Below are 455,990 nucleotides of genomic sequence, written 5' to 3'. Positions count from 1 at the left end.
ATGCTGACAGGCAAACACGCGCTGGTGACGGGCGGCGGAACGGGGATCGGGCTGGCCATTGCGCTGGCGCTTGCGGCGCAGGGCGCGCAGGTGACCATCACGGGCCGTCGCGCCGCGCCGCTGAAGGCCGCTGCAGGCGGCAACATCCACGCCCTTGTCATGGACGTGATGGACGAAGCCGCCGTGGTGCAAGGCATCGAAGAGGCCACCCAGGCCCGCGGCCCCATCCAGATCTGCGTGCCCAATGCCGGCATCGCCGAAGGCCGCGCCATCCTGAAAACCGACATGGAGTTCTGGCGCCGCATGATGGCCACCAACCTTGACGGCGCTTTCCTGACCATCCGCGAAAGCCTGAAATCCATGACCCAGACCGATTGGGGCCGCGTCATCGCCGTGTCGTCCATCGCCGGGGTCAAGGGGTTGAAGGGCGCGCCCACCTATACCGCGTCGAAACACGCCCTGCTGGGGCTGATCCGCGCGCTGGCGGCCGACTACGCCACCAAACCCTATACGTTCAACGCGCTTTGCCCTGCCTATGTCGATACCGACATCGTCACCAGCAACATCGACAGCATCATGAAACGCACCGGCATGGACCAGGCCGCCGCCCGCGACCTGATGGTCGGGGTCAATCCGCATGGCCGCCTGATCACCCCGCAAGAGGTCGCCGAGGCGGCCCTGTTCCTGTGCGGCCCCCACTCCGGAAGCGTCAACGGACAGGCCATCCAGATCGCCGGCGGCGAGGTCTAGCGCCCGACCGCGCACCCACCGGACACCTGGCCCAAAGGGCAACAGGCACCCGTTCTGCGGCTGGCACCCCTGCTGGCCGCCCAGGGTATCCGCGCGCCCTCCAAAAGCGTCGGATTTTCTTTAAACGTCACTTATTCACTGGACCTTAATCCGGGCATGACACGGTCTGCCGCGTGCGATCAATCCCGGTTCCAGGTGGAATGTCCCTTCATGATCGCATCCTTCGAACTGGCGCCGTTCCCAGCGGCACCAATGATATCTGAGAGGCATCATGACCAAAACTAGCGACGACACTTTGACCCCCACCCATCCTGGCAATGTCATCTCGGTATTGATTGTCGATGATCTCGAAACCGACCGCATGCGGCTGGCCCGCCAGTGCCGCAAGGCCGGGCTGAAGGCCGAATATTACGAGGCCGCTTCGCTGGCCGAAACCCAGGACGCCATGCAGAGCATGCATTTCGACATGATTTTCCTGGACTATCACCTGGATATGGAAACCGGGCTGGACGTGCTGGAAATCATCCGCGCCGATCCCAACCACGAGGATACCGTCGTTTTGATGGTCACCAGCGTCGGCGAACCCGAGATCATCGTCCAGGCGATGCGGGCCGGGTGTTCAGACTATCTGGTCAAGGATGAAATGACGGTCGAAAGCGTGCGCAAGGCGATCACCTCGGCCTTTGAACGGCAGTTGATCAATGTCGCCATGACCAACGAACGCGCCCTGCGCGAGCGCATGGTCAAATCCATCAACCGCTTTACCTGCTCGACCGCTCCGGACATGCAGCGTCTGCTGTATACCGTTCTGCGACGCCTGCGCACGCTGCGCGGCCTGTCCGCCGAGGCCCAGGAAATCATGCACGAACTGCATCTGGCGGAAAACTCCTGCTATCAGCTGTTCGAGCAGGTCGATGACGCGAAAAAGCACTTCATTCAGGCAGAAATGCTGAAACACCCGCAGGATCAGCCGGTCACCCCGCAATTCGGCGTGCGCCCGGCATGACCGATAAGGCAGCAAGGCCTTCCCTGTTCGCGCGGCTGTTCAGGCCCCGGTCTCTGTCGTCGCGGCTGGTGATGATCACCTTGACGGTCACCTTCTGCACGATGAGCATGATGGCCTTGCTGTCCTACGTGTCCATCCGTGACAGCGCCCATGACGCCGCGATGGCGCGGCTTGCCGCCGTGTCGCAGCGGGCGGCCGACCGAATTTCGTCCAACCTGGCGCAAACCGAACGCGACGCGGCGATCATTTCGCAACTGCCGCAGCTGGCTGGCATCCTGCGTGCCAGCCTTTCCCCCGATGGACTGGATTCCAAGGATGGCTCGACCATGGCGCAATGGAGCCGGCGGCTGGAACGCACCTTTGCCTCCATCATTGGCACCCGGCCGCAATACACCCAGCTGCGCCTGATCAGCCGCGACAACGACTGGCAGGAACTGGTCCGGGTGAACCAACTGGCCGATGGCCGGATCACCATCGTCCCGGGCGATCGCCTGCAGCAGAAAGCCGGCGAACCCTATCTTGCCGATTCCGCCCGCCTTGCCTCGGAAGAGGGGTTCTTCTCGCGGGTCACGAAGAACCGCGAACATGGCGTGGTGGTTGGCCGCCCGACCATCCGCTTTATTCAGCCGGTCAAGCACCCCGATGGCAGCCTGTTCGGCGTCATCGTCATCAATGCCGATTTCGAATCCCTGATTTCGTTGGGCCATGTCCAGGCGACCCCCGACGTGACGGTGGGTATCGTCACCGCTTCGCTGGACCACAAGACGCTGTCAGGCGCACCCTCTGCCACGGGTCTTGCCTTCCATGACGACGCCAATTTCCAGCCGCCCGCCATTGCCCCGCTGCTGCAAGACAGCGCCAATTTCGGAAAGATCGTGTTTCACGGCGAAAATGCAAACCTGATCAAGCAGATCATCACCCCGACAGCGTACCGACCGCTGGGGCTTTATACGGTCACACATATTCCCAAATCGGTGCTTTTGTCCGCTGGCATCAACGTTTTGATCCAGGTCGGTGTCATCGGGGTGATCCTGACCGTTCTGGGCGCCATCGTCGCCGGCGCCGCCGGGAAACAGGCGATCCGCCCGCTTGATCAGTTGCTGGATGCGATCCGATCACGCAAGTCGCTGGATGCCACGATCACCTTTCCCAAGGGCCGACAGGACGAGGTTTCCGAACTCGGGCGTGCTTTTGTTGCCATGGCCAACGAACTGGTGGCGGAATCGCAACGCACCCGCGCCATTCTGGATGGCACCGCTGACGGAATGATCGTCAGTCGCCCTGACGGAACGATCATTGATGTGAACCCGGCGGTCGAAACGCTGTTCGGCTATACCCCTCAAGAATTGTTGGGCCGCAACATCACCTGCCTCATGGAAAGCCACATCGGGCGCAAACACAGTGGTTTCGTCGACGCCTCCCTTGCGGACGCAAGGCCCAAGCCCATGGCCGGGCAACGCGATATCGCGGGCGTGGCAAAGTCGGGGGCGCGCATTCCGCTGGAAATCAGCGTAAGCCGCTTGGGTCAGGGCGCCGACTCGATCATCATCGGCAGTCTGCGCGATGTCAGCGAACGCAAGGCCGCCGACAAACGCGTCAACGATCTGATCGCTTCGCTGGAACGGTCGAACAGTGAACTGGACAAATTCGCCTATGTTGCCTCGCACGATCTGCGCGCGCCGCTGCGCGTGATCGACAATGCCTCGAAATGGCTCGAGGAAGACCTCGAGCCGGTGCTGACCGATGACACCCGCGAAAGCCTTCAGTTGCTGCGCAGCCGTGTTGCGCGCATGGAAAGACTGCTGGACGATCTGTTGCAACATTCGCGGATCGGACGTGTCGATCAGGTCAGTGACGAGGTATCCGGCACAGAGCTGGTCCAGCACATCCGCGATCTGATCAACCTGCCCGACACCATGACCCTGAACTTCAACGATGACTTCGAAGGCATCGAGGTGCGCAAGATGCCCCTCGCGACCGTGCTGTTGAACCTGATCAGCAATGCCATCAAGCACAACGACAAGCCTCATGGCCAGGTCGACGTGTCGGTGGTTCCGCTGCCGGCGGGGCTGGAATTCCGGATTACCGACGATGGGCCGGGCATTGCCAAGGAATACCACAAACGGATCTTCGACATGTTCCAGACGCTGAAACCACGCGATCACGTGGACGGCAGCGGCATGGGGCTGGCGATGGTCAAGAAATACGTCGAGCTCGCAGAAGGCGAGATCGACGTCGAATCCGATGGCCAGAACGGCACGACCTTTGTCCTGTTCTGGCCTCATGACGCCCAGATGCCAGAACCAAGGACTGCCGTCGCATGAACGACCATTTCAATTTTGATGCCCGCAGGATACCCGAGATCATCCTGGTCGAGGATGACGACGGGGATGCCAAGGCCATTCGCAGGGCGTTTCACAAGGCCCGGATCGCCAACCCGATCCGCCGCGTCGTCGATGGTGTCGAGGCGCTGGAATTGCTGCGCGGGCAAAACGGCCCCTGCCCCGAGTGTTTCCTTCTGCTGATCGACATCAACATGCCGCGGATGAACGGATTGGAATTGTTGCGTGAAATCCGCAAGGACAAGTCGCTCAAACCTGCCATCGCCTTCATCCTTTCGACCTCGCGCGATGATGACGACATGGCCGCGGCCTATGATGCCAACGTAGCTGGCTACATCTTCAAGGACACGGTCGCGAAGGATTTCTTTCACCTGATTTCGACCATCGACCATTTCTGGCGTGTTGTCGAAATCCCGGTAATCTTGCCAAGCAGGTAGTAACGATGCCCGATATCAATGTGCTGATCGTGGATGACGACCAAGGAGACCGCAAGGCGCTGCGGCGATTGCTCCGTGACTGGCCTGAAGGCGCGGGCCTGTACGAAGCCAGCTCTGCCAGCGACGCGGTGAGTTTTGACGCGGCGGTGCCCGATGTCGTCTGTCTTGACTATCTTCTTCCCGACAGCACCGGGCTGGAGCTTTTGCCCACGCTCAAGATCCGCTGGCCCCAGGCCGCGTTCATCATGATGACGGGGCAAGGCGGCGAAGACCTGGCAAAGACCGCCATCCTGAACGGCGCCTCGGACTATATCGCCAAGAACAATCTGAACCAAAGCGCCGTGTTCAGGATGATCCGGACCGGCATCGAAACCACGCGGATGCAATTCAAGGCAGAACAGCGCCGGAAAGAACTGCAAACCTTTGCCGATGTGCTTGTCCATGATTTCAAGGCGCCTATCCGGGCGGTGTCCTTTCTGGCCGAACAGATCCGCGAGGATATCGAAGACGGCGACAGCGAAGCCGTGCAACATGATCTAGACCTGCTGGAAAAATCGGCACGTCAGATGTCGAACCTGGTGAACAGCCTGACGATCCATATCCGCGTCGACCGCGAACAGGTAGCCGAACAGGTCGACTGGGATGACATCGTTGATCGTGCGCTCACCCCGCTTCGGCAGGAAATCGAAGACAGCGCCGCCACCGTCGAGGTATCGGGTGGCAAAACAAGCTTTACCTGCGTTGCCCCGCTTTTGGCACAGCTGGTCCAGAACCTGATCGCCAATTCGATAAAATTCGCAGGGGATGCGCCCCCGCATTTGTGGCTGTGTGCGGAAAAATCACAAGACCAGAAAATCTGTTTCGAAGTCCGCGACAACGGCATCGGCGTGGCCGAAAAATATCAAAAGATCATGTTCGAACCGTTTCGCCGCACCCCGGGCGCCGATGGCCGTCCCGGCACCGGGCTGGGCCTTGCGACCTGCAAGAAGATCGCCGAACGCCACGACGGCGAAATCTGGTGCGAATCCGCGCTGGCGGTCGGCACCAGCATCTTTTTCACGCTGAACAACGCGGGCGGCGAACAGCTGGCGGTACGCTAGCCCCCCCCCTGCACCCGCACCCTGCCGGATCGACTGGACACCGACGCGCTGCCCAAAGCGCAGGCCAAACCCGCCATCATCGGCCTTTTCGCAGTGACAGACGGCATCGCGGTGGTTGCCATGCTTGCCCTTGGCGCAGCCTTGTCCCATATCAACGGGCACGGCGGGCCCCGGCCCGCGGACGCGGCAACCGGAAAGGAACCAACATGCCCATATCGCTGACCGTCAACGGCACTCCGCACCAGGTGGACCTGCCCGATGATGTCCCGCTGCTGTGGGTGCTGCGCGATCAGTTGAACCTGACCGGCACGAAATTCGGCTGCGGCGTCGCGGCCTGCGGCGCCTGCACGGTGCAGATCGACGGCCAGGCCGTGCGGTCCTGCCAGGTTGCCCTGGCGGATGTCTGGGGCGAGGTGACCACCATCGAGGGGCTTGGCACGCCGGACAACCTGCACCGGTTGCAGGCCGCCTGGATCGAACACCAGGTGGCGCAATGCGGCTATTGCCAGTCCGGCCAGATCATGCAGGCCGCCGCCCTGCTGGCCGAAAACCCCAGCCCCAGCGATGACGACATTGACGCCGCGATGAACGGCAACCTGTGCCGTTGCGGCACCTACCCGCGCATCCGCGCCGCCATCAAATCCGTCAGCGAAGGGGCATAACGCCATGGCAAGCATCGGAAAAATCGCCCGCCGCACCTTTCTTTTCGGCACCCTTGCGGTGGCCGGCGGCGCCGCCTTTGGCGCCTGGTACGTGACCAAAACTGCCCCCAATCCGTTAAGGCCGGAAGACGGCGCGCTGAACCCCTTTGTCGTGATCAACGGCGATGGCATCACGCTGATCGCGCCGCGCGCCGAGATGGGGCAAGGCACCCATACCACCTGGGCCGCCCTGCTGGCCGAGGAACTGGACGTGACCCTGGACCAGGTCACCGTCATCCACGGCCCGCCCGCGCAGGCCTATTACAACAGCGCCCTGATGTCCGAGGGCCTGCCGAACAAGGGCTATGACGCCACCGGCTTTCAGCATTCGCTGGGCGAGGCGATGGGCCACCTGGGCAAGGTCTTTTCGATGCAGGTCACCGGCGGTTCGACCGCGATGAAGGACGGCTTTGAACGCATGCGCGTCATGGGCGCGGGCGCGCGCGAAATGCTGCGGCAGGCGGCGGCGCGGCGCACCGGGCTGGACAGCGCCAGCCTGACGACCCGCGCCGGCATGGTGATCACCCCCGATGGCACGGAAATTCCCTATGTCGATCTGGCGGGCGATCTGGACGGGATCAAACCTCCGAAAATCCGGCTGCGGCCGCAATCGGACTGGACCCTGCTGGGCAAATCCCAGCCACGCATCGACGTTCCGGCCAAATCCACCGGCACCGCGCAGTTCGGCATCGACACCCGCTTGCCGGGGATGAAATTCGCCGCCGTGCGCATGGCCCCCACCCGCGCCAGCATGAAGGGCTTTGACGGCTTCGAGGCAGGGCGCATGCCCGGTGTCGAAAAGGTCGTCGACCTGGGCAACGGCGTCGCCGTGATCGCCAACAACACCTGGCTGGCGATGCAGGCGGTCAACGCGATCCCGGTGGAATGGGACGAGGCCGAGTATCCCGCCACCACCGAAGCGATGTTCGCCGCCATCGAACAGGCCTTTGACAGCGACCCGGACTCGACCATGCGCGACGATGGCGCGGTGGACGATCTGCCCGCCGCCGCCACCGCGATCGAGGCCGAGTACCGCGTCCCCTTCCTGGCGCATGCAACGATGGAGCCATTGAACGCAACCGCCTGGTTTGACGGACCGAAACTGCGTCTGTGGTGCGGCAACCAGGGCCCGACCTTCCTGCAGACCGCCTGCGCCGACGAAGCCGGGATCGACCCCGAGGATGTCGAAGTCAACGTCACCTTGATGGGCGGCGGCTTTGGCCGTCGCGGCGAATTCGACTATGCGGTGATCGCCACCCGCGTTGCCAAGGCCATGCCCGGCACGCCGGTCAACGTCACCTGGTCGCGCGAAGAGGACATGACCCACGACTTTTACCGCCCCGCCGCCATCGCCCGGATCAAGGGCGCGGTGCAGGACGGCCTGCCGATCGGCCTTGATGCGAGCGTTGCCTCGCCCTCGATTTCGGCGCAGGCGCTGAAACGCTGGATGGGCTTTGCCCCCGGCGGGCCCGACAAGGCCATCGTCGACGGGTTGTTCAACCAGCCCTACGGCATTCCCAACTACCGGGTGCGCGGCCACAAGGCCGAGCTGGCGACGCCGGTCGGCTTTTGGCGGTCGGTCGGGGCCAGCTTTAACGGGTTCTTCCACGAAAGCTTCTTGGACGAGATGGCCCATGCCGCCGGCGCCGATCCGCTCGAGATGCGCCTGGCATTGACGCGCGACGAATGGCTGCCCGCCTATCACTGCCTCGAGGCCGTGCGCGACATGAGCGGCTGGACCGGCAAGACCCCGGAAGGCACCGGCCGCGGCCTGGCCATGGTCTACAGTTTCGGCACCCCATGCGCGATGGTGATCGAGGTGCAGGACCAGGGCGGGCTGATCCGCCTGACCGGCGCCTGGATCGCCGCCGACCCTGGCATCGCCCTGGACCCCGGCATCATCGAGGCGCAGCTGACCGGCGGCATGGCCTATGGCCTTTCCGCTGCCATCGGCGAGGAAATCATCTTTGACGGCGGCGCAGTGCAGCAGCGGAACTTTCCCGATTACGACCCGCTGCGCATGGCCCAGATGCCACCCGTGCAGGTGCAGATCCTGGAAAACCAGGAACGGCTGAACGGCATGGGCGAAATCGCGACGCCCCCCGCCGCCCCGGCGCTGGCCAATGCGATTTTCGATCTGACCGGCAAGCGCCTGCGCGAATTGCCGCTGAACAGGCACGTCGACTTTTACATCTGACCCGGGCCATCGGCCCCCGGATTGACCAACAAACGCCCGGCCCTGGTGGCCGGGCGTATTGTTTCGAAAACCTCGGGTAATTTCCGCAAATTTGCCACAATCTTGATTAATATTTTATCAAGCAAGTGGTTTGGGTTTCGAAATCAAAGGCTTCACGCCAGACTCCTTGAAAAAACAATGAGCAGACGGCCCCGCACACGACGGCGAAAACGCCCGGGCAGGACCGTACAAGGACAAGGCAGGCAAGCACCATGGCCGTGTACAAGGTACAATTTTACGCGTTTGACCCTTCGGGCGTCATCCCCACAGGCACAAACAGCAGCTTTGTCTGGTCCGGCCCCGCCAGCTTTGGCGGCAGCGCGACGATCACCGACAACGAGGCCGGCATCCAGGGTCAGACGCTGGACGACGATTCCGCAGGCGGCGAAACCGCAACCGCGACCGTCACCACCGCAGCGGGCACCTCGACCAACACCACGGTCGATGCCGAGCTGGTCTGGACGCTGCGCGACAACGTCACCGGAGAGGTCTTTCAGGTCGTCCAGTTCGACGTCGAAAACGGCGCCGCCAGCGGCATGTACACGCTGAGCGAAAAGGTTCTGGTGCCGGGGCGCAGCTATACGGTTCAGGGCTACAACTCCAACCCCAACGCCAATGCCGGCGACATCGTCTTTACCTACGGGGATTTCGGCGATGGCGTGATCGACGGCACCGCGGGCAATGATCTGATCACCCCCGATTATGTCGACCCGCAGGGCCAGTCGGTTGACGGCAACTCGACGCTCAGCGGCGATTCCATCGTCGCGGGGGCCGGCAATGACACGGTCAGCGCCGGGCTTGGCAATGACACCGTCAGCGCCGGGGATGGCGCGGACTTGGTCTATGGCGACTATGGCGGCTATTCCCCTGCCGGGATCGCGGAAACCCTGGACTGGACCGATCAGGGCGGCAACGGCACCAACCTTGCGGCCGGCTTTACCCAGGACACGGGCACCGTCAACGTCACCGTCGGCTTTACCAACGACGGCAACAACAGCCCCACCTATCAGGTCAACACCACCGACACGCAATATGCCGTTGGCGGCTTTGATCCCAACTCCTCGCTGTTCCTGTTCGGCAACGGCGACGGCGCCACCTCGACCACCACCATCGATTTTGCCCCCAGTTCCGAAGGCACCGCCGCGGACGAAGTGGAAAACGTCGAATTCCGCATCAACGACATCGACTGGGGAAACGCGAACCACACCGATATCGTCACGGTCAACGCCTATGACGCCGATGGCAACCTGGTCCCGGTCACCCTGACCGTGGGCGGCGGCGATACGGTGTCTGGCAACACGATCACCGCCAATACCGTGGCCGAAAACCCCAACCAGGTTGGCGGTTCGGTGCTGGTCACCATCCCCGGCCCCGTGGCCTCGATCGAGATCATCTATGCCAACGGCCAGGGCGGCACCCAGGGCATCTGGGTCACCGACGTCAACTTTGACGCCGTCCCCGTGGCCAATGGCAACGACAGCATCGACGGCGGCGCGGGCAATGACACCCTCTTTGGCGAAGGCGGCAACGACACCCTGCTGGGCGGCACCGGCGACGACTACCTTGATGGCGGCGCGGGCAATGATTCCCTGTCCGGGCAGGCCGGCAACGACACGCTGATCGGCGGCACCGGCAATGACACGCTGGACGGCGGCGACGACAACGACAGCCTGGACGGCGGCACCGGCAACGATTCCCTGCTAGGTGGCCTAGGCAACGACACGATGTCCGGCGGTTCGGGCAACGACACCCTGCTGGGCGGCGACGGCAACGATTCCCTTTCGGGCGGCACAGGCGCCGACAGCCTGAACGGCGGCAACGGCAACGACACGCTGGAAGGCGGCGGCGGGGCCGATACGCTGGTGGGCGGCGCGGGCATGGACTTTGCCTCCTACGCCACATCGACCGCCGGGGTGACCGTCAACCTGGCCACGAACACCTTCTCGGGCGGTCACGCCACGGGCGACACCAGCGGCGGCGGCATCGAAGGCATCATCGGTTCGAATTTCAACGACAGCCTGACCGGCTATGACAACCTCAGCGGCGATTTCCCCAACGTCTTCTACGGCGGCCTCGGCAACGACACCCTCGACGGTGCGGGCGGCGACGACAGCCTGTACGGCGAGGCAGGCTCGGATTCGCTGATCGGTGGCGCGGGCAACGATTACCTCGACGGCGGCAGCGAGGCCGATACCCTGAGCGGCGGCGACGGCAACGACACGCTGCTGGGCGGCACCGGCAACGACAACCTGTCCGGCGGCGCGGGCACCGACCTGCTGTATGGCGGCGACGGGGCCGATACCCTGGCTGGCGGTGACGACAACGACAGCCTGTTCGGCGAGGCCGGCAATGACCTGCTGAACGGCGATGCCGGCAACGACACGCTGGATGGCGGCGATGGCAACGATACCCTGCTGGGCGGCACCGGTGCGGATTCGCTGATCGGCGGTATCGGCAACGACAGCCTGTCGGGTGGCACCGGCGCCGACACCCTGCTTGGCGGCACCGGCAGTGACACGCTGCTGGGCGGCGACGACAACGACATCCTCTATGGCGGCGATGGCAACGACACGCTGGACGGCGGCAACGGCAATGACACGCTTTACGGCGATCTCGGGGCCGACCTGCTGTCGGGCGGCGCGGGCAATGACGCAATCTTCGCCGGGGTCGGCGATACGGTGTTCGGCGGCGACGGCGACGACACGATCACCCTGATCAACACCGGAGAGGCCCCCGGCACCATCTCGATCGAAGGCAACACCACCAGCCAGTCCGGCGGCGACACGCTGAACCTGAACGGCCTGGCCGACCGCACCACGATCAACATCACCAGCAACGTCGGAGGCGAGCTGACCGGCACCGTGCAATTGCTTGACGGCACCTTGGTGTCCTTCTCGAACATCGACAGCGTGATCTGCTTTACCCCCGGCACCCGCATCCTGACCGACACCGGCCCGCGCCCGATCGAAAGCCTCGCGCCCGGGGATCTGATCGTCACCCGCGATCACGGCCTGCAACCGCTCTTGTGGAAAGGCGCCCGGCGCATGCTGGCCAGCGGCGACAACGCCCCGATCCGCATCGCGGCGCATCTGTTTGGCGGCCAGCGCCCGCTGACCGTCTCGCCGCAGCACCGCATGCTGATCGAAGGCCACCAGGCCGAGTTGCTGTTCGGCACCCCCGAAGTCTTTGCCGCCGCCACCCACCTGGTCGACGGCAAGACCGTGCAGCGCGCCCCGGGCGGCGAGGTAACCTACATCCACCTGCTCTTTGACCGCCACCAGGTCATCTATGCCGAAGGCATGGCCACCGAAAGCTTCTTTGCCGGCGAAACCGGGCTTCAGGCGCTTGACGCGGCCTCGCGCGCAGACCTCTTCTCGGTCCTGCCCGAGTTGCGCAGCGACCCGTCGCGCTATGGCCCCTCGGCCCGTATCTGCCTGCGCAACTTCGAAGCGCGCATGCTGATGGACAACCTCGCGTCCCGCATCGCCCGCGTCGCCTGACGCTGCGGTTTTCCAATTGCTCCAAATATCCTGCGGGGGTCCGGGGGTGCAAAACCCCCGGCGGCCCGCGCCGGGCGCCGCCTCCCGTGGTCAGCCCGCCGCGGACCATTCGTCCAGAACCGTGGCCAGCGCCGTCCAGTCGGTGAACTCCTTGTCCACATGCGGATCAAGCTTTTCACCATGTTGCGACGCGATCCAGCGCATCGCCATCGACTTGAAGAAATCGTATTCACTGAACCGAAAGGCCCCGGCGACATGCTCGGTGCGGGTCGGGTGCCAGCCGAACGCGCGCTCGGTCGCATCGGCGATCTTGCGCAGGTCAGCCCATTCCGCCGGGTCCTTGCCCGCCGCTGCCGCCGACACCTGCAGGTAAAGCGTCCTGATCCGACTTAGCGCCGCGCCGTTTTCATTGGCGAAATCCAGCAGCTCTGGCTGCACCTTTCCCAGGTGCACCGACCCCGCCAGGATCGCCGCCTCGAAACGCCCGACATCCAGCCCCTCGGCATCCGCCGCGCGCAGCAGTTCGACGGTATGAGCCCGGTCGGCAAGCCGATCCGCCGCGAACCGGCAGATCTTGCGGGTCTGCCCTTCGGTGGTGGCATAGGTGATCAGAATGCGCATCTTTCCCTCTCTCCATACGGTTGCGCCCCTGCCTAACCCGCCGGCGCGGCCCCGGCCTTGCGTTTTGTCAAAGGCCGCGCGCCCGGGGGGCCCAGGCGCGCCGGAAATGCATGTTTAACCGCGATCAACGACAGCCCTGCCCGCCCGTGGGACACTTGGCCCGGATGAAATCGAGAGGACGACATGCGACATTGGCGCGCCTTCACCGCCCCGGCGATCATCGCCCTGGCACTGGCAACCACAGCGCAGGCTCAGGGCCTGCATGACGTGCACAAGGACATGGGTCTGCCCTGCACCACCTGCCACACCGACCCCGCCGACCCGACCAAAGCGCCCGAGGACAGCCAGTGCATCGCCTGCCACGGCACGATGATCGAACCGCTGGCCGAAGGCGAAGAGGCCAGCCTGCCAGACCCGCACCGCTCGCCTCATCTCGGGCCGCAAGAGCTGCCCGAATGCACCGCCTGCCACAGCGTTCACGCCGCGTCCGAACCGACCTGCGTGATGTGCCACCGCAGCTTTGACTTTGACATGAACAGTTTCGGCGACGCCGCAGAATAAAGCGGCGCGCCGCCTCAACAGGAAAGGACATCCGACATGACAAAATCCGACAAAACCGGCATGAACCGCCGCACCATGCTGGCCGCCACCGGCGCCGCGGGGCTGGCCGCAACGATCACCCCGGTGCAGGCGGCGCTGCTGCCCGACCCCGATGTCGCCTTTGACTTTGACGTCGTGGTGGTCGGCACCGGCATGACCGGCGTCGCCGCCGCGCTCGAGGCGGCGCAGACCGGCGCCCGCGTGGTGGTTCTGGAAAAGCTGTCCGAAAAGACGATGGGCGGCAATTCGGCGCTGGCGGGGGGCGGCTTTGCCGTTCCGTCCGAAGACAGCGACGCCGCCCGTCAAAGCTATGTCGAGGACTTCATCAAAAAGGGCAAGGGCCGCGGCAACAGCGCGCTGTATGACGTCTTTGCCGCCAATGCCCGGCGCGATGTGGACTGGCTGCGCGAAAACGGCGTCACCTTCCTGCCCGAAGGCCCCCTGCCGCCCTACCGGCTGAACATCGCCGTGGCCGAGCCGGGTTGGTACATGGGCATGCCGAGCCTGCTCAAATCCATGCGCGCCAAGATCGAAGAGGCGGGCGGCGAATACCGGTTCGACACCAAGGCCCGCCAGCTGAAGATGGACAAGACGGGTGCCGTCGTCGGCCTGCGCGCGGTCGGCCCCGACGGGGTGGTCGATTTCAATGCGCCCTCGGTCGTGCTGGCCACCGGCGGCTATGCTGCGAACCGCCAGATGCTGGCCGATTACTCGGACCCCGAAGCCGGCGGGCTGATGGTGCGCGGCCGCGAAACCGCCACCGGTGACGGGCTGCTGATGGCGCAAGAGGCCGGCGCAGGCCTGGCCGGCATGGGCGGTCTGATGGCCCTGCACATCGCCGCCGTCGATCCCAGGGAAACCGCCGCAGGCAACCCCTGGGCGGTGCTGCCATATACCGTCGCGGTCAACCGGCACGGCAAACGCTATGTCGACGAATCCCTTGGCTACGTGGCGCATGGCAAATCCATGCTGCGCCAGCCCGGCCAGCGCGCCGCGCTGATCTTTGGCTCTGGTATTGCGGAATCCGATGCGGCGCAGCCGACGCTGGGCGGCTTCAAACGCCTTGGCATCGCCATCACCGAGGCAGACTCGCTCGATGAACTGGCCGCCGCGATCGACGTGCCCGCCGATGCGCTGAAGGCCACGGTCGAGGAATACAACGCCGCCATCGACGGCGATGCGGCGCCGGGCCTTGTGCCGCCCAAGGCCGCGCTGGCACGCCGCATCGAAGGGCCGCGCTTTTTCGCCATCCAGCCATTGGCCCCCGGCGTCACGCTGACCTTTGGCGGCATCATGATCGACCCCACCGCCAGGGCGCTCGAGGCGGACGGCCGCGTCATTCCCGGCCTGTTTGCCGCCGGCGAAGGCGCCGGCGCGCCGTTCTTTGACGATTACATCGGCGGCGGGTCCTTGATCAACTGTCTGGTGATGGGCCGCGTCGCGGGCAATCAAGCCGCCGCAAGGGCGAAATCATAACGCCCGAACAAACGCCGGTTGCGCCCCGCGCGCGGTCGGCCAGATGCCCGCCGTAACCAGCGCCGAAGCGCCCTGTCAGGCGCTGCGGCGCATCCCGCCGACACCGGCCGCAAAGGCGCGCACAGCCTCGCCAAAGGCGGTGAACAGAGGCCGCGACACAGGGTCATTGGCCGCATCCCATTCCGGATGCCATTGCACCGACAGGGTAAAGCCCTTGGCCCCCTCGACATGGATCGCCTCGGGCGTACCATCGGGCGCATGGCCTTCGATGACGATCCGCTTGCCGGGGGTCTTGATCCCCTGCCCGTGCAGCGAATTGGTCATCACCTCGGTCGATCCGAACAGGCGGTGGAACACCCCGCCCTCGGTCAGCGTGACCAGGTGGCGCAGCTCGAACTTTTCCTCAAGCGTGCCATCGGGGGGCATGCGATGGTTCATCCGCCCCGGCAGGTCGCGGATCTCGGGGTAAAGCGTGCCGCCCATGGCAACGTTGACCTCCTGGAAACCGCGGCAGATGCCCAGGAACGGCTGGCCACGCTCGACGCAGGCCCGCACCAGCGGCAGGGTGATGGCGTCGCGCGCCCGGTCGTGATCGCCATGCGCCTCGGTCCAGGCCTCGCCGTATTCCTCGGGGTGCACATTGGGGCGCCCGCCGGTCAGCAGGAAACCGTCGCAGGTGTCCAGCAACTCCTCGACCGAAACAAGCCGCGGATCGGCCGGCACCAAAAGCGGCAGACAGCCCGCCACATCCGAAATCGCCTCCGAGGTCATCGTCCCGCCCGCATGCGCGGGGTACTGATCGTTGATCAGATACTGGTTGCCGATGATACCGACGATGGGACGAGTCATGCGCAATCTCCGTTAAGGACACCCCTTATTATGACAGCCAAAGCCTTTCCGAAAGGTATTGCGGCGCACAATTCGCTGTGCGCCGCTGCGGGCCTGCGGCTTTGCCCGCCTGTTGGGCAGTCTGCACCCGGCGCGCGTCAGACCTCGGCAACCAGACCCAGCGCTTCGATCCCGGCGCGCCCGGCCGCTGCATCGTTGTCGGATGTATCGCCCGTCACACCCACCGCCCCCAGCACGCGCCCCTTGGCATCGCGCACCAGGATGCCGCCCGGCACCGGCACCATCTGGCCGCCCAGCGCCGCCCCGGCGGCGGCGATGAAATAGGCCTGCGCCTCGGCGCGCTGCATCTGCGCCGTGCCCGCCATGCCCAGCATCACCGCGCCATAGGCCTTGCCCTGCGCGATGGCAAAACGCCCCGGCGACGCCCCGTCCGAACGTTCAAAGGCAATCACATGCCCACCCTCATCCAGAACGATGACGCTCAGCGGCTTCAGCCCCATTTCCTGCCCTTTTTCCAGGGTCTTGCGAATGATCGTGCGCGCGCGGCGCAAACTGATCGCGGCCATGATGAACCTGCCTTTCGTGCTTCTTCTTGGTAAAAATACTCAAAAAGGCGGGCGCCGCAGGCGCCCGCCCACCGCGACGCGCCAAAGGCGCGGCGCAATCCCTCAGCCCCGGGCCGCCTTCAGCTCCAACCGGCGACGGTGCAACACCGGCTCGGTATACCCCGAAGGCTGCACGCGCCCCTCGAACACCAGATCGCAAGCCGCCTTGAAGGCGATCCCGTCAAAACCCGGCGCCATCGGCGCATAGAACGGATCACCCGCGTTCTGGCGATCCACCACCTCGGCCATGCGCTTCAGGATCTCCATGGTATCCTCTTTGGAAATCACCCCGTGATGCAGCCAGTTGGCGATATGCTGCGACGAAATCCGGCAGGTGGCGCGGTCTTCCATCAGGCCCACATCGTGGATGTCCGGCACCTTGGAGCAGCCCACGCCCTGATCGATCCAGCGCACCACGTAGCCCAGGATGCCCTGGGCGTTGTTCTCGACCTCCTGCACGATCTGCGCGTCGGTCCACTTGCGGAACGAGGCCAGCGGAATGTCCAGGATCGTGTCCACATGCGCCCGGCGCCCGCCCTTGCGCAGCGCCGCCTGCACCGCAAAGACATCGACCCGGTGGTAATGCAGCGCGTGCAGCGTGGCGGCGGTGGGCGACGGCACCCAGGCACAGTTCGCCCCCGCCTTGGGGTGTTCGATCTTGGTCTCAAGCATCGCGGCCATGCGGTCGGGCATGGCCCACATGCCCTTGCCGATCTGCGCCCGCCCCGACAGCCCGCATTCCAGACCGATATCGACGTTCAGCGCCTCATAACCGCCGATCCAGGCCTTGCGCTTGATGAAATCCTTGCGCGAAAACGGTCCCGCCTCCATCGAGGTGTGGATCTCGTCGCCGGTGCGGTCCAGAAACCCGGTGTTGATAAAGGCAACGCGGTGGCGCGCGGCGCGGATGCAGGATTTCAGGTTCACGCTGGTGCGGCGCTCTTCGTCCATGATGCCCAGCTTGACGGTGTATTCCGGCAGACCCAGCACCTGTTCGACAAAGCCATAGGTCTCGTTTGCAAAGGCAACCTCTTCGGGGCCGTGCATCTTGGGTTTGACCACATAGACCGACCCGGCGTGCGAATTGCGCAGCCCGGCGTCCTTGTTCAGGTCATGGCGCGCGATCAGCACGGTGATCATCGCGTCCATCAGCCCTTCGTAGATCTCGGTGCCATCGCTCAGCAGCACCGCCGGGTTGGTCATCAGGTGGCCGACATTGCGCACCAGCATCAGCGCCCGGCCCTTGACCGTCACCTCGCCGCCAACGGGGCCGGTATAGATCTGGTCAGGGTGCAGGGCGCGGGTGACCGTCTGGCCGGCCTTTTCGAACCGATCCTCAAGATCGCCCTTCATCAGCCCCAGCCAGTTGGCATAGGCCTGCACCTTTTCCTCGGCATCGACGCAGGCGACGGAATCCTCGCAATCCATGATGGCGGACACGGCGCTTTCCAGCCGCACATCCGCCAGCCCCGCCTGATCGCGCGCGCCGATCATGTGGGTGCGGTCAAAGACCAGTTCGACGTGCAGGCCGTTGTTGCGCAGCAGCACCGCGTCGGGCGCCTTGGGGTGGCCGCGATAGCCGACGAACTTGTCCGGCGAAACCAGCGGCAGGTCATCGACCAAAAGCGCGCCGCCCTGAACGTGATAGCGCCGGGCATCCGCATGGCTGAGGCCCTCGACCGGAAAGGCTTCGTCCAGGAAAACGCGGGCGCGTGCCACGACACGGGCGCCCCGGCCCTTGTCATAGCCGCCCTTGGGCGGGGCGCTGCCCATGGCGTCGGTGCCGTACAGCCCGTCATACAGGCTGCCCCAGCGGGCATTGGCGGCGTTCAGCGCATAGCGCGCGTTGGTGATCGGCACCACCAGCTGCGGCCCCGGCACGCTGGCGATTTCCGGATCGACATTGGCGGTGTCGATCTGGAAATCCTCGCCCTCGGGCAGAAGATAGCCGATCTGCTCCAGAAAGGCGCGGTATTCGATATGGCTGTGCACCTGCCCGCGGCGCGCGATGTGCCAGTCGTCGATCTGCTTTTGCAGGTCTTCGCGTTTCGCCAGCAGCGCCGCGTTGCGCGGGCCAAAGTCATACGCCAGCCGCGAAAACCCGTCCCAGAAGGATTCCGGCGCAACGCCGCTGCCCGGCAGGGCCTGGTTGTCGATGAAATCGGCCAGCTCTTGAGCGACCCGAAGTCCGTTGCGTTCCACCCGTTGCACCATGGCTGTCATTCTCCTGTCCGCTCTCATGAGGATATGTCTCTGAATAGGGTCAAAGTTTCCGATAGGCAACATTCTTGGTAATTTTTTCTTACCAATTCTGCATTTTCCCGGAGGTCCCGCCCTGAATCCCGTCGGCTTTCAGTATACTGCGCATTATCGGCAGGGATTTTCAAAAAGGATGCGAAACTTCTTCAAGCGCTTTGCCGCCCCGCGCCGCTGCGTCTAGAGTGGCGCCATGGCAGAACATCCCATCCCCCTTGCAGATTGGTCCCGGGCGCCGCAGTTCCGGCTGTTTCGCGGCTATGACCGCCCGCATTACGCCCTGACCACCCGTCTGGACGTCACCCATCTGATGGCGCGCCGCGTCGCGGCGGGGCTGTCGCCCTATCGCGCCTGCCTTTTCGCCATCGGTTGCGGGCTGCATGCGGTGCCGGCCCTGTTGATGCGGTTTCGCGGCGACCAGGTGCTGCGCCACGACCGGACCGACCTGTCTATGACCGTACCGCTGCAAAGCGGCGACTTTACCTATGCCTATGTCCCCTTCGCCCCCGATTTCCCGGTTTTCGAGGCCGAGGCAATGCGCCGGATCGAGGCCGCCAGGACCCAGCAGGGCCTTGAGGCCAATTCCGGCGCGCGCGACGATGTCGCCTATCTGTCCTGCCTGCCCTGGCTGGATTTCACCGCGCTGGACAATGCCCTGCCCCATGCGGATGACTGCATTCCGCGGGTGTCCTGGGGCAAGATCGTGCCCGAGGGCGACCGCTATCGGATGGCCATGGCGATCCAGGTGCATCACGCGCTGGTCGATGGCGCGCACCTGGGTCAGTTCTTTGACCAGCTGCAACGCTGTCTTGACGGGCTCTGACGCCGCTCCGGCCTAGGCCTCTTCGGCCTGCTGGCGCGCCCAAAGCGCGGCATAGCGCCCGCCTTTGGCCAACAGCGCATCATGGGTGCCTTCCTCGACGACTTCGCCCTCTTGCAGCACCACGATGCGGTCGGCATCGGCGATGGTCGACAGGCGGTGCGCAATGGTGATCACCGTGCGCCCTTCGCCGGCGCGCTTCAGCGCGGTCTGGATCGAGGCTTCGGTTTCGGTGTCCAGCGCGCTGGTCGCCTCGTCCAGCAGCAGGATCGGCGGGTTCTTCAACAAGGTGCGCGCGATGCCCACCCGCTGCTTTTCACCGCCCGACAGTTTGAGGCCCCGTTCGCCCACGGCAGTGTCATAGCCTTCGGGCAGCGAGACGATGAAATCATGGATCTGCGCCGCGCGGGCCGCCTGTTCGATGTCGTCCTGGGTCGCGCCGTCGCGGCCATAGGCGATGTTGTAGCGGATGGTGTCGTTGAACAGCACCGTGTCCTGCGGCACCACACCGATGGCGCTGTGCAGGCTTTCCTGCGTGACGTCGCGCAGGTCCTGCCCGTCGATGCGGATCGCGCCGCCGCCGACGTCGTAAAACCGGAACAACAGCCGCCCGATGGTGGATTTGCCGGACCCGGAGGGCCCGACAAGCGCCACGTTCTGCCCGGCCCCGACCTGCACCGAGACCCCCTTGAGGATCGGGCGCGCCGGATCGTAGCCAAAGCGCACATCGTCCAGCGTGACCACGCCGCCGTCGACCTTCAGATCGCGCGCGCCGGGTTTGTCGGACACTTCTTGCGGCTGTTCTAGCAGGTCGAACATCTCGCCCATGTCCACAAGGCTTTGCCGGATCTCGCGGTAGACCGTGCCCAGAAAGTTCAGAGGCATGGTGATCTGGATCATGTAGGCGTTGACCATGACGAAATCGCCCACGGTCAGGGTGCCGTTCTGCACCCCAAGCGCCGCCATGACCATGACAGCGACAAGCCCGGTGGTGATCAGGAAGGACTGGCCAAAGTTCAGAAAGGCCAGCGAGGTGGCGGTCTTGACCGCGGCGCCTTCATAGGCCTGCATGGCGACGTCATAGCGCGCGGCCTCGCGCTGCTCGGCGCCGAAATACTTGACGGTTTCAAAGTTCAGCAGGCTGTCGATGGCCTTCTGGTTGGCGTCGGTGTCCTGCTTGTTCATCTCGCGGCGCAGTTTGACGCGCCATTCGGTCACCGCAAATGTGAACCAGACGTAAAGCCCGATGACCACGGTCACGACCAGAAGATACCAGACATCGAAGAGGTAGAACAGAACACCCGCGACCAGCGTCAGTTCCAGCACCAGCGGGCCGACGCTGAACAGCATGAAGCGCAAGAGGAAGTCGACGCCCTTGACGCCGCGTTCGATGATCCGGCTGAGGCCGCCGGTCTTGCGGGTGATGTGATAGCGCAGCGACAGGCGGTGAATATGGGTAAAGGTTTCCAGCGCCAGCGTGCGCAGGGCGCGTTGCCCGACCTTGGCAAAGACGCCGTCGCGCAATTGCTGAAAGCCGACAGTCATCAGGCGGGCCATGCCATAGGCAACCGTCAGGCCGACGGCGCCCAGCAGCAGGTCGGGCACTTCGCCCGACAGGCTGTCGACGGCGCGCTTGTACAGGATCGGCGTGTAGACGGCGATCAGCTTGGCCAGCACCAAAAGCGCCAGCGCCAGAACCACGCGCTGTTTCACCCAAGGCTTGTCGGCGGGCCACAGGTAGGGGCCGACCTTCTGGATCGTGCGCCAGCCCGAGCGGCGTTCTTCGGCGGCGGTTTGTTCGGCGCTCAGCTCTGGTGGCATGGTGTTTCCTTTGATCACATGCCAGCGATGTAGTGGTGCGCGCCCGGAATGACCAGAGGCGGCGCGCGGCCGAGACCGGGTTGGGGGCTCTGCCCCCGCCTCCTATGGAGGCCCCCCCGGAGTATTTCAGCCAAGAAGAAGCACAAAGGGCGCCCTGGTCACTGGTCGGGCAGATCGAAGATCTGGCCGGGGTAGATCAGGTCGGGATTGCGGATGCGGTCCTTGTTGGCCTGATAGACCTTGAGGTAGTCCAGACCTTCGCCATAGCGGTCGCGCGCGATGGCCCAGAGCGTGTTGCCCGGCTGCACGGTGATCGCGGTGATCGGCCCTTGGGTCGTGGCGGCCTGCAGGACTTCGGGGCTTTCGCGCAGGAAGGGGCTTTCGACGCGGGCGGTGACGACGCCGGCCTCGGTCAACTGGTCGACGCGCAGCGTGTAGGTGCCGGTGTCGACCTGCGGCAGGGTGATGCGCCAGCGCCCGTCCTCGCGGATGCGCGATGTGGTGACGGGGCTGTTGTCGAGGTAGACGCGGACAAAGGCGGTTTCCTCGCCGCGTCCCGACAGCAGCACCTCGCCTTCGGCGTCATAGCTGATGGCATCGAGCGCCACGTCTCCGGGGGCCAGCGGCGCGGTTTGCAGGACCTCGATCCCGCGCGGCGAGGACAGCAGAACGGAGGGCGCCTGCGGTGCAGCAGCGGTGGCCAGGGCGGCGGGCGGCGCGGCGATGACGGGCGCGGTCATGGCGCCGGCGGCGTTGGGCGCGGCCTGTTCCTGCGGCGCGGCAGCCGCCAATTGCGTGGTCACATCGGGCGGTGTCTGCGCTGCGCCCGGCGACGGAGTGGTGGCGGTTTCGGGCGGCGCGCCCGGGCCTGCGGGTGTTTGAGGCGCGTCTGCTTGTGGCGCGGGGTTGCCTGCGTCACCAGGCGACGGATCGGCCGCCGGCTGCGGCTGGGGCGCGCTGGCACTGGCGAGTTGGTCGGGCTCGGCTGGGATGGCGGTTGGGGTGATGATCACCTCTTCGTCCGAGGCGCGGATTTGATCGCCCTGCTTTTGCAGCAGCGTCACCACATGCGCATTGGCGCCGGCTGCGATATCGACAAAGGCGACAAAGCGCCCGTCTGCGCCCACTTCGGCATCGGCGGCGGCGGTGCCATCGACCAAGACCTGCACCTGCGCGCCGGGGGTACCGATCCCGGCGACAAGCGTGCTGCCGCCCGGTTCGGCGCGCACAAGGTCAAAGCTGGGGGGCGCGATGTCGTCCGGCTGGGCGGGCTCGGTCTGGGCCTCGGCCTGCGGCTGGGGGGCTGCCTGTTGCGGGGCGGGCGCGGCGGCAGCGGCAGGTTCGGCGGCGGCGGGCGGCGGCGCCGCGGCGGTCAGCGAGGCGCCCCGGGCCGCGGGTGCGGCGGGCTGTACGGGGCTGTCCCCATCGGGTGCCATAAGGGCCGCAGGTTCCGGCGCGGGGTCGCGGCCCAGGGCTTTGCCCAGGTCGATCACGCCGGTGACCACAAGGCCCAGCGCCACGGCCGCTGTCGCCATTCCGCCAATCGCGGCGTTCTGTGCCAGTTTGCTCATTGACGTTCCATGACCTGCGTTCATCCCCTGCCGCGCGCATACGCGCGGTTGAGCGTGTATATCAAGCGGCCTATCAACGGTCAAAAGCCCATTTCGCCCAAGCCCGGAGCCGCCCCATGTCCCAAAAATCCATCTGCGTCTATTGCGGGTCGCGCCTTGGCACCCAGACTGCCTATGCAGGCGAGGCCGCCGCGCTTGGCCAGATCATCGCCGCCGAGGGGTGGCGGCTGGTCTACGGGGCCGGCGATGTCGGGCTGATGGGCACCATCGCGCGCGCCACCCAGCAGGCCGGCGGCGCGACCTTTGGCGTCATCCCCGTGCACCTGCTGCGCGCCGAGGTTGGCAAGACCGATCTGACCACCTTTGTCGTCACCGAAACCATGCATGAACGCAAGAAGGTCATGTTGATGAACGCCGATGCGGTGGTGGTGATGCCGGGCGGGCCGGGATCGCTGGATGAATTCTTTGAGGTGCTGACATGGCGGCAGCTGGGCCTGCATGACAAGCCGATCGTGCTGCTGGATGCGCAGGGCTATTGGGGGCCGCTGCGCGCGCTGCTTCAGCACACGGTGGACCATGGCTTTGCCGAGGACAGCCTGCTGGATTTCGTTCAGTGCGGCGCCACGGCCGAAGAAGTCGCCGGCCTTTTGCGCCGCGCCCTGTCCTGAGCGATGCTGACCCCGGAATAGATCGCCAGCGCCAGCCAGATCATCGCAAAGGCGATCATGTGGTATCCGGTAAAGGTTTCGCCAAAGATCGCCACGGCGCAAAGGAATTGCAGCGTCGGATTGATGTATTGCAGCAGGCCCACCGTGGACAGAGACACCTTTTGCGCGGCCTTTGAAAACAGGACCAACGGCAGCGCGGTCAGCAGTCCGGAAAAGGCCAGCAGACCCGAGGTTTGCAGGTCCTGCCCGAACACGCCTTGGCCGTGGCTGTGCAGCCAGGCCAGCCAGACGATCCCGATTGGCGACAGCAGCGCCACCTCGGCGGTGACCGACACCACAGGACCGGTGTTCAGGCGTTTCTTGATGATCCCGTACAGGCCAAAGGTCGAGGCCAGCGTCAGGGAAATCCACGGCGCGGCCCCCAGCCCCCAGGTCAGCTGCGCCACGCCCAGCGCCGCCAGCGCAACCGAGGCCCATTTCCAGGGGCCCAGCCGTTCCTTCATGACGACGACGCCCAGCACCACCGCAACCAGGGGGAACATGTAGTACCCAAGAGAGGTTTCCGTCACCCGGCCGATCTGGACCGAAAAGATGAACAGGAACCAGTTGGCGGAAATCATCAGCGCCGCAACGCCCAGGATCGCCACGGCGCGCGGACTGCCCAGCGCGGCGCGCAGTGCGCCCAGCCGCCCCTGAACCGCCAGAAGCCCGGCAAAGATCGCCAGCGACCACAGCGTGCGATGCGCCAGCAGTTCAAGCGGCGGCACATGGGTCAGAAGTTTGTAATACAAAGGCGACAGGCCCCAGATCACGCAGGCGCCGATCATGGCCAGAATGCCGGTCTTGCTGTCGCTCATGCCCTGCCCCTGCCCCTGACTGCCCGCGCGACGCTACGCAAGCGGGCCGACAAGGACAAGGGGGCAAGGGGCACGGCGTCAGGCGCTTTCCAGTTCGGCCTTGAGCAGTTTCTCGATCTTGTCGATCGGGTGGTTGGTCAGTGTCTTGTCGACCTCGGCCACGACGCGGGCGCTGACCTCCTTGTGCAGCTTGCCGCGCAATTCGCCCAAGGTTGCAGGGGGCGCGACCAGAACGATGCGGTCAAAGGCGCCGCGATGGGCCAGGCCAAAGAGGATCTCGGCCAGCTCATCGGCAAAACGGTCCTTGGCCAGCTGGTGCCAGTCGGTTTCGGACATGGCCGATTTCGGCGATGGCCCGCCACCAGCCTTGCGCCCGGCGCGGTCGGTGGATTGATCGCGGTCCGCCGGATTATCCTGTTCCTCGATGCGCATGACGTTAAGGTCGGGGTCCTGGGCGTCGACGTCGTTGCGCAGGAAAAGAGCCTTTTCGCCGTCCGCGATCAGAACCCAGGTGCCTTTTGTCAAGATGGCCATGTCAAATCTCCCTTTGTGTCTTGGGGACAGTCGCGCGCCGAGGCGCGCGGCGCTTTATCCCTTGTTAAGGATAAGTGCAAAAACCCCGGGGTGGTTCCCGGTTTGCGGTCAATTCGCCCCAAGGATGCCCCATTGTGTTCCTAGCCAAGGGACAGGCGGCAGGCCCGTCACGGGCCACGGCGTTCCGCCACCTTCTGCCAAACGGAGCCTTGTTTCGAGATGACAGTGACCATCGTCGATCCGGACACGACCGAGCTGCGCCACCTGGCGTCAGTCGACGTGAAATTCTCGGGGCTGCATATTGGCGGCGGCATCTATTTCAGCGCCAACCACTACCCGTCGCCGGGCGGCAGTTCCAAGGCGGTGCCGCAACGATCCCTGACCGGCGAAAGCGAAGAACACCGCACCACCGAATACGACTATACCCTGCCTGCCGACAGCGCGCAGTGGGATTCCTATCGCGACGATCTGAACGGCGACGGCAGCCCCGACGCCATCAAGGCCGGCTATGACATGGCGCTGCATGTGGGCGACCGGCTGTCCAGCGGCGAATTCTATGATGGCGCGGCGGTGCCCATGCTGATCGCCAACGACCCGGTGGATCTGACCGGCACGGTCCATATCACCGGCTACCCGGGCAGCGCGACCTCGCTTGATGGCCAGGAGGGCACGCTGCACGAAACCTCGGGCGCCATCGACGGCTACACGGCGCAGGACGTGGCGGGGGATGCGGGGGGCTATTTCTCGATTGACGGTGCGCAGGTTCTGACCGGCATGTCGGGCGGCGGCACCTATCTGGAATATGACGCGGATGGCGACGGCACGACGGAAACCTATGCCATCGGCACGGTGACGCGCGCCGGCAGCATTGATTATCCCGATCCGATCCCGGACGAATACTTCGCCGATGTCACCGCGTTTTCGCCCCACTACGCCGACCTTGCCGCCTCGATCCAGGGGTTGACCGGCGCCGATGCCCGCACCGCCGATGATTTCGCCCGCAATGTGCTGCTGTCCGGGCAGACGGCCGGATCGACCGCGACCACCGTGCAGGGGCAATTCTTTCACGAGGACATTTATGGCGGCGTCAATGCTGACACCCTGCTGGGCGCGGGCGGTGACGACCTGTTGTCCGGCGCCGGGGGCAATGACCTGCTGGAGGGCGGCGATGGCCGCGACACCCTGATCGGCGGCGCGGGCAGCGACACGCTGACCGGCGGGCTGGAGGCGGATTTTTTCAGGATCGACGCCACCGGCAGCGAAGAGGACGTGATCACCGATTTCGATGAAACCATGGATGACCTCGACCTGTCGCTGTATTTCGACAACCTGCAAGAGGCGATGGATGCCGCTGTCGCGTCGGGTGCGGATACGGTGATCGACCTAAGCCGGGGATCGCTGCCCGCCGCCGCCGGGGCCGGCACGGTGCGGGTGCTGAACTTTGCCCCCGGCCAGATCAGCGGCAGCAACGTGATGGTGGCCTGCTTCACCACCGGGACGCTGGTGCGCACCAAACGCGGCCCGGTGCGCATCGAAACCCTGCGGCGCGGCGATCTGGTCTGGACCCGCGACAACGGGTTTCAGCGGCTGAAACGGCGGGCGGTGCGCCACCTGTCCCCCGATGATCTGCGCAAGGACCCGCATCTGTGCCCGATCCGGATCAAGGCCGGGGCGCTGGCGCTGGGGGTACCGGCGCGCGATCTGACGGTGTCGCCTCAACACCGGATCCTGATCTGCGGCCCCATCGTGCGGCGCATGCTGGGCGAGGACGAGGCGCTGGTGCCCGCGCGCAAGCTGTGCGTCCTGCCCGGGGTCCGGCAGCTGACGCCCGATGTCGGGGTGCGCTATGTGCACCTGGTCTTTGCCCGCCACGAAATCGTCGAGGCCGAAGGCTGCCACAGCGAAAGCTTCTTTCCCGGTGATGCCAGCCTGGCGGCGCTGCCGCAGGGGCGCGCCGACGAATACCTGGCGCTGTTCGCAAGCCTGATCCCGGCCCGGCCGATGCTGCGCGAAGGCCATGCGACGCGGCTGGTGCTGCGCCATCGCCGCAACCGCAAACCCCTGCAAGGCGATCACCTTGCCTGGTTGCCAAAAACAAAACCGGGGCGCATCGCTGCACCCCGGCCTTGAACAAAGCTGTCGCCGAAAATTACATTCAGCGTTGCGGCGCTTAGAGGCGGCCCGCGACGTTTTCCCAGTTCACCAGGTTGTCGAGGAAGTTCGCCAGATAGGCCGGGCGCTTGTTGCGGAAATCGATATAGTAGGAATGTTCCCACACATCGCAGCCCAGCAGCGCGGTCTGGCCAAAGCACAGCGGGTTCACGCCGTTTTCGGTCTTGGTGATCTTCAGGCCGCCATCGGCGTCCTTGACCAGCCAGCACCAGCCCGACCCGAACTGGCCGGCGCCCGCGGCGCTGAACTCTTCCTTGAACTTGTCGACGGTGCCAAAGCTTTCCTTCAGCGCGGCCTCAAGCTCGGACGGCATGTCGCCAGTGCCCGGGCCCATCATTTCCCAGAACTGCATGTGGTTCCAGTGCTGCGAGGCGTTGTTGAAAATGCCCGACTGCGCCACGGCGCCCGCCTGGTAGGTGCCCTTGATAATATCCTCAAGCGACTTGCCGTCCCATTCGGTGCCGGCGATCAGCTTGTTGCCGTTGTCGACATAGGCCTTGTGGTGAATGTCGTGGTGATATTCCAGCGTTTCCTGGCTCATGCCTTTGCTGGCCAGTGCGTCATGCGCATAGGGAAGATCGGGAAGTTCGAATGCCATGGGACACCCCTCCGTGTTGCTGCGTTTTCCTAGGGCTATACCTGTCCCTGAACCGGTGGCGCGTCAAGGCAAAGCCGAGAAAACAGGCCGAAATTACCGGCGCGCCGATGCCCATGCAGGCAGCACAGAGCCTGCGGGCCCACCGCGCCCGGCGCCTATTTCAGCGTCTTGACCTCGCAGCGGCCCTTGCCGTGAAAGATGTTCGCATAGCCCAGCGGCATCGCCTGCATCGTCACCTCGCCGCTGCCCTTCAGGTAGGTTGCGGTATAGGTGATGGTCACGCGCTGGTTGGAATTGGACTTGGCGTCCAGCTTCCAGGCAAAGGTCGTGCGCTTGGCGTTGTCGGTCTTGACCCGGCCCTGGATCGGCTGGCGGTCGTTGTAGTACAGGATGATCGGGTCCGACACCACGACGGCATGCGACGTCGTATCATGGCCGATGAACAGCACCTCGGGCAACCAGCCATTGTTGCCGGGAGCCTTGATCGCGCATTCATAACCGGTGCCTTTGGCCATGGCGGCGGCCGGCAGGCACAGCGATGCAATCATCAGGGACAGGGATACGGATCGGATCATGGGGTAGCCTCTTGGGTGTTGTCCCGGCAGGCTACCGGACCGGTTCACGGGGGCAACCCCAAAACGACGCCAACCCGCGTCAAATTCGACGTGCGGCGCCAGGGCCCTGCCCCGCGCGCCGCTTTGCCCCCGGCTGCGGCGTCAGAAAAATCCGACGCCGCTGGCCGGATGCGCGGCGCTTTTCAGCACGCCAAAGGCATAGTCCGCAACCGACCGGAAACAGATGACCTGCGCCTCGTCCTTGTCGCGCAGCCACAGGGCGGCGGCCACCTGCGCCAGGCGCGTGCGCCTCAGCTCGCCCACGGGCAGGCCTTCGGGCGACATGTCGGCGGGCGTCAGCTTGGCCAGCACCTCGCGGGTCATCGCGCCTTTCAGCGCGAAAACCGCCCGCGCGTCCGACACATCCGCCACCAGCGCATGCTGGCCCTGCAGCGCCGCGCCCAGCGTGGCGACGGCGGTGGCGACCTCGGCGTGGGGGCACAGCACCAGCACTTCGTCCGGGGACATCCACAAGATGCCGTGGTCCCCGTTGCAACTGGCGCCGCGCAGCCCGGGCATCTTGACCCCGGCGACAGCGGTGGCGGCCTTGACCAGCGCCGCGTTGGACAGATCGCCGCGCAGGGTGATCATCCCCAGCGGGCCCAGTTCGGTGACCTGCACCAACCCGTCATAGGACGCGTTCATCAGCGGGCTGACGGCCGGGGGCATGTTCATCGCTTCAGACATTCTGCTTTTCCCCTTCCGGATCATAGAATACCGGGCTGACGATCTTGGCCGGGATCATCGTCACGCCGTCGTCCTTGGCAAATTCGATCACCTCTCCCATGCGGTCAGGCCCGTGCAGCACCAGCCCCATGGCGATGCCCTTGTTCAGGGTCGGCGAATGGTAGGTCGACGTCACGCGCCCTTGGGTGTTGCGCTGGCCGTTGGCGTTCTTGCCTTCGGCCACCGCATAGGCCCCATCGGGCAGCGTGCTGCCGTCCAGCGTTTCAAGACCCACCAGTTTCCAACGGTTCGGGTCCGCCATATGGCTGCGCTGCTGCGCGCGTTTGCCCAGGTAGTCCTCTTTCTTCTTCGAGATGGCCCAGTCCAGCCCCAGATCCTGCGGGATCACGGTGCCGTCGGTTTCGTCCCCGATCATGATAAAGCCCTTTTCGGCCCGCATGATGTGCAGACATTCCGTGCCATAGGGCGTGATGTTCCACTGCGCGCCGACGGACATGCACAGATCCCAGAAGGCCTGTCCATGGCTGGCGGGCACGGCGATTTCATAGCTCAACTCGCCCGAGAAAGAGATCCGGTAAACCCGCACCGGAAAGCCGCCCAATTCGCCATCAGCCCAGCCCATGAAGGGCAGCGCGTCCTTGCTGACGTCCATGCCGCCCAAAGCGTTCAGCAGGTTGCGGGCATTGGGGCCGACCACGGCGATCTGCGCGTATTGTTCGGTGACATTGGCGGTATAAACCTTCCAATCCCACCATTCGCACTGCAGCCAGTCCTCCATATGAGCATGGATGCGATCCGCGCCGCCGGTGGTGGTGTGGCAAAGGAAAGTGTCTTCGTCGATGCGCGCCACGACGCCGTCATCGGACAGGAACCCGTTCTCGCTGCACATCAGGCCATAGCGGCACTTGCCCGGCTGAAGGGTGCTCATCATGTTGGTGTAAAGCATGTCCAGGAACTTGCCCGCGTCCGGCCCCTTGACGATGATCTTGCCAAGGGTCGAGGCATCGAGCAGCCCAAGGCTGGCGCGGGTGGCGTTCACTTCGCGCATCACCGCGTCATGCTTGCTTTCGCCCGCCTTGGGGAAGCAATAGGGGCGGCGCCAATGGCCGACGGGTTCCCATTCCGCGCCATGCGCCTCGTGCCAGGCGTGCATCGGGGTCTTGCGCAGCGGCTGGAAAATCTCGCCGCGCGCTTCACCTGCGATCGCGCCCATGGAAATGGGTGTATAGGGCGGGCGGAAGGTGGTGGTGCCGACCTGCGGGATATCTTCGCCCAATGCCTTGGACAGCGTCGCCAGACCGTTGATATTGCTCAGCTTGCCCTGATCGGTTGCCATGCCCAGCGTGGTGTATCGCTTGGTATGTTCGACTGATTCATAGCCCTCTTGCGCGGCCAGCATGACGTCGGAGACCTTGACGTCGTTCTGATAGTCCAGCCAGGCCTTCATGCGCAGTTCCGGGCCTGCGCCCTGCGGCATCAGCCAGACCGGGGCCATGGGCGATTCCGCCGGGGCCTTGGCGTTGGGGGCACCTGCCTCGCCGGGGCGATGGCCTGCGGCACGGGCGGCCTCGCGGCCCGCCTTGTCGGCGTCTTGCAGGGCGTCATTCAGGGACAGGTAGCCGTTCGCCGTGCCTGCGGCGATGACAAACCCCTTGCCGTCATGGCTGGTGGGCGCGCGGCTGGCGTCGGGGCGGAAAAAGGCATTTTCCGCGTCCCAGCTCAGCTTGCCGCCGCAATGCGACCACAGGTGCACCACCGGCGACCAGCCGCCGGACATGGCGACGCATTCGCAGGAGATTTCTTCGACCATGGCGCCTTCGCCGGCTTGCGAGCTGATGACCACGCCGGTCACGCGCTTGCCGCCTTTGACCTTGGCGATGGCCTGCCCCATGTGCACGGTGATGCCCGCCGCCTTGGCCTGCGCCACCAGCGCGGGATCGGTGGGATGCACGCGCACGTCGATGATCGCGGGGACGGACAGGCCGGTTGCCACGATGGCAAGGGCGGTGCGATAGGCGTCGTCGTTGTTGGTGACAACCACGGTGCGGTCGCCGATCGAGACACCCCAGTTCACCACATAGTCACGCACGGCGCTGGCCAGCATGACGCCGGGAATGTCGTTACCGGCAAAGGAGATGGGGCGCTCGATTGCGCCGGTCGCCGTGACGATCTGCTTGGTGCGGATACGCCAGAGGCGATGGCGCGGGCCTGTCGCCTTGGGGTCGTGATCGGTCAGCCGCTCGTAGCCCAGAACATAGCCGTGGTCATAGACCCCCGCCCCCATGCAGCGCGTGCGCAGGGTGACGTTGGGCATGGCGTTCAGCGCCTGCACGGTTTCGTCGATCCATTCTTCGGCGGGTTTGCCGTCGATCTCGCCGCCGTCAACGGGCGTGCGGCCGCCCCAGTGCGCCGTCTGTTCGATCAACATGACCTTGGCGCCGCTGTCCCCGGCCGCCTTGGCCGCCTGAAGGCCAGCCACACCGCCGCCGATCACCAGAACGTCAATGTGGGCGTAGAAATGTTCGTAATGATCCGGATCGCGGGTTTCCGCATCCGGCGCTTTGCCCAGACCTGCAGATTGCCGGATGAAGGGTTCATAGACGTGCTTCCAGAAGGAGCGCGGATACATGAACATCTTGTAGTAAAAGCCCGCCGGCAGGAAACGCGCGACCAGCTGGTTCAGCGCGCCGACGTCATATTCCAGGCTGGGCCAGTGGTTCTGGCTGGTGGCCTGAAGGCCGTCGAACAGCTCGGTCGTGGTGGCGCGCTGGTTGGGTTCATGGGTATTGCCATGGCCCAGGTTGACCAGGGCGTTGGGTTCTTCGGCACCGCTGGCGACCACGCCGCGCGGGCGGTGGTATTTGAAGCTGCGGCCCACCAGCATCTGGTCATTGGCCAAAAGCGCAGAGGCGAGCGTATCGCCCGCGTGCCCCTTGAGGCGCTTGCCGTTGAAGGTGAATTCGACCTGCTTGGAGCGGTCGATGAGCCGGCCGGATTTGGCGAGACGGGTGCTCATGATCTGGAGCCTTCGCTTTTGGCAGGCACCCGGGGGCTGTCTGCCCCCGGACCCCCGAGGATATTTCGGGCAAATGGAAACATCAGGAGAAATCGCGCCACTGCCAGCCGGGGTGGCGGGCGGTGAGGACGTCCTTGATGGATTGCGGCGGTTCGGTGGTCTGGGCAGGATAGGTGCCGTAGACTTCCATGGTGTTGGTGTTGCGCGCGGCCAGGAACCACTTGCCGCAGCCAAAGGCATGGCGCCAGCGTTCGAAGTGCACCCCCTTGGGGTTTTCGCGCATGAACAGGTAGCCTTCGAAATCGGCATCCGAGGCGCCGGGACCAAAGCGTTTGAGATGCGCCTCTCCGCCCGGGGTCAGTTCGGTTTCGTCGGCTTGTACGCCGCAGCAGGGGCATTTGAAGGTCAGCATGTCAGCGGCTCCTATCGGTCGGGCGGTGTGGTTTCGGCAGGATCAATGTGCCACCCCCGCCGCCACGCTTTCGTCGATGAATTTGCCTTCGCGGAAGCGGTACATCGAGAATTCCTCGGTCAGGGGCGAATGCCCGCGTGCCATCAGTTCGGCCATGCCCCAGCCCGATCCCGGGATCGCCTTGAAGCCGCCGGTGCCCCAGCCGCAGTTGATGAAGATGCCATCGACCGGGGTTTTCGACAGGATCGGCGAGCGATCCCCCGTCATGTCGACGATGCCGCCCCATTGGCGCAGCATTTTCAGGCGCGAAACCATGGGGAAGGTTTCGATCAGCGCCGCGACGGTGTGTTCGATGTGCTGAAAGCTGCCGCGCTGGGTATAGGCGTTGTAGCCGTCGGTGCCGCCGCCGATGACCATCTCGCCCTTGTCGGACTGGCTCATGTAGCCGTGCACGGTATTGGCCATGACGACGCAGTCCATGACCGGTTTGATCGGCTCGGAGACCAGCGCCTGCAAGGGGGCGCTTTCGATCGGCAGGCGAAAGCCGGCCATTTGTGCCAGAACGCCCGAGTGGCCGGCGACGACGATGCCCAGCTTGTCACAGTCGATGTCGCCCTTGGTGGTGGTCACGCCGCGCAGCTTGCCGCCGTCCTGGCGGATGGCGGTGACTTCGCATTGCTGGATGATGTCCATGCCCATGTCGCTGCAGGCGCGGGCATAGCCCCAGGCCACGGCGTCATGGCGCGCGGTGCCGCCGCGGGCCTGCCACAGCCCGCCCAGAACCGGGTAGCGCGGACCGGCCAGGTTGATGATCGGCACGATTTCCTTGACCCTTGCGGGGCTGATGAATTCGGTCTTGACCCCTTGCAGGGCGTTGGCATGGGCGGTGCGCCGATAGCCGCGGACCTCGTGTTCGGTCTGGGCCAGCATGATCACGCCGCGCGGGCTGAACATGACGTTGTAGTTCAGGTCCTGGCTCATGGTTTCGTACAGGCTGCGCGCTTTTTCGTAGATCGCGGCGGACGGGTCCTGAAGGTAGTTCGAGCGGATGATCGTGGTGTTGCGCCCGGTGTTGCCGCCGCCCAGCCATCCCTTTTCGATCACCGCCACATTGGTGATGCCAAAGTTCTTGCCAAGGTAATAGGCGGTGGCCAGCCCGTGGCCCCCTGCCCCGACGATCACCACGTCATAGCGCCGCTTTGGTTCGGGCTTGCGCCAAGCGCGCTGCCAGCCGGTGTGATAGCGCGCGGCCTCTCGGGCGATGGCGAAGACGGAATAGCGTTTTCTGGGGGTCATGACGTCGAATCCGGATGTGGCCTTTGAGGATTGATTAAAGGTGATAGCCCGCCGGACGGCGACTGCAACCGTCACAATGCCATGCAGTTGCGACATGGACGCCCATCGCCGGGGTTCTGCGGCCATTTGCCCTTTTTTCCGGCGGCGTCCTGCCATAGATGCAAGGGATCGAACAAAGGAAAGCCGGCCATGATGTTCTGGATCGTAACCACAGGGATGGCGCTTGCCGTGGCGGCGCTTTTGGCGCGCGCCATCGTGAAAGGCCGCGCCGAAGCCGTGCCGACCGAGGTCTTTGACCTGCAGGTCTATCGCGACCAGCTCAAGGAGATCGAGCGCGAGGCCGCGCGCGGCGTGATCCCCGCAGAAGAGGCCGAGCGCCTGCGCACCGAGGTGTCGCGCCGCATCCTGTCCGCCGATGCCAAGGCGCAAAAGGCGCAGACCGTCGCGGTCAAGGGCGGCGGCGGGCTGGGCCCGGCGCTGGCGGTCACCGCTTTTGTGCTGGTGGGCGGCTTTGGCGTCTATACCCAGCTGGGCGCGCCCGGATATCCCGACCTGCCGCTGAAAGGCCGGATCGAGGCCGCCAAGGAAGCCCGTGAAAACCGCCCCAGCCAGGCCGAGGCCGAGGCCGGCATGCCCCCCGCCCCCACCGCCGAGGCCCCGGGCGAGTACCTTGAGCTGGTCAAGCGGCTGCGCGCCGCGGTCGAGGAACGGCCCGACGACCTGCAAGGCCAGATCCTGCTGGCGCGCTCGGAAGCGGCGCTTGGCAACTATGTCGAGGCGCAGCAGGCGCTGGCGCGTATCGCCGCGCTCAAGGGGGCCGAGGCCACCGCGCAGGACTATGCCGACCTGGCCGACATGATGGTGATCGCGGCGGGCGGCTATGTTTCGCCCGAGGCGCAGCAAGCCATCGAAGACGCGCTGGCCCGCGATCCGCAGAACGGCGTGGCGCGCTATTATGGCGGCTTGATGATGGCCCAGACCGGCCGCCCGGATGTCGGGTTCCGGATGTGGGACAACCTGCTGCGGGAAAGCCCGCCGGATGCGGCCTGGGTCGCGCCGATGCGCGCCCAGATCGAGGACATGGCGTTTCGCGCCGGGGTGTCGGATTACCAGCTGCCCGAAATCGCCGCGCCGCGCGGCCCCAGCCAGGCCGACATGGCCGCCGCCGCCGACATGACCGACGAGGAACGCCAGGACATGATCCGCGGCATGGTCAGCCAGCTGTCCGACCGCCTGGCCAGCGAAGGCGGCCCGCCGCAGGACTGGGCGCGGCTGATTTCGTCGCTGGGCATCCTGGGCGACACCGACCAGGCCCGCGCCATCTGGACCGAGGCGCAGGCCGTCTTTGCCGATCAGCCCGAGGCCCTGCAGGCGCTGCGCGCCGCCGCGCAGCGCGCCGGGGTGGCGGAATGATCCACGACGATATCGCCGATTTCGCGCGGGACATCCCGCCGATGACGGCCATTGCCGGGCTGGACCTTGGCACCAAGACGATCGGCGTTGCGGTGTCGGACGGACTGCGCAGCGTGGCGACGCCGCTGGAAACCATCAAGCGCCAGAAATTCACGCTGGATGCGGAACGCCTGCTGGAGATCCTCAAGCATCGCCAGATCCGCGGCATCGTGCTGGGACTGCCGCGCAACATGGACGGCTCGGAAGGGCCGCGTTGCCAGTCGACCCGCGCCTTTGCCCGCAATTTCGACCGGCTTTGGGACGGGCAGATCACCTATTGGGATGAACGCCTGTCCACCGTCGCCGCCGAACGCGCCCTGCTCGAGGCGGATACGTCCCGAAAGCGTCGCGCCGAGCTGATCGACAACGTCGCCGCCGCCTATATCCTGCAAGGGGCGCTGGACCGTTTGCGCCATCTGGGAAGCTGAAGACATGAGCGACGACATCTGGAAACGTGACGAGGTGGAAAGCCCCTGCACCAAGGTCTGCGTCATCCACCCCGAGGCGCGTCTGTGCACCGGCTGTTTCCGTTCGATCGACGAGATCACCCAGTGGTCGCGCATGACCCCCGAAGACCGCCGCGCCGTCATGGCCGATCTGCCCGCCCGCGCGCCGCAATTGGCGCAGCGCCGCGGTGGGCGCGCCGCGCGGCTCAAGCGGCAGGGCTGAACGCCCGCGCCCGGCGCGGTGCTGCCGCATGCCAAAGGGCCGCCCCCCGGGGGACGGCCCTTGCCTGTTTCGCGGTCAGGTGTCAGGCCGCGCCGGTTGTGACCAGCACGATGTTGTCCGACGAAAACCCGTTGGCGACCCCGCCAACGATGACGGCCACCGTCGACGTCACGCCGTCAGCATCCAGCAAGACAACCACATCGCCTGACGTGCCCAGCGGTTGGACCGAGATATCTGCCGCCACATCGCCACTGCCAAGCGTGATTTCCAGAACGTCCGCTTCGGACCCGGTGGTGATGAAATCCTGGATCTGGACCCCGAAGGCCGGTTCTCCCTGCACGCCGATCCCGCGCTGCGACAGATCAACCTCGAAGACATCGGCCCCCGTCCCTCCCCAGGCCAGGTTCGCCGCCCCGCTGCCTGCGTCGATCGAGTCGTTGCCGGTGCCGCCGATCAGGACATCGTCGCCGCTGCCGCCCAGAAGGCTGTCGTTGCCGCTGTCGCCCCGGATCGTGTCATCGCCATTCTTGCCGACCAGCAGGTCGTCACCGCTGCCGCCGTCCAGCAGATCATCGGAATTCCCGGCATAGATCGAATCGTTGCCCGCGTCGCCGTTCAGGACATCGTCGTTTTCAGGATCGCCTGATCCGTAGGTGTTCATCACCATCAGATCGTCACCGTCCCCGCCGCTCAGGCTGTCCTGGCCCCTTTCATCATAGATCGTGTCGTTGCCATCACCGCCAAAGACCAGGTCGTCGCCGTCCATGGCGTCGATCAGGTCGTTGCCGATGCCGCCCTGCACGGTATCGGATGCGCTGCCGCCCCGGATGGTGTCCGCGCCGCTGCCGCCGTCGAGATAGTTCAGCCCTTCGCCGCCGAACAGCTTGTCGTTGCCATCCATGCCCAAAAGGCTGTCATCGCCACCTTCGCCGCGCAGGTTGTCATTGCCGGTGCCACCGCCAAGCGTGTCGTCACCCTCCCCGCCCTTCAGCAGGTCCGTCCCCGCCTGTCCGTTCAGCACATCCGCCCCGGCGCCGCCGTTCAGCGTATCGTCGCCGTCGCCGCCGAGCAGGTCGTCATCGCCACCACGGGAATAAACCAGATCGTTGCCGCCCAGGCCGCGAAAGACGTTGTCGCCGTCGCCCAGTTCGATCTGGTCGTCGCCTTCCGTGCCTTCGGTGGGATCGGGTTCGGCCACGTCCCGGTCGTCGTCGTCATCGCTGCCGCCCCAATCGACCCCAACCAGACCGGCAAGCAAAAGAACAGGAAGCAAAGACAAAAGTAACAGCATGACGTTTCCCCACATGAACCGGGTTAATAATTCATGAAGAACACATTTTTGCCAATGTTTTTATTATATTAGAGGCATGGATCGCGACAATGACGGCCAAGGACGGGCATTGTTTCCACGGCGGCCCCCGCGCGGCAATCAGTGGTTGCGCAAAGCTGTCGCCGCGCGGATGGCTCAGCCCCAAAGCGCCTTGCGCAGCATGTTGGCGGCAACGATCAGGATAAAGACCGCAAAGGTCCGGCGCAGGGTCAGCGCGGGCAGCGCATGGGCCATCTTCGCACCCCAGGGCGTGGTGATCAGCGTCATCGATACCGCGATCAAAAAGGCCGGGATGTTCACCGCCCCGACGGTATAGGGCGGCGCGCCCGTCACGCCCAGCATCAAAAAGCCGATAACCGAAGGCACCGCGATCAGCAGGCCAAAGCCCGCCGCCGTCGCCACCGCCCGGTGGATGGGCATGTTGTAAAGCGTCATCAGCGGCACGCCAAAGCTGCCGCCGCCAATGCCCATCAGCACCGACAGGAACCCCACAAGCGGCGACAGGATCGCGCGGCTCAGGCCTGTGGGCATCTGCTGCGCCAGCCGCCAATGCGCCTTGCCAAAGGCCATGTACAGCCCGACCAGCCCCGCCAGCACGCCAAAGATCACCGCCAGCACGGCGGACCGAAGCCCCGCCGCCGTCAACATCCCGATCACCGCGCCGATCACGATGCCGGGGGCCCATGTCTTCAGCACCTCCCAGTCCACCGCGCCCTTCTTGTTGTGCGAATGCACCGACCGGATCGAGGTCACGATGATCGACGCCAGCGAGGTCGCAAGGCAAACCTGCATCAGTTGCGGGCCGTCAAAGCCCAGCCCGGCAAAGACAAAGTAAAAGACCGGCACCAGCACGATGCCGCCGCCGACGCCGAACAGCCCCGCCAGCACTCCGGCAAAGGCCGACGAGGCCAAAAGCAGCAACAGCAGCGGCAAAAGCGTGGAAAGGTCCTGGGTCATGCGGTTTGTCCTTGCTCGATCTGGTGCAGCGCCTCATGGACCAGCTCCGGCCCGGCGCCTGGCCGGCTTGCCCCTTCGGACAGGACCCGCCGCCAGTTCCGCGCACCGGGGCGTCCTGCGAAAAGGCCCAGCATATGGCGTGTCACCTGATGCAGTTTGCCGCCCGAGGTCAAGTGCCGCTCGATGTAGGGCAGCATTTGCAGCGCCACGGCCTGCGGGGTCGTCGCCACCGGCGCGGCGCCAAAGACACGGTGATCGGCGGCGCCGAGGATGTCCCAGGGTTGGTGATAGGCGGCGCGCCCGATCATCACCCCGTCCAGCCCGCTGTCCAGCAGCGCCAGCGCCTGGTCAAGGCTGTCGACGCCGCCGTTGATCGAGATGTGCAGGTTGGGAAACAGCTGCTTCATGCGCTGGACTAGGTAATAGTCCAGCGGCGGGATATCCCTGTTTTCCTTGGGCGACAGCCCCTGAAGCCAGGCCTTGCGGGCATGGATGGTCACCCGTTCGCAGCCCGCCGCGACGATGCGCGCCAGGAATTCGGGCAGCACCTCTTCGGGGTCCTGGTCATCGACGCCGATCCGGCATTTGACCGTCACCTCGACATCGACGACGGCCCGCATGGCCGCCACGCAGTCAGCCACCAGTCCGGGATGTTTCATCAGGACAGCGCCAAAGGTGCCCGATTGCACACGGTCGCTGGGACAGCCGCAATTGAGGTTGATTTCGTCATAGCCCGCCTGCTGGCCCAGCCGCGCCGCCATGGCCAGCTCGGCCGGGTCAGAGCCGCCCAGCTGCAGCGCGACGGGGTGTTCTTCGGGGTTGTGGTCCAGCAGATGCAGCGCCCCGCCGCGCACCAGTGCGGGGGCGGTCACCATCTCGGTATACAGCAGCGCGCGCTGACTGATCAGCCGATGAAGATACCGGCAATGGCGATCGGTCCAGTCCATCATCGGTGCGACGGACAGGCGGGCCGCCCGGCGGAGGTCTGCGGCCCCTTGTTTTACTGGCTCAGCGCGATCGGACATCGGCTCGGTTTTCCTCGGTTTTGGGGCCGTTTGCCCCCGTTTTTGGGGTGAGTGCAACAAGATGTTGCACCGACCCGGAATTGTTGCACCGGTTTTTCGCCTCTTGGCAGGGCACCCCGAGGGGCCCTCCGAGTGGTCTCGGCCTGGTCTCCGAACACTCGTCCGAGCCCGAGATATTAAACCCTGATCAATTGTCCGTCCGTGGGCCCGGACCCGGATCGATCTCCTCAACATCGACAACGAATTCTCGAAAAGGCGAACCGATGGGTACCATCATGCAGCGCAAGAAGAAAGACGGCTCACACAGCTACACGGCCGTCATTCGCAAGAAGAAGGCTGGCAAGGTCATTCTCACCAAGACCGAAACGTTTCAGAACGAACAGGCTGCAAAACGTTGGCTGAAAAAGACCGAGCGCGACCCAAAGGCGAAAGGCGCTGTCGAGCGCGCAGTCGCAGCGCGACAGCGCAAGACATGGTCGGATGTCATCCAAGCCTATTGCGACGCATCTCCTGAAGGTTTTGGCAAGACAAAGACTGCGACCCTCGCTTATCTCCAAAGGCTCGACGTCGGCGGCATGGCTGTAGAGGAAACCGACGACCACGCTTTCTTTTGCCTGGCTCGGGACCTTCTGAACGGAGTCCAGGCCCCACCCGCAGATCCCGACGCCGATTGCCCCGAACACTATGAGCTGAAGCCCCGCAAGCCACAGACGGTAAACAGCTACTTGGCAACATTACGCACAGTGTTCCTGTATGGTGGACCCATCTGCAAGCTGGATTTGCCGATTTCAGCCTTCGAAACAGCCATGCGGACGTTGAAACACCAAAACTTGATTGGCCGCTCGGCTAAGCGCGACCGGAGACCGACACTGGAAGAGTTGGACCGGCTGATGAGCCATTTTTATGACAGCTTTCTGGCCGACCGTCGACGCGTACCGATGCATAAAGTCATTGGCGCCGCCATTACTCTGGGTCATCGCCAGGAGGCGCTGTGCTCTATTCCTTGGAGCGATGTGGATGAGAATATGGCGCGCTTAACAATCCGAAACATGAAGCACCCACGGCAGACAGCTGGCAACGACGTAGTCGTGTGGATCACGGATGAAGGCATGAAACTTATCAAGTCAATGCCAAGGAATAACGAGCGAGTCTTTGCTTACAACCCTGATACCGTCAGCCGTCGTTTCACCGACGCATGCAAGCTACTTGGCATTAAGGATCTTCGTTTTCATGACCTCAGGCATGAAGCAATCTCACGCTTCTTCGAAACGGGCCTCGACGGCGGTAGCCGCGACATCATCCTGAAATATACCGGCCACGCCCCCGACGGCAGCCTGTCGCGCTACATTCACGTAAACCAAGTCAGCGACAAATTCGCCGGCTGGAAATGGTGGGATATTTTGTTTGCCCCCCTCTGACACAGGTGCTGGGCGCTCTGAAAACTCCTCCCGGCGCCCCTCACTACCATCGTGTTTTTGGCAAGAATTTCCGTAGTGAATCGCAGGGAACCAGTTTCTTGCAATGGAACACTCAAAACCCTCCGACCGTCGAAATTCGCCAGCCGCCGCCTACCTATAGGCCATGGATAATGTCCGCTTGCTTCACCCCAAAGGAAGCGTCGGCAAGGTCAGCTTCACTATCATCCGCAGCCGAGAGGAGACGATCACGCGTACGTATTCTGTCGAGACTGCATCGATTATTGTGGACTCGTTGCTCGACGAAAGCACCTAACTGTGAGGTGCCCGTAGATTTGTAGACGCTTTGCTTGGTAATTTTGGTAGCCAAGGATAAGCGCGAATGTCATCGCAAAATCGGTTTGCAGACGAGTTCAAAAGGGGCGCCGTCGCGCAGGTTGTTGATCGCGGCTATGCGGTCAGCGAGGTGGCCAAACGGCTCGGGGTCAGCAGCAATTCGCTCTACACCTGGAAGGCGCAATTTGCGGAGCCGGCCAAGGTCCGGGAGGCGGAGGCGGATTTGGCTGCCGAGCTCAGACGGGTGAAGAAGGAACTGGCCCGCGTCACCCAAGAGCGGGCTATCCTGAAAAAGGCCGCAACATACTTCGCGCGAGAGTCCCGTTGAAGTATGGCTTCATCCGGGCTCATCGGTCAGAGTTTTCAGTTCGGACGATGTGCCACGTGTTGATGGTCCACGTCAGCGGCTTCCATGCGTGGCTTAAGGAACCGTTAAGCCAGCGCGCAGGAAGATGCGCGGCAGACCGAATTGATCCGTCAGGCCTGGACGGACAGCGGCAAGGTCTATGGCTATCGCAAGCTGCACGACGATCTGTGTGATCAAGGTGAGGCCTGCTAGAAGAACCGTGTCGCGCGTTTGGCCGGCCTGGCTGGTATTGCCGCGCAGATTGGATACAGGCGTCGTCCTGGTCGATATGGCGGCTCGCCGGCGATCGTTATGGAGAATACGCTGGATCGCCAGGTCGAAGTCGACGCGCCCGACACAGTTTGGGTGACAGATATCACTTGCATCACAACCCATGAAGGCTGGCTTTACCTTTCCGTCGTCATCGATCTGTTCTCAAGGCGTGTCGTTCGGTGGTCGGCCCAGTCGCGGATGACGACGGATTTGGCGTTGCAGGCGCTGCTGGCGGCCGCCTGGCGTCGCAAGCCAAAGCAAAAGGTCATGATCCATTCGGATCAAGGATCGCAGTTCACCAGCCGTGAGTGGCAAACATTTCGCATCCAGCACGGTTTGGATGCAAGCATGAGCCGACGTGGGACCTGCCATGACAATGCGGTCGCCGAGAGCTTCTTTTCAGCTCCTGAAGCGGGAACGGATCAGGCGCCGTACGTACCCCACACGCGAGGCCGCAAGGCAGGACGTGTTCGAATACATCGAGAGGTTCTACAACCCGAAACGCAAGCACACGAACAACAGCATGCTGTCGCCCGTTGACTATGAGATCAGACAGCAGAAGCTGAACAAGGCAGGTGTCTGGGAGACTAGGGGCACCTCAGTGTTTACGATGAGCCCTAAATTCTCCCCAATCAAATCAACCTGAACTGTCCCATTTGCTCTAACGTCAGACACACGCATCGAAACGCTTCACAACACCTTCGCTTACCGGATTGCTCGGGACCTCGCGGCAGTGGATACGCGGGATCAGCGCCGGCGAGCGCTTCGCGTCAAGTCGAACAAGCCGCTGCGGACACGGCCGGCCATCGACGACATGAACCCTTTCACGGCTCCAGGCGCAGAGTCGAGCGCCGCAATGGCGGGAATACTGGGCGCGAACAGGTAAGCGCCGCCGTCGGGAATAATCCATTCGTTGTCGCCGCCTTCGATCCGGATCGAGGTACCGTTGCGGCTAACGTCGATACTGCGGGGGCCAGGCGTCGTACCTACAAGAAGGTCATGGCCCCGCCCCGGGCAGCTTTCACTGTTCATCCAGTTGGCGGTTACAAAATCGACCTGCATCTCGGGATCGGACTGGAACGCCACGAACAGCAGCCCACGGTCATCGGGGCCGTTGTCGAACGGGATACCGCGCCGCAGGAATCGCTGATGGGCCGGAACCGCCTGGTCGGACGGACCCCGGCGAGGGTTCGTCTTGCGGATATGCGCACCTGTTGGACAACCACCGGCTTGCGCGGCAACTGAAAAGTCAAAGGCGTCAAGGCCGTCCAACGCGGCCATCAGACCGTCGTTGTTCGTGTCCACCAGCGTCCCGTCCGGCCAGCGCCCGACGATGATCGCGGCGACCTGTTCTGCGGTCAGCCCCGGCCAGTCCGGCGCCAACTGCGCCGCCGTATCCTGGCAGAACCCGTGGAACGCATCCGGCTTCTGGATCAGACGGCGCAACTGCATGAAGCTTCCCGCATCGGAAAACAGCCGCGTGCCACTGGCCAGGGCCGGTGGCGCCTCTCCCAACGCGTTCTCATAACCTAATATGAATTGCCCCGGCGCCTGGGCATCTTCAGGGTCGTCGCCATGGCCGAGTGCTGGGCGCGGCTGTGCTATCCCGTCGCGAAAGCCGAAATGCTCCTTGTCGCCGGGAATGCGGGCCCCTTCCTCTTGCCACAACCTGGCAAACCCGGCTTCTTGAGCCCTCGCCAGATGGCGGGCGGCGGCCTCTTGGGTGCTGCCCCGGTCGTTGCCGGCAACGATAAAGAGCATGTCGAGCCGCGTCGCGGCCGCGCCCCCGAACCGCCAGCTGTCTGGCTGCGAAAGATCCTGCAGCAAGAACCGGCGCGCCGCGTAACCGTTCCGGAAGGATTTACTGAAGAAGGTGACATCCGGGCGCAGGCGTTTCAGCAACGCCTGCCCCAAGCCAACGCAGAGCCAGCTGCGTCCGATGCACTCAACAGGATCCTTCATGACTTTGCGGTCGCGCCAGACCTCAGCGTGCGATGTTACCTGCCCCGCGAGCAGCGCCATCATCTCGCGGACCGGTGCAAGATCGGCACCTTCGTCAAGGCGCAGCCCGAGAAACACCTGATGGGCTGTGTTGAAACCCGCCAGCACGTTCCCCTGGACCGCCTCCAGATCGACCGGGGTCACCGGCGTGCATCCCGGGCGCCAGGCGCGCCACCCATGGGCGCAACGCTCATCATATTGCCAGGCTCCGCCGGTCCGATCAGGCCGGGGAACTGATCGGTCAGCCCCTGCCCGCACCCGCTGGACGTTGGCAACAGAAAGGCCGATCCCTGTCCGGCGCAACAGGTTCCGATGCATCGGACCCTGGGACCAACCCCGCCGCCGTCGCGCGCCCAGCGTGTCACGTAGAGATGCACCTTTACAAGTTCGGCCAGTTGACCCGGAAAGCGCACGGGGCTGCCCCCGATGGTCAGGTCACTCAGGGTCATGGGCCGCCCTTGATAGGTTTCACCGTCGGGGATGCGCAGCGTAACGCGTAGAATGCGCGAGTCGTCCGTGTTCAGCCGGCCTGCACCGCGCTCTTCATGCCACCACGCGCGCGGCACCGGCTGGGTTTCGTCCGGCAGCCGGAGCTGCGTAAAGGCGACATCCGCAATATAAAGCCCGACCGGATCGGCCAGCGTATAGCGATAGCCATCCAGCACCTGCGTGTAGGCGTCGCGCGCGATCCCGGGGTCGCTGTTGCGGTTCGGATCGCCTCCACTGCTGCAACAGATGATGCGCTCGGCATTGTCCGCAGCGACCAGCTCACCGTCCGAGGCCACGCGTGCCAGGGCCGATACACCGGCAAGGTTGACCTCCGCCCCAAGCGAATTGGCCCGGTGGCTCAGGTGGCAAATGCCGCCGAAGATGTTGAAGCGGTTGCGCGGGTTGAACCCGCCTGGGCGGGCAATCGTATGCTCCCCGCGGGTTGAGCGGAAAAACAGCCCCTGCGGCGCGCGCAGATCGTCGGCAGTGATCGCATCGGTCTTCAGAAATTCCCGGTACAGGGTCACGACGGCGTCTTCGTCGGCGTCAAAAAGCGCGCTGAAATAATCGTAACCTTCGCTGACGAAAGTGATCTCGCGTTGTCCCTCGGAGACCCGCCATTCGAGATATTCATCCTGCCGGTGCCGGACAGGAAGCTCGTAGAGATGTCCCAGACGGTCATAGATGCGGGCGTTTCCGATATCCTCCTGCCCCAGGTCCTCGACCGCGCGGTAAAATCCCTGCGGATCGTCGACAAGCTGCGCCTGAGTGATATCCGACCAATCGCGTCGTTCAACCGATTGCGGAAAGCCAAACCATTGTGCCGTGGCAACCGTCTCGGCCCCTTCGGGTACCGCCTCTTCGGTCGGATCTACATAACCCAGCTGCGGGCGCAGCGCCTCCAGTTCGGCTTGGGTCTGAGGATTGCGTCCCAGCACTTCGGCAGCCAGCTGAAAGACGATTCCGCCCGCCGTTTGTGCCATTTCTTCGTGCCATTTTCCGGGATCGGTGAAATCCGTGACGTATCCCGGCGAGTTGAATGTCCAGGTCATGCGCCTGCTCCTTTCAATTGCGTCATTTCGGTTATGGCGGTTGCGCGGGCGGTCGACGTGCGCATCAGCGCGCGTGTCACCGCATCGACAGCATCGATACGCTTCGAAGCCAGTTCGGATTCGTCGCTCAGGATGTCCCGGGCCGCCTGAAGATCGCTTTCGAGTTCTTCCGTCACGTGCCGCATGGTGGTCGACTCGGCGCTCAATTGCGCGTTCTCGCGTTGCAGTGCGTCAATGGCCCGCGCGCCGGGCAAACCCACAGATCGGCCAAGCAGCAGCCCCGCCGCCGCAAAGCCCAGGGCTTCCAGACTGGAAAAAAGCGAAAACAGCCGGTTCCAGGTCTCGGCATCCGCCGACGCCTGACCGACCAGGTAATAGGCGAACCCGAGAAAGGCGATAACGATTACCAACGCACCCATGGCGCTGTATTCCTTCAACTTTTCCATGTTTCGTCCTCCGTGGGAATGAATGTCGAAGAGGCGCGCGAGCGCGGGAGAATGCCCCGCGCGCCCCGCTTCGGGTCAGCCGTTGTGGCGCGACCACCACGCGTCGAGGTCGGCCCGCGTGCCGCCATTGCCGTCCGCATCCCAGACCAGCACAGCCGCATCGTCCTGATTGCGAGTTCCGCCCGTCCCGACGATCATGATCCGATCGCCGTCGAACGAGGTGAACCGCATCGACACCGGCTCGCGATAGGTCAGCATCTGCTCTTGCAGGATGGACACCGCCAGCCGCTCACCCATGCGCAGCGATTCATAGTAGTCGGTGTAGAAATGCACCCCGGCAAAGTTGCGCCCGATGGAGATATTGGCCGCCAGCTTGTCCAGTTCGTGCTGGATTGTCAGCGTCTCGCTGATCGGCTTCAGCTTTGTGTATTCGCTGTCCGGGTCCGGCACGACCGCCGTGGCAAACGGCACGGCCTTCCTTCCCTCTTTGTCCAGCCCCAGATACTGTTCATGCATGAGCGTCAGAGGGCGCTCGGCGCCGAACAGCCCGGCCGGATAGCGATTGTCATAGAGGTTTTTGTCGTCACCGATGGCTCTGTTGCACAAATCGCGTGAGGGATTCATCTCGTGAATCCAGCGTGGTAGCTGGGATGCATGAGCAGACCCATACCCCCGACCTACAAGACCAGAAACTGGCCAGCCTACAATGAAGCGCTCAAGCGCCGGGGCTCGCTGACGATCTGGTTCGACCCTGAGATGATCTGGGATGCCGTGCCGACAGGCAGGCGTGGCCGCCAGCAGAGCTATAGCGACGCCGCCATACAGACGTGCCTCTCGATGAAAGTGCTGTTCGGCATGGCGCTCCGGCAGACGACCGGGTTCGTCGAGAGCCTGCTGCAGCTGGTCGGTCTGAACTGGACGGTGCCCGACTTCAGCACGCTATCTCGCCGCCAGAAGACCTTGGCCGTCAACATCCCATACCGCGGCTCCAAGGGGCCGTTGCACCTGTTGATAGACAGCACCGGGATCAAGGTCGAGGGCGAAGGCGAGTGGCACGCCCGCAAGCATGGCGGCCCTAAACGCCGCGTCTGGCGCAAGATCCACTTGGGGATTGATGAGGAAACGCTGGAGGTTCGGGCCGTCGAAATCACCGGGAGCCACATCGGTGATGCGCCGATCCTACCCGACCTTCTCGACCAAATCCCGCAGGACCAGGAAATCGGTAGCGTCACGGCTGATGGCGCCTACGACACGCGCAAATGCCACGATGCGATTGCAGATCGCGGCGCCCATGCCGTCATCCCGCCCCGCAAAAACGCGAAGCCCTGGAAGACGATCACCGCCGGAGCCGTGGCGCGAAACGAGGCCTTGCGCGCGGCGAAATACCTGGGCCGCGCACTCTGGCGACGATGGAGCGGATACCACCGCCGAAGCCGCGTCGAGACAAAAATGCATTGTATGAAGTTGCTGGGCCAGCGGCTCATGGCGCGGGACTTCGACCGCCAGGTCGCGGAACTCCAGGTCCGCATTGCCGTCCTGAACGGCTACACCGCGCTCGGCATGCCCGTCACGGAAGTCGTAGGATAAGTCCGCCCGGGGAAAGGGGAAACTCGGCGTTCAGCCGATTTGTGCAACAGAGCCAAGCGCCAATCAGGCAGTGACGTAAAAAAAGTGCAACAATCGGTGCAACAGATTTCGCCCGCAGGCGTTTTGACCAATAAATCAAGGCCCCTCAGGACCTGTGGGAACCATCCATCATCGGTGCAATGGACAAGTGCACAGCCCGGCGGAGGTCTGCGGCCCGGTGTGCTTTTGACGATGCGGCTTGGGCCAACGGTGCGGCTCCCCTTGTTAGCCGAGCTGTTTGCCCCCGTTTCCAAGGTGAGTGCAACACGATGTTGCATGGTGCAGGTCCTTCATGCCTGACCTACGGTGCCCTTGGTCAGGTTCTGGCGAACATCGGTTCCTCCCTTGCCAACCCACGGACCGCGCGGCGCATGAACAGTCTTGCCCCCGGGGCGTCAGCCACGATCGCGCCGACACAGCGCCCGGGCCATCGTCAGAACCGCACCTCGAACAGGACCGAACAGCGGCTGGATCGGCCGTCGTAGGCCGCCATGTTCGACTGGGTCCATCGCAGGTGACAGGCGAATTGCGGAACCGCCGAGAACAGCGTCATGCGCGGGTCCGAATAGGACGCCCCGACCCCGAAAAACCGGTCGTCCCTTGTGTATCCCAGCGCCGCATCCGGTGCCTTGTAACGCCGGTGCCCCAGCTCCATGTCCAGCCATCCCAGCGCGCCATTGCCCGGATCGCCGCCGATGGCCGCCGTCAGGACCTGGCCGAAATAGCGGTTTTCGTCCTTTTGGGGATTGTTGCGATCGCTCAGCCCCAGGCCAAGCCGATAGCGGCCCTCTTCGCCCAGGCGGTCCTGGTAGACCGCGCCGATGCGGAAATCCCCGGCGCGCGGCTGCGGTTCTCCGTCATAGCGCCGCTGCTTGTAGCGAAAGGTAAAGCTGAGCGAGCCCGTCGGCGAGGTGATCAGCGTGCGGTTGGCGTTCAGGCCAAGAGCCCAGAACGCCTTGTCCGGGGCCTGTTCGATGTCATAGGTCGAGCGTTGCAGATAGGGCGCGATTTTCCAGCTGCCGTCGTCCAGCCGGCCTTTCCAGTCCAGACCGGCGCGCCAGACATGGCGGGTTTGCTCAATGCCCCAGAACTGGTCGCGGTTCAGCGCAAAGCTGTAGGCCAGCGTCTGGGTGTCGCCCAGCGCCTGGGTGTATTGCGCCCGTGCCCCAAGGCGGAAAAACCCGCCATCCGTAACCGTGCCGCCACCGCCGCCTGCACCCTTGCCGGAGCCGTTGCCATTGCCGTCCCCGTCGCCGCCATCGCCCCAATCGCCATCGTCCTCATGGCCGCCGCCTTCGTGACCGCCGCCCTCGTGGCCGCCGCCGTCATGGCCGCCTCCGCCGCCCATGCCCGAGGCCGATTGATGCTGGTCGATGTCCGAAGAGTGCAAGGCGCCAAAGACCAGCCGATAGGTCCATTTGTCCGCCTTTTCCGCCAGACGCGTGTCGCCATGGTTGAACTCATGGCTGAAGTCGTGATCCTCGCTTTGCCCGGCGTCGCCGCCACTGCCGGTTTCGGCGCTGTGCGCCCCTTCCCGCTCCTGCTCCAGGTAGCGTTCGATTTCCTGGCCCGGGTTGGCGACGCGCGCGGCGGAATGCGTGCCCAGGGGGTTGGCCCCCGGGTCGCCGCCCAGACGTATCTGGCGGCGGTCCTGATCGCGCTGCTGGTCGCGGTCCTGATCCTGAACCTGTTCGCGGTCCTGCTCGCGCTCCTGCGTTTGCTGGGTGTCGCGGCTTTGGTCCTGGCTCATGGTGGCGACATGGCATGTCTTGCAGGTGGCCGAGCTCATCGCGTCGATGTTCGGATGCGCGGGCGGAAGAAAGCGGTTGTTCGCATGGCAGGCCTTGCAATCATCCCCCAACTGGGGCGTGGCCAGGGCTGCCCCCGCCGTGCCAAGCGCCGCTACCGTGCCGACCAGAATGATGAATTTGCGAAACATGGCGTTCCTTCCTTGTTGTCCAAAGCGGTTCTGGTCCAGGCACCTTGCGCCGCACTCAGGGCATCGTGAAATCGAAATCATGGCACTTGGCGCAGAAATTGACCGCCGGTTCGTGCTGATGATGGCAAAGCGCGCAATTGGCAAAGGGCGCCCCATGCGGCGTTGAATGGGGGTTGGCGCCGACCGTATCCTCAAGATGCCGGGTCAGCGCGCCCAGATCCTCAAGCGATCCATGACAGGATGTGCACAGGGCCGTGTCGGGCGTTTCGGGCGCGGCCGGGTCCTGGTGGCAGGTGGCACAGCCGATGTCCGCAAAGAAATGGCTGTGACTTTGAAACAGCCGATCATCAAGCGAAGCCGCCTGATCGGTGCCGTGGCATATCCGGCATCCGTCCATCGACATGCCTGCCGTGGGCAGATGCGCCTCGGGCAGCAGGTCGGGTTCGTCATGGCAGGCAGTGCATTCATGCCTGGGCGCGGGCTGGCCATCGCGCATGATCACCCCTTCGTCGCCGGCATGGCCCTTGTCGCGGTCGCGCTTCTGGCGCACTCCGTCCGAGGCGGCAGGCCACAGGCACCCGCCTTCGTCCTGCACAAGACAGCCATCCCCGGCGCCCGGCGACGTGCAATCCCCCGCCTGGCAAAGCATCCGCGCAGGCCAAGCCCCCGCCCCCCAGGCCCCAAGGGCCAGGGCGATCAAAGCCACCGCCAGAACTGTCAAAACGCGCGCCAAGGCACCCTCTTTGTCGGAAAACCACGCCCCAAATTATCGCAGCCGTTCCGGGCGCACCTTGACCCTGATTAAGTCAGGGGAAAAATCTGTCCGATCCTGCTGCGGGTCCTTGCGCGGGCTGGACGCGCGCGCAAGGCTGTGATCGAAATGGCCGTGATGACACGGATGTTGCGCCCTGCCCTGCTGTTTCTTGCCGCCGCCGCGCTGATGGCGGGGGTGCTTTTGCTTATGGGGCGCGGGCTGATCTGCCCCTGCGGATACATCAATCTGTGGGCCGGCGCGGATGTTGGCGCCGAACAAAGCAGCCAGCACCTGTTTGACTGGTATGCCCCCAGTCACCTGATCCATGGGTTTGCCTTTTATGCCGGGCTATGGCTGCTGGCGCGCCGCCTGCCGCTGGACGCCCGCTTTGCCATCGCCCTGCTGATCGAAGCGGCCTGGGAGCTGCTGGAAAACTCGGCAATCATCATCGAGCGGTATCGAACCGTGACGGTATCGTCGGATTACAACGGCGACAGCGTCGTCAATTCGCTGGCCGACCTGCTGGCGATGGCGGCGGGCTTTTACCTGGCGCGCATCCTGCCCGTCTGGCTAAGCGTCACCCTGGTGATCGGTTTCGAGCTGCTGACCGCCGCGCTGATCCGCGACGGGCTGGCGCTGAACGTGCTGATGCTGCTTTGGCCGCTCGATGCGGTCCTGGAGTGGCAACAGGGGCTGTAAGCCCCGGTCCCGCCGCCCGCAGGCAACACCAAAGCGCTGCCTGCCGCCCACGGGCCTTTGTGTCAGGCCGCGTCGCCGACCAGGGCGGGCAGCCCTGCGGGCCGCGCCGCCGCTTCGCCCGCCACCAGCGGCGCGATCAACAGCGTTTTCCAACGATCGGCGAAATCGGCCTCGGCCTGTTGGGCGCGGGTCTGGCACAGCGGCGCAGGCGGGCCGTCCAGCACGGCAGACAAAGCCTCGGCCCAGGCCTCGGCCCCCTGCCCGGTCACATGCCGCGCCCCCGGTCCCGCGCTGTCCACCAGCCCGTCGACCCCCGAAGTCAGCACAGGGCGCCCTGCGGCGCGCGCCTCCAGCGCCACCAGGCCAAAGGCCTCCCAGCGCGAGGGGATCAGGACCATGTCGACCGCCTCAAAGGCGTGCTGGGGCGCCGCGACATGAGGCTTGAAAACGATCCGGCGATCATCGCCCGCCAGGGCGCGCAGGGCTTCCAGGTCCGGACCGCTGCCGCAGATGTCCAGCGCGATGTCCTGTTCCGGCAGGCTGCAAAAGGCCTGGATCAGCAGATCGAACCCCTTTTGCGGGTGCAGCCGCCCGATCGCACCAAAGCGCCGCACAGGCCCTGTCGCGGCCGGGATCTGCCGAAACGGCGCAAGGTCCACGACCGGCGGGATGACCACCAGCCGTTGCGACTGCACCAGCCTGCGTCGCGACAGCCAGGCCCCCTGCGGCGCGCTGACCGCCACAACCCGGTCGAACAGCGCATAGGCCGTCCTGAGCAGCGTAAAGAACCGGCCCCGCGCCGCGACGTTCAGCGCCGTGAACCGCTCGGTATAGCTGTGTTCGACATGCACGATGGGCGTGGCCGCATGGCGCGCCCGAAACGAGATCAACCGCGGCAGGCTGCGCCAGCTGATCGCCAGGTGCGACACCACAAGATCGGCCTGGCACGATGGCAGGGGCGCGCGGCGCGATACCGGGCGTATCTCGTGCCGGGCATCGCGGGCCATCTGCGGGCAGCGGCGAATATGGTCCAGAACGCGGGTCACGCCGCCGGGGGTCGTGTCGTCGACAAGATGCAGCACGGTGGGTCGATGGGACATTGTCATGGTCATTGCTTCCTTCAGGATTTGACTTTGGAGGTGGACAGCGCCGCCCGCGCGAACCGGCGCGGTGTTTCGCCAAGGCGGCTGAGCGCCTGCGCCGCGGCCCAGGTGGTCAGGCTGCGCATCGGCTCTTCGATCAGGGGGCGGCGCGACGTGGCAAAGGCCCGCGCCGCATAGTCACGCGCCTTGTCACCGTCACCGCTGCTGCAGGCGCGCCGCGCCAGATAGCGCAGCTGATAGGCCCGGGCCGCGGGTTCGTGGCGGTCGAAAAAGCCGGGGTTGAGCGGGCGCAGCTTGGCCACCATGCGTTCCCACGATGCAAGCTGCGCCTCGGTCCGGGCCGACAGCCCGCCCGCGCTGACCCGGTATTCGGTCAGCAGGCCCGGCACGCCCTGCACCGACCAGTCGGTCGCCAGGCACAGGCGCAGCCAGCATTCAATGTCCTCGGACTGGCGAAAGGTTTCGTCAAAGACCCAGTTGCGCCGGCAATCGAACCGCGGCCGCCAGGCGATGTCCTCCAGCGCCGCGCGCCGCAGCACCGCCGAGGACCCGTTGCCCACCGGGTTGCGTTTGAACACATGCGCGCTGGACACATCGAACAGGCGCGGCCGCTGCGCGTGCCACAGCCGGTTGCCCGCCGTGTCGATCAGCGCCGAGCCGGAGTAGCTCAGGCCGACATCCGCCATGGCCTCCAGGTGATCCACATGCACCGCCATCTTTTGCGGCAGCCAGCGGTCATCGGCATCGCAGAACCCGATCACCGCGCCGCTGGCATGGGCGATGCCGCTGTTGCGCGCCCCCGCAAGGCCCCGGTTGTTCTGCTGAACCAGCCGCAGGCGGCGGTCGGCCCTGGCGTGATCCGCCGCGATCTGCGCGGTCTCATCGGTCGAGCCGTCGTCGACGACGACGATCTCGAGATCCCGAAAGGTCTGGGCCTGCAACGAGGCAAGCGTATCGGCCAGCGTCAGGGCGGCGTTGAAGGCGGGCACGACAATCGTGGCATAGGGCATGGCAGGTTTTCCTTTTCATCGACGGAACAAAGTGTGGCGCAGGCGCTTTGGCAGCACCGGGCGCAGGGCAGCGGCCAAGGCGATCAGGCCGCCGCGCCGCAGGGGCAGCAGGAAGGCCGCCGGATCGCTGCGCAGACCTTGGCCGACCAGCGACCAGAGTTCGCGCGTAGGGGCATCGAGCCGCAGGGCGCGGCGTGCCAGGTAACGCAGGTGAATCGCTTCGTGGGCGGCGGTGGGCGCGTAGCCGAACAGATCGGCGGTGGCCAGCGCCACATCGCGCGCCGCCCGCATCGCACCCAGGTTCGCCGACAGCCCCGCGGGGCTGAGCCGATACAGGACATGATCGCGGTCCAGCCCGATCAGCGCGTGCTGCATGCCGACCAGCCGGATCAGGAACTCCAGGTCTTCGTTGTGGACCATGTCGTCGCGCAGCCCGCCCAGCCCGACATAGACCTCGCGCAACAGCGACAGGTTCGACATGGTGCCGACCGGGTTTTCGCCCAGCAGCATCGGCAGCGTGACCCGCCCCTGCGGCACGCTCGAACGGCTTTGCACGCAGGCGGGATCATGGCTGAAGAACCCGATCCGGCCATAGGCGGCATCGGCGCCCGCGCCAAGGATCGCCTCGGCCACGTCCAGAAGCTTGCCGGGCAGCCAGATGTCATCGGCGTCGCAAAAGGCCAGCACGTCGCCGCGCGCCAGATCAAGCGCGGCAAAGTTGCGCGCCGCGCTGGGGCCCTTGCCGGGGTTGGCGTGCACGCGGATGCGTGGATCCAGCGCGGCCCAGGCCGTGGCCATGTCACGCGTGCCGTCGGTCGACCCGTCATCGATGACAAAGGCCTCCCACTTGTCCCAGGTCTGCGCGCGCAGGGCCGCCAGGGTCTGGTTCAGGGTCGCGGATGCGTTGTGGGCGGGAATCACCACGGAAATCAAAGGCATGGATCAGGCTTTCAGTCGGCTTGGAAAGAAGGTTGCGTTCAGCACGGGCCCCGACAGCGCGGTCATCACCACGCAGGCCGTCGCCAGGTATCCCCAGGCAAAGACGGTCAGGCCGTAGGGCAAGGCCAGGAAGGTGTTCAAAAGCAGGGCGGCGGTCAGGATCGTGGTGCCGCGCAACTCCAGGATCGTGCGGTTTTCCGCGCGCATCCAACCGGCGCTGGCGGTCCACAGCATGGTCGGGATCGCCACAAGGCACAGGATCGAGATCGGGCGCGCCAGCTCTTGCCAGTCGGGGCCCAGCAGCAGCGGCACGTACCAGGGCGCCAGCACCGATTGCAGGCCCACCACCGGGGCGATCAGCAGCAAGGATACGAACACCCCCTGCCGCAGGGCGCTGCCGCGCTGCGTGCTGGCGCAAAGATGCGGGAACAGCACCGCCGCGAAGGCCGTCGAAAACGAGGTGGCAAGGCTGAGGCCGGCGTTGAAGGCCATGAAATACAGGCCCAGCATCTCGGCGCCCATCAGCACTGCGACCAGCAGCTTGTCCGCCTGCATGCGCGCCGCCTTGACGATCTCGGTCGCCAGGACCGGCCAGCCAAAGGCCACAAAACCGGCCAGCGGCGCAAGGCCCGCCTGCGGCGCGCGCTGCCAGGGATGCAGCGCCCGCATCGAGATCAGCCAGAACGGCGCCGTCAGCAGGCGCGGCAACACCAGCGCCAGCGCCGAGGGCCAGACCAGCGCCAGCACCAGCGACAGAAGGTTCGCCAGAACCGCCTGCCCGCCCGCGATGCTGGCGGTGCGCTTCAGCCGTCCGGCGCGCAGCGCCAGGCCGCATTGGACCAGGCCCGCCGGCATGAACAGGTACTCCCCCGCCAGCACCAGGATCAGCAGCGCCAGCGCGGTGTTGCCGGTGGCGACCCACAGCAGCAGGGCCAGCAGCGATTGCACGATGCAAAGCCCGGCGCACCACAGCCAGTTGATCCGGTGCGCCCGGTTGCAGACCGCCGCCAGCTGGTCCGCCGGGGCGGCGATGATGCGCTGCCCGACGCCGTTTTCGGTCAGCGCCTTCAGCAGGTCGCCGGTGGCCAGGGCGGCCGCAGCGAGGCCGATCTCGGCCGCGTCCATGCTGCGCGCGACGGCCACAACGACCCCCAGCCGCGACAGGCGGGTGGCCACCTCGGAGGCGCCATAGGCCAGCAGCTGGCCAAGAAATTCGGATCTGTTTCGCATGACTGCAGTCTGTCCCGTTCAGTTCGGGGCCAGCAATAATCGCAGCCCCCGCAGACTGTCCCGCACGCAGGCGGAGCGCACCGCGCCGCGATCACGCCGCCGCCTACCCACACGGGTAGAACCGCCATCCCGACCCGTCCTTGGGCCGCGCCAGGGCACGGGCTATGACCCCCATGTGTTTGTTTTCATGGAGGTCGCGGAATGCGATTGCGAATTACCCTGTTGGAAAGCTGCCTTGGCCTGACGCTGGTTGCAGGCTGCGGCGCGGCGCCGTCACCGCAGAACATCGACCCCGTCGAAAGCGGTGGCGGCTATCAGGCGCAGTACCGCGATCCGCCCGCGCGGATCCAGCCGGACCCCTTGCTGCATTCGGCCCGCATGAACATGGAACGCTGCACCCCGATGCTGGCCGACCAGGCCGGAGGCGCGGCCAAGGGCGCGGCCCCCGGGCTGCACGCGTTGGCCGGTGAGCGGCTGTCGCGCGGCGATCTGGTCGACCTGCGGATCGGCGACGATGACACCTTCAACGGTGATTACGTGGTCTCGCGCGACGGGATGCTGAAACTGCCCTTTCTGCCCCCCGTCCCCGCCCAGGGCCGCAAACCCGAAGACGTGCAGGACGATCTGGCGCGGCTGGTGGTGCGCGAAGGGCTGTACGACAGCGCGCCGCGGATCTCGGTCCGCATCGACGATTTCGCCAGCGCGTCGCTGGGTGTTTCGGGCGCGGTCTTTGAACCGCACGCGGTCGAGATCGGCCAGGGCGGCCCCGATCGTGACCAGATGAGGCAACAGGCCCTTGGCGCCTCGACCGAGGGGCGCAACCTGTCGGCGGCCATCCGCGCCGCAGGCGGCGTGCGCCCGGACGCGGACCTGTCGGCCGTGCAACTGCACCGCGCAGGAGAGCGCCATGTCCTTGACCTGCGCGGGGTTTTCGAAGGCCGCGACGCGATGGACGTCATGGTGCTCAGCGGGGACGAGATCATCGTTCCGACGCGCCATTGCTTTCAGGATGACCTGATGCGCCCCAGCCCGATCAGCCCGCCGGGGATTTCGCTGTTCCTGTCGAACCTGACGCAGCCAGCCACCGGCAACGCGCCTTCGGCGGTGGGCCGCGACGTGCGCCAGGTGCCCTATGGCACCCGGTTCATGCAGGCGGTGGTCGACACCAACTGCGTCGGCGGCGCGCGGGCGACCAGCGCGCACCGCTCGGCCGTTTTGATGTCCCGCAACCCGCAGACCGGCGTGTCCACCGTGATCGAACGCAATATCGAAGACCAGATCCGCCGCCCCGACCGCGACGATTACGACCCCTACCTGCTGCCCGGCGATGCCATCGCCTGCTATGACAGCAGCGTGACCAACCTGGCCGAAGGTGTGCGGGTGATCGGCGCGGTCGCCGGGCTGGGCATGGCCCTGCCCTGAGCCGATCAGCCCAGGCTGGGCTGCCCAGAGCGCGCGCGCGCCTCGTGCGCGGCTTTGACCGCCTGGCGCAGGGTTGCCGGATCACCGTTTTCGGCCGCCTCTTCGAGGGCGATCAACGCGCCGTGCAACAAGGGCTGGCCAAAGACCCCGGCGCTGCCGGCGACGCGGTGCGCCTCGTCGGCCAGGGCCTTCAGGCCCGCGGCATCGTCCGGCAGGGCGCCGAGCCGCGCAAACAGCGCGTCCAGCTCGCTTTGGTATCCGGCGCACAGCTGGTCCGGCGTCATCGCCTTGCGCGGCTGCGGCGCGTCGCCCGCGATCCCCGGCATGGGCGCTTTGACAAAGGTCGCGATGGCCTGTTGCAGATCCTCAAGGATCAGCGGCTTGGCAAGGAAACCGGACATGCCTTCGTGCATGAAGCGCGAACGCGCCGAGGGCAGCACATTGGCCGAAAGCGCCACCACCGGCACGTCGCGGCACGGTCCGTCGCCTTCGCGGATGGCCCGGGTGGCCCCCAGCCCGTCCAGCACTGGCATGCGGATGTCCATCAAGATCAGGTCAAAGGCGCGCGCGGCGGCGGCCTCGACCGCCTGCTGGCCGTTGCGGGCCACGGTAACCCGGTGCCCCAAAAGTTGCAGCATGTCCTGTGCAAGGGTCAGGTTTATCTCGTTGTCCTCGACCAGCAGCACGTCGCAGGGCGGCATGTCGGGACGCGGACGCGGCGCCGCGCGATTGGCCGCGGCGGGGGCCTTTGCCGGCACCAGCGGCACCCGCACCCAAAAGACGCTGCCTTCGCCCAGGGTGCTTTCGACCCCGATGCGCCCGCCCATCGCCTCGACAAAGCGGCGCGCGATGCCAAGGCCCAGCCCGGTTCCCGCCTCGCGTTCGCCGCCGGTGTCCCCGACCGTCTGGAAATCCTGGAACACCCGGTCAAGATCGGCCTCGGCGATCCCCGGTCCGGTGTCGATCACCCGAAACTCCAGGTGCGGGCCGTCGTCATCGACCTGCTCGGCCTCGATGATGATGCGGCCGTTGCGGGTGAACTTGATCGCATTGCCGACGATGTTCAGCAGCACCTGCGACAGCCGGGTGGCGTCCAGCAGCGCCCAGTGCACCGGATCGCCGCTCCAGCCCCATTGCAGCAGGGTGTTGCGGGCCTCGGCGGCGCCGGTCTGCGAATCCGCGATGTCCTGCACCAGCTTGCCGACATGGACGATTTCCTGGTTCCCCTCGGTCCGCCCGGCCTCGAAACGGGCCACATCCAGCACCGAATCCACATGCCGCATCAGCACCGCGCCCGATATGTCCATGTTGCGCAGATAGCGGCTTTGCTCGGCGGTCAGCGAAGTGCGTGCCAGCAGCGACAGGTTGCCCAGCAGCCCGTTCAGCGGCGTGCGGATTTCATGGGTCATCATGGCGAGGAATTCGGCCTTGGCCTTTTCGCCCTCAAGCGCCTTGTCGCGGGCCTCGACCAGCTCGTTCTCGCTGGCGACCCGGTGCGAGATGTCGCGCAAAAAGCTGACGATGATGTCCTCGTCCCCCGTCCGCGCGCGTTCCAGCGCCATTTCCACCGGAAAGACCTCTCCGGTATTGCGCTGCGCCTCGAGCCGGACGCGGCCCTGGCCGACGACTTTCATCTCGCCATTGCGGCGGAACCGGTCCATCCCGGCGCGATGCGCCTCGCGGTATTTCGGCGGAATGATGATGTCGGCGATGTTGCGGTGATAGACCTCTTCGAAGCAATGCCCAAAGATCCGTTCGGCCGCCGGGTTGAAGCTGAGGATGCGCCCCTCGAGATCCGAGACGATGACCGCATCAAGCGAGGTTTCAAGGATGGTGTGCAGGCGCGAATAGGCGCTGGCCAGTTCCTGCCCGCGCCGTTCGGTCTGGGTGCCGATGCGCCGGGTGTGGCCCAGCAGGAACAGCAGTGCCAGCAAAAGGCCCAGGGTCACGATCGCCAGCCACATCAGCGTGCTGGCCACCGAGCTGCGGCTGAGGTCCGAAACCTGGGCGAAGTATTGCAGCCCGCCGGTCGTGGCCGCGCGCAGGATGGGCCGGATTTCCGCCGCCTCGCCCGCCAGCGATGGCAGCGCCTCGGCCAGAGCGGCAGGCGGGCCGTCGATCACCGGCACCATCGTTTTCAGCCGGTCGCGGATCACCGCCAACGGGCCGCCGAATTCGGGGACCGCGCGCAGCGGCTGGTACAGCGACCCAGTCGAAAAGGTCGCGATCCGGCTGTAGAAGATGTCGAATTCCTCGACCACAAGGGCCTGCGCGGCCGGGTCCTGCGGGGTCAGCGCCGCGCGGTCAAGCGCGCGCTGCAATTCCAGGAATTCGACCTCGGCCTGGGACAGGGACCAGTGGACATTGTCCGAACTGGCGGCCTTGTTATAGCGGAATTCCTGGACGATCTGCAGGATCAGCGCGGCAATCGCCGCGATGCAGGCCAGGCTGGCAAGGACGGCGATGACCTTGCCCCGCCTGCCCCCGCTTGTTTCGGGGGGGGGCATCTGCACCTGCGCGCGGTTCATTTTTCGATGGTCATCCTGTCAAGCTGCCAGATGCTGCGCGAATAGATCACCTCGGTCCGATAGTCACTGGACGCGGCATAGGGGTAGATCACCCAAAGCGGGCCCTTGTCGCGGCGCGACATCGGCGCACCGTCCATCGCATAGGCGATGATCGGGCCATCCTCGGTCGCGTCGCTGACCGGGATATCGACCCGGTAGTCGTTGATCGCGGTGGCGCCGATGAGTGTGCCGCTGGCCTCAAGGTGCCTTAGCAGGGCCGACAGGCGCACCCCGGTAAAGGTGACGGTGCCGGCGGTCCAGATCGTGTCGGTCACGATCTCGCTTTCGCCGATGGCGCGCAGCATTTCGGCGTCCAGCGCGGCGACGCCTTCGGCGTTGGTCACGCCGATCTCGCCGGTCACGGTCAGCAGCACGGGGCCGGTCGGCGCCGCCAGGCCGTCGGCCGCGGCGGGCAGGGCCGCCATGCACGCAACAAATGTCATCCACAAAACTCGGGCCGTCCTGAACATGGCTGGGGTCCTCCTACGCATGAACCCCGGTTCTGCCAGCCTGCCCGTTCAAAAGCATGGGGAATTCGGGATCGGACGCCTATCCGTTCGGATAGGTGCCCTTTGCGCCACTCAATACGCCCCCCGCCCCGAAATCACCGTGCGTGCGGTCATCAGCATCAGCAGCAGGTCCAGAAGCAAGGGCCGCGAGCGTACATAGGCCAGGTCCATGTCGATCATCCGCTCAAAGCCGATGTCGGCCCGCCCCGAAACCTGCCAAAGCCCGGTGATCCCCGGCCGGACCCGCAGCCGTTCAAAGGCATGGTCGGGATAGGCGGCCACTTCGCCGGGCAAGGCCGGGCGCGGGCCGACCATGGACATATGGCCAAACAGCACGTTCAGGACCTGCGGCAGCTCGTCTATCGAAAAGCGGCGCAGGATCCGCCCGATGCGAGTCACCCTTGGATCGTTGCGGGCCTTGAAGCAAATACCTTCGCGGTCGGACAGGCCGCGCATCCGGGCCTGACGGGCCTCGGCGTCCATGTACATGCTGCGGAACTTGTAGATGGTAAAGGGCCGCCCGCCGCGCCCGACCCGCGTCTGCCGAAAGATCACCGGACCCGGGCTTTCCAGCCGGATGATCGCGGCCACCCCCAGCAACAGCGGCGCCAAAAGCATCAGCAGCAGCGCGCTGACGGCAATGTCCAAAGTGCGCTTGATCACCGCCTCGCGCCCCGCCGCCTGCAAAGACCGGCCAAGCGCGCGCGCCAGAAAGCTGGCGTTGCCCAGCAGATAGCGCCCGGCCAGCCGCCGGGGTTCCTGCAACAGCCGCCAGGCCCATTCCATCCGCACCCGGCGCACCGGCGCCGGCGCGCGCTGCACGTTTCCGGCCAGGAAATCGAACAGCGCGCCGACCCCCAGCACCAGCCCGGGGGTCAGCCTGTCCAGATGGCGGTCGATCCACAGCTCTTGCATCGGCACGCCCATCGCCACCAAAAGGATGTCAGCGCCCGAAGCATTGATCGCCGCCAGCGCCCGCGCGCTGTCCCGCACACCGTCATAGCCGTCGCGGGTGCCGGCGATCCGCAAACCGGCAATGTCGCGCGCCAGGCGTGCGGCGGCGCGCTCGGCGGTGCCGGGCCGCCCGCCCAGCAAAAACACCGATTTGCCCTGCTCTGCGGCGCGGCGCAGCAGCGCCGGGGTCAGATCGGTGCCGTTGAGGTTCTCGGCCAGGGGGCCGCCGCCGGCCATCCGCGCGGCCAGCTCGATCCCGATGCCGTCAGGCAGCAGCGCATCGGCCCGCGCCAGCGCGGCGGCATAGGCCCGGTCGCGGGCGGCCACGTTCACGCAATGCGCATTGACGAAACACACGCTGCGGATCTGACCGCTGAGCAGGGCGGAAATCACCTGCGCGCGGCCGCAATCCACCAGCGGCAAGCCAAGAACGGCGCGCCGGGGAAGCGTTGGCAGCGCCCGGGTCGGGGGCGGCGCGGGCTGGAAACGGGATTGGAACTGGGATTGGGTCAAGGCGGTCATGGCAGGGCTCCGTTGTAAAACTGTCGCCCTTCAGATGCCTTTGCCGCACGGCGCAAAGCCAGCGCGCGGCGGGATGCCCACGCGCCGCGTTCGTCCCTGAATGCGCTCCGTTTTCGCGCCGCCGGTCCTGTCCGGCTGGCAGCACGGCCCGGCGGCGCGGCGCCATACCCGTCGGGGTAGAATGGCTAGCCGGTTTCCCCCTTGGGCCTGCCCCCGTTTTGTCCTAGCTTCGGACGCAGCCGCGCGCATGTCCAACCCAGGAGTTCCGTTTCGAATGCGAGTATTGATTGCCGATGACCACGACCTGCTGCGCGACATGCTGATCGCCTACCTGGAGGCCGAAGACGGGTTCGAGGTCGGCAGCGCCGCCTCGTTCGAAGAAGCCTGCACCCGCATCCGCGAGGACGAGGCCTATAACCTGATCCTGCTGGACTACAAGATGCCGGGCATGAACGGTCTGGACAGCCTGTCCGAGGCCATCGCCATGAACGGCGGCCAGCGGGTTGCGCTGATTTCCGGCCAGGCCACGCGCGAGATCGCCGAACAGGCGCTCAGCCTTGGGGCGGCGGGCTTCGTGCCAAAGACGCTTCCGGCCAAATCGCTGGTCAACGCGGTGCGGTTCATGGCCATGGGCGAACAATATGCCCCGATTGATTTCATGACCGCTCCGGCGCAGGACGATACCCACCCGATCGCGCGCAAGCTGACGGCGCGCGAAATGCAGGTGCTTCAGGGGCTGGCCGACGGCAAGTCGAACAAGCAGATCGCCCGCGACCTTGACCTGACCGAACCGACGATCAAGCTGCACCTCAAGACGCTGTTCCGCAAGCTCGAGGTCAACAACCGCACGCAGGCGGCGATCATCGCCCGCGACGCCGACCTGTTCTGACGCGGCCGGTGCGGCCGCCCTGTCCGAACGGGTAGGACGGCACGCGAAAGCCCCGCAGACAAAGCCGGGCGCGTTGCAGCGCCGCCCGGCCAGGGCGCGGTAAGGTTCCGCCAAAGGAGCCTGCCGATGACCCACACGGAATTTCCCCTGACCGGCGCCATGCCGCAAAAGCCGCCGCGCTGGTGCGCGATGATCAAACGCGCGCTGACCGGGGGCGGCCTGACCGACCGGTGCCGCCTGCCGCGTTACCTGGCGATCGGCGCGCTGGGGCTGGGCGGGATCTGGGCGCCGATCACCGGCTACCTGACCTCGGCCCCGCTCAGCTATACCAGCCAGATGTCGCTGATCCTGCCCGGCTCGGGGGCGGCGGCCTCGGTCAATCTTGCGGAAATCGGTCAGGCGTCCAGCCATGCCAGTTCGGCCTTTGCCAGCAACTCGGTCAGCCCCACGGAAACCTACAAACGACTGCTGGCCGCCGACCGCGTGCTGCGCGATGCGGCGGCGCGGCTGGACCTGCACCCGCGGCAGTTCGGCCGACCGCAGGTCACGCTGGTCGATCAGACCGCCTTTATCCATGTCCGGATGACCGGCCCCGACGCCAGCGCCGCACAGGCGCGCAGCCGCGCCCTGCTGGAGGCCTTCTTTGCCGAAATCGACCGGCTGCGCAGCGACGAGATGGACAGCCGCCACGCTGGCGGGCTGGACGCGATCACCGAATACCGCGACTCTGTCGCTGCGACGCGCGACCAGATCACCAACCTGCGCGCCGTCACCGGCCTGCATTCGGTCGGTCAGTACAACCGCCAGATCGACGAACTGGACACCCTGCAGGCCCGCATCGACACCGCCCAGGCCGAATACGAACGCCTTGCCGCCGCCGTGCAGGGGCTGGAACGGCGGTTGGCCACCAGCGCCACCGATGCCGCCCTGATCCTGCGCCTGAACAACGACACGGCCTATGTCGCGCTGATCGACGCCATGGCCGAGGCCAAGGCCGATCTGGCCGTCGCCCGCGCCCGCTTTGGCCAGCGCCATCCCGAAGTGGCGCGCGCCGAGGCCGTTCTGCAAAGCGCCCGTCAGCAGGCCCGCGCGCAGGCCCATGATCTGGCCGGACGGGCGCTGCCGCCATCGCTGGAACGGATTTCCGACGCCGGGCGCGCCGCGCTGCTGTCCGAGCTGGTCCGCGACGAGGCGCGCCGCGCCGGGCTGGCGGCCGAGCTGTCCGACCTGCGCCGCACCCTCAAGGCACAGCGCAGCCATCTTGAAACGCTGGCCCCCATGGCCGCCCGGCTGGAAGACCTGCAACGCGACTTCAACGTCGCCGAGGCGGTCTTTGCTTCGGCCATCGCCCGGTCGCAATCCAGCAAGACCGACATCTATGCCTCTTACCCGCTGGTGCAGGTTCTCGAAGACCCCAGCCTGCCGGACCGCGCTTCGTCTCCGAACCGCAAGATGGCGATTGCCGCGGGGGTGGCGGCCAGTCTGCTGATGATCATTGCCATGGCGCTGGGATGGATCCGCCGGATGTTGATCGAAAAGCTGATCCTGGACAAAAGGCGCGCCCCGTGAGCCCGGCGCGAAACCCGGCCGAGGCCATGGTCTGGAAGGCAATCCTGTGGACCTGGCCGCTGTATGCCCTGGGCGCGCTTTACGTGGTCGGCCCGGTGCTGGCCTGGTTGATGGCGGGGCTCGCGGTGCTGGCGCTGTACCTGGGGCCGGCAATCCGGTCGGACCTGCGGGCCACCGGTCCGGTGCCGGCGGGCGTCGTGGTCTGGGCGCTGGGAATGCTGGTCATGCTGGTTGCGCTTTGGGCGGGGCACCTGAACATGGGGCTGGGGTTGAAACAGACGATCAAATCCTCGATCGGCTGGGCCAAGGGCTGGGCCTTGCTGGCGCTGTTCCCGCTGGCCGGGGCGGTGCTGCCAATAAGCCGCGCGCTGCTGGTGCGGGCGCAATGCCGGTTGGGACTTTGGACGCTGTGCCTTGCCCCGGTGCTGCTGGTCGCGCCCTACCTTGGGTTGCCCGAACGGCTGTGGACCTCGCCGCTTAGGGCGGTGGGTGGACCGGGGCCCGAGTATTTCTCGGTCTATCTGTTCACCTTCGATCCGGCCTCGTGGACGCCGCGCTGGCAGTTCTATGCGCCCTGGTCGCCCTTTGCCGCGCTGATCGGCGTCACCCAGGTGCTGTTCGCGCTGGAGGAACCTGACCGGCGCTGGCGCGCGGCGGGGCTGGCGGCCGGGGTGCTGATGATCCTGGCGTCCAAGTCGCGCATGGGGCTGGTCGGGCTGGTCGCCTGCAGCATCGGGCCGCGCCTGATGCCGCTGGTCTTGCAAAGCTGGGCCTGGGCCGGGCTGGCCGCCCTGACCGCATCGCTGGCGATCACCGGCACATGGCTGGCCAATGCCCTTGGCAGCGGTGTCGCCGCCTTCAAATCGGCCCGCGCCGACAGCACGCGGGTGCGCGAGACCCTGCAACGCATCGCCTGGGAACGGTGGAAGGCCGAAGCCCCCTGGTTCGGCCATGGCACCGTGCAACCGGGGCCGCACCTGGTGGAATACATGCCTATCGGCAGCCATCACACCTGGTACGGGTTGCTGTTCGTCAAGGGCGCGGTGGGTTTTGTCGCCTTTGCCGTGCCACTGGCGCTTCAGACGCTGCAGGCGTTGGTCGATGCCGCAAGGGGGCCACGCGGGCGGCTGCCGCTGGGGCTGTGCATGGTCCTGGTGCTGCTGTCCTTTGGCGAAAACATCGAGATCGAGGCCTACTTGTTGTGGCCCTCACTGCTGATGCTGGGCATCCACGCGCGCGAAACCGCCCTGCCCGGCGGCCCGCCTGCGTTCCCCTGTGCCCCGGCCAGCCCGGCGCCCTGACCGGGGCGCCGCCCCGTCCCCGGGCCTGCCTGGGCCGCAAGGGCGCGCCGGTTCAGGCCAGCGACGGCAACCACAGCACGATTGCCGGAAAGGCCACCAGCAGGGCAATGGTCACCGCGTCGGCCACAAAGAACGGCATCACGCCGCGGAACACGTCCTGCACCGACAGTTCCGGGCGCACGCCCGCGACGACAAAGCAGTTCAGCCCGATGGGCGGCGTGATCAGGCAGAACTCGGCCATCTTGACCACAAGGATGCCGAACCAGACCGCGCACATCGGCCCGCTCATGCCAAAGGTGCTGTCGGCGGCGCTGACCATCTCGCCTCCGTTCAGCGCCATGACTGCCGGATAGACCACCGGCAAGGTCAGCAGCAGCATCCCGATGGCATCCATGAACATCCCCAGGACCGCATAGCCCAGAAGGATGCAGACCAGGATCAGCAGCGGCGGATACTGCAACGCCGTGATCCAGTCGGAAAAGGCGGTCGGCAGGTCGGCAAAGCCGAGGAACCGCACATAGATCAGCACGCCCCAGATGATCGAGAAGATCATGATCGACAGCTTGGCGGTTTCGATCAGCGCATCCTTCAGCTCTGGCAGGCGCATGCCGCGATACAGCGCCATGAGAAAGACGATAAAGGCACCGATGGCCCCGCCCTCGGTCGGGGTGCCCCAGGCGTCGCCGCCAAAGGGGTTGTAGACAAAGAAGATGATGATCACGACCACCGCCACGATGGGCAGCGCCGGTGGCAGGCTGGCAAAGCGCTGTTTCCAGGTGAACCCGCGCACCGGCGGGCCAAAGCCCTTGATCGTCAGGGCAAGCCCGATGATTAGGATGCCATAGATAAAGGCCGAAAAGACCCCGGGAATAAAGCCCGCCAGCAACAGCTTGCCTACGTCCTGTTCGACGATGATGGCATAGATGACCAGAATCGCCGAGGGCGGGATCAGGCTGGCCAGTGTGCCGCCCGCGGCCACGACCCCGGCGGCAAAGCGTTTGTCATAGCCGATCTTCAGCATTTCGGGGATGGCGATGCGGGCAAAGACCGCCGCCGTGGCGACCGAGGCGCCCGAAACGGCGGCAAAGCCGGCGGTGGCAAAGACGGTGGACACCGCCAGCCCGCCCGGCACCCAGGCGATCCAGCGCTTGGCGGCCTCGAACAGGGCGCGGGTCAGGCCGGCGTAATAGGCCAGGTATCCGATCAGGATGAAGGTGGGGATCAGGCTCAGCGCCTGGCTGGCGACCTTGCCATGCGGCACCTGCCCGGCGATCTTGACGCTGATTTCCAGCGCCTTGCCAAAGCGCGCGGGGTCATAGCCGAACTGATCCCAGCGCAGCCAGATCAGCCCGATCAGCCCCGCAAGCGCGGCGGCAAAGGCGACGCGCATCCCCAGCACGACAAGGATGAACATCCCGCCAGTGACCCAAAGGCCGATTTCGATACTGTCCATCAGTCGTCATGCCCCTGAATATGTTCCGCCTCGGCGGCGGCCTGTTCGGCCACGGTCTGCACCAGCGGCACCGCAACGGGCCGCTCTGCCCCGCTCAGAAAGCCGCGCGCATAGCCCCACAGCTGCAGCATCAGCCGCAGGCTGATCACCGAAAAGGCCACCGGCACGACCAGCTTGGCCGGCCAGATCGGCAGGCCGATGTCGATGCTGCTGTCGCGGCTCCAGTTCGGTTTGGAAAAGTCAAAGCTGCGGTCGAAATGCGCCCATGTGCCCCAGACCAGCAGCAGCATCAGGATCAGCACCGCCAGCGTCGTCAGGAATTCCGCCAGCCACAGCGGCCGCCCCTTCAGTCGGCCGACAAGGATGTCCATGCGGATATGGCCGCCCTGGCGCTGCACATAGGATATGCCAAAGATCGCGATCAGCGGCATCGCCGTTTCGATCCAGTCGACATAGCCGCGCAGCGGTTCGTTGAAGAAATTCCGCCCCGTGACCGACACCACCGCCAGCACCATCAGGGCAAAGGCGCCGATTCCCGACACGAAAGCCATGGTATGCTCGACCCGCAAAAGCCGCCTGTCCAGACGGCTGAGCAGAGTGTCGTCGCTCAGCACCGTTGCGCTGCCCGCCATATCGCTTGCCTCTCAAATGATCTGCCCGAATGCACTGCAGCCACGCCCCGGGGGATGCCCGGGACGCGGTACATTTTCCTGGGTGGCCCGCCTCAGTTCGAGGCGCGCTTGGCTTCGAGGGTCGAGAAGACCAGGTCGTACAGCTCTTGCGCGGGCAGGCCCTGGGCGCTCATCTCGGCGATCCAGGCATCGTGGATCGGCTTGCCGCCCACGTCCTTGAACTTGGCCAGTTCCTCGTCCGAGATCATGACCTTGGTCACGCCCTTTTCTTCCAGAACGTCGTCCCACTGCTTGAGCAGCGCGCCGTAGTTCTCGAGGTAATAGGCGATTGCCTCGTCGACCGAGCTGTCCAGCGCCTCGCGCTCGGCATCGCTGAGCGCGTCATAGGCGTCGATGTTCACCACAACCGGGCAGTTCACGGTGCCGGGGTTCAGGTTCGCGGTCCACCAGGCGGCCTGGTTGATCGTGCCAAAGGACAGATGCGCATGCTGGGCAAAGGCCACGGTGTCGACAACGCCGCTTTCCATCGCCTGATAGGCCTCGGACGAGGTGACCGAGGTCGGAACCCCGCCCACAGCGGTAAAGGCCTTGCCCAGACCGCCCGTCGCACGCACCCGCATGCCGTCGAACTCGGCCAGCTCGTCGCGCGGCTCTCCGGTGCCGACAAGGTTGTATTGCGGCATCGGTGAGGTCATCAACATGCGCGCGTTCCACTGGGCCATTTCCTCGGCCACGGCGGGATGGGCATAGACCGCGTGGCTGACCGCCACCTCTTCGTCCAGGTTGGCAACGCCCAGGAAGGGCAGTTCCAGCACGGTGATCGCGCGGTTCTTGTCGGCGTGGTAGCCGGCGCAGAACTGCGCCATCTCGAAGGCGCCGATGCTGATGCCGTCAAGGTTCTCGGTGTTCTTGGACAGGCCACCATAGCTGATGTTCATGGTGAATTCGCCGCCGGTCTTTTCCGACACCAGGTCGGCGATCTTGTGGATGTGCTCGGTAAAGGCGCGGCGCTTGCCCCAGACGGACACGTTCCATTCGGTTGCGGCGGCTTCGGTGGCAAAGGTGAATGCCACGGCGGTGCACAGCAGTTTTCCGGTGATGTTCAAGGTGTTTCCTCCCATTTGGTGGTCTGTGGCGGTCCACGCCGCCTTGCGGGCGAAGTTAGAGCATCCCTCCCTCAGTGCAAGTCATTATGGATTCGCGCCGGGGGCAGCCCAGGGCACCGTTAGCGGTATACATTTGTGCACTGACACGATTTGTCGCACAGTCATGTACGTCGGCATCCGGGCGCAGATCCGGCGCGGAGCCTGAAACCCGGCTTTTATGTTAGCGCCTCAGAAACATGAGTTAACAGTCACTTACCGAGACGAAAGAAAATTAGTTTACCAATTTGGGGGGCGGCGGAAAACGGATTTACAAATTCTGTCTTACATTTTGGTAGCTTATTCCTTTGTTTTCACTCTCTGTTATATTCGCCTCAATCTTGCGACGTCGCGTCACCTGCGGCGCGTGACATTCATGTATCCTAGGGAGGACCGCCATGACCGATCAAACACCCAGCGCCACCACCTACCCCCCCAGCGCGTCGATTTCCGCGTCTGCGAATGTCGATGCGGCGCAGTATGACGCGATGTATGCGCAGTCGGTTGCGGACTCCGAAGGGTTCTGGGCCGAACAGGCGCAGCGGCTGGACTGGATGCACAAGCCGACCCAGATCAAGAACGTCGATTTCACCCTGGGCAATGTCACCATCGAATGGTTCAAGGACGGCAAACTGAACGTCGCCGCCAACTGTATCGACCGCCACCTGGAAACCCGCGGCGACCAGACCGCGATCATCTGGGAACCCGACAGCCCCGACACCCCCGCCAAACACATCAGCTACAAAGAGCTGCACAAGAACACCTGCCGCATGGCCAACGTGCTGGAAAGCCTGGGCGTTCGCAAAGGCGACCGGGTCATCATCTACCTGCCGATGATCCCCGAGGCCGCCTATGCCATGCTGGCCTGCGCGCGCATCGGCGCCATCCATTCCATCGTCTTCGCCGGCTTTTCGCCCGACGCCCTGGCCGCCCGGGTCAACGGCTGCGACGCCAAGGTGGTGATCACCGCCGACGAAGCCCCGCGCGGCGGCCGCAACACCCCGCTCAAGACCAATGCCGACAAGGCCCTGCTGCACTGCAAGGACAGCGTCAAATGCCTGGTGGTCAAGCGCACCGGCGGCCAGACCACATGGACCCAGGGGCGCGATTTCGACTACAACGAAATGGCGCTGGAGGCCGACGACTATTGCCGCCCCGTCGAAATGGACGCCGAGGACCCGCTGTTCATCCTGTACACCTCGGGCAGCACCGGCCAGCCCAAGGGCGTGGTACACACAACTGGTGGATATTTGCTTTACGCCAGCCTGACCCACGAGGTCGTCTTTGATTACAAAGAGGGCGACATCTATTGGTGCACCGCCGACGTGGGCTGGGTCACCGGGCATTCCTATATTGTTTACGGGCCCTTGGCCAATGGCGCCACGACCGTGATGTTCGAAGGCGTGCCGACCTATCCCGACGCCAGCCGGTTCTGGCAGGTCTGCGAAAAGCACAAGGTGAACCAGTTCTACACCGCCCCCACCGCGATTCGCGCGCTGATGGGCCAGGGCAGCGATTTCGTTACCAAGTGCGACCTGAGCAGCCTGCGCATCCTTGGCACCGTCGGCGAGCCGATCAACCCCGAGGCCTGGAACTGGTACAACGACGTGGTCGGCGGCGGCCGCTGCCCGATCGTCGACACCTGGTGGCAGACCGAAACCGGCGGCCACCTGCTGACCCCGCTGCCGGGCGCCCATGCGACCAAGCCGGGCGCGGCGATGAAGCCGTTCTTTGGCGTTCAGCCGGTGGTTCTGGACCCGCAATCGGGCGAGGAAATCCACGCCAGCCCGACCGAGGGCGTGCTGTGCATCAAGGACAGCTGGCCGGGCCAGATGCGCACGGTCTGGGGTGATCACGAGCGGTTCGAAAAGACCTACTTCTCTGATTACAAAGGCTATTACTTCTCGGGCGATGGTTGCCGCCGCGATGCGGACGGCGATTACTGGATCACGGGCCGCGTCGATGACGTGATCAACGTGTCGGGCCACCGCATGGGCACCGCCGAGGTCGAATCGGCCCTGGTGGCGCATGAAAAGGTCGCCGAAGCGGCGGTCGTCGGCTACCCGCACGAGATCAAGGGCCAGGGCATTTACTGCTATGTCACCTTGATGAACGGGGTCGAGCCTTCGGACGATCTGCGCAAGGAGCTGCGGACCTGGGTGCGCACGGAAATCGGCCCGATCGCCTCGCCGGACCTGATCCAGTGGGCCCCCGGCCTGCCGAAAACCCGCTCGGGCAAGATCATGCGCCGCATCCTGCGCAAGATCGCCGAAAACGACTACGGCGCCCTGGGCGACACCAGCACCCTGGCTGACCCCAGCGTCGTAGACGACCTCATCGAAAACCGCATGAACAAGGCGTAAGACCATGGACGGAAGCAAAACCACCGCCGCCGCCGCCGTGCTTATCCTTCTCGGCCCTCCGGGGGCCGGGAAAGGCACGCAGGCCCGCATGCTCGAAGACAAGTTCGGGCTGGTGCAACTGTCCACCGGCGATCTGCTGCGCGCAGCCGTCGCCGCCGGAACCGAGGCCGGCAAGGCCGCCAAGGCCGTGATGGAAGCGGGTGACCTGGTCAGCGACGAGATCGTCATCAACATCCTGCGCGACCGGCTGGCCGAACCCGATTGCGCCAAGGGCGTCATCCTTGACGGGTTCCCGCGCACCACGGTGCAGGCCCAGGCGCTGGATACCCTGCTGGCCGAAAGCGGCGCGCGGATCAACGCCGCGATCAGCCTGGACGTCGAAGATGCCGCCATGGTGACCCGCATCGCGGGCCGCTATACCTGCGCCAAATGCGGCGAGGGCTATCACGACACGTTCAAGCAGCCCAAGGCCGAAGGCACCTGCGACAACTGCGGCGGCACCGAGTTCAAACGCCGCGCCGATGACAATGCGGAAACCGTGGCCAGCCGTCTTGAGGCCTATCACGCCCAGACCGCGCCCCTGATCGACTATTACGCCCGTCAGAACGCGCTGAGCCGCGTCGATGCCATGGGCGCAATCGAAACAATCGCCGCCGAACTGGCCGCGATCGTGAAAACGGCCACCGCGTAACAGGCGCGGTGGCTTCGCGCCCCTCCGGGTGGGGGGTTAACGGAGGAAGAGGAGGACCCGCGACATGGCGGATCAAACAACTTCGAATGCCGCACAGGCAGAGTCAGACCAGAAATACTGGTCGGCCAACGTGCGCATCATCATCATCAGTCTCATCATCTGGGCGCTGGTGTCTTTCGGCTTTGGCGTCCTGCTGCGCCCCATGATTTCGGGGATCGCCGTCGGCGGCACCGACCTGGGTTTCTGGTTCGCCCAGCAAGGCTCGATCATCGTCTTCCTGGCGCTGATCTTCTTCTACGCCTGGCGCATGAACAAGCTGGATAAAGAATTCGGCGTCGAGGAGGAATAAGAGACATGGATCAGTTTACCATCAACCTGCTGTTTGTGGGCGCCTCCTTTGCGCTTTACATCGGCATCGCGATCTGGGCCCGCGCGGGTTCCACATCGGAATTCTACGCCGCGGGCCGCGGCGTGCACCCGGTCACCAACGGTATGGCGACAGCGGCTGACTGGATGTCGGCAGCCTCGTTCATCTCGATGGCGGGCCTGATTGCCTTTGTCGGCTATGACAACTCGACCTACCTGATGGGCTGGACCGGTGGCTATGTGCTGCTGGCGCTGCTGCTTGCGCCCTACCTGCGCAAGTTCGGCAAGTTCACCGTGTCGGAATTCATCGGTGACCGTTTCTACAGCCCGACCGCGCGCCTTGTGGCCGTGATCTGCCTGATCATCGCCTCGGTCACCTACGTGATCGGCCAGATGACCGGTGTGGGCGTGGCCTTTGGCCGCTTCCTCGAGGTGTCGAACACCACCGGCCTTCTGATCGGTGCCGTGGTCGTGTTTGCCTATGCGGTTTTCGGCGGCATGAAGGGCGTGACCTATACCCAGGTTGCCCAGTATGTCGTTCTGATCATGGCCTATACCATCCCGGCCGTGTTCATTTCGCTGCAGCTGACCGGCAACCCGATCCCGGCGCTTGGCCTGTTCGGCGACCACGCCGCATCCGGCGAGCCGCTGCTGGCAAAGCTGGACCAGATCGTTCGCGAACTGGGCTTTGGCGAATACACCGCGCACAATGACGACACCTTCAATATGGTGCTGTTCACCCTGTCGCTGATGATCGGCACCGCCGGTCTGCCGCACGTTATCATGCGGTTCTTCACCGTCCCCAAGGTGTCCGACGCCCGCTGGTCGGCTGGCTGGGCGCTGGTCTTCATCGCGCTGCTGTACCTGACGGCCCCGGCCGTTGGCGCAATGGCCCGCCTGAACATCACCGAACAGTTCTGGCCGAACGGCGCCTCCGGCGAGCCGGTCTCTGTCGAAACCATCGAATCCAATCCCGAGTATGACTGGATGGCAACCTGGCAGAAAACCGGGATGCTGGGCTGGGAAGACAAGAACGGCGACGGCAAGATTGCCTACTTCAACGACGGCAATGCCGACACCAAGGCAGCCATGGAAGCGGCTGGCTGGGGTTCGGAAAACGAGCTGACCAACTTCAACCGTGACATCCTGGTTCTGGCGAACCCGGAAATCGCGAACCTGCCTTCCTGGGTGATCGGCCTTGTGGCTGCTGGCGGTCTTGCCGCTGCGCTGTCCACCGCTGCCGGTCTGCTGCTGGCGATCTCTTCGGCTGTGTCGCATGACCTGCTGAAAGGCCAGTTCACCCCGGACATGAGCGAAAAGAGCGAACTGCTGTCCGCACGGATCGCCATGGCGGTTGCCATCGCTGTTGCCACCTACCTGGGTCTCAACCCTCCGGGCTTTGCGGCGCAGACCGTGGCGCTGGCCTTTGGCCTTGCGGCGGCGTCGATCTTCCCGGTTCTGATGATGGGCATCTTTACCAAGGTGAACAGCAAGGGCGCCGTGGCAGGCATGATCACCGGTCTGGTGGTCACGCTGGTCTACATCTTCCTGCACAAGGGCTGGATGTTCATTCCGGACACCAACTCGTTCACCGATGCCGATCCGCTGCTTGGCACGATCAAGTCGACTTCCTTCGGTGCCGTGGGTGCGGCCATCAACTTCGCGGTGGCCTTCACCGTGTCCAAGATGACCACCCCGATCCCGCGTGAGATCGAAGAGCTGGTGGAATCGGTTCGCGTTCCGCGCGGCGCCGGTGCCGCCGTGGACGGTCACTGACCCATGCGCAGGGCTGAATTCCTTTCAGCCCTGCCCTTCGCTTTTGTCCCGTCCCGGTCTATCCGGGGCGGGACTGTTTTTTTCAAGGAATGACAATGTCCCTCGATCCCGCCGCCATCACCCGGTTCCTGTCCTCGGTCCATCCCTATGACGCCTTGGGAGAGGACGCGATCGCCGCGCTGCTGCCGGCCTTTCGCACGCAAACCATGGCCGCCGGACAGACCGTCTATGCACTGGGCCAGACCCTTGAGGGGCTGTACCTGATCCACTCGGGCGAGGTCGCGGTCAGTGACCAGAACGGGGTTCAGATTTCCATTCTGGGGCCGCGCAATTCCTTTGGCGAACGCGGGCTGTCGCGTGACGGGATCGCCGTTACCTCGGCGCGCACCACGCGCGATACCGTGCTGCTGGTGCTGCCCAAATCCGATTTCCTGCGGCTGGTCGAAACCGAAGCCGCCGCCGCCAAGTTCTTTGACCGCTCGCGCGCGGCCAAGCCCAAGCGCCCCGATCTGGCCACCAGCCCGGTGGAAACCCTGATGGCGCGCAATCCGCTGACCTGCCCGCCCGAGGCCACCGTGCAGCAGGCCGCGCAGGCCATGCAGGACAGGCACGTGTCCTCGATCTGCATCACCGAAGGCCAGGCGCTGAAAGGCATCGCCACGATCCGCGACCTGTCCGGCAAGGTGGTCGGCGGCGCCCTGCCCTATGACACCCCGATTTCCCGCGTGATGACCGCCGATCCGCTGTCGCTCGAAGCTTCGTCGATCGGGTCGGACGTGCTGCACATGATGATGGAACGGCGCATCGGCCATATTCCCGTCACCAGCGGCGGAAAGCTGGTCGGCATCGTCACCCAGACCGACCTGACCCGCTTTCAGGCGATGACCTCGGCCGAGCTGGTTTCCGAAATCGCCCATGCCGATGACGCCCATCAGATGGCCAAGGTCACGGCCCGCATTCCGCAACTGCTGGTGCAGCTGGTCGGCGGCGGCAACCGTCACGAGGTGGTCACCCGCCTGATCACCGACATCGCCGACACCGCCACCCGCCGCCTGCTGGCCCTGGCCGAGGCCAAATTCGGCCCGCCGCCGGTGCCCTATCTCTGGCTGGCCTGCGGCAGCCAGGGACGCCAGGAACAGACCGGCGTGTCGGACCAGGACAACTGCCTGATGATCGACGACGCCGTAACCGAGGCCGACATGCCCTATTTCGCCGACCTCGCGAAATTCGTCTGCGACGGGCTGAACGCCTGCGGCTATGTCTATTGCCCCGGTGACATGATGGCGACCAACCCGCGCTGGTGCCAGCCGGTCGGCGTCTGGCGCACCTATTTCAAGGGCTGGGTGGCAAAACCGTCGCCCGAGGCGCAGATGCTGGCCAGCGTGATGTTCGATTTGCGCCCCATCGGCGGCACCACCGCCCTGTTCCAGGACCTTCAGGAAGAAACGCTGAAACTGGCGGCCAGGAATTCGATCTTCGTGGCGCACATGATTTCCAACTCGCTCAAGCATACGCCGCCGCTGGGGCTGCTGCGCGGCTTTGCCACGATCAAGTCGGGCGATCACAAGAACACCCTGGACATGAAGGCCAATGGCGTCGTGCCGGTGGTCGATCTGGGCCGGGTCTATGCGCTGCAGGCGCAGCTGACGGCCGTCAACACACGCGCCCGGCTGGTCGCGGCGCAGGCGGCCGGTGTGCTCAGCAAATCGGGCGGCCAGGATCTTCTGGACGCCTATGACCTGATTGCCGAAACCCGGCTGGACCATCAGGCCGCGCAGATCAAGGCCGGCAATGCGCCGAACAACTATCTTGCGCCGTCCAGCCTGTCGGATTTTGAGCGAAGTCATTTGCGTGACGCCTTTGTCGTGGTCAAATCGCTGCAATCGGCGGTGGGTCACGGCAAGGGGATGCTGGGCTAAGGCCTGCGCACACGGGGGGAGAGAGAATGTTTCTGGAACTGATAGCGGTTTTCGTGGCGGGCTTTGCCGGGGCGGGCATCATGTTGATGCTGTCCAAGGGGACCGGCGGGCGCCTGCCGCGCTGGATCGTGCCCGTGGCCGCAGGTCTTGCCATGCTGGCGGCCGCCATCTCGAACGAATACAGCTGGTATGGCCGCACCGCCTCGTCGCTGCCCGAGGGGCTGGTGGTGGCGCAGACGGTGGAAAACCGCGCGTTCTGGCGGCCCTGGACCTATGTGGTGCCGATGACCGACCGCTTTGTCGCGGTCGACAAGGTCAACATCCAGACCAATGCCAACGACGACCGCTTGTTCCTGACCAGCCTGTATTTCTTTGGCCGCTGGCGCCCGGTGAAATCGGTCGAGGTGATGATCGACTGCGCCGGTGGCCGCCGCGCCGATCCGACCTTTGGCGATGGATCGCCTCCGGTCTGGCGCGACGTGGGCGCCGATGATCCCATCGTCTTTTCGGTCTGCGGAAAGGTCTGAGCCATGGAACGTCTCAGCCTGCGCCTGCGCATCTTCCTGTTCTTCATCCTGCTGGGGTTGGGTGGCACCGCGCTGGTCATGGCCGCGCTGTGGCTGGGCCACATGCGCATCGAGACCGCCGGGGCGACCGGCGCCTTTGTCTTTTCCGCCATCCTGTCGGCCTTTTTCCTGATCGGGTTGACCGCCGGCATCTGGCTACTGTTCGACGAAAACGTCGCCAAACCGATCGAAAAGCTGGCCGCAGGACTTCGCGCCAAGGCTCATGCCGGTGTGAACACCGATGTCGACACCAAGGCCGCGCGCTATCTTGGCGATCTGGCCCCCGCCGCCAGCGCCGTGGGTCAGGCGCTGTCGGACACCGCCATGAACACCGCGCAACGCATCGCCGCCGAGACCGAGCGCCTGGCCGCCGAAAAGGCCCAGCTGACCGCGCTTTTGACGGAAATTCCCGTGGCGACGATCCTGGTGAATGCCGCCGGGCAGATCGTGCTGTATGACGGTCAGGCCGCCGAGGTGCTGTCGCAGATCCACGTGCCGCGCCTGAATGCGCCGCTGTCGGACTACTTTACCGAGGCCAGCCTGACCCCGGCGGTCAAACGCATCCACAAGACCGGGATGGAAACCAGCTTTACCGCGCAGGGGGTGTTGGGCAACCTCAGCTTCGACGCCCGGATGAAGCCAATGAACGGCGGCGGTTACATGCTGTTGATCGACGCCGAGCACGTCAAGATCGCCCCCGAGGCCGCGCGCCCGCTGGTCTATGATTTCGACCTGCTGCAAGGCGCCGCGCTGACCAGTTTCGAGGACACGCCGCTGATGCGGCTGACCTACACGGTGTTTGACACCGAAACGACCGGGCTGCTTCCGCACAAGGACGAGATCGTGCAGATCGGCGCGGTGCGCGTGGTCAACGGGCGCATCATCAACGGCGAGCGGATCGACCAGCTGGTCGACCCCGGCCGCCCGATCCCGCCTGCCTCGACCAAGGTGCATCACGTCAGCGACGCCATGGTGCGCGGCAAGCCGGGCATCGCCGAGGCCGGGCGCAAGTTCCACGGGTTCGCCCGGGGCAGCGTGATCGTCGCCCATAACGCGCCCTTCGACATGGCCTTTCTGCACCGACACAAGGCCCTGATGGGGGTTGAATGGGATCACCCCATTCTGGATACGGTGCTGTTGTCGGCGGTGCTGTTCGGCGCGTCGCAGACGCATACGCTGGACGCCCTGTGCGAAAGGCTGTCGGTCACCATCCCGCCCGAGCTGCGGCACACGGCGCTGGGGGATGCCCAGGCCACCGCCGAGGTGCTGGTGCGCATGTTGCCGATGCTGGAGGCCAAGGGGCTGCGGACCTTTGGCGCGGTCCTGCAGGAAACCCGCCGACATGGCCGGTTGCTGGAAGACCTCAACTGAGGGCTGCGGGCCTGTCTGGCCGGGGATGGGGGCGCTGCCCCCGCGCCTTTGGCGCCCCCCCGGGATATTTTGGGCAATTGGAAGCGGCCGGGGATCAGACCTGAGCCAGTGTCCTGCCCTTTTCGGCGCAGTCGATCAGTAGCGGGGAGGGTTTCCAGACCACCGGGTCCTCTTGTTCCAGCTTGCGCAGGCGGGCCAGGATTTCCGGCACGCCCCAGGTATCGGCGAAATGCATCAGGCCACCGCGCCAGCGCGGGAAGCCGTAGCCAAACACCGTCACCAGGTCGATGTCGCGGGCCGAGGCGGCGATGCCTTCGTGCAGGATATCGGCGGCTTCGTTGATCATGGCCAGCAACAGGCGGTCGCGGATTTCCGCTTCGCTGTATTCGGTGCGCGTGATCTTGGCGAAATGCGCCTCTTCCAGGGCGAGATCGGCGACGATGGGGTCTTCGACCTTGCCGTTGCCGCCCGGGTAGCGATACCAGCCTGCCCCGGTCTTGCGCCCCAGTTTGCCCAGTTCGACCATGCGGTCGGCGATGGGAATATAGCGGCGGGCGGGATCGCGGGTGGCGTCCTGGCGGCGGCGGTTGGCGTGAGCAATGTCCAGACCGGACAGGTCCTGCGCCTCGTAAGGGCCCATGGCGTAACCGAAATTCACCATCGCCTCGTCGATGTCCCAGGGCGTCGAGGCATCCATGAAGACGGTATCGGCGGCCTCGCGATAGCGCGCGAGGATACGGTTGCCGATGAAGCCGTCGCAGACCCCCGCCAGCACCGGGATTTTCCTCAGCCGCTTGCCCAGGGCAAAACCGGTGGCCAGCGCGCGTTCCGAGCTTTGCGCGCCTTTGACGATTTCCAGCAGCTTCATGATATGGGCGGGGGCAAAGAAATGCAGGCCCAGCACGCGGCTTGGCTCCGCCACGCTGCGCGCGATTTCATCGAGATCGAGGTACGACGTGTTGGTCGCCAGCACCGCCTCCGGGGCCAGGGCGGCCTCGAGCTTGGCAAAGACCTCGCGCTTGACCTCGATGCTTTCGAAGGCGGCTTCGATGGCCAGGCCGCAGCTCGCCGCATCCGCGTAATCGGCGCTGGAGGCAAAGTTGGCGCGGCGGTCTTCGGCCCCGGACTGGTCAATCAGCCCGCGTTTCAGACTTTGCCCGATGATCTTTTCGACGTTGTCGCGGGCGCGCTGCACGCCGCCCGCATCCATTTCCAGCAAGGTCACGCGCAGCCCGGCGTTCAGCAAGGCATAGGCGATGCCCGCGCCCATGGTGCCGCCGCCGACCACGGCGATGTGGTCAAAGGGCTGCGGGTCGGCCTTGATCCAATCCGGGGCCTTGGCCGCGCGTTCGGCAAAGAAGATGTGGCGCAGGGCGCGGGCCTGATCGCCCTTGCGCAGGGTCAGAAAGGTGTCGCGTTCTTCGGCCAGACCTTCGACCATGGGCCGCGTTGCGGTGCCTTCGATCAGGTCGATCGCCCGCTGCGGTGCGATCTGCTGGGCCATCTTGCTCGCGGCCAGCGCCCGCGCCTGGGCCAGTTGATCCGGGCGATGTTCGGGGCGCGGCAGGTCGCGCACCGGCACCGCCAGTTCAAGCGAGCCTTCGTCAAGATGCAGGGCCACCTCGACCGGGTCATCGGCAATCCCGTCGATCAGGCCCAGCTGTTCGGCGCGCTCGGCGCTGACCGGTTTGCCGGTCGGGATCATCTCAAGCGCCGCCGCCATGCCGATCAGCCGCGGCAGACGCTGCGTGCCGCCCGATCCCGGCACCACACCAAGCCCGACCTCGGGCAACCCGATCTGCACCCCCGGCCGGGCGATCCGATAGCGGCAGGCCAGCGCCAGTTCGCAGCCCCCGCCCAGGGCCACGCCGTTGATGGCGGCGATCCAGGGGATGTCGCAAGCCTCGATCTGGTTCACGATGTCATTGAGATGCGGCGCCACGGCCGGCCCGTCGAATTCGCGCGCATCACCCCCGGCGGCAAAGGCGCGCCCTGCCCCGGTCAGGATCACCCGTTGCACCCCGGTTTCCCCCGGCAGCCGGTCCAGCACCGCCTGCAGGCCCTGCCGCATCGCAAGGCCGATGGCATTGACCGGCGGGTTGTCCATTTCCACGATGGCAGCCGCACCGCTGCGACGGAAGGTGACGCTCATGGGTATTCCTCTCTTGCGGGGGTCAGCTCAGAAAACCCTGGCTTTCGATCAGGGCTTTGAGACGGTCAAAGGCCTCGGGGACCGTGGCGCCCGAGGTGTCCAGCTGCGCATGCGCGCGCTCATACAGGGCCTCGCGGCTGTGCAGGATCGAGCGCAGCTGCGCCATGGCCTCGGGGTTGCCCTGCATCGGGCGGGTGTCGCCCTGGGCGCGGACCCGGTCCATGTGTTCCTGCGGCGTCGCCTTCAGCCAGACGGTGTGGAACCGCGCCAGAAGACTGTTGTAAGTCGCAGGCTCGGCCACGATGCCGCCCGCCACCGCCAGGATCATCCGATCATGGGTCGACACGATCCGGTCCAGCGCATCGGCCTCCAGCTTGCGATAGCCCTCCTGGCCATACAGCGCCATGATCTCGTCGACGGGCATGCCGCCGGCCAGCTCGATCTCGCGGTTCAGCTCGACAAAGGGCAGATCCAGCGCCTCGCCGACCAACCGGCCAAGGGTGGACTTTCCCGCCCCGCGCAACCCCACAAGGCAGATACGCCCGGCGCGCTGGCAGCGGCTTGGCTCGGCGCTCAGAACGCGCAGCACCTCGGCCTGGGTGGTACGGTCGGCGCTGCGGAACATCTCGGCCACCTGGGTGACCTCGGAGGAAAACGGATCGTCCTGCCCGACAAGCCATTCGATACGGTAATCAAGCGCAACGGCCACCCGCTTCAACAGCCCGATCGAGATATTGCCCTCGCCGCTTTCCAGCTGCGCCAGATAGCGCGGCGACACGCCGGACATCTCGGACAGCACGCGGCGCGGAATGCCCCTGCGCTCGCGCGCCTTGCGCACGCGGTCCCCGACACGGGCCATCAACTCGGCCACCGCCGTGTCGATCAGCCCCTGACCGTCGGCCGCCACGGTCTTGCCGCTGAATGAAGTGATCTCCGCCATGGCCCGCATCGCTTATGAACTATAATGCACAGTGTAAACGGAACCACGGCCAAGGCAATCATATCCCTTGCAAAAATACCGGCATTCAGGCGTTTTCATGCAAGCCTTGGCAGGTGAGGCGTGACAATCTCGCGGATGTCCTGGGGCGGGGGCGTCTTCGTGAAACGGTCCGCCACGGTGAACACGCAGACAAAGCGCCCCTCGAAACACAAGGCACCATCCTGCTCACCCTCCACCCCAAAGGTGATCGAGGTCTCGCCCAGTGCTTCGGGCCAGGTGTGACAGACCAGGCGGTGGCGCGGCGTGATCGGGCTGCGGAAATCCAGGCTCATGTGCACGAAGGGCGTGCCCAGGTTGCGGTCGATCTCGAACTGATACCAGCCCTGCCCGACATGGGCCTCCCACCAGGCGTTGATCGCATCCAGCGCAAACCAGGGGATGCGCCCGGTATAGACGATCCGGGCAGGGTCGCAGTCGCCCCAGGTCACGCGGATCTCATGGGCAAAACAGCCCTCGGGCCGCGGCATCAGACCCACCCCCTGTTTCTTTGTGCCCCAAATATCCCGGGGAGCGCGAGGGGCTGGCCCCTCGCTCCGCCATCGGTCACTGACGCGCGCTCAGTAGGTCTCCACATGATAGCGCCCCTCGTCCCGCATCGCGTCCCGCAGCGCAGTCCACTGCTGGCCGATGCTTTCGGCGATATTGGTCAGGGCCTTTTCGACACCCTCTTCCATGCCGCGCAACCCGCAGATGTAGATATGGGTCTTGGGATCGGCGATCAACTCGGCCACCCTGTCCTCTTCGGCGCGCATCCGGTCCTGCACGTATTCCTTGACGCCGGGCCCGCGGGAATAGACCAGGTGCTGCTCCAGCAGTCCTTGGGGTATCTTCTTGAGCGGCCCGAAATACGGCAAGGATTCCGGCGTGCGGGCGCCAAAGAACAGGGTCATGCCGCCGGACTTGCCGCCCAGCGTGCGCTGCCGCCGCATCGTAAAGGCGCGCATCGGCGCCGATCCGGTGCCGGTGCAGACCATCAGCAAACGCGCCTCGGGGTCGTCGGGCAGCAGGAAGGTCGATCCAAAGGGGCCGGTCACCCGCACCTCGTCCCCCGGTTTCAGATCACAGACATAGTTCGAACACAAGCCCTGCGCCTCGCGCTTGACCGTCAGCGACACGTTGTTGTAGCCCGGCCGCTCGCCGTCACGCGGCGACGACACCGAGTATAGCCGGGGCAGATGCGGCTTGCCCTCGGCATCCTGACCGGGTGGCAGGATGCCGATGCTCTGGCCTTCCAGAACCGGCATGGGATGACCGCCGAAATCCAGGATGATGTGGCGCACGTCATGGTCCGGATCGTCCGTCAGACGGTAATTGCCCTGAACCTTCGCCGTCACCGGCTTGCCCAGGTTGTACAGGTTGACCGAGGGCTTGGCCGCCGATTGCGGTGCCCTGGATTTGCCGCCCGCACCGGAATGCGCCTCGACCAACAGGGCCGCCATGGCCTCGTCCAGCGCCTCGAGGTTTTCGGCACCGCCGCCATCGGCCAGATCCTCCTGCGCCGGAAGCTCCTCGAAGGCGAATTGCTCCTCCAGCGTGTAGGGGGTGGCCACCACACGCCATTCGTCGATGCTGCCGGTCGGGCAGACGGGAATGCAATCCATGCAGAAATTGCAGGCCTCGGCGTCCACGACCACGTTGTTGTCGTCATGCTGGATCGCCCCGATCGGGCAGGTCATCTCGCAGGTATAGCAGCGGATGCAGATTTCCGGGTCGATCAGGTGCTGTTTGACAGGTGTGTTCATGGCCAGCTTTTCAGGTTCGAGGAAAGACAGTCGCAAAGCGCCAAAGCGGCCCAGCGAAAACATGGCATGTCGGAAAGGTCGGGATCAGCCGTCGCGCCCAAGCACGACGTCGGGAACCGACATGGCCTCGATCAGGGCCTGGCACAGCCCCTGACACCCCTTGCAGCCGATGCAGGGCCCCTGGATCGTGGTCAGTTGCTGGCCCATTGCAGCGGTGCGCGGCGCATGGCCGATCAAGCGGTCACTTTGCATCTGTTGTCTCCCTTGGTCCTGTTCGCATCGGCAAGGGTTAAATCCCCCCGCCGCATTTTCCTTGAGCCGGATCAAGGCCGAGCAAGTTTTTCGTCGAAAATCTTCCCCGGCCTCACCGTGCGCATCATGCCATGTGAAGCTTGACGTATTCGAAATCACCCGGCTTGTTGTCGATCCCCACCTTGGGCGGGGCGATCCAGCTGGCGTATTTCCCCGGCTCATAGACCGGCTTCATCAGCGACTGGATGAAATCGCCGTCCGCATGGGTCGGCAGCCAGTCGTTGATCCGCGCGTCGTATTCTTCGCCCGAAATCATGTTGCCATCGGGGTCGAAATTCTTGCCCGAAAAGACACCGATCTGGCGGTGGAACGCTTCGTGCGGCAGCTTCAGCGCAAAGTCGATCCCGGCCTTTTCGATCACCTTGTTCCAGCGCCCGACCCCGCCCGCCGCATCGCGGGTATAATCGTCGCGCAGGCGCATGTTGATCGCCGTCAGCGCCGGCACCTCTTTCTGCACGGCCTTGCCATCCTCGAAATCCCACACCGTGTAGGTGTCGTGTTTGAGCATGTGATCGTCGTCCAGACGGTTTTCCATGTACCGACCCTTGATGCCCGAGTTGAAGGCGTTGGCGGCGTTGGTCGACACCTCCTGCCCGAACAGGTCCAGCGACAGGGTGTAATGCAGGTTCAGCTTTTTCTGGATGGTCGGCAGGTCGATCACCCCCAGATCGCGGATCTTGCCCACATCATAGGGGTCGGTGATCCCGGCCTTGTTCATCGCCTCGCAGGTCGCCTGAATGGTGCGCGACACGCCGGTTTCGCCGACGAACATGTGGTGCGCCTCTTCGGTCAGCATGAAGCGGCAGGTGCGCGACAGCGGATCGAACCCGGACTGCGCCAGCGATTCCAGCTGCATCTTGCCGTCGCGGTCGGTGAAATAGGTGAACATGAAGAAGGACAGCCAGTCCGGCGTTTCCTCGTTGAAGGCGCCCAGCATACGCGGCGCCTCCTCAGAGCCCGAGGACCGGATCAGCAACTCGTCCGCCTCTTCGCGGCCATCCTTGCCAAAGTACTTTTGCAGCAGATAGACCATCGCCCAAAGGTGACGGCCCTCTTCGACGTTGACCTGGAACAGGTTGCGCATGTCGTACAGCGACGGCGCGGTCAGGCCAAGGAAACGCTGCTGCTCGACCGAACCCGGCTCGGTGTCGCCCTGAATGACGATCAGGCGCTTGAGCATGTTGCGGTATTCACCCGGCACCTCCTGCCAGGCCAGCTCACCCTTGTGCTCGCCCATTGGGATGCGGCGGTCTTCGACCTGCGGCGCCAGCAGCACGCCCCAACGGTATTCCGGCATCTTGACGTAGTCGAACTTGGCCCAGCCCTTGGGGTCGACGCTGACGGCGGTGCGCAGGTAAACCATGGAGTCCTGGAAATTCTGCGGGATCAGCCTGTTCCACCAGTTGATGTATCCGGGGTGCCATTTTTCCAGCGCCTTCAGCACCTTGCGGTCGCTGGACAGGCCCACGTTGTTGGGGATCTGGGTGTCATAGCTGACGTTGATCAGGTCTAGCATCGGGTTATCCTCGTGTTGGCCGGAAACTTGAAAAGTTTCCGGGACGGTTTCTTTTCAAGAAACCGGTGTCAGACTCGTTCCATGTTGTAATCGCCGCGCACGCCGGTGCCGTATCGCTGCAAGGCGCCATCAGCCCCAACCGCGTTCGGGCGGTTGAAAATCCAGTTCTGCCAGGCGGTCAGGCGGCCAAAGATCCGGGTTTCCATCGTTTCCGGGCCAGCAAAGCGCAGGTTCGCCTCCATCCCCGTCATGGCATCGGGGCTGAAGCTGGCCCGTTCTTCCATGAAGATGCGGATCTCGTCCTCCCAATCAATGTCATCGAGGATCATGGTGACAAGACCCAGATCGTCCGCCTCTTCGGCCTCCAGCGCCTCGCCCATGCTTTCCCTGGCCTTTTCCACCGCTTCCGGCGCACCAAGAAAACGGGTTTCCAGACGAGTCAGCCCGTTGCCCATGGGCATGGGGCCAAAGTTCGCCCCGGTCAGGGTGATCGCCGCGATCGGGCGGTTGTCGCCCTCAAACTCGTCTTCCATCATGTAGCTGCGGTCGACGGAAAACAGCAGTTCCGCCAGAATGCCGGTAAAGCACGATCCATGTTCGACCAAGGCCACCATCGAGCGCGAGGTCACATCGACCCGCTTGAGAATACGCTTCCAGTATTTCAGCACTTCGTTGGCCAGCCAGTGATCGGCGTTTTCCAGCAACAAAGCCTCGTGCGCGGCATAGGCTTCGGGGTCGCCCTGGGTCTGGAAGACCAGCAGGCCCAGCTCGGGCTCATTCAGGCGCAGGTGCAGGATTGCGTCGTCCAACTCGCGCGCAAGGCGCAGCATATAGGCCTGATCGCCCTGCGCGGTGAAGGCGTCCATATCGGCGGGCGCGGCGTCCTTGGGGCCATGCAGGGTGATCGTGGCCTTGCGGGCCGCGCGGTCCACGGCCACCTCGACCGTCGAATAGGTCACGCTTCCATCCTCGGCAAAGCTGCGGGTCAGCGGGGTCAATTTGATGCCCTGCGCTACGTCCGCCTTGGGCGAGGTCGCGGCAAACTCTTGGGCGCGCTGCGCCACCACCTCGTCGAATTTCGAATTCGGGATCACCTCATCGACCAGGTTCCATTCCGCCGCGCGCTTGCCGCGCACGCCCTCTTCGGTCGAGCAGAAGACATCGGCACGGTCGCGCCGCACCTTGCGCTTGTCGGTCACACGGGTCAGCCCGCCGGTGCCGGGCAGCACCGCCAGAAGCGGCACTTCGGGCAGTGACACGGCGCTGGTGCTGTCGTCGGTCAGAAAGATGTGGTTGCAGGCGAGGGCCAATTCGTACCCGCCCCCGGCGCAAGCGCCCTTGACCGCGGCCACGTATTTCTGACCCGAGTCCTCCTCGGCGGCCTCAAAGGTGTTGCGCGTCTCGTTGGTGAATTTGCAGAAATTCACCTTGTGACTGTGTGCAGCACCGCCCAGCATCCGGATGTTGGCCCCGGCGCAGAAAATCCGGTCCTTGGCGGATTGCATCACCACGACCTTGACCTCGGGGTGTTCGAACCGCATCCGCTGCACCACGTCGGCCAGCTCGATATCGACACCCAGATCATAGGAGTTCATCTTGAGCTGGTAGCCGTCGAACAGCCCGCCGTTTTCGTCCACATCCATGAAGAGATTGGCGACGGGCCCATCATAGGACACCTTCCAATGCTTGTAGGCGGATGGGTCCACCTGAAAGTCGATGCGCTTGGTCATGGTCTGATTCTCCTGAACCGCTTTAGTGCACCATAATGCATATTCGCCACTTCTTCCAGCCATTTTAGCATTATAATGCCTGCATTCAAGCCCTCATTCTGGGCGATATTCCATTTTACTTCAGATGCTTGCGAAAATATGCATTATAATACACATTCGCGCCGTGATTCTTCATACATTCGGTCCGCATCTTTGCGCGTCAGCCCCATCAGGCATGCCCCGCCCCGGACAAAGGCTTCGTCCAGCAGCCCCCGCGCCTGCAGCAAAAGCCGCGCTGCCGCCCTGGGTCGATCCATCCGCACCTTGAGCCGGGCATTGGCCAGCTGGATCACCCCCTGCACCAGACACTTGGTCCCGGAGTTTTCAGGCGCGGCCATCCAGACCGGCTCCAGCAGCTCGTGCGCCTCCCAGAAATAGCCGTCCTGCAACAGGTTCAGCCCCAGCGACCAGGCCGGGCTGGCCTCGAGCGGGTCGGCGATCTGTTTGAAAGGATCAAACAGCGCCTCGGCGTGGCGCGGCGTCTGCCCCGGGACATAAGCGTGGGGCGGGCGCCAGTCCTGCATGGCCTAGGCGACCTCGACCACGGCGTCTTCGATGCGGGCAAGCCGCTGGGTGAATTCGGCCACGGCGGCCAGCACCTTGTCCGGCTGATCGACCTGCGGCGCATGGCGGCAATCGTCCAGAATTTCCACATCCACCGGGGCATAGGACCGGGTTTCGATCTCGGAGACCTGGGCCAGCGTCCCGTATTGGTCGTCCCGCCCCTGGATCACCAACGACGGGATGCGCAGGTAATCCAGCGCGTCGGTCACCAGTGCGCCGTTGAAATCAGGGTGCAGCCAGCTGTCGTTCCAGCCGCGAAAGGCGCTGTCGACATGCTTGTGATACTTGGCCAGCTTGCCGCGCAGATCGCCCGCCTCATAGGCCTGTTTGGCCTTGGCAATCTCGGCCAGCCCCATGCTTTCGGTAAAGAAATGCGGCGCCATCAGGATCAGGCCGCGAATGCGGAAATCCTCGATCCCGCCGGCGTATTCCGTGGCGATGGTGGCCCCGTCCGAATGCCCCATCAGCACGCCGCGCTGAAACCCGATGGCCTGCAACAGCCTGGGCAGGACATCGGTCGCCTCGTGCACCATGTAATCCAGCGGGCGCGGCAGATCGGCGGCGTCGGACTGGCCATAACCCGCCCGCGAATAGGCAAAGACACCCCAGCCCGTGGCCTGCGCCAAGGCCTGCGGAAAATCCCGCCACAGCGCCAGGCAGCCCAGCCCCTCGTGCAGCAACACGATGGTCGGCGCCTTGTCCGGGGCGGGGCCAAAGCACTGATATTCCAGCGCCTTGCCGCCAGCGGTCACAAATCCCGAAGTCCAGTCCATGGCCCTCACGCCTCCTCTGTCTTGCGCAGTTTGAAGCGCTGGATCTTGCCCGTCGCGGTCTTGGGCAGGTCTTCGACCACCTCGATCCAGCGCGGGTATTTCCACAGCCCCACCCGTTCCTTGACGAAATCCTTCAGCTCGGACAGCACCTGGTCACGGTCGGCGCCATTCTTGAGCACCACAAAGGCCTTGGGCTTTTCCAGATCATCCTTGTCGCGCTGCGGCACGACCGCCGCCTCGAGCACGCCGGGATGTTCGATCAGCGCCTGTTCCACCTCGAAGGGCGACAGCCAGATGCCGGAAACCTTGAACATGTCATCGGTGCGCCCGCAGTAGACATAGCGCCCGTCCTCGGTGATCTCGTATTTGTCGCCCGTGCGGGTCCATTCGCCTTCAAAGGTGGCGCGGCTTTTGCTGCGCTTGTTCCAATAGCCTTCGGCGGCCGATGCCCCGCGCACCAGCAATTCGCCCACGCCGCCGGGCTTGATGTCCTCACCCGTCTCATCGACACAGCGCAGATCATAGCCCGGAACGGGGCGGCCACTGGTGCCATAGACCACGTCGCCCGGCGCGTTGGACAGGAAGATATGCAGCATTTCCGTGCTGCCGACGCCGTCCAGAATATCGACGCCCCAAAGCGCCCGCCACTTGTTGCCAATCTCGGTCGGCAGCGCCTCGCCTGCGGAAATGCACAGGCGCATGCCCGCGTCGGGCACGCCGTTTTGTTCCAGATGGGCCACCGTGGCGGCATAAAGCGTCGGCACCCCGAAAAAGATCGTCGGCCTTTCGCGGGCGATGATATCGACGGCCACATCCGGCGTCGGGCGGCCATTGAACAGCACTGTCGTGGCGCCCACCGACATCGGAAAGGTCATCGCATTCCCAAGACCGTAGGCAAAGAAGATCTTGGCGACCGAAAACACCGTGTCCTCTTCGCGGATGCCCAGAACCTGAGCGCCATAGGTGTCCGAGGTCGCCCTGAGCGCGCCGTGCACATGGCGCACGCCCTTGGGCTGCCCGGTCGAGCCCGAGGAATACAGCCAGAAGGCGCATTCATCTTCGCTGACCTGCGCGGCCGGGCGCGGCTGGGCACCTGCCATGAAATCCTCATAGCTGATGGTACCCTCGGGCAGCGTGCCGCCGATCACCACGATCTTGCGCAGATAGGGCGACTGGTGCGCGGCAGGCAGCACCACGTCCAGAAGTTCGTGGCTGACGATCAGGCAGGTCGCACGGCTGTCTTTCAGGATGAAGTCATAAACCGGCGTGGCCAGCAGCGTGTTCAGCGCGATCGGCACCACATGCGCCTTGAGCGCGCCCCAGAAAATCTCGGGGTATTCGATCTGGTCCAGAACGATGCAGGCGACGCGTTCCTCGGGGCGGATTTCGGCGCGGGCAAAGGCCCCGGCGACCAGGTCGCTGCGCTGCGCCAATTGCCGATAGGTGACCGTGCGTTTCTGCCCCGCCGCCTCGCGAAAGGCCGGCTTGTCGCCACGCCCTTCGGCGACGTGGCGGTCCACGAAAAAGAGCGCCGCGTTCTGGTTGTCCGTCATGCTGTCCTCCCACGGACCGGGCATCGCCCGGAAGTGTCCCGTTGCCCTGTCTGCCCCGGCTTCTCCTGACGTGCGCCCCTCCTCCTGGGCGGCGTCTCCGGGGCCAAGCGCGGCCCGACTGGGGCGACTCGCCTGTATGCTTTATAATGCATGACGCGACGTGCCGATCAAGAAGTCATTCTTGAATGTTGCATTTTCTTGCATAATTGACCGCACCCAATTCGGTCGGCTCGGGGCATGGCCCCGCCCTCCCTTGGTCGGTCTTGTAGCGGCAGTTTCGGGCGTGCCCGGACGCAGGGCGGGGCTTTACCCCGCCTCGCCCGTGATCACCGCCCGGTCGGCATCGTCGTAAAGCCGCCGGTACAGATCGGCCCGCCGCGTCAGGATCTTGCGAAAGTTCAGGTTGCCCTTGGCCGTCGCCTCGCCATCACCGATCGAGGGCTGCTCGGCCAGCACCAGCGCCCGCGCAATCCGGGAGGCCGAGCCATGACCCTGCCGCGCCGCCAGCCGCGCCGAAATCTCCGCCTGCAGCGCCGGGCTGACCAGCGCGCCGCGATCCCCGGCCCCCGGCCCGGCCAACTCCTGCGCCAGCGGTCCGGGAAAGATCAACACACCGATCTCGGACTTGTCCGCCCCGCAGATCACGATGTCTTGCGCCAACGGTCCCAGTTCTGCCAGCACCTCAAGGCGCAGGTTCGCCGCCCGCACCCATGTCCCTGACAGCAGCTTGAAATCCTCGGAAATCCGCCCGTCAAAACGCATGCCCTTGGTCATGTCCTCGGGGTCGACGAATTTCATCGCATCCCCAGTGATGAAAAACCCTTCGTCGTCAAAGGCCTGGGCAGTCTTTTCGGGATCGTTCAGATAACCGGGCATGATGTTCGGCCCGCGCACCCGCACCTCGCAACGCATTTCCGCATCCGGGATCAGCTTGATCTCGACCCCGGTCAGCGGCACGCCCACGATCCCCGACATGGTCGTTGGTTCGTGCTGGATCAGGCAGGCCGGGCCGGTTTCCGTCAGCCCCCAGCTCGAGTTCATCAAGGGCACGTCGCCGCGCACCGCGCGCGCCATGTCCTCCAGATCGCGCCAGACATCCTGCGGCAGCGACGCCCCGGCATAGAACAGCATGTCGAGATCGCGAAAATAGCTTTCGCGCAGCGCCGCATCCTCTTTCATCGCATCGCGCAGCATCGCAAAGCCCACCGGCACGTTGAAGGCCAGCGTGCCGCTTTTCAGGCGGTTGTTCTCGATCGTCTTGCCGACCAGCGCCGGCACCGGTTTGCCGCCGTCGATATACAGGCTGCCGCCATTGGCCAGCGCCATGTTGAAGTTGTGCGAGCCGCCAAAGACATGGTTCCACGGCAGCCAGTCGACGATGACGGGGGGCCTTTCGCGCAGGAACGGCAGGGCATCGGCGATTTGCGTCTGGTTGGCGCACATCATGGCCTGCGTCGTCATCACCGCCTTGGGGTGCGAGGTGCTGCCCGAGGTCATCAGGTACTTCGCCACCGTATCGGGGCCAACGCGGGCCGCCGCCGCATCCACCTGCGGGCCATCCTGTCCGGCCAGCAGGTCGGCAAATTCCACCATGTCTGCGCCGGGATGGGTGCTGACCACTTTTTCGACCCCGTCGAAACAGTCCAGCGCCAGGGCATCGCCAAACCGCGCGCCATCGTCAGCAAAGACCATCGCAGGGCGAACCAACTCGGCGCAATGCCGTAACTGCGCGTTGGCGGCAGGGATCAGGGCATATTGTTCCGCAAGCGGCACAGTGGGAATGCCGACGTATTGCGCCGCCAGCACCAGCAACCCGTGATCGACACCATTGCCGGAAATCATCACGATGGGCGTATCCGCCCCCATGCCGCGCGCCAACAGGCTGGCGGCAATGGCGCGCACATCACGCCGCAAGGCACAATAGGTCACCTCGCGCCAGCCCGCCCCCGCGCGTTCGGCCAGGAACACGGCCTCGGGCGTCCTGGCCGCCCAACCATCCACCCAATCGCCACTCTTCGCGACGACAGGCCCCATGGCATAGCCCGAGCGCAGCAAGATCGTGCCATCCGCCCGATCCTCGCGCTCGACCTTGTGCGGTGCGTATTTCCCCATGCCGTCCTCCTCCCCTTGAACCCTCAGCGCTGCGGCAGGCGAACCGCCGCATCCAGCCGGATCGTGGTGCCGTTCAGATAGGGGTTGGCGATGATCTGGCTGACCAGCTGACCATATTCCTCGGGCATCCCCAGACGATGCGGAAAGGGAATATTCGCGACGATGCCCTGCGTCGTCTCTTCGGGCAGGCCCTCCATCATCGGCGTGTTGAACAGGCCGGGCGCAATCGCCATGACCCGCACACCCATCTTGGCCATCTCACGCGCCACCGGCAGACACATGGCGGCAATCGCCCCTTTTGAGGCCGCATAGGCCGCCTGCCCCACCTGGCCGTCCTGCCAGGCAATGCTGGCGGTGTTGATCACCACGCCGCGCTCGCCACTCTCCAAAGGCTCCAGCGCCATCATCTCGCGCGCCGCATGGGACATGACGTTGTAGGTGCCCATCAGGTTCACCCGGATCGTGCGCTCGAAAACATCGGTCGACAGCTTGCCCTCGCGCCCGACCACGCGGGCCGCAAGCCCCACCCCGGCGCAGGACACCGCCACGCGCGGCGCGCCCAACCTGTCCTTGATTTCGGCCACCGCCGCTGCAACGCTGGCCTCATCGCCGACATCGGTCTTCACCGCATGCCCGCCAATTTCGGCCGCCACGGCCGCGCCGCGCTCGGCGTCGAAATCCAGAATGCCGACCTTGGCGCCCTCTGCCGCCAGACGCCGCGCCGTCGCAGCCCCCAGCCCGCTTGCCCCGCCACTGACAATCGCCACCAGACCCGAAACATCCATGTCTAACCCTCCTCGTTCAAAGACAGCCCTCGTGTCTTCTGCTTGCCAAAAATATCCCGGGGGGCCGCGCCAAAGGCGCGGTGGGGGCAGCGCCCCCTTCCCCAGATCGTCACAACGAAAACGCCGGGCAAAAGCTCCGCCCAGCGCCAAGCCCCGCTACCCCGGCAGCAGGAACAGCGTGATCGCCGGGAACATCACCAGGATCGCCACCCGCACCAGGTCGGAGATCACGTAGTAGATCACCGCCTTGTAGGTCTCGAACATCGGGGTTTCAGGGTCCATGGCGTTGATCACGAACAGGTTCATCCCCACCGGCGGCGTGATCAATCCGACCTCGACCACGATCAGCACAAGGATGCCGAACCAGATCGCCACATGTTCCGTGCTCATCCCGAAATCCAAGGCCGAGATCACCGGAAAGAAGATCGGGATCGTCAGCAGGATCATCGACAGGCTGTCCATGAAGCAGCCGAACACAAGGTACAGCGCCAGGATCAGAACCAGCACCAGCATCGGGCTGAACCCTTGATCCACCACCAGCTGCGACAACTGCTGCGGAACCTGCGTCAGCGCCAAGAACCCGTTGTAGAACGCCGCCCCCAGCACGATGAAAAAGATCATCGCGGTGGATCGTGCGGTATCGGCAAAGCTGTCGACCAGCGTCCGGCGCGTCAGACCGCCGTTGACGAATGCGATGATCCCCGTGCCCAGCGCGCCCACGGCCGCGCCTTCGGTTGGGGTAAAGATGCCGCCATAGATGCCGCCCACCACCGAGACAAAGACCAAAAGCACCGGCCAGACGTCAATCAAAGCGCGGAACCGCTCGGCCATGGGCACAGGCGGGCGCACGCCTGCGCTGCCGGGGTTCATCCGCACATAGATCGACACCGCGATCATATAGCCGATGGCGGCCATGATGCCGGGGATGAAGGCCGCCAGAAACAGCTTGGCGATATTCTGTTCGGTCAGGATGGCATAGATCACCAACACCACCGAGGGCGGGATCAGGATGCCCAGCGTGCCGCCCGCCGCCAGCGTTGCGGTCGAAAACCCGCCTTTGTAGCCATAGGATTTCAACTCGGGCAGGGCCACGCGGCTCATGGTGGCAGCGGTGGCCAGAGACGACCCGCAGATCGAACCAAAGCCCGCGCAGGCACCGATGGCCGCCATGGCCACCCCGCCCTTGCGGTGGCCCAGAAAGTTCTCGGCGGCCTTGAACAGCGCCTGGGACATGCCGCCCAGCGTCGCGAAATAGCCCATCAGCAGGAACATCGGGACAATCGACAGCGAATAGCTGGAAAAGGTCGTGTAGGCCTCGGACTTCAGCCGCGCCAACGCCATGATCATGTTGCCGTTCACCATCCACAGCCCGACAAAGCCGGTGATGAACATGGCCAGCCCGATGGGCACCCGGACAAAGATCAGCAGCAACAGCGCCGGAAAGGAATAGATACCGATTTCAAGGTTGCTCAATGGTCTGCCCCCACGGCATTGGCCACGATCACGCGGCCCGTCAGCAATTCAAGTCCGCGCACCAGCGCCATGTAGGCCCCGGCCGCAGCGGCGGCGACCGCGCCCACCAGGCTGGCCGCATAGGACCACCAGACCGGGAATTGCAGCAGCAAGGTCGTCTCGCCCGAGCGCATCTTGCGATCCATCCCGGCGTCCAGCTGCCAGGCGATGACCACCAGCGCCACGGCAAAAAGCGCCTCGCCCAGGAAGATCAGGAACCGGTTGGCCCCGCGCGGCAGGAAATTCGTGAAGATATCGACCGAAGCATGGCCGCCGGTCACCTGGCACAGCGGCAGGAAGGCAAAGATGCAAAAAGCCATCCCCGCCTCGACCAGTTCGAAATCGCCGCGGATCGCGCCGATGCCAAGATCGATCAGCGATTGCGCCATGCCGGGGGCCGCCCCCATCATGAAGTCCGAGTGCAAGAGGCTGTTGGCCGTGCGGCCAAGGATCGAAATGCAGATGATCAGGATCAGAAGTGTCAGGACACTCCCGCCGATCACTGCCATCATCCGTGCCAGCGCCAGTACCGTGCGATGAACGCGTTGCATGTGGGGATTTCCTTCGAGGCCGGGTTCGGGGCCACGGACCATGCCGCAGCCCCGTTCCAGTGGCTTATTTCGCGGTATAGGTGTCCATGTCCGCGGTGTATTCGGCCATCAGGGCGCGGGCTTCGTCGATCAACGCCTGACCGTCCTTGCCCTTGCCTTTCATGTCCTCGACCCAGGTCGCGTAGATCGGGTTGACCAGGGCATCCCATTCCTTGGCCTGCTCTTCGGTCACGGTGACGATGGTGTTGCCCATGTCCACGGCGATCTGACGGGCGGGGCCATCGGCATCGGCCTGCGTGCCACCGGCAAAGATCGAGAAGGCCAGACCCGAGTTGGCATCCACAACCGCCTTCAGATCGTCGGGCAGACCGTCATAGCGGTCCTTGTTCATCGCCAGAACAAAGGTCAGGTTATACAGCGCCGGGCCTTCGAACTCGGTGTGGTTCTTGACCAGTTCCGGCACCTTCAGCGCGCTGGTGACTTCCCACGGGATGGTGGTGCCGTCCAGAACGCCCTTGGACAGGCCCTCGGGGATGGCGGGCACCGGCATGCCGATGGGCTCGGCGCCGACGCGGGTCAGCAGGTCGTTCACAAGGCGCGAGCCGCCGCGGATCTTCATGCCCTGCAGATCGCCGGGAACGGCAACCGGCTTGTTGGTGTGGAACATGCCGGGGCCGTGAACCCAGGTGCCAAGGATATGCACATCGGCAAATTCGGTGTCCTTCATGTGGGTTTCGAACATCTTCCAATAGGCGTAGCTGGCCGCGCGGGCATCATCCACCATGAAGGGCAGTTCGAACACTTCGGTCGTCGGGAAACGGCCCGGGGTATAGCCGACCACGGTCCAGACCACGTCTGCAACGCCGTCCATCGCCTGATCCATCAGCTCCGGCGGCACGCCGCCCAGCTGCATCGAGGGGTAGCGTTCCACCTTGATGCGGCCTTCGCTGTCCTTTTCGACATTGTCGGCCCAGACGTCCAGGACCTGCTTGGGCACGTTGGCCTGCGCCGGCAGGAATTGGTGCAGCTTGAGCGTCACCTCCTGGGCAAAGGCCGCAGACGACATCAGCGACACGGCCAAAGCCGCACCTGCAACGCCAAGGATCTTTCTACGAGTGGTCATGGTATTCCTCCCTACTGACCTATGATCCCGTTACCGGGATCTTAGTTATTTGCTTGGTATTCCGACATGAGGGCGCGTGCCTGTTCGATCAGGGCCGCGCCATCAATTCCCTTGTTCGCCACGTCCGCGATCCATGCGTCATAGACCGGGCGGGCCATCTCCTCCCACTTCGCGGCGTCCGCTTCGGACACGGTGACGATGGTGTTGCCATTGTCCACGGCGATCTGGCGCGCGGGGCCGTCGGCATCCTCCATGATACCGCCCGCCATCACGCTGAACTCGAGCCCCGAATTGGCGTCCATCACCGCCTTCAGATCGTCGGGCAGCGCGTCGTAGCGGTCCTTGTTCATCGCCAGAACGAAGGTCAGGTTATAGATCGCCGGGCCGTCGAATTCGGTGTGATTGCCCACCAGTTCCGACACCTTCAACGCGGTCGTCACCTCCCAGGGGATGGTGGTGCCGTCGATCACGCCCTTGGACAGCGCCTCGGGGATGGCGGTGACGGGCAGGCCGATGGGTTCTGCGCCGACCCGCTCCAGCAGCTGGTTTACCATGCGCGATCCGCCGCGGATCTTCAGGCCCTGCAGATCCTCGGGCGAGGCCACGGGGGATTTGGTGTGCAACATGCCGGGGCCGTGCACCCAGGTGCCAAGGATCTTGAGATCGGCGAAATCAGTCGTCTCCATATGCTCTTTGAACATCGTCCAATAGGCGTATGAGGCGGCGCGCGCATCCGAGGTCATGAAGGGCAGCTCGAACACTTCGGTATGCGGAAAACGTCCCGGCGTGAATCCGTTCACCGCCCAGACGATATCGGCGACGCCGTCGATGGCCTGATCGATCAGCTCGGGCGGGGTGCCGCCCAGCTGCATCGCGGGAAAGCGTTCAATCTTGATACGGTCCCCCGATTCGGCCTCGACCTTGTCGGCCCAGACATCAAGGATCAGCCTTGGCACGTTGGCCTGCGCGGGCAGGAACTGGTGCAGTTTCAGCGTAACCTCTTGCGCCATTGCGCCGGTAGCGCCAACAGCGGCGATGGCAAGCGCGGCCGCCCCGGCCATCAGGCTTCTGCGTGTGGTCATGTCATTCCCTCCCCCTGTCGCCGCGCCTCCTCTGACGCGGCAAGACTATGCAAGATCATGCAGAATTCGCATTATAATGCAAACTCTTTAACCGACCCATCGGTCACCTTTTGCATCCGACAGCACTGCGCAACGATTGTCCAGTTCTATCACAATTATGTTTACCAGGAAACAAAATGTTGACGTATCACTTGCCTTCCGGCCCCAGGATATCCTTTAGGATAGCGCTGTAGATGGCCGCCCCGCGCGCGATCAGATCGTCCGGGAAATCATAGCGCGGCGTGTGCACCGCCGGGCAGGTTTCCCCCGCGCCCAGCAACATGAAGGCCAGTTTCGCCGAACCGCCGAAACAGCCCACATCCTCGGAGGCGCGGATTGGCAGCCCCTCTTGCCCAAGCGGCACGCCGATGGTTTCAATCGCGCGCCAGGCCAGGTCGGCGGCCTCGGGGTCGTTCACTGTGGCGTCGAAAATGTCCTCGTAGCCGATCTCGAAGGTCAGGCCCGCCGCGCTGGCCTGTTCGGCGACAAGCGCCTCGGCGCGGGCCACCAGCGCGGCCATGGTGTCATCGACAAGGGTGCGCAGGGTGACGAAAAATTCGGCATGTCCCGGCGCAACCCCGAACGACGCCTCGCCCATCCGGGCATGGGTCACTGTGGCCAGGGCGAAATCCATGTCCTCGGGGGTGCCTTGCGACAGGGCGGTCAGGTCCGGCATCAGCCGCGACAGCGCCACCATGGGCGAACGCCCCTCTTCGGGTTCGGCGGCATGGGCGGTCTGCCCCTGAAGCGTGATGCGCATCCCGCGCGACGCGCAGCAGGCCGGACCGGGTCGCAGCGCCACCGCGCCCAGCGGCAGGCCCGGCATGTTGTGGATGGCAAAGACATAGTCGGGGCGCAGCTGCGCATAGGCCGGGTCGGCCACCACGGCGCGCGCCCCCTCGCCGTTTTCCTCGGCGGGCTGGAACATCAGGATGACGCTGCCGCGCAAGGGGCGCTGCCGCCCCAGCATCCGCGCCATGGCGGCCAGCATGGTCATGTGACCGTCATGGCCGCACAGATGCGCCTTGCCGGGGGTTTGCGATTTATGCGCGACCTCGCCCAGCTCCTCGATGGGCAGTGCGTCCAACTCGCAGCGCAGCATGACGCAGGGGCCGGGCAAGGCGCCACGGTACAGCGCGGCAACGCCGTGGCCGCCCAGCCCGGTCACGATCTGGTCGGGGTCGGTCGCCTGCAGCATCTGCACCACATGGCGCGCGGTCTGCTCTTCTTCGCCGGACAATTCCGGAACGCGGTGCAGCATGTGCCGCCAGTCGGTCAGTTCAGTGATGTCGAGGTTGCTCAGCCGCATGATGATCGTCTCCCTGGCGCAAGTGATGCCCGAATTCCGTTGCACATGCAACGAAAAACCCGCTCGCCCTTTGCTTGCAAGCGCCTATATTCAGCGCAGATCAAAAGGGAGGGGAGGACCTTTTGCTGGACTACAGCCACAACCCGGCCTTTGTGCTGGCCTCGCTGGCCATCGCGCTGATCGCTGCCTTTTCGGGTCTGAGCCTGACGCAGGGCCTGTCGAAAATGTCCGAAACGGTGCGCAAGATCGCCGTGTCGGCCTCGGCGGTGATTCTGGGCTGGGGCATCTGGTCGATGCATTTCGTGGCGATGCTGGGGCTGGACCTGCCGATCGCCTTTTTCTTCGATCCGTTGGTCACGCTGATCTCGGCCTTGACGGCAATCCTGTTCATGGGGCTGGCGCTGCTGATCGTGCATTTCGGCCAGCGTACCCGCGCCAAGATCGTCACAGCCGGGGCGGTGGTGGGGATCGGCATTCCGGTGATGCATTATATCGGCATGTCGGGGATGGAGCTGTGCGCGCCGGTCTATTCGGCGGCCGGTGTCGTGGCGGCGCTGGTGCTGTCCATCGGGCTGAGCGTGCTGTCCTTTCTGATCGCCTATGACGGGCGCAGCGCCCGTAACATCGTGCTGGGCACGCTGGGGTTCGGGCTGGCGGTCTTTGCAGTGCATTTCATCGCCATGGCCGGAACCGGTTTTGTGCCGATGCCCGAAGCCAGCGCCATCCTGCCCCCGATGAGCCCCGGCGTGCTGGCCTTTGGTGTCACGATATCCGCCTTTGTGCTGTCGGGGATTTTCCTGCTGAACGGCGCCAGCTTTGCCACGCGGCTGGGGGGCGTCAGTGCGGCGCCCGCCAAGATGGCGCCCGAGGATCCGTCGCGGGCTGCGGTGCCGCCGGCGCCGCCCACGCCCGCCGCCCCTGCCCCTGCCCCGGATACTGCCACGGAAATCGCGCCACCGGGCGCCGTGCCCGCCGGACTGCGCATCCCCTACGAGGCAGAGGCGCGCACGCATTTCATCGCCGCGAACGAAGTTTCGGCGGTGCGCGCCGAGGGGCATTATACCGTACTTTATTCCGGCGCCTCCAAGCTGTTCTGCCCCTGGTCGATCACCGAAGCCGAGGCGCGCATACCCAAAGACCGCTTTATCCGCACCCATCGCAGCTATCTGGTGAACCTGGACCATGTCACCAGCTTCGAGCGCAAGAAGGACAACGGCGTGTGTTTCTTTGAAGGCACCGCTGCATTGCCCAAGGTGCCGGTCAGCCGGTCGCGCCTGGCCGAGGTGCGCGACCGGCTGGGCATGTAATTCGGGGGCGCTGCCCCCGCGCGCCCTGGGCGCGCTCCCCCGGGATATTTTCAGCACAAAGAAACAGGCGGCGCGGATCATGCTGCAACTGCGTACGCATTTCGTGCGCGGGCATCGCATTTCGTGAAAGCGCCGGCGCGGGTCGTTACAGGGGTCTCGCCTGAGGGCGGGTGGCGGGTTTGTCTGGATCAAAAGACCGATCACAGGGAGGACGCCAATGATTCCGGCACCATTCGAATACCACCGGCCCGACAGTGTCGAAGCCGCGCTGGCGCTGATTGCGCAGCACGGGGATGACGCGCGGGTCGTCGCGGGCGGGCACAGCCTGATCCCGATGATGAAACTGCGCATGGCCGAGGTACCGCACCTGGTGGACCTTCAGGCCATCGGTACGCTCAAGGGGATCTGCATTGACGCGGGCCGGGTGCATTTGGGTGCCATGGTCACCCAGCACGAGCTGATCGTCGACGAGGCGCTGGCTTCGGCCGCGCCGATCCTGCGCGAGGCGGCCTTGCAGATCGCCGATCCGCAGGTGCGTTACATGGGTACCGTGGGCGGCAACGTGGCGAACGGCGATCCCGGCAACGACATGCCCGGGCTGATGCAGGCACTGGATGCGGTGTTCACCTTGCAGGGGCCGGATGGCACCCGCGACGTCGCGGCGCGCGATTTTTACGAGGCGGCCTATATGACCGCCCGCGAGGATGACGAGATCCTGACGCAGGTCAGCTTCGAGATCCCAAAGGGCGGGCAGTCCTATGAAAAGCAAAAGCGCAAGATTGGCGATTATGCCACGGCGGCGGCGGCGGTGATCCTGCACAAGCAGGGCGATCAATGCAGCGCCGCCAGCATTGCCATGACCAACCTGTCCGACACACCCGTCTGGTCCGAGGCGGCCGGGGCGGCCTTGGTCGGTACGGGCTGCGACAAGGCGGCGGTGGATGCCGCCGTGGCGGCCATGCTGGGCGACATCGATCCGACCGAGGACAATCGCGGCCCGGTCGAATTCAAGAAACATGCGGCAGCGGTGATCCTGCGCCGGGCGATTGCCCGCGCCTGGGACCGGGCCTGAGGGGGAACACAACATGGCTAAACAGATCGTCACTTTGACAGTCAACGGCGAAAAGCACGAGGTGGCCGCAGAGCCACGCGAACTGCTGGTTTATGTCCTGCGCGAAAAGCTGCGCATCACCGGCCCGCACGTGGGCTGCGAGACCAGCCATTGCGGCGCCTGCACCGTCGACATGAACGGCAAGTCGGTCAAATCCTGCACCGTCTTTGCCGCGCAGGCCGATGGCGCAGAGATCACCACCATCGAAGGCATCGGCAGCCCGGACGCGCTGCATGTGCTGCAGGAGATGTTCCGCGAACATCACGGGCTTCAGTGCGGGTTCTGCACCCCCGGCATGATCACCCGGGCCTATCGCCTGCTGCAGGAAAACCCCAACCCGACAGAAGAAGAGGTGCGGTTCGGCATCGCCGGAAACCTGTGCCGCTGCACCGGGTACCAGAACATCGTGAAATCCATTCTGGCTGCCGCCGCGCAGCTGAATGCCGCGAAGGAGGCCGCAGAATGAAGGATCTTGATGAACGCGAAGAGCGCAAGGACGCGCTCAAAGGTCTGGGCTGTTCGCGCAAGCGGGTCGAGGATGCGCGCTTTACCCAGGGCAAGGGCAATTACATCGACGATGTGAACCTGCCCGGGATGCTGCACGGCGATTTCGTGCGTTCGCCCTATGCGCATGCGCGGGTGGTCAGCATCGACACCTCGGCGGCGATGGCGCTGGACGGGGTTGTGGCGGTTCTGACCGCCAAGGACCTTGAACCGCTGGGCCTGCACTGGATGCCGACCCTTGCGGGCGACAAGCAGATGGTGCTGGCCGATGGCAAGGTGCTGTTCCAAGGGCAAGAGGTGGCCTTTGTCGTCGCCAAGGACCGCTATATCGCCGCCGACGCGGTGGAACTGGTCGAGGTCGAATACGAAGACCTGCCGGTTCTGGTGAACCCCTTCGAGGCGCTGAAATCCGACGTTGTCCTGCGCGAGGATATCAAGGACGAAAAAGAGGGCGCCCATGGCGCGCGCAAGCATCACAACCACATCTTTACCTGGGAAGAGGGCGACAAGGAAGCCACCGAACAGGCCATCGGCGCCGCCGAGGTGGTGGCGGAGGAGATGGTGTATTACCACCGCACCCACCCCTGCCCGCTGGAACCCTGCGGCAGCGTCGCCAGCATGGACAAGGTCAATGGCAAGCTGACACTTTGGGGCACCTTTCAGGCGCCGCATGTGGTGCGCACGGTCGCGAGCCTTTTGTCGGGGATCGAAGAGCACAACATCCGCGTCATCAGCCCCGACATCGGCGGCGGTTTCGGCAACAAGGTCGGCGTCTATCCCGGCTATGTCTGCTCCATCGTCGCGTCGATCGTGACCGGGGTTCCGGTCAAGTGGATCGAGGACCGGATGGACAACCTGATGGCCACCGCCTTTGCCCGCGACTACTGGATGAAGGGGCGCATTTCGGCCACCAAAGAGGGCAAGATCACCGGTCTTGACGTGCATGTCACCGCCGATCACGGCGCCTTTGACGCCTGCGCCGACCCCACCAAGTTCCCGGCAGGGTTCTTCCACATCGTCACCGGGTCTTATGACATCCCCGTTGCCCATGTTGCGGTCGATGGCGTTTATACCAACAAGGCGCCCGGGGGCGTGGCCTATCGCTGTTCCTTCCGCGTAACCGAGGCCGCCTATTGCATCGAACGCATGATCGAGGTTCTGGCGATCGAGCTGGGTATGGACGCGGCCGAGCTGCGCCGCATCAACTTCATCAAGAAGGACCAGTTCCCCTACCAGTCGGCGCTTGGCTGGGAATATGACAGCGGCGATTATCACACCGCCTGGGACAAGGCGCTGAAAGCCGTCGATTACGAGGGGCTGCGCAAGGAACAGGCGCAGATGCTGGAGGATTTCAAGGCCGGCAAATCGCGCAAGCTGCTGGGCATTGGCCTGACCCATTTCACCGAGATCGTCGGCGCGGGTCCGGTCAAGAACTGCGACATCCTTGGCATGGGCATGTTCGACAGCTGCGAAATCCGCATCCACCCGACGGGGTCCGCGATTGCCCGGCTGGGGACGATTTCCCAAGGTCAGGGCCACGCCACGACCTTTGCGCAGATCCTTGCGTCAGAAATCGGCCTGCCCGCCGACAGCATCACGATTGAGGAAGGCGACACCGATACCGCGCCTTACGGGCTGGGCACCTATGGCTCGCGGTCCACACCGGTGGCGGGGGCGGCGACGGCCATGGCGGGGCGCAAGATCAGGGCCAAGGCCCAGATGATCGCGGCCTATCTGCTCGAAGTGCATGACGACGACGTGGAATGGGACGTGGACCGCTTTGCCGTCAAGGGCGCGCCGGAACGGTTCAAGACCATGAAGGACATCGCCTATGCCGCCTACAATCAGGCGATCCCGGGCGTTGAGCCGGGCCTTGAAGCGGTCAGTTACTACGATCCGCCCAACATGACCTATCCCTTTGGCGCCTATATCTGCGTCATGGAGATCGACGTCGATACCGGGGAACACAAGATCCGCCAGTTCTATGCGCTGGACGATTGCGGCACCCGGATCAACCCGATGGTCATCGACGGGCAGGTCCATGGCGGCGTGACCGAGGCGCTGGCCATCGCGATGGGTCAGGAAATCGCCTATGACGAAATGGGCAACTGCAAGACCGGCACCTTGATGGACTTTTTCCTGCCCACGGCGGTCGAAGTGCCGAACTACCAGACCGACCACACCGTCACGCCCAGCCCGCACCACCCCATCGGGGCCAAGGGTGTGGGTGAAAGCCCCAACGTCGGCGGCGTTCCGGCCTTTTCCAACGCGGTGCACGATGCCTTTCGGCCCTTTGGGCTGCGGCAATCGCATATGCCGCATGACCACTGGCGAATCTGGAAGATTGCGCAGACCCTGGGATTGCACGACTGACCTTGCGACAGGAGACAAGCAAGTGACCCAATCCCAAAACCGGCGCCCTGCGGGGCGTCGGAAACCCACCTTGGCGGTGATGGCCGCAATGATCGCGCTTGGAATGACCGGCCTTGCCAGTCGCACCGGCGCCCAGACCGACCATTCCGCCCATGGCACCGCAACCGAAGGCCAGCCGCCCGCGGTCGCGGCCTACATCGCGGCCAACGACAAGATGCACGCCGGCATGGCGCTCGAGTTTACCGGCGATGCCGATGTCGATTTCGCGCGCGGCATGATCGCCCACCACGAAGGGGCGGTCGATATGGCCAGGGTCTTGCTGGAATATGGCTCGGACCCGGAAATGCGGGCCCTGGCACAGGCGATCATCGCGGCGCAAGAGCCCGAAATCGCCTTTATGCGCGGCTGGCTGGCCAGTCGCGGATTGGACTGAAACCGGACTGAAACAAACCCCGCGCGCGGCATAGGTCGCGCCCGGGGCAATCGAAGGGAAACACCCGGCGTGAAGGAATTGCTCGAACAACTGGCCCGCCAGGGCTATGTCGCCTCGGACGATCTGGCCATGGCGCTGCATCTGGCGATCACGCTGGGGCGGCCCCTGCTGCTGGAAGGCGCGGCAGGTGTCGGCAAGACCGAAGTCGCCCGCGCTTTGGCCGCCGCCCGGGACACCCGGCTGATCCGTTTGCAATGCTACGAAGGGCTGGACGCGGCGCAGGCGATCTATGAATGGAACTATCAGCGCCAACTGCTGGCCATCCAGGCGGGCAAGGCTGAGGATGACATATTCTCGGAAACCTACCTGCTGGAGCGTCCCTTGTTGCAGGCGATCCGCCAGCCGGTGCCCCCCGTCCTGCTGATCGACGAAATCGACCGCGCCGACGAGGAGTTCGAGGCCTACCTGCTGGAAATCCTGTCCGACTACCAGATCACCGTCCCCGAACTGGGCACCATCACCGCCACAAGCCGCCCCATGGTGATCCTGACCGCCAATGGCACCCGCGATCTGTCGGACGCGCTGCGCCGCCGCTGCCTGTATGCCCATGTCGATTACCCCGACCGCAAGACTGAACTGGCCATCCTGGCCGCCCGCCAGCCGGGGATCGAGGCAGCGCTGGCAGGCCAGATCGTCAGTTTCGTGCAATCACTGCGCAAGGAAGACTTGGAAAAGACCCCCGGCATCGCCGAAATGCTGGATTTCTCGGCCGCGCTGATCGGCCTTGGCATCAACGATCTGACCGACGATCCGCAGGCCCTGGCGGCCAGCATGGCCACGCTGCTGAAAACCGAAAGCGACCGCGCCTCGATCCCGGCCGAGGTCGCGGCCCGTATCGCGGGGCGCGCCGCATGACACAGGTCACCCGATTTGCCGACCGTGATCCCGGCCCCGCCGCCCGGCTGTCGGGTTTCATGGAACATCTGCGCCAGAACGGCTTTCGACTGGGGGTCGCGGAAACCTCGATCGCGCTGTGCGCGCTCGAAGTGATCGCACCGCAGGACATGGCCCAGACCCGCGCCGCCCTGCGCGCCGTGTGCAGCGGCAGTGGGCAGGACGTGCATCGCTTTGACCTGCTGTTCGACAGCTTCTGGCTGGCCCAGGGCCGCGTGCGCCAAAAGGTCATGCCGACCGACAAGCAGGCGGATGCCCCGATGCGCTCGTCGCGTAAGGACGAGGGCGCGCAAAGCGAAGGCGCGGGGACAATCCAGTCCCCCGATGGGTCGGGCGGCGGCGAGGCAGAGGCCGACGGCACCGGCAAACTTGTCGCCTCGGACCTGCGCAACCTGTTGAAGAAAGACCTGCGCGACCTCGTCGACCCCGAGGATATCCGCGAGGCCGAAAAGATCGCCGCCCGCCTTGGCAAGGCCCTGCGCGACCGCCGCTCGCGCCGCCGCAAGGCCGCGCGGCAGGGCCAAAGCCTCGATTTCCGCCGCACCATCCGCCGCGCGCTTGGCACCGGCGGCGCGCCCCTGCGCCTGAGCCTGCGCAAACGCCCGGACCGGCCGGTGAAACTGGTGGCGCTTTGCGATGTGTCCGGCTCGATGCTGGTCTATGCCCGCCCTTTCCTGGCCTTTCTGGCAGGCCTGATGCGGGCCGAGGATGCCTCGGATGCCTATCTGTTCCACACCCGCCTTGTGCGCATCGCCGAGGCCCTGCGCGACGACGACCCGATGCGCGCGCTGAACCGCGTCACGCTGCTGGCCCAGGGCATCGGCGGCGGCTCGAAAATCGGCAGCGCGCTGGATCATTTCGCGCGCACTTATGCCCGCCGCTTTGTCGATGGCCGCACCGTGGTGATCATCCTGTCCGACGGCTATGACACCGACCCGCCCGACCACATGGCGCAGGCGCTGGAAAAACTGCGCAAACGCGGCTGCAAACTGGTCTGGCTGAACCCGCTCAAGGGCTGGGACGGCTATGAACCGGTGGCGCGCGGCATGGCCGCCGCCCTGCCCCATCTCGATCTCTTTGCGGCGGCCAACACGCTGGAAGACCTCGCAAACCTTGACCGCCAACTAGAGGCGCTGTGACCATGATCATGTCCCCCCAGACCCGCTGTGAAAACGACATCGCCGCCGAATCCGCCCGCCGCCGCGCGCAGGGCCTGCCCTACGTCATGGCCACGGTGGTGCGCACAATGGCCGCCACCTCGGCCAAACCGGGGGCCAAGGCGCTGATCGACGCCGAAGGCCAGATCGTCGTCGGCTTTCTGGGTGGCGGTTGCGTGCGCGGCGCCGTGGGCCGCGCCGCCCGCGAGGCCATCGCCGAAGGCGCGCCGCAACTGCTGTCGATCCGCCCCGAGGAACTGCTGAGCGCCGAAGGCCTGGCGCCGGGCGAAACCCGCGACGGCATCCACTATGCGCGCAACGGCTGCCCCAGCAAAGGCGCGCTGGACATCTTCATCGAACCTGTGCTGCCGCGCAGCCGCCTGGTGATCTGCGGATCGGGGCCCGTCGCCCAGGCGCTGGCCGCCCTGTCCGAACGCTTTGACTTTGACCGCACGCTTTGCCTGCCCTCCGCGCAAGAGGGCGAGCTTCCGGCAGTCGACCGCATCGTCGAACATCTCGACGACGACCCTGCCTGGCACGGCACCCCCTTCGTGGTGATCGCCACGCAAGGGCGCGGAGACGAGGCCGCCTTGCGCCGCGCCCTGGCCTCAAACGCGCGCCACATCGCCTTTGTCGGCAGTTCGCGCAAATTCGCGGCGCTTTCGGCACGCCTGTCCGGCGACATCGCCCCAAAGGCGCTGGCCAAGGTCCAGGCCCCCGCAGGGCTGGACATCAACGCCATCACCCCCGATGAAATTGCCCTGTCGATCCTTGCGGACCTGACGAAACGCCGCCGCGCCAGCCAGCGCAGCGGCTAAGGCTCACTTCGGCGCGCGTTTAACCAGACCCAGCTTTTCGCGCACCTCGGCGGGGCCAATGACCCGCGCGCCCATGCCCTCGACCACACCCACGGCGCGCTCGACCAGTTGCGCGTTGGTGGCCAGAACACCCTTGTCCAGCCACAGGTTATCCTCAAGCCCGACACGCACATTCCCCCCCGCCAAAACGGCGGCAGCGGCATAGGCCATCTGGTTGCGCCCAAGGGCAAAGGCCGAAAAGGTCCAATCCTCCGGCACATTGTTCACCATCGCCATGAAAGTGTTCAGATCGTCCGGCGCCCCCCAGGGCACCCCCATGCACAATTGCACCAAGGCGGGGCTGTCCAGCACCCCCTCCTTCACCAACTCCTTGGCGAACCACAGGTGCCCGGTGTCAAAGGCCTCGATCTCGGGCTTGACCCCCAGCGCCGTCATCATGCTGCCCATCGCCCGCAACATGCCCGGCGTGTTGGTCATCACGTAATCGGCCTCGGCAAAATTCATGGTGCCGCAATCCAGTGTGCAGATCTCGGGCAAACATTGCGCCACATGTTCCACGCGCTCAGCCGCCCCCACCATGTCGGTGCCCGCCTCCTGCAAGGGCAAAGGCCGCTCTGTCGGACCAAAGACCATGTCGCCCCCCATGCCCGCCGTCAGGTTCAGCACCACGTCGACCTCACTTTCACGAATGCGCTCGGTCACTTCGCGGTACAGATCCAGCCGCCGCGACGGCGCGCCGGTCTCGGGGTCACGCACATGGCAATGCACGATGGCCGCCCCGGCCCGCGCCGCCTCGATCGCGCTTTCGGCAATCTGCTTGGGCGATCGCGGCACATGCGGGCTGCGATCCTGCGTGCCGCCCGATCCGGTCACCGCGCAGGTGATGAAAACCTCTTTGTTCATGGTCAACGGCATCTCAAACTCCCTCTCGGGCGAAACCTGCTTCGCCCCCTGCTTCTTCTTGGTTCAAATACTCATTTCCCCCCGCGACACCACCGTGCCACGCCAGAACTGGCGCGGGCGGGACGGTGGGCGGGGCGACGTTCCGCAAGGAACAAGCGCCGAACAGCGTCAACGCCCCTTCCAGACCGGGTCGCGCTTTTCGGCAAAGGCGCGCGCGCCTTCCAGCTGATCTTCCGACCGATACAGCCGCTCGACCGTTTCGAACTGGCTTTTGGTGATGCGGTTCAGGGCATCCTGAAACTTCATGTCCTCGGCCTCGCGCACCACCTCCTTGATTGCGGCAAACACCAGCGGCGGGCCGCTGGCCAGTTCATCCGCCATCCGGCGCGCCTCTATCATCAACTGGTCGGCGGGCAGCACCCGGTTGACCAGCCCCCAGCGCGCCGCCTCGGCGCTGTCCAGCCAGCGCCCGGTGAACAGCATCTCCATGGCGATGTGATAGGGAATGCGCTTGGGCAGCTTGATCGAGGCCGCATCCGCCACCGTCCCCGACCGGATTTCCGGCAGGGCAAAGCTGGCGTGTTCTGCGGCCAGGATTATGTCACCGGACAGCGCCAGCTCCAAACCGCCACCGCAGCAGATGCCGTTCACCGCCATGATCACCGGCTTGTTCAGCCCGCGCAATTCCTGCAATCCGCCAAAGCCGCCGACGCCGTAATCGCCGTCTACCGCGTCGCCCTCGGCCGCCGCCTTCAGATCCCAACCGGGGCAAAAGAACTTTTCCCCCGCCGCCGTCACCAGCGCCACGCGCAGCTCGGGATCGTCGCGGAACTCGGTAAAGACCTGCCCCATGATCCGGCTGGTTTTCAGGTCGATGGCATTGGCCTTGGGCCGGTCCAGCGTCACCTCGAACACATGGCCCCGGCGCTCGGTCCGGATGGGGTGGTCTGTCATGTCGGCTCTCCTCTTCGGATCAGGGCGTCTGCGGCGATGGCATCATCAGGGGTGCAGATCAACGGGTTGACCTCAACCTCGGCCAGCCCGGCGCAATGGGCAAGCACATAGTCCTGCACCGCCGCCACCGCCCGCAGGATCGCCGCGCGGTCCGCCCCCGCCGCACCGCGATACCCCCTCAGCAGGGGCGCGATGCGCAAGCCGTCCAGCGCCTGCGAAATGTCGACCAGACTGGCCGGAACCAGCAATGACGCGCTGTCCTGCAAAATCTCGGTCAGCGTCCCCCCGGCCCCCAGCGTCAGCACAAAGCCATGCGCCGGATCGCGCGTCACGCCGACCAGCAGTTCGGCCACACCGCCGGCGATCATCTCTTCGATCAGGAAACTGTCTGCCGCCATGGCGCGCGCCGCCTCCTCGACCGCCCGCGCGCTGGTCAGGCCCAAAACCACGGCTCCGGCCTCGGTCTTGTGGGCGATCCCCTCGCCTTTCAGCACCACAGGAAAGCCGATGTCCGTCGCAACCCTGCCCGCCTGTTGCGCATCCTTCGCCCGCCCCGCACGCGGCACGCGCAGGCCATGGGCGGCAAGGGTGGCCTTGGACGCGGCTTCACTCAGCACTTCCGTCGCGTACTCCGGCCCCGGCAACAGCACCGGGTCAAAGTCCCCGGCTTTGCCCAACTGCGCCGCGACCGCGATGGCTTCCAAAGCCTCGCTCACGCCGCTCAGCGGTGCGATCCCGCGCGCCATGATGTCCTGCGCCATGGCCTCGGGCATGCAATCCGGCAGGCTGGCCAGAACCGCCATCGGCACGCCGCGCGCGGCCTGCGTGGCCTGCACCGCGTCCACCACCAGCCCCCATTCGGGCGCGTTGAAACGATCGGGGCGCGGGAAATCCAGAACGACGCAGCCCAGCGCCAGACCCGGCGCCATCATGGCGCTGAAACTGGCGGTCATCGCCGCCAGATCGCCCCAGATATAGGTATGGTAATCCAAGGGGTTGGCCAGCGCGACCTTTGGGCCCAGCGCGGCGCGCAAATCGGCCTTCTGATCCGCTGACAACGCCGGAAAACCCACCCCCAGCGCCTGCCCGCTGTCTGCCATCAGGCTTGCCTCGCCGCCCGAACAGGACAGCGACGCGATGCGGCTCGACGCCAAAGCGCCGTGCACATGCAGCAGTTTGAGCGTTTCCAGAAGCGCCGCAAGGCTGCTGACCTGCCCGATCCCCAGCCGCGCCAGAAGCGCCCGCGCCCCCGCATCGCTGCCCGCCAGCGACGCGGTATGCGACACAGTCGCCGCCCGCGCCTGATCCGAGGCGCCGATCTTGAGCGCCACGATGGGTTTTCCCAAGGCGCGCGCGGTTTGCGCCAGCGCCTCGAACCCGCGCAGATCAGGGATGCCCTCGATATGCAGGCCCAGCGCCGTGACGCGCGGATCGGCCAGCAGCGCCGCACCGATCTGTGAAAGGTCGGTCTGCGCCTGATTGCCAGCGGTGACCACATAGGCAATCGGCAGGCCGCGCTGCTGCATGGTCAGGTTGATCGCAATGTTCGAGCTTTGGGTGATCAGCGCCACGCCGCGCTCCACCCGCACCGCCCCGTGATGATCGGGCCACAGCGCCGCGCCATCCAAGGCGTTGATAAAGCCGTAACAATTGGGACCAAGCAGGCACATGTCCCGCGCCGCCGCGACCAGATCAGCCTGCAAATCCGCGCCATCGGCCAGTTCGGCCCCGGCCTCGGAAAACCCCGAGGCAAAGCAGACCGCGCCGCCCGCCCCCAAGGCCGCCAAATCGCGCACCACGTCCACCGTGGCCGCGCGGTTCACCCCGATGAAGGTCGCATCGGGGGCCTGCGGCAAATCCCGGACCGTGGCAAAAGCCGCTTCGCCGCCGATCTCGGGCCTTGTGGGATGGACCGGCCAGAGCGGACCGTCAAAACCGATCATCCGGCATTGGCGGATCACGCTGGCGCACCAGGTCCCGCCGCCGATCACCGCGATGTGGCGCGGGCGCAGCAGCCGTTCAAGCCCGTTCATCACGCCCCCATGGGACGAAAGATTTCGCGGCTGATGATGTGGCGCTGAATTTCGCTGGTGCCATCCCAGATCCGTTCGACCCGGGCATCACGCCAGAACCGCTCGATCGGGAAATCATCCATCAGCCCCATGCCGCCGAAAATCTGCAACGACGTATCCGTCACCCGCGCCAGCATTTCCGAGGCATAGAGCTTGGCACTGGCGATCTCGCGGTTGGCGGGCAGGCCCTGATCCAGCCGCCATGCCCCCGAAAGCGTCAGCAGGTCGGCGGCGTCAATCTCGGTGATCATGTCGGCGACCTGAAAGCCGATGCCCTGAAATTTGGCGATCTGCTGGCCGAATTGCTTGCGCTCGGACGCGTATTGCGCGGCCATGTCGAAACAGCGCCGCGCCCGGCCGACGCAAAAGGCCGCAACCGTCAGGCGCGTGGCATACAGCCATTCGTTCATCACCGCGAAACCGCCATCGACCTTGCCCAGAACCTGCGCATCCGGCAGGCGACAATCGTCAAAGCTGAGGATGCAGTTCTTGTAACCCTTGTGGCTGACCGAGTTGTAGCCATCGCGCACCTCGAACCCCGGATGGCCGCGATCCACCAGGAAACAGGTGATGCGTTTCTTTGGCCCCTTGGGGGTGTCATCGACCCCGGTGGCGACGAAAACGATAAAGAAATCCGCGTGTTCCGCGCCGGAAATAAAGTGTTTTGACCCGTTCACCACCCAATCGCCGCCATCGCGCACGGCGCTGCATTTCATGCCCCGCACGTCCGATCCAGCATCGGGTTCGGTCATCGCCAGCGCATCCATCCGCTCGCCGCGCACGGCAGGCAGCAGGTAGCGATCCCGCTGATCCCCCTTGCAGGCCATCAAGATATTCTGCGGGCGGCCAAAGAAATGCGTCAGCGCCATGGACCCGCGCCCAAGTTCGCGTTCGACAAGGGTGAAATCCAGATGGCTTAGCCCCGCGCCGCCGACTTCTTCGGGGAAGTTGCAGGCGTAAAAGCCCAGGTCGATGACCTTTTGCTTGATCTCCTGCCCCAGCTCGTGCGGAACCTGCCCGGTCCGTTCGACCATGGCCTCGTGCGGGTAAATCTCGCGCTCGACAAAGCTGCGCACGGTTTCGACGATCATTTCCTGTTCGTCGCTCAGTCCAAAGTGCATTGCCTGTCTCCTGCATCGTGCCTTTCGATCAGGCTAGCGGCAAACGCGCGCCGGTGCTTCCACTTTCCGACATCCGCAGGCCCAAGACCGACGGCACGCCCTAGCGGCGCCCGGTGCCAAACCCCGGTTTGGCCAGCCGCGTCGCCAGCAGGTCGCCGGTTTCCTCGGCGATGGGATAGGCGACATAGGTCAGCGCCGCGTTGATCTGTTTGAGCACGCGCAGCACCTCCTGGTGGATGTTGGTGGTCTCGACGCTGGCCATGTCCTGATCGCGCAGCCGTGCCAGGTGGCGGACCTGCAGTCTCTGCTCTTCCTCGCGGATGCTGTCCTTTTCGGCGACCAGCTGGCGCGCGGCCTCGACATCGCCAGACATCAGCACGTTCAGCGCAAGCTGGGTATTGGTCACCACGTGGTCGTGGAATTCCTCAAGATCGGCCCAGGCGGTGTCGGAAAAGCCAAGCCCTTCCTTGTGCAGACGGTCCGCGATGCCGACCAGAGTGGTGGAAATGCGATCTCCCGCATCCTCAAGACTGTTGGCCATGGCGACAATATCGGTGGCCTGGCGGATCTGATCCTCGGTCATCTGGCTGTCCTTGAGCCTTGCAAGGTAGATCTTGATTTCAAAGTGCATGCGGTCGACGTCGTCTTCGCGCCGCGCGATCATTCCGGCGGTGTCGTCCGACCATTCGCGGATCAGCCCCAGCACCGGCACCAGCATGGCGTGGATGGTTTCACCCATGTGCAGCAACTCGCGCTGGCCGCAGCTGAGCGCCAGTTGCGGCGCGCGCAGCGATCCCGGGTCCAGCGCGCTAAAGCGTTGCTCGCCGGGGTCTGCCGGCACCGGCAGGATCCGCCGCGCCAGGCGCAACAGCAGGCCGATCGCCGGAAAGGCCATCACCAGAAGGACGACATTCACCGCGACGTGCAGCCCGATGATTTGCTGTTCGACCCGCACCGGGAACAGATCCCCCGGCACCAACCCGCCCAGCAGCGCCACCAGAAAGCCCAGCGATACGGCGCCGCGCGCCAACAGGTTGCCCGTCACCATCTGGCGCACCGGCTGGGGCGCCGACCACATCAGCGCAAAGGGGATCGCCCCGGCGCCCAGGTTCGCCCCGACCACCAGCGCCATGGCGGCAGGCACCGGCAGCGCGGCATTGGCGGCAAAGGCCGCGATCGTCAGAACCGCCGCCAGGCTGGAATGCACCGCCCAGGCAAACAGCGCCCCCAGCACGAAGGCGGTGACCAGGTCGCCTTCGAGATAGGCGGCGAGGCTGCCGACAAAGGGGGTGCCGCGCACCGGGTCCGTGGCGTTGCGGATCATGTCAAGCGAGGTCAGGACCAGCGCCAGCCCCAGCACGATCCGCCCGCTTTGCTTGACGATGGGGCGCTTGCCATTGAGGAACAGAACAACCCCGGTCAGGATCAGAAAGGGCGTGATCCCCTGCACCGGCAGGACAAGGACCTGCGTAATCAAGGCCGAACCAAGATCGGCCCCCAGCATCAGCGCCAGCCCGGTGCTGGGCGCCAGCAGGCCGCTGGCGGCAAAGCCCCCGGCGATCAGCGCCACAGCAGTCGAACTTTGCAGGACCATCGCCGAAACACCCCCGCCAAGCACGGCGCTGGCCGGGCGTTTCGCCATGGCCTTCAACCGGCGGCGGATCTGGGACAGAAAGGCGCGTTCGACCCCGGTGCGGATCAACCGCACGGACCACAGCAAAAGCGCCACCGCGGCGGCCATGTTCACGATCAGCGAAATCACGTCAAACGATCCAGTGCTCGGTCCTCTTGCGGGAAAGTTGCCTGCGGCGATGCAGGTCCAGTGCGGGATTGGCGCCACATTTGCCCTGTCGAAGCGCAAGACTGTATCGCCTTGGCTTTGGGGCGGAAACCTTTCCTTTCCCAAAGTATGACCGCCAGATTGCCACTTATACAACAAAAATGTTGCATTTGCGTGGGGTTCTCCACAAAACTTCCGGTAAGGGCGAGTCGGGGGGGCTGCTTTGCACATTCACGAAGCACGCGAAAACAGGATCGAGGCGGCGCGGCCACGGATGAAGAAATCCGAACGCCGCGCGCAGATCCTGCTCGAGCTCAAGCTGCACCCGCATGTGCGCATCAGCGAGCTGGCCGAACGGTTCGGCGTGTCCACCGAAACCATCCGCCGCGATTTCGATGCGCTGTCGGACGACGGGTTGATCAGCCGCGCGCATGGCGGCGCCTCGGCCCCGTCGCATGGCCATTATCCCAGCCTGGATGAACGCGCCAACGCCAGGATCGAACAACGCGAAGGCATCGGGCGGCGTGCCGCGCAACTGGTGCAACCGGGCGAAACACTGATGATCGACTCCGGATCGACCACGATCCAATGCGCGCGGGCGCTGGCCTACCTGGGCACGCCCTGCACGGTGCTGACCAATTCGTTGCCGGTGGCGATGACGCTGGGCCATGGCGCGGCGCAGGTGATCCTGTGTCCGGGCGAATACCTGCCGGCGGAATCCGCCGTGGTCGGCGCCGACACGCTGGAGTTTCTGGGCCGCTTTTCCGTCGATCGCTGCATGATCGGCGCCTCTGCCCTGTCGGCCGAAGGACCATCGGAAACCGTGCAGGGCTTTGCCGCCGTGAAACGCCAGATGATCCGCCGCAGCGCCAAGGCGACGCTGCTGGTGGACAGCGAAAAATTTGCCAAACGCGGGCTGGTGCACGTGGGCGCCCTGTCGAAACTGGACACGGTGGTCGTGGACCGCGCCCCGACGGGCGGTTTGCATGATGCCTTGTCAGACGCGCATGTAACCGTCATCGTCGCGTAACATCACAACGATAAAAACAAGAAACAGACCACACCAATGGGAGAAAGACACATGAATATCAAACTGTTGATGGGCGCCTCGGCGCTTGCCATGATGGCCTTTGGCGGCGCCGCACAGGCGCAGGACTGCCCGCGCGGCGACCTGGACGAACGGTTCTGCGATGTCGATGGCGACATGATCGCCGACGTGCCCACCGATGAAAGTCAGCTGATCGACCCCGACACACTGGTCTTTGCCTACACCCCGGTCGAGGACCCCGCCGTCTACAAAACCGCCTGGTCCGATTTCCTTGAGCACCTCGAAGAGAAAACCGGCAAGAAGGTGATGTTCTTCCCGGTGCAGAACAATGCCGCCCAGATCGAGGCGATGCGCTCGGGGCGTCTGCATATTTCCGGCTTCAACACCGGGTCGAACCCGCTGGCGGTGAACTGCGCGGGCTTCCGTCCCTTTACCATCATGGCCTCCAAGGATGGCCATTTCGGGTATGAAATGGAAATCCTGACCTTCCCCGGATCGGGTGTCGAAAAGGTCGAGGACATCAAGGGCAAGCAGCTGGCCTTTTCGTCCCCCACGTCCAACTCGGGGTTCAAGGCGCCCTCGGCGATCCTGAAAGGCGACTACGGCCTTGAGGCCGAGCGCGATTTCGAACCGGTCTTTTCCGGCAAGCATGACAACACCATCCTGGGCGTCGCCAACAAGGACTATGTCGCCGGTGCCGTGGCCAACTCGGTCATGCAGCGGATGATCGAACGCGACGTGATCAAGCCCGAACAGGTGGTCTCGATCTACAAATCGCAGACCTTCCCGACGACCGGCTTTGGCGTTGTCTACAACCTCAAGCCCGAGCTTCAGGAACAGATCCGCGACGCCTTCTTCAGCTTTGAATGGGAAGGGTCCACTCTGCAGGAGGAATTCTCCAAGTCCGGCGAAGAGCAGTTCCTTGAGATGAACTACAAGGACTTCTGGGACGTGATCCGCAAGATCGACGCGGCCAATGGCGTCAGCTACGCCTGCGAGTGATCCAAACCCCTGTGGCGGGTCGGTTTCCGGCCCGCCGCGCCCATAATTCAAGGACGGATCATGCTGCGTCTCAAGAAACTGACCAAGACCTACAAGACCGGGGATCAGGCGCTGAAGGCGATTGATCTCGAGGTGCCCAACGGCCAGGTGCTGGCCCTGATCGGCCCCTCGGGCGCGGGCAAATCAACGCTGATCCGCTGCATCAACCGGCTGGTCGAACCGACCACGGGCGAGGTCTGGCTGGACGATCTGAACCTTGCCGGGCTCAGTTCCGGCGCGTTGCGCCGGGCGCGGCGGCAGATGGGCATGATCTTTCAGGAATACGCGCTGGTCGAACGCCTCAGCGTGATGGAAAACGTGTTGTCGGGGCGTCTGGGCTATGTCGGCTTCTGGCGCAGCCTGACCCGCCGCTTTCCGCAAAGCGACGTGGACGAGGCATTTCGCCTGCTGGACCGCGTCGGCCTGTTGCACATGGCCGACAAACGCGCCGACGAATTGTCAGGCGGGCAGCGCCAGCGTGTCGGCATCTGCCGCGCCCTGATCCAGAACCCCAAACTGCTGCTGGTGGACGAACCCACCGCCTCATTGGACCCGAAAACCAGCCGCCAGATCATGCGCCTGGTTTGCGAGCTGTGCCGCGAACGCGGGCTGGCGGCGATCATCAACATCCATGACGTGGCGCTGGCGCAGATGTTCGTGCAGCGCGTCGTCGGGTTGCGCTTTGGCGAAATCGTCTATGACGGCCCGCCCGAGGGCCTGACACCGGACAAGCTGACCGAAATCTACGGCGAGGAAGACTGGGAAGCGACCATCGCCAAGGTCGAGGACGACGACAGCGAAACCCCCGATTTCGAGGCCGCAGAATGAGCAGCGCCGTTTTATCCGACGTGGTCGGACGCCCCTGGCGCAAACCGCCCTTTATCCAGCGGACCTGGCTGCGCTGGGGCCTGATGATCGGCTTTGCCGCCTATCTGGTCGCCGCCGTCCTGACCATCGAGGTCGATTGGGGCCGCGTCTATGAAGGGCTGGATCGCGGCTGGGCCTTTGTGAAATCCTTTGCCCAGCCGGATTTTGTCACCCGGTCCAGCGACATCTGGGAGGGGCTGCTGGAAAGCATCGTGATGACGGTCGCGGCCTCGGTTGTCGGTATCCTGATTTCCATCCCCATCGGGCTGGGCGCGGCGCGCAACATCGCCCCCCTGCCCGTCTACATGATCTGCCGGGGCATCGTCGCGATCAGCCGGGCGCTGCAGGAAATCATCGTCGCGATCCTCTTGGTGGCGATCTTTGGCTTTGGTCCCTTGGCGGGGTTCCTGACCCTATCCTTTGCGACCATCGGGTTCCTGTCAAAACTGCTGGCCGAGGACATCGAGTCGATGGACAAGGTGCAGGCCGAGGCGATCAAGGCCTCGGGCGCGGGGTGGATGCAGTGGATCAACTACGGGGTGCAACCGCAGGTCATGCCGCGCCTTGTGGGCCTGTCGATGTACCGCATCGACATCAATTTCCGCGAAAGCGCGATCCTGGGCCTGGTCGGCGCAGGCGGCATTGGCGCCACGCTGAACACCGCCTTTGACCGTTATGAATACGACACGGCTGCGGCCATCCTTCTTCTTATCATCGGAATTGTCATGGCCCTTGAATATCTTTCCGGCGTCATCCGCGCGAGGGTCCAGTAATGCCGGTACTTGAACAGGATGGCGTGAAGATCTGGCACCGCCGCACAAGGCAGGAATCGCTGGTGCGCTGGTTTGGCTGGCTGCTGGGGCTGGCGGTCTTCATGGTCTGCTGGCAGCGCATTTCCGAGGCGACCACATGGTTCTTCGTCTGGGACGCCCCGCGCATCGCCAATGACATCTGGACCCGCGCCACCCCGCCCAAGTGGGAATACATCACCCAGCTGGGCCGCCCGATCTGGGACACGCTGAACATCGCGACGCTGGGAACGCTCATATCGCTGTTCCTGGCGGTGCCCGTGGCCTTCATGGCGGCACATAACACCACGCCCAGCCGGGTCTTTGTCCGGCCCATTGCGCTGCTGATCATCGTGGCGACCCGGTCGATCAACTCGCTGATCTGGGCGCTGCTGCTGATCGCCATCATCGGCCCCGGCGTCTTTGCCGGGGTGGTGGCGATTGCCATCCGCTCGATCGGCTTTTGCGCGAAACTTCTGTACGAGGCCATCGAGGAAATCGACGAAACCCAGGTCGAGGCGATCACCGCCACCGGCGCATCGCGCTGGCAGGTCATGGCCTATGGCATCGTGCCGCAGATCCTGCCCGCCTTTGCCGGGGTCGCGGTGTTCCGCTGGGACATCAACATCCGCGAAAGCACAGTTCTGGGGCTGGTCGGCGCAGGCGGCATCGGATTGCAATTGCAAAGCTCGCTCAACGTGTTGGCATGGCCGCAGGTCAGCCTGATCCTTGTGGTGATCCTGATGGCCGTGGTGATCAGCGAATGGGTCTCCGCCAAGGTGCGGGGGGCGATCATTTGACCGAACACAGCTTTGACAGCGCCTTTGACGCCTACGAGGCGGTGCGCCACCGTCTGCCAGGCGCGCAAACGGCGCAGCCGCACCCGCGGCGCATCGAAACCCTGGCCGAGATCGTCGACGACTTTGACGCCTTCTTTCTGGATGCCTTTGGCGTTCTGAACATCGGGGAAACGGCGATCCCGGGCGTGGCCGAGCGGATCGCCGACATCAGGGCCGCCGGCAAGCAGGTGCTGGTGGTGTCCAACGCCGCCGGCTTTCCGCAGGCGGCCCTGATCGACAAATACCACCGGCTGGGCTTTGACTTTGCCACTGAACAGGTGGTCACCAGCCGCGCCGCGCTGCTGGCGGGGCTGGACGGGCGCCGCGATCTGCATTGGGGGCTGATGGCGACGCGCAGCACCGGGTTGCGCGATCTCGAGGACCTGACCCTGACCTATCTCGAAGAAGACCCGGCCGCCTATGACGCGGTTGAGGGGTTCCTGATGGTCGGCAGCGCCGCCTGGACAGGCGAACGCCAGACCCTGATGGAGGCCGCGCTGAAAGGCCGCCCGCGCCCGGTGCTGGTCGGCAACCCCGATATCGTCGCGCCGCGCGAAACCGGATTTTCCATCGAACCGGGGCATTTCGCGCACCGCCTGGCCGACCGCACCGGGGTGCAGCCGCAGTTCTTTGGCAAGCCCTTCCACAACATCTATGATCTGGCCTTTGCGCGGCTGGATCCCCTGCCCCCGCGCAGCCGCATCCTGATGGTCGGCGACAGCCTGCACACCGACATCCTGGGCGCGCAGACGGCGGGAATCGCCTCGGCCCTGGTGGCGGACTATGGCTTTTTCCAGGGGCGCGATGTAGAACAGGCAATCCGGACCGCCGGGATCGCGCCAGATTATGTCACCAACCGCCCCTGACGCCCCCGCGCAAAACGCCCGAAAAACAGGCGCACCGCCCTAAAAGGCAGCAATCGCGCAGCACGGGGCGTCCGGATCACGCAGAACTTGACGTGGCGCATGGCGGCGATCCGCAAATTGCCCTGCAGTTGTACCGACATGATAGGCAGGACCATGAGCGAGACAGAGATTTTCGACGAGATGTGGGGCCAGGACAACAACCTGCGTGATCCCTATCAAGGCTTCAACACCTGGTTCAGCGAAGAAGACCCCGCCCGCCTGCGCGCCAAGCAGCGCGAGGCCGAGGAGCTTTTCCGCCTGACCGGCATCACCTTCAACGTCTATGGCCGCGCCGAGGCCGAGGAACGGCTGATCCCCTTTGACATCATCCCGCGGATCATCTCGGCCAACGAATGGGCCAAGCTGTCGCGCGGCATCGAACAGCGGGTGCGGGCGATCAACGCCTTTCTTTACGACATCTATCACCGGCAAGAGATCGTCAAAGCCGGCCGCATCCCCGAAGAGATGATCAGCCGCAACGCCGCCTTTCTGCCCCACATGATCGGGGTCGAACCGCCGGGCGGGGTGTATACCCATATCGTCGGCATCGACCTGGTGCGCACCGGGCCGGGCGAGTTCTATGTGCTCGAAGACAACGCGCGCACGCCGTCGGGCGTCAGCTACATGCTGGAAAACCGCGAAACCATGCTGCAGATGTTCCCCGAGCTTTTCTCGCGCAACCGGGTGCTGCCGGTGCAGGACTATCCACGCGATCTGCACCGGTCGCTGACACAATGCGCCCCCGCCGGACTGGACCGCGCGCCCGTGGTCGCGGTGCTGACCCCGGGGATCTACAATTCGGCCTATTTCGAACATGCCTTCCTGGCCGACCAGATGGGCGTCGAACTGGTCGAAGGTCACGACCTGCAGGTGGTTGACGGCCATGTCGCCATGCGCACCACCCGCGGCTATACGCCGGTCGACGTGCTGTACCGCCGGGTCGATGACGAATACCTGGACCCGCTGAACTTCAACCCGGACAGCGCGCTTGGCGTGCCGGGGATCATGGATGTCTACCGCGCGGGCAACATCACCATCGCCAACGCCCCCGGCACCGGCATCGCGGACGACAAGGCGATCTATTCCTACATGCCGGAAATCGTCGAATTCTATACCGGCGAACGCCCCTTGCTGAAGAACGTGCCGACCTGGCGCTGTTCCGACCCTGATGATCTGGCCCATGTCCTGGACAATCTGGATGAGCTGGTCGTCAAGGAGGTGCACGGATCGGGCGGCTATGGCATGCTGATCGGCCCCACCGCCACCCGCAAGGACATCGCCGCCTTTCGCAAGAAACTGCAGGCGCGGCCCAGCAACTATATCGCGCAGCCGACGCTTAGCCTGTCGACGGTGCCGATCTTTTCCAAGCAGGGGCTGGCCCCGCGCCATGTCGATCTGCGGCCCTATGTTCTGGTCAGCCCCGAGGGGATCAAGATCACCCCGGGCGGCCTGACCCGCGTGGCGCTGAAAAAGGGCTCGCTCGTGGTGAACTCGTCGCAGGGCGGCGGCACCAAGGACACCTGGGTACTGGAGGACTGATCGGCAATGCTGGGCAAAACCGCAAACGGCCTGTTCTGGATGTACCGCTATCTTGAACGGGCAGAAAACCTTGCACGGATGATCGAGGCCGGCCAGCGCATCGCGTTGACCCGGCTGGGCGACACCGACGAGGAATGGCTGTCGGTGCTGAAGGCCGCCGGCACCGTCGACGCCTTTCACGCCGAATACGACGAGGTCAGCAAGGACGCCGCGATCGACTGGATGCTGCGGTCAAAGGCCAACCCGTCCTCGGTGCTGTCCTGCATCGAAGGCGCCCGGCAGAACGCGCGCCTGGTGCGCACCGCCCTGACCGGCGAAGTCTGGGAGGCCACAAATGCCGCCTACATGGGCAGTCGCAAGCTGCTGGCCCGCAAGGTGTCCGAACGCGACCTGCCCGGGGTACTGGGGCGTATCCGCCAGCACACGGCACTGGTGCGCGGCATGACCCATGGCACCATGCTGCGAAACGAAATCTATGATTTCGCCCGTCTTGGGACCTTTCTGGAGCGGGCCGACAACACCGCCCGCATCCTGGACGTGAAATACTATGTTCTGCTGCCCTCGACCCGGGCGGTGGGCACATCGCTGGACAACGTGCAGTGGGAAACCATCCTGCGGTCGGTTTCGGCACGTGGCGGGTTCCGGATGGAATACGGCTCGGGCGGCGGGCCGCGCGAAATCGCCGAATTCCTCGTGCTGGACCGGCGGATGCCGCGCAGCCTGCTGTTCTGCGTCACCAAGATGCACGAGAACCTAAGCTACATGAACACCCCCGGCCGGGACCCGATGGCATCGCTGCGCATGGTCCAGGCCCTGCACCGCGACCACCTGGCGACAAACATCGACCAGGTCTTTGACTTTGGCCTGCACGAATTCATCCAGAAGATCCTGACCGAACTGTTTGCCATCGCGCAGCAGATCGAAATCGATTTCCGGTTTTACAGGTAGATCCGATCATGCGTCTGAAGATCCAGCATCGCACGCAATACCACTTTGACACGCCGGTGGACTACGGGCTGCAACAACTGCGCAAGACGCCCAAGACCTCGCAGGACCAGAAGATCGTGACCTGGCAGACCCGGGTCGAACATGGCCGCAAGGAAGTGGCCTTTGACGACCATCACCGCAACCGGACCGAGCTGATCGGGTATGACCCCGGCACGACGACGCTGAGCGTGATCAGCGAGGGTGAAATCGACGTGATCGACACCCAGGGCATCGTCGGCCCGCACCGCGGGCCCGCGCCGCTGTGGCTGTACCGCCAGGACACCCCGCGCACCCAGGCCCGCGCCGGCGTGCGCGCGCTGTTGCGCAGCATCCAGACCGCGCCGTCGCTGGACGGGATGCACGCGCTGATGCAGGGCATCGGCGCGTCGATCCTTTACGAGGTTGGCAGTTCGGATCCAGATTGGAGCGCCGAGGACGCCATCGAGGCCGGCAAGGGTGTCTGCCAGGACCACACGCATATCTTCCTGTCCTGCGCGCGGTTGCTGGACATGCCGGCGCGCTATGTGTCGGGCTACCTGATGCTGAACGAAAAGACCGCGCAGGATGCCATGCACGCCTGGGCCGAGGTCCATATCGACGGGCTGGGCTGGGTGGGTTTCGACGTCTCGAACCGGATTTCGCCCGATGCCCGCTATGTCCGTGTCGCAACCGGGCTGGACTATGCCGAGGCTTCCCCGGTATCAGGGACCAGGATCGGCGGCGCTGGCGAACGGCTGAACGTGCAGATCGACGTGGCACAACAGTAAAGGCCGGAAAATGACCTATTGCGTTGGAATGGTTCTGGACGGGGGCCTGGTCTTCATGTCCGACACGCGGACCAATGCCGGGCTCGACAATATCTCGACCTTTCGCAAGATGACCATCTGGGAGGAACCGGGCGAACGCGTGATCACGCTGATGGCGGCGGGCAACCTGGCCACCACCCAGGCCGTGGTCAGCCTGCTGGACGAACGCAGCAAATCCCCCGGCGAAAGGATGCCGTCGCTGTTGGCGGCCCCTTCGATGTTCCAGGCGGCGCGGATGATCGCCGAAACACTGCGCGAGGTGATCGAGCGCCAGTCGGACGGCGGCATGCGTGCCGACAGCACCTTTAACGCGACGCTGATCGTCGGCGGCCAGATCAAGGGCAGCCCGCCGCGCCTGTTCCTGATCTATCCCGAAGGCAACTTTATCGAGGCCGGCGACGACACGCCGTTCTTTCAGATCGGGGAAACCAAGTATGGCCGCCCGATCCTGGTGCGCGCCTATGATCCGGAAATGAGCTTTGAGGCGGCGATGAAGCTGCTGCTGGTCAGCTTTGATTCCACGCTCAAGGCCAACCTGTCCGTTGGCGCGCCGATGGATTTCCATTTCTACGAGGCGGATAGCCTGAAAACCGGCCCCAGCGGCCGGATCGAACAGCATGATCCCTATTTCCAGACGATTTCGCAGCGCTGGGGCGATGCCCTGAAAGAGGCGCTGGACAGTCTGCCGGAATACGAACGCCCCGCGGGCTGATCCACCTCAGCCCTGCCCCCGGACAAAGCCGCCAAGCTCGGCGGCCTGCAACCCGCCCTGCGCCAGCCTGTTCCACAGCGGATCGGCGGCATCGCCGATGATCGCGCGGGCCTTGTGTGTCAGCCCGTCGTGGATGGCCTGCTGCGTCAGCGGGGCGGACAGATCATGGGCAAAGTCCAACCGTTGCCCGCTGCGCGTGGTCACATGCCCCCGCGCCTGCATGTCTGTCACGGTCTCGTCGCCCGTCACCGTCACCCGCGTTGCAAAAGCCCGCAGGTCCGCATCACCGGCAAGCGCGTCGGTATAGGTCTTGTCGTCGCCGGTCGGCACACCGCCCAGCACCATCCCGGCCAGCCAGGCATAGCTGAATTTCACCTCAAGCCCGGTCTGCGGCGCCTTCTTGTCACAGACCACCAGCCAGCGCGGATTGGTGTGCAATTGCACGCCCGCCACCTCGGCCGCCGTCAGCCCGGTTTGCGCGCGCAGGCCTTGCAGCGCCTCGATCATGGCGTGGGTGCCGTGGCAGCAGGCGTGGAACTTGTATTTGATGTCCTGGAACAGAAAGGTGTCGGGCGGCGGGCTTTGCCAAAAGGCTTTGGGCGCAGGCGCATCCGCATGGGTCGCGACAAAGCCCTGCGCGCCCATCAGCCCGTCCGGGGCCGAGGTCATGCCCTGCCCCGCCAGCCAGGCGCTTTCCACCCCGGTCGAGGCGCTCAGCCCCGCGTTATAGGGTTTGCCCATGGTCCCGAACTGGCCCTTGAGCCCCGAGGCGCGGGTCGCGCACAGCCCGACCGCATGGCGCATCTGGTCGCGGCTCAACCCGTACAGCCGCCCGGCCGCCACCGTCGCGCCAAAGGCCCCGGCGGTCGACGTCATGTGAAAACCGCGGTTGTAGTGCCCTGCCCCCAGCACCAGCCCGACACGAATGGCCACCTCGGCCCCGATCAAAAAGGCCTCGGCCACCGTGTCCACCGACAGGCCCTGCGCCTGCCCCACCGCCAGGGCCGCCGGGTAGATGCCCACGGACAGATGGCCGATATGTGCAAAATGCGTGTCGTCATAATCCAGCGCATGGCTGATCGCGCCGTTGACCAGCGCGGCCATGCGCGCAGGGGCATCCCTGCCGCCAAAAACCGCCGCTTGCGGGTGCCCGCCGTCCTGCGCGGCCATGTCGCGCAGGATGCGCGCCAGCGGTTCATCCTGCCCGGCGCGTCCGCAAACCAGCCAGTCAAACAGCGAATTGCGCGCGGCCTGCAAGGCGCTGTCCGGGATATCCACGCGCGGCATTTCAGCCAGATCCAGAAGGTGGGTCATCACGTCCATTTTGCGGGCCTTTTCGTCGCTGGGTGTCCAAGGTTATAGCCTGCCGCGCCCTGCGGGACAGGCACAAAAAAACGGGCGCCCTGATGGACGCCCGCCTTTGTGCTGTGCGATCGGGCCTTAGTTCAGCGCCGCGTCGGTGATTTCCAGCGTATAGGCGCCCTCGGGGGTCATGGTGATGACCGGGTCCGACCCGCCTTCAAGCAGGGTTTGCACCGTGCGTTCGTAGTCGGCCACGTCCAGCGCGCCGTTCGATCCGGCGGTCAGCTTGGCCACTTCGCGCATCATGCGCTGCTGGTGCTCTTCGGTCTGGGCCCCGGTGGCGTCGTTTTCCAGCACGATGTCAGCGGCTTCATCGGGGTTTTCCTCGGCGTATTTCCAGCCCTTCATCGAGGCACGCACAAAGCGGACCATCTTGTCCTTGAAGGCCGGGTCGGCAAGGTTGTCTTCGAGAACGTACATGCCGTCCTCAAGCGTGGCGACGCCCATGTCCTCGTACTTGAAGGTCACCAGATCATCAGCGGTCAGGCCCGCGTCGATCACCTGCCAGTATTCGTTGTACGTCATGGTGGAAATGCAGGCCGCCTGTTCCTGCAACAGCGGATCGACGTTAAAGCCCTGTTTCAGCACGGTCACGCCGCCCTCGGAGCCATCGGTGGGGATGCCCAGCTTGCTCATCCACGACAGGAAGGGGTATTCGTTGCCAAAGAACCAGACGCCCAGCGTCTTGCCCTTGAAATCCTCGGGGCTGGTGATGCCGGTGTCCTTGCGGCAGGTCAGCATCATGCCCGAGGCCTTGAACGGCTGGGCGATGTTGACCAGCGGCAGGCCCTTTTCGCGCGAGGCCAGCGCCGAGGGCATCCAGTCCAGCACCACATCGGCGCCGCCGCCCGCGATGACCTGAGCGGGGGCAATGTCGGGGCCACCCGGCTTGATGGTCACGGCAAGGTCTTCTTCTTCGTAAAAGCCTTTGTCCAGCGCCACGTAGTAGCCCGCGAATTGCGCCTGCGTGACCCACTTGAGCTGCAGCGTCACCTCGTCCGCCGCCTGCGCCATTCCGGCGCCAAGGGCCATCACGCCTGCGATGGCCGTCGTTACGATCCGTTTCATGTTGTGCACTCCCATGCTGGTTGTTGTTTTTTCATTTTCGTTGTGACGGGTGCCAAAAGGTCGCCCGTTTTTCGAGTAGCGCCATTAGGCCATAAAAGGCCGATCCAAGCAAAGCCGCCACGGTAATTTCCGCCCAGACCATATCAAGCGCAAGCCGCCCCACCTCGGTCGAGATGCGAAACCCCATGCCCTTGATCGGAGAGCCGAAAAATTCGGCAACAATGGCCCCGATCAGTGCAAGGGTGGTCGAAATTTTCAGCCCATTGAAGATGAACGGCATGGCGGCCGGCAGGCGCAGATAGCGCAGGGTCTGACCGTAGCTGGCGGCATAGGTGCGCATCAGGTCGCGTTGCATCGCATCGGTGGCTTGCAAACCTTGCACGGTGTTCACCAGCATCGGGAAAAAGACCATGGCGACGACCACCGCCGCCTTGCTTTGCCAATCGAAACCGAACCACATCACCATGATCGGGGCAAGCCCGACGATGGGCAGCGCCGCGATGAAGTTGCCGACGGGCAGAAGGCCGCGTTGCAAAAAGGGTGATCGGTCGATCAGCAGCGCGACCATGATGGCCGATCCGCAGCCCATGACATATCCGGTCAGCGCCCCCTTGAAGAAGGTCTGCACAAGGTCGGTCCACAGGATATGCGTCTTGCTGGCCAACGCCGCGCCGATGGCGCTGGGGGGCGGCAGCAGGACGGGGCTGATGTTCAGGCCGCGCACCATGCCCTCCCATATGAACAGGATGGTCAGGCCAAAGATCACCGGCACGACATAGGCGGCGCTGCGCCCGCCGTGCCGGACCAGAAAGACGTTCAGCGCAAAGGCGGCGGCCCAGACAATCAGGCTGAGGGCGATCCAGCTCATTGTGCCATCCCCATGCGTTTCAGCGTCATCTTTTCAAGCACACCAAGGGTGATGACCATGAGCGCGGCCAGCGTCGCCGCCGACAGCAACGCCGACCAGATCTGGATGGTCTGGCCATAGTAGCTGCCCGCCAGCAGGCGCGCGCCCAGCCCGCCGTTCTGCGACAGCGACAGTTCCGCCACCACCGCCCCGATCAGCGACGCGGCGACCGCGACCTTGAGCGAGGCAAAGAGGTAGGGGGTCGAGGTCGGCAGGCGCAGTTTCCAGAAGGTCTGTGAGGCGCTGGCGCTGTAGGTCTTCATCTGGTCCAGCAACATGGCGTCGGGGCTGCGCAGCCCTTTGACCATGCCGACGACGACCGGGAAAAACGACAGGTACATGGAAATCACGCCCTTGGCGACGATGTCATTGACCTGAAGCGCGGCCAGAACCACCACGATCATCGGCGCGATGGCCAATATGGGCACCGTCTGGCTGGCAATGATCCAGGGCATGACCGACATGTCCATGACCCGGAAATAGACGATCGAAACCGCCAGCCCGATGCCCAGCGCCGTGCCAAAGGCAAAGCCCAGCAGCGTGGCGCGCAGGGTGATCCAGCCGTGATAGATCAAGGATCGTTTCGAGGTGATCTTTTTCTCGGCCGTGGTTTCCCAGATTTCGGTCGCAACCTGATGCGGGGCCGGCAGGCGCGGTTTGTCCTGCGCCATGGTGTGCTGGACCATTTCACCAAAGCTCAGCGTGGTATCGGCCCGCTTGGCCTGGGCATAGGCCCACGGGGCATTCAGCATGACCGCAAGCGCGTACCACAGCACCACGATGCCCGCGACGACCGTCAGGATGGGAAGGATGTTGCGCATCAGGCGTGCCCCTCGCGCAGGCCTTCGCGGACGCGGTGGGCGATTTCGATGAATTCCGGTGTGTCGCGGATTTCCAGCGGGCGTTCGCGCGGCAGGGTGCTTTCGATCACGTCGGTGATGCGGCCCGGGCGGGGCGACATGACGACGATCTTGGTGGACAGGTAAACCGCCTCGGGGATGGAATGAGTGACGAACCCGATAGTTTTGCCGGTGCGGCCCCAGAGGTCGAGCAATTGTTCGTTCAGGTGGTCGCGTACGATTTCATCCAGCGCGCCAAAGGGTTCGTCCATCAGCAGGATATCGGCGTCAAACGACAGGGCGCGGGCGATGGACGCCCGCTGCTGCATGCCGCCAGACAGCTGCCAGGGAAATTTCTTTTCAAACCCTTCCAGATGCACCAGCTCGAGCACGCGTTTAACACGCTCGGCCTGATCCGCCTTGGACAGACCCATGATTTCCAGCGGCATGCGGATGTTGCCGCCGATGGTGCGCCAAGGGAACAGCCCCGCCGCCTGAAAGACATAGCCATAGGCACGGGCGCGGCGGGCCTCTTCGGGGCTGACGCCATTGACCGTGACGCTGCCGCCAGTGGGCTGTTCAAGGTCCGCGATCACCCGCAGGAATGTCGTCTTGCCGCAGCCCGAGGGGCCGATGAAGCTGACGAAATCGCCCTTGTTGATGTCAAGGCTGACATCGCTCAGCGCCTTGACCGGCCCGTCGTTGGTTTCAAACGTCAGGGAAAGGTTTTCCGCCCGGATCACGGTTTCGTTTGACTGGGTCACCTGCTCTGCCACCATGTTGTTATTTTTTCCCCCAAGAAAGGATTTGAGATGTCCCGATCACGTATCTGCCAAAAACTGCGCCCGGGCCGTGATGGCCCGTACAGATCCGCATAAGCAGGAGTCGGTTGTCCTGCTGCCGGACCTGGAGGGGTTGGTGCCGGGGTGAGGCAACGCCGTTTTCTTGAAAAGAAAACGGTCCGAACTCTTTGAAAGAGTTCGGAGGTCGCGCACCTTGGAAATGCAAATAGCCGCCAGTCATGACTGCAGCTCCCTGGCCTGGGTCAACTCTTGCGTCAGGCAGACCTTCCAACCGGGATGGGCTGCCTCCTTTGCCAGCATCCAGTTCAGGCGCATCGTCCGGGACTGCCTTTCGACGAGAAAGGACACCGCGCCGGCGAGTGCGCCGGCAAGGCAGAATTTCAACGCCACGATCCCCGAACCCTCGCCGATGAGGACGCCCATCACCGTACCCGGCAAAGCCCCAAAAAGGGCGTTTTTCCAAAGTCGGTAGGGTTTCATCTTTGACAGGGCCCAGCGAAGCCCGGCGAAAGGAGCGATACAGAACACGAGGATGATCGGCGTCAAACCGAAGAAGCCGAACTCCGGCCAATCGACCAGGCGTTTCTCGGAAAGGATTTCCGGACCGATCCCGATGATTGCAAAGCACAATGGCACCACCAAGCACGCCGCGACATAGCCAGAAAGGACACCGAAGATCGGCGTCCTTGTGTGGCACACGTCAGGGCGATTTGCGTCGGTCATCGCCCGTTACACACCTGTCGCCGGAATGCCGCTGCGTTCCACTGGGCGCGGCGCGGTGAGCTCTTTCCACGTGGATAGCGCTTTGTTCGTCGCGGTGTTCGGCGCGCGTTTGACGAATTCGCCGTGGCCTTCCTGGCTGCGCAATTCGCCGTCGTGCACCGCCACATGGCCGCGCGTCAGGGTAAAGCGCGGCAGGCCCCTGATCTCTTTACCTTCGAAGACGTTGTAGTCGATCGCGCTGACCTGCTTGGCCGCCGTGATCGTCTTGGTCTTTTCGGGGTCCCAGACCACGATGTCCGCATCCGCGCCGGGCAGGATTGCGCCCTTTTTCGGATAACAATTCAGGATCTTGGCGATATTGGTCGAGGTGACGGCGACGAATTCCTCGGGCGTCAGCCGCCCGGTGTTCACGCCATAGGTCCAAAGCATCGGCATCCGATCTTCAAGCCCGCCGGTGCCGTTCGGGATCTTGGTGAAATCGCCCACGCCAAAACGTTTCTGGTCGGTTGTGAATGCGCAGTGATCGGTGGCCACGACGCTCAGTGAGCCCGATTGAAGCCCGGCCCAAAGCGAGTCCTGATGCTGCTTGTTGCGGAAGGGCGGCGACATGACCCGCCGCGCCGCGTGGTCCCAGTCAGGGTTGAAATACTCGCTTTCGTCCAGCGTCAGGTGCTGGATCAGCGGCTCGCCCCAAACGCGTTTACCCTGCTGGCGGGCGCGCCGGATGGCTTCGTGGCTGTCTTCGCAAGAGGTGTGAACCACGTACAATGGAACCCCGGCCATGTCTGCGATCATGATGGCGCGGTTTGTCGCCTCGCCCTCGACCTGCGGCGGGCGGGAATAGGCATGCGCCTCGGGGCCTGTGTTGCCCGCCGCCAGCAGTTTGGCCGACAGTTCCGCCACGACGTCACCGTTTTCGGCGTGCACCATGGCGATGCCGCCAAGTTCCGCAAGACGGCCAAACGAGGCGTACATCTCGTCGTCATTCACCATCAGCGCGCCCTTGTAGGCCATGAAGTGCTTGAAGGTATTGATGCCTCGATCCTGAATGACGGTCTTCATCTCGTCAAAGACCTGTTCACCCCACCATGTGACGGCCATGTGGAAAGAATAATCGCAATGGGCGCGGGTGGATTTGTTGTCCCACATCTTGAGCGCATCCAGCAGCCCCTGCCCCGGGCTCGGCAGGGCAAAATCGACAACCATCGTGGTGCCGCCGGCCAGCGCCGCGCGGGTGCCGCTGTCAAAATCGTCGCTGGAATAGGTGCCCATGAAGGGCATTTCGAGATGCGTGTGCGGATCAATCCCGCCGGGCATGACATAGCAGCCGGTGGCGTCGAGGGTTTCATCGCCCTTGAGGCCCACACCGATCTCGATGATCTGCCCGCCCTCGATCAATACGTCCGCCTTATAGGTGCGGTCATGGGTGACGATGGTGCCGTTCTTGATGACTGTGGTCATTAGAGTGTCTCCGTAACTATTCGAATGACGAAAGCGCGTAATAGCCAAAGGCCAAGGCGAGAGCGATTGGGCCTAGGATAATGACTGCCACGAGCGTTAGAGATGTCAAAATTGCGGCCAGCCAAGCAGCAAGGAAACCCAGAAACCCACCTGCTAGGCCACCAATAATCGCCCCCAATAAACCAAATTCCTCATTACCCAGAAATCCACCAACTACAGTCCCGGCAGGGATAAATAGGCACATCAGGATACCGAGATACCAATTGGATCGGCTTTCCTCGCTCACCCCTCAACCCCTGCCGTTTCCACAACCGCGTGGAACAGCACATCCGCCCCGGCGCGTGCCCAGTCCTTGGAAATCTCCTCGGCCTCGTTGTGCGACAGACCGTCCACACAAGGGCACATGATCATTGCCGTGGGGGCTACGTCGTTGATCCAGCAGGCGTCATGCCCCGCACCCGATACGATATCCATGTGGGAATAGCCAAGCCGCTCTGCCGCCGAACGCACCGCCGCCACACAGCCTTCGTCAAAGGCGGGCGGGTTGAACTGGCCGACGATTTCCGTCTCCAGCGTCACCCCCAAAGCCTCGCACAGCTTCGGCGCGCGGTCATGAAACTCCTCCAGCATCGCGTCGATTACCTCTTGCAGGTGCGAACGGAAGTCGATGGTAAAGACCGCCTTGCCGGGGATGATGTTGCGCGAATTGGGGTAGATGTCGATATGGCCAATCGCGCCCACGGCGTTCGGCTGATGCTTCATGGCGATCTCGTGCACCAGTTCGGTGATCTGCGCCAATCCGCGCCCCGCGTTCACCCGCATGTGCATCGGGGTCGAGCCGGTGTGGCTCTCTTTGCCCGTCACCGTGCATTCGATCCAGCGTAGCCCCTGCCCGTGGGTGACGACGCCAATATCCTTGCCTTCCGCTTCCAGAATGGGCCCCTGCTCAATGTGCAATTCGAACATGGCGTGCATCTTGCGCGCGCCGACCTCTTCATCGCCCCGCCAGCCGATCCGCTCCAGTTCATCGCCAAACCGCAGCCCCTTGGCATCCTTGCGGTCATAGGCCCAGTCCTGCGTGTGTTTGCCCGCAAAAACGCCAGAGGCGAGCATGGCCGGAGCAAAGCGAGTGCCTTCCTCGTTCGTCCAGTTCACCACCACAATCGGGTGTTTCGTCTTGATCCCGCGTTCGTGCAGGGTGCGCAGGATTTCCAGCCCGCCCAGAACGCCCAAGACGCCATCATATTTGCCGCCCGTCGGCTGGGTATCCAGATGCGATCCGACATAGACCGGCAGCGCATCAGGGTCCGTGCCCTCGTAACGGGCGAACATGTTGCCCATCTGGTCAAGGCCCATGGTGCAGCCGACCGCCTGACACCACTTTTGGAACAGCGCCCGGCCCTCGGCGTCCGCGTCGGTCAGGGTCTGGCGGTTGTTGCCACCTGCCACGCCGGGGCCGATCTTGGCCATCTCCATCAGGCTGTCCCAAAGACGGTCGCCATCAATCCGGATATTGCTGAAAGCTGCCATGTTTTTCCCCGTTTCGTCGTTTGGCCCGGCGCTGAGGCGCGTCAAAGCTTGCCCCGGCAGAATCCTGACCATATGGTCAAATATCAAGGCGAGGCGACCATATGGTCAAGGAATTAATTCCGCGCCGTCCAGGCACCCTGCGGTGCGCCCAATAAACAGGCAGTCACCTACGCGGTGACCCGGATGAGACAGGATCATATGACCAGGATTCGCCCCAGCGGAAAAACCCGCATCCAGCGTGAAAAGCGTCAGGCGATCTTTGAGGCCGCGCTTGACGTGTTTTCCGAGGCCGGCCTGCGCGGTGCCACGCTGGACCAGATCGCCGCCCGCGCCGGGCTGTCGAAACCCAACGTGGTCTATTATTTCGACGGCAAGGAGGCGATTTACCGCGAGTTGCTGGAAGAGCTTCTGGACCTGTGGATCGACCCGCTGCGGCAATTGTCGGCCAAGGGCGATCCGGTGGCCGAGATCCTGGCCTATGTACACCGCAAGCTGGACATGTCGCGCGACATGCCGCGCGAAAGCCGGTTGTTCGCGACCGAGATGCTCCAGAACGCGCCGCATATCGACGATGTGCTGAAAGGCACGCTCAAGGCTTTGGTCGATGAAAAGACCGGGGTGATCCAGGGATGGGTCGAGCAAGGGCGCATTGCGCCGCTGGATCCGCATCATTTGATCTTTTCGATCTGGGCGACGACGCAGCATTACGCCGATTTCGATGTGCAGGTGCGCGGGGTTCTGGGGGCAGCGCGCGAAGAGGCGCGGTTTGACGAGGCCAAGGTGTTCCTGACCACGATGTACGAGCGGCTTTTGCACCCGCAGGACGACGCGCCCCGGGCCTGACCCGGGGCCTGCCAGTCCCGCCACCCGCAGGCAAACCGACGCCCCGAACCGGGGAGGAACCGGGCCGAGGCGCAAGGTCCCGGGGCAAACCCGGGACGGGTGGGCCAAGCGGCGGGGAGGCGCGCCCTGGCCCAGATATTCCCCTATTCCGCAGGCGTGGCCATCGGGTTGTTGGGGTGGGTCGTCCAGTTGGCATAGTCCTTTTCGACGGTCTTGCCGGTGCGCTTGTCGACGGTTCCGGGGGCCAGAACCTCCATGGTGATGCAGTTTTCCACCGGGCAGACGTTGACGCACAGGTTGCAGGCCACGCATTCGTCATCCTGCACCTCGAACACACGCTCCGGCGACATGGAAATCGCCTGATGCGAGGTGTCTTCGCAGGCGGCATAGCAGCGGCCGCATTTGATGCAGGCGTCCTGATCAATGCGCGCCTTGGTGATGTGGTTGAGGTTCAGGTACTGCCAGTCGGTGACATTGGGCACGGCCATGCCGACGAACTGTTCGGTCGAGGTATAGCCCTTTTCGTCCATCCACTGCGACAGGCCGGAAATCATTTCCTGCACGATCTTGAAACCATAGGTCATCACGGCGGTGCAGACCTGCACGTTGCCCGCACCCAGCGCCATGAACTCGGCCGCGTCGCGCCAAGTGGTGACGCCGCCGATGCCGCTGATCGGCAGGCCGTGGGTTTCCGGGTTGCGGGCGATCTCGGACACCATCGACAGGGCGATGGGTTTGACCGCCGGGCCGCAATAGCCGCCGTGGCTGCCCTTGCCGTCGATGGTCGGCTGCGGGGCCATGTTGTCCAGATCGACGCCGGTGATCGAGTTGATCGTGTTGATCAGGCTGACCGCATCGGCGCCGCCGTTCTTGGCCGCCAGCGCCGGTTTGCGGATGTCGGTAATGTTGGGCGTCAGTTTCACGATCACCGGGCGGTCATAGTTTTCCTTGCACCATCGGGTGACCATTTCGATGTATTCGGGCACCTGCCCCACGGCGGCGCCCATGCCGCGTTCGCTCATCCCGTGCGGGCAGCCAAAGTTCAGCTCGATCCCGTCGGCATTGGTTTCCGCCACGCGCGGCAGGATCGCCTTCCACGCCGCTTCGTCGCAGGGCACCATGATCGAGGCGATCAGGGCGCGGTCGGGGTAATCCGCCTTGACCCGCGCCATTTCCTCCAGGTTCACCTCGAGCGGTCGGTCGGTGATCAATTCGATGTTGTTCAGGCCCAGCAGGCGGCGGTCGGCGCCCCAGATCGCGCCATAGCGCGGGCCGTTGACGTTGACCACGGGCGGGCCCGCTTCGCCGAGGGTCTTCCAGACCACCCCGCCCCAGCCCGCCTCAAAGGCGCGGCGGACGTTGTATTCCTTGTCGGTAGGCGGCGCCGAGGCCAGCCAGAAGGGGTTGGGGCTGGAAATCCCCAGAAAATTGCTCATCAGGTCAGCCATCTTTCGATACCTCCTCGTAGGGCGGGTTTTACCCCGCCGCCCCTGTCAGGGATGCGTGAATGTCCATTGCCGCGTCGCGCCCTTCGGCCACGGCGGTCACTGTCAGATCGTCGCCGCCAAGGGCGCAGTCGCCCCCGGCCCAGACCCCCGGCACCGAAGTCCGGCCAGCCGCGTCGACGGCGATCTTGCCGCGCTCGACGGTCAGCCCCTCGGGCGCGCCTTGCAGAGTTTGGCCGATGGCCTGGAACAGCTGGTCGGCTGGCAGGGTGAATGTCTGGTCCGTGGTGACCAGCTTGCCATCTTGGGTTTCGGTATAGGCAAAGGTGACGCCGGTCAGGCTGCCGTTGCCAAGGACGCCCACGGGGGCCGCGTTGTGGATGATCCGCACGCCCTTTTGCGCCGCGAGATCCTGTTCAAAGCGCGAGGCGGCCATCGCCTCCTGGCCCCGGCGATAGACGATGGTGACCTCTTCGGCGCCCAGAAGTTTGGCCTGCACGCCTGCGTCGATGGCGGTCATGCCACCGCCCACGACGACGACGCGGCGACCGATGGGCAGCGCGCCAAGGTCATCGGCCTGCCGCAGGTCCGCGATGAAATCCACCGCCGCCGAAACGCCGGCCTTTTCATCGCCGTCCAGACCAAGTTTGTTCACCCCGGCCAATCCCATACCCAGGAAAACCGCGTCGAAATCGGCGCGCAAGCTGTCAAGGCTGATCGCCCCGCCCAAGGCCGCATCGTGGCGGATCTCGATCCCGCCGATCTGTAGCAGCCAGTCAACCTCGCGCTCGGCAAAGCTGTTGGTGCTTTTGTACGACGCGATGCCGTATTCGTTCAGCCCGCCGGGTTTTGGCCGAGCCTCAAAAATCACCACGTCATGGCCCAGCATGGCCAGACGGTGCGCGCAGGACAGGCCCGCAGGCCCGGCCCCGACCACGGCCACCTTTTTGCCGGTGGCCTCGGCGCGGGCAAAGGGATGTTTGCCCTTGGCCATCAGGATGTCGGTGGCATGGCGCTGCAGGCGGCCAATCTCGACCGGCTTGCCCTCGGCGGCCTCGCGGACGCAGACCTCTTCGCACAGGGTTTCGGTGGGGCAGACCCGGGCGCACATGCCGCCAAGGATGTTTTGTTCAAGGATGGTGCGGGCTGCCGCCTCGGGCGTTCCGGTCGCGATCTGGCGGATGAACAGCGGAATGTCGATCGAGGTCGGACAGGCCGTCATGCAGGGCGCGTCATGGCAGAAATAGCAGCGATCCGCCGCCACCAGCGCCTCGTGCGGGTCATAGGGCGGATGCAGGTCGGTGAAATTCTCGGCCAGTCTCGGCCCGTCCAGACGGCCTGAAACGATGCCATCTTGCAGCTGTTTTGCAGTCATTGTCGCACCCCGTTCGTGATCCTTTCCAAAACGAAAGCACGATTCCAAAATTTTATCAAATGGTAAAAAATCGAAAAGGCCCGAACGGGGGCTTTGCGTGGACGCTGCCCAAATTTCGGGCAGTCACGGTGAAAGCGGGATCAGGTCAGCCGGTCCGGGAACCCCGGCGCGCGCAGGTCGGTGTCCAACAGGTCTTCGAGGAGTTTGGCGATCATCGGGCTTTGCGCCTGCCCGCCAAAGGCGGCCTTGGCGGCGACATAGGTCTGCTGGGTCATCCCTGCCAATTCCAGCGGCACGCCGAATTCACGTCCGAATTCGAGCGCGAAACCAAGATCCTTCAGCGCCAGATCCATGTTGAAGCCCACATCGTAAGACCCGTTCAGGATCAGCGCGCCTTCGGTTTCATGCACGAATGAATTGCCCGAGGAGGCGCGGATCGCCTCCCACGACTGGGCCAGATCCAGCCCGCCGCGTTTGGCCAGCATCAAGGCTTCGGCGCAGGCCTTGAGGTGGATAAAGGCCAGCATGTTGGTGATCACCTTGATGATTGACGACGACCCAAGTGGCCCCATGTGGAACACCCGGTCGCCCATGGCCTGCAAGGCGGGCATGTGCAATTCGACCAGATCGGCATCGCCGCCGGGCAGCATGGTGATCTCGCCGCGCGCAGCCAGATGCACGCCGCCGGTGACCGGCAGTTCCAGCATCCGCACGCCCTGCCCGGATGCGCGCTCTGCAAACTCCAGCACCTCGTCGCGGCCTAGGGTCGACATTTCGATCCAGCTGGCGCCCTGTCGCATCACCGGCAGAATCTGCGACAGAACCTTGTCGCTGACGGCGGGCGACGGCAGGCAGGTGATCACGTGATCGACCTGCCCGGCCAGATCGGCGGCGCTGTCGGCCCATTTCGCCCCCTTGGCCAGCAGGTCCGCCGCCAGATCGCGGTTCAGATCGGTGACCGTGACGTCAAAGCCCGCCCGCAGCAGGCACATGGCGCAATTGCGGCCCAGGTTGCCCAGCCCGATATAACCATAGTGCATCATCTGTCCTTTCCGGCGCGGGGCGGCGCTGTTCTACTTGAAGTGGATGTTCAGGCTGGCGCGAATGGCGCGATCCAGATCGGGGGCGATCTGACTGCCCGCCCTGGCAAGAATGTCGTTCTTGCGGGCGATCGCGCGGTCCAGCAACATCGGGCGGTTTGCTTCGTCCCATTCCTTGGGGCTCATCCGGTTGCCGACGACGGGATAGACATATTCCGTCTGCATCAGCGCCAGCGTCTGATCGGTGCCCAGATAGTGGCCCGGCCCCTCAAGGCAGACCGATTTCATCACCTCGATCGAGGTGCTGTCCTCGGTCACGTCAATGCCGCGCACGCAGCGCAGAACCTGGCCTAGAATGTCGTCGCCCAGGATCAGGGATTCCATACAGAACCCCAACAGCGAGGCATGCATGCCCACCGCCTCGTAGACCATGTTCAGCCCTGACAGACCGGCCAGCACGTTGGTGATGCCCTGTTCCCATCCGGCCTGCATGTCGGGCAGCTTGGAATCGCTGATCCCCGCCGCAGCCCCCCCCGGAAGGCCGTAGAAATGGTGCATCTGCGCGCAGCCCGCCGTCAGCAGGGCCTGTTCTGCCGACCCGCCCGACATCGCCCCGGTGCGCAGGTCGCTGACAAAGGGCCAGGTGCCAAAGATCGCCGGATGCCCCGGCGCGATGGAATTGACATAGACGACCCCTGCCAGGCATTCGGCCACCGCCTGCACGATGGCGGTGGCGATGGGCGCGGGCGCGGTGGCCCCCGCCTGCCCCGCACTCAGCAGCAGCACCGGCATTCCGGCGCGGATGCAATGCTCCATCGCCATGCAGCTTTCTTCGGCGAATTTCATCGGCGGGACGACAAAACAGTTGGAGTTCGAGATGAAGGGCCGCGCGCGCCAGGCCGCTTCGCCGCCGGCGATCTGGTGGATCAGCTCGATCCCGGGGGCGACATGCGAAGGATCGGAAAACGAGGTGCCGACGTGCTTGGTGGTGCCCGAACAGCAGGCATACAGCGTGTTCAGGTCCATTTCGAGGTTATCAAGGATATCGCGGCAGACCATCGGGCGCTGCAAGAAGTGCACGTTGTCAAGGTGATGCACGATGCGCGCCGCGTCATACAGATCCTGCGCGGTGGTGTCGCGATAGGTGCCCGTGGCCAGATCGACCAGGTGCACCGCCGCCCCCGCAGTGCCGAAATGCACCCTTGTGCCGCCAAGGTGCAGGTCGTGCCTGGGGTCGCGGCCATGCAGGGTGATGTCGCGCGCGGCCTTGGCCAGCATGTCCTCGACCAGGGCGCGGGGAAACCGCAGGCGGCCGTCGTCGCCCTGGATCGCCCCTGCCCGGGTCATCGCCTCGACCCCTGATGCCGGCGCCTGGCTGAGACCGATGACCTCAAGCGCCTCGAGCGCGGCCTGGTGGATGCGCTGCATCCCGGCCTCGGTCAGGGGGCGGTACTGGCCGCCGCTCATCCCGGCGCGGATCGGGCGGATATCCTCGGCCAAGGGGGCGGCCCGCAGCGCGCGCCGCGCCGCCCGTCCGCCTGACCGGCGGGACTGGGATTGAGAAGCGTCGATCATGTCTTGTGCCATCGCCTTGTTCCTCGTGATACGCGCCGACCCTGTCCGCTGACCGAGGACGATGGCCATGCTGTCCTGTCGTGTTCAACAGTCGAAAGGCCAGAGGCACCGGGGCGCGTCTGGCCGCAAATCAGCCCCTCAACCGCGCATTTGCCGGATCCCACAGCGGCTTGTCCTCTTGCACGATGGCGCGGTGGCGGGTGCCGAAAATCTCGATCTCCAACGCGGTGCCCGGTTCGGCCAGATCGGCGCGCACCATGCCCAGCGCCACGCAGGCCCCGACACGGTGGCCCCAATAGCCGCTGGTGGTTTCACCCACGACCGTGTCACCCTGCCACAGCGTCGCCATGTAGGGCGGGTCATAGTCGCCCGCCTCAACCACCAGCGTGACAAAGCGTTTGCTGGGGCCTGCGGCCTTTTCCGCCACAAGCGCGGCTTTGCCGCGAAACGCCGGTTTCGACCAATCGACAAAGCGGCCAAGCCCCCCCTGAAGTACGGTGTAGTCGGTGGACAGGTCGCCCTTCCAGGCGCGATAGCCCTTTTCGATGCGCAGGCTGTTCAGCGCGAACATGCCAAAGGGGCGCAATCCGTGCGGCTGCCCGGCCTTCCAGACCGCATCAAAGACCGCTGCCGTGTCGCCCGGACGGCTGTGGATTTCCCAGCCCAATTCGCCTGCGAAACTGACGCGGAACAATACCACCTCGGCCCCGGCGATCTGCGCCGTTTGCCAGCTGAGCCAGGGCAGGGACAGATCGCCATCGCAGACCCCGGCAAGGATGTCGCGCGATTTCGGCCCGGTCAGGATCTGGCAGGTCCAGTCGTCGGTTTCGTCGGTCAAGGACAGCCCCGAAGGCAGGTCGCGCGCCAGCCATTCGTAATCGTGCCACTGCGCCGTCGCGGCGGTGATCAGCAGCAACTCATCCTCGGCCAGGCGGGCAATCGACATTTCCGTGACGATCCGGCCCTTGTCATCGGCGAAATAGCCCAGCCCCACGCGGCCCTGCGCCGGAAGTCGTCCGGTGATCAGCCCGTCCAGCCAGGCCGCCGCCCCTGCCCCGCTCAGCCGGAAGCGCGAGAACCCCGGCAGGTCCAGAATGCCCGCTGCGTCGCGCACCGCCTCGCATTCCGCGCGCACCGCGTCGAACCAGGGCCCTTCGCGGCGCCAGGTCTGGGTGCCCTCTTCGGAGGTGTCGTCGCCCGGGCGCGCGTACCAGTTCGGGCGCTCCCAGCCGTTGTAGGCGCCAAAGACCCCGCCCAGCGCGCTGGTCTGCGCATGGATCGGCGACAGTTTCTTGTCGCGCCCGGCGGGCCAGGCGTGATGCGGGAAATGCATCGCGTATTCGTGGCCATAGACCTCCATGCCCTTGGCAATGCAGTAATCTTCGTCGCAAAAACCGGTAAAGCGGCGCGGATCGCAGGACCACATGTCCCATTCGGTCTGGCCCTCGGTGACCCATTCGGCCAGCACCTTGCCCGCCCCGCCCGCCTGGCAGATGCCAAAGGTGAAAACGCAGGCCTCGAAGGCATTGGGCACGCCGGGCATCGGGCCGATCAGCGGGTTGCCATCGGGCGTATAGGGGATGGGGCCGTTGATGTTCTTTTGCAGCGGGGCCTTTTCCAGCAGCGGCACCCGCGCCATGGCGTCATTGATGTGCCATTCGATGCGCTCAAGATCATCGGGGAACAGCTGAAAGCTGAAATCCTGCGGGAAAGGATCATCCTGGGTGATCCAATGCGCCTTGCAGTTGCGCTCGTAGGGGCCAAGGTTGAAGCCGTTCTTTTCCTGGCGCAGGTAATACGAGCTGTCGACATCGCGCAGCAGCGGCAGCTTGCGGCCATTTTCCTTTGACCAGGCTTCGACCTCGGGGACCGTGTCGAACAGCATGTACTGATGGCTCATCACCATCATCGGCAGATCGCGTCCGAACCATTTGCCGACCTCGCGCGCATAGTACCCGGCGGCGTTGACCACGTATTCGCAGCGGATGTCGCCCTTGGGGGTGGCGATCACCCATTCGTCGCCGTCGCGGCGCGCGCCCGTGGCGGGGCAAAAGCGGATGATCCGGGCGCCCATGTCGCGCGCGCCCTTGGCCAGCGCCTGGGTCAGTTGCGCCGGGTCGATGTCACCGTCATAGGGGTCGTACATGCCCCCGGCCAGATCATGGGTTTCGACAAAGGGATACCGTTCCTTGATGTCCTCGGGGGCCAGCATTTCCAGCGCCATGCCCTGGTAGCGGCCCATGCCGACCACCCGTTCGAATTCCAGCATCCGTTCCTTGCTGTGCCCCAGCCGGACCGAGCCGGTGACATGGTAGTTCATCGGATAATCGACCTCGTCGCCCAGACGGCGGTAAAGTTCGGTCGAATAGCGCTGCATGTTCATGATCGACCAGCTGGACGAGAAGGTCGGGATATTGCCCGCCGCGTGCCAGGTCGATCCGGCGGTCAATTCGTTCTTTTCCAGCAGGACGCAATCGCTCCAGCCGGCCTTGGCCAGATGATACAGGCAAGAGGCCCCAACGACCCCGCCCCCGATGATCACCACACGCGCGCTCTTGGGTAAGTCCGACATTCCACTCTCCTGCTTTGGTGAAAATTTCCTGCGTTTTTTCAGTCTTTTCAATCCGGATATTTCGGTAATATTGATCGAGAAACCCGATTAGAGGATCGCCATGCAACCCGAGTGGATCGAAACCTTTCTGGATCTTGTCGAAACCCGCAGCTTCAACCAGACGGCGGATCGGCTGGGTCTGACGCAATCGACGGTCTCGGCGCGCATGGCGGCGCTGGAAAAACGTGTCGGGCGGCGGTTGTTCCGCCGATCGCGCGCGGGCACGGCGCTGACCACCGCAGGCCTGACGTTCGAACCCCACGCCCGCGAAATGCGCCACCTGTGGACCGAAGCACTGCGCACCACGCTTGCGGCCGGCAATACCGCGCTGGCCATGCGCGTCGGGCTGCAGATCGACCTGGCCGGGCCGCGCATCGGCGCCTGGGTCACCAGTTTTCGCGAACTGTTCCCCGAGGCGGCCTTTTACATCGAGCTCGATTATTCGACCCAGATGTGCACCGACCTTCTGGCCGGCAATCTGGACCTTGCGGTGATGTTTACCCCCCGCCCCCTGCCCGACCTGCATTTCGAAAGTATTGGCGAAGTGCGCTATCGGCTGGTGTCCTCGCTTGGCCCGCAGTTTGCCGACATCGACCCCGCGCGCTATATCCGGGGCGCCTATTCCGCCGCCTTCAGCCGCCAGCACCAGCGGCTGTTGCCGCAATACGATCAGGCGCCGCTGTCCTGCGGCCAGTCCTCGGCGGTGGTCGGATTGCTGACCGCCCTTGGCGGCGCCGGATTTGTGCTGGAGGACGAGGCCCGCATGCTGGTCGAGAACCACGGCTTTGCCCACGTCAAGGACGCGCCCGGGATCGCGCAGACGATCTATACCGCCGTGCACCTCAGGCACCGCCATTCGCATGCCTCGCGCCGCTTGATATCGGTCATCCGCAACACGCTGGTGCCCTGAGCGCGCGCGACCAGACGCCGCCCCGCGCAACGCCCCGCTTGCGCCAGGGCGCGGGCGCACCCCATAGTGACGCATCATGACCCAGCCCTATTCCTATCGCGACGATCCGGCGGTGCCCGATTTTGACGACAGCGCGCCGCTGGCGGTGATGGATGCGCAATGCGCGGTTTGCAGCTGGGGCGCGCGGATGATCCACCGGCTGGACCGCACGGGGCGCGTGCGCATCTGCCCGATGCAATCGCCGCTGGGCGCGGCGCTGCTGGCCCATTACGGCATGGCCGCCAGCGACCCGGACAGCTGGCTTTTCATCGACGAGGGCCAGGCCCATAGCGATTTCGACGCGGTCATCCACGCCGGGGCACGCTTTGGCGGTTGGGCGCGGGTCACCGGCCTGCTGCGGCTGGTGCCGGGGCCGCTGCGCAACTGGCTGTACAGACGCCTGGCGCGCAACCGCATCGCCCTGTTTGGCCGCGCCGACATGTGTGCCCTGCCCGACCCCGCCTTTCAAAAGCGGCTGCTGCGATGAAGGTGCTGGTGCTGGGCGGTTATGGCGTCTTCGGAGAGCGGCTTGCCCGGCTCTTGGTCAAGGACGGGCACGCGGTCTGCATCGCCGGGCGCAACCAGGTGGCGGCGCAGCGGCTGGCAGGCGAAATCGGCGGCGCGGCGCGTCGGATGGACCGAAACGGCCCGCTTGATGCTCTGGCCGAACACGATGTCATCGTGGATGCCGCCGGTCCCTTTCATGCCTATGGCGACGATCCCTATCGCCTGGCGCGCGCAGCGATCGCGCAGGGGGTGCATTACCTGGACCTGTCCGACAACGCCGGTTTTTGCGCCGACATCGCCCGGCTGGACGCCGAGGCGAGGGCGGCGGGCCTGTGCGTGATCTCGGGGTTGTCGTCGGTGCCTGCGCTGTCCTCGGCGGCGGTTCAGGCGCTGGCAGCCGGCAAGACGCCGCAGATGATCGACAGCGCCATCCTGCCCGGCAACCGCAGCCCGCGCGGCCTGTCGGTGATGCAATCCATCCTCGAGCAAGCCGGCCGCCCGATCATGGTCTGGCGCGGCGGCCGCTGGACCCGCGCCAACGGCTGGTCGGCCCCTGCCCGCTATGACCTGCCAGGCGGTGTGACGCGGCAAGGCTGGCTGATCGAAGTTCCCGACCTGCGCCTGTTCCCCGCCCATTTCAACGCCGAAACCGTGGTCTTTCGCGCCGGGCTGGAACTGTGGGTCATGCGCTATGGGCTGGCGGCGTTTGCCCTGCTGCGCCGGGTTGTACCGATCCCCATCACCCGGCCCTTGGTCCGGGTGTTCAAGCTGCTGGCCGATGCGCTTGGCCCCTTTGGCAGCGGGCGCGGCGGCATGTCGGTCACGGTCATCACGGCGCAGGAACGGCGCAGCTGGACGCTGCTGGCCGAGGGCGGCGATGGTCCCTTCATCCCGGCGGTCGCAGCGCGCGCGCTGTTGCGACGGCCCGCCCTGCCGGTCGGCGCAGGCCCCGCGCTGGGCGTGATCACCCTGGACGAAGCCGAGAGTGCCATGACCGACCTTCGCGTCACCACCCGGCGCGACAGCCAGCCGCTGGACCCGATCTTTCCCCGCGTTCTGGGCTCCGATTTCGCCAAACTGCCCGCAGAAATCCGCGAAACCCACCTGACCGCCGGCCAGTCCCGCTGGGAAGGGCGCAGCACCGTGACCCGCGGCACCGGAGCCTGGCCGAGGCTGCTGGCCTTGCTGTTCGGCTTTCCCCCCGCCGCCCCCGACATGGCCGTCACCGTGACCAAATCCGCCGATACCCAAGGCGAAACATGGGAACGGCGCTTTGGCGAACGCCGCTTCCGTTCGTTCCTGAGGGCGACACCGGACGGAATGACCGAGCGCTTTGGGCCCTTTACCTTTACGCTGGGGCTGCGGGTGCAGGACGGCGCGCTGCTTTACCCGGTCAAGGCCGGGCGCATCGGCCCCATCCCGCTGCCGCGCTGGCTTTTGCCCGTCTCCGAGGCCAGCGAAACCGTGAACGAAGGCCGGTTCCATTTCGACGTGGCGCTGCGCGCGCCGATCACCGGGGCTCTGATCGTACGATATCGCGGATGGCTGACCCGTGCGCGCCGCGACGATCCCGCCGCGCCCCCGCCCGTCCCGCAGCAGGCCTAGTGCACCATGACGATTTCGGCGTAATAAAATGGTATGGCAGCGCCCAGCAGGGTCGCAATCGCAAGCCCCGCGGAAAACAGCCTGAAGGCCATGCCGCCTGTCTCGCCGGTGATCAAGGCGCGCAAAAACCCGACAACCGAGGCCAGCCAGACGCCCGTCACGAAAACCATGAGCGAGGTCAGATGCGGCGCACGTTCGGCCGATACGGCACTGTTGCCCGAAACGATCCCGAACATGGTGAAACCATACAAAAGGATGCAGAAAAACAACACGATGGCGATGATCGGAATAAGGATCACACCCAACGCAGTTTTCACAAAATCCATGGTCGCAGCCCTCTTGGGATCAAGCCCCGCGCGACACCCCACCCCGGCGAAGGCTGACGGCAGGCTAAAGCGCGATGCGCGAAACGACCAGCGCAAAAGGCCGAAACCAAGGCCAGACAACCCCGCCTTGTCCGAAACTGGCGATCTCTGCCTGTCGTTCGATGTGAAGCTGGCGGAGGCTCAGTCTGCGTTTTCAAGTTCCACAACATTCCGACGCAGTCCATTAAAAACAATTGAATCAGATAGATAAAGGCTTCTCATGTCCATCGTGTTCCGCTATCGTCCTGCCTGTTCCCGTAGTTTATGGGGGGACAGATGGGGGAACCAATGGCCCGCAACGTCACAGCACGCAGACCCGAAAAGGCCCTGACCGCCCAGCGCGTCAGGAATGCCACCGAACCTGGCAAGTATTTTGACGGGAACGGGCTTTACCTACTGGTCAAACCGAATGGTTCCCGGTCTTGGGTTCAACGCATTGTCATTCGCGGCAAGCGGCGCGAAATGGGGCTTGGCAGTGCTGCGCTGGTGACACTCGCAGAGGCGCGCGAGGCGGCGCTACAGAACCGCAAGGTCGCGCGGTCAGGGGGTGACCCCATCCAAGCCAAGCAAGAGGCGCTGGCGGTCCTGACATTCGAGGAGGCCGCGCGCAAGGTGCACGAGATGCACCGCCCGACATGGAGCAACGCCAAACACGCGGCGCAATTCCTAACGACACTCGAAACCTATGCCTTCCCGCACATCGGCCCGGTCAAGGTGGGTGAGGTCAACACCAGCGACGTCTTGCGCGTCCTGACCCCGATCTGGACGGACAAGCCCGAAACCGCGCGGCGTGTGCGCCAGCGTATCGGCATGGTTATGAAATGGGCCGTGGCAAAGGGCTGGCGTCAGGACAACCCGGCAGAGGCAATTTCGCAGGCCCTGCCCAAGCATGACCGTCGCAAGGTGCATCGCAAGGCCCTGCCCTATGCCGAAGTGCCGGGGTTTCTGAGGGCCGTACAGGCGTCCAAGGCGGGCGCTGTCACGAAGCTGGCGATTGAATTTCTCATTTTGACTGCCGCGCGGTCGGGCGAAGTGCGCGGCGCTGTATGGTCCGAGATTGATCTGAGCGCGGCGGTCTGGACGGTTCCCGCCGAACGGATGAAAGCCAAGCGCGAACACCGGGTTCCCCTGTCGCCGCGCGCGGTGGCGATATTGCAGGCCGCGCAAAGCCTTTCGGATGGGTCCGACCTGGTCTTTCCGGGGGCAAAGCGCGGGCGTCCGCTGTGGGATGCGACCATGTCCAAGCTGGCGCGCGAGTTGGGATTTGACGTCGATATTCACGGGTTCCGCACGTCCTTTCGCATGTGGGCGCAGGAAAAGACCGACTCGCCGCGCGAGGTTGCAGAGGCAGCGTTGGCCCATACCATCCGCAATCAAGCGGAGGCAGCATACGCGCGATCCGATTTGTTCAAAAAAAGACGCGGCCTTATGGAGCTATGGGCAGAGGCTGCCGCAATGGTGAATAACCTGTGAAGCAAACCACGCAATTACTTAGTTGGCTAAGGATTTTCCCCACAGGCTGCTTGTGCAGGAATTGTGGACAAGCCCCCAAGTTTAGCCAACCCCTTGCCCGTCAACACAAAATATATGGGGATTCAGGGAAAAAACTTGTTCAAGGGGGGTCCCGGAAAGGCTAGAACTGTTTCATGTCGAACGTAAGGCGGCATGACGGCGGCTCCGATGCAAGCCCTACGCGCACTGCAATGCGCCTGAGCTTTGAAGCATCGAAACCGCCGAGGTGGGAAATGAAAGCTCCCCACCTCTTCCTTACAGCAACAAAGTCCCTGCGAAAAGTGATTCCGGGGCGCACCGCTGAAAGGAGAAGCCCTTGAGGATTCTCAGACGAAGAGAAGTTGAAGCCGTAACCGGCCTGTCCCGATCCACCATTTACGCAAAGGTCGCCGATGGCAGCTTTCCCAAGCCGTTGAAATTGGGAAAGCGTGCTGTCGGGTGGTCCGAAGTGTCATTGCAAGAATGGCTGAACGCGCTGGCATCACGCCGCGATAGTTAATCACAACTCCGCCCAAAGGGCGGGTTGTGCCTCAACTCAATTCGAGTGTGCCGGGTATCGCCCGCGCCTTTGCGGCTGCAAGGGACAAGACAGTTATGTCAAATCAAAACAAATGGTTTTCGAACCCAACCCAAGTGTTCTGGACCTGCGAAGCCCTGATCGAAGGCCGCACCATTTCGCACAAGACGGAAATCCGCGAGGTGCGCGGCTGGCGGCTGGGGGCAATTATCCATCGCCTCAAGCACGAGTACGCATGGCCCATCCTGGTCGAGTACCGGGGGCCGGAAAACGTCGCCTATTATCGCCTGTCACCGGACTGTGACCGCACAAAGTTGCGGTTCCCGCCGTCCGCGCGGGCGCTGTCGGAGGATGCAGCATGAGACGGCTACAGATTGCCCGCCTGCGCCGCCGTTTCGGCCTGACCGAAGAACAGGCGCGCACCCTTGCACCTATGGTTTTTTCAAGGTGCTGCGATGACTGAGCGCTACCGCATCGAAAAGCGCGACGGGCGTGTTCACGTCATGGCTCGAAGCGCAGCAAGCGCCGTCTGGTATTCGCTGGGCGGCGCGGGGGACGTCACCGTTACCCTGCGCCTGTGGTTGGCCCTGATAAAGAAGGACCACCGCAAATGAGCTATGCGAAACCTTACAAACTGTACAAAAAGGGGGTTGGACGTCACGTCCAACTTCCCGAGCACCTGCAAGCCTGCGAAGCATGGGCCACGATGAAACCCGGTCCCCGCGCGCTGTATGTCGAATTGAAGCGGCGGTTCCTGGGCGGCAACAATGGCGAGATTTTCCTGAGCCATAGAGAGGCCGCAAAGGCGTTGAATGTGCATCGCAACACGATAGGCCCCTATTTCGATGAATTGGAGGCGCGGGGTTTTATCCGTTGCACGGTCAGGCACCATCTAGGCCCGTCCGGCATCGGGCTGGCGTCCAAGTGGGCTTTGGAAGATTTGCCCACGCCAGATGGCAGACCCGCGACCAAATCGTTCATGCGCTGGCGTGTGTCCGGTGCCGGTCCGGCCAAGAAGGCGGCGCGCGCGTGATGGTCTGCCCGCATGTCAACAAATGCCCGCCTGCCAAGGTTTGCGAAGGTCGCGGCGCGCCTGTCGTGACAACCCCTTTGCACCTATGCCTATGGCTAGATGTATAAATGTCCGGGTTTTTGTGGCGGGCGAAGTGGCGAAAACAGGCTTTCCCGTCACAAATTTTCAGACACTTGCCGATCTGGACGCGGCAGGTGGCACAGTGATTGTGACGGGAAAGCACGGTTTTTGTGCGGGGTTTCCAAATTTTTTGGGGTCAATGCCCAGCGCCGTTTGGCGTCAAGGGTTTGACCCGTCTCTGAGGTAGAGAGGATTTTGACACCATGCCCGCGCCCGATCCCTTCGCCATTCATATCACACGGACTGCACAAGGCTGGTCCGCGCATTTTGAGCGGTGCCAATGGCCTCAAGGCGATACGAACCGAAAGGCCCGTGTCATGGGGCTACTGCGCCGCTTGGCGTCGAAGTCCTGGCGTTGCCTTTGGTGCGGGGCCGATCTGCCTGTCTGCAAGCGCAGGGATGCGCGCTATTGCCGTGAGCGTTGCCGAAAGCGCGCGGCGGCGCGGCGCAGGCACGAGAGGGACAGGGCGCAGGCGTAGCTTGATTGTTTTTCAAGTAGGGGGAGGGTCGATCTTGCCGCGAACGCCACAGGAACCGGTGGCGGGGGTCAATTTCTTGCGCGGGCAAAATGAAGGGGTTTTTGCCCCTGCACCGCATCTAGATTCAGGAGCATGATAAAACAGGTGGGGGGACAGATGGGGGTACAGAAGGCCGCAATCCATCTAAAATCGTTCTATTTTAGACACTTAAGCGACATGGCTGGCGGAGGCTCAGGGATTCGAACCCTGGGGACGCTTTCACGCCCAACGGTTTTCAAGACCGCCGCATTCGACCACTCTGCCAAACCTCCGTCCTGAAGCTAGATAGCCTCGCCGGATTGATTCTAAAAGCGCACAGTCAAGGGAAAATCCGCCCAAGGCTCAGGTGCAGGCTTTTCATGTGGTCTGCAACAGGGTAGTGTCCTGTTCAATAGGGCCGAAAAGCGCCCGAACGAGGCAGAAAAGACCGGGACACGCAACAAATCCCGGCTTCAGGTCGCGGCAACGTCCGCGCAAAAAGGCGAGAGGCACGTAATGAGCAGGTGGTCCTTGGCACTTCGTAGCAAAATGCTGCGTAATACGGTGCTTATCTTCGGGTTTTTCGCATTGTCGGCCTGCGCGGACGGGCAGATGCCCGGCTTTTTGCAGCCCAAGTCTGGCGGAGGCGAAGCCGAGGTGACGCGCGCCGCAACCGGATTTGGCACCGCGACGACCGAACGCGATATCGAAGCCCCCGAGATTTTCCAGGCAACCGAAGCCGGCCTTTGGGATGGGCGTCCGTCGCTTGGCGGGGTCTGGGTGGCGCATCCGGACGTCAAGGAACCGGGCCGCATCATCATCCGCAACGAACAGAACGGCAAATTCGTGATCGGCGCGCTGTTCCGGCGTGAACGCCAGTCGCCGGGGCCGCGTCTGCAGGTGTCGTCCGACGCCGCCGCTGCGCTGGGAATGCTGGCCGGCCAGCCGAACAATCTGAACGTCGTCGCGCTCAAGCGCGAAGAAGTGGCCGCTGCGCCCGCCGCCATGGCCGAGCCGGTGGAAAGCGAAGGCATGATGCCCGCCGCCCCCGAAGTGGTCGAAGGCGCGTTGGACCCTGTGGTTTCCGGGGCCTCGGCCGCGATCGAAACCGCCGCCCTGGCGCCCTCCAAACCTGCCGCAGCCCCTGCCGCAGCGCCCAAGCCTGCCGCCGCCGCCCCGGCGCCGGCCAAACCGTCGACCCTGAACAAACCCTATATCCAGATCGGGATTTTCAGCGTCGAGCAGAACGCCAAGGACACCGCCACGGCGATGCGCCAGGACGGCATGGTTCCCACGGTGAAAAAACACAATTCCAACGGCAAGGTGTTCTGGCGCGTCATCGTCGGCCCGGCCCAAAGCAAGGACGAGCTGTCGGCCCTGCTGACCAAGATCAAGGGCACCGGGTTTACCGACGCCTATGCCGTGACGAACTGACCGGCCATAGAGCTAGAAATCAGCCCCCTTCCGCCCGGTGCGGAAGGGGGTTTTTCTTTTTGGGGGCTTGCTTTGGGCTCAGGTTTGGCGATCTGCCCATGCCTTGAAATCCGCGAGGCGGCGCCGACGAACGCCCTCCGGCAGGCATCCTTGCGCAAAGGCCCGCGCAAAACAGCGCCGCCTGCGCGTGACAGCCCCGGCGCTTTGGGCGATAACTTAAACCGACTCGCGATTTTGCACAGGAGCCGACGCATGACCGCCCTGCCCCGTACCCTTCTGGCAAGCGCCTGCGCGCTGGCAATCATGGCCGGACAGGCCTTTGCCTTTGACACCCGCGCCCAGGCCGCCTTTGTCATGGACCAGACCACCGGCACCGTGCTGCTGGCCAAGAACGCCGACGAGGCGCGCCCGCCCGCGTCGATGTCCAAGCTGATGACGCTGTATATCGCCTTCGAGGCGGTGCGCGACGGGCGCCTGCGGCTGGACGAGGAACTGCGCGTCTCGCAGCACGCCATGGATTACCAGGGATCGACCCTGTTCCTGAAGGCCGGCGAACGCGTCAAGGTCGAGGATCTGCTGCGCGGGATCATCGTGCTGTCGGGCAACGACGCCTGCGTCGTGGTCGCCGAGGCGCTGTCGCCCGATGGCACCGAACAGGGCTTTGCCAGGCTGATGACCCAGCGCGCCCAGCAACTGGGCATGACCAGCTCGACCTTCCGCAACTCCAACGGCTGGCCCGCCGCCGGCCACGAAATGTCGATGCGCGACCTGGTGCTTCTGGCCCGCCGCATCATCGAGGATTTCCCCGAATTCTACCCGATGTTCGCACAGGACGAATTCCTGTTCGACGAAAAGGAAAGCCAGAACCGCTATAACCGCAACCCGCTGCTGGGGCTGGGCATCGGCGCCGACGGGCTGAAGACCGGGCACACCCAGGAGGCAGGCTATGGCCTGGTGGGCAGCGCCAAGCAGGGCGAACGCCGGGTGATCTTTGCCATCACCGGGCTGGACAGCGCCAAGGCCCGCGCCGAGGAATCCGAAAGCATCGTCAACTGGGCCTTTCGCCAGTTCGCCGAACAGACCATCGTGACCAAGGACCGCGCCATCGCCAGCGCCGATGTCTGGCTGGGCGCGCAGGACAGCGTCGGGCTGGTCGCCAAGCAGGACGTCACCTTGCTGCTGCCGCTGGCCACCCCGGGCGGGCTGAAGGCCGAGGTCGTCTATACCGGCCCGGTCGAGGCCCCGGTGACGCAGGGCCAGCAACTGGCCGAACTGATCATCTCGCCCGATGGCTTGCCGGAAACCCGCGTGCCGCTGGTCGCCGAAAAGGCGGTCGAGGCAGGCGGCTTTGTCGATCGTGTGATGACCGCCGGCCGGCACCTGCTGGCCCGCGTCCAAAGCCAGCCCGAGGAGACGATGTGAGCCAGGCCGGCCTCTTCATCAGTTTCGAAGGCATCGACGGATCGGGAAAGTCCACGCAGGCACGGGCGCTGTCCGAGCACCTGCGCGACACGGGGCGCGAAGTCATCCTGACCCGCGAACCGGGCGGCAGCCCCGGCGCCGAGGAGATCCGCGCGCTGGTGCTTCAGGGCGAACCGGATCGCTGGTCCGCCGAAACCGAGCTGCTGCTGTTCACCGCCGCGCGCCGCGATCACCTGGAACGGGTCGTCTGGCCGGCGCTGGAGGCGGGCAAGGTGGTGATCTGCGACCGGTTTGCCGACAGCACCCGCATGTACCAGGGCCGCGCCGGGCTGCGCGCCAAGGTCGATGCGTTGCACGAACTGATGATCGGGGTCGAACCCGATCTGACCCTGCTGATCGACATGGATCCGGCCCAGGCCCTGACCCGCGCCAAGGCCCGCGCCACCGAAGAAGAACGCTTCGAGGATTTCGGCCTGGCCCTGCAACAGCAGATGCGCGCCGATTTCCTGGCCCTAGCGGGCGAATTCGACCGCCGGTTTTGCGTGATCGACGGCAACCGCCCCCCCCATGACGTGGCGCAGGACATCCGCGCCACCGTCAAAGCCCGCCTGACATGAGCGGCGAGCCACAGCTCCTTCCCGAACCGGACCGCGTTCAGGGCGCGCCGCACCCGCGCGAAACAGCGCGCGTCATCGGGCAATCGCGGGCCGAAACCGACTTTCTGACCGCCTACACCGGCGGCCGCCTGCACCATGGCTGGCTGATGACCGGCCCGCGCGGTGTCGGCAAGGCGACCCTGGCCTGGCAGATCGCGCGCTTTTTGCTGGCCACACCGCCCGCGCAGGACGACGGTTTGTTCGGCGCACCGCCGCCGCCCAGCTCCTTGCACATCGACCCCGAACACCCGGTCGCGCGCCGCATGCGCGTGCTGTCCGAACCGGGGCTGCATCTTGTCCGGCGCGGCGGTGCCGGCTCGACCGACCGCGAACGCGAAAAGGCCCTGGCCGAAGGCCGCTTTTCCGCGATGATCCGGGTAGACGAAATCCGCGAGCTGGCACATTTCTTCTCGCTTTCCGCCACCGATGGCGGCCGCCGCGTGGTCATCGTCGATGCCGCGGACGAGCTGAACACCCAGGCCGCCAACGCCATCCTCAAGATGCTCGAAGAACCGCCCGCGCGCACGACCCTGCTGCTGATCTCGCATCAACCCGCGCGGCTTCTGCCGACGATCCGCTCGCGCTGCCGCGAATTGCGGCTGACCCCGCTGACCCCGGCCAACATGACCGAAGCCCTGGCGCAGGCCCGCATCGACGTCCCCGAACAGGAGGCCGCGGCACTGACCGAACTGGCGGGCGGCTCGGTCGGCGCGGCGATCCGGCTGCTCAACCTCGACGGGCTGGCGATCTACCGCGACCTGGTGGCGGTGCTGGGCAGCCTGCCCAACCTCGACCGCCCGCGCCTTTTGTCGCTTTCCGACAGCTGCGCCGGCAAGACGCGCGAAAACCGGCTCGATTTGCTGCTGACCCTGACCGACCAGCTGACCGCCCGCATCGCCCGCACCGGCGCCATCGGCCAGCCCCCCCGAACCGAGGCCGCCCCGGGCGAGTTCAAGGCGCTGGCCCGTCTTGCCCCGGATGCCGCCGCCGCCCGCCGCTGGGCGCAGGCCGCCCAGGAGGCCTCGGATCGCGCCCGCCACGCGCACAGCGTCAACGTCGATCCCGCCGCCCTGGTCACAGATCTGTTCCTGCAACTGTCCCGCGCCTACTGACGCGCCGCAGTTTCCAATTGCCCCAAATATCCCGGGGGAGCGCGCCACAGGCGCGCAGGGGGCAGCGCCCCCATCCCCCGCCCGGTCAGACGATCCCGCCCTGTATCAGCCGGTCGGCCAGCTGCGCATAGGCCTGCGCCATGGGCCCATCACCCAGCGCCACCGGCAATCCGCCATCGCCGCCCAACCGCGTGTCCAGGTCGATCGGCAATTGCGCCAGCAAGGGCACGCCCAGTTTCCCGGCCTCGGCCGCGACACCGCCATGGCCGAATATATGTGTCTCGCCGCCGCAATGCGGACAGGTAAAGACCGCCATGTTCTCGATCAGCCCCAGAACCGGGGTTTTCAGCGTTGCAAAGGCGTCCAGCGCCTTGCGCGCATCCAGCAGTGCCACATCCTGCGGGGTCGATACCACGATCGCCCCGGCCACCTCGCTTTTCTGGCACAGCGACATCTGCACATCCCCCGTGCCCGGCGGCAGATCGACGATCAGCACATCCTGCTGACCCCAATCGACCTGCATCAGCATCTGTTGCAAGGCCCCCATCAGCATCGGCCCGCGCCAGATCACCGCCTTCTCCTCGGCCAACATCGACCCGATCGACATCACCGTGACGCCATGCGCCTTCAGCGGCAGGATCGTCTTGCCATCCGGGCTGGCCGGTTTGTCTGTCAGCCCGAACATGCGCGGCTGGCTGGGGCCGTGAATGTCGGCGTCCAGCAGGCCCACCTTTTTGCCCGCCCGCGCCAACGCCACGGCCAGGTTCGACGACACCGTCGATTTGCCGACCCCGCCCTTGCCCGAGCCGATGGCCAGGATCGTCTTGACCCCGGCGGGCTTCATCACCCCCTCTTGCGGTTTGGCATGGCCACCCATCTTGAACTGTGGCGGCTTGGGTGCCTGGTGCGCCGTCAGCACTGCCGACACCCCCGTCACCCCCGGCACCCGGGCGGCGGCGGCCTCGGCGGCGCGGCGCAACGGCTCCATCAGGCGCGCGATTTCCGGGCTGGGGGCCTCGATGACAAAGCGCACCTGGCCACCCTCGGCGCTCAGCGCACGAATCATGTCTCTGGAAATCAGGTTTCCACCGTCGGGCAGCTCCAACCCCGCCAAGGCGGCTTTTACGGCATCCATCATTTCACTCATGCTCATCCTTTTTGCATCCTGCTTCGATACGTGGCAGTGCCGTTGGGGCAACTCAACCCACGCTCGTTATTTGCACATTTTTCAAGCTTAACGGTAGGTTAACCATCGCCCGGCCTATGCAATTGCTGCATAGCAGCATTGCCGCGCCACCTATTGTGCACCCGCAGCATTTGCCCCATCTTTAGCGCAACCAGACGAACAATAGCCAGTGAGGCACGAACACAATGGCATACGCAACCGATCTTAACACCCGCGCTCAAAACTCTTTCGGCGCACGCTTCTCTTCGCTGATCGTGGACCTGAAGGCCCGCATGGCACGCCGCTCGGTCTACAAGACGACCCTGCGCGAACTGTCCAGCCTCAGCGACCGCGAGCTGAACGACCTGGGCCTGAGCCGCTCGATGATCCGCCGCGTCGCATATCAGGCGGCCTACGAGATGTAAGAATTCCGCAAAGGGTCTCTCCTCCTCCCTGACCCTTTCGGACACTCGCGGTGATGCCTCTCCTCCTCCCTGGTATCATCGCAAGACAAGCGGGCCGCAAGGCCCACACCGGATGAAGGTCCTCTCTCCTCCTCCCTGAGGGCCAACATCGAAAGCGGCAGCGCCCTCTCCTCCTCCCTGGGTGGCTGCCGCACGAAATTACGGGGCGTCACGTATGCCTCACATATTGATGCAGGGTCTTTCTCCTCCTCCCTGAGGCCCTACATCATACAGCGACGGCGCCCTCCTCCTCCTCCCTTGGGTGGTCGTCGCAAGAACCGAAGGCAAAATTATTTGCCTGTCGATGCGGAACCCTCTCCTCCTCCCTGGGTTTCTCATACGCAGCGGCGGTGTCCACTCCTCCTCCCGGACACCGCCGCACGAATTCTGGATCGGGGCCCCTCTCCTCCTCCCTGGGGTGCCCGTACAACGGAACGGCGACGCTCTCTCCTCCTCCCTGAGCGTCGCCGTTTTCGTTTTTTACAGGCTTTTGTTGAAAAGACCGGGGCGGTCAGAAACCGATTTTCGCCATGCGCCCGGCATCAGCCCTGACCGCGTCCGGCAGTGGACCGGTGATCGACGCCGACCATTTCTGCGCATCCGCCTCGGGAAGCTTCGCAATCAGCTGGCGCACCTCGGTTTCGAATCCGTGGGCATACAGCAGCCTGAGCGCATCGATCACGTCCTTGACGACCCGCCCCGAGCCCTGCTCGACCCTTGTTTGCACACGGCGCAGCAATTCGGGGTACAGCGGCGCGCGCGCGGCATAGGGGACCGCCCAAAGCATCCACTTCCATTTGCCCAGCGGCATGTCGACGGCCATGGCAAAGGGCAGCACGTCCAGCCCGAATACGGCGCCCGCGGCAATCAGATCGCCATCAACCTTGGCCGGATCGGCCGCGTGGGCCTGTTCCAGCACCGATTGAACCCGGGGCGCCGCTGCGGCCCGGCTGGCGTCATCCAGGGCCAACAGGCTCAGGCAATGCCGCGCAGTCTTTTCCTGTTTGGGCGGAATGCCGTGCGGCTTGCCTTCGACCAAGTTCAGCATCTGCGGCAGGAACCGCGCGCCAATCGCCGGATGGCGTTTTCCCGCCAGCAACAGGCCCGAATACAATCTTGGAGCATAGGCGGCGGTGGGTTGGGCATGCACGGCATCCAGCAGGCGGATCAGCCGTTTTTCGGTTTTGTCCTCCAGCGCCTTGGAGGTTCCCAGAGAATGCAGATAGGTGCTGATGGCGCGGTCTTCGTCTTCACTTTTGTCGGACAGCGGATCGGCGTCCAGCAGCGGCGCGGCCAGGCCGGCCTGGGACACGCGACGCTGTTCGAAACCTGTCATGGCGGCCTGTTGCGAGGTCTGCCCCCCGGCCGGGCGCCCGGACCAGACGGTATCGGGCACGTTCAGCCCGAAGGCCCCCCAGACATCGGCGCTGGTGTAGCCCAGCAGCTGCATTGGCGCGCCGTGCTGCAGGGTCAGCCCGCCCTTGTTTCCGCCCGACGTGATCCCGCTGGCCACCGGCAGGACCAGAGGCGGACAGGTCACGCGGGGCACCGCCTGCAGGCTGAGCGCCTGCCCCAGAACCTTGCCTGGCTGATCGGCGCCGCCTTCGCTGATCTCCAACTGGTTGATATTGCTGAATGTGAACATTTTGCCGGGTGGCAGGGGCCGCTCTGTGTGGCCAGGGCGATCCAGCCACAGGGTATAGTCGCTGGCGGCAGGGTCGGCGGCGCCAAAAGCCTCTTTCCCGTTGGTCCAGATATAGACGCTGCCTGCGGATTTGCCGATCTCCCGGGGCGACAGGATGCGGATCGCCTTGACCTGGCCGCTTTCCAGCAGGTGCCGCCGCACCTGGCCGGTACTGTCCCAAACCGGGCCGCCGTCACGCCTGCCGTGGTAAAGCGCGTTTGCGCTGCAGACGATGGTCAGTTGCCCGATCGGTCCGCTGTCGCGGCGCCGCCAAGTCAGGCCCGGCTGCCTGCCCGCCCAGCCTTCCAGCCGCGCCCTGTCCACCAGCACCAGCGCCTGCGGAACCAGCACCAACCCGGCCAGCAGAACCCCGGACAAACCCGCGCCCAAAACCGTGCCGGTGATCATCATCGGTGCCAGAACAAGGCCATAGAACGTGGCGTTCATCACGATGACCATGACGAAATAGCCAAGCCCGAATGTCACCAGACCGAGGATCATCGCGACGTTCGGCAGCATGAACACCACCGTCAAGGCGCCAAAAACCGCCATGACGACCAGGTAGGACACGAGCGATCCCGCCGCCACGGACCCGGTCGCCATCCCGACCACGATGATTAAGGCCGTCGCAGCCGCAAAGCTCCACAGGATGGCCAGTTGCCACAGCCGTGTCGAAGGTTTCGCGCCCGCGCGCCCGGGCGGTGTTCCTGCCGGTTTCATGCCTGTGTTCCTTGTTGCGCAGCCTTGCCTTGCGTCCTTGCAAGGGTCACGCCTGATTTGGGCCAAATCAAGCCCCTCGCGGGCCCACCCGGCGGCATTGGCCCCTTCCAATCCGCCTGTCATCCCGGTATCTGCGAAGGCAGAACTCAGACGGGATCAAAGACGATGGCGATGGACAAAAGTTTCGACGCGAAGACCGCGGAACCTCGGATTTCCGAGGCTTGGGAAAAGGCGGGCGCGTTTCGCGCCGGGGCCAACAAGTCGCGGGATGAAAGCTTTTGCATCATGCTGCCGCCGCCCAACGTGACCGGCGCGCTGCATGTGGGCCACGCCTTCAACCACACGCTTATGGATATCCTCGTGCGCTGGCACCGGATGCGCGGCTTTGACACGCTGTGGCAGCCCGGGCAGGACCACGCCGGCATCGCAACCCAGCTTCAGGTCGAAAAGAAACTGAAGGCGGAACAGGGGCTTGCCCGCCGCGACATGGCGCGCGACGAATTCCTGGGCCATGTCTGGGACTGGAAGACGCAGTACGGCGGCACGATCATCGACCAGATGAAGCGGCTGGGCGACAGCTGTGACTGGGACCGCAACGCCTTTACCATGTCCGGTGCCCCCGGCGCCCCCGAGGCCGACAGCAAGGGCAATTTCCACGACGCGGTGATCAAGGTTTTCGTCGACATGTACGAAAAGGGCCTGATCTATCGCGGCAAGCGGCTGGTCAACTGGGACCCGCATTTCGAAACGGCGATTTCCGATCTCGAGGTCGAGAACATCGAAGTCGCGGGCCACATGTGGCACTTCAAGTACCCGCTGGCCGATGGCGTGACCTACACCTACGTCGAAAAGGACGAGGACGGGAATGTCGTGCTGGAAGAAGAGCGCGATTACATCTCGATCGCCACGACGCGCCCTGAAACCATGCTGGGCGACGGCGCGGTGGCCGTGTTCACCACCGATGAACGCTATGCCCCCATCGTCGGCAAGCTGTGCGAAATCCCCGTGGGGCCGAAGGAACATCGCCGCCTGATCCCGATCATCACCGATGAATACCCCGATCCGGATTTCGGCTCGGGCGCGGTCAAGATCACCGGCGCGCATGATTTCAACGACTATCAGGTGGCGAAACGCGGCGGCATCCCGATGTACCGCCTGATGGACACCCGCGGCCAGATGCGCGCCGACGGCGCCCCCTATGCCGAGGCGGCGCAAATCGCCATGGAGGTCGCCCAGGGCAAGCGGACCCTGACCGAAACCGAAGCCGACGCCATCAACTTGGTGCCCGACCACCTGCGCGGTCTGGACCGGTTCGAAGCACGCGAGGCGGTGATCCGCGAGATCACCGAAGAGGGCCTGGCGGTGATGACCACCTCGGACGATCCGCGCCTTGGCCCCAGGCCAAAGCTGAAAAAGGGCGAGGAAGAACCGCCCGTGGTCCCCGTCCCGCTGGTCGAGGCCAAGCCGATCATGCAGCCCTTTGGCGACCGCTCGAAGGTGGTGATTGAACCCATGCTGACCGACCAGTGGTTCGTCGACGCCGAAAAGGTCGTTGGCCCGGCGCTGGACGCGGTGCGCAATGGCGACATCAAGATCATCCCCGAAAGCGGCGAAAAGACCTATTACCACTGGCTCGAGAACATCGAGCCCTGGTGCATTTCCCGCCAGCTGTGGTGGGGCCACCAGATCCCGGTCTGGTATGGCTTTGACCTGTCGGGCGAAGGCTTTGTCGATGACGAAGGCGACGGCGCGCTGGACCTTGTTGAAATGGGCCGCCTGCTGCTGGAGCAAAAGCTGCTGCTGGGCGACGAACGCCACCACGCCGCGCCTGATTTCGATACGGTCACGGCGCAGTTCAACGATGTGCTGGCCACCTTGCCGACACCGCTGAACCATGCCCGCGTGATCGAGGTCGCGGACCGCGCCGCCGCGGTGCAGGCCTTTGCCGAAAGCCTGGCCGAGTACGAAGCGCAGGATCAGGACCCGACAAAGCTGATCTATCCGATCTGGCGCGACAGCGACGTGCTGGACACCTGGTTCAGTTCCGGCCTGTGGCCCATCGGCACGCTGGGCTGGCCCGAGGACACCGAGGAACTGAAACGCTTTTTCCCCACCGATGTGCTGATCACCGGTCAGGATATCCTGTTCTTCTGGGTCGCCCGGATGATCATGATGCAGCTGGCGGTGGTCGACAAGATCCCGTTCCACACCGTCTATCTGCACCAGCTTGTCCGCGACGAGAAGGGCAAGAAGATGTCCAAAACCACCGGAAACGTCATTGATCCGCTTGAGATCATTGACGAATACGGCGCCGACGCGCTGCGTTTCACCAATGCCTCGATGGCGTCCATCGGCGGCGTGCTGAAGCTGTCGGTGGATCGCATCACCGGGTATCGCAACTTTGGCACCAAGTTGTGGAACGCCGCGCGCTTTGCCGAAATGAACGGCGCGGTCGGCTCGGACGGGACGATCCCGCAGCCCTCGGCCACGCTGAACCGCTGGATCCTGGGCGAAACCGCCAAGGTGCGCGAAACGGTCGATCTGGCGCTGGCGGAATACCGCTTCAACGATGCGGCCAACGGGCTTTATGCCTTTGTCTGGGGCAAGGTCTGCGACTGGTATCTGGAATTCTCCAAACCGCTGTTCGACAGCAAGGACGAGGCCATCGTGGCCGAAACCCGCGACACCATGGCCTGGGTGATCGACCAGTGCCTGATCCTGCTGCACCCGATCATGCCCTTCATCACCGAAGAGCTGTGGAGCGCGCTGGGAAGCCGCCAGAAGATGCTGGTGCACGCCGATTGGCCGACCTATGGCAGTGAACTGCTGGACCCGGCCGCCGATGCGGAAATGAACTGGGTCATCGCGGTGATCGAAGGCGTCCGCTCGGCGCGCGCGCAGATGCACGTGCCGGCGGGGCTGTATGTGCCGATGCTGGTCACCCAGATCGGCGAAGGCGAACAGGGCGCATGGGACCGCAATGAAACGCTGATCAAGCGCCTGGCCCGGATCGAAAGCCTTGAAAATGTGGCTGATTTCCCCAAGGGCTGCGTAACCGTCCCGGTTGGCGGCGCCACCTTTGGTCTGCCGCTGGCGGATATCATCGACGTGGGCGAGGAAAAGGCGCGGTTGGAAAAGACGCTGGGCAAGCTGGCCAAGGAATTGGGCGGATTGCGCGGGCGTCTGAACAACCCCAAGTTCGCCGAAAGCGCCCCGCCCGAGGTGGTCGAGGAAACCCAGGCCAACCTGGCCGCACGCGAAGAGGAAGAGGCCCAGCTGAAAGAGGCGCTGGCCCGCCTGGCCGAAATCGGCTGACGGAATGCGGTAGGATGGGTCATGGCCCATCCTACTGGTCCTTCTCTGGCGCGGCAGACCTTCGTTCAGACCATGCCCGGGGTCATCCGGATCACCGTCGGACATCCGGCGGTGAAAGCGCGCAGCAGGGTTTCGCGCAGCTCGGACAGGGTGGCCGGTTCTGCGGCCTTTGCGCAGTAAGCCCGCGCCATCGCCAGGAAATCCGGGTTGCGGGCCACGACGGCATTCGGCGCGATCTGGCTGCGCACCATGCTGTCCTCGATCTCGCCCAGCTTGCCGTTGTCCCACAGCAGGATCGGCAGGCTCAGCCCCAGTTCCACCGCCGTTCCCAGTTCCGGCAGGGTGTATTGCAGCCCGTAATCGCCCAGGATCGCGCAGGTCGGCAGGCCGGGGCGCGCCACCGCCCCGCCGATGGCGGCAGGCAGCGCATAGCCCAGCGTGCCAAAGCCGTAAGGGTGGTGCCAGTGGCCCGGGCGCGGCATGTCCCAGACCTCTTTCGCGCCGTAGGCGAATTGCGTCATGTCGGAATAGATCATCGCGTTGTCCGGCATGACGGCCTGCAAAGCCTCGGTCACTTCGACGATGCCGGGGCGTTCAGCGCGGATCTCGGCGCGCCAATGGGCGCGTGTGGCGGCCACCTCGGCCGCGTCCCAACAGGGCGCGCGGTCCTCGGTGCGGGCCGGGATGGCGATGGACATGGCCTGCAGGAACGCCCCCGCCTCGGCCTGGATCGGCATGTCGCGGGGGCCGCATTGCGCCAACACCTCTGCGTCGATGTCGACACGGATCATCGGGCAGTGATGGCCCAGACTGTCGCGCCACAGGTCCACCTCGGACAGCTCGGTGCCGATGGCGATCACAAGGTCGGCCTGCGCCGCGATACGCGCGCTGCCTTCGCGCGCAAGGTACGAGCCGAACAGCAGCGGGTGATCCGCCGGCACAAGGCCGCGCCCGGCATAGGTGGTAAAGGCCGCCGCGCCGGTCTGGCGCAGCACGTCAGGGATGAAACCGGCCGCGGACAGCGCCCCGCCGCCAAAGACGAACAGCGGTTTGCGCGCCGCCAGCACCGCCTTGATCGCCGCATAAAGCGCGTCCTGCGATGCCTGCGCCCTTGGCACGCTGACCGGCCCCTGTGGCGCGGCATCGGCCAACGCGCCCAGCAGGTCGATCGGCACATGAACCGCCTTGGGCCGCGGCCGCCGTGAGGCGAATTCCGACAGGGCCCGGTCGATAAGCGCATAGGCGGCGGGGGCGCTGCGCGCCTCGTGCGACCAATCGCAGACCGTGGCCCCCGCCCCGCGCTGATCCAGCATCTGGTGCAACTGGCCACGCCGGGCCGAGGTTTCATCAAGGCACGAGGCCAGCGCCAGCACCGGAACGCTGTCGGAATAGGCCTGCCCCAGCCCGGTCATGGCGTTCACGAACCCCGGACCGGTGATCAGGTAACAGACCCCGGGCCGACCCGTGGCGCGGGCATAGCCATCGGCCATGAAGGCCGCGCCCTGTTCGTGCCGGGCCAGGATATGGGTGATCCCGGCCTCTTCGATGCCGCGGTACATCTCGACGTTGTGCACGCCGGGAATGCCGAAGATCACCTCGACCTCGCGCGCCTTGAGCATGTGGGAAATCTGCGCCCCCAGTGGTTTTTGCATCATCCCCTCCAGAATCGGACAGTGAACAGGGCAAAGACCGCCAAAACCTCGAGCCGTCCGGTCAGCATGGCAAAGCTCAGCATCCATTTCGCCGTGTCGTTCAACCCGGCGAAATTGCCCGCCGGCCCGATCTGATCGCCAAGGCCGGGGCCGATATTGGCGATCGCCGTGGCGGCCCCCGACACCGAGGTGATGAAATCAAGCCCGGTCAGGGCCAGACCGACCGACAGGACCCCCAGCGACACCACGAAGAACACGAAAAAGGACATGACCGAACGCAGGACTTCGTCGGTAACCGGGCGGCCCTCGAAGCGCGGGGTAAAGACGCCGTGCGGCGAATAGATGCGCCGAAGCTGAACCTTGACCGAGGCGAACAGCAGTTGATAGCGGAAAATCTTGACCGAACAGGCGGTCGATCCGGCGCAGCCCCCGATCAGGCCGATGAAAAAGAACAGCATGATCAGGAAAGACCCCCACTGCATGTAATCCACGCTGGCATAGCCGGTGCCCGAAATGATCGAGGTGATGTTGAACAACGCCTCGCGAAGCGCCTGTTCGTGGTCATGGGGAAAGATGAAGAACAGGATCGACCAGGCGATGGCGACCAGCACGCCGATGGTCATCAAAAAGGCCCGCACCTGGCTGTCACGGAACAGCGCGGTCTGATTGCCCCCGACAAGCTGCACGTAGCGCACGAATGGCAAGGCCGCGAGGATCATGAAGACCGAGGCGACATATTCCGCCGAACCAGAAAACATCCCGAACGAGGCGTCATAGTTGGAAAACCCCCCGGTCGAAATCGTCGTCAGCGCATGAACCGAAGCATCAAAGGCGTTCATCCCCGTCATCAGATAGGCCGCGGTGCACATCAGCGTCAAGGACACGTAGATCGTCGAGATCGAGGACGAGATCTGGGTCGCCCGCGGCAGGATCTTGCCCATGGTATCAAAGGCTTCGGATCGAAAGATCTGCATGCCGCCGACGCGCAGTTCGGGCAGAAAGACCATGGCCACGACGATGATGCCGATCCCGCCCAGCCATTGCAGCAGCCCGCGCCACAGCAGGATACCCTTGGGCAGGCTGTCGAGCCCGGTAAAGACCGTGGAGCCGGTGGTGGTCAGCCCCGACATTGCCTCGAAATAGGCATCGGTAAAGCTGGCGTCGGTGGCCCCCAGCACAAAGGGCAGCGCCCCGAACACCGGCAGCGCGGCCCAGACGCCGGTGGTCAGCAGAAAGGTCTGCTGGATGGTCAGCCCTTCCTTGACCGCGTTGCGGCAGGCCAGCGCCGTCAAGCCGCCCGACAGGATGGTGATCACGGCGCTTTCGAAAAAGACCGGCCAATGGCCCCGCCCTTCGGCGATGTCCACAAGCATGGGCAGGATCATGGTCGCGCCCAGACAGGCCACAAGCAGGCCGATCACATAGGCGACAGGGCGAATATCGAACATAAGGCGCAGGGTTGGCCCCAGCGCGCAAAGGTGTCAAGCCGGGCCAAGCAGCAAAGCGCCCGAAAACCCCGCCCCTGCCCCTTGGCTGCGGCGCCCGGACGCAGGTTCCGGCACGTCAGGCCAGCAGGTCGCGAAAGACATGCGGCAGGATGCCGTCCCGATCCAGCCCCATATCGGCAAGTTCCGCATCACTGGCGGTTTCCAGCAAGATGATTTCGCGCAGGCGCGCCTTGCGCAGGGCGGCGGGGTTGAACCCCAAACCAATGGACAGAAAATAGCTGTCGATCTTTGTCGAAAGGGATGCGTGCCCCATTCCGATCTGAACGTTGTGTCGTGGCATTTCCGGAAACCTCCTGTTGGACAATCGGTTTCCTCCCATCGGGGCAGTATGGCACGGATTCGGTGAGGAATTGATGAAATCCCCCCGATCGCGCGGATTATTGCCACCCGGCGCCTTGTATTCGGGCGCGCGCAGCGCCGCGCGCGGGCCGCTCAGCCCGGGTCAAAGCCATATATCCGGCAACAGTCGCGATGCGCCTGCTGCATGTCCGGATAGGCCGGGTGCGTTTCGCCAAGGTTGCGCAATTGCCACCAGTCCTGTTGCACGTCGAACAACTGGGTGCTGCCGTCTTCGTAGCGGATAAAGCGGTAGTCGCCTTTGCGAATCCCCGCGCTGCCGAAATGAAAGGTGGGCACGGCGCGGTCCGGCGCAGGGGCGCCATCGACCAGCGGGCGCAGCGATTGCCCGACACAATCGGCCAGCGGCGGCAGACCGGTATAGTCCATCACCGTCGGCCCGACGTCGATCAAGGCCACGGGGGTGTGAACCTCGCGGGCGACGGGCTGCTGCGGGTCGTGAATGATCAGCGGCACCCGCGCCACCTGTTCCCACAGCGACGTCTTGCGAAACCGGTTCTTGTCGCCAAGGTGAAAACCGTGATCGGACAGGATCACAACCACGGTGTTGTCCGCATAGGGCGACGCCTTGAGCGCGTCCCAGACCCGCCCCAGATGGTGATCGACATGGCTGAAGGCGGAAAAATAGTTCCGCACACTTTTGCGCCAGCGCAGCGGCTTGGACAAATCGAAATTCTCGCCCATGTTCTCGGCGGCGAAATCATTGACGTCATAGCCGTCCTGCCATTCCTCGGGCATCCGGAAATTGCGCAGGGTGTACATGTCCTTGTAGGGCGCGGGCGTGATAAAGGGCCCATGCGGCCCGAAAAACCCGACCTCGCGGTAAAACGGCGACTCGCCGTCGAAACCTTCGACAAAGTCGATGAAGGATTCGGACGAATGGGCATCGTGATAATAGCCGTCGTCCTTGGGATTGGTCGTCGCCAGCCCGCCCGCATGGCCGCCATAGCGCCTTTGTTCGATGTCGGGACGCAGCGACCGATCGATGCGAAAGCCCTTGCGCTCGTCTGAATACAGAACCTCGTGGATGGGCTGGGCCAGCGGGCGATAGCCATGGTGCACCTTGCCACCCGAAGAGCAGAAATAGCCGTTTTCCTTCAGGCGATAGGGCCACATGTCTTCGGGGGCGACCCGGTCAAAGACCGATACCTTGTTTTCGAAGATCTCAAGCTGGTGCGGCGTCTTGCCGGACATGAAACTGGCACGCGAAGGGCCGCACAGCGGGGTCTGGCAATAGGCGGAATGGAACCCGGTGGACTGCGCGCAGATACGGTCAAGGTTGGGGGTTTGCAGGGCTTCGCCGAAAATGGTCTTGTATTTCCAGAACGAAACCGCGTCGTCCAGGCTGATCAGCACGATGTTGCGCGGCTGTTTTTCTGTCATCAGGCTTGGGCCTCTTGGTTTCTGGCGTCAACGGGCGGCACGGCGCGGGCGCAGGGCATTCCCGCATTCGGCGCCGATTTCCCGGACATTAGACCAGGCGCGGGCCGGTCAACCAGAGGCAATCGGCCAGATTTCGTGCCAGCCGCCGCGCAAACCACTGCCCCATGACAAAAAAAACGCAGCCCGTGGCGGGGCTGCGGTCATCAGTCTTTCCGTGACGGGTGTGGCGCCGCGTCAGCCGACGTGGAACAGCGTGGAAAACAGCTTGGGGTCCAGGCTCTGGGCCTCGAACAGGCTGCCTTCTGTCAGAACCGACACCGCGTCATGCGAATGCAGGCTTTCCTGATGGCTGGCCACCACGCGATAGTCGCCGATGCGCGGATCGTCCTGGCAGCCCTGCGCAAACAACCGCGCCGCGTCTTCGACAAAGATCGGATTGGCGGCGTTCAACTCGGCAAAGGCCTGCTCGTCCTCGCGCTTGACCATGACCTGAGTTTCGGTCGGCACCACGCGGCGGCACATGTCGATCAGGTCTTCGAACCACAGGCACTTGCCCGGCAGCAATTCCGCGGAAATCCGCGCGACCGAGCGCTGCGAATGCGGCGTCGCCAGCTGGCCGCGCGTACGCCGGGCATGTTCGGACAGCTCCAGCGAACAAGGACAGGTGGACGAATAGACATAATCAAGATGCATGACCTTTCGGCGCTGGCCCGCCACTTCGACCAGTTCCAGCGCAATGTCGTAATACTGGTACCCGGACAGGCCCGAGCGCAGCGAAGTCACCTTCATCGGGAAGGAAAAGCGCATGTTGATGCGCGCGTCGAAACTTTCGAGATCGGCCTTGTAGTCATCAAGCGCCGCCTCGATCACCTCGAAGCTGAAGGTCTTGTCCGCATGGGCATAAAAGGACCGCATGATGCGGCTCATGTTGATGCCCTTCTTGTCGGCCTCAAGACTGACGGTGCCGGTCACGCTGGTTTCCAGCGTCAGATCGCCGTTGTCGCGGGTGTGGAACTGCAAAGGCAGGCGGAAATTCGAAATGCCGACGTGCTGGATGGCGCGGTTCGCCCCCTTGATCAGCGAGGACGGACCGTTTTGCAGATCGGGCAGCGTGTCCTTGTAGGCGGCGTCGACCGAGAAATCCTTGGGATAGGCCCGGCGCAGCACCGGGTAGGCCTGCGGCACGTCCTGAACCAAACCGGCAAGGTCGGCATCCAGCACACCAAGCTCGGCCGGCGCGGCGCCATCCGCAAAGCGGCGCAGCAGGTCAAGCGCCTGCCTGACCTCGTCGCGGCTGGGTTTGCGGTCTATTTCCGGAATATGCACGTTCATGGGGAGCTCCCCTTACCCGAAGTCGTTCAGTTAACAGATAGGAACTGCGATCGCCAATTTCCATCTTCTGACAAGTATACGCCCTTTACGACCCTCCGGATCAATTATTCCGAAAGCAGCGGGTCAGACCGCCTCAAGCGCCGTCAGGATATCGTCGACCAGGTCCTGCACATCCTCAAGCCCGACCGAAAGCCTCACCAGTCCCGACGTGATACCCAGCATGTCCTTTTGGTCCTGCGGCAGGCGCTGGTGGGTCGTCGTGGCGGGATGCGTCGCGATGGATTTGGCATCGGCAAAGTTGTTCGAGATCACAATGGTTTGAAGCGCGTTCAGAAAGCGGAAACAGGCCTCTTTGCCACCCTTGACGTCAAAGGCCAGCACGGTGCCGCCGGATTCGGCCTGCCGGCAGGCCAGCGCGTGCTGCGGATGGTCCTTGTGGGTGGGATAGCGCACGGCGTTCAGCTTGGGGTGGCCGGACAGCGTTTCGGCCAAGTGCAGCGCCCCGGCGGCCTGTGCACGAACGCGCAGCTCCATGGTTTCGATCGCCTTGAGGTGCGTCCATGCGGTAAAGGGGTTCATCGCCCCGCCGGTGTGCTTCATGTAAGACTCGATCGGGCCGCGGATCAGATCGCGCGCGCCGCAGATCACCCCGCCCAGCATCCGCCCCTGCCCGTCCACGTGTTTCGTGGTCGAGACGATGGCCAGATCAGCGCCGCAGGCGCGGGCATAGGAAAACACCGGGGTCGCCATGGCATCATCGACCAGCACCAGCGCGCCGACCGCATGGGCGGCCTTGCAGACATGCGCCAGGTCGATCACCTCGAGCGTCGGGTTCGAGATCGATTCAAGAAACACCAGCCGCGTATCGGGCCGCAGCGCCGCATCCCAGGCCGCGTTGTCGGTGCCGTCGATCAAGGTCACCTCGACGCCAAAGCGTGCAAGGATGTCTTCGAGCACGTACAGGCAGGACCCGAACAGCGCCCGCGAGGCGACAACATGGTCGCCTGCCTTCAGCAGCGACATCAGCGCGCCATTGACCGCCGCCATTCCGGACGCGCAGGCAAAGGCATCTTCATAGCCCAGATAGCCGCTGATGCGGTCCTCGAACATGCGCATGGTCGGGTTGCCATAGCGGGCATAGATGAATTCGTCAGGCCCGGCTTTGACAAAGCGCGCCTCGGCCTGTTCGGCGGTGTCATAGACAAAGCCCTGCGTCATGTAGACCGCTTCGGAAACCTCGTTCCACTGGCTGCGGCGGGTGCCGCCATGCACCAGTCTGGTGCGCTTGCCGGCTGTCCGTTTTTCCTGTTCGCTCATGTCCGTCGTCCTCCGGGCGCCATGGCCCAATAAAAAAGCCCCGTTCGCGGTCAAAGCGAAAGGAGCCCTTCGTCTGACCTCTTTAGCGGCATGTTTAACGTGGCCCGCAATCCGGTAACAAATCGCCACGGCCATGGCTTTAAGGGTGTTGCGCGGTGAAATCAAGCGCGTCACGCAGCGGTAACAAAAGCTTCACGATGCCGTTGCAGCCTGTGTCCAGGATCGGGCCGAACAACGGTGAGTGACACAGATGCCCCAGTTGAGGATCACGGCAGACAGGATCGGGCTGCGCCTGCACGGCGCCACCGCGCCGCTTGTCCCGGCACTGCGCCGGGCGTTGGCGGCCGATGCGGGGCCGGTCACGGTGATGGTGCATGGCTACAAATACCTGCCGGGCGATCCGCAGCACTGCCCCTATACCGGCATCCTGTCGCACAAGCCCCAGGGCCAGGGCGCGCGCGTAGTCAGCTGGCCGCGCCACCTGGGCCTGCGCGGGCAGCGCGGCGAAGGGCTGGGCATCAGTTTCGGCTGGGATGCGCGCGGCTCGGTCTGGCGCGCCTGGCGGCGGGCCGAGGGCGCAGGCGACCAGCTGGCAGGGCTGATCGCCCAGCTGCGCAAGCTGGCGCCGGGGCGCGCCATCCATATCGTCGCGCATTCCATGGGCGCGCGGGTCGCGCTGCGTGCGATCCACCAGGGCCAGCCCGGCGCGGTGCGCTGCGCCATCCTGCTGGCCGCAGCAGAGTTCGAACAGACCGCCGCCCGGGCCATCGACGCCGCCGGCCCGGACACCCAGGTGCTGAACGTCACCAGCCGCGAAAACGATGTCTTCGATTTCTTGCTGGAACGGCTGGTGCCGGCGCCGCAGCGCGGGGCGCGGATGCTGGGCAACGGCAGGCTGGACCGGCGCAACCTGGTCACGCTGCAGCTGGACGATCCGGCCAGCCTGGACGCCCTGCGCCGGGCCGGATTCCCCATCGCCCAGCCCATGCGCCGGGTGTGCCACTGGTCGCCCTATCTGCGCCCCGGGGTCTTTCCGCTGTATCGGTCGCTGCTGCGCGGACAGGTCGATCTGGTCCGGCTGCGCGCTCTGCTGCCAGGCCAGGCCAGCCCGCGTTGGTCGCGCCTTGCCCCCGCCCTGCCCCAAATCGGCAAGCTGCCCGGATTTCGCCCGGCAAGGCGCGGATTCGGGCAGATTTGACCCCATGCGCCCATTCACCCTGTTGCGTTTACATGCCCCAGCGGCACATCATTGAAAAAAACACGCATAAGGGCAGAAAACACCATGGAATCGTTCCTGTTGGAAGCATCGGTCTTTCTGGCCGCAGCCGTGATCGCGGTGCCGATCGCGTCCCGGCTGGGGCTTGGGTCGGTTCTGGGGTACCTGATGGCCGGGCTGATCATCGGCCCCGGGCTGGGGCTTGTGGACGATCCCGAAGACCTGCGCCATTTCGCCGAATTCGGCGTCGTCATGATGCTGTTCCTGATCGGCCTCGAGCTGGAGCCGCGCGCCCTGTGGGACATGCGCCACCGGCTAATCGGATTGGGCGGGCTGCAACTGGTGCTGACCGGGCTGGCCGTCTTCATCGCCTGTTCGATGCTGGGCATGCTCTGGCAGACGTCGCTGGCGGTCGGGATGATCCTGGCGCTGTCCTCGACCGCCATCGTGCTGCAAACCCTGTCGGAAAAGGGGCTGATGCAGACCTCGGGCGGGCGGGCGACTTTTTCGGTGCTGCTGACACAGGACATCGCGGTGATCCCGATGCTGGTCATCCTGCCGCTGCTGGCCACCGTCTCGCCGATCTCGCTGAACCCTGACGGATCGATCAAGCGGGTCGTCCAGGAAGACGCGCATCACGCCATGTCGCTGGTCGACGGTCTGCCCGGCTGGGGCGTGGCGCTGGTGACGCTGGGCGCCATCGCCGCCATCATCCTTGGCGGCGTTTTTGGCGCGCGCCCGCTGTTTCGCTATATCCATTCCGCCCGCCTGCCGGAAATGTTCACCGCCGTGGCGTTGCTGATCGTCGTCGGCATCGGCGCGCTGATGATGCTGGTCGGCCTTTCGCCCGCGCTTGGCACCTTTCTGGCTGGCGTCGTTCTGGCCAACTCTGAATTCCGGCACGAACTGGAATCCGACATCGAACCCTTCAAGGGCCTTCTGCTGGGCCTGTTCTTCATCACCGTCGGCGCCGGGATCGACATCGAAGGCCTGCTCAAGGAACCGGTCACGATCGTCGGGCTGGCGCTTGGGGTCATCTTGCTCAAAGGCAGCGTGCTGTACGTGCTGGGCCGGTCCTTCCGGCTCAAGGGCCGGGCGCGCTGGCTGTTCACCCTTGGCCTGGCGCAGGCCGGCGAATTCGGCTTTGTCCTGATTTCCTTCGGTCTGCAACAAGAGGTGCTGACAGGCCGGCTGGCAGACCGCCTGCTGCTGATCGTCGCCCTGTCGATGCTGATCACCCCGCTGCTGTTCCTGCTGTTCGACTGGGTCGAAAAGCGGCTCGAACAGCCGGGCGAGGCCCAGGAAGACGACGAGATCGACGAACAGGGCACCGTGATCATCGCCGGGATCGGGCGCTTTGGCCAATTGGTCTATCGCCTGCTGCAAAGCACCGGTCACAAGGCCGTGGTGATCGACCGCGACATGCAGACGATCCAGTTGATGCGCCAACTCGGCTACAAGGGCTTCTTCGGTGACCCGACCCGCCCCGAACTGCTGCACGCCGCCGGCATCGACAGCGCGCGCGTGCTGATGGTGGCGCTGGATGACCCCAAGCAGGTGAACCGCCTCGTCTCCTATGCCCGTCGCATCCGGCCCGACCTGCACATCGTCGCCCGCGCCCGCGACCGCACCCATGTCTACCAGCTGTACCAGGCAGGCGCCGATGACATCGTACGCGAAGTCTTCGACAGTGCCCTGCGCGCCGGGCGCTACGTGCTGGAAAACATCGGGATGAGCGAATACGAAGCCGCCATCGCCCAGGAAACCTTCTTTCACCAGGATCGCAAAAACATCCGCGAACTGGCCACGCTCTGGGATCCGTCCAAAACCGCCGCCGAAAACCCGGCTTACATGGCCCGTGCGCAGGAACTGGAAAAGGAACTGGAACGCAAGCTCTTCGACACGCTCGAACTGCGTGCCAAGCAGGACAGCGACGCGGCCTGACGCACGGGTTTCCAATTGCCCCAAATATCCCGGGGAGCGCGAGGGGCAGCGCCCCTCGTTCCTGCCCACAAGACCAACGCGACGGACAGGAAGGCGTCAGACAACGAAAAAGAGGGCCGCACCCTTCGGCACGGCCCTTCCATACCCCGATCAATCAGGCTCAGGCGGCGCGCAGGTCCAGCACGTCACCCACCTGCTTGGCAGCAGCCACCTCGTCGCCGCCGGCAACGGCGGCCACTTCGCGGGTCAGACGCTCCAGCGCCGCTTCGTAAAGCTGACGCTCGGAATAGCTCTGCTCGCGCTGGTCATCGGCGCGGTGCAGGTCGCGCACGACCTCGGCAATGGCGATCAGATCGCCCGAGTTGATCTTCTGTTCGTATTCCTGGGCACGGCGCGACCACATGGCCCGCTTGACCTTGGCCTTGCCCTTGAGGGTGCGCATCGCCTGATCCACCACGTCCTGAGAGCTGAGCGAGCGCATGCCCACCTCGGTTGCCTTATGTGTCGGCACCCGCAGGGTCATCTTGTCTTTCTCAAAGGAAATCACGAACAGCTCCAACTGGATGCCGGCGATTTCCTGCTCTTCGATGTTCACGATCTGGCCGACGCCATGCGCCGGATAGACCACGTAATCGTTCGGACGGAATTCGGATTTCTTGGCTTTACTCATTTAAGTCGCTTCCTCGCAACTGTGCACAGGCGACAAAAAGAGCGCCCGGAAACCTTGCAGGTTCCGTTCACTCGATCGCTTTGATGTCAGATTATGCGCTAAACTGCATTGCAGCCCGGCACCCTGTGCTTTTAGGTTCCATATATGCTGTAATCATACCACAAAAAACGCCCCCGTGATAGCGGTCACGTAGATCAGGTAAAACAGCACATAATCAAAGACTTACAGGCAAAAACACACGAATCGGGTGGGGTTTTCAGGGCCTTCGCCCGAATCGCTCAGCCGCCTTCGCCGGGCTGTTCGGAAAAGTACTTGGTCAGCTTGTCGGTCTCGCCGTCACGCTCTTCTGCCTCGGGCAGCTGGTCTTTCTTGGTGATGATGACAGGCCACAGCTCGGAATACTTGCGGTTGAACTCGACCCATTTGTCCATGTCCGGTTCGGTGTCCGGGCGGATGGCGTCGGCGGGGCATTCGGGTTCGCACACGCCGCAGTCGATGCATTCATCGGGGTGGATCACCAGCATGTTCTCACCCTCATAGAAACAATCCACGGGGCATACTTCGACGCAGTCGGTGTATTTGCAGGCGATGCAGTTGTCGATGACGACGTAGGTCATGGCTGTCTCATCCGTATAGGGCGCGTTGACCCGTTAGCTAGACCACCCGGCAGGATCATTCAAGCGCCTCTCGCCGCGACTTTTCGAACTGTCGGCGATCCTTTTTCGAAGGCCGCCCGCCACCGTCGAAGCCCGGCGCATGGGGCGTGCGCTCTTGCTTTTCAGGCGGTGCGAGATCCTCGTACAGCGCCTGCGCCTCGGGTGCGGGGCCGCGCCTTTCGCCAAAGGCCAGCACCTTGATCACGCGAACGTCATCGTTTTGCGGAAAGGTCACCACGTCGCCGCCGGCCAGCCCATAGGCGGGCTTGGCCACAGGCAGGCCGTTCACCCGGCAATGCCCTGCCCCGACAACCTTGGCCGCCAGCGTGCGCGTCTTGAAGAAACGCGCATGCCACAGCCATTTGTCGATGCGGATCTTGCCGGGCGTTTCAGCCACTTACGACTTGTCCTTGAGCCCCATGAGAGCGGCTGCAAAGGGGTTGTCGGGATCGATCGGCTTTTCCTTGCGGGGCGGGCGCGCCTCAAAGGACTTGGCGCCACCACGGTCAGGTCTGGGCGCACCTTTGCCCTTGGGGCCACCCTTGCCGCGCGGTTTGCCGCCCTGGCCACGGCTCTGGCCCTGACCCTGGCCTTGTCCCTGCCCCTGACGCTGCTGGCCATCGCGCTGCGGACGTCCGCCGCCGCGACGGTTGGCATTGGCGCCGCGGTTGCCGCCCCAGGTAAAGGTGTAGAACACCTCGATCTCGGGGGTTGCGATGGCGGCATCCGCTGCCTCACCCGGAAGCAAATCGCCCGCCGCCGTGTCGGCAACGCCCGGCCCCACTTCGGTTTCGGCCGGAATTTCCGCCGCGACCGGGGCAACGCCTTCGTCCGGGATTGCCGCGACGCCGTCAGGGACATCCGCCGGAGCGTTCTCGGCCACCGCACCGCTGTCCTGGGGCGCCACGTCAGCAACGACGGCATCCACCGGCTTGACCTTTTCGCGTTCGCCTTTTTCGGCCTTGTAGCCAAGTCCGGCCATCAGGTCGGCGAATTGTTCCAGCGTCATGCCGGTGATCGACAGCATGTCGGCCTTTGCCTCGAACCCGCCACGGCTGTCCTCGGTCCGGATCATGTCGGCGAGGCGTTCCAGCATGTCGATGCGGATCGCCCGCGCACCGGCCTTGCGATACCCGGCCAGCGTATAGTGCTGGGCCGGCACCTCTTCGAGGTTGGGCACGGTGACCAACCCGGGGGGCGGGGCTTCGGGGAATTCGTCCAGGCCATTGGCCAGCGACCACAGCACCAGCCGCAGCCGCGTCGGCGCGGGCTTCAGCAGCAAGGGCATGAAGATCGTGTACTGACCAAACCGCACGCCATGCTTGCGCAACGCGCCGCGCGCGTCCTGATCCAGCGATTTGACCTCGTCGGCCACATCGGCGCGCGGGATCACGCCCATGCCCTCGACCAGGCGGAAGGCAAAGCCGCGCGCCAGTCCGGTCAGCGTTTCGTCTTCCTGCATCTTGGTCAGCGGCTCGAACAGCGCGGCGATCTTGCGATCGATAAAATGCTGCAGGCGGCGTTCGACCTTGGCGGCGACATCGGCGCCCGCTTCATCATCGACAAAGGCCACGATGCGCGGCTTGAGGGGGTCATCCCCCTTGGCCAGCTTGCCCACGGCCTGCTGGCCCCACATCAGACCGCCCTGTTCGGTAAAGTCGATCTCGGTATCGGGCGCGTTATAGAAACGGTCCGCCCGCAGATGGAAATGCGGCGCCAGGGCCTGCAAGGACGCCTGTTTCAGCGTCTTGGCCTCCTGGCCCTGTGCGTCCTTGTCCTGACGGAACCGGAACCCTTCGAGTTTCCCGACGAATTCACCTTCGACGGTCACTTCACCTTGATCGTTTACTTCGGCCAAAAGGGCCTCCTTCTGTTTCAACCGGCGAAGCAAGACACTGGTCCGCCGGTCTACAAATCTTTGCGTCAGAGCCGTATGCAATGCATCCGACAGGCTGTCTTCTACAGCGCGGGTTGCCTCGCGCCAATGGGTTTCGTCACGGGTCCAGCCGCGCCTTTGCGCCACATAGGTCCATGTGCGGATATAGGCCAGACGTTTCGACAATGTGTCAATGTCGCCATCCGTCCTGTCGATCCGCTTGACCTGCCGGGCCATGAAATCGTCGGGGACTGTACCAGTTTCGTGCAGATGCTGAAAGATGACCTGCAACAGCCCGGCGTGTTCTGCCGGCGAAATTCCGCGAAAGTCGGGGATGCGGCAGACATCCCACAGCAGTTGCACCGATTTTGGGCTGCTGGCGCGGGCGCGCACCTCGGCCTCGGCGGCCAGGGTGCGCAGGGCGCGCAGGTCGTCCGCCTCGCGGGCTTTCAGCAGGGTGTCGTGGCTGGGGCTTTCATCCAGGCTGCGGTCCAGCGCGTCGATCGAGCCGAAGTTCAGCCGCGGATTGCGCCAGTTGAGTTTCTTGAGCGGCGTGAACTGGTGGTTGCAGATCGCCTCGGCCCAGTCGTCGGGGATCTGGCCGGTGTCGCCGGTGGTGCCAAAGGTGCCGTGGCTCATACCCCTGCCGGCGCGCCCGGCGATCTGCGCCAGCTCGTTCGGCATCAAGGGGCGCATGCGCCGCCCATCGAACTTGGTCAGGCTGCTGAACGCCACGTGGTCGATGTCCAGGTTCAACCCCATGCCGATGGCGTCGGTGGCCACCAGGTAATCAACCTCGCCATTCTGGTACATTTCGACCTGCGCGTTGCGCGTTCTGGGGGAAAGCGCCCCCATGACCACCGCTGCGCCGCCCTTTTGACGCTTTAGCAGTTCGGCAATCGCATAGACATTATCAACTGAAAAGCCGACAATCGCGGACCTTGGGGGCAGCCTGCTTATCTTTTTCGAACCATTATACATCAACTGGCTCATACGCTCGCGGCGCAGGAATTCGACCCCAGGAACCAGTTGGGCAATCGGCCCGCGCATGGTGTCCGAGCCCAGGAACAGCGTTTCGTGCAGCCCGCGCATCCGCATCAGACGGTCGGTAAAGACATGTCCCCGCTCGGGGTCCGCGCAAAGCTGGATTTCATCAATGGCAACGAAATCGGCGCCCATGCCTTCGGGCATGGCCTCGACCGTGCAGACCCAGAATTGCGCGCGCGGCGGCACGATGCGTTCTTCGCCGGTGACCAGCGCCACGACCGACGGTCCGCGCGCGCGGACGATCTTGTCATAGACTTCGCGCGCAAGCAGGCGCAGCGGCAGACCGATCACCCCGGATCGATAGCCCAGCATCCGTTCGATGGCGTAATGCGTCTTGCCTGTATTGGTCGGGCCAAGAATGGCCGCAACCCTTGCGCTGGGGGCCATGGGCCAACTTTCCTGTTTCAGAGCGTGACGCCCCGTACCTCGCGTTCAAGCCGCTTGAGCGCTTCCAGCACATCTTCATCATGCGGCCGGATTTCAAGTACCCGTTCATAGACCTCATAGGCAAGGGCCGCGTGCCCGGTCTGTTCATGCACCGCCCCGACCCCGCGCAGCGCGGCAAAATGATGCGGGTTCAGCGCCAGCACCCGTTCCAGCGCATCCATCGCCGGGCCAAAGGCGTTATCCTGGTAATAGGCCAGCGCCAGCCCGTGCCAGCCTTCGGCAAAATCGGGGGCGTGATCGGTCAGCGCCCGAAAATGCTCGATCGCTTCGTCGATTTTTTCCACCTCAAGCGCGTCATTGCCGCGTTTGAGCAGCAAATCCATCGCCGGAGATCCGGATTTTGACCATTCATCAATGATTTGCCGTTCCAATCGGGCGGCTGCGGTCGCGTCCTCGGCCTGTTGCAGTCGCTGCAACAGATCCTCGGCGCGGCTTTCCGCCGACACGCCTACGGGTAGGGAAATCATGACTAGGGCGGCAAATGCCGCAAGGGTACTTTTGAAGTCCATTTTGCCTGCGCTCATAGTGTGTCACCAGTGTAGCGCCTGTGCGCCGTTTTTCCAGCGCACGATACCGAGAGGAAGACTATGAGCGATACTTTGAACTCCGCCGTCACGGCTCTGAACGAAAAACTGAGCGGCAGCGGCTTTGACGGCACCGCGAAATTCGTTCTGGGCGACGAGGGCAGCCTGATCATCGATTCGGACGGTGCCCGGATCGGCGACGACGACGCCGATGTGACCCTCAGCGCCGATGCGGACACCTTCCAGCAGATCTTCGAAGGTGAAATGAACCCGACGAATGCCTTCATGGCCGGCAAGCTGACCATTGATGGCGATATGGGCGCGGCGATGCGCCTGGCGTCCTTGCTGGGATAAGACCGATGCTGACCACTGCCCCCTTTCACGCCGATCTGGCCGAAGGTCCGGCCCTGTCGCGGGCCTATTGGATCGCCGCCGCCGATGGTATGCGCCTGCGCATTGCCCATTACCCGGCAAGCGAAGGGGCGCAGGGCACGGTGCTGCTGTTTCCGGGCCGCACCGAATACGTCGAAAAATATGGCCGGACCGCTGCCCACCTGGCGGCGGCCGGCTATCACACCATCACCGTCGACTGGCGCGGCCAGGGGCTGGCCGACCGGATGCTGGATGACCCGCGCACCGGGCACGTCCATGTTTTCGAGGATTATCAACGCGATGTCAGCGCCATGCTGCATGCCGTCGCGCTGCTGGACTTGCCGCAACCGATGCATCTGATCGGGCATTCCATGGGCGGCTGCATCGGCTTGCGGGCCGTGATGGACGGGCTGCCGGTGGCGTCGTGCACCTTTACCGGGCCGATGTGGGGCATCCGGATCGCCGATCCGCTGCGCCCCGCGGCCTGGGCCCTGTCCTGGGGCAGCAAGCATTTCGGCCTGTCGCATCACTATGCGCCCGGCACCGGCAATGACAGCTATGTCGCCTCGGCCCCGTTCGAGGACAACATGCTGACCACCGATCCCGAGATGTGGGATTACATGCGCCGGCAGATCCTGGCGCAGCCGGACCTGCAGCTTGGCGGCCCCTCACTGGGCTGGCTTCACGAGGCGCTGAGCGAGACCCGCAGCCTGGCCCGCCGCCCGTCGCCCACCCTGCCCTGCCTGTGCTTCACCGGCACGAACGAACGGATCGTCGACATCCCGCGCATCGAACAGCGCATGGCGCATTGGCCCGGCGGCAAGCTGGTGATGGTGCACAAGGGCGAGCACGAGCTTTTGATGGAGCATGACACCATGCGCCAGGACGTGATGGACCAGATCCTGGGGCTGTTCGAACACAGCGCATCGCGCCGGGCAAAGACCGCCTGAGCTGGAACTGCGGCCAGCCGGCCCTATAGTCTGGCCATGACAGACGCTCTTTTGACCTTTACCGAAGCCGGGATTTACTGTCCCAGGGGCGATTTCTACATAGATCCCTGGCGCCCGGTCGACCGCGCCCTGATCACCCATGGCCATTCCGACCACGCGCGCCCCGGGCATCGCCGCTATCTGGCGACCCATGCGGCGCTGCCGGTGATGCGCCATCGCCTTGGCGCGATCACCGCCGAGGGGATCGCCTATGACGCGCCGCTGGACATCAACGGCGTCACCGTGTCCTTTCACCCCGCCGGGCATATCCCCGGATCGGCGCAGATCCGGGTGGCCCACAAGGGCGAAGTCTGGGTCGTTTCGGGCGATTACAAGACAACTCCAGACAGCCTGTGCGAACCCTTCGAGCCGGTCCGCTGTCAGCATTTCATCACCGAATGCACCTTTGGGCTGCCGGTCTTCAAATGGGCGGCGCAGGACAGCGTCGCACAAGAGATCAACCAGTGGTGGGCCGCGCAGGCGCAGGCCGGCGGCTATGCCCTGTTGGGGGCCTATTCGCTGGGCAAGGCGCAGCGCCTGTTGCGGATGGTCGACCCGCAGATCGGCCCCATCCTGACCCATGGCGCGGTCGAGGCAACCAATGCCGTGCTGCGCGCCCAGGGCTATGCGCTGCCGGACACCCGGCAGGTCACGCCCGACATGGACGTCAAGGCGCTGGCCGGAGCGCTGGTTCTTGCGCCGCCTGCGGCCCTGGGCAGCGCCTGGGCCAAACGGTTCAAGGGCGCGTCCACCGGCTTTGCCAGCGGCTGGATGCGGCTGCGCGGCGTGCGGCGGCGGCGCGGCATGGACCGCGGCTTTGTGGTGTCGGATCATGCCGACTGGGATGGGCTGCTGTGGGCGATCCGACAGACAGGGGCGGAAAACATATATCCGACGCATGGTTACACCGACATCTTCGCGCGCCATCTGGGCAGTCTTGGCTATCAGGCCCGGGTCGTTCCAACCGAATTTGGCGGCGAAGACGGTGCCGCCGACCCCGAGGCAGCCTGACCCATGCATGATTTCGCCCAGCTTTTCCTGCGCCTGGACCAGACGACAAAAACCAAAGCAAAAACAGAGGCTTTGGCCGATTACTTCATCCATGCGGACGATCAGGACAAACTCTGGTGCATCGCGCTGTTTTCCGGACGGCGCCCCAAGCGCGCGGTGACCACCACCCAATTGCGCGAATGGGCGGCCGAGCGCGCCGGATTGGCGCTGTGGCTGCTTGAGGAATGCTATCCCGTGGTTGGCGATCTGGCCGAAACGATCGCCCTTGTCCTGCCCCCCGAGGCGGAAAACACGAACAAGGGATTAACGCATTGGATCAAATATTTACAAAACTTAACGAATGTTGAACCTGAGGAACGAAAGGCGCAAATCCTTGCCGCCTGGGACCAGATGGACAGCACCCAGCGGCTGTTGTTCAACAAGCTGATCACCGGCGGGTTTCGCATCGGGGTCAGCCAGAAACTGATGACCCGCGCCCTGGCCCAGGCCACCGGCCAGGACGAGGCCGGGCTGGCGCTGCGCTTGATGGGCAACTGGACCCCCGAAACCGTCAGCTTTCACAGCCTGATCGAGGCGGACAACCCGCAGGCCGACGAAAGCCGGCCCTATCCGTTCTACCTTGCCCATCCGCTGGACGGTGCGCCGGACGATCTGGGCGCACCCGAAGACTGGCAGGCAGAATGGAAATGGGACGGCATCCGCGGCCAGTTGGTCCTGCGCGGCGGCAACCATCACCTGTGGTCGCGCGGCGAAGAGCTGATCACCGACCGCTTTCCCGAATTCGCGCGCGCCGCCGATTTCCTGCCCCAGGGCACCGTTCTGGACGGCGAGATCGTGACCTGGGACGGCACCCAGCCGATGGGGTTTTCGACGCTGCAACCCCGCATTGGCCGCAAGAACGTTCCGAAAAAGCTGCTCAGGGACGCCCCGGTGACCCTGCTGGCCTATGACCTTCTGGAAGCGCAGGGCCAGGACCTGCGCCCGCTTGCGCTGCACCATCGCCGCAGCGCGCTGGAAACGATGCTGTCTGCCCTGCCGCCCGAGGCGCCGGTGCGGGCCTCGCCGCTGATCGCGTTTGACGACTGGGCCGGGCTTGCCCGGATGCGCGGCGCCTCGCGCGATCACAAGGCCGAAGGCGTGATGCTGAAACGCCGGGCCAGCCCCTATCTGTCGGGCCGCAAAAAGGGGGACTGGTGGAAATGGAAGCTGGACCCGCTGACCGTGGATGCGGTGATGATCTATGCGCAGGCCGGACATGGGCGGCGCGCGGGCCTGTATACCGATTTCACCTTTGCGGTCTGGCAGGGCAACGACCTTGTCCCCTTTACCAAGGCCTATTCCGGCCTGACGGACGCAGAGTTCAACAAGATCAGCGCATGGGTGCGCAAGAACACGCTGCAACGCTTTGGCCCGGTGCGGCAGGTGCGCCCTGAACATGTGTTCGAAATCGCCTTTGAGGGGATCCAGGCCAGTCCGCGGCACAAATCCGGCATTGCCCTGCGGTTTCCTCGGATGGTCCGCTGGCGTCACGACAAACCCGTGTCCGAAGCCAATACTCTGAGCGATCTGCAGGACCTGCTGGCGCTATACGGCTGAAATCCGGGCAAATCCGCACAAGGGATGGAACGTTTCGCGATGCGCCCTGTTAAGACCGGGCAAAGCATGGCTAGTCTGGCCGCAGGTTTCAGGAGGACTCCGATGGCCCTTTTCGCGCGTCTCATTCCGCTGTGCCTGGCGTTTTTGGCCGCCGGGCCGCTGGGTGCGCAATCGCTGTCCCTGCGCGGCGAAATCGCCACCAGTGCCACCAGCGTTTCGGATGATCCAGGCGTCGGGCGCATTGATCTGGATCTGTCGATCCCTCTGGCACCGCAGCGCGGCCTGCCGCTGGCGTTTGAAGTGGGCGGGTTCGCCTATGTGCTGCCCGGCAAGCGCCCGCATGAAACCTATGCCGCGCTGGTCTGGGACGATCGTTGGCGACTGGGCGTTGTGCGCCCGGCCTATGACCTGATCCTGCCGTCGGTCTTTGCCGAAACCGCCCCCTACCTGGCCTATGCGCGGGCCGAATATGTCCGCGCCTTCACCACAACGACGGCGATGCGCGAAACGGCTGTGCCTTTTGGGCTGTCCTACACCCACCAATCGGACGGGCTGCAGTGGGCCGCCTCGCTGCACAGCGCAGACAAGGGCGGCTTTCGCAGCGCTTCGGTCGCGGCAAAATGGGACCGCGCGCCCTGGACGGTGTCAGGTGTGCTGGAAGGGGTCTGGGACAGCGCAGGCAATCACCGCGGCACCAATGCCAAGGTCGGCCTGGGCTGGGCGCACGGCCCTTGGCAGATGGACCTGACCTACCTGTCCCCCGGGGCCGAACGTCTGCCCGATGCCCTTGCCGCAAGTCTGCGCTATCAGGCCAGCCAGCGCCTGACCCTGTCCACCTTTGGCGAGGTCACCGCCGATGGCAGCGACGACGCCTTTGGCGTGGCCGCGCAGTGGCGGCTGACCCCTGCCGCGCAACTGGCGCTGGCGGCGACCCGCTGGCGCGACGACACCGGCCTGCACCTGACCCTGAGCCACAGGTTCTGACGCCAGCCCCGGCTTCCCTCCCGCCCCGAATGGCGCAGAAATTGATCGGGAACCCGGTTCCCCCTGCGCCGATTGCGCACTATGTCTGGGGCAACAGCCATGAGGATACCATGAAGCACAGCCAATTCCCGCAGCCCAAACCGCTTTTCGATGCCAATGCCAGCGCCGGAGGAAAGGATCTGGGCAAGCTGCCCGAATGGGACCTGAGCGACCTTTATGCCTCTGAGGACGCACCGGAACTCAAGCGCGACCTGGACTGGCTTGAACAGGCCTGCGCCAGCTTTGCCGCCGATTACGAAGGCAAACTGGCCACGCTGGACGCCGCCGGGTTCCTGAACGCCGTGCACCGCCACGAAAAGATCGAAAACATCGCCGGGCGCATCATGTCCTTTGCGGGCTTGCGCTATTACCAGATGACCACCGACGCGGGCCGCGCCAAGTTCATGTCGGATTGCCAGGAAAAGATCACCAACTACACCACGCCGCTGGTCTTCTTCACGCTGGAACTGAACCGGCTGGACGATGGCCATGTGGGCGCGCTGTTTGCCGCCAACGCCGATCTGGCCCGCTACAAACCCGCCTTTGACCGCATCCGCGCGATGAAGCCCTACCAACTGTCGGACGAGCTGGAAAAGTTCCTGCACGATCTGGGGGTTGTGGGCGACGCCTGGGAACGGCTGTTCGATGAAACCATCGCCGGGCTGACCTTTGACATCGACGGCGACGCGCTGAACATCGAAAGCACCCTGAACTTCCTGACCGAACAGGACCGCTCCAAACGCGAGGCAGCCGCCCGCGAACTGGCCCGCGTCTTTCAGGACAACATCAAGATCTTTGCCCGCGTGCACAACACGCAGGCCAAGGAAAAGGAAATCCTGGACCGCTGGCGCAAGATGCCGACGCCGCAGACCGGCCGTCACCTGTCCAACGACGTCGAACCCGAGGTGGTCGAGGCCCTGCGCAATGCCGTGGTCGCCGCCTACCCGCGCCTGTCGCACCGCTATTACGCCTTGAAGGCAAAATGGCTGGGCCTTGACACCATGCAGGTCTGGGATCGCAACGCGCCCCTGCCGATGGAAAGCACCCGCATCGTCGGCTGGGACGAGGCGCGCGATACGGTGATGAATGCCTATACCGCCTTTGATCCGCGCATGGGTGAGATCGCCCAGCCGTTTTTCGAAAAAGGCTGGATCGATGCGGGCGTCAAACCCGGCAAGGCCCCCGGCGCCTTTGCCCACCCCACCGTCACCACCGTGCACCCCTACGTGATGCTCAACTACCTCGGCAAACCGCGCGACGTGATGACCCTGGCGCATGAACTGGGCCACGGCGTGCATCAGGTGCTGGCGGCCGATCAGGGCGAAATGCTGGCCTCGACGCCCCTGACCCTGGCCGAAACCGCCAGCGTCTTTGGCGAAATGCTGACCTTCCAGCGCATGCTCGAAGGCGCGAAAACCGACGCCGAGCGCAAGGTCATGCTGGCCGGCAAGGTCGAGGACATGATCAACACCGTCGTCCGCCAGATCGCGTTCTACGACTTCGAATGCAAGCTGCACGAGGCGCGCCGCGGCGGAGAGTTGACCCCCGACGACATCAACGCCCTGTGGATGAGCGTTCAGGCGCAATCGCTCGGGCCGGTCTTCGACTACATGCCGGGCTATGAAACCTTCTGGGCCTATATTCCGCACTTCGTGCATTCACCCTTCTACGTCTATGCCTATGCCTTTGGCGACGGTCTGGTGAACGCGCTTTACGCCGCCTACCAGGAACAGCCCGAGGGCTTTCAGGACAAGTATTTCGACATGCTCAAGGCGGGCGGATCGAAGAACCACAAAGAGCTTCTGGCCCCCTTCGGGCTGGATGCCACCGACCCCACATTCTGGGACAAGGGCCTGTCGATGATCGAAGGCTTCATCGACCAGCTCGAGGCGATGGAAGGCTGACATGCCCCGGCCAACCGGCTGGCAAAAACACCTGCAGCATGCGCTGGCGATTGTCCGCCGGCGCGTGCCGCCCGGCCTGCGGTTGGCTCTGGGCATCGTTCTGATCGGGCTTGGGTTTCTCGGCTTCCTGCCGATCCTGGGGTTCTGGTTGATCCCGCTTGGCGTCGCAGTCGCCGCACTGGACATCACGCCGCTGTACCGCCGCCTGCGCGGCAAACCCCCGCGGCCAAAACCCCCGGGCCGCTGACCGCCCGCTCACTTCAACTGGCTGTCCTTCGATCCGCGCCGGTTGATGCCGCCGCGCCGCGCGTCCCGCCCCTGCCGCTCGCTTGCGCAGGCAACGCACAGCTTCACGCCCGGCAGCGCCTCGCGCCGCGCTAGCGGAATCTCCTCGCCGCATTCGGCGCATTCGGGAAAACTCTCACCCACCGGCCCGCGCCGCAGCTTCAGCCGCTGCAACTCCTCCTGGATCGAGGCCTCCATCTGCGCGTTTTCCGCACCATCCCGGCTCCATCCGCCAGCCATCCTCGCACCCTCCTTTTCCAAGCGCCCCAGCTTCTTCTTGGTCAAAATACTCCCGCCGGAGGCATCCGACCCATCCGCCCGCACCGTCCCCGGCAATCAAGGCTCAGTCCAATTCGGTCCAGGGCCAGGGCTTCACATCCGATGCGCCGGTCTGATAGCGCGCCGCCTTGGCGATCCAGACCCCAAGGTCGGTGCCGAAATCCGCCAGCCGTTCGTTCGCCCGGCCACGGCTGGCCAGCATGATCACCAGTTGCACCACGGTCGCCGCCGTCAATACCGTCTGCGCCAGGCTCAGCATCAGCCACAGCAGCACCATATGCACCAGGCGCATGCCCATGCCCTCGGGTTCGGCCGGCGGCTGTTCGCCATGCAGACGGCCGTTCAGTTTGTCCTCGTCACTTGGCCCCATCCGGCCCCCCTTTCACAAAAGTCGCACCTTCACGCTAGCGCAGTTGCCCCCAAACCGCCAAGCACCCTTGAACGGCCCGAATGCGCGCTATTTTCCAAATCAAAGGAGACCCGCAAGATGACCCGCTTTCTGACCTTGATCGCCCTCTGCCTTGCCAGCCCGGCCCTGGCCTTTACCTTCGACAACATCGACGGCGGGCAGATTGACACTGACGACTGGCAGGGCCGGCCCGTGCTGGTGGTCAACACTGCCTCGCGCTGCGGGTTCACGCCGCAATACGACGGTCTTCAGGCGCTGTATGATCGCTACAAGGATCGCGGTTTGATCGTGCTGGCCGTGCCTTCGGACGACTTCAACCAGGAACTGGCCAGCGCCGAGGCGGTCAAGGATTTCTGCGCCGTCAACTTCGACCTGACCCTGCCGATGACCGACATCACCCATGTGCGCGGCGACCAGGCCCACCCTTTTTACAAATGGCTGCGCGACAGCGCGGGGTTCGAGCCCAAGTGGAATTTCAACAAGGTCCTGCTGTCCCCCCAAGGCCAACCCGTTGCCACCTTTGGCAGCACCGCGCGGCCCCTGTCGCGCCAGATCACCCAGCAGATCGAGGCGCTGTTGAAATGAAAACACCCCCGCCCAAGGTTGGGCAGGGGTGCGAAATTTGCGTGATCAAACCACTCAGGCCTTGCTGAGAATGCCCCAGATCTGATCCTTGAGGGCGGCGCGCTGTTTGCGGAGCGTCTCTTCGGCCAGTTGCTCCATCGGCTCAACATTGGTTTCGGCGCGGTGCACCTGGCGGTTGATCTCGTGGTATTCCTCGGCCAGCTTGGCGAAATGCGCATCCGATTGCTTCAGCGCGCTCATCATTTCGACCTTGTCGGGGAATTCCTCGGCGAGTTCATGGGGGGTATGCGACATGGGCGTCTCCTTCGTATTGACTGTTCACGAACAGACTGGGCCTTTCGCGACCCTCCCACATTGACCCTGATCAAGCGGCTGAAAAACTTTGCCGAATGCCGTAGCGTTCGCTACTGGTGCGCACGCCGCCAGCCGGCGGCGCGGGCCTCGGCCTCGGTGCAGAACCAGCGTTCGCCCGCGTCGGTGTTGATGCGCGTGTCGGCGTACCAGCGCTGGCCGGGCACATGATAGATGCGCTGGTCCTTTTGGCTGATATTGCCCTTGATTGTGCAATCCTCGGGGCCGCCGCGAGCATTCCACAGCTGGTGCGCCCGGCGCGACGCCGTTCGAAAGGCGTCAGGCGATTGCACCCCTACCGCATGCAGCCCGCGCCCGGCCTGCGCCGCGTCGCGTTCATCGGCGGCATAGTCGACGGAATATTTCAGGTAGGCAAAGGCCAGACCGCCCTGAACCAGCGCCTGCCCCATGTCCTGACCATCGACGACGCAGCGCGCCACCGTTCGGCCATAGCGATCCATGTCCAGCGCCTCGCAGTGGGCGATGCGGTCGTTATAGCGCGCCCGCACCTCGCCCGAGGCCCAGGACCCGCAGGGCCACATCGGCGCACCCTCACCGCCGCACATCTGGTCGCTTTCCGGCGCGTCGATGCCATGCAGGCGCAGCCGCGTGCCGGCGATTTCGATCGTGTCGCCGTCGATCACGCGGATCTTGCCCGCCACATCGGCCAGGGCCGGTTGTGACAGCAGCATCAGAACGAGAAGTGAACAAAGCCTTAACATAGTGTTAATTTCGGAGCAGCGCGCTCTGAAATCAACCGATTCCGTCAAAATTCCTTAACGCCCGCGCGTTTTTCAAACCCCGCAGCGGCCCGCGCCGGGCCTAGCGCTGCGCGCCTTGCCAGTCCGGATGCAGCCAGGGTTCGCTGTTGTCGGGGGGCAAATGCCGCCCCAGAACATGGTCCGAGATCTTTTCCCCCACCATGATCGACGGCGCATTGAGGTTGCCATTGGTGATGCGCGGAAAGATCGAGCTGTCGGCCACGCGCAGCCCGTCTGTCCCGATCACCCGGCCTTGCGGGTCGACCACGGCATCGGCATCCTCCGGGCGCCCCATCCGGCAGGTGCCGCAGGGGTGATAGGCGCTTTCGACATGCGCGCGGATGAATTCATCCAGCGCCTCGTCGCTTTGCACCGCCGCGCCGGGCTGGATTTCGTGACTGCTGTAGGGGGCAAAGGCCTCTTGCCCGAAAATCTCGCGGGTCAGGCGGATGCAGCGGCGGAAATCCTGCCAGTCCTGTTCGTCGCTCATGTAATTGAACAGGATTTTCGGCGCCTCGGCCGGATCGCCCGACCGCAGGCTGACCGCCCCGCGCGACGGCGATCGCATCGGGCCGACATGCGCCTGAAACCCATGGCCCTCGGCCGCGACCTTGCCGTCATAACGCACCGCAAGCGGCAGGAAATGGTACTGGATGTCCGGGTAATCGACCCCCGCCCGCGACCGGATAAAGCCGCAGCTTTCGAACTGGTTGCTGGCGCCCGGCCCATCGCGCCGCAGCAACCAGCGCGCCCCGACATAGGCCTTGCCCAAAAGGTTCCAGTATTTGAACAGGCTGACCGGCTGGCTGGCTGCCATCTGGATGTACAATTCCAGGTGGTCCTGAAGGTTCTGCCCAACCCCAGCCCGGTCGACCAGCGGCGCGATGCCGTGCCGGGCCAGATGCGCGGCCGGGCCAATGCCCGACAGCATCAGCAGCTTGGGCGAATTGATCGCCCCGGCGCACAGGATCACCTCGCGCCGCGCCTCGATCCGCTCGGTCCGGCCCTTGCGGTCGATTTCGACCCCCGTGGCGCGGCCTTCGTGGAACATCACGCGCTGCGCCAGCCCGCGCACCACCTGCGCGCCCAGCGCCTGCGCCGGCCGCAGATAGGCCTTGGCCGAAGACCAGCGCGCGCCCTGCCAGACGGTCATGTCAAAGGCGCCAAAGCCCTCTTGCTGCTGGCCGTTGTAATCGTCCGTGACGGGATAACCCGCCTGCGCACCCGCCTTCACAAAGGCCTGCACCAAGGGGTTGTCGCGCGCCCCGCGCGTGACATGAAGGGGCCCGTCGGTGCCGCGCCAGGCCGGATCGCCGCCATGGCCGCCGTCGTGCCAGTGTTCCTGCCGCTTGAAGTAGGGCAGCACATCGGCAAAGCCCCAGCCGTCCGCCCCCTGATCGCGCCAGTGGTCATAATCGCGGGCATGGCCGCGCACATAGATCATGCCGTTGATGCTGGACGACCCGCCAATCACCTTGCCGCGCGGACAGGCCAGGCGGCGCCCGCCCAGGTGCGGTTCCGGTTCGGACTGATAGCCCCAGTCATAGCGCTTCATGTTCATCGGATAGGACAGCGCGCCGGGCATGTTGATGAAAGGCCCCCAGTCACTGCCGCCATGTTCGATAACGATCACCGACCGGCCTGCTTCGGCCAGGCGATAGGCCATGGCGCAGCCTGCGCTTCCGGCGCCGACAATGACATAATCCGCTTGCATCTTGTCTTCCTGCATTCACGCCAAAGGCGCCCGACACGGCGCGGCCCTGGCAATATCGGGTTTTCCCGGTTGAAGGCGGCACATACTGCCGTTCAGCCGAAACGCCGCCTTGTCGCGACGGGGGTGGGCGGGTGGGCCGCGCGACAAGGCGGCGGCCCGGCTTGGGGTCATTCGCCGCGCGGAAAGCGCTTGGAGTCCTCGAGATCATTCAGGTCCATGTGGTTGCGCATGTAGCGCTCGGACGCCCTGTGCAGCGGCTGGAAATCCCAAGGGTAATACCCGCCCTGCCGCAGCGCCTCGTAGACCACCCAGCGCCGCGCCTGCGACTGCCTCACCTCGGCGTCGAACCGCTCCAGGTCCCAACGCTCGGCGGCCATCATGCGAAACCGTTCCAGTACCGCGACATGGGCCGGATTATCGGCCAGGTCGCACAGTTCGTGCGGGTCTGCCTCCAGATCGAACAGCTGTTCGGGGTCCAGCGCGCAATTGGTGTATTTCCATCGCCCCTGCCGCAGCGCGACCAGCGGCGAAAAGGATGCCTCGGCGGCGTATTCCATCGCCACCGGGCTGGTCCGCTGGGCGCCTTGCATGACCGGCACCAGGCTTTCACCCTCGGTCCAGGGCATGACCTCGGACATGTCGACACCGGCCAGGTCGCACAGCGTCGGGCAGACGTCGATGTTGCTGACCGGAGCGGTGACGCGTGCCCCCTGCCCGCCCGGAACGGCGATCATCATCGGCACCCGGGCGCTGCCTTCGTAAAAGTTCATCTTGAACCACAAACCGCGCTCGCCCAGCATGTCGCCGTGATCGCTGACAAAGACCACCACGGCCTCTTGCCGGGTTTCCTCCAGCACGCGCAGCAGCGCGCCGATCTTGTCGTCCAGATAGCTGATATTGGCGAAATAAGCGCGGCGCGACCGGCGGATGTCGTCGTCCGTGATGTCAAAGTTGCGCCAGTCGTTGGCGTCAAAGATGCGCTTCGCATGGGGGTCGTGATCCTCGTAGGGGATCGCCGGCACCTCGGGCTCCAGATGGGCGCAGGCCTCGTAGAGATCCCAGTATTTGCGGCGCGCGACGTAAGGGTCGTGCGGATGGGTGAAGCTGGCGGTCAGGCACCAGGGGCGATCCTCCTTGCCGCGCGCCAGGTCGTAAAGCTTCATCATGGCGTGATGGGCGACCTCGTCGTCATATTCCATCTGGTTGGTGATCTCGGCCACGCCCGCGCCGGTCACCGACCCCATGTTGTGATACCACCAGTCGATGCGTTCGCCCGGTTTGCGGTAATCAGGCGTCCAGCCGAAATCGGCGGGATAGATATCGGTGGTCAACCGTTCCTCGAACCCGTGCAGCTGGTCGGGGCCGACAAAATGCATCTTGCCGGACAGGCAGGTGTAATAGCCCGCGCGGCGCAGGTGATGGGCATAGGTCGGGATGTCGCTGGCGAATTCGGCGGCATTGTCATAGACGCGCGTCACGCTGGGCAATTGCCCCGACATGAAGCTGGCCCGCCCCGGCGCGCAGAGCGGACTGGCGGTATAGGCATTGGCAAAACGGGTCGAACGCGCCGCCAGCGCCTTAAGGTTCGGGGCATGCAGCCAATCGGCCGGGCCATCGGGGAACAGTGTGCCGTTCAGCTGGTCGACCATGATGATCAGGATATTGGGTTTCATGTGGCTTCTCCAAGCATGGCATAGGCCGCGTGCAAAACCCGGTCGGCCGCACCATCGACACCGCCCCCCGCCAGCGCCGCGCGCAGATAGACGCCGTCGATCATCGCGGCCAGCGCCTCGGCGGTCTGGACCGGCGCGGCAGAGCGGCCGCGCAGGGCGTGGACCAGGTTCGACCGCAGGCGATGCTGATAGACCCGCAGCAGGCGCGCGGCCTGCGGTTCGGTTTGCGCCAGGACATAGAAGTTCAGCCAGGCCGACACGGTGGCCGGGCGAAAACAGCTTTCGGCGAAATTCGCCTGCACGATCGCCTCAAGCCGCTGGCCCTTGGGCGCGTGCAGCAAGGCCGCGCGCACCTCGGCGGCATAGTCGGACAGGATATGGCGCATGGCCGCCAGAAAGATCTGGGCCTTGCCGCCGAAATAGTGATGCGCCAGCGCGCTGGACATGCCCGCCCGTTTGGCGATCTGGCCAACGGTGACGTCAAGCGTGCCTGCCTGCCCGATCTCTTCGACCGTGGCGGCAACCAAAGCTGCGCGGCGAATGGGTTCTTGTCCGACCTTGGGCATGATCATGCCTTGGTGCCGGTTCTTGACTGACCAGTCAATAAAAATCACGCGCCCTGCAGGGGTGCCGGAGGCGTGCCGTCCTGGGATGGCCCGTCGGGGTCAGCGCTGCGCCCCCGCGGTGCATTCCGACCGGCAAAGGTCAGGGTTTCGGGCCAAGGGCCAAACAGGCCCGCAGCGGTCATGTCGGTGGTGCGGCATTGCCTGCCTGCCCACCTTTCGGGCAGGCGTTCAGGCCTGGATGGTACCGATCAGGGTGTTTTGCGGCAGGCGTGCCACCTCGACCCCGTGGTCGGTCCGGCGCAGGTTGTAGCCATAGCCGCGCATCCGGAACCGCCATTCAGCCTCTGACAGGACCTTCTGGCGCTCGCTCAGAAGGAATGCCTCGATCTCGTGCATATCGTCGGTCAACTTGTTCTCCGCAAACATTTTACTCTCTCCGATGTTACGTGTTGCGGGTTACACACTGTTTAAGGAATCGGGCTCAATTGTGCCCGGTTCGGGGATTTTTCAAGATATGGAAACAACCCGGGGGTTTATGCGCCTTTGTTGACCGGGCGCCGGGACTTACTGCCTGGTTTCACCCACGATGGGGGTGACGCGGCGCTTCAGCACCGCTTCGCGCCAGGTGATGAAGATCACCGCCCCAAGGATCAGAACGCCGCCGGCGATCACCCAGGGGTCCGCCGGTTCGCCGAAAAACGCCGCCCCCAGCGCCACCGACCAGACCAGCTGCAAGAAGGTGATCGGCTGGGTCACCGTCACCGGAGCGGCGGCAAAGGCCAGGGTCATGGTGTAATGCCCCGCCGTGGCAAAGCAGGCCACGCCGAACAGGATCGCCAGGTCGCCCAGGCTGGGCCAGACCCAGACCGCCCAGGCCATGGGGGCCAGGCCGATGGTCACCGTGATCGACAGCATCCCCACGACCACCGCCGCGCTGACCTCGCCCGAGAAGACCTTGGCCAGAAGGTAGGAGATCGAGAACAGGAAAGCGGTGCCCAGCATGGCGATATGGCCGGGATCAAGCTCGCGAAAGCCCGGGCGCAGGATGATCAGCGCCCCGACAAGCGCCGCAAGGATCGCCATGATCCGGCGCAGGGCCAGCCGTTCACCCAGGAACAGCACCGCCAGCAGGGTGACATAGACGGGGTTGAGGTAATTCAGCGCCGTGACCTCGGCCAGCGGGATGCGGGTCATTGCATAGAACCACAGGGCGACGCCCAGCGAATGCACCACGCCGCGCAGGCCGAACAGTTTCCACAGGCGCGGCGTCAGGCTGGCCGCCCGCATCGACGGCCACATCGGGATCAGAAAGACCAGGCCCAGCAGATAGCGCAGAAAGGCCGATTCCGCCGCCGGAACCCGGCCGCCAAGGGCCTTGACCAGTGCGGTGACAGCGACAAAGCACAGCCCCGTGACCATCATCCAGAAAATGCCCAGCCCGGGCCGCTGCGTTGCTGAACTCTCCATCGTCAAAGGCTTAGAGCATCTGACGGCCGTGGCAAGGGCCGCGGGACACTGCCCCACTTGCCCCCGATCTCAGCCCAGCAGCAGTTTGGCCGCGATGGCCCACATGGTCAGGCCGATCACCAGGTCCAGCACTCGCCAGGCCACAGGCCGTGCAAAGACCGGCGCCAGCAGGCGCGCGCCGTATCCCAGCGAAAAGAAGAACACGAACGACGCCGTCATCGCCCCCAGCGCAAAGGCCAGCCGCGCCTCGTACTGCGACGATACCGCCCCCAGCAGGACAACCGTGTCCAGATAGACATGCGGGTTCAGCCAGGTCAGCGCCAGGCAGGTCAGCACGGCGGCGCGCAGGCTGCCGGCCTCTTGTCCGGCCTGCAAGGCCCCGCCGCCGCGCCAGGCGGACAGCAGCGTGCGCGCCCCGTACCACACCAGAAATGCCGCCCCGAACAGGCGCATCGCCCATTCCAGCCCCGGAACTGCCTCGGCCAGGGCGCCAAAGCCCGCAACACCGGCGGCGATCAGCAGCGCATCGGACACCGCACAGACCAGCACCACCGGCAGCACATGCGCCCGCCGCAGCCCCTGTCGCAACACAAAGGCATTCTGCGCCCCGATTGCCAAAATCAAACTCAGCCCCAGGGCAAAGCCCGCCATCGCTGCCTGCATCAATTCCCCTGACCGCGCCCACCGGGCACAAACACATATTCCAGCAACACGCCGATCCGGAAAGGCAACCGGTCCTTGCGGTCTGCCAATTGCCGAACGGTCATCCGCCGCCGCCGCACCACGGCCCGCGCCATGCGGAATTCGATCCGCCGCTTACGCTGCAACCACCGCGCCGGCAAGACACGCGAGACGCCTTTCCACAGCCATCCCAGCTGCAAGAAGGCCACCACCTTGAACGCCCATTTCTGGATGCTGACCCAGACCGATTTGCCCAGGGCCGCCGCCGCGGCCACCAGCCACAAGGGCACCTTGACCGAAAACAGGATCAACCACAGCCCCAGCGAGGTGACCGACAAGGCCAGGGTCCCGCTTAGCAAGATCCCCCAGGCCAGCACCTTTTCGACCCGCGACAGCCCGGCAAACCATGCCAGCAGCCGCGCATGCAGCGCCGTGATCCCCACCAGATACCGTTCGACAAAGCCCCGCAGCCGTCGCAACAGCGCCCGCCCCATGACCAGGGGCAGCACCGTGCTCATCAGCCATTTCTTCAGCAGTTCGACCCGGAAAAACGCCGCGCCCTGAGCCTTTAGCCAGATCAGGAACACCGGCCATTCGACCATCCACAGCTTTTTCGACAGCACCTTGATCTGCACCAGGATCAACCCCAGCGCGATCAGCACCTCTTTGCCGAAATACCACGTGGCAAGGGCAGAGGCGGCAACAGCCAGGATCAAAAGGAAAAGCGCGCGCCAAAGCATGCCCGTTTCTAGGGCGCGGGGGCCATTGGGGGCAATGGGGAAATGCCCTGTTCGGCCGGCAAGCCGGGCCCAGGGCCAGATGACGGCCTGCTCCCTAGCCGCGCCCTCGGCTTGCGCCAATTGACCTGCGTTAATGTGTGACGGTGGCTGCAGAGATAGCAATTGTTTCAGCTTTGGGCAGTTTTCCGCGACACTGCGCAGAACGCATCCCGCGCCATCGAACGCGCCGCGGCGCGGCAAGTCCGAAACACCGTCAAGGAGGCCGAGGATGAATACCCTGTTCTGGAAATACCTTCCGCTCAAGCCAGCCCTCTACCCTTGGGCCAACAAATTTTTCGGCCCCCGTTTTCTAAGCTGGACGACGCAGGCCGCGCTGCCGGTAGCGCAGCGGATGGCGCAGGGCGTCGTGGTCAACGACAAGATCTATGTTTTCGGCGGCGACGAGTTCAAGGAATACGCCGAAGGGCATGTCTTTACCAAACCCGCCGAAACCGTCTTTGTCTATGACACGCAGGCCAAATCGTGGGACACGGCAGGCCCCGTCAAGACCCCGCGATCGCACTGCGCCGCCTTTCGCCATGGCGAAAACAGGATCTGCGTCATGGGCGGGTTCGAAAAGGTTCCCGGCCAGTGGGCCAGAAGCAACAAGATCGAGTTCTTTGACTGCGCGACGCACACCTGGACCTCGGGAGGCAACTTTCCGGCGAACAGAAATCACTATGCGGCGGTTCTGGTCGACGATCGCTATATCTATGCCATCGGCGGCAGGCTTGATGCATCGAGCGATTTCGACCTGACCAATCAAGTCATCCGCCATGATCTGGAAACGAACGAGGTGTGCTGGCCCGGAACGATCGCCCCCTTGCCAACGCCGCGCGCTTCTCTGACGGCGGTGGTGGGCAAGGACGGTCTGATTTATGCCCTCGGCGGGCTGAACGACGCGGGCGATCTGGACACAGTCGAGGCCTTTGATCCGGCGGCGAATGAATGGCACAGCAAGGCACCGATGCTGATGCCCCGACGCGACTTTTCCGCCGTGGTTGGGCCCAGCGGCCATATCTACGTCCTTGGCGGCATGACCCAGGGCGCGTCGGTGCCATATGGCGAACGCTACGATCCGGCCCTGGACAGCTGGACCCCCGTCCCCGATTTGCCCGAGGCCCGGATGTATCACACGGCGGCCATTACGCAGGAAAACAGGATTTTCGTGATCGGCGGACAGTTGAAGGAAGACTGTTCCGCCGACCCGGTATTGATGGATTCGGTCTGGGCCACGACACAGGCCGTCACCGACTGATCGGGCCCGCGAAACGCCGAAAGCCCCCAGTCATGACACCGTGCGCGTTGGCGGTCAGGCCTCTTCGAGTTGCGACATGACCTCGTCGCTGGCCTCGAAGTTGGTGGTGACGCGCTGCACGTCATCGTCGTCTTCCAGCGCATCCACCAGCTTCATCAGCGCCTGCATGCCGTCCAGGTCCAGTTCGGTCGTGGTGCCGGGTTTCCAGATCAGCTTGGTCGATTCCGACTCGCCCAGTTCCGCCTCGAGCGCGGTGGACACCTCGTTCAGGTCGGTGTCCTGGCAATAGATCACATGCCCGTCCTCGGAGGATTCGACATCCTCGGCCCCGGCTTCGATCGCGGCCATCATGATGGTGTCGGCATCGCCCGCGCTGACGGGATAGATGATCTCGCCCTTGCGTTCGAACATGAAACCGACGCTGCCGGTTTCGCCCAGGTTGCCGCCGTTCTTGGTAAAGGTCGACCGCACGTTCGACGCGGTGCGGTTGCGGTTGTCGGTCATCGCCTCGACGATCACCGCCACGCCGTTGGGGCCATAGCCCTCATAGCGGATTTCTTCGTAATCCTCGCCTTCGCCGCCCACGGCCTTTTTGATGGCGCGTTCGATGTTGTCCTTGGGCATGGATTGCGAGCGCGCTTCCTTGACCGCAAGGCGCAGGCGCGGGTTCTTGTCAGGGTCGGGATCGCCCATCTTGGCGGCGATGGTGATCTCTTTCGAGAATTTCGAGAAAAGCTTGGCCCGCAGTTTGTCCTGACGGCCCTTGCGGTGCTGAATGTTTGCCCATTTGGAATGGCCGGCCATGGTATACGCCTCTTGCACGGATTGGATGATCTGCGCGCCTCTATAGGGCATCTGGGGCGGGCTTGCCAAGGGCGCGGCCAACTGGCCCCTTGGCAATTTCGCCGCGCCGCCGTAAGCCCCCGCCATGGCACGTTTCCTGATCTTGCAGTTGCGCCCCGAAGCCGAGGCCAGCGACGATGAATTCCAGGCCTTCCTGACCAAGGGCGGGCTGGACGAGGCGCAGACCCACCGCATCCGCCTGGATTGCGAGGACCTGCCCGGCGGGCTGGACCCGCGCGACTATGCCGGGGTGATCGTCGGCGGCGGCCCGGGCTGCGTGTCGGACCCGGCAGACAAGAAGACCCCGGTCGAGGCGCGGATCGAAAGCGCCTGCCTGTCGCTGATGCCCGCCATCACCGCCGATGACGTGCCTTTCATGGGCTGCTGCTATGGCATCGGCATCCTGGGCCACCACCTGGGCGCCAAGGTCAGCAAGGACCGCTATGGCGAGGCGGTTGGCCCGTCGACCTGTATTGCAACGCCGGACGGCCGGGCCGATCCCTTGCTGGCTGCCCTGCCCGATCGGTTCGATGCCTTTGTCGGCCACAAGGAAGCCCTGCAAGAACTGCCCCAAGGCGCGGTTCACCTGTTGTCCTCGGGGCCCTGCCCTTTCCAGATGATCCGCCACGGTCAGAACGTCTATGCCACGCAGTTCCACCCCGAAGCGGATGCCGCCGGGTTCGAAACCCGCATTCACATCTACAAGGACCGCGGTTATTTCCCGCCCGAAACCGCGGGCGATCTGATCGCCATGTGCCGCGCCGCTGATGTCACCTGGCCCGAAAAGATCCTCGAAGGCTTTGTCCAGCGCTATCGCTGACCGTTTCTAAAGCGGAAAGAACACCGGGATCAGCACCGAGGCAATGACCCCCATGATGATGTTCATCCCCAGCCCGATGCGCAGGAAATCGGTAAAGCGATAACCGCCGGGGCCATACACCAGCGTGTTGGTCTGATAGCCGATCGGCGTGGCAAAGGCGCAGGATGCCGCGATCATCACCGCCACAACCAGCGGGCGCGGATCGACGCCCACCGCCTGCGCCAGCCCGATGGCGATGGGTGTCACCACGACCGCCACCGCGTTGTTGGACACCGCTTCGGTCAGGGCCGAGGTCAGAAAGAACACCGACGCCACCAGCAGCACCGGCGGCAGCGTGCTGAGCGAGGGCGCAATCGCGTCGACGATCAGCTTGACCGCCCCGGAATGTTCCAGCGCCGCGCCGATGGCCAGCATCGAAAAGATCAGCGCCAGCAACTGGCCTTCGACAAAGGAAAACGCCTCATCCGCGTCGATGCAGCGGGTCAGCAGGACCACCGCGACAGCGATCACCGACAGCGCAAGGATGGGCGCGATGCCCAGTGCCGACAGGATGACGATGCCGGCCAGCGCCACCAGCGCGATGGGCGCATGGCCACGGCGAAAGGCGCGCTCGGTCGGGTGCGAGACATCGACCAGCTGCATTTCGTCCGCCAGGCGCTTGATATCGTCCGGCGCCCCTTCGAGCAGCAGGGTATCGCCGACCCGCACAACCAGCTGATCCAGCTGGCGGCCGATGTTCTGGTTGCGCCGGTGCACGGCCAGCGGATAGACGCCGAACCGGCGGCGCAGGCGCAACGCGCCCAGCGACCGGCCCACCATGCGGCAGCCCGGGGTGATCAGCACCTCGACGGTCGAGGTTTCCTTGGCCGAAACCTGGTCGACCCGCTTGAGCTCCTTGTTGCGCTGAAGCGACAGAAGTTCCGTCATCTGGGTGCGCAGAACCACCCGGTCCCCGACCTGAAGCGTCACCCCGTCAAGGTTGCGGCGCAGCGATTCATCGCCGCGGATCACGTCGATCAACCGCACGCCTTCGCGCTTGAACAGCTGCACGCCCAGCACTTCGCGCCCGATCAGGTTGCTGTCCGGGGGGATCACCGCCTCGGTAAAGAACTTCATCCGCGAACGGTCCTTGAGCATGCCCGCCATCGAGGTCCGTTCAGGCAGCAGGTAAGGCCCGGCCAGCGCCACATAGGCAATCCCGCAAACGACAAGGATCGCTGCCAGCGGCGTGACCTCGAAAATGGTAAAGGGCTCCAGCCCGCGGGTCCGCGCGACGCCGTCCACCAAAAGGTTGGTCGAGGTCCCGATCAGCGTGGTCGTGCCGCCAAGGATCGCCGCATAACTGAGCGGAATCAACAGCTTGGACGGGGCGATGCCAAGGGCGTTGGCGATCTGCACAAAGACCGGAAGCATCACCACCACGACGGGCGTGTTGTTCATGAAAGCCGAGGCCACCACCACGACACCGATGATCCCGGCGGTCGCCCGCCGGGGGCGTTTGGCCACCTGGTCCTGCGCATAGCGGGTAAAGACATCCAGAGCCCCGGTGCGCACCAGCGCCCCCATGACGATAAACATGGCCGCAATGGTCCAGGGCGCCGGGTTCGACAGCACGTCCAGCGCCTGATCATAGGGCAGAACCCCCATCAGTAGCAGCGCGCCGACACCGCCGATGGCGGTCACCTCGACCGGGTAGGCCTCGCGCACGAACAGCGCAAACATCACCACAAGCACCGCCAGCGCGCCCCACGCCTGACCGGTCTGGCTCAGTTCCATCAATTGCATGTCTGGCGTTATCCCTGTGGATGACTGGGGGGTTACAGCGGCTTTGCATCTTGAACGGTTGCGCCGGGCTCTACAAGGGCTCTTGGACGCGGCTGCACCAGGGCCATGCCCGCCAGCATGACGCCCAGCGCCGCCCATATCCAGCCGGAGTACCCCTCGGACAGAAACAGCATGGCCCAGCCGACCCCGAACAGCGTGACGAAATAGGACACCTGCACCGCAAAGACCGATCCGGCCAGCCCCACAAGCCAGACATAGCCCGAATAGGCCGCCGCATGCAGCACGGACGAGGCGATCAGCGCAATATCCGGCGCGCCCCAGGGCAGACGCGGGTCAATGAACTGTCCGCTCAGCAGCGCCAGCGGCAGGCAGATCAGCGCCCCCAAGGCCGAAGCCCCCGCCAAAAGCGCAACCGGCCCCAGCCCCGCGCGCCCGTATTTGGCGACGAAATTGCCCTCGAAGGCATAGCAAAGCGACGACAGCAGCGCGACAGGCACCCAAAGCAGCTGCACCTCGCGCGGCATCTGCGTATCGGGCAGGATCAGCAGCGCAACCCCGACCATGCCCAGCGACAGCCCCAAAAGGCGGCGCATGCGGAACCGCTCCAACCCCAGCGCCAGGGCAACGGGAAAGGCCAACATGGGGACCGAGCTGAGCAGGATCGACAAGATGCCCGAGGGCAGATGCACCGCCGCATTGTACGAGGCGATACCCGGCAGGATCGAGCCGATCAAGGCAATGATCAGGTAAAGCCGCAGGTGCACCGGCGCCAGCGACAGACGCGTGCCGCGCAGCGCCATGACCGCCAACAGGATCAGCGCCCCAAGGCTCATCTGCCAGAAAAGCAGCCCGAAATGGCGATACCCCTCGGACACGGCGATCTTGGACAAAGGCTGCGTCGCCCCCCAGGCCGCACCGATCCCGGCCAGCGCCAGGAATGGCAGAACGCCCGCGCCGCGCGCGCTCACGGGCCGCTCTGCTCCAGCCGGCCGCCCTGGCGGACCATCTTGATCGACACGGCCTTGCCTGTCTTGTCATCGGTTTCGACAAAGACCCCGGACAGCGTCGCCTCGCCCTCGGCGGGCTGGAAACGACCCTTGGCCATGCCGGTCACGAAACGGCGCATGGGCTCGGCCTTTTCCATGCCGATGACGCTGTTGTAATCGCCGCACATGCCAGCATCGGACAAAAACGCCGTGCCCCCAGGCAGGATCTGCGCATCGCCCGTCGGAACATGAGTATGGGTGCCGACGACCAGACTGGCGCGGCCATCGCAAAAATGCCCCACGCCCATCTTTTCGCTTGTCGCCTCGCAATGCACATCGACGATGATCGCCTGCGCCTGCCCGCCCAACGGGTGGCGCCGCAACACATCGTCCAGTGCCGAAAACGGATCATCAAAGGCGCGCTTCATGAAGACCTGCCCCAGAACCTGCACAACCAGAACCTTGCGCCCGCGCCGGTCACTGAACAACGCAGCCCCGCGCCCCGGCGCCTGCTTGGCAAAGTTCATGGGCCGCAAGATGCGCGGCTCGCCCTCGATATGGCCCAGCATGTCCTTCTGGTCAAAGGCATGGTCCCCCAGGGTGACCACATCCGCCCCGGCGTCCAGCAGCAGCTTGGCATGCGCCCCCGTCAACCCCGCCCCGTTCGAAGCGTTCTCACCGTTGACCACGACGAAATCCAGCCGCCAGTCATCGCGCAGCTTCGCCAGACGGTCCGCAATCCCCTGCCGCCCGGAGCGGCCCATCACATCGCCAAGAAATAGAAGTCTCATGAGGAACGAGGGTTAGTGCCAGAGGCGGCAAATGCAAAGCCCCAATTTGCACGCCGCGCCATGCCCTTGGCCGTGCAGGGGGCGCTGCCCCCGTCCTGCGGACTCCCCCGGGATATTTGAAGCACAAAGAAACACGAAGCGCGTCCTTGCCCCTTCTTCTTGGAAAAAATACTCCGGGGGAGCGCCAAAGGCGCGGGGGCAGAGCCCCCCTTACCTGCCGCACTCCATGGCGCGGCGCATGTTCGAGGCACTGTAGGCGCCAAGCGTCTGCGCCTTCAAAGCGGGATCAAACCGGACAGACATCACCTGTTTCCAGTCCCCGTCCGCTACGATCATCTCAAGGCCATCGCCACAATCACGGATTCCGCCCGCGATGTAGGACCAGCCAATCCGGTGATTTGTGAACCCTTGCGCTGCCGCCACTTCGCGCAATGCGCCGTTTTCATACCGCCAGACGCGCAGGGTTTTGGCCAAATGGGGCCGGTCGATATAGGCGAGCTCGATTTGCCCGTCGCCAACCAGATCGCCGCTGCCGATCGGAGCCAGCCAGCGATTGGCCCGGCCGATGAAAGGCGTCGCCGCCATCAGGCCCGCTTCGTTGTAAAGCGCCAACCTTGCGCCTTGCTCCAGATCGCTTTCGACCACCATGACAGCGGTGTTGCCCTGGCCCTCAAGATTGACCAGCCGCGGCGCGATGTCTTCGAACACGCGGGTTTGCGGCAAACGGATCACGACATTTCGGATGTCAGCGCTTTCGCAGTCCCGGCAGAAATCCACCCGAAGCCGCAAGGCCCCCCATTCGACCGCATCCCCCAGAACGCCATGCGCATAGCGGCCGGTCGGCTCGTCATAGCGGGCGTCAAGGATGAGATTGGGCGGTGCCGCCGCCGCAGGCGCCGCCGCGGCCAGCCACAGGCACGACGCCAACCGCGCGCCGCGGGTGAACCCGCTGCACAGGCGTGACAGCAGACGCGGCGCCCTGCCCAAGATCAGATCTGCTTTTCGGGCAGTTGCACAACCAGCCCGTCCAGAGCATCGGTGACCTTGATCTGGCAGGTCAGACGCGAGCGTTCCGGATCCGGCTGGTAGGCGAAATCGAGCATGTCCTCTTCCATGTCCTCGCGCGCCGGCAGCTTGGCCACCCAGTCGGGGTGCACGTAGACATGGCAGGTCGAGCAGGCGCAGGCCCCGCCGCAATCCGCATCGATTCCCGGAACGTTGTTGTCCCGCGCGCCTTCCATCACGGTCAGACCGTTGGCCACGTCGATGACATGTTCGGTGCCGTTGTGCTCGATATAGGTGATTTTCGCCATTGCGCCGCTCCTTAAGCCTTGTCGCGCTCTTACCTAATGCGCCTGCACAGTGCCTGCCAGTCCCTTTTGCGTCATCACGCGGCCCCTTTTCGCCAAGGTATGAATGTTCTATATTCGTTCCCATGCGACCCTCAGGATCAGACTGGTCCCGCCCGCCCTCTGCCGTGACCGCGGCGCAGCTGGTGCTGCCGCCGAACGGCGCGCGCATCACGGTGGCGGGGCTTGTGATTCTGCGCCAGCGCCCCGGCACCGCCAAGGGCGTGATCTTTCTGACGCTCGAGGATGAAACCGGGGTGGTCAACATCATCGTCTGGCGCAAGCTGTACGAACGGTTCCGCCGCGCTGTCATCGCCGGGCGGATGCTGCGCGTCACCGGCCGGCTTCAGCGCGAAAACAGCGTCACCCATATCATCGCCGAAGAGATTGAGGATATCTCGCAACTGCTGGACAGGCTTCTTGATCCCGCGCTTCCCACCGAAGGCCAAAACCGGTAGAGTGCCACGATACCAAAGGCACGTCAGAGGCCAGAGCAGTCTTGAAACCTTATCTCGTTCCCGCCGCGATGGTGGCCCACCTGGTCCTTGTCGCTGGCTGTTCGCATACCCCCGCTGCAGGCGGCGGGCGCAGTGATGCCGCGACCCGGTTGAATACAGCCGCCCCCACCGACCGCGACGATCTGGCCATCGCCGCGATCGAGGCCTCGGTCGATACGGCCCTGACGCCCCTGTCCGAGGTTGCCCCCGTCCGCCTGACACCGGTTCAACCTGCCGTCGCCAGCGCCCCCGCCGCGCCTCAGCGCAGCTGCTGGGCACGCGAGGCAACGCCCGCGGTCTACGAACAGGTCATGGGCGAAGTGCAGGTCGTACAGGCAGAAATCGCGCCCGACGGCACGGTTCTGCGCCCGCCGATCTACCGCAAGGCCCCCGTGCCGCGCGTCGTGCGCCCCCGTGCAGAGATCAAGTTCGAAGCCCCCTGCCCCGAGCAATTGACGCCCGAGTTCATATCCTCCCTGCAACGCGCCCTGGCGGCGCGGGGCTATTTTGCCGGCAACGTCACCGGGCGGCTTGATGCGCCCACGGCTGCCGCCTTGCGCAAGTACCAGGAGGAACGCGGCCTGGCCAGCGCGCAGCTGTCGCTGGAAACCGCGCGGTCGCTGGGATTGGTCGCGGTCAGCCAGACCAAAGGTTGAACGCCGCCCCCCGCCTGCCGGGGCCGGTCCGTGACACCCACGCCATCACACAACGAAAAAGGGCGCCCCGAAAGGCGCCCTTTTCGCTGTCTTGTCCCGGCGGTTACTCGGTCTCTTCGAGACCCAGCGCGACAAAGCGCGGATCACCGGCACGGCGCACCAGAAGCAGGATGGACTTGCGCCCCGCCTCGTTCGCCTCGGCGATGCGGTCCTCGAGATCGGACAGGGTCATCACCTGGCTTTGCCCCGCCTCGGTGATCACGTCGCCCGGGCGCAGGCCCTTTTCAAAGGCTTCCGTCGTCTCGTCGACAGAAATCACCACAAGCCCCTTGTCGCCTTCGCTCAGCTGCATTTCCTCGCGCAGCTCGTCGGTCAGCGGCTGCAGGGTCAGGCCCATCAGGTCCAGGCTCTGCGGCTCGTCCGGGGTTGCATCAGGCGAAGCCGAGGCCGGCACCGCAGACTCGGCCTCTTCGCGGCGGCCAAGCGTGATCTTCAGCGTTTCGGTCTTGCCTTCACGGTTGACCACGACGCGCACGGTCTTGCCGACCTGGGTGTTGGCGACGACGCGCACCAGCTGGCGGGTGTCGACCACGTCGACGCCGTCAAAGCTGACGATGACGTCACCGGCCAGCATGCCGCCGTCCTTGGCCGGACCATCCGGCACGTCGGACACCAGCGCGCCCGCGGCCTTTTCCAGGCCCAGCGCCTCGGCCACGTCCTCGGTCACGTCCTGGATGCGCACACCCAGCCAGCCGCGGCGGGTTTCCCCGAATTCGCGCAGCTGATCGACGACCTTCGTCACCACGTTGGACGCCATCGAAAAGCCGATGCCGATCGAACCGCCGTTGGGCGACAGGATCGCGGTGTTCACGCCGATCACGTCGCCGTCCATGTTGAACAGCGGCCCGCCCGAGTTGCCACGGTTGATGGCAGCGTCGGTCTGGATGTAGTCGTCATAGGTGCCCGACAGCGCGCGGTTGCGCGCCGACACGATCCCGGCCGAGACGGAAAAGCCCTGCCCCAGCGGGTTGCCCATGGCCATGACCCAATCGCCGACACGCGCCGTGTCGCTGTTGCCAAAGCTGACGAATTTCAGCGGGCCGTCAGCCTCGACCTTGAGCAGGGCGATATCGGTGTTCGGATCGGTGCCGATCAGCTGCGCGGGCAGTTCCTGGCCTTCGAAGAATTCGATCAGGATTTCATCCGCGCCTTCGATCACGTGGTTGTTGGTGACGATGAACCCGTCCTCCGAGATCACAAAGCCCGAACCCAGCGCCGAGGACCGGCGCGGCCGGTCGCCATCGCGGCCGCCGTTGCGGTCCTGGAATTCACGGAAGAAGTCTTCGAAGGGCGAGCCTTCGGGCACAATGCCTTGCGGACCGGTGCGGCCCGCGACCACCGTCGACGTGGTGATGTTGACCACGGCCGGGCTGATGCGTTCGGCCAGATCGGCAAAGCTTTCGGGGACGCCGCGCGCCTGGGCCATCAGGGTTTGCGAAATGATCAGTACCATCGACAGCGTGGACAGCCAGAACACCCGCAGGGGTGTGGCCCGATCACGCATCAAAGCGAGGGATTGCGGTTTCACTTGGAACTCCTTGTCTCTGCCAGCCGGTGCGCGTCGAATGCGTCGCCGCCTGCCTCCTGTAGTCACTGTGACAAAGATAGGTGCGATTGCGCAACACCAAAGGCAGGAAATCCCGACCTCGCGCAACTGTGAGGGCGGCAAGACGCCGATCGCCCCCTGTCAAACGCGGTCGACGCGGGCCATTTGCGGGGCTAAACCTAACCCTGCGCACCATTTTTCCAAACCCGAAAGCCCTGCTTGATGAAAACGCTGATCGTCACCGCCCATCCGCTTGCGGACAGCCTGTGCCAGCATCTGGGGGGCTTTGTCGCCGAACAGCTGGCGGACAAGGGCCACGAAGTGACCCTGTGCGACCTTTATGCCAGCGGCTTTCAGCCCGCCCTGACCAAAGCCGAGCGCCGCGGCTATCACACCGGGCCATCCGGCACGCCCCCCGCCGCCATGGCCGCCGATCTGGCACAGGCCGAGCAACTGGTCCTGGTGTTTCCGACCTGGTGGTTCGGCGTGCCGGCCATTCTGAAAGGCTGGTTTGACAGGATCTGGGCGCCGGGCGTGGCCTTTGACCACAGCAGCGGCTTTGGCCCGATCACGCCGCGGTTGCTGGCCCTGAAACGGGTGGTGGTCGTCACGACGCTGGGGTCGCCCTGGTGGGTCGATTGGCTGGTGCTGCGCCGCCCGGTGAAACGGGTGATCAAACACGCGCTGATCGGCCCCTGCACCAAGGGGTGCCGCCTGAGCTTTGTGTCGCTTTACCAGGCCGAGACTGTCGCCCCGGCGCGGCTGGCCCGTTTCAAGGCCCGCATCGCAAGGGCCTTGGGCTGAACGGGCCGCCCTGGCCCTAGCCCTTGACCAGCCACAGGATCACCAGCCCTGTCGCCAGTGTCACCAACCCCAGCGCACGCCGCGATTCCAGCGGCATCTCGCGCAGCGCCTCAAGCAGGCGTTCGACAAGCGAAGGGGCCAGTGCGTACACCAGCCCCTCGATCACGAGGACCATGGCGATCCCCGTCAGTATGTCGGACCCGGTCACTGACCTGCGGGACCAGCCGTTTCGCTCTTGAAGTAGTCAAAGAACTGGCTGTCCGGGGTCATGACCATGGTCGAATTGCCGCCCTTCAACGCCTTTTCATAGGCCTGAAGCGACCGATAGAAGGCGAAGAACTCGGAATCCGCACCATAGGCCGTTGCAAAGATGCCGTTGCGTTCCGCGTCAGCCTCGCCTCGGATCACGTTGGCTTCCTTGTCGGCCTCGGACATGGTTTCCACCACGGTCCGGTCGGCAAGGGCGCGCACGCGCTGCGCCGCTTCGTTACCGCGGGCGATCTCGTCCGCCGCTTCGCGTTCCCGCTCGGCGCGCATCCGGGCAAAGGTCGCCTCGAGGTTCTGCGCCGGCAGGTTGGTCTGCTTGAGGCGCACGTCGACCACGTCCAGCCCCAGCGACAGCGCTTCGGCGCGGGCCTGATCGCGGATGCGGGTCATCAGTTCGCGGCGGTCTTCGGACAGGATCGTGTCCGAGGTCACCTGATCCGCACCCAGAACACCACGGATGGTGTTGTTCAGGATGCCCTGCAAAAGGCGTTCGGCCTGGGCGGTGCCGCCGGTGCTGACGGCCTGGCGGAATTGCACCACGTTGGCGATGCGATACCGGGCAAAGGCGTCAACCACCAGTCGGCGGTCGTCCGACGGCGTGACCTCGATGGTTTCGGTATCCAGCGACAGGATACGGTCGTCATAGCGCACGACCTCCTGGATCAGCGGGATCTTGAAGGCCAGGCCCGGGTCTTCCTTGACGGCCTTGATCTGGCCGAACTGAAGCACAAGCGCCTTTTCGCGTTCGTCCACCACAAAGACCGACGACAGCGCCGCCACCAGGACGATCACCAGAACCGGCAGGATGTAGGTTGTCTTTTGCATATCAGTTCTCCCCCCGGCGCAGCTCGTTCAGCGGCAGGTAGGGAACGATGCCGCCCCCATCCGATCCGGTCAGCGACTGATCGAGGATCATCTTGTCGACATCGCCCAGAACGTTTTCCATGGTTTCCAGGTACAGACGGCGACGGGTCACTTCGGGGGCCTTCTGGTATTCGGTCAGAACCGCGGAAAAGCGGCTGGCCTCACCCAGGGCTTCGTTGACGACCCGTGCGCGGTAGCCTTCGGCAACCTGCACGGTCTGTGCCGCCTGACCACGCGCCTCGGCCACCACACGGTTGGCATAGGCGTCGGCCTGGCGTTCCAGCCGGTCACGTTCCTGTTCGGCGGCCTGCACTTCGCGGAAGGCGTCGATCACCTCGCGCGGGGGGTCGGCCTTGTCGAGGTTGACACGCACCACGGTGATCCCCGAGTCGTATTCGTCCAGCGTCGCCTGGATCTGCTCTTCGGCGGTCTGGGCGATCAGGCCCCGGTCGCGGTTGAGGATCGGCGCAAGGTTGCTGGCCGCGATGATTTCGCGCATGGCGGATTCGGACACCGCCTGCACGGTTTCCGTCGGCTCTGCGATGTTGAACAGCAGCTTGGCGGGGTCGCTGATGTTCCAGACCACCTGGAATTCGATGTCCACGATGTTGGCATCGGTGGTCAGCATCAGCCCGTCGTTGCCAGCCCGGCCGCTGCCGATGGCCTCGGTCCGTTCCGAGGTCACGTTGACCACGTCATAGGTCACGAAAGGCCAGGGCGCAAAGTTCAGACCCGGATTGCCGGTGCTGGAGTATTCGCCCAGGAAAAGCTCGACCGACTGTTCTTCGGGACGCACGGTGTAAAAGCTGCCAAAGGCCCAAAGCCCGACCAGCGCCACGATGCCAAGCCCCACGGTCCCCTTGCCAAAGCTGGGTCCCTGTCCGCCGCCACCGCCGGTGCCGCGCCCGGAATTGCCGCCGCCGCCCATCAGCACGCGCAGCCGTTCCTGGCCCTTTTTCATCAGCTCGTCGATCTCGGGGATCTGGTTGTTGTCGTCAGGCCTGCGCCCGCCGCCACCGTTCTGCGGAGGCCGGCCATTGCCGCCCCCTTGCGAGCCACCGCCGCCCCCCCAGGGGCCGCCGCTGTTTCCTGCCATGAAGCCGTTTCCTTCCTTGGTCTTTTCAATTCACTGCTGTTGCAGCTTAACCTGTGCGTTTTCGTCTGAAATTCAAGCGCTGCGCACCGGGTTTCGCATCGTCACGATTTCCTCGGACATGGTGGGGTGTACCGCCACGGTCCGGTCAAAGTCTTCCTTGGTTGCGCCCATCTTGACCGCGATGCCCGCCAGCTGGATCATTTCACCCGCTCCCGGCGCGACGATATGACAGCCCAGCACCTTGCGCGTGGCCTTGGACACGATCAGCTTCATCAGCACCCGGTCGGGGCGCTCGGCAAAGGCGGTCTGCATGGGCCGGAACGAGGTGCAGTAGACCTCGATCTCTTCCTGGTCGCGCGCCTCTTCCTCGGTCAGGCCGACGGTGCCCAGTTCGGGCTGGGTGAAGACGGCCGAAGGGATCAGGTCGTGATCCACCTTGGTCGGGTTGCCCTTGAACACGGTTTCGACAAAGGCCATGCCTTCGCGGATCGCCACCGGGGTCAGGTTGACCCGGTCGGTCACATCGCCAATGGCGTAAACCGAGGGCACCTTGGTCTGGCTGTAGTCGTCCACGACGATCTGGCCATTGCGGCCCAGCTCGATCCCAAGATCCTCCAGCCCCATGTCCGCCGTGTTCGGCTTGCGCCCGGTGGCAAAGAACACCGCGTCAAAGTCGCGGATTTTGCCGTTGGTCGCCTTGACCCGGATCGGAGCGCCGACCTTGCGGACCTCCTTGACGCCATCGGTGCCGCCATATTGCGTTGCCTCGACCGGGGCATCCATGCCCTGTTCGCCCGCTTCGTCACAATGCATTTCGACGATGTTGGTGCCGGTGTGCAGGTCGATGCCGCGTTCTTTCATCGACTCGGCGATCAGCCCGCGCGCCTCTTCGTCAAAGCCGCGCAGGATCTGCGCACCGCGATAGTATTGCGTGACCTCGACCCCCAGACCGTTGAGAATGCATGCAAATTCACAGGCGATATAGCCGCCGCCGATGATCAGCACCGATTTGGGCAGTGCATCAAGGTGAAAGATGTCGTCCGAAACCATGCCCAGATGCGCATTGGGCATGTCGGGGCGCACCGGGCGCCCGCCGGTGGCGATCAGGATGTGCTTGGCGGTCTTGATCTCGCCTGTGGACAGCTCGACGGTGTGGGCATCCTTCAGCCGCGCGCGGGCGTCAAAGGTTTCCACACCCGATCCCGCCAGCAGCCTGCGATAGACCCCTTCAAGGCGGTCCAGCTCAGCCTCGAGCTTGGTCCGGAAGTTGGTCCAGTCAAAGGTGCCATCCGCGATGTCCCAGCCATAGGCGCGCGCCTCGGCGGGGGCATGGGCGTATTCGCTGGCAAAGACCATCAGCTTTTTCGGCACGCAGCCGCGGATCACGCAGGTGCCGCCATAGCGGTCCTCTTCGGCCAGGGCGACCTTGGCCCCGGTTTCGCCCGCCGCGACGCGCGCCGCGCGCACCCCGCCCGAACCGCCGCCGATTACAAAGAGATCATAGTCGAAATCGCTCATGGGTCTTCCTTTGGCCGTCTTGGATTGGGTATTTCACATGGGGCAGCGGTTGACCAGACGCTAGGTGTCGCCGGGCCACGGGCCTTCACGATGGTGTCACGGCTGGCATGGGGCGCAACCCGCGCCCCGCGCCCGCCTAGCGACCGTTCTGCGAAAAATGCTGGTAGTCGCGGGACGAAGACCAATCGCCGCCCCAGCCCCAGCCGCGCGCCTTGAAGGCGCGGGTCACCGGCCCGTCCGGCAACACGATCCCCGGCACATCGCCGGTGCGTTCATCGGCACCGTCAAAGGATTTCCCCGCCTCGGGCGAGGTATAGCCGCCTTTGACATAGGGGTTTTGCACCGGGTTGATGTCCATCGCCTTGCCAAAGGCGTGCTGCGACAACCGGTTGGTGCCGCCGACCACCCGGCAGTTGAAGGCGCTGGTGTTGTTTGCCGCCATCGACCGGCCATCGTCGCCCATGAACAGATGCACGGGGCGCATCAATTCGATCTGAAAACCGGCTGCATGAAGATCGGCAAAGATATCGAGCACATCCTCTGCCACATCGGCGGCGACGATCATCTCGCCCACGGCGCCTTGCCCCTGGAAATCCAGATGCGGGATGGACAACAGGCGCAGCGCCTCGCGACCCGGGCAACCCATCCCGGCATGCCATGACACGCCGTCCATCCGCGCCCAGACCGCATCGGGGATCGGGGCCTGGGTGCCGCGCAGGTCCTGCGCCCACAAGGGACCCGCCACGAAGAGGAAAAGGATGATGCTGCGGACCATGGAACGCATGGGGATTACTCCTGCCCAGGATGGGGCAAGAGTAGCCTGATGTCTGCGCGCAGGGAAAGCCGGGAAAACCGGACCGGCCATCCCGGACCGCGCGCGATCAGATGTCCTTGAACAGGTTGTCGTCCTCGACGAAATCGACGCGGCCTTCGGACACGGTGCCGGCGTTGATGTCGCGCACTTCGACGCGGCCATCGCCATAGCCGATCACCACCTGGTCGCAAATGTCGATGAACAGACCGTTTTCGACGACGCCCGGGATCTGGTTCAGCACCATCGCCATCTGGCGCGGGTTGCCGATGCGGCCCAGGTGCAGGTCAAGAATATGGTTGCCTTCGTCGGTGACAAAGGCCCGGTCGCCGTTCATGCGCAGGCTGGTCTGGCGGCCCATCACGTCCATCGACACCATGGTTTCCTCGATCAGGGCCTGCGTGGTCTGCCAGCCAAAGGGGATCACCTCAACCGGCAACGGAAAGCTGCCAAGGTGTTCCACCTCTTTGGCGGCGTCGGCGATCACGATCATCTGGTCGCTGGCGGTCGCCACGATCTTTTCCTGCAGCAGCGCGCCGCCGCCGCCCTTGATCAGCGACAGGTTGCTGTCGAATTCATCGGCGCCGTCGATGGTCAGATCCAGCCACTTGGCCTCGTCCAGCGAAATCACCTCGATCCCGACGTCGCGGGCCAGATCGGCTGTGCGGGTCGAGGTCGGCACGCCGCGGATCTTCAGCCCGTCTTCGCGGACCATCTCGCCAAGGCAGCGCACCAGCCAGGCGGCGGTCGATCCGGTTCCAAGTCCGACGCGCATGCCGTCCTCGACGAATTCGGCGGCGCGTTTGGCGGCCACGAATTTGGCCTTGTCGATTGGCGAAAGCTCTCCGGTCATTGTCATCCCCTGTCCTGAACGGTTGGCAGCGCCGCCCTTATAGGACGCAACCCCGGCGGGGGCGAGAGACAATTGGGCGCAATCCGCGCCCGCCGCCCCGTTTTGCACTGGCGTCCGCCGCAAAGCTGGATAGGGTCCTGCCACATGACCCTTGTTCTGCATTACGCGCCCGACAATGCCTCGTTGATCGTGCGGATTGTCCTGGAGGAGCTTGGCCTTGCCTATTCCACCCGGCTGGTGGATCGCAGCCAGCGCGCCCAGGACAGCGCCGCCTATCGTTCCATCAACCCTGCCGGCCTGATCCCGGCGCTGGAAACCCCGCAGGGCGTTATCTTCGAAACCGGGGCAATCGTGCTGTGGCTGGCCGATCGCCATGGCCGGATGGCCCCGGCACCGGATGCGCCAGAGCGCGGCGATTTCCTCAAGTGGCTGTTCTTCGTGTCCAACACCGTACACGCCGGGCTGCGCATGACCTTCTACCCCGAAAAATACGCCGGGGCCGAGCCATCGGCGCAAAGCGCGCTGCGCGCCACCCTGCGGGCCCGGCTGCGCGGCGATTTCCACCTGCTGGATACGGCGCTGGTGCAAAGCGGCGATGACTATTTCGGCGGCGACGCGCCCAATGTGTTGGACATCTATCTGGCCGCCCTGATGCGGTGGAGCGCGCTTTACCCGCAAGGGCAGACCGGCTGGTTCGACATCCAGTCCCATCCCGCCCTGTGGGAGATGGCGCAAGCGCTGGAGCAGCGTCCCGCCACGCGCGCGGCGCAACGGGCCGAAGGATTGGGGCCGACGCCCTTTACCGCGCCCAGCCTTGCCAATCCGCCTGAAGGCAGCGCAACCTGACACCTGCGCCTTTCGTGCGCCTTTCGTCGTTTTCGGCACATGGGCAGGGGCGCATCCGGTCTATGTCAGGACCAAAGCCAAATCCCGGAGCGCGCGCCATGTTTCTTTCGGTTTTCGACATGTTCAAGGTGGGTGTCGGCCCGTCCTCGTCCCATACCATGGGGCCGATGGTGGCCGGGGCGCGGTTCCTTGACCGGTTGCGCGCCCAGCCGTTCACGGCGCATGGGCTGCGCGCATCGCTGCATGGATCACTGGCCTTTACCGGCGTTGGGCATGCGACCGACCGCGCCACGGTGCTGGGCCTCGCCGGGTTTGCCCCCGACCGCTATGACCATGACAAGGCCGAGGCCGCGCTTACGCGGATTGCCGAGACCGGCGAGGTAACGCCCGAGGGGCTGCCGCCGCTGAAGTTCAACCCCAAGGAAGACCTCAAATTCGATTTCGGCCCTGCCCTGCCCGGCCATGCCAATGGCATGATCCTGATGGCGACCGACGCGCAGGGCGACGTGATCTTGCAGGATACCTATTATTCCATCGGCGGCGGTTTTGTCCTGACCGAAGCCGAACTGGCCGCCGGCAAGGACACGGATGAGGGCGCGCCGGTGCCCTACCCGTTCAAATCCGCTGCCGAAATGCTGCAGATGGCCGCCGCCTCGGGCAAGAGCATCGCGCAGATGAAGCGCGCCAACGAACTGTCGCGCCGCCCCGCGCGCGATCTGGACGATGGCATCGCGCGGATCTGGGAAGTGATGAACAGCTGTATCGAGCGTGGGCTGGAAGGCACCGGCATCCTGCCCGGCGGGCTGAAAGTGCGGCGGCGGGCCAAGGGCATCCACGACCAGTTGATGGCCGAGCGCGGCATGAACCTGCAAGCGCCCCACACCATCAACGACTGGATGAGCGTTTACGCCATGGCGGTGAACGAGGAAAACGCCGCCGGTGGGCAGGTGGTCACCGCGCCGACCAATGGCGCGGCGGGCGTGGTGCCCGCGACGATCCGCTATTGGCTGGACCATTGCCCGGGCGCGTCGCGCAGCGGCATCCCTGATTTCCTGCTGACCGCGGCGGCGATTGGCGGGCTGGTGAAATACAACGCCTCCATTTCGGGGGCCGAAGCGGGCTGTCAGGCCGAGGTCGGCAGCGCGGCGGCCATGGCGGCGGCGGGGCTGTGCGCGGTGATGGGCGGCACCCCCGAGCAGATCGAGAACGCCGCCGAGATCGCGTTGGAGCATCATCTGGGCATGACCTGCGATCCGGTCAAAGGGCTTGTCCAGGTTCCCTGCATCGAGCGCAACGGGCTGGGCGCCATCAAGGCGGTGTCGGCGGCGTCGCTGGCGCTGCGCGGCGACGGGCAGCATTTCGTACCGCTCGATTCGGCGATCGAGACGATGCGCCAGACCGGTCAGGACATGCACGAGAAATACAAGGAAACGTCGCTGGGCGGCTTGGCGGTGAATGTGCCCAATTGCTGAAGCGGCGCCCGGGGATGGCGAGGCCTCCGGCGGGAGTATTTGCACCAAGAAGAAGCGCAGGTGCGTTTGGTCAGATGGGCTTGCCTTGATCGGCGTTAGATGAGACTGGGGCGCCATGCAGGTTGAAACTTTGATCCTTGGCGCCGGCGCGGCCGGCATGATGGCGGCGGCCCATGCAGGGCCGGGTGTTCTGGTTGTGGATCACGCCAAGGCGCCGGGGGAAAAGATCCGCATTTCCGGTGGCGGGCGCTGCAATTTCACCAACATGCATTGCGATGCGCAGGCCTTTCTGGGCGGCAACCCGCATTTCCACAAATCCGCGCTGGCGCGCTATACGCAGTGGGATTTCCTGGACCTGGTAGGGCAGCATGGCATCGCCTGGCACGAGAAAACGCTGGGCCAGTTGTTCTGCGATGACAAGGCGACGCAGATCGTGGCCATGTTGCGCGCGCAGATGGACAAGGCGGGGGCCGCGCTTTGGCTGAAGACCGAGGTCAAGGGGCTGCGCCATGCGGACGGGCTGTTCCATGTGGCGCTGGACCGCGAGGGGCGGCGCGAAAGCGTTGTGGCGCGCAACCTGGTCGTGGCCACCGGCGGCAAGTCGATCCCCAAGATGGGCGCCACCGGGCTGGCCTATGACATCGCGCGCCAGTTCGATCACGCGGTGACCGAAACCCGCCCCGCGCTTGTGCCGCTGACCTTTGACAACGCGCGCTTTGCCTCGATTTCCGGGGTGTCGCTGCCGGTGCGCGCCTTTGTCCCCGGCGCCAGTTTCGACGAGGCGCTGCTGTTTACCCACCGCGGGCTGTCGGGCCCGGCGATCCTGCAAATCTCGTCCTATTGGCGCGAGGGCGAGGAGATTGGCCTGGACCTTTTGCCGGGGCTGGACCTTGCCGCGCATCTCAAAGCGGCGCGCAGCGGCAATGGCCGCAGGGCGCTGACCACCGAACTGGGCGCAGTGCTGCCCGCGCGGCTGGTCGGGCTGCTGGGCGCGGACATGGACCTGACCGGCAACCTGGCCGACCTGTCGGACAAGAGAATCGCCGCCCTTGCCGAAACCCTGAAAGACTGGCGCCAGAAGCCCAGCGGCAGCGAAGGCTATCGCACCGCCGAGGTCACGCTGGGCGGGGTTGCCACCGACAAGGTCAGCTCGTCCAGCATGATGTCACAGCAGGTCGCGGGCCTGTATTTCATAGGCGAGGCGCTGGATGTGACCGGCTGGCTGGGGGGCTACAATTTCCAATGGGCCTGGTCCTCGGCGGTGGCCGCCGGGCGTAATATCGCCAACGGCGGGCGCTAGAACTTGCAGCTAACTTTACGGAAATCGACTCCTGAGCTATATGGCGCAGGTTCCGAAGACGGCCCGTGGCCGGCCTTTGGGGCGCGAAACAGCACAGAGACACAAGCCCATGTGGCGCGCCATCCGACTTTCACTACTTCTAGCCGCCTTGGCGATTCCCGCCCAGGCCGAGATGAACACCACCGCGAAACGCCTTTTCCTGCTTGAGCAAAGCGGCCTTGGCAAAGCGGGGCAGTCCCATCTGAAAAACCTCGTGACCCCGGTTTCCCTGTCCGCCCCGCAGGGCAAGGGCAACATCAGCTACTCTCAGGACTGGCTTGCGCGGCAACCGCGCGCCACCGGTGGGGCCGAATGGCGCTGCCTGTCCGAAGCCCTCTATTTCGAAGCGCGCGGCGAGACGGTCAAGGGCCTGTTCGGCGTGGCCGAGGTGATCCTGAACCGGGTCGACAGCGGGCGCTATCCCAATTCGGTCTGCGATGTCATCAACCAGGGCACCGGCCGCAAATATGCCTGCCAGTTCACCTATACCTGCGATGGCCGCCCCGAGGAAATCCACGAACCCGCCTCGTGGGAGCGTGTCGGCAAGGTGGCCAGCATCATGCTGGCGGGCGCACCGCGCAACCTGACCAGCGGCGCGACCTTCTATCACACCACCGCCGTCAATCCCCGGTGGGCAAAAAAGTTCCAGCGGACAGCCAAGATCGGCGACCACCTTTTCTACAGCCGCTGATCGGTCGTAAAAGGGCGGCGCAGGGACGTCTTCGACAAGGCGGGCGGGCAAATTGCCCGTTACCTCTGCGCCCTGTACGCCGCACTTGACCGGAGCCCTTCATGGCCGACGAAATCCGCCTTGCCTTTGCGCATCCTTCCGAACGGTCCATCGCCACCTCGGGCGAGGACCCGCGCGATCGCATCAGCCTGCGCGACCACATCGTCGAGGCCGAGATCGGCGCCTTTCAGGCCGAACGCGGCCACACCCAGCGCCTGCGCTTCAACGTGGTGGTCGAGGTGATCCCCTTTACCGGCAAGCTCGAGGATGATGTCGACCGCATCCTGTCCTACGACACGGTGACCGAGGCAATCGCCCATGAACTGGCGGCCGAGCGTCTGAACCTGCTGGAAACCCTGGCCGAACGCATCGCCGAGCGGATCTTGCTGGAGCCGCAGGCCATGCGCGCCTTTGTACGGATCGAAAAGCTGGATCGCGGCCCCGGTGCGCTGGGTGTCGAAATCGTGCGCACCCGGCGCGATTATGGCCAGCACCTGAACGAACTGGCCGGCGAAGTGGCGCAACAGCGCCCGCATCCGCGCATTGTCTATGTGTCCAACGCCGCCATGGCGCGCGACGATCTGGGCACGTGGATCGACGCGCTGGACGCGCGGCGCGCGCCGGTGATCTTTTGCGTCGGCGCCCCCGATCTGCCCGCGCCACAGACCGGCCACAAGATGACCCAGCGCCGGGTCGACCTGCTGGCGATCGAACAGAACGGCTGGATGCTGGCGGCGCGCGATCACCGCTGCAAGGTGGTCGCCACCCGCACCGAACTGGACTGGGCCATGAAGAACGGCCAGATCTGCGTCTGGGCACCGTCAAAGATCGTGCTGGATGCGACCCAGGGGCCCAAGGTGCAGCCGCGCGACTCGGTTGCGCTGGCGGCATGGTTTGCCGGCGTCATGGAGGCCTGCGAACTGGTGGTCATCGGCGAAGCCTTGCCGGAAAGCGCGCCGGTACCGCTGCGCGCGGTCACGCCGGGTGCCGCGATCTTTGACGCCTGATTGCCGGATGTGGCAGGCAAACCGCGCGCGCTGCGGGTTTTCGTCCAGGTCCCGGGCGTACGGGCCCTGATCCTGGCGCGCCGGGCCGATATGGCGCCCGGGGTTTCGCCCTTGCCAAAACGGGTCGTTTGAGCCAGTCAACAGCATGACCATGGAATATTATCGCCCCCTCGTCTGTTTCGATCCCCTTCGCCCGGATCACGCCCTGCCGGTTGCGGGCGGGCCCGGCTGGTTTACCCATGCCGCGCTGCATGTCCGGGGCGCCGCGCCCCGGATGGTTGATCTGGACGCGATCCCGGCCAATTGGCTGAACCGCATCACCGCTGCGCGCGCACCGATTGCCGGCGTTGCCTTTGATCGACCGCGCCTGATGGGCATCCTCAACGTTACACCAGACAGCTTTTCCGACGGCGGCAAGCATCATGTGGCGTCAAAGGCGCTGAACCACGCGCTGGAGATGGCCCGCAGCGGCGCCGATGTCATCGACATTGGCGGCGAAAGCACCCGCCCCGGGTCCGTCACCGTCCCGGTCGAGGCCGAAATCGCCCGGATCGAACCGGTGATCCATGCGCTGCGATCGGAAATCGGCATTCCGATGTCGATCGACACCCGCAAGTCCGAAGTCGCGAAGGTCGCGGTTCAGGGCGGGGCGGCGCTGGTCAACGATGTGTCGGGCTTTACCTACGACCCTGCCCTTGCGCTTTACTGCGCGCGCAACGCGGTTCCGGTCTGCGTGATGCATGCGCAGGGCGCTCCCGAAACGATGCACGAGAACCCGCAGTACGACGATGTGCTTCTGGACGTCTATGATTTCCTGTTCACCCAGGTGACCATGCTCGAGGCGCTGGGAATTCCACGGGCGCAGATCATCGTCGATCCCGGTATCGGCTTTGGCAAGAAAATCCCGCACAACCTGGCCATCCTGAACGGGCTTTCCCTGTTCCACGGGCTGGGCTGCCCGGTGCTTTTGGGGGCCTCGCGCAAGGGGTTCATCGGGCGGATTTCCGGGGCGCATCCCGCCTCGGAGCGCATGCCCGGATCGATTGCCGTCGCGCTTGGCGCAGCTGCGCAGGGCGTGCAGATCATTCGTGTGCATGACGTGGCCGAAACCGCGCAGGCATTGGCCCTTTGGCGGGCCGTGACTTTTGGAGACTTTGATGACTCGTAAATTATTTGGCACCGATGGGGTGCGTGGCACCGCGAACACCTTTCCGATGACGCCGGAAATGGCCCTGATGCTGGGTGCGGCCGTGGGGCGGCATTTCCGCCGCGAACACCAGGGCGTGCACCGCGTGGTGATCGGCAAGGACACGCGCCTGTCCGGCTACATGTTCGAAAACGCCCTGACCGCGGGGCTGACCAGCACCGGCATGAACGTGCTGCTGCTGGGCCCCGTGCCGACACCGGCCGTCGGGCTGCTGACACCGTCGATGCGGGCCGATCTGGGGATCATGATTTCCGCCAGCCACAACCCTGCTGCAGACAACGGGATCAAGTTCTTTGGCCCCGATGGTTTCAAACTGTCGGACGAGGTCGAGGCCCATATCGAAAAGCTGGTCGATGACGGCCCGCGCCCGGCCAAGCCGCACAACATCGGCCGCGCCAAACGGATCGACGACGGGCGCTTTCGCTATCAGGAACGGGTGAAATCGACCCTGCCGGCCGGGCTGCGGCTGGACGGCGTCAAGGTGGTGATCGATTGCGCCAACGGCGCCGCCTACAAGACCGCCCCCGAGGTCCTGTGGGAACTGGGCGCCGACGTCATCCCGGTGGGCGTGTCGCCCAACGGCTTGAACATCAACGCCGATTGCGGATCGACCAAGCCGCAGATCGCCGCCGAAACGGTGGTGGCGCATGGTGCCGATGTGGGCATCTGCCTGGACGGCGATGCCGACCGCATCATCCTGATCGACGAAAAGGGCCGGGTCGCCGATGGCGATCAGATCATGGCGCTGATGGCCGCCCGCTGGGCCGAAGAGGACCGCCTGAAAGGCGGCGCCCTGGTGGCGACGGTGATGTCCAACCTGGGGTTGGAGCGCTTCATGCACGGCAAGGGCCTGCGACTGGAACGCACCAATGTCGGTGACCGCTACGTGGTCGAGGCGATGCGTGCCAATGGCTGGAACCTGGGCGGCGAACAGTCCGGCCATATCGTGATGACCGACTATGCCACCACCGGCGACGGTCTGATGGCGGGCCTGCAATTCCTGGCGGAAATGGTGCGCACGGGGCAGCCTGCCTCGGTTCTGACGCGCAATTTCGAACCGGTGCCGCAGATGCTGAAAAACGTGCGCTACACCAAGGGCAAGGCGCCGCTGGAAACCCTTGCGGTGCAGCAGGCGATCGCCGAGGCGGAAAAACAGCTGACCGGCAAGGGCCGCCTGTTGATCCGCAAATCGGGGACCGAGCCGCTGATCCGGGTCATGGCCGAATGCGAGGACGAAGGCCTGCTGCTGTCGGTGGTCGACGGCATCGTCGCCGAGGTCCAGGCCGTCGCGGGTTAAACCCGCGACTTGCGCCGGAAGGGCGCGCTCAGCACTGCCCAGCCTCCGGCAAGAAAGGCGAACAGCGCGCTGAGCCCCATCCATCCGGTGACAAAGCCTGTGCCGGCAAAGACCGCCCCTTCGAAGGTCAGCGGCGCGGCCGGTTTGAAATTCTCCAGGGCGCGCTTTGCGATATCGCGGTCCCCCAGGTGGGTTGCCAGCTTGGCGCGCATGAAGGGCCCCGCCCCTTCCAGCGTTGCCAGATCGCCCGCCAGCTGGTCGCGGCGCGCTATGTCGGCGCGCATGTTCTGCGCCTGGCGCAGGCTCAACGCCCCTTCCTGGCCCAGCTGGTCGATCAATTCGTCCAGCGTCACGCCCACGGTTTCCGCATCCCGTTCATAGCGCGTCACCTGACGTGACAATTCATCCACCGCCCCGCCAAGGCGCTGCATGTATTGCTGCGAAAATTCGGGGAATTGCGACAGCCCCGCCGCTCCGGTCACGCCGCCCGCCAAGGCCAAAGCCCTAAAGATCATGCCTGCTCTCCTTCCGGGTCATTCTGACCGACCCTTGGCCGCCAGGATAAGGGGAAAAGCGCGGCCTGACAGCCCCCTTATGCCCCCGCCGCCAATCGGTCCCACGCGCGGCGAACCCTTGCCGGGGCCATCTGGAACGATCGGTCGGCGACGTCGCGAAGATTGCATATGTATTTGCCATCACAACCGTGACAATCTCCTTTCGCATCGGTAGTGTTCTCCTTTAAGTAGTCAGAGCCTCAAGGCCTGAATGAGTAACTCCTGGAACGGGAAACAGGTGAACCGTGCCGCATTTGATCATTGCCGACGACAACTCGCAATTTCTTGACCTTCTGACGACCTATTGCCAGTCGACGGGATGGACGGTCGAAACTTGCTTGGACGGGGACGCGCTGGCGCAGACCGTCATGGGGGGCACAGAGCCTGCCCTGGTGCTGATCGACATCAAGATGCCGAACGTCGATGGGATCGAGGTGATCGAACACCTTCAAAAGGCCCAGCGTCCGATCCGCATCAGGTTCATGACCGGCGGCGACAGCGCCCCCTTGATCGCCGCCGGGTTGATCGCATCCGCCCGGGACATGAGCGTCGGGCGCAGCATGTTCAAACCCGTCGGCAAGGAAGAATTCGTTCGCATCCTGAACGAAGAGGCTGGAAAACTTGCGCAGCTGAGCGCGCCCTAGACCAGCCCCCGGCCCTTGATCCACAAAGAAAAACGGCCGCCCCGTTCAGGGCGGCCTTTTTGTTCAGAACACGCGGTCAGGGCAAAACCCTGCCCGGTCGGTCAGGCCGATGCGCGGCCATAGATCTGCGCGATGCGTTCGATGGCCTGCTCGGGCGGCAGCTCGACGCTTTCGCCGCTGCGCCGCGAGGTCAGCTCGACCACGCCGTTCTTCAACCCGCGCGGCCCGACGGTGATGCGCCAGGGCAGACCGATCAGGTCCATGCTGGCAAACTTGCCGCCTGCGCGTTCCTTGGTGTCATCGTACAGCGCCTCAAGCCCCAGAGCGGTCAGCGAAGCATAGATCGCCTCGCAGGCGGCGTCGGCCTCGTCGTCGCCCTGCTTCAGGTTGACGATCCCGCAATGGAAGGGGGTCACGCCCTCGGGCCAGATGATGCCCTTGTCGTCGTGGTTGGCTTCGATGATGGCGCCCAGCAGGCGCGACACGCCGATGCCGTGCGACCCCATGTGAACCGGCACCTTGTCGCCCTCGGCGTTCTGCACCAGCGCGCCCATGGCGTCGGAATACTTGGTGCCGAAATAGAAGATCTGCCCAACTTCGATACCGCGGGCGGTGCGGCGGCGTTCCTCGGGGACCTCGGCAAAGATCGCTTCGTCGTGGGTTTCATCCGTGCGCGCATAGCGCGAGGTGAATTCTTCAAGAACCGCCTGGCACTGTTCGACACTGTCAAAGTCGATGGCGCGGTCGCCAAAGGTCAGATCGGTGATCTGGCTGTCATAGAAGACCTCGGATTCGCCGGTTTCCGCCAGCACCAGGAATTCATGGGTGTAATCGCCGCCAATCGGGCCGCCATCGGCGCGCATCGGGATCGCCTGCAGACCCATGCGTTCGTAGCTGCGCAGATAGCTGACCAGGTGCCGGTTGTAGGCGTGCAGCGCATCCTCTTTGGTCAGGTCAAAGTTATAGCCGTCCTTCATCAGGAATTCGCGGCCGCGCATCACGCCAAACCGCGGGCGGATCTCGTCGCGGAATTTCCACTGGATGTGGTACAGCGTCAGCGGCAGGTCCTTGTAGGACGACACGTGGCTGCGAAAGATGTCGGTGATCAGCTCTTCGTTGGTGGGGCCGTACAGCATGTCGCGGCCATGGCGGTCGGTGATGCGCAGCATCTCTTCGCCATAGTCGTCATAGCGCCCGCTTTCGCGCCACAGGTCAGCCGATTGCAGCGTCGGCATCAGCATCGGGATATGACCCGCGCGCTGCTGTTCCTCGTGCACGATGTTTTCGATGTTCTTCAACACCTTGTAGCCCAGCGGCAGCCAGGAATAGATCCCGGCGCTGGCCTGTTTGATCATCCCGGCGCGCAGCATGTAGCGGTGCGACACGATCTGCGCCTCGGAGGGCGTTTCCTTGAGGACGGGCAGGAAGTATCGGGAAAGGCGCATGGTTGACCCCAAAAGCAATGAGTTTGGGGCGTTTTGAGCCAAGCGCGACGCCTTTGCAAGAGGCAGCACAGCCACAATCCCCGGCACGGATAGCCCGGCCGCTTGCGGCCTTTGCGTGCAGATGCCACGCTGACACTCCGCATTGCCAGCCAAAGGCCTGTCATGGATCGTTTTTTCGTTCAATTCCTGCTGCTTCCCGAGGGTGCCATGATCGCCCTGGCCATGGCGTCCCTTGTCGTCGGCGCCGTCCTTGCCGGAGTATTCATCAAGGTGCGCACCCCAATGCGCCGGGTTTCGTATCTCGCAACCCTCGCGGGTTTGTCGCTGGGCGTGGCGGGCCTGCCTTATGCCTGGCTTGCCATTTCGGCCATGGCCGAGTTTGGCCTGCTTTGGCTTGTCGTCGTAGCGGTGCATCTGGGCGTCGCAGCATTTGGCGCACTGACCTACCTGGCCTCGGCGGCGCGATCGGTCGACATCACCGGCAAACCGGGCAAAGCCTGGCTGGGGTTCGTGCCGCTGGCCAACCTCTGGCTGATGTTCCGAGCGGGCGACCACGGGTCAAACGACAATCCGCCCAAGGGTTGGATGGCGGCACTGGACCCACTGGTGGTCTTGTTGGCGCTTGGCGCAATGATTGGGGCGAAAATCCTTGAAGCCCGCGCCGACGAGGTCATTGATCGGCATTCGGGAAATGCCGGACCCGCGCTGATTGCCCTGGTCACCGACGCACAGACGGTTCAGCAAAGTTTTGAAACCGAGGTCGAAAGCCTTCAGTCCATCCTGCCGATCCAGATCAACGAAGACACCACGCTTGTCTCGGCCCGCACCTCGGGCAAGACCCTTTTCTATGTGTATGACGTCACGGGCATCGGCGTGGAACTGGTGGATGGCCTTCGCCATTGGCTGGCTTTGGATTATTGCCAGCCCGACATGTTCGGCCCGGCCCTGAAAAAGGGCGGAGAGATCGTTTTCAACTATCACCAGAGCGACGGCATCCTGATCGAGGCAATCACCCTGACAGGGGCGGATTGCCCGAAGCCTTTGGACTTCTAGCCGTCCAGCAGGTCGTCCTCCTTGTCGCCTTCGACCCGCGCGGCCATCTGGTCCTCCAGTTCCTGGACCTCGTTCGACAGGTCGTCTTCGGCATGGCTGATTTCGGGTTCGGCCACCGTTTCGGGCGGCGGGGCCAGTTTCGGCGCGGGGCCCGGTTTGGCGGGGCGGGCCATGGGCAGCGGAATGCCTTCGGGAAAGATGATCTCGCGGGCGGCATCGGGCATCGAGATGCCCGCCTCCATCATTTCCTTCTTGACCCGCCGGATCAGCGCCGAGCGCAGCTTCAAAGGCGAATACTTGGTGCCGTCGAACCAGTAATAGACGGTGATGTCGACGGTGCTGTCGCCCAGCCCGTTGGCCAGAACCATCGGTTCGGGATCATTCGACACGGCCTCGTGTTCCATCAGTACGCGCATGATCACGTCCTGCGCGTCGGATATTGCCGCGTCATAGCCGATGCCCACCCCGAAACTGCCCCGGCGCGAGGCGCTGGCGGTGTAATTCTCGATCGTCGATTTGAACACGGTGGCGTTGGGGATCTGGATATGGTTGCCCTCGGGCGACACCAGCACGGTGGACCGTGTGTTCATCGAATGAACCACGCCCTGATAGCCCGCGACCTCGACGTAATCGCCGCGCCGGAACGGCTGGCGCAGCGACAACAGCAGCGAAGCCAGGAAATTCTCGGCGATTTCGCGAAAGGCGAAACCGATGACGATCCCGACGATCCCCGCGCCGCCGATCAGCGACACCGCCAGTTGCGTCAGCCCGGCGACCTGAAGCACGATGTAGAGACCGACCAGGAACACCGGCAGGGCGATCAGCCGGACGGTGATGTCACGCAGGATCGGTGTCTTGATCCGGTCCCGCAGCCCCCAGCCCGCCAGCCGCGCCACAAGGCTGGACAGGAAAAAGGCCAGCGGCAGGATCAGCACCGCCACCACGACCGAAGGTGCCGCCGCGATCGCCTGATCGCGCAGGTGGCGCAATTCGGTAAAGGCCGGGGCCAGGGTAAAGCTGACCTGCTGGTTCACCCGGATGCGGTTCACCACGGCCACCACCCCATCGGTCTTGGCCGCCAGGTCGCGTACCCAGTCCTGGCGTTTCGTGCTGTCGGTGGTGCCGTCCAGAAAGACGATGCCATCCTCGACCTCGACCATCACATCGCTGTACCAGCCCGATGCCTCAAGGATGTTGCGCAGACGCGCCTCGATCTGGTCGTCGCGCACACCGCCCTGCACGCTGACAGTCTGCTGGGTGTCGATCACCTCTTCTTCCGGGGCGGTTTCGGTTGCGGTTTCCTGCGCAGGCAGGGGCGATGCGGCCAGCATCGCAAGAAAAAGCAGGGCGGCAAGGATCTGTCTGGGCATGGGCGCTTTCGGAATGCATCAAGGGGTCAATCGGATGTCAGCCTAGGGCGCAAAGCGGCGGCTTTCCAGTAATACAATCCCCACCTGCGCGCGCGCCCTTGAAACCGCGCGGTCAACGGGCGATGTAGGGGGAAACAGCAAAGGAACGCCCATGGCCCTGCCCGTTCAGGCACAGTTCAAGTATTGGGGAATCGTCCTGGTGGTCCTGGCCGTGGTGCTGTGGTTCCTGGGCGACGTGCTGCTGCCCTTCGTTCTGGGCGGTGCCATTGCTTATTTCCTGGACCCGGTCGCCGACCGGCTGGAACGCATGGGCATGTCGCGTGCAGCCGCAACCGGGACAATCACCGTCATCGCCCTGCTGATCTTTGTAATCATGGCGGTGGCCGTGATCCCGACGCTGGTGCAGCAGACGCTTTCGCTGTTTGACCTTGCGCCGCAATTGTTCCGCGATCTTCAGGCCTTTCTGACCGAGCGCTTTCCCAGCGTCATCGTCGAAGACAGCCCGATCCGCAAAACCCTGGCCCAGATCGGCACCACCATCCAGTCCAAGGGCGGAGAGTTGCTGAACACCGCGCTCAGCAGCGCCGCATCCTTGCTGAACCTGGCGCTGCTGTTCGTGATCGTGCCGGTGGTGGCGGTCTACCTGCTGCTGGACTGGGACAACATGGTTGCCCGCATCGACGAACTGGTGCCGCTGGATCACCGTGACACGGTGCGCCAGCTGGCAGGCGACGTCGACAGGGTGCTGGCCGGCTTTGTGCGCGGCATGGGATCGGTCTGCATCATCCTTGGCATGTATTACGCGGCGGCGCTTTGGCTTGTGGGGCTGCAATTTGGCCTGGTGGTCGGGGTCATCGGCGGGCTGCTGACCTTCATCCCCTATGTCGGCGCCATCGTCGGCGGGGCACTGGCCATCGGCCTTGCGCTGTTCCAGTTCTGGGGCGACTGGTGGATGATCGTCATCGTCTGGGCGATCTTCCAGTCCGGCCAGTTCATCGAAGGCAACATCCTGACGCCGCGCATGGTGGGCAATTCGGTCGGGTTGCACCCGGTCTGGCTGCTGCTGGCGCTGTCGGTCTTCGGTTCGCTTTTCGGCTTTGTCGGGATGCTGGTCGCGGTGCCGCTGGCCGCGGCCCTGGGCGTGCTGGCGCGGTTTGCCACCAGCAAATACAGAAGCAGCCGCCTGTATCTTGGATTGATCGGAAACAGAGAGCCATGAGCCACCCTGCCCAGATGGCCCTGCCCCTGCCGACCCGCGCGGCACTGGGGCGCAGCGACTTTTACGTGACCGAGGCCAATGCCCTAGCGGTGGCGCAGATCGAAGGCTGGCGGCTGTGGCCGTCGGGCAAATTCGTGCTGTCCGGGCCTGCGGGCGCGGGCAAGACGCATCTTGCCCATGTCTGGGCGCGCCTGACCGGGGCCACCATCCTGCCCGCTGCCGCGCTGGCCCAGGCCGATATCCCGATGCTGGCCGAAGGGCCCGTCTGCGTCGAGGACATCGAAACCATCGCCGGCGACACCGCCGCCGAAGAGGCGCTGTTCCACCTGCACAACCTGGTGCTGGCACAGGGTCACAAACTGCTGATGACCGCCCGCCAACCGGCGGCGCGCTGGGGCCTGTCCCTGCCCGACCTGCAAAGCCGCGCGATGGGCGCGCAGGGCGCCGAGCTGTCCGAACCCGACGACGACCTGCTGTCGGCGCTGATCGCCAAGCTGTTTTCGGATCGCCAGATCGTGCCCGCGGGCGACGTGGTGCCCTATCTCGCGCGGCGCATCCCGCGCAGCTACACGGCCGCGCAGCTGATCGTCGAAATCCTCGACCGCGAGGCCCTGGGCCGCCCCAAGGGCGTCAGCCGCCCGCTGGCCATCGCCGTCTTTGACCGGCTGTTCGCGCCAAAGCTTTTGCCAATGGACGATACATCGACTTAACCTGCTTTCACCTTTTCAGAAAAAGCGCATCATGACCCAAGCCGATTTTCTCAAGTCCCCCCTGCCCGCCGCCGTCGAAATGCCGGACCTGGATCTGACCGGCCCGGGGCGGTTCTATAACCGGGAGCTCAGCTGGCTGGGGTTCAACTGGCGTGTCCTCGAAGAGGCGGAAAACCCCCGCGTGCCGCTGCTGGAACGGCTGCGCTTCCTGTCAATCTCGGCCACCAACCTGGACGAATTCTATACCGTGCGCGTCGCGGGCCTGCGCGAATTGGCCCACGCCGGCAACGCCACCCCCGCCGACGACGGCCTGACCCCGGCCGAACAGCTGGTGCTGATCGACGAAGACGCCCGCAAGCTGCTGGCCGAACAACAGCGGATGCTGGGCGATCTGCGTAAGGAAATGCAGGACGAAGGCATCTGCATCGTGTCGCGCGACGACCTGACCGATGCGGACAGGACATCGCTGGCCACCGATTTCCTGGAACAGGTCTTTCCGGTGCTCTCGCCGCTGGCGATCGACCCGGCGCATCCCTTTCCCTTCATCGCCAACATGGGCTATTGCCTGGCGCTGCAACTGGAACGCACCAAGGATCGCCGCCCGCTGCAGGCGCTGCTGCCGATCCCGGCGCAGATCGACCGCTTCATGCCGCTGCCGGCCGAAGACGGGCAATTCCGGTTCATCCTTCTCGAAGACGTGCTGCTGCTGCATATCGACAGCCTGTTTCCCGGCTACGCGGTCAAGGATCACTTTGGCTTTCGGGTGCTGCGCGACAGCGATCTGGAAGTCGAGGAAGAGGCCGAGGACCTGGTGCGCGAATTCGAGGTCGCGCTGAAACGCCGCCGCCGCGGCGAGGTCGTGCGCCTGACCACCAGCGCCAATGCCCCCAAGGCCCTGCGCAAGATCGTCATGCGCGAATTGCACGTCGACGAAGACGAGGTGATCGAACTGGACGGCATCATCGGTATCGCCGATGTCGCGCAGCTGGTGATGGACGCCCGCCCCGACCTGCTTTGGCCCAGCTTCACCCCGCGCATTCCCGAACGCGTGCAGGACCATGACGGTCACATGTTCGACGCCATCACGCAAAAGGACATGCTGCTGCACCACCCCTATGAAACCTTCGACATGGTGGTGCGCTTTCTGAACCAGGCGGCCGCCGACCCGGACGTGGTGGCGATCAAGCAGACGCTGTACCGCACGTCGCGCAATTCCCCCATCGTCGAGGCGCTTTGTGCCGCCGCCGAGGAAGGCAAATCCGTCACCGCCCTGGTCGAGCTGAAGGCCCGTTTCGACGAGGCCGCCAACATCCGCCAATCGCGGCGGCTGGAACGATCCGGCGCGCATGTGGTCTATGGTTTTCTCGACTGGAAAACCCACGCCAAGATCAGCCAGGTGGTGCGCCGCGAAGGCACCAAGCTGGTGACCTATACCCATTGGGGCACCGGCAACTACCACCCGATCACCGCCAAGATCTATACCGACCTGTCGTTCTTTACCTGCGACGCGGCGCTGGGGCGCGATGCGGCCAAGCTGTTCAATTACCTGTCGGGCTATGCCATGCCGGCCGGGCTGGAAAACCTCTATATCTCGCCGCACAGTCTGAAATCGGGGATGCTGGACCTGATCGAGGCCGAGATCGAGCACGCCCGCAAGGGCAAGCCCGCGCAGATCTGGCTGAAACTCAATTCGCTGATCGAACCGGACATGATCGACGCGCTGTATCGCGCCAGCCAGGCCGGGGTGAAAATCGACTGCGTGATCCGCGGCATCTGCGGGCTGCGGCCGGGCATCAAGGGGCTGTCGGAAAACATCCGGGTGAAATCCATCATCGGGCGGTTCCTGGAACATTCGCGCATCATCTGTTTCGGCAATGGCTATGGCTTGCCGCACAAGAAGGCGCGGGTTTTCATCAGTTCGGCTGACTGGATGGGGCGCAACCTGAACCGCCGGGTCGAAACCGGTGTGGAAATCCACAACGCCACCGTCAAGGCGCAGATCGTCAGCCAGATCATGGCCGCGAACCTCGCTGACACGGCGCAAAGCTGGGTGATGGAGCCGGACGGCCATTTCACCCGCCACCCGGTTCCCGAAGGGCAGTTCGCCTTCAGCTGTCACCGCTTTTTCATGGAATACCCATCGCTGTCCGGGCGCGGGTCGGCCGGGGCGGCGGATGTTCCCAAGCTGACGCATACGGACGATTAACACCTTGCGGTTAAACCGGGATGGCAGGCCAACCCCCTGCATTCCCGTCACAAAATCGCCCCAAAATGGTCGCGCCAGCGCCGCAAAACCTTAACCGCAGGTTAACGTGACTGGCGCAGTCTGCCTGTGCACTCGAAACAGGTGGCGCGGTCCGCGTTCAACGGCCCGCAGCGTTCAAAAGACGCCGACACGGCCGCAGCGCGGCCCTTGTGGCGTAGAAGACGCCTTGACCCATCATGAGGCGAAAACCATGTCGAGTATTTTGACGAACAACGCGGCCACCACGGCCCTTGCCACCCTGCGAAACATCAATTCGCAGCTGGCAGAAACCCAGAACCAGATTTCAACCGGCAAGGCGGTTTCCGGCGCCAGGGACAACGCCGCCGTCTGGGCCATTTCCAAGACCATGCGCGCCGATATCGCCGGATTTCAGAACGTGTCCAACAGCCTGATGCTGGGCCAGTCCACCATGGCCGTCGCCCGGCAAGGGGCGGAAACCATCACCGAGCTGCTGACAGACATCAAGGGCAAGATCGTTTCGGCGCAGGAAGGCAACGTCGATCGCGAAAAGATCCAGAACAACATCAAGGCCTTGAAAGAACAGATCGAGGGGATCACCGGCTCGGCCGCCTTCAATGGCCAGAACATGCTGCAAAACAACGGCACCGACGCCGGCAGCGGCACGATCAGCGTGCTGGCCTCGATTGATCGCAGCGGCAGCGGCGTGTCCAGTTCGGACATGACCTTCAACCGGCGCGACATGGGCACCGGCGCCCAGTCCATCGCCGCCACCGGCGGCACCTTTGCCGCCGCCGCGGCCACCGGCACCGTCAACGCCACCCAAAGCGCCACCATCGACCTCAGCGCCGTCACGGTCGAGGCGGGCGCGGCCTTTTCGCTGTCGGTCTATGGCACCGATGGCAACAATTCGGCCTTTGACCAGGCCAGCTATCGCACCACGGCGGGGGCCAATGAAACCCAGGCCGAAATGGCGACCAGCGCGCTCAGCTATGTTGCCCGCGACGGCGACACCATGGCCGACGTCGCCAAGGCGCTGACCCGCGCCTGGGACAACTATTCCACCGAAAACAACCTCGACCCTTCCGTGCTGAACATCGAGGCATCGGGCCGGTCGCTGAAAATCTCGTCCACGGTGACCGATGGCACGGATTCGATCGCCGTCAACGTCAACAAGCTGGGCGCTGATGCCGCGAACACCATCGGCGGCGGGCTGCAGACGTTGGGGGACATCGACGTGACCACCAATGCCGGCGCCAGCAAGGCCCTCAGCCAGATCGAAGGGCTGATCAACTATGCCATTGATGCGGCGGCGGGATTTGGCTCGGACCAGGGCCGGATCGACACCCAGTCCGACTTTGTTTCCAAGATTTCGGCCACCCTGCGCGATGGCGTGGGCAAACTGGAAGATGCCGACATGGAGGACACCTCAGCCCGGTTGCAGGCCCTGCAGGTACAACAGCAGCTGGCGGTTCAGGCTTTGTCCATCGCCAACAGCCAACCCCAGCAGCTTTTGGCGCTGTTCCGCTAAAAATTGCCCCGTGCCCCGCCCTTGGTCTGGGCGGGGCGCGCCAAATCTGCGACAGTTGACGCAAGGTCGCGCGATTCCTCGTCACTGGCCTCTTGCCCCCGTTTGACCGGATGGGCATTCCGGACACGGCTGATTTGGGGATGACCATGAACAAACATACCGAACCGGATCACGGCGACTGGGGCCCTTTCGGACGCCCCATCTTTGACGATCCCAAGTCGCGGCACCTGAAACGGGTTGGCGTGGTGGACATCGGATCGAACTCGGTCCGCCTGGTGGTCTTTGACGGTGCCGCCCGCAGCCCCGCCTATTTCTACAACGAAAAGGTGATGTGCGGCCTGGGCGCCGGCATGACCGAAAGCGGCAAGCTGAACCCCGAAGGCAAGCGGCGCGCGCTGTCCGCGATGAAGCGGTTCCAGATGCTGGCCAAGGGGATGGAGCTGCCCTTTCTGACCGTCGTCGCCACCGCAGCCATGCGCGACGCCGAAGACGGCCCCGCCTTTCAGCAAGAGCTGGAGCAAGCCACCGGCCTCAAGATCCACGTCATCGACGGCGAGGAAGAGGCCCGCCTGTCGGCCCAGGGCGTGCTGCTGGGCTGGCCCGGCGCCTACGGGCTGATCTGCGATATCGGCGGCTCGTCGATGGAGCTGGCGGAAATCCACGACGGCAAGGTCGGCAAGCGCATCAGCTCTCCGCTTGGGCCGCTGAAGTTCAAGGACATGGAAGGCGGCGCCGAGGCCCGCAAGGAACACATCAAGACGGTCATCAAGGGGCTGGCCGACTACATGGGGTCGCAGAACGACCGCCTGTTCCTGGTCGGCGGCAGCTGGCGCGCCATTGCCCGCATCGACATGGAGCGGCGCAATTACCCGCTGCACGTCTTGCACGAATACCGCATGGATGTTCAGGCGGTGACCGACACCATCGCCTTTATCGAAACCTCCGACCTCGAAGAACTGCGCAAGGCCTGCTCTATCTCGTCGGCGCGGATGGACCTGGTGCCCTATGCCTGCGAAGTGCTGTCGCGGCTGATCAAGACCTTCAAACCCAAGGACATCGCGGTATCCAGCTACGGCATCCGCGAAGGCATGCTGTACGAACAGATGCCCAAGGAAGTGCGCGAACGCGACCCGCTGATCGAGGCCTGCCGCTTTGCCGAACGCAAGGACGCGCGCCTGCCGGGGTTCGGCCGCAAGCTGTACAAATTCGTTCTGCCGCTATTTCCCGACGCCGACGCGGCGCGCCTGCGCATCGTGCGCGCCGCCTGCCTTCTGCATGACGTCAGCTGGCGCGCGCACCCCGATTACCGGGCCGAGGTCTGTTTCGACAATTCCACCCGCGCCAACCTGGGTGGGTTGAAACATTCGGAACGGGTGTATCTGGGGCTTGCCCTGTTGCACCGCTATCGCAACCGCCGCGAAGGCACCCATTTCGAAGCGATGTATGGCCTGTTGACCGAGGCAAAGCAGACCGAGGCCGAAATCCTGGGCAAGGCCATGCGCCTGGGCGCCATGCTGTGGATGATGGATGCCGGACAGGACAAGGTGCGGCTAAGCTGGGATGCCTGGACCAAGCGGCTGTGCCTGCACCTGTCCAAGGACGCCGCCCCGCTTTACGGCGAGGTCACGGAATCGCGGTTCCGATCACTGTCAGAATCGCTGGGCGCGCTGGCCGCAGACGTCGAGATTTCCACCGAAGAGCCCGAGCACGACGAATAAAGGCACGCGCTGGGTAGATCACACAGCCAGCCCGGACTGCGTGTCTGGCTTGGCGGTCTGGCTTGGTTAAAGCTCGATCTCGCCGCCCTCGGGGATTTCGTCCGCAAGCTCCTGCTCGGTCTTCTTGCGCAGGATGATGTCGCCATTGGGCAGCATTTCAGGGGGGTGATAGGCCGACCAGTCCTGTACCTGGCCCATCAGATCCTTGAGCGCGGGGCCCATTTCGGCGGCAAAATCGTCCAGAAAGGGCTTCATTTCCTGCGCCATGCCTTCAAGATCCTTGAGCGCCGGCTCGACCTCGGACATCAAGCCGCGCAGGAACAGGCGCGCGCCTTCCTCCATCAGGTTGAACCCGTCCTCTTCGGCAGGCGCGTCCTGCGCCGCAAGCGGCGCGGCGATCAGAGACAGGGCAACAAGGGGCGCAGCAATCCGTTTCATGCGACCAATATAGGATGGCAGATCGCGTTTGATAAGGGGTGCGTGGCCCTGCCCCGCCCTGCAGGCCAAACCGCGCGCATTGCCGCCGCCCTGCGCCGCGCCCCGCAAGGCGCGCTTTGCCTAAAGGTCGATGTCCAGCGTCACCGGAAAATGATCCGAGGCCGCCAGCAACGCTTCGCGCAGCTCGGGCGTTGACCAGCACACCGGATCGTCGAACGGATGCCAGATCCGCCATTTCGGCGAATGGGCGCGCAGGTCCTCGGACACCATCACGTAATCCAGCAGCGCCTGCAGATAGCGCTTTTCCGACGGCAGGTAGAACCGCGCCGTGGTGGGTTGCGCGCTGATCCGGCTGGCCAGCGCCCGCGATGCATGCGGATCGAACAACGGCGGCCCGCCGTCCCCGGCAACAATCTCGACCGAGCTGCGCCCGAACAGGTTTTCGTATTGGTCCAGCCCCGGGCCATCATTCAGATCGCCCATCACGATCAGGCTGTCGCCCGCCGCCAGATGCACCTCGATCCGCCGCCGCAGCCAGATCGCCTGCGCCAGTTGCTTGCGCCGGTTGGCAATCGACATCTGCATGATCTCATCATGGCCGCGCGCGCCGTGTGGCGCCTTGGACTTCAGATGCGCGCCGATGATCCGCAGGCTGCGCCCGGACACCGTTTCCACCGCCACCTCGAGCGGCGGCTTGGAAAACCGCACACGATCCTTGGTGGCGTCGATGTCCAGGTCGATCTCGTAGACATGGTCAAAGCGCGGCGGCGCGCTGTCCTGCCCGCCTTGCGGATCGTGGCGGGCGGACAACACATAAGGATCATACAGCAGCGCGATTTCCTGCTGGGTGTCATTGGCAAAACCTGTGACGATCCCGCGCGTGCGCAGATCGTAAGCCTCGACAAAGCTGGTCAAGGCGCGCACGGTGCTGCGGCGCGTGTTGGTGTCCGGCGCCTCGATCAGCAGGATCGCATCGGCATCCAGCGCGGTAAAGACGATCCCCAGCGCCTCGGCCTGTTGCTGGCGGGTCACGTTGTGCCGCGCCGACCAGGCATTGTCAGCCTTAAGCCGCCCCTTGTCGTCGAACAGCGCGTCGAACCATTCCACGTTGTAGGTGGCCAGCCGCACGCCCGCGCCCTCAGGCCGCGCGCCGCGCCGAGATTTCCTCCCAGGCGCGGTTGATGTCGGCCAGCCGCTTTTGCGACAGCTGCACCGCCTCTTCGGGCACGCCGCGCGCGATCATCACGTCTGGATGGCTGTCGCGCACCAGCTGCCGGTAATGCTTGCGGATTTCGTCCAGCGGCATGTCCGGCGACACCCCCAGAACCGAATGCGGATCGCGCTGCGCATCGGGCACGAAACGCGCGCGCACCGCCATGAAGCGCGGCTGCTCCATGCCGAAAATCTGCGCCACCCGTTCCAGAAAGGCGTCTTCGTTGGGGTGATACTGGCCGTCCGCCATGGCGATGTGGAACAGCCCCTCCATCAGGTCGCACAGCGTGGGCGAACCTGTGCCGAACATGCCGGCGATCCGGCGGGCGTAATCCTCGAACCCGGCGACGTCCTGACGGGCCAGGTTGAACACCCGCGCCGCGCCTGCCTCGTCCTCGGGGGCGATGGCAAAGACCTCGCGAAAGGCGCTGACCTCGTCCCGTGTCACCTGACCGTCGGCCTTGGCCATCTTGGCCGACAGGGCGATGACGGCGATGGTAAAGGCGATGGTCCGTTCCGGCGGGCTGCGCAGGTGTTCGAAAACCGCGGCCAGGCCTTCGCCATTGGTCAGCGCGGCAAGCGCGGTGGTGATGCGGGTCCAGATCGACATGGGCGCAGCTTACGCCTTTGCGCGGGCAGTGTCAGGTCGGGTTTCACAGAATTTTCTGCATCAGCACAAGGTCGATCCAGCGCCCGAACTTGTACCCCACCTCGGGCAGGCGGGCCACGTCGGCAAAGCCGACCGCGCGGTGGAACCCCACGGCACCGGGGTTTTCGCCGCTGATCCCGGCCCAAAGGCTGTGCACCCCCTGATCGCCAAGCGCCGCCTCGAGCGCGGTCATCAAACCGCGCCCCGCCCCCTGCCCGCGCGCCTCGGGCGTCAGCTGGATCGAATGTTCGTAGGTATAGGCATAGCCCGGTCCGCCGCGAAACTGAAAGGCGGTGGCAAAACCGCGCAGATGGCCGCCAATCTCGGCCACCTGGAAAAGCGGCCCTCGGTGCACGATGTCGGCGCCGATCCCTTCGGCAGTCTTGCGCGCGGTGGTAAAGGTGATCGCGGTGTTGTCGATCACCTCGTTCCAGATGGCCGCGATTTCGGCCGCGTCCTCTTCGCGCGCCGGACGAATGATCAGGCTCACAGCAGGCACACCTCGTCGTTGACGGTGATCCGCGCGGCAAGCCCGGCCTTGTCGGCAGTTTCAAAGCCCACCAGCGGGGCCTGCAGATGTGGTTTCAACAGGGCTTCGAGGGCCTGCGCATCGGGGTGGCGCACGGTCAGGCTTTGCAACTGAACCGGCGCGCCCGTCATGGATTTACCCGGGGGCGGCACGTCATCGTGCCATTGGATCAGCGCTGGAAACATTCCGTCAAAGGGCAACTGCCCGTTTTGCGGCACCGCCATGGCCCAGCGCAGCACCCCGCGCGACAGCTCGACCCGGCGGCCCGCCATCGGCAGCGCCCGCAAGGCCGCGTCAAGGTCCGGCACCCGGCAGATCCATTTGTCCAGCCGCGCCGGTCCCTTGAAATCATCCAGCCCGAACCAGCGCGGGTCCGGGGGCGGCGGCGCAGCGGGATCGCAGGCGATCGCCTCGATGTACAAAAGCGGCGCCATGCCCAGCAACATGTTGTGGGTGCCAAACCGTTCATGCGTGCCGCCATGCATCATTGGCAGGCCAAGCGCATCCTCGACCACATGCACGGCCTCTTCCAGGGTCTCTCCGAGAACGGCGATATGATCCAATTCCAGCATGGGCGCGCCTGAAAAGTCAGCAATTCAGCCACGATAGGACAGGCTTTTGCCTCTGCCTAGACCGAAAGTCGCGCCAGCGTGCCCGAATTTCCGGTACGCCCCCCCGAATGCACGGGCAGCGCAACGAAAAAGGCGCGCGTCCCGCCCGGGGCGCGCGCCTTTCGCTGACAGGCGGTCAGTTCAGGCCTGACGGGTCTCGCGGATGATCCGCAGGATGTCCTGCGCGGCATTGGGGATGTTGGTCCCCGGGCCAAAGATCGCCTTGACCCCCGCCTTGTACAGGAAGTCATAGTCCTGCTGCGGGATCACCCCGCCGCAGATCACGATGATATCCCCCGCGCCCTGATCCTTGAGTTCCTGCACCAATTGCGGCGCCAGCGTCTTGTGCCCCGCTGCCTGGCTGGAAATCCCGATCACGTGCACGTCGTTGTCGATGGCGTCCTGCGCGGCCTCGGCGGGCGTCTGGAACAGCGGGCCGACGTCGACGTCAAAGCCGATATCGGCAAAGGCCGTGGCGATCACCTTGGCACCCCGGTCATGGCCGTCCTGCCCCATCTTGACCACCAGCATGCGCGGGCGGCGGCCTTCGTCCTCGGCAAATTGGTCGACCGCCTTCTGGATCGCGGCAAAGCCTTCGTCGCCTTCGTAGGCGGCGCCATAGACGCCGGCCAGGGTCTTGACCTCGGCGCGGTGACGGCCGAATTCCTTTTCCATCGCCATGCTGATCTCTCCTACGGATGCGCGGGCGCGGGCGGCTTCGACTGCCGCCTCCAACAGGTTTCCGCCCTCTTTGGCGCGCCGGGTCAGTTCGTCCAAGGCCGCCTCGCAGGCGGCTTCGTCACGGCTGGCGCGGATTTTCTCAAGCCGGGCCACCTGCCCGATGCGGACCTTGGCGTTGTCGATATCAAGGATGTCGATCGGGTCTTCCTTGGCCAGCTTGTACTTGTTGACGCCGACGATCACGTCGGTGCCCCGGTCGATTTCGGCCTGACGGCGGGCGGCGGTTTCCTCGATCCGCAGCTTGGGCATGCCGCTTTCCACGGCCTTGGTCATGCCGCCCATCTCGTCGACTTCGGCGATCAGTTTCCACGCCTCTTCGGCCAGATCATGGGTCAGCTTTTCGACATAGTAAGACCCGGCCAGCGGATCGACCACCTTGGTCACGCCGGTTTCTTCTTGCAGGATCAGCTGGGTGTTGCGGGCGATGCGGGCGCTGAATTCGGTCGGCAGGGCAATCGCTTCGTCCAGCGCGTTGGTGTGCAGCGACTGGGTGCCACCCAAGACTGCCGACATCGCCTCGTACGCTGTGCGGATCACGTTGTTATAGGGGTCCTGTTCGGTCAGCGACACGCCCGAGGTCTGGCAATGGGTGCGCAGCATCTTGGAGCGGTCGCTCTTGGCGCCCAGCTCGGTCATGATGCGGTGCCACAGCATCCGTGCGGCGCGCAACTTGGCAACCTCCATGAAGAAATTCTTGCCGATGGCAAAGAAGAACGACAACCGACCCGCAAACTTGTCGATGTCCATGCCGGCCTCCATGGCCGTTTTGACGTATTCCTTGCCGTCCGCCAGCGTATAGGCCAGCTCCTGCACCAACGATGCGCCCGCCTCTTGCATGTGGTAGCCGGAAATCGAAATGCTGTTGAACTTGGGCATCTCGTTGCTGGTGTATTCGATGATGTCCGCGATGATCCGCATCGAGGGCGCGGGCGGATAGATATAGGTGTTGCGGACCATGAATTCCTTCAGAATGTCGTTCTGAATGGTGCCGGACAGAATGGATTTGTCATGGCCCTGCTCTTCGCCCGTGACGATGAAGTTCGCCAGGATCGGGATCACCGCGCCGTTCATCGTCATCGACACGCTGACCTGATCCAGCGGGATGCCGTCGAACAGGATTTTCATGTCCTCGACCGAATCGATGGCCACGCCCGCCTTGCCGACATCGCCCACCACGCGGGGGTGATCGCTGTCATAGCCGCGATGCGTCGCCAGGTCGAAGGCAACCGAAACCCCCTGCTGACCGGCGGCCAGCGCCTTGCGATAAAAGGCGTTCGATTCCTCGGCCGTCGAAAAGCCGGCGTACTGCCGAATGGTCCAGGGACGACCCGCGTACATCGTCGCCTTGACCCCGCGCGTAAAGGGGCCGACGCCGGGCAGCCCGCCCATGTGCGGCAGGCCCTTGGTGTCATCCTCGGTATATAGCGGTTTGACCTCGATACCTTCGAGTGTGTTCCACGTCAGGTCGTCCAGGCTACGGCCGCGCAGTTCCTTTTCAGCGAGTTGGCGCCAGTCGTCGGGCAGATCCGTCATCGTTTTGTCCTCTTTTATCAAGGCCCGCGACCAGCTGTATCGCCGGTTTTGCGGGCTCGGGGTCCTCTGTCAGTCGGGCCAGACCATCGGCCCCGGCGCGCAGCCAGAACAGATCGTCGGCATAGGCCTCGCGCAGCCGCGCGGCCTGAAGGTCGGAAAAGGGGTGCCAGCGGCCATCCCCCCGGGGCAGCATGTCGGGGTCTTCGCCGCGCTCTTCCAGCACGGCCCGCAGCTGGGGCAGACGGGGGCGCTGGTTGACCCAGAATTCATCCGGCCGCGCCTTGGGCGGGAAAAGCGACCCGGTCATTTCCGCAAAAAGCCGGTCCGGGCGCGGGCCATAGCGTTCGAAGGGCGATACCAGGATTTCCGCATCCGGGCAGGCACAGGCCAGATCGGTGATCACATGGCGCCAGCTGCGCGGCCCCAGCGACAGCTGTTCCAGCGCCGCCGCGGGCGGGATGCCGCCGCCGCGCGGGATCAAGTAGGCCATCGACGAGGCCCACCAGCTTTCCAGCGATCGGATCTGCAGAACGACCCGGCGTATCGGGCTGAACGCGCCGTTCAGCCGCGCCATGCGTTCCCCCACCTCGGGATACAGCAGGCGCGCGCGCAGGCAGCGCCGCGCCGTGCCGATCATGTTTTCGTCCGACACGATCAGAACCGCCGCGCCATTGCGCGCCGCACCCTTCATGTTCAGCTGCACACGCCCCACCGCCCGGCGCGTCTGGTCCGGTGTCTCGGGGCGGTCGGCGACCCCGTGCAGCAGGCCCTTGCGCGTGCGCCCCGGCCCCCAAAAGCCGATGGACTGGTTCGCCAAAGCCCGCGCATTCGCCTGCATGAAGCGCTGGAAACTGGTAGAGCCGGTGCGATGCGCACCCAGATGCAGAATGACGTCCATGGACTGTCCAGACCTTGCAATGCGCGCGCGGCCATGCCGCTGCGCTGTTTCGCCAGGCCGGCAAGGTGCGCCATGCAGTCTCACGATCCGGTTAAAGGTAAAATTTTCACGGGTGGTGACCGCTTGACCCTGTGCAGCGCCCCACCCCGCCCCTATATCTGAAGGTATGAAGAGATTGATCCACATTGCGTTTTCGGCGCTGTTCCTGACGGTCGCCGCTGCGCCCCAAGCCATTGCCGCCGAAGATGTGCTGCCCGATCCGCCAATCATCGAGGCGTCGCAGACATCGCTGGCCGACTGGATGTGGCTGAAACGGCCCGTGGTGGTCTTTGCCGACAGCCCGGCCGATCCGCGATATGTCGAACAGATGCAGCTGATCCTGGAACGCATCGACGCGCTGGTGCTGCGCGACGTGGTGGTCATCACCGACACTGATCCGGCCGCCGGCAGCGAAATCCGCAAGGCGCTGCGCCCGCGCGGGTTCATGCTGGTGGTTCTGGCCAAGGATGGTTCGGTCGTGATCCGCAAGCCGGCGCCCTGGGACGTGCGCGAAATCAGCCGCTCGATCGACAAACTTCCGCTGCGCCAGCAAGAGGTCAAGGACCGCCGCGACGCGCTGCGCCAGTAGCCTAGCTTTTGGTGCGCATGAAAAACGCGGTTTTCGCCGGTTTGTACAGCAGCACCATGGAATAGGTGACCGGGTCGTAGATCATCATGGTATCGGGCGACATCAGCACCGAATAGGCATCGGCGGCAAAGGCATCGTCCATGCAGCGTTTGCCCGGGCCGACAAAGCTGGCCAACATGCCAAGCCCCTTGAACAGGTTGATCGACATCAGTTGTTCCGACACCTGGTTCGGGGTCACCCCCGGAATGTCGAAGGCCACCGTCTGCCCGTCCTGCAACAGCGGAATCGCCGCGCGTACCGAGGTCATCAGGACCGGGCCGCGCGTGCGCCGCACCTCTTGCGAGACAACCGCAAAGCGCGCCACGGTGCAGTCCTTTTCCGAGGTGAACTGTTCGGTTTCGGCCAGGAAGATCCAGGGCGCGACGATCGCCCTTGCCTCCTGCTCGGTGTCGAGCTGACAGGCCGTCAGCAAGGCCGCGGCTGTCAGCATCAACACCAGTCGCCGAAAGGTCCGGCCGAGCATGCGCACCCCCTAGAAAGCAAGCTTTCGCAAGGATAGCGGCAAAGTCTGAAGACTTCGTTGCCTGCGCATATGGTCCCGGCCGGAACATCAGGGCCTATTCGAATTCCATGATCACATCGTCAACCGCAAGGCTGTCGCCCGCCGCCGCGTTGATCTTGGTCACGGTTCCGGCGCGTTCGGCGCGCAGGATGTTTTCCATCTTCATCGCCTCGACGGTGCACAGCGCCTGGCCTTCCTGGACCTGCATGCCGACCTCGACGTTGACCTTCACGATCAGGCCGGGCATCGGGCACAGCAGCATTTTGGAGGTGTCGGGCGGCAGTTTTTCCGGCATCAGCGCGGCCAGTTCGGCCTGACGCGGCGTGCGCACATTCACCTTCATGTCCGCGCCGCGGGTGCGCAGGCGGAAGCCCTGGGTGATCTTGTCGACCTTCAGAACCAGCGGCGCGCCATCCACGGTCATCTTGGCAAGGCTGTCGCCCGGCGTCCAATCCCCCTCGACGCGCAGCGCGGCGCCATCGGCGAAACTGACGGTCGACCCGTCGTGGTCGGCGGCAATCGTCACGTCAAAGCTGACACCCTGCAGCGCGACGTTCCAGTCCTCGCCGACATGGCGTTCGTGGTTGTCGATCCGCCCCGAAATGCGCGCGCGGCGGATTTCTGCAACCCGGTTCATCGCGGCGGCAGCGGCGGCAACGCGGCGCAATTCCGGCTCGGCCAGGGTCACACCTTCGAAGCCCTCGGGGTATTCCTCGGCGATGAAGGCGGTGGTCATGTCGCCCGAAACGAACTTGGGATGATCCATCACCGCCGCGACAAAGGGCAGGTTGTGGCCGATGCCTTCGACCTCAAAGCTGTCCAGCGCGTTGCGCATCACCTCGATCGCCTCAAGACGGGTCGGCGCCCAGGTGCACAGCTTGGCGATCATCGGATCGTAATACATGCTGATCTCGCCGCCCTCGAAGACGCCGGTATCATTGCGCACCACGCCTGCGCCCAAGGGGCCCTCGGAGGGCGGGCGATAGCGGGTCAGACGGCCGATCGACGGCAGGAAACCGCGATAGGGATCTTCGGCATACAGGCGGTTCTCGATGGCCCAGCCGTTGATCTTCAGGTCTTCCTGCTTGATGCTCAGCGGCTCGCCATTGGCGACACGGATCATCTGTTCGACCAGGTCGATGCCGGTGATCAGCTCGGTCACCGGATGTTCCACCTGCAGACGGGTGTTCATTTCCAGGAAATAGAAGTTGCGATCGCCATCGACGATGAATTCGACGGTCCCGGCGCTGGTATAGCCCACGGCCTTGGCCAAGGCGACCGACTGTTCGCCCATCGCCTTGCGGGTGGCTTCGTCAAGGAAGGGCGACGGCGCCTCTTCGACGACTTTCTGGTTGCGGCGCTGGATGCTGCATTCGCGTTCGTGCAGGTAAACGCCATTGCCATGCGCGTCGCACAGAACCTGGATTTCGATGTGCCGCGGCTGGGTCACGAACTTTTCGATAAAGATGCGGTCATCACCAAAGCTGCTGGCGGCTTCGTTCTTGGACGACTGGAACCCCTCGCGGGCCTCTTCGTCATTCCAGGCGATCCGCATGCCCTTGCCACCGCCGCCGGCGCTGGCCTTGATCATCACAGGATAGCCGATCTGGTTGCTGATCTTGACCGCCTCGTCGGCGTCCTCGATCAGCCCCATGTAACCCGGAACCGTGCTGACGTTGGCCTCCTGGGCGATCTTCTTGGACGTGATCTTGTCACCCATCGCCTCGATCGCGCCCTTGGGCGGTCCGATAAAGGCGACGCCGGCCGCTTCGAGCGCCTCGGCGAACTTGGGGTTTTCCGAAAGGAAGCCATAGCCCGGGTGCACGGCCTGCGCGCCGGTCTGCTTGATCGCATCCATGATCTTGTCGATCACGATGTAGGACTGGTTGGCCTGCGGCGGGCCGATGTGCACCGCCTCGTCGGCCATTTCCACGTGCAGCGCGTGCCGGTCCGCGTCCGAATAGACGGCGACGGTCTTGATGCCCATCTTCTGGGCCGTCTTGATGACCCGGCAGGCGATCTCGCCCCGGTTGGCGATTAGGATCTTGTCGAACATGTCTGTGTCCCCTCTTGTCTATTGGCCCGGCACGGGCGCGAAAGTCGCGACATGAAAACGCCGCCCGCGGGCAAAACCCGGGGCGGCGGTCGCTTGTCTGGTCAGCCGGGGCAGCGCCCGGCCGGATTCACGAATGGCAGCGCTGACGCGATGCTCAGTTGTTCTTGCAGATACCCGGCGTGAGATCGTCACAGACGACCCCCGCGACGCCGCCAACGGCCGCGCCTGCGGCGACGTTGTTCCCGGTTGCGGCCGCCGTTGCGGCGCCCGCGCCTGCCCCGATGAGGCCGCGCTCAAGGTCGGTGCCTTCGCAGGCGACAAGCCCGGCACAGGCCACAAGGGCAAGGGTGATGCTTTTGATGCGCATGACGTAATCTCCGATGTCTGCTCGGCCGCACGGTGCGACGCGGTCCATCTGGCCAACGTCGCCCGGCGGTCAATTGTTCCCCGCGATACGGGCCGCGGGTTCTGAATAAGGGTGCCGGACGGGCCGCGAAGGGACAGGCAGCGCCGTCCGGCAAGGGATGGGTCACGGGTGCTGACGCACAAAGGCGGCTTGGGGGACACACGTGATGCAGCCAGATTGCCCGGCTTTGCTTGCCTCGCAAGAGGCAAGAGCCATGCGCCAGACCCATAGGCCTTTTCTTGCGCAAACAGGGGGGAAATCGGCAAGAACATGCTTAACGCCCGTCCTCGAAAATCTCGGGAAAGGACCGGCGCGCGGCCTCTTCGTCGATGACCAGCAGCGCGTCATAGCTTTCGGGGTCAAAGGGTTCCTCGGCGGGCAGCACTTCGCGGCCGAACAGCCAGGACAGGCGCCCGGCATCCAGGTTGCCACGCTCGAACGGCTGATCGCCGAAATGCGTCCAAAGCGCCGCCATGAAACCGGCATCGGCGCGTTTGTCGGCCGGACGGCGGTCGCGATAGCGTTCGCGCTCGACAAGCGGCGTCACCCCCTTGGGGTTGGCACGGCGCAGGGTGAACTGGAAATCGGTGCCGGTCAGGCGCCCGGGAAAGCCGCGGTGCTTCAGCATGCCCCGCCCTCCTGAGTTGAGAAAGACGGGAATGACAGGCCGCGCCGCAGAATGCTTTGGATCGGGGCGGGCCAGCGCGCAGGGTGTCCTGTGCCGAAACCGGCGCCAGGCAACAGCGAGGCGGGCGTCCAGGACGCCCGCCCCGTTTTTGGTTTACTTGTACTTGCCGGTGTAGACGGGCTCGACGCTGATCGGCTCGGGGTCGACCACGACGTACTCTTCTTCTTGCTGACCGCCACAAGCCGAAAGGCCTGCAACAAAACCCAGCATGGCAAGAAGCTTGATGCTCTTGGACATCTCTTACTCCTGTCAAATTCAACAAGGCCTGCAAGGCGATCCTGCCCCATCAGACCCCATTTCGAGGTAACGATTGCTTGGGTGCAATCGACGCTGAGGATACCTGTGAGCGATTTGAAAAGATACGATCCGCCAAGCAAGATATGGCGCTGTGACGGGAAAGCCTCAGAAACTTGTCCACATGAGAGTCGCGCCGCAAGATATTGTGTTTTCATCAAAAAGGTTCCCATATGCAGAGGTCGTTTTTGATGCTGAAACTCTCGAAAAACTGTGTGACGCCGGGGGTCATGACGCCGAATTCGACCGGCTGCGCCATCAGCGTGATCACGATGCGGGCCGCTTGTGGGCCGGTTTCGTCCAGCCGCGTCATGGCAAATTCGTTGCACAGAAAGTCCATGTCGGCCGCCACCGCCTGGTAATCGGCACCGCCCTCGGCGATCTGCGGCGCGACAAAGCGAAAGCGATAGGTCGCGCCCGCGTCCTGCGCGTCCAGGATCACATCGTGATAGGCCACGGACAGGCCCGACGGCACGGCAACCGGTTCGGATGCATGGGCACGGCTGGTCGGTGAAACGGCAAGAACAAGTGCCAGAAATGACGCGCAGCCCCAGCCCCACGATGTGGGTCCTCCCGCCAGGGCCGCGCATGTCCCGGGCGCACCCGGGCTGGTAATCCTGTGGCGCGCGATCATGCCGCGGCCTTTCGCGCCCATGTCAGCCAACGGTCGCGATGCGCCGGGCTGTCAAGAAGCGCCTGAATGTCGACGGCCATCCGGGGCGGGATCGGCTGGCCGGGCATGATTCGCCCCCCCGCCAAGACCAAGGCCCCAGTCTCCGTCGCGTCAACTTGTACCACTGGTGAAAACCCGCGCAAGTGCTGAAATGCGCGCCAAAGATCCTGCCGGACCTGTTGCGCCAGACGCCCCCGCCGCACGGCAGGAAAGGCAGCACTGGCCATCACGTCGAACCGTGGCGGCCACTGCCGGGACAGGACATAACGGACCGGGCCACGCGCCTCGTACCACCCGCCCCGAAGGGCGCGCGGCACTTGCCCTTCCGGGCTGGCAAGGGGGGTGATCCGATCCGGCGTCATGGTCACTTACAGCGGAATGTTGTCGTGCTTTTTCCACGGGTTCTTCAGTTGTTTGCCACGCAGCATGGCAAAGGCCCGCGCGACCCGCTTGCGGGTCGATTTCGGCTGGATCACCTCGTCGATAAAGCCGCGCTCGGCCGCCACAAAGGGGTTGGCAAAGCGGTCTTCGTACTGCTTGGTATGCGCCGCGATCTTGTCGGCGTCGCCCAAATCGGCGCGGTGGATGATCTCGGTCGCGCCCTTGGCCCCCATCACCGCGATTTCCGCCGTCGGCCAGGCATAGTTCAGATCGCCCCGCAGGTGCTTGGACGCCATGACGTCATAGGCGCCGCCATAGGCCTTGCGCGTGATGACCGTGACCTTGGGCACCGTCGCCTCGCCATAGGCGAACAGCAGCTTGGCGCCGTGCTTGATCACACCGCCATATTCCTGCGAGGTGCCGGGCAGGAAGCCGGGAACATCGACGAAAGTCAGGATCGGAATTTCAAAGGCATCGCAGAACCGCACGAACCGCGCCGCCTTGCGCGACGAGTCGATGTCGAGGCATCCGGCCAGAACCATCGGCTGGTTGGCCACAACGCCCACGGTCTGCCCTTCAAGGCGGATGAACCCGGTGATGATGTTCTTGGCAAAGTTTTCCTGGATCTCGTAGAAATCGCCCTCGTCCGCGACCTTCAGGATCAGTTCCTTCATGTCGTAGGGGGTGTTGGCGTTTTCCGGGATGATCGTATCAAGGCTGCTTTCGATCCGGTCGACATCGTCGAAAAACGGCCGCACGGGCGGCTTTTCGCGGTTGTTCAGCGGCAGGAAATCGACAAGGCGGCGGACCTCGGCCAGCGCCTCGACGTCGTTTTCAAAGGCGCCATCGGCGACCGAGGATTTTTTCGTATGTGTCGACGCACCGCCCAGTTCCTCGGCGGTGACATGTTCGTTGGTCACGGTCTTGACCACGTCAGGGCCGGTCACGAACATATAAGAGGAATCCTTCACCATGAAGATGAAGTCCGTCATGGCCGGCGAATAGACCGCCCCGCCCGCGCAGGGCCCCATGATCACGGAAATCTGCGGCACCACGCCCGAGGCCATGATGTTGCGCTGGAAAATCTCGGCATAGCCCGCCAGGGCGTCGACGCCTTCCTGGATGCGGGCACCGCCACTGTCGTTCAAGCCGATCACAGGCGCGCCGTTCTGCACCGCCATATCCATGACCTTGCAGATCTTTTGCGCATGGGTCGCCGAAACCGACCCGCCCAGAACCGTGAAGTCCTGAGAGAAGACATAGACCATGCGGCCGTTGATCGTGCCCCAGCCGGTGACGACACCATCGCCATAGGGGCGGTTGTCCTCCATGCCGAAGTCGGTGCACCGATGGGCCACGAACATGTCGTATTCCTCGAAGCTGCCTTCGTCCAACAGCAGTTCGATCCGCTCGCGTGCGGTCAGCTTGCCCTTGGCGTGCTGCGCGTCGATCCGCTTTTGTCCGCCGCCCAACTTTGCGCTTGTCCGGCGATCATGCAATTCTGCAAGAATGTCTTTCATCGTCCATCCCTTCCGTTTGCCGCGAAAATACTGACCAAACCCCGGCACTCAAGGGTTTCTTGGCAAATTTGCAAATTTTGAAAATATTTGCATTTGCATAATGCAAACTGGCAAATTCCGCCGCAAGGCCCTGCATGCAATGGACAATGGCAAATCTCGGGCGTACCGATTGGACATGCAAAGCCCCAAGAACGCGCAATTTCTTGATCGCGCCACCCCGCCTCATATTGTCACACTGATCCTGATGTCCGGCATGTCGGCGCTGGTGATGAACATCTTCATCCCCAGCCTGCCTGCCATGACACGGGCCTTTGACACCGAATATGCCATCATGCAGCTGGCCGTCGCGGGGTATCTTGCGATGAATGCGGTGATGCAGCTGTTCATCGGTCCGATCTCGGACAAGCTGGGCCGCCGGCCGGTGATTCTGGGTGGCACGGCGATCTTCTGCCTGGCAACCATCGGCTGCATCTTTGCACAGAATGTCACGGTTTTCCTGGCTTTCCGGATGCTGCAAAGCATGATCGTGGTCGCCATGGTGCTCAGCCGCGCGGTGGTGCGCGACATGTATCCCCCGGACGAGGCAGCATCGCGCATCGGCTATGTCACCATGGGCATGGCCATCGTTCCCATGATCAGCCCCGCCATCGGCGGCGCGTTGGCCGAGGTCTTTGGCTGGCAGGCGAATTTCTGGCTGATGCTGTTCCTGGGGCTGGGGATGTTCTGGCTGGTCTGGCGCGACCTGGGCGAAACGGCGACCAAAAGCACGCTCAGCCTGGCCCGCCAGTTCGGCGAATACCCCGAGTTGTTCCGCAGCCCGCGGTTCTGGGGCTATGCGCTGGCCTGTGCCTTTTCCTCGGGGGCGTTCTTTGCCTATGTCGGCGGCGCGGCCTTTGTCGGCACGCAGGTCTTTGGCCTGACCCCGACGCAACTGGGGTTCTACTTTGGTGCCCCGGCGATCGGCTATGCGGTGGGCAACTTTGTGTCCGGGCGGTATTCCGTGCGGATCGGGATCAACCGGATGGTGCTGTCCGGCGGGCTGATCGTCACCGGCGGCATGTTTGCGCTGTTGCTGGTATTCTGGGCCGGCTTGGGCAGCGCGCTCAGCTTTTTCGGCTTCATGACGCTGGTGGGGCTGGGCAACGGCATGACCATTCCCAACGCGACATCCGGCATGATGTCGGTGCGCCCGCACCTGGCGGGCACCGCCAGCGGGCTGGGCGGCGCGATCATGATCGGCGGCGGCGCGGCCTTGTCGGCGCTGGCGGGCACCTTGCTGCAACCGGGCAGCGGCGCATGGCCCCTGCTTTGGATGATGTTCCTGTCTGGCGCGGCCTCGGTCGTGGCGACGCTATTGGTGATCGCCCGGGCGCAGCGCATGCAGGGGCTGGACGCGGACTGACTTCCCTGCAAAGTTGCGAGAGCAATTTCGCAAAGGTGCAAAGATGGCCCCCCAGAAACTGTACGCCGGTGCCAAGCTGCGCGACATCCGCACAAGGCTTGGCCTGACGCAAAAGGATTTCGCGTCCAAGCTGGGCGTGTCCCTGCCCTATCTGAACCAGATGGAGAACAACAACCGCCCGGTGTCGACAACAGTGGTGCTGGCACTGGCGCAGGAATTCGGCTTTGACGTGACCGAACTGGGCCAGGGTGACAGCGAACGGCTGGTGTCCGACATGCGCGAGGCACTGGCCGATCCGGTCTTTGCCGAGGCCGCGCCGCAACTGGCCGATCTGCGGCTGACCGCGTCGAACGCCCCGGCGCTGGCCCGTGCCTTTCTGACCCTGCACCGCGCCTATCGCCAGACTCACGAAAGGCTGGCCTCGCTGGACGAGGCGCTGGGACGCGAAGGCGCGCAGCTGCAACCCAGCCCCTGGGAAGAGGTGCGCGATTTCTTTCACTACTGCGACAACTACATCGACCCGGTGGACCGCGCGGCCGAGAATTTCGCCCAGCTCAAGGGCGGCGAAAGCGACATCCGCGCCGCCGCGATCAACCGGCTGTCGCAATCGGGGATCGCCGTGCGCAAGGCCCGAGAAGCGCCCCTGCGCAGCTTTGATGCAGAGCGGCAGGAACTGACGCTGTCGTCGCTGGCGCCGCTGGAAACCCAGACCTTTCAACTGCTGGTGCAGGTCGCCCTGCTGCGGCAGAACCAGCTGCTGGACGCGACGCTGGATCTGGCCCGGTTCCAGTCGGACGAAGCGCGCGCCATCGCCAAGCTGGGCCTTGCCAACTATTTCGCAGGCGCCGCCATGATGCCCTACAAGGCCTTTCTCGAGGCGGCGCAGGACACCCGGCACGACCTTGAATTGCTGGCCGCACGCTTTGGCGCCTCGATCGAGCAGGTGGCGCACCGCCTGTCCACCCTGCAACGCCCCGGCGCCAAGGGCGTGCCGTTCTTTTTCGTGCGGGTCGATCAGGCCGGAACCATCACCAAGCGCCACAGCGCCACACGACTGCAATTCGCCCGCTTTGGCGGCGCCTGCCCGCTGTGGAACGTGCACCGCGCCTTTGAAACGCCGGGGCGGTTCCTGCGCCAGCTGGCGGAAACCCCGGACGGGGTGCGCTATATCAGCCTTGCGCGCGACGTGTCGAAAACCGGTGGCCATTTCGGCGCACCGGTGCGCCGCTATGCCATCGCTCTGGGCTGCGAAGTGCGCCACGGCGCCGGACTGGTCTATGCGGACGATCTGGATTTCACCCGCGCCAGCGCCTTTGAACCGATCGGCATTTCCTGCCGGATCTGCGAGCGCACGGGCTGTCACCAACGCTCGGTCCCGCCTTTGGAAAAGCGGCTGTCGATCAACCCCTCGCGGCGCGACACCCTGCCCTACAAGCTGGAGTGACCTCTCAGGCCAGCGCCTGGTCGACCGGCCAACGCCGGGCCAGATCGCGCATCAGCGCGCGGTCGTGGTCGTCCAGCGGACCGCTGGCCCAGGGACGAAACCGCAGGCGAAAGGCCACCAAAACAGCGTCCTGGTCGCCGTCTTCCCAAGTATAGCCAAAGCTTCGCGCGTCCTGCCAGAAATCGCCCGGCGTTTTGGCGACAGGCCAGACCGACAGACCCTGCCGCGCCAGACGCTGCCAGTCAAAGCGCGCACCAGGGTCGAACTTGCGCCCGATGGCCGTATCGGAATGGCCAACAACCATTTGCGGCGCAATCGACCAGCGCGCGCAGATCCCACGCAACAGCGCTTCGACCACAGCCATCTGCGGTTCGGGAAAAGGGTGACTGCCGGTATTGGCGATCTCGATGCCGACCGACCGGGAATTCACGTCCGGCACGCCGCCCCAGGCCCCGGCGCCCGCATGCCAGGCCCGCGCGCCTTCGCAGACCAGCTGCCACAGCTGGCCATCCTCGGCCACCACGTAATGGGCAGACACCTCTGCTTCGGGATTGCACAGCCAGTCGCGCGCGCGGGTGGCGCTGGTCATGGCCGTGTAATGCAGAACCACCATGTCCGGCGTCAGCCCCCCGCGCCGTTCGCCGCAGTTCGGCGACGACCAGGGCGTGGCGGTTAGCTCTCCGATCAAGGGATCAGCCGTTTCGGGCCGCCCGGAACGGCGCAGGATCCCAGGAACAGGCAAAGCCGTCGCCATCGGGGTCCATCCCCTTGCGGTCCTTTTCAGGCCCGCCCAGCGCCAGGAAATCCTCTTGTGCCAGATCGCCCGAGGTATAGGCCTCGCAGGCCTTCTGATAGCGCGCCTCGGCGCGGAAGCTGGACCGGCTGTACAGCGCAACCCCCTTGGGGTTGGTGGTGCGCAGGGCAAATTCGACGATGTTGGGCTGGTTGGTGCCCGGCCGGGTCGGAAGGTCGGTCGGGGCGATCACCTCGTACTGGGCGCGGTTCTGCGCGATCAGTGCGGCGTCGTCCTGGATGTCGCGCTGTGCCGACACCGCCGAAAAATCGTTTTCGTCCGAAATGCCGACCGAATTGGTCACGACCTGCGGCACGCTGGTCCCGCCATCCACAGGTGCGGGATCCCCGTCCAGCACCGCGCGCGCGGCGGTTTCCGCATCGGTCGCCAGCGGCGCGCCCTGCACGTCCACAGGCCCCGGCACCGTCGTCGGGCGCGCGTTGTTGATCAGCGCTGCCTCGCGCCGCGCCTGGTAGTCGGCATAGTTGCCAAAGCCGACGCCGCGCCCGGTATCGGGCACGCCCGCCGCGCTGTCAGGCACCGAAGGGGAACAGGCCGCAAGCGCAAGCGCCGCCGCGAAACCACAAAATACATACCGCATGATCAGACTGCCTCGTGCAATTCAGGCCGCGTTTACCACCATTTCGCAGGCTTGGCCACAAAGCCCGCAGCCTGCTCAAGCGCATAGGCGGTATTCAGCAGATCGCCCTCTTCCCAGGGGCGGCCGATCAGTTGCAGCCCCAGGGGCAGCCCCTGCTTGTCGACACCTGCGGGAATGGCGATGCCCGGAAGCCCGGCCAGGTTGACGGTGACGGTAAAGACGTCGTTCAGGTACATCTGCACCGGATCGGCATCCTTCATCTCGCCCAGACCAAAGGCGGCCGAAGGCGTCGCAGGCGTCAGTATCGCGTCGACCCCCTGCGCAAAGACATCCTCGAAATCCTTCTTGATCAGCGTCCGCACCTTGCGCGCCCGGTTGTAATAGGCGTCGTAGAAACCCGCCGACAGCACATAGGTGCCGACCATCACGCGGCGCTGGACCTCGTGGCCAAAGCCTTCGGCGCGGGTCTTTTCGTACATCTCGGTGATGCCGTCACCGTGGCTCAGCTTGGCGCGGTGGCCATAGCGCACGCCGTCATAGCGCGCCAGGTTAGACGACGCCTCGGCGGGGGCGATCACGTAATAGGTCGGCAGGGCGTACTTGGTATGCGGCAGGCTGATGTCGACGATTTTCGCGCCCGCATCCTGCAACATCTTGCGCCCCTCGGTCCAAAGCGCCTCGATCTCGTCCGGCATGCCGTCCATGTGGTATTCGCGCGGAATGCCGATGGTCTTACCCTTGATGTCGCCGGTCAGCATCGCTTCGAAATCCGGCACGGCCAGATCGGCGCTGGTGCTGTCCTTGGGGTCATGGCCGCACATCGCCTGCAGCATGATCGCCGCGTCGCGCACGTCCTTGGTCATCGGTCCCGCCTGATCCAGCGACGAGGCAAAGGCCACGATGCCCCAGCGCGAACAGCGCCCATAGGTCGGCTTGATCCCGGTGATACCGGTAAAGGCCGCGGGCTGGCGGATCGACCCGCCGGTGTCGGTGCCGGTCGCCGCCAGACACAGATCCGCCGCAACGGCGCTGGCCGATCCGCCGGACGATCCACCAGGCGTCAGCGCCGTGTCGTCATTGCCGCGCCGCCAGGGGTTCACGGCATTGCCATAGCACGAGGTCTCGTTCGACGACCCCATGGCGAATTCGTCCATGTTCAACTTGCCCAGCATGACCGCACCGGCATCGAACAGCTGGCTGGTCACGGTCGATTCGTACTCGGGCTTGAACCCCCCAAGGATGTTCGAGGCCGCCTGGCTGGGAACCCCCTTGGTGCAGAACAGATCCTTGATGCCCAAGGGAATGCCGCACATGGCCGGCGCATCCCCGGCCTTGATCCGGGCATCGGCCGCCTTGGCCTGCTCCAACGCGATCTCGGGGGTGTTGTGGACAAAGGCATTCAGCGCGCCGGCGCCTTCGATGGCGGACAGGCAGGCCTCGGTCAACTGCTGACTGGTCACATCGCCCGCACGCATCGCATCGCGCGCCTCGGCGATCTTCATCTTGCTCAGATCGGACATCATTCCACCACCTTCGGCACGGCAAAGAACCCCTCGCGGGCGTCAGGCGCGTTCGACAAGACCGCAGCCTGCTGGTTGCCGTCAGTCACACCATCCTGGCGGCGCTTCAACCGCATCGGCGTGACCGAGGTCATCGGCTCCACACCCTCAACATCCACCTCGTTCAACTGTTCGATGAACCCGAGGATATCGTTGAATTCCTGCGCCAGCGCGGGCAGAGCGTCGTCTTCCACCTTGATGCGGGCCAGCTTGGCCACGCGGGCGGCGGTCTCCTTGTCGATCGACATGCGAAGGGCCTCTTTGCTTGAGATTTGCCCCGGCTTTAGCGCCCCGCGCGCCAACCCGCAAGCATATGGCACGGCAAAGCCGCGCAGATTGCCAACCTCGCGCCCCTTTGCGCTTCTTCTTGGCACAAATACTCCGGGGGTGAATGGCCGCAGGCCAGAGGGGGCTGGCCCCCTCCCCCGCTCTGGACCCTTGCCGCGAACCTGTTAGTCTTTTTCCCAAGACACCAACCAGACACACCAAGGAGAATGACCATGAACATCCTCTGGCTGGGCCACGGCTCGTTCCGGATCGAAATCGGCGATCAGATCCTGCTGGTCGATCCCTGGCTGAACGGCAATCCGATGATGGAAGGGCAGGACAAGGACGCCGCCATCGCCGGTGCAACCCACATCCTGGTCACCCACGGCCATTTTGATCACACCGCCGATATCGTCGAGATCAGCCAGAAAACTGGCGCGCCGGTCTCGGCAATCTACGAGCTGGCCCAATACCTGTACGCAAAGGGCGCGACCGAAGGCCACGCCTTCAACAAGGGCGGCACCATCCCCCTTGGCACTGTCACCGCCAGCCTGGTCCCCGCCTCGCATTCCTCGTCGATCAGTGTCGATGACAAACCGATGTACACCGGGATGGAGTGCGGTTTCATGATCTCGGGCGAAGGCAAGACGGTCTATGTCTCGGGCGACACCGACATCATGGCCGACATGGACTGGATGGGGGATTTCTACAAACCCGACATCGGCATCCTGTCGGCGGGCGGCTATTACACCATGGACATGAAAGGCGCGGCCTATGCCGCCAAACGCTATTTCGACTTCAAGACCGTGATCCCCTGCCACTACCGCACCTTCCCGGCGCTGGAACAATCGGCCAGCGCGCTGGCCGAGGGGCTGCCCCGCGTCGCGGTGATCGAACCGCAGGTGATGCAGCCAATCAGCCTTTGACCCGGCGCGACGGTGAATGGATTTTTCGTCGAAAAATCCATTCACCCTCAAGGGGCCGCATCACCCCCTGTGGCGCCGCCCGGTGTCACGGGATCATCGCCCCCTTGCGATCAAAGGTGGCGGTATCGGCGGTCAGATCGTCATAGGTGATCTCTATCTTGATGGTTTCGACAAAGCCCAAAGGATAGCTGCGGTAGATCGAGGTCGGATCATCGATCAGGGCATTGGGCGCATTGCTGTCCTCGTGGCAGGGCTCCATCGGCCATTCCTCCAGCGCACCGCCGTTCAGGCTGACCTCGATCGCCACAAGACCGCAGCGCCAGGACAACAGATGCGTCAGGTAAACCAGGTCCTGGCCGTCATATTCGCGCACCGCCACCCAGTTGGCCCGCGTCATCTCGAGGATCGGTCTGACTTCGGTCGCGGTGGTGAACCGGCCTGTCGGCACCTGGCTTTCCGCCTGATACTTCGGCGCCTCGGCCGCGCCGGACGGATCGCCGCCCTGCCCCGCCTGCATGCTGGCGCCGCCGCCAGGGGCCGGGGCCTGCGCCTCGGCGGTTTCGGGCGCTTGGCCCGCCTTGTCACCGCCCAGCCCGATGGCCAGCAGAATCAGAAAAACATCCAGCAAAAGTCACCTCCTAGAAATCAGACCAGTTGGCGCTTTTGACCCGCGCCGATCCCGCCTATAGTGCCGGAAAAGCGGCAGCAGGCAGACCCAGAATGGCACGAAAACCGGCGAAATCACAGACCGTGAATGTCCTGATCGTCGGCCAGGCCGGCCGCCTGCAATACGAGGCGCTGCTGTTCGCCGCCTCGCTTGCGCAAAGCGGCAGTGACAAACGGTTTCGTCTTTTCGTCGCCGAACCCCAGCCGTCGGCGCTTTGGCCGAATGATCCGCGCATCAAGGATGCGCAGCTGCGCGAATTGCTAGGCAGCCTGAACGCCACGCTCCTGCCCTTTGAAAACCGGCACTTCGGCGCCGATTACCCCTATGGCAACAAGATCGAGGCGCTGTTTGCCCTGCCCAAGGGCGAACCCTTTGTCTTTTTCGATACCGACACGCTGATCCTGGACGACCTGGGCAAGGTGCCCTTTGACTTTGACCGGCCAACGGCCTCTTTGCGGCGGGAAAACACCTGGCCGCAGCTGGAAATCTATGGCCCCGGCTACGGCCAGATCTGGAAATCGCTCTACGATCGCTTTGGGCTGGATTACGAAAGCTCGCTGGACCGCGCGCAGCCCGATGAATACTGGCGCCGCTATCTTTATTTCAACGCGGGCTTCTTTTTTTACAAATGCCCGCATGCCTTCGGGCAGCGGTTCCTGGACTATGCGCTGGAAATCCGCGACGACGCCCCCGAGGAACTGGCCCTGCAATCGCTGGACCCCTGGCTGGACCAGGTCGCCCTGCCGCTGGTGATCCATTCGCTGGGCGGCGGGCGCGATACCCTGCCCCCGGGGCTTCTGGATGGCAGCGTGTCATGCCACTACCGCACCCTGCCGCTGCTTTTCGCGCGCGAGGATCAGGCCACCGTCGACTATCTGCATCAGATCGCCGCGCCCAACCGCATCAAGAAGGTGCTCAAGACCTACGAGCCGTTCAAACGCCTGATCTACCAGAACCGCGGCGACAAGGTGCGCGCGCTGTTCGATCAGGACGACCTGCCCGCCCAGGAAAAGGCCATCCGCAACAAGATCAAGCGCGAAGGCTTCTGGTTGCGATAGGCGCAGGTCGATGGCCGTGGTATCCTGATCCCAGCGGACAGGAGGAAACGCCATGGCCAAGGCTGTGACCGTGCTGGTGGGCACGACCAAGGGATTGTTTCTGCTGCGCTCGGACGAGGATCGCCAGACATGGCGCACCCTTGGCCCGCTGTGCGGCGGATGGGGCATCAACCACGCCATCGGCGATCCGGACAGCGGTACGATCTGGGCCGCCGGCGGGGGGGATTTCTTTGGCGCGGGGGTCTGGCGGTCAACCGATGGCGGCGACAGCTGGAGCCTGTCGAAACTGGCCGATGGCCAGATCGACGAATGGGTCCGCAACGACCCCGAGGCCGCCAGGATGATGGGCGTGGCCCCCTCCGACCCTGCCCCCTTCAGCGGCGAGCTTGAAGCGCTGTGGTCGCTGGGGCGCGCCGGCGGCAGGCTGTACGCTGGCGGCAAGCCGGGAATGCTGTATTCCAGCGCCGACGCAGGCCAGACATGGGACCGCGTCGAGGGCATCACCAACCACCCCAGCCGCGACACCTGGAACCCCGGCGCCGCGGGCATGACATTGCACACCTTTGTTGCCCCGCCGAACAACCCGGGCCGGATGTGGATCGCGATTTCCGCCGCAGGGGTCCTTGCCAGCGAAGACGGCGGCGTGACATGGGACAGGCGCAACCGGCTGTCCAACGCCGAGGCCTGCGGCCATCACCACCACCCCGCCGCGCCGCGCGATGGGGAAACCGGGCATTGCGTGCACAACATGGTGCATGCGGGCGGCGACGGCGACACGCTGTACCAGCAGAACCACCACGGTGTGTTCCGGTCCCGCGATGGCGGGCGCAGTTGGGACGACGTGACCGATGGCCTGCCCTCGACCTTTGGGTTTCCAATCGCGGTGCATCCGGGCAAGCCCGACACGCTTTGGACCTTTCCGCTCAATGGCGACACGCAGGGGCGGTTTCCGCCCGGGGCCGCGGCGGCTGTCTGGCGGTCGCGCGATGGCGGCGACAGCTGGCAGGCCTGCCGCGATGGCCTGCCGCAGGAAAACTGTTTCTTCACCGTGCTGCGTCAGGCCATGGCCGTGGACACCGCGCCCCGGCCGGGGCTGTATTTCGGAACCAACTCGGGGTCGGTCTTTGCCAGCCTCGACGAAGGCGACAGCTGGAGCGAGATCGCGCGCCACCTGCCCACCGTGCTGTGCGTCGAGACGTTGCACGCCTAGGACAAGGCGTGCAGCCGTCCATCATTGAAGACAAAGGCCGGGCGCGGCTGTGCATCGCCCGGGGCAAAACGGTACACCATGTCCGATTGCGGGTGCGGCTCGCTCAGGCGGATCGACATCCAGTGTTCCAGCACGGCAAGGCTGTCGGCACCGCTGGCGGCGACGAAATCCACCGACTGCCGGGACGGCGCGGCCAGGTAGACCGGGCCGGTTTCCTGTGCCTGCATCACGTGGGCAATCACCACCGGTGCCAGCATCAGGCTGCTGCCCAGCCATTCGAAGCCGTCAATTTCCAGCGACATCAGCCCCTGGTCGGACTGGTACAGCGCCAGCCCGGTCAATGCTTCGGCAAAGTTTTCCTCGGCGGCGTCCCAGGCGTCGTCCGGGTCGATCCCGGCGGCTTGCAGCATCTCGTCGGTGACCATGGCCGTATGCGCGCCCTCATCCGAAATCAGCACCGCCACGCAATCGCCGGGCGCCGGGCGGGTCATCGGCGCCGCCCCGCTGTTGAGCGGAAAATCGCGGTGCCGCAGCCCGGGGTACAGCCGTTCGGCCGCGATCTCGGGGGTGCCTGCGGCGAGTTTCTTGACCATGTGGATAAAGTCGCGGATGCGCGCCTCGGCCTCGGGGCGGGGCAATTGGCCGACCAGCTCGGTCGCAAGGTTGCCCAGATGCACAACGCCCGGCTGCGCGCCGCTGCGATGCACCAGAAGGCGGTTGGGGTCCTCTTGTGCCGGGGTGATTTCGGCGCCCTTCAGGGCATCATGCAAACCCGCGATGACATGGGCGCGCAGCGCCTCGACCGTGGTAAAGGCGGGATCGGAAGGGCTGTGAAATCGGGTCATGGCACTCGTTTTGTTGTCTGCTTCTCCTGAACACCCTGCGCGGGGATTGCGGCGCTTGCATGACGGCAAATGCTCTTGTTCTGGGCAAAACCACCGCGAAAGACCGGCCCGCGGGCGGGAAACTGTTCCGGCTGGACGGCGCACGGCAGGAAAGCCATCTTTCCCTGCCCGGGGGCGATTGCCCGTCTGCACACAATGGCATACCCCTAGGGAAAGGTTAACATCGGGAGGATTCCATGACCGAAGGTCCCAGCTACGGCTTTGACACGCTGCAAATTCACGCGGGCGCACGCCCTGATCCGGCGACCGGCGCGCGCCAGACGCCGATCTACCAGACCACGGCCTATGTGTTCCGCGATGCCGAACACGCCGCCGCGCTTTTCAACCTGCAAGAGGTCGGGTACATCTATTCGCGCCTGACCAACCCCACCGTTGCGGTTTTGCAGGAACGCGTCGCCACGCTGGAAGGCGGCGTCGGGGCGGTCTGCTGTTCCTCGGGGCATGCGGCGCAGATCATGGCGCTGTTCCCGCTGATGGCGCCGGGCCGCAATATCGTGGTCTCGACGCGCCTATACGGCGGCTCGATCACCCAGTTCAGCCAGACCATCAAGCGCTTTGGCTGGTCGGCCAAATTCGTTGATTTCGACGATCTGGACGCCATCGCGGCGGCGATCGACGATGACACCCGCGCCGTGTTCTGTGAAAGCATCGCCAACCCCGGCGGCTATATCACCGATCTCGACGCCGTGGCCAAGGTGGCCGACAAGGCCGGCCTGCCGCTGATCGTCGACAACACCAGCGCCACGCCCTACCTGTGCCGCCCGATTGATCACGGCGCGACGCTGGTGGTGCATTCGATGACCAAATACCTGACCGGCAACGGCACCGTCACCGGCGGCGTGGTGGTCGACAGCGGCAAGTTCGACTGGTCCGCCAGCGACAAGTTCCCGTCGCTCAGCGCGCCCGAGCCCGCCTATCACGGCCTGAAGTTCCACGAGACCTTCGGCCCGCTGGCCTTTACCTTCCACGGTATCGCCATCGGGTTGCGTGATCTGGGCATGACGTTGAACCCGCAGGCGGCACATTACACGCTGATGGGCATCGAAACCCTGAGCCTGCGCATGCAGCGCCACGTGGAAAACGCCAACCGCATCGCCAGCTGGCTGGAAAACCACCCGGCGGTGGATCAGGTGACCTATGCCGGCCTGCCCTCGTCGCCCTATAACGACCGCGTCGCGCGGATCTGCCCCAATGGCGCGGGCGGGTTGTTCACCGTGGCACTGAAGTCGGGCTATGAAGGCTGCGTCAAACTGGTGGATTCGCTGGAAATCTTTAGCCACGTGGCCAACCTTGGCGACACCCGCAGCCTGGTGATCCACTCGGCCAGCACCACCCACCGCCAGCTGACCGAAGAACAGCAGATCGCGGCGGGTGCGGCCCCCAACGTGGTGCGCATTTCCATCGGCATCGAAGACGCCGACGACCTGATCGCCGATCTGGATCAGGCGCTGGCCAAGGCCTCGGCCTGAGCAAGGACAGGGGGCGGGCCGCGGCCTGCCCCCTTTTTTTTCGCGCGGCTACTGCGCGATTTCAAAGACCATTGTCACCTGGCCGCGCAGGCTGATCTCGCCGACGGCGATGGGAACGCTGCGCGCCTCCATCATCGCGATGGGCATGTCGCGCGCCATCACCATCGGGCTGGCGGCATCGGTGATCGTCACCACTCGCCCCAGCGCCACCCCAGCCGCTTCGGAATACAACTGCGCCTTGGCCATGGCATCGCGCACCGACAGTTTGCGCGCCTCGTCCTGAAGCGGGCGCGGGTCCTGGATGTCAAAGCTCAGCCCTGACAGGCTGTTGGCGCCATCGTCCAGCGCCGCCTGCAGCACATCCCCCAGCGCGTCCAGATCCCGCACCCGCACCGTCAGCATGTTCGACGCCTCATAACCGGCAAGCTCGCGCCCACCGCTGAGCGAGCTGTTGTCCCACCGTTCGTCCAGCCGCAGCGCGCTGGTCTGGATGTCACGCGCCGCGATCCCCATTTCGGACAACCGCGCGATGATCGCGTCCAGCGCCTCCGAGGTCTTGTTCATCGCGCCGATCGCGGTTTCGTCCTGCGCCTGCGCGCCAAGGGTAACGACGGCCATGTCGGGCACGGCGACGACCTCGGCCTCGCCTGAAACGGTGATGGTGCGCGGGGCCTCTGCGCTGGCAGCGCCGCTCAGGGCGGGCGCGACAAATACAAGGGCGGCAATCAGGGCAAGCGAACGCATGACAAACTCCTGTCTGTGGTTTCGCGCATCCAACGCCCATCGGCCGAATCCTGCAAGGCCATGTCACGGCTTTTCTTTTCCTCGGCAAAAGCTTGCTCTATACTGGGACGAAACAAGAATATGACTCCAACCGCCACGGCAGGCCTGCTAGAGACCGCCCATGACACCGAATTTTGCGCTTTCCCTTTCGTTCGAAGGCATCACGCTGCTGCGTCACATGGGTGGCGTCTGGGCCAGAATTGCCGACGTGGCCCTGGACACGCCCGACCTTGAAAGCGCCGTCATCGGACTGCGCGAACAGGCGCTGGCCCTTGATCCTGACGGCGGCAAGGTTGCCCTGATCATCCCGAACGAGCAGATCCGCTATCTGGATACACCCGATCCGGGCGGCGATGCCGGCGCGCGTGAAACCGCCATTCGCGCGGCCCTGGACGGGGCGACACCCTATGCGGTCGACGATCTGGTCTTTGACTACGCGCAGGATCGCGGGCGGCTTCTGGTTGCGGCCGTGGCCCGCGAAACCCTGGACGAGGCCGAAGGTTTTGCAGGCCAGCATGGATTCAGCGGCGTGTCCTTTGCCGCCATCGCGCCTGTCGATTCCTTCAAGGGCGCGGTGCATTTCGGCAAGGTCAAAGGCTGGAAAGGCCGGGTCAAACGCCTACCCGAGGCAATCCTGGTGGTCCCCGCCGACGACGCGGCCCTGACACCCGTTCAACCCGAACCGGCCGTGCCGCCGAAACCGGCAGAGCCTCCGCAAGCGCCGGCACAGGCCGAAGCACCAGAACCGGCCGCCCAGCCCGAGGCCCCCGCTCAGCCCGAACCGCAAGACCTGCCCGAGGCCGCAAGCGCGCAGCCCGAGCCTGAGCAAGCCCCCGAAACCCCAATCGTCGCCGACAAGGCCAAGGACGCGCCCGAACAGCCGCAACCTGACGCCGCGCCGCAGTTCGAATTCTCGCTGCCCGATCCCGTGCCCGAGCCCGAGAAACCGGCCCCAATGGCCGCGCCCCAGCAGCCCGCGCCCGCCGCCGAGGCCCCCGACCCCAAGCCCGCCGCGACCAGCGATGCCGCACCGGCAAAATCGCCCGATCCCGCACCGGCCGCCAAGGCCCCGGACGAGGCCGATCTTGGCGCGAACCTGTATTTCTCGACCATCCGCGCGGCGCTTGCTGCCGACGACGCCCCCACCCCCGAGGCACCCCGCCCCGAGGTCAAGGCCCGCTTTACGCCGCTGGTCGAACCGCAAACCCCGGCAAAACCCGAAGCCCCGGACGAGGCCTCCAAGCCCGCCCCGGCACCGGTCAACCCGGCGCCCGCCGTCGCGCCCAAATCCACCGTGCCGCCCAAGCCCGTGGATGGCCCGAAGATCGGCGGCATCCCCGCGCAGCCGCCCGGCGCAAAGGAACTGACCGCACGCGAGCGCGCTGTCGCCCTGGCGGCCCGGACCCCGGAAACAGAATCCTCTGACGCTCCGGCATTGCCCGGCGCTCCGCAGCGCCGTTTTACCCCGGCGCGCACGCCGGACGCCGCGATCAAGGATGCGGCCGTCACCTCGGGGCGGATCGAAACCGACGACGACGCCCCCCGCAAGGGCGGCGCGATGGGCGCAGCCATGCGCTTTCTCTCGGGTCGCAAGAAAGACGACCCGAAACCAGAGGCCAAACCCGCGGCGACGCCGGCCATCGCCGCGCCGTCGCCCAAACCCGTCCTGCCCAAGGCCCCGGTTGCCCCGCAGGCGCCCGCGCTGTCCGGATCGCCCCAGCCTTCGCAGCCCGCTGCAGCCAAGCCCGACACCCTTTCGGCCAAGGCGATGGGCGCCATGGCCGCGATGCGCGGCGCATCCCTGAACAAACCCGCCCCTGCCCCCGAACCGCAGACCGTGGCAACACCGGCGGCAAAGCCCGCTGGCATGCTGGGCCGCATCGCGTCGTTCCGTGCCGGCAAGGGCGAAAAACTGGGCGAAACGCCCGCCAAGCCCGCGTCCAAGGCTTTGACCAAGCCCATCGGCAAGCCCGCAGCAGGCGGCGCCGCCGTCCTGTCGCGCGAAGACGAAGCCGCGCGCATGACCATCTTTGGCGCGCGCAACCAGCCAGTCGGCGGCAAGCCGCGTTTCCTGGGGCTGATGCTGACCGCCGCCCTGCTGTTGTTCCTGGCCGGTGTCGCGGCCTGGGCCTCGGTCTTCCTGCAGGACGGGCTTGCCAGCCTGTTCCGCAAGGACCCGGCCCAGACCGAAGCCATCGCCAGCCTGGACCCAGCCGCCCAGAGCGGAGCCTCTGCCGCGCTCGATCCGAACGACGACGCCGGGGACGAAGAAGAAGACATCCAGCTTGCCGCGCTGGAAGCGACGCCGGACGCGGGCCAAACCGCCCCGGCGCTGGCGCAGCCCGCCGCACCGCAGACCCTGACGCCGGAACAGGCCGCCGCGACCTATGCGGCGACAGGCATCTGGCAGCGGGCGCCCTCGGCGCCGCTGACCCCGCCCGAGGACAACGTGGACGAGGTCTATGCTGTCTCCATCGACCCGGACGTCCAGGAACTGGATGCCATCGCCCTGCCCAACCCGCTGAACTTGCCGCAGGAACCCGGCCTGGCCGATCCGGGCCTGCCGCCACCGGCCGGAATGGTCTTTGACTTTGACGAGCGCGGGTTGGTGCGCGCCACCCCCGAGGGCGCGCTGACCCCCGAGGGGCTACGCATCTTTACCGGCCTGCCGCCGGCCGTTCCGCCCCTGCGGGCCGCCGCGCCTGCCCCGCAACCCGTCGATCCGGGCAGCCCTGCCGCCACCGGCAGCGATGCCAACCCGCTATCGCGGGTGCGCCCGGAAACCCGCCCGGATGACATCATCGAACAACGCGAACGCGCCACCCAGACCGGGATCTCGCGGACCGAACTGGCCGGGCTGCGCCCGGTTCGCCGCCCGCAAGGCTTGCAGGAACAGGCCGAGGTTGCGGAACCGGACCGCCCTGCGACCGAGCAGGCCGTGCAGGCCTCGCTTGTGCCCGTGACGCGCCCGCGCAACATGAGCGCCCTGGTCGAGCGCGCCGAACGCCGCCAGGAACAGCAGGAACAACAAGAGGTCCGCACCGCCTCGGCCGCCGCCGTGGCCCCGCGTACGGTGCAGCCCAGCGGGTCGACCGGTGGCAGCGTCGCCCAGGCCGCCACGGTGCGCAACGCCATCAACCTGGGCAAGGTCAGCCTTGTCGGCATCTTCGGCACCCCCTCCAACCGCCGCGCGCTGGTGCGCCTGCCCTCGGGCGCCTACAAAAAGGTCAAGATCGGCGACAGCGTCGATGGCGGCCGCGTTGCCGCAATCGGCGAATCCGAACTGCGCTACGTCAAAAGCGGCCGCAACGTCGTATTGAAAATGCCGCGCGGCTAACATCCCTACGTCTATCCGCGTACAAAAAAGCCCGGCGACTGCACCGGGCTTTTTGTTTGTCCTGTGGCAGGATCATTCGGCTGCCGACAGCTCTCCGCTGGCGATCTGCTCTCGCTCGATGGATTCGAACAGCGCCTTGAAGTTGCCCTCGCCGAAGCCGTCATCGCCCTTGCGCTGGATGAACTCGAAAAAGATCGGCCCGATCACCGTTTTGGAAAAGATCTGCAACAGGATCCTGGTTTCGCCGCCATCGACCACGCCTTCGCCGTCAATCAGGATGCCATGTTTTTTCATCCGGTCCACCGGTTCCTGGTGGCCGGTGACTCGGTCGAACGACAGCGCGTAATAGGCATCCGGCGGCCCCGGCATGAACTTCAGCCCGTTGTCCGCGATCTTGTCGGTGGCGTCATAGATGTCCCGCGCGCCCACGGCGATGTGCTGAATGCCCTCACCCTTGTATTTCTTCAGATAGGCGACGATCTGGCCGGTCTCACCGCGATCTTCGTTGATCGGAATCCGGATGCGCCCACAGGGCGAGGTCAACGCGCGGCTGAACAGCCCCGTGAACTTGCCCTCGATGTCAAAGAACCGGATTTCGCGGAAATTGAACAGCGTGCCATAGAACTGGAACCACTTGTCCATATTGCCCTTGAACACGTTGTGCGTCAGGTGATCCAGGTAGTAAAAGCCGACGCCGCGCGGTTTGCTCTGCTCGATCCAGGTGAACTCCTCGTTATAGGGCGAGGTGTCGTAATACTGGTCGGTGAAATACAGCAGGCTGCCGCCGATGCCCTTGATCGCCGGCCAGTCCACGGTCCTGTCCTTGCCCTCATAGGGCTCGGCGCCCATCTTGACCGCATGGTCAAAGGCCTTTTGCGCATCGACCACCCGCCAGGCCATCGACGGCGCGCAGGGGCCGTGTTCATCGACAAAGCGCGCGGCAAAACTGCCCGGTTCGGCGTTCAGCACATAGGTGATGTCGCCCTGCTGCCAAAGCTCGACCTTCTTGGTCTTGTGGTTGGCCACATGGGCATAGCCCATCCGGGTAAACAGATCGCGCAGCTCTTGCGGGTCGGGATGGGCGAATTCGACAAATTCAAAGCCATCGGTCCCGGCGGGGTTCTCGGCGGTGATCTTCGACTGCGGGGCGTCGTGCGGGAAAGGGCCCATGATATTCCTCCTGTTTGCGCGTGTGATGCACAAGATACCCCAATCCTCGCGCAATCTGCGCGCATATCGGCCCGATCAATCCAATTGAACGCGCGAAACCCGCGTGATACACAATCTCCATGCAACAATCCCGCACGCAACTTGATGCCACCGACCGCGCCCTGCTGACCGCGCTGCAAAAGAACGCCCAGGCCACGGCGCAGGACCTGTCCGAATCCCTGAACCTGTCGGCCAGCCAGATCGGCCGCCGCCGCCAACGCCTCGAAGAAAGCGGCCTGATCCAGGGCTACCGCGCCCGACTTGACCCGGCGCGCCTTGGCCTCGACGTGCAAGCCTTCATCCAGGTGCAACTGGCCAGCCACGGCGCCCAGCAGGGCGCCAGCTTCACCCGCCTGCTGACCACCCGATCCGAGATCACCTCGGCCTGGACCATGACCGGCGAAGCCGACTATCTGCTGCGCGTCTACTGCCCCGATCTTGCGGCCCTGAACCGGCTGATCCATGACGTCCTTCTGGCGCACCCTTCGGTCTCCCGCGTCCACAGCCAGATCGTCATGGACCAGCCCAAAAAGGACGCGCCGCTACCGGTCGATTGACCGCCTGCTTCCTCTTGCCCCAAATATCCCGGGGGTGAGGCCGCAGGCCGAGGGGGCAGAGCCCCCTGCTCCGTTTCAAGTCAAAATGAACACCCTGCCACCGGTCGCGAAAGACGGGGCTTTCGCGGAACCGGGCGCGTCCGGAATGTCAACGGTGCGGGCTGGTGATCCTTTCGCTTTGCGAAAAGACACCCTTGCCCACCGGTCGCGAAAGACGGGGCTTTCGCGGAACCGGATGCGTCCGGAATGTCAACGGTGCGGGCTGGTGATCCTTTCGCTTTGCGAAAAGACACCCTTGCCCACCGGTCGCGAAAGACGGGGCTTTCGCGGAACCGGATGCGTCCGGAATGTCAACGGTGCGGGCTGGTGATCCTTTCGCTTTGCGAAAAGACACCCTTGCCCACCGGTCGCGAAAGACGGGGCTTTCGCGACCTAAAATGGCACATCATCTGCGGAACAGATGTAGCGCGACACCACCTTCTTGGTCCCCGCCTTGTCAAAGGCGATCTCCAGTTTGTCGCCCTCGATCCCGACGATCTCGCCATAGCCGAACTTATCGTGGAACACCCGTTCCCCCATGGTATAGGCGCTGACCGCCTGCAGATCGATCACCGTGTTGCGGCTTTCCTTGGGCTGGCTGACCGGCCGGTCCCCCTGCCGCGATTGCAGCCGCTTCCAGCCGGGTGAATTATAGACATTGGCCGAGGCCACACGGCTTTCCATCCCCGGGGTCATTCCCCCGGACATCCCCGCGCTGGCAGCCGCCCCATAGCCGCCGCCATACAGCCCCGGAGGCGTCAGCACCTCCACATGCTCTTCGGGCAGTTCATCGACGAAACGCGACGGCATCTGCGACTGCCATTGCCCGAACACCCGGCGGTTCCCGGCAAAGGAAATGGTACAGACCTCTTCGGCGCGGGTGATCCCGACGTAGGCAAGCCGCCGCTCCTCCTCCAGCCCCTTGACCCCGCTTTCGTCCATCGAGCGTTGCGACGGGAACAACCCGTCCTCCCAGCCCGGCAGGAACACCACGGGAAACTCCAGCCCCTTGGCCGCGTGCAGCGTCATGATCGATACCTTGGCCCCGCCATCGTCGCTGTCGTTGTCCATGACAAGGCTGACGTGCTCCAGAAACCCCTGAATATTCTCAAAGGATTCCAGCGCCTTGACCAGTTCCTTGAGGTTCTCAAGACGGCCCGGCGCCTCGGGCGTCTTGTCGTTCTGCCACATCTCGGTATAGCCGGATTCGTCCAGGATGATCTGCGCCAACTCGATATGGCTGACCTCGGGGGTCGAGGCCATCGGCTGCGCCAGATCGTCCAGAACATCATCGCTGTCCACCGCCACGGTGCCGCGCATCATCCGGCCCCAGCGCGCGATATTCACCACGAATTCGCCCAGCGCCTTGGCGCCCTTGCCCTTGATCGCGCCCTGCTCCACCGCCAGCGCCGCCCCGTCCAGCAAAGGCACGCCATTGGCGCGCGCAATCTGTTGGATGGTCTGCTGCGCCTTGTCGCCCAGCCCGCGCTTGGGCGTGTTCACCACCCGCTCGAACGCCAGATCGTCCGAGGGCGACACCACCAGCCGGAAATAGGCCATGGCATCACGGATCTCCATGCGTTCATAGAACCGCGGCCCGCCAATCACCCGGTAGGGCAATCCGATGGTCAGGAACCGATCCTCAAAGGCCCGCATCTGGTGCGAGGCGCGCACCAAAATCGCCATGTCATCCAGGGAAAAGCCCCGCATCCCGCGCGTGCCCCCCTGCATCGACTCGATCTCTTCGCCGATCCAGCGCGCTTCTTCCTCGCCGTCCCAATGGCCGATCAGACGAAGCTTTTCGCCCTCCTGCGCTTCGGTCCACAGCTCCTTGCCCAACCGATTGGCATTGCCACGAATGACCGAGGACGCCGCCGCCAGAATATGCGGGGTCGAGCGGTAATTCTGCTCCAGCCGCACCACATGCGCGCCGGGAAAATCCTTTTCAAAGCGCAGGATATTGCCCACCTCGGCGCCGCGCCAACCATAGATCGACTGGTCATCGTCGCCCACGCAACAGATGTTGCGATGTCTTTGCGCCAGCAGCCGCAGCCACATGTATTGCGCCACGTTGGTATCCTGGTACTCGTCCACCAGAATATAGCGGAACCAGCGCTGATACTGCTCCAGCACATCCTCGTGGGTCTGGAAAATCACCACCATGTGCAAGAGCAGATCACCAAAATCCACGGCATTGAGTTCACGCAACCGCACCTGGTATTGCGCATAAAGCTCCGCCCCGCGGTGGTTGTAGGCCCCCGCATCCGCCGCCGGGATCTTGTCCGGCGTCAAAGCCCGGTTCTTCCAGTTGTCGATCACCCCCGCCAACTGCCGCGCGGGCCAGCGTTTGTCGTCGATTCCCGCCGCCTGCACCAATTGCTTGAGCAGGCGCAACTGATCGTCCGTATCCAGAATGGTGAAATTCGACTTCAGCCCCACCAATTCCGCATGACGGCGCAGCAATTTCACACAGATCGAATGGAAGGTCCCCAGCCAGGGCATCCCCTCGACCGCCTGCCCTAACAAACCAGAGACGCGATTCTTCATCTCGCGCGCAGCCTTGTTGGTGAAGGTCACCGACAATATCTCATTCGGCCGCGCCCGCCCGGTGTTCAGCAGATGCACGATCCGCGCGGTCAGCGCCTTGGTCTTGCCGGTCCCCGCCCCGGCCAGCATCAAGACAGGCCCATCCAAAGCCTCGACCGCCGCGCGCTGCGCCGGGTTCAGCTCATCCAGATAGGGCATCGGCCGCGCCGCCATGGCCCGGGCCGACAGGGACGCGCCTTCAAAGGCATCAAAGTCATCAAAACTGCTCATGCGCAAAACATAGCGCCCCCGCGCCGCAAACAAAAGTCACGTTCGCATAATGTTCCCACGTTTCTTTGTGCCAAAAATATCCCGGGGAGTCGCGCAAGCGACGGGGCAGAGCCCCTGCCCGCTCCCCCACAGACACGCCCTCTGGACAAACCCACCGATCCCGCCCCAAATGCCACCATGGATCTGGACCTGACCTACCCCGCCGTCTCCGACCTGCGCGCCAAGGCCCGCAGGCGCATCCCGCATTTCGCCTTTGAATACCTCGACAGCAGCACCGGCGCCGAGCTTCAGGCAAAACGCAACCGCGACGCGCTGGATGCCGTGCATTTCATGCCCGACATCCTGCCCGGCAGGGTCGGTCCCGATTTCACCACGACCTTCATGGGAACCGAGTATTCGCGCCCCTTCGGCATTGCGCCCGTGGGCATGTCAGGCCTGATGTGGCCCGGGGCGGAACGGATGCTGGCGACCCATGCCGCCCAGACCCGCATCCCCTTTGGCCTGTCGACCGTTGCCACCCGCCTGCCCGAAGAAATCGGACCGATCGCCGGCGACATGGGCTGGTATCAGCTCTATTGCCCCGCCGACCCCGAGATTCGCCGCGACATGCTGAAACGCGCCCGCGACAGCGGCTTTACCAAGCTGATCTTCACCGTTGACGTGCCGGACGATTCGCGCCGCGAACGCCAGCGCCGGGCCAAGCTGACCCTGCCGCCAAAAATCACCCCGCGCGTGGTCTGGGAGGTGCTCACCCACCCCGAATGGTCGCTGCGCACCCTGAAAATCGGCGCGCCGCGCATCGTGCTGCCCGAAAGCTATGTCGATCAGACCGATCCGCGCTCCAGCCTGCATCACGCCGGGCACATCATTCGCGGCACCCCCGACTGGGACACGCTAAAGGCGCTGCGCGACGAATGGCAGGGCGATCTGCTGGTCAAGGGCGTCATGTGTCCGGTCGCCGCGAAACGGCTGGTCGGCGAAGGCGTCGATGCGATCTGGGTCTCGAACCACTCGGCCCGCCAGTTCGAACCCGGCCCCGCCGCCATCACCCAGCTGCCAAAGGTGCGCCAGGCCGTCGGCCCCGATTTCCCGGTGATCTTCGACAGCGGCGTCGCCGCGGGGATGGATGTGCTGCGGGCCTTGGCGCTGGGGGCGGATTTCGTCATGCTGGGCCGCGCCTGGCACTATGCGGTGGCCGCGCTTGGGGCAAAGGGCCCCGCCCACCTGACCCATATCCTGACCGACGACATGAAGCTGAACATGGCCCAATTGGGCACGCATCACCTTGCCGATCTGTCAAAACGCCTGTTGGCCTGAGGGATTTGCATATTAGCAAAAATACCCCTCTGAATTAACAAATTTGCAAACCCCCTTGCGCTGCATCGCAGCGTGTCGTTCATACTCCCGTCACACTTCGCGACGTCACGCCAAACCACGGTCAGGAACTGCCAGATGCCCGAATTCAAGAAAATTCTCATCGCCAACCGGGGCGAAATTGCCATCCGCATCATGCGTGCGGCCAACGAAATGGGCAAAAAGACCGTGGCGGTCTATGCAGAAGAGGACAAGCTGGGCCTGCACCGCTTCAAGGCGGACGAGGCGTATCGCATCGGCGAAGGGCTGGGCCCGGTTCAGGCCTACCTGTCAATTGATGAAATCATCCGGGTCGCCAAGGAAAGCGGCGCCGACGCGATCCACCCCGGCTATGGCCTCTTGTCGGAAAACCCCGATTTCGTCGACGCCTGCGTGGCGAACGGCATCACCTTTATCGGCCCCAGGGCGGAAACCATGCGCGCCCTTGGCGACAAGGCCAGCGCCCGCCGCGTCGCGATCGAGGCCGGCGTGCCGGTCATCCCCGCGACCGAGGTTCTGGGTGATGATTTCGACGCCATCACCAAAGAGGCCGAGGCTGTCGGCTATCCGCTGATGCTCAAGGCATCCTGGGGCGGCGGCGGTCGCGGCATGCGCCCGGTCAACGGCCCCGACGAGCTGAAGGAAAAGGTGCTGGAAGGCCGCCGCGAGGCCGAGGCCGCCTTTGGCAACGGCGAAGGCTATCTGGAAAAGATGATCATCCGCGCCCGCCACGTCGAGGTGCAGATCCTGGGCGACAGCCATGGCAACATCTATCACCTTTACGAACGCGACTGTTCGGTCCAGCGCCGCAACCAGAAGGTCGTGGAACGCGCCCCCGCGCCCTACCTGTCCGAGGCCCAGCGCGAGGAAATCTGCGAATTGGGCCGCAAGATCTGCGCCCATGTGAACTATGAATGCGCCGGCACCGTCGAATTCCTGATGGATATGGACACCGGCAAATTCTACTTCATCGAGGTCAACCCGCGCGTTCAGGTCGAACACACCGTCACCGAAGAGGTCACGGGCATCGACATCGTGCAGGCGCAGATCCTGATCGCCGAGGGCAAATCGCTGGCCGAGGCCACCGGCAAGGCGTCGCAGTACGACATCCGCCTGAACGGCCATGCCCTGCAGACCCGGATCACGACCGAGGACCCGGCCAACAACTTCATCCCCGACTATGGCCGCATCACGGCGTATCGCAGTGCGACGGGCATGGGCATCCGCCTGGACGGCGGCACCGCCTATGCCGGCGGGGTGATCACCCGCTATTACGACAGCCTGCTGGTCAAGGTGACGGCCAAGGCCCCGACGCCGGAACAGGCGATCCGCCGGATGGACCGCGCCCTGCGCGAATTCCGTATCCGCGGCGTGACCACGAACATCGAATTCGTCATCAACCTGCTGAAACACCCGGTGTTCCTGAACAATCAGTATACCACCAAGTTCATCGACACGACGCCCGAGCTGTTCCAGTTTTCCAAGCGCCGCGACCGCGGCACCAAGGTGCTGACCTATATCGCGGATATCACCGTGAACGGGCACCCGGAAACCGAAGGCCGCGTGCGCCCCGCAGCCGATCTCAAACCGGCCCGCGCGCCGAAACTGCGGGCCGAAGCCCCCGCCCCCGGCACCAAGACCCTGCTGGACGAAAAAGGCCCGCAGGCCGTCGCCGACTGGATGCTGGCGCAAAAGCAGCTGCTGATCACCGACACCACCATGCGCGACGGGCACCAGTCGCTGCTGGCGACGCGGATGCGCTCGGTCGACATGATCGGCGCGGCCCCGGCCTATGCCCACAACCTGCCGCAGCTGTTCTCGGTCGAATGCTGGGGCGGCGCGACCTTTGATGTGGCCTACCGGTTCTTGCAGGAATGCCCCTGGCAGCGCCTGCGCGACCTGCGCGCCCGCATGCCCAACCTGATGACCCAGATGCTGCTGCGCGGCGCCAATGGGGTGGGCTACACCAACTACCCCGACAACGTGGTGCAGTTCTTTGTCAAACAGGCGGCGGAAACCGGCGTCGACGTCTTCCGCGTCTTTGACAGCCTGAACTGGGTCGAAAACATGCGCGTCGCCATGGACGCGGTGCTGGACACCGGCCGCGTGCTGGAAGGGACGATCTGCTATACCGGCGACATCCTTGATCCGGACCGCGCCAAGTATGACCTGAAATACTATGTCGCCATGGGCAAGGAACTGCGCGATGCGGGATCGCATGTCATTGGGCTCAAGGACATGGCCGGTCTGCTCAAGGCGTCGTCCGCCGGGGCGCTGGTCAAGGCGCTGAAGGAGGAGGTCGGACTGCCGATCCACTTCCACACCCATGACACCAGCGGTGCGGCGATTGCCACGATCATCGAAGCCTCCAAGGCGGGCGTGGACGTGGTCGATGCGGCGATGGATTCGTTCTCGGGCAACACCTCGCAGCCGACACTGGGATCGGTGGTCGAGGCGCTGCGCTTTACCGAGCGGGACACCGGGCTGGACATCGGCGCGATTCGCGAGATTTCCAACTATTTCGAGGCGGTGCGCGGCCAGTACGCGGCCTTTGAATCCGGCCTTCAGGCCCCGGCGTCCGAAGTCTATCTGCACGAAATGCCGGGCGGTCAGTTCACCAACCTCAAGGCGCAGGCGCGGTCGCTGGGACTGGAAGAAAAGTGGCACGAGGTCGCCCAGACCTATGCCGACGTGAACCAGATGTTCGGCGATATCGTCAAGGTGACGCCGTCCTCGAAGGTGGTTGGCGACATGGCGCTGATGATGGTGTCGCAGGGCCTGACGCGGGCGCAGGTCGAGGACCCCTCGGTCGAGTTGTCCTTCCCCGATTCGGTGATCGACATGATGAAGGGCAACCTGGGCCAACCCCCGGGCGGCTGGCCGAAGGCAATCCAGAAGAAGATCCTGAAGGACGAAAAGCCGTTCTCTGACCGCCCCGGCCTGCACGCCGCACCGGTCGATATCGAGGAAACCCGCGCCCGGCTGTCCAAGGAGCTGGAGGGCAAACCCGTCGATGACGAGGATCTGAACGGCTATTTGATGTATCCCAAGGTTTTCCTGGACTACATGGGCCGTCACCGCACCTATGGTCCGGTTCGGTCGCTGCCGACCAAGACCTTTTTCTACGGCATGCAGCCGGGCGAGGAGATCACCGCCGAGATCGACCCGGGCAAGACGCTGGAGATCCTGCTGCAAGCCGTGGGCGAGACGCAGGAAGACGGCAACGTGAAGGTCTTTTTCGAGTTGAACGGCCAGCCGCGGACCATTCGCGTGCCCGACCGCAAGGCGGCGGCCACCACGGCGGCGCGGCCCAAGGCGGAACTGGGCAACCCCAACCACGTCGGTGCGCCGATGCCGGGTGTTGTGGCCTCGGTCGCGGTGCAGGCTGGCGCCAAGGTCAAGACCGGCGATCTGCTGCTGACCATCGAAGCGATGAAGATGGAAACCGGGATGCACGCCGAGCGCGATGCGGTCGTGAAGGCCGTACATGTGCAGCCCGGCGGCCAGATCGATGCCAAGGACCTTTTGGTCGAATTCGAGTGATCCGGCTTGAGCCCGAGCAGATTTTTCGGTGAAAAATCTGCTCGGGCTTTTGGGGGCGCTGCCCCCGCCTCTTTGGGGCTCCCCCGGGATATTTTTGGCAATTGGAAGCAGGGGGCGTCTGTCTCTGTCTTGCGCTGTTGTCCTGCGCGATTGCTGTCGCTAGGCTTGGCTTTGTGCCGATCGATCAATCCTTTGGGGGAAGGACCAACCATGCGTCAGGCTTCGAGGGCGGTTTGCCTGGGAGTTGCGTTCTGCGCCGCTGTGCCGGTGCAGGCGGAGGTTCGGGTGATCAAGGTGGTGACCACCGATTACCAGATGGCGGAAGCCTTTCGGCAGGCGCGGCACAGTTTGCCTTCGGCGCTGGGGGGCACGCAGAAAAAGCACGGCTATTTCAGCCCTTCGCTTGCGCTGTGGGTCGCGGTGCCGGTGCCGGATCAGACCGTCAAGGTCGAGATGATCTGGGTCGACAATATCCGCCGCAAGGGCAAGGGGTTCCAGGGCACCCTGGCCGGGCATCCGCGTCACATGCCTGGCAAGGCGCTGCGCAGCCCGATCACTTTCAACTATTCGCAGATTGCCGATTGGGCCGTTCAGGCGGTCGACGGGCGGTATTACGGGTATTTCAGCACCCGCGTCGTTCTGGACATCAGCGAGCCGGCGATTGCCGCGCAGATTCGCGCCACGCTGGTCGAGCGGCCGGTGCCGAGGCTTTGGGCGGATATTGCCGATGAAGGCCCGCGCCCCGAGGATGTTTGCGACGATCCGGACATCTGTTTCTGACCACATCGGGCGCTGTGAAAGAAAAGCCGTGAGAGGGGCAAATTTCCTCTTGCGCCCTGTCCCGGGCGGCGTTAAATCCCCCCTCACCATTTGGCACGCGGGCGTAGCTCAGGGGTAGAGCATAACCTTGCCAAGGTTAGGGTCGGGCGTTCGAATCGCCTCGCCCGCTCCAAATGGGAGGCCTTTTCAAGGCGTTGATCACAGGTCCGCAGGACTGACGATCACGCGGGAGAGGCCAGATGAAAATGGCGCGCGGGCGTAGCTCAGGGGTAGAGCATAACCTTGCCAAGGTTAGGGTCGGGCGTTCGAATCGCCTCGCCCGCTCCATTTTCTTCCTTCTTCTTCGATCTTGGCCAGTATCGACACGAAGCGCTGCGATGCAGCGCGCGTGCTATTGGCGCGCCGGGGACTTGGGCCTATAACGCCCATGGAGCAAGGAGAGCAGCAGATGCGCAAGGCCAAGATCAGCCGCAAGACCGCCGAAACCCTTATCGAGGTCGAGATCGATCTGGATGGGTCGGGACGTTATGACAACCAGACCGGCGTCGGCTTTTTCGACCACATGCTGGACCAGTTGTCGCGACACGCCTTGATTGACATGACGGTGCGCGCCGAGGGCGATCTGCATATCGACGATCACCACACGGTCGAGGACACCGGGATTGCCCTGGGCCAGGCGCTGGCGCAGGCGCTGGGGGACAAGCGCGGGATCCGGCGCTATGGGTCGTGCCTTTTGCCGATGGATGATGCCCTGGTGCGGGCTGCGCTGGACCTGTCGGGGCGGCCTTTCCTGGTTTGGTCGCTGGACCTGCCGAGCCAGAAGATCGGCAGTTTCGACACCGAGTTGGTGCGCGAGTTCTTTCAGGCGCTGAGCACCCATGGCGGGATCACCTTGCACGTGGATGCGCTGCACGGGTTCAATTCGCACCATATCGTCGAGGCGGCCTTCAAGGCGGTGGCCCGGGCGCTGCGCGAGGCGGTCGAGCAGGATCTGCGCAAGAGCGACGAGATCCCGTCGACAAAGGGCGCGCTTTAGGCGCTGGCGGGGGAAACGAGGGGCGCTGCCCCTCGCGCTCCCCGGGATATTTTGGGCACAAAGAAGCATGGGCGAGCGATGCTGACGGCAATTATCGACTACGAAAGCGGCAACCTGCATTCGGCCGAGAAGGCGTTTCAGAAGATGGCGGCCGAGACCGGCGGCGCCAAGGTTGTGATCACCGATGATCCGGATGTCGTGGCGCGGGCCGATCATATCGTGCTGCCGGGCGATGGGGCCTTTCCGTCCTGCGCCAAGGCCTTGCGCGCCTCGGGGTGTTTCGAGGCCATGATCGAGGCCGTCGAGCAGCGTGGCCGGCCCTTTTTGGGGATCTGCGTCGGGATGCAGTTGATGGCCCGCATGGGGCATGAATACGAGGAATGCGAAGGGCTGGGCTGGATCGACGGCGAAGTGATGCGCATCACGCCCGGCGATACAGCGCTGAAAGTGCCGCACATGGGGTGGAACGATTTGGTGATCGAGCGCCCGCATCCGGTTCTTGAGGGCATCGAGACGGGCGATCATGCCTATTTCGTCCATTCCTACCAGATGCGGCTGGCCAGCCCCGAACAGCGGATCGCGCATGTGGATTATGGCGGCGACGTCACGGCGATCGTCGGGCAAGGCAACCGTATCGGGCTGCAATTCCACCCCGAGAAAAGCGCCGGCACCGGACTGCGGATGATAGCCAACTTTCTGTCCTGGCGGCCGTGACGGGCGCGCCGCGCGCCGTGCTCAGCTGGTCGTCGGGCAAGGACTGCGCCTATGCCTTGCATGTCTGCCGCCAGGGCGGATTGGCGCAGATCGAGGCGCTTTTGACCACGGTGAACGAGACCCATGACCGGGTGGCGATGCATGGAACGCGCGGCGCCCTGCTGCGGGCGCAGGCCGCGGCCCTGGGTCTGCCGCTGATCGAGGTTGCCCTGCCCTGGCCATGCCCGAACAAGGAGTACGAGGCGCGCATGGCGCAGGCCACGGCGCGCGGGATCACCCACATCGTCTTTGGCGATCTGTTCCTTGAGGACATTCGCCGTTATCGCGAGGACAGGCTGGCAGGCAGCGGGCTGACGCCGCTTTTCCCGCTTTGGGGGCGCCCCACCACCCCCCTTGCCAAGGCCATGCTGAGCGACGGGATCGAGGCGCGAATCGTCACCTGCGATCCGGCGCGGGTGCCGCAGGCGCTGGCCGGTCAGGTCTGGGACAAGGATTTGATCGAGGCCCTGCCTGCAGGGGTCGACCCCTGCGGCGAGAATGGCGAATTCCACACCGTTGTCACGATGGCCCCCGGCTTTTGCGGCCCCATTGCGCACGAGGTTGGCGAAACCGTGGTGTGCGACGGTTATGTCTATGCGGATGTGATCCCGCTTAGTTGATGCGCGTCCAGGTTTGCCCGTCGCAGACCAGCCCCTTGCAGCCGGTCACACGCAGGGTGCTGCCCGAAAGCTCGGCCTTGGCCTTGGCGGTCACGTTGAGCAGCGGCACATAGACCGTGCCCCCGTCATAGCGCCCTGCCCCTGCGGGCTTGAGATCCCAGAACAGCGGCTTGCCGACATTCGGCGTCGACACTTCCTGGCCCTTGGAGTCAAAGGCCTTGATCACCTTGCCGCACAGCGCCGGGCCGCAGGCGGTGATCTGGATATGGCTGGTCAGGTTCTTGCGATCGGGCTGGGTTTTCCAAAGGCCGACAGCGGGATCAGCGGCGAAGGCCGGCGCAGCCAGCAACGCCAGAGCAGCAGCAAAGGCAAAGGGTTTCATGTCGGGGTGCCCATCGTGCAAAAGGCAGGCCATGCTTGGCCTGCCTCTCTTAGATAAGGAGCCACCCGGCCCCTTTCCAGTGGCCTGCGTGCAGTGGCCCGGCGATCAGGCGCCGTTCCGCCGATGTCAGTTCACGCGGCTCCAGGTTTGTTTCTTGCAGATCGGCCCGACGCAGCCCGACACCTTGAGCGTATTGCCCGACAGCGCCATCTTGGAGCTGAAGACCTTGCCGGTCGAGGGCTGCCAGATCTTGCCGCCCTTGTAATTCCCCGACCCTGCGGCCTGCATGTCCCAGACCAGCTTTTTGCCGATGTTCTCGGACTTGTATTCGCCGCTGGAATTGAAGGTGCGCGCGATCACGCCGCAGATGGCCGCGCCGCAGGGCGCGATGGTCACATGCGCATAGGCGCCATCATCGACCTGGGTTTTCCAGATGCCTTCGACCGGGTCCGCGTGGGCCATCCCGGCAAGGGCCACCAGCGCCGCTGCAAGCAGACGAGTTTTCATTGTGTCTCTCCTCCCTAGAGTGATGGTGGCAGCTTGGCGCAGAAATTTCGCGCGGATCAAGGTTGACGTAGGGACGGGTCACGTCATGACGTGACGACGCGCGGCCAAGCGACGGGTTGCACTTGCCCTTGCGTCAGACTAAGGGGCTGGCAACCAATTGGAAGGGCAGTCCAAAATGATCCTTTATCCCGCCATCGACCTGAAAGACGGCAAGGCCGTGCGCCTTTTGCGCGGTGACATGGACAAGGCCACCGTGTTCAACGACGACCCCGCCGCGCAGGCGCTGGAATTCGTCGCGGCGGGCTGCGAATGGCTGCACCTGGTTGACCTGAATGGTGCCTTTGCAGGCGAGCCGGTGAACGGCGCCGCGGTCGAGGCGATCCTGAAGCAGACCAACACCCCCGCGCAGCTGGGCGGCGGCATCCGCGACATGGCCACGATCGAAACATGGCTGTCCAAAGGGCTGGCCCGCGTGATTCTGGGCACCGTCGCCGTGGAAAACCCGGCGCTGGTACGCGAGGCGGCCCGCGCCTTTCCCGGCAAGATCGCCGTGGGGATCGACGCCAAGGATGGCAAGGTTGCCACCAAGGGCTGGGCCGAGGTGACGGATGTGGACGCGGTCGAACTGGCCAAATCCTTTGAAAACGACGGTGTCGCCGCGATCATCTATACCGACATCAACCGCGATGGCGCCATGCAGGGGCCGAACGTCGAATACACCGCCGCCATGGCCAATGCCGTGACGATCCCGGTGATCGCCTCGGGCGGGGTGTCGTCGCTGAAGGACATCAAGGCGCTACGCAACTGCGGTGCGCCCTTGAACGGCGCCATTTCGGGCCGTGCGCTGTATGACGGCGCGCTGGACCTCAAAGAGGCGATCAAGGCGCTGAAATAACGCGCCCTGCCTTGCACCGGACGGGCGATGCGCGCCCCGCGCCCCCTTGGCGTGAACAAAGGCCCGTGCACCGCATTGCGCGGGTCTTTGTGTTTCAAAAACCGGCCATCGCGTCGCAACAGGCTTCACAAGCCCCTGCATTTCGCGCTACCTCACAGCCATGTTGAAAACCCGCATCATTCCCTGCCTTGATGTCGCCGATGGCCGCGTCGTCAAAGGTGTGAACTTTGTCGATCTGGTCGACGCAGGCGACCCGGTGGACGCCGCCCGCGCCTATGACGCCGCCGGCGCGGACGAGATCTGTTTCCTCGACATCCACGCGACCCATGAAAACCGTGGCACCATGTTCGACGTGGTAACCCGGACCGCCGAACAATGCTTTATACCGCTGACCGTGGGCGGCGGGGTGCGTACCACCGCCGATGTGCGGGCGCTGCTGCTGGCCGGGGCTGACAAGGTCAGCTTCAACTCGGCCGCCGTTGCCAACCCGGACGTTGTCGCTGATGCCGCCGATCATTTCGGCAGCCAGTGCATCGTCTGCGCCATCGACGCCAAGACCGTGGAACCCGGCCGATGGGAAATCTTTACCCATGGCGGGCGCAAATCCACCGGCATCGACGCGGTGGACTTTGCCGTGATGATCGCGGCCAAGGGCGCCGGGGAAATCCTGCTGACCTCGATGGACCGCGACGGCACCAAGGCGGGCTTCAACCTGCCCTTGACCCGCGCCATCGCCGACGCCGTCAACATCCCCGTGATCGCAAGCGGCGGGGTCGGCACGCTGGATCACCTGGTCGAGGGCGTCACGGAAGGCCATGCCAGCGCCGTTCTGGCGGCCTCGATCTTTCACTTTGGCACCTTCACCATCGCGCAGGCCAAGGCGCATATGGCCGCCGCCGGTGTGCCGGTCCGGCTTTGAACAGCGACGGCCAGAACGTCACCGTCCGCGAGGGCGAGGTGGAGCACACCGCCTGCAACTGCTGCGGCGCGCCCACGACCGTGGTGACCGGCTATCTCGAGGTGGGCGATCTGTCCGCCGGCTGGTACACCGTGGGCGTCACCCATGACGCCCCCAGCCACCTGCCGCTGGTCAATCTTTACATCGGGGACTGGACAGAAGGCGCAGGCCCCGACGAACGCTGGGGCCTGCGCATCGGCATCGGCGCCGACGGCCCCGCCCTTCTGGACTGGGACGACGAGGCCGCGACCAAGGCCCGCCCGGTCTTTACCCCGCTTGCCCGCGCCCAGGTTCTGGGCACCCCAATGGAGCCGCAAATCTGGACCCTGATCGACCGCATCCAGACCCAGGACAGCCGCCTGTAAAGGACCCACCATGACCCTAGAAGAGCTTGAACAGATCGTAAGCGCGCGCGCCAAAGCCTCGCCCGAGGACAGCTGGACCGCCAAGCTGCTGGCCAAGGGCCCGGAAAAATGCGCCGAAAAGTTCGGCGAAGAGGCGATCGAGGCGGTGATCGAAGCGGTCAGGAACGACCCTGAAAAACTCGCCTCCGAGGCGGCGGATGTGCTGTTTCACCTGCTGGTGATGCTGCACGCCCGCGGCGTGAGCCTGGCGCAGGTCATGGCGGTGCTGGACGCCCGGCAAAGCCAGTCCGGCCTTGCTGAAAAGGCATCGCGCCAGGGCTAGGCGGATCCGGGACGGTGGGCGGGGCGCCTTTGCCGCAGGCAAACAGCGCCGCACCCCGTCACAGTTTCGAGGAAATCACCCCGGTCGCAAAGCCGCCCATGCGCAATTCGCCAAACAGGCGCTGGTATTCGATCTTGGGGCAGCGATCTTGGATCACATCCACCCCGCGCGCTTGCGCCATCGCCGCGGCTTCGGCGTTTTCGACCCCGATCTGCATCCAGACCGTGCGCAGGCTTGGCAGCGCCTCCAATGCCTCTTGCACCACCTCTGGCACATGCTCGGACCGGCGAAAGATATCGACCATGTCCACATCCTCGGGGCAGTCGGCCAGGCTCGCCCGCACCTGCTGACCAAACAGCATCTTGCCCGCGTGCCCAGGGTTCACCGGAATGACCCGATACCCCTTGAGCGACAGATAGCGCGCCACATAATAGCTGGGCCGCACCGGGTTCATCGACACGCCGACCACGGCCACCACCTTGGTGCGTGTCAGGATGTCTTTCAAAAAGGCGTCTGAATAGGTCATGGGCTGCAGCCTATCCCCCTTTGCGAAAAAGAAAAAGCGCCCGGGGCATAGCCCGGGCGCCAGTCACGGAACGAGGGACAGTGAAGGTTTCGCGGGGGTTCCGGCCCCGCGACCTGAAGGTGATATAGGCACGAATGCCACAGTTGAAAGGGCTGTAAAGAATTCGTGAACATTTTTCTTGACGGCAGCGAAAATCAGCCAAGACGCAGCCTCGTCCACCCGGTTTTGCGGGCAATCCGCTGCAAGGAGGCATGCACCTTTTCCGACGGATCGCGCCCGACACGCCGCGCGTGGCGCAACACGAACAGCTTGGCGATCCCCGACCAAGTGCCCACCGACGGCGCAGCCGGATCGCAAGGGAACCGGTCGCGCCACCCTTCGGGCAGATCGACACCGCAACGCTCCAGCCGCTCCAGCATCCAGACCAGCGGGATGTTCGACAGGCCGCGCGCTTCCTGGAATTCGCCCAGCTGGCCGCCGATGTCGCCATGGGTGCCGCGGAACCAGACCTGCTCGATCCGCCCTTCCCAGCCGGGCGGGCAGGACCACAGCACCGGGGCATAGGCCAGCCGCGTTTCGTCATGGGCCAGCGCGTGATAGCCGTGCTTGATCGACGCGCCCAAATCGTCGTTATGAAAGGCGTGTTCATCCCGGTAGAACCGCCAGATCAGCGGCAAGCGCAGGCCCAGCGCCTTGACCGTATCCCAGACCCCGACCATTTCGATCGGCGCCTCGGCATGGCAGCACAGCTTGCGAAAGGCGCCTGCCGCCTCGCCATCTGGGTTGTATTGATACAGCCGATAGGCCTGATGCACGTTGCGTTCGGTTGCATGTTCCGCCCGGACCAACCCGACCCGGTCGATGATCCCCGCCAGCGAGCGCGCCGCATAGGCCCCGCGCGAATAGCCCATCAGGATGATCCGGTCGCCGGCGCGATAGCGCGAGGCAAGATAGCCATAGGCGCGGCGGATCTGGCGATTGATGCCCTTGCCGATGATCACATCCGCCGTTGACCACCAGTCAGACCACTGCACCCCCGCCTCGTAATACAGCGAGGCATGGCCGGCCTCACTCAAAAGGCGATAGGTCAGGCCCGCGTTGGTTTCCTCGCCCGGGCGCAGCGACGACATGGTGCCGTCCAGGATGATGACGTGATCGATCGGGCCCCGTCGGGGCGCATAGGCCGAATGGCCGGTGGCAAAACGCCGCCGGACCCATCCAAGAAGTGTATCACTCAGCCGCGATCCGTTCATTCCTCAACATCTCCCACACCCTGTGCGGTGTGAATGGCATATCAACCTGTTTGATCCCACGCGCCCAAAGCGCATCCTGCACTGCATTGCCCAACGCCGCCATGGCCCCGACGGTTCCCGCCTCGCCGCAACCTTTCATGCCCATGGGGTTGGCCGTCGATGGCACCGGCTCGGTTTCGAAGTGAACCATGGGCATACTGTCGGCCCTTGGCATCGCGTAGTCCATGAACGTTGCGGTGAGCAGCTGCCCCGTCTCGTCATAGACCACATGTTCGCTCAGCGCCTGACCCAGCCCCTGGGCGACACCGCCATGCACCTGGCCTTCGGCCAGCATGGGGTTGATCAGGTTCCCGAAGTCGTCGACCACGTGATAGCGGTCACAGACCACCTGCCCGGTCTCGACGTCGATCTCGACCTCGGCGAAATGGGCGCCGTTGGGAAAGCTGCGGGCGGGCAGCTGTTCGCGCGCCTGCCAGACCAGCAGGTCCTCGCGCCCGGCCTCGCGGGCCATCTGCGCCGCCTCCAGCATGGTGGGGTGCAGGTTCGACCCCTCGGCGCGGAACTGTTCGTCGTCAAAGGTGACGTCTTCGGGGGAAACGCCCATTTCACCGGCCAGGAACTGCGTGAATCCCTCGACCATGGCGCGCACGGCGGTCAGCGTGACATTGGCCTGCACGGTGACGGACCGTGACCCGCCGGTGCCGCCACCCTTGGCGATCAGGTCGGAATCGCCCTGAACCACCTGGATCTTGTCGGCGGGAATGCCCGTCTGATCGGACAGGAACTGTGCAAAGACGGTTTCATGTCCTTGCCCGTTCGACTGTGTGCCCACGTAGATCAGCGCGCCGCCCTCCTGAGTAAAGTCAACCTGAACGCTTTCGCTAGGATCGCCCAGAATGCTTTCGATATAGTAACAAAGCCCAAGCCCGCGCAGTTTGCCCTGCGCCTCGGACGCCGCCCTGCGCGCTGCAAAGCCCGCAAGATCGGCGGATTTTACCGCATGATCCAGAACGCGGGGGAAATCGCCCACGTCGTAGGTTTCTCCGGTCACTGTCTTGTACGGGAATTCCTTGACGAAATTGAGGCGACGCAATTCCAGCGGATCGACCCCCAAGTCGCGCGCCGCGCGGTCCATGATCCGTTCCAGCACATAGATCGCCTCGGGGCGGCCGGCGCCGCGATAGGCATCGACCTGCGTGGTATTGGTCAGGATGCCTTCGCAGCGCATGTAAGCCGTCTGGATGTCGTAGGTGCCAGTCAGCACCCGGGCGAACAGGTTCGACTGGATCGCCTGCGCAAAGTTGGAACAATAGGCCCCAAGGTTGCTGATGTTGTGCACGCGGTAGGCGGTGATCTTGTTGTTTTCGTCAAAGCCCAGTTCGGCCATGGTCACCAGGTCGCGGCCGGCGTTGTCGGACAGCATCGCCTCGGTCCGGTCCGACATCCAGCGCACCGGGCGCCCCAGGATGCGGGCCGCCAGCGGCACCGCGAAATATTCGGGATAGGGCATCCCCTTCATGCCGAAACCGCCGCCCACGTCGGGGTTGGTGACGCGGACCTTGTCCTCGGTCAGGCCAAGAACCCGGACCAGTTCGCCCTTCATGCCCCAGACGCCCTGCCCGTTGAAGGACAGGTGCACCTTGCCGTCGTGCCATTCGGCGAAACAGCCGCGCGGCTCCATCGAATTGACGATGACCCGGTTGTCGCCCACTTCCAGCCGCACGACGCGGTGCGATGCCTCCAGCGCGCGGGCGGTGGCCGCTTCGTCGCCGATGCCGAAATCGAACACCCTGTTGTCGGGGATATCGTCGTGCAGAGGCTGCCCTGCGGCGACCAGGTCCATGTGGACCGGCAGGTCGTCATAATCCAGTTCGATCAGCTCGGCCGCGTCCTTTGCCTGTTCAAGCGTTTCGGCGACGATCAGGGCGATCGGCTCTCCGACAAAGCGCAGGCGCTCTTCGGCCAGGATCGGACGGCGCGGGGCGGCGCCTTCGGTGCCGTCGCGGTTCTTCATGCGGACAAAGTGCATGCCCTCGGTGATGCCCTGCGCCTGCAGGTCCTGCGCCGACAGGACCAGGTGTACCCCGTCAGCCGCCCGCGCCTGCTCCAGATCCAGCGTGGTGATCACCGCATGCGCCACGGGCGAGCGGAAGACATAGGCCCGCAGCGCGCCATCGGGGGTGATGTCGTCGACATAGCGCCCCTGCCCCGTCAAAAAGCGGCTGTCTTCGACCCGAGCGACCGATTGACTTTTTCCGAATTTGTCCATGGCCGTTTCCCTTCCGCGACAATACCTGTTGCGGGGGACATTAGAAGACGTCGCGCCAGTGTCCAGTCATCTGCGGCGATTGCGCCTGATGCGGGACGATCCGCGCGGTGCCATAGCCGTTGAACGCGGTGGCAAGACAGTTGGCATAGGCGCCCATGCCGTCGATCACCAGATAGTCCTCGGCCTGCAGGTCCTGCGGCAGGGGCAAGGGTACGGGCAGACGGTCAAGGCTGTCGCAGGTCGGGCCAAAGACATGGCGCGGGCTTTGTGCCCCGACGCGCGGCTGACCGTCGGCAGAAAAGGCGTGCATCCGGTCGGGCGGCGGCAGGTCGCGCCACTCCATCAGGCTGCCATAAAGGCCATCGTTCAGGAACACGGTGTCATCGCTGACCGCCTTGACGCGCAGCGCCAGGGTATAGGCATCGGCGATCATGGCGCGGCCCGGCTCGCAGACCAGCCGCGGTGGGGCGACAAAGCTGGCGCGCGAAGCCTGCCCTATCGCGTCAAAGACCCGGGTCAGGTCAGGCGCGCATTGCCCGCGATGGGCGGCAAACCCGCCGCCCACATTCAGCCGGTGCAGCGCGGTGCCCGCACCGGCGGCGATATCGGCGCAGGCCTTGATGTAGTGGACCCAAGGCGCGGGATCATCGCACTGGGTGCCGGGGTGAAAGGTCATGCTGGCCCGCCCGCCGCGATCCTGCACGCAGCGCAGCAAAGCAACGGCGGTTTGCGGATCGGCGCCGAACTTGCTGCCGAAATCATAGGCCGCGCCGGCCACCGGCAGCTTGAGCCGAACGGCGATTTCCTGCCCTTCGATCGGGCCAAGCTTGTCCAGCTCGCTTATCCGGTCGATCGACCACGATGTGATGCCAAAGGCCCGCGCGCTGTCGATTTCCTGACGCGAGCGGACCGGGTTGTGATAGTGCAGGCGCGCCCCCGGATGGGCGGCGCGCACCTGCGCCATCTCGGCGCAGGAGGCGACGTCAAAGGCCTGCATGCCATGATCCGCCAGCGTGGCCAGAACCTCGGTGCCCGGGTTGGCCTTGACCGCATAGGTCACCTCGCCCGGAAAGCCGGTTTGAAAGCGGCTCAGCGTCTGGCGCAGGGTATCGGGCGAAAAGAAAAACACCGGATCGTCGGGCTGGTGCCGGACCAGCCAGTCGGCGGGGGTTGTTGCGATGTCGGAATGAAAGCCCATGGTGCGCGCCTCTTGTTCTTTTGACAAAGAGTGCGGGGCTTTTGCTGCGATTTCTCTAGGCAAAAGAGTCAGGGCGAGTCATCATTTTCGTCATATCGACGGAGGATTCATGCAAATCGACGAAATCGACCAACGGCTGATCACCCTGCTGTCCGAAGACGCGCGGCTGCCGGTTGCGGATCTGGCGCGGAGACTGGGGATTGCGCGCACCACGGTGCAGGCGCGGATCGAACGGCTGCAGACTCGCGGTTTGATCGACGGGTTTACCATCCGGCGCGGGGCGGCGCTGCGCCCGGCGCTGCGGGCCACGGTGCTGATCAGCATCGAGCCGCGTGCGGGCGCGGCCGTTCTGGCGCGGCTGCGCAAACTGCCGGTGGTCGAGGCGGTGCACACGACGTCAGGGCGGGTGGACATGATCGTGACGCTGGTCGCGCAGACCACCGAAGAACTGGACAGGACGCTGGACCTGATCGGCGAGGCGCAGGGGGTCAAAAGCTCGGAAAGCCTGATCCACCTCAGCACCAAGATGGACCGTGGTCAGGGGTGAATGATCTACGCGCCGAATGATGTGTTCACCTTCGGCGCCGCATTGCGCATGGACTATTGCGCGCCCGGGTCCTTGTCGTCCTCGATGCTGTAGGCCTTGAACAGGCCGGACTGCGAGATGAAGAACAGGAAAATCGCCGCCGTCAGCCCGAAGGTCTTGAAATAGACCCAGGTTTCCGTGCTCATCGTGCGCCAGATCACCTCGTTCAGGACCGCAAGACCAAAGAACAGCATGGTCACCCGCCGCGTCAGGATCATCCAGCCCTGATGCTTGAGCGGCATCAGCCCTTCCATGACCGACCGCAGCCAGCTTTCTCCGCGCATCAGCCCGATGGCCAGCGTGGTGCCGAACAACAGGTAAATCAGCGTCGGTTTCATCTTGAAGAACCGTTCGTCGTTCAGCCAGACAGACAGCCCGCCAAAGACCACGATCAACACCGCCGTGACCGCCTGCATCCGGCTGAGGTGACCGGTCAGTTTCCACAAGACGCCCGTGGCGATCAGGAAAACCGGGATGAAGGCCGCCGTGACGACGATGAAGCCTTCGTATTCGGTCCCGCCGATGACAAAAATCCGGTCCTTGAGCCAGAGATAGGCACCAAAAAACGCCAGGATCGGCCCCATTTCCAGGGCAGTCTTCAGGCCAGGATTGATCGGTTTGTGCGACATGAGCGGCTCCTTTGGCCTCAGATAGGGGTTTCAGCCACCAATCTCAACGATGACCGCACCCAAAGCGATCAAGGCCATCAGCGCGACGCGGCGCGGCCCCACGGTTTCCTTGAGCACCAGCCAGCCGATCAGCGCCGCGAAGACGGTCGAGGTTTCGCGCAAGACCGCCGCCTCTCCGACCTTGTCGAGCCGCGTGGCCAGCATGATGCCGCCAAAGCTGAAAAACGCGATGACGGCGCCGATGACCCCCCGCGTCAAAAGCGGCCCGAGGTCCGGCGGATCGATCATCGAACGATAGCGCAGCGTGGCGATGATCGGGATGGCGATCCCGTCGATCATGAAAAACCACGCCAGGAAAGTGAAAGGATTGGCCGTGGCGCGGATGCCATAGGCGTCATAAGTGGTATACAGCGCCACGAACAGCCCGGTGGCAAAGGCGAACCCCAGCGCCGCAACAAGCGTTTCGCGCGCGGTAACCAGGTAGAGGTAGTTGTAGAGCGCCAGCCCGAAGATCCCCGCCAGCAAGGTCGCAACGCCCAGCCACTGCACGGGCGTGAAATGTTCGCCAAAGATCAGCCCCGCGCCGACGACCGCAAACAGCGGCCCGGTCCCGCGCACCACCGGATAGACCACCGTATAGGCGCCGCGGGTATAGGCATAGGCCTGCAGCAATTTGTAGATGGTGTGGATAACGAAGGCGCCCGCAAAGATTGCCCACATGTGCGGTTCGGGCCAGGGAACCACGAACAGGGCGAAGGGCGCAGCCATCAGCCCATAGGCGCCGTCAATCGCGCCGCGCGACAGCCAGGGGTCGTGCCGGCCCTTTTGCAGCGCGCCAAAGACCGCGTGCAGAAAGGCGGCCATGATCGCAAGGGCCAGCGCCAGTTGGTGGCCCGCTTCGGTGCCTTCGATAGAAATCAGCCAGTCGGTCAAGACGCGCGCAAGCGGGGGCCAGCCCCCGCACCCCCGGAGTATTTCCCCCAAGAAGAAGAGGCAGGGAGGATCATTCTGCGTCGAGGCCGGTCAGGGCTGCGGCGAATTCTTCGGGGTCAAAGGGGGACAGGTCGTCGATCTGCTCGCCCAGTCCGATGGCATGGATCGGCAGGCCGAACTTGTCGGCCAGCGCCACCAGCACGCCGCCCTTGGCAGTGCCGTCCAGCTTGGTCATCACCAGGCCCGAGACGTCGGCGAGTTTCTGGAAGGTTTCGACCTGGCTGAGGGCGTTCTGGCCTGTGGTCGCGTCAAGCACCAACAGGGTGTTGTGCGGGGCCTCTGGGTCTTTCTTTCGGATCACGCGGACGATCTTGGCCAGTTCCTCCATCAGGTCCTGGCGGTTCTGCAAGCGGCCCGCCGTGTCGATCAGCAACAGGTCGGCGCCGTCGGCCTGGGCGCGGGTCATGGCGTCAAAGGCAAGGCTGGCGGGGTCGGAGCCTTCGGGCGCGGTCAACACCGGCACCCCGGCGCGATCTCCCCAGACCTGAAGCTGTTCGACGGCGGCGGCGCGAAAGGTGTCGCCGGCGGCGATCACCACCTTTTTGCCTGCCGCGCGGAACTGCGAGGCGAGTTTGCCGATGGTCGTGGTCTTGCCGGAGCCGTTGACCCCGACCACCAGCACCACCTGCGGCTTTGTCGGATATAGCGGCAGCGGGCGTGCGACGGGTTCCATGATGCGGGCGATTTCGCTGGCCAGCAGCTGCTTGATCTCCTGGACCGAGAGTTTGCGGCCCATGCGCCCTTCGGCGATGTTGGCGGTGACGCGAAGGGCCGTGTCGACGCCCATGTCAGAGGCGATCAGCAGCTCTTCGAGGCTTTCGACCATGTCGTCGTCCAGCACGCGCTTGACCACCGGGGCGGATTTCGCGCCGCCCCGTCCCAGAAGGCGTCCCAGAAAGCCGGGCTTTTGCGCGGCGGGCGCATCCGCATCGACCGAAAGCGCCGCGGCGACGGCCATGTCCACCGGGCCGGGGGCGACCATGTCTTCGCCCGGGCTGGGCAATTCGGTCGGCGGTGTCGCCGGGGCAGGATCGGCGGGCTGGGGCGCCTCGGCCGGGGGCATCTTTGGCCGGACGGGTTCCGGGGCGGGCCTGGGATCGGCCGGCTGCGGGATTTCCTGCGGCGCCTGGGACGGTTTGGGCGGGCTGCCTGGCTGCTCTTGTGGCTGGGCGGGGCGCGGTGCCTCGATCGGCGGTTCCGGCGCGGTTTCGGGGGCCGGGTCCGGCGTGACCGGTTCGCTTTGCGGCACCTCGCGCGGCGGGCTTGGCGGTGTTTCCTGCGGCGGGGGCGGCGGCGTTTCGTCTGCGGCGACTTCCTGGCCGCCATCCTCGACGATGGCCTCGAGGCCCTGGTCGAGCTTGGAGGAGGATTTGAACAAACGGTTCTTGAGCTTGCCGAAAAGGGACATGGAGCCTCTCGCCTTTGGGGACTCATTCCACCTAATACGGGCGGCGCTGTAATGAAAGTGTGTGTTGACCCTTTCCTTTGACTGACGCTTTACTTGGGCATGCGTTTTTCTGTGTTGTTTCTGGTCTTGTCCCTGCTGCCTGCCCCCCTGCGGGCCGAGCCGGGGACCCTGTGTTCGCCCGGGGCCTTTGGTCAGGTGCAATGCATTCGGCCGGGGCATTTCGTGCATGACACCTGTCAGGCAATCGAGGCCTTTGCCGGGGAAAACGGGCTGGACGCGGGGTTTTTCGCGCGGCTGATCTGGCAGGAAAGCCGGTTCAACCCCAACGCGCTAAGCCATGCCAACGCCCAGGGCATCGCGCAGTTCATCCCTTCGACCGCCCGTCTGCGCGGGCTGCGCGACCCCTACAACCCTGCCGAAGCGCTTGAATATTCGGCCGAATACCTGGGCGAGCTGACGCGCCGCTATGGCAATCACGGGCTGGCCGCCGTGGCCTATAACGGCGGCGAACGGCGGGCCGATGGGCTGGTGGCGGGCACTGGCGGGCTGGCGCAGGAAACCGTCGATTACGTGCGCATCATCACCGGCCTGCGCGCCGAAACCTGGGTCGAAGAGCCGCCCGAGACCCATGATTACCGCCTGCAAAAGGACAAACCCTTTGCCGAGGCCTGCCACGAGCTGGCTCGCAAACGCATCCTGACCGCCTACCCGTCGCCGGAACCGGCGCTTGATCCCTATGGGGTGCAGCTGGCCTTTGGCACGTCGAAATCGCGCGCCATGGCGCAGTACAAGGAAAAAGTGCGCGCCTGTTCGGCGCAGGTCAAAGGCGAGACGCCCGACCTTGTCTGGCAGAAAAGCCGCGCCTCGCCCAAGGGCGGATACTACATGGCGCGGATCGGCCGGGCGACGCGCGATGCGGCGTGGAAACTGTGCGGGCAGCTCAAGGCGCGGGGCTGTGTCTGTGCGGTCTACAAGAACCGCTAGGATTTGCCCTGCAGGGCGTCCAAGGCCAGGAACGAAAGCAGGAAAAGCACCTGCGCCCCCCAATAGGTGACCCAGACCAGCCGCGAGGCCAGTTTGCGCCAGCGATTGCCGGGTTTCATCAAGAACAGCTCGGTCGCCAGGATGGTGTCCGAGACGATGAACAGCAGCGCCGCCCACAGCACCGGCGGGCCAAGCGCCAGTGCCGAAAGCCCCATCGCGGCGATGATCGCGACATAGACCATGACCGGGGCGCGCAGATCGCCGGTGACCGGCCACAACCGCCAGCCCATGCCCAGCACCAGCGCCACGATGGCCGCGGTGAAAGGCAAAAAGGCCGGGTCAGTCAGCGCCGCCAGATCGGCGCCGGGATGCGCCACGAACAGCGCCACATAGGCCAGGTGCGACAGGGCAAAGCTGGCCAATCCTGCAAGAAAGGCGCGATCGCCTTCGCGCGACAAAAACGCATCGCCCAAGGCGCCCAGCATCAGCCCCAGCGTCAGCAGGGGCGGCAGATGCTGGGCCCATGCGACATAGGCCAGCAAGGCCACCGAAAGCGTCTTGATCACCGATTTGGCCAGCGATGGCCCCTGCACGGCAAAGCGCAGCAGATAGATCAGCGACGCGGCCGCCGCGAGGGAAAGCGCCCAATCGGTCACCGGGTCACACTTCTTCGGGGAAATGCCTGATGACCATGCGGATCGGGTTCGGCGCCGCCTGCCCCAGCCCGCAGATCGAGGCATCGACCATGGCGGTGCTGAGTTCCTCAAGCAGGCCCTTGTCCCACTTGTCCGCCATCATCAGCTTGACCGCCTTTTCGCAGCCCACCCGGCACGGCGTGCATTGGCCACAGCTTTCGTCCTCGAAGAAGCGCAGCATGTTCAGCGCGGCGTCTCGGGCGCTGTCGTGATCGGACAGCACCACAACGGCGGCCGACCCGATAAAGGTGCCATGCGGTTGCAGCGTGTCGAAATCCAGCGGGATGTCGTTCATCGACGCGGGCAGCAGCCCCGAGGACGGGCCACCGGGCTGATAGGCCTTGAAGGTGTGGCCATCCGACATGCCGCCGGCGGCTGCGATGATATCGGTGATGGTCGACCCGGCAGGCAGCAGGTAGACGCCCGGGTTCTTCACCCGGCCCGAGACGGAATAGTTGCGCAGACCGGTGCGCCCGTTGCGTTCGACGGAATTGAGAACCTCGGGGCCAAAGCGGGCGATGCGGGCGACCCAATACAGGGTTTCGACATTGTGCACCAAGGTCGGCTGACCAAAGACCCCGACCTGCGCCACGAAGGGCGGTCGGTGGCGCGGCATGCCGCGTTTGCCTTCGATGGATTCGATCATCGCGCTTTCTTCGCCGCAGATATAGGCCCCCGCCCCGCGCCGCAGGTCGATAAAACCGGACTGGACGATGCCCGCCGCCTCGAGCGCGGCAATCTCGCGCCGCAGGATTTCCAGCACCGCGGGGTATTCGTCGCGCATGTAGATGAAACAGGTCTGCGCCTCGACCGCCCAGGCGGCGATCAGCATCCCCTCGAGGAACATGTGCGGTTCGCGCTCCAGATGGTGGCGGTCCTTGAAGGTGCCCGGCTCGCCCTCGTCCCCGTTCACCGCCAGGTAGCGCGGGCCGGGGTTTGCGCGCACAAAGCCCCATTTCTTGCCCGACGGAAAGCCCGCCCCGCCAAGACCGCGCAGCCCCGAGGCGGCGACGGCGTCCTGCACCGCCTCCCAATCGCCGTTCTGGCGCAGCTCGGTCAGGCGGCGATAACCGCCATCGGCGCGGTATTCGGCCAGACCCTGATAGTCGGGAATGACCGGGTGAGTTTCGCCCGCATGGATCGCGGCCAGCACCTTTTCGGGCGTCGCGTGGTCGATGTGGTTATGGCCCAGCTCCAACGTGGGGGCGGTGTCGCAGCGGCCCATGCAGGGCGCGCGCAGCACACGGACCTGCGCCGGGTCCAGCCCGTCTTCGAGCGCGGCGCGCAGCTGTTCGGCGCCGGCAAGCTCGCAGGACAGCGAATCGCAGACCCGGATGGTCAGCGCGGGCGGCGGGGTTTCCCCTTCGCGCACCACGTCGAAATGGGCGTAAAAACTGGCCACCTCGTAGACCTCGGCCTGCGACAGGCGCATTTCCTCGGCCAGGGCGCGCAGATGCGCGGCCGACAGATGGCCAAAGGCATCCTGCACCAGATGCAGGAATTCGATCAGCAGGTCGCGGCGGCGCGGACGGTCGCCCAAAAGCGCGCGCACCTGATCCCAGGCCTGATCGTCCAGCTGACGCCCCTTGGGGGTGTGCCGGCCCTTGCCCTTGCCCGATTTCCAGACGCCCTTGCGTTCATCCAGTGCCATTTTGCCGTTCGCCTCCTATGCGGTACGGGCAATCTAGGCGGACAGGCGGCCAAGCGGCAGGTCGAAAACGACTCAAACCGGCGGTGATGCGCCCCAAAATGCGCCCGGTTTCGCCCGATGGGTGACGGAAAGTTCCGATAGGGGTAAGGCTTGGGGCAGATCGGGGGCCGGGATGGTGCGCTTTGCGGCAGTGACATGGGGGATGGTGGCGCTATTGGCGCTGGCCATGGGGCTGGGCGGGCTTTGGGCCGCGCTGGCCCTGCTGTATATCACCGTCTTCACCTGGTTCATGGACAAGCTGGCCGCGATGGCCGCCCCGGATCATCCGGGGGCCGAGTTTCCGGCCGGGGACGGGCTTGCGATCTCGTTGGGGCTGGTGCATTTCCCGCTGCTGTTTGGCGGCGTCTGGACGATTGGAGCCGGCGCCCTGCCCGCCTTGGATAAACTTCTGATTTTCTTTGCGCTTTCCCTGTTCCTGGGGCAGGTCAGCAATTCCAACGCGCATGAATTGATCCACCGTGCGCCGCGGGCGATGCGGCGCCTTGGGATGGCGGTTTACGCCTCGGTTCTGTATGGGCACCATGCCTCGGCGCATGTGCGGGTGCATCACGTGCACGCCGCAACCGACCGCGACCCGAATTCAGCCCGGATCGGAGAGCATTTCTATGCTTTTGCCGCGCGCGCCTGGCGCGGCGAGTTGGTCGAGGGGTTTCGCGCCGAATCGCGGCTGCGTCGGGGCAAGGGGCTGCATCCCTATGTCGGTTATGGGCTGGCGTCCTTGCTGGCGCTCGCGGCCGCCTGGGCCCTGGCGGGGCTGGCAGGCGTGGCGGTTCTGCTGGCGCTGTCGGCCTATGCGCAGATGCAGCTGCTGCTGTCGGACTATGTCCAACACTATGGCCTGCGTCGCGGCCTGATCGACCCCGACAGGTGGGAACCGGTCGGCCCGCAGCATTCCTGGAACAGCCCGCATGGCTTTTCCAGCGCCCTGATGCTGAACGCACCGCGCCATTCCGACCACCACGCCCACCCGTCGCGCCCCTATCCGGGGCTGGATCTGGACCGCGCCGTCATGCCGATGCTGCCGCATTCGCTGCCGGTGATGGCCGTTCTGGCGCTGGTGCCGCCGCTGTGGCGGCGCGTGATGGACAAACGGGCGGCACGGTGGGCGCAACCGGCAGAGCTTCGCTGAAATTAACCGATTGGTAACTCTGTTCTTTCGCCCGGCGCGCCGCTCTGGCAGCATTGCGACATGAATCAGATCGCTGCCCTCCTGCTTAGCCTGACCGCCCTGCCCGCGCTTGCGGCCGAGCCTTTGACCGCCGGTGAATTCGAAAGCTATGTGGCTGGAAAGACTCTGTATTTCGGCCTTTCCGGCACGCCTTACGGGGCCGAGGAATACCTGCCCGACCGGCAGGTGCGCTGGTCATTCCTGGATGGCCAATGCAAGGACGGGTTCTGGTACGAAGAGGCGCGGCAGATCTGCTTTGTCTACGAGGACAACCCCGAACCGCAGTGCTGGTCCTTCTTCAAAGAGGGCGCAGGGCTGCGCGCGGTGTTCGAGAACGACCCTTCCAGCACGGTGCTCTACGAGGCCAACCAGAACGACCAGCCGATGATGTGCCTTGGCCCCGACGTCGGCGTGTAACCGCGGCGGGGTGCCGGCCTGCCCCAAGGGCCCGCGCGGTCAGACCGACGCAAACCCCTGCCGCAGATAGGTTTTCATCGTCTCGACAAGGGCCTGTTTGCCACTGCCGCCGTACAGGTTGATGTGCTGCTGGCCCTGATCGGGCAAAACGCCCGGCTCGATATAGGCCAGCTGCGGCGGCGCATGCCCTTCCAGACAGGATGACACCGCCAGATCGGCGCTGACCGACGCCTCGACCGTGCGGTCGTTGTCGGTGATCACGGCCATTTCCCATTCGATCCCGGCGGCATCCAGGTGTGCCATGGCCCCGGGGCGAAAACCGCAGTTCTGGTTATAGGCCAGCCGCAAGGGCCGTGCGCGATGCGCCTGCCCGTCTGGCGCGCCGATCCAGCGTAGCGGCACCGACACAAGCGATTCTCCGCCCTCGTCCAGCCGGTCCTCTGTGGTCAGCATCACGTCGACCTCGCCCTTGGCGAACAGCATCTTCAGGTCGCGGGTGTAGGAACTCAGCAATTGCACCTTCACCCGGGGATGGCTGCGCCCCATGCGTTTGAGCACCTCGGGGATCACCGGATAGACGATGTCATGCGGCACGCCCAGGGTGATCTCGCCCTCCCAGGCCTGATCTGTCAGGCGGCTGTAGATCTCGTCGTTCAGGTCCACCATCTTTTGCGCATAGGCCAGCAATTGCGCCCCGGCCGGCGTCAACGCCACACCGCGTCCGCTGCGGTCCAGCAGTTGCAGGCCCAGCATCTCTTCCAGCCGCTTGAGCTGCATCGAAACCGCCGATTGCGTCAGGTTCAGAAAGCCCGCCGCGCGCGTCACCCCGCCCGACTGTGCCACGGCGACAAAGGACCGAAGCGTGGTGATGTCCAGATTGCGCATTCATCAACCCTCGTGATGCTACCCCTCAAGAACATTCGTTTCACAAATGCCCCTGGGATTGGCATACCCATCAACATTCAACATGTCAAAAGCCAAAGCATCACAATTCATGAAGGAGATCATCATGATCCGTGCACTTCCCCTGCTTCTGCCCCGTCTGCATCTCGCCCCCTTGGCAGCAATCCTGCGCTGGCAGGCCGTGGCCCGACAGCGCCGCGCCCTTGCCAGGCTGGACGATGCCGCCCTGCGCGATGTCGGCCTGAGCCGTGAAGAAGCCCGGCAAGAGGCCGCGCGCCCGTTCTGGGATGCCCCCGAGAATTGGCGCATCTGACAAACATGTTTTTGACGATTTCGCCGCTGTCGTCCTTGAAATGCAGGCCCCCATCGACAATATTCCAAACAGGGATCCCTGCGCGCCCGCGCGCGGGGGATCGGAATTCGTAACGGAGGCTTAGATGGCTGAATACAACACGATCCGGACGGCTGGCGTCTCTGGTGCACGCGCCGCTGTGATCGACGAAGGGCTGCGCGCCCACATGAACAAGGTCTACGGGACCATGTCCGTCGGCATGTTGATCACTGCCTTGGCGGCATGGGCCATTTCCGGCCTGGCCGTGACCAGTGATCCGGCCAACGCGGAATACGCACTGCGCGAAGGTCAGTACCTGACCGGCCTCGGCGTGGCCCTGTACGCTTCGCCCCTGAAATGGGTCGTCATGTTCGCGCCTCTGGCCTTCCTGTTCTTTGGCTGGGGCGCTCTGATGAGCCGCGGCTCGGCCGCAGCCGTGCAACTGGGCTTTTTCGCCTTCGCCGCCGTCATGGGCGTGTCGATGAGCTCGATCTTCCTGGTCTACACCCCCTATTCGATCACGCAGACCTTCCTGGTCACGTCGATCGCCTTTGCGGGGCTGAGCATGTTCGGCTACGTGACCAAGCGTAACCTGAGCGGCATGGGCACCTTCCTGATGATGGGCGTGATCGGCCTGATCGTGGCCATGGTCATCAACATCTTCCTGCAGTCGCCGGCGATGATGTTCGCGATCTCGGCCATCGGCCTGTTGATCTTTGCCGGTCTGACCGCGTTCTACACGCAGGACATCAAGAACACCTACATCGCCCACGCGGCGCATGGGGATCAGGAGTGGCTGAACAAGGCCGCCTTTGACGGCGCGCTGAGCCTCTACATCAGCTTCCTGAACATGTTCCAGTTCCTGCTGATGTTCATGGGTCAGCAAGAATAACCCAAATCGTCAGAATGATGCGAAAGGGCCGGTCACATCGACCGGCCCTTTTTTCGTGCCAGGGCCCCGCCCCCGGACAGGCCCGAAATCGGCCCTCACAGCCCCTGGGCACCCTGCTTGGCGCCCTGACCCCTGCCGGGTGGCCACATGCGCACCACGCCCGCCTTGCAAGGCCAGAGGCCCTGCCCCGGCCCCATGACAGCGGACAGAAAAAAGGCCGCCGCAGGTTGCCCTGCGCGGCCCAATCTCATGTCCCGTGATGGAACCTTGGCAAGATTACTTGATCTTGCCTTCCTTGTATTCCACGTGCTTGCGGGCAACGGGGTCGTACTTGCGAACCGACATCTTCTCGGTCATGGTACGTGCGTTTTTCTTGGTCACATAGAAGTGGCCGGTGCCTGCGGTCGAGTTCAGGCGGATCTTGATTGTGGTCGGCTTCGCCATGGTAAAATCTCCTGGGGACGTCCCCTGCAACAGGGCTGCGGCCCCGTGAAATTCCGATCAGCCTGCCTTTTACCCTTCCCGCCCCCCGAGTCAACGGGGTTTTGGGGAAAATCATGCGCGGAAGGCCTGTAAGCCGGATTCTGTTCAGGGTCCGGTTGCCCGAACCCCTCGACGACCATTCCTCTAGGCGGACAGTTGCCTGCCAACTCTAGCTGCCAACCCGGACGTCTCGGGCTGAAGCGGCCCTGCACCGATATCCCGTAAAGGATCAGGCGTGCGCGACGTCCCTATTTGGCGTTGCTCCCGGTGGGGCTTGCCGTGCGGGGCCTGTTGCCAGTCCCCCGGTGGGCTCTTACCCCACCGTTTCATCCTTACCGTCGCAGGCTCCCTTGGCGAACCGCGGGTGCGACGGCGGTTTGTTTTCTGTGGCGCTTTCCGTCAGGTTGCCCTGCCCGGGAGTTACCCGGCACCGATGCTTCAGCGAGTCCGGACTTTCCTCTCCCCCGTTTCCGGGGCAGCGGCCGTCCGGCCTTCCGCGCAGCGCCCAGTTAGTCAGCCAGCCCGCCCGGGTCAATCCCCCAAGCGCCTGCCGCCGTCATGGCGCGATCCACCCGCCCCACGCGCCCGCCCGAGGACAAGGCCGCAGGCCGCCGGACGAGACAGGACGGCGCGCGCCGCAAGGCGCGCTCGATCTGGAAAGGTCAGCGTGAAAAGATCAGCGTGAAAAGGTCAGCGCAGCATCAGCGGCGTGCCAAGCCATTGCCGCAGCGCGTCGGCGACGACCTCGGGCTGTTCCAGCGCGGGCAAATGCCCGGCGCCCTCGATCACCTGCAAGGTTGCGCCGGGGATCAGTTCCGCCATGAAGCTGTGGCGCTTGATTTCATACAGCTTGTCGCCGGCACCGCACATCACCAGCGTCGGCACCGCGATCTTGCGCAGGGTGCCCTGCTGGTCGCGCCGCCGCTGCATCGCCCGGCTTTGGCGCAAATAGGTTTCAAGGCCCAGAACCGCCCCCATGTCCCGTACCAGCGCCAGGATGTCGTTGCGATAGGGCCCTGGGGCCAGGGTCTCGGGCGGCAGCTCTTCTCTGAGAACGTCGAACAGCTTGCCTGTCTTGGCCCGGATGATGCGCGGGTCGCGCAGCGCCGCCTGTTGCGGCGTCTCGGCCAGCGGCGAGGTGTCCATGAAGGCGACGCGCGCCACCCGGTCCGGGGCCCGGCGCAGGATTTCCATCGCCACCATGCCGCCCATGCCATGCCCCACCAGCGCGCAGCGCTTTGGCAGGACATCCAGCATCCCCGATGCGATTTCCTCGATCCGTTCGCCGCGCGTCGGCGGCACACACATGACGGCGACATCCCGGGACAGGTCGGCAATCTGGGGGCCAAAGGCCCGCGCGTCCGCCATCAACCCGGGGATGAAAACCACTACTTCACGCATGTTGACCCGATCAGCCCCTGCCTGCCCTGGCGCGCCGTTCTGGCGCTGCGGGCCCAAAAATCCCGTGTTGCCAGCACCCTAACAGAGCCAGCGTCAGGGAAAAGGCACAAACGAAAAACCGGCGCGAATTCGCGCCGGCCTGCTGTCGTGTCAATCAGACCTTGCATCGGGTCAATTGACCTTCATCCGGTCCCAGAAGATGCCCAGGTGCTTCGAGACGATCTCGTTATACCGCTCGCTTTCCTTCAACGCCGCCAGCCCGGCATTGAAGCGGTACAAAAAGGTCGTCCCGCGCCAGTGCTTTTTCGAGATGATCACATGCAGCCCTTCCGAAGACAGCGGCTTTTCCAGCGGAACCACCGCGCCGCGCAGCCCCATCTTGTCGATGGTTTCGGCGCCAAGGAAAACGTTCACCGTGACCGCATCGACTGTGCCTGCCTGCAATTGTTCGAAACAGGCCTGCGGCGTGTCCGCCTGCACCAGCGTGATCAGCCCCTTGCTGATCCATTCCCGCCCGGCGCGGTCCAGATCATGGGTAAAGTAACCCTTGGGCCGGCACAGCGTCTTGCCCGGGATGTCCGCGTCGCTTTCATAGACAAAGCCCGATCCCTGCTTGACGAACAGCAGCACCAGCACCTCGACCAGCGGATCGGAAAAGTGGAAATTGGCGCAGCGTTCGTTGTTCGGGGTCGCGTCGCAATCGGGCTTGTACCAGGGGAACCCCATGTCGAATTCCTTGCGGTCCAGCTTGGGGAACAGGTGTTGCGACCAGTCGTCTTCCCAGGTGATCGAATAGGTCACCGGGTCGGGCGTTGCCTCCATCGCGGCGTTCACCAGTTCGGTCACCAGCCCCTGCCCTTGCCAGGTCCGGTCCGTAAACGGGGCAAAGTCAGATCCGGTCAGAAGCTTCATCTCGGCGTTTTCGTCCTGCCGCAGCGGGGTTGCGTCGGCTTCCTGGCTGCCTGCCTCGCAGGGGATGATCAGCATGTCGCCCGGTTTGACCTGAAAAACCGAGGCGGTCAGCGCCGCCTCGTTTGCATAGTAGATCAGCGTCCATTTCTCGGGATCGCCATAGCGCGCCTGCGCGATGGTAAAGATTGTCTCGCCCTGGGCCACGCGGTGCGCATCGGGCGCGCAGCCCGATTGCGCCTGCACCATGCCCGCGGCGAACAGCGGCAGCGCGGCAACCGCAAGGGTTGCCGCCAGTCGTTTCAGATGTGTCATGCTTACAGCCCTGCCCAGATGCTGGACATATGGGTGTCGATGACCGACAGGTATTCACCGCTTTCGCGCATTTCGGCCAGCCCCGCGTCAAAGGCGCCGATCAGCGCCTCGGCGCGCGGATTGGATTTGTGCGCGACCACGTGCAGGCCTTCGATCGCAAGCGGGCGGCGCAGCATCAGTTCCACCTGCGCCGACAGACCCATGTCCTTGAGCACGACGCGGCCGGTGAATTCGTTCATCGCCACCGCATCGGCGGCGCCGCTGACCAACCGCTCAAAGCATTCCTCGGCCGTGACCGGCTGTTGCAGGCGCGCCCCGGCCTTGGTCAGATAACTGGCCCCACCCTGCCGGCTGCCGGCGTCATGGCCCAGCGGGCTGCACACGCGCATGCCGGCCAGGTCCGCCTCGGAGTTGAAGGTCACCGGCCGGCCCTTGGCGGTGAACAGCACCACCAGCATTTCGAACATCGGTTCGGAATAGACATAGTCGGTGCAGATGCTGGCGGTATCGCCCTCGGCGCACTGCGGCTTTTTCCAGGGAAAGGCCAGGTCGACCATACCGTCGGACAGCATCGGGTCCAGGTGCACGGAACGGTCGTTGATCCAGTAGAACTTGTGCTTGCCGGTGCTGTCATCGGCGACAAAGGCGCGGTTCACCAGGTCGGTGATCATCCCCGAGCTCATCTGCAACCGGTTGGTGAAAGGTCGGAAATCATCGCCCGCCAGCAGCCGCACATCGACGCCCTTGCCGCGCTCTTCGGCCTCGCGCTGGCGCTGTGCCAGTTCGTCCTGCGCCGTGACGGGCGCCGCAGCAGCCGTGATCCTGGGCGCGGCGACGCTGGTCTTGTCGATGACGGTGCCGCCCTTCAGACCGGTGGGCAGCCCGTCGATGCAGGGCATCCGGTAACTCTGCCCCACCCGGATGCTGTCCGGGCTGGGTATGATGTCGATGTTGTTTCGGTAGATCGCGGTCCACTGACCGACGTCCTTGTATAGTTTGTCTGCGATGAGCGAGAGACTATCACCACGTTGTACCGTATAAATGCCACCACAGGTTTCCTGAGCCGCAGTCGATACCGTCGTGGCAGCGATCAATGCGGTTGCAAGCGTGCAAACACGTCTTAGCATATTCTCATGTCCCCCAAGAGTTGATCCTGAGAAACTGGCGCATGTAGTGGCGTGCAGTCAACCGCTACGCAATCTGTGGTAGCAACTTCAACAGGTTGCCTATGGTTAACAAACCGTTAACAGGGATTTCGCCGCGCCAAAAGCAGGCTGTGACCCTGGGCACCCGCGTCGTTCGGGGCGAATTCCTCGGTCCGGCACTCCGTATTCGACAGAATCGATACATAGTCTTCATGGCCAAGCGAGGCGTGATAGACCTGCGATCGGCCGACGCTGCCGATCGCTTCGCCGGCCTCGGGGCCGACGGTCAGCAGCAGCCTGCCGCCCGGCGCCAGATGCGCCGCGATGCGCGGCAGGGCGGCGCGCTGGTCCTGCGCGGTCAGGTGAAAGAACGACCCCCAGCCGATGATCGCATCGAAACTTTGCCCAAGGTCCAGCTGCCGCATGTCGGCCAGAACCGCGCGGGCCTGCGGCAGGCGGCTGCGAAAGATCGCCAGCATCGCCTGAGAGAAATCCGCGCCGGTCACGTCATAGCCCTGATCCACAAGGTAGCGCCCGATCGGTTCGCCCGCGCCGCAGCCCAGGTCCAGAACCGCGCCGCCCTTGGGCACATCGGCCAGCGCCCGGTCCAGCCAGGGCCGCTCGAACAGGCTGCGATTGCGCCCCAGGTCATAGCGCTGCGCCTCGCGATCATAGATCGCGCGGGTCTGGTCCGACAGCGCGGTCATCCCCGGTGCCGGGCGATCTGCATCCAGATGGCCAGCGCGTCGTACAGCGTCCATTCGCGGCGCACCCCCAGCGGGCCGAATTCCGCGTGGCTCATTCCCATGACATGCACAAAGGCCCCCGAAGGCGCGCCGAACAGGCCCCAGCCGTCATGCGTGCCTTCCAGCGACCAGCGGATCGCGGCGCGCGGCGACATCAGCGGATCTTCGACGCCAATGCAGTGCTGCACCGTGAACCGCGCCGAAGGAAAGGCCGCGCGCAGCCCCATCCAGAAATTCAACGCCTCGTCCGGGCCATGCAGGCAACGCCCTTCGGGATAGTCCAGCTGGCAGGCATCGTCGTATTGCGCCGCGATGGTCTGCATCTCGTCGTCCATCACCCGCATCACCAGTTCGGCAAAGGCCTTGCCCCACTGGTTTTCATTGCCCTCACCGGTATAGGGGCCCTGGGCGTCGATCTCGGGACGAAAGGGCGCGGTTTCCGGGTCGGCAGCGGCCAGCAGGCGCCGTGCCTGGGTTTCGGGCTCCAGCCCCAGTTGCGCGCAGATCGCGCCGGTGTCGCGCACCACCCAGATGTCGCTGATGCGGTTACCCTTGGCATAGGTTTCGGACATTTCACGATAGATCAGCGGGCGGCCCGTCGGCGCGCCAAAGGGACCCGGCCCGCGATGGTGCCCGCGCAGCAACAACCGCTGCGCCCCCAGCATGCCCAAAAGATCGTTGCCCGAACACAGCACGTCCTCGCTCAGCGCCTGCTGGTCGGGGCAGGCGTTCATCTGGCCATGCAGGTCCGCCAGAACCGCCGCGCGGCCAAATCCGATACCCAGCGCATCGCGCCGGATCACCTGGGCGTGAAAGTCCGATTTCAAGGCGCCGCCAAGGCTGCGTTCACGGCGCAGCACCTGCGCGGTGCGGGTCAGAAAGGCCGGATACTCCCCATCCGGCTGCGGCACCGGTTTCGGTTGCGCCATGGCCCGCGTGCCCAGCGGCGGCACGGTTTGCTTGACCGCCTCGTTCATGCGCGGCGGCTTTGCGGTGCGGCATGCCGGGGCAGATCGGACATCGGGCGTTCTCCGTATCGTTGGGCGGTCGATCCTGCGGACAGGACAGGACGATCAGCTTGGGGTTGCATAGGCGACCCCGCGGCCGGGGTCCAGAGCGGCCCTGCCCCGCGACGTCAGGCCCGCCCTTCCCGGATTAACCTTACGATGGTTGTGAAAACGTTAACGCGAAAGCCCGCCTCGGTCAGATCGCCGGGGCGGGCCTGGCGCAGCACGGTCCAGCCCGCCGGTGTCCAGTGCCGTTTCAACAGGTCGATCCCGGCCAGCCCGCCGCGCGCCAGCACCGTGCGCCGCAGATCGTCGCGCAGCCTGTCCGGCAGGGCCGCCAGGAAATGCCGCGCCTCGGCCTCTTCCTGGGCGACCCAGATTTCCGACAGGCACTGGCCCTTGGCATCCCACAGGATCGCCTCTTGCATGTAGGGGCCGATCTGTTCCGACCAGATGACATGCCCCCCGTCCGCCACCAGGTAGCCCGCGCGCAGCAGCGCCGCGCCCTGCCGGGCATGCAGGTCGGGCATCACGAAACCGGCGCGGGTATCGGGCAAGGTGCCGGCATGGCCCGCCGCATGGTCGATAAAGGCCTGCAGGGTCCTGTCGAAATGTCGGCGCAGCAGCGGGCGCGCCTCCAGGTGCGGGGCGATCCGGTCTTGCGGCACCTGTTGCGACCAAAGCGCCGGATGCTCGGTTGCGCCAAGAATGCCAAGCGCGCCCAGCGCCGCGCAGCCGCTTTCGAAAACCGAGGTGCCGTTGGTGCAAAGCAGGCCTTCGGGGCCGCGCTCCATCTCGGATGGCAGTACCCGGGCCAGGTAGGCGGCGCATTCCAGAACGACGCGCCGCTGCGGCAGCGTGACGGCCTCTGCCGCCGGTTTCGGCCCTGTTTGTCCCTGCGACACGCGCACCCCCCGGTTTCCCTGTTGCCCCGGAACATGGCCATCCCGGCCCGCTCCGGCAACCCTGCCGGTCCATTATGGTAAACGCCTCAGGGCAGCGAAATCCCCCGGAACGGCGGGAAATCGGCATAGCGCGCGGCGCGTTCCCGTGGTGGCTCGTCCGGCGCGGCGCCGGGTTTCAACAGGCAGCCCCTGGGCGCGATATAGCTGTCGATGCGGCGCTGCGGCTTTGGTCGCCACGCGATGTTGAAGGCACAGAGCCGCGGAAAGAACCACAGCTCCGAATACTCCAGATGATCGTGCAGCCACCAGGCCAGGTCGCGCCAGTCGCGGCCCTGCGCGTATCGGTCCGCAAACCAGGGAATGACGATCGAGGCCCCGGCCACGGGCAGATCCGGGAAATCCCAGATGTGGCATTCCAGCAGATAGTCGTTGCGCGCGCAGTTCAGCCCGTTTTCATTGCCAAAGGCGTTCAACCCGGGCGAGCGATAGCCCGAGCGCACGAACACCCGGCCAAAGGTTTCCTCGATCGGGTCCAGCAAGGTTTCGCACAGCGCCCGCCCGCGCTCGATCGCCAGGTCGGGGTGCACCGGAACGTTCGGGATCGCATGGATGTTGCCGATCTCGGAGCACAGGAATTCGCGCATCCAGAAATGCCGCGACAACCGCACCCGACCCAGGGTTTCCAGCCCGCGCATGCTGCGCGGGGACCTCATGGGCGCGCCTCAGCCATAGCCGTTCCAGCGAAATTCGCCCTTTGGGCCCAGGGGCGAAAACGGATTGTGGGCGAATTCCCAGACATGCCCTTCGGGGTCCGCCACATAGGCGATGTAGCCGCCCCAGAACACCTCGTGCGGGGGGCGCAGCACCGTGGCGCCGGCGGCCTCGGCCCGCGCGGCCAGGGCATCGACCGCCTCGCGGCTGGCCAGGTTGTGCCCCAGGGTCGACGCCCCAGCCCCCAGCCTGTCCACCGCGACCCCCATGTCGCGGGCCAGCATCTCGATCGGGTACAGCCCCAGCGTCTGGCCGATCAGGTCAAAGGCGATGACCCCGTCCTGCGCCTCGACCCGGGTCCAGCCCAGCGCCTCGTAGAAACCGGCGGCCTTTTCCAGGTCGCGCACGCCCAGGGTGATCAGGCTTATCCTTTGGTCCATCTGCTGTTCCTGTTCCAGTTGGCAGGTCCGGGCGCGCGGCCCGGACGGTTATCGGCCAGGGTTTTCGCCCAGCACCTCGGTGATGGCCTGCTCGATCAGCGCCAGGCAATCGTCCGAGGAAAACCGGTGGTCCGCGCCCTTGACCAGCGTCAGGCGTACATCGTCGCCCTCGACATGATCCAGCAGCGCAAGGGCGGTCTGCCGCGTCACCGCCTCGTCCTCGGTGCCTTGCAACAGGCGCACGGGCCAGGGCATCGGCAAGGGCCGGCGCAGCACCAGATGCGCGCGCCCGTCCTCGATCAACTTGCGCGAGACGTAATAGGGGTCTTCATAGGCCGAGGGCAGCTCGACACGGCCCTGTTCCATGACCGCGCGGCGCTGGGTTTCGTCGAACCCGGCCCAAAATCCGTCTTCGGTGAAATCGGGCGCCGCGGCAATGCCGACAAAGCCCGCCACCGCCGCCAGCCGCTGCGACAGCAGGCAGGCGATCCAGCCCCCCATGGAACTGCCGACCAGAACCACCGGGCCGGGCGCCGCTGCGCGGATCACCGCCTCGGCATCCGCCGCCCAGTCGCCGATGCAGCCCTCTTCGAACACCCCGCCCGATGCGCCGTGCCCGGAATAATCCAGCCGCAGAAACGCCCGCCCCTGCGCCTTGGCCCAGGCTTCCAGATGCACCGCCTTGGTCCCCTCCATGTCCGATCGGTAGCCCGACAGGAATACGATGCAGGGCCCCCGCCCCGGCGTCAGAACATAGGCCAGCCGATCGCCGCGCGGCCCATCAAGATAGGAAATCTCAGCCATGTCGGCCTCCGTCTTTTGCGCTCAGCATAGACAGACCGACAGATTACCCAAGCCCCTGACCCGCATTTCTCCTTGTTGAAATACTCCGGGGGGCCGTGCCTGCACGGCGGGGGCAGCGCCCCCTCTGGCCCCGCCGCAAAGCGGCTGGCCTATCCGCGCATCCGGCCATGCCCGGGATCATAGCAGCCCTCTGCGATCACCTCGGCGCCGATCAGATCGCCGCACAGGTCCAGCTGCATTCGCGTGCCCGGCTCTGCCAGGCCCGGCTGCACAAAGGCATAGGCCAGGTTCATCCCCACCCGGTGCCCCCAATCGCCCGAGGTGATCGTGCCCACCACCGCGCCATCGAGCATCAGCGAAGCGCCGCCGCGCGCCGGGGCCTTGTCGGTTTCGATCCGCAAGCAGACGCGCCGCCTGCGCGGACCCTCTGCCTGCCGCGCCATCAGCGCCGCCTTGCCGATGAAATCCCCCTTGTCCATTGCCACAAAGCGGTCCAGCCCGGTTTCGAAAGGGTCGAATTCGGTGATCAGGTCGGCCTTCCAGTGCAAAAACCCCTTTTCCATCCGCATCGATTCGACCGCCCGCGCGCCGAACAGCGTCAGGCCATGCGCCGCGCCCGCCTTTCGCAGCGCCAGGTAGGCCGCGTAAAGCGAGGCATTGGGGACATGGATTTCATAGGCCAACTCGCCGGAAAAACTGACCCCCATGACTGTCGCCGGAGCGATCCCGACAAAGCTTTCGCGCACCGACAGCCAGGGGAAAGCCGCCGCCGACCAATCGCCGCGCGCGCAGGCCGACAGCACGTCACGCGCCTTGGGCCCCGCCAGCACCAGGATCGTCTGGTCATTGGTCAGGCTGCGCAGCTGCACGTCCTCGTCCGGGCGCAGATGCGCCTGCAACCAGTCCATGTCGTGGTATTCGCTGGCGGCCGCCGATCCGTACCAGACCCGCGCCGGGCCGCGGTCGCTGGCCGGAAGGGTGGCCAGCGTCGCCTCGGCCTTGATCATCCCGTGGTGGTTCAACAGATAGGCCAGCCCGACGCGGCCGCCGCGTTTGGGCACGCGGCCACAGACCATCCGGTCCAGAAAGGCATGGGCATCGGCGCCGGTGATCTCGATCCGGTTGAAGCCGTTGACCTCGCACAGGCCGACGGCGGTCTGCACGCTGCGCACCTCGGAGGCGACCACGTCAAAGGCCTCGTCAAAGGCAAAGCCCAGCGTCGGGTGGAACTCTGCCGAGGGCTTGATGTAGTCGACCCGCTCCCAACCGTTGACCACGGTGAACTCGGCGCCCGCGGCCTCCAGCACCGGGGTCAGGGGGGTGGTTTTCGCGGGCCGCCCGGCGGGGCGGTGTTCGTGCGGAAAGTGAAAACGGAACTCGTTCTGGTAATCCTCGATCGCCTTCAGCGCCGTCAGCTCGACGTTGGCGTGGCCGGTAAAGCGGCGCGGGTCGATCACCCAGGTGTCATAGCAGGCCTCGCCATGCACGATCTGCTGCGCCAGCAGCCAGCCATGCCCGCCGCCTTCACCAAGGCCCGCGCGAAGTCCGATGATGCAAAAGGCGTTGCGCTTGCCCGGGATCGGCCCGACCAGCGGTGCACCGTCGATGGTATAGGTGATCGGGCCGTTGACCACGGTATGTATGCCCGCCTCCATCAGCGCCGGCATCCGGGCAAAGGCGCCCTCCAGCACATCGGTCACCCGGTCCAGATCATCGGGGCACAGGGCATTGACGAAATGCGGGTCGATCCCGTCCATCCCCCAAGTCTTGCAGCCCTGTTCATAAAAGCCCAGCAGCAGGCCGTTCTTTTCCTGGCGGCAGTAATAATCGCTGATCGGGCAGCGCAGCAGCGGCATGCGGTGGCCGGCATCGCGGATCGCGGGGATTTCCTCGGTCAGGAAATACTGGTGCTCCATCGACATGACGGGGTGATGCACGCCCATCATCGCGCCGACCTCGTTCACCCGATAGCCGCAGGCGTTGACGACGATATCGCAGTCGATATCGCCGTGTTCGGTATGCACGGTCCAGGTGTCATCGCGGTGCTGCGTCAGCGCCGTGACGGGCGTGTTGCGATAGACCTCGGCCCCGGCGGCACGGGCGCGGCGGGCAAGGGCCTGGCACAGCTGCGCCGGGTCGATGTCGCCATCCAGCGGGTCCCACAGCCCGCCCAGCAGGTTGTCGGTGGAAATCAGCGGATGGCGGCGGGCGCATTCCTCGGCGTCAATCACCTCGAAATGCACGTCCATGCCCCGCGCCATGCTGGCAAAGTGGCGATAGCCCTGCATCTGCTGCGGCGTATTGGCCAGTCGGATGCCGCCGTCACCGTGGTGATAGTTGATCGGATAGTCGGGATCTTCCGACAGTTCCTTGTACAGGTTGATCGAGTGGGTCTTGAGCCCCACCATCGTCTGGTTCATGCCAAAGTTCGTCACCTGCGCCGCCGAATGCCAGGTGGTGCCGCTGGTCAGCTCGTTGCGTTCGACCAGGACCACATCGCTCCAGCCTTCCTGCGTCAGATGATACAGCGTCGAACATCCGGCGATGCCGCCGCCGATGACCACGACCTTTGTGCGCGATTTCATGGATTTCGTCTCCGTCAAAGCCTTTGCGGCGATAGAGGCGCAGGGCGCGCGCACAGGCAAAATGATTGCTTCTACTCTCAAATCATCAAAGTTCTTCTTTGAAGATTCCGCAACAAGGGCAAATCCGTTGCGCCCCGGGCGCGGCGCCGCCTCAGTGGGATCAGGGACAGGACAGGCAAGGGGGACAGCATGGCAGCGCAGCCGGTCAGACGCGAAGGACGCGAGGCGCGTCTGGCCAAGCGCGCCCGCAAACCGCTGTTCGACCCATGCCCGCCCGGCCAGCCCGGCGGCCGCTACAAACCCCTGACCGATGGCGACCTGCGCAGGATTTATACCACCGCTCAGGACCTGCTGGCCAACCTTGGCATGGGCGAGGTCCCCGCCCGCCTGCGTGCCGATCTGTTGGCCGCAGGGGCCAAAGACAATGGCGCAGGCCGGATCCTTCTGCCGCGCGCCCTGGTCGAAGAGGCCATCGACAAGGCGGCAAAACGCTTTGTCCTGCATGGCCGTGACAAGGACCGCTCGATCGAGGTTGGCGGCGACAGGGTCTATTTCGGCACCGGCGGCGCGGCGGTTCAGACGCTGGACATCGACAGCGGGCTTTACCGGCCCTCGACCCTGCAGGACCTGCATGATTTCACAAGACTTCAGGATACCCTGGCCAATGTCAGCTGGTTCACCCGTTGCTGCGTGGCCACCGATGTACCGGACAATTTCGACCTGGACGTGAACACCGCCTATGCGCTGGTGCGCAACACAACCAAGCCGGTGGCGACCTCGTTCACGCTGGCCAGCCATGTGGCCCCCATCGTGCATCTGCTGGACATTGCCGCCGGGGGCCCGGGCCAGTTTTCCGAACGCCCCTTTCTCAAGGCGCATATCAGCCCGGTGATTTCGCCGATGCGCTTTGGCGAGGACGCGGTCGACGTGGTTTACGAATGCATCCGCCACAACATTCCGATGTCCTGCATCACCGCGGCGCAGGCCGGGGCGACGGCGCCGGCGACGCTGGCGGGGTTCCTGGCGCAATCGCTGGCCGAAACCCTGGCCAGCCTGGTGATGGTGCATGTCATCCGGCCCGGATTTCCCATGGTGTTTTCCAACTGGCCGCTGGTGATCGACCTGCGCAGCGGCGCCTTTTGCGGCGGCAGCGGTGAAACGGCGGTGTTGAACGCGGCCTCGGCGCAGCTGTCGAACTGGCTGGGCCTGCCGTCGGGGGTGGCCTGTTCGATGACCGATGCCAAGGCCATCGACGCGCAATACGGCGTTGAAAAGGGGCTGACCTCGATGGCGGCGGCGCTGGCGGGGGGCAACCTGATCTACGAAAGCTCGGGGATGACCGCATCGCTGCTGGGGGCCAGTTTCGAAGGCTTCGTGATCGACGACGAAATGCATTCCCACATCTACCGCGCCCTGCGCGGCATCGAAGTGACCGAGGAAAACCTGGGCTATGACGCCATCGTCGCGGCGGTCCTGGGCGAAGGCCATTTCCTGGGCGGCCAGCAGACCTTTGACGCGATGGAGCGGGATTATTTCTATCCGGCGCTGGCCGACCGCGACGCGCCGCGCACTTGGGAAGCCGGGGGCGCGACCGACATCTGGTCAAGGGCAAGAACCCGGGCGCGCGAGATCCTGGAAACGCACCACCCCGCCTACCTGAGCAAGGCGCAGGATGCGGCCATCCGCGATGCTTTCTCCATCCTTCAGGCTGACGCCTAGCTGATCAGGGTGAACCGATCCACCAGCCATGGGGCGCTGGCGTGGATGGGTCTTAGGGCGTGTTCGGTGATCAGCGCGCGCAACCGGTGATGCACCAGCCCGACCACCGTGTCAGCGCATTCCGGCGTGCTGACGATCACCAGCGTGCGCGAAAACCGCTTGCCCGGAAAGGGATGCATGCGCAGCCGCGGCTGGAACCGACGGGCGCGTGCGAACAACAGCGGTGTGGTGATGGTCCAGCCCGCCCCGGCGGCCACCATCGCCATCAGCGTCTGGTTGTTGCCGCATTCGAACCGGTGCGGCAGCGTGGCCCCGATCCGCCGCAGATGGGCCTCGATCTGGCGGGCGATGATCAGGTTGCCGGAAAACCGCAGGAACGGCAGCTTGCCCTTGCCCGCAAGGATATCGCCCGGCGCGTCGTCATGGCCCTGCGGCAGCACCACGATAAAGGGATCGCGCAGCAGCGGCTGGTCCTGCAGGTCGCGCATCCGCTCGGACGGTTTGCTGGTGACGCCCAGATCCAGCTTGCGGTTGCTCAGCATCTCGATGATCGAATGGCTGTCGTCCGTGTGATAGGTGAAATCGCACAGCGGCATGCGTTCGTTCAGATAGACCGCCAGTTCGGGGGTGATGTCGCTGTCGAAATCCTCGATCGTGCCGATGCGCAGGTGCCGGGTGTCGGCGACGCTGCCGCCCATGGCGGCGGCCTTGGCCTTGCGCAGCGCATGCAGTGCCTCGTCGATGTTGCGCAAGAAACTGCGCCCCTTCGGGGTCAGCACCATCGGCCTGCGGGCATGGTTGAACAACTGGGTGCCCAGGTGCTCTTCGAGGTTGCGCAGGTGATGCGACACGGTGCTGACGCTTAGCCCGGTTTCCTCGGCCGCCGCCATAAGCGAGCCTTTTTGAGCGCATATCTGGAACAGTTCCAGCGCCCTGAGGCTGAGATCCTTTCGGGGCGGGCTGGGCGGCATGGCGGGGGTGTTCCGGGGATGACGGGCCGGGGACTGGCCGCCTTGTTCCTAATCCATCGAAACAAACCGATCAATCCTTGCGCACAAGGGCGCGGGCTAGGCGTCGATGCTTTGCGCCAGGACGCGGCTGATCACCGTCAGGCTTTCGCCGCTTTCCTGCGCCCAGGCATCAAAGGCCGCCTGCACCGCCGCGCGCGCCTTTTTCGAGGTGGGCGGCCTGTCGATCACGCCTTCGGCCTGAAGCCGGGCGATGACGCTGGGCGACAGGATATAGCCATCCTTGCCCATCATCCGCAGCATGTAGGCCCCGGTGGTGCCACCCAGCCGCGACCCTTCCTTTTGCAGCCAGTCCAGCAGTCCGCCGAAATCACTGGGGGGCCAGTCGCCGATGCGCCGCCCAAAGCTGCCATGTTCCGCCGCGACCTCGCGGATAAAGGCGGCGTTGTGCTGGATTGCCCGCACCTTGGGCGGGCTGCGCACGATGCGCGGATCGTCCAGCAGCTCGTCCTCCCAATCCTCGGACATCATCGCGCAGCGGTCCACGTCAAAGCCGTGGAAGGCCTCTTCCATGCCGGGCCACTTGTTTTCGACCACCTGCCAGCTGATCCCGGCCTGCATGATCCCGCGCGCCATCTGCGCCAGCCAGCGGTCATCGGGGATGGCGGCCAGGTCGTCGGCGGTCTTGGGGGGCACGATGCCGTCCAGCACGGCGGTGCGGCTGCCCTTGCGGTCCTCTGCGAATGTCAGAATGTCCTTGAAACTGCGCATTTCGTCCCCTTTTCCGCTGAAGGGGGCAGAGTGGCACGCGGCGCCGCGCCGGGAAAGGACCGATTACGCCGGACCCTGCTTTTCATCGCGCAGCCGCAGCGCCAACAGCCCGCCGGCCAGCGACAGGGCCGCAAACCCGCCCAGCGCCGCCACAGGCCCGGCCAGCGCCAGCACCCCGCCCAGCGCGCCCACCGCCAGCAGCAGCACGCCGATCACCGTATTGGCCAGCGCCGCATAGGATGACCGCGCGTCTTCCGGCGCCATGTCGACAAGATAGGTGGACCGCCCCCGCCGCACGCCCTGATAGGCCAGCATGAAGCCAAACAGGATCGCCGGGACGACATAGGGAATTTGGGTCCAGCCCGACAGCTCGGCCAGCACCGCCAGCGCGGCAAAGCCCGCGCCAAAGCCGCCCGACAGCGCCAGCACCCGGCGCGCCGACCGGTCGGCCAGCCGCCCCCAGATATAGGAACTGGCAAAACTGGCCCCGGCCGAGGCCAGCAAAAGCGCGCCCAACCCCTGCAAGGCCCCCTGCCCGCCGCCCAGCATCACGAAATAGGGCGGCGCAAGGGCGGTGACCGTCAACAGCCCCCGCACCATGATGAAACGGCGAAAATCACCGTCCTCGCGCAGCGGCGTCAGATCCAGGCCCTGGCGCGCCCCGGTTTCGGACGGATCTTCCTCGAGCGTGGAAAAGACCGCGCTGGCGGCCAGCCACAGGACGGCGGCCAGCGCGATGGCAAGGATCACCGGCGTCTGTTCGCGCAAGACCCCCGACATCAGCAGCACCGCAAAACCCAGCACCGCGACCGAGGCGACGCTGCCCGCCGTGCCGGTCACCGCGCCGCGCCGGCGTTCCTTGATCGTCTTGCCAAGGATGTCCTTGTAGCTGACCGAACAGGCCGCGCGGCTAAGCGCCAGCACGGCCAGCGCGGCGCAGATCGCCAGACCCGCCGCCAGCCCCTGCAGCGTCAACGCGGCCAGCGCGATGCCCGCCGCCGCGATGCCCTGCCCGGCCGCGCCCAGCACCCAGGCCCATTTGCGCCGCGCCATGCCCTGCACCCAGCCCGCCAGCGCGATCTGCGGCAACAGCGCCCCGGCCTCGCGGATCGGCACGAACAGGCCGGTGACGGCGGCAGGCGCGCCCAGCGCAGCGCCCAGCCAGGACAGCACCAGCTTGGGGTCGATCAGACCATCGGCCACCTTGGTCAGGGACAGCGACACCACGTGGCGCAGCCCGTTGCGCGCCTCAGGGGCGGGGACATGGGCCTTGGCTCCGGACAGGGTTTCATAGGCTTGCTCGACGGCGTCGTTCATGCGGGGTCCTTTTCGCTGCGGGTCCGGCAGGCGCACCCGGGGACGAAACGCCGCCCGCGCACCGATGGTTCCCGGCCCAGCTTGACAGCCCCGCCCGGCATCGCCAAAAGAGCGCGACAAACATAACCCGCAACCGGGCGTTCCGTGGGCGCCAAACTGACGAGGAGCATGGCACATGAGCCAGATTTCCCTGACCTTCCCCGATGGTGCAAGCCGCAGCTACGACAAGGGCGTGACCCCTGCCGAGGTCGCCGAAGGCATCTCCAAATCCCTTGCCAAAAAGGCCATCTCGGCCGTGGTCAACGGCCAGCACTGGGATCTGCAATGGCCGATCGAGGCGGACAGCCAGATCGCCATCAACACCATGGCAGACGACGCCCCGGCGCTGGAACTGATCCGTCACGACCTGGCGCACATCATGGCCCGCGCCGTGCAGGAGCTGTGGCCCGACGTGCGCGTGACCATCGGCCCGGTGATCGAAAAGGGCTGGTATTACGATTTCGACCGCGCCGAACCCTTCACCCCAGAAGACCTGGGCGAGATCGAAAAGAAGATGCGCGAGATCATCAACAAGCGCGATCCCGTGACCACCGAGGTCTGGGAACGCGACCGCGCGATCAAGTATTACGAGGCCAACAACGAACCCTACAAGGTCGAGCTGATCGAGGCCATTCCCGGCAACGAACCGATCCGCATGTATTGGCACGGCCACTGGCAGGACCTGTGCCGCGGCCCGCATCTGCAACATACCGGCCAGGTGCCCGGCGATGCCTTCAAGCTGATGTCGGTGGCCGGGGCCTATTGGCGCGGCGACAGCAACCGCCAGATGCTGCAACGCATCTACGGCGTGGCCTTCAAGAACAAGGAAGACCTGCGCGCCCACCTGCACATGCTGGAAGAGGCCGCCAAGCGCGACCACCGCAAGCTGGGCCGCGAGATGGACCTGTTCCACATGCAAGAAGAGGCCCCGGGCCAGATCTTCTGGCACCCCAACGGCTGGAAGATCTACACCACGCTGCAGGACTACATGCGCCGCCAGCAGGAAAAGGGCGGCTATGTCGAGGTGAACACCCCGCAGGTGGTGGACCGCAAGCTGTGGGAAAAATCCGGGCACTGGGAAAAGTACCAGGAAAACATGTTCATCGTCGAAGTCGACGAAGAACACGCCCGCGAAAAGGCGGTCAACGCGCTCAAGCCGATGAACTGCCCCTGCCACGTGGAAATCTTCAAGGTCGGGCTGAAAAGCTATCGCGACCTGCCGCTGCGCATGGCCGAATTCGGATCCTGCGCACGCTACGAGCCGTCGGGCGCGTTGCATGGCATCATGCGGGTGCGCGGCTTTACCCAGGACGATGCGCATATCTTTGCGACCGAGGACCAGATTGCCTCGGAGTGTCAGCGCTTCATCGACTTTTTGTCGAATATCTATCGCGACCTGGGCTTTGCCAAGTTCGACATCCTGTTTTCGGACCGTCCGGACACGCGCGCCGGGTCGGACGAGGTCTGGGACAAGGCCGAAACCGCGCTGTTGGCGGCCACCCGCGCCGCGGGGATCGAGCCGACGATGAACCCGGGCGAAGGCGCCTTTTACGGACCCAAGCTGGAATTTTCGCTGACCGACGCGATTGGCCGGGTCTGGCAATGCGGCACCTTCCAGGTGGATTTCGTGCTGCCCGAACGGCTGGACGCCACCTATATCGGGCAGGACGGGGCGAAACACCGTCCGGTGATGCTGCACCGTGCCTGCCTTGGCTCGTTCGAGCGGTTCATCGGTATCCTGATCGAGGAACACGCCGGCAAGCTGCCGTTCTGGCTGGCGCCGCGCCAGGTGGTCGTCGCCTCGATCGTGTCGGAGGCCGATGACTATGTGCACGAGGTCGTGGCCGCGCTGAAGGCAGCCGGGGTGCGGGCCGAGGCGGACATCCGCAACGAAAAGATCAACTACAAGGTCCGCGAACATTCGCTGGGCAAGGTGCCGGTGATCCTGGCCATCGGCCACCGCGAGGTCGAGGAACGCACCGTCACCGTGCGCCGGCTTGGGGAAAAGCAGACCTCTGTTACATCGCTGACAGAGATCGTGAGTTCGCTGTCCCAGGACGCGACCCCGCCCGATCTTTTGTAACATTCCAGCACTGGAAGCATGATGAAAGGCCCCGAAACGTTTCGGGGCCTTTTGCTTTGCGCCTGATTTCATTGGATTGCTGCGCGCGCAAAGGGTCACGCCGCAGGGCAGTTTCCTGACAGGGGCGTGATGCACGGGGCCGTGAGTGGCCTGTTAACCGGCCACGGGGCAGAGTTGGTTCACCGCAGGACAGATCGTCCGGCGGCCAAGTTTCAAACTCGCTCAAGTGAAAGGAAGTTCCATGTCCAAGACCCTCAAGACCGCCGCCCTCGTTGGTGCCGTTGCCGCGTCTTTTGCCGCCAGCGGCGTGCAGGCCGCCGAGCAGGAAAAGTGCTTTGGCGTCAGCCTGGCCGGTGAAAACGACTGCGCCGCGGGCCCCGGCACCACCTGCGCTGGCACCTCGAAAGTCGACTACCAGGGCAACGCCTGGACGCTGGTCGATGCCGGCACCTGCGCCGAGATCGAACTGCCCGCGATGGCCGATGGCACGATGCGCATGGGCAGCCTCGAAGCGCTGGAGCGTGACATCCCGATGTAAGTCGAAGACCCGGGGCGGGGGATCACCCCCGCCCCACCTTGCATTGTACCACGAGGCCGCCATGTTCGACCAATCCCAGACCCTGCCCCCCCTGCCCGGCGTCGGCTATAAACCGCAGCACTATGCGCAGATCATGGACCAGGCCGCCCCGGTCGGCTGGCTGGAGGTCCATGCCGAGAATTACATGGGCGACGGTGGCCGCCCCCTGGCGCAGCTGCGCGCCTTGTCCGAACGCTTTCCCATTTCCGTGCACGGCGTCGGCCTGTCGATCGGCGGCGCGCGCCGTCTTGATCCGGACCACCTTGCCCGGCTGAAACACCTGGTCGGCTGGCTGAACCCGGCCAGCTTTTCCGAGCACCTGGCCTGGTCGACCCATGACAGCCATTTCTACAACGACCTGCTGCCGCTGCCCTATACGGATGTGACGCTGGCGCGGGTCTGTGACCATATCGACGAAGTGCAAGAGGCCCTGGGCCGCCAGATGCTGCTTGAGAACCCGTCGTCTTACCTGGCCTTTGCCGAAAGCAGCTGGGAAGAGCCGGCATTCCTGCGCGAAATCGTGCGGCGGACCGGCTGCGGGCTGCTGCTGGACGTGAACAACGTCTTTGTATCCGCCGTGAACCTTGGATTTTCGCCCCAAGGCTATATTGACGCCTTTGACCTGGAGGCCGTCGGCGAAGTGCATCTGGGCGGTCATGACGAGGACGAGGCCGATCATGGCGCGCCCTTGCTGATCGACAGCCACGGGCGCGCCGTGGCCGATCCGGTCTGGACCCTGCTGGATTACACTCTGGACCGCTGCGGACCCAAGCCCGTCTTGGTCGAATGGGATACCGATGTGCCGGACTGGCCGGTTTTGAGGGACGAGGCGCGACGGGCCGAGGCGGCGCTGGCGCGGGTGATGGCATGAGCCTGTCTGACGCCGGCAAGGGGGGCTCTGCCCCCGCCGCTGACGCGGCCCCCCCGGGATATTTGCAGCACAAAGAAGCCCTGAGCCTGGTCGAGGCCGCGTTTCGTGCGGGCCTTCTGGATGGGTCCGCACCGGTGCCCGAGGGGCTGCTGGATGGCGCGGGACGCGCGGCCGGGCGGCGCTATGCGGTCTATCGCAACAATGTGGCGGTGTCGCTGCGCGAAGCGTTGGAGGCCGGGTTTCCGGCGGTGGCGCGGCTGATCGGCCCCGAGAATTTTGCCAAGGCGGCGGGGATGTTCCTGCGGGCGGCGCCGCCCCGGTCCCCGTTGATGATGCACTATGGCGCCGGGTTTGCCGAGTTCCTGGCCGGGCTCGAGCCCCTCAAGGGGCTTGGCTATCTGCCGGATGTGGCCCGGTTGGAGTTGCTGTTGCGGCAAAGCTATCACGCGGCGGATGCCCCGGCGCTGGACCCGGCGCGGCTGCAGGGTCTTCCTGACGAGGCATTGGATCGGGCGCGACTGGTGCTGGCCCCTTCGGTGCAGTTGCTGCGCTCGGCCTGGCCGGTGTTGTCGGTCTATCGCTACACCATGTCCCCGGGCAGCCCCAAACCGCAGGCGCGCGCCGAGGATGTTCTGATCACGCGGCCCGGGTTTGACCCGGCCCCCCATGCCCTGCCCGCCGGGGGCGGCGCTTTCGTGCAGGCCTTGCTGGAGGGGCAGCCGTTCGGCGACGCGCTTGCCGCGGCGGGCGCGGAGTTTGACCTGGGCGCGACGCTGGGCCTGCTGCTGCGCGCGGGCGCGCTGAGCGACATCGAAACACATCACTGAGGAGCCATCGCCATGGACCGGATCATCACCCTGCACGGCCGCGTTTTTGCCGCCATTGAACGTCTGGGCAGCGGGCTGCTGCCGCTGTTGGCGCGCTTTGTCTTTGCGGCGACCTTGCTGGGCTATTTCTGGGCCTCGGGGATGACCAAGCTGGGCGATGGTCTGCTGGGCTTTTTGCGGCCGTCGACCGGAGCCTATGCGCAGATCTTTCCCAAGGCGATGGAGGCGGTGACCTACGACGTCTCGCAGCTGTCGGTGTTTCACTGGCTGGTGGTTGTGGCCGGGACCTGGGCGGAATTCCTGTTGCCGCTGATGATCGTGATCGGGCTGTTCACCCGGCTGGCGGCGCTGGGGATGATCGGCTTTGTCGTGGTGCAGAGCCTGACCGACCTTTACGGCCATGGCGGGATTGGTCACCCGGGCACACTGGGTGCATGGTTCGACCGCGCCTCCGACAGCCTGATCCTGGATCAGCGGGCGTTCTGGGTGCTGCTGCTGATCACGCTGGTGGTCAAGGGCGCCGGGGCGCTGTCTGTCGATCGGTTGCTGGCGGTCCGGATGGGCGCCAAGGCCGCCTAGAAATGCGCCTTTGGTTCGTCGGGTTTGCCGGCGGCCAGGGCCAGCACACCGCCAAGGCCGGCGAAGGCGATCGGGAACATGGTAAAGACGTTGAACCCGAAGGCCAGGTACATTCCCGCCGCCGAGACCAGCAACAAGATCCCGCCCCAAAGCGCCCGCGCCTTTGCCATCGCACCGCCCGCGATCGCCAGCATGGGGGACAGCAAAGAGACGACGCGCACCAGGTCCGGGTTGTCGAACATGCCAAAGGTCTGTTCGACCCCGTCATAGCTGCGGGCCAGTTCCGTATAGCCAAAGCCGAAAAAGCCGATGACCATGGCGAAAACGCCCGCGATGATGCCCAGTGTCAGTGCCGCGTTGCGCATCAGGCGACCCCCAGCGCGCTTTGCGCGGCCTTGTCCCAGCCCAGAACCATCCGGTCGCCATCGACGACCAGGGGGCGTTTCATCAGCGTCGGGTGATCCGCCAGCAATTGCGCGGGCGATAGAGTGCGCTCGGCCTCGTCCAGGGACCGCCAGGTGGTCGAACGGGTGTTGACCAGCGCCTGCCCGAACTGCGCCAGCGCATCGGCCAGAACCGCGGCGGGCACGCCATCATCGCGCACATCGACGAACTGCGCATCGGGCAGCGCGCGGCGGGCCTTGCGGCAGGTGTCACAGGTCTTGAGGCCGTAAAGGATCATGCTGTTTTCCTTTCATTTGCGTTCACATAGTGGCCGAAAGCTTGAAATACGAGCCAGTTTTGCTTGATTTTTACAAATCTGCTGCAAATCTGAAGATCGTGACCTTCGACGATCAGTCACGGAACGGTGCGGTGCCAAACGGCCTGTTCTTTCCTGAAAGGCGAATGTGACAGGGTGGCCTTGCACCCTGCTGGGCCGCCGGAATTGAACAGGACTGGGAAAGGAGCACGGGAACTATGCCGAACGGCACCGTGAAATGGTTCAACACCACCAAAGGTTACGGCTTTATCGCACCCGATGAGGGCGGCAAGGACGTTTTTGTACATATTTCTGCGGTCGAGCGGTCCGGGTTGACCGGCCTCGCCGACAATCAAAAGGTGCGCTACGAGCTGCGCGAAGGCCGCGATGGCCGGGAAATGGCCTCGGATATCAAGCCGATCTGACGCGCCTGCCGGCGCTGCAAGGCAAGACCGGTCCGGGCCGCCAATCGCGGCCCGCGCCCCGTTTTGGTCGCTTTCGATTCAAATCCAAGGGGCTAAATCCTTCGCGCGGCGGGTGCGGCGCGATACAGTGATCTCGTGCAATGCAGGAGGTCGGGATGACCAGTGAATTGACCATTGCCCTTGCCGTTCTGTTCGGTGGCTCGCTTTTTGTTGCGGGGGTCAGCCGGGTTGCGCCGCTGACCTCTTGGGAAACGCCCCGGGAGATCAAGGAAAGCCCGGAATTGTCCGGTTTTGGCAGTGACGGCGGCTATGGCCACTGCCGCGCCCAGTTGCCGGGCGTCGATTGCGCCTGCTTTTCGCAAAAGGCCAGCCAGATCCTGGCCGAAACCAACGAACGCGCCCTGGGCTGGAGCTATGCGGACCGTTGGGACCTGGCGCGCACGCAGGCCACTGCGGCCTGTTCCTAGGCGTTTTGCAGGCGCCGCGCCTCTTGCCCGGCAAGGCGGATGAGGTCCTGCATATAGGGTTTTTCCAGGTCTTCGGTTCGCGTGGCGGCGTAAAGGCGGCGGGTCAGGCCATCCTTGGTCAGCGGCCGGGTGATATAGTCTGAGCTGTATTTCACCTCGCGCACGACCCAGTCGGGCAGCACGGAAACCCCGCGGTTCGAGGCGACGAGCAGCAGGATCACCGCCGTCAGTTCAACCTGCCGGATCGCGGCCGGTTCGACCTTGGCCGGGGTCAGAAGCTGGTTGAAGATATCCAGCCGCGAGCGGTCCACCGGATAGGTGATCAGCGTCTGACCGCGAAAATCCTCGGCATCGATATAGGGTTTTTCGGCCAAGGGATGCGACGAGGCCGCAACAAAGACCGGGCTGTAGTCGAACAGCGGGCTGAAGGTGACGCCGGCCAGATCCTCGGGGTCAGAGGAAATCACCACGTCCACGTCTTCCTTCATCAGCGCGGGCAGCGCGTCAAAGGCCAGGCCGGGGCGAATGTCGACATCGACGTCGGGCCAGGATTTGCGAAAGGCTTCGAGCACCGGGAACAGCCATTCGAAACAGGCGTGGCATTCGATGGCGATATGCAGCCGACCCGATTTGCCGCTGCGCAGCCCCATGAACTCTTCTTGCAGGGCTTCGACCTGCGGCAGGACCTGTTCGGCCAGCCGCAGCAGGCGCATTCCGGCAGCAGACAGACGCATGGGTTTGGAGCGGCGGATGAACAGCTCGATCCCGGCCTGATCCTCCAACCCCTTGATCTGGTGGGACAAGGCCGATTGCGTGATGTTCAGTTGATCGGCGGCCTTGGCCAGCCCGCCACAGTCGTGGATGGCCTTGATCGTGCGCAGGTGGCGAAATTCGATATGCATGGTCAAGCTCATAAAGATGATGAGATTTATGAATTTGTCTCACATTACGGGATGTGCAACAAGGGGACAACGCTAACGAGGTACAGCAAAATGATCCGTCCCGAAGTTTCCTTTGAGTTCTTCCCGCCCCGCAACATCGAGGCAACCTTTCGCCTGTGGGACACGGTTCAGGTTCTGTCGCCGCTGGACCCGCGCTTTGTTTCCGTCACCTATGGCGCCGGTGGCACCACCCGTGATCTGACCCGCGACGCGGTTGCCGCCCTGCACAAGCATTCGGGCCTGCGCACCGCCGCGCATCTGACCTGCGTCAACGCCACCCGCGAAGAAACCCTTGGGATTGCTCGCGATTTCGCCGCTGCCGGTGTCACCGACATCGTCGCGCTGCGCGGCGATCCGCCCAAGGGATCGACGGGTTTCGAGGCGCACAAGGACGGTTTTGCCAATTCTGTCGAACTGATCGAGGCGCTGGCCGAGACCGGTGATTTCACCATCCGCGTCGGCGCCTATCCTGACCGCCACCCCGAAGCCTCCAGCCAGCAGGCCGATATCGACTGGCTCAAGCGCAAGATCGACGCCGGCGCAACCGAGGCGCTGACCCAGTTCTTTTTCGAGGCCGAAACCTTTTTCCGGTTCCGCGATGCCTGCGTAAAGGCCGGGATCGACGCGCCCATCATTCCCGGCATCCTGCCGATCGAAAACTGGACCGGCGCGCGCCGCTTTGCCCAGAACTGCGGCACCCACATCCCCGCCTGGGTCGACGACGCCTTTGACAAGGCGCAGCGTGATGGCCGCGAGGACCTGCTGGCCACCGCCATCTGCACCGAGCTGTGCAGCGATCTGATCGAAGGCGGCGTGGACAGCCTGCATTTCTACACGCTGAACCGCCCGGAACTGACCCGCGATGTCTGCTTTGCCCTGGGCGTCACGCCCGCGGTCAAGCTGGAGCATGTGGCCTGAGGCCCGTCAGTAGGCCCGCGGCATCAGCCCGGACTGGAACCAGCTGACAAGACTGACCATCGAAAAACACGGCAGCCCGGTGGCTGCCGTGATATCCGCCGCATAGGGGCACATGTTGGTGCATTCCAGCACGAAAGCCCCCAGATCGGGATGCGCCTTTTGCAGCGCCCTGGCCGCATCGACATTGTCCTGACGCGCCAGATCGACGTTCAACTGATATTCATTGCCCAGAATCGCGCGGGTGAATTCGCGCCCGCCCTCGGTTGTGCCGATGGGCGTGCCTTCGGGCACCCGCGCGCCCGCCAGATGCGCCGGCGTCAGGGTCGAGGCGGAGATCGTCAGCACTCCCGCCCGTTTGCCATGCGGCAACAGCCGGTTGACCATGTCGACCTGACACAGGGACGAAGTCACGACAGGAACCGGCAGCGCCTTGGACAGTTCATCCTGGAACAGCGACAGGAACCCGCAGTTCGTGGTGACCCCGTCCACCCCGTCCGCCACCAGATCGTGCGCCGCGTCGATGAAGGCGGGCAACATCCCCTGCGCCCCGCCCCGCACCACCCGGTCGGGCGAGGCATCGCGCACCACGCGGTAAAGCACCGGGAAATCCCATGTTCCCGCATTGCCCATATCGCCGGGAATGCGCGGGAACCGGGCGTCCAGCATCAAAATGCCCACCGCCGCGCCGTAGATCGATTTGCCGCCGCGCGCGATCCTGCCTTCGTTGCCCATGCCAACCTCTCTTGCAATGTGGCGCCATTCCCCCGCACTGTGCCTGCGAAGGCGCTGCGCGCATAGGGGGTAAAGATGACGGACAGCAATCAGATGAACGGCGCCGAGGCGATGGTCCGCATGCTCGAGGCGCAGGGCGTGACGCATATCTTTGGCCTGTGCGGCGACACCACCCTGCCGTTTTATGACGCCATGCTGCAGCTGGATCACGGTATCACCCATGTGCTGACCCGCGATGAACGCTGCGCCGCCTACATGGCCGATGGCTATGCCCGTGTGACGGGCCGTGTGGGCGTTTGCGAGGGGCCATCGGGGGGCGGCGCGACCTATATCCTGCCGGGGCTGATCGAAGCCAACGAAAGCTCCTATGCGGTGCTGGCGATCACCACCGATATTTCGGTCGGCTCCTACGGGAAATTCCCCCTGACCGAGGTCGACCAAGAGGCGCTGATGCGCCCGCTGACCAAGTACAACACCGTGATCAAACAGGCGGCGCATATCCCGCGCATGGTGCGCGCGGCGTTTCGGGCGATGACCTCGGGGCGGTCGGGGGCGGCGCATCTGGGGCTGCCCTATGACATCCAGTACGATCCGGTCGAGGTTTCGGACATTTGGGGGGACGCCAGTTTCGCCAGCTACCCGGCGCACCCGACAGGGCCAGAGGCGGCGCAGGTCAAGGCGGCGGTTGACGCGATCCTTTCGGCGAAAAAACCGCTGATCGTCTGCGGCGGCGGAGTGATCATCGCGGGCGGCTGCGACGGGCTGGCGCGGCTGGCGCAGCGGCTGGACATCGCGGTGGCCACCTCGATTTCCGGCAAGGGGTCACTGTCGGACGATCATCGCCAAAGCCTGGGCGTGGTGGGATCGAACGGCGGGACGGACGAGACATGGGAAATGATGCAAGAGGCCGATCTTGTCGTCTTCATGGGCTGCCGGGCCGGATCAACCACCACCTCGCGTTGGAGCGCGCCGAAACCCGGCACCCGCGTAGTGCATTTCGACAATGACCCGATGACCATCGGTGCCAACTACCCGACCGAGGTCGGCGTGGTGGGCGATCTGCGGTTGTCGCTGGACATGGTGAATGCCGTGCTGGACGGGATGGACGGGCATCCGGGCTTTGGCGGGGCGGCGCGTGTGGCGGACATCAAGGCGCGCAAATTTGCACGGTTTGCCCAGCTTGCAGCCAGCACCGAAACCCCGATCCGCCCCGAGCGGATCATCGACACGCTAAACCGGCTGCTGCCGGAAAACTCGGTCGTGGTCAGCGATCCCGGCACCACCTGCCCCTATTACAACGCCTACGGTCACCGCCCGCAGGCCGGGCGGCATTACATCACCAACCGCGCGCACGGGGCGCTTGGCTATGCCATCGGTGCCGCTATCGGGGCCTGGTTCGGGCGCCCCGAGGCAACCGTGGTGGCGATGATGGGCGACGGATCGTTCGGGTTCAGCTGCGGCGAGTTGGAGACCGCGGCGCGCTATAACGTGCCGGTGACCTTCATCGTGCTGTCCAACGCCAGTTTCGGCTGGATCAAGGCCAGCCAGAAGGACGACAAGGGCGGGCGCTATTACAACGTCGACTTTGGCCGCACCGACAATGCCAAGGTGGCCGAGGGCTTTGGCGTCAAGTCCTGGACTGTCTCGGACCCCGCCGACCTGGACCGCGTGATGGCCGAGGCGCTGGCGCATGACGGGCCGACCATGATCGACGTGATCACGCAACCGCTGGAGCAAAGCGCCGCCCCGGTCATGCGGTGGATGGGGTGATATCCCGGACCGCGCATCTGCGCGGCAAAGCCTGCGGGGCAGGGTTTGGGTTTTTCACGGGCGGAGCCCCGGGCCAGAACCGGATTGCAGGAGTGATGGCAATTCCAACCGTCGTCCTGGTGTGGGATGTTGCAGCGAGGGGCGCTGCCCCTCGCGCTCCCCGGGATATTTTGGGCACAAAGAAACCCGGTAGGGTGGGTCAGGTCAGATCGGGCTCTAGCACCGCGATGGCCGCCAGTTCCTGCAGCAGCAGGTCGAGAAAGGCCTGCCCCACAGCTGACAGCGGCCGCGCGCGCGAGGTGATCACGCACATGTCCATCAGGATGCGCGGCCGGAACGGGCGCGAGACAAAGCCGCCGCCCGCGTCGTATTCCAGCGCGAAAGGGTCCAGCAGGGCGACGCCCATCCCCTCTTTGACAAAGCTGAGCAGGTTGCGGAACAGGTGGGAATGCACCCTTGCGTGCAGCAGGGCACCGGCGGCCTGAAACGCCTCGCGGGTGCGGCGGTGGGTCATGTGTTCGGGGCCCATGACGATGAAGGGCTCATTGTCCAGCAGCTGCGGGGTCAGCACGTCGTGTCGGGCCAGCGCGTGGCCTTCGGGCAGGGCCAGCCGGGTTTCGAAATAGAACGGGTGGACGGTAAAGGCGTCCTGGATCAGGGGCCGTTCGCAGATGCCGATTTCGAACAGGCCCGAGGCGACCCATTCCTGGATCTTCGTCGAGTATTGCGACTGAAAGGAAATCGCCAGGTCGGGGCGTTCGCGGGCAAAACGCGCGATCAGGCGCGGCATGAAGCCAAAGGAAATCGAGTGCTGCGAGGCGACCTGCAACTGCCCGGCCTGTTTGTTCTGCAGATCGCTGACCGCCTGAGCGACGTGATCAAGGCCGCGCACCACGGTTTCGACCTCGCGGAACAGGATCTCGGCCTCGGGGGTGGGAATCAGGCGGCCGCGCTGGCGATCGAACAGGCGAAAGCGGACCTCGCGTTCGAGCTGGGCCAGCAGGTTCGACAGACCGGGCTGCGAGATGCCCAATTGCGCGGCGGCGCCGGTGACGGTGCCGGTTTCAATGATGGCGTGAAAGGCCTGAAGCTGGCGAAAACGCAAAGGCATGGGAGATGCATAAGTTCAAGTGATGGAGAACGCAATTCTTAGTATTTGAAATGATGGATGGCCCGCTGCAAGGTTGAGCGTGGAAATGGGGGATGCATGGGCGATCTGGATCAAAAGATCATCGCGATGGACCTGTGGCCGCTGGTTTTGCCGGTGGTGTCGCGGCGCGATCATGGCATCGGGTCGGTCGCCGGCAGCGTCGAGGTGATCGTGCTGCGCCTGCGCGCCGAGGGCGGCGCGGCGGGTTGGGGTGAAGCCAGCCCCTGGGTGGTTTTCACCGGCTCGCCTGAGGCCAGTTTTGCCGCGCTGGATCGTTATCTGCGCCCGCTTGTGATCGGTCGGAGGATTGCCGACCGGGCCGCGATCATGGCCGATGCCGCGCGCGCCGTCGCCCATTGCCCCGAGGCGAAGGCTGCCCTCGACACTGCCCTTCTGGACCTGACCGGGCGGATTTCGGGCCTGCCGGTCTGGGCCTTGCTGGGCGGGTTGGCACAGGGGCGGTTGCCGCTGTCGGTGTCCATCGCCAATCCGGAATTCGAGGCCGACATCGCCCTGATGGCGCGGTTGCAGGCCGATGGTGTGGGGCTGATCAAGCTCAAGGCCGGGTTTGCCGGGCATGCCTTTGACATCATGCGGCTGGAACGGATCGCGCAGGATTTCCCGGATTTCCGGGTGCGGGTCGATTTCAACCAGGGCCTGCCCCCCGACGAGGCCGAGCGCCGCGTGCGCGATGTGGCCGGCTTTGGCCCCGAGTTCATCGAACAGCCCGTGGCCGCGCATCATTTCGGCCTGATGGCGCGGCTGCGCGATCAGATCCCCTGCCCCCTTCTGGCCGATGAATCGGTCTTTGGCCCCGAGGACATGGCCCGCGCCGCGCGCGAGGGGATTTGCGACGGGGTGTCGGTCAAGATCATGAAGGCGGGGTCGCTGGCCCGGGCGCAGGCGGTGGCGCGCATGGCCGCCGCCCATGGGCTGAGCGCCTATGGCGGCGACATGTTCGAAACCGGGCTGGCGCATCTGGCGGGCGCGCACATGATTGCCGCGACGCCCGAAATCACCCTTGGCTGCGAATTCTACCAGGCGCGCTATTACCTGCAGGACGACCTGCTGGAAACGCCCTTTCCCGTTGAGGGCGGCCATGTCATCGTTCCCGAAGGGCCGGGGCTGGGCATCGCGCCGGACCTGGACAAACTGAGCCATTTCAAAAGCATGAGGGCCGCATGAGCGCCACAGCCAAAACCATTGCCATCATCGGCGCGGGCATCGTCGGGGTGTCCACAGCGATCTGGCTGCAACGCGACGGCCACAGGGTGATCCTGATCGACCGGCTGGACCCGGGCGAAGGCGCAAGCCATGGCAATGGCGGCGTGCTGGCCAGTTGCTCGGTCGTGCCGGTGCCGGTGCCCGGACTGCTGAAGAAAGCGCCGCGGATGTTGCTGGACCCCGGCCAACCGCTGTTCCTGAAGTGGGGCTACCTGCCCCGGCTGGCCCCCTGGCTGATCAAGTACCTGCGCCATGCCAATGCCGATGACGCCCGCCGCACCGCGCAGGCGATGACGCCGATCATCGGCGACAGCCTGGCCGATCATCAGGCGCTGAGCGCGGGCACCGGGGCCGAGGGCTATGTGGTCCCGTCGGACTACGTCTATCTGTACAAGGACCGCGCCGCCTATGAGGCGGACAGTTTCGGCTGGGGCATTCGCCGCGATCAGGGGTTCACCTGGGACGAGATGTCGGGCGACGACTGGCGCGCCTATGATCCGGCTTTTTCCGACCAGATCGGCTTTGCCGCGCGCTTTGGCAACCACGGGCGGATCACCGACCCCGGCGCCTATGTCAAGGCGCTGGCCCGCCACGTGCAGGCGCAGGGCGGACAGGTCATCAAGGCCGAGGCGACGGGCCTTGTGCGGGACGGCGGGCGCGTGACCGGGGTGCGCGCCGGGGGCGAGGTGATCGCCTGCGACGCGGCGGTTCTGGCCATGGGCGCCTGGTCGAAAAAGCTGTCTGACATGCTGGGGCTGGATGTGCCGCTGGAAAGCGAGCGCGGCTATCACCTGGAGTTGTGGGAGCCGTCAGTCATGCCAAAGGCGCCGGTCATGGTGGCCAGCGGCAAATTCGTCGCAACGCCCATGGACGGGCGGTTGCGGCTGGCCGGGATCGTGGAATTCGGCGGACTGACGGCGGCTCCGTCGAAAGCGCCGTTCGATCTGCTGCGCAACAACATCAGGGCGGCCATGCCCGGCCTGACCTGGAAACGCGAGGTCGAATGGATGGGGCACCGCCCTGCCCCGTCCGATTCGATCCCGCTGATCGGCGAGGTGCCGGGCGCCAGCGGTGCCTGGCTGGGCTTTGGCCACCACCACGTCGGGCTGACCGGCGGGCCGAAAACCGGGCGCCTGCTGGCGCAATTGATCACCGGGCGCACCCCCAATGTTGACGTGACCCCCTATTCTCCGTCACGCTTCGCAAAGAGTGCATAAGAAAGCCCCGGAACAACCGGGGATCACATTTCAACCAACCAACAGGGAAGTGAAACAATGAAGAACCTGACCAAATTCCTGGCCGCAACGGCCCTGACCTGCGCCGCAGCCACAGCCGCCAGCGCCGACAAATGGGACATGCCGCTGGCCTATTCGGCCACCAACTTTCATTCCGAGAACGCCGCGCAATTCGCCGCCTGCGTCACCGAAAAGACCGGCGGCGCGACGGAAATCGTCACGCACCCCTCGGGGTCACTGTTCGCGGGCAACGACATCAAGCGCGCCGTGCAGACCGGGCAGGCCCCGATCGGCGAGCGTCTGATTTCCGCCCATGAAAACGAAAACCCGCTGTTCGGCGTCGACAGCATCCCCTTCCTTGCGACCTCGTTCGACGATCACGAAAAGCTGTGGGAAGTCGCCGGGCCGAAGATCGCCGAAGTGCTGGCCGATCAGAACCTGGTCTATCTCTATTCCGTGGCCTGGCCGCCGCAGGGGCTGTATTTCAAGAAGCCCATTGAATCCGTGGCCGACATGAAGGGCATCAAGTTCCGCAGCTATTCCACCGCCACCGCCCGCATGGCCGAGCTGACCGGCATGCTGCCGGTGCAGGTCGAGGCGGCGGAACTGTCCCAGGCGCTGGCCACCGGCGTGGCGGAATCCTTCATTTCCTCCGGTGCGACGGGCTATGACCGCAAGGTATGGGAACACCTGACCCACTTCTACGAAGTCGACGCCTGGCTGCCGCGCAACATCATCTTTGCCAACAAGGATGCCTGGGACGCGCTGGACGACGCAGGCAAGGCGGCGATGACCGACTGCGCCGCCGAGGCCAAGACCCGCGGCCTGCAAATGTCCAAGGACTATACCCAGTTCACCCTGAACGGGCTGAAAGAGGGCGGCATGGAAGTCGGCCGCGCCGGCGATGCGCTGGTCGATGAACTGAAAGCAATCGGCGAGACCATGACCGCCGAGTGGCTGGAAAACGCGGGCGACGAGGGCAAGGCCATCGTCGATGCCTACAAGGCCATGCAATAAGCACGAATAGAGTTTTCGCCGAAAATTCTGTTCACCCCCGGCGCGTGCAATGCGCCGGGGCCCCTTCCCGCTTTCACTTCGGAAAAGAGGCCCGACATGGCTCAGCTGCGCCGCATGCTTGATGCGCTCTATCTTACCGGGGGCGTGATTGCCGCCATCTTTACCGTGCTCATCCTGTTGATCATCGTCGCCCAGATGGTGGCGCGCTGGACCGGACAGGTCTTTCCCGGGGCTACCGATTACGCGGGCTACTGCATGGCGGGCGCGTCCTTTTTCGCCTTTGCCTATGCGTTGAACCACGGCACGCATATCCGCGTCAGCCTGGCGCTGAACGCCATGGGAAAATACCGCCGCTGGGGCGAAACCTTTTGCTTTGCCATCGGCGCCGTCACCACCACCTTTCTTGCCCGCTATGCCATCAAGGTCACGCAGGAAAGCCACAAGTTCCGCGATGTCAGCCAGGGCCAGGACGCGACCCCGCTGTGGATTCCGCAGGTGCTGATGGCGGTGGGCGCGGTGCTTTTGGCCATCGCCTTCTGGGACAACCTCATTCGCCTTTTGGCCACCGGCACCACGAACGTCCGCGAGGACCTCGTCGATCAGTCTCACGCGGAGTAGACCCATGGAACAATTTGCACCGATCCTGATCTTCTTGTTCGTGCTCTTCGCGCTGCTTGGCAGCGGTGTCTGGGTCGGCCTTGCGCTGATGGGTGTCGCCTGGGTGGGGATGGAGTTGTTCACCGTCCGCCCCGCGGGCGATGCCATGATCACCGTTGTCTGGCGATCCTCGTCCAGCTGGACGCTGACCGCCCTGCCCCTGTTCATCTGGATGGGTGAAATCCTGTACCGAACGCGATTGTCCGAGGACATGTTTCGCGGCCTGTCCCCCTGGATGGCGCGCCTGCCGGGCGGGTTGGTGCATACCAATATCGTCGGCTGCACGGTCTTTGCGGCCGTGTCGGGGTCCAGCGCCGCGACGCTGACCACGGTCGGGAAAATGTCGATCCCGGAACTGCGCAAGCGCAATTACCCCGAACCCATGGTCATCGGCACGCTGGCCGGGGCCGCCACCCTTGGCCTGATGATCCCGCCCAGCCTGACCCTCATCGTCTACGGCGTGACCATCAACGAAAGCATCACCAAGCTGTTCTTTGCCGGCATCCTGCCCGGCCTTGTTCTGGCGCTGATGTTCATGGCTTACGTGGCGGTCTACTCGGTCGCCTCCAAGTCCTGGCAGCCCACCCCCGAACCGCCGATGAGCTTCATGGAAAAGGTCCAGAACTCGCGCTTTTTAATCCCCGTGATGCTGCTGATCGTCGTGGTGATCGGGTCCATGTACATGGGGTTCGCCACCGCGACCGAAGCGGCGGCCTTTGGCGTGATCGGCGCGCTGGTTCTGGCCATGACCCAAGGGTCGCTGTCCTGGTCGACCTTTTCGCAAAGCCTGATGGGCGCAGTGCGCACCAGCGCGATGATCGCCCTGATCCTGTCGGGCGCGGCCTTCTTGTCGCTGTCGATGGGCTTTACCGGGTTGCCGCGCGGCCTTGCCGACCTGATCGCCAGTTGGGAGCTGTCGCGCTTCGAGCTGCTGATGGCGCTGCTGGTCTTCTACATCATCCTTGGCTGTTTCCTTGACGGGATATCCTCGGTCGTTTTGACCATGGCCGTGGTCGAACCGATGATCCGCGAGGCCGGCATCGACCTGATCTGGTTCGGCATCTTCATCGTGGTGGTCGTGGAAATGGCGCAGATCACCCCGCCGATCGGCTTCAACCTGTTCGTGCTTCAGGGCATGACCGAACACCAGATGGGCTTTATCGCCAAGGCGGCGATCCCGATGTTCCTGATCATGGTGGTCATGGTCTTCGTGCTGATCGCCTTTCCGGAACTGGCCACATGGCTGCCCGATAACATCCGGCAAAGACCGACGTGACCGACCCGCTCAGGCTGGCCGCACGGCACGGCCAATGGGTTCTGATCGCAGGGCTGGTCCTCGGGCTGGCCCTGCCCTCGTTTGCCGGACTGCTCAGACCGCATCTGCCAATGATGGTCGTCGGGTTGCTGTTCGTGTCGCTGCTGCGCATGCCGCCCTCGGCCCTGCTGGGGTCCTTGCCGCAACTGCCGCGCGTGTCGCTGACCGCGCTGGTGCTGCAACTGGCCCTGCCGCTGCTGGTAATCGCGGCCGCCCGCGCCACCGGCACCGCCACCACCGCCGTCGCCCTGTCGCTGACGCTGGTCGCCGCCGCGCCCTCGATCGTTGGCAGCCCGAACATCGTGATGATCATGGGCGGCCGACCCGACCACGCCCTGCGCCTGATGGTGGCGGGCACGGTGCTGCTGCCGTTGACGGTGCTGCCGGTCTTTGCCTTGTCGCCCCTGCTGGACGACGCTGGCCAGGTGGCCACCGCGGCCCTGCGCCTCTTGGGCACCATCGTGCTGACCGGGGCCGCCGCCATGGCCACCCGGCGCCTGCTGTTCCCCCGCCCCTCGCCCATGACCGAGGACCGCCTGCAAGGCGCCTCGGCCCTGGCCCTGTCGCTTTTCGTGATCGCCCTGATGCCTGCGGTGGCGGTCCTGGCACAGACCTCGACCAGCCAACTGGTCTTCTGGATCGCCGTGGCCTTTGCGGTCAACTTCGGCGCGCAGATCGTGACCCGGCGCCTGACCCGCAGCCAGCCGCGCGACACATCCCTGTCCCTGTCCCTGATCGCCGGGAACCGCAACATCGCGCTGTTCCTCGTCTCGCTGCCGCCCGAAACAACGGCCCAGATCCTGCCCTTTGTCGGCTGCTATCAACTGCCCATGTACCTGACCCCGCTGCTGATGCGGCGCCTCTATTGTTAACTCGACCTAAAGCAACCCATTAGAAAAACTCAATTGCCCCATGCCCGCGACAGGATAGAACAAACCGGCAAGCAGGGGGCACACAATGTCAAAGCCAATTCCACAGCGCGGATCGAACGTCAGCCTGCCGCGCCGCGCCTGGGCCATCCGCCGCCACGCCCTACGCATGGGCGAGGTACAGGGCCAGGGCTATATCGGTCAGGCGCTTGGCGTTGCCGATGTGCTGGCCGTCGCCTGTTTTCACGCCACCCACTACCGCCCCGAAGACCCCGGCTGGGAAGGTCGCGACCGGTTCTATCTGTCCATCGGCCACTACGCCATCGCGCTTTACGCCGCGATGATCGAGGCCGGCATCCTGCCGGAGGACGAAATCGAAACCTACGGCATGGACGACAGCCGCATGCCGATGTCCGGCATGGCCTCCTACACCCCCGGTATGGAAATCACCGGCGGCAGCCTTGGTCAGGGCCTTGGCATCGCGGTCGGCGCAGCCATGGGCCTGAAACGCAAAGGCAACCCCGCCTTTGTCTACAACCTGATGTCAGACGGCGAACTGGGCGAAGGCTCAACCTGGGAGGCCGCGATGTCCGCCGCCCAACACAAGCTGAACAACCTGATCTGCCTCGTCGATTTCAACAACCAGCAGGCCGACGGCCCCAGCCGCGCCGCGCTGGCCACCACACCCGAAGCACCGAAATGGCAGGCCTTCGGCTGGCACGCGCAAGAGGTCGACGGAAACGACCTGCCCGCCCTCGTCCGGGCCTTCGACAATGCCCGCAACCATCCTGGCGACGCCCCGCGCGTGATCATCTGCAACACCCAGATGTGCAAGGGCGTCCCCTTTCTCGAGGCGCGCGACAAAACCCATTTCATCCGCGTCGACGCCGACGAATGGGCCAAGGCCCTCGCCCATCTCGACAGCGTGATCCCGGCATGACCCCCCTGTCTTCTTCTTGGCCCAAATACTCCGGGGGAGCGCCGCAGGCGCGGGGGCAGCGCCCCCATCCGCCCCACAAACAGGAGCGCCCGCAATGACCGACATCCCCTTCGGCGCCCATTCCCGCCGCAAATCGAAATACGCAGCCCGCAGCGTGCCCGGTGAAAAACTGGCCACCTCCGCCATGATCGCGTCGCTCGATGCCGAAGGGCGCGCAACCATCGCCGCCCCCTTTGGCCAGGCCCTGTGCGAATTGGCGGCAACGCGCGACGACATCGTCGGCCTGTCGGCGGACCTGTCGAAATACACCGACATGCATGTCTTTGCCGAACGATATCCCGACCGCTTTTACCAGATGGGCATGGCCGAACAGCTGCTGTTCTCGGCCGCCGCAGGCCTCGCCCGAGAAGGCTTTACCCCCTTCGCCACCACCTATGCGGTCTTCGCCTCGCGCCGCGCCTATGACTTCATCTGCATGGCGATTGCCGAGGAAAACCTGCCGGTGAAAATCGCCTGCGCCCTGCCCGGGCTGACCACCGGTTACGGCCCCAGCCACCAGGCCACCGAAGATCTGGCCATATTTCGCGGCATGCCCAACCTGACCATCGTCGATCCCTGCGATGCGGTCGAAACCATGCAAGCAACCCATGCGCTGGCCGCCACCCCCGGCCCCACTTACATGCGCCTTCTGCGCGGCAATGTCCCGGATGTGCTGGGCGAATACGGCTATCAGTTCGAACTGGGCCGCGCCAAGACCCTTCGGGACGGCAATGACGTGCTGTTCATCTCCTCCGGCTTCATGACCATGCGCACGCTTGACGCCGCCAAGGCGCTGGAGGCCGATGGCGTCGATTGCGCCGTGCTGCATGTGCCCACCATCAAACCGCTGGACGAGGCGACAATCCGCCTTGAGGCCGCCAAGACCGGCCGCCTGATCGTCACCGCCGAAAACCACAGCATCATCGGTGGCCTTGGCGAAGCCGTCGGTGCCTCACTGATGCGCGCCGGGGTGCAGGCCCGGTTCCGCCAGATCGCCCTGCCGGACGAATTCCTCGATGCGGGGGCGCTGCCCACGTTGCATGATCAATACGGGTTGTCGGTGCCACGCATCACGACCCGGGTAAAGGAGTGGCTTGATGAATGACACCTGTCTGATTGGCCTTGGCGCCATGGGAATGGGCATGGCCCGCAACATCCTCAAGGCCGGGATCGCCCTGCGCGGCTTCGATCTGTCCGAGGCGGCCCGCGCGCGGTTGACCGCAGCGGGCGGCACCGCTTTCGACAGCGCCGCCGAGGCCGCCACGGGTTGTGATCTGCTGCTGGTGATGGTGGTCAACGCCGCGCAGGCCCGCGCCGCGCTGTTCGACAGCGGCGTGGTTCAGGCGCTGACCCCGGGCGCCACCGTGATGCTGTGCTCCACCGTCGCCCCGGACGAGGCCCGCGCCTTGGCCGCCGATCTCGGGGCGGCAGGCCACATCATGCTGGATGCACCCGTATCGGGTGGTCAGGTCGGGGCCGAAGCGGGCACTCTGACGCTGATGACCTCGGGCGCCGATGCGGCCTATGCCCGCGCCGATGCAGTGCTGGAGGCCATCGCGGGCAAGGTGCACCGGCTGGGCGACGCGCCGGGGTTGGGGGCCACCTACAAGGTGGTGCACCAGCTGGCCGCAGGCGTGCATCTGGTGGCCGCCGCCGAGGTCATAGCGCTGGGCGCGCGCGCGGGCTGTGATCCCGAAAAGCTGTTCGAGATCGTCAGCACCAGCGCCGGGCGCAGCTGGATGTTCGAGGACCGCGTGCCGCGCATGTTGGCCGGGGACACTGCGCCCACCTCGACCGTCGACATTTTCGTCAAGGACCTTGGCCTTGTGCTGCAAACCGGGCGCGATTGCGCCACGCCCCTGCCGCTGTCCGCCGCCGCGCATCAGATGATGATTGCGGCCAGTGGCATGGGCTTTGGCGGGTTGGACGATTCCTGCGTGATCCGCGCCTACGAGGCGCTGACCGGCTATGGCACGAAATCCCCCAAAGGAGAGTAACCTGATGCTTCTCAAGTACAAAACCGCCATCATCACCGGCGGCGCCAGCCCGCGCGGCTTGGGCAAGGCCACGGCAAGCCTGTTTGCCGAACACGGCGCGCGGGTGGCGATCCTGGACCTGGACGCCGGTCAGGCCGCCGCCGCGGCCGCCGATCTGCCGGGGGCCGGGCACATCGGGCTTGCCTGCGATGTCACCGACAAAGCGGCCTGCCAATCAGCGGCGGATGCGGTGATCGCGGCCTTTGGGCAGGTCGATATCGTGGTGAACAACGCCGGGATCACCCAGCCGCTGAAACTGATGCAGATCGAGCCGCAGAACTATGACGCGGTGCTTGACGTGAACCTGCGCGGCACACTGTACATGTCGCAGGCCGTCATCCCGCATATGCGCGCGCGCAAAACCGGGGCCTTCGTCAACATCAGCTCGGTCTCGGCGCAGCGCGGCGGCGGCATCTTTGGCGGGCCGCATTATTCGGCGGCCAAGGCGGGCATCCTGGGCCTGACCAAGGCCATGGCCCGCGAACTGGCCCCCGACGGCATCCGGTCCAACGCGGTTTGCCCCGGCTTCATCGCCACCGACATCACCGGAGGCATGCTGACCGACGACATGATGGCGCAGATCCTTGAAGGCATCCCCATGGGCCGCGCTGGTCAGGCCTCGGACGTGGCGGGCTGCTGTCTGTTCCTGGCGTCGGACCTTGCCGCCTATGTGACCGGCTCCGAGGTTGACGTGAACGGCGGATCGCTGATCCACTGACCGCACGGCACGCGCGGGGGCCCCTCAGGTGTCCGCGCCGGCCACCAGCCAATCGCTGGCGCTGACCGTTTCGCACTGCAATTCATGCGCGGACAGGATACGCGCCAGCATCTTTTCGTGACCCGCCGCCTCGGCCTCGAGCCAGCCAAGGAACAGCCGCACGGCGCGGCGGGACAGGTTGCGTTCGGGGCACAGCGCCCAATAGGCCGGAAAGCGGATCACCGGCAGATGCGGCATCACCGGCACCAGCTGGCCTGCCTCGACCTCGGGGGCGGCAAGGGCCAGCGATTCCAGGCAGACCCCGGCCCCGTCCAGCGCCAGTTGCAGCGCCATGGACGACCGGTCCATCAGGATCGTCTTGCGGTTGGCCGTGGTCTTGATCCCCATGCGCCACAGCCACAGGTCCCACTGGCACAGGGCGCGGGCGCTGTCGATCAGGCGGGCGGCGTCCAGTCGGGCAGCGGGGTCCTTGGGCAGGTCAGCCAGATACGCGGGGCTGCACAGCGGCAGAACCAGATCGTCCAGAACCGCGCGTTCCGGATGGCCCTGCCAGCCCCCTGCGCCATAGCGGATGTCCAGGTCCATGATCTCGCGGTCGAAATCGGTGGGATCGGGGGCGGCGTCGACGCGCAGATCCCAATCGGGGTGACGGGCGACAAAACCCGACAGGCGCGGCCCCAGCCAGCGCACCCCGAAACTGGGCGTCACCCGCAGGTTCAAGCGCCGCGACTCGCGGCTTTGCCCCAGATGGGCCTGCGCGTCGCGCAACATGCGGATGGCGGCGGAACTGGCCTGAAACAGCTGTTCGCCTTCAAGCGTCAGGCGCAGGGCACGGCCCTGCCGGCGGAACAGCTTGACGCCCATCTGCTCTTCGAGCTGGCGGATCTGCTGGCTGACGGCCGAAGGGCTGACCGACAGTTCATCCGCCGCGCGGCTGAGCGAGCCGCGCCGCGCCACGCATTCGAAATGCAGATAGGCGTTCAGGCTGGGAGGACGGGCCATCGTGTGCCGAAAGAGAACAAAACTTCAGGCTGAAATTTCATTCTCCCCCAAGGTGCCCTAGTCCGCCGCGACCGTTTCCTGGCGCTGGCGACCCAGGCCATGAACCTCGATCTCCATCACGTCGCCGGGTTTCAGGAAACGCTGCGGTTTCATGCCCATGCCAACCCCCGACGGGGTGCCGGTGGCGATGATGTCGCCGGGCTGCAACTGCATGAACTGGCTCATGTAGCTGACGATCTGGCGCACCGAAAAGATCATGTCCGAGGTGTTGGAATCCTGTACCGTCTCGCCGTTCAGATCCAGCGTCACACGCAGGTTCTGCGGATCGCCCACTTCGTCAGCCGTCACCAGATAGGGGCCGGTGGGGCCAAAGGTCGGGGCCGATTTGCCCTTGATCCACTGGCCCAGCTTTTCGATCTGGAATTCGCGTTCGGACACGTCGTTGATGGTGCAATAGCCCGCCACGTGATCCAGCGCGTCGTCTTCCGACACATACAGCGCCGTCTTGCCGATCACCACGCCCAGCTCGACCTCCCAGTCGGCCTTGACCGACTTGCGGGGGATGACCACCGGATCAAACGGACCCGACAGCGCCGATGACGCTTTGGAGAACAGCACCGGTTCGGTCGGCGCGTCCATGCCGCTTTCCTTGGCGTGCAGCGCATAGTTCAGGCCGACGCAAAAGAAGTTCGGCACAGAGGCCAGGCAAGACCCGATGCGGCCCGGGTTTTCGACCACCGGCAGGCTGGCGATGTCGATGGCGCGGATCGCCTCCAGCGCCTCCAGCGACACGCCGGCCCCGGCGAAATCCGCGACCTTGCCCGACAGGTCGCGCACCTTGCCGTCGCTGTCCAGAATGCCCGGTTTTTCCTGTCCCTTGGGGCCAAAACGCAGAAGTTTCATTGGGTCCTATTCCTCTTGTCCGTGGCGGCCGCGGTCAGGCGGCCGGTTTGCTTGGGGTTTCGGGGGGCAGTTCCGTTTGCCCGTGTTCAAAGTAATCCTGCACGTTGATCAGCAGGTGTTCCAGATGGCTGTGCAGGTGGCGTTTGACCGCCTCCACGTCGCGGGCGCACAGCCCGGCCACGATGCCGTTGTGCTGCGCCAGAACCCGATCGCGCGACCGTTTGCGGCTGGCCGACAGATAGCGGGCCCGCCACAGCCGCGCCAGGATCGCACCATGGGTTTCAGACAGAACCGGGTTGTTCGCGGCGCGCACGATCGCCTTGTGGAATTCCATGTCCAGTTCGAACACGTCGATCATGTCGATGTCGTCATACAGCCGCGCCATGCGGTCCTGCAGTTCGCGGATTTCCTCGATCTGGTCATCGCTGGCGCGCACCACGGCCAGTTCACCGGACAGCATTTCCAGCGCGGTCAGCACTTCGATGTTGTCGGCCACCTCGCGCAGCGACAGTTCGGCCACCACAGGGCTGCGCGCCGGGCGCAGCAGCACCAGCCCCTCTTGGGCAAGGATGCGAATCGCCTCGCGCATCGGGGTCCGGCTGACCCCCATCTCCGCGGCGTTGTCGCGTTCCTTGACTTGTGCACCGGGCGCGAGTTTCCCGCGCAGGATGTCCCGGCGCAGTTGATTCGCGATCTGTTCCGGCAGCGTTCCTTCCGGCATTCGGCGGCCTTATGTCTGTTGTTTCACGCGCTTTGCCGCGTTCGCCTGCCCTCTCTGAGGCGGCCTCCCATTGATCAAATTTGGTATACCAAAAATCCTTGCCTGTCGACATGGGTTTGGTTAGCGTGGTTCCTCAAGATGGTATACCATCTATAAGCGGTGGGGACGCACCCCGCCAAATATCGAAATCCGGGTGGCTTGAGGAGGCTGCCCATGGGGAGGACAACATGAAGATCAAAACCCTTTTGAAATCCGCTGCCGTTGCGGCAGTTGCCGTCACTGGTTCGGCTGCCTTTGCACAGGACGTGACCCTGCGCATCCAGACGCACTATGCGACCGAGCACCCGACCGGTCAGCGCCTTGCGACCTTCATTGACGATGTCCAGACCATGTCGGACGGCGAAATCGCCATCGAGATGTTCTACTCGTCCTCCGTCGTCGCCACGACCGAAACCTTTGACGCCGCGATCAACGGCATCCTGGACTGCGACGCCACCGGCGGCGCCTATCAGACCGGCAAGAACCCCGCGTTCCAGTTCGTCGGCGACATCATGGGCGGCTATGACACCCCCTGGCAGCAGTATTCGTGGCTGTACCACGGCGACGGCTATGCCGCCGCGCAGGAACTGTACAACGCCCAGAACATGCAGCTGGTCGGCTGGGCCATCTACGGTCAGGAATCCTTTGCCTCGTCCAAGCCGATCGCCGGCCCCGAGGACCTGAAGGGCTGGAAATTCCGTTCGCCCCCGGGCATGGAAACCGAGATCTTCGAAAAGCTGGGCGCATCGCCCATCGTGATGGACTTTACCGAGATCTTTACCGCGCTTGAAACCGGCATCATCGACGGCGCCGACGCATCCGGCCTGGCCAACAACGTCGGCCTGGGTCTGTATGACATCGTCAAGCACGCCAACTATCCCGGCTTCCATTCGATGCCGTCGGACCACCTGGCCTGTAACCTGGACGTGTGGAACGGCCTGAGCGACAAGCACAAGCGCATCATCGACACCGCCTGGCAGAAGCTGGCGTTCCAGATCGCCCTGTACAACGAAAAGGCCAACGCCGAAGCCGCAGCCAAGCTGCAGGCCGAAGGCGTGACCCTGTACGACTGGTCCGCCGAAGACCGCGCCGCCTTCCGCAAGGCCGCTCAGGTTGCATGGGAAGACTGGGGCACCCGTTCCCCCGAAGCCGGTGCGCTGCTTGCCAGCCACAAGGCTTACCTGACCCAGCTGGGTCTGCTGAGCGAGTAATCGACCGGCCCGAGTGAAAAGCCGGATTCCGGCTTGCGGCGGGCCCCTTTTTCGGGGGCTCGCCTTTTTTTTCAACTCCGCAAGGCAGGGGGAGGAGGCTGAAAATGCAAGGAAACAGCCTATGGTTGGGGTCGCTCAGGCGACCTGTCAAAATGGCGATGATCGGGTTCGCCGGGCTGACGGCGCTTTTGTACGTCTGGCTGGTGATCAACCAGTTCATCAGCAGCGATCCGATCGGCATGCACGAGATGATCCGGCCTTCGGGGCGGCCGCTGGTGTGGCTGATGCTGATTTCGATTTCGGCGACGCTGTTGTTCACGTCGCTGTATCTGTCCGACACCAAGGGCGCGATCGAACAAGAGCCCGAAGGGTTCTTTGACATCCTGTCACTGGTCACATCCCGCATGGCGATGATCGCAACGGCGCTGATCGTACTGGTGATGTTCTACGAAGTGGTGTCGCGCTATGTCTTTTCCCGCCCGACGCTGTGGGCGAACGAATTGTCGCTGTGGATCGCGGCCTTTCTGTTCCTGTTTGCCGGGCAATACGCCATGCAGCAGCGCAGCCATATCCGCATCTACGTGATCTACGACATGATGCCGCGCTGGATGCAGAAGACCTCGGATTGCATTTCCGTCGGCCTGATCTGCGTCTTTACCTTTGCGCTGGTCTGGGGCGGCTACAACGACGCGCTGCGCCGGATGCTGCGGATGGAAACCTTTGGCACCGCCTGGGACCCACCCATTCCCGGCACGATCAAACCCGCCATCCTGTTCATCATCGTGCTGGTCACGATCCAGGCTGTTTCGAACCTGATCGCCGACTGGAACAAGGCACCCGAACATCATTCGGCCGACGATATCGACGAGATCGAGATCGAGAACATCCGCAAGACCCTTGAGGAGCCCAAGTAATGGTCGATATCGGCACACTCTCCCTTATCCTCCTGCTGGGCATGTTCGCCCTGCTGGCCATCGGGATGCCGCTGGGCTTTGCCTCGGCCTTCCTTGCGGTGGTCACGCTGGTGCTCAAGTTCGACGTGGATATCCTGTTCCGCTCGTTCGGGCAGGGCCCGCTGTCGGTCCTGGGCCAGGCGGTGTACCGCCAGATGACGAACTATGTCCTGATCTCGGTGCCCCTGTTCATCTTCATGGCGGCGCTGCTGGAACGATCCGGCATCGCCCGGGACATGTACACATCGCTGAACCAGTGGCTTAGCCGCGTACGCGGCGGCATCGCCTTTGTCACCTCGATCATGGCCGTCATCATGGCCGCCATGTCGGGCATCATCGGCGGCGAGGTCGTCCTGCTGGGCCTGATCGCCCTGCCCCAGATGCTGCGCCTGAAGTATGACCAGAACCTGGCCATCGGCACGATCTGCGCCTCGGGCTCGCTTGGTACCATGATCCCGCCCTCGATCGTCCTGATCTTTTACGGGCTGGTGACCGAAACCTCGATCAAGGCGCTGTTCACCGCGTCCTTCCTGCCCGGTTTCATGCTGGCCACCTTCTTCATCATCTACATCTACATCCGCACCCGCATCAGCCCCGAACTGGCGCCGCTGCCGCCCGAGGATCCCAATGATCCCAAGGGCCGCGAAAAGGGCCTGATGTTCCTGGGCTTCGTGTCGCGGTTCGGCATGTGGATCGTCGGCGTGCTGATCTTCCGCAACCTGTTCTTCACCGTGCTGGGCGAAAACACCGTGACCGAGGGCGTCGATCCGATTTTCCTTGGCATGGTGTCCGACCTGCCCTGGCTGATCGGCATGTTCGCCCTGTTCGCCGCGACGATGTTCCTGGTGGTCGGGCGCGAGCGCACCGCCAAGGGCTGGGAAATGGGCAAGGGCCTGATCGCCCCGACCGTGGTGATCGGCGTCGTGCTTGGGTCGATCTACGGTGGCATCACCGGGATCACCGAAGCCGCCGGCATGGGGGTTGTCGCGGTCTTCGTCATCGGTGCCATGCGCCGCGAGATGACCTTTGACATCGTCTGGGACAGCCTGATGCGCACGCTCAAGTCGACGGGCACCATCATCTGGGTGACCATCGGCGCCGCCGCACTTGCTGCGGCCTATACGCTGGCGGGCGGTCCGACCTATGTGGCCAACATGATCGTTGGCGCGGAAATGCCGACCATGGGCGTGATCTTTGTCATGATGTTCATCTTCCTGATCATGGGGATGTTCATGGACTGGGTCGGCATCGTGCTGCTGATCATGCCGGTGTTCCTGCCGATCGTGGTCAAGCTGCCGGCCGAAGAGATCGGCTATCTTGGCCACATCGACGCGCGCTATATCCCGATCTGGTACGGTGTGGTGTTCTGCATGAACATGCAGGTCAGTTTCCTGTCGCCGCCCTTTGGTCCTGCGGCCTTCTATCTGAAGTCCGTTGCCCCGGCGCATATCTCGCTGACCGACATCTTCCGCGGCTTCCTGCCTTTCATCGTGATCCAGCTGCTGGCCCTGTCGGTGCTGCTGATCTGGCCGCCGATCGTGACGATCTTCCTCTGATCCAGAGGCTGCTCCGGGGCGGTGGTTCTGCCGCCCCGGTTCCTTGTTCCAGCGCCCGTGCTGCCCTGACGGTGTGACCATCTCCGCGCTGGCGTGGCCCTGAATGTCCCCCGCTGCCGGAGAGCCCGATGCCGACAATCACCCAGCTAGACACCGATCACTACCTGATCCCCCTGCCCCGCGCGCTCGAGGATTCGATGCATGGCGTGATGACCGGGTTCGAGGTGATCACCACCCGCGTCACCGACAGCGATGGCGCGACGGGCGTCGGCTATACCTATACCTGCGGCGAAAATGGCGGGGCCATCGCCGATATCCTGGGCCGCGAAATGCCGCCTCGGGTAACCGGCCGCGACCCCGACATGATCGAAGCCCTGTGGCAAGACCTGTGGTGGGCCTTTCACTATGGCGGGCGCGGCGGACCGACGGTGCTGGCGCTGTCGGCCTTTGACATGGCGCTGTGGGATCTCAAGGCAAAGCGCGCAGGCCTGCCGCTGTACCGCCTGCTGGGCGGTTTCGATGCGGCGGTGCCGGTCTATGCCGGCGGCATCGACATCGACCTGTCGCCGCAGCAACTGGTCGATCAAACCCACGAAAACTTTGCCAAAGGGCACCGCGCGATCAAGATGAAGGTCGGGCGCGAACGGCTGTCCGAGGACGTGGCCAAGATGGCCGCCCTGCGCGATGCCTTTGGCCCCGACATGCCGCTGATGGCCGATGCCAACATGAAATTCACGGTCGATGGCGCCATCCGCGCCGCCCGCGCCTTTCGCAACTTTGACCTGACATGGTTCGAAGAACCGATCCCCCCCGACCATCCGCAGGGCCATGCCCGCATCGCGACCGAGGGCGGCATTCCCATCGCCTCGGGGGAAAACCTGCGCTCGCTTTGGGATTTCCGCACCGTGATCGAAGGCGGCGTGACCTTTCCCGAACCCGATGTGACCAATTGCGGCGGCATCACCCCTTTCATGAAGATCGCCCATCTGGCCGAGGCCTTTCACCTGCCCGTCACCAGCCACGGCGCGCACGACGTCACCGTGCACCTGCTGGCCGCCTGCCCCAACCGCAGCTTCATGGAGGCGCATGGCTTTGGACTTGAGGACTATATCGAAACGCCGCTGAACATCCGCGAAGGCAAGGCCATTGCCCCGGAAACACCGGGCCATGGCATCGTCTTTGACCGGGACAAACTGCAAAGGCTGCGCAGATGACCCTGATGCTGACCCCCCAGCAGATCAATTTCTTTGAAACCCAGGGCTATCTTGTGGTCGAGGACGTGCTTGATCTGACCACGCTTGAGGCGATCAAATCCGAATACGGCGCGCTTCTGGACGCCATGTACGACGATTGGCACGCCAAGGGCCGCGTTCCTCCGCCCGGGAACCAGGATTTCTGGCAAAAGCTGCTGACTGGCTACCGCGCCAAATGCGACTGGTTCCAGCCCATGGACATCAGCCTGCCCGGCGGTGAGATTGCCACCGACACGCCTTGCCACTTTGGCCCCGCCGTCTTTGACATGCTGACCAATCCGCGGCTTCTGGACATGGTTCAGGACCTGATTGGCCCCGAGATCACCTCGAACCCGATCCAGCACGTCCGGCTGAAACCGCCCGCCACCACCCTGCGCGGTGATGAGACCACGGCCCATATCATGGCCACCGACTGGCATCAGGACCGCGCCGTTGCCCATGCCGAGGGGGACAATACCGATATCGTCACCGTCTGGCTGGCGATCAACGATGCCACGCTGGAAAACGGCTGTCTTCAGGTGATCCCGGGCAAACCGCAGATGTACCCGCACTGCCCCAAGAAACAGACCGCCATCGCCGATGGCATGCTGGATCTGTCCAAAGCCACACCCTTGCCGGTCAAGGCCGGTGGCGCGGTGATCTTTCACCCGCTGACGCCGCATGCCTCGCTGGACAATACCAGCGGCGTGTTCCGCTGGAGCTTTGACATCCGTTACAACGTGACCGGCCAACCCACGGGCCGCGCGCATTTCCCGGATTTCGTGGCGCGCTCGCAGTCTGCGCCGGAAACCGAGCTGAAAGACTGGAAAACCTGGGAACAGATGTGGCACGACACCCGCGCGCGCCTTGCCCCCAAACCGCATATCCCCATTCACCGCTGGACGGGTGACGCCCCGGCCTGCGCCTGACGCTGAAAAGATTTTTCGCCGAAAAATCTTTTCTCCCTCAACCCGATGAGACCAAGCATGAAAACCGTTCGCCTGTCTGACGCCGACAATGTCGTCACCGCCATCACCGCCCTTGAAACCGGCGCCGACGGCGCCATCCAGCTGATCCCCCGCGGCCACAAGATGGCCACGCAGGACATCGCCAAGGGGGCGCCCGTCTACAAATACGCCCAGGTGATCGGCTATGCCGCCGAGGATATCGCCAAGGGCGCGCATGTGCATACCCACAACCTTGAATTCCGCAACGTGGATACCGAGTACGAATTCGGCACCAACCTGCGCCCCGTCGCCCCCGCCACCAGGCAAGACAGCTTCATGGGCTACCGCCGCGCCACCGGCCGGGTCGGGACGCGCAATTACATCGCCGTTCTGACCAGCGTGAACTGTTCGGCCACCGCCGCGCGGATGATCGCCAACCATTTCACCGATGAAAAGCTGGCCGAATATCCCAATGTCGATGGCGTCGTCGCCTTTGTGCACGGCACCGGTTGCGGCATGGCGGGCAGCGGCGACGGGTTCGAGGCGCTGCAACGCGTGATGTGGGGCTACGCGAAAAACCCCAACGTCGGCGCGGTCCTGATGGCCGGTCTTGGCTGCGAGATGAACCAGATCGACTGGCTGGTCGAGGCCTATGGCCTGCAACCCGGCCCCCTGTTCCAGTCGATGAACATCCAGGACGTCGGCGGGCTGCGCAAGACCGTCGAGCTGGGCATCAAAAAGATCGAGGCCATGCTGCCGCTGGTCAATCAAGCAACGCGCACCGAATGCCCCGCGTCCGAACTGATGGTCGCGCTGCAATGTGGCGGATCGGACGCCTGGTCCGGCATCACCGCCAACCCCGCTGTCGGCTATGCCTGCGATCTGCTGGTCGCCCAGGGCGGCACCGGCGTGCTGGCCGAAACGCCCGAGATTTACGGCGCAGAACACCTGCTGACCGCCCGCGCCGTCGATCGCGCCACCGGCGACAAGCTGATCGGCCTGATCAAGTGGTGGGAGGATTACACCGCCCGCAACAAGGGCAGCATGGACAACAACCCCAGCCCCGGCAACAAAAAGGGCGGGTTGACCACCATCCTTGAAAAAAGCCTTGGCGCGGCGGCCAAGGGCGGCACAACCCCGCTGACCGGCGTCTACAAATACGCAGAACCGGTGACGGCCCGCGGCTTCACCTTCATGGACAGCCCCGGCTATGACCCGGCGTCCGTCACAGGCCAGATCGCCAGCGGCTGCAACCTTGTGTGTTTCACCACCGGGCGCGGATCGGCCTTTGGCGCGAAACCCAGCCCTTCGATGAAGGTCGCCACCAACACCGAGATGTACAACCGCATGACCGAGGATATGGACATCAACGCCGGCACCATGCTCAGCGATGGCAAATCGCTGGAGGAGGTGGGCCGCGAGATTTATGACATGTGGCTGCGCATGGCCAGCGGCGAGAAATCCAAATCCGAGGCGCAGGGCCTTGGCGATTTCGAATTCGTGCCGTGGCAGATAGGGGCAGTGATGTAATGGCCCCGCTTCCCCTTTGCGTCATCGGCGCGGGTTCTATCGGGCAGCGCCATATCGAAGTGGCGGGCCTGTCGGACCGCATCCGCCTGACCGCCGTGATCGAACCCCACGCGCCCTTGCGTGAAAAGCTGGCGCAACAGGGCCTCCCCATGGTCGCCAGCATCGACGAGGTCCCCGCCGATACCCGCGCCGCCGTGATCGCGACACCAACCCAGGACCACCACGCCAGCGCCATGGCCTGCCTGTCGCGCGGCTGGGCGGTGATCGTCGAAAAGCCCACCGGCGCCACCCTGGACGAGGCGCGCGAAATCGTGGCACAGGCTGAAACCAAGGGCCTGCCGCTGTTCACCGGCCACCACCGCCGCTGCCACCCCTTTTCCATCGCCGCGCGCGATGCGCTGGCAGACATCGGCGATCTGGTCGGTGTTCAGGGCCTGTGGTCCCTGCGCAAACACGACACCTATTACGATGTGGACTGGCGCCGCGCCCCCGGCGCGGGCCCGCTGCTGACCAACCTCACCCATGAAATCGACCTGCTGCGCTTTTTCGTCGGAGAAATGACCGAGGCCAGCGCCCTGCTGTCCTCGGCCCGGCGCGGGTTCGTGATCGAAGACACCGCCAGCATCGCCTTCCGCTTTGCCAACGGCGCGCTGGGGTCTTTCCTGATTTCCGACGCGGGCGCTTCGCCCTGGTCGTTCGAGGCCGCATCCTACGAAAACCCCGCTATCGCCGGATCGGGCGAGGACTATGTCCGCCTTGTCGGCAGCGCGGGCGCGCTGGCCTTTCCGTCGCTGACCCGCTGGGGCCGCAGCGCCCCCGGGGAAATCGAATGGTCCAAACCGCTTGGCCGCACCGACGGTCAGTCCTTCGACAGGATCGACCCATTGCTGGCCCAGATCGACCGTTTCGCCGCAGTCGTTGCAGGGGCCAGGGACGATGTGTTGTGCACCGGCACAGACGGCATCAAGGCCATGGAAATGACCCTTGCCGCCGCGCTTTCGGGGCATCAGGGACACCCCGTCAAGGCAGGCGAGGTTCCCGGCGATTACAAAGGAGTATGAGATGAGCAAGGAACACATCGGTTTCATCGGCCTTGGCCTGATGGGCCGCGCCATGGTCGAATGCCTGCAAAAGGCCGGCCACCCCGTCACCGTGCTGGGCAACCGCGACCGCACCGGCGTCGAAGAGGCCCTGTCGCGCGGCGGCCAAGAAGCGGCAAATGCCCGCGACCTGGCGGCGCAGACGGATATCGTGATGCTTTGCGTCGGCACCAGCGCCCAGGTCGAAAGCCGCATCTATGGTGACGACGGCGTGCTGGCGGGCGTCAAACCAGGGCAGATCGTCATCGACTTTGGCACCTCCCTGCCCGGCTCGACGCTGAAGATCGGCGCGGATCTGGCGGCAAAGGGCGCGGTCTATCTGGATGCCCCGCTGGGCCGCACCCCGGCCCATGCCAAGGACGGGTTGTTGAACATCATGTGCGCAGGCGACAAGGCGGCCTATGACAAGGTGAAACCGGTGCTCGATACCTTGGGCGAAAACGTCTTTCACCTGGGAAAGCTGGGCAATGGCCACACCATCAAGCTGATCAACAACTTTTTCGCCATGACCACCGCCAATGCCATGGCCGAGGCCTTTGCCATGGCCGATGCGGCGGGCATCGAACGCGACGACCTGTTCAATGTGATGGCTGCCGGGCCGAACCGGTCGGGCATGATGGAATTCGTGCGCAACTACGCGGTGGACGGCAAGATCGACCTTGCATTTTCCGTCGCCAACGGTGCCAAGGACGTCGGCTATTACCGCCAGATGGCGGCTGATCTGGGCAAACATTCGCGCATGTCCGGGGCCGCCGATGCAACCCTGCGCGAAGCGCGCGACAGCGGCGCAGGTGATATCATGGTGCCGGAAATGGTCGACTGGATGGTTGAAAACTTGGGAAAGAAAACATGAGACTTGCAGGCAAACGCGCCTTTATCACCGCCGCAGGCCAGGGCATTGGCCGCGCCATTGCCGAAGGCTACATTCGCGAAGGTGCCATCGTGACCGCCACCGACCTGAAGGGCGACCTGCTGGAAGGGCTGCCCTGCGAAACCTTTGCACTGGACGTCACCGACAAGGCGGCCCTGACCCGCGCCGTGCAGGATGCCGCGCCTGACATTCTGGTCAACTGCGCGGGCTATGTGCACGGCGGCAACATCCTCGAAGCGACGGACGAGGATTTCGACTTTGCGATGATGCTGAACGTACGCTCGCAGTTCCATTCGATGCAGGCCGCCCTGCCCGGGATGGTCGAACGCGGCGGCGGCGCCATCGTCAATATCGCCTCGGTCGCGGGCAGCATCCTGGCGGCGCCCAACCGCTGCATCTACGGCACCTCCAAGGCCGCCGTCATTGGCCTGACCAAATCCGTCGCCAAGGATTTCGTAACCCAGGGTATCCGCGTCAATTGCATCTGCCCCGGCACCGTCGACAGCCCGTCGCTGCATGACCGGCTGCGCGCCATGGGCGACTACGAGGCGGCGAAAAAGGCCTTTGTCGCGCGCCAGCCCATGGGCCGCGTCGGCCTGCCCGAGGAAATCGCGCATCTGGCGATCTACCTTGGGTCGGACGAAAGCGCGTTCACCACCGGCCAGTCGCATATCGTCGACGGCGGCTGGGCCAACGGCTAAGGCAAAGGCGGGGCACGACCCCGCCCAACGGGACCGGATCACCACATGTCAAAAGCCATCCCCAGAGAGGACCGCACTGCCGCCGGCGTGCTGCTCATGGCGCTGGCCGTGGTCTTCTTTACCTGCATCGACAGTTCCGCCAAATGGCTGATCGTCGGCGGGCTTCCGGCGCTTCAGGTGGTCTTTGTCCGCTACCTGGGGCATTTCATCGTCGCCGTCACGCTTTACGGCGCGCAAGAGGGCCGCGAGGCGTTCAAATCGAACGCCCCGGTCAAACAGCTGTTGCGCTCCTTCTTCCTGCTTGGCAGCACGGTCTTCAACTTTACCGCGCTGCAATACCTGCCGATCACCGTAACCACGACCATCACCTTTGCCGGACCCATCGTCGTGACCCTGCTGGCGATCCCGATCCTTGGAGAAAAGGTCGGCCTGCGCCGGATCATTGCGGTCTGTGTCGGGTTCATCGGGGTGCTGGTGGTCATGCAGCCCTGGGGCGTGGGGTTCCACCCGGCGATGTTCCTCAGCCTTGCCGCCCTGTGCATGGCCTCGATGTATTTCATCATGACCCGGCTTCTTGCGGGGGTCGAAGGCAATGCAACGCAACAGATCTGGTCGTCCGGCTTTGCCGCGCTGGCGCTGGTGCCCTTTGTCCTGCAGGGCTGGACCTGGCCCACGGGCGTCGACTGGATCGCCTTTGCGCTGATCGGCGTCTTTGGCGCGTCTGGACATATCGCGGCAACCATTGCGCACCGCTGGGCCGATGCCTCGATCCTGGCGCCGGTGATCTATATCCAGCTGTTCCTGGCGGCGCTTGCGGGGGTGCTGCTGTTCGACACATGGCCGACGGTCTGGACCCTGGGCGGAGGGCTGATCATCATCGCCTCGGGCCTCTATATCTGGCAACGCGAACGCACCCTGCGCCGTACCAAATGAAAACGGGCAGGGTTTCCCCCGCCCGCTTCCCATCCACATGCGCCCGGTTCAGCCGCGCCCGATATAGGGCATCGCGCTGGCCATGACGGTCATGAACTGCACATTGGCGTCCAGCGGCAGACTGGCCATGTGCAGCACCGATTTCGCCACGTTCGACACATCCATCACCGGCTCGACCGCAATGCTGCCATCCGCCTGCGGCACGCCCTTGGTCATCTTGGCGGCCATGTCGGTCAACGCATTGCCGATGTCGATCTGCCCGCAGGCGATGTTGAACGGCCGCCCATCCAGCGAAATCGACCGCGTCAGACCCGTCACCGCATGCTTGGACGCCGTATAAGGCGCCGAGCCCCAGCGCGGCACATAGGCACTGACAGAACCGTTGTTGATGATCCGCCCGCCCTGCGGGTCCTGCCGCCGCATCCGGGCAAAGGCCGCCCGCGCACAGACAAAGGACCCGGTCAGGTTGATGTCGATACAGTTGCGAAAATCATCGACGCTGATCTCGTCAATGGTGCTGCCCATAACCGACACACCGGCGTTGTTGAACAAACAATCGATGCGCCCCCAAACCTCCAGCGCCTTGTCAAAGGCGGCATCCACCTGCGCCTCGTCCGACACATCACACGGCAGCGCCAGCACACCCTCATGCGCCGCGGCCATCTCCTCCAATGGTGCGGCCGAACGTCCGACAACGCCCACCTTCCAGCCAGCCTCCAGAAACGCCTCGGCGCAGGCCTTGCCAATACCCCGGCCCCCGCCGGTGATGATGATCGTCTGGGCCATACCGCCCCTCCCTGTTTCCAATTGCCCCAAATATCCCGGGGGAGTCGCAAAGCGACGGGGGCAGCGCCCCCAAAGCCGGACCAGTATTTTGGCCCAAAACCCCTTCCGCCTCTCCCCGATCCCTCAGTGATTGTCCCTTGGCAGATCCTTTGCGATCCGTTGATAGGCCGTCGCCAGCTCCAGACAGCCGCCATCCGACAACTGCCCCACGTGCTTGCGATAGATCTCTTGCCAGGGCGTCTGGTGGTGCAGCTCCGGCGCCTCCCAGGCGTCGATCCGGGCCTGCCATTCCTCCGCCTCGACCAGCGCATCCATGCGCGAGGCGTTCAGATCCAGCCGTACCCGGTCACCGGTCTTGAGATAGGCCAGACCGCCGCCCACCACCGCCTCGGGCGAGGCGTTCAGGATCGACGGGCTTTCCGACGTCCCCGACTGCCGGCCATCCCCGACCGTGGGCAGATGGTTGATCCCCGCGCGGATCAGGGCATCAGGCGGCTGCATGTTCACCACCTCTGCGCTGCCGGGGTAACCGACACAGCCGACATTGCGGATGAACAGGATGCAGTTCTCGTCAATCCCAAGCGCGGGATCGTTCAACCGGTCATGGTAATCCTCCGGCCCCTCGAACACGATGGCGCGCGCCTCGTAGACGCCCTCATTCCCCGGCTCGGACAGGAACCGTTTCTGAAAATCCGGAGAGATCACGCTGGTCTTCATCAAGGCACTGTCGAACAGGTTGCCGGACAAGACCTTGAACCCGGCGTTCTTGCGCATCGGCGCGTCATAGGTCTTGATCACGTCATGGTCCTGGCTGTCGACACCGGCCAGGTTGGCGCCCATGGTGTTGCCCGTCGCGGTCATCACCCCCTGATGAATGCGCCCCGCCTTCATCAATTCGCCCATCACCGCAGGCACCCCGCCCGCGCGGAAAAAGCTTTCGCCCAGGTATTCGCCCGCCGGCTGCATGTTCACCAAAAGCGGCACGTCAAAGCCGACGGTCTCCCAATCCTTGACGTCCAGCGCCACCCCCGCATGACGCGCAATCGCCTGCAGATGCGGCGGCGCGTTGGTGCTGCCGCCAATCGCCGCGTTCACGACGATGGCGTTCTCAAAGGCCTCGCGCGTCAGGATGTCCGACGGTTTGAGATCGTCCAGAACCATCTGCACGATCCGTTTTCCGGTATCAAAGGCCATGGCCATGCGTTCCCGGAACGGCGCGGGAATGGCGCTGTTGCCGGTCAGGGACATGCCCAGCGCCTCGGCCATGGCGTTCATCGTGCTGGCCGTGCCCATCGTGTTGCAATGCCCCAGCGACGGCGCCGAGGAACAGACCCGGCTCATGAATTCCTCGTAGTCGATCTTGCCCTCGGCCAGCAGACGCCGCGATTCCCAGACAATCGTGCCGGACCCGGCGCGCTTGCCCTTCCACCAGCCGTCCAGCATCGGCCCGCCATTCAGCGCAATCGCCGGAATGTCGACCGTGGCCGCGCCCATCAGCATGGCCGGCGTTGTCTTGTCACAGCCCGTGGTCAGCACCACGCCGTCCAGCGGATAGCCGTGCAGCACCTCGACCAGCGACAGATAGGCCAGGTTGCGGTCCAGCGCCGCCGTGGGCCGCTTGCCGGTTTCCTGAATGGGGTGCACCGGGAATTCCATCGGCACGCCGCCCGCCTCGCGGATGCCCGCCTTGATCCGGTCCATCAGGAACACGTGGATCTTGTTGCACGGCGCCAGATCGCTGCCCGTGTTGGCGATGCCGATGATCGGCCGCTCGCCCTGCAGTTCCTCGCGGGTAAAGGTCGAATTCTGATAGCGCTCGACATAAAGCGCCGTCATTCCCGGATTGTTCGGATTGTCGAACCACTCTTGCGAACGGAACCGCTTGTTGGCGCGTGTGTCTGACATGATGTCCTCCCTTTCGCCGGGCGCGATTCCCGCATCTACCGGCAGCTTGCAGCAGCATTTCAATTTGGTATACCAAATGCAAGGGATAGTGACATGGCCAAGGGGGAAGGACGCGATGAAACCGACCGCAATCGCAGGGGTGCTTTTGCTGCTGAGCACTCTGGCCAGCCCCGCCAGCGCCGAGGTCGACCTGACCAGCGTCGACGCCTGCATCGCCCAGGCCCGCAGCGACGGGCAGCCCCCCACCGCCTGCATCGACGCCGCCCATGCCGCCTGTCAGGCCGAACCCGGCGACAGCCACATGGTCGCCGCGCTCTGCTATGCTCAGGCGCGCGAGATCTGGGGCAACGGCATCCGCGACCGCATGAGCGCGATCACCGCCACGGCGCCGGAAAAGCTCGCCGCCATCGCGGGGATCGAAGTGAAATATGACCTGATCGCCAACCTCACCCAATGCGACCGGATCGAGGAACTCTCGCGCCTCGGCGACGCCACTGGCGAGGAAATCCAACGCCAAAAAGCGCGCTGCGAGGCAACCGCCTCGGGGCTGGCCTACCTGCGGCTGGTCTGGCGCTCGGCCGACCTGCCCGAAAAGGAGCAATGAAATGATCGAAGAGCCTCCCTTCCTGACCATCGTGCAATCGCGCCCCCGCCCCACTCAGGCCCAGATCGACGCCTTCAAAGGCGTCAGCACCGGTTTCGTCTGTGACGCGATGGCCGGGATGGGTGCGCTCGATACCGCCATTGCCCCCATCGGCTTTGGCCGTGACTACGATTGCACGATGGTCGGCCCGGCGCTGGTCGCCGACAATGGCGCGGCGGAAATCCTCGCCACGCTGGCCGCCGTCAACCTGATCCAACCCGGCGACGTGGTGATCGCCGCGGTGCATGGGCACCAGGGCTGCTCGGCCTCGGGCGACCAGCTGATGGGCATGATGAAGAACGCGGGCGCCGCGGGCTTTGTCACCGATGGTCCGATGCGCGACTACGAAGGCATCGTCGAGGTCGGCCTGCCCGCCTTCTGCACCGGGCTGAACCCCAACTCGCCCTACGCAAACGGCCCCGGCACGGTGGGCGGCGCGGCCATGGTCGGCGGGCGCATGATCGCCACCGGAGACATGATCATCGCCGACCGCAGCGGCGTGGTCGTCGTCCCTCTTGCCCGCATCGACGCGGTGCTTGAAAAACTCGAACAGGTCAAACAGCTCGAGGCCGAGCTCGAAGCCAAGGTCGCCGCTGGTTTCCGAACCCCCATGGACCTCGACGCGCTGGTCGCCGAAGGCAAAGCGGTCCTGCAAGACTAAACGCTGCCCCTCCCGGTTTCCATTTGCCCAAAATATCCCGGGGGGCCGCCAAAGGCGGCGGGGGCAGCGCCCCCTCCGGACCCCCGAAAACTCTCACATCTTCGAAAATGCGCTCCTCGCGCCGCCCGACATCTGCGTCTTGAAGATCGAGGTGTTGTCCTTGGCGGGCGGCAATGGCAGGCGCACCGGCACCGGCTCCAAACGCGGCTCCAGACAGGGCGCGCCGGTGATCACCCGCTCCTGCAGATCGGCCCAAAAGCCGCGCTGCCCCAAAGAATGGATGTAGCTCGACCCGCCCAGCAGCGGCCAGGCATCGGCGGCGGCGCATTCATAGAACAGGATCAACCGCGCCCGGTCCGACACATTAGGCGCCGAGCCGTGCAGGATACGCACGTGATGCACCGTCATGCTGCCCGCCTTGCCGGTCAGCGTCACCGCCTTGTCCATCTCGAACAAGGGATCGTCGGGGTCGATCGCCCCGCAGAACACCCCGTCGTTGTGATGGCTCAGCACCGGCCCCCTGTGGCTGCCGGGAATGACCATCAGCGGCCCGTTCGCCGCGTCCACATCCGCAAGGTTCAGACCAAAGGCCAGAAGGCTGTCGTTGGTGGCGGGATAAAAGGCCCAGTCCTGATGCCATTCCACCGCCGCCCCGCCGCCCGGCGCCTTGGTGTTCAGCTTCGAGGTGTTGATCACCGTATCGGGGCCCAGAAGGTCCGTCAGAACCGTGGTGACTTTGCTTTGGGACAGGATTTCCCAGTAATAGGGGTCAAGTTTGTGCGGCAGCTTGATCCGCGTCAGGCGCGGGCTGTCCGGGCCGTGGCCCTTGTCCAGATCATAGCGCTCGTCGCTTTCGCTGACCTGCCGCGAGTCTTCGATCAGGCGGTGGGTGATGTCCTGAAGGCGGGCCAGTTGATCGGGCGTGACCACGTCCTCGACCATCAGATAGCCGTTTTCGTCGTAGAAATCCTTGTCGGTCTGGCTCAGCATGGCGGTGTCCTGTTTTGCGGACCGGGGAATGGGGGCGCTGCCCCCGCGCTGACGCGCCCCCCCGGAGTATTTTGACCAAGAAGAAGGGGCGGGTCAGGCGCCTTTTTTCACCTCGTCCTCCATGTCCATGCCGTTCATCCGTGCGATGTGATCGACGATGAAGGGCACATAGTCGTCGGCGTGGCCGATGGCCTCGACATGGGAAAAATACTGCCGCGTCGCCGAGGCGATCAGCGTCAGGGTTCCCGCGTCGGCGGCCATGGCATTGGCATAGCGCACGTCCTTCGACGCATTGGCGATGGTGAACTTGTGCGCGTCGCGGTTGCGATCGACCGCGTAGCTCATGAAGGTGTCGAAGAACCCGTTGCCCAGCCGGGACGAGCCGATGACCTTTTGCACGGTTTGCGGCGCGATGCCGACCTTGGCACCCAGCACCGTCGCCTCGGCGTAAAGCGCGGCGTAGGACATGGAGATCAGGTTCATCAGCAGCTTCATCTTGTGGCCCGCGCCGGTGTCGCCGACGCGGTTGATGTTGCCCGCCCAGCATTCGATGATCGGCAGCACCTTGGCATAGCTTTCGTCGTCGGCGCCGACCATGGCGTCAAGCGTGCCTTCCTCGGCCTCTTTGGGGGTGCGGCCCAGTGGGGCATCGACGATCGTGCCGCCCTTTTGTGCCAGTTCCGCCGCCAGTGCCATGGTCGAGGTGGGATCGGCGGTCGAGGCATCGACCACGATCAGACCGGGGCGCGCGCCTGCCAGGATGCCGTCGGGGCCGTGATAGACCGCCTCGATCTGCGGCGAGTTGGACAGGCACAGGTGGATCACGTCGCATTGCTGCGCCATCTCGCGCGGGGTCTGCACCTCACGCGCGCCCATGGACAGCAGGCTTTCGACCGGCGCGCGGTTGCGGTTGCCCTTGATCACCAGCGGATAGCCGCCCTGCAGGATGTTCTTGGCCATGCCGTGGCCCATCAGGCCCACACCGATAAAGCCGACCGTTGGTTTGTCTGTCATGTCTCTCTCCCTTTCATTCCGCCGCTTTGGCCATGGCCAAAGGCGGCAACATCTTGCCCGGGTTCAGGATCCCCTTGGAATCGAACGCCTGTTTGATCGCGCGCATATAGGCGACGGCGGGCCCGTGTTCCTTGTTCATCAGGCTTTGCTTTCCCAGCCCGATTCCGTGTTCGCCGCTGACCGTGCCGCCAAGGCGCAGGGCGGTGTCGGCCAGCGCCTTGGTAAAGGCCTCGGCCCGCGCCATTTCATCCGCGTCCTCGGGGTTGACCGAAACGCCTGCGTGGAAGTTGCCGTCGCCGACATGGCCGACGATGGTGCTGGTCAGGCCAAGGCGCACCGCGTCGTCCTGTGCCTGCACCACCGCCGTGGCCAATTGGCTGATTGGCACACAGACATCGGTGGGCCACAGGCGTTTGCCCTTGCCCAGCGCGGCGCTGGCGTAATGGGCGCTGTGGCGCATTTTCCACAGGGCATTGCGATCCTCGGCGCGGGTGGCCGTGCGCCAGCCGGTGGCGCCGAAATCCTCGGCGATCTCGGCAAAGCTGGCCATCTGTTCGGCCACCCCGGCCTTACTCCCGTGAAACTCAAGGAACAGGTGCGGCATTTCCGGCAGGCCCGCATCGGCATAGAGGTTGAAGCCGCGCACCATCATGTGGTCCAGCAGCTCGATCCGCGCCATGGGCAGGCCCGACTGGATGGTCAGGATCACGCAATTCACCGCATCCTGAACCGAGGCAAAGCGGCAGGTGGCGGCCGCCGTCGCCTCGGGGATGCCCTGCAGGCGCAGGGTCAGTTCGGTGATGATGCCCAGCGTGCCTTCGGAGCCGACCAACAGATGCGTCAGGTCATAACCGGTCGAGGATTTGCGCGCCTTTGTCCCGGTGCGGATCACCGTGCCGTCGGCCATCACCGCCTCGAGCGCCAGAACGTTTTCGCGCATTGTGCCATAACGCACGGCCGTGGTGCCACTGGCCCGCGTGCCCGCCATGCCACCCATGCTGGCATTGGCGCCGGGATCGACCGGAAAGAACAGCCCCGTGGCGCGCAGCTCTTCGTTCAGGGCGATCCGCGTGATCCCCGGTTGCACCACGGCATTCAGGTCTTCGGCGTTGACCGCCAGCACGCGGTTCATCCGGGTCATGTCCAGCGAAACGCCTCCCTGCACGGCCAGGTGCTGCCCCTCGAGCGAGGAGGCCGCGCCATAGGGCGTGACCGGGCAATCCTGCGCGTGGCAGATTGCCATGATCTGCGACACCTCGGCCGTGGTTTCCGGATAGGCCACCGCGTCGGGCGGCGTCAGCGGATAGTAGGTTTCGTTCTGGCCATGCAGGGTGCGGTCCGCCTGCGACGTCACAAGGCGCGCGCCCAGCAGGGTCGATAGTTCAGCAATGGCGGCGGCGATGGTCATGTGGCTTTCAACCCCGATGTGATGGCCAGGGCGACGACCAGCAGCATCGACGCGGCCATCAGGTAATTGATGCGGCGGTGGCTGGCTTCGCTCAGGTTCAGCCTGTGCAAGGACGCCCCGGCCCAAAGCCAGCCAAGATGGATGGGAATCCAGATGGTGTTGACGATCAGCAACTTGGCGGTGGTTTCGAACAGCAGGTTGTCAGGGGCAAAGGCAAAGCCCGCGAAGAGCGTGGTGTTGACCGCATAGGCCTTTGGGTTGATCGCTTGCAGCGCGATCCCGGCAAGGATCGCGGGGGGCGCCTTGGCCTCGATAAAGGCGATACGCGACCCGGCAAAGGCGATGCGCGCCGCCAGGTAAAGCAGGTAGCAAACCGAGGCGACCATCAGAACCGTGCGGATCACCGGCACCGACAGAACCACCGCCGCCACCCCCGAAATCACCGCCAGCGCCACAAGGTTGGTCCCGATGAACAGGCCCAGCACATAACGCAGCCCGGCGCGAAACCCATAGGCCGCGCCCACACCGGCGGTCGACAGAACCCCCGGCCCCGGCGTCACGATCAGGAAAAAGACGGCGGCGGCAAAGCTCAGCATTGGCGCTGGCCCGCGCTTGCCCGGCGCAAGATCATGGAAACCCCTCCCCCAAGGTCCACAGGGCGGCGACGGCTGCTTGCATCGTCGCATAAATGGTATACCATTTCCATCAAGTCGATTTTGCACCCCGATGTCAACGCCCCTGCGCGGGACATGGGGGGACCTTGGGAGGATACATGAAACTGTTCGATCTTAGCGGGCGCCGCGCGCTCGTCACCGGCTCATCCATGGGCATTGGCATGGCGCTGGCGCGGGGCTTGTCGCAGGCCGGGGCCAGCCTGGTGCTGAACGCCCGCAACGCCGAACGGCTTGAGGAAAGCGCGCAAACCCTGCGGGCAGCGGGCGCCACGGTGGACACCCTGCCCTTTGACGTGACCGACGCCGCCGCCGCCCGCGCCGCCATCGACGGATACGAGGCGCAGCACGGCGCCATCGACATTCTGGTGAACAACGCCGGAATGCAGCACCGCACCCCGCTGGAGGATTTCGACCCCGAGGATTTCGACCGCCTGATGCGCACCAACGTGAACTCGGTCTTTTATGTCGGTCAGGCGGTCGCGCGCCACATGATCACCCGCAAGCGCGGCAAGATCATCAACATCGCAAGCGTGCAAACCGCCCTCGCCCGCCCCGGCATCGCCCCCTACACCACGTCCAAGGGCGCGGTTGCCAACCTGACCAAGGGCATGGCCACCGACTGGGCCAAATACGGGCTGAACTGCAACGCCATTGCGCCCGGCTACTTTGACACGCCGCTGAACGCCGCCCTTGTCGCCGACCCGGAGTTTTCCGCCTGGCTGGAAAAACGCACCCCCGCCGGCCGCTGGGGCCGCGTCGAGGAACTGGTAGGCGCCTGCATCTACCTGTCGTCCGACGCCGCCAGCTTTGTCAACGGTCACACCCTGTTTGTCGATGGCGGCATCACCGCCAGCCTGTAAGGACCCGCCATGCTGCCCTTTTCGAACCCCGACCCCAAGGCCTGCCTTGTCGGGCGCATCTGGCGCCCCGGGCTTGGCCCCGCGCTGGTCACGCTGCGCGGCGGCTCTGTCTTTGACATCACCGCCCGCGAAGCCCCGACGCTAAGCGATCTGCTGGAACGCGAGGACGCCGCCGAATACGTCACCCACGCCAAGGGCAAAGAGGTCTGCAGCCTGGCCGACCTGGCCGCCGCCTCGACCGAGGACGCCGGCCCCGACACCCTGCGCTTTCTCGCGCCGCCCGATCTGCAGGCGATCAAGGCCTCGGGCGTGACCTTTGCCGAATCCATGGTCGAACGGGTGATCGAAGAACAGGCCGCCGGCGACGCCGACCGCGCCGAAGACATTCGCGCCCGCGTCAAGACTGCCATCGGCGACAGCCTGCACGGCATCGAACCGGGCAGCGCAAAGGCGATAGAGGTCAAGCGCGTCCTGCAGGCCGAAGGTCTGTGGTCCCCGTACCTTGAGGTCGGGATAGGCCCCGACGCCGAGGTGTTCACCAAATGTCAGCCGATGGCCGCCGTCGGCTGGGGCGCGGCCGTGGGCCTGCACCCGATCAGCACCTGGAACAACCCCGAACCCGAGATCGTCCTTGCGATCAATTCGCGCGGCCAGATCATGGGCGCGACCCTTGGCAACGACGTCAACCTGCGCGACGTCGAAGGCCGCTCGGCCCTGCTGCTGGGCAAGGCCAAGGACAACAACGCAAGCTGCGCCGTCGGCCCTTTCCTGCGGCTGTTCGATGGTCATTACGGCATGGCGCAGGTCGAAAACGCGGAACTGACCCTGAAGGTCACCGGCGAGGATGGCTTTGTCCTGGATGGCCATTCCTCGATGAACAAGATCAGCCGCCGCCCCGCCGATATCGTCGCACAGACCATCGGGCGGCACCACCAGTACCCCGACGGGTTTTTCCTGTTCCTTGGCACCTTGTTCGCCCCCATCCAGGACCGCGACACGCCGGGCCAGGGCTTTACCCACAAGATGGGCGATATCGTCACCATCTCGGAACCCGGCCTTGGCGCGCTGCAAAACACCGTGCGCCTGTCGACCGAGGCCCCGGAATGGCGTTTCGGCACCGGTCAGTTGATGCGCAACCTCACCGCAAGGGGGCTGCTATGAACCGCTTTCTCTGCCTTGGTGAAATCATGGTCGAAATGGCCCCGGCCGAGGGCGGGCTGTTCCACATGGGCTATGCCGGTGATACCTTCAACACCGCCTGGTACGCCCGCCGCCTGCTGCCGGACGACTGGAGCGTTGGTTATGGCACCGCCGTCGGCACCGATCAGGTCTCGGACGACATGCTGGGCTTCATCGCGGCACAGGGCATCGACACGCAGGCGATCCGCCGCGACCCCGCCCGCACCGTCGGCCTGTACATGATCTCGCTGGCCAATGGCGAACGCAGCTTTTCCTACTGGCGCGGGCAATCGGCCGCCAGGACGCTGGGCGACGATCCGGCCTGGCTGGACGCCATCCTGACCGGTCAGGACGTGGTCCAGTTCTCGGGCATCACCCTGGCCATCCTGCCGCCCGCAGGGCGCACCGCGCTTTGCGCCGCCCTGATGCGCGCCCGCGCGCGCGGCACTCATGTCGCCTTTGACACCAACCTGCGCCCCCGCCTGTGGGAGGACGCAAAGACCATGGCCCAGGGCCTGCTGATGGGGGCCGGGGTCGCGGACACCGTCATGCCCTCCTTCGACGAAGAACAAATGGCCTTTGGCGACATCACCCCCGACGATACCATCGCGCGCTATCGCGGCCTGGGTGCCACCTGCGTCGCGGTCAAGAACGGCGCCGAAATCTGCCACGTCTGGAGCAAGGACGAAGGCGATTACCGCTACGATCCGCCCATGGTGCCCAAGGTCGTCGACAGCACCGCCGCAGGCGACAGCTTTGGCGCAGGCTTCCTTGCCGCCCGCGCACAGGGCAAATCGGTCGCCGAGGCCACCGGGCAGGCTGCCGATCTGGCCGCCAAGGTCATCCAGCAACGCGGCGCCCTCGCGCCCCAGATCTTTCAGAAAGGCACCCCATGAACATCCTCATCATCGGCGGCGGCGGCATGGTCGGCCAGAAACTCGCCCGCAAACTGGCCGCCCTGGGCGAGCTGAACGGCAAAGCGATCAGCCGGCTGACCCTGACCGACATCAACCCCCCGGCCCATATCACGGCCTCCTTCCCCGTCGACTACAGCACCTGCGACATCTCGGACCGCGCCTCGGTCGACGCGGCCATCGCGCCGGACACCGACGTGATCTACCTGCTGGCCGCCGTGGTTTCGGCCCATGCCGAGGACGACTTCGACTTCGGCTACAAGATCAACATGTACGGCACGATCAACGTGCTGGAACGCGCCCGCGCAATGGGCACCAAACCGCTGCTGGTCTTCACCTCCTCCATCGCCGTCTTCGGCGGCGAGGTGCCCCAGCCCTATACCGATAATTCGGCGCTGAACCCGCAAATCTCCTACGGCGCGCAAAAGCTGATCGGCGAGCTGCTGGTCGAGGATTACAGCCGCAAGGGTTTCATCGACGGGCGCGGCTTTCGCCTGCCCACCATTTCCGTCCGCCCCGGCGCCCCGAACCGCGCCGCCAGCGGCTTCATGTCGTCGATCTTCCGCGAACCGCTTCAGGGCCAACCGGCCAACTGCCCGGTCGACCGCGACTTTCCGCATTTCTACCTCAGCCCGCGGCAATGCGTCGAAAACCTGGTCACCGCCGCCGAAATCCCTGCCGAAGCCTTTGGCAAACGCCGCTGCATGACCATGCCAGGCCGGGTCTGGACCATCGGCCAGATGATCGACGCCATGACCGCCGTCGCCGGGCCGGAACCGGCCAAGCTGATCACCTGGAACCCGCAACCGGAAATCCAGCCCATCCTCGACGGCTGGCGACTCGACATCCGGCCCGAAAAAGCCGCGTCTCTGGGCATGAAACCCGACGCCAGCTTTCAGGACAACATCCGCTTCTTCCTCGAAGACGACCTGCCGGGCTGAACCGGCCCTTCTTCTTGGCCAAAATACTCCGGGGAGTCGCCAAAGGCGACGGGGGCAGCCCCCCCCCCCCCCCCCGCCCGACAGGAACGTAACATGACTCAATTCGCCCAATACCCCGGCCTCAAGGGAACCTCGGTGATCGTCACCGGCGGCGCCTCGGGCATCGGCGCCGCCATCGTCGAGGCCTTCGCGGCCCAAGGCGCGCGCGTCGGCTTTGTCGATTTCGATGAAACCGCCGCCGCGAACCTGCTCGACCGCCTGAGCGGCGATATCGCCTTTGAACCTTGCGATCTGCGCGACATCGACCAGTTGAAATCCTCTTTCGCGGCGCTGGCCGGGCGCATCGGCGCCCCGACCGTATTGGTCAACAACGCCGCCCGAGACGACCGCCATGACTGGACCGAAGTCACCCCGGACTACTGGGACGAGCGCATGAACACCAACCTGCGCCACCAGTTCTTTGCCATTCAGGCCGTGGCGCCGGGGATGATCGCGGCGGGCAAGGGCTCGATCATCAACATGGGCTCGGTCAGCTGGATGATGCCGCAGGGCGGAATGCCGGCCTATACGACCGGCAAATCCGCGGTGCACGGGCTGACGCGCGGTCTTGCGCAGGATCTGGGAAAGCACCGCATAAGGGTGAACACCGTGGTTCCCGGCTGGATTTTGACCGAACGCCAGCGCGAACTTTGGCTGACCCCCGAGGCCGAGAAAAAGCATCTCGAACGGCAGATCCTTCCAGACCTGATCGACCCGGTCTACCTTGCGCGGATGGTCCTGTTCCTGGCCTCGGACGATGCGGCCATGTGCACGGCGCAGGATTTCTATGTCGAGGGCGGCACGGTCTGAGGCCTTGCAAGGGGGCTCTGCCCCCGTCGCTGCGCTCCCCCCCGGGATATTTCGGGCAATTGGAAACGGGCGCAGCACGGCGTTTGCCTGGGCGGCGCGGTTCCCGGACAGGCCGTTGCAGGGCGGGTTTGACCCCGCCCTGGTTTTCAGTTCACCGGGGTGATCAAAGGTTGGCCTTCAAGGTGCGCGGTGACGTTTTCCAGTTGCAACAGCGCCATGGCGCGGCGGGTTTCCACCGTGCCCGAGCCCTGGTGCGGTTGCAGCACCACGTTGTCCAGCGCGGCAAAACGCGGGTCGATGTTCGGCTCGTTCAGGAAGACATCCAGCCCCGCGCCCGCGATCTTGCCGGTTTCGAGCGCGTCCAGCAATGCCGCCTCGTCGATGGTGGTCCCGCGCGAGATGTTGACGATCACACCGCGCGGACCCAGCGCCTCGATCGCGTCGCGGGTCACGTATTTTTCCGTGGCCGGGCCGCCAACCAGCGCGATCACCAAGAAGTCCACCGCCTGCGCCAGCGACACCACATCGGCGTAGTAGGTCCAGCCCGGCGTCTGCTTTTCGCTGCGCGCGTGGTAGTGGATGTCCATCTTGAAAGCCGCGAGGCGATCGGCGATTTCACGTCCGATGCGGCCAAGGCCGACGATCCCGACGCTTGACCCGCTGGCCTTGCGGTTCAGCGGCAGCTCGCCTTCACGGGCCCATTGGCCGGTGCGGGCGCGGGCGTCGCCCGCGATCATGTTGCGGCATTGCGCCAGCAACAGCGCGACCGCCAGGTCGGCCACGTCGTCGTTCAGCACGTCGGGCGTGTTGGTCACCTTGACCCCGCGCGCCGAGGCGGCGTTGACGTCGATGGCATCATAGCCGACGCCAAAGTTGGCGATCAGGCCAAGGTTGGGGAAATGGTCCATCGCCTCACCGCCAAGGGGCTTGTGGCCCTTGTAGGCGATGGCGCGCACGCTGGCGCGGGTTTCGTTGTCCAGCGAGGCCATGTCCTCGGGGCCGGCGACATAGGCGCTGGGGTGGGCGGCCTCAAGCCGGGCTTTGTCTGCGGCGTCAAAGGCGCCTGCAATCAAAAGGGGGGTGCGGCTCATGTCGTGTCCTTTCACAAAAGCTTGGCGATGCGCGACAGCGCCTCTTGGATGTTTTCGGCCGAGTTGGCGTAGGAAAAGCGCAGATAGCCTTCGCCCCATTTGCCAAACGAGGTTCCCGCCACGGTGGCAACGCCTGCCTCGTCCAGAAAGCGGTTCTGCGCCTGCATCGCGGTCAACCCCGTGCCCTCGATGTTCGGAAAAGCATAAAAGGCCCCGGCCGCATCGGCGCAGCGCACGCCCGGCAGGGCGTTCAGCCCGTCGACGATGATCTGGCGGCGTTTGTCGAATTGTTCCAGCATCGCATGCACCGCGTCCTGCGGCCCGTTCAGCGCGGCGATCCCGGCAAATTGCGTGGCGGCGTTGACGCAGGAATGATCGTTGATGCACAGCCGCGTGACGTGATCGACGCAGGCATCGGGCCAGACCGCATAGCCCAGCCGCCAGCCGGTCATGGCATAGGTCTTGGACCAGCCATCCAGCATGATCAGCCGGTCGCGGATTTCGGGGTATTGCAGCAGCGAAACGTGTTCGCGCCCGGCGTACAGCATGTTGGAATAGATCTCGTCCGACATCAGGGCGACGTTCGGGTGCGCCTCAAGACCCTTGACCAGCTTGTCGACCTCTTCGCGCGGGGTGACGCCCCCGGTGGGGTTGGCGGGCGAGTTGATGATGATCAGGCTGGTGCGCTCGGTGATCTGGGCCAGCACTTCCTCGGCGTTGAAGGCAAAGCCGTTTTCTTCCTTCAGGGCGATCGGCACTGGCGTCGCGCCGGAATACTTGATGACCGATTCATAGATCGGAAAGCCGGGGTTGGGGTACATGATTTCCGCGCCGGGCTGGCCGAACATCAGGCAGGCAAAGAACATCGTCGGCTTGCCGCCCGGCTGGATCACCACGTTGTCGGGATTGACCTCGACCTTGTGGCGGCGGTGCAGGTCGGCGCTGACCGCTTCGCGCAGGGCGGGCAGCCCGTTGGCGGGGGTATAGCCGTGATGGCCGTCGCGCAGCGCCTTGATCCCGGCCTCGACGATATGCTCGGGCGTTTTGAAGTCCGGCTGGCCGATGCCAAGGTTGATGATATCGCGTCCCTCGGCGGCCAGTTTCCCGGCCCGCGCCAGAACCATGAAGGCGGATTCGGTGCCAAGCCGCGACAGGCTGTCGGCGAATTTCAGGTGTGTCATGAATGTCCCTCCCAAGCGCCCGGCAGGCGTTCGGGAATTTGGTATACCAAAGCGAAGACGCTTTCCAGTAGGACAATGCATCGACGGATCGCCGGGTGCGGCGCGCTTGCAAGACGGGGGTCTGCCCCGCACCCGCGGTTGCGCGTTGACTCGAATCGCCACAATTGTCTACTTGGAAACAGAATGGCCGCAAAATCCGGCGCGGCCAAAGGGAGGAACCCCATGCAGGACAGCGCAGGCGGGGCGGACAGCCTTGTCACATATGAATTGCGCGGCGACGTCGCGCTGATCGGGTTGAACCGCCCGCAAAAGCGCAACGCGATTTCCGACCGCGTCGTCGAGGCGATCCATGACGCCGTGCTGCGCGCCTCGTCCGAAGCCAAGGCCGCGGTGATCCACGGCCACGGCCCGCATTTCTGCGCCGGGCTGGACCTGTCCGAGCATTCGCAAAAGCCGCTGTTCGAGGCGGTCAAGGGATCGCGCCGCTGGCATGCGGTCTTTGACGCCATCGAGCGCGGCACCATCCCCTTTGTCAGCGCGCTGACCGGGGCGACCGTCGGCGGCGGGTTCGAACTGGCCGCCAGCACGCACATTCGCGTCGCGGACAAGACCGCGTTTTTCGCCCTGCCCGAAGGCCAGCGCGGGATTTTCGTCGGCGGCGGCGGCTCGGTCCGGATTGCCCGGCTAATCGGCCCGGCGCGCATGGGTGACATGATGCTGACCGGCCGCGTGCTGAGCGCCGAGGCGATGGAACACTGGGGCGGCGTGACTTACGTGACCGACGAAGGCGGCGCGCTGGACCGCGCTGTCGAGGTGGCCACCCAGATGGCCACCAACGCCGAATTCACCAACTACGCCATCATCAACGCCCTGCCCCGGATTGCCGACATGTCGTCGGACAACGGGTTGTTCGCGGAAAGCATGGTCGCCAGCCTGGCCACCATGACCGACGACGCCCAGGACCGGCTGCGCGCCTTCTTGGAAAAACGCGCGGCCAAGGTGAAGGCCCCCGGCCATGACTGACCTCAAGACCCCCGCGCAAACCGATCAGGACGTCCAGTTCGGGCCCCTGTCCGGATCGCTGGGGTTTCTGCTGCGCCTGTCGCAATTGCAAAGCTTTGCCGATTTCTTCAAGGGGATGGAGGATCAGAACATCCGCCCCGGCGAAATATCGGTGCTGATGATGATCGCCCAGAACCCCGGCGTCCGGCAGGGCGTTCTGGCCAGCGCCCTGATGATCAAACGCGCCCATATGGCCAAGATGATCCGCGCCATGGAAGACGCCGGGATCGTCACCCGCACCGTGCCGCCCGATGATCGCCGCGCGGTCGAACTGTGGCTGACGGACAAGGGCCGCGCCCGGCTGGATGCCGTCAAGGCGCCCTTTCTGGCCAACGAGGCTCGCCCACATTCCGCGCTCGGCCATGCCGAGCAGGAACAGCTGAAATCGCTCTTGCGCAAATACCTCGGCCTAGACGCCCCCAAGGACTGACACGCCATGCCCATGAACATCGACGACCTGATCGCCATCGACTTTCACACCCACGCCGAAGAGCCCTGCTGCGGGCCGCGCGACGATGGCTATGACGAATTCCAGGCAGGCATGGCCGCCTATTTCAAGAACCCGGCCGGCGCGGGCGGCATGCTGCCCTCGGTCCAGCAGACCGCCGCGTATTTTCGCGAACGCAAGATCGGCGCGGTGATCTTTCCCGTCGATGCCGAACGCGAAACCGGCTTTCGCCGCTATTCCAACGAAGAGGTGGCGGGCCTCTGCGCCGAAAACGACGATATCCTGATCCCCTTCGCCTCGGTCGACCCGCACAAGGGCAAGGCGGGCGCGCGCGAAGTGCGGCGGCTGGTGCGTGAATTCGGGGTCAAGGGGTTCAAGTTCCACCCCACCATGCAGGGCTTTTACCCCAATGACCGCGAGGCCTGTTACACCGTCCTCGAGGCTTGCGCCGAAGAGGGCGTGATCACCCTGTTCCACACCGGCCAGACCGGGGTCGGATCGGGGATGCGCGGCGGCATGGGGATGCGGCTGAAATATTCGAACCCGATGCATCTGGATGACGTCGCGGTGGATTTCCCCGACATGCCGATCGTGCTGGCGCACCCGTCCTTTCCCTGGACAGAAGAAGGCCTGGCCGTCGCCCAGCACAAACCCAACGTCTATTACGACATGTCCGGCTGGAGCCCCAAGTATTTCCCGCCGATATTCGTGCAATACGCCAACACCATCCTGAAGAAAAAGATGCTGTTCGGCAGCGACTGGCCCGCGATCACCCCTGACCGCTGGCTGAAGGATTTCGAGGAAATCGGCATCAGGGACGAGGTCAAGCCACTGATCCTCAAGGAAAACGCCCGGCGGCTGCTGCGGATGTAGGATGGGTCACGACCCATCCTGCCCAACCGCCGCACCGTTCCAGACCCGGCCGTAGTTGCCCCTTCCCGGCAAGGAGTTCCCCCTCATGACCACCCCCCTCGTGATGATCGCAGGAGGCGGCATCGGCGGGCTTTCGTTGGCCCTGACCCTGCACCAGATCGGCGTGCCCTGCGCGGTGTTCGAAGCCGTGCGCGACCTCAAACCGCTGGGCGTCGGGATCAACATCCAGCCCAACGCGGTGCGCGAGTTGTTCGACATGGGGCTGACCGCCCAGGTGCTCGACACGGTCGGCGTGCCGGCCCGCGAATGGGCGCTGGTGGGCCTGAACGGCAACGACATCCACGCCGAACCGCGCGGCCTGGACGCCGGGTACAACTGGCCGCAATACGCGGTGCATCGCGGCGCCTTCCACATGCTGCTGGCGCGCAGCTTCGAGGACCGCGCGGGCAAGCAGGCGCTGCGCCTTGGCCACCGCGTCACCGGCTACGAAAAACACGCTGACGGCACAGTGACGGCCCTGATCGACACGCCCGAAGGCCCGACCACCCAGACCGGCACCCTGCTGATCGACGCCATGGGCATCCATTCCCCGATCCGCGCCCAGATGCACCCGGATCAGCCGCCCATCCATTGGGGCGGCGCGATCATGTGGCGCGGCACCACCCGCGCCAGACCGATCCGCACCGGCAGCAGCTTTGTCGGCCTTGGCACCCACCGCCACCGCATGGTGATCTACCCGATCTCGCACCCCGACGCGCAGGGCTATGCCCAGATCAACTGGATCGCCGAAATGACCCTGGACCCGGGCGCAGGCTGGGAAAAATCCGGCTGGTTCCGCCCGGTTCAGATCGACGATTTCGCCCACCACTTCGAGGATTTCAAATACGACTGGCTGGACGTGCCCGCCATGCTGCGCGCCGCCGACATTGCCTATGAGAACCCGATGATCGACCGCGACCCGGTCCCGACCTGGGTCGATGGCCCCGTCGCGTTGATGGGGGATGCGGCCCACGCCATGTATCCGACCGGATCGAACGGCGCATCGCAGGCGGTGATCGACGCGCGCACCCTTGGCGCGGCCATGGTTGCCCATGGCGTCACCCCGCAGGCGCTGCAGGCCTATAACGACCAACTGTGCGAACCGGTCTCGCAGCTGGTGCTGCGCAATCGCGGCGCCGGGCCCTTTGGCCTGCTGGATCTGGTCGAAACCCGTTGCGGCGGGCATTTCGACGACATCGACAACGTGATCCCCGCCGAGGAACGCGCCGCCTTCATGGCCGCCTACAAAGCTGCCGCCGGTTTTGCCAAGGATCAATTGAACGCCGCCCCGCGCACCATTGCCCAAGGCGCCCGCGCGCGCGGGCTGTGACCGCGGCCGGGACGGGCCTCAGCCCAGATCGGGCGTGATCTCGCGGCGGAACAATTCGGGGTCCAACCCGGCGATCTGCATCAGCCGTGCCGGCTCCAACACCCGGATGTCCATGTGGTCGGTCAGCTGCAAGATGCCATCGCGCGCCATCCGGCGGGTCGTCCGGCACACATGCACCGAGGACAGGCCCAGAAAATCGCCCAGCGCCTGCTGGGTCAGCGGCACATGGTACAGGCTGCCACAGCGATCCCCCAGCCGGATGCAGAACTCGACCAGCGCATGGGCCACGCGCATTTCGGCCGTGCCCTTGCCCAGCCGCAAGGTCCGCTCGGCGCGGCGGCTGCGGGTGGCCGCCTCGACGGCGCGGGTCAGGTTGGCCAGCTCTGGCAAATCATGCAGCAGCTCGGACCAGACCGGCAGCGGGATCACCGCCGCCATACCGTCGGTCAGCGCCTGAACGCTATAGATCGCGGTCTGCCCATCCCCCGAGGTCGGCTCGACAATATCGTTGTGCAGGGCGAAATCGACGATCTGCACCTGCCCGCTGTCCAGCGATTTCGACAGGGCCAGCCACCCATCCAGAACGCAGATCACCGCGTTCCATGGCTCCATCTCGTTGACAAGAAACGCGAATCTCGAAAACGGCCGCGCATGCTGGGCCAGCACCTCGTGCCAGCGCGCAACCTGATCAGGGGTGGCGGTCGACGGCAAGCGGAACGACACGTCCACATAGGCCACCTTGTCTTTCACTGTCATCAGCCGCGTGTGCTCCGAATTGCCCTGACCCCAGCCTAGCCGCCCTCCGGCACAAGGTCCATATGCTGGCGGTCTAAAGCAGCAACAGCGCCTCGTCGGGCGCGTCTTCGACGGGCGGCAGATCCTCTTCGATATCCAGCGACACATCCGGGGCCATCATCGCCACGAAACTGGCCGCCGCCGCCGAGGGGTCGAAAACCTCGGTGCTTTGCGCGGCGACGTATTCGCGCATCAGCCATTCCTCGTAGGCGTCGATCAGCGCCCCGTCGCTGCCAAAGACCTGCGGATCAAAGGCGGCATAGTCCAGAAAGGCCGCGCGCACCCCGTCCAGGGTGTCGCCCTCGACGTTTTCCTCAAAGCCCCAGGTGGCATAGCCGTGATAGCTGGTCAGGGTATAGTCGGCGTTGTAGTCCGCCGCCGCCTGCGTCGAGAACAGCGCCGCATGCACGTGGTCCGAATGCTCCAGTTCGGAATGCTCGCTGTCGTGGTCCTGGATGTGGATGCGCTCGGGGCTGTGCAGGTCCATCAGCCCGGTCAGGATGGCCGTCACATCCGCGGCGTCATAGCTTGCCGCCCCGTCGACAGTCGTGACCTGCGCGATCGAGCCGTCCCACAGCTTTTCCAGGCTGTCAAAGCCATAGGTCTCGGAGCCGGTGCCATCGAACCCGTCCGGAAGCCGCATGAAATACAGCCGCGTGTCGGGCTGGCTGGCTAGATAGCTGCTTTGGACGTCATAGCTGGTGCCGCCGTGCTGCACGGTGACGGTTTCGTCCACCCAGTCCGCCGGATCGGCGCCGGCCATTTCGGCATAGGCGGCCTTGACCCCGGCCTCCCTCGCGCCCCAGTAGTCCTGCCCCAGGGCGAAATCCCCGGCCGTCAGATAGACGGTGGTGACCGGCTGGCCGCTTTCGATCTGGTGCATCAGGGTCGGGTTCATGAACAACAGGTCATCGTCCTGATGGGCCACGATGAACATGTCCCCCGCCCCGGTCATCGGCCCGCCGGGATCGGCGGGATCAACGGGGTCCACAGGATCAACGGGGTCTACCGGATCAACGGGATCGACGGGATCGACCGGCTCCACAGGATCAACGGGCGTCATGTCACCGTGGATCGTCAGCGCGGAAACCTCGCCGATCAGCGGCGTGTCCTCGGGCCAGTTCGACTGGCCGACCAACATGTTCGCGCGCGGTTCGTCCTCGGGCACGACGCCCGGGGCCTGAGCCAGCAGCGCGCCGTCCTTTTCGATCCACATCGTGCCGTCGGGATCGACGCCGCTGGTCCAGGTCGCTGACTCGCCCTCGACGATGGCGCCTTCGGCGACCACGCGCCAGGACTGCCCGTCCTGCCAGATTTCCAGCATGATGTCCGAGGTATTTTCCACCTGTCCGAACAGGATGTTGTTGCTGGCCGGTCCGTCGCCGAAATCATAGACCCGCTGCCAATAGCCGCCCGTGACATCGTCAAAACGCACCGTCGCCTCGACCTCGAAGGCGCCGCCCAGCGGGGCGTCCGGGTCCGGTTCAGGATCGGGCGGCACGGGATCAGGGTCCACCGGCACGGGGTCATCAGGCGGCGGGTCCGGCGGCGCGACCGCAAGGTTGGTCAGGGTGAAATCGACGATTTCGCCGTCCAGCGCCGCGCCCCCAGCCCAATCGGTGCGCCCGATCAGCTGGCTCAGCCGGTCGATGTCGGCCGGTTCGGGGCCCGGCCCCTCGACGATGCGTTCATCGCCTTCGCCGATCCACATCACGCCGTCTTCATCCACCCCGGCGGTGAAATTCTGCACCTGGCCTTCGACGATGGCATCCTCGGCCACCAGCCGATAGCCGACGCCGTCCTGAAAGATGAACAGCATCAAGTCGTTGCTGCCGCCATATTGCAGAAGGCTGATGTTGTTGCTGGCGTCCGGGGTGCCAAAATCGAACACCGTCTGCCAGCCCGCCGACGACAGATCGTCAAAGCGCACGGCCACATCGACGCGAAAGGCGCCGTTGATGTCTTCGCCCAGATAGGGCGCCAGGGGATCGACCGGAGGCATCTCGGCTCTTGCTCCTTTTCGTCCTGATCGGACCTGCCCGGACAATCCGGCGCCAGCGTGCAGTGGCCAGTGAAATGATGCGCAGGGCAAATGCCTGCAGCTTGGCCAACATGCAGACAATCAAAGGGAATAAGTCGATTTAACTACGACTTTCTTTCAATTCGTAGCGAATTCCGTTTCCAGTGTGGAAAATATCCGTTTCCGCCCAGGCGCCAATCCGATTAGCCGCGCAATTCCATGACTTTACGCTAGGTAACCCAAAGTGCCCAGCCTCCCCCCATCACGCGCAACCCCCCGTGCAGAAGGGCAAATTCGCCGATACCGCCCTGCAATCGCGCGCCAATACCGATTCGCCCGGCCCTTTGCCCTTTGCCCGTCTTGGCAGGCGGCGCGCCCTGGGGCAGGATGCCCGCCAACAGACAGGACAGCCAATGACCGTTCAAGACAACGCCCGCACCCTTGTGCAGCGCATCACCGCCCTGCCCGCCCGCGACACCCGTCTGATGATCGCCATCGCCGGTCCGCCGGGGTCGGGCAAATCCACCCTGGCCGAAGCGGTGGTCGAAATGCTGACCGCGGCAGGCAAGGCCGCCGTGCTGATGCCGATGGACGGGTTCCACCTGGACAACCGGCTGTTGGAACCGGCGGGGCTGTTGCCGCGCAAGGGCGCCCCCGAAACCTTTGACTTTGGCGGGCTGGCCAGTGCCCTGGCCCGCATCCGCGACGGCCAGACCGTGCTGCTGCCGGTCTTTGACCGCAGCCGCGAAGAGGCCATCGCCGGCGCCGCCCGGATTGGCCCCGAAACCCGCATCGTCGTGGTCGAAGGCAACTACCTGCTGCTGGACGAAGACCCCTGGCGCGATCTTGCGGCCTATTGGGACCTGGCCGCCTTTCTGACCGTCCCCGAGGACGAATTGGAGCGGCGGCTGATTGCGCGCTGGTTGTCCTTTGGCCATGACGCCAGGGCCGCGGCGACAAAGGCACAGGCCAACGATCTGCCCAACGCCCGGCGGGTCGTGCGCGCCGTCCATGCGCCGGACCTTGTGCTGGAATGACCGCAGGGCGCGCGCCAAAACCGCCCGCGCCGGTAGCGCCCCGGCGCATCCCCCGCTACTGTTGACGCAAGGACAGCGCAACAAGGGAGGAGACGCCATCCGACATCTGCTGACCATGCTGGCCATGGCCCTTGCCTGCTGGGGCCTGACCGCCCGGGCCGACCAGATCAACACCGTGATCCATGCCACCCCGGAATGGACCGGCTTTACCAATCCCGACGGCAGCGGCATCTACAACGAACTGCTGTCCGAGATCTTTGCCGCCCAGGGCATCACCGTGCAGCGCCAGACCGTGCCGATCAACCGCGCCGTGGCGCTGGTCGAACGGGGCGATGCGGATTTCACCGGCGGCTTCCGGCGCGACGATCGCAACTTTGCCGATGTGCCGATCTATGAAACCCGCTTTGCCGCCATGTACCGCACCGGCAGCGGCCTGCACATCACCAGCCCCGACCAGCTGGAAAACCTGCGCGTCGCCGCCCCGCCGCAGGTCAGCACCACCCTTGGCAAAGCCCTGACCGAGGTCGACAGCCGCGCCCAGGCGGCCAAGCTGCTGATCGCCGGGCGCATCGACGTCTATGTCGACCTGCAGTTGCCGCTGGAACGGTTCCGCGCCTCGGGGGTTGCCAACCTGGACGTGGCCAATGCCTCAGACACCCGCTTTGACATCCGCCCCGAGGACTGGACGATCACGCCGATCTCTGGCACCCGCCTTTACCTTTTGTTCTCGGACACGCCGCGCGGCCATGCGCTTCGGGACATTTACCAAAAGGGCACCCGCGCCCTGGCCAAAAGCGGTCGCCTGGCCGCGCTTTACCAGCATTACGGGCTGGAAGTCCCCACCATCGACTAGGTGAACGGCCCGCCAGACCGCCCCGCGCCCTCCTCAATTCCGGTAAAATTAACCTCTTATTTACCTTGCGTTAACATAAAGATGAGTGCGAAAGCCCGTTTTGTTGTTAATAATGGTTAACGAACCGGACAAACACCCAGGTACACCCCAGGAGGACAAGGCGGCATGGCGCGACGACGGATCGGATTTTGGTCCAATGCCTCCCTGACGTCCAAGTTCCTGCTGATCGCGGTGCCGCTGACGGTTCTCGTGACCGTGACCACCTTTGCCCTGCTGGAAACCAACCGCACCCGCACCGCCATGGCCGAGCTGGACCAGCGCATCGCGCAACTGGCCAGCATCCAGGCCGCCGCCCTGTCCGGCCCGGTCTGGAGCTTCAACCAGACGCAGATCGACCTGATCCTCGATGCCATCGTGAACGACCCGGACCTGGTCGGCATCCTGGTGCGCGACGATCTGGCGGCACCGCTGGGGCAATCGGGGATCACCTCGGATCAGGGTGCCCTGTCACAAGGCGCGGTGATCTACCGGGTGCAGGATCAGGGCCCCGCCATGGTGCTGGGAACGGTCCGGTTGTTCTACACCCGCGACCGGCTGGCGCAGGAAAGCCTGCAACAGGTGCGCACCGCCGCCGTGGTCACCGCCCTTCTGACGCTGGCGCTGGTGGTTTCGGCGCTGGTGGCGCTGCAGTATGCGGTGCGCCTGCCGCTGCGCCAGTTTGGCCGGGCCATCGACGCGGCACGCGAAACCAACCGCCACGTTGCGGTCGACGTCACCACGGGCGATGAATTCGGCAACCTGGCCAGCGCCTACAACACCCTGCAAAAACAGCAAAAATCCGACAAGGAACAGTTGCGCCGCATTCAGGACAACCTTGAAACCCTGGTCGGAGAGCGCACGCGCGAACTCAAGGCCGCCATCGACGCGCTGACAACCCGCGAAGGCGAAATCCTGCGCGCCCGCGACGATGCCCGCGAGGCGCTGACCCGGCTGCGGCGCACCCAGGACAGGCTGGTGCAGTCGGAAAAGATGGCCAGCCTTGGCCAACTGACCGCCGGGATCGCCCATGAAATCAAGAACCCTCTGAACTTCATCAACAACTTCTCGGTCTTGTCACAAGAGTTGCTGGCCGAACTTGCCCAGATCCTGCGCGCCGCGGACGGCAGCATTGACCACAGGCAAGCCTGCGACGCCATCGACCTGATCGAAACGGTCACCGGCAACCTGGCACGGGTTCAGGACCACGGGCGGCGCGCCGACAGCATCGTGCGCACCATGCTGCTGCATTCCCGTTCGGGGCCGTCAAGCCTGCAAAACAGCGGCCTGAACGCCATCCTGAACGAGGCGCTCAAGCTGTCCTTTCATTCATCCCGCGCCGAACTCGAAGGTTTCAACATCGACATGGTCACCGACTACGCACCGGACCTGCCGCCGATCCAATGCCATGCGCAGGATCTGTCGCGGGTCTTCATCAACGTGATTTCCAACAGCATGTACGCCACCCATCAGCGCAGCCAGTCCAGCCAGGCGGAACAGCCGGGCTATGCCCCGTTGATCAAACTTTCGACCCGGCTGACCAAGGACGGCCAGGCCGAAGCGCGGATCGAGGACAACGGCAACGGCATCCCCCCCGAAGCCGCCGAAAAGATCTTTACCCCCTTCTACACCACCAAGCCCGCCGGCGAAGGCACCGGGCTGGGCCTGTCGATTTCCTACGACATCGTCGTGAACCGGCATGGCGGCGACATTCGCGTCGAACATCCCCAGGACGGCGGCGCGCGCTTTGTGATCACCCTGCCGCTGACCCAGCCCGAAGGCGCAGCGCAGGACGCGCCCCGGCGCATGGCCTTGCAGGGCTCCGCGCCATGACCACCCGCCCCCCGCGCATTCTGGTCGTCGACGACGAACCCGACGTCGAGGCCCTGATCCGGCAGAAATTCCGCCATGAAATCAAGGCAGGCAGTCATGATTTCCTGTTTGCCGGCGATGGCATCGAGGCGCTTGAACTGATCGACCGCCATGCTCCCATCGACGTGGTCCTGTCCGACATCAACATGCCGCGCATGGACGGGCTGACCCTGCTGTCGCACCTGTCGCGCCGCCCCGACAGCCCGGCCACCATCATCGTTTCGGCCTATGGCGATCTTCGGAACATCCGCGCCGCGATGAATGCCGGCGCCTTCGATTTTGTCACCAAGCCGATCGAACTGGACGATCTGTCGGTGACGCTGGACAAATGCCTGGCCCATGTCGACAAGCTGAACACCATGAGCCAGGAGGCCGCCCGCGCCCAAAAGACCGAGGCCCTGCTGTCGCGCTATTTCTCGCCCGCGGTGATCGACAGCCTCAAGCGCAACGGCGCCCGGATCGAGGCCCAGGGCGAGCGGCGCGAAGCCACCTTTGTCTTTACCGATCTGGAAAACTTCCTGCCGCTGGTCGAAAGCTCGGACCCGGCGCAGGTGGTGGCGGTGCTCAACGCCTATCTGGACGGCATCACCCGGCAGATCTTTGAACACAACGGCACCGTGATGAAGGTGATCGGGGATTCGGTCTATGCCATCTTCGGCGCGCCGCTGGACGACCCCGACCACGCCGCCGCCGCCGTCGATTGCGCGCTGGCCATCGACGCCTTTTCCCAGGACTTCCGCGCCCGGCAGCAGCGCAGCGGCCTGGCCCTGGGCCAGACCCGCATCGGCGTGCACACCGGCTGGGCCATCATCGGCAGTTTCGGCGGCGACAAGTTCTTTGACTATGCCGCTTATGGCGCGGCGGTGAACCTTGCCTCGCGGCTGGAAAGCGCCAACAAGGCGCTTGGCACAAGGGTCTGCGTCAGCCAGGACACCGCCGGGCGGATCGACGGGTTTCGCGGCCGCATCATCGGCGATCTGGCCCTGCGCGGCGCCGACGCGCCGCTGCGCTGTTTCGAACCCGTTCCCGCCGCCCGCATGTCCGACGAGGCGCTGCAAACCTACGACCAGGCGATGCAGGCGCTGCACGCCGGCGATGCCGGTGCACGGCAAAAGCTGGCCGGGCTGGTGGCCCGCGACCCGGGCGACGGGCTGGCCGCCTTTCACCTGGGCCGGCTTCTGTCCGGCCAGTGGCAACCTTTGATCCGGATCGACAAGGCGGACTGAGCGGCTATTCCGGCCGGCAGATCTCGCCCCGCGTTGCGGCCAGCGCGGTGCGCGCGATCAGCCCCAGCACGACCGCCAGCAGCAGCGCCAGCAGCGCGCCGCCCAGCAGGTCATGCGCCCCCGACCCCGCCAGCGCGCCATAGCGCAGCGTCGCGATGGTCAGCGCCGCGATCGGAAAGCTCAGCGCCCACCACGACAGCGCGAAAGGCAGCCGCGCGATCGCCGGGCCCTGCATCGCCACGATCCCGGCAAAGGTGATCCCGGCGTAATACAAAATCCGCGCAAAGGCATCCAGCTGCCCGCCGTTCAGCTGCAACCACGCCAGAAAGCCCACCGCAGGCGGCGCGATCAGGATCACCAGCGTCGGATACAGCCGCCCGGGCAGCGGATCGTGAAAGATCAGCCGGTTCATCACCAGCGTCAGCAGCACGATCCAGAACACCAGCCCTGTGGCAAAGAACAGCCACGACAGCTCGACAAAGCCCAGCGACACCCCTGCCACCGGCGCCACCACGTTGCCCACCGCCGGGATGAACCACGCCGGTGAGATGTGCATCGGCTGAAACGGCCTGCGCCCGATCCAGCCCGAAATCACCGACAGGAACAGCACTGCCTGCAAGGCCGCCCCGACGCTCCAGACCACCAGCGCAGCCTGCCCGAAATCCGCCCGCAAGGCCGTCGCGATCAGCATCAGCGAAATCGAGATCGCCGGGAAAAACGCCAGCTTGACCGGGTGGTTCCATTCGCCCGCGATGGCCCCGGGATGGCGCAGCGCCTTGAGCGCGAACAACAGCGCCACCCCGACAAAATCCGCAATCGTCACCCACAACGCCAGGGTCGACGCGCCATGCCCCCAGCCAAAGCGCGTTTCGGCCAGATGCAGCGCCAAGGTCAGCCCCGCCAGCCCCATCACGGTGGCAAAGAAGGTCACGGGAAAATGCGCAAGCCTTGGTTCGGCGGGATCAAGGGCGGTCTGTGTCATGGTCGGGCCTGTCTGTGCAAAAGATACATCCTGCTTCTGGAATATTGCCCGCCCACCCGCGTTGAGCCAGATCAAACTGCCCGAAACAAACAAAAAGGCGCCGCAGGTTTCCCCGCGACGCCAAAGGCCCCGAAAGACCGCAAATAACCGCCTTAGAACATGTCGTATTCGTCCTGGATCAAGTCCACGTTGGTCGTGGTCAACAGCGCCGCATCGACGCCTTGCAGCAGCACGGATTCGCCATCGGCCAGGGTGATCAGCGCGCCCTCGGGCGTCTGGGTGACGATGTCGGCCAGTTCCGGCGCGGTCGTGCCTGGATCATAGGTGACCTGCACCACGTCCTCGATCACGTCGAAATCGGTGATCGTGTCGTTGCCGTCGTCGTAAAACCCATCCCCGGGATAGACGTAATAGCTGAACACATCCGCCCCGGTGCCGCCGGTCAGCAGATCGTCCTCGGCCCCGCCATAGATGGAATCATCGCCCGCGCCGCCGTCGATCGTGTCATTGGGCGTGCCATAGACAAAGCCTGCCTCTGACCCCATGATCACGTCGTTTCCGTCGCCGCCAAAGTAGTGATGCGGATCGTCGCCGCCCAGCATGACGTCATCGCCGCCGCCGCCATAAACGCTCAGCCCGCTGGGGCCGCCGACAAAGGTGAATTCGTCATTGCCCTCGGTGCCAATCACCGCTTCGAAATTTTCCGCGACGACGATGAAATCCGTTGGCGAATATTGGATCACCTCGATGGTATTGCCGGAATAGGTATCAAAGACCCGAACCCCGGTGCCATCCGTGCGCGGCGCGATGCCCGACAGGTCCAGTACATCGGTGCCCGCCCCGCCATCGGCATAGTCGTCGCCGCCCAGCGTGACCGCCAGCGTATCATCGCCGCCCAGCCCAAGGATCGTATCGTCGCCTGACGTGCCTTGCAGCAGGTCATTGCCCTCGGTCCCCGTGGTGATGCCGCCGACAAAGCTGATCGGGGTGAACAGCACGTTGTCCGACAGGTCCGCGTCATCGACATAGGCATAGCTGCCATAGTCAAAGAACCGGTCCCCGACCACAACGCCGATGTGATAGTCGCCCGGCGCCGCAATGTCCGACAATTCGACATTCACTGTCGCGCTGCCCGTTTCTGCGGGATCAAGGCTGATGGTGCCGGTGCCCAGCACGATGTCCGAGGCGTCGAACACCGCATCCGCGCTCAGAACCACGCTATAGCCAAAGCCGCGCACGCCGCTCAGCGTGCTTTCGTTGGCCAGATCCACCGTCACGTCGAAATTGCCGTTGTTGGTGGTCAGATCCCAATCACCGCCGCCCCAGGGGGTTTCATAGGTGATCCCGGTCGCCGCCGCATCGGCCACGGGCTGCGCGGTCTCGATCACCTCGAAACTGGTCCATTCGGTGGCATTGTCGGTCTCGTCGGTTTCGTCAAAGCTGTCGTTGGTGTCGATCGCGCCCATGACGTAATAGGTGCCGGGGGCGTAGTCCCAGCCGATCTCAACGCTGCTGGGGATGCTGAAGGTGCTGCGATCGCCAAACGACCCCGAGGTCACCAGCCGGGTTTCCACAACCCCGGTCATGTCCGGCGTGGTCGAGATATACAGCGTCATCTGCACCGGCGTGCCGCCCGGAACCGGATCGAACGCGGCGATGTAGTCATGCGTGATGCTCAGGTAATTGCCCTGATCCACCGTCGGTCCGGCGGTGATGCCGGTGGCCACAAGGTTGTATTTCGGCGCGCCCGACAGCGTGTGAAAATCCACCGTGCCATCGCCGAACGTGATGGTTTCCACGTCGCGCAGCAGCGTGGTGTTGCCGCCCGAGTGGGTCAAAAGAACCTCGGTCCCGCCCAGCCATTGCACGCTATAATCCGCCTGATCGCCCGCGAGATAGGCGCGGTCATTGCCCTCGCCGCCGTCGATGGTGTCGCTGCCGTCGCTGGCGGCCGCGCGCAGGATGTCGTCGCCCGTCCCGCCAAACAGCACATCGCTGCCCTTGCCGCCGTTCAGCGTATCATTGCCCGACCCGCCATACAGCAGATCGTCGTCCGCCCCGCCGTACAGCTTGTCGTTGCCTTCGTTGCCATACAGCGTGTCGTTGTGCCGGTTGCCGCTAAGAACGTCATCACCCAGACCGCCGCCAAGGCTGTCGTCTTGGTTGCCGCCCTTCAGGGTATCGGCCCCGTCCTGTCCCAGCAGGGTGTCATTGCCCCCGCGCCCGATAATTGAGTCGTCCCCTGCCGTTCCGGTCAGAAGGTTATCCCATTTGTTGCCTGCAATCGTCATCGCCGCCTACTCTCAATTGTATCAAATCAACCAACACGTGTTGGCCGCGGACACAATCGGAATGGCGCGACTTAGCGTCAACCGCGCAAACCCGGAAAACTTTCAAAGCCCCGTCAGCGTTGCGAAAAAGACTCGGGTCCTACCCCGCCTTACTTGCTGAACAGGAAATGCAGCACGTCGCCGTCCTTGACCTCATAGGTCTTGCCCTCGGCGCGCATCTTGCCTGCATCCTTGGCGCCCTGTTCACCCTTGCAAGCGATGAAATCGGCATAGGCGATGGTTTCGGCGCGGATGAAACCCTTTTCGAAATCACCGTGGATCACCCCGGCCGCCTGCGGCGCCAGCGTGCCCTTGCGGATCGTCCAGGCGCGCGCCTCTTTCGGGCCGACGGTGAAATAGGTCTGCAGGTGCAGCAATTCGTAACCGGCCTTGATCAGACGATCCAGACCTGCCTCTTCCAGCCCCAGTTCCCCAAGGAATTCAGCGGCTTCGTCCGCGTCCAGCTGGCTGATCTCTTCCTCGATCTTGGCGCTGATCACCACGTGGGAATTGCCCTGCGCCGCCGCCATCTCTCCGACCCGGTCGCTCAGCGCGTTGCCTGTCGCGGCTTCGCTTTCGTCGACGTTGCAGACGTACAGCACCGGTTTCGACGACAGCAACTGCAACATCTTCCACTGCTTTTGGTCCTCGGCGTCCACCTCGACCACGCGGGCGGGCTTGCCCTCTTCCAGCGCGGCCAGCGCCAGCTTCATCAGGCGCTCCTGCTGGACCGCCTCCTTGTCGCCGCCGCGCACCTTGCGCACGATGTTCTGCAACCGCTTTTCCAGGCTTTCCATGTCGGCGATGATCAGCTCGGTCTCGATGGTTTCGGCATCGGCCACCGGATCGACACGGCCATCCACATGGGTCACGTCGTCATCCTCGAAACAGCGCAGCACATGGGCAATCGCGTCGGTTTCACGGATGTTGGCCAGAAACTGGTTGCCCAGCCCCTCGCCCTTCGACGCGCCTTTGACCAGCCCCGCGATATCCACAAAGGTCATGCGCGTCGGAATGATCTGTTTCGACCCGGCAATCGCCGCCAGCGTGTCCAGCCGCGCGTCGGGCACGGCCACCTCGCCCACGTTGGGTTCGATCGTGCAGAAAGGAAAGTTCGCCGCCTGCGCGCTGGCCGTCTTGGTCAAAGCGTTGAAAAGCGTCGATTTCCCCACATTGGGAAGCCCCACGATGCCCATACGAAATCCCATGTCCTGCGCTCCTGCCGTGCTTGAAACCAAAGGGCCAAAGCCCGCGCGGGGTCTACTCTTCCCCTTGGCGCGATGCAAGGGCGTGATACGCTGCACCCGCGCGCTGCCGCGCAGACACGAAAGGTGACCCATGCGACTCAATCCCTACCTGACATTCGACGGCAACTGCGAAGCGGCCATGCGCTTCTACCATGGCCTTCTTGGCGGCGACCTTCAGATCATGAAATACAACGAGATGCCCGACACCTCGATGGTGCCCGACGGCATGCAGGATCGGGTCGCCCACGCCGGTATCAAGACCGATGGATTCTGGCTGCAAGGTTCTGACAACATCGGGCAAATGCCCTTTGACGGCTACAAGGGTTTCACCATCCAGATCGATCTTGGCGATATCGACAAGGGCAAGGCCCTGTTCGACAGGCTCAGCGATGGCGGGTCCGTCATCATGCCCTACGGCGAACAGTTCTGGGCCCGGGGCTTTGGCATGGCGACGGACAAATTCGGTGTACCGTGGATGATCCACGTCGAATAGCGCGGGCGCCCCCCCCCGTCAGGCGCGCGCCACCAGCCGAAGGCCGACCGTCCAGAACCGCCATGCCAGCAGCACCGCCGCCACCGTCAGCCCCAGCGTCAGCCCCAGCCAGACGCCGACGCCGCCCATGCCCCAGGCAATGCCAAAGGCCCAGGCCGCCGGCATCCCCACCGCCCAATATGCCAGCGCCGCGACCACCATCGGCACGCGGGTGTCCTGCAACCCGCGCAGCAGGCCCAGGTGCAGAACCTGCGCCGCATCGACCAGCTGGAACAGCGCCGCCATGGCCAGCAGGCGGGTGCCAATGGCGATGATCTCGTCGCGGGAAGGGTCGGCGCTGTCGACGAACAGGCCGATCAGCTGCTCGGGGATCAGCAGAAAGGCGGCGATGGACAGCGCCACGCCAATCGCCCCCAGCACGACCACGACCTTGGCCCCCATGGCCAGATGCGCCGCATCACCCCGGCCCAGCGCATTGCCCGCGCGCACCGTGGCGGCGTTCGACAGGCCCATCTGGATCATGAAGGTCGCCGTGGTGATCTGCAAAGCCACCCCATGCGCCGCCAGCGGCACGGTGCCCAGCAGCCCCATCAGCACCGCCGAGGCCGCGAACAGCGCCACTTCGGCCAGCGTCGTCAGCCCGATGGGCAGGCCAAGGGCGAAAACCTGGCGGAACATCTCCCAGTCGGGGCGCCAGAAGCGGACGAAAATCCGGTGCTCTGGCAACAGGTTCACCGCATAAAGCACCACCAGCCCGAACCCCGCCGAGCTTGACGCGACCGAGGCCAGCGCCGCCCCCGAGATCCCCAGTTCCGGCGCGCCCCAGTTGCCAAAGACAAAGGCATAGTTGGCAAAGCCGTTCACCACCGCCGCCGCGATGGTGACCCACAGCACGACGCGGGTGTATTCCAGCCCCGCCAGATAGCTTTTGAAGGCCATGACCCCCAGCGCCGGCAACATGCCCCAGCCGGCGATGCGCAGATAGGTCTGCGCCAGCGCGGCGCTGTCCTCGGTCTGGCCCAGCATCAGCAGGATGGTGCCCGAAAACCAGAACAGCGGCATGACCGCCACAAAGAACAGCAGCGACAGCCACAGCGCCATGCGCGTGGCCCGGCGAATCTGCACCTCGTCGTCTTGCGCGGCGAAATTGGCCACCATGGGCATGATCGCCCAGGCAAAGCCCGATCCCAGCAGGAACAGCGTAAAGAAATACGACCCCGCCAGCGTCAGCGCCGCCAGTTCCGGCACGCCGTACCAGCCCATCATGACGGTGTCGGTCAAGCCGATGGCAAGTTGCGCAAGATGCCCGCCGATCATCGGCAGGCCAAGGGTCAGGACGGCGCGGGTATGGCCGCCAAATCGCATCGGTTCACTGGACATATCCCCGGCTTACGTCCGGCGCGCAGCCCTTGCAAGGGCACCGCGCGCCGGGCCGGTGATGGTCATGCCGCTGGTTGCCCTTCAGCCACCATGCTTGCGCGTATCGGGGTGCAGCGCGGTGCCCAGGATATGCTCGGACCGGTGGATGACATGCCCCGCCCCGCCCACGATCAGCGGATCGGGCGCGGTGGCAATGGCGTGGTCCTTGCCGGGGTAATCCAGCGTCGCCAGGAAATGGCGCATGGTGTTCAGGCGCGCGCGCTTCTTGTCGTCGGATTTGACCACGGTCCAGGGCGCATCGGCGGTATCGGTGTAGAAAAACATCGCCTCTTTCGCCTCGGTGTAATCGTCCCACTTGTTCAACGAGGCCTTGTCGATCGGCGACAGCTTCCACTGTTTCAGCGGATCGTGTTCGCGGCTTTCAAAGCGGCGGCGCTGTTCGGCCTGCGTGACCGAGAACCAGTATTTGTACAGCCGGATGCCCGACCGGACCAGCATCCGCTCCAGATCCGGGGTCTGGCGCATGAACTCGAGGTATTCGTTCGGCTCGCAGAACCCCATGACCCGCTCGACCCCGGCGCGGTTGTACCACGACCGGTCATACAGCACGATTTCCCCGGCGGTGGGCAGGTGCTGGATGTAGCGTTGGTAATACCATTGGCCGCGCTCCACATCGGTGGGCTTGTTCAGCGCCACGACGCGGGCATTTCGCGGGTTCAGGTGTTCGGTAAAGCGCTTGATCGTGCCGCCCTTGCCCGCCGCATCGCGCCCTTCGAACAACAGCACGAACTTCTGCCCGGTCTCCTGCGCCCAGATCTGCACCTTGAGCAGTTCCGCCTGCAACTGCGCCTTTTGCTTTTCATACTCGCGACGCGACAGCCGCGACTTGTAAGGATACTCGCCGGTCTCGAATGCACGGCGGATATCGGCGGGCGACGGCGCCTTGCTGTCCTTGGCCTTGGCGGCGGGTTTGGCCGCAGGGGCGGCGGGCGCGGCGACATCCGGTTTGGCCACGGCAGGCGCGGCATTGGCAGCAGGCTTCGGCGCCGTCACGGGGGCGGCTTTGGCGGTCTGGGCGGTCGGTGTCGTCATGCGCTTTCCTTTTCTCGAATGGTTGGCGCAATCTTATCCCTTTGCCCGCATCCCCACCTTGACACCTGTCAAATCCGGGCCGCTTTGTGGCCCCCTGCTACCCCTTCAACACGTCCCGCCAGCTGTACCGGGGCGCAAATCCCAACATCCGCTTGGCCTTGCGGTTGCAATACATCGTGTCGTTCCCCGCCATCTCGCGCTTGACTGGCACGCCTTCATAGAACCGCGCGCGCACCTCATCGTTGCTCAGCCCCACCGACAGATCGTCGTTCGAGACGTTGAACACCTCATAGCCCAGCCCATCCACCTGCAAACACCGCTCCACCATCTGCCCCAGATCGCGCACGTCGATATAGCCAAAGATGTTGCGCCGCCGCAGGCTGGCGTCCTCCAGATAGGCCGGAAAGGCCGCCTCGTACTCACTCGGCTCGATCACGTTGTTGATCCGCAGACCATAGATGTCGATGCCGCTGCGCGCCTGAAACGACCGCCCCGTGACCTCGTTGCAGACCTTGCTCATGGCATAGGCGTCCTCGGGCACGGTCGGGTGCTCTTCGTCCACCGGGATATAGGCGGGCCTGCGCATCCCATCGGCAAAACACACGCCATAGGTGGTTTCCGAACTGGCAAAGACCACCTTGGGAATGCCCAGCTTTACCGCCGCCTCCATGACGTTGTAGGTCGACAGCGTGTTGACCCGAAAGGTCTCGGTATCTGGCTGGATCAGGATCCGCGCCAGGGCCGCGAAATGCACCACCGCGTCGAACGTCGGCACCCCCGTCCCCGGCTCCAATTCGCCAAAGTTGCTATACCCCGACAGGGCCGAAAACACCTGCCCCGCGTCGGTCAGATCAACGATCAGGTTGTCGACCCCCGGCGCCTCCAGCGGCTGCAGGTCCAGGTTCAACACCTGATGACCATTCTCGACCAGCATCGGCAGAATATGCCGCCCCGCCTTGCCGCTTCCTCCTGTAAAGGCAATCCGCATCACACTCTCCTCTTGCATCCGCCGTATCGGCCATTGATTTTCCCCCGCGCTTCCGGCAACAGAACACCAGCACGCAAGAGGAATGACCATGACACGTATCGACGCCACTTTCGCAAAGCTGCGCAAGGATGGAAAGAAAGCTTTCGTTTCCTACATCATGGCGGGCGATCCGGACTATGACACATCGCTTGCGGTGATGAAGGGGCTGCCCGGCGCCGGTGTCGACATCATCGAACTGGGCGTGCCCTTCACCGATCCCATGGCCGATGGCGAAACCATCCAGCTGGCCGGTCAGCGCGCGCTCGAAGGCGGGATGACACTGTCAAAGACCCTGCAAATGGTCCGCGACTTTCGCGCCGGCGACAATGACACGCCGATCGTGCTGATGGGCTATTACAACCCGATCTATTCGCGCGGCGTCGACAAGTTCCTGGCCGACACCCAAGAGGCCGGGATCGACGGGCTGATCGTCGTCGACCTGCCCCCCGAAGAAGACGACGAGCTGTGCATTCCGGCGCAAAAGGCCGGGCTGAACTTCATCCGCCTTGCCACGCCCACCACCGATGACAAACGCCTGCCCAAGGTGCTGCAGAACACCTCGGGCTTTGTCTATTACGTCTCGATCACCGGGATCACCGGCGCCGCCGCCGCGCAGGCCGCCGATGTCGCCCCCGAGGTCGCCCGCATCAAGGCCCAGACCGATATTCCCGTGATCGTCGGCTTTGGCATCCGCACCCCCGAAACCTCGCGCGAGATTGCCGGCGTGGCCGATGGCTGTGTTGTCGGCTCGGCCATCGTGTCGGAACTGGCCAAGGGCAAGGGCGTCGATCAGGTGCTGTCCTTCGTCAAGACACTGGCCGACGGCGCGCATTCCGCCTGATCCGCCGCCGCGCCTGACGGCGCCTCTGGCCCCTGGCACAAGGGGGCCAGCATGCCCGCCATGGCGCGCGCCAACACCTCGCGGCGCACCGGTTTGGCGACATGGGCGTCGATGCCCTGCCGCAGGTAATCCTGTACCTGATGGGTCATGGCATTGGCGGTCAGGGCAATGATCGGAACGCGCGGCAGGTCCCGCGCGATTTCGAACTGGCGGATATAGCTTGCCGCCTCCAGCCCGTTCATTTCGGGCATGTTCACATCCATCAGGATCAAATCGAACGGGTTCGAACAATGCGCCGCGACCGCCGCCGCGCCATCGTTCACCATCACCATGTCCAGCCCATAGCGCCGCAGCATCAGGCGCAGGACCTGCTGGTTGGTCATGTTGTCCTCGGCGGCCAGCACGCGCCAGGGCTGGCTGACCAGGATCATCTCGTAATCGGCATCGGCGCTGTCGTGGCCGTCTGGCGGGCTGACTGCCTCGCGCGCGGCGATGCTCGCCACGAATTCCGACCCGCCGCCCTCGCGCGCGTCATAGACAAGATCCCCGCCCATCAGCCGGCACATCTCGCGCGAGATGGCCAGCCCCAGCCCGGTGCCCCCAAAGCGCCGGGTGATCGAGGATTCGGCCTGCGAAAAGGCCTTGAACAGGCTGTCCTGGCGCGATGGATCGACCCCCGGCCCGGTGTCCGACACCCGGCAGCGCACCTGCCCGTCCTCGACCCACAGCCGCACCTCGATCCCGCCCGAGGTGGTGAACTTGGTCGCGTTGGAAAACAGGTTGCTGATCACCTGCCGCAGCCGCGTCGGATCGCTTTGGATATGGCGTCTTGCGCTGTCCTCGATGTGCAGGGCAAAGCTCAGCCCCTTTTCCCGCGCCCTTGGCGCATACATCTGGCATTGTTCCTCGACCAGCGCGGGCAGATCAAAGCCGATGCTTTCGATCTCCATCTGCCGGGCCTCGATCTTGCTCAGGTCCAGGATGTCGTTGAGCAGCGACAAAAGCATGTCGCCCGACGATTGCATCAGCGAAACCATCTCGGCCTGCTCGTCGTTCAGCCCGCTTTCCGACAGCGCCGCGCCCATCCCCAAAAGCCCGTTCAGCGGCGTGCGGATTTCATGGCTGATCATCGCCAGAAAGCTGCTCTTCGCCTCGCTCGCGTGTTCGGCCAGGGTTTTCGCCGCCTCCAGATCCGCCGTGCGCCGCCTGACCTCCTCTTCCAGATGCCGGGCCTGGGCGCGCAATTCCTCGTTCGCCTGGTACAGCGCCCGCGACTTGACCTCCAGAAGCGACTCCACCTCCTTGCGCGCCAGCCGTTCGCGTTCATAGCGCTGGCGCGATACCTTGTCCGAAGGCGGGGTCACGGGCTTGTGCCACACAGGTCAGGCGTCCAGCTTGATCAGAAAGGTCGCCGCATGCCCCTCGCCCTCCAGCTGCCGCGATTGCCGCAACTGCCCCGGATGGCCGAAATGCACAAGACAGGCCTCGATCAGCCCATGGCAAAAGGCCACCAGCGGCCGCGACGACGAATAGTTCAACAACAGCTCGCGATCGTTGCGCCAGGTCGTGGCAAAGGTCGGCAGCTCTGCATCGGGATACAGCTTGCGCACCTCGACGTGCACCTCGCTTTCGATCGCATCCAGCATTTCCAGCGCATTGGCCTTGCCCTCGAAGAACCCCGGGTAGTTCACCGAAAACCGCCCGAACATCCAATGCCCGAACTGCCGCTGCAATTCGTCCCCCGAAATCCCCGTCCGCGCGCTCAGCGCCCCGACGATCCCGAACAGCTCCGAACACGGATAGGACCCGACCGCCGAATAGGCCCCGCCGCCCTCCAGTTCCAGCCCGTCCAGCACCTCGTCGACCACCTCTTCGCCCAGGGCCGACTCGGCCATTTCAAGCAGTTCCGTAAAAACCAGTCCCTTCACAGGTCTCTCCCTTTGCGCCGGCCATCGCCTCCTGCCTAGACAAAAGCTATGAATCCCCGCTTAAAATGCCTGTGCGCCAAAGTCACATTGCACCCACCCCGCAACATTGGTAAAGCAACCTTACCAATTCAGGAAAAACGCGAGTCCCGCCATGCCCGTCATCACCGAAATCGAGGACCTCAAGCGCATCTACCGCCGCCGCGTCCCCAAGATGTTCTACGACTACTGCGAATCCGGCTCCTGGTCCGAACAGACCTTCCGCGAAAACTCCTCGGACTTCGATGACATCTACCTGCGCCAGCGCGTCGCCCTCGACATGGCCAACCGCTCGACCGCGACCCAGCTGATCGGCCAGGACGTCTCCATGCCCGTCGCCCTCGCCCCCGTCGGCCTCACCGGGATGCAGCACTTCGACGGCGAAATCAAAGCCGCCCGCGCGGCCGAAAAATTCGGCGTCCCCTATTGCCTCTCCACCATGTCCATCTGCTCGATCGAGGATGTGGCGTCAAACACCTCCAAACCCTTCTGGATGCAGGTCTACACCCTCAAGGACGACACCTTCATGCAGAACCTCTTTGACCGCGCAAAGGACGCCAACTGCTCCGCCGCCGTCATCACCGTCGATCTGCAACTGCTCGGCCAGCGCCACAAGGACGTCAAGAACGGCCTCTCTGCCCCGCCCAAGCTGACCCCGAAATCCATCGCCAACATGATGACCAAGGTGCAGTGGGGCCTTGGCATGTTGCAGACCAAACGCCGCTTCTTCGGCAATATCGTCGGCCACGCCAAGGGGGTCTCCGACGCCTCCTCGCTGACCACCTGGACCGCCGAAAGCTTTGACCAATCCCTCAACTGGGACCGCATCCGCGAGTTCCGCAAGATGTGGGATGGCCCCCTGATCATCAAGGGCATCATGGACCCCCGCGATGCGCTGCAGGCGCTGAACGTCGGCGCCGACGCCATCGTCGTGTCGAACCACGGCGGCCGCCAGCTTGACGGCGCCCTCTCCTCGATCCGCGCGCTCGAACCCATCATGGACGCGGTCGGAGACAAGATCGAAGTCCACCTCGATTCAGGCATCCGCTCGGGCCAGGACGTGCTCAAGGCCGTCGCCATGGGCGCCAAAGGCTGCTGGATCGGCCGCGCCTACGTCTATGGTCTGGGCGCGATGGGAGAGGCCGGCGTAACCAAGGCGCTCGAGGTCATCCACAAGGAACTCGACATGTCCATGGCGCTGTGCGGCCACCGCGACATCAAAGGCGTCGACCGAGACATCCTCATGGTCCCAAAGGGGTTCAGTGGGGAATGGGAGTGAGGGGCGGCTTGAATCAGTCTTTTTCCAAAGACCTCTGAATAGAGTCAGCAAGCCTGCTACCGGCCCCAACGATCTTCGACAGAACTTTCAACTGCTCTCGACACGAAACGTTGTCTGTCGGGACAGGATAATTTATTCTATGATCGATCTCACCCCATATTTCCTCAAACAGAGTCCGAACTTGCAGTTCGCAACAAATTGGGCGGTCTGCACGCGGCTTCAAAAGGTAATGAACACTCGTGTAACTGGTGTCCCTTTGGTCGACTTGCAGATCGAAATTCTTGAAGAACAAAGAAGCTTCAGGGTCCCATGTAAAAGCCTTCGGCCGCTCATGAAATACCCAATCTTCTCCTTCCACCTTTGCTCGAATCGCAGCATCGACTGTTGCAAAGTCCCCTTGAAATAGAAGCAATAGCCTAACCCCAGCAAGATCAGTTACTTCTTCAAACAAGTTTTCCGGAGTAATCCCTCTCCCCTCACTATTCTTTCTTTCAATTTTCGCTCTTAAATTTTCCAACCCCTTCATTCTGGCCTTAATTGAGTGAACCACAGACACTCCGTCCGTCTTTAGAAGAGAATGGCGCGAAAAAAACTTCTGAACACCATCCATGAAAATTTCAGTATCTTCTCGGCCCGCCAAGTAAGCGGCCTCAAAGTCATTCCACTCAGCATCTTCCATTTAAACGGCCTTCAGTCGATCAATCACATCCGCCGCGAACTTTGCGTAAGCTCCCTGCGTTGCCTCGTAAATTCTTTTGTTCCCGCGAATAGTACGAGCGTCGTCTGGCTCCAAATCGTTGCTCGATGGCAATAGCCACATTGGCAGGTGATACTTCTGAGCCATACTCGGCAAAGTATTGTGGCCATAAATCACAGCCTCATCACCAATACTTACCTTCAGGCGGGCCTTATCAACTCCCGCCATTAGATCAGATGGTATTGCCGAGAACACTACGTCAGGCAACTTTTTAGCATAATTGTAGTGTGCCGTAGCGATACCCATCTCATTAGTAGACTTCGATCCCTGCAGCCTACGGGCATTATAGAGAGTGAAACCCAAAAATTTCACAAACTGTTTCGAAAACTTATGACGCTTGGCGTCAGATAGAAGAGTGAATATGCTATCGTACTGCTTCTTCCACTGCCCCAAAGCTGCACCAATATTTCGAATCCCATAGACGGAAAACAAATCCGGGTTACCTGGAATGATGAAAGCATCAGCTTGGCTCAGAACATTTCTATTCAATGCTCCCAGAGATGGCGACGTATCCAGCACCACGATATCATAATTGTAATCGTCCGCATAACTTTCCGCCATAGCTCGAACGGCAGTAGCAGTTCGAATGGACAATGGATCTCCGGAGTAGACACTTGAAAACCTTTCGGCGACCTTCGATTCAAATGTGTGCAACGTCAATCGACCTGGAACCAAATCCAAGTTGTCGGTTATGTTCAGAGGCGGCGGGAGCTCCCGCAACTCTTCAGTACCATCTTCAATTGGCTTGAGCGCAAAATGAACAGAGCGTTGTTGAGACGAAAATTTATTAAACTTTTTCTCGCTCATTTCCCCACGAGCCGCCTTGAAGTCCTCAATAAAGTCGTCCTCTGGCAACCAAATCTTCTCAATAACCTCCTCCTCTAGAGCATAAACTGTAAGATTGCATTGTGGATCCAAGTCAATCATCAGCACGCGCACCCCTTTCTCTGCGAGAGCATGCGCCATATGATAAGTTAGAGTGGTTTTCCCCACACCACCTTTGTTGTTAAACACAGTAAGTATCTTCATTCACTTTTCCGATGCGACAGGCCACCTTACAACCATCAGTAAAGAAGCGATAAGCTTTTTTCAACAATACCTTTATCTCAGACTGCATCCGGCACACAGATGTTCCGAATAGACGCAAACAAGTACCAAATGCCAACGAAGGCTTCATCCCTCCACACATCAGAACATTAGTTCTGTTGCGAATGGGAGACCATTAACCCATTGTTAACAAACAAGGTTTCGCCGCGAAACCTTGGGGGTCACAGCTTTCATCCGGGGCCCCAATCACCCCCTCCGGGCCACGATCCCCACCAGCACCAGCGGGATCAATCCCAGCCCCACCGCCATGGCCGTAAACGATATCGAAAGCCCGTATCCCTGGCTCAGAAACCCCATGATCGGCGGCCCGATAAAGAACCCCGCATAGCCCAGAACCGCCACCCGGCTGATCGCCAAAGCCTTCGACCCCGAAGCCGTCATCCGCCCCGCCCAGGCAAAGGCCATAGGCGCCACCACAGACACCCCCAGCCCCAGCATCGCAAAGCCCGCATACCCATATCCCAGCCCCGGCCCCCAGGCCGCCACCAAGGCCCCCAAAGCCGCCAGCCCCGCCGCCCAGCGTAGCACCGCAGCCTCATCCAACCGATGCGCCAGCGCCTGCCCCGAAAACCGCCCCACGGCCATCGTCAGCCCCAATATCGCAGGCCCCAAAGCCCCCTCAGCCGCCCCCGCCCCGTGGGTCCGCTCCAGGTGCAAAGCCGACCACCCCTCGGTCGCCTGCTCGGCCATGAAGCCGATCAAGACAATCGCCCCGACAGGCAACAAAAACCCCCAGCGCAAAGGCGCGCCCCCCCGCGTCCCCGGCTCTGCATCGCTGTCCGACACCGGCGCCGCCAGCATCACCAGCACCAGCCCCAGGATCACCGCTCCGATCAGCAGATAGACCTGCAAGGGCGACAAACCCGCCTCGCGCGCCAGCCCGCCCGAAATCGCCGCAATCGCGTAGGACAGCGAAAATATCCCGTGCGCCATGTTCATCAAGGGCCGCCCATGCGCCGCCTCGAGCACCGAGATCCGGGCGTTCATCGCCACATCCGTCGACCCCGCCCCGATCGCCGCCAGGGCCATGGCCAGCGCAAAGATGCCCCAGCCCGCGGCCGTGCTGGCCAGCAAAAACCCCGCGACCATGACCCCCAGCAGGATCGGCATGGTCCAGTTGCGCAGCAGGCGGTCCATGTGGGGGGCCGCCCACATGGCGCCAAAGGCCATCACCGCCGCCACCAAAAGCGCCGTGCCAAGGGCCGCATCGCTAAGCCCCGCCTGCGGTTTGAGCGCCGGCACAAGGGCCGCGAAACTGCCCCAGGCCAGGCCTTCGGCAACGAATGCGGCCAGCGGGCCGCGCGCAAGATACAGATCCTTGAACATGACCGTGCATTTTTCACGGACTCAACGCCCTGTCCATTCACGAAAAGCTTCGGACTGACACGCCAAAGGCCGCGAATCCGCTTGCCAAACGGGGCAATCCGGTTTACGCGCACGGCTTCACGCGGGGTGACAGCCTTGGAGGCACCCTGCCCTAGACATATTGGAGAATACAAATGGCTGGAGAGATTCCTGATCTCGTAGCCCAGGAACGGACGGGGACAGGCAAGGGCGCCGCTCGTCAGGCACGCCGTAATGGCATGGTTCCGGGGATCGTTTTTGGTGGCGAACAAGAGCCGCTGCCGATCAGCATTCCGTTCAACGAGCTGTTCAAGCGCCTCAAGCAGGGCCGCTTCAAGTCGACCCTGTTCAACCTCAAGGTTGAAGGCCAGGAAGACGTGCGCGTGATCTGCCGCGATGTGCAGCGTGACGTGGTCAAGGACCTGCCGACGCACGTCGACCTGATGCGCCTGCGCCGCACCTCGAAGATCAACCTGTTCATCCCGGTCGAGTTCATCAACGAAGAAACCGCACCGGGCATCAAGAAGGGCGGCGTTCTGACCGTTGTCCGCCCCGAGGTTGACCTGATCGTGACCGCCGGTGACATCCCCGAAAAGATCGTTGTCGATCTGGCCGGCATGGAAATCGGCGACATCGTGCACATCAGCGACGTGACCCTGCCCGAAGGCGCCAAGGTCACCATCGCGCGTGATTTCGTGATCGCGAACATCTCGGCTCCGTCGGGCCTGCGCTCGGCCGAGAACGAAGACGAGGATGACGTCGAAGAAGCAGTCGCAGAAGAGGGCGGCGAGGAGTAATCCCCGCCCCTTTTCGGGACAGATCAGGCCCCTGCCATCCGGCGGGGGCCTTTTTCTTTGGAAGGCCCCGGCAGGCATGCGGCGCGGCAGGGCAAGAAACGGGTTCCCTGCCCGGGGCATGCGCACTAGATAAGGGCCAGAGCAGCCAAGGGAGGCAGCAGTGCAGATTTTCGTAGGCCTTGGGAATCCCGGCGGAAAATACGCCCGCAACCGGCACAACATCGGGTTCATGGCGCTGGACCGGATCGCGCAGGACCACGGCTTTGGTCCGTGGAAATCCAAGTTCAACGGCCAGATCGCCGAAGGGCGGCTGGGCGGCGACAAGGTGCTGCTGCTCAAGCCCGAGACCTTCATGAACCTGTCCGGCCAGTCGGTCGGCGAGGCGATGCGGTTCTACAAGCTGGAGCCGGGCGACATCACCGTGTTCCACGACGAGCTGGATCTGGCCCCGGGCAAATGCCGGGTCAAGATGGGCGGCGGCCATGCTGGCCACAACGGCCTGCGGTCGATCCACGGCCATATCGGCGAGGCCTATCAGCGCGTGCGCCTGGGCATCGGCCATCCGGGCCGAAAGGAGCTGGTCGCGGCCTATGTGCTGCACGATTTCCACAAGGCCGACGAAGAGTGGCTGGACGATCTTCTGCGCGGCATTTCCGATGGCGCCGCGGCCCTGGCCGATGGCGATGCGCCGCGGTTCCAGAACGCTGTGGCGCTGCGCATGGCGCCGGCGCGCAGTTCGAAGGCGGCGAAACCGGCCGCCGCCGAGGCCGCCAAACCGGCCCCCAAGCCAGAGCCGCAGACCGAGCCGGACGACACCCGCAGCGCGCTGCAAAAGCTGGCGGACCGGTTCCGCCAGGGGTCATAGGCCCGCCCCGTCGCGGCGCGGTGGCAAGGGTGGTGCGTTAAGCGGCAGCAGGATCAGACAAGGGTCAGACAAGGGTCAGACAAGGACAAGGGAATGATGGAAAAAGATCAGTCAATCAACGTCCTGGGGGGTGTTCTTGAAGTTTGCGGCACGGCGCCCGTTACGGGGTATTTCCGCGACGGCCATTGCAACACCTGCGCCGAGGATCACGGAAGCCATACGGTTTGTGCGGTGATGACGGCCGAATTCCTGGCCTATTCCAAGTATGTCGGCAATGACCTGTCGACGCCGCGCCCCGAATTCGGCTTTGCCGGATTGGCGCCCGGTGACCGCTGGTGCCTGTGCGCCAGCCGGTTCCTGCAGGCCCACGAAGAAGGCTGCGCGCCACGGGTGCATCTTGCGGCAACGCATCAGCGGGCGCTGGAGATCGTTCAGATTGATATTCTGAAAGAGCATTCTTCAGAAGATATCTGAAGCCCGCCCTGTAAGAGATTGATATGAAAGGGTCGCCCGGTTTGGCGGCCCTTTTGACATTGTGCGGGATTGTTCGAAATCTGCAGCCGCGCGGCGCGGCGGCGGGTCTGGATGGCGGCGGATTGGCCTGGCCGCATCCGGGCCTTGGGGTGCTGGATTTCGATGGTCAGCGCTGAAGATATCGGACATTCTGCGGGCCTCTGGGCGCGGTTTTCGCCGCCGTTGCGTATATACACGGCCTATCCCGAGATTTATCCACAAGAAGCGCAGGGCAATGGGGCGTCGGGGCGTGGTTTTGGGGGGAACGCGCTATTGCGCGGCGATCTGGGCGGCGCTGTCGTCCATCAGGTCTTCGATGAACAGGGACAGCAGCTGGGGCCGGCCGGTCACGCCGGCCTTGCGGTAGATGGCGTTGCTTTGTGCCTTGACCGTGCCTTCGGAGGTGGCGCGCATGGCCGCGATTTCCGAGACGGACAGGCCCTTGATCGCGAAAAGCGCGACGTCGCGTTCGGCAGGGGTCAGGCCCCATTCGTCAAAGCGTTCTTCCAGCACATCCATGAAGGCGCCCGAGGCGAGACGCAGGGATTTTTCGGCGGCGCGCTGACGGCGCAGGGAATGGCGCAGCACCGAGGCATTGACCACCACGCCAAGGATCAGCGCCAGAACCGCGCCGATTTCGAACAATTCGTAATAGACCCAGGCGATGGGCGGGGTCTGAAAGCCCAGGAGGCCGGGAAGGATGTTCCAAAGCAGGAACAGCCCGCAGACCAGCTGCAAGGCCATCAGCGGACCTATCCCGAGCCAGGCTTTCAACGCGCAGCTCCTGCGGCGGGATCAATCGTCATCGTCGTCCCCGTCGTCGTTGTCATCGTTGTCGTCGTCGTGATCGTCGTCCTGGTCGTCCTTGTCGTCGTCGTCCTTGTCGTCGTCGGTCTTGCTGTCGTCATCCCTGCTGCCACCGGACGCGGAGGACGTGCCGCGATCGCGGCTGTCCTGAGGCAGAACGCTATAGTCGCGCAGGATGGTGCCGGTGGCGGGGTCAAGGACGATTTCGCGGCTGCCCGGACGGCCCTGCGCAAGGATGCGCACCCGGCCCAGCAAGGTGCGCCGCACCCGGATCGAGGTGTAACCCAGCGTTTTCAGCTGGCGGATCACCTGATCCTGCGCGGTCTGCGCATAGGCCGCCTGCCCGCCAAGCACGAGGGCAAGGCCGCAACTGCCGGCTATCAGGAAATCTCTGCGCTTCATTCGGAAAACTCCTTGGGGCCCCTGCCCGATGGGCAAGGGCCCTTTTCTCGCATTCAGAGACCGCGATCAATCGTCATCGTCTTCTTCGTCGTCATCATCATCGTGGTCGTCGTCATCGTGGTCGTCATCATCATCGTCATCGCTGCCATGGTCATCGCTTTCGTGATCGTCGCTGCCATGGTCGTCACTTTCGTGATCGTCGCTGCCATGGTCATCGCTTTCGTGATCGTCGCTGCCATGGTCTTCACTTTCGTGATCGTCGCTGCCGTGGTCGTCGCCGGAACTGTCATCGCTGGACCCGGACCCGCCGGTTTGCGGGCCAGAGCCGCTGTCGTTGGCATCCAGGAAATAGGTTTCCTGGCTGACGACCTGCCCGGTGGTGCGATCATAGACGACTTCGATCTTTTGAGTGCCGCGCACGGCCTCGAATTTCGTCTGACCGTTTCTTGTCTTGATTTCCGTCGTCCGGAAACCCTGATCCTGCAATTGCGCCACAACCTGATCGGTGAAGGCGTCAGCAAGCGCCATGGAGCCCAGCAAAAGGGCGGCACCGGTCGAAAGCATGAGTTTGGGGAACATCTGTCATATCCTTGTTGGTTTGATCGAACGGGCGCCGTTTGGGACGGTGGCGCCACAGGGACATAACTGCCCTCGACCGGGCCTGATGGATATTGCCGCGAGGTTTAATCGGGGCGCAATAAACCCGCGGTAGAGCCGTCTAAACCATGGTTTATGGCCAGTTTAACCTGTTGATTTCCCTTACTATCCCGCAAAACGCATGACCTGCGGCCCTGAACGGGCAGGACCGCCCCCCCCCAAAAGGCGCCGGTCCATTGGTCTGTGAGTGGTGGTCTGTGGCCGTGTCAATTCTTGCCGGTCTGGCTTTTTTCGTGGCTGTGGTCACCGCCGCCGACGCCGTCGTCGTTGCTGTGCTCTTCGCCCTTGTCGTCGTTGCCGGTCTGGGTCTGGTCGCCGTATTTGACGCCATCGTCCTTGTGGTGCTTTTCGGGGATCACGTCCTCTCCGACGCGTTCGCCGTTGCGGTATTTGCCCTGCTCGATCACCTCGCCGGTGTCGGGGTCAACCACCACGTGGGCTTCGCCGCCGCTGCCCAGCTGGCAGCGGAATTCGTGGCCCTTTTCGCTGTCTGTCTCGGTGATCTCACCGCCACAGCCTGCCGCGCGCAGCTGTTCGCGGGTCTGCTCGTGCTTGTCGGCAAAGGCGGACGTGGCCAGAAGGCAGGCGGCAACGGTCAGGGCAAGGCGTTTGGTATCGGTCATCTGTGAATTCCTCCCGAAGGGTCGTTTACTCGAATGCGCGTCACATTGCGTTTTTGAGATGTTTTGACGCCCCCGGCATTAACCCAGGTTAGAAACAGGCCCCGGCCAGACCCGAACGGGCAAAAATCCGCCCGGACCGACGAAAAAGGGCAGCCCGAAGGCTGCCCCCTGTCTGGAAATCGTCGGCGGTGTTCAGTCCATTTTCCGGCCTTCGGTGCCGGACATGTCGACGCCAAGATGCTTGGCGACGGTAAAGATGTCCTTGTCGCCGCGCCCGCAAAGATTCATGCAGATGATGTGATCCTTGGGCAGTTTCGGCGCGATCTTCATGACGTGGCCCAGCGCGTGGCTGGGTTCAAGCGCGGGAATGATGCCTTCGGTTTCGCAGCACAGCTGGAAGGCTTCGAGCGCTTCGGCATCGGTGATCGAGACATATTGCGCGCGGCCGATGTCATGCAGCCAGGAATGTTCCGGCCCGATGCCGGGATAGTCGAGACCGGCAGAAATCGAGAAGCCTTCGAGGATCTGGCCGTCTTCGTCCTGCAGCAGGTAGGTGCGGTTGCCGTGCAGCACGCCGGGGCGGCCGCCGGTGAGAGAGGCGCAATGCTCCATCTTGTCGTTGACGCCCTTGCCGCCGGCCTCGACGCCGATGATCTTGACCGATGCATCGTCGAGGAAGGGGTAGAACAGGCCCATGGCGTTCGATCCGCCACCGATGGCGGCGACCAGCGTGTCGGGCAGACGGCCTTCGGCCTCGTGCATCTGTTCGCGGGTTTCCTTGCCGATGATCGACTGGAAATCGCGGACCATGGCGGGATACGGGTGCGGGCCGGCGACGGTGCCGATGCAATAGAAGGTGTCGCGCACGTTGGTGACCCAGTCGCGCAGCGCATCGTTCATCGCATCCTTGAGCGTGCCACGGCCGGAGGTCACGGGGATCACCTCGGCGCCCAGCAGTTTCATGCGGAACACGTTGGGCTGCTGGCGTTCGACGTCATGCGCGCCCATGTAGACCACGCATTTCAGGCCGAACTTGGCGCAGACGGTCGCGGTGGCGACGCCGTGCTGACCCGCGCCGGTTTCGGCGATGATGCGGGTCTTGCCCATGCGGCGGGCCAGAATGATCTGGCCCAGCACGTTGTTGATCTTGTGCGCGCCGGTGTGGTTCAGCTCGTCGCGCTTCATGTAGACCTTGGCGCCGCCAAGGCGTTCGGTCAGGCGTTCGGCGAAATAGAGCGGCGACGGGCGGCCGACGTAATGTTTCCAGAGGAAATCCATTTCCGCCCAAAAGCTGTCGTCGGTCTTGGCCTTTTCGTATTCCTCTTCGAGAGAGAGGATGAGCGGCATGAGCGTTTCGGACACGAAACGCCCGCCATGAATGCCAAAGCGACCCTTTTCATCCGGGCCGTTCATGAACGAGTTGAACAGGTCGTCCGCCATGTGAATTCTCCGCTGTCTGTTGTCGATCTACATAGGAGGCAGAGCGGCAAAAGGCCATTGGGAAAATCGCGTCAGGCGGCGGCCGAGTGGCGGGCCGAATGCCAGAGCGTCACCAGATCGGATTTCGAGGGCGGCGTTTCGCAGACGAAGGCGTGGGTTTCGAACACGGTGGCCGCGGTTTGCGCGGCCTGTTCGAGGGTCGCAAGCCCGTCGCCTTGCACGAATGCCGCGATCGCGCCGGGCGACGTCCAACTGAGTGCGGCATAGATGTAGGGGCCATTCCTGAAGAATTGCGCGCCCTTGAAACCGGTCAAGGCGCGGGCCGCGCCCTTGAGCGCGCGAAGCGGCGTGTTGAGCGAGAGTGATTTGAACCAGCCTGACGGTTTGAGGCCGATAACGAGCACGTGGTACATTGCGTCCCTCCCGGGTCACTGAACTGGATACCCCCACGCGGGCAGCTTACCCTGGGTAAGGCTTTGACTCAAGCCCTTGCGCCGCCTGCTGCGCGTTCCAGCGCCGGATAGCGCAACCCAAGGGTGATCCCGCGCGCCAGCATCGAGATCAGCATGGCCGCCCAGAGCCCGTGGTTGCCCATCGGTTCCAGCAGCGCCCAGAGCGCCGCAAGGTAGATCGCCGCCGAGACGAACATCATGTTGCGCATGTCGGCGGACCGGGTGGCGCCGATGAAGATGCCGTCCAGCATGATCAGCCCCAGCATCAGGATCGGGGTGACGACCATCCACGGCAGGTAAAGCCGCGCGGCCTGCTGCACCTGCGGGTCCTTGGCCATGAGGTCGATCAGCCAGGGGCCGATCAGGGCAAAGGTCAGTGCCATGATCAGCGCAAAGATCAGCGCCCAAAGCGAGGTGAGTTTGGCGCCGCGGCGGATCTGCGCCACGGCCCCTGCCCCGAAGGCCTGGCCGACGATCGCCTCGGCGGCGAAGGCGAAGCCGTCAAGCGCATAGCCGGTGATATGCAGGAATTGCAGCAGCACCTGGTTGGCGGCCAGGGTGACGGCTCCGAAGCGGCCGCCCAGCAGCAGGAACGAGACAAAGATCGCCTGCAGCAGCAGCGAGCGGATCAGGATATCGGTGTTGACCACCGCCATGCGGCGCAGTTTTTCGCGGTCGAAGACGCGGCTCCAGTCGCGCCAGTCGGCCACGCGAAAGGCGGCGCGGCACAGGTACAGGCCCAGCGCCAGCCCCGACCATTCCGCAAGAAAGGTGGCAAAGGCGACGCCGTCGACGCCCCAGCCCAGCTGCAGCACGAACAGCAGGTCAAGGACGACGTTCACCCCGTTCATCCAGAATTGCAGGATCAGCACGTCGCGGGTGCGTTCCTGGGCGATCAGCCAGCCGGTGATGCCATAGATCGCGATGGCGGCGGGGGCGGACCAGATGCGGATCTGCATGTAGGCGCGGGCAAGGTCTTCGACCTGGGCGCTGGCGGGGGACAGCCGGAAAGCGGCCCAATAGACCTGGTCCTGAAGCACGATCAGCGCAAAGCCTCCGGCCAGGCCGATCATCAGCGAACGGGTCAGCAGCGCCGCGACCTCGGGGCTGTTGCCGGACCCGGCGGCCTGCGCGGTCAGCCCGGTGGTGCCCATGCGCAAAAAGCCGAAGATCCAGTAGACCGCCGACAGGATGATGGCACCGATGCCGACGGCGGCAATGGGTTCAGGCGCAGGGATCTGGCCGACGACACCGGTGTCGACCGCGCCAAGAATGGGAATCGTGACATTGGCCAGCAGGATCGGCAGGGCGATCTTGAGCACGCGGGAATGGGTGATCGGTTTGTCGTCGGTCATGGCGGTCGCTTTTGCGGCGGGGTGGGTTGGGGGCTCTGCCCCCCGCGCTGCGCGCTTCCCCGGGATATTTTGGGCACAAAGAAACTGCGATCAGCCCTCCTTGCGGGGCATCAGGAAGTGGGCGGTGGCCTCGGCGAAGGGCCGGTCGCGGTTGTCCTGCCAGGCCGTCGCCTGCACCGAGGCATAGCGCCGCCCCGAGCGCGTCACGCGGGCGCGGGCATAGGCATCGCGCGGCAGCCCGGTGCGCAGGTAATCGACGGTGAAATCAATGGTCTTGGGCAGGCGCGGCAACTGCCCCGCCGCCAACTGGTCCGCGTCCAGCACCCCGGATTCGATATCCGCCCAAAGCCATGTCCAGTTCAGGGTGATCATCGCCGTGACCTCGAGAAAGGCGGCGGTGACGCCGCCGTGGATGGCGGGCAGGAACGGGTTGCCGATCAGCTTTTCATCAAAGGGCAGCACGGCGGTCAACTCATCGCCGCGGCGATCGAAGCGGATGCCAAGGTACTGGATATAGGGCACGCCGGTCACCAGCGCCCCCAGCGCGGCATCGCGGCGTTGCTTGACGATCTGGACGGGTTCGGGGGCCTTGCGGTTCATTTCGCGCCCTCCACGGTAAAGGCCCCGGTGGCGCAGGCCACCGGGTTGTCGGGATCGTCGTCAAAGGCGCTGGCGCGCACAAAGGCCACCGAACGGGTGATGTGGTGACAGGTGGCATGGCAGGTGATCGCCTGCCCCGGGGTCGCGGGCCGCATGTAATCAATGCGCAGGTTGATGGTGGCGGTTCCGGCCGGCGCCTTGGGGTGGCTCATCACCGCCGCGCCGCTGCAGGTGTCCATCAGGGCAGAGACCGCGCCGCCATGGATCACCCCGGTTTCGGGATCACCGATGAAGCGCGCATCATAGGGCATGCGGATCACCGCGACGCCGTCCTGCAGCTCGGTGATTTCCATGCCCAGCGCCTTGCTGTGGGGGATAAGCTCGATGAACTGGCGGGCGATCGTGGCCTTGTCTGCACTCATGCGGATCTCCTTCCTTGTCTTTATGGGCAGCGCGGCGCGGCGCTGCAAGCGGGCATTGCAGATGCGGTTGCCCTTGCCCGCCCGCAGGTCTATCTTGCGCGCAGGGAGAAGAGCGATGCCGGATACACGCCTGAGCTTCAAGGACATGTGCGCCAAATTCGAGGTCACGCCTCGGACGCTGCGCTATTACGAATATATCGAGCTTCTGACCCCCGAACGTCAGGGCCGGTCGCGGTTCTACGGCCCGCGCGAAGTGGCGCGCATGACGCTGATCCTGCGTGGGCGCAAGTTCGGCTTTCAGCTGGAGGACATCCGCCAGTGGCTGCTGATCTACGAACACGAAGGCACCGAAGCGCAGATGAAGGCCTGGATCACCATGGCCGACCGCCAGCTGGCCGAGCTGGAAGAGCAGCGCAGACAGCTGGACACCGCCATGCAGGAACTGCAGTCGCTGCGCGATGAAACCCAGCGCAGCCTGACCGGCTGAGCGCGCCCGAACCGCCCCTGCCCCGCGCCCGGGCCTGGGCCCCCCGGCGCCCCCTGTCGGCAGCGCCCCGGCGGGCCCTTTGCGCCCCTACAACCTATGGCAAGATACATTCTGCCCGGCACACCAAAGCGGTTTGAAAGAAAATTGCCGCAGGTGCGTCTTGACGTTCATTGATGTTACGTCAACTTACAAGTGACGTGGCGTATGAGTTACGTCAACGTTTTTTCCCATTGTAAGAAGAACGGGAGATCAGCACCTCAACTCGCATGACGTTACGAGACATGAGGACCAGATTATGAGTGACGACCGAGTGATGACGATCCGGGAAATGTGCGATGCTTTCGAGGTGACCCCGCGCACCTTGCGCTTTTACGAGCAGAAGGAATTGCTGTTTCCCATCCGCGAAGGCCAGAAGCGCCTGTTTACCCGGCGCGACCGCGCCCGGCTGAAACTGATCCTGCGCGGCAAGCGCTTTGGCTTCAGCCTGGAGGAAATCCGCCAGCTTCTGGATCTGTACCACGTGGGTGACCAGCAGCAGACCCAGCTGCAGCGATCCTACGAAGTGGCGCAGGAACGGCTGACCGACCTGGTCCGCCAGCGCGACGACATGAATGCAGCCATACAGGATCTGCAGGACCAGATGAAATGGGCCGAGCGCATGATCGCGACGGTCGGACAACAAAACCGCGCGGCCGGATAGACGACCCGGCCGAAAATACCAAACGGAGGACCTGAATGCCCACCTATACCGCCCCGGTCAAAGACCAGCTTTTTGTCTTGCATGATGTGCTGAAGATTTCGGAACAGGATGTTCCGGGCTACGATGAACTGGACGCCGAAACAACCGAGGCGATCCTGGGCGAGGCGGCCAAACTGGCGGAAAACGTCATGGCGCCGCTGAACGCGGTGGGCGATCAACAGGGCTGCAGGCTGGAAAACGGCATCGTGCGCACCCCCGAGGGGTTCAAGGCCGCCTTTGACGAGGTCCGCGCCGGTGGCTGGACCGCGCTGGACTGCGACCCCGAGTATGGCGGCCAGGGCCTGCCTTACGTGGTGGCGACCGCGGTGGGCGAACAGTTTTCGGCGGCCAACATGGCCTTCAACATGTACCAGGGCCTGACGCACGGGGCCTATTCGGCGATCCATGCCCATGGCACCGACGCGCAAAAGGCGACCTATCTGCCCAAGATGGTGACCTGCGAATGGACCGGCACGATGAACCTGACCGAACCGCATTGCGGTACGGACCTGGGCCTGATGCGCACCAAGGCGGTGCCGCAGGGCGATGGCACCTACAAGGTGACCGGGCAAAAGATCTTCATCTCGGCCGGTGACCACGACCTTTCGGAAAACGTGATCCATCTGGTTCTGGCCAAGATCCCCGGCGGCCCCGAGGGCATCAAGGGCGTGTCGCTGTTCATCGTCCCGAAATTCATCGTGAACGACGATGGCACGGTCGGGGACCGCAACCCCGTCTCGGTCGGCAAGATCGAGGAAAAGATGGGCATCCACGGCAACTCGACCTGCGTTATGAACTATGACGAGGCAACCGGCTACCTGCTGGGCGAGGAACACAAGGGCATGCGCGCCATGTTCACCATGATGAACGAAGCGCGCATCGGCGTTGGCCTGCAGGGCTATGCCCAGGCCGAGGTCGCCTATCAGAACGCCCTGGAATACGCCAAGGACCGCCTGCAGGGCCGCGACGTGACCGGCGCCAAGAACCCGGACGGCCCGGCCGATCCGCTGATCGTGCACCCCGACATCCGCCGCAACCTGATGGACCAGAAAAGCTTTGTCGAAGGGGCGCGGGCCTTTACCCTTTGGGGCGCCGCGATGATCGACCGCGCGCATAAATGCGACGACAAGGCCGCCGACGGCCTGATTTCGCTGCTGACCCCGGTGATCAAGGGCTTCCTGACCGACAAGGGCTTTGACTGCGCGACCAATGCGCAGCAGGTCTATGGCGGGCACGGCTATATCGAGGAATGGGGCATGTCCCAGTTCGCCCGCGACGCCCGGATCGCCATGATCTACGAAGGCGCGAACGGCGTTCAGGCGCTGGATCTTGTCGGCCGCAAGCTGGGACAGGACGGCGGCAAGCACGTCATGGCCTTCTTCGACATGGTCAAGACCTTCGCCGCCGAGGCCAAGGGCCAGGACGACGCCTTTGACGCGCAGTTCCTTGAGCCGCTGAAGGCCGCCAGCAAGGATCTGCAGGCAGCGGGCATGTATTTCATGCAGAACGGCATGAAGAACCCGAACAACGCGCTGGCCGGGTCGTATGACTTCATGCACCTGTTCGGCCATGTCTGCCTGGGCCTGATGTGGGCCCGCATGGGGCTGGCGGCACAGCAGAAACTGGCCTCGGGCACGGGCGATGCCGCCTTCTACGAGGCCAAGCTGGCGACCGGGCGCTATTACATGGCGCGGCAACTGCCGATGACCGCAACGCATCTGGCCCGCATCCAAAGCGGCGCGGACACGGTCATGGCGCTGGACGCCGCAAGTTTCTGATGGAAGGGTGCGGGGCATGACCCCGCCCTGCCAACCGGAGGAAAGATGCCAAAACGGTTTCGTCTGACGCGGCGTTTCCCTGTTGCGATGACCGAAGACGGCTATCGTGGCCTTCGGAACTTTGCCGCTGCGGCCGGGTTGGACGAAGGTGAGGCCCTGTCTTTCCTCTTTGAAAACTTCGCCAGCGTGACGGACAGCGACGCGCTGGCGCACCGATTGCAGCTGTTCAATGCCGATCTGGAGGATCGGAAACGATAGGACATGAGGGAGGAGCGGTCATGGGTTGGATGACACAAGAGCATGCCATGTTGGGCGAGATGACGCGCAAGTTCATCGAAACCGAGTGGCAACCGCTGTATGACAAATGGCGCAAGCAGGGTCAGATGGACCCGGAAACCTGGCGGCAGGCCGGGGAATTGGGGCTGCTGTGCCCCTCGATCCCCGAAGAATACGGCGGCGCGGGCGGCGATTTCGGCCACGAGGCGGTGATCCTGATCGAAGCCTCGCGCGCCAATCTGGCGTCCTGGGGCCACGGCATCCATTCGGGCATCGTGGCGCATTACATCCTGGCCTACGGCACAGAAGAACAAAAACAGCGCTGGCTGCCCAAGATGGTGACCGGCGAACTGGTCGGCGCCTTGGCAATGACAGAACCCTCGGGCGGATCGGACGTGCAGCGGATCAAGACCCGCGCGATCAAGGATGGCAATGCCTACCGGCTTTCGGGGCAAAAGACCTTTATCACCAACGGTCAGCACGCCAACCTGATCATCGTAGCGGCCAAGACCGACCCCGCGCTGGGGTCCAAGGGCGTCTCGCTTGTGGTGGTCGAAACCGAAGGCGCGACCGGCTTTTCACGCGGCCGCAACCTGGAAAAGATCGGCTGCCACGCGGCGGATACCTCGGAATTGTTCTTCGACAACGTCGAGATCGCGCCGGAAAACCTTCTGGGCGACGACGAGGGCCAGGGCTTTTACCAGATGATGAAGCAGCTTCCGCAGGAACGGCTGATCATCGGCTGCGGCGCCGTGGGCGCGATGGAAGGGGCGGTCGAACGCACCATCGCCTATTGCAAGGAACGCGAAGCCTTTGGCGGCCCGCTGACCCAGTTCCAGAACACCCGCTTCAAACTGGCCGAATGCCAGACAAGGACAACCGTGGCCCGCGCCTTTCTGGACGCCTGCATGGAGGAACACCTGCGCGGCGCGCTGAGCGTGGAAAAGGCCGCGATGGCGAAATACTGGCTGACGGATACGCAGGGCGAGGTGCTGGACGACTGCCTGCAACTGCACGGCGGCTATGGCTTCATGCAGGAATACGCTGTGGCGGAGATGTGGACGGATGCAAGGGTGCAGCGCATTTACGGCGGCACCAACGAGATCATGAAAGAGCTGATTGCGAGGGCGCTTTGACCGGTCTGACCGCAGGGTGTGCAGGCAGGGCAGCGCTGGGGGTTTCACACCCCCAGACCCCCGTGGAGTATTTTTCCCAAGAAGAAGATGGACCGAACATCGAACCCTGTTGGCAGCGCGGGCAGCAGTCGGTCCACCCCGCCACGGACACCGGCCGACTGGCATCAGGAACGAGGCGGGGCTTCTCCTTGGGCGGTCATCGGCTCTCCAGCCTGTACCGCAGGGTGGATCAAATGCCATTAACGTTAATTCGCGGTTACCGAAGGTACCTATGGCTTCTTCTTGGTGAAAATACTCCGCGGGGGTGCAGGGGCGCGAAGCCCCCGCTTCTGCCCTCGACATCACATGCAACGGGAGGCCTCGTGCCATGACCATCAAACTTCACTGCTTCGGGGAATCCGGCAATGCCTACAAGGCGGCGCTGCCGCTTGAACTGTCCGGCCTGGACTGGGGTCCGGTCTATGTCGACTTTTTCGGCGGCGCGACCCGCACGCCCGAGTATCTGGCCGAGGTCAACGAGATGGGCGAGGTCCCGGTTCTTGTCGATGGCGACACCACGCTGACCCAATCAGCCGTGATCCAGATGTATGTCACCGAGAAAAGCGGCAAATTCGGCGGGGCCACCCCCGAAGAGGCGCGCGAAGTCATGCGCTGGATGTTCTGGGACAACCACAAGATGTCCAGCCAGGCCGGCATGACCCGGTTCCTGATGAATTTCCTGCCCGAGGAAAAACGCCCCGCACCTGTGATCCAGTTCATGCAGGGTCGCCTGAAAGGCGCCCATACTGTGCTGAATGCTCATCTCAAGGGGCGTGACTGGATCGTGGGCGATGGACCGACGAATGCCGATTTCAGCTGTTGCGGGTATCTCTTCTACCCCGAGCCTTATGGCTTTGACCGCGCCGACTGGCCGGAGATCGACCGCTGGCTTTCCAACATCCAGGCCCTTCCTGGCTGGAAGCACCCCTATGACCTTATGCCCGGTTCCCCCGCGGACCGCGCCTGACGACGAATGAAGGACACGAGCATGACCGAAGCCTATATCTATGACGCCCTGCGCACGCCGCGCGGCAAGGGCCGCAGTGACGGAAGCCTGCACGAGGTGACCAGCCTGCGGCTGAGCGCGCAGGTGCTGAACGCCGTCAAGGAACGCAACGGCCTTGAGGGCCATGCTGTCGAGGACGTGATCTGGGGCAATGTCACCCAGGTTGGCGAGCAGGGCGGCTGTCTTGCGCGCTCGGCGGTTCTGGCCTCTGATCTGGATCAGTCGATCCCGGGCCTGGCGATCAACCGGTTCTGTGCCTCGGGCATGGAAGCGGTGAACCTGGCCGCCAACCAGGTCAAGGGCGGCGCGGGCGAGGCCTATATCGCCGGCGGAGTCGAGATGATGGGCCGCGTGGCCATGGGCAGTGACGGCGCGGCGATTGCCGTCGATCCCAGCCTGGCCATGGAGACCTATTTCGTGCCGCAGGGCATCAGCGCCGACATCATCGCCACCGAATACGGGTTCAGCCGCGATGACGCTGACGCGTTGGCGATGGAATCCCAGCGCCGCGCCGCCGCCGCATGGGACGACAACCGCTTTGCCAAATCGGTCATCACCGTGCGCGACATCAACGGGTTGCCCATTCTGGAGCGCGACGAATACATGCGCCCCGGCACCGACATGCAAAGCCTGGGCGGGCTGAAGCCGGCCTTCAAGGACATGGGCGAGGTCATGCCCGGTTTCGACAAGATCGCCCTGATGAAATACCCGCATCTTGAGCGGATCAACCATATTCACCATGCGGGCAACTCTTCGGGGATCGTGGATGGCGCGGCGGGTGTCTTGATCGGCAACAAGGAATTTGGCGAAAAATGGGGGCTGAAGCCGCGCGCGCGGATCCGGGCCACCGCCAAGATCGGCACCGATCCGACCATCATGCTGACCGGCCCGGTTCCCGTGACCGAAAAGATCCTCAAGGACAGCGGCATGTCGATCAGCGACATCGACCTGTTCGAGGTCAACGAGGCCTTTGCATCGGTGGTTCTTCGCTTCATGCAGGCCTTTGACGTTGACGCAGACCGGGTCAACGTCAATGGTGGGTCCATTGCGATGGGGCACCCGCTGGGCGCCACCGGCGCGATCATCATCGGCACCTTGCTGGATGAGCTGGAGCGCACCGGCAAAGGCACGGGCCTGGCGACGCTTTGCATCGCCTCGGGCATGGGCGCCGCCACGATCATCGAAAGGGTATAAGGCCGGATGGAGCAGGCAAGGCAGCAGTATCAAGACATTCTGGACGCGATGACCGATGCCATGCGCGACCGGAATGCTGCTGCCTTTCTGCCGCATATCCAGCTTCCTATGATCATGACCACGGTGGACGGGACCATCACCTATGACGATCCCGACCAGGTCACCGCTTCGTTCGATCGCTACATGAACGAATTGGACAGCCGCGGCGTTGACCAGTTGAAACGGATCTGCATTTCGGCCCGGGTCGATGACCTGGGGGTGCTGGACGGCTATCACCAGACCAGCCTGTTCAAGGGCGCTGATCTGGCGATCGAGCCCTTTACCACGCGGCTGAAATTCCGCCGCGGCGCCGGCGGAGGCTGGAAGAACTTTCGGTCCGAATCCGGGTTGGCCAACGAAAGCTGGCCGATCCTGCCGGACCATGCCCACCAGCAACCGCCCCAAGGGTTCGAGGGCGACGACATGAAGGCCTTTGGCCTGTTCCAGGCGCTTTTGAACGTCGTCACCCAGCATTACCTGACCGGCAATGTCGAGGGGCTGCACAGCTGCGTCGCCTACCCGCTGGAAATGCAAGGCCGGCATGGCGACACCGTCATTCGCAACTTTGCCGAGCTCAGGGCCGATTTCCAGCTGTACCTGGACGAATTCCGCATTCACTCGGTCACCGACATCCTGCGCATCGTGCGCAATGCCCGGTTTGTCAGCGACACCGAAATCCGTGGTCAATACAAGACCTATATCCTGAACAAGGAACGCTTTGTCGTGGACCCCTACGAAAGCGAGATGACACTGGCACTGATGCCGGACGGCACGTGGCGGATGAAGGCGGTTCACCACAGCCTGGGACATCTGAACTGGCGGCGCGAGGAGGTCACTCAATGAACGAAACCACCGCACTGGAGATCTATCGCAAGCATCTGGACCTGGTGACGACAGCGGTCTGGGAGCGCAATTGGGACGTGGTCAAACAGAACCTGGCGGTTCCCACGGTCCTGCGGTCGCAAGATACCGAACTGGCGGTCGAAACGATGGACGATCTGTTCGATGCCATCAAGGAAGTGCGCGCCAGCATGGTGACGATGGGTGCCACGGCCTATTTCCGGGTGGCCCGGCATGCCGAATTCTCGGATGCGCTGATGACGCGGATCGAGGGGCGGCACACGACTTATATCATGACTGGCGGCTACTATGCCTTGCCGCCGTTCGAAAGCACGCAGACCCTGAAACTGGAAAACGGGGTCTGGAAAGGCTGGAACATGCGCGCCGGTGTCCGGAACTCGACCCTGACGGTCATCAACCCGGCAACCGCGCGCCGGCTGGCGCCCCGCCCGCCTGCCCGGCCCGATACGGCGAACGGGACCTGAGCGATGCCCAAGATCGATCTGAACGAAGTTCCCGTCACCACCGGGTCCAGCTATCCCAAGCCATACGACCAGATGTTCGCGGGACGCCGGCAGCTGCGGCTGGGGCAGGCTTCGGGGCTCACGCAGTTTGGTGCCAACCTGGTGCGGCTGGCGCCGGGGGCCATGTCATCGTTGCGGCATTGGCACGAACAGCAGGATGAATTCCTGATGGTGACCGAAGGCGTGCTGACGCTGGTCGATGACAAGGGCGACACCGAAATGCGCCCCGGCGATTGCGCCGCCTTTCCGGCGGGCGATCCCAACGGGCACCACATGGTCAACCGCTCGGACAGCATCGGCGCCTTTCTGGTGGTCGGCACCCATACCCCGACCGAAACCGGCTGGTATTCGGACATCGACATGAAGGTCGAAAGCCAGGGCGGCAATTTCCACTTTACCCGCAAGGATGGCGGCGCGTTAAAGCCGATGGCCGAGATCTTCGAGCCGATCGGCGAAAACCTGACGCGGGCTTTGATCTCGGGCGATTTTGCGCTGTACGAAACCCTGTTCGAGCTGCCCACCACCATCACCGGGCGCGATGGCACCAGCTATGTCATCAGGGACCGCGCGGCGCTGGAAAAGGATTTCGCGCTGTATCGGCACATGATCCGGATGCACAGCCTGACCGACATCGTGCGCGACATCCAAAGCCGCGAATTCCTGGACGGCGGCACACGCAAACGCGTCACCGCCAAGGTGCACCTTCTGAGCGGCGCGCAACTGGTGATGGACCCGGTGCTGTCGCATTTCTGGCTGCATGACGGGCCCGACGGCTGGCGCATCACCAGCATCGAAAGTTCGCGTGATCACATCAACTGGACGCTTGGCCTGGACCAAACCACGCCGCAGGCATCCCCCGAAACCGAATAGAACATCGGCCCACGCCGCAGGCAGGCCGCGAAACACGACAGACGGAGCAAGACATGAACGATTTCACCATGGTCAAGGGCGACGACGGCGTCGCTGTCATCACATGGGATGTGCAGGGCAAATCCATGAACGTGATGTCGATGGAGGCCTGGCCCCTTCTCGACGCCCTGTTCGACGATGCGCTGTCCGATGACAGCGTCAAGGGCATCGTGCTGACCTCGGGCAAGGACAGCTTTGCCGGGGGCATGGACCTGAACGTGATCGCCAAGATGAAGGAAAGCGCCGGGGACGACCCCGCGCGCGGGCTGTTCGACGGCACGATGAACGCCCACGGCATCCTGCGCAAGATCGAGCGCGCAGGCATGGACCCCAAGACCAACAAGGGCGGCAAGCCGATCGCCGCCGCCCTGCCCGGCACCGCGCTGGGCATCGGGCTGGAAATCCCGCTGGCCTGCCACCGCATCTTTGCCGCCGACAACCCCAAGGCCAAGATCGGCCTGCCGGAAATCATGGTCGGGATTTTCCCCGGCATGGGCGGCACCACGCGGCTGGTGCGCAAGATGGGGGCGATGGCGGCCTCTCCCTTGCTGCTTGAGGGCAAGCTGAACGACCCCAAGGGCGCGATGCGCGCAGGCGTCGTCGACGAAGTGGTGGCCCCCGAGGACCTGCTGGCCAAGGCCAAGGAATGGGTTCTGAACGCCAAGGATGCCGATATCGTCAAGCCCTGGGATCAAAAGGGCTACAAGATGCCCGGCGGCGCGCCCTATCACCCGGCGGGCTTCATGACTTTTGTCGGCGCCAGCGCCATGGTCAACGGCAAGACCAAGGGCGTCTACCCCGCCGCCAAGGCTCTGCTGAGCGCCGTCTACGAAGGCGCGATGGTGCCCTTTGACACCGCCCTGAAGATCGAGGCGCGCTGGTTCGTCAACGTGCTGATGAACCCCAGCAGCGGCGCGATGATCCGGTCGCTGTTCATCAACAAGGAAGCGCTGGAAAAAGGCGCGGTGCGTCCCAAGGACGTGCCCGATCAAAAGGTGTCCAAGGTTGGCATCCTGGGGGCGGGCATGATGGGCGCGGGCATCGCGCTGGTCAGCGCCCAGGCCGGGATCGAAGTGGTCCTGCTGGACCGCGAACAGGCCGCCGCCGACAAGGGCAAGGCCTATACCGAAAGCTATGCCGCCAAGGGCGTGCAGCGCAAGAAGGTCACCGAGGACAAGGCCAAGGCCATGGTCGACCGCATCACCGCAACCACCGATTACAATGCGCTGGCCGATTGCGACCTGATCATCGAAGCGGTGTTCGAAGACCCCAGGATCAAGGCCGAGGTGACAAAGGCCGTCGATGCGGTGACCGGCGATGATTGCATCTTTGCCACCAACACCAGCACCCTGCCGATCTCGGATCTGGCGAAGGCGTCCAAGAACGCCGAGAACTTCATCGGCATCCACTTCTTTTCGCCGGTCGAAAAGATGCTGCTGGTCGAGATCATCAAGGGCAAGCAGACCGGCGCCCGCGCCGTGGCCAAGGCGCTGGATTTCGTGCGCCAGATCCGCAAGACGCCCATCGTGGTCAACGACGCGCGGTTCTTCTATGCCAACCGCTGCATCATCCCCTACATCAACGAAGGCATTCGCATGGTCAAAGAGGGCATTGCGCCCGCGCTGATCGAGAACGCCGCCAAGATGGTGGGCATGCCGCTGGGGCCGCTGCAACTGGTCGATGAAACCTCGATTGATCTGGGGGCCAAGATTGCCCGCGCCACCCGCGCCGGCATGGGCGATGCCTATCCCGACGGCGAGGTCGACGAAGTGATCTTCTGGATGGAGGAACAGGGGCGTCTGGGCCGCAAGGCCAAGGCCGGGTTCTACGACTATGACGACGCGGGCAAGCGCACCGGCCTGTCCGAGGTCGTCAAGGCGCAGTACCCGCAGGCCGAAGACCAGCCCGACCTGATCGAAGTGCAGCACCGCCTGCTGTTCGTGCAATCGCTCGAAGCCGTGCGCGCATTGGAGGAAGGTGTGCTTGAGGATATCCGCGAGGGCGACGTCGGCGCGATCCTGGGTTGGGGCTTTGCGCCCTGGTCGGGCGGTCCGCTGTCCTGGCTGGACATGATCGGCAGCCCCTATGCCGCCGAACGCTGTGACCAGCTGGAGGCCGCGCATGGGCCGCGTTTCCACTGCCCCGAGTTGCTGCGCGAGATGGCCAACAAGGACCAAAGCTTTTACGGCCGCTTCGGCGGCACGGCCACGAAAGCGGCCTGACGATCCCGGGCGGGGGCCAAGGCCCCTGCCCGACCCGCCGCGTTACAGATCGCGGCGTCTTTGCTGGTCGAACTGCGGCGCCATGGTGCACCACTTTTCCTCGACCGCGACCCAATGGACATCCCCCGATGTGGCGGCGATGACGATACGCCCCGGTTCGGTGGTGACCAAAGAGGCGGCCAGAAGGTTCAGAAAGACGGCCAGTGCCTCGGCTGAAATACACATGTGACGTTCATCCTTTCGATGGGCCAGATCCCTGGCTGCGGTGCGCCCCCTCGCTTTCGTACATGCGACGAGCTTAGCGAATATTGGTTAACAACTAGCCCGCCTGGTGCATTTGTCCCGGATCAGGTCGTTGCGACGATGATCCGACTGTCACGCGCCCCCTTGCCATTCCGGTCACAAGGCAACACGATGCGGCCAGCTCGAACCGGAAAAGACCCATGAAATCTGCGGACAGAAAACTGGATGACGCGGCACGCGCGGCCTGGCTGGCCTATGTCGCGGGCATGAAGCAGGACGAAATCGCCATTCTGATGGGGATTTCGCGCCAGTCTGCCCAACGTCTTGTCGCCCAGGCAATGAGCGCCGGATTGGTCAAGACCCGGATCGACCACCCCATCGCCGAATGCATGGAACTGACCCATGCCCTGAAGGACCGCTATGGGCTGAGCCATTGTGAAGTCGTCCCCTCGCTGGGATCGGTGCAGGCCTCGGGGCAGGCCGTGGCGCTGGCCACCGGCGTGATGATCGAAAACTGGCTGGGCCTCGAAGCGCCGCAGGTGATCGGGCTGGGGACTGGGCGCACGCTGCGCTCGGCGATCGAACACATGCCGCATCTCAGCTGCGCGCAACACAAGATCGTGTCGCTGACCGGCAATATCGCGCCCGACGGGTCCACCGCCTATTACAACGTTCTGTTCACCATCACCGAAAAGGTGTCGGCCCAGACCTATCCCATGCCGCTGCCCGTCATCGCCGCCTCGGCCGAGGAACGGTTGGCCCTGCTGGGGCAGGCGACGCTGGCCAATACCCGCGCCCTGGCCGAACGCACCGACGTGCGCTTTGTCGGGGTCGGGCCGATGCTGGAAACCCCGCCGCTGGTGGTCGATGGCTTCATCACCGCCGAAGACCAGAAACGGCTGGTCGACAAGGGCGCGGTGGGCGAAATCGTCGGCTTTGTCTTTGACCGCGATGGCCAGCTGATTTCCGACGAGATCAACGACCGCGTCAGCAGCGCCGCGCTGCGCCCTGCCCCGGACGGCCCGACCATTGCCGCCGCCCACGGGCCGGACAAACTGGCCGCCATCCGCGCCGCCCTTGCGGGCGATCTGCTGAACGGGCTGGTGACCGACGCCGACACCGCGCGGGCCCTCGCCGCGCGCTGATCCCTTTGCAGTTGCAGCAACGATTTTGCGCCGCAACATGCGCTTATTTCTTGCCGAAACCGGTTTCGGACGTTCCCCTAAGGGCGGGAGGACGAATCGACAGATGCAAGACAGCGCCATTGCACAGCCACGACCAACGTCCGGGAAACGGGTCACCATCTCGGATCTGGCACGGCATCTTGACCTGACCAAGGGCACGGTCAGCCGGGCGCTGAACGGCTATTCCGACATTTCCGAGGCCACCTGCCTGCGGGTGCGCAAGGCAGCGGACAAGCTGGGGTATCGCCCGCTGTCCCAGGCCCAGGCGATCCGCACCGGGCGGTCACGCTCGATCGGGCTGGTGCTGGAAGTCACCGAGCACGACGCCCACCGCCCCTTTGTGGCCGAATTCCTGGCCGGCCTGTCCGAGGCCGCATCGCGCGAGGACTGGACCATGACCGTGGCCACCGCCGCCAGCGACGACGACACGCTGCGCCTGATGCAAAAGCTGGCCGATGAACGCAAGGCCGACGGGTTCATCCTGCCGCGCACGAAACTGCGCGATCCGCGTGTCGCCTATCTGCGCAGCCATGGCATCCCCTTCATCCTGTACGGCCGCACCGAGGACCCGACCGGCTGCGCCTGGTTCGACATCGCCAGCGAAGACGCCATGGCCGAGGCGGTCCAGCGGCTGGCGGCACTGGGGCATCGGCGCATCGGCTTTGTGCCCGGGGCCACCGGCTATACCTATTCCAAGCTGCGGCTTGAAGGTTATCGCGCGGGGCTGGCCGCGGCGGGGCTGGATTTCGACCCGGGCCTGGTCGCCGACCCGGCGGTCGGCGCCGCAGCGGGCGAAGCGGCGGCGCATGGGCTGGTGTCGCTTGACCGCCCGGCCACGGCGATCTTGTATTCCGTCGACCGCGCGGCGCTTGGCGCCTACGAGGCGGCGCGCCAGCGCGGCCTGCACATCGGGCGCGACCTGTCGATCATGTCCTATGACGGCATCCCCGAGGGCGATCTGATCGAACCGAAATTGACCACATGGGCCGTCGACACCCGCAAGGCGGGCGCGCGTCTGGCCGAAATGCTGATCCATCTTATCCGGGGCGCCGCAGTCGAGGACTGCCGCGAATTGGTCCCGGCCAGTTTCCAGGAGCGGGGCTCGCACGGGGCGCTGCCGGAATGACCCAGAACAGAACCAAAAAGGGAGAGAAGACAATGACCAGACAGATGAAACTTTTGACCAGCAGCGCGATGGTACTGGCCTTCATGGCCGGCGCCGTGTCTGCCGACACCATTCGTTTCTGGACCACCGAGGAACAGCCCGAGCGCCTGGCCAAACAGGAAGAAATGGCTGCCGCCTTCAAGGAGATGACCGGCACCGAGGTCGAGGTGATCCCGGTTTCGGAAAGCGATCTGGGCACCCGCGCCACCGCCGCCTTTGCCGCCGGCGATCTGCCGGACGTGATCTATCACACGCTGCAATACGCCCTGCCCTGGGCCGAAGCCGGCATCCTGGACACCGAGGCCGCGTCCGAGGTGATCGAGGCGCTTGGCGCCGACAGCTTTGCCCCCGGCGCGCTGGCGATGGCGGCCTACGAGGGCGAAACCGCCTCGGTGCCCGTGGATGGCTGGACGCAGATGATCGTCTATCGCAAGGATCTGTTCGATGCCGCAGGGCTTGCCGCGCCGACCAGCTTTGCCGCGGTCGAGGCCGCGCTGGAAGCGCTGCACAACCCGCCGGAAATGTACGGTTTCGTCGCCGCGACCAAGGTCGACGAAAACTTCATGAGCCAGGTGCTGGAGCATGTCTTCCTTGCCAACGGCGTGTCGCCGGTCGGGCCGGATGGCTTTGCACCGCTGGACGAGGCCAAGACCATCGAGGTCCTGGACTTCTACAAGAAGCTGGCCGAATCCTCGCCTCCGGGGGATCTGTACTGGGACCAGTCGCGCAGCCTGTATTTCAGCGGCAACGCGGCGATGATCATCTGGTCGCCCTTCATCCTGGACGAACTAGCCGGCCTGCGTGACAGCGCTCCGCCGACGATCAACGACGATCCGACCAGCCCGGAGCTGGCGTCGAAAACCGGGATCGTGACGACCTTTGCCGGACCGTCCAACCCCGATGGCGCGGCCTGGGGCGACATCCGCTATTTCGGCATCACCACCGATGCGGACACCGACGCGGCGATGGATTTCGTCAAGTTCTCGATGGACGAAGGCTATGGCCAGACGCTGTCGATCGCGCCCGAGGGCAAGTTCCCGGTGCGTGCTGGCACCATGGACGAGCCCAACAAGTTCAAGGACCTCTGGGCGACCCTGCCCGTGGGCGTGGACCGCAAGGCGCCGCTGGGCGATCTGTATGACAAGGCGATGATCGACGAGATCGTCGGCGGTCTGGACGTGGCCCAGCGCTGGGGTGTCGCCGATGGTCAGCTGTCGCTGGCTTCGAAGATGATCAACAGCCAGGCGATCAACCGCATCGTGCGCCAGTACATCGACGGTGAAGTCGATGCCGCGGCCGCCGTGGCGGCGATGAACGCCGAACTGGGCGCCATCGAGTAACTGCCTGCCCTGCCTGCCCCGGGCTTGTCCCGGGGCCTTTCCCTTCGCGCTGTTGGCCATGAGGCCCCGGGTCAAGCCCGGGGCGCGGAGGGCCCGTTTCATCAAAGGCACCTGCCATGACCGACATGACACCTCCGACAGGCACGACGCCCCTGGCCCGGCGCGAGGCGCGCCTTGCCTGGGGCCTGTTGGCCCCCACGTTGATCAGCGTCGCGCTGGTCGTGGTTCTGCCCCTGCTGGCGATCTTCTGGATTTCCTTCAAACCGATCGGCCTGTCCGACCTGCGCCCCGCCGCCGCGGTGGTGCGCGAAAACCTGCGCGGATCGGGCGACGATCTGCGCATCGAGTACCGCATCCGCAATTCAAGCCAGGACACCGAGGTGACGGATGTGTCCCTGCGCGACACGATACCCGACGGCCTGGTGCTGGGCGAACTGCCGCCGCAGTGCACCCTGACCGGGCGCGCGCTGGCCTGCGACATCGGCACCCTTGAGCCGGGGTACAACGAACGGCTGCTGCTGCCCGCGTCGACCGCCGATGAGGACGCGGCCGAACGCAGCGCCGAGGACAGCGCCCCAGAGATCAGCGGCCGGTCCGACAGCATCCTGACCAATGGCACCTTTACGCTGGAGAATTTCGCCCGGGTCTTTGACGGAGCCGAGTTCTGGTCGGTGCTGTGGGTGACGTTGTTCTATACCGTCTTTGGCACCATCGGCGCGCTGCTGGTCGGGCTGTTCGCGGCGCTGCTGCTGGACAAGAGCTTTCGCGGGCAGGGCATCCTGCGGGGGCTGTACCTGTTTCCCTATGTCGCGCCGGTGATCGCGGTGGCCTTTTCCTGGCTGATCCTGTTCGATCCCTTTTCCGGCAGCGCCAATGCCCTGCTGATCCAGATGGGTGTGACCGAAGAGGCCATCAACTTTTTCGGGCAGAAGCCACTGGCGCTGATCATGGTCACGGTGTTCGAGATCTGGCGCTATTTCCCGCTGTCCTTCCTGTTCATCCTTGCCCGGATGCAAAGCATCGACAGCGACATGTACGAGGCGGCGGACATGGACGGCGCCAGCCCGTTCCAGCAGTTCTGGTATCTGAGCCTGCCTCAGCTTCTGGGTATTCTGAGCGTGCTGTTCCTGCTGCGCTTCATCTGGACCTTCAACAAGTTCGACGACATTTTCCTTTTGACGGGCGGCAATGCCGGGACGCGCACCTTGACGGTGAATGTCTATGAGCAGGCCTTTGCGGTGTCGAACATCGGCGCCGGCGCGGCGGTGGCCGTGGTGATCTTTCTGTGCCTTCTGAGTTTTTCCGTCGTCTTCTTCAAATACGTCAGCCGGGAGGAAGGGCTATGAGGACTTTCGCCTGCCTGCGGCAGCCGACCGGCCGGGGGGCGCTGCCCCCCGGACCACCCGGGATATTTGATGCACAAAGAAACAAGGAGTGGGGCGCATGACTTTGTTCAGGCATGGCTATGTGACCGGGCCGGTGATTGGGGTGCTTTGGGTCTTTGTGGCGGCGGTGACGGTTTCGGTGGCGATGAGTTTTGCCACCGGGGCGGCCTTTCGGCCGTCGGCGTTCTATGCGCTGATCGTGGGGGCCCCGCTGGGGGTGGCCTGTCTTGGGGTGCGGCGCAAGCGGATTGTCGTCGCCGCCGGTTGCATCGGCTTTGCCCTGGGCATGGTGATGGGCATCGGGCCGGTGCTGAGCACGGACACCGGGATCGGGCTGCGGCTGGTGACCGGGGTGGCGCTGGGGCTGGCGGTGTGCTGGCCGCTGCTGCATTTCCTTGAGAACCTGAGCCGCTCTGCCGTGACCCGGCATGTGTTCGAAGAGGCGGTGATCCGGTTCCTGACCGGCTTTGGCTATGTGTTTTTCACGGCCATCGTCGCCATCCCGTTTTACGTGATGGTGATGACCAGCCTGAAGAACCAGTCGCAGCTGATCCAGAACCCGTTGGATTTCTCGTTGGACTGGTCGCTGGGCTGGGGGGTGCTGCGCAGCTATACCGAATTGTTCCGCGATTTCAACTTTGGCACCTACATGCTGAATTCGCTGGTCATTTCGGTGCTGACCGTCTTTATCACCCTGCTGTTCAGCATTCCCGGCGCCTATGCGGTGGCGCGGTTGCGGTTCAAGGGACAGGCGGTTTTCTCGCGCTCGATCCTGTTGATCTACATGGTGCCGATCATCGTTCTGGCGCTGCCGATCTACATCGCCTTTTCCATGACCGGGCTGCGCAACACGGTTGTCGGCATCCTGATGATCTATCCGGTGACGACGATCCCGGTGGCGCTGTACATGCTGCAGGGGTATTTCCGCGGCCTGCCCGCCGAGATCGAGGAAGCGGGGTTGATGGACGGGCTGAGCCGGTTGCAGGTGATCTGGAAGATCACCCTGCCGCTGTCGCTGCCGGCCATGGCCTCGGTGTCGCTTTATGTCTTCATGATTGCCTGGAACGAATTCCTGCTGGCCTTCATGCTGCTGGACGATCCCAGCAAATTCACCCTCACGCGCGGAATTGCCAGCCTCAATTCCTCGGAAATTCCCAGGCAGCACCTGATGGCGGGCTCGGTCGTGGCGACCGTGCCGATCATGGTGCTGTTCCTGGGATTGGAACGTTTCATGACCAAGGGCCTGACGGCCGGATCGGTTAAAGGATGACCCACATGAGCCAAGATCACATCAGCATCGACGAACAGGCCCGCGCGATCCTGCGGGGCAACGACCGGGGCGGCTATACCGTGCCGACCGCCGGCCTGTATCCCTACCAGTGGAACTGGGACAGCGCCTTTGCCGCCTGGGGGTTTGCGCAATTCGACATCGACCGGGCCTGGGCCGAGCTTGAGACGCTGTTCGCCGGGCAGTGGCCCAGCGGGATGGTGCCGCATATCCTTTTTCACAAGCCTGATCCGGGGTATTTCCCGGGCCCCGACGTCTGGGGCGCGCAGGACAAGGGCACGACGCCCAGTTCAGGCATCAGCCAGCCGCCCGTGGCGGCCAGCTTTGCCCGTGCGGTTTACGAAAAGGACCCCGCCGCCGGCGAGCCCCGCCTGCGCGCGCTGTTCACCAGGATGGTCGACTGGCACCGCTGGTTCATGGACTGGCGCAGCGATGGCGGCGCGATCTTCATCACCCACCCCTGGGAGGCGGGCCGCGACAATGCCCCCGACTGGGACGAGGCCATGGCCGCGATCGACCCTGTCGGCGTCGGCGAATACACCCGCCGAGACACCAGCCATGTCGATCCCGCCATGCGCCCGACCAAGGAAGACTATGACCGCTACATCTGGTTGGTGCAGCGCGGGCGCAGGCTGGACTGGGACGATGCGGCCCTGGCCAAGGACCGCCCCTTCATGGTGGCCGACCCGACGATGACCTTTATCCTGCTGCGCGCCAACCGCGACCTGGCCGCCCTGGCCGATCTGCTGGGCGAGGACCGCGGCGAAATCGACAGCTGGACCGCACGGCTGGAGGCCGGCGCCGCGCGCCTGAAGGGGGAGGACGGCGTTTTCGACGCGATCAACCTGACCACCGGGCACCATACCGGCAACGTGTCCTGCGCGTCTTTCCTGTGCTGGTACGCCGGGCTTGAAAGCGATGTGATGCTGGACGAGCTGCGCCAGGCCTTTGACGCCAGCCCCTACCCCATCCCGAGCCACAAGGTCGGCACCGAAATCTTCAACCCGAAACGTTATTGGCGCGGGCCGACCTGGGCGATCATCAACGCGCTGATCGGGCGCGGCCTGGCCGAAATGGGACACAAGCCCGAGGCCGAAAAGCTGCGCCTGCTGACCCGCGAACTGATCGCGCGGCATGGCTTTGCCGAATATTTCAACCCGCTGAACGGCGATCCGGCCGGGGGTGGCACATTCACCTGGACGGCGGCGGTCTGGCTGGCCTGGGCGTCGCCCAGTGCGGAGGCAAGCTGATGGGGGCAATCACGCTGAAGGCCGTCGAAAAGTGGTACGGCAATGTGCAGGTGATCAAGGGTGTCGACCTGCAGATCAACGACGGGGAATTCGTGGTTTTCGTCGGGCCTTCGGGCTGTGGGAAAAGCACGCTGTTGCGGATGATCGGGGGGCTTGAGGATATCAGCCGCGGGTCGCTGGACATCGACGGGCGCGATGTCACCGCCGAGCCGCCCAGCAAGCGCGGGCTGGCCATGGTGTTCCAGAGCTATGCGCTGTACCCGCACATGACGGTGCGCGAGAACGTCGGCTTCAGCCTGAAAACCTCGGGCGCGCCCAAGGATGAAATCGCCCGCAAGGTCGATCACGCCGCCGAAGTTCTGAAGCTGGGCCCCTATCTGGACCGCCGCCCAAAGGACCTGTCGGGCGGGCAGCGCCAGCGCGTGGCCATCGGGCGCTGCATCGTGCGCGACCCCACGGCGTTCCTGTTTGACGAACCGCTGTCGAACCTGGACGCCGCCCTGCGGGTGGAAATGCGCTATGAAATCGCCAAGCTGCACCAGTCGCTGAAATCGACGATGATCTACGTCACCCATGACCAGGTCGAGGCGATGACCCTGGCGGACCGCATCGTGGTGCTGGAGTTCGGCAAGATCGCGCAGGTCGGCACACCGCGCGAATTGTATGAACGCCCCGCCAACCTGTTCGTGGCGCAGTTCATCGGCAGCCCCAAGATGAACATCCTGCCCTGTGAGACCGGGCAAGGCAGCTATGCCCTGCAAGGCGGGCGTGGCGGCGCCTTTGCGGGTGATCGCGCGGCGCAGCACATCGGCATCCGGCCCGAACACATCGAGGTCGTCGCCCAGGGCCAAGGCCAGTGCGACGGGGTGATTGACGTGATCGAATACCTTGGCGCCGACAGCTTTCTGGTGATCGATTGCGGGCCGCTGGGCAAGATCACCCAGCGCAGCTTTGGCGATGTGACCCACCGCGAAGGCGACACCGTCGGGTTGAAATTCGATCCTGACCGCCTGTCGTTCTTTGACGGCGACGGCCTGCGGGTCTGACACGGAACCGGCGCGGGCGGCCCTGGCCCCCGCGCCGCCTGCCCTTTCTTTCGGCAGACAGGCGCCATCTGCCACATTTGTCGGCAACTGCGCAAAGCTGTTTCAAAAATATCTATAAAGTCCTGATGATTTCCATGCCCTATAAGAAAGCGGGGAATGGAGGGCCGCGGTGAACCGGTATCCAAGGGACATGCATGGGCGGGGCGCTGCTGCGCCGGCGGGCGGTACGGCGGCCCGGCCTTGCCCGCTGTTCCGCATGGACACGTCGGCATGACCTGCGCCCCGTCCGATCGCCCTGCTGCTGCGCCTTTCCAAAGCGCGCCGGGCCGGATGGGTCATCCCCCTGTTGGCAGCCTGATACCGACACTTGCCAGCGGCGACCGAAAATCGTGCAAACCGCTTGAAACAACGGCAACCTCGCGCCCCTGGGCCAGCCTGCGACAAACCGCACGCCCCATCCCGGCGCGCGCCCCTTGCCGTCGCTGCAGCGCAGCGGACATTCAACACCATGCGTCGGATCGGCCTGTGCGCCGCTCTGCACCACCCCCGGCCTGGCGATGTCCTCATCGCTGCGCCACCCCACAAAGGGACCCAGCCCGATCAAGAGGCGGGCCCGACACCAGTCAACACGGAGGGACATGATGGCTGACACTTCGATCGGGACCGCAGAGCAACTGCGCGATCCAAACTATACACCCCCACTGGCCAAGGCGGTGCCGCTGGGCATCCAGCACGTTCTGGCGATGTTCGTGTCCAACGTGACGCCCGCGATCATCATCGCGGGGGCCGCGGGCTTTGGCTTTGGCTCGGATCAGGGCGCGCTGGGTTTCCCGGACATGACCTACATGATCCAGATGTCGATGCTGTTCGCGGGCATCGCGACGCTGTTCCAGACCATCGGCATGGGCCCGGTGGGCGCGCGTCTGCCGATCGTGCAGGGCACATCCTTTGCCTTCATCCCGGTGATGATCCCGGCCGTGGTCGGGCAAGGCACCGCAGGCATGGCGGGGCTGATGACCGGCGTTGTCATCGGCGGCATCTTTCACTTCATGCTGGGCACTGTCATTGGCAAGATCCGCTTTGCCCTGCCGCCGCTGGTCACCGGTCTGATCGTCCTGATGATCGGTCTGGCGCTGGTGCGGGTCGGCATCCAGTATTCCGCAGGCGGCGTGCCGCTGATCGGCAAGCCTGAATATGGGTCGATGGCCATGTGGTTCCCGGCGCTGGTGGTGATCGTCGTCACCCTGGCGCTGAAGTTCTTTACCAAGGGGATGCTGAGCGTCGCCGCCGTGCTGGTCGGCATCATCGTCGGCTATGTCGTGGCCTACATGATGGGCCAGGTGAACCTTGGCAACGTGTCCAAGGCGGCCATCTTCGAGGTGCCCATGCCGTTCAAATGGGGCTTTGAATTCAACGGGGCGATCATCATCGGCATGTGCTTCATGGCCGTGATCTCGGCCATCGAAACCGTGGGCGACACCAGCGGCATCACCAAGGGCGGCGCAGGCCGCGAGGCCACCGACAAGGAAATCCAGGGCGCGACCTATGCCGACGGTCTGGGCACCGCGATCGCCGGGATCTTTGGCGGGCTGCCGAACACCTCGTTCAGCCAGAACGTCGGCCTGATCTCGATGACCGGCATCATGAGCCGCCACGTCGTGACCATCGGCGCGATCTTCCTGATCATCTGCGGGCTGATGCCGGTGGTGGGCGCGGTGATCCGCACGGTTCCGATCAACGTCCTTGGCGGCGGCGTTGTCGTGATGTTCGGCATGGTCGCCGCCGCGGGTGTCAACATGCTGTCGGACGTCAACTGGAACCGCCGCAACATGGTGATCTTTGCGATTTCCCTGTCGGTTGGCCTGGGTCTGCAACTGGAACCGGGCGCGCTGCAGCACCTGCCGCAAACCATGCAGATCCTGCTGACCTCGGGCCTGTTGCCTGCGGCACTGCTGTCCATCGTGCTGAACCTGGCCCTGCCCGAGCAGTCGGACGACGAATGACAGCGCAACCGCGCATGTGACACCGAAACGGCGCCCCGTCATGGGGCGCCGTTTTTCGTTGTGGCAAAGGGCGTGGATCAGGCCGGCAGGTCGGCCGCGACCGGCGCGGCGCGGGTCACTGTGGCGCCCGCCTCGCGCGGCCAGGTCACCAGCAGGATCGCACAGCCGCGCACGTCGTTGTCACGGATCAGCTGCGCCAAGCCCGAAACCGTGCCACGCAGCGACCGTTCGCCGGGTTTCGACACTTCGACCGCGACGCAGACCGGCGCGTCACCGGGCAGACCGCGCGCCATCAAGGCATCGGAAATGCGCTGTGCCTGACGGACGGACATGTAGAACCCCGTGGTGGTTCCCGGCCCCGAAAGCCGGGTGCAGTCGGGCAAGGGATCGCCCTTTTGCCCCATGCCCGTGGCCAGCACCAGAGTGTCGGCAACGCCGCGTTCGGTCAGGCTTTGCCCCATGCTGGCGGCGGCGGCGCAGACGGCAGTGACACCGGGGATGATCTCGACCGGGATGGCGCGGGCGTTGGCGGCGGCGATTTCCTCGCCGGCGCGGCCAAAGACCCCCGGATCGCCGGATTTCAAGCGCACGACGCGGCGGCCCCGGGCGGCCTCGGCCACGATCACCTGGTTGATGCGCTCTTGCGGCCAGGCATGGGCGCCGACCTCCTTGCCGACAAAGACCAGTTCGGCCCCCGGGCGGGCAAAGCCCAGCACCTCGGGGTCGACCAGGCGGTCATGGAACACCATGTCGGCCTCTTGCAGGCGTTTGACCGCGCGCAGGGTCAGCAGGTCGCGCGCGCCGGGGCCAGCGCCGACCAGGGCGATATGGCCCTGCCGTTGATCGGCCCGGTCGCGGGCCGGAGCCGCAGGTTGCCGGGTGCTGCGCGCCGCGCCCCAGACAAAGCGCAGGACATTGGACAACAGGCCGGACGGCGCAGGCAGTGCGGACAGATCGGACATGGCATTCCCTTTCATTGCGCGCGCCCTCAGGCGGCCTGCGCGGTGCGGCGCGCGGCCCAGAGGCTGCGCGCGGTGGTGTCGGACTGGGCATCGCCCAGGGTATCAAGAGCCAGCGCGGCCGTTCCCAGAACGACCTGCCTGGCAAAAGGATCATCCAGTTCGCCCGACCAAAGCGCGGCCAGCGCCGCCGGGTCGCGCGCGCCATCGTCAAGGCGGCGGGTGTCGTCGATCAGGCTGGGCAAGGTGCCCTCCCACGGCTGGCCGCCGCGCAGGCCGAACCCGGCGATCTCCTTGGCGGGGTGGCGTTCGAATTCGCCGCCGCCGCCCTTGATCACGCTCAGCGCGCGCCAGCCCATCAGCGCCGCCGCATCGGCCTGCAACAACCGGTACGAGGGGTGAAAGACCCCCTGCACGCTGGCCTTGGCCCGCGCCGGGTTGAGCATTCGGCAGACCGTGTTGATGCAGGACCGCAGGCCCAGTTGCTGACGCAGGGACAGCAGGTGGAACAGCGCGGGCGACAGGATTTCAAGCGGCAGATAGGCGATGCCGTGTTGGTCCAGCAGCCGCGCGGCCTGATCCGGGGTATCCGCGACGGCAATGCCCGCCGCCGCCAGACCGCCGCGCACCGCGCCATCGTCGCCATTCCAGCCGTGCAGCAGCACCCGATGCCCGGCGCTGGCCAAAAGGCGCGCCGACAGCAGGAACCACGGCAGCCCGCGCGTGCGCCCGGCGGCATAGCTGGGCCAATCCAGATCGACCTGCGGCAGGGGCAGCAGGCTGGCCTGCACGCCCTGGGTAAAGCCTGCGATCTCCTCGGCCACCTCGCCCTTCATCCGCAGCAGCATCAGCAGGGCGCCCACGGCCTCGGGGGCGGCGTCGGGGCGCAGCATCAGGCGCATCGCCTCGCGCGCCTCGTCCTGTGTCAGCGACCGGGCGCGGCCCGGGCCGCGGCCCAGCGTGCGCACATGTTCGGACAGGGTCATTCCGCCGCCTCGCGCTGGTGCACCTGCGCCAGAAGCGCGGCGATTTCCGGTCGACACGACCCGCAGTTGGTGCCCGCCTGCAAGGCTGCGCCGACCTGCTCGACACTCATCAACCCTTGGGTTTCGACGGCGGTCAGAATGGTGTTCACCCCAACGTCAAAACACGAACACAGGGTTGGTCCGGGATCGGGGCGGTCGGCGGGTGGGCGACCGGTCAGCGCGTCGCTGCTGTCCTGACCCGGCAAGTTCGCAAGGTAATCGCGCATCACGGCCACCGGCTGGGGCGCAACGAACAGCGCGGCCAACAGCCGCCCATCGGCATGAAAGGCGATCCGTGCGAGGCCGCGTTTGACGTCGATCAGCGATTGCACCTGGGCATCGGACAGGGCGAACAGCCTGCAGGCCTCGGCCTCCCAATCCGTGATCTCGCTTAGACCCGCCATTTCCACGCGCCAACCCTGCCGGGTGCGCGCGCGGGCCCAGTATTCGGCGCGCGGGTCAATGTCGCCCTGACACACGGCAAAGCCGTACCATTTGGCGGCAAAGCGGTCGACCGCCACGACAGAGGCCTTGCTTTCGGGCTGGCCCGACACCGGGTCGGTCACGGCGGCAACAACGGCGTCGATGCGCGCGCAAGGGGCGGTTTCGCCGGTCCAGTGCATCGGGGCAAAGACCTGCCCCGGCTGCACCGCGTCGGTGATCCGGGCGCGCAGGATGGCGCTGCCTTGCGGGCTGCGCAGCTGCACCAGGTCTGCGGGGGCAATGCCCTGATCGGCGGCGTCCTGCGGGTGGATTTCCACGAAGGGTTCAGCCAGATGCGCCGAAAGGCGCGGCGACAGGGCCGTGCGGGTCATGGTGTGCCACTGGTCGCGAATGCGCCCGGTGTTCAGGCGGAAAGGATAGCGCGGGCCGGTCTTCGCCTCGGGCACCTTGTGGTGCAGCGCCAGCATCCGGGCCTTGCCACCATCGTGAAAGAACTGCCCATCCGCGAAAAAGCGCCCGCCCTGACGGGCCGCGCTGACCGGCCAGCGGGTCGGTTGCAGCGCGTCGAACCCGGCGTCGTCCAGATCGCCAAGCCCCGAGATGTCGAAGTCGCGGCCAAAGCGGCCCGCGATGCCTGAAAGCGCCGCGTATTCGCGAAAGATCTCGGCCGGGGTTTCATAGTCAAAACCGGCGGTCCACCCCATGCGGCGGCCGACCTCGGCCAGGATGGCCCAGTCGGGGCGGGCCTGTCCGGGGGCGGGCAGCGCGGCGCGCTGGCGGCTGATGGTGCGGTCCGAATTGGTGACGGTGCCGTCCTTTTCGCCCCATGCGCTGGCGGGCAGCAGCACATCGGCCAGCCGCGCAGTGTCGGTCTGGGCGGTGATGTCGCTGACGACGGTGAAATCGCAACCCGCGATGGCCGCGCTGACCGCATCGGCGTCGGGCATCGACACGGCGGGGTTGGTGTGGATGACCCACAGTGCCTTGATCTTGCCGCTTCCGACGGCGCGGAACATGTCCACCGCCTTCAGTCCCGGGGCTTCGGGCATCGTCGGCGAGGACCAGAATTCGCGCACCACGCTGCGGTGCTGGGCGTTTTCGATATCCAGATGGCAGGCCAGCATGTTGGCCAAGCCGCCCACCTCGCGGCCGCCCATGGCGTTGGGCTGGCCGGTGACGGACAGCGGCCCGCAGCCCGGTTTGCCGATGCGGCCCGTCGCAAGGTGGCAGTTGAGGATCGCGTTTACCTTGTCGGAGCCGGAGGAGGATTGGTTCACGCCCTGGCTGTAGACGGTGACAACCTTTTGCGTGCCGATCCACAGGTCGATGAACTGCTGAACAAGGGTTTCGTCCAGCCCGGTAGGATCAAGGCGGGATTCGTGGGCGGCGGCAAAGGCCTGATCGGCGCCTTCGACATGGGTCAGGAAATCGGCGTCGGCGGCGCCGCGTTGCTGGATTTGCGACAAGAGGGCGTTGAACAGGGCGACGTCGCTGCCCGGGGCAAGCGGCAGGTGCAGGTCGGCGGCATCGCAACTGGCGGTGCGGCGCGGGTCGATCACGACGATCCGGGTGCCGCGCGCCTTGCGGGCCGCCAGAACGCGCTGGTACAACACCGGATGGCACCAGGCAAGGTTCGAGCCAACCAGCACGATCAGGTCGGCCTCGTCCAGGTCCTCGTAGGTGCCGGGGACAGTGTCAGTGCCAAAGGCACGTTTGTGCCCCGCCACGCTGGAGGCCATGCAAAGCCTTGAATTCGTGTCGATATTCGCCGAACCGATAAAACCTTTCATCAGCTTGTTGGCGACATAGTAATCTTCGGTCAGGAGCTGGCCCGAGACGTAGAAGGCCACGCTGTCGGGGCCGTGCTCGGCGATGGTCTGCTGAAAGCGGTCCGCAACCAGTTGCAGCGCGTCGTCCCAGCTGGCCTCCTGCCCCTGCACGCGCGGGGTCAAAAGCCGCCCTTCCAGCCCGACGGTTTCGCCCAGTGCCGAACCCTTTGAGCAGAGCCGCCCGAAGTTGGCCGGGTGATCCGGGTCGCCCCGGACGGCCAACCCGCCCTGCCCGTCCGCCTTCAGCAGAACGCCGCAGCCGACACCGCAATAGGGACAGGTTGAGCGAACCTCGGACATCACGCGGCACTCCTTTTGGCAAAGGCCGCGCCGTCCAGCAGGATACGCCCACCTTCAAGGCGCACCGGGTAGGTCTGGATTTGACCGGTGTCGGCGCCCTGCGCCTGCCCGGTGTTCAGATCGAACACCCAGTTGTGCAGCGGGCAGGTGACGCTTTGGCCGTGCACGATGCCTTCGGACAGCGGGCCGCCCTTGTGCGGGCAGGTGTTCGAGGCGGCAAAGACCTCGGCCTCGGCGGTGCGGAACAGGCCCACGCAGCCCAGCGGGGTTTTCACAACCCGCGCGCCGCGCAGGGGGATGTCGGTGATTGCGGCGATATCGATCCAGCTCATTCCGCTGCCTCCAGTGTCAGATCGGCCAGGGCTGCAAAGGCGCGCGGTTTCGCGGCACCTTCGGCCCAGGGGTCCTTGCGATAGATGGTTTGCGACAGCTCGAAGGCGGCGATCAGGCGGGCGCGTTCGTCAACATCGGCGATGCGCTCCTTGACCCAGTCCAGCCCCACCTTGGCCAGCCATTTATAGGGGCGGTCCAGATACTTGGCGTTCTCGCGGTACAGTTGGACAAAGGCCACGGTGACGTCGATCGCCTCTTGTTCGGTTGCCACGTCGACCAGCCGTTCGGTTTCCTTCAGGTCCATGCCCGCGGCGCCGCCGACGCTGACCTGATAGCCGCTGTCGACGCAGATCACGCCGACGTCCTTGCAGGTTGCCTCGGCGCAGTTGCGCGGGCAGCCGGACACGGCCAGCTTGACCTTGTGGGGCGTCCAAGACCCCCACAGCGCCTGCTCCAGCTTGATGCCAAGGCCAGTGCTGTCCTGCGTGCCAAAGCGGCAGTGATCGGTGCCGACGCAGGTTTTCACCGTGCGCAGCCCCTTGGAATAGGCATGGCCCGACACCAGCCCGGCGCGGTTCAGATCGGCCCAGATATAGGGCAGGTCTTCGCCCTTGACGCCCAGCAAGTCGATGCGCTGGCCACCGGTCACCTTGACGGTGGGCACGTTGTATTTGTCCGCCGCGTCCGCGATGGCGCGCAGTTCTGCCGGGTTGGTGATCCCGCCCCACATGCGCGGCACCACGCTGAAGGTGCCGTCCTTCTGGATATTGGCGTGCTTGCGTTCGTTAACGAAACGCGATTGCGGGTCGTCCTGATACTCCAGCGGCCAATCGGCCAGCAGGTAAAAGTTGACCGCCGGACGGCAGACATGGCAGCCGTTGGGGGTGTTCCAGCCCAGTTCCTGCCAGACGGCGGGTTGGGATTTCAGCTCCTGCGATTTGATCAGGCGGCGCACGTCCTCGTGCGTGAGGTCGGTGCAGCCGCAGACCGATTGCGCAGCAGGCGCGGCATAGGCATCGCCCAAGGTCACCTCGAGCAGTTGTTCCACCAGCCCCGTGCAGGTCCCGCAGGATGCGCTGGCCTTGGTGCAGGCCTTGAGGCTGGGCAGATCCTGCGCCCCGCCATTGATCGCCTGAACGATGGTTCCTTTGCAAACGCCGTTACAGCCACAGATTTCCGCATCATCCGGCAAGGCTGCAACGGCTGAGAGAGGGTCCGCTGCGGCCCCCCCCTGGTAGGCCGGTCCAAAGATCAGCGTGTCGCGCATGTCGCTGACGTCGGTGCCATCCTTGATCAGCCCGAAGAACCAGTTGCCATCGGCGGTATCGCCGTACATGACCGCGCCGATCAGCTTGTTGTCCTGCAAGACCAAGCGCTTGTAGACGCCGCGCGCCGGGTCGCGGAATACGATATCCTCGCGGTCCTCGCCTTCCGCGAAATCGCCGGCGCTGAACAGATCGCAGCCGGTGACCTTCAGCTTGGTCGACACGTCGCGCTGCACGAATTGGGCGTCTTCGCCCATCAGGGTTTTCGCCGCCACCTTGGCCTGATCGTACAAAGGCGCGACCAGCCCGAACACAGCGCCGTCATGTTCGATGCATTCGCCCACGGCCAGAATGTTGGCGTCCGAGGTCAGCATCTGGTCATCTACATGGATGCCACGCCCCACCGCCAGACCGGCGTCCTTGCCCAGTGCAATGCTGGGGCGGATGCCGACCGCCATGACCAGCAGATCGCAGGGCAGTTCGGTGCCGTTCTCAAGCCGCAGGGCTTTGACGTGGCCATCCTGCCCGACGATTTCCTTGGAGTTGGTCGAGACAAGCACGTTGATCCCGCGCCCCACCAGTTCCTTGCGCAGCAGGTAACCGGCCGCCTCGTCCAGCTGACGTTCCATCAGGTGGCCCATCAGGTGCACGACGGTCACATCGACGCCGCGCGCCTGCATCCCGGCCGCCGCCTCAAGGCCCAGCAGGCCGCCGCCGATGACCACCGCCTTGTTGCCCTTGCCCAGCGACATCATGCGCTGAGTGTCTTCCAGATCGCGGTAGGCGATCACCCCTTCCAGATCGTGCCCCGGCATGGGGATGATGAAGGGGGCGGACCCGGTGGCGATCACCAGCTTGTCATAGCCCAGAACATCGCCGTTTTCCGCCGTCACCGTCTGTGCTGTACGGTCGATCTGCGCCACCTTTTCGCCAAAGCGGCAGGTGATGCCCTGCGCCTCGTACCAGTCGGCGTCGTGGGTCACGATTTCATCATAGGTCTTTTCACCCGACAGGACGGGGGACAGCATGATGCGGTTGTAGCAGCCGCGCGGCTCGGCGTTGAACAGGGTCACGTCCCAGTCGCCGCCTTGCTCCAACAGGTGCTCCAGCATCCGGCCCGAGGCCATGCCAGCACCGATGACAATCAATTTCTTCATCGCTTTCACTCCGCCGCTATGGGTTTGGGGGATTGGTCTGCTTTCGGCTTTGGCTTGGCCCCGTGTTCATATTCCTCAAGGAAATCGAGCACTTCTTGCCGGTAGGCATAGTAATCGGGGTGTTCCAGCAGCGCCTTGCGGGTGCGCGGGCGTGGCAGGTCGACCTTTGTGATCTTGCCGATTGTGGCCTGCGGGCCGTTGGTCATCATCACCACGCGGTCGGCCAGCAGGATCGCCTCGTCGACGTCATGGGTGACGCAGATGGCGGTGACCTTGGTGCGCGACCAGACCTCCATCAGGACCTCTTGCAGCTCCCACCGGGTCAGGCTGTCAAGCATGCCAAAGGGTTCGTCCAGCAGCAGCAGTTTCGGCGACAGGGCAAAGGCGCGGGCAATGCCGACGCGCTGCTTCATGCCGTTCGACATGTCGGCGGCGCCGCGGTCCATCGCATCGGCCAGACCGACCCGTTCCAGATAGTATTCCACCACGTCCTGGCGCTCGGCCTGACTGGCGCGCGGATAGACCTTGTCGACACCGATCGCCACGTTTTCCTTGGCGGTCAGCCAGGGGAACAGGTTGGGCGACTGGAACACCACGGCGCGTTCAGGATCGGCACCCAGCACGCCACGGCCATCCAGGTTGATGACCCCCTTTGAGACATCATTCAGCCCGGCGGCCATGGTCAAAACCGTGGATTTGCCACAGCCGGAATGGCCGATCAGGCTGATAAATTCGCCCTTGTCGACCTTGAGATCGAAGTCCTCGACCACGGTCAGCGGGCCCTTGGGCGTCGGGTAAATCTTGTGCAACTGGCTGAATTCAAGGAACTTGTCGGTCCGGGTTGACCCGGATGCCTCGGCCACCACGGCCGGCACCGAATGGATCGGCGTGACATTGGGCAACAGCCGCGTGCCTTCGACGCGGCCTTCGATGCCGACATCCATCAGGTATTTGGTCACCTTGGCGCGCAGCGCCTTGAAGGTATCGTCGTTGTTCATCGCGCTGCGTTCGCGCGGGCGCGGGATTGTGACCTTGAATTCGTCGCCCAGCGTGCCGTCGGGGTTCAGCGCGACGATCCGGTCGGCCAGGATGATCGCCTCGTCCACGTCGTTGGTGATCAGCACGCAGGTCTTTTTGTCCTGCTCCCAGATCTGTTCGATCTCGTCGGCCAGATTGGCGCGGGTTAGCGCATCCAGCGCCGACAGCGGTTCATCCAACAACAGCACCTCGGGCGACATCGCCAGCGCGCGGGCCACGTTGACCCGCTGGCGCATCCCGCCCGACAGTTCCGCCGGGCGGCGATGCGCGGCGTGGGACAGGCCGACCATGTTCACGTATTTGGCAACGGTTGCCACCTTTTCCGCCTTGGGCATGGACGGAAAGACCGAGTCCAGCGCCAGCCGTACGTTGCCCTCGACCGTCAGCCAGGGCATCAGCGAATAGCTTTGAAAGATCACGCCGCGTTCCGGCCCCGGCCCGGTGATCGGATTGCCCTTGAAGGTCACGCTGCCCTGCGACGGAGCATCAAGCCCCGCCATCAGGTTGATCAGCGTCGTCTTGCCGGTGCCGGAAAAGCCCAGCAGCACAAGGAACTCGCCCTCTTGCACGTCAAGGTTGATATTTTTCAGGACTTCGGTGCGGTGCACACCTTCGCCGAACCCCTTGCAGACGTTGTCGAACCTAAGAATGCTCATGACGCTCACCGGTTGTTCGAGAAGGTGAAAAGCGATTGCAGCGCGTACATCACCCGGTCCAGCAGGAAACCGATGATGCCGATGGTAAAGACCGCAACCATGATCTTGGCGAGGCTGCTGGACGACCCGTTCTGGAATTCATCCCAGACGAATTTGCCCAGGCCCGGGTTCTGCGCCAGCATCTCGGCGGCGATCAGCACCATCCAGCCAACGCCCAGGGACAGCCGCAAGCCGGTAAAGATTAGCGGCAGGGCCGAGGGCAGGACCAGCTTGGTGATCTTGGTATAGGTGTTCATTTTCAACACCTTCGATACGTTGACCAGATCCTTGTCGATGCTGGCCACACCCAGCGCGGTGTTGATCAGTGTCGGCCAGAGCGAACACAGCGTCACCGTGATGGCCGAGATCAGGAAGGATTTCGAAAACATCCCGTCATTGGTCGCGTAGACGGCGCTGACGATCATCGTGACGATGGGCAGCCAGGCCAGCGGGCTGACCGGCTTGAATATCTGCACAAGCGGGTTGATCGCGGCATTGGCGGTGGGCGACAGACCGGCGGCGATGCCCAAGGGCACGGCGACGGCCGTGGCGATCAGAAAGCCGAAGAACACCGTTTTGATGCTGGTCCAGATCTGCTGGTAATAGGTCGGCGCGCCGGTGTAGGCGACTGTCTTGACCTCATCGGCGCGGCCCGCGTCGATCAGCTTTTGGTTGCGCTTGTCGACCATGGTTTCGAACTTGGCCTGCTTGGCGGCCTTGGCCTGCGCGTCCTCGTGCAGGTTCACCGCCTCTTCCCAGACTTGCGCCGGGCCGGGCACGGCACCAAGGCTGGTCTGCACCTTGGGCGCAAGCGTGCCCCAAAGCAGCAAAAAGCCGAAGATCGCCAAAAGCGGCACCACCAGCAGGCGCCAGACGTCCTTCATCTGGGCGCGCGGGTTGTCCCCGGCGGCGGCCTTCAGGATCGGGGTCAGCCAGGCCAGTCCCAGCACCTGGAACCATTTGTCAGCAGCGTTGATGCGGGTGAACAGGCGGGCGCGGCGCGCTTCGCGGTCGGCCTCGGCGGTAAAGTTCGGATCGACGGTTGTCATGATCTGTCCTTGGATTTGTGCGGCGCGGCAAAACCCGCGCTTGTGGTCCTGGCGGGGGGGATGGGACGGCGGGCGGGGCGTCTTTCGCAGAAAGAGCGCCGTCCCGCCGTCCGCAGCCTCAGCCCTTCACCTCGGTGCCTTCGACGATCTGCGCGCCCTTCAGGCCGATCGGCAGGCTGTCCAGATAGGCGTTGGGCGCCTTGCCGTCATAGGGGATGCCGTCGATGATATCGGCCGCCGGGGTCGGCGCCTTGTAGCCATCGCTGTCCCAGGGGAAATCGGCCTCGTTGGCCAGACCTTCGTCGACCAGCAGGCGCGCGGCCTCAAGGTAGATGCCGGGCTTGTAGACCGATTTGGCGACCTCGTCGTACCAGTCATCCGACTTCGGCTCGGCGATCTGGCCCCAGCGGCGCATCTGCGTCAGGTACCAGATGGCGTCCGAGTAGAAGGGATAGGTCGCGTTGTGGCGGAAGAAGACGTTGAAATCGGGGATGTCCCGCTTGTCGCCCTTTTCGAATTCAAAGAACCCGGTCATCGAGTTGGCGATCACCTCGGCGTCGGCGCCCACGTATTCGGGGCGCGACAGGATTTCCACCGCCTCGGCGCGGTTGGCGTTGTCGTTTTCATCCAGCCAGATGGCGGCGCGGATCAGTGCCTTGGTCACGGCCAGCGTGGTGTTGGGGTATTCCTCGGCGAATTCGGCGGTGATGCCGAACACCTTTTCGGGGTTGTTCTTCCACAGCTGGTAATCGGTGATGACCGGCACGCCGATCCCCTTGAACACCGCCTGCTGGTTCCAGGGCTCACCCACGCAATAGCCGTTGATCGTGCCGGCCTCCAGGGTCGCGGGCATCTGCGGCGGGGGCGTCACGCTCAGGAACACATCGGCGCCAATCTGGCCGCTGACGTTTTCGGGGCTGTAATAGCCGGGGTGCAAACCGCCCGCCGCCAGCCAGTAGCGCAGTTCATAGTTGTGGGTCGAAACCGGGAAAACCATGCCCATGTTAAAGGGCTTGCCTTCGGATTTGAACTCTTCGACCACCGGGGCCAGCGCCGTGGCGGAAATCGGGTGCTGCGGGCGGCCGTCGTCCATCTTGGGGATATGCGGCAGCATCTTTTCCCAGACTTCGTTCGACACGGTGATGCCGTTGCCGTTCAGGTCCATCGAAAAGGGCGTGATGATATGCGCCTCGGTGCCGAAACCGATGGTCGCGGCCAGCGGCTGGCCTGCCAGCATATGCGCGCCGTCCAGCTGCCCGCCGATCACCCCGTCCAGCAGCACCTTCCAGTTGGCCTGCGCCTCGAGTGTCACGAACAGGCCTTCGTCCAGGAAATAGCCCTGCTCATAGGCGACGGCCAGCGGCGCCATGTCGGTCAGCTTGATAAAGCCAAAGGTCAGTTCGTCCTTTTCCAGCTCCAGCTCGGCCATGGCCGGGCTGACAAGCGCCGTGGTCGCGGCAAGGCTCAGAAGAAGTCGCTTCATGGGAAGTCCCTTTCGTGCATCGTTTGCCCGGGGTCCGGGCGCAAAAACAAAAAAGCCGCCGACACGCACCGCCGGGAGGATGGCGGAGGGTCGAGCGGCTTTGCTCATGATTTCCCTGTCGTAGGGAGAATTCCGTCGAAGGGCGTCGTTGCCTTTCGGTGATCCCTTTATGCCCCTGCCGCAGCGCAGCGATCAAAGGGTTTCGCCGGATTTTCGCCAAATTTGCTGCGGCGCGGCATGGATTCCGCCGCGACTGCACAAAGTTTGTGCATCACTCGGCGAGCGGCTCAAAAACGCGCCCATCAAAGAACTGGTCCCGGCCCAGAATCAACGATCCGCGCGGCGAGGACACCGGGGAATCGGCCATCAGCGCGCCTTCGACCTTGGACGAAGCGCCGGGCAGATCGGCGGCGGTTCCGGCCAGCGCCGCGCGGTACAGATCGCTGCGGAACACGGACCGCGCCGCCCGCGCCGCCGCCTCGGGATCGCGGCCAAGGCGCGTTGCCATGTGCCGGCCGATCCATTCCGCCTGGCTGCGCCAGGGAAAGCCCGCCGCGCCCTTGTGGAATTCGACAAAGCCCGGCACCGCGCGTTCTTCGCCGCGGCTGGAAATCACCAGCCGCCCCGACAGGGCACGGTCCAGGATGTCGGGGGCCAAATCCAGATGCTCGGGCCGCGACAGCAGTTCCGCCGCCAGCACACGGCTGTCCGGATCGGCCAGCCAGCGCCCCGCCCGCCAGACCGCGCGGATCAGCCGCCCGGTCAGAGAGGCTTCGGTTTCGGCCCAGTCGCTGCGCACCGCCAGCACCTTTTCCGGCGAAAAGGCCCAGATCGCCGAAACCGGCAACAACAGCGCGCCAACACCGTTTTCCACCGCCTTCGATCCCCAGGGTTCGCCGACGCAAAAGGCGTCGATCTCGCCTGCGGCGATGGCCTCGGCCATCAGGGGGGGCGGCATGGTGCGGATGTCCACACGGGTCGGCACCGCATAGCCCAGCGCCGACAGCCAATAGACCACCAGTTCCGCATGCATGGAAAATGGAAACGGCACCCCGATGCGCAACCGGTCCCCGGCTACCGCGATCAGCGCGCGTCCGGCGGCACCGGCATCGGCGAAATCGAACCCGTGCCCGGCGTCACGCAGGCGCTGTTCCAGCGCCCGGCTGACGCCGATCACATTGCCATTGACCGACAGGACCGACACCGCCGACAGCGGCGCCCCTGCCCCACCCAGACCCAGCGCCGCCGCGATGGGCACCGGCGACAGCATATGCGCTGCGTCCACCTGTCCGAAACTCAGCATGTCGCGCAGCGATGACCAGCTGGGCGCGCGGCGCAGTTCCAGCGCGATGCCTTCTTCGGCGGCAAAGCCCATGTCCTGCGCCACGATCAGCGGCGCGGCGTCCACAAGGGGCATGAAGCCCACCGAAAGCGTCGCGCCCTTCACAACAGCAGCCCCGCCGCCGTCACCAGCGCCTGCGCCACGTCGGCCAGCCGCTTGCCCTGATCCATCGCCGCCTTGCGCAGGATGGCATAGGCTTCGTCCTCGCCCACGCCGCGCGCCTTCATGATCATGCCCTTGGCGCGGTCGATGACCTTGCGTTCCTCAAGCGCGCGCTTTGTTTCGGACAGTTCCTTGCGCATCCGCTGGAACATGCGGAACCGGGCAATCGCCGCATCCAGAATGGGTTTCAACCGGTCGGGGCGCAGCCCGTCGACCACATAGGCCGACACGCCTGCCTCGATCGCGGCGGTCGACAGCCCCGCCTCGGAGCGGTCGACGAACATGGCCACCGGGCGCTCCATCGGGCCCGAGGCCAGGGCCAGCTCTTCGAGCGTGTCGCGCGACGGGTTTTCGATGTCGATCAGCACCACATCGGGCTGCATGTCCTGGATCTGCCGCGCCAGCGCCGTCGGTTCTGCGATGATGCGGATCTCGCATTCGCCGGCCGCACGCAGGCTGTCCACGATTTGCGTGGCGCGGTCCTTGTCGGCTTCGACGACGATTATGGAAATGATGTCTGGCACGCCCGAGAAATGCTGCACACGCAGCATCAAGGTAAAGAGGAATTGCGCGGCGCGGCCCTGAATTCGAACGCCCTGCCCATTTTTTGGGCAGGTCTTGCCCCGTGTGCGCGGCCCGTCATGTCAGTGCAGGGCCGGGGCAACCAGCCAGTCGCGAAACCTGAGCGCCTTGGCCGAGGCCCGGCGATGCGCCCGCAGGTAAAAGCACTGCGGCGACACCACCCTTTCGGGCGTCAGCTGCGTCAGCTCGCCCGCCTCCAGCAGCCCGCCAACCAGCCCATCCCAGCCCAGAACCGCCCCGATCCCGTCCTTGGCCAGTTGCAGCGCGATCATGTAGTTGTTGACCGCGATCTTCTGCCCGGCGGGCGGCGGGCAGCCCAGTTCCGCCAGCCAGTCAGCCCATTCGGTCCAGCGATGATTTGCCCCGGTGATGTGGATCAGCGGCGCACGCTGCAGATCGGGCAGACCCGTGATCGCGTGCCGGGCCGCGAAATCCGGCGATCCGACGGCGCAGATCCTGTCGTGGAACAGCAGCGCGCAGCGGTCATCGCCCGGCGGCAGCGTGCCGTAATGCAGGCTTAAATCCACCGCCGCGTCGATGTCCGGGGCATCGCTGACGATCTGCGAGATGGTGATATCGGGGTTGTGCCGCCAGAACCCCGACAGGCGCGGCGTCAGCCACAGCGCGCTGATCGCGGTCGAGGCCAGCACAACCACGTCATCCTCGGCGCCGGGGCTGCGCATGTCGCGCACAACGTCCGAAATCACCTCGAACCCGCGTTGCACCGCGTTGAACAGATAGGCCCCGGCCTCGGTCAGTTCGACCCCGCGATGCTGACGGCGGAACAGCTGTTGCCGCAGCTCGGCCTCCAGCGCGCGAATCTGGTGGCTGACGGCGGTCGGGGTCACGTTCAGCTCCTTGGCGGCGGCCTTGAAGCTCAGTTTTCGGGCAGCTGCCTCGAAACAATTCAGTGCTGTCAGCGACGGAAGATCATAGGGCCTGCGCATGGTGTCGTTTTCTGACCTGTCCGTGTCGATAATCCGCACAGATGAATTCAGTTCATCCTGGATGAATTTTTACGCCCTTGAAGCCCATAACAAAAGTGATTTTTGAATGACATCAAATCACGTCTTTTCAGGAAAGGCCGCGCCCCGTGACGTCCCATGTTTCCGATCTTCTGGCCCAGCGCCGCCCCGGCCATTCGCTTGACCGGGCCTTTTACACCGACCCGCAGGTCTTTGCCGCCGATCTGGAGCACATCTTTTACCGCGACTGGCTGTTTGCCATTCCCGCCTGTCAGCTGGTCAAGACGGGCGATTTCGCGCGGCTGCAGATCGGCGCCTATGACGTGGTGCTGGTCAAGGGCAGCGATGGCGAAATCCGCGGCTTTCACAACACCTGCCGGCACCGCGGCTCGATCCTGTGCAAATCGCGCGCCGGACAGGTGGCCAAGCTGGTCTGCCCCTACCACCAATGGACCTATGACCTGGACGGCAGCCTGCTTTGGGCGCGTGACATGGGCCCCGATTTCGACCCAAAGGCGCACAGCCTGCGCCCGGTGCAGACCCGCAACCTTTGCGGGCTGATCTATCTGTGCCTGGCCGAAAACGCCCCGGATTTCGAAGCCTTCGCCCAGATGGCCCGCCCCTACCTCGAGGTGCACGACCTGCAGCGCGCCAAGGTCGCGCATACATCGTCGATCATCGAAGAGGGCAACTGGAAACTGGTCTGGGAAAACAACCGCGAATGTTACCACTGTTCGGGCAACCACCCGGAACTGTGCCGGTCCTTCCCGCTGGACCCCGAGGTCGCGGGGGTGTCGCCGGACGGGTCGATCTCGGCCCGACTTCAGGCGCATTTCGACCGCTGCGAGGCCGCCGGCGCCCCGGCGCAGTTCCGCATCGGCGGCGACGGGCAATACCGGCTGGCGCGGATGCCGTTGCAGGAAAACGCGGTCAGCTACACCATGGACGGCAAGGCGGCCAGCACACGGGCCCTGGGCCGTGTCGCCCTGTCCGATGCCGGATCGCTGCTGAAATTCCACTATCCGTCGACCTGGAACCATTTCCTGCCCGACATCACCCTGACCTTTCGCGTCACACCGATCAGCCCGACCCAGACCGAGGTGACGACCACCTGGCTGGTGGACAAGGACGCGGTCGAAGGTGTCGATTATGACCTGGCGCGTCTGACCGAGGTCTGGATCGCCACCAACGATCAGGACCGCGCCATCGTCGAGGACAACCAGCGCGGCATCAACTCTCCGGCCTATACGCCCGGCCCCTATGCGCCGGACTGGGAATCCGGCGTCATCCAGTTCGTCGACTGGTACGCCGATACCATGACCCATGCCATCGGCCCGCGCGCCGTCGCGGCGGAATAGACCGATGGCCGCCACCCCGCAGCCGGCGCTGGCCTTCTGGACCGACAGCGAGGCGCTGGAATGCGTCAGCTACCTGCCCGAAACGCCCCAGACGGCAACCTTTACCTTTCAGGCGCCGTCGGGCGCGCTGTTCCGGTTTGATCCGGGGCAGTTCATCACGCTCGAACTGCCGGTGCCGGGCGGCCCGCTGCACCGGACCTATACGATCTCGTCCTCGCCTTCGCGGCCGATATCGCTGACCGTCACCGTCAAGGCGCAGCCGGGCTCCATCGGCACGCGCTGGATGCTGGACAGCCTGCGGCCCGGCATGCGCGTCAAGGCCATCGGCCCCGCCGGAGAGTTCAGCAACGCCCGCCATGCCGCGGCCAAGTACCTGTTCATCTCGGCCGGTTCGGGGATCACCCCGATGATGTCGATGACGACCCGGATGTACGACGCCGGGCGCGACATGGACATCGTGTTCATCAATTGCGCGCGCCGCCCTTCGGACATCATCTTTCGGCAGCGGCTTGAACACATGGCGTCACGAAGCCCGGGGATTTCCCTGACCTGGGTGGTCGAAGAACCCGACCCCTACAGCCCCTGGACCGGCATCAAGGGGCAGTTCAACCAGCTGATCCTTGGCCTTGTCGCGCCCGACTACCTGGACCGAGAGGTATTCTGCTGCGGCCCCGAACCCTTCATGCGCGCGGTGCGCGAGGCGCTGGCCGGCCTTGGCTATGACATGGCGCGCTACCACCAGGAAAGCTTTCACGCGCCGGCGGCCCAGGCCGAACAGGTGCCCGACGACGTGGTGCCCGACGAAGACAGCGCCGTCGAAATCAGCTTTACCAGATCGGGCAAGCGCACCAAGGTTGCGGAAACCGAAACCCTTCTGGCGGCGGCAAGGGCGGCGGGTGTGGCAGTGCCATCGGGTTGCACCTTTGGGGTCTGCGGCACCTGCAAGCTGCGCAAGACCGAAGGCCAGGTGCACATGGTCCACAACGGCGGCATCACCGACGACGACATCGCCGCAGGCTATATCCTGGCCTGCTGTTCGCACCCGATCGGGAATGTCACGCTCGAAGCGTGACGCGCACCCCCAGACCAAGAGGCCCCAAATGTCCAGCGATCCCCTTCTTCAGCCCTACCAGTTGAAACATCTGACGCTGAAGAACCGGCTGATGATCACCAGCCACGAACCGGCCTACCCCGAAGACGGCATGCCCAAGGACCGCTATCGCGCCTACCACGTCGAACGGGCCAAGGCGGGCGTGGCGCTGACCATGACGGCGGGCTCGGCTTCGGTGGCGCGCGACAGCCCGCCAGTGTTCAACAACATCCTGGCCTGGAAGGACGAGGTGGTCGGCTGGATGAAGGCGCTGAGCGACGAATGCCACGACCATGGCTGCGCGGTGATGATCCAGCTGACCCACCTGGGCCGCCGCACCCGCTGGGACAAGGCCGACTGGCTGCCGGTCGTCTCGCCGGGTCACGAACGCGAACCGTCGCACAAGGCCTTTCCCAAAAGGGCCGAGGATTGGGACATCGCCCGCATCATCGAGGATTACGCCGACGCGGCAGAACGCATGCAGGCCGCCGGTCTGGACGGGATCGAGCTGCAGGCCTATGGCCACCTGATGGATCAGTTCTGGTCGCCGCTGACCAATGACCTGGACGGCCCCTATGGCGGCAGCCTGGACAACCGGCTGCGGTTCACCTTTGACACGCTGCGCGCGATCCGCGCCCGGGTCGGCGACGACTTCATCATCGGGGTCCGCTATACCGGCGACGAAGACATGACGGGCGGCATCACCCGCGCCGAGGGTCTGGAAATCTCGCACCGGTTGAAGGACAGCGGGATGGTCGATTTCCTCAACGTGATCCGCGGCCATATCGACACCGATGCCGCCCTTACCGACGTGATCCCGGTGCAGGGCATGCGCAGCGCACCGCATCTGGACTTTGCCGGGGACATCCGCGCCGCGACCCGCTTTCCCACCTTTCACGCCGCCAAGATCCAGGACGTGGCGACGGCGCGCCATGCCATCGCCTCGGGCAAGCTGGACATGGTCGGGATGACCCGCGCCCATATGGCCGATCCGCATATCGTCGCCAAGATCATGCGCGGCGAAGAGGACCGCATTCGCCCCTGTGTCGGCGCCAACTATTGCCTTGACCGGATCTATCAGGGGGGCATGGCGCTGTGCCTGCACAACCCCTCGACCGGGCGCGAACTGGAAATGCCCCACGCCATCGCCCCCGCCACCGAACCGCGCCGCGTGGTGATCGTCGGCGCCGGTCCCGCCGGGCTCGAGGCGGCGCGCGTCGCCGCCGAGCGCGGTCATCAGGTCACCGTGCACGAGGCCGCGGGCCAGCCCGGCGGGCAGGTGCGCCTGACCGCGCTGACCCCGCGCCGGGCCGAGATGATCCAGCTGATCCAGTGGCGGTACGAGCAATGCCAGCGGCTGGGCGTGACCTTTCTTTTCGACAGCGTCGCCGATGCCGATACCGTCACCGCGCATCAGCCCGACGTGGTCATCGTCGCCACCGGCGGGCTGCCCCACACCGAGGTGCTGAGCAGCGGCAATGACCTTGTGGTGTCGGCCTGGGACATCCTGTCAGGCGATGCCCGCCCGGGCAGCAACGTGCTGATCTACGACGATGCCGGGGACTACGCCGCGCTTCAGGCAGCGGAAAGGATCGCCGCCACCGGCGCCCGGGTCGAGATCATGACCCGCGACCGCAATTTCGCCCCCGAGGTCATGGCCATGTCGCTGACCCCCTCGCTGCGCGAGCTGCAAAACCGCGACGTGACCTTTACCGTGCTGTGGAAGCTGGACAGCGTGACCAGGGACGGAAATGAACTGCTGGCCGGGATCGGGTCGGACTATGGCGGTTTCCGGCAGGAACGCCGGGTCGACCAGGTGGTGGTCAACCATGGCACGCTGCCCCTGGACGATCTGTATTTCGACCTGCGGGACGGGTCACGCAACCTTGGTGAAGTCGATTACGAGGCGCTGGTTGCCCGCGCCCCGCAAACCGTCACCCGCAACCCCGAGGGCCGGTATCAGCTGTTCCGCATCGGCGATGCCGTGGCGGCGCGCAACACTCACGCAGCGATCTATGACGCGCTGCGGTTGATGGGATCGCTCTGATCCTGCGGCAAACCCGGGCCATCGTCCTGAACGCTGGCCCGGGCGCCATGGGTTTCGTGAAACCCGCTCAGCGCAGGCGCTTTTCCGTGGCCGCGTCAAAGAACATGGCGTCCTGCGGCTCAAAGCTCACCCGGACCTGCGCGCCTTCGTCGATGTCCTCGTCGCCGCGGGTTTCGACCACCAGCCGTTCGCCCGAGGCGCAGGTCAGATAGTCATAGGCGACACCGCCCAGCCTTTCGCGCAGGTCGATGGTCAGGGGGCCATCGGCGGCCGCGACCACCTGCAAGGCTTGCGGGCGCAGACCGACAATGACCTCGGCGCCATCGGCGGGCAGCGCCACGTCGGTGGTGATCCGTGCATCGCCAAGCGCCGGCACCACGACCGCGCCCCCGGTCACCCGCCCCGTCAGGAAGTTCATCGAAGGCGATCCGATGAACCCGGCAACGAACCGGTTGTCGGGGTCCTTGTACAGCTGCATCGGCGTGCCGACCTGTTCGATATGGCCCGCGCGCAGCACCACGATCTTGTCGGCCAGGGTCATCGCCTCGACCTGGTCGTGGGTGACGTAGATCATCGTCGCGCCGATTTCCTTGTGCAGACGGGCGATTTCCACCCGCATGTCGACGCGCAATTCGGCATCGAGGTTGGACAGCGGTTCGTCGAACAGGAACACTTCGGGGCCGCGCACGATGGCGCGTCCGATGGCGACGCGCTGGCGCTGGCCGCCGGACAGGGCCTTGGGCTTGCGCTCAAGGTAATCGTCCAGCTTGAGGATGCGGCTGGCCTCGGCGACCTTGGAGGTGATCTCGGCCTTGGGCACGCCGTTCATCTTCAGGCCAAAGCCCATGTTTTCGGCCACCGTCATGTGCGGGTACAGGGCGTAGGTCTGGAACACCATCGCCACGCCGCGTTCGGCCGGTTCGATGCGCGTCACATCGCGCCCGCCGATGCTGATCTGGCCGCCGCTGGTTTCCTCGAGCCCGGCGATCATCCGCAGCAAGGTCGACTTGCCACAGCCCGAAGGCCCGACGAACACGCAAAATTCGCCGTGGTCGATCTCAAGGTCCACGCCGTGGATCACCTGCACTTCGCCGTATCGCTTTACTGCGCCCTTCAAGGCAACGCCTGACATTTCAATTCCTCCCGGTGGTTCCCTAGGACGCGACTGGATAGGGCCATACCGCCCCTTCGCGTCCAATTTGTGCAGCCGTGCGCATCAGCGCAGGGCGAAAAGCGTCCAGCCCGTCCGGCCCAAGACGATTGGTCGAAGTCACGATCGACAGCGCCCCGATCACCCGCCCTGCCCCGCCCTTGATCGGGGCGGCGATGCTGATGATGCCCTGTTCATGTTCTTCGCGGTCGTACCCGATGCCCTCGGTGCGGATCTGCTCAAGCTCGGGCAGCAGAGAGGCGGCGCTGACATGGGTCGAAGGGGTAAAAGCCTCCCAGGTCTGGACGTTCAGCGCCGCTTGCAGGCGGGTTTCGTCCATGAAGGCCAGCATCACCTTGCCGACGCCGGTGCAATGGGCGGGCGACCGGCGGCCGGGCCGCGCCATGGTGTGAAAGCCGCCCTCGGGTGTGACCTTGGTGATAAAGATCACCCGCCCCTTTTCCATCTGCGCCAGGTGAACGGTTTCGTTCACATCCGCCGCCAGCGATTCGACAAAGGGCATGGCCAGCGGCGCCAGCGAGGACTGATTCCAGGCGTGCCGCCCGATCCGCACCAGCCGCAGCCCCGGCACGTAAAGCTGCCGGTCCTCGTCATAGGCCAGCATGCCCTGGCTGGTCAGGGTCTGCAGGATTCTGTGCAGCGTCGCCTTGGGATAGGGGCAGACATCCAGGATTTCGGTAAAGCGGACGGCCCGTCCGAACGCGACAACGGTGTCCAGCACATCCAGTGCCTTGCCCACCGTTCCGTCCGTGACCGTCTGCTTGTTCATTCCCCGGATCCTGTCGCCGCTTTTTCCGCCTTTGATGTTGACTCGGATAGCAAGTTGGGACTACCAAATCAACATGTGAAATCTGAGTTCCAAATAATGGAACACGCAAAGCAATCAGATTTCTCGGGAGAGAGACATTTCTGGGAGGAGGAACACCATGTTCCAACGCACGTTCATGGGCGCTGTACTGGCGTCCACCATGCTGACCGCCGCCGCCTGGGCCGGCGAACTGGTCATCAACACGGACACTTCGGACCCCGCCCCCAAGGCCGCGTTCGAGGCACTTATCAAGGGTTTCGAAGCTGAAAACCCCGATGTGACCGTCAAATGGAACCTGTTCGATCACGAGGGCTACAAGACCTCGATCCGCAACTTCCTGACTGCGGATGCACCGGACCTGGCCAACTGGTACGCCGGCAACCGCATGCTGCCCTACGTCAACGCGGGCCTGTTCGAACCGGTCGATGACGTCTGGGAAGCAAACGGCCTGAACGAATCGCTGGCCTCGGCCAAGGGCTCGATGACCATCGACGGCAAGATCTGGGGCGTGCCCTATACCTATTACCAGTGGGGCGTTTACTATCGTAAGGACATCTTCGAGGCCAACGGCATCGACGTCCCCACCGACTGGGAGGCCTTCAAGGCCGCTGGCGCCAAGCTGAAAGAGGCAGGCATCACCCCGATCACCATCGGCACCAAGTACCTGTGGACCACCGGCGGCGTCTTCGACTATCTGAACCTGCGCACCAACGGCTATGATTTCCACATGGCGCTGACCAAGGGCGAAATTCCCTGGACCGACGAACGCGTGATCGCCACCATGAACAACTGGAAAGAGTTGCTGGACGCCGGCTTCTTCCTGGAAAACCACGCGGCCTATTCCTGGCAAGAAGCGCTGGCGCCGATGGTTCAGGGTGACGCGGCGATGTACGTGATGGGCAACTTTGCCGTGGCGCCGCTGCGCGAAGCGGGCCTGACGGACGATCAGCTGGGCTTTTTCCAGTTCCCGATGATCAACCCCGATGTGGCCATGGCCGAAGAGGCCCCGACCGACACCATCCACATTCCGGCGAACGCCAAGAACAAGGAAGACGCCAAGAAGTTCCTGGCCTACCTGGCGCGTGCCGACGTGCAGTCCCAGATCAACGAAACGCTGGGCCAGCTGCCGATCAACAAGGACAGCACCGTCGGTGACGACAAGTTCCTGCAGGCCGGTTATCAGATGCTGTCGAACACCGATGGCGGCATCGCGCAGTTCTTTGACCGTGACGCGCCCGCCGAAATGGCCAAGGCCGGCATGGAAGGCTTTCAGGAGTTCATGGTCAAGCCCGAGCGCATGATGGACATCCTCGAGCGTCTCGAAAAAGTCCGCGCCAAGGCTTACTGACCCGCGCAGACCGGGCCCCGGCCTTGCGCCGGGGCCTTTTCCCCCACCCGAAAGCAGACTGGCCTATGCCCACCAACGCGCGCTGCGCGTGACGGCATCAAGGCAAAGCCGCCCGGGCGGGATTTTCCATTCAACAGCGGCAACGCTGTTTCTGGCACAACCGCAGCGCCGGGTTCTTGGCCCGCCAAGACCGGGCTTGGCGCATTTTCGGCCCATTGGCACAAGCAGGGACTTTCCACATGACCGCCCCCGCCCTTTCCGACACGCCCCCGACCTCCAAATCCTGGTGGAAGAAGAACCAGCAACGGCTTGCGCCCTGGCTGTTCCTTGCCCCCGGCATCTTCATGTTCGCGGTCTACGTGATCATCCCGATCTTTCAGTCGATTTCCCTGTCCTTCTATGCCTGGGACGGGCTGGGCACCAAGGAATGGGTCGGCGCGGCCAACTACGTCGAACTGATGGACGACGACGCCTTTTACACCTCGCTCAAGAACAACGTGCTGTGGCTGGTGCTTTATATGCTGGCGATCCCGGCGGGGCTGTTCGTGGCGCTGTTCCTGAACCAGACCGTACGCGGCATCCGCATCTACAAGTCGCTGTTCTTCTTTCCCTTCGTGATCTCTCAGGTCGTCGTCGGCCTGGTCTTTGCCTGGTTCTATGACCCGACCAACGGGCTGATGAACATCATTCTGGGCTGGTTCGGCGCGGGCCCCATCGCGGTGCTGGCCGACGAGGATTACGTGACCTACGGCATCATCGCCGCAGGCCTGTGGCCGCAGACCGCCTATTGCATGATCCTGTACCTGACCGGCCTGAACGCCGTCGACCCCGAACAGATCGAGGCCGCCCGGCTGGACAACGCAAAGGGCGCAAAACTGCTGTGGTACGTCATCCTGCCCCAGCTTCGCCCTGCCACCTTCATTGCCGTGGTCGTCACCGTGATCGGCGCGCTGCGCAGCTTTGACCTGATTTCCATCATGACTGACGGCGGCCCCTGGGGCAGCTCGCGCGTGCTGGCCTTTTACATGTATGAACAGGCGTTTTCCGAATACGGGTTCCGCATGGGGTATGGCGCCGCCATCGCCGTGGTGCTGTTCCTGATCATGATGATCTACATCACCGGCTTCCTGTGGAAGATGTACCGCGACGAGACAGGGAGATAAGCCCATGTTCCCCAAACCCATCGAACAAACCTCGACCACCGCGCAATGGCTGTACAAGATCGCCCTGCCCATCGCGCTGGTGATCTGGCTGCTGCCCCTGATCGCCGTGGCGATGACCTCGGTCCGCTCGGCGGGGGACATCACGGCAGGCAACTACTGGGGCTGGCCGACCAGCTTCAACTTCTGGGCCAACTATTCGGGCATCTTCGAGGCAACGCCCATCGGCCAATACATCCTGAACAGTTTCAAGGTCACGATCCCCACGGTGATCGGCGCGGTGGCGATTTCCTGCATGACCGGCTTTGCGCTGGCGGTCTACAAGTTCAAGGGCAACCTGCTGATCTTCTTCATGTTCGTGGCGGGCAACTTCGTGCCCTTCCAGATCCTGATGGTACCCGTGCGCGACCTGACGCTGGACCTTGGCATGTACAACACCTGGTACGGGCTGGCGCTGTTCCACATCGCCTTTCAGGCGGGGTTCTGCACCCTTTTCATGCGCAACTTCATCCGCGCCATGCCGTTCGAGCTGATCGAGGCCGCCCGGGTCGAAGGCGTCAGCGAAATCCGCATCTTCTGGTTCGTGGTGCTGCCCCTGATGAAACCCGCCATCGCAGCGCTGTCCGTGCTGATCTTCACCTTTATCTGGAACGATTATTTCTGGGCGACCGTCCTGACACAGGGCGCGGAAAACCAGCCGATCACCGCCGGGCTCTATTCGCTTAACGGCCAGTGGGTCGCGGCATGGCATCTCGTCTCCGCAGGCTCCATCGTCGCCGCATTGCCGCCCGTCCTGATGTTCTTCCTCATGCAGCGCCATTTCATCGCGGGCCTCACCCTCGGAGCTGTAAAGTGACCACCTACCGCATCGACACGACCGGCCAGACCCTTGTTTTCGCCGAGGACGGCGGCCTGCCCTGCTGCCTTTACTGGGGGCCGACGCTGCCGGAAAGCGAAGACCTGGGCGCCCTCGCACAGGCGGCGGGCAACGACATCACCGGCGGCATGCTCGACGCCCTGCCGCCCCTGTCGATCCTGCCCGAAGCCTCGCGCAGCTTTCCCGGCCAGCCCGGGCTGATCGCCTATCGCGACGGCCTGCCGCTTTACCCCGGGTTCAAAGCCGCGGGCGAGCGCCGCTATCGCTGCGACGCCACCGGCCTGACCCTGTTCCTTGAGATCAAAGCCGAAAACGGCGTCGTCACCCTTGCGCACCGTCTTGAAGCCGACACGCCCATCACCCTGCACCACCTTGCCGCCCCGGTCCTGCCCGGACCGCAATCCGGCGAGATCCTACATTTTTCCGGCCGCTGGATCGGCGAATTTCTACCGCAGCGCGCCCCGTGGCAACCCGGAATGCTCAAGCGCGAGGCCCGCACGGGCCGCTCTGGCCATGAACATCCGCCGCTGGCCTTCTTCCTTGAGGACAGCGCGACAAACACGGCGGGCACCGCCTTTGGCATGCACCTCGCCTATCCCGGCGGCCATGTGATGATCGCCGAGGAACTTCCCGATGGTCGCCGCCAGATCCAATGGGGCAAAGCCACGGGCACGCAGACGACGGGCACAGAGTTCCACTCTGCCGACCTCCTGCTGACCCTCTCCGACAAAGGCCTGAACGGCTGCGCCACCGCCTTCCAGCGCCATATCCGCGACGCGGTCGTGACTTGGCCAGACCCGGACCGCCCCCGCCCCGTGCATTACAACTGCTGGGAGGCGGTCTATTTCGACCATGACCTGCCCACGCTGAAGGACATCGCCACCCGCGCCGCCGCCCTTGGGGCGGAGCGGTTCGTGCTGGACGATGGCTGGTTTGGCAGGCGCGATGACGACACGTCGTCCCTTGGCGATTGGCAGATCGATCCGCGCAAATGGCCCGACGGGCTGACCCCGCTGATCGAGCATGTGCAAAGCGAAGGCATGACATTCGGCCTCTGGGTCGAGCCGGAAATGGTCAACCTGAACAGCGATCTTGCCCGCGCGCATCCCGATTGGATTCTCGGCCCCAAGGACCAGATCGAAGGCCGCCAGCAGCGCGTCCTTGACCTTTCCCTGCCCGAAGTCCGCGAATACCTTTTCGACGCCCTCGACGCGATCCTGTCATCGCATGACATCGACTATCTCAAATGGGATCACAACCGCCTGCTGCCGATCCCGGATGCGGCGCAAGCGGATGGCATCCTTGACCTTCTCTGGCGCCTGCGCGCCGCCCACCCGCAAACGGAAATCGAATCCTGCGCCTCTGGCGGCGGGCGCATCGACGCGGGCATCCTGCGCCACACGCACCGCGTCTGGCTGTCCGACAGCAACGATGCCATCGAACGCCTGTGCATCCAGCATGACGCCGCACTTCTGCTGCCCGCCGCGGTCACCGGCTCTCATGTCGGGCCGCGCCAGTGCCACACCTCGGGGCGGATCATCCCGATGGCATTCCGCGCCTGGGTCGCGGCGCAGCGGCACATGGGCTTTGAGATGGACCCGCGCGAGCTGACCGAGGACGAAGCGGAAACCCTGAAACAGGTCACGACCTGGTGGAAGGAGAACCGCCATTGGACCATGTCCGCCGATATCCTGCGGCTCGACAGCTTTGACCCCGCCGTCACCGCCGAAATGCAGCTGGCGCAGGACAAATCCCGTTTTGTCCTGTTCGCCGGGCAGTCGCAGACCTCGGCCCAGATCCTGCCCCGGCCGCTGCGCCTGACCGGGCTGGACCCGCAGGCGACATACCGCGTCAGCCTTTTGAACAAGGACGAGGCACACCGCCTTTCCCGTGGCGCCCCCGCGCTGAAATCGGCGCCCCTGACCCTGAGCGGCGCCGCCCTGATGACCCTTGGCCTGACCTTGCCATGGCGCTTTGCGCAAACCATGTGGGTTCTCGAAGGTCACCGCCTGGAAGGAGACAGACGTGAGCCGTAACATCATCGCAATCCTGCGCGGGCTGACCCCGCCCGAGGCCGCGGACATCGGCCAGGCCCTAATCGACGCCGGGATCACCTCGATCGAGGTGCCGCTGAATTCGCCCGACCCGCTGCGGTCAATCGAAACGCTGGCCAACCTGTATGGCGATCACGCGACCATCGGCGCAGGCACCGTCCTGACGCCCGAAGACGTGACCAACCTGCATGCGGCGGGCGGCACCCTGGTGGTTTCGCCCGATTGCAACCCGGCGGTCATCACCCGCAGCAAGGCGCTGGGAATGCTGTCCTTTCCCGGTGTCATGACCCCGACAGAATGCTTTGCGGCGCTGCGACACGGGGCTGACGGGCTCAAGTTCTTTCCCGGCTCGCTGATCGGCCCCGACGGGTTGAAGGCAATCAAGGCCGTGCTGCCCGCCGGCACCCGGACCTATGCGGTCGGCGGCGCCGGGCCGTCGAACTTTGCCGATTGGTTCGCGGTGGGCGTGACCGGTTTTGGCATCGGTTCGGCCCTGTACAAACCCGGCATGACGACACAGCAGGTCGCCCAAAGCGCCGCCCGGATCGTCGCCGCCTATGACGAGGCCCATCCGTGAAACGAACCCTTGGTTGCTGCTATTACCCCGAACACTGGCCCGAATCCCAATGGCCCGAGGACGCAAGGCGCATGGCCGAGGCCGGGCTGACCTGGGTCCGCATCGGTGAATTCGCCTGGTCGCGGCTGGAACCGGCCCCGGGCGACTACCGCTTTGACTGGCTTGACCGTGCGATCGAAACCCTGGGCGCGGCCGGGCTCAGGGTGGTTCTGGGCACCCCCACCGCCACGCCGCCGCGCTGGGTGGTGGACCGGCATCCGGACATGCTGGCGTTGGATGAACAGGGCCGCCCGCGCGGGTTCGGATCGCGGCGGCACTACTGTTTCAGCCACACAGGCTATCACCAGGAATGCGCCCGCATCGTCACGCAACTGGCGCAGCGCTATGGCGGCAACCCGCATGTGGCGGCCTGGCAGACCGACAATGAATACGGCTGCCATGACACCATTCTGAGTTATTCGGACGCCGCACGCAGGGGGTTCCGCACCTGGCTGCGCGCCCGATATGGCGGCGGCAATGCCGGGGACATCGGCGCGCTGAACGCCGCCTGGGGCAATGTGTTCTGGTCGATGGAATATGACGATTTCGACCAGATCGACCTGCCCAACCTGACGGTGACCGAACCCAACCCGGCGCATGTCCTGGACTTTCGCCGTTTTGCCTCCGAGCAGGTGGTCCGGTTCAACCGGCTTCAGGTGGATATTCTGCGCGCCCATACCACGGCGCCGATTGCCCACAACTACATGGGCAAGATCACCGATTTCGACCATTTCGCGGTTGGCGACGATCTCGAGATCGCGTCGTGGGACAGTTATCCGCTGGGTTTTCTCGAAGACAGGGTACAGGCCGATCCGGCCTATAAACGCGCCTTTGCCCAACAGGGCGATCCGGATTTCCAGGCCTTTCACCATGACCTCTACCGCGCCGTCGGCAGGGGGCGCTGGTGGATCATGGAACAGCAGCCCGGCCCGGTGAACTGGGCACCCTACAACCCCGCACCGCTGCCCGGCATGGTGCGGCTTTGGAGCTGGGAGGCCTTTGCCCACGGCGCCGAGGCGGTCTGCTATTTCCGTTGGCGCCAGGCGCCCTTTGCCCAGGAACAGATGCACGCCGGTCTGCTGCGTCCCGACAGCCAGGACGCTCCGGCCATCGTCGAGGCCCGGCAAGTGGCGCAGGAACTGGCAAAGGCCCCAGAGGTCGGCACCGCGCAGGCCCCGGTGGCACTGGTCTTTGACTATCAGGCCGACTGGATGTGGGCGATCCAGCCGCAGGGACGCGGGCTGGAGTATTTCGAGCTGGTGTTCCAGACCTACCGCGCGCTGCGCCGGTTGGGTCTGTCCGTCGACATCCTGCGCCCCGGCGCCAGCCCCGAAGGCTATAGCGCGGTCTTTGCCCCCGGCCTGATGCATCTGCCCGAGGCCAGCAAGGCCGCTTTGTGCAGCGGCAAGGCCGTCACGGTGCTGGGTCCGCGCACCGCGGCGCGCGGCGACAGCTTTGCCATACCGGTGCCTTTGCCCCCGGCGCTGCCCGGTCTGAATGTCACGGTGTCGCGGGTCGAAACCCTGCGCCCGGACATGCCGCGCGCGCTTGCGGGCGGCGGCCACGCGCAGCTTTACATCGAGGAACTCGAAGGCAGCGCCGAACCGGTGCTAAACACGCAAGCCGGCGACAGCATCATGGTGGCCAAGGATAACCTGGCCTATCTGGGCGCCTGGCTGGACGCGCAGGGCATGGACCGGGTGGTGCAATGGGCCTGCGACAAGGCCGGGCTGCAAACCCTGGCACTGCCCGAAGGCGTTCGCCGCCGCTTTGACGGCACGCATACCTATTGGTTCAACCATACACCCGAGCGCGCCGAGGTTGCAGGGCTGGTGTTGGAGCCGATCTCGGTCCTGCGGACCTGACACGGCAGGCCTGCCCGGTCGCTAGAGCGCCGATACTCCGGCAAAATAGGGGTGCGCCCACAACAGCGCCGCAAATCCGGCCACCCCCAGCCCCAGGCGCAGGCCAAGGCCTGCCCAGGACGCCGGCGCATGCAGCCGCGGCGCGTCCTGCACTGCCCTGTGCAGAGCCTGCCACCGATCAGGCCCCAGGTCGCGGCGTTTGCGCCGATCGACCAGCCAGCGCCCCGCGATGGCAAAGCCGCCCAGAACGCCAAACAGGATCACATGCGCCAGATCGCCGTTGGGCAGCAGGTGCAGGCCCGCCCAGAGCGCCAGCGCCAGCAGGATCGGATGCCGGGTCCAGCGCACCAGACCGGGGCTTTGCGGATCGAACCGGGCGTTGCGGGCTCCGCCAAAGGAAAACGGGTTGGGCCGCGCGATGGTCAGCGCCAGCAACAGGCAGACCGCCAGCATTCCCAGGTGCACCGCATGGCGCTGCCAGGGCCATTGCGGCCAAAGCTGGACATGCGGGGCCTGCCCGGCCGCGCCGATCAGCAGCGCCAACATGACCAGCGACAGCGCCGAATAGGCCAGCGCAAAGCCGCGCGTCCCGATCCGCGCAGCGATCCGGGCCTTGTTCGCGGGCCGCACCGGGATCGAATGCGTCACGAAGAACGCGGCAAAGACCGCCGCGAAGCCTAGTCAGCTCATCCCTGCGCACCCGGTTTCGGGCGCAGCAGCAAGGGGCCATAGCCCAGAACGAAACCGCCAAAGGCCAGCAGCCACAGGCCGCCCGCCACATGCGTCAGGGCCGGAACCTCGCTGGCGCCCAGCCGTGCCGCCGCCGCGCCGAACAATGCCAGGTAGACCGTCAGGGTCAGGCCCCCGGCATGCAGGGCCCGGCCCGTGTGGCCCAGCGTTGCCCGTGTCATGACCGCCAGTGTCATCGCGCCTACCGCCCCCGTCATCCACAAATGCTGCGCCCCGGCCAGCCAGGCGGCGCCGGTCAGGATGCCCAGGCCCATGGCCATGGCCCCCAGCGGTATGAAAGCATAAGACAGGTGCAACACCCAGACCAAAGGCTCGGCCCCGGTGCGCAGGCCTTGCCAGCGCGACAGCCGCACCAGATGCAGCGCCCCCAGCACGACCAGCGCCGCGGCCGTGACGCGGGCCTCCGGCAATGCGGTCCACAACAGCAGCGCCGCGACCGAAAGGACCAGCACGACCTTGTCAAAGCTCTGCATCGGCGGGACCGGCCGGTGCGCGCTGTCTTGCCGCGCAAGCCAGTTGCGGGTGAACGAAGGGATGATGCGGCCTCCGATCACGGCTATCATCATGATCGCGGTGGCCACCCCCAACCGCAGGCCCAGCCCCTGGGCAGCATGGCCTGAGCCGGCCGCCTCAAGGTGGAACAGGGCGTTGGCCAGGGCAAAGACCGCCAGCAGCGCAAGCACAATCAGGTTGTGCCAGTTCTTGCCGGCCACGATCTCTCGCAGGATCACCGCGCCCAGCACCAGCGGGAACCCAAGGTCAAGCATCGGCGCAACCCCGTCAGGCAGCAGCGCCGAAACCAGCACCGCGATCCGCCCGGCCCCCCACAGCGCGAAAAGCGCCGCCAGCGGCCAGCCGACGATCGGCAGGCGCCCGGTCCAGTTGGGCACCGCCGTCAAAAGAAATCCCGCCAGCACCGCGCCAAGATAGCCGAACAGGAATTCATGCGCGTGCCAGGACACCGGATCGAACCGCGTCGGCAAGGCAATCGCGCCGGTCAGCGCCGACAGCCAAAGCAGCATGGCCAGCACCACCCACAGCCCCCCGAACAGAAAGAACGGGCGAAACCCGTAGCTGAACAGCGCCGGGCCCTGCCAGGCGCGGATTTGTTGCATCGACGTTTGTGGCATCACGAGCTCCTGTCAGTCGTTGGCGCGCGGTTCGGCCTGGTCCATCAGGCGGCGGATATGGCGGGCGAAATACCAGGTTGCCGGGGCGCCGATCAGGCACCCCAGGACAATGGACCATGCTGTGTTCAGCACCGGCAACCCGACCCAGCTGAAGATCAGCGAGGCAAAGAAGACATTGACCGCCATGGCCCCTGCCCCGAACGGATACAGGGCCAGCGCGATGCGCGCGGTCGACCAGCCCTGCCCGTTCATCGCCGCGACACCAGCCGCTGCACCACCACCAGCGCGACGATCAGCGCAAGGCTGCCCAGGCCGAACCAGAATTCGGCGGTGGCCGATTGCGCCTGTGGGATCGGTCGGTCAAAGCCGGCGGCAAAGGCGGGTGCGGCAAGGCCGGCGAAAAGGATGGCAAGGACGCGCATGTCATGTCTCCTGCGTGAGGCTGCGATAGATGTCGGGCAAGGCCCGGGTCAGGCGTTCGGGATTGGGCAGCAGGCTAAATCCGCCGCGTCCAAAGATGCGGGCGAACCAGTCCTGCCCATCCTCGTCGATGATCACGCCGTGCAGGCTTTGCCCGGCGCGGCGGGCCTCGCGGACGGCCATGTGGCTGTCTTCGATGCCGTGCTGGCCTTCGTAGTGGTCCAGATCGTTCGGCTTGCCATCCGTCAGCACGATCAACAGCTTGCGGGCCGAGGGCTGGTCGGACAGGTGGGCGCTGACGTGGCGGATCGCGGCGCCCAGCCTTGTGTAGTGCCCCGGTTTCAGCGCGCCGATGTTGGCGGTGATGTCGGGGCCCATCGGGGTGTCGAAATCCTTGCAGCGGGTCACAAAGACCCGGTCCCGCCGCAACGAGGAAAAGCCCCAGATGCCCAGCCGGTCCCCGGCCGCGTCGATCCCGCAGGCCAGCGCGGCCATCGCCTCGCGCGCGACCTCGATGACCGAGGTATCGCCGATCGCCGCCTCGGTCGAGCGCGAGGTGTCGATCAGGAAGGCCACCGACAGATCGCGTTCGATCTGCCGCGCGCTTTGCCAGATGCGGTCCGATCCGCGCCCGGTGGCCAGCAGGTCGGCGCGCGCACACAGCAGCGCGTCAAGGTCCAGTTCGGTCCCGTCGACCTGGCGCGGTTGCACGATGCGGCGCGGGCGCAGGGCCTCGAACTGGCGGCGCACTTCGCGGATGCGGCGCGGGTCGGGCTGAAAGACATGCGCCGGATCGGGCAACGCCGGCGCTTCGAGCACGCGGCAGTGACCGTCCATGTAGCTGCGCGCCCGGTGGTTCCATTCGGGATAGGTGAATTCCCCGCCCAGCGCCTCGTGGTCGGCATCGGCGGGCGACAGATCCAGATGCAGGCGCAGGCGCGTGGCGGCCTTGCGGTCGTGTTTCGACAGGGTGATCTGATCCTGATCGTCGGCGGCCTTCTGGGCGTTTTCGTCGTCGTCATCGTCGACGCTGCGGTTGATGTTCATGGATTCGACCCAGGACAGGATCGATTCAAAGCGGTGGATGATAAAGCTGTCCTTGCGGCCATGCTGGTCCTGATCCTTGCGCGCGCCCAGCTTGCGGCTGGTCTGCGCGGCACTGGGCGGCGGCGCGGCGGGGGCGTTTTGGTCTTCGCTGGCGGTCATCCCTGCACCGGGGATGGCAAAGCGCAGCCAGATCGGCACCGGCGCAAAGGGCATGTGACCGCGCGGCGCGGTTTGCGATGCCAGCACCGGGGCCTGCCCGCACAGCTGGTCGCGCACGGCGCGTTCCATTGCTGCCTCGTGCGGGGGGCGGACAACTTCGGGGCGCCCCTGCGCGCAAAGCGCCGCCATGCGCTGGTAACTGCCGCGCAGCCCGGGACAGCGGGCATAGGCCGCATCGGAGGCTTTGGCGTTCAACCGGATCTGGGCGCAGTCGCGTGCCGGACCGTCCGGGGGCAGATCGGCCCCGGCAAGGTCGCTGACAGCGGCCAGCGCCGTCAGCCAGAAATAGGCGGCGCGGTTCAGGGCGCGATCCTCAAAGACGGCGATGACCGGGGGCAGCGCCAGCCGTTCACCATCATACCCCGCCACCCATTCGCGGTCGCGCTCGGCCCCCAGCTTGCGGCGCAGCGGGCGGCGGTGGCGGGCCAGCGTGGCGGGCGCTTCGCCCAGTTCGACCCCGGCCGCGCCGCCAAGGGCGCGGAACAGCAGTGCAAGGCTGGGCCGGACCGATGCAAGCGTCACGCCCGCCTCCGGGTATCCCGGGTCGGCGCCGATGCCGCTGGCCATGTCATGCCAGAGATTGCCAACGGTTTCTTCGGGTTCCATCAGGTCGCGCAGGTGCATGGCGTTTATCCGTAGATCGTGGCGATCAGGTCGCGCAGGGCGACGGCGACATCGGCTTCGTCGCTGAGCGGCTGGACAATCGCCGCCTCAAGCGCCTGATCGACGCCCATGCCCCCGGCCATCAGCGTCGCGGCATAGATCACCAGCCGGGTCGATACCCCTTCTTCCAGATCCATTCCGGACAGGCTGCGGATATGCCCCGCAAGCCGGACCAGCGGCGCAACGCGCCCCGGCTCCAGCCCGCTTTCCTGCGCCACCACGGCGATTTCGGTCATCGCGTCGGGGAAATCAAAGGCGATGGACAGGAACCGCTGCCGGGTCGACGGTTTCAGGCGTTTCAGCACGTTCTGGTAGCCAGGGTTGTACGATGCCACCAGCATGAAGCCCGCGGGCGCCACCAGCTCTTCTCCGGTGCGGTCGATCATCAGGGTGCGGCGGGTGTCGGTCAGCGGATGCAGGACAACCGTGACGTCCTTGCGCGCCTCGACCACCTCGTCGAGATAGCAGATGCCGCCCTCGCGCACCGCGCGGGTCAAGGGACCATCGACCCAGACGGTTTCGCCCCCCTTCAGCAGGTAGCGCCCGATCAGGTCGGCGGCGGACAGATCATCGTGGCAGGCCACCGTATACAGCGGCTTGCCCAGCCTTGCGGCCATGTGTTCGACAAAGCGCGTCTTGCCGCAGCCGGTCGGCCCCTTCAAAAGAAGGGGCAAACCGTTTTCATGGGCCGTCTCGAACAGTTCGCATTCGCGGGCGATGGGCTGATAGAACGGCAGTTTTGGTGTTGATTGCATGTTCATGGCTCACTCTCCGGGGACGGTTGCGCTGGATCCGGGGGCGATGATCTCGTCCTTGCGCACGACCAGCAGCGAATAGATGAACAGCAGCGCGCCGATCACCACGGCGGCCCCCGCGCCAAAGCGCATCAGGTAGAACACCGACAGGCTGTCCTGCACCTCCATGTAGTAGTCACCCACCACGCGCTGCATGTGGGTCTGGATGGTGCCGGCAAAGGTCAACACGAAGGTCATGAAGGCCATGCCGCCGGTCATGAGCCAGAAACTGGCCATGTTCAGCACCTGGTTGTAGGGCGCGCGCCCCCGCAGCATCGGCATCGCATAGGTAAAGATCGCCAGGTTCAGCGCCACGTAGGCGCCGTAAAAGGCCAGGTGGCCATGCGCGGCGGTGATCTGCGTGCCGTGGCTGTAAAAGTTGACCCCGTGCAGCGTGTGCAGGAAGCCCCAGACACCCGCCCCGAAAAAGGCGACGGTGCTGGACCCCAGCGACCACAGCAGCGCGGCCTTGTTGGGGTGGTTCTTGCGGCCCTTCCAGACCATGACAAAGGCAAAGGACATCATCAGGAAGAAGGGGATCACCTCGAAGGTCGAAAAGATCGACCCGACCCACTGCCAGTAGCCCGGCAGCCCGATCCAGTAGAAATGGTGCCCGGTGCCAAGGATGCCGCTGAACAGGGCGGTGGCGACGATGACATACAGCCATTTTTCCACCACCTCGCGGTCGACCCCGGTCAGTTTCAGCAGCAGGAAGGCCAAGATCGCTGCCATCACCAGTTCCCAGGTCGCCTCGACCCACAGGTGCACGACGAACCACCAGTACATTTTATCAAGCGACAGGTTTTCGGGGTTGATGAAAGCAAAGATCCACAGCAGCGACAGCAGCCAAAGCCCCATCAGCAGCACATTGGTGATGGCCGTCTTCTTGCCCGCCAGAACGGTCATCGACACGTTGAAAAGAAAGATCAGCGCCGCGACAAGGATGCCGAACTTGACCCAAAGCGGCTGTTCCAGGAACTCGCGCCCGCCGTGGATGCCCACAAGGTAGGACCCCACCGCGCCCAGCGTGCCGACCATCAGCAGCGCCAGCTGGATATAGGCCAGCTTGACCGAGTAGATCTCGCGCTCGGATTCCTCGGGGATCAGGAAATAGGCCGCGCCGAAAAAGCCCAGAAGCAACCAGACGATCAGCGCGTTGGTGTGGATCATCCGGATGATGTTGAAGGGCAGCAGTTCGGACAGAAAGTTGGGCGAAACATAGATCCAGCCCGCCAACAGCCCGCCCAGCACCTGGATGCCAAACAGCGCCATTGCGCAGACGAAATAGGCCAGCGCCACCTTTTGAGATTGATATTTCATGGTTTTTCTCCTTGGCCCGCGCCGTTATCCGGCATCGTTGGGCGGCCAGCCCTGGGTGTCGGTCTGATCGGCCCAGCGGAGGAATTCCGCGAGCCCGCGCATCTCTTCTTCGGTCATTTCAAAGTGCGGCATCTGCCGGCGGCCCTCGATCCCCGAGGGCTGGCTGTTCATCCAGCCGTCCAGTGTTTCATAGGCGCCCTGCGGGTCATCGGCGACGCCCCAGCGGGTCATCACGTTGCCGACCTCGGGCGCGAAATAGGCGCCTTCGCCATGCAGGCTGTGACAGTTGATGCAGGAATGTCGTTCCCAGACGCGTTTTCCCAGCGCGACCTCTTCGGTCAACGGCATGCCGGCGGTCGAGGTGTTGACGACATACCGGTGGCTTTGGGCGCTGAGCACGGCGAAGACGACGACGAAAAAGACCGAGCCTCCGTAAAAGATGTTCCGCGCCCGCGATTTGGTGAGGATTTCAGCCATTCTGCGGCCTCCTTGAGGGTGGGGTGGCCCAGACCTAGCCCGCCTGCCCGCCTTCAAGTTTGTGACAGAACAACGTTTGACGCGGTTCCATCCCCATTATCAGCCCGGAAAGGAGCCACGATGAACCGCCCCTGCATTGACGATCCCGGGCTTTCACTGTCGCAGGTGATGGCGTCTTGGCCGCAGACCGTCGCGGTCTTTGTCCGGCACAGGATGCTGTGCGTGGGCTGCATGGTGACGCCGTTTCACACCATCACCGATGCCTGCCTGGAATATGACCTGGACGAAGACAGCTTTCGTGACAGCCTGCGGCAGGCCATCGCCGCGGCGCCCGATCAGGGCTGCGCCAGCACCACCAGCGCATGAGGGTCGCGGACCTTGATCCGTTTGCGCCGGCTTTCCACCAGCCCCAGCTTTTCCCAGGCGCTGAGCAGGCGGCTGACCGTGTGCAGCGTGGTCGCCGTCAATTCCGACAGGTCCTGACGGGTGATGGGAAAGTCGATCTCGATCCCGTCCTCGACCTTGCGCCCGGTCTGGTTGACCAGCCGCAACAGGGCATTGGCGACGCGCTGTTCGACCTGCTGCGTGGCCATTTCCACCACACGGGTGTTCATTTCGCCAACGCGCTGGCCCACGGTCTTGTAGGTTTCGGTGGCAAAGCCATCGTAGGTCGCAACGAAATCATCCCACAACCGGGTCGGCCAGCTTAGCGCCAGCGCCTCGGTCGCGGTCATGGCGGTGGCCGGATAGGTTTCGCGCCCGATGGCCTTTGCGATGCCCAGCAATTGCCCCGCCGGGATATGCAGCGCGGTCACCTGTTCACCGGTGGCAGTGATCCGCACCACGCGCACATAGCCATCCAGAAGCATGTAAAACCGGTCGGCGGGCGCGCCTTCTTCAAAGATATGCGCCCCGGCGTCATAGCGGCGGACGCTGGCCTGATCCAGAACCGTACGGATTTGCCGCCGCTCCAGCCGGGAAAACGGCGGAAGATGCGTCAGCAGGCTTTCATCAAGCCGCGGCAGAGTCGGTTTTGGCGCGTCCATTCCCATGGGGTTTTCCTGACACATCTGCCATCGCCGCGCCAGAAGCCATGTCGCGTCAGGCACGTCAGGTCAAACGCCGACGCGCGTTTCGCAGGCCGGTTTACTTGCGCTCCGGGCCCGCCTCTGGCGGGTCGTCATAGACAGACCAGCCAAATGCCCCCTGGCTTTCGGGCAGTTCCTTTTCGCTCAGGTTGCGCGCCATATAGGCCTTGGCGATGAAATTGGCGGTGATCGGCGCCGACAGGAACAGGAACAGCGTGATCAAAAGCTCGTGCACCGAAACGTGCCCGGTCTTGGCGTAGAAAAAGATCATCGACGCGATCAGCACGCCGCCCACCCCAAGGGTCGTGGCCTTGGTCGGGGCATGCAGCCGTTGCAGCGAATGTTTCAGTTTGACCAACCCGTAAGAGCCGACAAAGCCAAAGATGCCGCTGACGACAAGCGCGATCGAGATGAGGAGTTCCGCAACAAAGCTCATGTTTCCAGCCCTATTCGATGATGTCGCCGCGCAGAAGAAAGCGGCAGTAGGCAACCGTCGAGACGAACCCGACCATGGCGATCAGCATCGCGGCCTCGAAATACATCGCGGTACCGCGCCAGATCCCGTGCAGCACCAGCAGGGCGATCACGTTGATCACCATGGTGTCCAGCGCCAGGATGCGGTCGGCCGCGTCGGGGCCGACGGCGATGCGCCAAAGGTTCAGCAAAAGCGCGACGCCATAGCAGCCGACCGTGAAATAAAGGGCGTATTCGATCATGGGAAGATCTCCAGAAGGCGGCGTTCATAGCGGGCCTTGATCTCGTCGCGCACGGCGTCCGGATCATCGGTGTGCAGGCAGTGCACAAGGATCGCGCTGCCATCGACCGCCAGCATCGCCGACACCGTTCCCGGCGTCATCGTGATGGTCCCGGCAAGGACGGTGATCGCCTCGGCCGAGGTCAGCTCCAGCGGCACCGGGATCCACTGCGAATGGATGTCCTTTTCGCGCTTGAACAGGATGATCATGGCCACCTGCACGTTCGCCACGACGATGTCCCACATCACCACCAGGATGTATTCCGCAACCTTCAGAGGGCGGGCGATGGCCGGGCGGTCCGGCCAATAGGCCGCCGTGAAGATCGGGATGATCAGGCCAAAGACCGCGCCCAGGATCAGGTTGCCCAGCGAAAAGGTGTTCACCAGGCCCAGCCAGACCAGGACCAGCGTCAGGCTAAGCAGCGGATGCGGGATAAGACGGGTCAGCATGGATCAGCGCTCCTCAACCGGGGCCAGAACGGCATCGACATATCCCTGGCGATCGAACAGCTGGGCCGAGGTGTCCTGCAGATAGGCAGACACGGGCCCGGCAAAGATCGCCAGCCCCCCCAGGATCGCAAGCGCCAGCATCACCGGCGCCACCTGTGCCACCGTTGCCGGGGCCGGCAGGTCCTGCGCGGCGTCAAGCTCGGCGGTTTCGTCCAGGACCGGACCGGCGGTCGCGGTGGATTTCCAGAACAGGACCGTCCCGGCGCGGGCGAACCCGACGATGGTCAAAAGCGAGCCGATCAGGATCGCGGACCAGGCCCAGCCCATCTGGCCGGGCTGCCGGATCGCATCCAGCACCAGCAGCTTGCCCAGGAACCCGCTAAGCGGCGGCATCCCGGCCATCGCAATGGCCGCGCCAAAGAACAGTGCCGCGAAAAGCCCGTTCTGCACCGTCGCGGGTTGCGGGCTCAGCGCGTCAGAGGATCGCCGCGTGACGACAAGATCGGCGATCAGGAACAGGCAGGCCGCGGCAAAGGTCGAATGGACCATGTAGTACAGCGCGGCCGAGGTCGCAGGGGCCGAAAACACCGCGACCGCCACCAGCAAGGTGCCCATGGACCCGATGACCGAATAGGCGATCAGCGGCATCAGGCGGCGTGCGCCCAGGACGCCAAAGGCGCCGATGGCTATGGTGACGATGGCCGCCGGAAACAGCCATGTCCCGGCCAGGTCCTCGGTTCCCGGGCTGCCGGGGCCGAATACCGTGGTATGGACCCGCAAGATCGCATAGGCGCCGACCTTGGTCATGATCGCGAACAGCGCCGCCACTGGCGCAGGCGCGTTGGCATAGGACGCGGGCAGCCAGAAATGCACCGGGAACAGCGCCGCCTTTACCGCAAAGACGATCATCAGCAGGATCACCGCGACACGCACCAGCGACGATTCCTCGGCCGGGATTTCAGGCAGGCGCGCCGCCAGGTCCGCGATGTTCAGCGTCCCGGTCGAGGTATAAAGCGTGCCCAGCGCAAACAGGAACAGCGTCGATCCCGCCAAGTTCATCACCACGTATTGCAGGCCTGCGCGGATCCGCTCCTTGCCACCGGAATGGATCATCAGACCATAAGAGGCGATCAGCAGGATTTCGAAGAACACGAACAGGTTGAAGATGTCGCCGGTCAGGAAGGCGCCGCAGATCCCCATCAGCTGGAACTGGAACAGCGCATGGAAGTGCCGCCCGCGCGCATCCCAGCCCGTGGCGATGGCATGGACCAGGACGATCAGCGCCAGCAATGCGGTCAACAGCACCATCAGCGCCGACAAACGGTCCAGCACAAGCACGATGCCAAAGGGCGCGGGCCAGTCGCCCAGACGGTAGACATGGGTCGACCCATCCGCCGCCATGACCGCAAGGCCCAGCGCAATCGCCAGCAGCAAACCGGTGCCGAACACCGACGCGATGCGCGCCAGCGTGATGTCGTGGCGCATGACAAAGCCGATGATCGGAGCCAGCAGCGCCGGCAGAACGACCGGTAGAATGATCCAGTGCATCATGCGGGCCTTTCATTTTCGGCTTGGGCGTCGTCATCGTCTTGGGCGATGTCGATCCGGTCACTGTCCGCCTCGAGATAGGCGCCAAGCCCGATCATCACCAGCACGGCCGTCATCCCGAAGGAAATGACGATCGCCGTCAGAACCAGGGCCTGCGGCAGCGGGTCGGTATAGCTTGCATCGCCGTATTTCGACAGGATGGGCGGCTGGTCGATGGCCAGCCCGCCGCTGGCGAACAGGAACACGTTCACCGCATAGGACAACAGCGCCAGGCCAAGGATGACAGGGAAGGTCCTGAGCCGCAAAAGCAGGTAGACCCCGCCCGCGGTCAAAACGCCGATGCTGCTTGCAACGATGATCTCCATCTCAGCGCTCCGCCTCTGCTTGTTCTTGGGCCCTTTCGCCCGGGTCATAGTCCATCGCTTCGACATTCACCGTCTCGCCGGCAAAGCGGGCGATGCGGCTGAGGCTGTAAAGCATCAACATGACCGCGCCCAGAACCGTCAGGAACACGCCAAGGTCGAACAGCATGGCCGTGGCCAGTTCGAATTTCTCGATCGGCGGCAGGGACACATAGGTATAGGCGCTGGTCAGG

General features: G+C 64.5%; 422 protein-coding genes, 3 tRNA genes, 1 other RNA gene, 2 pseudogenes and 1 riboswitch (1 of these 429 cut by a window edge). Of the genes and pseudogenes, 200 read left to right on the top strand and 228 right to left on the bottom strand.

The genetic code is table 11. The annotated features are described in order from the left end of the window. From QF118_RS10840 to QF118_RS10805, 8 genes are all read left to right on the top strand, one after another. Positions 1–750, top strand: a complete 750-nt coding sequence (locus QF118_RS10840; RefSeq protein ID WP_282299078.1) for an SDR family NAD(P)-dependent oxidoreductase — start codon at positions 1–3, stop codon at positions 748–750. Between the two features lie 271 nt (positions 751–1,021). Beyond that, a complete protein-coding gene (locus QF118_RS10835) occupies positions 1,022–1,756 on the top strand; it encodes a response regulator (protein WP_282299077.1) in 735 nt (244 codons plus the stop codon). Beyond that, a complete protein-coding gene (locus QF118_RS10830) occupies positions 1,753–4,080 on the top strand; it encodes a sensor histidine kinase (RefSeq protein ID WP_282299076.1) in 2,328 nt (775 codons plus the stop codon). The genes QF118_RS10835 and QF118_RS10830 overlap by 4 nt, the downstream gene beginning before the upstream one ends. Continuing rightward, the gene (locus QF118_RS10825) at positions 4,077–4,535 is read left to right on the top strand and encodes a response regulator (RefSeq protein WP_282299075.1); all 459 of its coding nucleotides are present in this window, start codon (positions 4,077–4,079) and stop codon (positions 4,533–4,535) included. The genes QF118_RS10830 and QF118_RS10825 overlap by 4 nt, the downstream gene beginning before the upstream one ends. Positions 4,536–4,540: 5 nt before the next feature. Further along, the gene (locus QF118_RS10820) at positions 4,541–5,635 is read left to right on the top strand and encodes a hybrid sensor histidine kinase/response regulator (protein WP_282299074.1); all 1,095 of its coding nucleotides are present in this window, start codon (positions 4,541–4,543) and stop codon (positions 5,633–5,635) included. 206 nt (positions 5,636–5,841) lie between these two features. Beyond that, positions 5,842–6,297, top strand: a complete 456-nt coding sequence (locus tag QF118_RS10815) for a (2Fe-2S)-binding protein (protein WP_282299073.1) — start codon at positions 5,842–5,844, stop codon at positions 6,295–6,297. Between the two features lie 4 nt (positions 6,298–6,301). Beyond that, positions 6,302–8,533 (top strand): xanthine dehydrogenase family protein molybdopterin-binding subunit, encoded by a 2,232-nt coding sequence (locus QF118_RS10810; protein ID WP_282299072.1) that lies wholly within the window; start codon positions 6,302–6,304, stop codon positions 8,531–8,533. 251 nt (positions 8,534–8,784) lie between these two features. Continuing rightward, positions 8,785–12,072, top strand: a complete 3,288-nt coding sequence (locus tag QF118_RS10805) for a Hint domain-containing protein (protein ID WP_282299071.1) — start codon at positions 8,785–8,787, stop codon at positions 12,070–12,072. A 90-nt stretch (positions 12,073–12,162) separates the two neighbouring features. Here the strand turns inward: QF118_RS10805 and QF118_RS10800 are convergent, their stop codons facing one another. Further along, a complete protein-coding gene (locus QF118_RS10800) occupies positions 12,163–12,693 on the bottom strand; it encodes a flavodoxin domain-containing protein (RefSeq protein ID WP_282299070.1) in 531 nt (176 codons plus the stop codon). Between the two features lie 183 nt (positions 12,694–12,876). On the opposite strand from QF118_RS10800, the gene QF118_RS10795 reads away from it, so the two are divergent. Next, positions 12,877–13,254, top strand: a complete 378-nt coding sequence (locus QF118_RS10795; protein WP_282299069.1) for a cytochrome c3 family protein — start codon at positions 12,877–12,879, stop codon at positions 13,252–13,254. 36 nt (positions 13,255–13,290) lie between these two features. Beyond that, entirely contained in the window at positions 13,291–14,769 is a 1,479-nt protein-coding gene (locus QF118_RS10790; protein WP_282299068.1) for an FAD-dependent oxidoreductase, read from the top strand. A 75-nt stretch (positions 14,770–14,844) separates the two neighbouring features. Here QF118_RS10790 and QF118_RS10785 read toward each other — a convergent pair whose 3' ends face one another. From QF118_RS10785 to QF118_RS10775, 3 genes are all read right to left on the bottom strand, one after another. Continuing rightward, positions 14,845–15,618, bottom strand: coding sequence for a gamma-glutamyl-gamma-aminobutyrate hydrolase family protein (locus QF118_RS10785; protein ID WP_282299067.1), 774 nt, complete (start codon positions 15,616–15,618; stop codon positions 14,845–14,847). Between the two features lie 137 nt (positions 15,619–15,755). Further along, complete coding sequence (locus QF118_RS10780) at positions 15,756–16,184, bottom strand: GlcG/HbpS family heme-binding protein (protein ID WP_282299066.1); 429 nt, start codon at positions 16,182–16,184, stop codon at positions 15,756–15,758. A gap of 102 nt (positions 16,185–16,286) precedes the next feature. Beyond that, a complete protein-coding gene (locus QF118_RS10775; RefSeq protein ID WP_282302461.1) occupies positions 16,287–18,437 on the bottom strand; it encodes a malate synthase G in 2,151 nt (716 codons plus the stop codon). Between the two features lie 235 nt (positions 18,438–18,672). Here QF118_RS10775 and QF118_RS10770 point away from each other — a divergent pair, with 235 nt between their 5' ends. Continuing rightward, on the top strand, positions 18,673–19,302 hold the full coding sequence (locus QF118_RS10770) for a CatA-like O-acetyltransferase (RefSeq protein WP_282299065.1): 630 nt from the start codon (positions 18,673–18,675) through the stop codon (positions 19,300–19,302). Between the two features lie 12 nt (positions 19,303–19,314). On the opposite strand, the gene QF118_RS10765 is transcribed toward QF118_RS10770, so the two are convergent. After that, the gene (locus QF118_RS10765) at positions 19,315–21,120 is read right to left on the bottom strand and encodes an ABCB family ABC transporter ATP-binding protein/permease (RefSeq protein ID WP_282299064.1); all 1,806 of its coding nucleotides are present in this window, start codon (positions 21,118–21,120) and stop codon (positions 19,315–19,317) included. A gap of 158 nt (positions 21,121–21,278) precedes the next feature. Further along, complete coding sequence (locus tag QF118_RS10760) at positions 21,279–22,691, bottom strand: LysM peptidoglycan-binding domain-containing protein (RefSeq protein ID WP_282299063.1); 1,413 nt, start codon at positions 22,689–22,691, stop codon at positions 21,279–21,281. Positions 22,692–22,807: 116 nt separating this feature from the next. Between QF118_RS10760 and QF118_RS10755 the strand changes: the two genes are divergently transcribed. Continuing rightward, complete coding sequence (locus tag QF118_RS10755) at positions 22,808–23,359, top strand: LOG family protein (RefSeq protein WP_282299062.1); 552 nt, start codon at positions 22,808–22,810, stop codon at positions 23,357–23,359. On the opposite strand, the gene rarD is transcribed toward QF118_RS10755, so the two are convergent. Next, positions 23,302–24,216 carry an EamA family transporter RarD gene (gene rarD / locus QF118_RS10750; RefSeq protein WP_282299061.1) on the bottom strand — a complete coding sequence of 305 codons (915 nt, stop codon included), beginning with the start codon at positions 24,214–24,216 and terminating at the stop codon, positions 23,302–23,304. The genes QF118_RS10755 and rarD overlap by 58 nt on opposite strands. Before the next feature lie 78 nt (positions 24,217–24,294). Continuing rightward, positions 24,295–24,750 carry a host attachment family protein gene (locus QF118_RS10745; protein WP_282299060.1) on the bottom strand — a complete coding sequence of 152 codons (456 nt, stop codon included), beginning with the start codon at positions 24,748–24,750 and terminating at the stop codon, positions 24,295–24,297. Positions 24,751–24,969: 219 nt separating this feature from the next. Between QF118_RS10745 and QF118_RS10740 the strand changes: the two genes are divergently transcribed. Beyond that, complete coding sequence (locus QF118_RS10740) at positions 24,970–26,880, top strand: Hint domain-containing protein (RefSeq protein WP_282299059.1); 1,911 nt, start codon at positions 24,970–24,972, stop codon at positions 26,878–26,880. 40 nt (positions 26,881–26,920) lie between these two features. Here QF118_RS10740 and QF118_RS10735 read toward each other — a convergent pair whose 3' ends face one another. From QF118_RS10735 to QF118_RS10710, 6 genes are all read right to left on the bottom strand, one after another. Next, positions 26,921–27,520: a superoxide dismutase gene (locus tag QF118_RS10735; protein WP_282299058.1), complete on the bottom strand. Its 600-nt coding sequence runs from the start codon at positions 27,518–27,520 to the stop codon at positions 26,921–26,923. Between the two features lie 155 nt (positions 27,521–27,675). Beyond that, the gene (locus QF118_RS10730; RefSeq protein WP_282299057.1) at positions 27,676–28,095 is read right to left on the bottom strand and encodes a hypothetical protein; all 420 of its coding nucleotides are present in this window, start codon (positions 28,093–28,095) and stop codon (positions 27,676–27,678) included. A gap of 141 nt (positions 28,096–28,236) precedes the next feature. Beyond that, complete coding sequence (locus tag QF118_RS10725; RefSeq protein ID WP_317133873.1) at positions 28,237–28,821, bottom strand: sarcosine oxidase subunit gamma; 585 nt, start codon at positions 28,819–28,821, stop codon at positions 28,237–28,239. After that, positions 28,814–31,837: a sarcosine oxidase subunit alpha family protein gene (locus QF118_RS10720; protein WP_282299056.1), complete on the bottom strand. Its 3,024-nt coding sequence runs from the start codon at positions 31,835–31,837 to the stop codon at positions 28,814–28,816. The genes QF118_RS10725 and QF118_RS10720 overlap by 8 nt, the downstream gene beginning before the upstream one ends. 82 nt (positions 31,838–31,919) lie before the next feature. Next, positions 31,920–32,249 (bottom strand): sarcosine oxidase subunit delta, encoded by a 330-nt coding sequence (locus QF118_RS10715; RefSeq protein WP_282299055.1) that lies wholly within the window; start codon positions 32,247–32,249, stop codon positions 31,920–31,922. A gap of 42 nt (positions 32,250–32,291) precedes the next feature. Next, the gene (locus tag QF118_RS10710; RefSeq protein ID WP_282299054.1) at positions 32,292–33,545 is read right to left on the bottom strand and encodes a sarcosine oxidase subunit beta family protein; all 1,254 of its coding nucleotides are present in this window, start codon (positions 33,543–33,545) and stop codon (positions 32,292–32,294) included. A gap of 189 nt (positions 33,546–33,734) precedes the next feature. On the opposite strand from QF118_RS10710, the gene ccmI reads away from it, so the two are divergent. Genes ccmI through QF118_RS10695 form a run of 3 tightly spaced genes read left to right on the top strand, consistent with a single transcriptional unit; the run spans position 33,735 to position 35,666 of the window. After that, positions 33,735–34,958, top strand: coding sequence for a c-type cytochrome biogenesis protein CcmI (ccmI, locus tag QF118_RS10705; RefSeq protein ID WP_282299053.1), 1,224 nt, complete (start codon positions 33,735–33,737; stop codon positions 34,956–34,958). Further along, a complete protein-coding gene (gene ruvX, locus QF118_RS10700; RefSeq protein WP_282299052.1) occupies positions 34,955–35,425 on the top strand; it encodes a Holliday junction resolvase RuvX in 471 nt (156 codons plus the stop codon). The genes ccmI and ruvX overlap by 4 nt, the downstream gene beginning before the upstream one ends. Positions 35,426–35,429: 4 nt before the next feature. After that, positions 35,430–35,666 (top strand): DUF1289 domain-containing protein, encoded by a 237-nt coding sequence (locus tag QF118_RS10695; RefSeq protein WP_282299051.1) that lies wholly within the window; start codon positions 35,430–35,432, stop codon positions 35,664–35,666. Positions 35,667–35,748: 82 nt separating this feature from the next. Here QF118_RS10695 and QF118_RS10690 read toward each other — a convergent pair whose 3' ends face one another. From QF118_RS10690 to dusA, 3 genes are all read right to left on the bottom strand, one after another. Continuing rightward, positions 35,749–36,957: a calcium-binding protein gene (locus tag QF118_RS10690; protein ID WP_282299050.1), complete on the bottom strand. Its 1,209-nt coding sequence runs from the start codon at positions 36,955–36,957 to the stop codon at positions 35,749–35,751. Positions 36,958–37,131: 174 nt separating this feature from the next. After that, complete coding sequence (locus QF118_RS10685) at positions 37,132–37,953, bottom strand: sulfite exporter TauE/SafE family protein (protein ID WP_282299049.1); 822 nt, start codon at positions 37,951–37,953, stop codon at positions 37,132–37,134. After that, on the bottom strand, positions 37,950–38,978 hold the full coding sequence (dusA, locus tag QF118_RS10680) for a tRNA dihydrouridine(20/20a) synthase DusA (protein ID WP_282299048.1): 1,029 nt from the start codon (positions 38,976–38,978) through the stop codon (positions 37,950–37,952). The genes QF118_RS10685 and dusA overlap by 4 nt, the downstream gene beginning before the upstream one ends. A gap of 275 nt (positions 38,979–39,253) precedes the next feature. Between dusA and QF118_RS10675 the strand changes: the two genes are divergently transcribed. Further along, positions 39,254–40,396, top strand: coding sequence for a site-specific integrase (locus QF118_RS10675; protein WP_282299047.1), 1,143 nt, complete (start codon positions 39,254–39,256; stop codon positions 40,394–40,396). 379 nt (positions 40,397–40,775) lie between these two features. Further along, positions 40,776–41,901, top strand: a pseudogene (locus QF118_RS10670) (IS3 family transposase); the annotation flags it as partial. Between the two features lie 194 nt (positions 41,902–42,095). On the opposite strand, the gene QF118_RS10665 reads toward QF118_RS10670, so the two are convergent. The 4 genes from QF118_RS10665 to QF118_RS10650 form a co-directional block, all read right to left on the bottom strand. Next, positions 42,096–43,493, bottom strand: a complete 1,398-nt coding sequence (locus tag QF118_RS10665; protein WP_282299046.1) for a Dyp-type peroxidase — start codon at positions 43,491–43,493, stop codon at positions 42,096–42,098. Continuing rightward, complete coding sequence (locus tag QF118_RS10660) at positions 43,490–44,890, bottom strand: DUF8225 domain-containing protein (RefSeq protein WP_282299045.1); 1,401 nt, start codon at positions 44,888–44,890, stop codon at positions 43,490–43,492. The genes QF118_RS10665 and QF118_RS10660 overlap by 4 nt, the downstream gene beginning before the upstream one ends. Then, positions 44,887–45,336, bottom strand: a complete 450-nt coding sequence (locus QF118_RS10655; protein WP_282299044.1) for a hypothetical protein — start codon at positions 45,334–45,336, stop codon at positions 44,887–44,889. Before QF118_RS10655 ends, QF118_RS10660 begins: the two co-directional genes overlap by 4 nt. Positions 45,337–45,411: 75 nt before the next feature. Further along, entirely contained in the window at positions 45,412–45,960 is a 549-nt protein-coding gene (locus tag QF118_RS10650; protein ID WP_282299043.1) for a phosphatase PAP2 family protein, read from the bottom strand. A 30-nt stretch (positions 45,961–45,990) separates the two neighbouring features. Between QF118_RS10650 and QF118_RS10645 the strand changes: the two genes are divergently transcribed. Next, positions 45,991–46,923, top strand: coding sequence for an IS5 family transposase (locus tag QF118_RS10645; RefSeq protein ID WP_282299042.1), 933 nt, complete (start codon positions 45,991–45,993; stop codon positions 46,921–46,923). A gap of 472 nt (positions 46,924–47,395) precedes the next feature. Here the strand turns inward: QF118_RS10645 and QF118_RS10640 are convergent, their stop codons facing one another. Both QF118_RS10640 and QF118_RS10635 read right to left on the bottom strand, forming a co-directional pair. Further along, on the bottom strand, positions 47,396–48,901 hold the full coding sequence (locus QF118_RS10640) for a surface lipoprotein assembly modifier (RefSeq protein ID WP_282299041.1): 1,506 nt from the start codon (positions 48,899–48,901) through the stop codon (positions 47,396–47,398). A 55-nt stretch (positions 48,902–48,956) separates the two neighbouring features. Continuing rightward, a complete protein-coding gene (locus tag QF118_RS10635; protein ID WP_282299040.1) occupies positions 48,957–49,634 on the bottom strand; it encodes a cytochrome c3 family protein in 678 nt (225 codons plus the stop codon). A 147-nt stretch (positions 49,635–49,781) separates the two neighbouring features. On the opposite strand from QF118_RS10635, the gene QF118_RS10630 reads away from it, so the two are divergent. Continuing rightward, a complete protein-coding gene (locus tag QF118_RS10630) occupies positions 49,782–50,354 on the top strand; it encodes a DUF2585 family protein (RefSeq protein ID WP_394357090.1) in 573 nt (190 codons plus the stop codon). A gap of 62 nt (positions 50,355–50,416) precedes the next feature. Here QF118_RS10630 and QF118_RS10625 read toward each other — a convergent pair whose 3' ends face one another. From QF118_RS10625 to QF118_RS10610, 4 genes are read right to left on the bottom strand one after another with little or no spacing between them, the layout of a single operon-like run. Continuing rightward, positions 50,417–51,454 (bottom strand): glycosyltransferase family 4 protein, encoded by a 1,038-nt coding sequence (locus QF118_RS10625; RefSeq protein WP_282299039.1) that lies wholly within the window; start codon positions 51,452–51,454, stop codon positions 50,417–50,419. Positions 51,455–51,474: 20 nt separating this feature from the next. After that, complete coding sequence (locus QF118_RS10620) at positions 51,475–52,467, bottom strand: glycosyltransferase family 2 protein (RefSeq protein ID WP_282299038.1); 993 nt, start codon at positions 52,465–52,467, stop codon at positions 51,475–51,477. A gap of 15 nt (positions 52,468–52,482) precedes the next feature. Then, the gene (locus QF118_RS10615; RefSeq protein WP_282299037.1) at positions 52,483–53,406 is read right to left on the bottom strand and encodes a glycosyltransferase family 2 protein; all 924 of its coding nucleotides are present in this window, start codon (positions 53,404–53,406) and stop codon (positions 52,483–52,485) included. A gap of 3 nt (positions 53,407–53,409) precedes the next feature. Further along, the gene (locus QF118_RS10610; RefSeq protein ID WP_282299036.1) at positions 53,410–54,636 is read right to left on the bottom strand and encodes an oligosaccharide flippase family protein; all 1,227 of its coding nucleotides are present in this window, start codon (positions 54,634–54,636) and stop codon (positions 53,410–53,412) included. Between the two features lie 201 nt (positions 54,637–54,837). Here QF118_RS10610 and QF118_RS10605 point away from each other — a divergent pair, with 201 nt between their 5' ends. After that, positions 54,838–56,058: a polysaccharide biosynthesis/export family protein gene (locus tag QF118_RS10605; RefSeq protein ID WP_282299035.1), complete on the top strand. Its 1,221-nt coding sequence runs from the start codon at positions 54,838–54,840 to the stop codon at positions 56,056–56,058. Positions 56,059–56,063: 5 nt separating this feature from the next. On the opposite strand, the gene QF118_RS10600 is transcribed toward QF118_RS10605, so the two are convergent. The 3 genes from QF118_RS10600 to QF118_RS10590 form a co-directional block, all read right to left on the bottom strand. Next, entirely contained in the window at positions 56,064–58,586 is a 2,523-nt protein-coding gene (locus QF118_RS10600; protein WP_282299034.1) for a hybrid sensor histidine kinase/response regulator, read from the bottom strand. After that, complete coding sequence (locus QF118_RS10595) at positions 58,583–59,068, bottom strand: putative pterin-binding protein (protein ID WP_282299033.1); 486 nt, start codon at positions 59,066–59,068, stop codon at positions 58,583–58,585. Before QF118_RS10595 ends, QF118_RS10600 begins: the two co-directional genes overlap by 4 nt. A gap of 138 nt (positions 59,069–59,206) precedes the next feature. Further along, positions 59,207–60,610 carry a WecB/TagA/CpsF family glycosyltransferase gene (locus tag QF118_RS10590; RefSeq protein WP_282299032.1) on the bottom strand — a complete coding sequence of 468 codons (1,404 nt, stop codon included), beginning with the start codon at positions 60,608–60,610 and terminating at the stop codon, positions 59,207–59,209. Between the two features lie 274 nt (positions 60,611–60,884). Between QF118_RS10590 and QF118_RS10585 the strand changes: the two genes are divergently transcribed. The 3 genes from QF118_RS10585 (at position 60,885) to QF118_RS10575 (ending at position 64,369) form a co-directional block, all read left to right on the top strand. Further along, entirely contained in the window at positions 60,885–61,499 is a 615-nt protein-coding gene (locus QF118_RS10585) for a LuxR C-terminal-related transcriptional regulator (protein WP_282299031.1), read from the top strand. 126 nt (positions 61,500–61,625) lie between these two features. Further along, on the top strand, positions 61,626–63,068 hold the full coding sequence (locus tag QF118_RS10580) for a GumC family protein (RefSeq protein ID WP_282299030.1): 1,443 nt from the start codon (positions 61,626–61,628) through the stop codon (positions 63,066–63,068). A gap of 26 nt (positions 63,069–63,094) precedes the next feature. After that, complete coding sequence (locus QF118_RS10575) at positions 63,095–64,369, top strand: O-antigen ligase family protein (protein ID WP_282302458.1); 1,275 nt, start codon at positions 63,095–63,097, stop codon at positions 64,367–64,369. 52 nt (positions 64,370–64,421) lie between these two features. On the opposite strand, the gene QF118_RS10570 is transcribed toward QF118_RS10575, so the two are convergent. The 3 genes from QF118_RS10570 to dctP form a co-directional block, all read right to left on the bottom strand. Continuing rightward, a complete protein-coding gene (locus QF118_RS10570; RefSeq protein ID WP_282299029.1) occupies positions 64,422–65,822 on the bottom strand; it encodes a TRAP transporter large permease in 1,401 nt (466 codons plus the stop codon). Further along, a complete protein-coding gene (locus tag QF118_RS10565) occupies positions 65,822–66,454 on the bottom strand; it encodes a TRAP transporter small permease subunit (RefSeq protein WP_282299028.1) in 633 nt (210 codons plus the stop codon). Before QF118_RS10565 ends, QF118_RS10570 begins: the two co-directional genes overlap by 1 nt. A 92-nt stretch (positions 66,455–66,546) precedes the next feature. Beyond that, positions 66,547–67,560: a TRAP transporter substrate-binding protein DctP gene (gene dctP, locus QF118_RS10560; protein WP_394357056.1), complete on the bottom strand. Its 1,014-nt coding sequence runs from the start codon at positions 67,558–67,560 to the stop codon at positions 66,547–66,549. Between the two features lie 434 nt (positions 67,561–67,994). Here dctP and acs point away from each other — a divergent pair, with 434 nt between their 5' ends. From acs to QF118_RS10525, 7 genes are all read left to right on the top strand, one after another. After that, positions 67,995–69,959: an acetate--CoA ligase gene (acs, locus tag QF118_RS10555; RefSeq protein WP_282299026.1), complete on the top strand. Its 1,965-nt coding sequence runs from the start codon at positions 67,995–67,997 to the stop codon at positions 69,957–69,959. A gap of 4 nt (positions 69,960–69,963) precedes the next feature. Next, entirely contained in the window at positions 69,964–70,650 is a 687-nt protein-coding gene (locus QF118_RS10550; protein ID WP_282299025.1) for an adenylate kinase, read from the top strand. Positions 70,651–70,714: 64 nt separating this feature from the next. Then, positions 70,715–70,999: a DUF4212 domain-containing protein gene (locus QF118_RS10545; RefSeq protein ID WP_282299024.1), complete on the top strand. Its 285-nt coding sequence runs from the start codon at positions 70,715–70,717 to the stop codon at positions 70,997–70,999. A 5-nt stretch (positions 71,000–71,004) separates the two neighbouring features. Continuing rightward, on the top strand, positions 71,005–72,792 hold the full coding sequence (locus tag QF118_RS10540; protein ID WP_282299023.1) for a sodium:solute symporter family protein: 1,788 nt from the start codon (positions 71,005–71,007) through the stop codon (positions 72,790–72,792). 95 nt (positions 72,793–72,887) lie between these two features. Further along, positions 72,888–74,711 (top strand): DUF294 nucleotidyltransferase-like domain-containing protein, encoded by a 1,824-nt coding sequence (locus QF118_RS10535; protein WP_282299022.1) that lies wholly within the window; start codon positions 72,888–72,890, stop codon positions 74,709–74,711. A 26-nt stretch (positions 74,712–74,737) separates the two neighbouring features. After that, positions 74,738–75,238, top strand: a complete 501-nt coding sequence (locus QF118_RS10530) for a hypothetical protein (RefSeq protein WP_282299021.1) — start codon at positions 74,738–74,740, stop codon at positions 75,236–75,238. 3 nt (positions 75,239–75,241) lie between these two features. Then, entirely contained in the window at positions 75,242–76,648 is a 1,407-nt protein-coding gene (locus QF118_RS10525) for a 3'-5' exonuclease (RefSeq protein ID WP_282299020.1), read from the top strand. A 94-nt stretch (positions 76,649–76,742) separates the two neighbouring features. Here the strand turns inward: QF118_RS10525 and QF118_RS10520 are convergent, their stop codons facing one another. The 17 genes from QF118_RS10520 to QF118_RS10440 form a co-directional block, all read right to left on the bottom strand. Next, complete coding sequence (locus tag QF118_RS10520; RefSeq protein WP_282299019.1) at positions 76,743–78,800, bottom strand: FAD-dependent oxidoreductase; 2,058 nt, start codon at positions 78,798–78,800, stop codon at positions 76,743–76,745. 22 nt (positions 78,801–78,822) lie between these two features. Next, on the bottom strand, positions 78,823–79,740 hold the full coding sequence (locus QF118_RS10515; RefSeq protein ID WP_282299018.1) for a helix-turn-helix transcriptional regulator: 918 nt from the start codon (positions 79,738–79,740) through the stop codon (positions 78,823–78,825). Between the two features lie 95 nt (positions 79,741–79,835). Then, on the bottom strand, positions 79,836–80,267 hold the full coding sequence (locus QF118_RS10510; protein ID WP_282299017.1) for an acyl-CoA thioesterase: 432 nt from the start codon (positions 80,265–80,267) through the stop codon (positions 79,836–79,838). Positions 80,268–80,357: 90 nt separating this feature from the next. Then, positions 80,358–81,542, bottom strand: a complete 1,185-nt coding sequence (boxA, locus tag QF118_RS10505) for a benzoyl-CoA 2,3-epoxidase subunit BoxA (protein ID WP_282299016.1) — start codon at positions 81,540–81,542, stop codon at positions 80,358–80,360. Between the two features lie 84 nt (positions 81,543–81,626). After that, positions 81,627–81,794 (bottom strand): hypothetical protein, encoded by a 168-nt coding sequence (locus QF118_RS10500; RefSeq protein WP_282299015.1) that lies wholly within the window; start codon positions 81,792–81,794, stop codon positions 81,627–81,629. A 124-nt stretch (positions 81,795–81,918) separates the two neighbouring features. Beyond that, positions 81,919–83,370 (bottom strand): benzoyl-CoA 2,3-epoxidase subunit BoxB, encoded by a 1,452-nt coding sequence (gene boxB, locus QF118_RS10495; RefSeq protein WP_282299014.1) that lies wholly within the window; start codon positions 83,368–83,370, stop codon positions 81,919–81,921. 68 nt (positions 83,371–83,438) lie between these two features. Further along, positions 83,439–85,100, bottom strand: coding sequence for a 2,3-epoxybenzoyl-CoA dihydrolase (boxC, locus tag QF118_RS10490; RefSeq protein ID WP_282299013.1), 1,662 nt, complete (start codon positions 85,098–85,100; stop codon positions 83,439–83,441). Between the two features lie 143 nt (positions 85,101–85,243). Next, positions 85,244–85,663, bottom strand: coding sequence for a DUF309 domain-containing protein (locus tag QF118_RS10485; RefSeq protein WP_282299012.1), 420 nt, complete (start codon positions 85,661–85,663; stop codon positions 85,244–85,246). Between the two features lie 3 nt (positions 85,664–85,666). Further along, complete coding sequence (locus tag QF118_RS10480; RefSeq protein WP_282299011.1) at positions 85,667–86,476, bottom strand: alpha/beta fold hydrolase; 810 nt, start codon at positions 86,474–86,476, stop codon at positions 85,667–85,669. A gap of 5 nt (positions 86,477–86,481) precedes the next feature. Continuing rightward, positions 86,482–88,029 (bottom strand): benzoate-CoA ligase family protein, encoded by a 1,548-nt coding sequence (locus QF118_RS10475; RefSeq protein WP_282299010.1) that lies wholly within the window; start codon positions 88,027–88,029, stop codon positions 86,482–86,484. A 306-nt stretch (positions 88,030–88,335) separates the two neighbouring features. Continuing rightward, on the bottom strand, positions 88,336–90,141 hold the full coding sequence (locus QF118_RS10470) for a feruloyl-CoA synthase (RefSeq protein ID WP_282299009.1): 1,806 nt from the start codon (positions 90,139–90,141) through the stop codon (positions 88,336–88,338). Positions 90,142–90,164: 23 nt separating this feature from the next. Continuing rightward, positions 90,165–90,926, bottom strand: a complete 762-nt coding sequence (locus tag QF118_RS10465) for an SDR family NAD(P)-dependent oxidoreductase (protein ID WP_282299008.1) — start codon at positions 90,924–90,926, stop codon at positions 90,165–90,167. Positions 90,927–91,082: 156 nt separating this feature from the next. Further along, entirely contained in the window at positions 91,083–92,399 is a 1,317-nt protein-coding gene (locus tag QF118_RS10460; protein WP_282299007.1) for a TRAP transporter large permease, read from the bottom strand. Beyond that, the gene (locus tag QF118_RS10455) at positions 92,396–92,989 is read right to left on the bottom strand and encodes a TRAP transporter small permease (RefSeq protein WP_282299006.1); all 594 of its coding nucleotides are present in this window, start codon (positions 92,987–92,989) and stop codon (positions 92,396–92,398) included. Before QF118_RS10455 ends, QF118_RS10460 begins: the two co-directional genes overlap by 4 nt. Before the next feature lie 64 nt (positions 92,990–93,053). Continuing rightward, positions 93,054–94,112, bottom strand: coding sequence for a TRAP transporter substrate-binding protein (locus QF118_RS10450; protein ID WP_282299005.1), 1,059 nt, complete (start codon positions 94,110–94,112; stop codon positions 93,054–93,056). Positions 94,113–94,153: 41 nt separating this feature from the next. After that, a complete protein-coding gene (locus QF118_RS10445; protein ID WP_282299004.1) occupies positions 94,154–95,194 on the bottom strand; it encodes a TRAP transporter substrate-binding protein in 1,041 nt (346 codons plus the stop codon). Positions 95,195–95,381: 187 nt separating this feature from the next. Continuing rightward, the gene (locus tag QF118_RS10440; protein ID WP_282299003.1) at positions 95,382–96,542 is read right to left on the bottom strand and encodes an amidohydrolase; all 1,161 of its coding nucleotides are present in this window, start codon (positions 96,540–96,542) and stop codon (positions 95,382–95,384) included. 122 nt (positions 96,543–96,664) lie between these two features. On the opposite strand from QF118_RS10440, the gene QF118_RS10435 reads away from it, so the two are divergent. The 8 genes from QF118_RS10435 to QF118_RS10400 all read left to right on the top strand — a co-directional run bounded on the left by QF118_RS10435 (position 96,665) and on the right by QF118_RS10400 (position 105,199). Next, complete coding sequence (locus QF118_RS10435; protein WP_282299002.1) at positions 96,665–97,849, top strand: MHYT domain-containing protein; 1,185 nt, start codon at positions 96,665–96,667, stop codon at positions 97,847–97,849. 217 nt (positions 97,850–98,066) lie between these two features. Continuing rightward, the gene (locus QF118_RS10430; protein ID WP_282299001.1) at positions 98,067–98,921 is read left to right on the top strand and encodes an FAD binding domain-containing protein; all 855 of its coding nucleotides are present in this window, start codon (positions 98,067–98,069) and stop codon (positions 98,919–98,921) included. Between the two features lie 13 nt (positions 98,922–98,934). Further along, positions 98,935–99,426, top strand: coding sequence for a (2Fe-2S)-binding protein (locus tag QF118_RS10425; RefSeq protein ID WP_282299000.1), 492 nt, complete (start codon positions 98,935–98,937; stop codon positions 99,424–99,426). Then, on the top strand, positions 99,423–101,837 hold the full coding sequence (locus tag QF118_RS10420; RefSeq protein ID WP_282298999.1) for an aerobic carbon-monoxide dehydrogenase large subunit: 2,415 nt from the start codon (positions 99,423–99,425) through the stop codon (positions 101,835–101,837). Before QF118_RS10425 ends, QF118_RS10420 begins: the two co-directional genes overlap by 4 nt. Positions 101,838–101,925: 88 nt before the next feature. Beyond that, a complete protein-coding gene (copM, locus tag QF118_RS10415) occupies positions 101,926–102,270 on the top strand; it encodes a CopM family metallochaperone (protein WP_282298998.1) in 345 nt (114 codons plus the stop codon). A gap of 129 nt (positions 102,271–102,399) precedes the next feature. Next, positions 102,400–103,185 (top strand): AAA family ATPase, encoded by a 786-nt coding sequence (locus QF118_RS10410; RefSeq protein ID WP_282302457.1) that lies wholly within the window; start codon positions 102,400–102,402, stop codon positions 103,183–103,185. After that, a complete protein-coding gene (locus QF118_RS10405; RefSeq protein WP_282298997.1) occupies positions 103,182–104,363 on the top strand; it encodes a vWA domain-containing protein in 1,182 nt (393 codons plus the stop codon). The genes QF118_RS10410 and QF118_RS10405 overlap by 4 nt, the downstream gene beginning before the upstream one ends. Before the next feature lie 8 nt (positions 104,364–104,371). Continuing rightward, positions 104,372–105,199, top strand: a complete 828-nt coding sequence (locus QF118_RS10400; RefSeq protein ID WP_282298996.1) for an XdhC family protein — start codon at positions 104,372–104,374, stop codon at positions 105,197–105,199. 3 nt (positions 105,200–105,202) lie between these two features. Here the strand turns inward: QF118_RS10400 and QF118_RS10395 are convergent, their stop codons facing one another. From QF118_RS10395 to QF118_RS10375, 5 genes are all read right to left on the bottom strand, one after another. Next, positions 105,203–106,114 carry a 3-dehydrocarnitine:acetyl-CoA trimethylamine transferase BcoG gene (locus QF118_RS10395; protein WP_282298995.1) on the bottom strand — a complete coding sequence of 304 codons (912 nt, stop codon included), beginning with the start codon at positions 106,112–106,114 and terminating at the stop codon, positions 105,203–105,205. 156 nt (positions 106,115–106,270) lie between these two features. After that, entirely contained in the window at positions 106,271–107,056 is a 786-nt protein-coding gene (locus tag QF118_RS10390; RefSeq protein ID WP_282298994.1) for a carnitinyl-CoA dehydratase, read from the bottom strand. Next, positions 107,053–109,089: an acetate--CoA ligase family protein gene (locus tag QF118_RS10385; protein ID WP_282298993.1), complete on the bottom strand. Its 2,037-nt coding sequence runs from the start codon at positions 109,087–109,089 to the stop codon at positions 107,053–107,055. The genes QF118_RS10390 and QF118_RS10385 overlap by 4 nt, the downstream gene beginning before the upstream one ends. Then, entirely contained in the window at positions 109,089–110,249 is a 1,161-nt protein-coding gene (locus QF118_RS10380) for an acyl-CoA dehydrogenase family protein (protein WP_282298992.1), read from the bottom strand. Before QF118_RS10380 ends, QF118_RS10385 begins: the two co-directional genes overlap by 1 nt. A 100-nt stretch (positions 110,250–110,349) precedes the next feature. Beyond that, entirely contained in the window at positions 110,350–112,011 is a 1,662-nt protein-coding gene (locus QF118_RS10375) for a Na/Pi cotransporter family protein (protein WP_282298991.1), read from the bottom strand. A 241-nt stretch (positions 112,012–112,252) separates the two neighbouring features. Here QF118_RS10375 and QF118_RS10370 point away from each other — a divergent pair, with 241 nt between their 5' ends. The 10 genes from QF118_RS10370 (at position 112,253) to QF118_RS10325 (ending at position 121,561) form a co-directional block, all read left to right on the top strand. After that, positions 112,253–113,059, top strand: a complete 807-nt coding sequence (locus QF118_RS10370) for a DeoR/GlpR family DNA-binding transcription regulator (RefSeq protein ID WP_317133865.1) — start codon at positions 112,253–112,255, stop codon at positions 113,057–113,059. Between the two features lie 51 nt (positions 113,060–113,110). Further along, positions 113,111–114,079: a phosphate/phosphite/phosphonate ABC transporter substrate-binding protein gene (gene phnD, locus QF118_RS10365; RefSeq protein WP_282298990.1), complete on the top strand. Its 969-nt coding sequence runs from the start codon at positions 113,111–113,113 to the stop codon at positions 114,077–114,079. 60 nt (positions 114,080–114,139) lie between these two features. Next, positions 114,140–114,946: a phosphonate ABC transporter ATP-binding protein gene (phnC, locus tag QF118_RS10360; protein ID WP_282298989.1), complete on the top strand. Its 807-nt coding sequence runs from the start codon at positions 114,140–114,142 to the stop codon at positions 114,944–114,946. Beyond that, positions 114,943–115,758, top strand: coding sequence for a phosphonate ABC transporter, permease protein PhnE (gene phnE, locus QF118_RS10355; protein ID WP_282298988.1), 816 nt, complete (start codon positions 114,943–114,945; stop codon positions 115,756–115,758). The genes phnC and phnE (QF118_RS10355) overlap by 4 nt, the downstream gene beginning before the upstream one ends. Continuing rightward, positions 115,758–116,573: a phosphonate ABC transporter, permease protein PhnE gene (gene phnE, locus QF118_RS10350; RefSeq protein ID WP_282298987.1), complete on the top strand. Its 816-nt coding sequence runs from the start codon at positions 115,758–115,760 to the stop codon at positions 116,571–116,573. Before phnE (QF118_RS10355) ends, phnE (QF118_RS10350) begins: the two co-directional genes overlap by 1 nt. Further along, a complete protein-coding gene (locus QF118_RS10345; protein WP_282298986.1) occupies positions 116,537–117,478 on the top strand; it encodes an HAD-IIA family hydrolase in 942 nt (313 codons plus the stop codon). The genes phnE (QF118_RS10350) and QF118_RS10345 overlap by 37 nt, the downstream gene beginning before the upstream one ends. 153 nt (positions 117,479–117,631) lie before the next feature. Further along, on the top strand, positions 117,632–119,056 hold the full coding sequence (locus QF118_RS10340) for a circularly permuted type 2 ATP-grasp protein (RefSeq protein WP_282298985.1): 1,425 nt from the start codon (positions 117,632–117,634) through the stop codon (positions 119,054–119,056). Between the two features lie 6 nt (positions 119,057–119,062). After that, positions 119,063–120,004: an alpha-E domain-containing protein gene (locus QF118_RS10335; protein WP_282298984.1), complete on the top strand. Its 942-nt coding sequence runs from the start codon at positions 119,063–119,065 to the stop codon at positions 120,002–120,004. 8 nt (positions 120,005–120,012) lie between these two features. After that, positions 120,013–120,810 carry a transglutaminase family protein gene (locus QF118_RS10330; RefSeq protein WP_282298983.1) on the top strand — a complete coding sequence of 266 codons (798 nt, stop codon included), beginning with the start codon at positions 120,013–120,015 and terminating at the stop codon, positions 120,808–120,810. Between the two features lie 10 nt (positions 120,811–120,820). Then, complete coding sequence (locus QF118_RS10325) at positions 120,821–121,561, top strand: proteasome-type protease (protein WP_282298982.1); 741 nt, start codon at positions 120,821–120,823, stop codon at positions 121,559–121,561. 6 nt (positions 121,562–121,567) lie between these two features. Here QF118_RS10325 and QF118_RS10320 read toward each other — a convergent pair whose 3' ends face one another. The 9 genes from QF118_RS10320 to QF118_RS10280 form a co-directional block, all read right to left on the bottom strand. Continuing rightward, positions 121,568–122,884 carry an MmgE/PrpD family protein gene (locus tag QF118_RS10320; RefSeq protein ID WP_282298981.1) on the bottom strand — a complete coding sequence of 439 codons (1,317 nt, stop codon included), beginning with the start codon at positions 122,882–122,884 and terminating at the stop codon, positions 121,568–121,570. A 117-nt stretch (positions 122,885–123,001) separates the two neighbouring features. Then, complete coding sequence (locus QF118_RS10315; RefSeq protein WP_282298980.1) at positions 123,002–123,991, bottom strand: ABC transporter substrate-binding protein; 990 nt, start codon at positions 123,989–123,991, stop codon at positions 123,002–123,004. A gap of 31 nt (positions 123,992–124,022) precedes the next feature. Then, a complete protein-coding gene (locus tag QF118_RS10310) occupies positions 124,023–124,859 on the bottom strand; it encodes an ABC transporter permease (protein WP_282298979.1) in 837 nt (278 codons plus the stop codon). After that, positions 124,856–125,719 (bottom strand): ABC transporter permease, encoded by an 864-nt coding sequence (locus tag QF118_RS10305; RefSeq protein ID WP_282298978.1) that lies wholly within the window; start codon positions 125,717–125,719, stop codon positions 124,856–124,858. Before QF118_RS10305 ends, QF118_RS10310 begins: the two co-directional genes overlap by 4 nt. After that, the gene (locus tag QF118_RS10300) at positions 125,719–126,501 is read right to left on the bottom strand and encodes an ABC transporter ATP-binding protein (RefSeq protein ID WP_282298977.1); all 783 of its coding nucleotides are present in this window, start codon (positions 126,499–126,501) and stop codon (positions 125,719–125,721) included. The genes QF118_RS10305 and QF118_RS10300 overlap by 1 nt, the downstream gene beginning before the upstream one ends. Positions 126,502–126,756: 255 nt before the next feature. Continuing rightward, on the bottom strand, positions 126,757–127,263 hold the full coding sequence (locus tag QF118_RS10295; protein WP_282298976.1) for a hypothetical protein: 507 nt from the start codon (positions 127,261–127,263) through the stop codon (positions 126,757–126,759). A 6-nt stretch (positions 127,264–127,269) separates the two neighbouring features. Then, positions 127,270–128,724: a dihydropyrimidinase gene (hydA, locus tag QF118_RS10290; RefSeq protein ID WP_282298975.1), complete on the bottom strand. Its 1,455-nt coding sequence runs from the start codon at positions 128,722–128,724 to the stop codon at positions 127,270–127,272. Between the two features lie 16 nt (positions 128,725–128,740). Then, complete coding sequence (locus tag QF118_RS10285; protein WP_282298974.1) at positions 128,741–129,010, bottom strand: hypothetical protein; 270 nt, start codon at positions 129,008–129,010, stop codon at positions 128,741–128,743. After that, positions 129,007–130,254: a Zn-dependent hydrolase gene (locus QF118_RS10280; RefSeq protein ID WP_282298973.1), complete on the bottom strand. Its 1,248-nt coding sequence runs from the start codon at positions 130,252–130,254 to the stop codon at positions 129,007–129,009. Before QF118_RS10280 ends, QF118_RS10285 begins: the two co-directional genes overlap by 4 nt. Positions 130,255–130,452: 198 nt before the next feature. Here QF118_RS10280 and QF118_RS10275 point away from each other — a divergent pair, with 198 nt between their 5' ends. Beyond that, positions 130,453–131,097 (top strand): TetR family transcriptional regulator C-terminal domain-containing protein, encoded by a 645-nt coding sequence (locus QF118_RS10275; protein ID WP_282298972.1) that lies wholly within the window; start codon positions 130,453–130,455, stop codon positions 131,095–131,097. Positions 131,098–131,240: 143 nt separating this feature from the next. On the opposite strand, the gene preA is transcribed toward QF118_RS10275, so the two are convergent. The 5 genes from preA to QF118_RS10250 form a co-directional block, all read right to left on the bottom strand. Beyond that, a complete protein-coding gene (gene preA / locus QF118_RS10270) occupies positions 131,241–132,545 on the bottom strand; it encodes an NAD-dependent dihydropyrimidine dehydrogenase subunit PreA (protein WP_282298971.1) in 1,305 nt (434 codons plus the stop codon). A 28-nt stretch (positions 132,546–132,573) separates the two neighbouring features. Further along, a complete protein-coding gene (locus tag QF118_RS10265; RefSeq protein WP_282298970.1) occupies positions 132,574–133,917 on the bottom strand; it encodes an NAD(P)-dependent oxidoreductase in 1,344 nt (447 codons plus the stop codon). Positions 133,918–134,057: 140 nt separating this feature from the next. Next, the gene (locus QF118_RS10260; RefSeq protein WP_282298969.1) at positions 134,058–134,960 is read right to left on the bottom strand and encodes an NAD(P)-dependent oxidoreductase; all 903 of its coding nucleotides are present in this window, start codon (positions 134,958–134,960) and stop codon (positions 134,058–134,060) included. 30 nt (positions 134,961–134,990) lie between these two features. Beyond that, positions 134,991–136,532 (bottom strand): trimethylamine methyltransferase family protein, encoded by a 1,542-nt coding sequence (locus QF118_RS10255; RefSeq protein WP_282298968.1) that lies wholly within the window; start codon positions 136,530–136,532, stop codon positions 134,991–134,993. A 130-nt stretch (positions 136,533–136,662) separates the two neighbouring features. After that, positions 136,663–139,104: a GcvT family protein gene (locus QF118_RS10250; RefSeq protein ID WP_282298967.1), complete on the bottom strand. Its 2,442-nt coding sequence runs from the start codon at positions 139,102–139,104 to the stop codon at positions 136,663–136,665. Between the two features lie 100 nt (positions 139,105–139,204). Here QF118_RS10250 and QF118_RS10245 point away from each other — a divergent pair, with 100 nt between their 5' ends. The 3 genes from QF118_RS10245 (at position 139,205) to QF118_RS10235 (ending at position 142,204) form a co-directional block, all read left to right on the top strand. Beyond that, the gene (locus QF118_RS10245; protein WP_282298966.1) at positions 139,205–140,053 is read left to right on the top strand and encodes a LysR family transcriptional regulator; all 849 of its coding nucleotides are present in this window, start codon (positions 139,205–139,207) and stop codon (positions 140,051–140,053) included. Between the two features lie 76 nt (positions 140,054–140,129). Next, a complete protein-coding gene (locus tag QF118_RS10240; protein ID WP_282298965.1) occupies positions 140,130–140,579 on the top strand; it encodes a thiol-disulfide oxidoreductase DCC family protein in 450 nt (149 codons plus the stop codon). After that, entirely contained in the window at positions 140,576–142,204 is a 1,629-nt protein-coding gene (locus QF118_RS10235) for a saccharopine dehydrogenase family protein (protein ID WP_282298964.1), read from the top strand. Before QF118_RS10240 ends, QF118_RS10235 begins: the two co-directional genes overlap by 4 nt. Here QF118_RS10235 and QF118_RS10230 read toward each other — a convergent pair. Continuing rightward, positions 142,201–142,530 (bottom strand): hypothetical protein, encoded by a 330-nt coding sequence (locus tag QF118_RS10230; protein ID WP_282298963.1) that lies wholly within the window; start codon positions 142,528–142,530, stop codon positions 142,201–142,203. The two genes, QF118_RS10235 and QF118_RS10230, sit on opposite strands and share 4 nt — an antisense overlap. 327 nt (positions 142,531–142,857) lie before the next feature. On the opposite strand from QF118_RS10230, the gene QF118_RS10225 reads away from it, so the two are divergent. From QF118_RS10225 to QF118_RS10205, 5 genes are all read left to right on the top strand, one after another. Further along, positions 142,858–144,042, top strand: coding sequence for a tyrosine-type recombinase/integrase (locus tag QF118_RS10225; protein ID WP_282298962.1), 1,185 nt, complete (start codon positions 142,858–142,860; stop codon positions 144,040–144,042). A gap of 355 nt (positions 144,043–144,397) precedes the next feature. Further along, positions 144,398–144,580 (top strand): helix-turn-helix transcriptional regulator, encoded by a 183-nt coding sequence (locus tag QF118_RS10220; protein WP_282298961.1) that lies wholly within the window; start codon positions 144,398–144,400, stop codon positions 144,578–144,580. A gap of 26 nt (positions 144,581–144,606) precedes the next feature. After that, positions 144,607–144,960 carry a hypothetical protein gene (locus QF118_RS10215; RefSeq protein ID WP_282298960.1) on the top strand — a complete coding sequence of 118 codons (354 nt, stop codon included), beginning with the start codon at positions 144,607–144,609 and terminating at the stop codon, positions 144,958–144,960. Between the two features lie 93 nt (positions 144,961–145,053). Further along, on the top strand, positions 145,054–145,212 hold the full coding sequence (locus tag QF118_RS10210) for a hypothetical protein (protein WP_282298959.1): 159 nt from the start codon (positions 145,054–145,056) through the stop codon (positions 145,210–145,212). Then, the gene (locus tag QF118_RS10205) at positions 145,209–145,631 is read left to right on the top strand and encodes a hypothetical protein (RefSeq protein ID WP_282298958.1); all 423 of its coding nucleotides are present in this window, start codon (positions 145,209–145,211) and stop codon (positions 145,629–145,631) included. The genes QF118_RS10210 and QF118_RS10205 overlap by 4 nt, the downstream gene beginning before the upstream one ends. Before the next feature lie 820 nt (positions 145,632–146,451). Here the strand turns inward: QF118_RS10205 and QF118_RS10200 are convergent. Further along, positions 146,452–146,541, bottom strand: a tRNA-Ser gene (locus QF118_RS10200). Between the two features lie 256 nt (positions 146,542–146,797). Between QF118_RS10200 and QF118_RS10195 the strand changes: the two genes are divergently transcribed. The 4 genes from QF118_RS10195 (at position 146,798) to QF118_RS10180 (ending at position 150,872) form a co-directional block, all read left to right on the top strand. Then, on the top strand, positions 146,798–147,682 hold the full coding sequence (locus QF118_RS10195; protein WP_282298957.1) for an SPOR domain-containing protein: 885 nt from the start codon (positions 146,798–146,800) through the stop codon (positions 147,680–147,682). Between the two features lie 252 nt (positions 147,683–147,934). Continuing rightward, positions 147,935–149,104, top strand: a complete 1,170-nt coding sequence (locus QF118_RS10190; protein ID WP_282298956.1) for a D-alanyl-D-alanine carboxypeptidase family protein — start codon at positions 147,935–147,937, stop codon at positions 149,102–149,104. Further along, complete coding sequence (gene tmk, locus QF118_RS10185) at positions 149,101–149,721, top strand: dTMP kinase (protein WP_282298955.1); 621 nt, start codon at positions 149,101–149,103, stop codon at positions 149,719–149,721. Before QF118_RS10190 ends, tmk begins: the two co-directional genes overlap by 4 nt. After that, positions 149,718–150,872 carry a DNA polymerase III subunit delta' gene (locus QF118_RS10180; protein ID WP_282298954.1) on the top strand — a complete coding sequence of 385 codons (1,155 nt, stop codon included), beginning with the start codon at positions 149,718–149,720 and terminating at the stop codon, positions 150,870–150,872. The genes tmk and QF118_RS10180 overlap by 4 nt, the downstream gene beginning before the upstream one ends. A gap of 85 nt (positions 150,873–150,957) precedes the next feature. On the opposite strand, the gene QF118_RS10175 is transcribed toward QF118_RS10180, so the two are convergent. Next, positions 150,958–152,019 carry an Mrp/NBP35 family ATP-binding protein gene (locus tag QF118_RS10175; protein WP_282302455.1) on the bottom strand — a complete coding sequence of 354 codons (1,062 nt, stop codon included), beginning with the start codon at positions 152,017–152,019 and terminating at the stop codon, positions 150,958–150,960. Between the two features lie 224 nt (positions 152,020–152,243). Here QF118_RS10175 and QF118_RS10170 point away from each other — a divergent pair, with 224 nt between their 5' ends. Further along, positions 152,244–152,462 carry a DUF1127 domain-containing protein gene (locus QF118_RS10170; RefSeq protein ID WP_282298953.1) on the top strand — a complete coding sequence of 73 codons (219 nt, stop codon included), beginning with the start codon at positions 152,244–152,246 and terminating at the stop codon, positions 152,460–152,462. 550 nt (positions 152,463–153,012) lie between these two features. Here QF118_RS10170 and QF118_RS10165 read toward each other — a convergent pair. Then, positions 153,013–154,905, bottom strand: a complete 1,893-nt coding sequence (locus QF118_RS10165; protein ID WP_282298952.1) for a hypothetical protein — start codon at positions 154,903–154,905, stop codon at positions 153,013–153,015. 165 nt (positions 154,906–155,070) lie between these two features. Here QF118_RS10165 and QF118_RS10160 point away from each other — a divergent pair, with 165 nt between their 5' ends. Beyond that, positions 155,071–158,220 carry a valine--tRNA ligase gene (locus QF118_RS10160; protein ID WP_282298951.1) on the top strand — a complete coding sequence of 1,050 codons (3,150 nt, stop codon included), beginning with the start codon at positions 155,071–155,073 and terminating at the stop codon, positions 158,218–158,220. 65 nt (positions 158,221–158,285) lie between these two features. Here the strand turns inward: QF118_RS10160 and QF118_RS10155 are convergent, their stop codons facing one another. The 6 genes from QF118_RS10155 to QF118_RS10130 form a co-directional block, all read right to left on the bottom strand. Further along, positions 158,286–159,872: a thiamine pyrophosphate-binding protein gene (locus QF118_RS10155; protein WP_282302454.1), complete on the bottom strand. Its 1,587-nt coding sequence runs from the start codon at positions 159,870–159,872 to the stop codon at positions 158,286–158,288. Further along, complete coding sequence (locus QF118_RS10150) at positions 159,872–161,320, bottom strand: TrkH family potassium uptake protein (protein WP_282298950.1); 1,449 nt, start codon at positions 161,318–161,320, stop codon at positions 159,872–159,874. Before QF118_RS10150 ends, QF118_RS10155 begins: the two co-directional genes overlap by 1 nt. 115 nt (positions 161,321–161,435) lie before the next feature. Next, the gene (locus QF118_RS10145; protein WP_282298949.1) at positions 161,436–161,633 is read right to left on the bottom strand and encodes a hypothetical protein; all 198 of its coding nucleotides are present in this window, start codon (positions 161,631–161,633) and stop codon (positions 161,436–161,438) included. A 179-nt stretch (positions 161,634–161,812) separates the two neighbouring features. Beyond that, on the bottom strand, positions 161,813–163,120 hold the full coding sequence (locus QF118_RS10140) for a sulfatase-like hydrolase/transferase (RefSeq protein ID WP_282298948.1): 1,308 nt from the start codon (positions 163,118–163,120) through the stop codon (positions 161,813–161,815). A 234-nt stretch (positions 163,121–163,354) separates the two neighbouring features. After that, on the bottom strand, positions 163,355–164,452 hold the full coding sequence (folE2, locus tag QF118_RS10135) for a GTP cyclohydrolase FolE2 (RefSeq protein WP_282298947.1): 1,098 nt from the start codon (positions 164,450–164,452) through the stop codon (positions 163,355–163,357). A gap of 123 nt (positions 164,453–164,575) precedes the next feature. Beyond that, complete coding sequence (locus QF118_RS10130; protein WP_282298946.1) at positions 164,576–165,769, bottom strand: aminotransferase class V-fold PLP-dependent enzyme; 1,194 nt, start codon at positions 165,767–165,769, stop codon at positions 164,576–164,578. A 61-nt stretch (positions 165,770–165,830) separates the two neighbouring features. Continuing rightward, positions 165,831–165,908: riboswitch (SAM riboswitch) on the bottom strand. A 111-nt stretch (positions 165,909–166,019) separates the two neighbouring features. Here QF118_RS10130 and QF118_RS10125 point away from each other — a divergent pair. Both QF118_RS10125 and QF118_RS10120 read left to right on the top strand, forming a co-directional pair. Further along, positions 166,020–166,967 (top strand): alpha/beta hydrolase, encoded by a 948-nt coding sequence (locus QF118_RS10125; RefSeq protein ID WP_282298945.1) that lies wholly within the window; start codon positions 166,020–166,022, stop codon positions 166,965–166,967. Between the two features lie 84 nt (positions 166,968–167,051). Continuing rightward, positions 167,052–168,929 carry a monovalent cation:proton antiporter-2 (CPA2) family protein gene (locus tag QF118_RS10120; RefSeq protein WP_282298944.1) on the top strand — a complete coding sequence of 626 codons (1,878 nt, stop codon included), beginning with the start codon at positions 167,052–167,054 and terminating at the stop codon, positions 168,927–168,929. A gap of 160 nt (positions 168,930–169,089) precedes the next feature. Here the strand turns inward: QF118_RS10120 and QF118_RS10115 are convergent, their stop codons facing one another. The 5 genes from QF118_RS10115 to QF118_RS10095 form a co-directional block, all read right to left on the bottom strand. Further along, a complete protein-coding gene (locus tag QF118_RS10115) occupies positions 169,090–169,599 on the bottom strand; it encodes a CarD family transcriptional regulator (RefSeq protein WP_282298943.1) in 510 nt (169 codons plus the stop codon). Positions 169,600–169,877: 278 nt separating this feature from the next. Then, the gene (fdxA, locus tag QF118_RS10110) at positions 169,878–170,216 is read right to left on the bottom strand and encodes a ferredoxin FdxA (protein ID WP_282298942.1); all 339 of its coding nucleotides are present in this window, start codon (positions 170,214–170,216) and stop codon (positions 169,878–169,880) included. 55 nt (positions 170,217–170,271) lie between these two features. Beyond that, positions 170,272–170,652: an RNA-binding S4 domain-containing protein gene (locus tag QF118_RS10105; RefSeq protein WP_282298941.1), complete on the bottom strand. Its 381-nt coding sequence runs from the start codon at positions 170,650–170,652 to the stop codon at positions 170,272–170,274. Then, positions 170,653–173,565 (bottom strand): helicase-related protein, encoded by a 2,913-nt coding sequence (locus QF118_RS10100; RefSeq protein ID WP_282298940.1) that lies wholly within the window; start codon positions 173,563–173,565, stop codon positions 170,653–170,655. 17 nt (positions 173,566–173,582) lie between these two features. After that, entirely contained in the window at positions 173,583–174,134 is a 552-nt protein-coding gene (locus QF118_RS10095; protein ID WP_282298939.1) for a tetratricopeptide repeat protein, read from the bottom strand. Positions 174,135–174,212: 78 nt separating this feature from the next. On the opposite strand from QF118_RS10095, the gene QF118_RS10090 reads away from it, so the two are divergent. The 7 genes from QF118_RS10090 to QF118_RS10060 all read left to right on the top strand — a co-directional run bounded on the left by QF118_RS10090 (position 174,213) and on the right by QF118_RS10060 (position 181,291). Continuing rightward, the gene (locus tag QF118_RS10090; RefSeq protein ID WP_282298938.1) at positions 174,213–174,503 is read left to right on the top strand and encodes an SCP2 sterol-binding domain-containing protein; all 291 of its coding nucleotides are present in this window, start codon (positions 174,213–174,215) and stop codon (positions 174,501–174,503) included. A 5-nt stretch (positions 174,504–174,508) separates the two neighbouring features. Continuing rightward, entirely contained in the window at positions 174,509–175,471 is a 963-nt protein-coding gene (locus QF118_RS10085; protein WP_282298937.1) for an alpha/beta fold hydrolase, read from the top strand. 36 nt (positions 175,472–175,507) lie between these two features. Beyond that, positions 175,508–176,521 carry a ligase-associated DNA damage response exonuclease gene (locus QF118_RS10080; RefSeq protein WP_282298936.1) on the top strand — a complete coding sequence of 338 codons (1,014 nt, stop codon included), beginning with the start codon at positions 175,508–175,510 and terminating at the stop codon, positions 176,519–176,521. A gap of 3 nt (positions 176,522–176,524) precedes the next feature. Further along, positions 176,525–178,117 (top strand): ATP-dependent DNA ligase, encoded by a 1,593-nt coding sequence (locus QF118_RS10075; RefSeq protein WP_282298935.1) that lies wholly within the window; start codon positions 176,525–176,527, stop codon positions 178,115–178,117. Positions 178,118–178,219: 102 nt separating this feature from the next. After that, entirely contained in the window at positions 178,220–179,101 is an 882-nt protein-coding gene (locus tag QF118_RS10070; protein WP_282298934.1) for a hypothetical protein, read from the top strand. Between the two features lie 110 nt (positions 179,102–179,211). Further along, the gene (locus QF118_RS10065; RefSeq protein WP_282302453.1) at positions 179,212–181,044 is read left to right on the top strand and encodes a M3 family oligoendopeptidase; all 1,833 of its coding nucleotides are present in this window, start codon (positions 179,212–179,214) and stop codon (positions 181,042–181,044) included. A 1-nt stretch (position 181,045) separates the two neighbouring features. After that, complete coding sequence (locus tag QF118_RS10060; protein WP_282298933.1) at positions 181,046–181,291, top strand: hypothetical protein; 246 nt, start codon at positions 181,046–181,048, stop codon at positions 181,289–181,291. Between the two features lie 8 nt (positions 181,292–181,299). On the opposite strand, the gene QF118_RS10055 is transcribed toward QF118_RS10060, so the two are convergent. Both QF118_RS10055 and QF118_RS10050 read right to left on the bottom strand, forming a co-directional pair. Continuing rightward, positions 181,300–181,569, bottom strand: a complete 270-nt coding sequence (locus QF118_RS10055) for a DksA/TraR family C4-type zinc finger protein (protein WP_282302452.1) — start codon at positions 181,567–181,569, stop codon at positions 181,300–181,302. Positions 181,570–181,672: 103 nt separating this feature from the next. Then, positions 181,673–181,978 (bottom strand): DUF4389 domain-containing protein, encoded by a 306-nt coding sequence (locus QF118_RS10050; protein WP_282298932.1) that lies wholly within the window; start codon positions 181,976–181,978, stop codon positions 181,673–181,675. 117 nt (positions 181,979–182,095) lie between these two features. Here QF118_RS10050 and QF118_RS10045 point away from each other — a divergent pair, with 117 nt between their 5' ends. After that, positions 182,096–182,602 (top strand): glutathione peroxidase, encoded by a 507-nt coding sequence (locus QF118_RS10045; protein WP_282298931.1) that lies wholly within the window; start codon positions 182,096–182,098, stop codon positions 182,600–182,602. A gap of 54 nt (positions 182,603–182,656) precedes the next feature. Here QF118_RS10045 and QF118_RS10040 read toward each other — a convergent pair whose 3' ends face one another. The 9 genes from QF118_RS10040 to QF118_RS10000 all read right to left on the bottom strand — a co-directional run bounded on the left by QF118_RS10040 (position 182,657) and on the right by QF118_RS10000 (position 190,555). Beyond that, positions 182,657–182,896, bottom strand: a complete 240-nt coding sequence (locus tag QF118_RS10040; RefSeq protein WP_282298930.1) for an HP1242/YdcH family protein — start codon at positions 182,894–182,896, stop codon at positions 182,657–182,659. A 110-nt stretch (positions 182,897–183,006) separates the two neighbouring features. Beyond that, a complete protein-coding gene (locus QF118_RS10035) occupies positions 183,007–183,645 on the bottom strand; it encodes a thermonuclease family protein (protein ID WP_282298929.1) in 639 nt (212 codons plus the stop codon). 130 nt (positions 183,646–183,775) lie between these two features. After that, positions 183,776–185,428, bottom strand: a complete 1,653-nt coding sequence (gene betA, locus QF118_RS10030; RefSeq protein WP_282302451.1) for a choline dehydrogenase — start codon at positions 185,426–185,428, stop codon at positions 183,776–183,778. A gap of 167 nt (positions 185,429–185,595) precedes the next feature. Further along, positions 185,596–187,101, bottom strand: coding sequence for a choline-sulfatase (gene betC, locus QF118_RS10025; RefSeq protein WP_282298928.1), 1,506 nt, complete (start codon positions 187,099–187,101; stop codon positions 185,596–185,598). Further along, positions 187,098–187,667 carry a choline-binding transcriptional repressor BetI gene (gene betI / locus QF118_RS10020; RefSeq protein ID WP_282298927.1) on the bottom strand — a complete coding sequence of 190 codons (570 nt, stop codon included), beginning with the start codon at positions 187,665–187,667 and terminating at the stop codon, positions 187,098–187,100. The genes betC and betI overlap by 4 nt, the downstream gene beginning before the upstream one ends. A 228-nt stretch (positions 187,668–187,895) precedes the next feature. Next, positions 187,896–188,075, bottom strand: a complete 180-nt coding sequence (locus QF118_RS10015; RefSeq protein ID WP_282298926.1) for a hypothetical protein — start codon at positions 188,073–188,075, stop codon at positions 187,896–187,898. Between the two features lie 156 nt (positions 188,076–188,231). Then, on the bottom strand, positions 188,232–189,134 hold the full coding sequence (locus QF118_RS10010) for a DMT family transporter (RefSeq protein WP_282298925.1): 903 nt from the start codon (positions 189,132–189,134) through the stop codon (positions 188,232–188,234). 69 nt (positions 189,135–189,203) lie between these two features. Further along, positions 189,204–189,797: a LysE/ArgO family amino acid transporter gene (locus QF118_RS10005; RefSeq protein ID WP_282298924.1), complete on the bottom strand. Its 594-nt coding sequence runs from the start codon at positions 189,795–189,797 to the stop codon at positions 189,204–189,206. Beyond that, entirely contained in the window at positions 189,797–190,555 is a 759-nt protein-coding gene (locus QF118_RS10000) for a hypothetical protein (RefSeq protein WP_282298923.1), read from the bottom strand. The genes QF118_RS10005 and QF118_RS10000 overlap by 1 nt, the downstream gene beginning before the upstream one ends. Positions 190,556–190,823: 268 nt before the next feature. Here QF118_RS10000 and QF118_RS09995 point away from each other — a divergent pair, with 268 nt between their 5' ends. Further along, positions 190,824–191,852, top strand: coding sequence for a Kelch repeat-containing protein (locus tag QF118_RS09995; RefSeq protein WP_282298922.1), 1,029 nt, complete (start codon positions 190,824–190,826; stop codon positions 191,850–191,852). A gap of 54 nt (positions 191,853–191,906) precedes the next feature. On the opposite strand, the gene QF118_RS09990 is transcribed toward QF118_RS09995, so the two are convergent. Then, positions 191,907–192,656, bottom strand: a complete 750-nt coding sequence (locus QF118_RS09990) for a YebC/PmpR family DNA-binding transcriptional regulator (protein WP_282302450.1) — start codon at positions 192,654–192,656, stop codon at positions 191,907–191,909. 124 nt (positions 192,657–192,780) lie between these two features. On the opposite strand from QF118_RS09990, the gene QF118_RS09985 reads away from it, so the two are divergent. Next, positions 192,781–193,515, top strand: coding sequence for a glutamine amidotransferase (locus tag QF118_RS09985; protein ID WP_282298921.1), 735 nt, complete (start codon positions 192,781–192,783; stop codon positions 193,513–193,515). 6 nt (positions 193,516–193,521) lie between these two features. Here QF118_RS09985 and QF118_RS09980 read toward each other — a convergent pair whose 3' ends face one another. The 5 genes from QF118_RS09980 to QF118_RS09960 all read right to left on the bottom strand — a co-directional run bounded on the left by QF118_RS09980 (position 193,522) and on the right by QF118_RS09960 (position 198,390). Then, positions 193,522–195,300 carry an SLC13 family permease gene (locus tag QF118_RS09980; RefSeq protein ID WP_282298920.1) on the bottom strand — a complete coding sequence of 593 codons (1,779 nt, stop codon included), beginning with the start codon at positions 195,298–195,300 and terminating at the stop codon, positions 193,522–193,524. Positions 195,301–195,332: 32 nt separating this feature from the next. Beyond that, entirely contained in the window at positions 195,333–196,268 is a 936-nt protein-coding gene (locus tag QF118_RS09975) for a DMT family transporter (protein WP_282298919.1), read from the bottom strand. Next, entirely contained in the window at positions 196,265–197,077 is an 813-nt protein-coding gene (locus tag QF118_RS09970; protein WP_282298918.1) for a TIGR00282 family metallophosphoesterase, read from the bottom strand. Before QF118_RS09970 ends, QF118_RS09975 begins: the two co-directional genes overlap by 4 nt. A gap of 210 nt (positions 197,078–197,287) precedes the next feature. Next, on the bottom strand, positions 197,288–198,064 hold the full coding sequence (locus QF118_RS09965; RefSeq protein ID WP_282298917.1) for a VCBS repeat-containing protein: 777 nt from the start codon (positions 198,062–198,064) through the stop codon (positions 197,288–197,290). Positions 198,065–198,066: 2 nt separating this feature from the next. Beyond that, a complete protein-coding gene (locus tag QF118_RS09960) occupies positions 198,067–198,390 on the bottom strand; it encodes a 2Fe-2S iron-sulfur cluster-binding protein (protein WP_282298916.1) in 324 nt (107 codons plus the stop codon). Positions 198,391–198,512: 122 nt separating this feature from the next. Here QF118_RS09960 and QF118_RS09955 point away from each other — a divergent pair, with 122 nt between their 5' ends. Together QF118_RS09955 and QF118_RS09950 are read left to right on the top strand one after the other, a co-directional pair. Next, the gene (locus tag QF118_RS09955; protein ID WP_282298915.1) at positions 198,513–198,884 is read left to right on the top strand and encodes an OB-fold nucleic acid binding domain-containing protein; all 372 of its coding nucleotides are present in this window, start codon (positions 198,513–198,515) and stop codon (positions 198,882–198,884) included. A 41-nt stretch (positions 198,885–198,925) separates the two neighbouring features. Continuing rightward, on the top strand, positions 198,926–199,579 hold the full coding sequence (locus QF118_RS09950) for a peptidoglycan-binding domain-containing protein (protein ID WP_282298914.1): 654 nt from the start codon (positions 198,926–198,928) through the stop codon (positions 199,577–199,579). 103 nt (positions 199,580–199,682) lie between these two features. Here the strand turns inward: QF118_RS09950 and QF118_RS09945 are convergent, their stop codons facing one another. Continuing rightward, complete coding sequence (locus tag QF118_RS09945; protein WP_282302449.1) at positions 199,683–201,143, bottom strand: DegQ family serine endoprotease; 1,461 nt, start codon at positions 201,141–201,143, stop codon at positions 199,683–199,685. A gap of 264 nt (positions 201,144–201,407) precedes the next feature. On the opposite strand from QF118_RS09945, the gene QF118_RS09940 reads away from it, so the two are divergent. Further along, the gene (locus QF118_RS09940; protein WP_282298913.1) at positions 201,408–201,989 is read left to right on the top strand and encodes an NAD(P)H-dependent oxidoreductase; all 582 of its coding nucleotides are present in this window, start codon (positions 201,408–201,410) and stop codon (positions 201,987–201,989) included. Positions 201,990–202,005: 16 nt separating this feature from the next. Here the strand turns inward: QF118_RS09940 and QF118_RS09935 are convergent, their stop codons facing one another. The 6 genes from QF118_RS09935 to rpiA form a co-directional block, all read right to left on the bottom strand. Beyond that, positions 202,006–202,197: a DUF2065 domain-containing protein gene (locus QF118_RS09935; RefSeq protein ID WP_282298912.1), complete on the bottom strand. Its 192-nt coding sequence runs from the start codon at positions 202,195–202,197 to the stop codon at positions 202,006–202,008. Further along, positions 202,194–203,081, bottom strand: coding sequence for a protease modulator HflC (gene hflC, locus QF118_RS09930; protein ID WP_282298911.1), 888 nt, complete (start codon positions 203,079–203,081; stop codon positions 202,194–202,196). Before hflC ends, QF118_RS09935 begins: the two co-directional genes overlap by 4 nt. A gap of 1 nt (position 203,082) precedes the next feature. Continuing rightward, positions 203,083–204,216, bottom strand: coding sequence for an FtsH protease activity modulator HflK (hflK, locus tag QF118_RS09925; RefSeq protein ID WP_282298910.1), 1,134 nt, complete (start codon positions 204,214–204,216; stop codon positions 203,083–203,085). Between the two features lie 72 nt (positions 204,217–204,288). Further along, positions 204,289–205,734 (bottom strand): FAD-dependent oxidoreductase, encoded by a 1,446-nt coding sequence (locus QF118_RS09920; protein WP_282298909.1) that lies wholly within the window; start codon positions 205,732–205,734, stop codon positions 204,289–204,291. Positions 205,735–205,870: 136 nt separating this feature from the next. Beyond that, positions 205,871–206,518: a M15 family metallopeptidase gene (locus QF118_RS09915; RefSeq protein WP_282298908.1), complete on the bottom strand. Its 648-nt coding sequence runs from the start codon at positions 206,516–206,518 to the stop codon at positions 205,871–205,873. A gap of 97 nt (positions 206,519–206,615) precedes the next feature. After that, on the bottom strand, positions 206,616–207,398 hold the full coding sequence (rpiA, locus tag QF118_RS09910; protein ID WP_282298907.1) for a ribose-5-phosphate isomerase RpiA: 783 nt from the start codon (positions 207,396–207,398) through the stop codon (positions 206,616–206,618). Positions 207,399–207,542: 144 nt separating this feature from the next. Between rpiA and QF118_RS09905 the strand changes: the two genes are divergently transcribed. From QF118_RS09905 to glmM, 7 genes are all read left to right on the top strand, one after another. Then, complete coding sequence (locus QF118_RS09905; RefSeq protein WP_282298906.1) at positions 207,543–208,244, top strand: glutathione S-transferase family protein; 702 nt, start codon at positions 207,543–207,545, stop codon at positions 208,242–208,244. 98 nt (positions 208,245–208,342) lie between these two features. Then, on the top strand, positions 208,343–209,716 hold the full coding sequence (locus tag QF118_RS09900; protein ID WP_282298905.1) for an L-serine ammonia-lyase: 1,374 nt from the start codon (positions 208,343–208,345) through the stop codon (positions 209,714–209,716). Positions 209,717–209,831: 115 nt separating this feature from the next. Next, entirely contained in the window at positions 209,832–211,016 is a 1,185-nt protein-coding gene (locus QF118_RS09895) for a BaiN/RdsA family NAD(P)/FAD-dependent oxidoreductase (RefSeq protein WP_282298904.1), read from the top strand. Between the two features lie 109 nt (positions 211,017–211,125). After that, on the top strand, positions 211,126–211,746 hold the full coding sequence (locus QF118_RS09890; protein WP_394357055.1) for a cell wall hydrolase: 621 nt from the start codon (positions 211,126–211,128) through the stop codon (positions 211,744–211,746). 101 nt (positions 211,747–211,847) lie between these two features. After that, positions 211,848–212,792 (top strand): dihydroneopterin aldolase, encoded by a 945-nt coding sequence (locus tag QF118_RS09885; RefSeq protein ID WP_282298902.1) that lies wholly within the window; start codon positions 211,848–211,850, stop codon positions 212,790–212,792. A gap of 151 nt (positions 212,793–212,943) precedes the next feature. Then, positions 212,944–213,960 (top strand): dihydropteroate synthase, encoded by a 1,017-nt coding sequence (gene folP, locus QF118_RS09880; RefSeq protein WP_394357089.1) that lies wholly within the window; start codon positions 212,944–212,946, stop codon positions 213,958–213,960. Continuing rightward, on the top strand, positions 213,950–215,296 hold the full coding sequence (gene glmM / locus QF118_RS09875) for a phosphoglucosamine mutase (RefSeq protein WP_282298899.1): 1,347 nt from the start codon (positions 213,950–213,952) through the stop codon (positions 215,294–215,296). Before folP ends, glmM begins: the two co-directional genes overlap by 11 nt. Here the strand turns inward: glmM and QF118_RS09870 are convergent. Beyond that, positions 215,293–215,811: a DUF2937 family protein gene (locus tag QF118_RS09870; RefSeq protein ID WP_282298898.1), complete on the bottom strand. Its 519-nt coding sequence runs from the start codon at positions 215,809–215,811 to the stop codon at positions 215,293–215,295. The two genes, glmM and QF118_RS09870, sit on opposite strands and share 4 nt — an antisense overlap. A gap of 284 nt (positions 215,812–216,095) precedes the next feature. Here QF118_RS09870 and QF118_RS09865 point away from each other — a divergent pair, with 284 nt between their 5' ends. Then, positions 216,096–216,494: a response regulator gene (locus tag QF118_RS09865; RefSeq protein WP_282298897.1), complete on the top strand. Its 399-nt coding sequence runs from the start codon at positions 216,096–216,098 to the stop codon at positions 216,492–216,494. Between the two features lie 101 nt (positions 216,495–216,595). Here QF118_RS09865 and proS read toward each other — a convergent pair whose 3' ends face one another. After that, positions 216,596–217,939 (bottom strand): proline--tRNA ligase, encoded by a 1,344-nt coding sequence (gene proS, locus QF118_RS09860; RefSeq protein WP_282298895.1) that lies wholly within the window; start codon positions 217,937–217,939, stop codon positions 216,596–216,598. 162 nt (positions 217,940–218,101) lie between these two features. Here proS and QF118_RS09855 point away from each other — a divergent pair, with 162 nt between their 5' ends. Continuing rightward, positions 218,102–218,992 (top strand): hypothetical protein, encoded by an 891-nt coding sequence (locus tag QF118_RS09855; protein ID WP_282298894.1) that lies wholly within the window; start codon positions 218,102–218,104, stop codon positions 218,990–218,992. Here QF118_RS09855 and QF118_RS09850 read toward each other — a convergent pair. Then, on the bottom strand, positions 218,989–220,362 hold the full coding sequence (locus tag QF118_RS09850) for a mechanosensitive ion channel family protein (RefSeq protein WP_282298893.1): 1,374 nt from the start codon (positions 220,360–220,362) through the stop codon (positions 218,989–218,991). The genes QF118_RS09855 and QF118_RS09850 overlap by 4 nt on opposite strands. A 151-nt stretch (positions 220,363–220,513) precedes the next feature. Between QF118_RS09850 and QF118_RS09845 the strand changes: the two genes are divergently transcribed. The 5 genes from QF118_RS09845 (at position 220,514) to QF118_RS09825 (ending at position 227,764) form a co-directional block, all read left to right on the top strand. Next, a complete protein-coding gene (locus QF118_RS09845; protein ID WP_282298892.1) occupies positions 220,514–221,581 on the top strand; it encodes an AI-2E family transporter in 1,068 nt (355 codons plus the stop codon). Then, on the top strand, positions 221,578–222,291 hold the full coding sequence (locus QF118_RS09840) for a P-loop NTPase family protein (RefSeq protein WP_282298891.1): 714 nt from the start codon (positions 221,578–221,580) through the stop codon (positions 222,289–222,291). Before QF118_RS09845 ends, QF118_RS09840 begins: the two co-directional genes overlap by 4 nt. Before the next feature lie 31 nt (positions 222,292–222,322). Beyond that, positions 222,323–224,497 (top strand): RNA degradosome polyphosphate kinase, encoded by a 2,175-nt coding sequence (locus QF118_RS09835; RefSeq protein ID WP_282298890.1) that lies wholly within the window; start codon positions 222,323–222,325, stop codon positions 224,495–224,497. A gap of 250 nt (positions 224,498–224,747) precedes the next feature. Then, entirely contained in the window at positions 224,748–226,046 is a 1,299-nt protein-coding gene (locus QF118_RS09830) for a flagellin (protein ID WP_282298889.1), read from the top strand. A 146-nt stretch (positions 226,047–226,192) separates the two neighbouring features. Further along, positions 226,193–227,764, top strand: coding sequence for a Ppx/GppA family phosphatase (locus QF118_RS09825; protein ID WP_282298888.1), 1,572 nt, complete (start codon positions 226,193–226,195; stop codon positions 227,762–227,764). Positions 227,765–227,830: 66 nt separating this feature from the next. On the opposite strand, the gene QF118_RS09820 is transcribed toward QF118_RS09825, so the two are convergent. From QF118_RS09820 to QF118_RS09790, 7 genes are all read right to left on the bottom strand, one after another. Next, positions 227,831–228,202: a hypothetical protein gene (locus tag QF118_RS09820; protein WP_282298887.1), complete on the bottom strand. Its 372-nt coding sequence runs from the start codon at positions 228,200–228,202 to the stop codon at positions 227,831–227,833. Between the two features lie 120 nt (positions 228,203–228,322). Beyond that, complete coding sequence (locus QF118_RS09815; protein WP_282298886.1) at positions 228,323–229,330, bottom strand: endonuclease/exonuclease/phosphatase family protein; 1,008 nt, start codon at positions 229,328–229,330, stop codon at positions 228,323–228,325. A 10-nt stretch (positions 229,331–229,340) separates the two neighbouring features. Next, on the bottom strand, positions 229,341–230,024 hold the full coding sequence (locus QF118_RS09810) for a molecular chaperone DjiA (RefSeq protein WP_282298884.1): 684 nt from the start codon (positions 230,022–230,024) through the stop codon (positions 229,341–229,343). Between the two features lie 43 nt (positions 230,025–230,067). Beyond that, positions 230,068–230,547, bottom strand: coding sequence for a GNAT family N-acetyltransferase (locus tag QF118_RS09805; protein ID WP_282302448.1), 480 nt, complete (start codon positions 230,545–230,547; stop codon positions 230,068–230,070). Between the two features lie 2 nt (positions 230,548–230,549). Beyond that, positions 230,550–231,164 carry a VOC family protein gene (locus tag QF118_RS09800; RefSeq protein ID WP_282298883.1) on the bottom strand — a complete coding sequence of 205 codons (615 nt, stop codon included), beginning with the start codon at positions 231,162–231,164 and terminating at the stop codon, positions 230,550–230,552. Positions 231,165–231,344: 180 nt separating this feature from the next. Beyond that, positions 231,345–233,477, bottom strand: a complete 2,133-nt coding sequence (gene scpA, locus QF118_RS09795) for a methylmalonyl-CoA mutase (protein ID WP_282298882.1) — start codon at positions 233,475–233,477, stop codon at positions 231,345–231,347. Beyond that, positions 233,440–234,375, bottom strand: a complete 936-nt coding sequence (locus QF118_RS09790) for a hypothetical protein (RefSeq protein WP_282298881.1) — start codon at positions 234,373–234,375, stop codon at positions 233,440–233,442. The genes scpA and QF118_RS09790 overlap by 38 nt, the downstream gene beginning before the upstream one ends. A 166-nt stretch (positions 234,376–234,541) precedes the next feature. Here QF118_RS09790 and QF118_RS09785 point away from each other — a divergent pair, with 166 nt between their 5' ends. Continuing rightward, entirely contained in the window at positions 234,542–235,003 is a 462-nt protein-coding gene (locus QF118_RS09785; RefSeq protein WP_282298880.1) for a DUF4174 domain-containing protein, read from the top strand. Position 235,004: 1 nt separating this feature from the next. Here the strand turns inward: QF118_RS09785 and QF118_RS09780 are convergent, their stop codons facing one another. The 7 genes from QF118_RS09780 to QF118_RS09750 form a co-directional block, all read right to left on the bottom strand. Continuing rightward, the gene (locus QF118_RS09780) at positions 235,005–235,526 is read right to left on the bottom strand and encodes a hypothetical protein (RefSeq protein WP_282298879.1); all 522 of its coding nucleotides are present in this window, start codon (positions 235,524–235,526) and stop codon (positions 235,005–235,007) included. Between the two features lie 94 nt (positions 235,527–235,620). Beyond that, a complete protein-coding gene (locus QF118_RS09775) occupies positions 235,621–237,621 on the bottom strand; it encodes an acetyl-CoA carboxylase biotin carboxylase subunit (RefSeq protein WP_282298878.1) in 2,001 nt (666 codons plus the stop codon). A 154-nt stretch (positions 237,622–237,775) separates the two neighbouring features. After that, complete coding sequence (locus QF118_RS09770; protein ID WP_282298877.1) at positions 237,776–237,988, bottom strand: hypothetical protein; 213 nt, start codon at positions 237,986–237,988, stop codon at positions 237,776–237,778. Positions 237,989–238,301: 313 nt separating this feature from the next. Then, on the bottom strand, positions 238,302–238,655 hold the full coding sequence (locus QF118_RS09765; RefSeq protein ID WP_282298876.1) for a hypothetical protein: 354 nt from the start codon (positions 238,653–238,655) through the stop codon (positions 238,302–238,304). A gap of 153 nt (positions 238,656–238,808) precedes the next feature. Next, entirely contained in the window at positions 238,809–238,952 is a 144-nt protein-coding gene (locus tag QF118_RS09760; protein WP_282298875.1) for a hypothetical protein, read from the bottom strand. Positions 238,953–239,166: 214 nt separating this feature from the next. Then, positions 239,167–239,643, bottom strand: coding sequence for a DUF6497 family protein (locus tag QF118_RS09755; protein WP_394357088.1), 477 nt, complete (start codon positions 239,641–239,643; stop codon positions 239,167–239,169). 407 nt (positions 239,644–240,050) lie between these two features. After that, positions 240,051–241,583, bottom strand: coding sequence for an acyl-CoA carboxylase subunit beta (locus QF118_RS09750; protein ID WP_282298874.1), 1,533 nt, complete (start codon positions 241,581–241,583; stop codon positions 240,051–240,053). Positions 241,584–241,758: 175 nt separating this feature from the next. Between QF118_RS09750 and QF118_RS09745 the strand changes: the two genes are divergently transcribed. Continuing rightward, entirely contained in the window at positions 241,759–242,985 is a 1,227-nt protein-coding gene (locus QF118_RS09745; RefSeq protein ID WP_282298873.1) for a multidrug effflux MFS transporter, read from the top strand. Between the two features lie 43 nt (positions 242,986–243,028). Beyond that, the gene (locus tag QF118_RS09740) at positions 243,029–244,429 is read left to right on the top strand and encodes a helix-turn-helix domain-containing protein (protein WP_282298872.1); all 1,401 of its coding nucleotides are present in this window, start codon (positions 243,029–243,031) and stop codon (positions 244,427–244,429) included. A gap of 4 nt (positions 244,430–244,433) precedes the next feature. Here QF118_RS09740 and QF118_RS09735 read toward each other — a convergent pair whose 3' ends face one another. From QF118_RS09735 to gatC, 4 genes are all read right to left on the bottom strand, one after another. Further along, on the bottom strand, positions 244,434–245,042 hold the full coding sequence (locus tag QF118_RS09735) for an N-acetylmuramoyl-L-alanine amidase (RefSeq protein WP_282302446.1): 609 nt from the start codon (positions 245,040–245,042) through the stop codon (positions 244,434–244,436). A gap of 79 nt (positions 245,043–245,121) precedes the next feature. Continuing rightward, positions 245,122–245,823: a hypothetical protein gene (locus tag QF118_RS09730; RefSeq protein WP_282298871.1), complete on the bottom strand. Its 702-nt coding sequence runs from the start codon at positions 245,821–245,823 to the stop codon at positions 245,122–245,124. A gap of 32 nt (positions 245,824–245,855) precedes the next feature. Beyond that, positions 245,856–247,343 carry an Asp-tRNA(Asn)/Glu-tRNA(Gln) amidotransferase subunit GatA gene (gene gatA, locus QF118_RS09725; protein WP_282302445.1) on the bottom strand — a complete coding sequence of 496 codons (1,488 nt, stop codon included), beginning with the start codon at positions 247,341–247,343 and terminating at the stop codon, positions 245,856–245,858. Further along, complete coding sequence (gene gatC / locus QF118_RS09720) at positions 247,343–247,630, bottom strand: Asp-tRNA(Asn)/Glu-tRNA(Gln) amidotransferase subunit GatC (RefSeq protein WP_282298870.1); 288 nt, start codon at positions 247,628–247,630, stop codon at positions 247,343–247,345. Before gatC ends, gatA begins: the two co-directional genes overlap by 1 nt. 252 nt (positions 247,631–247,882) lie before the next feature. Here gatC and QF118_RS09715 point away from each other — a divergent pair, with 252 nt between their 5' ends. Beyond that, positions 247,883–248,575 (top strand): metal-dependent hydrolase, encoded by a 693-nt coding sequence (locus QF118_RS09715; RefSeq protein ID WP_282302444.1) that lies wholly within the window; start codon positions 247,883–247,885, stop codon positions 248,573–248,575. A gap of 85 nt (positions 248,576–248,660) precedes the next feature. Here QF118_RS09715 and QF118_RS09710 read toward each other — a convergent pair whose 3' ends face one another. After that, positions 248,661–249,203 (bottom strand): hypothetical protein, encoded by a 543-nt coding sequence (locus QF118_RS09710; protein WP_282298869.1) that lies wholly within the window; start codon positions 249,201–249,203, stop codon positions 248,661–248,663. A 92-nt stretch (positions 249,204–249,295) separates the two neighbouring features. On the opposite strand from QF118_RS09710, the gene QF118_RS09705 reads away from it, so the two are divergent. Together QF118_RS09705 and QF118_RS09700 are read left to right on the top strand one after the other, a co-directional pair. After that, positions 249,296–250,300 (top strand): GT-B fold glycosyltransferase domain-containing protein, encoded by a 1,005-nt coding sequence (locus QF118_RS09705; protein ID WP_282298868.1) that lies wholly within the window; start codon positions 249,296–249,298, stop codon positions 250,298–250,300. A gap of 52 nt (positions 250,301–250,352) precedes the next feature. Beyond that, on the top strand, positions 250,353–251,510 hold the full coding sequence (locus QF118_RS09700) for a WD40/YVTN/BNR-like repeat-containing protein (protein WP_282298867.1): 1,158 nt from the start codon (positions 250,353–250,355) through the stop codon (positions 251,508–251,510). Here QF118_RS09700 and QF118_RS09695 read toward each other — a convergent pair. After that, on the bottom strand, positions 251,507–252,355 hold the full coding sequence (locus tag QF118_RS09695; protein WP_282298866.1) for a DUF1444 domain-containing protein: 849 nt from the start codon (positions 252,353–252,355) through the stop codon (positions 251,507–251,509). The two genes, QF118_RS09700 and QF118_RS09695, sit on opposite strands and share 4 nt — an antisense overlap. A gap of 236 nt (positions 252,356–252,591) precedes the next feature. On the opposite strand from QF118_RS09695, the gene QF118_RS09690 reads away from it, so the two are divergent. Further along, the gene (locus QF118_RS09690; protein ID WP_282298865.1) at positions 252,592–253,884 is read left to right on the top strand and encodes an O-acetylhomoserine aminocarboxypropyltransferase/cysteine synthase family protein; all 1,293 of its coding nucleotides are present in this window, start codon (positions 252,592–252,594) and stop codon (positions 253,882–253,884) included. A gap of 48 nt (positions 253,885–253,932) precedes the next feature. Here QF118_RS09690 and QF118_RS09685 read toward each other — a convergent pair whose 3' ends face one another. Continuing rightward, a complete protein-coding gene (locus QF118_RS09685) occupies positions 253,933–254,628 on the bottom strand; it encodes an SIMPL domain-containing protein (RefSeq protein ID WP_282298864.1) in 696 nt (231 codons plus the stop codon). A 160-nt stretch (positions 254,629–254,788) separates the two neighbouring features. Here QF118_RS09685 and QF118_RS09680 point away from each other — a divergent pair, with 160 nt between their 5' ends. Next, on the top strand, positions 254,789–258,004 hold the full coding sequence (locus tag QF118_RS09680) for a hypothetical protein (RefSeq protein WP_282298863.1): 3,216 nt from the start codon (positions 254,789–254,791) through the stop codon (positions 258,002–258,004). 72 nt (positions 258,005–258,076) lie between these two features. On the opposite strand, the gene hppD is transcribed toward QF118_RS09680, so the two are convergent. Beyond that, on the bottom strand, positions 258,077–259,174 hold the full coding sequence (gene hppD / locus QF118_RS09675; RefSeq protein ID WP_282298862.1) for a 4-hydroxyphenylpyruvate dioxygenase: 1,098 nt from the start codon (positions 259,172–259,174) through the stop codon (positions 258,077–258,079). Positions 259,175–259,293: 119 nt separating this feature from the next. Between hppD and QF118_RS09670 the strand changes: the two genes are divergently transcribed. Further along, positions 259,294–259,770 (top strand): Lrp/AsnC family transcriptional regulator, encoded by a 477-nt coding sequence (locus tag QF118_RS09670; protein ID WP_282298861.1) that lies wholly within the window; start codon positions 259,294–259,296, stop codon positions 259,768–259,770. Between the two features lie 432 nt (positions 259,771–260,202). On the opposite strand, the gene QF118_RS09665 is transcribed toward QF118_RS09670, so the two are convergent. Then, positions 260,203–262,626 carry an ATP-dependent helicase gene (locus tag QF118_RS09665; protein WP_282298860.1) on the bottom strand — a complete coding sequence of 808 codons (2,424 nt, stop codon included), beginning with the start codon at positions 262,624–262,626 and terminating at the stop codon, positions 260,203–260,205. A 177-nt stretch (positions 262,627–262,803) separates the two neighbouring features. On the opposite strand from QF118_RS09665, the gene QF118_RS09660 reads away from it, so the two are divergent. From QF118_RS09660 to QF118_RS09625, 8 genes are all read left to right on the top strand, one after another. Then, entirely contained in the window at positions 262,804–263,943 is a 1,140-nt protein-coding gene (locus QF118_RS09660) for an alpha-hydroxy acid oxidase (RefSeq protein WP_282298859.1), read from the top strand. Between the two features lie 135 nt (positions 263,944–264,078). Then, positions 264,079–267,522: a pyruvate carboxylase gene (locus QF118_RS09655; protein ID WP_282298858.1), complete on the top strand. Its 3,444-nt coding sequence runs from the start codon at positions 264,079–264,081 to the stop codon at positions 267,520–267,522. Between the two features lie 267 nt (positions 267,523–267,789). Continuing rightward, the gene (locus QF118_RS09650) at positions 267,790–268,302 is read left to right on the top strand and encodes a DUF2314 domain-containing protein (RefSeq protein WP_282298857.1); all 513 of its coding nucleotides are present in this window, start codon (positions 267,790–267,792) and stop codon (positions 268,300–268,302) included. Between the two features lie 97 nt (positions 268,303–268,399). Next, positions 268,400–268,474 (top strand) — tRNA-Gly (locus QF118_RS09645). 80 nt (positions 268,475–268,554) lie between these two features. Beyond that, positions 268,555–268,629 (top strand) — tRNA-Gly (locus QF118_RS09640). A gap of 121 nt (positions 268,630–268,750) precedes the next feature. Then, complete coding sequence (hisB, locus tag QF118_RS09635) at positions 268,751–269,338, top strand: imidazoleglycerol-phosphate dehydratase HisB (protein ID WP_282298856.1); 588 nt, start codon at positions 268,751–268,753, stop codon at positions 269,336–269,338. 78 nt (positions 269,339–269,416) lie between these two features. Beyond that, positions 269,417–270,052, top strand: coding sequence for an imidazole glycerol phosphate synthase subunit HisH (gene hisH / locus QF118_RS09630; RefSeq protein WP_282298855.1), 636 nt, complete (start codon positions 269,417–269,419; stop codon positions 270,050–270,052). After that, positions 270,049–270,711 (top strand): Dph6-related ATP pyrophosphatase, encoded by a 663-nt coding sequence (locus QF118_RS09625; protein WP_282298854.1) that lies wholly within the window; start codon positions 270,049–270,051, stop codon positions 270,709–270,711. The genes hisH and QF118_RS09625 overlap by 4 nt, the downstream gene beginning before the upstream one ends. On the opposite strand, the gene QF118_RS09620 is transcribed toward QF118_RS09625, so the two are convergent. Beyond that, positions 270,704–271,093 carry a DUF2147 domain-containing protein gene (locus tag QF118_RS09620; RefSeq protein WP_282298853.1) on the bottom strand — a complete coding sequence of 130 codons (390 nt, stop codon included), beginning with the start codon at positions 271,091–271,093 and terminating at the stop codon, positions 270,704–270,706. The two genes, QF118_RS09625 and QF118_RS09620, sit on opposite strands and share 8 nt — an antisense overlap. Before the next feature lie 126 nt (positions 271,094–271,219). Beyond that, a complete protein-coding gene (locus tag QF118_RS09615; protein WP_282298852.1) occupies positions 271,220–271,600 on the bottom strand; it encodes a DUF2147 domain-containing protein in 381 nt (126 codons plus the stop codon). 175 nt (positions 271,601–271,775) lie between these two features. Here QF118_RS09615 and hisA point away from each other — a divergent pair, with 175 nt between their 5' ends. The 4 genes from hisA (at position 271,776) to QF118_RS09595 (ending at position 274,140) form a co-directional block, all read left to right on the top strand. Beyond that, the gene (gene hisA, locus QF118_RS09610) at positions 271,776–272,495 is read left to right on the top strand and encodes a 1-(5-phosphoribosyl)-5-[(5-phosphoribosylamino)methylideneamino]imidazole-4-carboxamide isomerase (RefSeq protein ID WP_282298851.1); all 720 of its coding nucleotides are present in this window, start codon (positions 271,776–271,778) and stop codon (positions 272,493–272,495) included. Positions 272,496–272,655: 160 nt separating this feature from the next. After that, the gene (gene hisF, locus QF118_RS09605) at positions 272,656–273,414 is read left to right on the top strand and encodes an imidazole glycerol phosphate synthase subunit HisF (protein WP_282298850.1); all 759 of its coding nucleotides are present in this window, start codon (positions 272,656–272,658) and stop codon (positions 273,412–273,414) included. After that, positions 273,411–273,818: a hypothetical protein gene (locus tag QF118_RS09600; RefSeq protein WP_282298849.1), complete on the top strand. Its 408-nt coding sequence runs from the start codon at positions 273,411–273,413 to the stop codon at positions 273,816–273,818. Before hisF ends, QF118_RS09600 begins: the two co-directional genes overlap by 4 nt. A gap of 10 nt (positions 273,819–273,828) precedes the next feature. Beyond that, complete coding sequence (locus tag QF118_RS09595) at positions 273,829–274,140, top strand: phosphoribosyl-ATP diphosphatase (RefSeq protein ID WP_282298848.1); 312 nt, start codon at positions 273,829–273,831, stop codon at positions 274,138–274,140. A 58-nt stretch (positions 274,141–274,198) separates the two neighbouring features. Here the strand turns inward: QF118_RS09595 and QF118_RS09590 are convergent, their stop codons facing one another. The 4 genes from QF118_RS09590 to QF118_RS09575 form a co-directional block, all read right to left on the bottom strand. Continuing rightward, on the bottom strand, positions 274,199–274,666 hold the full coding sequence (locus QF118_RS09590) for a CoA-binding protein (protein WP_282298847.1): 468 nt from the start codon (positions 274,664–274,666) through the stop codon (positions 274,199–274,201). Between the two features lie 194 nt (positions 274,667–274,860). Continuing rightward, positions 274,861–275,919, bottom strand: coding sequence for a T6SS phospholipase effector Tle1-like catalytic domain-containing protein (locus QF118_RS09585; RefSeq protein WP_282298846.1), 1,059 nt, complete (start codon positions 275,917–275,919; stop codon positions 274,861–274,863). Further along, positions 275,897–278,188 carry a xanthine dehydrogenase family protein molybdopterin-binding subunit gene (locus QF118_RS09580; RefSeq protein ID WP_282298845.1) on the bottom strand — a complete coding sequence of 764 codons (2,292 nt, stop codon included), beginning with the start codon at positions 278,186–278,188 and terminating at the stop codon, positions 275,897–275,899. The genes QF118_RS09585 and QF118_RS09580 overlap by 23 nt, the downstream gene beginning before the upstream one ends. A gap of 40 nt (positions 278,189–278,228) precedes the next feature. Continuing rightward, positions 278,229–279,413: a type III PLP-dependent enzyme gene (locus QF118_RS09575; protein ID WP_282298844.1), complete on the bottom strand. Its 1,185-nt coding sequence runs from the start codon at positions 279,411–279,413 to the stop codon at positions 278,229–278,231. 82 nt (positions 279,414–279,495) lie between these two features. On the opposite strand from QF118_RS09575, the gene QF118_RS09570 reads away from it, so the two are divergent. Next, complete coding sequence (locus tag QF118_RS09570) at positions 279,496–279,933, top strand: Lrp/AsnC family transcriptional regulator (protein ID WP_282298843.1); 438 nt, start codon at positions 279,496–279,498, stop codon at positions 279,931–279,933. Positions 279,934–279,986: 53 nt separating this feature from the next. Here the strand turns inward: QF118_RS09570 and QF118_RS09565 are convergent, their stop codons facing one another. The 3 genes from QF118_RS09565 to ftsY all read right to left on the bottom strand — a co-directional run bounded on the left by QF118_RS09565 (position 279,987) and on the right by ftsY (position 283,002). After that, positions 279,987–280,601 carry an inner membrane-spanning protein YciB gene (locus tag QF118_RS09565; RefSeq protein ID WP_282298842.1) on the bottom strand — a complete coding sequence of 205 codons (615 nt, stop codon included), beginning with the start codon at positions 280,599–280,601 and terminating at the stop codon, positions 279,987–279,989. A 30-nt stretch (positions 280,602–280,631) separates the two neighbouring features. Beyond that, entirely contained in the window at positions 280,632–281,534 is a 903-nt protein-coding gene (locus tag QF118_RS09560; protein WP_282298841.1) for an EamA family transporter, read from the bottom strand. A 70-nt stretch (positions 281,535–281,604) separates the two neighbouring features. Beyond that, on the bottom strand, positions 281,605–283,002 hold the full coding sequence (ftsY, locus tag QF118_RS09555) for a signal recognition particle-docking protein FtsY (RefSeq protein ID WP_282298840.1): 1,398 nt from the start codon (positions 283,000–283,002) through the stop codon (positions 281,605–281,607). A 99-nt stretch (positions 283,003–283,101) separates the two neighbouring features. Between ftsY and QF118_RS09550 the strand changes: the two genes are divergently transcribed. Further along, positions 283,102–283,986, top strand: coding sequence for a transglycosylase SLT domain-containing protein (locus QF118_RS09550; protein ID WP_282298839.1), 885 nt, complete (start codon positions 283,102–283,104; stop codon positions 283,984–283,986). On the opposite strand, the gene QF118_RS09545 is transcribed toward QF118_RS09550, so the two are convergent. Both QF118_RS09545 and QF118_RS09540 read right to left on the bottom strand, forming a co-directional pair. Beyond that, positions 283,983–284,642: a lysoplasmalogenase gene (locus tag QF118_RS09545; protein WP_282298838.1), complete on the bottom strand. Its 660-nt coding sequence runs from the start codon at positions 284,640–284,642 to the stop codon at positions 283,983–283,985. The two genes, QF118_RS09550 and QF118_RS09545, sit on opposite strands and share 4 nt — an antisense overlap. A gap of 4 nt (positions 284,643–284,646) precedes the next feature. Continuing rightward, positions 284,647–286,332 (bottom strand): NAD(P)H-dependent oxidoreductase subunit E, encoded by a 1,686-nt coding sequence (locus QF118_RS09540; RefSeq protein ID WP_282298837.1) that lies wholly within the window; start codon positions 286,330–286,332, stop codon positions 284,647–284,649. A 172-nt stretch (positions 286,333–286,504) separates the two neighbouring features. On the opposite strand from QF118_RS09540, the gene QF118_RS09535 reads away from it, so the two are divergent. Together QF118_RS09535 and QF118_RS09530 are read left to right on the top strand one after the other, a co-directional pair. Beyond that, positions 286,505–287,521, top strand: coding sequence for an alkane 1-monooxygenase (locus tag QF118_RS09535; protein WP_282298836.1), 1,017 nt, complete (start codon positions 286,505–286,507; stop codon positions 287,519–287,521). Positions 287,522–287,581: 60 nt separating this feature from the next. Continuing rightward, positions 287,582–287,977 carry a hypothetical protein gene (locus tag QF118_RS09530; RefSeq protein WP_282298835.1) on the top strand — a complete coding sequence of 132 codons (396 nt, stop codon included), beginning with the start codon at positions 287,582–287,584 and terminating at the stop codon, positions 287,975–287,977. Between the two features lie 39 nt (positions 287,978–288,016). On the opposite strand, the gene QF118_RS09525 is transcribed toward QF118_RS09530, so the two are convergent. Next, positions 288,017–288,862, bottom strand: coding sequence for a LysR family transcriptional regulator (locus tag QF118_RS09525; RefSeq protein WP_282298834.1), 846 nt, complete (start codon positions 288,860–288,862; stop codon positions 288,017–288,019). A gap of 124 nt (positions 288,863–288,986) precedes the next feature. Here QF118_RS09525 and QF118_RS09520 point away from each other — a divergent pair, with 124 nt between their 5' ends. Further along, positions 288,987–289,193: a DUF1127 domain-containing protein gene (locus QF118_RS09520; RefSeq protein ID WP_282298833.1), complete on the top strand. Its 207-nt coding sequence runs from the start codon at positions 288,987–288,989 to the stop codon at positions 289,191–289,193. A 124-nt stretch (positions 289,194–289,317) separates the two neighbouring features. Then, positions 289,318–290,103, top strand: coding sequence for a Bax inhibitor-1/YccA family protein (locus QF118_RS09515; RefSeq protein ID WP_282298832.1), 786 nt, complete (start codon positions 289,318–289,320; stop codon positions 290,101–290,103). A 276-nt stretch (positions 290,104–290,379) separates the two neighbouring features. Here QF118_RS09515 and rpmG read toward each other — a convergent pair whose 3' ends face one another. The 12 genes from rpmG to QF118_RS09455 all read right to left on the bottom strand — a co-directional run bounded on the left by rpmG (position 290,380) and on the right by QF118_RS09455 (position 301,554). Next, on the bottom strand, positions 290,380–290,547 hold the full coding sequence (rpmG, locus tag QF118_RS09510; RefSeq protein WP_050927593.1) for a 50S ribosomal protein L33: 168 nt from the start codon (positions 290,545–290,547) through the stop codon (positions 290,380–290,382). A 113-nt stretch (positions 290,548–290,660) separates the two neighbouring features. Further along, an RNA gene (rnpB, locus tag QF118_RS09505) (RNase P RNA component class A) lies at positions 290,661–291,084 on the bottom strand. Positions 291,085–291,276: 192 nt separating this feature from the next. Further along, positions 291,277–291,987, bottom strand: coding sequence for an alpha/beta fold hydrolase (locus QF118_RS09500; protein WP_282302384.1), 711 nt, complete (start codon positions 291,985–291,987; stop codon positions 291,277–291,279). Between the two features lie 171 nt (positions 291,988–292,158). Continuing rightward, the gene (locus tag QF118_RS09495; protein ID WP_282302383.1) at positions 292,159–293,211 is read right to left on the bottom strand and encodes a transporter substrate-binding domain-containing protein; all 1,053 of its coding nucleotides are present in this window, start codon (positions 293,209–293,211) and stop codon (positions 292,159–292,161) included. Positions 293,212–293,213: 2 nt separating this feature from the next. Further along, a complete protein-coding gene (locus QF118_RS09490; protein ID WP_282302382.1) occupies positions 293,214–294,305 on the bottom strand; it encodes a LysM peptidoglycan-binding domain-containing protein in 1,092 nt (363 codons plus the stop codon). 149 nt (positions 294,306–294,454) lie between these two features. Further along, positions 294,455–295,063 carry a class I SAM-dependent methyltransferase gene (locus QF118_RS09485; protein WP_282302381.1) on the bottom strand — a complete coding sequence of 203 codons (609 nt, stop codon included), beginning with the start codon at positions 295,061–295,063 and terminating at the stop codon, positions 294,455–294,457. Further along, positions 295,060–296,079 (bottom strand): ester cyclase, encoded by a 1,020-nt coding sequence (locus QF118_RS09480; RefSeq protein ID WP_282302380.1) that lies wholly within the window; start codon positions 296,077–296,079, stop codon positions 295,060–295,062. Before QF118_RS09480 ends, QF118_RS09485 begins: the two co-directional genes overlap by 4 nt. A 158-nt stretch (positions 296,080–296,237) precedes the next feature. After that, on the bottom strand, positions 296,238–297,014 hold the full coding sequence (locus QF118_RS09475; protein ID WP_282302379.1) for a hypothetical protein: 777 nt from the start codon (positions 297,012–297,014) through the stop codon (positions 296,238–296,240). 86 nt (positions 297,015–297,100) lie between these two features. After that, entirely contained in the window at positions 297,101–297,709 is a 609-nt protein-coding gene (locus QF118_RS09470; protein ID WP_282302443.1) for a hypothetical protein, read from the bottom strand. Between the two features lie 27 nt (positions 297,710–297,736). Then, positions 297,737–298,165, bottom strand: a complete 429-nt coding sequence (locus QF118_RS09465) for a VOC family protein (protein WP_282302378.1) — start codon at positions 298,163–298,165, stop codon at positions 297,737–297,739. A gap of 48 nt (positions 298,166–298,213) precedes the next feature. Then, entirely contained in the window at positions 298,214–298,969 is a 756-nt protein-coding gene (locus QF118_RS09460) for an alpha/beta hydrolase (RefSeq protein WP_282302377.1), read from the bottom strand. A gap of 149 nt (positions 298,970–299,118) precedes the next feature. Then, positions 299,119–301,554 (bottom strand): GcvT family protein, encoded by a 2,436-nt coding sequence (locus QF118_RS09455; protein ID WP_282302376.1) that lies wholly within the window; start codon positions 301,552–301,554, stop codon positions 299,119–299,121. A gap of 189 nt (positions 301,555–301,743) precedes the next feature. On the opposite strand from QF118_RS09455, the gene QF118_RS09450 reads away from it, so the two are divergent. After that, positions 301,744–303,273, top strand: coding sequence for a trimethylamine methyltransferase family protein (locus QF118_RS09450; RefSeq protein ID WP_282302375.1), 1,530 nt, complete (start codon positions 301,744–301,746; stop codon positions 303,271–303,273). Here the strand turns inward: QF118_RS09450 and QF118_RS09445 are convergent. The 3 genes from QF118_RS09445 to QF118_RS09435 all read right to left on the bottom strand — a co-directional run bounded on the left by QF118_RS09445 (position 303,270) and on the right by QF118_RS09435 (position 306,329). Continuing rightward, positions 303,270–304,244: a LysR family transcriptional regulator gene (locus QF118_RS09445; RefSeq protein ID WP_282302374.1), complete on the bottom strand. Its 975-nt coding sequence runs from the start codon at positions 304,242–304,244 to the stop codon at positions 303,270–303,272. The two genes, QF118_RS09450 and QF118_RS09445, sit on opposite strands and share 4 nt — an antisense overlap. A gap of 96 nt (positions 304,245–304,340) precedes the next feature. Beyond that, positions 304,341–305,012, bottom strand: a complete 672-nt coding sequence (locus QF118_RS09440; protein WP_282302373.1) for a DNA-3-methyladenine glycosylase I — start codon at positions 305,010–305,012, stop codon at positions 304,341–304,343. Positions 305,013–305,075: 63 nt separating this feature from the next. After that, the gene (locus tag QF118_RS09435) at positions 305,076–306,329 is read right to left on the bottom strand and encodes an MFS transporter (protein ID WP_282302372.1); all 1,254 of its coding nucleotides are present in this window, start codon (positions 306,327–306,329) and stop codon (positions 305,076–305,078) included. 175 nt (positions 306,330–306,504) lie between these two features. On the opposite strand from QF118_RS09435, the gene thrS reads away from it, so the two are divergent. From thrS to QF118_RS09410, 5 genes are all read left to right on the top strand, one after another. Beyond that, positions 306,505–308,451 carry a threonine--tRNA ligase gene (gene thrS, locus QF118_RS09430; RefSeq protein ID WP_282302371.1) on the top strand — a complete coding sequence of 649 codons (1,947 nt, stop codon included), beginning with the start codon at positions 306,505–306,507 and terminating at the stop codon, positions 308,449–308,451. Positions 308,452–308,692: 241 nt separating this feature from the next. Continuing rightward, complete coding sequence (locus QF118_RS09425; protein ID WP_282302370.1) at positions 308,693–308,989, top strand: BufA1 family periplasmic bufferin-type metallophore; 297 nt, start codon at positions 308,693–308,695, stop codon at positions 308,987–308,989. A 61-nt stretch (positions 308,990–309,050) separates the two neighbouring features. Further along, complete coding sequence (gene bufB / locus QF118_RS09420; protein WP_282302369.1) at positions 309,051–309,899, top strand: MNIO family bufferin maturase; 849 nt, start codon at positions 309,051–309,053, stop codon at positions 309,897–309,899. A 62-nt stretch (positions 309,900–309,961) separates the two neighbouring features. Continuing rightward, complete coding sequence (locus QF118_RS09415) at positions 309,962–310,726, top strand: HvfC/BufC N-terminal domain-containing protein (protein WP_282302368.1); 765 nt, start codon at positions 309,962–309,964, stop codon at positions 310,724–310,726. Positions 310,727–310,738: 12 nt separating this feature from the next. Then, entirely contained in the window at positions 310,739–311,305 is a 567-nt protein-coding gene (locus QF118_RS09410) for a DoxX family protein (protein ID WP_282302367.1), read from the top strand. On the opposite strand, the gene QF118_RS09405 is transcribed toward QF118_RS09410, so the two are convergent. Continuing rightward, positions 311,302–311,670, bottom strand: coding sequence for a hypothetical protein (locus QF118_RS09405; RefSeq protein ID WP_282302366.1), 369 nt, complete (start codon positions 311,668–311,670; stop codon positions 311,302–311,304). The genes QF118_RS09410 and QF118_RS09405 overlap by 4 nt on opposite strands. Beyond that, the gene (locus QF118_RS09400) at positions 311,670–311,987 is read right to left on the bottom strand and encodes an arsenate reductase family protein (protein WP_282302365.1); all 318 of its coding nucleotides are present in this window, start codon (positions 311,985–311,987) and stop codon (positions 311,670–311,672) included. Before QF118_RS09400 ends, QF118_RS09405 begins: the two co-directional genes overlap by 1 nt. 236 nt (positions 311,988–312,223) lie before the next feature. Here QF118_RS09400 and QF118_RS09395 point away from each other — a divergent pair, with 236 nt between their 5' ends. Beyond that, complete coding sequence (locus QF118_RS09395) at positions 312,224–312,430, top strand: cold-shock protein (RefSeq protein WP_282302364.1); 207 nt, start codon at positions 312,224–312,226, stop codon at positions 312,428–312,430. A 155-nt stretch (positions 312,431–312,585) separates the two neighbouring features. Next, positions 312,586–312,897 (top strand): hypothetical protein, encoded by a 312-nt coding sequence (locus QF118_RS09390; protein WP_282302363.1) that lies wholly within the window; start codon positions 312,586–312,588, stop codon positions 312,895–312,897. On the opposite strand, the gene QF118_RS09385 is transcribed toward QF118_RS09390, so the two are convergent. Beyond that, positions 312,894–313,799, bottom strand: coding sequence for a LysR family transcriptional regulator (locus QF118_RS09385; protein WP_282302362.1), 906 nt, complete (start codon positions 313,797–313,799; stop codon positions 312,894–312,896). The genes QF118_RS09390 and QF118_RS09385 overlap by 4 nt on opposite strands. A gap of 90 nt (positions 313,800–313,889) precedes the next feature. On the opposite strand from QF118_RS09385, the gene metF reads away from it, so the two are divergent. After that, positions 313,890–314,756, top strand: a complete 867-nt coding sequence (metF, locus tag QF118_RS09380) for a methylenetetrahydrofolate reductase [NAD(P)H] (RefSeq protein WP_282302361.1) — start codon at positions 313,890–313,892, stop codon at positions 314,754–314,756. Between the two features lie 6 nt (positions 314,757–314,762). Here the strand turns inward: metF and QF118_RS09375 are convergent, their stop codons facing one another. Then, positions 314,763–315,488 carry an aspartate/glutamate racemase family protein gene (locus QF118_RS09375; RefSeq protein WP_282302360.1) on the bottom strand — a complete coding sequence of 242 codons (726 nt, stop codon included), beginning with the start codon at positions 315,486–315,488 and terminating at the stop codon, positions 314,763–314,765. Positions 315,489–315,563: 75 nt separating this feature from the next. Between QF118_RS09375 and QF118_RS09370 the strand changes: the two genes are divergently transcribed. Beyond that, on the top strand, positions 315,564–317,258 hold the full coding sequence (locus tag QF118_RS09370; protein ID WP_282302359.1) for a thiamine pyrophosphate-binding protein: 1,695 nt from the start codon (positions 315,564–315,566) through the stop codon (positions 317,256–317,258). A 199-nt stretch (positions 317,259–317,457) separates the two neighbouring features. Here the strand turns inward: QF118_RS09370 and QF118_RS09365 are convergent, their stop codons facing one another. Then, entirely contained in the window at positions 317,458–318,369 is a 912-nt protein-coding gene (locus QF118_RS09365; RefSeq protein ID WP_282302358.1) for a LysR family transcriptional regulator, read from the bottom strand. Between the two features lie 96 nt (positions 318,370–318,465). Here QF118_RS09365 and QF118_RS09360 point away from each other — a divergent pair, with 96 nt between their 5' ends. The 10 genes from QF118_RS09360 (at position 318,466) to QF118_RS09315 (ending at position 328,458) form a co-directional block, all read left to right on the top strand. Beyond that, positions 318,466–319,593, top strand: coding sequence for an enolase C-terminal domain-like protein (locus QF118_RS09360; RefSeq protein ID WP_282302357.1), 1,128 nt, complete (start codon positions 318,466–318,468; stop codon positions 319,591–319,593). Beyond that, on the top strand, positions 319,590–320,849 hold the full coding sequence (locus QF118_RS09355) for an NAD(P)/FAD-dependent oxidoreductase (protein WP_282302356.1): 1,260 nt from the start codon (positions 319,590–319,592) through the stop codon (positions 320,847–320,849). The genes QF118_RS09360 and QF118_RS09355 overlap by 4 nt, the downstream gene beginning before the upstream one ends. A gap of 57 nt (positions 320,850–320,906) precedes the next feature. Next, the gene (locus QF118_RS09350) at positions 320,907–321,884 is read left to right on the top strand and encodes a TRAP transporter substrate-binding protein (protein ID WP_282302355.1); all 978 of its coding nucleotides are present in this window, start codon (positions 320,907–320,909) and stop codon (positions 321,882–321,884) included. A 96-nt stretch (positions 321,885–321,980) separates the two neighbouring features. Next, positions 321,981–322,502: a TRAP transporter small permease gene (locus tag QF118_RS09345; protein ID WP_282302354.1), complete on the top strand. Its 522-nt coding sequence runs from the start codon at positions 321,981–321,983 to the stop codon at positions 322,500–322,502. Positions 322,503–322,506: 4 nt separating this feature from the next. Then, the gene (locus tag QF118_RS09340; protein ID WP_282302353.1) at positions 322,507–323,817 is read left to right on the top strand and encodes a TRAP transporter large permease; all 1,311 of its coding nucleotides are present in this window, start codon (positions 322,507–322,509) and stop codon (positions 323,815–323,817) included. Continuing rightward, entirely contained in the window at positions 323,814–324,728 is a 915-nt protein-coding gene (locus QF118_RS09335; protein ID WP_282302352.1) for a hypothetical protein, read from the top strand. The genes QF118_RS09340 and QF118_RS09335 overlap by 4 nt, the downstream gene beginning before the upstream one ends. An 85-nt stretch (positions 324,729–324,813) precedes the next feature. Beyond that, positions 324,814–325,665, top strand: a complete 852-nt coding sequence (locus QF118_RS09330; RefSeq protein ID WP_282302351.1) for a transketolase — start codon at positions 324,814–324,816, stop codon at positions 325,663–325,665. 94 nt (positions 325,666–325,759) lie between these two features. Continuing rightward, positions 325,760–326,809, top strand: coding sequence for a transketolase family protein (locus QF118_RS09325; protein WP_282302350.1), 1,050 nt, complete (start codon positions 325,760–325,762; stop codon positions 326,807–326,809). Further along, entirely contained in the window at positions 326,802–327,701 is a 900-nt protein-coding gene (ltnD, locus tag QF118_RS09320) for an L-threonate dehydrogenase (RefSeq protein ID WP_282302349.1), read from the top strand. The genes QF118_RS09325 and ltnD overlap by 8 nt, the downstream gene beginning before the upstream one ends. A 1-nt stretch (position 327,702) precedes the next feature. After that, entirely contained in the window at positions 327,703–328,458 is a 756-nt protein-coding gene (locus tag QF118_RS09315) for an SDR family NAD(P)-dependent oxidoreductase (protein ID WP_449441508.1), read from the top strand. A gap of 24 nt (positions 328,459–328,482) precedes the next feature. Here the strand turns inward: QF118_RS09315 and QF118_RS09310 are convergent, their stop codons facing one another. From QF118_RS09310 to QF118_RS09300, 3 genes are read right to left on the bottom strand one after another with little or no spacing between them, the layout of a single operon-like run. Continuing rightward, positions 328,483–329,460 carry a LysR substrate-binding domain-containing protein gene (locus tag QF118_RS09310; RefSeq protein ID WP_282302347.1) on the bottom strand — a complete coding sequence of 326 codons (978 nt, stop codon included), beginning with the start codon at positions 329,458–329,460 and terminating at the stop codon, positions 328,483–328,485. A 57-nt stretch (positions 329,461–329,517) separates the two neighbouring features. Beyond that, the gene (locus QF118_RS09305; RefSeq protein ID WP_282302346.1) at positions 329,518–330,363 is read right to left on the bottom strand and encodes a fumarylacetoacetate hydrolase family protein; all 846 of its coding nucleotides are present in this window, start codon (positions 330,361–330,363) and stop codon (positions 329,518–329,520) included. A 34-nt stretch (positions 330,364–330,397) separates the two neighbouring features. Continuing rightward, complete coding sequence (locus QF118_RS09300; RefSeq protein WP_282302345.1) at positions 330,398–331,084, bottom strand: GntR family transcriptional regulator; 687 nt, start codon at positions 331,082–331,084, stop codon at positions 330,398–330,400. A 227-nt stretch (positions 331,085–331,311) separates the two neighbouring features. On the opposite strand from QF118_RS09300, the gene QF118_RS09295 reads away from it, so the two are divergent. The 10 genes from QF118_RS09295 (at position 331,312) to QF118_RS09250 (ending at position 342,157) form a co-directional block, all read left to right on the top strand. Beyond that, positions 331,312–332,334 carry a TRAP transporter substrate-binding protein gene (locus QF118_RS09295; protein WP_282302344.1) on the top strand — a complete coding sequence of 341 codons (1,023 nt, stop codon included), beginning with the start codon at positions 331,312–331,314 and terminating at the stop codon, positions 332,332–332,334. Positions 332,335–332,486: 152 nt separating this feature from the next. Beyond that, entirely contained in the window at positions 332,487–333,248 is a 762-nt protein-coding gene (locus QF118_RS09290) for a TRAP transporter small permease subunit (RefSeq protein ID WP_282302343.1), read from the top strand. Then, a complete protein-coding gene (locus tag QF118_RS09285) occupies positions 333,248–334,843 on the top strand; it encodes a TRAP transporter large permease (protein ID WP_282302342.1) in 1,596 nt (531 codons plus the stop codon). Before QF118_RS09290 ends, QF118_RS09285 begins: the two co-directional genes overlap by 1 nt. A 128-nt stretch (positions 334,844–334,971) precedes the next feature. After that, entirely contained in the window at positions 334,972–336,057 is a 1,086-nt protein-coding gene (locus QF118_RS09280) for a mandelate racemase/muconate lactonizing enzyme family protein (protein WP_282302341.1), read from the top strand. Continuing rightward, the gene (locus QF118_RS09275; RefSeq protein WP_282302340.1) at positions 336,054–337,004 is read left to right on the top strand and encodes a phytanoyl-CoA dioxygenase family protein; all 951 of its coding nucleotides are present in this window, start codon (positions 336,054–336,056) and stop codon (positions 337,002–337,004) included. The genes QF118_RS09280 and QF118_RS09275 overlap by 4 nt, the downstream gene beginning before the upstream one ends. Positions 337,005–337,061: 57 nt before the next feature. After that, positions 337,062–338,552 carry a UxaA family hydrolase gene (locus QF118_RS09270; RefSeq protein WP_282302339.1) on the top strand — a complete coding sequence of 497 codons (1,491 nt, stop codon included), beginning with the start codon at positions 337,062–337,064 and terminating at the stop codon, positions 338,550–338,552. Beyond that, on the top strand, positions 338,552–339,613 hold the full coding sequence (locus QF118_RS09265; protein ID WP_282302338.1) for a Gfo/Idh/MocA family protein: 1,062 nt from the start codon (positions 338,552–338,554) through the stop codon (positions 339,611–339,613). Before QF118_RS09270 ends, QF118_RS09265 begins: the two co-directional genes overlap by 1 nt. Position 339,614: 1 nt before the next feature. Beyond that, positions 339,615–340,505 carry an NAD(P)-dependent oxidoreductase gene (locus QF118_RS09260; protein ID WP_282302337.1) on the top strand — a complete coding sequence of 297 codons (891 nt, stop codon included), beginning with the start codon at positions 339,615–339,617 and terminating at the stop codon, positions 340,503–340,505. Next, positions 340,502–341,224 carry an SDR family oxidoreductase gene (locus tag QF118_RS09255; protein ID WP_282302336.1) on the top strand — a complete coding sequence of 241 codons (723 nt, stop codon included), beginning with the start codon at positions 340,502–340,504 and terminating at the stop codon, positions 341,222–341,224. The genes QF118_RS09260 and QF118_RS09255 overlap by 4 nt, the downstream gene beginning before the upstream one ends. Before the next feature lie 45 nt (positions 341,225–341,269). Continuing rightward, the gene (locus tag QF118_RS09250) at positions 341,270–342,157 is read left to right on the top strand and encodes a DMT family transporter (protein ID WP_282302335.1); all 888 of its coding nucleotides are present in this window, start codon (positions 341,270–341,272) and stop codon (positions 342,155–342,157) included. 48 nt (positions 342,158–342,205) lie between these two features. On the opposite strand, the gene QF118_RS09245 is transcribed toward QF118_RS09250, so the two are convergent. Together QF118_RS09245 and QF118_RS09240 are read right to left on the bottom strand one after the other, a co-directional pair. Beyond that, positions 342,206–342,943 (bottom strand): SDR family oxidoreductase, encoded by a 738-nt coding sequence (locus QF118_RS09245; protein WP_282302334.1) that lies wholly within the window; start codon positions 342,941–342,943, stop codon positions 342,206–342,208. Between the two features lie 123 nt (positions 342,944–343,066). Further along, a complete protein-coding gene (locus QF118_RS09240; protein WP_282302333.1) occupies positions 343,067–344,848 on the bottom strand; it encodes an IlvD/Edd family dehydratase in 1,782 nt (593 codons plus the stop codon). Between the two features lie 115 nt (positions 344,849–344,963). On the opposite strand from QF118_RS09240, the gene QF118_RS09235 reads away from it, so the two are divergent. Both QF118_RS09235 and QF118_RS09230 read left to right on the top strand, forming a co-directional pair. Continuing rightward, complete coding sequence (locus QF118_RS09235) at positions 344,964–345,452, top strand: hypothetical protein (protein WP_282302332.1); 489 nt, start codon at positions 344,964–344,966, stop codon at positions 345,450–345,452. Position 345,453: 1 nt separating this feature from the next. Further along, positions 345,454–346,152, top strand: a complete 699-nt coding sequence (locus QF118_RS09230; protein WP_282302331.1) for an RraA family protein — start codon at positions 345,454–345,456, stop codon at positions 346,150–346,152. Positions 346,153–346,245: 93 nt separating this feature from the next. Here QF118_RS09230 and QF118_RS09225 read toward each other — a convergent pair whose 3' ends face one another. The 4 genes from QF118_RS09225 to QF118_RS09210 all read right to left on the bottom strand — a co-directional run bounded on the left by QF118_RS09225 (position 346,246) and on the right by QF118_RS09210 (position 350,160). Beyond that, positions 346,246–347,142 (bottom strand): phytanoyl-CoA dioxygenase family protein, encoded by an 897-nt coding sequence (locus QF118_RS09225; protein WP_282302330.1) that lies wholly within the window; start codon positions 347,140–347,142, stop codon positions 346,246–346,248. 93 nt (positions 347,143–347,235) lie between these two features. Continuing rightward, a complete protein-coding gene (locus QF118_RS09220; RefSeq protein WP_282302329.1) occupies positions 347,236–348,156 on the bottom strand; it encodes an NAD(P)-dependent oxidoreductase in 921 nt (306 codons plus the stop codon). A gap of 13 nt (positions 348,157–348,169) precedes the next feature. Beyond that, positions 348,170–349,564 (bottom strand): FAD-binding oxidoreductase, encoded by a 1,395-nt coding sequence (locus QF118_RS09215; protein ID WP_282302328.1) that lies wholly within the window; start codon positions 349,562–349,564, stop codon positions 348,170–348,172. Further along, positions 349,561–350,160 carry a LysE family translocator gene (locus tag QF118_RS09210; protein ID WP_282302327.1) on the bottom strand — a complete coding sequence of 200 codons (600 nt, stop codon included), beginning with the start codon at positions 350,158–350,160 and terminating at the stop codon, positions 349,561–349,563. Before QF118_RS09210 ends, QF118_RS09215 begins: the two co-directional genes overlap by 4 nt. Before the next feature lie 176 nt (positions 350,161–350,336). Between QF118_RS09210 and QF118_RS09205 the strand changes: the two genes are divergently transcribed. The 5 genes from QF118_RS09205 to QF118_RS09185 all read left to right on the top strand — a co-directional run bounded on the left by QF118_RS09205 (position 350,337) and on the right by QF118_RS09185 (position 354,981). After that, a complete protein-coding gene (locus tag QF118_RS09205; RefSeq protein WP_282302326.1) occupies positions 350,337–351,098 on the top strand; it encodes an SDR family oxidoreductase in 762 nt (253 codons plus the stop codon). Positions 351,099–351,107: 9 nt separating this feature from the next. Then, positions 351,108–352,259 (top strand): fumarylacetoacetate hydrolase family protein, encoded by a 1,152-nt coding sequence (locus QF118_RS09200; RefSeq protein WP_282302325.1) that lies wholly within the window; start codon positions 351,108–351,110, stop codon positions 352,257–352,259. After that, positions 352,256–353,173 carry a sugar kinase gene (locus QF118_RS09195; RefSeq protein ID WP_282302324.1) on the top strand — a complete coding sequence of 306 codons (918 nt, stop codon included), beginning with the start codon at positions 352,256–352,258 and terminating at the stop codon, positions 353,171–353,173. The genes QF118_RS09200 and QF118_RS09195 overlap by 4 nt, the downstream gene beginning before the upstream one ends. Next, complete coding sequence (gene denD, locus QF118_RS09190; RefSeq protein WP_282302323.1) at positions 353,170–354,132, top strand: D-erythronate dehydrogenase; 963 nt, start codon at positions 353,170–353,172, stop codon at positions 354,130–354,132. Before QF118_RS09195 ends, denD begins: the two co-directional genes overlap by 4 nt. 93 nt (positions 354,133–354,225) lie before the next feature. Continuing rightward, positions 354,226–354,981 (top strand): SDR family NAD(P)-dependent oxidoreductase, encoded by a 756-nt coding sequence (locus QF118_RS09185; protein WP_282302322.1) that lies wholly within the window; start codon positions 354,226–354,228, stop codon positions 354,979–354,981. Positions 354,982–355,127: 146 nt separating this feature from the next. Here QF118_RS09185 and QF118_RS09180 read toward each other — a convergent pair whose 3' ends face one another. After that, positions 355,128–356,072 carry a 2-hydroxyacid dehydrogenase gene (locus QF118_RS09180; RefSeq protein ID WP_282302321.1) on the bottom strand — a complete coding sequence of 315 codons (945 nt, stop codon included), beginning with the start codon at positions 356,070–356,072 and terminating at the stop codon, positions 355,128–355,130. Between the two features lie 11 nt (positions 356,073–356,083). Continuing rightward, positions 356,084–357,253: a pyridoxal phosphate-dependent aminotransferase gene (locus QF118_RS09175; protein ID WP_282302320.1), complete on the bottom strand. Its 1,170-nt coding sequence runs from the start codon at positions 357,251–357,253 to the stop codon at positions 356,084–356,086. A 222-nt stretch (positions 357,254–357,475) separates the two neighbouring features. On the opposite strand from QF118_RS09175, the gene QF118_RS09170 reads away from it, so the two are divergent. The 4 genes from QF118_RS09170 to QF118_RS09155 all read left to right on the top strand — a co-directional run bounded on the left by QF118_RS09170 (position 357,476) and on the right by QF118_RS09155 (position 361,005). Next, positions 357,476–358,276 carry a crotonase/enoyl-CoA hydratase family protein gene (locus QF118_RS09170; protein ID WP_282302319.1) on the top strand — a complete coding sequence of 267 codons (801 nt, stop codon included), beginning with the start codon at positions 357,476–357,478 and terminating at the stop codon, positions 358,274–358,276. Further along, the gene (locus QF118_RS09165) at positions 358,269–358,745 is read left to right on the top strand and encodes a MarR family winged helix-turn-helix transcriptional regulator (protein ID WP_282302318.1); all 477 of its coding nucleotides are present in this window, start codon (positions 358,269–358,271) and stop codon (positions 358,743–358,745) included. Before QF118_RS09170 ends, QF118_RS09165 begins: the two co-directional genes overlap by 8 nt. 12 nt (positions 358,746–358,757) lie before the next feature. Further along, positions 358,758–359,636: an amidohydrolase family protein gene (locus QF118_RS09160; RefSeq protein WP_282302442.1), complete on the top strand. Its 879-nt coding sequence runs from the start codon at positions 358,758–358,760 to the stop codon at positions 359,634–359,636. An 85-nt stretch (positions 359,637–359,721) separates the two neighbouring features. Continuing rightward, complete coding sequence (locus tag QF118_RS09155; RefSeq protein WP_282302317.1) at positions 359,722–361,005, top strand: flavin-dependent oxidoreductase; 1,284 nt, start codon at positions 359,722–359,724, stop codon at positions 361,003–361,005. Between the two features lie 18 nt (positions 361,006–361,023). Here QF118_RS09155 and QF118_RS09150 read toward each other — a convergent pair whose 3' ends face one another. Together QF118_RS09150 and QF118_RS09145 are read right to left on the bottom strand one after the other, a co-directional pair. Continuing rightward, positions 361,024–361,761, bottom strand: coding sequence for a Crp/Fnr family transcriptional regulator (locus QF118_RS09150; RefSeq protein WP_282302316.1), 738 nt, complete (start codon positions 361,759–361,761; stop codon positions 361,024–361,026). Positions 361,762–361,834: 73 nt separating this feature from the next. After that, positions 361,835–363,802 carry a PIG-L family deacetylase gene (locus QF118_RS09145; RefSeq protein ID WP_282302315.1) on the bottom strand — a complete coding sequence of 656 codons (1,968 nt, stop codon included), beginning with the start codon at positions 363,800–363,802 and terminating at the stop codon, positions 361,835–361,837. Between the two features lie 431 nt (positions 363,803–364,233). Between QF118_RS09145 and QF118_RS09140 the strand changes: the two genes are divergently transcribed. The 4 genes from QF118_RS09140 (at position 364,234) to QF118_RS09125 (ending at position 368,844) form a co-directional block, all read left to right on the top strand. Continuing rightward, positions 364,234–364,857 (top strand): nucleoside/nucleotide kinase family protein, encoded by a 624-nt coding sequence (locus tag QF118_RS09140; protein WP_282302314.1) that lies wholly within the window; start codon positions 364,234–364,236, stop codon positions 364,855–364,857. Between the two features lie 61 nt (positions 364,858–364,918). Then, on the top strand, positions 364,919–365,710 hold the full coding sequence (locus QF118_RS09135; protein WP_282302313.1) for a substrate-binding periplasmic protein: 792 nt from the start codon (positions 364,919–364,921) through the stop codon (positions 365,708–365,710). Positions 365,711–365,875: 165 nt separating this feature from the next. Next, positions 365,876–367,579 (top strand): sensor histidine kinase, encoded by a 1,704-nt coding sequence (locus QF118_RS09130; RefSeq protein WP_282302312.1) that lies wholly within the window; start codon positions 365,876–365,878, stop codon positions 367,577–367,579. Further along, on the top strand, positions 367,576–368,844 hold the full coding sequence (locus QF118_RS09125; RefSeq protein ID WP_282302311.1) for an adenylate/guanylate cyclase domain-containing protein: 1,269 nt from the start codon (positions 367,576–367,578) through the stop codon (positions 368,842–368,844). Before QF118_RS09130 ends, QF118_RS09125 begins: the two co-directional genes overlap by 4 nt. A 4-nt stretch (positions 368,845–368,848) precedes the next feature. Here QF118_RS09125 and QF118_RS09120 read toward each other — a convergent pair whose 3' ends face one another. From QF118_RS09120 to ychF, 3 genes are all read right to left on the bottom strand, one after another. Beyond that, positions 368,849–369,826, bottom strand: coding sequence for an SLAC1 anion channel family protein (locus QF118_RS09120; RefSeq protein WP_282302310.1), 978 nt, complete (start codon positions 369,824–369,826; stop codon positions 368,849–368,851). A gap of 152 nt (positions 369,827–369,978) precedes the next feature. Further along, complete coding sequence (locus tag QF118_RS09115; protein ID WP_282302309.1) at positions 369,979–372,117, bottom strand: calcium-binding protein; 2,139 nt, start codon at positions 372,115–372,117, stop codon at positions 369,979–369,981. 149 nt (positions 372,118–372,266) lie between these two features. Continuing rightward, positions 372,267–373,364 carry a redox-regulated ATPase YchF gene (ychF, locus tag QF118_RS09110; RefSeq protein ID WP_282302308.1) on the bottom strand — a complete coding sequence of 366 codons (1,098 nt, stop codon included), beginning with the start codon at positions 373,362–373,364 and terminating at the stop codon, positions 372,267–372,269. 130 nt (positions 373,365–373,494) lie between these two features. On the opposite strand from ychF, the gene QF118_RS09105 reads away from it, so the two are divergent. Continuing rightward, on the top strand, positions 373,495–373,896 hold the full coding sequence (locus QF118_RS09105; protein ID WP_282302307.1) for a VOC family protein: 402 nt from the start codon (positions 373,495–373,497) through the stop codon (positions 373,894–373,896). An 18-nt stretch (positions 373,897–373,914) separates the two neighbouring features. On the opposite strand, the gene QF118_RS09100 is transcribed toward QF118_RS09105, so the two are convergent. The 3 genes from QF118_RS09100 to QF118_RS09090 all read right to left on the bottom strand — a co-directional run bounded on the left by QF118_RS09100 (position 373,915) and on the right by QF118_RS09090 (position 377,356). Beyond that, positions 373,915–375,276 carry an MATE family efflux transporter gene (locus QF118_RS09100; protein ID WP_282302306.1) on the bottom strand — a complete coding sequence of 454 codons (1,362 nt, stop codon included), beginning with the start codon at positions 375,274–375,276 and terminating at the stop codon, positions 373,915–373,917. Positions 375,277–375,357: 81 nt separating this feature from the next. Then, entirely contained in the window at positions 375,358–376,368 is a 1,011-nt protein-coding gene (gene ppk2 / locus QF118_RS09095; RefSeq protein WP_282302305.1) for a polyphosphate kinase 2, read from the bottom strand. 97 nt (positions 376,369–376,465) lie between these two features. Next, positions 376,466–377,356 carry an NAD-dependent epimerase/dehydratase family protein gene (locus QF118_RS09090; RefSeq protein WP_282302304.1) on the bottom strand — a complete coding sequence of 297 codons (891 nt, stop codon included), beginning with the start codon at positions 377,354–377,356 and terminating at the stop codon, positions 376,466–376,468. A gap of 88 nt (positions 377,357–377,444) precedes the next feature. On the opposite strand from QF118_RS09090, the gene trpA reads away from it, so the two are divergent. Then, a complete protein-coding gene (trpA, locus tag QF118_RS09085; protein WP_282302303.1) occupies positions 377,445–378,236 on the top strand; it encodes a tryptophan synthase subunit alpha in 792 nt (263 codons plus the stop codon). On the opposite strand, the gene QF118_RS09080 is transcribed toward trpA, so the two are convergent. Together QF118_RS09080 and QF118_RS09075 are read right to left on the bottom strand one after the other, a co-directional pair. Next, the gene (locus QF118_RS09080) at positions 378,185–379,600 is read right to left on the bottom strand and encodes an ATP-binding protein (protein WP_282302302.1); all 1,416 of its coding nucleotides are present in this window, start codon (positions 379,598–379,600) and stop codon (positions 378,185–378,187) included. The two genes, trpA and QF118_RS09080, sit on opposite strands and share 52 nt — an antisense overlap. An 18-nt stretch (positions 379,601–379,618) precedes the next feature. Further along, on the bottom strand, positions 379,619–380,164 hold the full coding sequence (locus QF118_RS09075; RefSeq protein ID WP_282302301.1) for a heme NO-binding domain-containing protein: 546 nt from the start codon (positions 380,162–380,164) through the stop codon (positions 379,619–379,621). Between the two features lie 151 nt (positions 380,165–380,315). On the opposite strand from QF118_RS09075, the gene QF118_RS09070 reads away from it, so the two are divergent. Continuing rightward, entirely contained in the window at positions 380,316–381,479 is a 1,164-nt protein-coding gene (locus QF118_RS09070; RefSeq protein WP_282302300.1) for an alpha-hydroxy acid oxidase, read from the top strand. A gap of 13 nt (positions 381,480–381,492) precedes the next feature. Here the strand turns inward: QF118_RS09070 and QF118_RS09065 are convergent, their stop codons facing one another. The 3 genes from QF118_RS09065 to QF118_RS09055 all read right to left on the bottom strand — a co-directional run bounded on the left by QF118_RS09065 (position 381,493) and on the right by QF118_RS09055 (position 384,669). Then, positions 381,493–382,158: a RelA/SpoT domain-containing protein gene (locus tag QF118_RS09065; RefSeq protein WP_282302299.1), complete on the bottom strand. Its 666-nt coding sequence runs from the start codon at positions 382,156–382,158 to the stop codon at positions 381,493–381,495. Further along, a complete protein-coding gene (locus tag QF118_RS09060; protein WP_282302298.1) occupies positions 382,159–383,265 on the bottom strand; it encodes a ParA family protein in 1,107 nt (368 codons plus the stop codon). A gap of 264 nt (positions 383,266–383,529) precedes the next feature. Then, positions 383,530–384,669: an MFS transporter gene (locus QF118_RS09055; protein ID WP_282302297.1), complete on the bottom strand. Its 1,140-nt coding sequence runs from the start codon at positions 384,667–384,669 to the stop codon at positions 383,530–383,532. Between the two features lie 173 nt (positions 384,670–384,842). Here QF118_RS09055 and QF118_RS09050 point away from each other — a divergent pair, with 173 nt between their 5' ends. From QF118_RS09050 to QF118_RS09040, 3 genes are all read left to right on the top strand, one after another. Beyond that, positions 384,843–385,484: a 50S ribosomal protein L25/general stress protein Ctc gene (locus tag QF118_RS09050; protein WP_282302296.1), complete on the top strand. Its 642-nt coding sequence runs from the start codon at positions 384,843–384,845 to the stop codon at positions 385,482–385,484. 160 nt (positions 385,485–385,644) lie between these two features. Further along, positions 385,645–386,349: an aminoacyl-tRNA hydrolase gene (gene pth / locus QF118_RS09045; protein ID WP_282302295.1), complete on the top strand. Its 705-nt coding sequence runs from the start codon at positions 385,645–385,647 to the stop codon at positions 386,347–386,349. 96 nt (positions 386,350–386,445) lie between these two features. Next, positions 386,446–386,823, top strand: coding sequence for a DUF2237 family protein (locus QF118_RS09040; protein WP_282302441.1), 378 nt, complete (start codon positions 386,446–386,448; stop codon positions 386,821–386,823). A 309-nt stretch (positions 386,824–387,132) separates the two neighbouring features. On the opposite strand, the gene QF118_RS09035 is transcribed toward QF118_RS09040, so the two are convergent. From QF118_RS09035 to QF118_RS08995, 9 genes are all read right to left on the bottom strand, one after another. Further along, a complete protein-coding gene (locus tag QF118_RS09035; RefSeq protein ID WP_394357079.1) occupies positions 387,133–387,636 on the bottom strand; it encodes a helix-turn-helix transcriptional regulator in 504 nt (167 codons plus the stop codon). 21 nt (positions 387,637–387,657) lie between these two features. Then, positions 387,658–388,071, bottom strand: coding sequence for a hypothetical protein (locus QF118_RS09030; RefSeq protein ID WP_282302294.1), 414 nt, complete (start codon positions 388,069–388,071; stop codon positions 387,658–387,660). Positions 388,072–388,137: 66 nt separating this feature from the next. Then, the gene (locus QF118_RS09025; RefSeq protein ID WP_282302293.1) at positions 388,138–388,650 is read right to left on the bottom strand and encodes a PepSY domain-containing protein; all 513 of its coding nucleotides are present in this window, start codon (positions 388,648–388,650) and stop codon (positions 388,138–388,140) included. A gap of 284 nt (positions 388,651–388,934) precedes the next feature. Then, positions 388,935–389,351, bottom strand: a complete 417-nt coding sequence (locus QF118_RS09020; RefSeq protein WP_282302292.1) for a hypothetical protein — start codon at positions 389,349–389,351, stop codon at positions 388,935–388,937. Between the two features lie 192 nt (positions 389,352–389,543). Continuing rightward, complete coding sequence (gene trpB / locus QF118_RS09015; protein ID WP_282302291.1) at positions 389,544–390,791, bottom strand: tryptophan synthase subunit beta; 1,248 nt, start codon at positions 390,789–390,791, stop codon at positions 389,544–389,546. A gap of 71 nt (positions 390,792–390,862) precedes the next feature. Beyond that, positions 390,863–391,204 (bottom strand): hypothetical protein, encoded by a 342-nt coding sequence (locus QF118_RS09010; protein ID WP_282302290.1) that lies wholly within the window; start codon positions 391,202–391,204, stop codon positions 390,863–390,865. A gap of 68 nt (positions 391,205–391,272) precedes the next feature. Beyond that, entirely contained in the window at positions 391,273–392,598 is a 1,326-nt protein-coding gene (locus tag QF118_RS09005; RefSeq protein ID WP_282302289.1) for an MATE family efflux transporter, read from the bottom strand. Between the two features lie 90 nt (positions 392,599–392,688). Beyond that, positions 392,689–393,198: a PaaI family thioesterase gene (locus QF118_RS09000; RefSeq protein ID WP_282302288.1), complete on the bottom strand. Its 510-nt coding sequence runs from the start codon at positions 393,196–393,198 to the stop codon at positions 392,689–392,691. Continuing rightward, positions 393,195–393,620, bottom strand: a complete 426-nt coding sequence (locus tag QF118_RS08995; RefSeq protein ID WP_282302287.1) for a PaaI family thioesterase — start codon at positions 393,618–393,620, stop codon at positions 393,195–393,197. The genes QF118_RS09000 and QF118_RS08995 overlap by 4 nt, the downstream gene beginning before the upstream one ends. A 115-nt stretch (positions 393,621–393,735) precedes the next feature. On the opposite strand from QF118_RS08995, the gene QF118_RS08990 reads away from it, so the two are divergent. The 11 genes from QF118_RS08990 to QF118_RS08940 all read left to right on the top strand — a co-directional run bounded on the left by QF118_RS08990 (position 393,736) and on the right by QF118_RS08940 (position 404,809). Further along, positions 393,736–394,107: a MerR family transcriptional regulator gene (locus tag QF118_RS08990; RefSeq protein ID WP_282302286.1), complete on the top strand. Its 372-nt coding sequence runs from the start codon at positions 393,736–393,738 to the stop codon at positions 394,105–394,107. Positions 394,108–394,402: 295 nt separating this feature from the next. Beyond that, positions 394,403–394,807, top strand: coding sequence for a MerR family transcriptional regulator (locus tag QF118_RS08985; protein ID WP_282302285.1), 405 nt, complete (start codon positions 394,403–394,405; stop codon positions 394,805–394,807). A 35-nt stretch (positions 394,808–394,842) separates the two neighbouring features. Beyond that, positions 394,843–396,624, top strand: coding sequence for an acyl-CoA dehydrogenase C-terminal domain-containing protein (locus QF118_RS08980; RefSeq protein ID WP_282302284.1), 1,782 nt, complete (start codon positions 394,843–394,845; stop codon positions 396,622–396,624). A gap of 45 nt (positions 396,625–396,669) precedes the next feature. Beyond that, positions 396,670–396,882, top strand: coding sequence for a hypothetical protein (locus QF118_RS08975; protein ID WP_282302283.1), 213 nt, complete (start codon positions 396,670–396,672; stop codon positions 396,880–396,882). Between the two features lie 20 nt (positions 396,883–396,902). Further along, entirely contained in the window at positions 396,903–398,036 is a 1,134-nt protein-coding gene (locus QF118_RS08970) for an acyl-CoA dehydrogenase family protein (RefSeq protein WP_282302282.1), read from the top strand. A gap of 367 nt (positions 398,037–398,403) precedes the next feature. After that, on the top strand, positions 398,404–399,042 hold the full coding sequence (locus tag QF118_RS08965; protein ID WP_282302281.1) for a glutathione S-transferase family protein: 639 nt from the start codon (positions 398,404–398,406) through the stop codon (positions 399,040–399,042). A gap of 21 nt (positions 399,043–399,063) precedes the next feature. Next, on the top strand, positions 399,064–400,275 hold the full coding sequence (locus QF118_RS08960) for an acetyl-CoA C-acetyltransferase (protein WP_282302439.1): 1,212 nt from the start codon (positions 399,064–399,066) through the stop codon (positions 400,273–400,275). Positions 400,276–400,281: 6 nt separating this feature from the next. Next, positions 400,282–401,157: a hypothetical protein gene (locus QF118_RS08955; protein ID WP_282302280.1), complete on the top strand. Its 876-nt coding sequence runs from the start codon at positions 400,282–400,284 to the stop codon at positions 401,155–401,157. After that, positions 401,154–401,639 carry a hypothetical protein gene (locus QF118_RS08950; protein WP_282302279.1) on the top strand — a complete coding sequence of 162 codons (486 nt, stop codon included), beginning with the start codon at positions 401,154–401,156 and terminating at the stop codon, positions 401,637–401,639. Before QF118_RS08955 ends, QF118_RS08950 begins: the two co-directional genes overlap by 4 nt. 3 nt (positions 401,640–401,642) lie before the next feature. After that, positions 401,643–402,548, top strand: coding sequence for a cupin domain-containing protein (locus tag QF118_RS19790; RefSeq protein WP_317133905.1), 906 nt, complete (start codon positions 401,643–401,645; stop codon positions 402,546–402,548). Between the two features lie 53 nt (positions 402,549–402,601). Further along, positions 402,602–404,809 (top strand): 3-hydroxyacyl-CoA dehydrogenase NAD-binding domain-containing protein, encoded by a 2,208-nt coding sequence (locus tag QF118_RS08940; protein WP_282302278.1) that lies wholly within the window; start codon positions 402,602–402,604, stop codon positions 404,807–404,809. A gap of 42 nt (positions 404,810–404,851) precedes the next feature. Here the strand turns inward: QF118_RS08940 and QF118_RS08935 are convergent, their stop codons facing one another. Then, positions 404,852–405,034, bottom strand: coding sequence for a hypothetical protein (locus QF118_RS08935; protein WP_282302277.1), 183 nt, complete (start codon positions 405,032–405,034; stop codon positions 404,852–404,854). A 218-nt stretch (positions 405,035–405,252) separates the two neighbouring features. Between QF118_RS08935 and QF118_RS08930 the strand changes: the two genes are divergently transcribed. The 8 genes from QF118_RS08930 (at position 405,253) to QF118_RS08895 (ending at position 415,713) form a co-directional block, all read left to right on the top strand. Continuing rightward, a complete protein-coding gene (locus QF118_RS08930) occupies positions 405,253–406,197 on the top strand; it encodes a sugar-binding transcriptional regulator (RefSeq protein ID WP_282302276.1) in 945 nt (314 codons plus the stop codon). A 103-nt stretch (positions 406,198–406,300) separates the two neighbouring features. Further along, positions 406,301–407,362 carry a LacI family DNA-binding transcriptional regulator gene (locus QF118_RS08925; RefSeq protein WP_282302275.1) on the top strand — a complete coding sequence of 354 codons (1,062 nt, stop codon included), beginning with the start codon at positions 406,301–406,303 and terminating at the stop codon, positions 407,360–407,362. A gap of 32 nt (positions 407,363–407,394) precedes the next feature. After that, complete coding sequence (locus tag QF118_RS08920) at positions 407,395–408,741, top strand: ABC transporter substrate-binding protein (RefSeq protein ID WP_282302274.1); 1,347 nt, start codon at positions 407,395–407,397, stop codon at positions 408,739–408,741. Positions 408,742–408,857: 116 nt separating this feature from the next. Then, positions 408,858–410,087, top strand: a complete 1,230-nt coding sequence (locus tag QF118_RS08915) for a carbohydrate ABC transporter permease (protein WP_282302273.1) — start codon at positions 408,858–408,860, stop codon at positions 410,085–410,087. 97 nt (positions 410,088–410,184) lie between these two features. After that, entirely contained in the window at positions 410,185–411,396 is a 1,212-nt protein-coding gene (locus tag QF118_RS08910; protein WP_282302272.1) for a carbohydrate ABC transporter permease, read from the top strand. A 5-nt stretch (positions 411,397–411,401) separates the two neighbouring features. Beyond that, complete coding sequence (locus QF118_RS08905; RefSeq protein WP_282302271.1) at positions 411,402–412,664, top strand: MGH1-like glycoside hydrolase domain-containing protein; 1,263 nt, start codon at positions 411,402–411,404, stop codon at positions 412,662–412,664. After that, positions 412,664–413,710, top strand: coding sequence for an ABC transporter ATP-binding protein (locus QF118_RS08900; protein ID WP_282302270.1), 1,047 nt, complete (start codon positions 412,664–412,666; stop codon positions 413,708–413,710). Before QF118_RS08905 ends, QF118_RS08900 begins: the two co-directional genes overlap by 1 nt. A gap of 641 nt (positions 413,711–414,351) precedes the next feature. Continuing rightward, positions 414,352–415,713 (top strand): uracil-xanthine permease family protein, encoded by a 1,362-nt coding sequence (locus QF118_RS08895; protein WP_282302269.1) that lies wholly within the window; start codon positions 414,352–414,354, stop codon positions 415,711–415,713. A 77-nt stretch (positions 415,714–415,790) separates the two neighbouring features. On the opposite strand, the gene cobA is transcribed toward QF118_RS08895, so the two are convergent. From cobA to QF118_RS08840, 11 genes are all read right to left on the bottom strand, one after another. Beyond that, positions 415,791–416,675, bottom strand: a complete 885-nt coding sequence (gene cobA, locus QF118_RS08890; protein ID WP_282302268.1) for a uroporphyrinogen-III C-methyltransferase — start codon at positions 416,673–416,675, stop codon at positions 415,791–415,793. 26 nt (positions 416,676–416,701) lie between these two features. Beyond that, positions 416,702–417,658 (bottom strand): glycosyl transferase family protein, encoded by a 957-nt coding sequence (locus QF118_RS08885; RefSeq protein ID WP_282302267.1) that lies wholly within the window; start codon positions 417,656–417,658, stop codon positions 416,702–416,704. After that, a complete protein-coding gene (locus tag QF118_RS08880; RefSeq protein WP_282302266.1) occupies positions 417,655–420,270 on the bottom strand; it encodes a nitrate reductase in 2,616 nt (871 codons plus the stop codon). Before QF118_RS08880 ends, QF118_RS08885 begins: the two co-directional genes overlap by 4 nt. Beyond that, complete coding sequence (gene nirD, locus QF118_RS08875; protein WP_282302265.1) at positions 420,270–420,602, bottom strand: nitrite reductase small subunit NirD; 333 nt, start codon at positions 420,600–420,602, stop codon at positions 420,270–420,272. Before nirD ends, QF118_RS08880 begins: the two co-directional genes overlap by 1 nt. After that, positions 420,599–423,025, bottom strand: a complete 2,427-nt coding sequence (gene nirB, locus QF118_RS08870) for a nitrite reductase large subunit NirB (RefSeq protein WP_282302264.1) — start codon at positions 423,023–423,025, stop codon at positions 420,599–420,601. Before nirB ends, nirD begins: the two co-directional genes overlap by 4 nt. A 5-nt stretch (positions 423,026–423,030) precedes the next feature. Continuing rightward, the gene (locus QF118_RS08865; RefSeq protein ID WP_282302263.1) at positions 423,031–424,719 is read right to left on the bottom strand and encodes an ABC transporter ATP-binding protein; all 1,689 of its coding nucleotides are present in this window, start codon (positions 424,717–424,719) and stop codon (positions 423,031–423,033) included. A 5-nt stretch (positions 424,720–424,724) separates the two neighbouring features. Further along, on the bottom strand, positions 424,725–425,807 hold the full coding sequence (locus QF118_RS08860; RefSeq protein ID WP_282302262.1) for an ABC transporter permease: 1,083 nt from the start codon (positions 425,805–425,807) through the stop codon (positions 424,725–424,727). A gap of 118 nt (positions 425,808–425,925) precedes the next feature. Then, positions 425,926–427,290: a CmpA/NrtA family ABC transporter substrate-binding protein gene (locus QF118_RS08855; protein ID WP_282302261.1), complete on the bottom strand. Its 1,365-nt coding sequence runs from the start codon at positions 427,288–427,290 to the stop codon at positions 425,926–425,928. Between the two features lie 271 nt (positions 427,291–427,561). Next, entirely contained in the window at positions 427,562–428,737 is a 1,176-nt protein-coding gene (locus tag QF118_RS08850; RefSeq protein ID WP_282302260.1) for a CmpA/NrtA family ABC transporter substrate-binding protein, read from the bottom strand. Further along, complete coding sequence (locus tag QF118_RS08845) at positions 428,734–429,345, bottom strand: ANTAR domain-containing response regulator (protein ID WP_394357078.1); 612 nt, start codon at positions 429,343–429,345, stop codon at positions 428,734–428,736. Before QF118_RS08845 ends, QF118_RS08850 begins: the two co-directional genes overlap by 4 nt. A gap of 93 nt (positions 429,346–429,438) precedes the next feature. Next, positions 429,439–430,323, bottom strand: a complete 885-nt coding sequence (locus tag QF118_RS08840) for a LysR substrate-binding domain-containing protein (protein WP_282302259.1) — start codon at positions 430,321–430,323, stop codon at positions 429,439–429,441. A gap of 146 nt (positions 430,324–430,469) precedes the next feature. Here QF118_RS08840 and QF118_RS08835 point away from each other — a divergent pair, with 146 nt between their 5' ends. From QF118_RS08835 to QF118_RS08825, 3 genes are read left to right on the top strand one after another with little or no spacing between them, the layout of a single operon-like run. Beyond that, entirely contained in the window at positions 430,470–431,699 is a 1,230-nt protein-coding gene (locus tag QF118_RS08835) for an aromatic ring-hydroxylating oxygenase subunit alpha (RefSeq protein WP_282302258.1), read from the top strand. Between the two features lie 4 nt (positions 431,700–431,703). Further along, positions 431,704–432,771, top strand: a complete 1,068-nt coding sequence (locus QF118_RS08830; protein ID WP_282302257.1) for an FAD-binding oxidoreductase — start codon at positions 431,704–431,706, stop codon at positions 432,769–432,771. Positions 432,772–432,799: 28 nt separating this feature from the next. Beyond that, positions 432,800–434,836 carry an NADH:flavin oxidoreductase gene (locus QF118_RS08825; protein WP_282302256.1) on the top strand — a complete coding sequence of 679 codons (2,037 nt, stop codon included), beginning with the start codon at positions 432,800–432,802 and terminating at the stop codon, positions 434,834–434,836. 67 nt (positions 434,837–434,903) lie between these two features. Here the strand turns inward: QF118_RS08825 and QF118_RS08820 are convergent, their stop codons facing one another. Then, positions 434,904–435,968 (bottom strand): ABC transporter ATP-binding protein, encoded by a 1,065-nt coding sequence (locus QF118_RS08820; RefSeq protein ID WP_282302255.1) that lies wholly within the window; start codon positions 435,966–435,968, stop codon positions 434,904–434,906. 22 nt (positions 435,969–435,990) lie between these two features. Continuing rightward, entirely contained in the window at positions 435,991–436,776 is a 786-nt protein-coding gene (locus QF118_RS08815; RefSeq protein WP_282302254.1) for an IclR family transcriptional regulator, read from the bottom strand. 157 nt (positions 436,777–436,933) lie between these two features. Here QF118_RS08815 and QF118_RS08810 point away from each other — a divergent pair, with 157 nt between their 5' ends. From QF118_RS08810 to QF118_RS08785, 6 genes are all read left to right on the top strand, one after another. After that, the gene (locus tag QF118_RS08810; protein WP_282302253.1) at positions 436,934–438,163 is read left to right on the top strand and encodes an ABC transporter substrate-binding protein; all 1,230 of its coding nucleotides are present in this window, start codon (positions 436,934–436,936) and stop codon (positions 438,161–438,163) included. 239 nt (positions 438,164–438,402) lie between these two features. Next, positions 438,403–439,326: a carbohydrate ABC transporter permease gene (locus tag QF118_RS08805; protein ID WP_282302252.1), complete on the top strand. Its 924-nt coding sequence runs from the start codon at positions 438,403–438,405 to the stop codon at positions 439,324–439,326. A 4-nt stretch (positions 439,327–439,330) separates the two neighbouring features. Beyond that, positions 439,331–440,179: a carbohydrate ABC transporter permease gene (locus tag QF118_RS08800; protein WP_282302251.1), complete on the top strand. Its 849-nt coding sequence runs from the start codon at positions 439,331–439,333 to the stop codon at positions 440,177–440,179. Beyond that, entirely contained in the window at positions 440,176–442,236 is a 2,061-nt protein-coding gene (locus QF118_RS08795; protein ID WP_282302250.1) for an alpha-galactosidase, read from the top strand. The genes QF118_RS08800 and QF118_RS08795 overlap by 4 nt, the downstream gene beginning before the upstream one ends. Further along, a complete protein-coding gene (locus QF118_RS08790) occupies positions 442,226–442,831 on the top strand; it encodes a 2-dehydro-3-deoxy-6-phosphogalactonate aldolase (RefSeq protein ID WP_282302249.1) in 606 nt (201 codons plus the stop codon). The genes QF118_RS08795 and QF118_RS08790 overlap by 11 nt, the downstream gene beginning before the upstream one ends. Continuing rightward, positions 442,828–444,735 carry a beta-galactosidase gene (locus QF118_RS08785; protein WP_282302248.1) on the top strand — a complete coding sequence of 636 codons (1,908 nt, stop codon included), beginning with the start codon at positions 442,828–442,830 and terminating at the stop codon, positions 444,733–444,735. Before QF118_RS08790 ends, QF118_RS08785 begins: the two co-directional genes overlap by 4 nt. Positions 444,736–444,756: 21 nt before the next feature. On the opposite strand, the pseudogene QF118_RS08780 reads toward QF118_RS08785, so the two are convergent. The 8 genes and pseudogenes from QF118_RS08780 to QF118_RS08745 form a co-directional block, all read right to left on the bottom strand. Further along, positions 444,757–445,398 (bottom strand): annotated as a pseudogene (locus tag QF118_RS08780) (NnrU family protein); the annotation flags it as partial. Between the two features lie 23 nt (positions 445,399–445,421). Next, entirely contained in the window at positions 445,422–446,615 is a 1,194-nt protein-coding gene (locus tag QF118_RS08775; RefSeq protein WP_282302247.1) for an NnrS family protein, read from the bottom strand. A 12-nt stretch (positions 446,616–446,627) separates the two neighbouring features. Further along, positions 446,628–446,867, bottom strand: a complete 240-nt coding sequence (locus QF118_RS08770) for an NnrT protein (RefSeq protein WP_282302246.1) — start codon at positions 446,865–446,867, stop codon at positions 446,628–446,630. Further along, positions 446,864–447,037 (bottom strand): protein NnrT, encoded by a 174-nt coding sequence (locus QF118_RS08765; protein ID WP_282302245.1) that lies wholly within the window; start codon positions 447,035–447,037, stop codon positions 446,864–446,866. Before QF118_RS08765 ends, QF118_RS08770 begins: the two co-directional genes overlap by 4 nt. Before the next feature lies 1 nt (position 447,038). Then, positions 447,039–448,925, bottom strand: coding sequence for a nitric oxide reductase activation protein NorD (locus QF118_RS08760; RefSeq protein ID WP_282302244.1), 1,887 nt, complete (start codon positions 448,923–448,925; stop codon positions 447,039–447,041). Between the two features lie 5 nt (positions 448,926–448,930). Beyond that, positions 448,931–449,725 carry a CbbQ/NirQ/NorQ/GpvN family protein gene (locus tag QF118_RS08755; protein ID WP_282302243.1) on the bottom strand — a complete coding sequence of 265 codons (795 nt, stop codon included), beginning with the start codon at positions 449,723–449,725 and terminating at the stop codon, positions 448,931–448,933. A 3-nt stretch (positions 449,726–449,728) separates the two neighbouring features. Further along, positions 449,729–451,078: a cbb3-type cytochrome c oxidase subunit I gene (locus QF118_RS08750; protein ID WP_282302242.1), complete on the bottom strand. Its 1,350-nt coding sequence runs from the start codon at positions 451,076–451,078 to the stop codon at positions 449,729–449,731. Between the two features lie 24 nt (positions 451,079–451,102). Continuing rightward, on the bottom strand, positions 451,103–451,555 hold the full coding sequence (locus QF118_RS08745) for a c-type cytochrome (protein ID WP_282302241.1): 453 nt from the start codon (positions 451,553–451,555) through the stop codon (positions 451,103–451,105). Positions 451,556–451,675: 120 nt separating this feature from the next. Here QF118_RS08745 and QF118_RS08740 point away from each other — a divergent pair, with 120 nt between their 5' ends. Further along, positions 451,676–451,921, top strand: coding sequence for a DUF1858 domain-containing protein (locus QF118_RS08740; protein WP_282302240.1), 246 nt, complete (start codon positions 451,676–451,678; stop codon positions 451,919–451,921). On the opposite strand, the gene QF118_RS08735 is transcribed toward QF118_RS08740, so the two are convergent. From QF118_RS08735 to QF118_RS08705, 7 genes are all read right to left on the bottom strand, one after another. Continuing rightward, positions 451,891–452,601, bottom strand: coding sequence for a Crp/Fnr family transcriptional regulator (locus QF118_RS08735; RefSeq protein WP_282302239.1), 711 nt, complete (start codon positions 452,599–452,601; stop codon positions 451,891–451,893). The genes QF118_RS08740 and QF118_RS08735 overlap by 31 nt on opposite strands. 100 nt (positions 452,602–452,701) lie before the next feature. Further along, a complete protein-coding gene (locus QF118_RS08730) occupies positions 452,702–453,079 on the bottom strand; it encodes a Na+/H+ antiporter subunit G (protein ID WP_282302238.1) in 378 nt (125 codons plus the stop codon). A gap of 10 nt (positions 453,080–453,089) precedes the next feature. After that, a complete protein-coding gene (locus QF118_RS08725) occupies positions 453,090–453,359 on the bottom strand; it encodes a K+/H+ antiporter subunit F (protein WP_282302237.1) in 270 nt (89 codons plus the stop codon). Beyond that, the gene (locus QF118_RS08720; RefSeq protein WP_282302236.1) at positions 453,356–453,847 is read right to left on the bottom strand and encodes a Na+/H+ antiporter subunit E; all 492 of its coding nucleotides are present in this window, start codon (positions 453,845–453,847) and stop codon (positions 453,356–453,358) included. Before QF118_RS08720 ends, QF118_RS08725 begins: the two co-directional genes overlap by 4 nt. Positions 453,848–453,850: 3 nt before the next feature. After that, a complete protein-coding gene (locus tag QF118_RS08715) occupies positions 453,851–455,398 on the bottom strand; it encodes a monovalent cation/H+ antiporter subunit D (protein WP_282302235.1) in 1,548 nt (515 codons plus the stop codon). Beyond that, positions 455,395–455,760, bottom strand: a complete 366-nt coding sequence (locus tag QF118_RS08710; RefSeq protein ID WP_282302234.1) for a Na+/H+ antiporter subunit C — start codon at positions 455,758–455,760, stop codon at positions 455,395–455,397. Before QF118_RS08710 ends, QF118_RS08715 begins: the two co-directional genes overlap by 4 nt. A 1-nt stretch (position 455,761) precedes the next feature. Then, positions 455,762–455,990: the 3' portion of a monovalent cation/H+ antiporter subunit A gene (locus QF118_RS08705; RefSeq protein WP_282302233.1), read on the bottom strand. Its footprint extends 2,636 nt past the window's final position; only the last 229 of its 2,865 coding nucleotides appear in the window; its start codon lies off the right edge, out of view — the gene reads right to left on this strand; it ends in the stop codon at positions 455,762–455,764.

Source organism: Tropicibacter oceani, from assembly GCF_029958925.1.
In the GTDB taxonomy this organism is placed as follows: Bacteria; Pseudomonadota; Alphaproteobacteria; order Rhodobacterales; family Rhodobacteraceae; genus Pacificoceanicola; species Pacificoceanicola oceani.
Note: the sequence above shows the minus strand (reverse complement) of the source record. Positions and strands in the feature narration are given on the sequence as shown.

What these genes read in the sequence shown, in the direction of transcription:
- QF118_RS10840 (WP_282299078.1), top strand. Translation starts at nt 1, where the DNA reads ATGCTGACAGGCAAACACGCGCTGGTGACGGGCGGCGGAACGGGGATC.
- QF118_RS10835 (WP_282299077.1), top strand. Translation starts at nt 1,022, where the DNA reads ATGACCAAAACTAGCGACGACACTTTGACCCCCACCCATCCTGGCAAT.
- QF118_RS10830 (WP_282299076.1), top strand. Translation starts at nt 1,753, where the DNA reads ATGACCGATAAGGCAGCAAGGCCTTCCCTGTTCGCGCGGCTGTTCAGG.
- QF118_RS10825 (WP_282299075.1), top strand. Translation starts at nt 4,077, where the DNA reads ATGAACGACCATTTCAATTTTGATGCCCGCAGGATACCCGAGATCATC.
- QF118_RS10820 (WP_282299074.1), top strand. Translation starts at nt 4,541, where the DNA reads ATGCCCGATATCAATGTGCTGATCGTGGATGACGACCAAGGAGACCGC.
- QF118_RS10815 (WP_282299073.1), top strand. Translation starts at nt 5,842, where the DNA reads ATGCCCATATCGCTGACCGTCAACGGCACTCCGCACCAGGTGGACCTG.
- QF118_RS10810 (WP_282299072.1), top strand. Translation starts at nt 6,302, where the DNA reads ATGGCAAGCATCGGAAAAATCGCCCGCCGCACCTTTCTTTTCGGCACC.
- QF118_RS10805 (WP_282299071.1), top strand. Translation starts at nt 8,785, where the DNA reads ATGGCCGTGTACAAGGTACAATTTTACGCGTTTGACCCTTCGGGCGTC.
- QF118_RS10800 (WP_282299070.1), bottom strand. Translation starts at nt 12,693, where the DNA reads ATGCGCATTCTGATCACCTATGCCACCACCGAAGGGCAGACCCGCAAG.
- QF118_RS10795 (WP_282299069.1), top strand. Translation starts at nt 12,877, where the DNA reads ATGCGACATTGGCGCGCCTTCACCGCCCCGGCGATCATCGCCCTGGCA.
- QF118_RS10790 (WP_282299068.1), top strand. Translation starts at nt 13,291, where the DNA reads ATGACAAAATCCGACAAAACCGGCATGAACCGCCGCACCATGCTGGCC.
- QF118_RS10785 (WP_282299067.1), bottom strand. Translation starts at nt 15,618, where the DNA reads ATGACTCGTCCCATCGTCGGTATCATCGGCAACCAGTATCTGATCAAC.
- QF118_RS10780 (WP_282299066.1), bottom strand. Translation starts at nt 16,184, where the DNA reads ATGGCCGCGATCAGTTTGCGCCGCGCGCGCACGATCATTCGCAAGACC.
- QF118_RS10775 (WP_282302461.1), bottom strand. Translation starts at nt 18,437, where the DNA reads ATGGTGCAACGGGTGGAACGCAACGGACTTCGGGTCGCTCAAGAGCTG.
- QF118_RS10770 (WP_282299065.1), top strand. Translation starts at nt 18,673, where the DNA reads ATGGCAGAACATCCCATCCCCCTTGCAGATTGGTCCCGGGCGCCGCAG.
- QF118_RS10765 (WP_282299064.1), bottom strand. Translation starts at nt 21,120, where the DNA reads ATGCCACCAGAGCTGAGCGCCGAACAAACCGCCGCCGAAGAACGCCGC.
- QF118_RS10760 (WP_282299063.1), bottom strand. Translation starts at nt 22,691, where the DNA reads ATGAGCAAACTGGCACAGAACGCCGCGATTGGCGGAATGGCGACAGCG.
- QF118_RS10755 (WP_282299062.1), top strand. Translation starts at nt 22,808, where the DNA reads ATGTCCCAAAAATCCATCTGCGTCTATTGCGGGTCGCGCCTTGGCACC.
- rarD (WP_282299061.1), bottom strand. Translation starts at nt 24,216, where the DNA reads ATGAGCGACAGCAAGACCGGCATTCTGGCCATGATCGGCGCCTGCGTG.
- QF118_RS10745 (WP_282299060.1), bottom strand. Translation starts at nt 24,750, where the DNA reads ATGGCCATCTTGACAAAAGGCACCTGGGTTCTGATCGCGGACGGCGAA.
- QF118_RS10740 (WP_282299059.1), top strand. Translation starts at nt 24,970, where the DNA reads ATGACAGTGACCATCGTCGATCCGGACACGACCGAGCTGCGCCACCTG.
- QF118_RS10735 (WP_282299058.1), bottom strand. Translation starts at nt 27,520, where the DNA reads ATGGCATTCGAACTTCCCGATCTTCCCTATGCGCATGACGCACTGGCC.
- QF118_RS10730 (WP_282299057.1), bottom strand. Translation starts at nt 28,095, where the DNA reads ATGATCCGATCCGTATCCCTGTCCCTGATGATTGCATCGCTGTGCCTG.
- QF118_RS10725 (WP_317133873.1), bottom strand. Translation starts at nt 28,821, where the DNA reads ATGTCTGAAGCGATGAACATGCCCCCGGCCGTCAGCCCGCTGATGAAC.
- QF118_RS10720 (WP_282299056.1), bottom strand. Translation starts at nt 31,837, where the DNA reads ATGAGCACCCGTCTCGCCAAATCCGGCCGGCTCATCGACCGCTCCAAG.
- QF118_RS10715 (WP_282299055.1), bottom strand. Translation starts at nt 32,249, where the DNA reads ATGCTGACCTTCAAATGCCCCTGCTGCGGCGTACAAGCCGACGAAACC.
- QF118_RS10710 (WP_282299054.1), bottom strand. Translation starts at nt 33,545, where the DNA reads ATGACCCCCAGAAAACGCTATTCCGTCTTCGCCATCGCCCGAGAGGCC.
- ccmI (WP_282299053.1), top strand. Translation starts at nt 33,735, where the DNA reads ATGATGTTCTGGATCGTAACCACAGGGATGGCGCTTGCCGTGGCGGCG.
- ruvX (WP_282299052.1), top strand. Translation starts at nt 34,955, where the DNA reads ATGATCCACGACGATATCGCCGATTTCGCGCGGGACATCCCGCCGATG.
- QF118_RS10695 (WP_282299051.1), top strand. Translation starts at nt 35,430, where the DNA reads ATGAGCGACGACATCTGGAAACGTGACGAGGTGGAAAGCCCCTGCACC.
- QF118_RS10690 (WP_282299050.1), bottom strand. Translation starts at nt 36,957, where the DNA reads ATGCTGTTACTTTTGTCTTTGCTTCCTGTTCTTTTGCTTGCCGGTCTG.
- QF118_RS10685 (WP_282299049.1), bottom strand. Translation starts at nt 37,953, where the DNA reads ATGACCCAGGACCTTTCCACGCTTTTGCCGCTGCTGTTGCTGCTTTTG.
- dusA (WP_282299048.1), bottom strand. Translation starts at nt 38,978, where the DNA reads ATGTCCGATCGCGCTGAGCCAGTAAAACAAGGGGCCGCAGACCTCCGC.
- QF118_RS10675 (WP_282299047.1), top strand. Translation starts at nt 39,254, where the DNA reads ATGCAGCGCAAGAAGAAAGACGGCTCACACAGCTACACGGCCGTCATT.
- QF118_RS10660 (WP_282299045.1), bottom strand. Translation starts at nt 44,890, where the DNA reads ATGACCTGGACATTCAACTCGCCGGGATACGTCACGGATTTCACCGAT.
- QF118_RS10655 (WP_282299044.1), bottom strand. Translation starts at nt 45,336, where the DNA reads ATGGAAAAGTTGAAGGAATACAGCGCCATGGGTGCGTTGGTAATCGTT.
- QF118_RS10650 (WP_282299043.1), bottom strand. Translation starts at nt 45,960, where the DNA reads ATGAATCCCTCACGCGATTTGTGCAACAGAGCCATCGGTGACGACAAA.
- QF118_RS10645 (WP_282299042.1), top strand. Translation starts at nt 45,991, where the DNA reads ATGAGCAGACCCATACCCCCGACCTACAAGACCAGAAACTGGCCAGCC.
- QF118_RS10640 (WP_282299041.1), bottom strand. Translation starts at nt 48,901, where the DNA reads ATGTTTCGCAAATTCATCATTCTGGTCGGCACGGTAGCGGCGCTTGGC.
- QF118_RS10630 (WP_394357090.1), top strand. Translation starts at nt 49,782, where the DNA reads ATGGCCGTGATGACACGGATGTTGCGCCCTGCCCTGCTGTTTCTTGCC.
- QF118_RS10625 (WP_282299039.1), bottom strand. Translation starts at nt 51,454, where the DNA reads ATGTCCCATCGACCCACCGTGCTGCATCTTGTCGACGACACGACCCCC.
- QF118_RS10620 (WP_282299038.1), bottom strand. Translation starts at nt 52,467, where the DNA reads ATGCCCTATGCCACGATTGTCGTGCCCGCCTTCAACGCCGCCCTGACG.
- QF118_RS10615 (WP_282299037.1), bottom strand. Translation starts at nt 53,406, where the DNA reads ATGCCTTTGATTTCCGTGGTGATTCCCGCCCACAACGCATCCGCGACC.
- QF118_RS10610 (WP_282299036.1), bottom strand. Translation starts at nt 54,636, where the DNA reads ATGCGAAACAGATCCGAATTTCTTGGCCAGCTGCTGGCCTATGGCGCC.
- QF118_RS10605 (WP_282299035.1), top strand. Translation starts at nt 54,838, where the DNA reads ATGCGATTGCGAATTACCCTGTTGGAAAGCTGCCTTGGCCTGACGCTG.
- QF118_RS10600 (WP_282299034.1), bottom strand. Translation starts at nt 58,586, where the DNA reads ATGAACCGCGCGCAGGTGCAGATGCCCCCCCCCGAAACAAGCGGGGGC.
- QF118_RS10595 (WP_282299033.1), bottom strand. Translation starts at nt 59,068, where the DNA reads ATGACATTTGTTGCGTGCATGGCGGCCCTGCCCGCCGCGGCCGACGGC.
- QF118_RS10590 (WP_282299032.1), bottom strand. Translation starts at nt 60,610, where the DNA reads ATGACCGCCTTGACCCAATCCCAGTTCCAATCCCGTTTCCAGCCCGCG.
- QF118_RS10585 (WP_282299031.1), top strand. Translation starts at nt 60,885, where the DNA reads ATGCGAGTATTGATTGCCGATGACCACGACCTGCTGCGCGACATGCTG.
- QF118_RS10580 (WP_282299030.1), top strand. Translation starts at nt 61,626, where the DNA reads ATGACCCACACGGAATTTCCCCTGACCGGCGCCATGCCGCAAAAGCCG.
- QF118_RS10575 (WP_282302458.1), top strand. Translation starts at nt 63,095, where the DNA reads ATGGTCTGGAAGGCAATCCTGTGGACCTGGCCGCTGTATGCCCTGGGC.
- QF118_RS10570 (WP_282299029.1), bottom strand. Translation starts at nt 65,822, where the DNA reads ATGGACAGTATCGAAATCGGCCTTTGGGTCACTGGCGGGATGTTCATC.
- QF118_RS10565 (WP_282299028.1), bottom strand. Translation starts at nt 66,454, where the DNA reads ATGGCGGGCAGCGCAACGGTGCTGAGCGACGACACTCTGCTCAGCCGT.
- acs (WP_282299026.1), top strand. Translation starts at nt 67,995, where the DNA reads ATGACCGATCAAACACCCAGCGCCACCACCTACCCCCCCAGCGCGTCG.
- QF118_RS10550 (WP_282299025.1), top strand. Translation starts at nt 69,964, where the DNA reads ATGGACGGAAGCAAAACCACCGCCGCCGCCGCCGTGCTTATCCTTCTC.
- QF118_RS10545 (WP_282299024.1), top strand. Translation starts at nt 70,715, where the DNA reads ATGGCGGATCAAACAACTTCGAATGCCGCACAGGCAGAGTCAGACCAG.
- QF118_RS10540 (WP_282299023.1), top strand. Translation starts at nt 71,005, where the DNA reads ATGGATCAGTTTACCATCAACCTGCTGTTTGTGGGCGCCTCCTTTGCG.
- QF118_RS10535 (WP_282299022.1), top strand. Translation starts at nt 72,888, where the DNA reads ATGTCCCTCGATCCCGCCGCCATCACCCGGTTCCTGTCCTCGGTCCAT.
- QF118_RS10530 (WP_282299021.1), top strand. Translation starts at nt 74,738, where the DNA reads ATGTTTCTGGAACTGATAGCGGTTTTCGTGGCGGGCTTTGCCGGGGCG.
- QF118_RS10525 (WP_282299020.1), top strand. Translation starts at nt 75,242, where the DNA reads ATGGAACGTCTCAGCCTGCGCCTGCGCATCTTCCTGTTCTTCATCCTG.
- QF118_RS10520 (WP_282299019.1), bottom strand. Translation starts at nt 78,800, where the DNA reads ATGAGCGTCACCTTCCGTCGCAGCGGTGCGGCTGCCATCGTGGAAATG.
- QF118_RS10515 (WP_282299018.1), bottom strand. Translation starts at nt 79,740, where the DNA reads ATGGCGGAGATCACTTCATTCAGCGGCAAGACCGTGGCGGCCGACGGT.
- QF118_RS10510 (WP_282299017.1), bottom strand. Translation starts at nt 80,267, where the DNA reads ATGCCGCGGCCCGAGGGCTGTTTTGCCCATGAGATCCGCGTGACCTGG.
- boxA (WP_282299016.1), bottom strand. Translation starts at nt 81,542, where the DNA reads ATGAACACACCTGTCAAACAGCACCTGATCGACCCGGAAATCTGCATC.
- QF118_RS10500 (WP_282299015.1), bottom strand. Translation starts at nt 81,794, where the DNA reads ATGCAAAGTGACCGCTTGATCGGCCATGCGCCGCGCACCGCTGCAATG.
- boxB (WP_282299014.1), bottom strand. Translation starts at nt 83,370, where the DNA reads ATGCTAGACCTGATCAACGTCAGCTATGACACCCAGATCCCCAACAAC.
- boxC (WP_282299013.1), bottom strand. Translation starts at nt 85,100, where the DNA reads ATGACCAAGCGCATCGACTTTCAGGTGGACCCATCCGCCTACAAGCAT.
- QF118_RS10485 (WP_282299012.1), bottom strand. Translation starts at nt 85,663, where the DNA reads ATGCAGGACTGGCGCCCGCCCCACGCTTATGTCCCGGGGCAGACGCCG.
- QF118_RS10480 (WP_282299011.1), bottom strand. Translation starts at nt 86,476, where the DNA reads ATGGACTGGACTTCGGGATTTGTGACCGCTGGCGGCAAGGCGCTGGAA.
- QF118_RS10475 (WP_282299010.1), bottom strand. Translation starts at nt 88,029, where the DNA reads ATGACGGACAACCAGAACGCGGCGCTCTTTTTCGTGGACCGCCACGTC.
- QF118_RS10470 (WP_282299009.1), bottom strand. Translation starts at nt 90,141, where the DNA reads ATGGGGAAATACGCACCGCACAAGGTCGAGCGCGAGGATCGGGCGGAT.
- QF118_RS10465 (WP_282299008.1), bottom strand. Translation starts at nt 90,926, where the DNA reads ATGGATGTTTCGGGTCTGGTGGCGATTGTCAGTGGCGGGGCAAGCGGG.
- QF118_RS10455 (WP_282299006.1), bottom strand. Translation starts at nt 92,989, where the DNA reads ATGCAACGCGTTCATCGCACGGTACTGGCGCTGGCACGGATGATGGCA.
- QF118_RS10450 (WP_282299005.1), bottom strand. Translation starts at nt 94,112, where the DNA reads ATGACCACTCGTAGAAAGATCCTTGGCGTTGCAGGTGCGGCTTTGGCC.
- QF118_RS10445 (WP_282299004.1), bottom strand. Translation starts at nt 95,194, where the DNA reads ATGACCACACGCAGAAGCCTGATGGCCGGGGCGGCCGCGCTTGCCATC.
- QF118_RS10440 (WP_282299003.1), bottom strand. Translation starts at nt 96,542, where the DNA reads ATGCGGCTGAGCAACCTCGACATCACTGAACTGACCGACTGGCGGCAC.
- QF118_RS10430 (WP_282299001.1), top strand. Translation starts at nt 98,067, where the DNA reads ATGATTCCGGCACCATTCGAATACCACCGGCCCGACAGTGTCGAAGCC.
- QF118_RS10425 (WP_282299000.1), top strand. Translation starts at nt 98,935, where the DNA reads ATGGCTAAACAGATCGTCACTTTGACAGTCAACGGCGAAAAGCACGAG.
- QF118_RS10420 (WP_282298999.1), top strand. Translation starts at nt 99,423, where the DNA reads ATGAAGGATCTTGATGAACGCGAAGAGCGCAAGGACGCGCTCAAAGGT.
- copM (WP_282298998.1), top strand. Translation starts at nt 101,926, where the DNA reads ATGATCGCGCTTGGAATGACCGGCCTTGCCAGTCGCACCGGCGCCCAG.
- QF118_RS10410 (WP_282302457.1), top strand. Translation starts at nt 102,400, where the DNA reads ATGGCGCTGCATCTGGCGATCACGCTGGGGCGGCCCCTGCTGCTGGAA.
- QF118_RS10405 (WP_282298997.1), top strand. Translation starts at nt 103,182, where the DNA reads ATGACACAGGTCACCCGATTTGCCGACCGTGATCCCGGCCCCGCCGCC.
- QF118_RS10400 (WP_282298996.1), top strand. Translation starts at nt 104,372, where the DNA reads ATGTCCCCCCAGACCCGCTGTGAAAACGACATCGCCGCCGAATCCGCC.
- QF118_RS10395 (WP_282298995.1), bottom strand. Translation starts at nt 106,114, where the DNA reads ATGCCGTTGACCATGAACAAAGAGGTTTTCATCACCTGCGCGGTGACC.
- QF118_RS10390 (WP_282298994.1), bottom strand. Translation starts at nt 107,056, where the DNA reads ATGACAGACCACCCCATCCGGACCGAGCGCCGGGGCCATGTGTTCGAG.
- QF118_RS10385 (WP_282298993.1), bottom strand. Translation starts at nt 109,089, where the DNA reads ATGAACGGGCTTGAACGGCTGCTGCGCCCGCGCCACATCGCGGTGATC.
- QF118_RS10380 (WP_282298992.1), bottom strand. Translation starts at nt 110,249, where the DNA reads ATGCACTTTGGACTGAGCGACGAACAGGAAATGATCGTCGAAACCGTG.
- phnD (WP_282298990.1), top strand. Translation starts at nt 113,111, where the DNA reads ATGAATATCAAACTGTTGATGGGCGCCTCGGCGCTTGCCATGATGGCC.
- phnC (WP_282298989.1), top strand. Translation starts at nt 114,140, where the DNA reads ATGCTGCGTCTCAAGAAACTGACCAAGACCTACAAGACCGGGGATCAG.
- phnE (WP_282298988.1), top strand. Translation starts at nt 114,943, where the DNA reads ATGAGCAGCGCCGTTTTATCCGACGTGGTCGGACGCCCCTGGCGCAAA.
- phnE (WP_282298987.1), top strand. Translation starts at nt 115,758, where the DNA reads ATGCCGGTACTTGAACAGGATGGCGTGAAGATCTGGCACCGCCGCACA.
- QF118_RS10345 (WP_282298986.1), top strand. Translation starts at nt 116,537, where the DNA reads ATGGGTCTCCGCCAAGGTGCGGGGGGCGATCATTTGACCGAACACAGC.
- QF118_RS10340 (WP_282298985.1), top strand. Translation starts at nt 117,632, where the DNA reads ATGAGCGAGACAGAGATTTTCGACGAGATGTGGGGCCAGGACAACAAC.
- QF118_RS10335 (WP_282298984.1), top strand. Translation starts at nt 119,063, where the DNA reads ATGCTGGGCAAAACCGCAAACGGCCTGTTCTGGATGTACCGCTATCTT.
- QF118_RS10330 (WP_282298983.1), top strand. Translation starts at nt 120,013, where the DNA reads ATGCGTCTGAAGATCCAGCATCGCACGCAATACCACTTTGACACGCCG.
- QF118_RS10325 (WP_282298982.1), top strand. Translation starts at nt 120,821, where the DNA reads ATGACCTATTGCGTTGGAATGGTTCTGGACGGGGGCCTGGTCTTCATG.
- QF118_RS10320 (WP_282298981.1), bottom strand. Translation starts at nt 122,884, where the DNA reads ATGGACGTGATGACCCACCTTCTGGATCTGGCTGAAATGCCGCGCGTG.
- QF118_RS10315 (WP_282298980.1), bottom strand. Translation starts at nt 123,991, where the DNA reads ATGAAACGGATCGTAACGACGGCCATCGCAGGCGTGATGGCCCTTGGC.
- QF118_RS10310 (WP_282298979.1), bottom strand. Translation starts at nt 124,859, where the DNA reads ATGAGCTGGATCGCCCTCAGCCTGATTGTCTGGGCCGCCGCCTTTGCG.
- QF118_RS10305 (WP_282298978.1), bottom strand. Translation starts at nt 125,719, where the DNA reads ATGCGCAACATCCTTCCCATCCTGACGGTCGTCGCGGGCATCGTGGTG.
- QF118_RS10295 (WP_282298976.1), bottom strand. Translation starts at nt 127,263, where the DNA reads ATGACCGACGCAAATCGCCCTGACGTGTGCCACACAAGGACGCCGATC.
- hydA (WP_282298975.1), bottom strand. Translation starts at nt 128,724, where the DNA reads ATGACCACAGTCATCAAGAACGGCACCATCGTCACCCATGACCGCACC.
- QF118_RS10280 (WP_282298973.1), bottom strand. Translation starts at nt 130,254, where the DNA reads ATGGCAGCTTTCAGCAATATCCGGATTGATGGCGACCGTCTTTGGGAC.
- QF118_RS10275 (WP_282298972.1), top strand. Translation starts at nt 130,453, where the DNA reads ATGACCAGGATTCGCCCCAGCGGAAAAACCCGCATCCAGCGTGAAAAG.
- preA (WP_282298971.1), bottom strand. Translation starts at nt 132,545, where the DNA reads ATGGCTGACCTGATGAGCAATTTTCTGGGGATTTCCAGCCCCAACCCC.
- QF118_RS10265 (WP_282298970.1), bottom strand. Translation starts at nt 133,917, where the DNA reads ATGACTGCAAAACAGCTGCAAGATGGCATCGTTTCAGGCCGTCTGGAC.
- QF118_RS10260 (WP_282298969.1), bottom strand. Translation starts at nt 134,960, where the DNA reads ATGATGCACTATGGTTATATCGGGCTGGGCAACCTGGGCCGCAATTGC.
- QF118_RS10255 (WP_282298968.1), bottom strand. Translation starts at nt 136,532, where the DNA reads ATGATCGACGCTTCTCAATCCCAGTCCCGCCGGTCAGGCGGACGGGCG.
- QF118_RS10250 (WP_282298967.1), bottom strand. Translation starts at nt 139,104, where the DNA reads ATGTCGGACTTACCCAAGAGCGCGCGTGTGGTGATCATCGGGGGCGGG.
- QF118_RS10245 (WP_282298966.1), top strand. Translation starts at nt 139,205, where the DNA reads ATGCAACCCGAGTGGATCGAAACCTTTCTGGATCTTGTCGAAACCCGC.
- QF118_RS10240 (WP_282298965.1), top strand. Translation starts at nt 140,130, where the DNA reads ATGACCCAGCCCTATTCCTATCGCGACGATCCGGCGGTGCCCGATTTT.
- QF118_RS10235 (WP_282298964.1), top strand. Translation starts at nt 140,576, where the DNA reads ATGAAGGTGCTGGTGCTGGGCGGTTATGGCGTCTTCGGAGAGCGGCTT.
- QF118_RS10230 (WP_282298963.1), bottom strand. Translation starts at nt 142,530, where the DNA reads ATGGATTTTGTGAAAACTGCGTTGGGTGTGATCCTTATTCCGATCATC.
- QF118_RS10225 (WP_282298962.1), top strand. Translation starts at nt 142,858, where the DNA reads ATGGCCCGCAACGTCACAGCACGCAGACCCGAAAAGGCCCTGACCGCC.
- QF118_RS10210 (WP_282298959.1), top strand. Translation starts at nt 145,054, where the DNA reads ATGACTGAGCGCTACCGCATCGAAAAGCGCGACGGGCGTGTTCACGTC.
- QF118_RS10205 (WP_282298958.1), top strand. Translation starts at nt 145,209, where the DNA reads ATGAGCTATGCGAAACCTTACAAACTGTACAAAAAGGGGGTTGGACGT.
- QF118_RS10195 (WP_282298957.1), top strand. Translation starts at nt 146,798, where the DNA reads ATGCTGCGTAATACGGTGCTTATCTTCGGGTTTTTCGCATTGTCGGCC.
- QF118_RS10190 (WP_282298956.1), top strand. Translation starts at nt 147,935, where the DNA reads ATGACCGCCCTGCCCCGTACCCTTCTGGCAAGCGCCTGCGCGCTGGCA.
- QF118_RS10180 (WP_282298954.1), top strand. Translation starts at nt 149,718, where the DNA reads ATGAGCGGCGAGCCACAGCTCCTTCCCGAACCGGACCGCGTTCAGGGC.
- QF118_RS10175 (WP_282302455.1), bottom strand. Translation starts at nt 152,019, where the DNA reads ATGAGTGAAATGATGGATGCCGTAAAAGCCGCCTTGGCGGGGTTGGAG.
- QF118_RS10170 (WP_282298953.1), top strand. Translation starts at nt 152,244, where the DNA reads ATGGCATACGCAACCGATCTTAACACCCGCGCTCAAAACTCTTTCGGC.
- QF118_RS10165 (WP_282298952.1), bottom strand. Translation starts at nt 154,905, where the DNA reads ATGAAACCGGCAGGAACACCGCCCGGGCGCGCGGGCGCGAAACCTTCG.
- QF118_RS10160 (WP_282298951.1), top strand. Translation starts at nt 155,071, where the DNA reads ATGGCGATGGACAAAAGTTTCGACGCGAAGACCGCGGAACCTCGGATT.
- QF118_RS10155 (WP_282302454.1), bottom strand. Translation starts at nt 159,872, where the DNA reads ATGCAAAAACCACTGGGGGCGCAGATTTCCCACATGCTCAAGGCGCGC.
- QF118_RS10150 (WP_282298950.1), bottom strand. Translation starts at nt 161,320, where the DNA reads ATGTTCGATATTCGCCCTGTCGCCTATGTGATCGGCCTGCTTGTGGCC.
- QF118_RS10145 (WP_282298949.1), bottom strand. Translation starts at nt 161,633, where the DNA reads ATGGGGCACGCATCCCTTTCGACAAAGATCGACAGCTATTTTCTGTCC.
- QF118_RS10140 (WP_282298948.1), bottom strand. Translation starts at nt 163,120, where the DNA reads ATGACAGAAAAACAGCCGCGCAACATCGTGCTGATCAGCCTGGACGAC.
- folE2 (WP_282298947.1), bottom strand. Translation starts at nt 164,452, where the DNA reads ATGAACGTGCATATTCCGGAAATAGACCGCAAACCCAGCCGCGACGAG.
- QF118_RS10130 (WP_282298946.1), bottom strand. Translation starts at nt 165,769, where the DNA reads ATGAGCGAACAGGAAAAACGGACAGCCGGCAAGCGCACCAGACTGGTG.
- QF118_RS10125 (WP_282298945.1), top strand. Translation starts at nt 166,020, where the DNA reads ATGCCCCAGTTGAGGATCACGGCAGACAGGATCGGGCTGCGCCTGCAC.
- QF118_RS10120 (WP_282298944.1), top strand. Translation starts at nt 167,052, where the DNA reads ATGGAATCGTTCCTGTTGGAAGCATCGGTCTTTCTGGCCGCAGCCGTG.
- QF118_RS10115 (WP_282298943.1), bottom strand. Translation starts at nt 169,599, where the DNA reads ATGAGTAAAGCCAAGAAATCCGAATTCCGTCCGAACGATTACGTGGTC.
- fdxA (WP_282298942.1), bottom strand. Translation starts at nt 170,216, where the DNA reads ATGACCTACGTCGTCATCGACAACTGCATCGCCTGCAAATACACCGAC.
- QF118_RS10100 (WP_282298940.1), bottom strand. Translation starts at nt 173,565, where the DNA reads ATGGCCCCCAGCGCAAGGGTTGCGGCCATTCTTGGCCCGACCAATACA.
- QF118_RS10095 (WP_282298939.1), bottom strand. Translation starts at nt 174,134, where the DNA reads ATGGACTTCAAAAGTACCCTTGCGGCATTTGCCGCCCTAGTCATGATT.
- QF118_RS10090 (WP_282298938.1), top strand. Translation starts at nt 174,213, where the DNA reads ATGAGCGATACTTTGAACTCCGCCGTCACGGCTCTGAACGAAAAACTG.
- QF118_RS10085 (WP_282298937.1), top strand. Translation starts at nt 174,509, where the DNA reads ATGCTGACCACTGCCCCCTTTCACGCCGATCTGGCCGAAGGTCCGGCC.
- QF118_RS10080 (WP_282298936.1), top strand. Translation starts at nt 175,508, where the DNA reads ATGACAGACGCTCTTTTGACCTTTACCGAAGCCGGGATTTACTGTCCC.
- QF118_RS10075 (WP_282298935.1), top strand. Translation starts at nt 176,525, where the DNA reads ATGCATGATTTCGCCCAGCTTTTCCTGCGCCTGGACCAGACGACAAAA.
- QF118_RS10070 (WP_282298934.1), top strand. Translation starts at nt 178,220, where the DNA reads ATGGCCCTTTTCGCGCGTCTCATTCCGCTGTGCCTGGCGTTTTTGGCC.
- QF118_RS10065 (WP_282302453.1), top strand. Translation starts at nt 179,212, where the DNA reads ATGAAGCACAGCCAATTCCCGCAGCCCAAACCGCTTTTCGATGCCAAT.
- QF118_RS10060 (WP_282298933.1), top strand. Translation starts at nt 181,046, where the DNA reads ATGCCCCGGCCAACCGGCTGGCAAAAACACCTGCAGCATGCGCTGGCG.
- QF118_RS10055 (WP_282302452.1), bottom strand. Translation starts at nt 181,569, where the DNA reads ATGGCTGGCGGATGGAGCCGGGATGGTGCGGAAAACGCGCAGATGGAG.
- QF118_RS10050 (WP_282298932.1), bottom strand. Translation starts at nt 181,978, where the DNA reads ATGGGGCCAAGTGACGAGGACAAACTGAACGGCCGTCTGCATGGCGAA.
- QF118_RS10045 (WP_282298931.1), top strand. Translation starts at nt 182,096, where the DNA reads ATGACCCGCTTTCTGACCTTGATCGCCCTCTGCCTTGCCAGCCCGGCC.
- QF118_RS10040 (WP_282298930.1), bottom strand. Translation starts at nt 182,896, where the DNA reads ATGTCGCATACCCCCCATGAACTCGCCGAGGAATTCCCCGACAAGGTC.
- QF118_RS10035 (WP_282298929.1), bottom strand. Translation starts at nt 183,645, where the DNA reads ATGCTGCTGTCACAACCGGCCCTGGCCGATGTGGCGGGCAAGATCCGC.
- betA (WP_282302451.1), bottom strand. Translation starts at nt 185,428, where the DNA reads ATGCAAGCGGATTATGTCATTGTCGGCGCCGGAAGCGCAGGCTGCGCC.
- betC (WP_282298928.1), bottom strand. Translation starts at nt 187,101, where the DNA reads ATGAAACCCAATATCCTGATCATCATGGTCGACCAGCTGAACGGCACA.
- betI (WP_282298927.1), bottom strand. Translation starts at nt 187,667, where the DNA reads ATGCCCAAGGTCGGACAAGAACCCATTCGCCGCGCAGCTTTGGTTGCC.
- QF118_RS10010 (WP_282298925.1), bottom strand. Translation starts at nt 189,134, where the DNA reads ATGGAGAGTTCAGCAACGCAGCGGCCCGGGCTGGGCATTTTCTGGATG.
- QF118_RS10005 (WP_282298924.1), bottom strand. Translation starts at nt 189,797, where the DNA reads ATGCAGGCAGCGATGGCGGGCTTTGCCCTGGGGCTGAGTTTGATTTTG.
- QF118_RS10000 (WP_282298923.1), bottom strand. Translation starts at nt 190,555, where the DNA reads ATGCTTTGGCGCGCGCTTTTCCTTTTGATCCTGGCTGTTGCCGCCTCT.
- QF118_RS09995 (WP_282298922.1), top strand. Translation starts at nt 190,824, where the DNA reads ATGAATACCCTGTTCTGGAAATACCTTCCGCTCAAGCCAGCCCTCTAC.
- QF118_RS09990 (WP_282302450.1), bottom strand. Translation starts at nt 192,656, where the DNA reads ATGGCCGGCCATTCCAAATGGGCAAACATTCAGCACCGCAAGGGCCGT.
- QF118_RS09985 (WP_282298921.1), top strand. Translation starts at nt 192,781, where the DNA reads ATGGCACGTTTCCTGATCTTGCAGTTGCGCCCCGAAGCCGAGGCCAGC.
- QF118_RS09980 (WP_282298920.1), bottom strand. Translation starts at nt 195,300, where the DNA reads ATGCAATTGATGGAACTGAGCCAGACCGGTCAGGCGTGGGGCGCGCTG.
- QF118_RS09970 (WP_282298918.1), bottom strand. Translation starts at nt 197,077, where the DNA reads ATGAGACTTCTATTTCTTGGCGATGTGATGGGCCGCTCCGGGCGGCAG.
- QF118_RS09960 (WP_282298916.1), bottom strand. Translation starts at nt 198,390, where the DNA reads ATGGCGAAAATCACCTATATCGAGCACAACGGCACCGAACATGTCATC.
- QF118_RS09955 (WP_282298915.1), top strand. Translation starts at nt 198,513, where the DNA reads ATGCGACCCTCAGGATCAGACTGGTCCCGCCCGCCCTCTGCCGTGACC.
- QF118_RS09945 (WP_282302449.1), bottom strand. Translation starts at nt 201,143, where the DNA reads ATGCGTGATCGGGCCACACCCCTGCGGGTGTTCTGGCTGTCCACGCTG.
- QF118_RS09940 (WP_282298913.1), top strand. Translation starts at nt 201,408, where the DNA reads ATGAAAACGCTGATCGTCACCGCCCATCCGCTTGCGGACAGCCTGTGC.
- hflC (WP_282298911.1), bottom strand. Translation starts at nt 203,081, where the DNA reads ATGCAAAAGACAACCTACATCCTGCCGGTTCTGGTGATCGTCCTGGTG.
- hflK (WP_282298910.1), bottom strand. Translation starts at nt 204,216, where the DNA reads ATGGCAGGAAACAGCGGCGGCCCCTGGGGGGGCGGCGGTGGCTCGCAA.
- QF118_RS09920 (WP_282298909.1), bottom strand. Translation starts at nt 205,734, where the DNA reads ATGAGCGATTTCGACTATGATCTCTTTGTAATCGGCGGCGGTTCGGGC.
- QF118_RS09915 (WP_282298908.1), bottom strand. Translation starts at nt 206,518, where the DNA reads ATGCGTTCCATGGTCCGCAGCATCATCCTTTTCCTCTTCGTGGCGGGT.
- rpiA (WP_282298907.1), bottom strand. Translation starts at nt 207,398, where the DNA reads ATGACCGGAGAGCTTTCGCCAATCGACAAGGCCAAATTCGTGGCCGCC.
- QF118_RS09905 (WP_282298906.1), top strand. Translation starts at nt 207,543, where the DNA reads ATGACCCTTGTTCTGCATTACGCGCCCGACAATGCCTCGTTGATCGTG.
- QF118_RS09900 (WP_282298905.1), top strand. Translation starts at nt 208,343, where the DNA reads ATGTTTCTTTCGGTTTTCGACATGTTCAAGGTGGGTGTCGGCCCGTCC.
- QF118_RS09895 (WP_282298904.1), top strand. Translation starts at nt 209,832, where the DNA reads ATGCAGGTTGAAACTTTGATCCTTGGCGCCGGCGCGGCCGGCATGATG.
- QF118_RS09890 (WP_394357055.1), top strand. Translation starts at nt 211,126, where the DNA reads ATGTGGCGCGCCATCCGACTTTCACTACTTCTAGCCGCCTTGGCGATT.
- QF118_RS09885 (WP_282298902.1), top strand. Translation starts at nt 211,848, where the DNA reads ATGGCCGACGAAATCCGCCTTGCCTTTGCGCATCCTTCCGAACGGTCC.
- folP (WP_394357089.1), top strand. Translation starts at nt 212,944, where the DNA reads ATGGAATATTATCGCCCCCTCGTCTGTTTCGATCCCCTTCGCCCGGAT.
- glmM (WP_282298899.1), top strand. Translation starts at nt 213,950, where the DNA reads ATGACTCGTAAATTATTTGGCACCGATGGGGTGCGTGGCACCGCGAAC.
- QF118_RS09870 (WP_282298898.1), bottom strand. Translation starts at nt 215,811, where the DNA reads ATGATCTTTAGGGCTTTGGCCTTGGCGGGCGGCGTGACCGGAGCGGCG.
- proS (WP_282298895.1), bottom strand. Translation starts at nt 217,939, where the DNA reads ATGCGCCTTTCCCGATACTTCCTGCCCGTCCTCAAGGAAACGCCCTCC.
- QF118_RS09855 (WP_282298894.1), top strand. Translation starts at nt 218,102, where the DNA reads ATGGATCGTTTTTTCGTTCAATTCCTGCTGCTTCCCGAGGGTGCCATG.
- QF118_RS09850 (WP_282298893.1), bottom strand. Translation starts at nt 220,362, where the DNA reads ATGCCCAGACAGATCCTTGCCGCCCTGCTTTTTCTTGCGATGCTGGCC.
- QF118_RS09845 (WP_282298892.1), top strand. Translation starts at nt 220,514, where the DNA reads ATGGCCCTGCCCGTTCAGGCACAGTTCAAGTATTGGGGAATCGTCCTG.
- QF118_RS09840 (WP_282298891.1), top strand. Translation starts at nt 221,578, where the DNA reads ATGAGCCACCCTGCCCAGATGGCCCTGCCCCTGCCGACCCGCGCGGCA.
- QF118_RS09835 (WP_282298890.1), top strand. Translation starts at nt 222,323, where the DNA reads ATGACCCAAGCCGATTTTCTCAAGTCCCCCCTGCCCGCCGCCGTCGAA.
- QF118_RS09830 (WP_282298889.1), top strand. Translation starts at nt 224,748, where the DNA reads ATGTCGAGTATTTTGACGAACAACGCGGCCACCACGGCCCTTGCCACC.
- QF118_RS09825 (WP_282298888.1), top strand. Translation starts at nt 226,193, where the DNA reads ATGAACAAACATACCGAACCGGATCACGGCGACTGGGGCCCTTTCGGA.
- QF118_RS09820 (WP_282298887.1), bottom strand. Translation starts at nt 228,202, where the DNA reads ATGAAACGGATTGCTGCGCCCCTTGTTGCCCTGTCTCTGATCGCCGCG.
- QF118_RS09810 (WP_282298884.1), bottom strand. Translation starts at nt 230,024, where the DNA reads ATGTCGATCTGGACCCGCATCACCACCGCGCTTGCCGCGCTGACCAAT.
- QF118_RS09800 (WP_282298883.1), bottom strand. Translation starts at nt 231,164, where the DNA reads ATGCTGGAATTGGATCATATCGCCGTTCTCGGAGAGACCCTGGAAGAG.
- scpA (WP_282298882.1), bottom strand. Translation starts at nt 233,477, where the DNA reads ATGACGGATCTGCCCGACGACTGGCGCCAACTCGCTGAAAAGGAACTG.
- QF118_RS09790 (WP_282298881.1), bottom strand. Translation starts at nt 234,375, where the DNA reads ATGGACGTCATTCTGCATCTGGGTGCGCATCGCACCGGCTCTACCAGT.
- QF118_RS09785 (WP_282298880.1), top strand. Translation starts at nt 234,542, where the DNA reads ATGAAGAGATTGATCCACATTGCGTTTTCGGCGCTGTTCCTGACGGTC.
- QF118_RS09780 (WP_282298879.1), bottom strand. Translation starts at nt 235,526, where the DNA reads ATGCTCGGCCGGACCTTTCGGCGACTGGTGTTGATGCTGACAGCCGCG.
- QF118_RS09775 (WP_282298878.1), bottom strand. Translation starts at nt 237,621, where the DNA reads ATGTTCGACAAGATCCTAATCGCCAACCGGGGCGAGATCGCCTGCCGG.
- QF118_RS09770 (WP_282298877.1), bottom strand. Translation starts at nt 237,988, where the DNA reads ATGCGCATCAAAAGCATCACCCTTGCCCTTGTGGCCTGTGCCGGGCTT.
- QF118_RS09765 (WP_282298876.1), bottom strand. Translation starts at nt 238,655, where the DNA reads ATGCTGAAGCACCGCGGCTTTCCCGGGCGCCTGACCGGCACCGATTTC.
- QF118_RS09760 (WP_282298875.1), bottom strand. Translation starts at nt 238,952, where the DNA reads ATGTCCAAGAGCATCAAGCTTCTTGCCATGCTGGGTTTTGTTGCAGGC.
- QF118_RS09755 (WP_394357088.1), bottom strand. Translation starts at nt 239,643, where the DNA reads ATGATCGCGCGCCACAGGATTACCAGCCCGGGTGCGCCCGGGACATGC.
- QF118_RS09750 (WP_282298874.1), bottom strand. Translation starts at nt 241,583, where the DNA reads ATGAAAGACATTCTTGCAGAATTGCATGATCGCCGGACAAGCGCAAAG.
- QF118_RS09745 (WP_282298873.1), top strand. Translation starts at nt 241,759, where the DNA reads ATGCAAAGCCCCAAGAACGCGCAATTTCTTGATCGCGCCACCCCGCCT.
- QF118_RS09740 (WP_282298872.1), top strand. Translation starts at nt 243,029, where the DNA reads ATGGCCCCCCAGAAACTGTACGCCGGTGCCAAGCTGCGCGACATCCGC.
- QF118_RS09735 (WP_282302446.1), bottom strand. Translation starts at nt 245,042, where the DNA reads ATGGTGGTTCTGCATTACACGGCCATGACCAGCGCCACCCGCGCGCGC.
- QF118_RS09730 (WP_282298871.1), bottom strand. Translation starts at nt 245,823, where the DNA reads ATGCGGTATGTATTTTGTGGTTTCGCGGCGGCGCTTGCGCTTGCGGCC.
- gatA (WP_282302445.1), bottom strand. Translation starts at nt 247,343, where the DNA reads ATGTCCGATCTGAGCAAGATGAAGATCGCCGAGGCGCGCGATGCGATG.
- gatC (WP_282298870.1), bottom strand. Translation starts at nt 247,630, where the DNA reads ATGTCGATCGACAAGGAGACCGCCGCCCGCGTGGCCAAGCTGGCCCGC.
- QF118_RS09715 (WP_282302444.1), top strand. Translation starts at nt 247,883, where the DNA reads ATGAACATCCTCTGGCTGGGCCACGGCTCGTTCCGGATCGAAATCGGC.
- QF118_RS09705 (WP_282298868.1), top strand. Translation starts at nt 249,296, where the DNA reads ATGGCACGAAAACCGGCGAAATCACAGACCGTGAATGTCCTGATCGTC.
- QF118_RS09700 (WP_282298867.1), top strand. Translation starts at nt 250,353, where the DNA reads ATGGCCAAGGCTGTGACCGTGCTGGTGGGCACGACCAAGGGATTGTTT.
- QF118_RS09695 (WP_282298866.1), bottom strand. Translation starts at nt 252,355, where the DNA reads ATGACCCGATTTCACAGCCCTTCCGATCCCGCCTTTACCACGGTCGAG.
- QF118_RS09690 (WP_282298865.1), top strand. Translation starts at nt 252,592, where the DNA reads ATGACCGAAGGTCCCAGCTACGGCTTTGACACGCTGCAAATTCACGCG.
- QF118_RS09685 (WP_282298864.1), bottom strand. Translation starts at nt 254,628, where the DNA reads ATGCGTTCGCTTGCCCTGATTGCCGCCCTTGTATTTGTCGCGCCCGCC.
- QF118_RS09680 (WP_282298863.1), top strand. Translation starts at nt 254,789, where the DNA reads ATGACACCGAATTTTGCGCTTTCCCTTTCGTTCGAAGGCATCACGCTG.
- hppD (WP_282298862.1), bottom strand. Translation starts at nt 259,174, where the DNA reads ATGGGCCCTTTCCCGCACGACGCCCCGCAGTCGAAGATCACCGCCGAG.
- QF118_RS09670 (WP_282298861.1), top strand. Translation starts at nt 259,294, where the DNA reads ATGCAACAATCCCGCACGCAACTTGATGCCACCGACCGCGCCCTGCTG.
- QF118_RS09665 (WP_282298860.1), bottom strand. Translation starts at nt 262,626, where the DNA reads ATGAGCAGTTTTGATGACTTTGATGCCTTTGAAGGCGCGTCCCTGTCG.
- QF118_RS09660 (WP_282298859.1), top strand. Translation starts at nt 262,804, where the DNA reads ATGGATCTGGACCTGACCTACCCCGCCGTCTCCGACCTGCGCGCCAAG.
- QF118_RS09655 (WP_282298858.1), top strand. Translation starts at nt 264,079, where the DNA reads ATGCCCGAATTCAAGAAAATTCTCATCGCCAACCGGGGCGAAATTGCC.
- hisB (WP_282298856.1), top strand. Translation starts at nt 268,751, where the DNA reads ATGCGCAAGGCCAAGATCAGCCGCAAGACCGCCGAAACCCTTATCGAG.
- hisH (WP_282298855.1), top strand. Translation starts at nt 269,417, where the DNA reads ATGCTGACGGCAATTATCGACTACGAAAGCGGCAACCTGCATTCGGCC.
- QF118_RS09620 (WP_282298853.1), bottom strand. Translation starts at nt 271,093, where the DNA reads ATGAAACCCTTTGCCTTTGCTGCTGCTCTGGCGTTGCTGGCTGCGCCG.
- QF118_RS09615 (WP_282298852.1), bottom strand. Translation starts at nt 271,600, where the DNA reads ATGAAAACTCGTCTGCTTGCAGCGGCGCTGGTGGCCCTTGCCGGGATG.
- hisA (WP_282298851.1), top strand. Translation starts at nt 271,776, where the DNA reads ATGATCCTTTATCCCGCCATCGACCTGAAAGACGGCAAGGCCGTGCGC.
- hisF (WP_282298850.1), top strand. Translation starts at nt 272,656, where the DNA reads ATGTTGAAAACCCGCATCATTCCCTGCCTTGATGTCGCCGATGGCCGC.
- QF118_RS09595 (WP_282298848.1), top strand. Translation starts at nt 273,829, where the DNA reads ATGACCCTAGAAGAGCTTGAACAGATCGTAAGCGCGCGCGCCAAAGCC.
- QF118_RS09590 (WP_282298847.1), bottom strand. Translation starts at nt 274,666, where the DNA reads ATGACCTATTCAGACGCCTTTTTGAAAGACATCCTGACACGCACCAAG.
- QF118_RS09585 (WP_282298846.1), bottom strand. Translation starts at nt 275,919, where the DNA reads ATGAACGGATCGCGGCTGAGTGATACACTTCTTGGATGGGTCCGGCGG.
- QF118_RS09580 (WP_282298845.1), bottom strand. Translation starts at nt 278,188, where the DNA reads ATGGACAAATTCGGAAAAAGTCAATCGGTCGCTCGGGTCGAAGACAGC.
- QF118_RS09570 (WP_282298843.1), top strand. Translation starts at nt 279,496, where the DNA reads ATGCAAATCGACGAAATCGACCAACGGCTGATCACCCTGCTGTCCGAA.
- QF118_RS09565 (WP_282298842.1), bottom strand. Translation starts at nt 280,601, where the DNA reads ATGTCGCACAAACCGATCAATCCTGGCCTGAAGACTGCCCTGGAAATG.
- ftsY (WP_282298840.1), bottom strand. Translation starts at nt 283,002, where the DNA reads ATGTCCCTTTTCGGCAAGCTCAAGAACCGTTTGTTCAAATCCTCCTCC.
- QF118_RS09550 (WP_282298839.1), top strand. Translation starts at nt 283,102, where the DNA reads ATGCGTTTTTCTGTGTTGTTTCTGGTCTTGTCCCTGCTGCCTGCCCCC.
- QF118_RS09540 (WP_282298837.1), bottom strand. Translation starts at nt 286,332, where the DNA reads ATGGCACTGGATGAACGCAAGGGCGTCTGGAAATCGGGCAAGGGCAAG.
- QF118_RS09535 (WP_282298836.1), top strand. Translation starts at nt 286,505, where the DNA reads ATGGTGCGCTTTGCGGCAGTGACATGGGGGATGGTGGCGCTATTGGCG.
- QF118_RS09530 (WP_282298835.1), top strand. Translation starts at nt 287,582, where the DNA reads ATGAATCAGATCGCTGCCCTCCTGCTTAGCCTGACCGCCCTGCCCGCG.
- QF118_RS09525 (WP_282298834.1), bottom strand. Translation starts at nt 288,862, where the DNA reads ATGCGCAATCTGGACATCACCACGCTTCGGTCCTTTGTCGCCGTGGCA.
- QF118_RS09520 (WP_282298833.1), top strand. Translation starts at nt 288,987, where the DNA reads ATGATCCGTGCACTTCCCCTGCTTCTGCCCCGTCTGCATCTCGCCCCC.
- QF118_RS09515 (WP_282298832.1), top strand. Translation starts at nt 289,318, where the DNA reads ATGGCTGAATACAACACGATCCGGACGGCTGGCGTCTCTGGTGCACGC.
- rpmG (WP_050927593.1), bottom strand. Translation starts at nt 290,547, where the DNA reads ATGGCGAAGCCGACCACAATCAAGATCCGCCTGAACTCGACCGCAGGC.
- QF118_RS09500 (WP_282302384.1), bottom strand. Translation starts at nt 291,987, where the DNA reads ATGCGTGAAGTAGTGGTTTTCATCCCCGGGTTGATGGCGGACGCGCGG.
- QF118_RS09495 (WP_282302383.1), bottom strand. Translation starts at nt 293,211, where the DNA reads ATGACACATCTGAAACGACTGGCGGCAACCCTTGCGGTTGCCGCGCTG.
- QF118_RS09485 (WP_282302381.1), bottom strand. Translation starts at nt 295,063, where the DNA reads ATGACCGCGCTGTCGGACCAGACCCGCGCGATCTATGATCGCGAGGCG.
- QF118_RS09480 (WP_282302380.1), bottom strand. Translation starts at nt 296,079, where the DNA reads ATGAACGAGGCGGTCAAGCAAACCGTGCCGCCGCTGGGCACGCGGGCC.
- QF118_RS09470 (WP_282302443.1), bottom strand. Translation starts at nt 297,709, where the DNA reads ATGCGCGGGCTGGAAACCCTGGGTCGGGTGCGGTTGTCGCGGCATTTC.
- QF118_RS09465 (WP_282302378.1), bottom strand. Translation starts at nt 298,165, where the DNA reads ATGGACCAAAGGATAAGCCTGATCACCCTGGGCGTGCGCGACCTGGAA.
- QF118_RS09460 (WP_282302377.1), bottom strand. Translation starts at nt 298,969, where the DNA reads ATGGCTGAGATTTCCTATCTTGATGGGCCGCGCGGCGATCGGCTGGCC.
- QF118_RS09455 (WP_282302376.1), bottom strand. Translation starts at nt 301,554, where the DNA reads ATGAAATCGCGCACAAAGGTCGTGGTCATCGGCGGCGGCATCGCCGGA.
- QF118_RS09450 (WP_282302375.1), top strand. Translation starts at nt 301,744, where the DNA reads ATGGCAGCGCAGCCGGTCAGACGCGAAGGACGCGAGGCGCGTCTGGCC.
- QF118_RS09445 (WP_282302374.1), bottom strand. Translation starts at nt 304,244, where the DNA reads ATGCCGCCCAGCCCGCCCCGAAAGGATCTCAGCCTCAGGGCGCTGGAA.
- QF118_RS09440 (WP_282302373.1), bottom strand. Translation starts at nt 305,012, where the DNA reads ATGCGCAGTTTCAAGGACATTCTGACATTCGCAGAGGACCGCAAGGGC.
- QF118_RS09435 (WP_282302372.1), bottom strand. Translation starts at nt 306,329, where the DNA reads ATGAACGACGCCGTCGAGCAAGCCTATGAAACCCTGTCCGGAGCCAAG.
- thrS (WP_282302371.1), top strand. Translation starts at nt 306,505, where the DNA reads ATGAGCCAGATTTCCCTGACCTTCCCCGATGGTGCAAGCCGCAGCTAC.
- QF118_RS09425 (WP_282302370.1), top strand. Translation starts at nt 308,693, where the DNA reads ATGTCCAAGACCCTCAAGACCGCCGCCCTCGTTGGTGCCGTTGCCGCG.
- bufB (WP_282302369.1), top strand. Translation starts at nt 309,051, where the DNA reads ATGTTCGACCAATCCCAGACCCTGCCCCCCCTGCCCGGCGTCGGCTAT.
- QF118_RS09410 (WP_282302367.1), top strand. Translation starts at nt 310,739, where the DNA reads ATGGACCGGATCATCACCCTGCACGGCCGCGTTTTTGCCGCCATTGAA.
- QF118_RS09405 (WP_282302366.1), bottom strand. Translation starts at nt 311,670, where the DNA reads ATGCGCAACGCGGCACTGACACTGGGCATCATCGCGGGCGTTTTCGCC.
- QF118_RS09400 (WP_282302365.1), bottom strand. Translation starts at nt 311,987, where the DNA reads ATGATCCTTTACGGCCTCAAGACCTGTGACACCTGCCGCAAGGCCCGC.
- QF118_RS09395 (WP_282302364.1), top strand. Translation starts at nt 312,224, where the DNA reads ATGCCGAACGGCACCGTGAAATGGTTCAACACCACCAAAGGTTACGGC.
- QF118_RS09390 (WP_282302363.1), top strand. Translation starts at nt 312,586, where the DNA reads ATGACCAGTGAATTGACCATTGCCCTTGCCGTTCTGTTCGGTGGCTCG.
- QF118_RS09385 (WP_282302362.1), bottom strand. Translation starts at nt 313,799, where the DNA reads ATGCATATCGAATTTCGCCACCTGCGCACGATCAAGGCCATCCACGAC.
- metF (WP_282302361.1), top strand. Translation starts at nt 313,890, where the DNA reads ATGATCCGTCCCGAAGTTTCCTTTGAGTTCTTCCCGCCCCGCAACATC.
- QF118_RS09375 (WP_282302360.1), bottom strand. Translation starts at nt 315,488, where the DNA reads ATGGGCAACGAAGGCAGGATCGCGCGCGGCGGCAAATCGATCTACGGC.
- QF118_RS09370 (WP_282302359.1), top strand. Translation starts at nt 315,564, where the DNA reads ATGACGGACAGCAATCAGATGAACGGCGCCGAGGCGATGGTCCGCATG.
- QF118_RS09365 (WP_282302358.1), bottom strand. Translation starts at nt 318,369, where the DNA reads ATGCCTTTGCGTTTTCGCCAGCTTCAGGCCTTTCACGCCATCATTGAA.
- QF118_RS09360 (WP_282302357.1), top strand. Translation starts at nt 318,466, where the DNA reads ATGGGCGATCTGGATCAAAAGATCATCGCGATGGACCTGTGGCCGCTG.
- QF118_RS09355 (WP_282302356.1), top strand. Translation starts at nt 319,590, where the DNA reads ATGAGCGCCACAGCCAAAACCATTGCCATCATCGGCGCGGGCATCGTC.
- QF118_RS09350 (WP_282302355.1), top strand. Translation starts at nt 320,907, where the DNA reads ATGAAGAACCTGACCAAATTCCTGGCCGCAACGGCCCTGACCTGCGCC.
- QF118_RS09345 (WP_282302354.1), top strand. Translation starts at nt 321,981, where the DNA reads ATGGCTCAGCTGCGCCGCATGCTTGATGCGCTCTATCTTACCGGGGGC.
- QF118_RS09340 (WP_282302353.1), top strand. Translation starts at nt 322,507, where the DNA reads ATGGAACAATTTGCACCGATCCTGATCTTCTTGTTCGTGCTCTTCGCG.
- QF118_RS09330 (WP_282302351.1), top strand. Translation starts at nt 324,814, where the DNA reads ATGTCAAAGCCAATTCCACAGCGCGGATCGAACGTCAGCCTGCCGCGC.
- QF118_RS09325 (WP_282302350.1), top strand. Translation starts at nt 325,760, where the DNA reads ATGACCGACATCCCCTTCGGCGCCCATTCCCGCCGCAAATCGAAATAC.
- ltnD (WP_282302349.1), top strand. Translation starts at nt 326,802, where the DNA reads ATGAATGACACCTGTCTGATTGGCCTTGGCGCCATGGGAATGGGCATG.
- QF118_RS09310 (WP_282302347.1), bottom strand. Translation starts at nt 329,460, where the DNA reads ATGGCCCGTCCTCCCAGCCTGAACGCCTATCTGCATTTCGAATGCGTG.
- QF118_RS09305 (WP_282302346.1), bottom strand. Translation starts at nt 330,363, where the DNA reads ATGAAACTTCTGCGTTTTGGCCCCAAGGGACAGGAAAAACCGGGCATT.
- QF118_RS09300 (WP_282302345.1), bottom strand. Translation starts at nt 331,084, where the DNA reads ATGCCGGAAGGAACGCTGCCGGAACAGATCGCGAATCAACTGCGCCGG.
- QF118_RS09295 (WP_282302344.1), top strand. Translation starts at nt 331,312, where the DNA reads ATGAAGATCAAAACCCTTTTGAAATCCGCTGCCGTTGCGGCAGTTGCC.
- QF118_RS09290 (WP_282302343.1), top strand. Translation starts at nt 332,487, where the DNA reads ATGGCGATGATCGGGTTCGCCGGGCTGACGGCGCTTTTGTACGTCTGG.
- QF118_RS09285 (WP_282302342.1), top strand. Translation starts at nt 333,248, where the DNA reads ATGGTCGATATCGGCACACTCTCCCTTATCCTCCTGCTGGGCATGTTC.
- QF118_RS09280 (WP_282302341.1), top strand. Translation starts at nt 334,972, where the DNA reads ATGCCGACAATCACCCAGCTAGACACCGATCACTACCTGATCCCCCTG.
- QF118_RS09275 (WP_282302340.1), top strand. Translation starts at nt 336,054, where the DNA reads ATGACCCTGATGCTGACCCCCCAGCAGATCAATTTCTTTGAAACCCAG.
- QF118_RS09270 (WP_282302339.1), top strand. Translation starts at nt 337,062, where the DNA reads ATGAAAACCGTTCGCCTGTCTGACGCCGACAATGTCGTCACCGCCATC.
- QF118_RS09265 (WP_282302338.1), top strand. Translation starts at nt 338,552, where the DNA reads ATGGCCCCGCTTCCCCTTTGCGTCATCGGCGCGGGTTCTATCGGGCAG.
- QF118_RS09260 (WP_282302337.1), top strand. Translation starts at nt 339,615, where the DNA reads ATGAGCAAGGAACACATCGGTTTCATCGGCCTTGGCCTGATGGGCCGC.
- QF118_RS09255 (WP_282302336.1), top strand. Translation starts at nt 340,502, where the DNA reads ATGAGACTTGCAGGCAAACGCGCCTTTATCACCGCCGCAGGCCAGGGC.
- QF118_RS09250 (WP_282302335.1), top strand. Translation starts at nt 341,270, where the DNA reads ATGTCAAAAGCCATCCCCAGAGAGGACCGCACTGCCGCCGGCGTGCTG.
- QF118_RS09245 (WP_282302334.1), bottom strand. Translation starts at nt 342,943, where the DNA reads ATGGCCCAGACGATCATCATCACCGGCGGGGGCCGGGGTATTGGCAAG.
- QF118_RS09240 (WP_282302333.1), bottom strand. Translation starts at nt 344,848, where the DNA reads ATGTCAGACACACGCGCCAACAAGCGGTTCCGTTCGCAAGAGTGGTTC.
- QF118_RS09235 (WP_282302332.1), top strand. Translation starts at nt 344,964, where the DNA reads ATGAAACCGACCGCAATCGCAGGGGTGCTTTTGCTGCTGAGCACTCTG.
- QF118_RS09230 (WP_282302331.1), top strand. Translation starts at nt 345,454, where the DNA reads ATGATCGAAGAGCCTCCCTTCCTGACCATCGTGCAATCGCGCCCCCGC.
- QF118_RS09225 (WP_282302330.1), bottom strand. Translation starts at nt 347,142, where the DNA reads ATGCTGAGCCAGACCGACAAGGATTTCTACGACGAAAACGGCTATCTG.
- QF118_RS09220 (WP_282302329.1), bottom strand. Translation starts at nt 348,156, where the DNA reads ATGACAGACAAACCAACGGTCGGCTTTATCGGTGTGGGCCTGATGGGC.
- QF118_RS09215 (WP_282302328.1), bottom strand. Translation starts at nt 349,564, where the DNA reads ATGACCATCGCCGCCGCCATTGCTGAACTATCGACCCTGCTGGGCGCG.
- QF118_RS09210 (WP_282302327.1), bottom strand. Translation starts at nt 350,160, where the DNA reads ATGCTGAGCTTTGCCGCCGCCGTCTTTTTCCTGATCGTGACGCCGGGG.
- QF118_RS09205 (WP_282302326.1), top strand. Translation starts at nt 350,337, where the DNA reads ATGAAACTGTTCGATCTTAGCGGGCGCCGCGCGCTCGTCACCGGCTCA.
- QF118_RS09200 (WP_282302325.1), top strand. Translation starts at nt 351,108, where the DNA reads ATGCTGCCCTTTTCGAACCCCGACCCCAAGGCCTGCCTTGTCGGGCGC.
- QF118_RS09195 (WP_282302324.1), top strand. Translation starts at nt 352,256, where the DNA reads ATGAACCGCTTTCTCTGCCTTGGTGAAATCATGGTCGAAATGGCCCCG.
- denD (WP_282302323.1), top strand. Translation starts at nt 353,170, where the DNA reads ATGAACATCCTCATCATCGGCGGCGGCGGCATGGTCGGCCAGAAACTC.
- QF118_RS09185 (WP_282302322.1), top strand. Translation starts at nt 354,226, where the DNA reads ATGACTCAATTCGCCCAATACCCCGGCCTCAAGGGAACCTCGGTGATC.
- QF118_RS09180 (WP_282302321.1), bottom strand. Translation starts at nt 356,072, where the DNA reads ATGAGCCGCACCCCCCTTTTGATTGCAGGCGCCTTTGACGCCGCAGAC.
- QF118_RS09175 (WP_282302320.1), bottom strand. Translation starts at nt 357,253, where the DNA reads ATGACACACCTGAAATTCGCCGACAGCCTGTCGCGGCTTGGCACCGAA.
- QF118_RS09170 (WP_282302319.1), top strand. Translation starts at nt 357,476, where the DNA reads ATGCAGGACAGCGCAGGCGGGGCGGACAGCCTTGTCACATATGAATTG.
- QF118_RS09165 (WP_282302318.1), top strand. Translation starts at nt 358,269, where the DNA reads ATGACTGACCTCAAGACCCCCGCGCAAACCGATCAGGACGTCCAGTTC.
- QF118_RS09160 (WP_282302442.1), top strand. Translation starts at nt 358,758, where the DNA reads ATGAACATCGACGACCTGATCGCCATCGACTTTCACACCCACGCCGAA.
- QF118_RS09155 (WP_282302317.1), top strand. Translation starts at nt 359,722, where the DNA reads ATGACCACCCCCCTCGTGATGATCGCAGGAGGCGGCATCGGCGGGCTT.
- QF118_RS09150 (WP_282302316.1), bottom strand. Translation starts at nt 361,761, where the DNA reads ATGACAGTGAAAGACAAGGTGGCCTATGTGGACGTGTCGTTCCGCTTG.
- QF118_RS09145 (WP_282302315.1), bottom strand. Translation starts at nt 363,802, where the DNA reads ATGCCTCCGGTCGATCCCCTGGCGCCCTATCTGGGCGAAGACATCAAC.
- QF118_RS09140 (WP_282302314.1), top strand. Translation starts at nt 364,234, where the DNA reads ATGACCGTTCAAGACAACGCCCGCACCCTTGTGCAGCGCATCACCGCC.
- QF118_RS09130 (WP_282302312.1), top strand. Translation starts at nt 365,876, where the DNA reads ATGGCGCGACGACGGATCGGATTTTGGTCCAATGCCTCCCTGACGTCC.
- QF118_RS09125 (WP_282302311.1), top strand. Translation starts at nt 367,576, where the DNA reads ATGACCACCCGCCCCCCGCGCATTCTGGTCGTCGACGACGAACCCGAC.
- QF118_RS09120 (WP_282302310.1), bottom strand. Translation starts at nt 369,826, where the DNA reads ATGACACAGACCGCCCTTGATCCCGCCGAACCAAGGCTTGCGCATTTT.
- QF118_RS09115 (WP_282302309.1), bottom strand. Translation starts at nt 372,117, where the DNA reads ATGACGATTGCAGGCAACAAATGGGATAACCTTCTGACCGGAACGGCA.
- ychF (WP_282302308.1), bottom strand. Translation starts at nt 373,364, where the DNA reads ATGGGATTTCGTATGGGCATCGTGGGGCTTCCCAATGTGGGGAAATCG.
- QF118_RS09105 (WP_282302307.1), top strand. Translation starts at nt 373,495, where the DNA reads ATGCGACTCAATCCCTACCTGACATTCGACGGCAACTGCGAAGCGGCC.
- QF118_RS09100 (WP_282302306.1), bottom strand. Translation starts at nt 375,276, where the DNA reads ATGTCCAGTGAACCGATGCGATTTGGCGGCCATACCCGCGCCGTCCTG.
- ppk2 (WP_282302305.1), bottom strand. Translation starts at nt 376,368, where the DNA reads ATGACGACACCGACCGCCCAGACCGCCAAAGCCGCCCCCGTGACGGCG.
- QF118_RS09090 (WP_282302304.1), bottom strand. Translation starts at nt 377,356, where the DNA reads ATGCGGATTGCCTTTACAGGAGGAAGCGGCAAGGCGGGGCGGCATATT.
- trpA (WP_282302303.1), top strand. Translation starts at nt 377,445, where the DNA reads ATGACACGTATCGACGCCACTTTCGCAAAGCTGCGCAAGGATGGAAAG.
- QF118_RS09070 (WP_282302300.1), top strand. Translation starts at nt 380,316, where the DNA reads ATGCCCGTCATCACCGAAATCGAGGACCTCAAGCGCATCTACCGCCGC.
- QF118_RS09065 (WP_282302299.1), bottom strand. Translation starts at nt 382,158, where the DNA reads ATGGAAGATGCTGAGTGGAATGACTTTGAGGCCGCTTACTTGGCGGGC.
- QF118_RS09060 (WP_282302298.1), bottom strand. Translation starts at nt 383,265, where the DNA reads ATGAAGATACTTACTGTGTTTAACAACAAAGGTGGTGTGGGGAAAACC.
- QF118_RS09055 (WP_282302297.1), bottom strand. Translation starts at nt 384,669, where the DNA reads ATGTTCAAGGATCTGTATCTTGCGCGCGGCCCGCTGGCCGCATTCGTT.
- QF118_RS09050 (WP_282302296.1), top strand. Translation starts at nt 384,843, where the DNA reads ATGGCTGGAGAGATTCCTGATCTCGTAGCCCAGGAACGGACGGGGACA.
- QF118_RS09040 (WP_282302441.1), top strand. Translation starts at nt 386,446, where the DNA reads ATGGAAAAAGATCAGTCAATCAACGTCCTGGGGGGTGTTCTTGAAGTT.
- QF118_RS09030 (WP_282302294.1), bottom strand. Translation starts at nt 388,071, where the DNA reads ATGAAGCGCAGAGATTTCCTGATAGCCGGCAGTTGCGGCCTTGCCCTC.
- QF118_RS09025 (WP_282302293.1), bottom strand. Translation starts at nt 388,650, where the DNA reads ATGTTCCCCAAACTCATGCTTTCGACCGGTGCCGCCCTTTTGCTGGGC.
- QF118_RS09020 (WP_282302292.1), bottom strand. Translation starts at nt 389,351, where the DNA reads ATGACCGATACCAAACGCCTTGCCCTGACCGTTGCCGCCTGCCTTCTG.
- trpB (WP_282302291.1), bottom strand. Translation starts at nt 390,791, where the DNA reads ATGGCGGACGACCTGTTCAACTCGTTCATGAACGGCCCGGATGAAAAG.
- QF118_RS09010 (WP_282302290.1), bottom strand. Translation starts at nt 391,204, where the DNA reads ATGTACCACGTGCTCGTTATCGGCCTCAAACCGTCAGGCTGGTTCAAA.
- QF118_RS09005 (WP_282302289.1), bottom strand. Translation starts at nt 392,598, where the DNA reads ATGACCGACGACAAACCGATCACCCATTCCCGCGTGCTCAAGATCGCC.
- QF118_RS09000 (WP_282302288.1), bottom strand. Translation starts at nt 393,198, where the DNA reads ATGAACCGCAAGGCCCCCGAACCCGTCCAGATCGTCAAGCAACGCCGC.
- QF118_RS08995 (WP_282302287.1), bottom strand. Translation starts at nt 393,620, where the DNA reads ATGAGTGCAGACAAGGCCACGATCGCCCGCCAGTTCATCGAGCTTATC.
- QF118_RS08990 (WP_282302286.1), top strand. Translation starts at nt 393,736, where the DNA reads ATGCCGGATACACGCCTGAGCTTCAAGGACATGTGCGCCAAATTCGAG.
- QF118_RS08985 (WP_282302285.1), top strand. Translation starts at nt 394,403, where the DNA reads ATGAGTGACGACCGAGTGATGACGATCCGGGAAATGTGCGATGCTTTC.
- QF118_RS08980 (WP_282302284.1), top strand. Translation starts at nt 394,843, where the DNA reads ATGCCCACCTATACCGCCCCGGTCAAAGACCAGCTTTTTGTCTTGCAT.
- QF118_RS08975 (WP_282302283.1), top strand. Translation starts at nt 396,670, where the DNA reads ATGCCAAAACGGTTTCGTCTGACGCGGCGTTTCCCTGTTGCGATGACC.
- QF118_RS08970 (WP_282302282.1), top strand. Translation starts at nt 396,903, where the DNA reads ATGGGTTGGATGACACAAGAGCATGCCATGTTGGGCGAGATGACGCGC.
- QF118_RS08965 (WP_282302281.1), top strand. Translation starts at nt 398,404, where the DNA reads ATGACCATCAAACTTCACTGCTTCGGGGAATCCGGCAATGCCTACAAG.
- QF118_RS08960 (WP_282302439.1), top strand. Translation starts at nt 399,064, where the DNA reads ATGACCGAAGCCTATATCTATGACGCCCTGCGCACGCCGCGCGGCAAG.
- QF118_RS08955 (WP_282302280.1), top strand. Translation starts at nt 400,282, where the DNA reads ATGGAGCAGGCAAGGCAGCAGTATCAAGACATTCTGGACGCGATGACC.
- QF118_RS08950 (WP_282302279.1), top strand. Translation starts at nt 401,154, where the DNA reads ATGAACGAAACCACCGCACTGGAGATCTATCGCAAGCATCTGGACCTG.
- QF118_RS19790 (WP_317133905.1), top strand. Translation starts at nt 401,643, where the DNA reads ATGCCCAAGATCGATCTGAACGAAGTTCCCGTCACCACCGGGTCCAGC.
- QF118_RS08940 (WP_282302278.1), top strand. Translation starts at nt 402,602, where the DNA reads ATGAACGATTTCACCATGGTCAAGGGCGACGACGGCGTCGCTGTCATC.
- QF118_RS08935 (WP_282302277.1), bottom strand. Translation starts at nt 405,034, where the DNA reads ATGTGTATTTCAGCCGAGGCACTGGCCGTCTTTCTGAACCTTCTGGCC.
- QF118_RS08930 (WP_282302276.1), top strand. Translation starts at nt 405,253, where the DNA reads ATGAAATCTGCGGACAGAAAACTGGATGACGCGGCACGCGCGGCCTGG.
- QF118_RS08925 (WP_282302275.1), top strand. Translation starts at nt 406,301, where the DNA reads ATGCAAGACAGCGCCATTGCACAGCCACGACCAACGTCCGGGAAACGG.
- QF118_RS08920 (WP_282302274.1), top strand. Translation starts at nt 407,395, where the DNA reads ATGACCAGACAGATGAAACTTTTGACCAGCAGCGCGATGGTACTGGCC.
- QF118_RS08915 (WP_282302273.1), top strand. Translation starts at nt 408,858, where the DNA reads ATGACCGACATGACACCTCCGACAGGCACGACGCCCCTGGCCCGGCGC.
- QF118_RS08910 (WP_282302272.1), top strand. Translation starts at nt 410,185, where the DNA reads ATGACTTTGTTCAGGCATGGCTATGTGACCGGGCCGGTGATTGGGGTG.
- QF118_RS08905 (WP_282302271.1), top strand. Translation starts at nt 411,402, where the DNA reads ATGAGCCAAGATCACATCAGCATCGACGAACAGGCCCGCGCGATCCTG.
- QF118_RS08900 (WP_282302270.1), top strand. Translation starts at nt 412,664, where the DNA reads ATGGGGGCAATCACGCTGAAGGCCGTCGAAAAGTGGTACGGCAATGTG.
- QF118_RS08895 (WP_282302269.1), top strand. Translation starts at nt 414,352, where the DNA reads ATGGCTGACACTTCGATCGGGACCGCAGAGCAACTGCGCGATCCAAAC.
- cobA (WP_282302268.1), bottom strand. Translation starts at nt 416,675, where the DNA reads ATGTCCGATCTGTCCGCACTGCCTGCGCCGTCCGGCCTGTTGTCCAAT.
- QF118_RS08885 (WP_282302267.1), bottom strand. Translation starts at nt 417,658, where the DNA reads ATGACCCTGTCCGAACATGTGCGCACGCTGGGCCGCGGCCCGGGCCGC.
- QF118_RS08880 (WP_282302266.1), bottom strand. Translation starts at nt 420,270, where the DNA reads ATGTCCGAGGTTCGCTCAACCTGTCCCTATTGCGGTGTCGGCTGCGGC.
- nirD (WP_282302265.1), bottom strand. Translation starts at nt 420,602, where the DNA reads ATGAGCTGGATCGATATCGCCGCAATCACCGACATCCCCCTGCGCGGC.
- nirB (WP_282302264.1), bottom strand. Translation starts at nt 423,025, where the DNA reads ATGAAGAAATTGATTGTCATCGGTGCTGGCATGGCCTCGGGCCGGATG.
- QF118_RS08865 (WP_282302263.1), bottom strand. Translation starts at nt 424,719, where the DNA reads ATGAGCATTCTTAGGTTCGACAACGTCTGCAAGGGGTTCGGCGAAGGT.
- QF118_RS08860 (WP_282302262.1), bottom strand. Translation starts at nt 425,807, where the DNA reads ATGACAACCGTCGATCCGAACTTTACCGCCGAGGCCGACCGCGAAGCG.
- QF118_RS08855 (WP_282302261.1), bottom strand. Translation starts at nt 427,290, where the DNA reads ATGAAGCGACTTCTTCTGAGCCTTGCCGCGACCACGGCGCTTGTCAGC.
- QF118_RS08845 (WP_394357078.1), bottom strand. Translation starts at nt 429,345, where the DNA reads ATGCTGCGTGTGCAGCATTTCTCGGGCGTGCCAGACATCATTTCCATA.
- QF118_RS08840 (WP_282302259.1), bottom strand. Translation starts at nt 430,323, where the DNA reads ATGCGCAGGCCCTATGATCTTCCGTCGCTGACAGCACTGAATTGTTTC.
- QF118_RS08830 (WP_282302257.1), top strand. Translation starts at nt 431,704, where the DNA reads ATGGCCGCCACCCCGCAGCCGGCGCTGGCCTTCTGGACCGACAGCGAG.
- QF118_RS08825 (WP_282302256.1), top strand. Translation starts at nt 432,800, where the DNA reads ATGTCCAGCGATCCCCTTCTTCAGCCCTACCAGTTGAAACATCTGACG.
- QF118_RS08820 (WP_282302255.1), bottom strand. Translation starts at nt 435,968, where the DNA reads ATGTCAGGCGTTGCCTTGAAGGGCGCAGTAAAGCGATACGGCGAAGTG.
- QF118_RS08815 (WP_282302254.1), bottom strand. Translation starts at nt 436,776, where the DNA reads ATGAACAAGCAGACGGTCACGGACGGAACGGTGGGCAAGGCACTGGAT.
- QF118_RS08810 (WP_282302253.1), top strand. Translation starts at nt 436,934, where the DNA reads ATGTTCCAACGCACGTTCATGGGCGCTGTACTGGCGTCCACCATGCTG.
- QF118_RS08805 (WP_282302252.1), top strand. Translation starts at nt 438,403, where the DNA reads ATGACCGCCCCCGCCCTTTCCGACACGCCCCCGACCTCCAAATCCTGG.
- QF118_RS08800 (WP_282302251.1), top strand. Translation starts at nt 439,331, where the DNA reads ATGTTCCCCAAACCCATCGAACAAACCTCGACCACCGCGCAATGGCTG.
- QF118_RS08775 (WP_282302247.1), bottom strand. Translation starts at nt 446,615, where the DNA reads ATGCCACAAACGTCGATGCAACAAATCCGCGCCTGGCAGGGCCCGGCG.
- QF118_RS08770 (WP_282302246.1), bottom strand. Translation starts at nt 446,867, where the DNA reads ATGAACGGGCAGGGCTGGTCGACCGCGCGCATCGCGCTGGCCCTGTAT.
- QF118_RS08765 (WP_282302245.1), bottom strand. Translation starts at nt 447,037, where the DNA reads ATGCGCGTCCTTGCCATCCTTTTCGCCGGCCTTGCCGCACCCGCCTTT.
- QF118_RS08760 (WP_282302244.1), bottom strand. Translation starts at nt 448,925, where the DNA reads ATGCACCTGCGCGACCTGATGGAACCCGAAGAAACCGTTGGCAATCTC.
- QF118_RS08755 (WP_282302243.1), bottom strand. Translation starts at nt 449,725, where the DNA reads ATGAACATGCAATCAACACCAAAACTGCCGTTCTATCAGCCCATCGCC.
- QF118_RS08750 (WP_282302242.1), bottom strand. Translation starts at nt 451,078, where the DNA reads ATGAAATATCAATCTCAAAAGGTGGCGCTGGCCTATTTCGTCTGCGCA.
- QF118_RS08745 (WP_282302241.1), bottom strand. Translation starts at nt 451,555, where the DNA reads ATGGCTGAAATCCTCACCAAATCGCGGGCGCGGAACATCTTTTACGGA.
- QF118_RS08740 (WP_282302240.1), top strand. Translation starts at nt 451,676, where the DNA reads ATGAACCGCCCCTGCATTGACGATCCCGGGCTTTCACTGTCGCAGGTG.
- QF118_RS08735 (WP_282302239.1), bottom strand. Translation starts at nt 452,601, where the DNA reads ATGGACGCGCCAAAACCGACTCTGCCGCGGCTTGATGAAAGCCTGCTG.
- QF118_RS08730 (WP_282302238.1), bottom strand. Translation starts at nt 453,079, where the DNA reads ATGAGCTTTGTTGCGGAACTCCTCATCTCGATCGCGCTTGTCGTCAGC.
- QF118_RS08725 (WP_282302237.1), bottom strand. Translation starts at nt 453,359, where the DNA reads ATGATCGAATACGCCCTTTATTTCACGGTCGGCTGCTATGGCGTCGCG.
- QF118_RS08720 (WP_282302236.1), bottom strand. Translation starts at nt 453,847, where the DNA reads ATGCTGACCCGTCTTATCCCGCATCCGCTGCTTAGCCTGACGCTGGTC.
- QF118_RS08715 (WP_282302235.1), bottom strand. Translation starts at nt 455,398, where the DNA reads ATGATGCACTGGATCATTCTACCGGTCGTTCTGCCGGCGCTGCTGGCT.
- QF118_RS08710 (WP_282302234.1), bottom strand. Translation starts at nt 455,760, where the DNA reads ATGGAGATCATCGTTGCAAGCAGCATCGGCGTTTTGACCGCGGGCGGG.